The sequence below is a fragment of the Shewanella sp. ANA-3 genome (genome assembly GCF_000203935.1).
In the GTDB taxonomy this organism is placed as follows: Bacteria; Pseudomonadota; Gammaproteobacteria; order Enterobacterales; family Shewanellaceae; genus Shewanella.
This window is the reverse complement of record NC_008577.1, coordinates 3,800,815-4,262,187: the sequence shown is the minus strand read 5'-3', so window position 1 is coordinate 4,262,187 and position 461,373 is coordinate 3,800,815. Positions and strand designations below refer to the sequence as shown.

390 protein-coding genes, 3 tRNA genes, 2 rRNA genes, 1 other RNA gene and 3 riboswitches (2 of these 399 cut by a window edge) are annotated in these 461,373 nt (G+C 48.6%); of the genes, 215 read left to right on the top strand and 181 right to left on the bottom strand.

What is annotated here, in order from left to right:
* The 3 genes from SHEWANA3_RS18585 to SHEWANA3_RS18575 form a co-directional block, all read left to right on the top strand.
* A protein-coding gene (locus SHEWANA3_RS18585; protein ID WP_011718337.1) for a BatD family protein crosses the window boundary here: on the top strand, positions 1 to 937 show its 3' portion. 482 nt of this gene lie to the left of the window's left edge; 937 of the gene's 1,419 nt are visible here — the last part of the coding sequence; the start codon falls outside the window, past its left edge; its stop codon occupies positions 935 to 937.
* A 34-nt stretch (positions 938 to 971) separates the two neighbouring features.
* On the top strand, positions 972 to 1,955 hold the full coding sequence (locus tag SHEWANA3_RS18580) for an HAD family hydrolase (protein WP_011718336.1): 984 nt from the start codon (positions 972 to 974) through the stop codon (positions 1,953 to 1,955).
* 190 nt (positions 1,956 to 2,145) lie between these two features.
* A complete protein-coding gene (locus SHEWANA3_RS18575; RefSeq protein WP_011718335.1) occupies positions 2,146 to 2,550 on the top strand; it encodes a carboxymuconolactone decarboxylase family protein in 405 nt (134 codons plus the stop codon).
* Between the two features lie 180 nt (positions 2,551 to 2,730).
* Here SHEWANA3_RS18575 and SHEWANA3_RS18570 read toward each other — a convergent pair whose 3' ends face one another.
* Both SHEWANA3_RS18570 and SHEWANA3_RS18565 read right to left on the bottom strand, forming a co-directional pair.
* Positions 2,731 to 3,261, bottom strand: coding sequence for a hypothetical protein (locus tag SHEWANA3_RS18570; protein WP_011718334.1), 531 nt, complete (start codon positions 3,259 to 3,261; stop codon positions 2,731 to 2,733).
* A gap of 168 nt (positions 3,262 to 3,429) precedes the next feature.
* Positions 3,430 to 3,681 (bottom strand): DUF2999 family protein, encoded by a 252-nt coding sequence (locus SHEWANA3_RS18565; protein ID WP_011718333.1) that lies wholly within the window; start codon positions 3,679 to 3,681, stop codon positions 3,430 to 3,432.
* Positions 3,682 to 4,063: 382 nt separating this feature from the next.
* Between SHEWANA3_RS18565 and katG the strand changes: the two genes are divergently transcribed.
* From katG to SHEWANA3_RS18550, 3 genes are all read left to right on the top strand, one after another.
* Positions 4,064 to 6,283 carry a catalase/peroxidase HPI gene (gene katG / locus SHEWANA3_RS18560; RefSeq protein WP_011718332.1) on the top strand — a complete coding sequence of 740 codons (2,220 nt, stop codon included), beginning with the start codon at positions 4,064 to 4,066 and terminating at the stop codon, positions 6,281 to 6,283.
* A gap of 205 nt (positions 6,284 to 6,488) precedes the next feature.
* Positions 6,489 to 7,229 carry a hypothetical protein gene (locus tag SHEWANA3_RS18555; RefSeq protein WP_011718331.1) on the top strand — a complete coding sequence of 247 codons (741 nt, stop codon included), beginning with the start codon at positions 6,489 to 6,491 and terminating at the stop codon, positions 7,227 to 7,229.
* A 96-nt stretch (positions 7,230 to 7,325) separates the two neighbouring features.
* Positions 7,326 to 8,816, top strand: coding sequence for an ATP-binding cassette domain-containing protein (locus SHEWANA3_RS18550; protein WP_011718330.1), 1,491 nt, complete (start codon positions 7,326 to 7,328; stop codon positions 8,814 to 8,816).
* Positions 8,817 to 8,911: 95 nt separating this feature from the next.
* On the opposite strand, the gene SHEWANA3_RS18545 is transcribed toward SHEWANA3_RS18550, so the two are convergent.
* The gene (locus SHEWANA3_RS18545; protein WP_011718329.1) at positions 8,912 to 9,265 is read right to left on the bottom strand and encodes a thioredoxin family protein; all 354 of its coding nucleotides are present in this window, start codon (positions 9,263 to 9,265) and stop codon (positions 8,912 to 8,914) included.
* A gap of 267 nt (positions 9,266 to 9,532) precedes the next feature.
* Between SHEWANA3_RS18545 and SHEWANA3_RS18540 the strand changes: the two genes are divergently transcribed.
* Positions 9,533 to 14,452, top strand: a complete 4,920-nt coding sequence (locus tag SHEWANA3_RS18540; RefSeq protein ID WP_011718328.1) for a S8 family serine peptidase — start codon at positions 9,533 to 9,535, stop codon at positions 14,450 to 14,452.
* A gap of 104 nt (positions 14,453 to 14,556) precedes the next feature.
* Here the strand turns inward: SHEWANA3_RS18540 and SHEWANA3_RS18535 are convergent, their stop codons facing one another.
* The 3 genes from SHEWANA3_RS18535 to SHEWANA3_RS18525 all read right to left on the bottom strand — a co-directional run bounded on the left by SHEWANA3_RS18535 (position 14,557) and on the right by SHEWANA3_RS18525 (position 18,276).
* Positions 14,557 to 15,135, bottom strand: a complete 579-nt coding sequence (locus tag SHEWANA3_RS18535; RefSeq protein ID WP_011718327.1) for an excalibur calcium-binding domain-containing protein — start codon at positions 15,133 to 15,135, stop codon at positions 14,557 to 14,559.
* Positions 15,136 to 15,220: 85 nt separating this feature from the next.
* Positions 15,221 to 17,200 carry a sensor domain-containing diguanylate cyclase gene (locus tag SHEWANA3_RS18530; protein ID WP_011718326.1) on the bottom strand — a complete coding sequence of 660 codons (1,980 nt, stop codon included), beginning with the start codon at positions 17,198 to 17,200 and terminating at the stop codon, positions 15,221 to 15,223.
* Between the two features lie 245 nt (positions 17,201 to 17,445).
* Positions 17,446 to 18,276: a hypothetical protein gene (locus SHEWANA3_RS18525; RefSeq protein WP_041412801.1), complete on the bottom strand. Its 831-nt coding sequence runs from the start codon at positions 18,274 to 18,276 to the stop codon at positions 17,446 to 17,448.
* A 312-nt stretch (positions 18,277 to 18,588) separates the two neighbouring features.
* Here SHEWANA3_RS18525 and SHEWANA3_RS18520 point away from each other — a divergent pair, with 312 nt between their 5' ends.
* The 8 genes from SHEWANA3_RS18520 (at position 18,589) to SHEWANA3_RS18485 (ending at position 28,509) form a co-directional block, all read left to right on the top strand.
* Complete coding sequence (locus tag SHEWANA3_RS18520; RefSeq protein WP_011718324.1) at positions 18,589 to 20,667, top strand: TonB-dependent receptor; 2,079 nt, start codon at positions 18,589 to 18,591, stop codon at positions 20,665 to 20,667.
* Positions 20,668 to 20,902: 235 nt separating this feature from the next.
* The gene (locus SHEWANA3_RS18515; protein WP_011718323.1) at positions 20,903 to 22,399 is read left to right on the top strand and encodes an alkaline phosphatase; all 1,497 of its coding nucleotides are present in this window, start codon (positions 20,903 to 20,905) and stop codon (positions 22,397 to 22,399) included.
* A gap of 42 nt (positions 22,400 to 22,441) precedes the next feature.
* Positions 22,442 to 24,082 carry an alkaline phosphatase gene (locus tag SHEWANA3_RS18510; RefSeq protein WP_011718322.1) on the top strand — a complete coding sequence of 547 codons (1,641 nt, stop codon included), beginning with the start codon at positions 22,442 to 22,444 and terminating at the stop codon, positions 24,080 to 24,082.
* A 108-nt stretch (positions 24,083 to 24,190) separates the two neighbouring features.
* Complete coding sequence (locus tag SHEWANA3_RS18505; protein WP_011718321.1) at positions 24,191 to 24,937, top strand: hypothetical protein; 747 nt, start codon at positions 24,191 to 24,193, stop codon at positions 24,935 to 24,937.
* A 153-nt stretch (positions 24,938 to 25,090) separates the two neighbouring features.
* Positions 25,091 to 25,921, top strand: a complete 831-nt coding sequence (locus SHEWANA3_RS18500) for an AraC family transcriptional regulator (RefSeq protein ID WP_011624100.1) — start codon at positions 25,091 to 25,093, stop codon at positions 25,919 to 25,921.
* A 111-nt stretch (positions 25,922 to 26,032) separates the two neighbouring features.
* The gene (locus tag SHEWANA3_RS18495; RefSeq protein WP_011718320.1) at positions 26,033 to 26,737 is read left to right on the top strand and encodes a LysE family transporter; all 705 of its coding nucleotides are present in this window, start codon (positions 26,033 to 26,035) and stop codon (positions 26,735 to 26,737) included.
* A gap of 134 nt (positions 26,738 to 26,871) precedes the next feature.
* Positions 26,872 to 27,681, top strand: a complete 810-nt coding sequence (locus SHEWANA3_RS18490) for a hypothetical protein (protein ID WP_011718319.1) — start codon at positions 26,872 to 26,874, stop codon at positions 27,679 to 27,681.
* Between the two features lie 93 nt (positions 27,682 to 27,774).
* On the top strand, positions 27,775 to 28,509 hold the full coding sequence (locus tag SHEWANA3_RS18485) for a DUF1566 domain-containing protein (RefSeq protein WP_011718318.1): 735 nt from the start codon (positions 27,775 to 27,777) through the stop codon (positions 28,507 to 28,509).
* A 36-nt stretch (positions 28,510 to 28,545) separates the two neighbouring features.
* Here SHEWANA3_RS18485 and SHEWANA3_RS18480 read toward each other — a convergent pair whose 3' ends face one another.
* Positions 28,546 to 29,088, bottom strand: coding sequence for a hydrolase (locus SHEWANA3_RS18480; protein WP_011718317.1), 543 nt, complete (start codon positions 29,086 to 29,088; stop codon positions 28,546 to 28,548).
* Between the two features lie 309 nt (positions 29,089 to 29,397).
* On the opposite strand from SHEWANA3_RS18480, the gene SHEWANA3_RS18475 reads away from it, so the two are divergent.
* The 5 genes from SHEWANA3_RS18475 to aroG all read left to right on the top strand — a co-directional run bounded on the left by SHEWANA3_RS18475 (position 29,398) and on the right by aroG (position 34,135).
* Positions 29,398 to 29,736 carry a P-II family nitrogen regulator gene (locus tag SHEWANA3_RS18475; protein ID WP_011624095.1) on the top strand — a complete coding sequence of 113 codons (339 nt, stop codon included), beginning with the start codon at positions 29,398 to 29,400 and terminating at the stop codon, positions 29,734 to 29,736.
* Between the two features lie 10 nt (positions 29,737 to 29,746).
* Complete coding sequence (locus SHEWANA3_RS18470; protein WP_011718316.1) at positions 29,747 to 30,997, top strand: ammonium transporter; 1,251 nt, start codon at positions 29,747 to 29,749, stop codon at positions 30,995 to 30,997.
* Between the two features lie 116 nt (positions 30,998 to 31,113).
* On the top strand, positions 31,114 to 31,461 hold the full coding sequence (locus SHEWANA3_RS18465; RefSeq protein ID WP_011718315.1) for a hypothetical protein: 348 nt from the start codon (positions 31,114 to 31,116) through the stop codon (positions 31,459 to 31,461).
* A 118-nt stretch (positions 31,462 to 31,579) separates the two neighbouring features.
* Positions 31,580 to 32,767 carry a hypothetical protein gene (locus SHEWANA3_RS18460; RefSeq protein ID WP_011718314.1) on the top strand — a complete coding sequence of 396 codons (1,188 nt, stop codon included), beginning with the start codon at positions 31,580 to 31,582 and terminating at the stop codon, positions 32,765 to 32,767.
* Positions 32,768 to 33,076: 309 nt separating this feature from the next.
* Complete coding sequence (gene aroG, locus SHEWANA3_RS18455) at positions 33,077 to 34,135, top strand: 3-deoxy-7-phosphoheptulonate synthase AroG (protein ID WP_011718313.1); 1,059 nt, start codon at positions 33,077 to 33,079, stop codon at positions 34,133 to 34,135.
* A gap of 50 nt (positions 34,136 to 34,185) precedes the next feature.
* On the opposite strand, the gene SHEWANA3_RS23525 is transcribed toward aroG, so the two are convergent.
* The gene (locus tag SHEWANA3_RS23525) at positions 34,186 to 34,362 is read right to left on the bottom strand and encodes a hypothetical protein (RefSeq protein WP_011624090.1); all 177 of its coding nucleotides are present in this window, start codon (positions 34,360 to 34,362) and stop codon (positions 34,186 to 34,188) included.
* Between the two features lie 449 nt (positions 34,363 to 34,811).
* On the opposite strand from SHEWANA3_RS23525, the gene SHEWANA3_RS18445 reads away from it, so the two are divergent.
* The gene (locus SHEWANA3_RS18445; RefSeq protein ID WP_011718312.1) at positions 34,812 to 36,608 is read left to right on the top strand and encodes an ABC transporter ATP-binding protein/permease; all 1,797 of its coding nucleotides are present in this window, start codon (positions 34,812 to 34,814) and stop codon (positions 36,606 to 36,608) included.
* Between the two features lie 82 nt (positions 36,609 to 36,690).
* Positions 36,691 to 36,948, top strand: a complete 258-nt coding sequence (locus tag SHEWANA3_RS18440; RefSeq protein ID WP_011718311.1) for a hypothetical protein — start codon at positions 36,691 to 36,693, stop codon at positions 36,946 to 36,948.
* A 34-nt stretch (positions 36,949 to 36,982) separates the two neighbouring features.
* Here the strand turns inward: SHEWANA3_RS18440 and SHEWANA3_RS18435 are convergent, their stop codons facing one another.
* The 3 genes from SHEWANA3_RS18435 to SHEWANA3_RS18425 form a co-directional block, all read right to left on the bottom strand.
* Positions 36,983 to 37,189: a hypothetical protein gene (locus SHEWANA3_RS18435; RefSeq protein WP_011718310.1), complete on the bottom strand. Its 207-nt coding sequence runs from the start codon at positions 37,187 to 37,189 to the stop codon at positions 36,983 to 36,985.
* Positions 37,190 to 37,333: 144 nt separating this feature from the next.
* Positions 37,334 to 38,824, bottom strand: coding sequence for an FMN-binding glutamate synthase family protein (locus SHEWANA3_RS18430; RefSeq protein WP_011718309.1), 1,491 nt, complete (start codon positions 38,822 to 38,824; stop codon positions 37,334 to 37,336).
* 11 nt (positions 38,825 to 38,835) lie between these two features.
* Positions 38,836 to 39,429: a phosphoglycerate mutase family protein gene (locus SHEWANA3_RS18425; protein ID WP_011718308.1), complete on the bottom strand. Its 594-nt coding sequence runs from the start codon at positions 39,427 to 39,429 to the stop codon at positions 38,836 to 38,838.
* Between the two features lie 170 nt (positions 39,430 to 39,599).
* Between SHEWANA3_RS18425 and SHEWANA3_RS18420 the strand changes: the two genes are divergently transcribed.
* The 3 genes from SHEWANA3_RS18420 (at position 39,600) to SHEWANA3_RS18410 (ending at position 41,755) form a co-directional block, all read left to right on the top strand.
* Positions 39,600 to 40,193, top strand: a complete 594-nt coding sequence (locus SHEWANA3_RS18420) for a DUF5610 domain-containing protein (RefSeq protein ID WP_011718307.1) — start codon at positions 39,600 to 39,602, stop codon at positions 40,191 to 40,193.
* A 144-nt stretch (positions 40,194 to 40,337) separates the two neighbouring features.
* Complete coding sequence (locus tag SHEWANA3_RS18415; protein WP_011718306.1) at positions 40,338 to 41,087, top strand: ferredoxin--NADP reductase; 750 nt, start codon at positions 40,338 to 40,340, stop codon at positions 41,085 to 41,087.
* Between the two features lie 71 nt (positions 41,088 to 41,158).
* A complete protein-coding gene (locus SHEWANA3_RS18410) occupies positions 41,159 to 41,755 on the top strand; it encodes a glutathione S-transferase N-terminal domain-containing protein (RefSeq protein ID WP_011718305.1) in 597 nt (198 codons plus the stop codon).
* A gap of 6 nt (positions 41,756 to 41,761) precedes the next feature.
* On the opposite strand, the gene SHEWANA3_RS18405 is transcribed toward SHEWANA3_RS18410, so the two are convergent.
* Complete coding sequence (locus SHEWANA3_RS18405) at positions 41,762 to 42,184, bottom strand: hypothetical protein (RefSeq protein ID WP_011718304.1); 423 nt, start codon at positions 42,182 to 42,184, stop codon at positions 41,762 to 41,764.
* A gap of 218 nt (positions 42,185 to 42,402) precedes the next feature.
* Between SHEWANA3_RS18405 and SHEWANA3_RS18400 the strand changes: the two genes are divergently transcribed.
* The 5 genes from SHEWANA3_RS18400 (at position 42,403) to SHEWANA3_RS18380 (ending at position 49,168) form a co-directional block, all read left to right on the top strand.
* Positions 42,403 to 43,410 (top strand): Fe(3+) ABC transporter substrate-binding protein, encoded by a 1,008-nt coding sequence (locus tag SHEWANA3_RS18400; RefSeq protein WP_011718303.1) that lies wholly within the window; start codon positions 42,403 to 42,405, stop codon positions 43,408 to 43,410.
* Between the two features lie 77 nt (positions 43,411 to 43,487).
* On the top strand, positions 43,488 to 45,122 hold the full coding sequence (locus tag SHEWANA3_RS18395) for an iron ABC transporter permease (protein ID WP_011718302.1): 1,635 nt from the start codon (positions 43,488 to 43,490) through the stop codon (positions 45,120 to 45,122).
* Entirely contained in the window at positions 45,119 to 46,168 is a 1,050-nt protein-coding gene (locus SHEWANA3_RS18390; RefSeq protein ID WP_011718301.1) for an ABC transporter ATP-binding protein, read from the top strand. The genes SHEWANA3_RS18395 and SHEWANA3_RS18390 overlap by 4 nt, the downstream gene beginning before the upstream one ends.
* A gap of 139 nt (positions 46,169 to 46,307) precedes the next feature.
* Positions 46,308 to 48,020, top strand: coding sequence for a gamma-glutamyltransferase (gene ggt / locus SHEWANA3_RS18385; RefSeq protein WP_011718300.1), 1,713 nt, complete (start codon positions 46,308 to 46,310; stop codon positions 48,018 to 48,020).
* A 206-nt stretch (positions 48,021 to 48,226) separates the two neighbouring features.
* On the top strand, positions 48,227 to 49,168 hold the full coding sequence (locus tag SHEWANA3_RS18380; RefSeq protein ID WP_011718299.1) for a Dyp-type peroxidase: 942 nt from the start codon (positions 48,227 to 48,229) through the stop codon (positions 49,166 to 49,168).
* 64 nt (positions 49,169 to 49,232) lie between these two features.
* Here SHEWANA3_RS18380 and SHEWANA3_RS18375 read toward each other — a convergent pair whose 3' ends face one another.
* Positions 49,233 to 50,135 carry a LysR family transcriptional regulator gene (locus SHEWANA3_RS18375; RefSeq protein WP_011718298.1) on the bottom strand — a complete coding sequence of 301 codons (903 nt, stop codon included), beginning with the start codon at positions 50,133 to 50,135 and terminating at the stop codon, positions 49,233 to 49,235.
* Positions 50,136 to 50,238: 103 nt separating this feature from the next.
* Here SHEWANA3_RS18375 and SHEWANA3_RS18370 point away from each other — a divergent pair, with 103 nt between their 5' ends.
* Entirely contained in the window at positions 50,239 to 50,871 is a 633-nt protein-coding gene (locus SHEWANA3_RS18370; protein WP_011718297.1) for an NAD(P)-dependent oxidoreductase, read from the top strand.
* A 223-nt stretch (positions 50,872 to 51,094) separates the two neighbouring features.
* Here the strand turns inward: SHEWANA3_RS18370 and argR are convergent, their stop codons facing one another.
* Positions 51,095 to 51,565, bottom strand: coding sequence for a transcriptional regulator ArgR (gene argR / locus SHEWANA3_RS18365; protein WP_011624073.1), 471 nt, complete (start codon positions 51,563 to 51,565; stop codon positions 51,095 to 51,097).
* A gap of 290 nt (positions 51,566 to 51,855) precedes the next feature.
* On the opposite strand from argR, the gene mdh reads away from it, so the two are divergent.
* Entirely contained in the window at positions 51,856 to 52,791 is a 936-nt protein-coding gene (gene mdh / locus SHEWANA3_RS18360) for a malate dehydrogenase (protein ID WP_011718296.1), read from the top strand.
* A gap of 80 nt (positions 52,792 to 52,871) precedes the next feature.
* Here mdh and SHEWANA3_RS18355 read toward each other — a convergent pair whose 3' ends face one another.
* Positions 52,872 to 53,261, bottom strand: coding sequence for a DUF393 domain-containing protein (locus SHEWANA3_RS18355; RefSeq protein ID WP_011718295.1), 390 nt, complete (start codon positions 53,259 to 53,261; stop codon positions 52,872 to 52,874).
* Between the two features lie 210 nt (positions 53,262 to 53,471).
* On the opposite strand from SHEWANA3_RS18355, the gene folM reads away from it, so the two are divergent.
* Positions 53,472 to 54,191, top strand: a complete 720-nt coding sequence (folM, locus tag SHEWANA3_RS18350) for a dihydromonapterin reductase (RefSeq protein ID WP_011718294.1) — start codon at positions 53,472 to 53,474, stop codon at positions 54,189 to 54,191.
* Positions 54,192 to 54,352: 161 nt separating this feature from the next.
* Here folM and SHEWANA3_RS18345 read toward each other — a convergent pair whose 3' ends face one another.
* The 3 genes from SHEWANA3_RS18345 to zapA all read right to left on the bottom strand — a co-directional run bounded on the left by SHEWANA3_RS18345 (position 54,353) and on the right by zapA (position 55,636).
* Entirely contained in the window at positions 54,353 to 55,030 is a 678-nt protein-coding gene (locus SHEWANA3_RS18345) for a 5-formyltetrahydrofolate cyclo-ligase (RefSeq protein ID WP_011718293.1), read from the bottom strand.
* 7 nt (positions 55,031 to 55,037) lie between these two features.
* A non-coding RNA gene (gene ssrS, locus SHEWANA3_RS23305) (6S RNA) lies at positions 55,038 to 55,218 on the bottom strand.
* Between the two features lie 115 nt (positions 55,219 to 55,333).
* Positions 55,334 to 55,636, bottom strand: a complete 303-nt coding sequence (gene zapA, locus SHEWANA3_RS18340) for a cell division protein ZapA (RefSeq protein ID WP_011718292.1) — start codon at positions 55,634 to 55,636, stop codon at positions 55,334 to 55,336.
* Positions 55,637 to 55,861: 225 nt separating this feature from the next.
* On the opposite strand from zapA, the gene SHEWANA3_RS18335 reads away from it, so the two are divergent.
* The 13 genes from SHEWANA3_RS18335 (at position 55,862) to SHEWANA3_RS18275 (ending at position 72,348) form a co-directional block, all read left to right on the top strand.
* A complete protein-coding gene (locus SHEWANA3_RS18335) occupies positions 55,862 to 56,437 on the top strand; it encodes a UPF0149 family protein (RefSeq protein WP_011718291.1) in 576 nt (191 codons plus the stop codon).
* A gap of 104 nt (positions 56,438 to 56,541) precedes the next feature.
* Positions 56,542 to 57,765, top strand: coding sequence for a 2-octaprenyl-6-methoxyphenyl hydroxylase (ubiH, locus tag SHEWANA3_RS18330; protein ID WP_041412799.1), 1,224 nt, complete (start codon positions 56,542 to 56,544; stop codon positions 57,763 to 57,765).
* Between the two features lie 36 nt (positions 57,766 to 57,801).
* Positions 57,802 to 59,025, top strand: coding sequence for an FAD-dependent oxidoreductase (locus SHEWANA3_RS18325; RefSeq protein WP_011718289.1), 1,224 nt, complete (start codon positions 57,802 to 57,804; stop codon positions 59,023 to 59,025).
* A 398-nt stretch (positions 59,026 to 59,423) separates the two neighbouring features.
* The gene (gene gcvT / locus SHEWANA3_RS18320; RefSeq protein ID WP_011718288.1) at positions 59,424 to 60,518 is read left to right on the top strand and encodes a glycine cleavage system aminomethyltransferase GcvT; all 1,095 of its coding nucleotides are present in this window, start codon (positions 59,424 to 59,426) and stop codon (positions 60,516 to 60,518) included.
* Positions 60,519 to 60,543: 25 nt separating this feature from the next.
* A complete protein-coding gene (gcvH, locus tag SHEWANA3_RS18315; protein WP_011071083.1) occupies positions 60,544 to 60,933 on the top strand; it encodes a glycine cleavage system protein GcvH in 390 nt (129 codons plus the stop codon).
* Between the two features lie 122 nt (positions 60,934 to 61,055).
* Positions 61,056 to 63,944: an aminomethyl-transferring glycine dehydrogenase gene (gene gcvP, locus SHEWANA3_RS18310; RefSeq protein WP_011718287.1), complete on the top strand. Its 2,889-nt coding sequence runs from the start codon at positions 61,056 to 61,058 to the stop codon at positions 63,942 to 63,944.
* Between the two features lie 865 nt (positions 63,945 to 64,809).
* Positions 64,810 to 66,732, top strand: coding sequence for a hypothetical protein (locus tag SHEWANA3_RS18305; RefSeq protein WP_166485361.1), 1,923 nt, complete (start codon positions 64,810 to 64,812; stop codon positions 66,730 to 66,732).
* 38 nt (positions 66,733 to 66,770) lie between these two features.
* A complete protein-coding gene (locus SHEWANA3_RS18300) occupies positions 66,771 to 67,289 on the top strand; it encodes a hypothetical protein (protein ID WP_041412797.1) in 519 nt (172 codons plus the stop codon).
* Positions 67,289 to 70,351, top strand: coding sequence for an FtsK/SpoIIIE domain-containing protein (locus SHEWANA3_RS18295; RefSeq protein WP_011718284.1), 3,063 nt, complete (start codon positions 67,289 to 67,291; stop codon positions 70,349 to 70,351). Before SHEWANA3_RS18300 ends, SHEWANA3_RS18295 begins: the two co-directional genes overlap by 1 nt.
* On the top strand, positions 70,341 to 70,619 hold the full coding sequence (locus tag SHEWANA3_RS18290; RefSeq protein WP_041412795.1) for a hypothetical protein: 279 nt from the start codon (positions 70,341 to 70,343) through the stop codon (positions 70,617 to 70,619). The genes SHEWANA3_RS18295 and SHEWANA3_RS18290 overlap by 11 nt, the downstream gene beginning before the upstream one ends.
* Entirely contained in the window at positions 70,609 to 70,878 is a 270-nt protein-coding gene (locus SHEWANA3_RS18285) for a hypothetical protein (RefSeq protein ID WP_011718283.1), read from the top strand. The genes SHEWANA3_RS18290 and SHEWANA3_RS18285 overlap by 11 nt, the downstream gene beginning before the upstream one ends.
* A gap of 2 nt (positions 70,879 to 70,880) precedes the next feature.
* Positions 70,881 to 71,891 carry a hypothetical protein gene (locus SHEWANA3_RS18280; protein WP_011718282.1) on the top strand — a complete coding sequence of 337 codons (1,011 nt, stop codon included), beginning with the start codon at positions 70,881 to 70,883 and terminating at the stop codon, positions 71,889 to 71,891.
* A 4-nt stretch (positions 71,892 to 71,895) separates the two neighbouring features.
* A complete protein-coding gene (locus tag SHEWANA3_RS18275) occupies positions 71,896 to 72,348 on the top strand; it encodes a hypothetical protein (RefSeq protein ID WP_041412793.1) in 453 nt (150 codons plus the stop codon).
* A gap of 802 nt (positions 72,349 to 73,150) precedes the next feature.
* On the opposite strand, the gene SHEWANA3_RS18270 is transcribed toward SHEWANA3_RS18275, so the two are convergent.
* Positions 73,151 to 73,396 carry a DUF3297 family protein gene (locus SHEWANA3_RS18270; protein WP_011624059.1) on the bottom strand — a complete coding sequence of 82 codons (246 nt, stop codon included), beginning with the start codon at positions 73,394 to 73,396 and terminating at the stop codon, positions 73,151 to 73,153.
* Positions 73,397 to 73,672: 276 nt separating this feature from the next.
* Here SHEWANA3_RS18270 and SHEWANA3_RS18265 point away from each other — a divergent pair, with 276 nt between their 5' ends.
* Entirely contained in the window at positions 73,673 to 74,062 is a 390-nt protein-coding gene (locus SHEWANA3_RS18265; protein ID WP_011718281.1) for a ribosome recycling factor family protein, read from the top strand.
* Between the two features lie 177 nt (positions 74,063 to 74,239).
* On the opposite strand, the gene SHEWANA3_RS18260 is transcribed toward SHEWANA3_RS18265, so the two are convergent.
* The gene (locus SHEWANA3_RS18260; RefSeq protein WP_011718280.1) at positions 74,240 to 75,904 is read right to left on the bottom strand and encodes a methyl-accepting chemotaxis protein; all 1,665 of its coding nucleotides are present in this window, start codon (positions 75,902 to 75,904) and stop codon (positions 74,240 to 74,242) included.
* Positions 75,905 to 76,179: 275 nt separating this feature from the next.
* On the opposite strand from SHEWANA3_RS18260, the gene SHEWANA3_RS18255 reads away from it, so the two are divergent.
* A complete protein-coding gene (locus tag SHEWANA3_RS18255) occupies positions 76,180 to 76,422 on the top strand; it encodes a hypothetical protein (RefSeq protein ID WP_011718279.1) in 243 nt (80 codons plus the stop codon).
* A 218-nt stretch (positions 76,423 to 76,640) separates the two neighbouring features.
* Positions 76,641 to 78,827, top strand: a complete 2,187-nt coding sequence (locus tag SHEWANA3_RS18250) for an OsmC domain/YcaO domain-containing protein (RefSeq protein WP_041412791.1) — start codon at positions 76,641 to 76,643, stop codon at positions 78,825 to 78,827.
* Between the two features lie 84 nt (positions 78,828 to 78,911).
* Here SHEWANA3_RS18250 and SHEWANA3_RS18245 read toward each other — a convergent pair whose 3' ends face one another.
* A complete protein-coding gene (locus SHEWANA3_RS18245; protein WP_011718277.1) occupies positions 78,912 to 79,820 on the bottom strand; it encodes a GGDEF domain-containing protein in 909 nt (302 codons plus the stop codon).
* Between the two features lie 245 nt (positions 79,821 to 80,065).
* On the opposite strand from SHEWANA3_RS18245, the gene SHEWANA3_RS18240 reads away from it, so the two are divergent.
* Complete coding sequence (locus SHEWANA3_RS18240; RefSeq protein ID WP_011718276.1) at positions 80,066 to 80,548, top strand: cupin domain-containing protein; 483 nt, start codon at positions 80,066 to 80,068, stop codon at positions 80,546 to 80,548.
* A 93-nt stretch (positions 80,549 to 80,641) separates the two neighbouring features.
* Here the strand turns inward: SHEWANA3_RS18240 and SHEWANA3_RS18235 are convergent, their stop codons facing one another.
* Positions 80,642 to 81,556, bottom strand: coding sequence for an alpha/beta hydrolase (locus tag SHEWANA3_RS18235; protein WP_011718275.1), 915 nt, complete (start codon positions 81,554 to 81,556; stop codon positions 80,642 to 80,644).
* 327 nt (positions 81,557 to 81,883) lie between these two features.
* Between SHEWANA3_RS18235 and SHEWANA3_RS18230 the strand changes: the two genes are divergently transcribed.
* Positions 81,884 to 83,245, top strand: a complete 1,362-nt coding sequence (locus tag SHEWANA3_RS18230; RefSeq protein ID WP_011718274.1) for an MATE family efflux transporter — start codon at positions 81,884 to 81,886, stop codon at positions 83,243 to 83,245.
* Between the two features lie 50 nt (positions 83,246 to 83,295).
* Here the strand turns inward: SHEWANA3_RS18230 and SHEWANA3_RS18225 are convergent, their stop codons facing one another.
* Both SHEWANA3_RS18225 and SHEWANA3_RS18220 read right to left on the bottom strand, forming a co-directional pair.
* Entirely contained in the window at positions 83,296 to 83,901 is a 606-nt protein-coding gene (locus SHEWANA3_RS18225; RefSeq protein ID WP_011718273.1) for a DUF4274 domain-containing protein, read from the bottom strand.
* Between the two features lie 83 nt (positions 83,902 to 83,984).
* Positions 83,985 to 84,410: a CBS domain-containing protein gene (locus tag SHEWANA3_RS18220; RefSeq protein WP_011624048.1), complete on the bottom strand. Its 426-nt coding sequence runs from the start codon at positions 84,408 to 84,410 to the stop codon at positions 83,985 to 83,987.
* 261 nt (positions 84,411 to 84,671) lie between these two features.
* Between SHEWANA3_RS18220 and SHEWANA3_RS18215 the strand changes: the two genes are divergently transcribed.
* Together SHEWANA3_RS18215 and SHEWANA3_RS18210 are read left to right on the top strand one after the other, a co-directional pair.
* Positions 84,672 to 86,438: an alkaline phosphatase D family protein gene (locus tag SHEWANA3_RS18215; RefSeq protein ID WP_011718272.1), complete on the top strand. Its 1,767-nt coding sequence runs from the start codon at positions 84,672 to 84,674 to the stop codon at positions 86,436 to 86,438.
* Positions 86,439 to 86,771: 333 nt separating this feature from the next.
* A complete protein-coding gene (locus SHEWANA3_RS18210) occupies positions 86,772 to 87,338 on the top strand; it encodes a phosphoribosyltransferase family protein (protein ID WP_011624046.1) in 567 nt (188 codons plus the stop codon).
* 84 nt (positions 87,339 to 87,422) lie between these two features.
* Here the strand turns inward: SHEWANA3_RS18210 and SHEWANA3_RS18205 are convergent, their stop codons facing one another.
* Positions 87,423 to 88,688: a glycerophosphodiester phosphodiesterase family protein gene (locus SHEWANA3_RS18205; RefSeq protein WP_011718271.1), complete on the bottom strand. Its 1,266-nt coding sequence runs from the start codon at positions 88,686 to 88,688 to the stop codon at positions 87,423 to 87,425.
* A 354-nt stretch (positions 88,689 to 89,042) separates the two neighbouring features.
* Between SHEWANA3_RS18205 and SHEWANA3_RS18200 the strand changes: the two genes are divergently transcribed.
* Positions 89,043 to 89,348, top strand: a complete 306-nt coding sequence (locus tag SHEWANA3_RS18200; RefSeq protein WP_011625141.1) for a DUF3622 domain-containing protein — start codon at positions 89,043 to 89,045, stop codon at positions 89,346 to 89,348.
* Positions 89,349 to 89,496: 148 nt separating this feature from the next.
* Here SHEWANA3_RS18200 and azu read toward each other — a convergent pair whose 3' ends face one another.
* From azu to rihA, 3 genes are all read right to left on the bottom strand, one after another.
* Positions 89,497 to 89,973, bottom strand: a complete 477-nt coding sequence (azu, locus tag SHEWANA3_RS18195; protein WP_011718270.1) for an azurin — start codon at positions 89,971 to 89,973, stop codon at positions 89,497 to 89,499.
* A 168-nt stretch (positions 89,974 to 90,141) separates the two neighbouring features.
* A complete protein-coding gene (rbsK, locus tag SHEWANA3_RS18190) occupies positions 90,142 to 91,053 on the bottom strand; it encodes a ribokinase (RefSeq protein WP_011718269.1) in 912 nt (303 codons plus the stop codon).
* A gap of 18 nt (positions 91,054 to 91,071) precedes the next feature.
* Complete coding sequence (gene rihA, locus SHEWANA3_RS18185; RefSeq protein WP_011718268.1) at positions 91,072 to 92,028, bottom strand: pyrimidine-specific ribonucleoside hydrolase RihA; 957 nt, start codon at positions 92,026 to 92,028, stop codon at positions 91,072 to 91,074.
* 207 nt (positions 92,029 to 92,235) lie between these two features.
* Between rihA and SHEWANA3_RS18180 the strand changes: the two genes are divergently transcribed.
* The 5 genes from SHEWANA3_RS18180 to SHEWANA3_RS18160 all read left to right on the top strand — a co-directional run bounded on the left by SHEWANA3_RS18180 (position 92,236) and on the right by SHEWANA3_RS18160 (position 99,388).
* Positions 92,236 to 93,597, top strand: coding sequence for a hypothetical protein (locus SHEWANA3_RS18180; RefSeq protein WP_244096578.1), 1,362 nt, complete (start codon positions 92,236 to 92,238; stop codon positions 93,595 to 93,597).
* Between the two features lie 3 nt (positions 93,598 to 93,600).
* Positions 93,601 to 95,037 (top strand): hypothetical protein, encoded by a 1,437-nt coding sequence (locus SHEWANA3_RS18175; RefSeq protein ID WP_011718266.1) that lies wholly within the window; start codon positions 93,601 to 93,603, stop codon positions 95,035 to 95,037.
* Between the two features lie 245 nt (positions 95,038 to 95,282).
* On the top strand, positions 95,283 to 95,951 hold the full coding sequence (locus tag SHEWANA3_RS18170) for a hypothetical protein (protein ID WP_011718265.1): 669 nt from the start codon (positions 95,283 to 95,285) through the stop codon (positions 95,949 to 95,951).
* A 127-nt stretch (positions 95,952 to 96,078) separates the two neighbouring features.
* Positions 96,079 to 96,309, top strand: a riboswitch (cobalamin riboswitch).
* Between the two features lie 107 nt (positions 96,310 to 96,416).
* Positions 96,417 to 98,378: a TonB-dependent receptor gene (locus tag SHEWANA3_RS18165; protein WP_011718264.1), complete on the top strand. Its 1,962-nt coding sequence runs from the start codon at positions 96,417 to 96,419 to the stop codon at positions 98,376 to 98,378.
* A 281-nt stretch (positions 98,379 to 98,659) separates the two neighbouring features.
* Positions 98,660 to 99,388, top strand: coding sequence for an HDOD domain-containing protein (locus SHEWANA3_RS18160; protein WP_011718263.1), 729 nt, complete (start codon positions 98,660 to 98,662; stop codon positions 99,386 to 99,388).
* A 60-nt stretch (positions 99,389 to 99,448) separates the two neighbouring features.
* Here SHEWANA3_RS18160 and SHEWANA3_RS18155 read toward each other — a convergent pair whose 3' ends face one another.
* Positions 99,449 to 100,354 carry a LysR family transcriptional regulator gene (locus SHEWANA3_RS18155; protein WP_011718262.1) on the bottom strand — a complete coding sequence of 302 codons (906 nt, stop codon included), beginning with the start codon at positions 100,352 to 100,354 and terminating at the stop codon, positions 99,449 to 99,451.
* A gap of 200 nt (positions 100,355 to 100,554) precedes the next feature.
* Here SHEWANA3_RS18155 and metE point away from each other — a divergent pair, with 200 nt between their 5' ends.
* On the top strand, positions 100,555 to 102,825 hold the full coding sequence (metE, locus tag SHEWANA3_RS18150; RefSeq protein WP_011718261.1) for a 5-methyltetrahydropteroyltriglutamate--homocysteine S-methyltransferase: 2,271 nt from the start codon (positions 100,555 to 100,557) through the stop codon (positions 102,823 to 102,825).
* Positions 102,826 to 102,961: 136 nt separating this feature from the next.
* On the opposite strand, the gene SHEWANA3_RS18145 is transcribed toward metE, so the two are convergent.
* A complete protein-coding gene (locus tag SHEWANA3_RS18145; RefSeq protein ID WP_011718260.1) occupies positions 102,962 to 103,624 on the bottom strand; it encodes a 3-oxoacid CoA-transferase subunit B in 663 nt (220 codons plus the stop codon).
* 9 nt (positions 103,625 to 103,633) lie between these two features.
* A complete protein-coding gene (locus SHEWANA3_RS18140; RefSeq protein WP_011718259.1) occupies positions 103,634 to 104,341 on the bottom strand; it encodes a CoA transferase subunit A in 708 nt (235 codons plus the stop codon).
* A gap of 76 nt (positions 104,342 to 104,417) precedes the next feature.
* Here SHEWANA3_RS18140 and SHEWANA3_RS18135 point away from each other — a divergent pair, with 76 nt between their 5' ends.
* From SHEWANA3_RS18135 to SHEWANA3_RS18120, 4 genes are all read left to right on the top strand, one after another.
* The gene (locus SHEWANA3_RS18135) at positions 104,418 to 105,359 is read left to right on the top strand and encodes a 3-hydroxybutyrate dehydrogenase (protein WP_279587673.1); all 942 of its coding nucleotides are present in this window, start codon (positions 104,418 to 104,420) and stop codon (positions 105,357 to 105,359) included.
* Between the two features lie 395 nt (positions 105,360 to 105,754).
* Positions 105,755 to 106,867 (top strand): agmatine deiminase, encoded by a 1,113-nt coding sequence (gene aguA, locus SHEWANA3_RS18130; RefSeq protein ID WP_011718257.1) that lies wholly within the window; start codon positions 105,755 to 105,757, stop codon positions 106,865 to 106,867.
* Positions 106,868 to 106,944: 77 nt separating this feature from the next.
* Entirely contained in the window at positions 106,945 to 108,651 is a 1,707-nt protein-coding gene (locus tag SHEWANA3_RS18125) for an amidase (protein WP_011718256.1), read from the top strand.
* 126 nt (positions 108,652 to 108,777) lie between these two features.
* Positions 108,778 to 109,233 (top strand): hypothetical protein, encoded by a 456-nt coding sequence (locus tag SHEWANA3_RS18120; protein ID WP_011718255.1) that lies wholly within the window; start codon positions 108,778 to 108,780, stop codon positions 109,231 to 109,233.
* 117 nt (positions 109,234 to 109,350) lie between these two features.
* On the opposite strand, the gene SHEWANA3_RS18115 is transcribed toward SHEWANA3_RS18120, so the two are convergent.
* Together SHEWANA3_RS18115 and SHEWANA3_RS18110 are read right to left on the bottom strand one after the other, a co-directional pair.
* The gene (locus SHEWANA3_RS18115; RefSeq protein WP_011718254.1) at positions 109,351 to 110,340 is read right to left on the bottom strand and encodes an alpha/beta hydrolase; all 990 of its coding nucleotides are present in this window, start codon (positions 110,338 to 110,340) and stop codon (positions 109,351 to 109,353) included.
* 2 nt (positions 110,341 to 110,342) lie between these two features.
* On the bottom strand, positions 110,343 to 111,518 hold the full coding sequence (locus tag SHEWANA3_RS18110) for an MFS transporter (protein ID WP_011718253.1): 1,176 nt from the start codon (positions 111,516 to 111,518) through the stop codon (positions 110,343 to 110,345).
* A gap of 157 nt (positions 111,519 to 111,675) precedes the next feature.
* Here SHEWANA3_RS18110 and SHEWANA3_RS18105 point away from each other — a divergent pair, with 157 nt between their 5' ends.
* The gene (locus SHEWANA3_RS18105) at positions 111,676 to 115,191 is read left to right on the top strand and encodes a PAS domain-containing hybrid sensor histidine kinase/response regulator (protein WP_041412786.1); all 3,516 of its coding nucleotides are present in this window, start codon (positions 111,676 to 111,678) and stop codon (positions 115,189 to 115,191) included.
* Positions 115,192 to 115,292: 101 nt separating this feature from the next.
* On the opposite strand, the gene SHEWANA3_RS18100 is transcribed toward SHEWANA3_RS18105, so the two are convergent.
* From SHEWANA3_RS18100 to SHEWANA3_RS18090, 3 genes are all read right to left on the bottom strand, one after another.
* Positions 115,293 to 115,964, bottom strand: a complete 672-nt coding sequence (locus tag SHEWANA3_RS18100; protein WP_011718251.1) for a response regulator transcription factor — start codon at positions 115,962 to 115,964, stop codon at positions 115,293 to 115,295.
* Positions 115,965 to 116,094: 130 nt separating this feature from the next.
* Positions 116,095 to 118,371, bottom strand: a complete 2,277-nt coding sequence (locus SHEWANA3_RS18095; RefSeq protein WP_011718250.1) for a TonB-dependent receptor — start codon at positions 118,369 to 118,371, stop codon at positions 116,095 to 116,097.
* 192 nt (positions 118,372 to 118,563) lie between these two features.
* The gene (locus SHEWANA3_RS18090) at positions 118,564 to 119,490 is read right to left on the bottom strand and encodes a PHB depolymerase family esterase (protein WP_011718249.1); all 927 of its coding nucleotides are present in this window, start codon (positions 119,488 to 119,490) and stop codon (positions 118,564 to 118,566) included.
* A gap of 351 nt (positions 119,491 to 119,841) precedes the next feature.
* On the opposite strand from SHEWANA3_RS18090, the gene SHEWANA3_RS18085 reads away from it, so the two are divergent.
* Genes SHEWANA3_RS18085 through SHEWANA3_RS18075 form a run of 3 tightly spaced genes read left to right on the top strand, consistent with a single transcriptional unit; the run spans position 119,842 to position 124,464 of the window.
* On the top strand, positions 119,842 to 121,053 hold the full coding sequence (locus SHEWANA3_RS18085; protein WP_041412784.1) for an efflux RND transporter periplasmic adaptor subunit: 1,212 nt from the start codon (positions 119,842 to 119,844) through the stop codon (positions 121,051 to 121,053).
* Positions 121,054 to 121,055: 2 nt separating this feature from the next.
* Complete coding sequence (locus SHEWANA3_RS18080; RefSeq protein WP_011718247.1) at positions 121,056 to 123,026, top strand: MacB family efflux pump subunit; 1,971 nt, start codon at positions 121,056 to 121,058, stop codon at positions 123,024 to 123,026.
* Between the two features lie 4 nt (positions 123,027 to 123,030).
* Positions 123,031 to 124,464, top strand: a complete 1,434-nt coding sequence (locus tag SHEWANA3_RS18075; RefSeq protein WP_011718246.1) for an efflux transporter outer membrane subunit — start codon at positions 123,031 to 123,033, stop codon at positions 124,462 to 124,464.
* Between the two features lie 85 nt (positions 124,465 to 124,549).
* Here the strand turns inward: SHEWANA3_RS18075 and SHEWANA3_RS18070 are convergent, their stop codons facing one another.
* From SHEWANA3_RS18070 to SHEWANA3_RS18010, 13 genes are all read right to left on the bottom strand, one after another.
* Positions 124,550 to 125,674, bottom strand: a complete 1,125-nt coding sequence (locus tag SHEWANA3_RS18070) for a site-2 protease family protein (protein WP_011718245.1) — start codon at positions 125,672 to 125,674, stop codon at positions 124,550 to 124,552.
* Between the two features lie 189 nt (positions 125,675 to 125,863).
* Positions 125,864 to 126,241: a DUF4144 domain-containing protein gene (locus SHEWANA3_RS18065; RefSeq protein ID WP_011718244.1), complete on the bottom strand. Its 378-nt coding sequence runs from the start codon at positions 126,239 to 126,241 to the stop codon at positions 125,864 to 125,866.
* Positions 126,242 to 126,468: 227 nt separating this feature from the next.
* Positions 126,469 to 128,160, bottom strand: a complete 1,692-nt coding sequence (locus tag SHEWANA3_RS18060) for a FapA family protein (protein ID WP_011718243.1) — start codon at positions 128,158 to 128,160, stop codon at positions 126,469 to 126,471.
* A 586-nt stretch (positions 128,161 to 128,746) separates the two neighbouring features.
* Positions 128,747 to 129,145: a hypothetical protein gene (locus SHEWANA3_RS18055; RefSeq protein ID WP_011718242.1), complete on the bottom strand. Its 399-nt coding sequence runs from the start codon at positions 129,143 to 129,145 to the stop codon at positions 128,747 to 128,749.
* A 132-nt stretch (positions 129,146 to 129,277) separates the two neighbouring features.
* On the bottom strand, positions 129,278 to 130,042 hold the full coding sequence (locus tag SHEWANA3_RS18050; RefSeq protein ID WP_041412781.1) for a hypothetical protein: 765 nt from the start codon (positions 130,040 to 130,042) through the stop codon (positions 129,278 to 129,280).
* A 147-nt stretch (positions 130,043 to 130,189) separates the two neighbouring features.
* A complete protein-coding gene (locus tag SHEWANA3_RS18045) occupies positions 130,190 to 130,759 on the bottom strand; it encodes a hypothetical protein (RefSeq protein WP_011718240.1) in 570 nt (189 codons plus the stop codon).
* Between the two features lie 513 nt (positions 130,760 to 131,272).
* A complete protein-coding gene (locus SHEWANA3_RS18040; RefSeq protein WP_041413148.1) occupies positions 131,273 to 132,301 on the bottom strand; it encodes a methyltransferase in 1,029 nt (342 codons plus the stop codon).
* Positions 132,302 to 132,489: 188 nt separating this feature from the next.
* Positions 132,490 to 133,884 (bottom strand): alkaline phosphatase, encoded by a 1,395-nt coding sequence (locus SHEWANA3_RS18035; protein WP_011718238.1) that lies wholly within the window; start codon positions 133,882 to 133,884, stop codon positions 132,490 to 132,492.
* Between the two features lie 73 nt (positions 133,885 to 133,957).
* Positions 133,958 to 134,905: a glutathione synthase gene (gene gshB / locus SHEWANA3_RS18030; RefSeq protein ID WP_011718237.1), complete on the bottom strand. Its 948-nt coding sequence runs from the start codon at positions 134,903 to 134,905 to the stop codon at positions 133,958 to 133,960.
* 106 nt (positions 134,906 to 135,011) lie between these two features.
* A complete protein-coding gene (gene rsmE / locus SHEWANA3_RS18025; RefSeq protein ID WP_011718236.1) occupies positions 135,012 to 135,743 on the bottom strand; it encodes a 16S rRNA (uracil(1498)-N(3))-methyltransferase in 732 nt (243 codons plus the stop codon).
* Positions 135,744 to 135,751: 8 nt separating this feature from the next.
* Entirely contained in the window at positions 135,752 to 136,528 is a 777-nt protein-coding gene (gene endA, locus SHEWANA3_RS18020) for an endonuclease EndA (RefSeq protein ID WP_086017273.1), read from the bottom strand.
* Between the two features lie 126 nt (positions 136,529 to 136,654).
* Complete coding sequence (locus SHEWANA3_RS18015; RefSeq protein WP_011718234.1) at positions 136,655 to 137,260, bottom strand: SprT family zinc-dependent metalloprotease; 606 nt, start codon at positions 137,258 to 137,260, stop codon at positions 136,655 to 136,657.
* Between the two features lie 180 nt (positions 137,261 to 137,440).
* Positions 137,441 to 138,598: a hypothetical protein gene (locus tag SHEWANA3_RS18010; RefSeq protein WP_011718233.1), complete on the bottom strand. Its 1,158-nt coding sequence runs from the start codon at positions 138,596 to 138,598 to the stop codon at positions 137,441 to 137,443.
* A 349-nt stretch (positions 138,599 to 138,947) separates the two neighbouring features.
* Between SHEWANA3_RS18010 and blaOXA the strand changes: the two genes are divergently transcribed.
* Positions 138,948 to 139,745, top strand: a complete 798-nt coding sequence (gene blaOXA, locus SHEWANA3_RS18005) for an OXA-48 family class D beta-lactamase (protein WP_011718232.1) — start codon at positions 138,948 to 138,950, stop codon at positions 139,743 to 139,745.
* Positions 139,746 to 140,045: 300 nt separating this feature from the next.
* Here the strand turns inward: blaOXA and SHEWANA3_RS18000 are convergent, their stop codons facing one another.
* Entirely contained in the window at positions 140,046 to 140,957 is a 912-nt protein-coding gene (locus SHEWANA3_RS18000) for a LysR family transcriptional regulator (RefSeq protein WP_011621492.1), read from the bottom strand.
* Between the two features lie 122 nt (positions 140,958 to 141,079).
* Here SHEWANA3_RS18000 and SHEWANA3_RS17995 point away from each other — a divergent pair, with 122 nt between their 5' ends.
* From SHEWANA3_RS17995 to fusA, 3 genes are all read left to right on the top strand, one after another.
* Entirely contained in the window at positions 141,080 to 145,633 is a 4,554-nt protein-coding gene (locus SHEWANA3_RS17995) for a biotin carboxylase N-terminal domain-containing protein (RefSeq protein WP_011718231.1), read from the top strand.
* A 525-nt stretch (positions 145,634 to 146,158) separates the two neighbouring features.
* Positions 146,159 to 147,544: a diguanylate cyclase gene (locus SHEWANA3_RS17990; RefSeq protein WP_244096577.1), complete on the top strand. Its 1,386-nt coding sequence runs from the start codon at positions 146,159 to 146,161 to the stop codon at positions 147,542 to 147,544.
* A 490-nt stretch (positions 147,545 to 148,034) separates the two neighbouring features.
* Positions 148,035 to 150,128, top strand: coding sequence for an elongation factor G (gene fusA, locus SHEWANA3_RS17985; protein WP_011718229.1), 2,094 nt, complete (start codon positions 148,035 to 148,037; stop codon positions 150,126 to 150,128).
* A gap of 161 nt (positions 150,129 to 150,289) precedes the next feature.
* Here the strand turns inward: fusA and SHEWANA3_RS17980 are convergent, their stop codons facing one another.
* Entirely contained in the window at positions 150,290 to 151,177 is an 888-nt protein-coding gene (locus SHEWANA3_RS17980) for a LysR family transcriptional regulator (RefSeq protein WP_011718228.1), read from the bottom strand.
* A 94-nt stretch (positions 151,178 to 151,271) separates the two neighbouring features.
* Between SHEWANA3_RS17980 and SHEWANA3_RS23520 the strand changes: the two genes are divergently transcribed.
* Complete coding sequence (locus SHEWANA3_RS23520) at positions 151,272 to 151,424, top strand: hypothetical protein (protein ID WP_011627178.1); 153 nt, start codon at positions 151,272 to 151,274, stop codon at positions 151,422 to 151,424.
* Between the two features lie 249 nt (positions 151,425 to 151,673).
* Here the strand turns inward: SHEWANA3_RS23520 and napB are convergent, their stop codons facing one another.
* The 13 genes from napB to SHEWANA3_RS17910 all read right to left on the bottom strand — a co-directional run bounded on the left by napB (position 151,674) and on the right by SHEWANA3_RS17910 (position 165,068).
* Entirely contained in the window at positions 151,674 to 152,105 is a 432-nt protein-coding gene (napB, locus tag SHEWANA3_RS17970; RefSeq protein WP_011718227.1) for a nitrate reductase cytochrome c-type subunit NapB, read from the bottom strand.
* Positions 152,102 to 153,085 carry a quinol dehydrogenase ferredoxin subunit NapH gene (napH, locus tag SHEWANA3_RS17965; RefSeq protein ID WP_011718226.1) on the bottom strand — a complete coding sequence of 328 codons (984 nt, stop codon included), beginning with the start codon at positions 153,083 to 153,085 and terminating at the stop codon, positions 152,102 to 152,104. The genes napB and napH overlap by 4 nt, the downstream gene beginning before the upstream one ends.
* Positions 153,082 to 153,816, bottom strand: a complete 735-nt coding sequence (gene napG / locus SHEWANA3_RS17960) for a ferredoxin-type protein NapG (protein ID WP_011718225.1) — start codon at positions 153,814 to 153,816, stop codon at positions 153,082 to 153,084. The genes napH and napG overlap by 4 nt, the downstream gene beginning before the upstream one ends.
* 51 nt (positions 153,817 to 153,867) lie before the next feature.
* A complete protein-coding gene (napA, locus tag SHEWANA3_RS17955; RefSeq protein WP_011718224.1) occupies positions 153,868 to 156,348 on the bottom strand; it encodes a nitrate reductase catalytic subunit NapA in 2,481 nt (826 codons plus the stop codon).
* A complete protein-coding gene (locus SHEWANA3_RS17950; protein ID WP_011718223.1) occupies positions 156,345 to 156,614 on the bottom strand; it encodes a chaperone NapD in 270 nt (89 codons plus the stop codon). Before SHEWANA3_RS17950 ends, napA begins: the two co-directional genes overlap by 4 nt.
* A gap of 241 nt (positions 156,615 to 156,855) precedes the next feature.
* A complete protein-coding gene (locus SHEWANA3_RS17945) occupies positions 156,856 to 158,481 on the bottom strand; it encodes a collagen-binding domain-containing protein (protein WP_011718222.1) in 1,626 nt (541 codons plus the stop codon).
* Positions 158,482 to 158,496: 15 nt separating this feature from the next.
* Positions 158,497 to 159,039 carry a prepilin-type N-terminal cleavage/methylation domain-containing protein gene (locus tag SHEWANA3_RS17940; protein ID WP_011718221.1) on the bottom strand — a complete coding sequence of 181 codons (543 nt, stop codon included), beginning with the start codon at positions 159,037 to 159,039 and terminating at the stop codon, positions 158,497 to 158,499.
* A gap of 2 nt (positions 159,040 to 159,041) precedes the next feature.
* Positions 159,042 to 159,440: a prepilin-type N-terminal cleavage/methylation domain-containing protein gene (locus SHEWANA3_RS17935; protein WP_086017317.1), complete on the bottom strand. Its 399-nt coding sequence runs from the start codon at positions 159,438 to 159,440 to the stop codon at positions 159,042 to 159,044.
* Complete coding sequence (locus SHEWANA3_RS17930; RefSeq protein WP_011718219.1) at positions 159,440 to 159,874, bottom strand: GspH/FimT family pseudopilin; 435 nt, start codon at positions 159,872 to 159,874, stop codon at positions 159,440 to 159,442. Before SHEWANA3_RS17930 ends, SHEWANA3_RS17935 begins: the two co-directional genes overlap by 1 nt.
* Position 159,875: 1 nt before the next feature.
* A complete protein-coding gene (locus tag SHEWANA3_RS17925; RefSeq protein WP_011718218.1) occupies positions 159,876 to 160,247 on the bottom strand; it encodes a type IV pilin protein in 372 nt (123 codons plus the stop codon).
* Positions 160,248 to 160,481: 234 nt separating this feature from the next.
* Positions 160,482 to 161,732, bottom strand: a complete 1,251-nt coding sequence (locus SHEWANA3_RS17920) for a lipocalin-like domain-containing protein (protein ID WP_011718217.1) — start codon at positions 161,730 to 161,732, stop codon at positions 160,482 to 160,484.
* On the bottom strand, positions 161,729 to 164,392 hold the full coding sequence (locus tag SHEWANA3_RS17915) for an ABC transporter permease (RefSeq protein WP_011718216.1): 2,664 nt from the start codon (positions 164,390 to 164,392) through the stop codon (positions 161,729 to 161,731). Before SHEWANA3_RS17915 ends, SHEWANA3_RS17920 begins: the two co-directional genes overlap by 4 nt.
* A 4-nt stretch (positions 164,393 to 164,396) precedes the next feature.
* Positions 164,397 to 165,068, bottom strand: a complete 672-nt coding sequence (locus SHEWANA3_RS17910) for an ABC transporter ATP-binding protein (protein ID WP_011718215.1) — start codon at positions 165,066 to 165,068, stop codon at positions 164,397 to 164,399.
* A gap of 367 nt (positions 165,069 to 165,435) precedes the next feature.
* Positions 165,436 to 165,561, top strand: a riboswitch (glycine riboswitch).
* Between the two features lie 151 nt (positions 165,562 to 165,712).
* On the opposite strand from SHEWANA3_RS17910, the gene SHEWANA3_RS17905 reads away from it, so the two are divergent.
* The 3 genes from SHEWANA3_RS17905 (at position 165,713) to SHEWANA3_RS17895 (ending at position 173,605) form a co-directional block, all read left to right on the top strand.
* On the top strand, positions 165,713 to 167,071 hold the full coding sequence (locus SHEWANA3_RS17905; RefSeq protein ID WP_011718214.1) for a sodium:alanine symporter family protein: 1,359 nt from the start codon (positions 165,713 to 165,715) through the stop codon (positions 167,069 to 167,071).
* Between the two features lie 151 nt (positions 167,072 to 167,222).
* Positions 167,223 to 172,526 carry a PAS domain S-box protein gene (locus SHEWANA3_RS17900; RefSeq protein WP_011718213.1) on the top strand — a complete coding sequence of 1,768 codons (5,304 nt, stop codon included), beginning with the start codon at positions 167,223 to 167,225 and terminating at the stop codon, positions 172,524 to 172,526.
* A gap of 62 nt (positions 172,527 to 172,588) precedes the next feature.
* On the top strand, positions 172,589 to 173,605 hold the full coding sequence (locus tag SHEWANA3_RS17895) for a two-component system response regulator (RefSeq protein WP_011718212.1): 1,017 nt from the start codon (positions 172,589 to 172,591) through the stop codon (positions 173,603 to 173,605).
* A 48-nt stretch (positions 173,606 to 173,653) separates the two neighbouring features.
* On the opposite strand, the gene ygfZ is transcribed toward SHEWANA3_RS17895, so the two are convergent.
* Both ygfZ and serA read right to left on the bottom strand, forming a co-directional pair.
* Positions 173,654 to 174,610, bottom strand: coding sequence for a tRNA-modifying protein YgfZ (gene ygfZ / locus SHEWANA3_RS17890; protein WP_011718211.1), 957 nt, complete (start codon positions 174,608 to 174,610; stop codon positions 173,654 to 173,656).
* Between the two features lie 137 nt (positions 174,611 to 174,747).
* Positions 174,748 to 175,977, bottom strand: a complete 1,230-nt coding sequence (gene serA, locus SHEWANA3_RS17885; RefSeq protein WP_011718210.1) for a phosphoglycerate dehydrogenase — start codon at positions 175,975 to 175,977, stop codon at positions 174,748 to 174,750.
* Between the two features lie 155 nt (positions 175,978 to 176,132).
* On the opposite strand from serA, the gene SHEWANA3_RS17880 reads away from it, so the two are divergent.
* Together SHEWANA3_RS17880 and SHEWANA3_RS17875 are read left to right on the top strand one after the other, a co-directional pair.
* Complete coding sequence (locus tag SHEWANA3_RS17880) at positions 176,133 to 176,741, top strand: DUF2238 domain-containing protein (protein ID WP_011718209.1); 609 nt, start codon at positions 176,133 to 176,135, stop codon at positions 176,739 to 176,741.
* 365 nt (positions 176,742 to 177,106) lie between these two features.
* Complete coding sequence (locus tag SHEWANA3_RS17875; RefSeq protein WP_011718208.1) at positions 177,107 to 177,772, top strand: LuxR C-terminal-related transcriptional regulator; 666 nt, start codon at positions 177,107 to 177,109, stop codon at positions 177,770 to 177,772.
* 200 nt (positions 177,773 to 177,972) lie between these two features.
* Here SHEWANA3_RS17875 and SHEWANA3_RS17870 read toward each other — a convergent pair whose 3' ends face one another.
* Both SHEWANA3_RS17870 and SHEWANA3_RS17865 read right to left on the bottom strand, forming a co-directional pair.
* Positions 177,973 to 179,481 carry a curlin gene (locus tag SHEWANA3_RS17870; RefSeq protein WP_011718207.1) on the bottom strand — a complete coding sequence of 503 codons (1,509 nt, stop codon included), beginning with the start codon at positions 179,479 to 179,481 and terminating at the stop codon, positions 177,973 to 177,975.
* 14 nt (positions 179,482 to 179,495) lie between these two features.
* The gene (locus SHEWANA3_RS17865) at positions 179,496 to 179,915 is read right to left on the bottom strand and encodes a curlin (protein WP_011718206.1); all 420 of its coding nucleotides are present in this window, start codon (positions 179,913 to 179,915) and stop codon (positions 179,496 to 179,498) included.
* A gap of 401 nt (positions 179,916 to 180,316) precedes the next feature.
* Here SHEWANA3_RS17865 and SHEWANA3_RS17860 point away from each other — a divergent pair, with 401 nt between their 5' ends.
* Positions 180,317 to 182,824, top strand: coding sequence for a S8 family serine peptidase (locus SHEWANA3_RS17860; protein ID WP_011718205.1), 2,508 nt, complete (start codon positions 180,317 to 180,319; stop codon positions 182,822 to 182,824).
* A 61-nt stretch (positions 182,825 to 182,885) separates the two neighbouring features.
* On the opposite strand, the gene SHEWANA3_RS17855 is transcribed toward SHEWANA3_RS17860, so the two are convergent.
* The 8 genes from SHEWANA3_RS17855 to sfsA all read right to left on the bottom strand — a co-directional run bounded on the left by SHEWANA3_RS17855 (position 182,886) and on the right by sfsA (position 189,895).
* Positions 182,886 to 183,407 carry a DUF4124 domain-containing protein gene (locus tag SHEWANA3_RS17855; RefSeq protein ID WP_011718204.1) on the bottom strand — a complete coding sequence of 174 codons (522 nt, stop codon included), beginning with the start codon at positions 183,405 to 183,407 and terminating at the stop codon, positions 182,886 to 182,888.
* A 291-nt stretch (positions 183,408 to 183,698) separates the two neighbouring features.
* On the bottom strand, positions 183,699 to 184,544 hold the full coding sequence (gene panC / locus SHEWANA3_RS17850; protein ID WP_011718203.1) for a pantoate--beta-alanine ligase: 846 nt from the start codon (positions 184,542 to 184,544) through the stop codon (positions 183,699 to 183,701).
* A 76-nt stretch (positions 184,545 to 184,620) separates the two neighbouring features.
* On the bottom strand, positions 184,621 to 185,415 hold the full coding sequence (panB, locus tag SHEWANA3_RS17845) for a 3-methyl-2-oxobutanoate hydroxymethyltransferase (RefSeq protein WP_011718202.1): 795 nt from the start codon (positions 185,413 to 185,415) through the stop codon (positions 184,621 to 184,623).
* 56 nt (positions 185,416 to 185,471) lie between these two features.
* Entirely contained in the window at positions 185,472 to 185,960 is a 489-nt protein-coding gene (gene folK, locus SHEWANA3_RS17840; protein ID WP_011718201.1) for a 2-amino-4-hydroxy-6-hydroxymethyldihydropteridine diphosphokinase, read from the bottom strand.
* On the bottom strand, positions 185,960 to 187,267 hold the full coding sequence (locus SHEWANA3_RS17835; RefSeq protein ID WP_011718200.1) for a polynucleotide adenylyltransferase PcnB: 1,308 nt from the start codon (positions 187,265 to 187,267) through the stop codon (positions 185,960 to 185,962). Before SHEWANA3_RS17835 ends, folK begins: the two co-directional genes overlap by 1 nt.
* Before the next feature lie 282 nt (positions 187,268 to 187,549).
* On the bottom strand, positions 187,550 to 188,446 hold the full coding sequence (gene gluQRS / locus SHEWANA3_RS17830; protein ID WP_041413144.1) for a tRNA glutamyl-Q(34) synthetase GluQRS: 897 nt from the start codon (positions 188,444 to 188,446) through the stop codon (positions 187,550 to 187,552).
* A gap of 138 nt (positions 188,447 to 188,584) precedes the next feature.
* Complete coding sequence (gene dksA / locus SHEWANA3_RS17825; RefSeq protein WP_011718198.1) at positions 188,585 to 189,028, bottom strand: RNA polymerase-binding protein DksA; 444 nt, start codon at positions 189,026 to 189,028, stop codon at positions 188,585 to 188,587.
* A gap of 162 nt (positions 189,029 to 189,190) precedes the next feature.
* Positions 189,191 to 189,895: a DNA/RNA nuclease SfsA gene (sfsA, locus tag SHEWANA3_RS17820; protein WP_011718197.1), complete on the bottom strand. Its 705-nt coding sequence runs from the start codon at positions 189,893 to 189,895 to the stop codon at positions 189,191 to 189,193.
* Positions 189,896 to 190,126: 231 nt separating this feature from the next.
* Here sfsA and pepB point away from each other — a divergent pair, with 231 nt between their 5' ends.
* Entirely contained in the window at positions 190,127 to 191,419 is a 1,293-nt protein-coding gene (gene pepB / locus SHEWANA3_RS17815; protein ID WP_011718196.1) for an aminopeptidase PepB, read from the top strand.
* Between the two features lie 211 nt (positions 191,420 to 191,630).
* On the top strand, positions 191,631 to 192,143 hold the full coding sequence (locus tag SHEWANA3_RS17810) for a GNAT family N-acetyltransferase (RefSeq protein ID WP_011718195.1): 513 nt from the start codon (positions 191,631 to 191,633) through the stop codon (positions 192,141 to 192,143).
* Between the two features lie 353 nt (positions 192,144 to 192,496).
* Here SHEWANA3_RS17810 and SHEWANA3_RS17805 read toward each other — a convergent pair whose 3' ends face one another.
* The 3 genes from SHEWANA3_RS17805 to SHEWANA3_RS17795 form a co-directional block, all read right to left on the bottom strand.
* Entirely contained in the window at positions 192,497 to 193,384 is an 888-nt protein-coding gene (locus SHEWANA3_RS17805; RefSeq protein WP_011621530.1) for a phosphoribulokinase, read from the bottom strand.
* 88 nt (positions 193,385 to 193,472) lie between these two features.
* Positions 193,473 to 193,718, bottom strand: a complete 246-nt coding sequence (locus SHEWANA3_RS17800; protein ID WP_011718194.1) for a YheU family protein — start codon at positions 193,716 to 193,718, stop codon at positions 193,473 to 193,475.
* 9 nt (positions 193,719 to 193,727) lie between these two features.
* Positions 193,728 to 194,711 (bottom strand): hydrolase, encoded by a 984-nt coding sequence (locus tag SHEWANA3_RS17795; RefSeq protein WP_011718193.1) that lies wholly within the window; start codon positions 194,709 to 194,711, stop codon positions 193,728 to 193,730.
* 111 nt (positions 194,712 to 194,822) lie between these two features.
* Between SHEWANA3_RS17795 and SHEWANA3_RS17790 the strand changes: the two genes are divergently transcribed.
* The 3 genes from SHEWANA3_RS17790 to SHEWANA3_RS17780 are packed head-to-tail and all read left to right on the top strand — an operon-like array spanning position 194,823 to position 197,400.
* Positions 194,823 to 195,329, top strand: a complete 507-nt coding sequence (locus SHEWANA3_RS17790; RefSeq protein ID WP_011718192.1) for a hypothetical protein — start codon at positions 194,823 to 194,825, stop codon at positions 195,327 to 195,329.
* Between the two features lie 46 nt (positions 195,330 to 195,375).
* Positions 195,376 to 196,977, top strand: a complete 1,602-nt coding sequence (locus tag SHEWANA3_RS17785) for a GMC family oxidoreductase (RefSeq protein WP_011718191.1) — start codon at positions 195,376 to 195,378, stop codon at positions 196,975 to 196,977.
* 12 nt (positions 196,978 to 196,989) lie between these two features.
* Positions 196,990 to 197,400 (top strand): GFA family protein, encoded by a 411-nt coding sequence (locus SHEWANA3_RS17780; protein WP_011718190.1) that lies wholly within the window; start codon positions 196,990 to 196,992, stop codon positions 197,398 to 197,400.
* A gap of 11 nt (positions 197,401 to 197,411) precedes the next feature.
* Here the strand turns inward: SHEWANA3_RS17780 and SHEWANA3_RS17775 are convergent, their stop codons facing one another.
* Both SHEWANA3_RS17775 and SHEWANA3_RS17770 read right to left on the bottom strand, forming a co-directional pair.
* Positions 197,412 to 197,873: a TIGR02444 family protein gene (locus SHEWANA3_RS17775; protein ID WP_011718189.1), complete on the bottom strand. Its 462-nt coding sequence runs from the start codon at positions 197,871 to 197,873 to the stop codon at positions 197,412 to 197,414.
* 35 nt (positions 197,874 to 197,908) lie between these two features.
* Complete coding sequence (locus SHEWANA3_RS17770) at positions 197,909 to 199,822, bottom strand: ABC transporter ATP-binding protein (RefSeq protein ID WP_011718188.1); 1,914 nt, start codon at positions 199,820 to 199,822, stop codon at positions 197,909 to 197,911.
* A gap of 387 nt (positions 199,823 to 200,209) precedes the next feature.
* Between SHEWANA3_RS17770 and SHEWANA3_RS17765 the strand changes: the two genes are divergently transcribed.
* From SHEWANA3_RS17765 to dbpA, 8 genes are all read left to right on the top strand, one after another.
* Positions 200,210 to 200,410 carry a YheV family putative zinc ribbon protein gene (locus SHEWANA3_RS17765; protein ID WP_011621538.1) on the top strand — a complete coding sequence of 67 codons (201 nt, stop codon included), beginning with the start codon at positions 200,210 to 200,212 and terminating at the stop codon, positions 200,408 to 200,410.
* Between the two features lie 685 nt (positions 200,411 to 201,095).
* Positions 201,096 to 201,356, top strand: a complete 261-nt coding sequence (locus SHEWANA3_RS17760; RefSeq protein WP_011718187.1) for a hypothetical protein — start codon at positions 201,096 to 201,098, stop codon at positions 201,354 to 201,356.
* A 57-nt stretch (positions 201,357 to 201,413) separates the two neighbouring features.
* Entirely contained in the window at positions 201,414 to 201,887 is a 474-nt protein-coding gene (locus tag SHEWANA3_RS17755) for a L,D-transpeptidase family protein (protein ID WP_011718186.1), read from the top strand.
* Positions 201,888 to 201,968: 81 nt separating this feature from the next.
* Positions 201,969 to 202,250 carry a hypothetical protein gene (locus SHEWANA3_RS17750; RefSeq protein WP_011718185.1) on the top strand — a complete coding sequence of 94 codons (282 nt, stop codon included), beginning with the start codon at positions 201,969 to 201,971 and terminating at the stop codon, positions 202,248 to 202,250.
* An 87-nt stretch (positions 202,251 to 202,337) separates the two neighbouring features.
* A complete protein-coding gene (locus tag SHEWANA3_RS17745) occupies positions 202,338 to 202,691 on the top strand; it encodes a DUF6547 family protein (protein ID WP_011718184.1) in 354 nt (117 codons plus the stop codon).
* A gap of 90 nt (positions 202,692 to 202,781) precedes the next feature.
* Entirely contained in the window at positions 202,782 to 203,234 is a 453-nt protein-coding gene (locus tag SHEWANA3_RS17740; protein ID WP_011717613.1) for a hypothetical protein, read from the top strand.
* A 677-nt stretch (positions 203,235 to 203,911) separates the two neighbouring features.
* The gene (locus SHEWANA3_RS17735; RefSeq protein WP_011718182.1) at positions 203,912 to 204,769 is read left to right on the top strand and encodes a pirin family protein; all 858 of its coding nucleotides are present in this window, start codon (positions 203,912 to 203,914) and stop codon (positions 204,767 to 204,769) included.
* Between the two features lie 489 nt (positions 204,770 to 205,258).
* On the top strand, positions 205,259 to 206,635 hold the full coding sequence (dbpA, locus tag SHEWANA3_RS17730) for an ATP-dependent RNA helicase DbpA (RefSeq protein WP_023266948.1): 1,377 nt from the start codon (positions 205,259 to 205,261) through the stop codon (positions 206,633 to 206,635).
* Positions 206,636 to 206,698: 63 nt separating this feature from the next.
* On the opposite strand, the gene SHEWANA3_RS17725 is transcribed toward dbpA, so the two are convergent.
* The 5 genes from SHEWANA3_RS17725 to SHEWANA3_RS17705 form a co-directional block, all read right to left on the bottom strand.
* Positions 206,699 to 208,975 carry a TonB-dependent receptor gene (locus SHEWANA3_RS17725; RefSeq protein WP_011718180.1) on the bottom strand — a complete coding sequence of 759 codons (2,277 nt, stop codon included), beginning with the start codon at positions 208,973 to 208,975 and terminating at the stop codon, positions 206,699 to 206,701.
* 57 nt (positions 208,976 to 209,032) lie between these two features.
* A complete protein-coding gene (locus SHEWANA3_RS17720) occupies positions 209,033 to 209,281 on the bottom strand; it encodes a hypothetical protein (protein ID WP_244096576.1) in 249 nt (82 codons plus the stop codon).
* A gap of 242 nt (positions 209,282 to 209,523) precedes the next feature.
* Positions 209,524 to 210,051 (bottom strand): CbrC family protein, encoded by a 528-nt coding sequence (locus SHEWANA3_RS17715; RefSeq protein ID WP_011718178.1) that lies wholly within the window; start codon positions 210,049 to 210,051, stop codon positions 209,524 to 209,526.
* Positions 210,052 to 210,226: 175 nt separating this feature from the next.
* A complete protein-coding gene (locus SHEWANA3_RS17710) occupies positions 210,227 to 210,649 on the bottom strand; it encodes a VOC family protein (protein WP_011718177.1) in 423 nt (140 codons plus the stop codon).
* Between the two features lie 180 nt (positions 210,650 to 210,829).
* On the bottom strand, positions 210,830 to 211,870 hold the full coding sequence (locus SHEWANA3_RS17705; protein WP_011718176.1) for an NADP(H)-dependent aldo-keto reductase: 1,041 nt from the start codon (positions 211,868 to 211,870) through the stop codon (positions 210,830 to 210,832).
* A 465-nt stretch (positions 211,871 to 212,335) separates the two neighbouring features.
* On the opposite strand from SHEWANA3_RS17705, the gene SHEWANA3_RS17700 reads away from it, so the two are divergent.
* From SHEWANA3_RS17700 to nqrF, 6 genes are read left to right on the top strand one after another with little or no spacing between them, the layout of a single operon-like run.
* Positions 212,336 to 213,706, top strand: coding sequence for a Na(+)-translocating NADH-quinone reductase subunit A (locus tag SHEWANA3_RS17700; protein ID WP_011718175.1), 1,371 nt, complete (start codon positions 212,336 to 212,338; stop codon positions 213,704 to 213,706).
* Complete coding sequence (locus SHEWANA3_RS17695) at positions 213,706 to 214,920, top strand: NADH:ubiquinone reductase (Na(+)-transporting) subunit B (RefSeq protein ID WP_011718174.1); 1,215 nt, start codon at positions 213,706 to 213,708, stop codon at positions 214,918 to 214,920. Before SHEWANA3_RS17700 ends, SHEWANA3_RS17695 begins: the two co-directional genes overlap by 1 nt.
* Positions 214,910 to 215,704: a Na(+)-translocating NADH-quinone reductase subunit C gene (locus SHEWANA3_RS17690; RefSeq protein ID WP_011718173.1), complete on the top strand. Its 795-nt coding sequence runs from the start codon at positions 214,910 to 214,912 to the stop codon at positions 215,702 to 215,704. Before SHEWANA3_RS17695 ends, SHEWANA3_RS17690 begins: the two co-directional genes overlap by 11 nt.
* Positions 215,701 to 216,321 (top strand): NADH:ubiquinone reductase (Na(+)-transporting) subunit D, encoded by a 621-nt coding sequence (locus SHEWANA3_RS17685; RefSeq protein WP_011621547.1) that lies wholly within the window; start codon positions 215,701 to 215,703, stop codon positions 216,319 to 216,321. Before SHEWANA3_RS17690 ends, SHEWANA3_RS17685 begins: the two co-directional genes overlap by 4 nt.
* A 9-nt stretch (positions 216,322 to 216,330) precedes the next feature.
* Positions 216,331 to 216,939 carry an NADH:ubiquinone reductase (Na(+)-transporting) subunit E gene (nqrE, locus tag SHEWANA3_RS17680; RefSeq protein WP_011621548.1) on the top strand — a complete coding sequence of 203 codons (609 nt, stop codon included), beginning with the start codon at positions 216,331 to 216,333 and terminating at the stop codon, positions 216,937 to 216,939.
* A gap of 51 nt (positions 216,940 to 216,990) precedes the next feature.
* Complete coding sequence (gene nqrF / locus SHEWANA3_RS17675; protein WP_011718172.1) at positions 216,991 to 218,208, top strand: NADH:ubiquinone reductase (Na(+)-transporting) subunit F; 1,218 nt, start codon at positions 216,991 to 216,993, stop codon at positions 218,206 to 218,208.
* Between the two features lie 97 nt (positions 218,209 to 218,305).
* Here the strand turns inward: nqrF and SHEWANA3_RS23815 are convergent, their stop codons facing one another.
* Positions 218,306 to 218,521, bottom strand: a complete 216-nt coding sequence (locus SHEWANA3_RS23815; RefSeq protein WP_244096575.1) for an ankyrin repeat domain-containing protein — start codon at positions 218,519 to 218,521, stop codon at positions 218,306 to 218,308.
* A 144-nt stretch (positions 218,522 to 218,665) separates the two neighbouring features.
* On the bottom strand, positions 218,666 to 219,229 hold the full coding sequence (locus tag SHEWANA3_RS17665) for a hypothetical protein (protein WP_011718171.1): 564 nt from the start codon (positions 219,227 to 219,229) through the stop codon (positions 218,666 to 218,668).
* Between the two features lie 588 nt (positions 219,230 to 219,817).
* Between SHEWANA3_RS17665 and SHEWANA3_RS17660 the strand changes: the two genes are divergently transcribed.
* Together SHEWANA3_RS17660 and SHEWANA3_RS17655 are read left to right on the top strand one after the other, a co-directional pair.
* A complete protein-coding gene (locus SHEWANA3_RS17660) occupies positions 219,818 to 220,135 on the top strand; it encodes a hypothetical protein (RefSeq protein ID WP_011718170.1) in 318 nt (105 codons plus the stop codon).
* Positions 220,136 to 220,255: 120 nt separating this feature from the next.
* Complete coding sequence (locus SHEWANA3_RS17655; RefSeq protein ID WP_011718169.1) at positions 220,256 to 221,449, top strand: serine hydrolase domain-containing protein; 1,194 nt, start codon at positions 220,256 to 220,258, stop codon at positions 221,447 to 221,449.
* 221 nt (positions 221,450 to 221,670) lie between these two features.
* On the opposite strand, the gene SHEWANA3_RS23295 is transcribed toward SHEWANA3_RS17655, so the two are convergent.
* Positions 221,671 to 222,651 carry a bifunctional helix-turn-helix transcriptional regulator/GNAT family N-acetyltransferase gene (locus tag SHEWANA3_RS23295; protein WP_084796732.1) on the bottom strand — a complete coding sequence of 327 codons (981 nt, stop codon included), beginning with the start codon at positions 222,649 to 222,651 and terminating at the stop codon, positions 221,671 to 221,673.
* A 107-nt stretch (positions 222,652 to 222,758) separates the two neighbouring features.
* Positions 222,759 to 223,298, bottom strand: a complete 540-nt coding sequence (gene yjjX / locus SHEWANA3_RS17645) for an inosine/xanthosine triphosphatase (RefSeq protein WP_011718167.1) — start codon at positions 223,296 to 223,298, stop codon at positions 222,759 to 222,761.
* Between the two features lie 255 nt (positions 223,299 to 223,553).
* Here yjjX and SHEWANA3_RS17640 point away from each other — a divergent pair, with 255 nt between their 5' ends.
* Both SHEWANA3_RS17640 and SHEWANA3_RS17635 read left to right on the top strand, forming a co-directional pair.
* On the top strand, positions 223,554 to 226,121 hold the full coding sequence (locus tag SHEWANA3_RS17640) for an acylase (protein ID WP_011718166.1): 2,568 nt from the start codon (positions 223,554 to 223,556) through the stop codon (positions 226,119 to 226,121).
* Positions 226,122 to 226,564: 443 nt separating this feature from the next.
* Positions 226,565 to 227,857 carry a serine/threonine transporter gene (locus tag SHEWANA3_RS17635; RefSeq protein ID WP_011718165.1) on the top strand — a complete coding sequence of 431 codons (1,293 nt, stop codon included), beginning with the start codon at positions 226,565 to 226,567 and terminating at the stop codon, positions 227,855 to 227,857.
* A 59-nt stretch (positions 227,858 to 227,916) separates the two neighbouring features.
* Here SHEWANA3_RS17635 and SHEWANA3_RS17630 read toward each other — a convergent pair whose 3' ends face one another.
* A complete protein-coding gene (locus tag SHEWANA3_RS17630; RefSeq protein ID WP_011627125.1) occupies positions 227,917 to 228,360 on the bottom strand; it encodes a GNAT family N-acetyltransferase in 444 nt (147 codons plus the stop codon).
* Positions 228,361 to 228,580: 220 nt separating this feature from the next.
* Between SHEWANA3_RS17630 and SHEWANA3_RS17625 the strand changes: the two genes are divergently transcribed.
* Positions 228,581 to 228,877, top strand: a complete 297-nt coding sequence (locus tag SHEWANA3_RS17625) for a DUF4234 domain-containing protein (protein WP_011718164.1) — start codon at positions 228,581 to 228,583, stop codon at positions 228,875 to 228,877.
* 161 nt (positions 228,878 to 229,038) lie between these two features.
* On the top strand, positions 229,039 to 230,361 hold the full coding sequence (locus SHEWANA3_RS17620) for a dicarboxylate/amino acid:cation symporter (RefSeq protein ID WP_011718163.1): 1,323 nt from the start codon (positions 229,039 to 229,041) through the stop codon (positions 230,359 to 230,361).
* A gap of 55 nt (positions 230,362 to 230,416) precedes the next feature.
* Here the strand turns inward: SHEWANA3_RS17620 and SHEWANA3_RS17615 are convergent, their stop codons facing one another.
* Positions 230,417 to 230,833: an META domain-containing protein gene (locus SHEWANA3_RS17615; protein ID WP_011718162.1), complete on the bottom strand. Its 417-nt coding sequence runs from the start codon at positions 230,831 to 230,833 to the stop codon at positions 230,417 to 230,419.
* A gap of 70 nt (positions 230,834 to 230,903) precedes the next feature.
* Here SHEWANA3_RS17615 and SHEWANA3_RS17610 point away from each other — a divergent pair, with 70 nt between their 5' ends.
* Positions 230,904 to 231,137: a hypothetical protein gene (locus SHEWANA3_RS17610; RefSeq protein ID WP_011718161.1), complete on the top strand. Its 234-nt coding sequence runs from the start codon at positions 230,904 to 230,906 to the stop codon at positions 231,135 to 231,137.
* Between the two features lie 13 nt (positions 231,138 to 231,150).
* On the opposite strand, the gene SHEWANA3_RS17605 is transcribed toward SHEWANA3_RS17610, so the two are convergent.
* Positions 231,151 to 232,164, bottom strand: coding sequence for a GGDEF domain-containing protein (locus SHEWANA3_RS17605; RefSeq protein WP_011718160.1), 1,014 nt, complete (start codon positions 232,162 to 232,164; stop codon positions 231,151 to 231,153).
* A 173-nt stretch (positions 232,165 to 232,337) separates the two neighbouring features.
* Between SHEWANA3_RS17605 and SHEWANA3_RS17600 the strand changes: the two genes are divergently transcribed.
* From SHEWANA3_RS17600 to SHEWANA3_RS17590, 3 genes are all read left to right on the top strand, one after another.
* Positions 232,338 to 232,886 (top strand): GNAT family N-acetyltransferase, encoded by a 549-nt coding sequence (locus SHEWANA3_RS17600; protein WP_011718159.1) that lies wholly within the window; start codon positions 232,338 to 232,340, stop codon positions 232,884 to 232,886.
* Positions 232,887 to 233,185: 299 nt separating this feature from the next.
* Positions 233,186 to 235,018: an EAL domain-containing protein gene (locus SHEWANA3_RS17595; RefSeq protein ID WP_011718158.1), complete on the top strand. Its 1,833-nt coding sequence runs from the start codon at positions 233,186 to 233,188 to the stop codon at positions 235,016 to 235,018.
* Entirely contained in the window at positions 235,011 to 235,352 is a 342-nt protein-coding gene (locus SHEWANA3_RS17590) for a hypothetical protein (protein WP_011718157.1), read from the top strand. Before SHEWANA3_RS17595 ends, SHEWANA3_RS17590 begins: the two co-directional genes overlap by 8 nt.
* A gap of 6 nt (positions 235,353 to 235,358) precedes the next feature.
* Here SHEWANA3_RS17590 and SHEWANA3_RS17585 read toward each other — a convergent pair whose 3' ends face one another.
* Complete coding sequence (locus SHEWANA3_RS17585) at positions 235,359 to 235,808, bottom strand: hypothetical protein (protein ID WP_011718156.1); 450 nt, start codon at positions 235,806 to 235,808, stop codon at positions 235,359 to 235,361.
* 131 nt (positions 235,809 to 235,939) lie between these two features.
* Positions 235,940 to 237,091, bottom strand: coding sequence for a methionine adenosyltransferase (gene metK / locus SHEWANA3_RS17580; protein ID WP_011621567.1), 1,152 nt, complete (start codon positions 237,089 to 237,091; stop codon positions 235,940 to 235,942).
* 479 nt (positions 237,092 to 237,570) lie between these two features.
* Between metK and tkt the strand changes: the two genes are divergently transcribed.
* The 8 genes from tkt (at position 237,571) to SHEWANA3_RS17540 (ending at position 247,327) form a co-directional block, all read left to right on the top strand.
* Positions 237,571 to 239,565 (top strand): transketolase, encoded by a 1,995-nt coding sequence (gene tkt / locus SHEWANA3_RS17575; RefSeq protein ID WP_011718155.1) that lies wholly within the window; start codon positions 237,571 to 237,573, stop codon positions 239,563 to 239,565.
* A 128-nt stretch (positions 239,566 to 239,693) separates the two neighbouring features.
* Positions 239,694 to 240,710 carry an erythrose-4-phosphate dehydrogenase gene (gene epd / locus SHEWANA3_RS17570; RefSeq protein ID WP_011718154.1) on the top strand — a complete coding sequence of 339 codons (1,017 nt, stop codon included), beginning with the start codon at positions 239,694 to 239,696 and terminating at the stop codon, positions 240,708 to 240,710.
* A 132-nt stretch (positions 240,711 to 240,842) separates the two neighbouring features.
* Entirely contained in the window at positions 240,843 to 242,018 is a 1,176-nt protein-coding gene (locus tag SHEWANA3_RS17565; protein WP_011718153.1) for a phosphoglycerate kinase, read from the top strand.
* Positions 242,019 to 242,217: 199 nt separating this feature from the next.
* Positions 242,218 to 243,285: a class II fructose-bisphosphate aldolase gene (fba, locus tag SHEWANA3_RS17560; RefSeq protein WP_011621571.1), complete on the top strand. Its 1,068-nt coding sequence runs from the start codon at positions 242,218 to 242,220 to the stop codon at positions 243,283 to 243,285.
* Positions 243,286 to 243,422: 137 nt separating this feature from the next.
* Positions 243,423 to 244,160, top strand: a complete 738-nt coding sequence (locus tag SHEWANA3_RS17555) for a DUF481 domain-containing protein (RefSeq protein ID WP_011718152.1) — start codon at positions 243,423 to 243,425, stop codon at positions 244,158 to 244,160.
* 240 nt (positions 244,161 to 244,400) lie between these two features.
* Positions 244,401 to 245,870, top strand: coding sequence for a sodium:proton antiporter NhaD (nhaD, locus tag SHEWANA3_RS17550; RefSeq protein WP_011718151.1), 1,470 nt, complete (start codon positions 244,401 to 244,403; stop codon positions 245,868 to 245,870).
* Between the two features lie 166 nt (positions 245,871 to 246,036).
* On the top strand, positions 246,037 to 246,786 hold the full coding sequence (locus tag SHEWANA3_RS17545; protein ID WP_011718150.1) for a helix-turn-helix domain-containing protein: 750 nt from the start codon (positions 246,037 to 246,039) through the stop codon (positions 246,784 to 246,786).
* Positions 246,779 to 247,327 (top strand): hypothetical protein, encoded by a 549-nt coding sequence (locus SHEWANA3_RS17540; RefSeq protein WP_011718149.1) that lies wholly within the window; start codon positions 246,779 to 246,781, stop codon positions 247,325 to 247,327. Before SHEWANA3_RS17545 ends, SHEWANA3_RS17540 begins: the two co-directional genes overlap by 8 nt.
* 67 nt (positions 247,328 to 247,394) lie before the next feature.
* On the opposite strand, the gene SHEWANA3_RS17535 is transcribed toward SHEWANA3_RS17540, so the two are convergent.
* On the bottom strand, positions 247,395 to 247,919 hold the full coding sequence (locus SHEWANA3_RS17535) for a hypothetical protein (protein WP_011718148.1): 525 nt from the start codon (positions 247,917 to 247,919) through the stop codon (positions 247,395 to 247,397).
* A 10-nt stretch (positions 247,920 to 247,929) separates the two neighbouring features.
* Positions 247,930 to 248,751 (bottom strand): hypothetical protein, encoded by an 822-nt coding sequence (locus SHEWANA3_RS17530; protein WP_041413141.1) that lies wholly within the window; start codon positions 248,749 to 248,751, stop codon positions 247,930 to 247,932.
* A 445-nt stretch (positions 248,752 to 249,196) separates the two neighbouring features.
* Between SHEWANA3_RS17530 and SHEWANA3_RS17525 the strand changes: the two genes are divergently transcribed.
* The 3 genes from SHEWANA3_RS17525 to SHEWANA3_RS17515 all read left to right on the top strand — a co-directional run bounded on the left by SHEWANA3_RS17525 (position 249,197) and on the right by SHEWANA3_RS17515 (position 251,945).
* Entirely contained in the window at positions 249,197 to 249,940 is a 744-nt protein-coding gene (locus tag SHEWANA3_RS17525) for a helix-turn-helix domain-containing protein (RefSeq protein ID WP_011718146.1), read from the top strand.
* Positions 249,933 to 250,463 (top strand): hypothetical protein, encoded by a 531-nt coding sequence (locus tag SHEWANA3_RS17520; protein WP_011718145.1) that lies wholly within the window; start codon positions 249,933 to 249,935, stop codon positions 250,461 to 250,463. Before SHEWANA3_RS17525 ends, SHEWANA3_RS17520 begins: the two co-directional genes overlap by 8 nt.
* 84 nt (positions 250,464 to 250,547) lie before the next feature.
* Entirely contained in the window at positions 250,548 to 251,945 is a 1,398-nt protein-coding gene (locus SHEWANA3_RS17515) for a hypothetical protein (RefSeq protein ID WP_011718144.1), read from the top strand.
* On the opposite strand, the gene SHEWANA3_RS17510 is transcribed toward SHEWANA3_RS17515, so the two are convergent.
* The 5 genes from SHEWANA3_RS17510 to srmB form a co-directional block, all read right to left on the bottom strand.
* The gene (locus SHEWANA3_RS17510; protein ID WP_011718143.1) at positions 251,929 to 254,163 is read right to left on the bottom strand and encodes a PAS domain-containing protein; all 2,235 of its coding nucleotides are present in this window, start codon (positions 254,161 to 254,163) and stop codon (positions 251,929 to 251,931) included. The two genes, SHEWANA3_RS17515 and SHEWANA3_RS17510, sit on opposite strands and share 17 nt — an antisense overlap.
* 133 nt (positions 254,164 to 254,296) lie before the next feature.
* Positions 254,297 to 255,001 carry a TatD family nuclease-associated radical SAM protein gene (locus SHEWANA3_RS17505; RefSeq protein WP_049796013.1) on the bottom strand — a complete coding sequence of 235 codons (705 nt, stop codon included), beginning with the start codon at positions 254,999 to 255,001 and terminating at the stop codon, positions 254,297 to 254,299.
* Positions 255,002 to 255,192: 191 nt separating this feature from the next.
* Positions 255,193 to 258,396: an efflux RND transporter permease subunit gene (locus SHEWANA3_RS17500; protein WP_011718141.1), complete on the bottom strand. Its 3,204-nt coding sequence runs from the start codon at positions 258,394 to 258,396 to the stop codon at positions 255,193 to 255,195.
* Positions 258,396 to 259,613: an efflux RND transporter periplasmic adaptor subunit gene (locus SHEWANA3_RS17495; RefSeq protein WP_011718140.1), complete on the bottom strand. Its 1,218-nt coding sequence runs from the start codon at positions 259,611 to 259,613 to the stop codon at positions 258,396 to 258,398. The genes SHEWANA3_RS17500 and SHEWANA3_RS17495 overlap by 1 nt, the downstream gene beginning before the upstream one ends.
* A gap of 267 nt (positions 259,614 to 259,880) precedes the next feature.
* Entirely contained in the window at positions 259,881 to 261,140 is a 1,260-nt protein-coding gene (srmB, locus tag SHEWANA3_RS17490; RefSeq protein ID WP_011718139.1) for an ATP-dependent RNA helicase SrmB, read from the bottom strand.
* Positions 261,141 to 261,540: 400 nt separating this feature from the next.
* Between srmB and SHEWANA3_RS17485 the strand changes: the two genes are divergently transcribed.
* Together SHEWANA3_RS17485 and SHEWANA3_RS17480 are read left to right on the top strand one after the other, a co-directional pair.
* Positions 261,541 to 264,909: an MHYT domain-containing protein gene (locus tag SHEWANA3_RS17485; protein ID WP_011718138.1), complete on the top strand. Its 3,369-nt coding sequence runs from the start codon at positions 261,541 to 261,543 to the stop codon at positions 264,907 to 264,909.
* A gap of 2 nt (positions 264,910 to 264,911) precedes the next feature.
* Positions 264,912 to 265,907 (top strand): two-component system response regulator, encoded by a 996-nt coding sequence (locus SHEWANA3_RS17480; RefSeq protein ID WP_011718137.1) that lies wholly within the window; start codon positions 264,912 to 264,914, stop codon positions 265,905 to 265,907.
* A gap of 56 nt (positions 265,908 to 265,963) precedes the next feature.
* Here SHEWANA3_RS17480 and SHEWANA3_RS17475 read toward each other — a convergent pair whose 3' ends face one another.
* Positions 265,964 to 266,689, bottom strand: coding sequence for a methyltransferase (locus tag SHEWANA3_RS17475; protein WP_011718136.1), 726 nt, complete (start codon positions 266,687 to 266,689; stop codon positions 265,964 to 265,966).
* Positions 266,690 to 267,212: 523 nt separating this feature from the next.
* Here SHEWANA3_RS17475 and brnQ point away from each other — a divergent pair.
* From brnQ to SHEWANA3_RS17445, 6 genes are all read left to right on the top strand, one after another.
* A complete protein-coding gene (gene brnQ, locus SHEWANA3_RS17470; protein ID WP_041412775.1) occupies positions 267,213 to 268,628 on the top strand; it encodes a branched-chain amino acid transport system II carrier protein in 1,416 nt (471 codons plus the stop codon).
* 81 nt (positions 268,629 to 268,709) lie between these two features.
* Entirely contained in the window at positions 268,710 to 269,612 is a 903-nt protein-coding gene (gene xerD, locus SHEWANA3_RS17465; protein WP_011718134.1) for a site-specific tyrosine recombinase XerD, read from the top strand.
* Positions 269,613 to 269,762: 150 nt separating this feature from the next.
* The gene (gene dsbC / locus SHEWANA3_RS17460) at positions 269,763 to 270,488 is read left to right on the top strand and encodes a bifunctional protein-disulfide isomerase/oxidoreductase DsbC (protein WP_011718133.1); all 726 of its coding nucleotides are present in this window, start codon (positions 269,763 to 269,765) and stop codon (positions 270,486 to 270,488) included.
* A gap of 92 nt (positions 270,489 to 270,580) precedes the next feature.
* Positions 270,581 to 272,305 (top strand): single-stranded-DNA-specific exonuclease RecJ, encoded by a 1,725-nt coding sequence (gene recJ, locus SHEWANA3_RS17455; protein WP_011718132.1) that lies wholly within the window; start codon positions 270,581 to 270,583, stop codon positions 272,303 to 272,305.
* Positions 272,306 to 272,343: 38 nt separating this feature from the next.
* A complete protein-coding gene (locus SHEWANA3_RS17450) occupies positions 272,344 to 272,673 on the top strand; it encodes a hypothetical protein (RefSeq protein WP_011718131.1) in 330 nt (109 codons plus the stop codon).
* Between the two features lie 13 nt (positions 272,674 to 272,686).
* The gene (locus SHEWANA3_RS17445) at positions 272,687 to 273,106 is read left to right on the top strand and encodes a GNAT family N-acetyltransferase (protein WP_011718130.1); all 420 of its coding nucleotides are present in this window, start codon (positions 272,687 to 272,689) and stop codon (positions 273,104 to 273,106) included.
* Positions 273,107 to 273,179: 73 nt separating this feature from the next.
* Here SHEWANA3_RS17445 and ahpF read toward each other — a convergent pair whose 3' ends face one another.
* The 4 genes from ahpF to SHEWANA3_RS17425 all read right to left on the bottom strand — a co-directional run bounded on the left by ahpF (position 273,180) and on the right by SHEWANA3_RS17425 (position 278,252).
* Positions 273,180 to 274,757, bottom strand: coding sequence for an alkyl hydroperoxide reductase subunit F (gene ahpF, locus SHEWANA3_RS17440; protein ID WP_011718129.1), 1,578 nt, complete (start codon positions 274,755 to 274,757; stop codon positions 273,180 to 273,182).
* 233 nt (positions 274,758 to 274,990) lie between these two features.
* A complete protein-coding gene (ahpC, locus tag SHEWANA3_RS17435; protein ID WP_011718128.1) occupies positions 274,991 to 275,560 on the bottom strand; it encodes an alkyl hydroperoxide reductase subunit C in 570 nt (189 codons plus the stop codon).
* Positions 275,561 to 275,883: 323 nt separating this feature from the next.
* Positions 275,884 to 277,419, bottom strand: a complete 1,536-nt coding sequence (locus SHEWANA3_RS17430) for a leucyl aminopeptidase (RefSeq protein ID WP_011718127.1) — start codon at positions 277,417 to 277,419, stop codon at positions 275,884 to 275,886.
* An 89-nt stretch (positions 277,420 to 277,508) separates the two neighbouring features.
* A complete protein-coding gene (locus SHEWANA3_RS17425; protein WP_011718126.1) occupies positions 277,509 to 278,252 on the bottom strand; it encodes a methyltransferase domain-containing protein in 744 nt (247 codons plus the stop codon).
* 100 nt (positions 278,253 to 278,352) lie between these two features.
* Here SHEWANA3_RS17425 and SHEWANA3_RS17420 point away from each other — a divergent pair, with 100 nt between their 5' ends.
* Positions 278,353 to 278,898, top strand: coding sequence for a mechanosensitive ion channel family protein (locus SHEWANA3_RS17420; protein WP_011718125.1), 546 nt, complete (start codon positions 278,353 to 278,355; stop codon positions 278,896 to 278,898).
* Positions 278,899 to 279,144: 246 nt separating this feature from the next.
* A complete protein-coding gene (locus SHEWANA3_RS17415; protein ID WP_011718124.1) occupies positions 279,145 to 279,672 on the top strand; it encodes a DUF3332 domain-containing protein in 528 nt (175 codons plus the stop codon).
* Positions 279,673 to 279,781: 109 nt separating this feature from the next.
* On the opposite strand, the gene SHEWANA3_RS17410 is transcribed toward SHEWANA3_RS17415, so the two are convergent.
* From SHEWANA3_RS17410 to fccA, 3 genes are all read right to left on the bottom strand, one after another.
* Positions 279,782 to 280,519: a dienelactone hydrolase family protein gene (locus tag SHEWANA3_RS17410; protein WP_011718123.1), complete on the bottom strand. Its 738-nt coding sequence runs from the start codon at positions 280,517 to 280,519 to the stop codon at positions 279,782 to 279,784.
* Positions 280,520 to 280,586: 67 nt separating this feature from the next.
* Positions 280,587 to 281,576, bottom strand: a complete 990-nt coding sequence (gene ldhA / locus SHEWANA3_RS17405; protein ID WP_011621602.1) for a lactate dehydrogenase LdhA — start codon at positions 281,574 to 281,576, stop codon at positions 280,587 to 280,589.
* A gap of 246 nt (positions 281,577 to 281,822) precedes the next feature.
* A complete protein-coding gene (gene fccA / locus SHEWANA3_RS17400) occupies positions 281,823 to 283,613 on the bottom strand; it encodes a fumarate reductase flavoprotein subunit FccA (protein WP_011718122.1) in 1,791 nt (596 codons plus the stop codon).
* Positions 283,614 to 284,116: 503 nt separating this feature from the next.
* On the opposite strand from fccA, the gene SHEWANA3_RS17395 reads away from it, so the two are divergent.
* The 3 genes from SHEWANA3_RS17395 to SHEWANA3_RS17385 are packed head-to-tail and all read left to right on the top strand — an operon-like array spanning position 284,117 to position 285,399.
* Positions 284,117 to 284,527, top strand: coding sequence for a hypothetical protein (locus SHEWANA3_RS17395; RefSeq protein WP_011718121.1), 411 nt, complete (start codon positions 284,117 to 284,119; stop codon positions 284,525 to 284,527).
* Positions 284,524 to 285,048, top strand: coding sequence for a class I SAM-dependent methyltransferase (locus SHEWANA3_RS17390; RefSeq protein WP_011718120.1), 525 nt, complete (start codon positions 284,524 to 284,526; stop codon positions 285,046 to 285,048). Before SHEWANA3_RS17395 ends, SHEWANA3_RS17390 begins: the two co-directional genes overlap by 4 nt.
* Positions 285,049 to 285,108: 60 nt before the next feature.
* Positions 285,109 to 285,399, top strand: a complete 291-nt coding sequence (locus SHEWANA3_RS17385) for a hypothetical protein (RefSeq protein ID WP_011621606.1) — start codon at positions 285,109 to 285,111, stop codon at positions 285,397 to 285,399.
* Positions 285,400 to 285,529: 130 nt separating this feature from the next.
* Here SHEWANA3_RS17385 and SHEWANA3_RS17380 read toward each other — a convergent pair whose 3' ends face one another.
* The 3 genes from SHEWANA3_RS17380 to SHEWANA3_RS17370 all read right to left on the bottom strand — a co-directional run bounded on the left by SHEWANA3_RS17380 (position 285,530) and on the right by SHEWANA3_RS17370 (position 287,890).
* Positions 285,530 to 285,715, bottom strand: a complete 186-nt coding sequence (locus SHEWANA3_RS17380) for a hypothetical protein (protein ID WP_011718119.1) — start codon at positions 285,713 to 285,715, stop codon at positions 285,530 to 285,532.
* Between the two features lie 98 nt (positions 285,716 to 285,813).
* The gene (locus tag SHEWANA3_RS17375; protein WP_011718118.1) at positions 285,814 to 287,238 is read right to left on the bottom strand and encodes a cytochrome c biosynthesis protein; all 1,425 of its coding nucleotides are present in this window, start codon (positions 287,236 to 287,238) and stop codon (positions 285,814 to 285,816) included.
* Positions 287,239 to 287,464: 226 nt separating this feature from the next.
* Positions 287,465 to 287,890, bottom strand: a complete 426-nt coding sequence (locus SHEWANA3_RS17370; RefSeq protein ID WP_011718117.1) for an organic hydroperoxide resistance protein — start codon at positions 287,888 to 287,890, stop codon at positions 287,465 to 287,467.
* A gap of 129 nt (positions 287,891 to 288,019) precedes the next feature.
* Here SHEWANA3_RS17370 and ohrR point away from each other — a divergent pair, with 129 nt between their 5' ends.
* The 3 genes from ohrR (at position 288,020) to rlmC (ending at position 291,106) form a co-directional block, all read left to right on the top strand.
* A complete protein-coding gene (gene ohrR / locus SHEWANA3_RS17365; RefSeq protein ID WP_011718116.1) occupies positions 288,020 to 288,517 on the top strand; it encodes a hydroperoxide resistance transcriptional regulator OhrR in 498 nt (165 codons plus the stop codon).
* 80 nt (positions 288,518 to 288,597) lie between these two features.
* Positions 288,598 to 289,773, top strand: coding sequence for an FAD-dependent oxidoreductase (locus SHEWANA3_RS17360; RefSeq protein ID WP_041413138.1), 1,176 nt, complete (start codon positions 288,598 to 288,600; stop codon positions 289,771 to 289,773).
* Between the two features lie 178 nt (positions 289,774 to 289,951).
* Positions 289,952 to 291,106: a 23S rRNA (uracil(747)-C(5))-methyltransferase RlmC gene (rlmC, locus tag SHEWANA3_RS17355; protein ID WP_011718114.1), complete on the top strand. Its 1,155-nt coding sequence runs from the start codon at positions 289,952 to 289,954 to the stop codon at positions 291,104 to 291,106.
* Between the two features lie 14 nt (positions 291,107 to 291,120).
* Here rlmC and SHEWANA3_RS17350 read toward each other — a convergent pair whose 3' ends face one another.
* Genes SHEWANA3_RS17350 through SHEWANA3_RS17335 form a run of 4 tightly spaced genes read right to left on the bottom strand, consistent with a single transcriptional unit; the run spans position 291,121 to position 294,326 of the window.
* Positions 291,121 to 292,350 carry an ATP-binding protein gene (locus tag SHEWANA3_RS17350; RefSeq protein ID WP_011718113.1) on the bottom strand — a complete coding sequence of 410 codons (1,230 nt, stop codon included), beginning with the start codon at positions 292,348 to 292,350 and terminating at the stop codon, positions 291,121 to 291,123.
* 5 nt (positions 292,351 to 292,355) lie between these two features.
* Positions 292,356 to 293,078, bottom strand: coding sequence for a response regulator transcription factor (locus SHEWANA3_RS17345; protein WP_011718112.1), 723 nt, complete (start codon positions 293,076 to 293,078; stop codon positions 292,356 to 292,358).
* Positions 293,075 to 293,494 (bottom strand): DUF3019 domain-containing protein, encoded by a 420-nt coding sequence (locus SHEWANA3_RS17340; protein ID WP_011718111.1) that lies wholly within the window; start codon positions 293,492 to 293,494, stop codon positions 293,075 to 293,077. The genes SHEWANA3_RS17345 and SHEWANA3_RS17340 overlap by 4 nt, the downstream gene beginning before the upstream one ends.
* Positions 293,484 to 294,326, bottom strand: coding sequence for a MipA/OmpV family protein (locus tag SHEWANA3_RS17335; protein ID WP_011718110.1), 843 nt, complete (start codon positions 294,324 to 294,326; stop codon positions 293,484 to 293,486). Before SHEWANA3_RS17335 ends, SHEWANA3_RS17340 begins: the two co-directional genes overlap by 11 nt.
* Before the next feature lie 292 nt (positions 294,327 to 294,618).
* Here SHEWANA3_RS17335 and SHEWANA3_RS17330 point away from each other — a divergent pair, with 292 nt between their 5' ends.
* Entirely contained in the window at positions 294,619 to 299,739 is a 5,121-nt protein-coding gene (locus tag SHEWANA3_RS17330) for a S8 family serine peptidase (protein WP_011718109.1), read from the top strand.
* Between the two features lie 498 nt (positions 299,740 to 300,237).
* Positions 300,238 to 300,390, top strand: a complete 153-nt coding sequence (locus SHEWANA3_RS23650) for a hypothetical protein (RefSeq protein ID WP_166485360.1) — start codon at positions 300,238 to 300,240, stop codon at positions 300,388 to 300,390.
* A 23-nt stretch (positions 300,391 to 300,413) separates the two neighbouring features.
* Here the strand turns inward: SHEWANA3_RS23650 and SHEWANA3_RS23290 are convergent.
* Positions 300,414 to 301,630 (bottom strand): IS3-like element ISShes13 family transposase gene (locus SHEWANA3_RS23290; RefSeq protein ID WP_086017254.1). Its coding sequence is split into 2 segments (ribosomal slippage): positions 300,414 to 301,282 and positions 301,282 to 301,630, totalling 1,218 coding nucleotides; the frame shifts between segments, so codons are not numbered across the junction.
* 26 nt (positions 301,631 to 301,656) lie between these two features.
* On the opposite strand from SHEWANA3_RS23290, the gene SHEWANA3_RS17315 reads away from it, so the two are divergent.
* From SHEWANA3_RS17315 to SHEWANA3_RS17305, 3 genes are all read left to right on the top strand, one after another.
* A complete protein-coding gene (locus tag SHEWANA3_RS17315) occupies positions 301,657 to 306,666 on the top strand; it encodes a S8 family serine peptidase (RefSeq protein WP_011718107.1) in 5,010 nt (1,669 codons plus the stop codon).
* A gap of 184 nt (positions 306,667 to 306,850) precedes the next feature.
* On the top strand, positions 306,851 to 308,002 hold the full coding sequence (gene chrA, locus SHEWANA3_RS17310) for a chromate efflux transporter (RefSeq protein ID WP_041412773.1): 1,152 nt from the start codon (positions 306,851 to 306,853) through the stop codon (positions 308,000 to 308,002).
* 135 nt (positions 308,003 to 308,137) lie between these two features.
* On the top strand, positions 308,138 to 309,802 hold the full coding sequence (locus SHEWANA3_RS17305; protein WP_011718105.1) for a methyl-accepting chemotaxis protein: 1,665 nt from the start codon (positions 308,138 to 308,140) through the stop codon (positions 309,800 to 309,802).
* A 114-nt stretch (positions 309,803 to 309,916) separates the two neighbouring features.
* On the opposite strand, the gene fdhF is transcribed toward SHEWANA3_RS17305, so the two are convergent.
* Entirely contained in the window at positions 309,917 to 314,215 is a 4,299-nt protein-coding gene (gene fdhF, locus SHEWANA3_RS17300; RefSeq protein WP_011718104.1) for a formate dehydrogenase subunit alpha, read from the bottom strand.
* A 527-nt stretch (positions 314,216 to 314,742) separates the two neighbouring features.
* On the opposite strand from fdhF, the gene prfB reads away from it, so the two are divergent.
* Both prfB and lysS read left to right on the top strand, forming a co-directional pair.
* A protein-coding gene (gene prfB, locus SHEWANA3_RS17295; protein WP_161629216.1) for a peptide chain release factor 2 occupies positions 314,743 to 315,841 on the top strand; the annotation gives its coding sequence in 2 pieces (ribosomal slippage) (positions 314,743 to 314,817 and positions 314,819 to 315,841; 1,098 coding nt in all).
* Between the two features lie 29 nt (positions 315,842 to 315,870).
* Complete coding sequence (lysS, locus tag SHEWANA3_RS17290; protein ID WP_011621622.1) at positions 315,871 to 317,373, top strand: lysine--tRNA ligase; 1,503 nt, start codon at positions 315,871 to 315,873, stop codon at positions 317,371 to 317,373.
* Positions 317,374 to 317,475: 102 nt separating this feature from the next.
* Here lysS and SHEWANA3_RS17285 read toward each other — a convergent pair whose 3' ends face one another.
* Positions 317,476 to 317,916, bottom strand: coding sequence for a DUF2846 domain-containing protein (locus SHEWANA3_RS17285; protein ID WP_041412771.1), 441 nt, complete (start codon positions 317,914 to 317,916; stop codon positions 317,476 to 317,478).
* Positions 317,917 to 318,310: 394 nt separating this feature from the next.
* Positions 318,311 to 318,814, bottom strand: a complete 504-nt coding sequence (locus SHEWANA3_RS17280) for a lactoylglutathione lyase family protein (protein WP_011718101.1) — start codon at positions 318,812 to 318,814, stop codon at positions 318,311 to 318,313.
* Positions 318,815 to 318,982: 168 nt separating this feature from the next.
* Between SHEWANA3_RS17280 and SHEWANA3_RS17275 the strand changes: the two genes are divergently transcribed.
* The 3 genes from SHEWANA3_RS17275 (at position 318,983) to SHEWANA3_RS17265 (ending at position 322,922) form a co-directional block, all read left to right on the top strand.
* Positions 318,983 to 319,909 (top strand): LysR family transcriptional regulator, encoded by a 927-nt coding sequence (locus SHEWANA3_RS17275; RefSeq protein ID WP_011718100.1) that lies wholly within the window; start codon positions 318,983 to 318,985, stop codon positions 319,907 to 319,909.
* 290 nt (positions 319,910 to 320,199) lie between these two features.
* Positions 320,200 to 321,156, top strand: coding sequence for a D-alanyl-D-alanine endopeptidase (gene pbpG / locus SHEWANA3_RS17270; protein ID WP_011718099.1), 957 nt, complete (start codon positions 320,200 to 320,202; stop codon positions 321,154 to 321,156).
* A gap of 188 nt (positions 321,157 to 321,344) precedes the next feature.
* Positions 321,345 to 322,922: a rhomboid family intramembrane serine protease gene (locus SHEWANA3_RS17265; protein WP_011718098.1), complete on the top strand. Its 1,578-nt coding sequence runs from the start codon at positions 321,345 to 321,347 to the stop codon at positions 322,920 to 322,922.
* 41 nt (positions 322,923 to 322,963) lie between these two features.
* On the opposite strand, the gene SHEWANA3_RS17260 is transcribed toward SHEWANA3_RS17265, so the two are convergent.
* The 4 genes from SHEWANA3_RS17260 to SHEWANA3_RS17245 form a co-directional block, all read right to left on the bottom strand.
* The gene (locus SHEWANA3_RS17260; RefSeq protein ID WP_011718097.1) at positions 322,964 to 324,061 is read right to left on the bottom strand and encodes a calcium:proton antiporter; all 1,098 of its coding nucleotides are present in this window, start codon (positions 324,059 to 324,061) and stop codon (positions 322,964 to 322,966) included.
* Between the two features lie 210 nt (positions 324,062 to 324,271).
* Positions 324,272 to 326,584 (bottom strand): toxin-antitoxin system YwqK family antitoxin, encoded by a 2,313-nt coding sequence (locus SHEWANA3_RS17255; protein ID WP_011718096.1) that lies wholly within the window; start codon positions 326,582 to 326,584, stop codon positions 324,272 to 324,274.
* A 159-nt stretch (positions 326,585 to 326,743) separates the two neighbouring features.
* Positions 326,744 to 328,477: a hypothetical protein gene (locus SHEWANA3_RS17250; RefSeq protein ID WP_011718095.1), complete on the bottom strand. Its 1,734-nt coding sequence runs from the start codon at positions 328,475 to 328,477 to the stop codon at positions 326,744 to 326,746.
* Between the two features lie 9 nt (positions 328,478 to 328,486).
* The gene (locus SHEWANA3_RS17245; protein ID WP_011718094.1) at positions 328,487 to 330,775 is read right to left on the bottom strand and encodes a hypothetical protein; all 2,289 of its coding nucleotides are present in this window, start codon (positions 330,773 to 330,775) and stop codon (positions 328,487 to 328,489) included.
* A 271-nt stretch (positions 330,776 to 331,046) separates the two neighbouring features.
* On the opposite strand from SHEWANA3_RS17245, the gene SHEWANA3_RS17240 reads away from it, so the two are divergent.
* From SHEWANA3_RS17240 to SHEWANA3_RS17225, 4 genes are all read left to right on the top strand, one after another.
* Positions 331,047 to 332,009, top strand: a complete 963-nt coding sequence (locus SHEWANA3_RS17240) for a dienelactone hydrolase family protein (protein ID WP_011718093.1) — start codon at positions 331,047 to 331,049, stop codon at positions 332,007 to 332,009.
* Between the two features lie 1,552 nt (positions 332,010 to 333,561).
* Positions 333,562 to 334,278, top strand: a complete 717-nt coding sequence (locus SHEWANA3_RS17235) for a hypothetical protein (protein WP_041412761.1) — start codon at positions 333,562 to 333,564, stop codon at positions 334,276 to 334,278.
* 7 nt (positions 334,279 to 334,285) lie between these two features.
* Positions 334,286 to 334,966 (top strand): hypothetical protein, encoded by a 681-nt coding sequence (locus SHEWANA3_RS17230; protein ID WP_011718091.1) that lies wholly within the window; start codon positions 334,286 to 334,288, stop codon positions 334,964 to 334,966.
* The gene (locus SHEWANA3_RS17225; protein WP_011718090.1) at positions 334,963 to 335,481 is read left to right on the top strand and encodes a hypothetical protein; all 519 of its coding nucleotides are present in this window, start codon (positions 334,963 to 334,965) and stop codon (positions 335,479 to 335,481) included. The genes SHEWANA3_RS17230 and SHEWANA3_RS17225 overlap by 4 nt, the downstream gene beginning before the upstream one ends.
* A 539-nt stretch (positions 335,482 to 336,020) precedes the next feature.
* Here SHEWANA3_RS17225 and metH read toward each other — a convergent pair.
* A complete protein-coding gene (gene metH / locus SHEWANA3_RS17220; RefSeq protein ID WP_011718089.1) occupies positions 336,021 to 339,755 on the bottom strand; it encodes a methionine synthase in 3,735 nt (1,244 codons plus the stop codon).
* 209 nt (positions 339,756 to 339,964) lie between these two features.
* On the opposite strand from metH, the gene SHEWANA3_RS17215 reads away from it, so the two are divergent.
* From SHEWANA3_RS17215 to SHEWANA3_RS17140, 15 genes are all read left to right on the top strand, one after another.
* Positions 339,965 to 340,687: a histidine phosphatase family protein gene (locus SHEWANA3_RS17215; RefSeq protein WP_011718088.1), complete on the top strand. Its 723-nt coding sequence runs from the start codon at positions 339,965 to 339,967 to the stop codon at positions 340,685 to 340,687.
* 171 nt (positions 340,688 to 340,858) lie between these two features.
* A riboswitch (cobalamin riboswitch) is annotated at positions 340,859 to 341,027 on the top strand.
* Between the two features lie 132 nt (positions 341,028 to 341,159).
* The gene (locus tag SHEWANA3_RS17210) at positions 341,160 to 342,140 is read left to right on the top strand and encodes an ABC transporter ATP-binding protein (RefSeq protein ID WP_011718087.1); all 981 of its coding nucleotides are present in this window, start codon (positions 341,160 to 341,162) and stop codon (positions 342,138 to 342,140) included.
* A complete protein-coding gene (locus SHEWANA3_RS17205; protein ID WP_011718086.1) occupies positions 342,137 to 343,282 on the top strand; it encodes an iron ABC transporter permease in 1,146 nt (381 codons plus the stop codon). The genes SHEWANA3_RS17210 and SHEWANA3_RS17205 overlap by 4 nt, the downstream gene beginning before the upstream one ends.
* Positions 343,283 to 343,444: 162 nt before the next feature.
* Positions 343,445 to 344,497: a nicotinate-nucleotide--dimethylbenzimidazole phosphoribosyltransferase gene (gene cobT / locus SHEWANA3_RS17200; protein WP_011718085.1), complete on the top strand. Its 1,053-nt coding sequence runs from the start codon at positions 343,445 to 343,447 to the stop codon at positions 344,495 to 344,497.
* Positions 344,498 to 344,593: 96 nt separating this feature from the next.
* Positions 344,594 to 345,382 (top strand): adenosylcobinamide-GDP ribazoletransferase, encoded by a 789-nt coding sequence (locus SHEWANA3_RS17195; protein WP_011621638.1) that lies wholly within the window; start codon positions 344,594 to 344,596, stop codon positions 345,380 to 345,382.
* Complete coding sequence (gene cobU / locus SHEWANA3_RS17190) at positions 345,379 to 345,981, top strand: bifunctional adenosylcobinamide kinase/adenosylcobinamide-phosphate guanylyltransferase (protein WP_011718084.1); 603 nt, start codon at positions 345,379 to 345,381, stop codon at positions 345,979 to 345,981. Before SHEWANA3_RS17195 ends, cobU begins: the two co-directional genes overlap by 4 nt.
* Positions 345,982 to 346,068: 87 nt before the next feature.
* The gene (locus SHEWANA3_RS17185; protein WP_011718083.1) at positions 346,069 to 347,694 is read left to right on the top strand and encodes a cobyric acid synthase; all 1,626 of its coding nucleotides are present in this window, start codon (positions 346,069 to 346,071) and stop codon (positions 347,692 to 347,694) included.
* 28 nt (positions 347,695 to 347,722) lie between these two features.
* Positions 347,723 to 348,358 (top strand): cob(I)yrinic acid a,c-diamide adenosyltransferase, encoded by a 636-nt coding sequence (gene cobO, locus SHEWANA3_RS17180; protein WP_011718082.1) that lies wholly within the window; start codon positions 347,723 to 347,725, stop codon positions 348,356 to 348,358.
* Between the two features lie 148 nt (positions 348,359 to 348,506).
* Positions 348,507 to 349,544 carry a DUF2235 domain-containing protein gene (locus SHEWANA3_RS17175; RefSeq protein ID WP_011718081.1) on the top strand — a complete coding sequence of 346 codons (1,038 nt, stop codon included), beginning with the start codon at positions 348,507 to 348,509 and terminating at the stop codon, positions 349,542 to 349,544.
* Between the two features lie 15 nt (positions 349,545 to 349,559).
* Positions 349,560 to 350,384, top strand: coding sequence for a cobalamin-binding protein (locus tag SHEWANA3_RS17170; RefSeq protein ID WP_011718080.1), 825 nt, complete (start codon positions 349,560 to 349,562; stop codon positions 350,382 to 350,384).
* A gap of 71 nt (positions 350,385 to 350,455) precedes the next feature.
* Complete coding sequence (locus tag SHEWANA3_RS17165) at positions 350,456 to 351,010, top strand: ATP-binding protein (RefSeq protein ID WP_011718079.1); 555 nt, start codon at positions 350,456 to 350,458, stop codon at positions 351,008 to 351,010.
* A gap of 10 nt (positions 351,011 to 351,020) precedes the next feature.
* On the top strand, positions 351,021 to 351,416 hold the full coding sequence (locus SHEWANA3_RS17160) for a GNAT family N-acetyltransferase (protein ID WP_011718078.1): 396 nt from the start codon (positions 351,021 to 351,023) through the stop codon (positions 351,414 to 351,416).
* 44 nt (positions 351,417 to 351,460) lie between these two features.
* Positions 351,461 to 351,844, top strand: a complete 384-nt coding sequence (locus SHEWANA3_RS17155) for an MAPEG family protein (protein WP_011718077.1) — start codon at positions 351,461 to 351,463, stop codon at positions 351,842 to 351,844.
* 712 nt (positions 351,845 to 352,556) lie between these two features.
* Positions 352,557 to 352,781 carry a hypothetical protein gene (locus SHEWANA3_RS17145; protein ID WP_011621646.1) on the top strand — a complete coding sequence of 75 codons (225 nt, stop codon included), beginning with the start codon at positions 352,557 to 352,559 and terminating at the stop codon, positions 352,779 to 352,781.
* Positions 352,782 to 353,222: 441 nt separating this feature from the next.
* Complete coding sequence (locus tag SHEWANA3_RS17140; RefSeq protein WP_041412756.1) at positions 353,223 to 353,561, top strand: hypothetical protein; 339 nt, start codon at positions 353,223 to 353,225, stop codon at positions 353,559 to 353,561.
* A gap of 55 nt (positions 353,562 to 353,616) precedes the next feature.
* On the opposite strand, the gene SHEWANA3_RS17135 is transcribed toward SHEWANA3_RS17140, so the two are convergent.
* From SHEWANA3_RS17135 to pyrC, 4 genes are all read right to left on the bottom strand, one after another.
* A complete protein-coding gene (locus tag SHEWANA3_RS17135) occupies positions 353,617 to 353,910 on the bottom strand; it encodes a DUF3144 domain-containing protein (protein ID WP_011621652.1) in 294 nt (97 codons plus the stop codon).
* Between the two features lie 256 nt (positions 353,911 to 354,166).
* Positions 354,167 to 354,523, bottom strand: a complete 357-nt coding sequence (locus SHEWANA3_RS17130) for a nuclear transport factor 2 family protein (RefSeq protein WP_011718075.1) — start codon at positions 354,521 to 354,523, stop codon at positions 354,167 to 354,169.
* A gap of 154 nt (positions 354,524 to 354,677) precedes the next feature.
* Complete coding sequence (locus SHEWANA3_RS17125; protein WP_011718074.1) at positions 354,678 to 355,724, bottom strand: hypothetical protein; 1,047 nt, start codon at positions 355,722 to 355,724, stop codon at positions 354,678 to 354,680.
* Between the two features lie 136 nt (positions 355,725 to 355,860).
* Positions 355,861 to 356,892 carry a dihydroorotase gene (gene pyrC / locus SHEWANA3_RS17120; protein WP_023269013.1) on the bottom strand — a complete coding sequence of 344 codons (1,032 nt, stop codon included), beginning with the start codon at positions 356,890 to 356,892 and terminating at the stop codon, positions 355,861 to 355,863.
* 370 nt (positions 356,893 to 357,262) lie between these two features.
* On the opposite strand from pyrC, the gene SHEWANA3_RS17115 reads away from it, so the two are divergent.
* The 10 genes from SHEWANA3_RS17115 to SHEWANA3_RS17070 all read left to right on the top strand — a co-directional run bounded on the left by SHEWANA3_RS17115 (position 357,263) and on the right by SHEWANA3_RS17070 (position 367,340).
* The gene (locus SHEWANA3_RS17115) at positions 357,263 to 358,525 is read left to right on the top strand and encodes an HlyD family efflux transporter periplasmic adaptor subunit (RefSeq protein ID WP_011718073.1); all 1,263 of its coding nucleotides are present in this window, start codon (positions 357,263 to 357,265) and stop codon (positions 358,523 to 358,525) included.
* 95 nt (positions 358,526 to 358,620) lie between these two features.
* Entirely contained in the window at positions 358,621 to 358,896 is a 276-nt protein-coding gene (locus SHEWANA3_RS17110; protein WP_041413130.1) for a hypothetical protein, read from the top strand.
* Between the two features lie 95 nt (positions 358,897 to 358,991).
* On the top strand, positions 358,992 to 359,732 hold the full coding sequence (locus SHEWANA3_RS17105; RefSeq protein ID WP_011621658.1) for an ABC transporter ATP-binding protein: 741 nt from the start codon (positions 358,992 to 358,994) through the stop codon (positions 359,730 to 359,732).
* Positions 359,733 to 359,740: 8 nt separating this feature from the next.
* A complete protein-coding gene (locus SHEWANA3_RS17100; protein ID WP_011718071.1) occupies positions 359,741 to 361,045 on the top strand; it encodes an ABC transporter permease in 1,305 nt (434 codons plus the stop codon).
* An 11-nt stretch (positions 361,046 to 361,056) separates the two neighbouring features.
* Complete coding sequence (locus tag SHEWANA3_RS17095; protein WP_011718070.1) at positions 361,057 to 362,256, top strand: FtsX-like permease family protein; 1,200 nt, start codon at positions 361,057 to 361,059, stop codon at positions 362,254 to 362,256.
* 96 nt (positions 362,257 to 362,352) lie between these two features.
* The gene (locus tag SHEWANA3_RS17090) at positions 362,353 to 363,789 is read left to right on the top strand and encodes a sigma-54 dependent transcriptional regulator (protein WP_011718069.1); all 1,437 of its coding nucleotides are present in this window, start codon (positions 362,353 to 362,355) and stop codon (positions 363,787 to 363,789) included.
* Positions 363,790 to 363,829: 40 nt separating this feature from the next.
* Entirely contained in the window at positions 363,830 to 365,485 is a 1,656-nt protein-coding gene (locus SHEWANA3_RS17085) for an ATP-binding protein (protein ID WP_011718068.1), read from the top strand.
* Between the two features lie 232 nt (positions 365,486 to 365,717).
* Positions 365,718 to 366,128, top strand: a complete 411-nt coding sequence (locus SHEWANA3_RS17080) for a curli production assembly/transport protein CsgE (RefSeq protein WP_011718067.1) — start codon at positions 365,718 to 365,720, stop codon at positions 366,126 to 366,128.
* Positions 366,129 to 366,138: 10 nt separating this feature from the next.
* Entirely contained in the window at positions 366,139 to 366,534 is a 396-nt protein-coding gene (locus tag SHEWANA3_RS17075; protein WP_011627049.1) for a curli assembly protein CsgF, read from the top strand.
* A complete protein-coding gene (locus tag SHEWANA3_RS17070) occupies positions 366,534 to 367,340 on the top strand; it encodes a CsgG/HfaB family protein (protein WP_011718066.1) in 807 nt (268 codons plus the stop codon). The genes SHEWANA3_RS17075 and SHEWANA3_RS17070 overlap by 1 nt, the downstream gene beginning before the upstream one ends.
* Before the next feature lie 58 nt (positions 367,341 to 367,398).
* On the opposite strand, the gene SHEWANA3_RS17065 is transcribed toward SHEWANA3_RS17070, so the two are convergent.
* Positions 367,399 to 368,001 carry a TetR/AcrR family transcriptional regulator gene (locus SHEWANA3_RS17065; protein WP_011718065.1) on the bottom strand — a complete coding sequence of 201 codons (603 nt, stop codon included), beginning with the start codon at positions 367,999 to 368,001 and terminating at the stop codon, positions 367,399 to 367,401.
* Positions 368,002 to 368,022: 21 nt separating this feature from the next.
* The gene (locus tag SHEWANA3_RS17060; RefSeq protein WP_011718064.1) at positions 368,023 to 369,447 is read right to left on the bottom strand and encodes a coniferyl aldehyde dehydrogenase; all 1,425 of its coding nucleotides are present in this window, start codon (positions 369,445 to 369,447) and stop codon (positions 368,023 to 368,025) included.
* Between the two features lie 197 nt (positions 369,448 to 369,644).
* Here SHEWANA3_RS17060 and SHEWANA3_RS17055 point away from each other — a divergent pair, with 197 nt between their 5' ends.
* The 3 genes from SHEWANA3_RS17055 (at position 369,645) to SHEWANA3_RS17045 (ending at position 371,094) form a co-directional block, all read left to right on the top strand.
* Positions 369,645 to 370,043 (top strand): STAS/SEC14 domain-containing protein, encoded by a 399-nt coding sequence (locus SHEWANA3_RS17055; protein WP_011718063.1) that lies wholly within the window; start codon positions 369,645 to 369,647, stop codon positions 370,041 to 370,043.
* Positions 370,044 to 370,062: 19 nt separating this feature from the next.
* Positions 370,063 to 370,494, top strand: a complete 432-nt coding sequence (locus SHEWANA3_RS17050) for a universal stress protein (RefSeq protein ID WP_011718062.1) — start codon at positions 370,063 to 370,065, stop codon at positions 370,492 to 370,494.
* Positions 370,495 to 370,656: 162 nt separating this feature from the next.
* Positions 370,657 to 371,094 (top strand): universal stress protein, encoded by a 438-nt coding sequence (locus SHEWANA3_RS17045; protein WP_041412752.1) that lies wholly within the window; start codon positions 370,657 to 370,659, stop codon positions 371,092 to 371,094.
* 2 nt (positions 371,095 to 371,096) lie between these two features.
* On the opposite strand, the gene SHEWANA3_RS17040 is transcribed toward SHEWANA3_RS17045, so the two are convergent.
* On the bottom strand, positions 371,097 to 371,918 hold the full coding sequence (locus tag SHEWANA3_RS17040) for a transporter substrate-binding domain-containing protein (protein WP_244096625.1): 822 nt from the start codon (positions 371,916 to 371,918) through the stop codon (positions 371,097 to 371,099).
* A gap of 160 nt (positions 371,919 to 372,078) precedes the next feature.
* Positions 372,079 to 372,630, bottom strand: a complete 552-nt coding sequence (locus SHEWANA3_RS17035; RefSeq protein ID WP_011718059.1) for a DUF924 family protein — start codon at positions 372,628 to 372,630, stop codon at positions 372,079 to 372,081.
* Between the two features lie 198 nt (positions 372,631 to 372,828).
* Here SHEWANA3_RS17035 and SHEWANA3_RS17030 point away from each other — a divergent pair, with 198 nt between their 5' ends.
* The 3 genes from SHEWANA3_RS17030 to SHEWANA3_RS17020 all read left to right on the top strand — a co-directional run bounded on the left by SHEWANA3_RS17030 (position 372,829) and on the right by SHEWANA3_RS17020 (position 375,113).
* Positions 372,829 to 373,164, top strand: a complete 336-nt coding sequence (locus SHEWANA3_RS17030; RefSeq protein WP_011718058.1) for a winged helix-turn-helix domain-containing protein — start codon at positions 372,829 to 372,831, stop codon at positions 373,162 to 373,164.
* Positions 373,161 to 374,636 carry an FAD-dependent oxidoreductase gene (locus tag SHEWANA3_RS17025; RefSeq protein ID WP_011718057.1) on the top strand — a complete coding sequence of 492 codons (1,476 nt, stop codon included), beginning with the start codon at positions 373,161 to 373,163 and terminating at the stop codon, positions 374,634 to 374,636. Before SHEWANA3_RS17030 ends, SHEWANA3_RS17025 begins: the two co-directional genes overlap by 4 nt.
* A 111-nt stretch (positions 374,637 to 374,747) precedes the next feature.
* Positions 374,748 to 375,113, top strand: a complete 366-nt coding sequence (locus tag SHEWANA3_RS17020) for a hypothetical protein (protein ID WP_011718056.1) — start codon at positions 374,748 to 374,750, stop codon at positions 375,111 to 375,113.
* Here SHEWANA3_RS17020 and SHEWANA3_RS17015 read toward each other — a convergent pair.
* The 7 genes from SHEWANA3_RS17015 to SHEWANA3_RS16985 form a co-directional block, all read right to left on the bottom strand.
* Entirely contained in the window at positions 375,110 to 375,451 is a 342-nt protein-coding gene (locus SHEWANA3_RS17015) for a DUF2956 domain-containing protein (RefSeq protein ID WP_011718055.1), read from the bottom strand. The two genes, SHEWANA3_RS17020 and SHEWANA3_RS17015, sit on opposite strands and share 4 nt — an antisense overlap.
* An 82-nt stretch (positions 375,452 to 375,533) precedes the next feature.
* A complete protein-coding gene (locus tag SHEWANA3_RS17010; protein WP_011718054.1) occupies positions 375,534 to 376,352 on the bottom strand; it encodes a heme ABC transporter ATP-binding protein in 819 nt (272 codons plus the stop codon).
* 11 nt (positions 376,353 to 376,363) lie between these two features.
* Positions 376,364 to 377,380: an iron ABC transporter permease gene (locus tag SHEWANA3_RS17005; RefSeq protein WP_011718053.1), complete on the bottom strand. Its 1,017-nt coding sequence runs from the start codon at positions 377,378 to 377,380 to the stop codon at positions 376,364 to 376,366.
* An 18-nt stretch (positions 377,381 to 377,398) separates the two neighbouring features.
* Positions 377,399 to 378,319 (bottom strand): hemin ABC transporter substrate-binding protein, encoded by a 921-nt coding sequence (locus tag SHEWANA3_RS17000; protein ID WP_011718052.1) that lies wholly within the window; start codon positions 378,317 to 378,319, stop codon positions 377,399 to 377,401.
* Between the two features lie 92 nt (positions 378,320 to 378,411).
* On the bottom strand, positions 378,412 to 378,849 hold the full coding sequence (locus SHEWANA3_RS16995) for a biopolymer transporter ExbD (protein ID WP_011718051.1): 438 nt from the start codon (positions 378,847 to 378,849) through the stop codon (positions 378,412 to 378,414).
* Complete coding sequence (locus SHEWANA3_RS16990; RefSeq protein ID WP_041412748.1) at positions 378,846 to 379,583, bottom strand: MotA/TolQ/ExbB proton channel family protein; 738 nt, start codon at positions 379,581 to 379,583, stop codon at positions 378,846 to 378,848. The genes SHEWANA3_RS16995 and SHEWANA3_RS16990 overlap by 4 nt, the downstream gene beginning before the upstream one ends.
* 83 nt (positions 379,584 to 379,666) lie before the next feature.
* Positions 379,667 to 380,542 (bottom strand): TonB family protein, encoded by an 876-nt coding sequence (locus SHEWANA3_RS16985; protein WP_011718049.1) that lies wholly within the window; start codon positions 380,540 to 380,542, stop codon positions 379,667 to 379,669.
* A 248-nt stretch (positions 380,543 to 380,790) separates the two neighbouring features.
* On the opposite strand from SHEWANA3_RS16985, the gene SHEWANA3_RS16980 reads away from it, so the two are divergent.
* The 4 genes from SHEWANA3_RS16980 to SHEWANA3_RS16965 all read left to right on the top strand — a co-directional run bounded on the left by SHEWANA3_RS16980 (position 380,791) and on the right by SHEWANA3_RS16965 (position 386,182).
* On the top strand, positions 380,791 to 382,878 hold the full coding sequence (locus SHEWANA3_RS16980; protein WP_011718048.1) for a TonB-dependent hemoglobin/transferrin/lactoferrin family receptor: 2,088 nt from the start codon (positions 380,791 to 380,793) through the stop codon (positions 382,876 to 382,878).
* Between the two features lie 21 nt (positions 382,879 to 382,899).
* A complete protein-coding gene (gene hutX, locus SHEWANA3_RS16975) occupies positions 382,900 to 383,466 on the top strand; it encodes a heme utilization cystosolic carrier protein HutX (RefSeq protein ID WP_011718047.1) in 567 nt (188 codons plus the stop codon).
* Positions 383,467 to 383,484: 18 nt separating this feature from the next.
* Complete coding sequence (gene hutZ / locus SHEWANA3_RS16970) at positions 383,485 to 384,042, top strand: heme utilization protein HutZ (RefSeq protein ID WP_011718046.1); 558 nt, start codon at positions 383,485 to 383,487, stop codon at positions 384,040 to 384,042.
* A gap of 352 nt (positions 384,043 to 384,394) precedes the next feature.
* The gene (locus SHEWANA3_RS16965) at positions 384,395 to 386,182 is read left to right on the top strand and encodes an ABC transporter ATP-binding protein/permease (RefSeq protein WP_086017270.1); all 1,788 of its coding nucleotides are present in this window, start codon (positions 384,395 to 384,397) and stop codon (positions 386,180 to 386,182) included.
* A gap of 102 nt (positions 386,183 to 386,284) precedes the next feature.
* Here SHEWANA3_RS16965 and SHEWANA3_RS16960 read toward each other — a convergent pair whose 3' ends face one another.
* The 6 genes from SHEWANA3_RS16960 to SHEWANA3_RS16935 form a co-directional block, all read right to left on the bottom strand.
* Complete coding sequence (locus SHEWANA3_RS16960; protein WP_011718044.1) at positions 386,285 to 387,889, bottom strand: long-chain fatty acid--CoA ligase; 1,605 nt, start codon at positions 387,887 to 387,889, stop codon at positions 386,285 to 386,287.
* A gap of 236 nt (positions 387,890 to 388,125) precedes the next feature.
* Positions 388,126 to 388,908 carry a type I methionyl aminopeptidase gene (map, locus tag SHEWANA3_RS16955; RefSeq protein WP_011718043.1) on the bottom strand — a complete coding sequence of 261 codons (783 nt, stop codon included), beginning with the start codon at positions 388,906 to 388,908 and terminating at the stop codon, positions 388,126 to 388,128.
* Positions 388,901 to 389,125, bottom strand: coding sequence for a ParD-like family protein (locus SHEWANA3_RS16950; protein WP_011621680.1), 225 nt, complete (start codon positions 389,123 to 389,125; stop codon positions 388,901 to 388,903). The genes map and SHEWANA3_RS16950 overlap by 8 nt, the downstream gene beginning before the upstream one ends.
* A gap of 397 nt (positions 389,126 to 389,522) precedes the next feature.
* Positions 389,523 to 390,956, bottom strand: a complete 1,434-nt coding sequence (gene ccoG, locus SHEWANA3_RS16945) for a cytochrome c oxidase accessory protein CcoG (protein WP_011718042.1) — start codon at positions 390,954 to 390,956, stop codon at positions 389,523 to 389,525.
* A gap of 160 nt (positions 390,957 to 391,116) precedes the next feature.
* Entirely contained in the window at positions 391,117 to 392,583 is a 1,467-nt protein-coding gene (locus SHEWANA3_RS16940) for a sigma-54-dependent Fis family transcriptional regulator (protein ID WP_011718041.1), read from the bottom strand.
* A 511-nt stretch (positions 392,584 to 393,094) separates the two neighbouring features.
* Positions 393,095 to 393,640 carry a thioredoxin family protein gene (locus SHEWANA3_RS16935; RefSeq protein ID WP_011627032.1) on the bottom strand — a complete coding sequence of 182 codons (546 nt, stop codon included), beginning with the start codon at positions 393,638 to 393,640 and terminating at the stop codon, positions 393,095 to 393,097.
* Positions 393,641 to 393,843: 203 nt separating this feature from the next.
* Here SHEWANA3_RS16935 and SHEWANA3_RS16930 point away from each other — a divergent pair, with 203 nt between their 5' ends.
* Positions 393,844 to 395,394, top strand: a complete 1,551-nt coding sequence (locus tag SHEWANA3_RS16930; protein WP_011718040.1) for a peptidase S10 — start codon at positions 393,844 to 393,846, stop codon at positions 395,392 to 395,394.
* 86 nt (positions 395,395 to 395,480) lie between these two features.
* Positions 395,481 to 396,095: a LysE family translocator gene (locus SHEWANA3_RS16925; RefSeq protein ID WP_011621685.1), complete on the top strand. Its 615-nt coding sequence runs from the start codon at positions 395,481 to 395,483 to the stop codon at positions 396,093 to 396,095.
* Positions 396,096 to 396,200: 105 nt separating this feature from the next.
* Here the strand turns inward: SHEWANA3_RS16925 and SHEWANA3_RS16920 are convergent, their stop codons facing one another.
* On the bottom strand, positions 396,201 to 396,515 hold the full coding sequence (locus SHEWANA3_RS16920; protein ID WP_011718039.1) for a DUF3144 domain-containing protein: 315 nt from the start codon (positions 396,513 to 396,515) through the stop codon (positions 396,201 to 396,203).
* 396 nt (positions 396,516 to 396,911) lie between these two features.
* Between SHEWANA3_RS16920 and SHEWANA3_RS16915 the strand changes: the two genes are divergently transcribed.
* Together SHEWANA3_RS16915 and ung are read left to right on the top strand one after the other, a co-directional pair.
* The gene (locus tag SHEWANA3_RS16915) at positions 396,912 to 397,346 is read left to right on the top strand and encodes a hypothetical protein (RefSeq protein WP_011627030.1); all 435 of its coding nucleotides are present in this window, start codon (positions 396,912 to 396,914) and stop codon (positions 397,344 to 397,346) included.
* A 293-nt stretch (positions 397,347 to 397,639) separates the two neighbouring features.
* On the top strand, positions 397,640 to 398,305 hold the full coding sequence (gene ung / locus SHEWANA3_RS16910) for a uracil-DNA glycosylase (RefSeq protein WP_011718038.1): 666 nt from the start codon (positions 397,640 to 397,642) through the stop codon (positions 398,303 to 398,305).
* A 76-nt stretch (positions 398,306 to 398,381) separates the two neighbouring features.
* Here ung and ispB read toward each other — a convergent pair whose 3' ends face one another.
* On the bottom strand, positions 398,382 to 399,353 hold the full coding sequence (ispB, locus tag SHEWANA3_RS16905) for an octaprenyl diphosphate synthase (RefSeq protein ID WP_041413124.1): 972 nt from the start codon (positions 399,351 to 399,353) through the stop codon (positions 398,382 to 398,384).
* 273 nt (positions 399,354 to 399,626) lie between these two features.
* Here ispB and rplU point away from each other — a divergent pair, with 273 nt between their 5' ends.
* The 7 genes from rplU to SHEWANA3_RS16870 all read left to right on the top strand — a co-directional run bounded on the left by rplU (position 399,627) and on the right by SHEWANA3_RS16870 (position 403,966).
* Positions 399,627 to 399,938, top strand: coding sequence for a 50S ribosomal protein L21 (gene rplU / locus SHEWANA3_RS16900; RefSeq protein ID WP_011073451.1), 312 nt, complete (start codon positions 399,627 to 399,629; stop codon positions 399,936 to 399,938).
* A gap of 14 nt (positions 399,939 to 399,952) precedes the next feature.
* Complete coding sequence (gene rpmA / locus SHEWANA3_RS16895) at positions 399,953 to 400,207, top strand: 50S ribosomal protein L27 (protein WP_007650346.1); 255 nt, start codon at positions 399,953 to 399,955, stop codon at positions 400,205 to 400,207.
* Between the two features lie 212 nt (positions 400,208 to 400,419).
* Positions 400,420 to 401,586 carry an Obg family GTPase CgtA gene (cgtA, locus tag SHEWANA3_RS16890; RefSeq protein WP_011621692.1) on the top strand — a complete coding sequence of 389 codons (1,167 nt, stop codon included), beginning with the start codon at positions 400,420 to 400,422 and terminating at the stop codon, positions 401,584 to 401,586.
* Positions 401,587 to 401,613: 27 nt separating this feature from the next.
* Complete coding sequence (locus SHEWANA3_RS16885) at positions 401,614 to 402,375, top strand: threonine/serine exporter family protein (RefSeq protein WP_011718036.1); 762 nt, start codon at positions 401,614 to 401,616, stop codon at positions 402,373 to 402,375.
* Positions 402,372 to 402,845: a threonine/serine exporter family protein gene (locus SHEWANA3_RS16880; protein WP_011621694.1), complete on the top strand. Its 474-nt coding sequence runs from the start codon at positions 402,372 to 402,374 to the stop codon at positions 402,843 to 402,845. Before SHEWANA3_RS16885 ends, SHEWANA3_RS16880 begins: the two co-directional genes overlap by 4 nt.
* 22 nt (positions 402,846 to 402,867) lie before the next feature.
* Positions 402,868 to 403,350, top strand: a complete 483-nt coding sequence (gene folA, locus SHEWANA3_RS16875; protein ID WP_011718035.1) for a type 3 dihydrofolate reductase — start codon at positions 402,868 to 402,870, stop codon at positions 403,348 to 403,350.
* A gap of 202 nt (positions 403,351 to 403,552) precedes the next feature.
* Positions 403,553 to 403,966: a DUF3718 domain-containing protein gene (locus SHEWANA3_RS16870; RefSeq protein ID WP_011718034.1), complete on the top strand. Its 414-nt coding sequence runs from the start codon at positions 403,553 to 403,555 to the stop codon at positions 403,964 to 403,966.
* 365 nt (positions 403,967 to 404,331) lie between these two features.
* Here SHEWANA3_RS16870 and SHEWANA3_RS16865 read toward each other — a convergent pair whose 3' ends face one another.
* The 7 genes from SHEWANA3_RS16865 to lptD all read right to left on the bottom strand — a co-directional run bounded on the left by SHEWANA3_RS16865 (position 404,332) and on the right by lptD (position 413,367).
* Positions 404,332 to 406,353, bottom strand: coding sequence for a methyl-accepting chemotaxis protein (locus tag SHEWANA3_RS16865; RefSeq protein WP_011718033.1), 2,022 nt, complete (start codon positions 406,351 to 406,353; stop codon positions 404,332 to 404,334).
* A 96-nt stretch (positions 406,354 to 406,449) separates the two neighbouring features.
* Positions 406,450 to 407,274 (bottom strand): symmetrical bis(5'-nucleosyl)-tetraphosphatase, encoded by an 825-nt coding sequence (locus SHEWANA3_RS16860; protein WP_011718032.1) that lies wholly within the window; start codon positions 407,272 to 407,274, stop codon positions 406,450 to 406,452.
* Positions 407,275 to 407,295: 21 nt separating this feature from the next.
* Positions 407,296 to 407,676, bottom strand: coding sequence for a Co2+/Mg2+ efflux protein ApaG (apaG, locus tag SHEWANA3_RS16855; protein ID WP_011718031.1), 381 nt, complete (start codon positions 407,674 to 407,676; stop codon positions 407,296 to 407,298).
* A 55-nt stretch (positions 407,677 to 407,731) separates the two neighbouring features.
* A complete protein-coding gene (gene rsmA, locus SHEWANA3_RS16850) occupies positions 407,732 to 408,538 on the bottom strand; it encodes a 16S rRNA (adenine(1518)-N(6)/adenine(1519)-N(6))-dimethyltransferase RsmA (RefSeq protein ID WP_011718030.1) in 807 nt (268 codons plus the stop codon).
* 14 nt (positions 408,539 to 408,552) lie between these two features.
* Positions 408,553 to 409,539: a 4-hydroxythreonine-4-phosphate dehydrogenase PdxA gene (pdxA, locus tag SHEWANA3_RS16845; RefSeq protein WP_011718029.1), complete on the bottom strand. Its 987-nt coding sequence runs from the start codon at positions 409,537 to 409,539 to the stop codon at positions 408,553 to 408,555.
* Between the two features lie 6 nt (positions 409,540 to 409,545).
* A complete protein-coding gene (gene surA, locus SHEWANA3_RS16840; protein ID WP_011718028.1) occupies positions 409,546 to 410,850 on the bottom strand; it encodes a peptidylprolyl isomerase SurA in 1,305 nt (434 codons plus the stop codon).
* A gap of 219 nt (positions 410,851 to 411,069) precedes the next feature.
* Positions 411,070 to 413,367 carry an LPS assembly protein LptD gene (lptD, locus tag SHEWANA3_RS16835; RefSeq protein WP_011718027.1) on the bottom strand — a complete coding sequence of 766 codons (2,298 nt, stop codon included), beginning with the start codon at positions 413,365 to 413,367 and terminating at the stop codon, positions 411,070 to 411,072.
* 115 nt (positions 413,368 to 413,482) lie between these two features.
* Between lptD and SHEWANA3_RS16830 the strand changes: the two genes are divergently transcribed.
* The 5 genes from SHEWANA3_RS16830 (at position 413,483) to SHEWANA3_RS16810 (ending at position 417,830) form a co-directional block, all read left to right on the top strand.
* Positions 413,483 to 414,574: a phosphotransferase gene (locus tag SHEWANA3_RS16830; protein WP_011718026.1), complete on the top strand. Its 1,092-nt coding sequence runs from the start codon at positions 413,483 to 413,485 to the stop codon at positions 414,572 to 414,574.
* Positions 414,571 to 415,236: an N-acetylmuramate alpha-1-phosphate uridylyltransferase MurU gene (gene murU / locus SHEWANA3_RS16825; protein ID WP_011718025.1), complete on the top strand. Its 666-nt coding sequence runs from the start codon at positions 414,571 to 414,573 to the stop codon at positions 415,234 to 415,236. Before SHEWANA3_RS16830 ends, murU begins: the two co-directional genes overlap by 4 nt.
* A 105-nt stretch (positions 415,237 to 415,341) precedes the next feature.
* The gene (djlA, locus tag SHEWANA3_RS16820) at positions 415,342 to 416,130 is read left to right on the top strand and encodes a co-chaperone DjlA (RefSeq protein WP_011718024.1); all 789 of its coding nucleotides are present in this window, start codon (positions 415,342 to 415,344) and stop codon (positions 416,128 to 416,130) included.
* Positions 416,131 to 416,185: 55 nt separating this feature from the next.
* Positions 416,186 to 416,830: an outer membrane beta-barrel protein gene (locus SHEWANA3_RS16815; RefSeq protein WP_011718023.1), complete on the top strand. Its 645-nt coding sequence runs from the start codon at positions 416,186 to 416,188 to the stop codon at positions 416,828 to 416,830.
* Between the two features lie 46 nt (positions 416,831 to 416,876).
* Positions 416,877 to 417,830 carry a D-2-hydroxyacid dehydrogenase gene (locus tag SHEWANA3_RS16810; RefSeq protein ID WP_011718022.1) on the top strand — a complete coding sequence of 318 codons (954 nt, stop codon included), beginning with the start codon at positions 416,877 to 416,879 and terminating at the stop codon, positions 417,828 to 417,830.
* A 385-nt stretch (positions 417,831 to 418,215) separates the two neighbouring features.
* On the opposite strand, the gene SHEWANA3_RS16805 is transcribed toward SHEWANA3_RS16810, so the two are convergent.
* From SHEWANA3_RS16805 to purT, 5 genes are all read right to left on the bottom strand, one after another.
* Entirely contained in the window at positions 418,216 to 419,250 is a 1,035-nt protein-coding gene (locus SHEWANA3_RS16805) for a transposase (protein WP_011718021.1), read from the bottom strand.
* Positions 419,251 to 419,835: 585 nt separating this feature from the next.
* On the bottom strand, positions 419,836 to 420,348 hold the full coding sequence (locus tag SHEWANA3_RS16800; protein WP_041412744.1) for a hypothetical protein: 513 nt from the start codon (positions 420,346 to 420,348) through the stop codon (positions 419,836 to 419,838).
* 957 nt (positions 420,349 to 421,305) lie between these two features.
* Positions 421,306 to 423,585: a tetratricopeptide repeat protein gene (locus SHEWANA3_RS16795; protein ID WP_011718020.1), complete on the bottom strand. Its 2,280-nt coding sequence runs from the start codon at positions 423,583 to 423,585 to the stop codon at positions 421,306 to 421,308.
* Entirely contained in the window at positions 423,575 to 425,080 is a 1,506-nt protein-coding gene (locus SHEWANA3_RS16790; protein WP_084796731.1) for a DUF3142 domain-containing protein, read from the bottom strand. Before SHEWANA3_RS16790 ends, SHEWANA3_RS16795 begins: the two co-directional genes overlap by 11 nt.
* A 236-nt stretch (positions 425,081 to 425,316) precedes the next feature.
* A complete protein-coding gene (gene purT / locus SHEWANA3_RS16785) occupies positions 425,317 to 426,492 on the bottom strand; it encodes a formate-dependent phosphoribosylglycinamide formyltransferase (protein ID WP_011718018.1) in 1,176 nt (391 codons plus the stop codon).
* Between the two features lie 217 nt (positions 426,493 to 426,709).
* Between purT and SHEWANA3_RS16780 the strand changes: the two genes are divergently transcribed.
* The 4 genes from SHEWANA3_RS16780 (at position 426,710) to SHEWANA3_RS16765 (ending at position 430,948) form a co-directional block, all read left to right on the top strand.
* A complete protein-coding gene (locus SHEWANA3_RS16780) occupies positions 426,710 to 428,197 on the top strand; it encodes an AAA family ATPase (protein WP_041412742.1) in 1,488 nt (495 codons plus the stop codon).
* Between the two features lie 231 nt (positions 428,198 to 428,428).
* A complete protein-coding gene (locus SHEWANA3_RS16775) occupies positions 428,429 to 428,884 on the top strand; it encodes a hypothetical protein (RefSeq protein ID WP_011718016.1) in 456 nt (151 codons plus the stop codon).
* A 500-nt stretch (positions 428,885 to 429,384) separates the two neighbouring features.
* On the top strand, positions 429,385 to 429,801 hold the full coding sequence (locus SHEWANA3_RS16770) for a DUF3302 domain-containing protein (RefSeq protein WP_011718015.1): 417 nt from the start codon (positions 429,385 to 429,387) through the stop codon (positions 429,799 to 429,801).
* A 1-nt stretch (position 429,802) separates the two neighbouring features.
* A complete protein-coding gene (locus SHEWANA3_RS16765) occupies positions 429,803 to 430,948 on the top strand; it encodes an HlyD family secretion protein (protein ID WP_011718014.1) in 1,146 nt (381 codons plus the stop codon).
* A gap of 122 nt (positions 430,949 to 431,070) precedes the next feature.
* Here SHEWANA3_RS16765 and SHEWANA3_RS16760 read toward each other — a convergent pair whose 3' ends face one another.
* The 4 genes from SHEWANA3_RS16760 to cysP all read right to left on the bottom strand — a co-directional run bounded on the left by SHEWANA3_RS16760 (position 431,071) and on the right by cysP (position 435,113).
* On the bottom strand, positions 431,071 to 432,201 hold the full coding sequence (locus tag SHEWANA3_RS16760; protein ID WP_011718013.1) for a TOBE-like domain-containing protein: 1,131 nt from the start codon (positions 432,199 to 432,201) through the stop codon (positions 431,071 to 431,073).
* Entirely contained in the window at positions 432,198 to 433,067 is an 870-nt protein-coding gene (cysW, locus tag SHEWANA3_RS16755) for a sulfate ABC transporter permease subunit CysW (RefSeq protein WP_011627003.1), read from the bottom strand. The genes SHEWANA3_RS16760 and cysW overlap by 4 nt, the downstream gene beginning before the upstream one ends.
* A gap of 9 nt (positions 433,068 to 433,076) precedes the next feature.
* Positions 433,077 to 433,922 carry a sulfate/thiosulfate ABC transporter permease CysT gene (cysT, locus tag SHEWANA3_RS16750; protein ID WP_011718012.1) on the bottom strand — a complete coding sequence of 282 codons (846 nt, stop codon included), beginning with the start codon at positions 433,920 to 433,922 and terminating at the stop codon, positions 433,077 to 433,079.
* A 183-nt stretch (positions 433,923 to 434,105) separates the two neighbouring features.
* Positions 434,106 to 435,113, bottom strand: a complete 1,008-nt coding sequence (cysP, locus tag SHEWANA3_RS16745; RefSeq protein ID WP_011718011.1) for a thiosulfate ABC transporter substrate-binding protein CysP — start codon at positions 435,111 to 435,113, stop codon at positions 434,106 to 434,108.
* Between the two features lie 207 nt (positions 435,114 to 435,320).
* Between cysP and cysM the strand changes: the two genes are divergently transcribed.
* Complete coding sequence (gene cysM, locus SHEWANA3_RS16740) at positions 435,321 to 436,199, top strand: cysteine synthase CysM (RefSeq protein ID WP_011718010.1); 879 nt, start codon at positions 435,321 to 435,323, stop codon at positions 436,197 to 436,199.
* A 168-nt stretch (positions 436,200 to 436,367) separates the two neighbouring features.
* Here cysM and SHEWANA3_RS16735 read toward each other — a convergent pair whose 3' ends face one another.
* The gene (locus SHEWANA3_RS16735; RefSeq protein ID WP_011718009.1) at positions 436,368 to 436,904 is read right to left on the bottom strand and encodes a DUF4136 domain-containing protein; all 537 of its coding nucleotides are present in this window, start codon (positions 436,902 to 436,904) and stop codon (positions 436,368 to 436,370) included.
* Positions 436,905 to 437,061: 157 nt separating this feature from the next.
* On the opposite strand from SHEWANA3_RS16735, the gene SHEWANA3_RS16730 reads away from it, so the two are divergent.
* Positions 437,062 to 437,370, top strand: coding sequence for a DUF1289 domain-containing protein (locus SHEWANA3_RS16730; RefSeq protein WP_011718008.1), 309 nt, complete (start codon positions 437,062 to 437,064; stop codon positions 437,368 to 437,370).
* 28 nt (positions 437,371 to 437,398) lie between these two features.
* On the opposite strand, the gene SHEWANA3_RS16725 is transcribed toward SHEWANA3_RS16730, so the two are convergent.
* The 5 genes from SHEWANA3_RS16725 to SHEWANA3_RS16705 all read right to left on the bottom strand — a co-directional run bounded on the left by SHEWANA3_RS16725 (position 437,399) and on the right by SHEWANA3_RS16705 (position 441,257).
* Positions 437,399 to 438,667, bottom strand: coding sequence for an ATP-binding protein (locus SHEWANA3_RS16725; protein ID WP_011718007.1), 1,269 nt, complete (start codon positions 438,665 to 438,667; stop codon positions 437,399 to 437,401).
* An 8-nt stretch (positions 438,668 to 438,675) separates the two neighbouring features.
* Entirely contained in the window at positions 438,676 to 439,389 is a 714-nt protein-coding gene (locus SHEWANA3_RS16720; RefSeq protein ID WP_011718006.1) for a winged helix-turn-helix domain-containing protein, read from the bottom strand.
* Complete coding sequence (locus SHEWANA3_RS16715; RefSeq protein WP_011718005.1) at positions 439,389 to 439,781, bottom strand: DUF3019 domain-containing protein; 393 nt, start codon at positions 439,779 to 439,781, stop codon at positions 439,389 to 439,391. Before SHEWANA3_RS16715 ends, SHEWANA3_RS16720 begins: the two co-directional genes overlap by 1 nt.
* 26 nt (positions 439,782 to 439,807) lie before the next feature.
* Complete coding sequence (locus tag SHEWANA3_RS16710) at positions 439,808 to 440,671, bottom strand: MipA/OmpV family protein (RefSeq protein ID WP_041413119.1); 864 nt, start codon at positions 440,669 to 440,671, stop codon at positions 439,808 to 439,810.
* Positions 440,672 to 441,020: 349 nt separating this feature from the next.
* Positions 441,021 to 441,257, bottom strand: coding sequence for a hypothetical protein (locus tag SHEWANA3_RS16705; RefSeq protein WP_011718003.1), 237 nt, complete (start codon positions 441,255 to 441,257; stop codon positions 441,021 to 441,023).
* A gap of 726 nt (positions 441,258 to 441,983) precedes the next feature.
* On the opposite strand from SHEWANA3_RS16705, the gene SHEWANA3_RS16700 reads away from it, so the two are divergent.
* Positions 441,984 to 442,553 (top strand): GPR1/FUN34/YaaH family transporter, encoded by a 570-nt coding sequence (locus SHEWANA3_RS16700; RefSeq protein ID WP_011718002.1) that lies wholly within the window; start codon positions 441,984 to 441,986, stop codon positions 442,551 to 442,553.
* Positions 442,554 to 442,634: 81 nt separating this feature from the next.
* Here SHEWANA3_RS16700 and SHEWANA3_RS16695 read toward each other — a convergent pair whose 3' ends face one another.
* The 3 genes from SHEWANA3_RS16695 to SHEWANA3_RS16685 all read right to left on the bottom strand — a co-directional run bounded on the left by SHEWANA3_RS16695 (position 442,635) and on the right by SHEWANA3_RS16685 (position 444,331).
* A complete protein-coding gene (locus tag SHEWANA3_RS16695) occupies positions 442,635 to 443,105 on the bottom strand; it encodes a YcxB family protein (protein WP_011718001.1) in 471 nt (156 codons plus the stop codon).
* Positions 443,106 to 443,249: 144 nt separating this feature from the next.
* Complete coding sequence (locus SHEWANA3_RS16690; protein WP_011718000.1) at positions 443,250 to 443,666, bottom strand: VOC family protein; 417 nt, start codon at positions 443,664 to 443,666, stop codon at positions 443,250 to 443,252.
* 50 nt (positions 443,667 to 443,716) lie between these two features.
* Positions 443,717 to 444,331, bottom strand: a complete 615-nt coding sequence (locus SHEWANA3_RS16685; RefSeq protein ID WP_011717999.1) for an NAD(P)H-dependent oxidoreductase — start codon at positions 444,329 to 444,331, stop codon at positions 443,717 to 443,719.
* Between the two features lie 146 nt (positions 444,332 to 444,477).
* Between SHEWANA3_RS16685 and SHEWANA3_RS16680 the strand changes: the two genes are divergently transcribed.
* Positions 444,478 to 445,098, top strand: a complete 621-nt coding sequence (locus tag SHEWANA3_RS16680; RefSeq protein ID WP_011717998.1) for a metalloregulator ArsR/SmtB family transcription factor — start codon at positions 444,478 to 444,480, stop codon at positions 445,096 to 445,098.
* 14 nt (positions 445,099 to 445,112) lie between these two features.
* Entirely contained in the window at positions 445,113 to 445,838 is a 726-nt protein-coding gene (locus tag SHEWANA3_RS16675) for a pseudouridine synthase (protein WP_011717997.1), read from the top strand.
* A gap of 97 nt (positions 445,839 to 445,935) precedes the next feature.
* Here the strand turns inward: SHEWANA3_RS16675 and hmpA are convergent, their stop codons facing one another.
* From hmpA to SHEWANA3_RS16645, 6 genes are all read right to left on the bottom strand, one after another.
* Positions 445,936 to 447,129 (bottom strand): NO-inducible flavohemoprotein, encoded by a 1,194-nt coding sequence (gene hmpA / locus SHEWANA3_RS16670; protein WP_011717996.1) that lies wholly within the window; start codon positions 447,127 to 447,129, stop codon positions 445,936 to 445,938.
* A 166-nt stretch (positions 447,130 to 447,295) separates the two neighbouring features.
* Positions 447,296 to 448,921 (bottom strand): methyl-accepting chemotaxis protein, encoded by a 1,626-nt coding sequence (locus tag SHEWANA3_RS16665; protein WP_011717995.1) that lies wholly within the window; start codon positions 448,919 to 448,921, stop codon positions 447,296 to 447,298.
* Between the two features lie 163 nt (positions 448,922 to 449,084).
* A tRNA-Leu gene (locus SHEWANA3_RS16660) sits at positions 449,085 to 449,171 on the bottom strand.
* 44 nt (positions 449,172 to 449,215) lie between these two features.
* A tRNA-Leu gene (locus SHEWANA3_RS16655) sits at positions 449,216 to 449,302 on the bottom strand.
* A gap of 55 nt (positions 449,303 to 449,357) precedes the next feature.
* Positions 449,358 to 449,433, bottom strand: a tRNA-Phe gene (locus tag SHEWANA3_RS16650).
* A 219-nt stretch (positions 449,434 to 449,652) separates the two neighbouring features.
* On the bottom strand, positions 449,653 to 450,414 hold the full coding sequence (locus SHEWANA3_RS16645; RefSeq protein ID WP_039978513.1) for an outer membrane protein assembly factor BamD: 762 nt from the start codon (positions 450,412 to 450,414) through the stop codon (positions 449,653 to 449,655).
* 122 nt (positions 450,415 to 450,536) lie between these two features.
* On the opposite strand from SHEWANA3_RS16645, the gene rluD reads away from it, so the two are divergent.
* The 3 genes from rluD to clpB all read left to right on the top strand — a co-directional run bounded on the left by rluD (position 450,537) and on the right by clpB (position 454,991).
* On the top strand, positions 450,537 to 451,508 hold the full coding sequence (gene rluD / locus SHEWANA3_RS16640) for a 23S rRNA pseudouridine(1911/1915/1917) synthase RluD (RefSeq protein WP_011717993.1): 972 nt from the start codon (positions 450,537 to 450,539) through the stop codon (positions 451,506 to 451,508).
* A gap of 3 nt (positions 451,509 to 451,511) precedes the next feature.
* Positions 451,512 to 452,300 (top strand): peptidoglycan editing factor PgeF, encoded by a 789-nt coding sequence (gene pgeF / locus SHEWANA3_RS16635; protein WP_011717992.1) that lies wholly within the window; start codon positions 451,512 to 451,514, stop codon positions 452,298 to 452,300.
* A 117-nt stretch (positions 452,301 to 452,417) separates the two neighbouring features.
* Complete coding sequence (clpB, locus tag SHEWANA3_RS16630; RefSeq protein WP_011623737.1) at positions 452,418 to 454,991, top strand: ATP-dependent chaperone ClpB; 2,574 nt, start codon at positions 452,418 to 452,420, stop codon at positions 454,989 to 454,991.
* A gap of 182 nt (positions 454,992 to 455,173) precedes the next feature.
* Here the strand turns inward: clpB and SHEWANA3_RS16625 are convergent, their stop codons facing one another.
* Entirely contained in the window at positions 455,174 to 455,611 is a 438-nt protein-coding gene (locus tag SHEWANA3_RS16625; protein ID WP_244096624.1) for a DUF4124 domain-containing protein, read from the bottom strand.
* 118 nt (positions 455,612 to 455,729) lie between these two features.
* On the opposite strand from SHEWANA3_RS16625, the gene pssA reads away from it, so the two are divergent.
* The 3 genes from pssA to SHEWANA3_RS16610 all read left to right on the top strand — a co-directional run.
* Positions 455,730 to 456,548, top strand: a complete 819-nt coding sequence (gene pssA / locus SHEWANA3_RS16620; RefSeq protein ID WP_011717990.1) for a CDP-diacylglycerol--serine O-phosphatidyltransferase — start codon at positions 455,730 to 455,732, stop codon at positions 456,546 to 456,548.
* 701 nt (positions 456,549 to 457,249) lie between these two features.
* Positions 457,250 to 458,792: ribosomal RNA gene (locus SHEWANA3_RS16615) — 16S ribosomal RNA — on the top strand.
* A gap of 310 nt (positions 458,793 to 459,102) precedes the next feature.
* Positions 459,103 to 461,373 (top strand): 23S ribosomal RNA (locus tag SHEWANA3_RS16610); it runs 622 nt beyond the window's last position.
* The 16S and 23S rRNA genes sit together here, the layout of an rRNA operon.

Sequence of the window (461,373 nt, the reverse complement as noted above, 5' to 3'; positions counted from 1 at the left end):
GCCAGAAGCCACAGTGATTACTCAGGTGGCTGGCGTCAATGGCGACAAACAAGCCGTCACGCTCACAACGCCTGCAATGGGATTTCGGGTGGCTCTGCCCAGTGCTGAGCTTGGGAGTCACAAAGCCTGGTTTGCGGCATCGAATGTCAAAGTGCTGCAGGAGTGGAGCCCAAATGAGGCTGAGGTGCTCAAAGTAGGGGATAGCCTAGTGCGCACCATTAACATTGAGGCCAATGATTCACTATCTGTGTTGCTGCCCAATCTTATGCCAGCGCAAGCTTCTCCCGATTGGAAGCTGTATCCCAGTACTCCCGAGTTGGTGGATAAACAAAGCCGTGAAGGTTATGTGTCGAGCCGAATCGATAGCCAAACCTACGTGTTGCAACATGGTGGCGATGTGAGCTGGCCCGAGTATCGACTCTGGTGGTGGAACACTCAAAGCGGCCAGTTGGAGCAGATAGTGTTGGAAGGGAAGACGATTAAGGTCAAGCATACCCTGAGTTCTTGGTTGAAGCACCACGCATGGACACTGTTCACCCTGCTGTTAAGCGCGGCGATATTGGGGTTATTGATGCGCAGGGGGAGAGTGTATTACCAAACCCATCCCATTCCCGTGTGGTTAGTGTTTTACCGCGCTCTGCGCCGAGGTGAGTGGCAAACCTGTCGGGCACTCTTGTACCGACGCTTACGTCGACGCAAACACTTACTGGCGATGACATCGGTGTCGACAGAGCCAGATTGGCAAGCTGCGGCTTTGAGGCTACAAACCAATGCGACTCGTCGGGCGGATTTTATCTACCTGTGGAAGCGTATTAAGCGAGCCAGAATGGGGTTAGCCTTACCTAAGGCGCTCGTCGCATTAGAGAAACAACCCTTCCTAACCGAAAAAGTACCAGCTGGAAAAGCGTTATCTGAACCCAAAGCCTCTGAGTTATAGAGGGATATTACAGATCGTAATAAGGAGATACCCTGTGAGAATCATACGACTATACCGCAATTGGATGTTGTTACTCGTTAGTATGTTGCTGGTGGGGCAAGCTTATGCGGCCCAAAGCGACCCTTTGGCGTCGTGGAACGATGGCAAGGCCAAGGCGGCCATTACGGAGTTTGTGCAGCAAGTGACGGATAAAAACTCCCCACATTTTGTGCCAGAGGCCGAGCGGATCGCGACCTTCGACAACGACGGTACTCTATGGTCTGAACAGCCCATGTATTTTCAGGTGTTGTTTGCCCTCGACCGTCTCAAAACGCTGGCTCCAAGCCATCCCGAATGGAAAACCGAGGAGCCCTACGCCAGTGTGCTTAAGGGTGATGTGAGCAAGCTGCATACCGAAGATCTGATCAAGATCCTCTATGCGACTCATACGGGTATGACTACGGATGAGTTCGATGCCATTGTGAAAGACTGGATTGCCACGGCCAAGCACCCGACAACAGGGAAAAAGTACACCGAAATGGTGTTCCAACCTATGTTAGAGCTGCTGGATTACCTACGCGCTAACGGCTTTAAGACCTTTATTGTCTCCGGCGGCGGTACTGGTTTTATGCGGGCTTGGGTGGAGGGCGTTTACCACATTCCCCCCGAGCAAGTGGTGGGTAGCACCTTTGAGACAGAGTTCAGCTTGGTTGACGGTAAGCCAACATTAAAACGCATGCCAAATTTCTTGGTTAACGACGATAAAGAAATGAAAGTGCAGGAAATATATGAGCGTATAGGCCGCAGACCCATAGCCGCCTTTGGTAACTCGGATGGCGACCTAGCCATGTTGCAATGGACCGCCGCTGGTGACGGCCTACGCTTACCTATGTACATCCACCATACCGATGACAAGCGTGAGTGGAAATATGACCGTGACTCCCATATTGGTCAGTTAAACAAAGGCTTAGATGAGGCAACGGTCAAAGGCTGGCCCATGGTCGATATGAAAGCCGATTGGAAGCGTATTTATCCCTAACGCCTCAGATTGGCAGATGGGTTCTTAAACTCATCGCTTGAAAAAGTTCGCATTGAATGGGTTTATCCAATCGGGATAAACCCATTTTTTGCGCCAGTGATTTCGAGCATCCACCTAAGGAGTATGGCGCGAGCGCGTTATCTTCCCTAGAGTAGGCTAACTGAGATTGGATAACACAGGGATTGAATAGATGAATGATGAACAATACGAGAAAGGGTTAGAGGTGCGCCGCGCTGTGATGGGCGATAGCTTTGTCGATAAGGCCTTGAGCAGCGCGACGGATTTTACGCGTCCATTACAGGAGTTAGTGACGGCGAACTGTTGGGGCGAGGTTTGGGTGCGTGAGGGGCTTTCTCGGCAAACTCGCAGTCTAGTGACCATAGCGACCCTCGCCGCATTAAAGGCGTCTACCGAATTGAGAGGCCATGTGCGCGGCGCATTGCGTAACGGTTGCACTGTGGAAGAAATCCAAGAAGTACTTTTACATTCAACCCTGTATTGCGGTATGCCATCGGGCATTGAGGCCTTTCGGGCGGCAAAAGAAGTGATTGAAGAGTGGCAGGCTGAGCAGGCCAAGGTGTCGGGTCAGTCTTAGTGTTTAACCCGTTTGGCATGTATCTTTTGAGCAATCTGGTGTGAATCCATCGCCTTATCAGTGCGTACTTAGGATACCCAGCCTGAACGAGGGGATGCTATTTGTTGGATGTTGGATGTTCAATCAGTTTGGCCTGAGTTTTTGGGTGTCGATTGTGACTCACGCTCAGGCCAACGCTTGTTAGAGTCGTGGATCCGCCGATTGACTCTCCACTTGGCCGATAACTGTGATGTCACTCAAACTCGACAGTGTACCCCACTGCTGAATGGTCATCATGCCTGTGATTTCCTGTGCGGTGAAACTGAGGCGTAGTCCGTCTTTGCGGTAATCCTGCGGCAGATTTTTCGGCAAGATTTTTTGACCGTTGTCGGCGATGATGCCCCAGAATCCACCTTCTAAATTCATATATCTCACAGTGCCTTGCAGCATTACGCCTTCTCCTTGTGGTGAAATACTTGGCTTGATAAAACCTTTGTCGGCAGAACTATGAAGCTGCGGACTATCGCGCTTATCCACAGTGACCGTTTTTTCTTCGGAGGTCACTTTTTGGGGCGTGTCAGTTTGAGCTGCGCTTGTTTGTGCTGTGTCTGTTTTGGCAGAGCTTTGCGCGGCGGATTCCACACTCGGCGGATTTTGCGCCTGAGTCTGCTCTTGGCAACCGAGCAACAATACGGGCAATAGTAGTGCTAATAGGGGAGTATGTGGGCGCATCTTGCTTCCTCGTTGTCACTTTAGCCACTATGGCATGTCACAACACTCTAGCAAAGATTGTCCGCGAGGGACGATAAGGTTTTTATATCTTTATGTAACAGGGTGGAACAGGAGATAAAGGTAAAGCGAACATCGCTTTACCTTTTTAAGCCAGTGGGCTGGGCGATATTACTTTTGTAGCTGCGTCTTAGCGGCTTCAACCTTAGCGAAATCGAGACCTAGCTCGAGTACGGCTTCTTTGATTAACGCAGGATTTTGCATTACCAACGCCATCAGTTGCTGCAGTTTTTCGGGCGGGATCCCAAGCTGACCAATAATGCCCATCGCCATGAGAGGATTATCGGTTAACGCTTGAAAAAGCTCGTTAATTTTTGCATCAGTGACATTGTGTTCTTTTAAGATGGCAATAATGGGATTCATTGCAATACCTTGTCGAAGTTAACAGAAAACGGCGGCCATTTTATCACAGTTACGCCTAAGTGGTGGTACGGCCGTGAAGTAACGGCTTAATCGCTGTTTACCCCGATACCGTATGGATTGCCGTAAGTCGGGATTTTGATAATCCTTTCATAAATTAACAATCGTTAATCTATTTTGCCGATTCCAATCATCGATTTTAATCATTTCATATAGTTAGCACGCATCACTACACTTTCTGACATCGATTGTGGTGACGGTTTCATGCATTACCCGAGATTTACACAACGAGACATGGGGTTGATGTTTGCCCTAATGCAGCAAACAAACGACACACATCTGTGCAGGCAGATATGTCCTTAACGAGAAGAAATAGGTAATTATCATGAAGAAAAGCACTATTCCAAGCATGTCAGCGCTGACTTTGGCGATGTCGTTGGCATTTGGTGGCGCCGCTATCGCACAAGAGCAAGTCACGGGTAATCAATTTTGGTGGCCTGAACAGCTAAACTTAAGCCCGCTACGTCAAAATGCAGTTGAATCAAATCCTTATGGTAGTGATTACCACTACGCCGAAGCCTTTAAATCCTTAGATCTCGACGCCGTTAAAAAAGACATCAAAGCCCTGATGACTGAATCTCAGGATTGGTGGCCATCAGACTATGGTCATTATGGTCCTTTCTTTATTCGTATGGCGTGGCACAGCGCGGGTGTTTATCGGATTTTTGATGGCCGCGGTGGTGCAGCCGGTGGTCAGCAACGTTTTGAGCCATTAAATAGCTGGCCAGATAACGTGAACTTAGATAAGGCGCGTCGCCTGCTGTGGCCGATCAAACAAAAATACGGCAGCAAGATTTCGTGGGGCGACTTAATGGTGCTTACGGGTAACGTGGCGCTGGAGTCTATGGGCTTTAAAACCTTTGGTTTTGCCGGTGGTCGTGTCGACGACTGGGAAGCGGAACAGGTGAACTGGGGTTCAGAGAAAGCGTGGCTCGATAGCAAACGCCGCAATGAAAAGGGCGAACTGGCTAAGCCAATGGGCGCGACCCAAATGGGCTTAATTTATGTTAACCCTGAAGGACCTAATGGTGTGCCAGATCCATTAGCCTCGGCGAAGGAAATCCGTGACACCTTTGGCCGTATGGCGATGAATGATGAAGAAACCGTGGCGCTGATCGCGGGTGGTCACACCTTCGGTAAGGCACACGGGGCGCATGATCCCTCTAAATGTGTCGGTGCCGATCCCGCCGCTTCCGGTGTTGAGGCACAAGGTTTAGGTTGGAAAAACAAATGCGGCAAAGGTCACTCGGAAGACACAGTTACCAGCGGTTTAGAAGGCGCTTGGTCTGTTAATCCAACGGCGTGGACCATGCAGTATTTAGAAAACCTCTATGGTTTTGATTGGGTACAAACGAAGAGCCCAGCAGGCCATATTCAGTGGATCCCTAAAGATGGCAAAGGGGCTAACTTAGTACCGGATGCCCATGATAAATCCAAGCGCCATGCGCCAATTATGTTCACTAGCGATATCGCACTGAAGGAAGATCCAAGCTATCGCGAGATCACCACTCGTTTCCTTAAAAATCCAAAAGAGTTTGAGCTGGCCTTCGCTAAGGCGTGGTTTAAGTTAACTCACCGCGATATGGGACCTAAGGCAAGATACTTAGGTGCCGATGTACCAGCGGAAATGTTGATTTGGCAGGATCCGATCCCAGCCCTTGATCACCCTGTAATCGATAACGCCGATATCAAAGCCTTAGGTAACAAAATCTTGGCTTCTGGCTTAACGGTCCCCGAATTGGTGAGAACCGCATGGGCGTCGGCCAGTAGCTTCCGTGGTACCGATATGCGTGGTGGCGCAAACGGCGCGCGCATTCGTTTAGAGCCTATGATGAACTGGCAGGCGAACAATCCTAAAGAGTTAGCTAAGGTGCTGGCTAAATTGGAAAAAGTCCAAAAGGATGTCAACAGTTCACTGAAAGGTGGCAAGAAGGTTTCGCTGGCCGATGTGATTGTTCTCGGTGGTAGCGTGGCGGTCGAAAAGGCTGCGAAAGAGGCGGGTGTGACTGTCTCTGTGCCATTTACTCCAGGACGTATGGATGCGACTCAGGCGCAAACCGATGTGTCATCCTTCGCGGTTCTTGAGCCAACCGCCGATGGTTTCCGTAACTATTATTCGAAGGACAGCAGCCATTCTCCCGCCGAGATGCTGATTGAACGTGCGAACATGCTCAATCTGACCGTGCCGGAAATGACAGTGCTGGTGGGTGGTTTGCGTGCCTTAGATGCCAACAGCGCAGGCGTGAAACACGGGGTGTTTACCGACAAACCTGGCACCTTAAGCAATGACTTCTTCGTTAACTTGCTCGATATGTCGACCAAGTGGAGCAAGTCAGAGAAGCAAGAAGGCATCTACGAAGGGCAAGATCGTAAGAGCGGTAAACTGAAATGGACCGCGACCCCCGTCGATTTAGTCTTTGGTTCGCACTCAGAGCTGCGCGCCGTGTCTGAAGTGTACGGCGCCCAAGATGGACAAGACAGATTCGTGCAAGACTTTATCAAAGCCTGGAATAAGGTGATGAACGCCGATCGCTTCGATATCTAAGCGGCATTGACTCTGGGTTTTATCGCCCGTGAGTTCAGCTCTTATAAGTCCATCCGTGCCCTGTGCATGGGTGGACTTTTATCATTCTATCCTCACTTAACTTGAAATGAGTTTTCGCTGAAGCCCTCGCTTGTTGGCCTTAGGCGTTTCCTTATGCCGCTTAGCCAAGTAGTATCGGGGGAAATCTCTTTACAGTGAAACGAATATGCTCTCAACATCTCGCCCCCATTTGGCAAGGCCACAGCGCCGCTCACGTAAGCCCGTTAGTTTGGGGCTGCGGCAACAGGGTTTTACCGGTGTTCAAGTCTTGTTGATGATACTGGTGACCATAGTGCTCACCGTGGGGATTACCTTTTTTGTGGTTCGCAGTTATATCTTCCCTAAACCGTTGACGCCTGTGAGTTTATCAAACAAAGAAGAGGCCAAGCTTGAGGATAAACTGAGTCAATTAGGTTGGCAGCCAGAGCGTAAGGCCTCGACTCATACCAAGGATTCGGCTAAGTCGTCCTCGAGTGACGATTTACAACCTGAGCCCTACCGCGAGCGCGCTGAAGATCGGCAAGTGAGTTTTAGCGAGCGTGAAGTCAATGCCATCATTGGCCGCAACCCAGACTTTGCCCAGCGTATTGCCATTGATTTTTCAGATAATTTAGCCAGTGCCAAAATCCTCGTGCCGATCCCAAGGGACTTTCCTGTGATGGCGGGGGAGATTTTACGGGTCAATGCTGGGCTCGATATCCATCTCGATGCCAATCGCCGCCCGAGTGTGTCTTTGGTGGGCGTAAGCTTGATGGGCGTGCCTATTCCTAATGCTTGGTTAGGCAATATGAAGAATGTCAATCTTGTCAGTGAGTTCGGCGACAGAGGCTTTTGGAATGCCTTTGCCGACGGCGTCGAAGATATTCAAATTCGCGAGGGCGAGTTGTATATCAAATTACGCCCCTAAACCGTTTTATATCTGTCCCTTTGCATAAAGTCGAAGGGACAATAACGATAACAGCTTGTTAGACTTGGATAAAAATCATCCCAAAGGACGTACCCCATGCAGCATCACACCACAGACTCTCAGGCGATAGCCGTTAAGGGATTACGCTACGGCCGCGGCAATGAATTGTTAGTGGTTGAAGATTGGCAGTTAATGCCTGCGCAGCATTGGGCGATTTTTGCGACCGACAGCTATAGCGGCTCACTGCTTGGGCGAATATTGGCGGGGGATATTCAGCCCGATGCGGGGCAAATTACTGGCTTGCCCGCGCGAATTGGCTGGGTGTCACTCGGTTTGCAACAGGCGTTGCTCGAGCGGGAATTAGAAAAGGATGAACTCGATTACGGTTCGACGGTCGAGTCACTGGTGCAGGAATGCTGCCTTCACGATGAACACTTGACGCCCATTTTACAGAAAGTCGAATTAACGTATTTAAAGCATCGCGGGTTTCGGCAGTTATCGACAGGTGAAACCCGGCGGGTGATGTTAGCGCGGGCGCTGGCAACTGAGCCCAACTTGCTGATTTTAGATGACCCTTACGCAGGGCTGGATATCGCCCATCAACTTAGCTTGTCGAAGCTGCTGGTGGAGGTTGCCGAACATACACAGCTGCTTATCATCACCTCACGCCAAGAAGAATTGCCACCCTGTATTAGCCATGTGGCGCTGTTTAATAGCGATATGCTCAAATCGGGTCAGCATGTGCATCAACTGAGCGCGCCCATGTCGATTGAGCAGTGGCATACACATCCTGTGATGGCGCAGCTTAATGCGCTTTCGGCCAGCCGCAGCGCCGAACTTTTGGCATTGATGGAGCGTCAACGCCACAATGCCGAGGCCTTTGATCCCATAGTCGACATTAAAAACGGCAAGGTCGAATATGTCAGCGGCTTGATTTTTAAAGGGGTGAATTGGCGGATTCGTGCGGGCCAGCATTGGCAAGTGCGAGGACCCAATGGCTGTGGCAAGAGCACTCTGCTCGGGCTGATTTTGGGCGACCATCCCCAGTGCTACAGCAACGATATTACCCTATTTGGCCGACCCCGTGGCAGCGGCGAGAGTATTTGGCAGATTAAACAACGGATTGGCATAGTGTCGTCGGCATTGCATTTACAGTACCGTGTCAGTTGCTCGGCGCTCGATGTCTTGTTATCGGGTTTTTACGATTCCATCGGCCTGTATCACAAGCCCACTAAGCCCCAATTGGATCTGGCCAAAGAATGGCTGGCGATTTTGCATATGAGCGAGTTTGCCAGCACGGGCTTTAAAAAACTGGATTACGGCCAACAGCGGCTATTACTCATAGGCCGAGCCTTGATTAAACAGCCGTTATTGTTGATTTTGGACGAGCCATACCAAGGGCTCGACTTTATCAATCGCACCTTAGTGATGCGGGCTTTGGACATGATTGCCGAGCACCATCTTAGCCAATTACTCTATGTCTCTCACCATAGGGAAGATGCCTTGCCCGCCATCAAAAACTTTGTCGATTTTATCAAACAGGATGAAGGATATTCGGTGGAGGTGAGCTATGGAGCTGATTCATAAGCGATCATTTAGCGAAAGGTGGATGCTGTGGTTGCAGCTGTAAGGCAAACCCATTCAGAACAGTGGCTTTAGACAGTTACAAAAATAGCGCTAACCTAAGGCTGGTTCTCATCGATTAATCCATAGGGGCGGGCAATCGCCCCTTTGAGCTCGCCGAGGGAAAACACCTTCGAAAAACGTCCAAAGCTTTTGCCGTAAAATACCGTTTCTACCACTGGCAAACTAAAGACATGGTAGCCGGCGGCAATCTCACCTTGGGCTTCACAATCGATATACGCCAGCACCATTTGGGGAAACTCCCTCGCCAACAAATCCGCAATCTGAGGCTTAAGGACCTGACACACGCCACAGCTTGGCGCCCCAAATAACAAAAGTACGGCGTTGTAGTTATTCAGAATTGAGTCGAGCATGGATCTAGATTCAATATGGTACATGGTTGGATGGTTCATCTACTTACTCGCCTACAGTGTTTATTACTATATTTTTAACATTTTCCTGTGTTTGGCATTATAAATACCCAATATTTCACTAAGTTAAATATCATGGCGAAGCTGCTGTATTTTATTTAATGCATTGTTTTATAAGTAGCATTTTGTAGCAAATGCCGTTATCAAATTGACGCTTTACTCCCTAGGAGTGATCATTCGCGATGTTTTAAATTTGTTGCCATTTGGTGGCAAAAAATGATTTTTATCGTGAAATTATAAGGGCAAGTCATGCTTACAATGAATAAAGTCGCCGTTATGGTGGCTACTGCTTTGTACGTTGGTAGCGGTGTCGCTTCGACTACAACAGTTGCGCCATCTAATGAGCTAAACGCCGTCTGGGCAACGCAACCTGCGGATTATGCTCCAAAGCCACTAGCGGAAGAAACCTTTACTTGGGAAAACCAAGTAAACAAAACCATTAAAAAACAGCGCGAAATCTTCATTGCTGAAGATGATGTTCATGGCGTACAGAAATATATTGTACAGCTCAATGATGCGCCAATTGCTACCTACGAGGGTGGTATTGCCCAACTCGCGGCAACCCAACCTACTGTTGCTAAAGTTCGTGGTACAAGTTCGCCTCTGAATCTGAATCAACCTCAGCTAAAAGCTTATAACAACTATCTTGCTGAGAAGCGTGCTAACTTTGTGGCACAGGCGCAGGCATTACAAGGGGTGGATGTTAAAGTAAGCCGTGCATTTTCGGTCGCACTTAACGGTTTCGTGACTGAAATGACCCAAGAACAGGCACAACGTCTGGCAAAAGTGCCTGGTGTTAAGCGTATTACCCGTGAAAAAATCTATGATTTAAAAACCTTCAGTACGCCAGCACAAACTGGTGCAACTAGCGTTTGGAATACAAGTGCGTTAAATACCTTGTCTAATAAAGGTGAGGGTATGGTGGTCGGTATCATTGATACTGGTATTAACTATGATCATCCTTCATTTGCTGCCGTGGGTGGTGATGGTTATAAACACATTAATCCTCTGGCAGGTAAATACTTAGGGGATTGTGCTGATTCACCAGAGTACTGTAACGATAAGCTGATTGGTATCTATTCATACCCAGAGATCACACAGGCTTACACAGATCCTGTGTTTAGTGAAACCCGCCCTGCAGTGGGGGTAGACTATAACAACCATGGTTCGCATGTCGCGGGTACCGTTGCAGGTAACATCTTGAATAATGTTGCGCATACGACTACTGACTTCATCGCTCAGAGTAAAGGGACTGAAACAGGCCTTAAGTTTGACCAAGTGTCAGGTATGGCGCCACACGCGAATATCATTGCATACCAAGTATGTTGGCCTGGTGGTTCGGGTGACCCTTATGCTGGTTGTCCGAGCTCAGCCATTATTGCCGCGATTGAGCAATCGGCAATCGATAATGTTGATGTTATCAACGCTTCGTTAGGTTCGCTTGAGGAGGACCCATGGTTAGATCCAATGGAGCAAGCCTTTTTAAACGCGGCAGCCTCGGGCGTATTTGTTGCGGTTGCTGCGGGTAATTCTGGGCCTGACTTGATGACGGCTGACCATTCATCACCTTGGGTAACCACAGTTGCAGCTCACACAGCAGACCAAGTTGTTGGTTTCAAAAAGAATACTGTTGAGAATATGTCTGGTGGCGCGACTGCTGCACCAGCGGATATTGTCGGTGCAACTCGTAACTTCAATTCAGTGACGGGTTTAATGGTTGATGCGAGTAAATTCAAAAACGCCAATGAACCTGTTGCATCCTACGTTAAGAACTGTGATAAGCCGTTCCCTGAAGGCACGTTCGATCTGGCTGATAACCCAGATACAGAGGTTGATGAAAGCGCGCAGGACGTCATAGTGCTTTGTTCTCGCAGTTCATTCCCATTGATGACTAAAGCGGCAAACGTACAGGCGGGCGGTGCGGAAGGTATTGTTATTTCTAATCTTTCATCAGTTCAAGATTCTAGCGCGCCAGAAATCCCTTATGCGGTCCCCGGTTCATTGATCAAGTATGCCGATGGTGCGAAGCTTCGTACTTGGTTAGCATCTGGCTCAGGCCATATGGCGACGATCACAGCTGGTGCTGCTGAAATTAAAGAAGTTGATAAAGAGCGTGTCGCTAACTTCTCTGGCCGTGGTCCATCTTATTTTGGTATCGATACCCTATTTGTGGATATCGCAGCTCCTGGTGTGGATATTTTTGCTGCCGCCTCTGATGATCAACCATTTACCAAAAATCCTTCAACGGGCGATTGGGCGACCCTATCTGGTACCTCAATGGCTAGTCCTCATGTTGCTGGTGCGGCGGCGTTATTACGTCAGTCACACCCCGACTGGTCACCGATGCAAGTTCAATCGGCGCTATTGATGACGGCATCTAACGATCTGACAAGTGCAGGATTTTTAGACAACTACTCAGATTATGGTGATATGTCAGCCCTGCAAGATGTGGGTGCGGGTCGTATGCACGTTGAGTTAGCCGATAAAGTCGGTTTAGTACTCGATGAGTCAATGGACAATATGGCTGCAGCTAACCCAAATGCGGGTGGTCGTCCTAAGAACCTGAACACAGCTTATATGGTCGATAATGAATGCCCTACGGAATGTTCATTTGTGCGAACCTTTACTGCTACTGAAGATGCGACTTGGACCGTCAGCACTGAAACGTGGATTGGCAACTTTGATGTTAGTGTTTCGCCACAAAGCTTTACGATTAAGGCGGGCGAAACCCAGTCTATCGTAGTCACCGCTAAGACGAAAAAGAACGTAGCTGGGACCACTGTAATCGATTTAACCGGTAACCAAGGTCAGGTGGTTCTTACTTCAGATGTACCAAACTCGCCAGTGCTTGAACTGCCAGTATGGACTTATGAAGGCGAGACTGGGTTACCTGAGTACTTGAAAATTAACGCTCACCGTAAATCATCAACCCTAAACGTAGGCCCATTCAATACCGCTGAAATCACCGATTTCACTGCGCGTAGTTTTGGCTTAGTAAAAGGTGAAGATAAGACGGTTCACTTGTATACCGACAAAACGGGTGGTGATCCATTTGACACTGTTGAGGTGGATGGTAAACAAGTCGTTAATGCGAACCACGTAGAATGGACTGATGTGCCTGAGGGTGCCAAGTTACTTGCGGCTAGCGTAGGTGGAAGTGAATACGCCAGAGTGCTGGTATTTATGGGGCAAGACACCGATGGTGACGGTTTACCATCAATGGATGAAACCCTATGTATGTCTACCACTTATACTATTGCTAACTTCTGTACCATCACAAATCCACAGGCGGGTCGTTACTTTACCGTCTATATGAACTTGGCGACCATCTCAACGGGTCAAACAGATATGGGGCGTGATGTTACTTTCTCAACTGCGGTTGTGACGGGAGATAACGGTAACTTAACCGTTAAAGCACCTTCGCAAATCCCAGGTTACGAAGAGTACAACGTAGAACTGGCTTACCATCTTCCAGAGATGGAGGTTGGTAACACTTACTTTGGTGGCTTCGACATAGGCACTAATGCCAATGATGCGGGCAACGTAGGTTTTGTACCTGTGATTGTTAACCAAGTCGATAAAGATGTGACCTTCACCGCTAACCGTGAAACGGCGCATGCTGGCGAAGTGGTTGAGTTCCAAGTAAATGTCATCGCTAACAATGAAGCGGCTGCTAGAGATTTTGCAATCAAGACTCAATTCCCTGATAGCATTCAAATTATCCCTGATAGCATTGTTGCATCTAATGCCACACCTGGTTCAGCGGTATTCGAAAACAACAACTTCAGTGTATCAGGTGTACAGGAAACCACTAAGGATGTTGTCCGTAACTATAAGATCACTAATAACCAGAATGATCCTATGTGTTCCCTTAAAGCGGCGAACTCTCCTTACCCAGGTTATCTGGAGCTGAAGGAAGGTTTAGGTTGGAGAACCTTAGAGGGCGTGCAAGGTACCTATAGAAACCAGTTCACGTACTCGCTTAAGGATCTGATGAATACCAGTCAGGATATTAGTTTTCCATTGTTTAACAAATACTTTGTTGACACTATCACCTTGAGTCCTGCGGGTATTATATCCTTCAACTCTGCACGTAGATTGCCGTTCATGCATGTTGAGTTTCCTAAGGATGTCGCTGGGTTACCAATGCCGGAATATGCTATCGCACCTTACTGGGTGGGTGATAACACCATTCCAGCTCGTTACGACGGCGGTTATGGTCAGTATCATCTGAACGCAGGTATTACCCCAACTTATACTTCTTCACGTGAGTGGTTAGTACTGGAGTGGGATAACGTGGAGCGTACAGGCACTCCGGGTCAACTTGTTGACTTCGAAATGTTCCTACGCATGAATGTGAACTTCGAACCTGGCAAATATGAAATGTTATTTGCCTATGACAATCTACAAATGGTGGATGGCCAAGGTGCTATTGGTTTTAAAGCGGCCGATGGTCGTATCTTAGTTGATGGTGATATGCCTGTGGATATAAACCTTGGTGCTTCAGTTGCCTACAACAACTTAGATAAAGTTCTCAGCGATGAATATGTGGTTTGTATGGATTATACCGGTCCAGAAGAGTCACAGTTTAACGTGAAGTTCACTGCCTATGTATCTGAAAAGGCAGCGGGTACAACTCAAACACTCAAAGTTGAAAACCACTTAGTGGGTGCCGACAGTGAAGTGCTTGAGCTGCAACTTGAGGTGGCGGGCAACATTCAACTGGCAGCCATTACCAATAAGACGGTTAAAGAAAATGAATCCATTAGTTTCGACGTGCTCTACTCGGATGAAAACCAAGTGAGTAATGTGATTGAAGTGATGGGGGATAACTTTACGGTAACCGTGAATGGTAACAATGTGACATTAACTCCAACGGCAAACTTCCATGGTGAAACCTTAGTCACTGTTAGAGTAAAAGACCGCGTGAATCCAGAAGATGCGGCATCGACTAGTTTCAGCTTAATGGTTAAGTCCGACGGTATTGAGTATGGTTGTACTAACAGCAGCGCCACTAACTATGACGCTTCGGCCAATACCGATGATGGCAGTTGTAAGTTGCCGGTTGTCACCATCGAACCTGAAGCGAAAAGCTCGGGTGGTGCCTTAGGTTGGTTAGCCTTAGGCTTGCTTCCTTTAGCTTACAGACGAACTCGCAAAATACATTAAGACGTTTTAGGATGAAGCGCGCAGCTGACGGTATTAACTGTACCTGATGCTGTCACTTCATCCGAGGTAAAAGCCCCTGTTAACCAACAGGGGCTTTTATTTCGTTAATAGCCATTACACCATTGTCGCTCACAGGGGATCCCATCGCCATCACCGTCCATTTGGGTATTCGGACAGTTATTGATGTAAAACGTGGCTTCGGCGCAGGAGCGCATATGGCTGCAATGGGTTTTACCTGCCTCGCAGCGAAACTGAGCCTGAGGTGCTGACTGAAATTGAGTTTGAGGCTCATACAGGGGCGTTGTTTCTATCTCTGTGTTATTAGGGGCCTGAGCTATCTCATATTCGGTATATTTTTTAAAACCAAATATTCCGATGCCAAAGATTAATAACAGTGGCAGCAGGGTATTTGATAGGGAGCGACTCGGGGGATTCGCATTGCGGCGTGGGCTTTTACTGGTGTTAGCTAAGACGGCGACCCCTTCGATAGAGGCCTTGATGGCTTTCACTTTGCCATCATTTTGTATTTCGGTGCGATACAGAATGCTATCGCCAACCTGAGGTTTTCTCGCCATGTGCTTAAGCACGGTAATATGGATAAAGACGTCTTTACCCTGTTGTTCCGGTTGAATAAACCCGAATCCTTTTTCATCGTTCCAACGAACTAAAATGCCTCTTTCCATGAGCTTGCTCTAAGTGCTTAATTTACGTTCTTTATATGTGGGATTGACCTTAAGGTCAATGGTGATATTTGGGATGTGACAGAGATTATTGCACCAGCTTGTTGGCTTTTTTAACCACATACATGGCTTGATCCGCATAGTTGATCAGGCTCTTGGCATCGATGCCGTGGCAGGGATAAATGGCCGAGCCTATGCTCACTCCGATGTGCAGCTTATGTTTATGGATAATGTAAGGTGCCGTGAGTGCTTGGGTAATTTTGCGGATCAAAATGGGCACACTTTCCTCATTGGGTAAGTGCTCCAACAGAATCACAAATTCATCGCCGCCGAGACGAGTGATGGTATCGATTTGCCGAATGCTACTGGTAAGCCGTTTCGCCACTTCCTGCAATAACTTATCGCCGACATCGTGGCCAAACTCATCGTTGACTGGTTTGAAGTTATCTAAGTCGAGAAACAGAATGGCAAAGATCCCATCGGATCGCTGCGCATGCACTATCGCCTGCTCCAATTTAGTATGGAATAACACCCGATTGGGAAGATTGGTGAGGGCATCGTGGTGGGCAATGTGGCGTAAATGTTCTTCTTCGGCTTTGCGCTCCGAAATATCGGTTATTACAATCACGAAGTGAGTCAGTCGGTTGTGCTCATTCCTTACCGTGTTTATCCGCACACTTAAGGGCAGATAACCCGATGCGGTTTCCTTGATAAGTTCACCCTGCCATTGCTCCCCCTGTTGTAGCAGATTGCACATGGCCTGATAGGCATCTTCGTTCGGATGCCCCGTATTAATAAAGCGTGAGGCATCTTGATGTAAACTCTGCTCAGTCAATCCGGTTATATCGGTAAATGCCTGATTGATAGAGATAATACTCATCAGCGGGTCTGTGATTATGATGCCGTCCGTGCTGGCATTAAACACGGTTGCGGCCAGTCTCAGTTTATCTTCGGCCTGCTTACTGCTGGTCAAATCCATAAAATAGGCGACACCTTCCTGGGTGCTGCTATTTAAAAAGCTTGCACCAAGCATGACGGGCACATGGGCACCCGTTTTGCTAATAAGCTGTTTTTCATACTGATGACAGTGGCCAATTTCGATAAGCTCGGCGATTGCGATGTTATCCCTCGCCTCAAACTCTGGTGGCGTGAGTGAGCGCCAGTTGATCAGACCCGCGGCTAAGTCTTCACGGTCAAAACCTAACATATGGAGAAAATGATCATTGGCATCGTGGATGGTGCCATCGAGCTGCCATGAAATAATGCCTATGGTGTCGGAATTTTTAAGGCTGCTAAATCGTGACTCGCTGATTAATAGTTGTTTTTCAGATTTTGCAATGTTGCGGATGATCTGCCTGCTGACCAAAATACCTATGCTGATAAAGAGTAAGACGACTCCTAAGCTGATTAACCAGGTAATGCGTTTTACCCAGCGAGCGCCTTCGCTAAGCACTAAGGAGAATTCAATTTCTAAACTGAGCAGTTCTTCATTTAACTGGATAAGCTGCTGCCGATATTGGCTAAGGTCTGGTGGACTGCCTCCAAATTGGGAAACCTCATCGTGCATCGAGTCTGCCAATAACATCATAGTGTTAAATCTTTCGTCGGCGAGGGTCCAAATCTCAACTGCCCGTTGCATATAGTGAGTGCGGTTAAAATGCCGAAAAAACCAAATTAAAGATTCAGTATCCCTTTCATCATTCAAACCTTGGATAAAGCCATCTTTGGCCTTTAACTCATCGATTGGCGAGGCGAGTAGGGCCTCGCGAGCTTGCCTGTCGCCTAGCATCACAGCCGTTGCCGCGAGATAACGTTGATAGTCGACTTCGTTTTTGTTGTAGGAATAGTGGATAAGGTAAAACGTGGCATCTTTTTGCGCTTTGGCCCAGAGTCCTTCGCCCCTGACATAGGTGCGCACACCATCGAAAATATTGCCCTGAATATAGACGAGGAAGACGAGGGTGATGCAGATCCCGATAAACATGCCAATAATCAACAGTACCTTAGCGACGGTAGAGCGCGACTGTTGCTGCAATGTACCTATGAGTTGCCTTAACTTGCCACTCATCCAGAACTCCTAGCGCCACGGCTAGGTTGGCGAGGAAAAGATAGGCGCATGTTAAGTTGAAGATGGTTATTAACCTGTTGGTTTTTCATCTGTTCCTTGGATAGTCTTTATCGCAGTACGCGATAGTGGTCCCCATAATTAACTAATTTTGTCTCCCTATTTCGTAGAATTAAGTATGACTGTAGCAAAGGCTAAAGCACTTTCAAGTTAACCAAATGAAATACTGTAATTTATAAGCGAGTTATCTATTGTTCGTGGGCAATGCTTTGGTCGATTTCAGTATGGGCCTGCTGTTTGTTGCGTTCGAACAGACCTTCCTGCTTCATTTGTTTGAGGGTCGCGCTGAGTTTCACTGCCAGTGCTTTATGGCGTTTATGCAGGTAACCGAAGCTGATGAGTTCCTCCAACTCACCCACGGGGTGAATTTTACTGTGTTGGAATTCAGCATGTTGCAATACGTTTTCCCCAATCGCTTCGGTATCTATGTAGATATCGATTCTGTCTCGCTGCATCCGGCGAAAGGAATTGATGGGGGAAGAGGAAGTGGTTAGTCGATCCGCTGGCACCAGTCCCTCAAGTTTCTGCTCGATATAGAAAATTCCTCGATAATATTCAATTCGGTAGGGATGATTGAGCAGTGACCCCCAGTCCGTTAGTTGGATATTGGGGTTGATGGCATAGGCGGTGAGTTTACTTTCGAGTATGGGTTCTTCTACACGAATTAAATTCTTATATTTCAACCCGTAGGCAAATACTCTGGCGGGTTCCCCATCGACTTTCCCTGTATCGGCCATCATGCTGGCGCGTATGGGCGGAACCACTTGATAACGAAATTGATAACCTAGGCGAGCAAAGGCCTCGGTATAAATTAATTCGCACCAGCGAAAATACAGGTTATCGGAGGGATCTTCATAAAACGCCATGGTGATAGTGGGCAGATTGCCTGTGGTGAGTGTCTCGGTGTTGGTGTTGTCGTTCGCCTTAATTGGCAAGCACAAGGCTAGACTCAATGATATCCCCAGCAGCATCTTTAACAGATAAGCCATGTTTCCCTCGGCGTGACTAGGTGTCTCCATACGGCATCCTTAACCTTTTTAATTGCTTAAAGTATAGCTAGTCCTACTTTTTCGGTTCAGGGATTTTTACCTCTTGTCGATTGCCTCCATGGCCGAAGCAATGGCGCGAGTGGCGCGAAGCAGGTAATAACCGTGATCTCGATACGGACATTTTGTCCTTTTGCTCATAATAACGTGCGATGTGGCACATAAATTTGAAACATAACTGCTGGTGGTGATTTTTTATTCAGCAGAGTTTGAGCTCGATCCGCTTTTTATCTGTGAAGACAGCGTTAAATCCGCGTCATCAATTCGTTGACTCGGGAAGGAAAAATGAAGTCGCTCCAGACAGTAGCAGGAAAGCGAGCCAAGGTTTATTTATCAGGTATTTGGTTATTACCCCTCTGTGGTTTATCAAACCTAGCCATGGCCGACAGCGCGGATAATATTGAGCGTTTAGAAGTGCGTGGCAGGCAAATTAATACCTTAGGCCATAGTACTTCGGCGTCGGAAGGGATAGTGGGTGCGGCGGAAATCGAGAGTCGCCCGCTACTGCGCACGGGGGAGATCCTCGAGTTTGTCCCAGGGATGATAGTTACTCAGCACAGTGGTTCGGGTAAGGCGAATCAGTATTTTCTGCGCGGCTTTAACTTAGACCATGGCACAGATTTTAATACCCGTGTCGAAGGTATGCCGGTCAATATGCGGACTCACGGCCATGGTCAAGGTTATACGGATCTTAACTTTTTAATCCCTGAGCTATTAGGGGAAATCCGTTATGCCAAAGGGGCTTATTATCCTGAAGTGGCGGACTTTTCCGGCGCGGGTGCGGCGCAAATTCAGCTCGCCGATGAACTCGCTTATCGCCAAGTTGGGGTGACCTTAGGGGAATACGGTTATCAACGGCTGGTGGCCACTCAGGATATGAAGACCGAGGTCGGCCGATTTATTTTAGGAACAGAGTTGCAGACTTACGATGGCCCTTGGAGTGATATTAAGGAGGATATCAGCAAGATCAATGTGGTAGGTCGCTATCTTACCAAGCTCAATGGCGGGGACTTTAGCCTCACCATGATGGCCTACGACAATAACTGGAATTCGGCGGATCAAATTCCGGCGCGGGCGGTTGAGTCTGGGCTGATTGATTTTTACGGTTCACTCGACACCGATGTGGGCGGTGAGGCCAGTCGTTACAGCATTTCGGCGAATTATGACGCCGGCAACTGGCAGGCCAATGCCTATGCCATACGCTCGACCATGGATCTGTTTTCAAACTTTACCTACTTCTTAAACGCTCCCATCAATGGCGATGAATTTGAGCAGGTCGATGAGCGCACCATTTGGGGCGGCGATATTAAACGCGACTGGCAGATGAGTCTGGCGGGGACACAAATCAATTACAGCCTAGGTGCCGATGTGCGCTACGACGATATTGGTGCCGTGGGTTTATATAACACTAAAGCTCGGGAACGCCTCAGCACTGTGAGGCTCGATGAAGTGCAGGAGCTCTCCACTGGATTATTTGGCAAGCTGGAATGGTTACCAGCTGACCAATGGCGTTTAAATGTAGGCTTGAGATATGACTATTTCGATGTGCAGGTCGATAGTGATAATCCCCTCAACAGCGGTGATGCTTCCGATGGCATGTTGAGCTTAAAGGCGGGCGCTTCCTACCTAGTGAGCGATAATCTGGAACTCTACATGAATGCGGGACAGGGATTGCATTCTAACGATGCCCGCGGTGCAACCATTAAGGTTGACCCTGTTACGGGCGATCCGGTTGAAAAGGTCGATTTGTTAGTGCGCTCCAATGGCGGCGAGTTTGGGGTCAAATACTATGATCGCGACTTTATTAACTTCTCGGCGGCGCTTTGGTATTTGGAACTCGACTCTGAACTACTCTTCGTCGGCGATGCGGGCAATACCGAACCCAGCCGCGCCTCTGAGCGTTACGGCGTTGAAGTTACAGCCTATTATTGGCTTAACGATGATTTGAGTTTAGATATGGAACTGGCCTGGACCCGTGCCCGTTTTACCGAGAATGAACTCGATGAAGGCAAATATGTCGATGGTGCAGTGCCCTTTGTTGGCAGCGCGGGTATTACCTATCGTCCCGATGGCGATGGTTGGTATACCAGTGTCAGGCTGAGATATTTAGGTGAGCGAATTCTCGATAGTTTTGATGAGCATAAAGCCGATGACACAACCTTAGTGAACCTTGCCCTGGGTTATCAGTTATCGGGCTTCGATACTAAGCTCGAGCTATTGAATATATTTGATAGCAAAGACCACGATATCGATTATTTCTACGAATCTCGCCTAGCGGGTGAGCCAGCTGAAGGCGTGGAAGATTTGCATTATCATCCTGTTGAGCCGCGCATGGTGCGGGTGAGTGTTAGTTATCGTTTCTAACTTGAGTGACCATTCTTGAGTGACCATTGCTAGCACCAGCCGATACGCTAAGTTTATTCCGCAACGAGAATAAACTTAGCGTTTTCTATTCTGTTTACTGCAATCATTTCGACATCTTGCTGCAATAAAAACGCCATTAAAATCACGCCAGTTCGTCATATAAAGTATTGAAAATGTGGGCGCCTCTTAAGGGAATACCCTCATACACTCAATAATAAAATCGGTGATGAACGTGATGAATATTAAACGGATCGCTGCAGCTATCTCCTGCAGTTTAATGACGGTTGTAGCCCACGCTGCAGTCTTACCCGCAACTCAAACTGACAGTCAGTGGTTTAAAGACAGTGCAGCCAATGTTGCGGCTAAAGCGCAGGTTGAAACCAAGAAAATAGCTAAAAACGTGATTCTTTTTGTCGGCGACGGCATGAGTATTTCAACCTTAACTGCCGCCCGTATTCTGCAAGGACAGCAGCAAACGGGTAATCAAGGCGGTGAAGAAAACTTCTTAAGTTTCGAGCAGTTTCCTCACACGGCGTTAGTGAAAACCTACAACACTAACCAACAAACGCCTGACTCCGCAGGTACCATGACCGCCATGGCGACTGGGGTAAAAACCAAAGCCGGTATTATCTCGATTTCTGACACCAGTTTACGTGGTAACTGTTTGTCTTCTAAAGGTAATGAACTCGTTTCTCTGGTTGACCTTGCCAATGCTAAAGGCTTATCGACTGGGATTGTCACGACCGCCCGTTTAACTCACGCGACTCCAGCCGCGACTTACGCTAAATCGCCAGAACGCGATTGGGAAGGCGATTTTAACCTGCCTGCCGAAGCCGTTGCGAATGGCTGTACCGATATCGCCAGCCAATTGGTGATGCGCGATGAGGCTAACTCACTTAGCGTTGCTCTGGGTGGCGGTCGCAGCTACTTCTTGCCAAAAGAAGTCACTGACGGTGAGAACAAAGCCGGTAAACGTAAAGACGGCAAAGACCTGACTAAAGCGTGGGTCGAAAACTTCAGCAAAGCGGCTTACGTGTGGGACAAAAAAGGCTTCGATGCTATCGATGCCGCCAATACCGATCACTTACTTGGTCTCTTTAACCCATCCCATATGGAATACGAAGCAGACCGCGCCGATGACGTTGGTGGTGAGCCATCACTTTCAGAAATGACCGCGAAATCCCTCGAGATTTTAAAGAAAAACGATAAGGGCTTCCTGCTGATCGTGGAATCGGGTCGTATCGACCATGGACACCATGCGGGCAACGCTAGCCGCGCCTTGACCGATGCGGTTGAGTTATCTAACGCCGTGAAAGCCGCAGTGGATGCAACCAGCAGCGATGATACCCTCATCATGGTAACCGCTGACCACAGCCATGTATTTACCATTGCAGGCTACCCAAAACGCGGTAACCCGATTTTAGGTTTAGTCCACGATGTGGATGGTTCGTTAGCCCTCGCTAACGACGGCAAGCCTTACACTACGCTGGCCTACACTAACGGCCCAGGCGCTGTGGTTGGCGTGCGTGACGACTTAACCTCAGTCGATACTCAAGATAAAGACTTCATGCAACAAGCACTTATCCCAATGGAAAGTGAGACACACGCCGGTGAAGACATCAGCTTACACGCAATGGGCCCAGGTTCGAATCTGGTACAGGGCGTGATTGAGCAGAACGTGATCTTCCACATTATCAACCAAGCCCAGCAGCTTGGCGGCACAAAGTACTAATAGGTCGGTTGCGACCTACAGTTCTCACTTTTGGAGTTAAAAATGAATAAGAAATTACTGGTACTCGCAATCTCTGCCATGCTGGGTTTAGCCGCATGCGGTAGCGATGGTGACAACGGCGCGGCAGGTACGCCGGGTTCGAATGGTTCTAACGGTTCCAATGGCAGCGACGGTAAAGACTGGACCGCAGTCAACCAATGGTATGTCGATGCACAGGCTCGTGTGACTAAGGCCGATGGCCTGAGCGTTAACAACGAAGTGGGCGCGGCGAAAAACGTGATCCTGTTTGTCGGCGACGGCATGGGGGTTTCGACTATCACTGCGGCGCGTATTTTAGAAGGTCAATTAAAGGGCAAGACGGGTGAAGAAAACTCTTTATCCTTCGAAACTCTGCCTTACGTCGGTTTATCTAAGACCTATAACGTCGATGGTCAAACACCAGATTCTGCGGGCACTATGTCGGCGATGATGACTGGGGTGAAAACCGATGTGGGCGTGATTTCACAGGCAGAAGGCGTAGTGCGTGCTAACTGCGCATCGACTAAAGACCAAAACTTAGTGACATCACTGGAACTGGCCGCCATGGCGGGTATGTCGACTGGTGTGGTGACTACGGCGCGTTTAACCCACGCAACGCCTGCGGCAACCTATGCCCACGTGCCAGAGCGTGACTGGGAAGCTGACTCAAACCTGCCTGCCGAAGCCGTGACCAATGGTTGTAAAGATATCGCCGCGCAGATGCTCGACTTTAACTATGGCAATGGTTTAAACGTGATGATGGGCGGTGGTCGCCGCAGCTTTATCCCCAAAACGTTGATTGATCCAGAAGGTAAAGCGGGCAAGCGTAACGATGGTCGCGATCTGACTGCCGAATGGTTAGCTAAGTACACTAATGCGGCTTACGTTCAAGATAGAGACGGCTTCCTCAATGTGGATGTGAAGAGCACTGACCATTTACTGGGTCTGTTCAACTCATCCCATATGGAATACGACTACGACCGCACCGAAGCGGGCGTAACGGGTGAGCCATCGCTCGCAGAAATGACCGCCAAGTCGATTGATATTCTGAAGAAAAACATCAAAGGTTATGTGCTGATCGTCGAAGCGGGTCGTATCGACCATGCGCACCACGCGGGTAACGCCGCTCGTGCCCTGTACGACACAGTTGCGCTATCTGAAGCTGTCCGTGTTGCGATGGAAAAAACCTCGGCAAACGACACTCTGTTAATGGTGACGGCTGACCACAGCCATGTGTTCACCATCGCAGGTTATCCAACCCGTGGTAACCCTATCCTAGGTCTGGTGAAGAGTAACGATGCGAACGGTATTGCCGAGGTGACTAACTCAACCGATGCTAACGGTTTACCTTACACGACAGTAGGTTATGCCAACGGTATGGGTTATGCGTCATTAGCGACCGGTGGCGATGAGCGTTATAACTTCCCTGTGGATGCAGGCCGTAAGGACTTGAACTTTGTGGATACACAAAGTGCTGGATTCCATCAAGAAGCGTTAGTGCCATTAAGCGATGAAACCCATGCGGGTGAAGACGTGGCGATTTTTGCTCGCGGCCCAAGCTCGGATCTGGTCCAAGGTACGGTTGAACAAAACCATATCTTCCACGTGATGAACCGTGCGGCAGACTTAGTCGCGAAAGCGGAAGCTGCAATGGCGGCGAAGTAAACCAAATGCCGATGGCGGGCTGTCCTGCCATCGGCATTTATCTAACTGTCTGTAAAGACATTAGTCAGTAATGCGAGTTATAAAATTAGCGTGTAAGTGAGAAATAACATGAATAAACTCCTCTTAGTCACTCTGGTATCGACGTTAGCCTCCCCTGTGATGGCCTTAGCCACTCCCGTTAGCGCAGCTTCTGCCAATCAGGCCAATGCACAATGCGCAACACTTGAGGCCAGCCATTTAAAAGCCCAGTACCAAGTCACCAATGCTAAGGGGCAAAGCTGGCAGATGACCCTGCTAAGAGACGGACAAGATTTTATTATTCAACGGGATAACACCACATTTGAACAATGGGCACCCAATGGCGAATATGTGCGTTATTTCCCCGTTGAAAAACGCTCAGTCACCTATCGCAAGGGCGACTTAAGGGCGCTAAACATTCAGCACGACCGCGATCAGTTGTACCATGTAGTGTCTCCTGCATTGCCTGCTAACTTGGCAAAAACTGAGCTGAAACAATTGCCTTGTTTTGCGGCTCAAGGCTTTGCGGGTAAGGTGAATGGCATGGACAGCCAGCTCGACTGGATTGCCAGCATTGAGCTGCCACAGCAATTTAATTTAGGTGAAGTTTTAAGTTATCAGTTGCTCAAGGTTGAGCCTTACAGCCACGAGGCATTCGCTGCTTTAACCCAGAATTATCAAGACATTGATTTTGCCGATGTGGGCGACAGTGAGTCCGATCCCTTTATCGCTAAGATGATCAACCAAGGCTTTATCGAACACGGTAGCAGTGGTTTTTATAACAGCGAAGGTCATGCCATTGAGGCGCAAGGCGGCCACGGCAGTCATTCGCACTAATCCTGCATGTTGGATCTGACAAAACGCCCGCATTCGGGCGTTTTGCATTTTTGGGGAGGACGCTGCAATAATTTACTATTCCGACCAAGATCTCGGCGGCTAGAATGAGTAATATCTAAAGTTGTGTTTGCCCTGTGAGATTAAGCTTGTCCTATGAGCCGTGTGACTCCCGTTGAAAATATCAATTACTGGCGCCATCCCAGCCTCTCGGGCATAGAACTGAGTCAGGCGGAATTTACGCATTTCAGTTTTGATAAACACGTGCATCTGGATTACCACTTAGGCGTCGTGACCCAAGGGGCGCAGCAATTTATCAATAAGGGCAGTCGTTATCAGCTCGGGCAACATGGGCTGTCGACCCTCAATCCCGATGAAACCCATGATGGACAAAGCCGCGACGCCGAAGGTTATCGGGTTAAGGTGATGTCGATCCCCGTGGAGTATATGAACAGCATTAGCCAAGAGATGGGGCTCAAGGCCCATTTCTTTAATGCGCCTATGGTGGATGATCCCGCGTTATATCAATACTTTATCCAGTTACATGATGTGCTTATCCAAGGCCAATGCTCTGAGCTTGCGGCCGAGTCGCATCTGCTGAACTTTATGCAGCTGTTATTGACGCGCCACCCCACGGGAATGTTGAATTTACGGCAGGATAGGGGGTTATCATGGCAACAGCTAAATCGCATCAAACAGAAAATTCACGATGAGCCGTGGCAAAACACTCAGCTTGAGGCGCTCGCCGATGAGGTTAACCTGAGTAAGTTTCAGTTTTTACGCCAATTTAAACTGGCGACTGGGATGACACCCCACGCCTACCTGAAGCGCGTGCGATTAGAGTTAGCGAAAAAGTCCTTAACCCATGGCGCCTTAGTGGCAGATGTGGCGCAGCAGTTAGGCTTTTTCGACCAGAGTCATTTAAATAAGGCGTTTAAACAGGCCTTTTTACTCTCTCCCGTCCAATTCCAGCGGCGCATGCTTTAATACGATTGGTATAATTTGTCTCGGTAAATTAGCCGCGCGCAATTTCTTACAATGCAGGTGCTGCCAGCTTGGGCATACTAACGTTCTTATCTGTTTTGCGGAGCCCTATTGATGGATGTATCCCTGTTAGTCACTTTAGCCGTTATTCATTGCGTAGCCTTAGTTAGCCCTGGGCCGGATTTTGCCATTATGGTGAAGATTGCTACGTCGCAGCCGCGAAACACCGCAGTCGCCACGGCGGCGGGAATATCGGTGGCGATTTTAGCCCATACCATTTTGAGTTTAACTGGCGTCAGCTTAGTGATTAAAAGCTCCCATACCTTGTATCTGTTAGTGCAATTGCTGGGCGCTTCGTATTTGGCGTGGATGGGATTTGGTGCGCTTAAGGCCGCGGTGGCTTTTTTCAGTAAACCCAAAACCGTATTGAACGGCGAGGGCGCTGATCCCTCTGGATTCACAACGACTGCTGATGCTGGCGCTGATACACCCATGGCGGGTGCGGTAAACACTTTATCACCCAAACAGGGTTTTATGAGGGGACTTTATACCAATTTATTGAATCCTAAAGCCTTAGTGTTTTTCTTAACCTTGTTCTCCGCCCTGATCACCCCGAGCGTGACACCCGTGACTAAATTTGCCGCCGCGTTAATGTTATTTGCGTTGTCACTGCTCTGGTTTGGCTTTCTGGCGCTGATGCTCTCAAAAGCCAAGGTGCAGCAAAAGCTGCAACGACTCACGCCTATTATCGATGGGGTGATTGGGGTGATCTTTATGTCGGTGGCGGTAGCGATAGTCTCGAGTTTGCTGTTAGCTTAAGGTGCTGCGAGCGAGGCTGTGATTCGGCTTACATCACATCAGCTTGGGTGGGATTGTTTATGTTTATCCCTCCTTAGCTATGGTATCCTTGCCAAGTCTTAATTTGGATGTTTTTGACTTTAAAGGAATAAATCATGTCTCGTCACCCATTTTATCAAGGTTTTTCAGCGGTTAATCGACTCTCGCGTTTAGGGCTTTATATAGGCTTGCTGCTAGGGAGTCTTAGCTTAATGCCACAGGCTCTGGCTGCCTTAGAGGCGGAATATGTGCCGCAGGTGCAAGCCTTGATTGATGCGGCTAAGGCGGGTGATCGTCAGGCGATTGCCGAGCAAATCTCTTATCCCCTCCAGCGGGAATACCCGCTCCCCGATGTGCAAAATCCACAGCAATTGCTGACGAGGTTTCAGCAAGTCTTTGATAGCAAGTTGCTGAGTCAAATCGCCAATTCGACCACAGAGAGTAACTGGGAGACTATGGGCTGGCGCGGCATCATGCTCGATCACGGCAGTGTCTGGTTGGATTTCGATGGCAAAATCTCGGGCATTAACTACCAAAGCCCAGAGGAAGCCAAGTTAAGGGATGAGCTGATCGCGCAGCAAAAAGCGATGCTACACGAGAGTGTGCGCGAGTTTGCTAGCCCAGAGCTGGCGTGGGAAACCGCGCGATTCATCATTCGTGTCGATGCTCTCGACCGTCAGCAATACCGTTATGCCGCCTGGGCAAAGGGCAAATCCATGAGCGAGAAACCTGATTTAGTCCTCAAAAAGGGGAAGTTAGTTCTCGATGGTAACGGCGGTAATCATTCTTTCCAGTTTAAAAGCGGCCCCTATCTCTATGTCTGCGATGTGATAGTGCTGAGCGCCGAAGAAAGACCCATAGGTGAGCTGTTGGTTTACAAGAACGACCAACTGTTGGTGCAGGAAGCCGTGGTTAAAGCGCTATAGCCTAATGGAGCCAATCACTTAAGGCTGATCTGGGAGGGAATTCTGGATTAGCTGTACTGTCTTTTTATCAACACTGGATTAAGGTTTGTTGTCATGATTAATCCCACTAAAATCGCCATGTTTAGCAGTGCCATAGTGCTGTTGTTTTTACTGACAGAATGTCGCCAAAAAGAACACATTCCCCTGTGTGGCCACGTCGAAGGTACGCCAATCGATACTAGCTTTGATGGCGGCCTCGATAATAACGACCGTACTCTGGCATCAACCAACTGCTTAAAAATCAAAGTGCTTTACGATAAAAGCGATCGTCAGACGAAATGGTTTAGCAGTTCGCCTTCCATCGCCGTGATGAACGCCTTGGGTTATCTTAAGCAAGATGATGCCAACAACAGTGGCGATAGCTATGCGATGACGTTTAACGTGCTGGAGGAGTTTGTATTTGGCCCGAGCCGAGGGGAATATGCCCTGTTCCGTCAGGATGGTAAAGGCGTCATCTTACCCGGCACCGAAGCGGCAAAGGGTCATGAGGCCAAGGTTGGCGTCGAGGGTCAGTTTGACCGCTGGTGCCAAAAACTGGCTTCACTCGAGTTTGCCGGTAAAGATAATTGGCGCAGGCCAACGGAGCAGGAGTTAAATACCCTCTACGGCTATGGCGAGAGTCGCGCAGCCTATCAACGTGCGCAGTGGAGCTCGACGATTGACTCTTGGTCTAGTACTGTGAATGAGACCGAATTCTTGGCTGGCATTATCTCTGTCGCCCCCAGCGGCTATAGTTCTCGCAGCTATGCTAATAGTGCCAACTATGCCGTTTGTGTTGCCGCGTTTTGATTACGAAAGAGAGCTTGAACAAACTCTCTTCTCACCTTATTTAATCAATTTAATCAGTGCCTTAAATATATCGCCCTGAGCTTCATGTTGCAGTTCAAACAACAGTGACTCCACATTGGTAAGAGTGGCTCCCTTGGCTGTCATCATCTGGATGCCCAGCTGTTTATTGTCAACGCTGCGGGAAGAAACGGCATCGGCGACAAGGTGCACCGAGTAGTGCTGGTCGAGTAGATCGCGGCAGGTTTGGTACACGCAAACATGGGTTTCTATCCCCGCCAGCAGCACCTGTTTGCGTCGAGTTTGGGTTAATGCATTGGCAAATTCATCACAATACCAACCGCTAAAATGTTGCTTGGCAATGGGCGAGCCAGTTCTTTCGAGCAAGGTTTTTAGCTCTTCTGTGGTCGAGCCAAGCTTGGCGGGTAATTGCTCAAGCCAGAGGATGGGGATTTCAAACAGTTGTGCGCCTTGGATAAGCGTACTCAACTGCTGATGAAGCTTGGCTGAGTTATCCATGATCTGAGCGAGCTTTCCCTGCACATCGACGATAACGAGTACACATTCTTCAGGTTTTAACATCGGGCGTTCCTTCTGCGCGGGTGGAATAAAGGCATCGTTTAGCGATTGCTCTGCTTGTTTTCTGCACTGTCAGTAAACCCTAATTGGGCAGCCTCACCAATAGGGCAAAGGTCGAATATGGCGTGCACTTAAATTGCTCACTAAAAGAGTGCGTCGCCCTCATGCTTGCACAAGTCTGGTGCATTTTTAATCGGTTAATTCAGGTGTATTCTTTATTATTTATTTAAAATCAATGGATTAGAATTCTGGCCTAATGATTGAATTATCTTGGCTACAAGTTAATAACAATCGCGTTTTTTGGAGGTCAGGATGAAACTAGTCAGCGCTATCATCAAGCCATTTAAATTGGATGATGTCCGTGAAGCTATCGCCGGTATTGGTATTGAGGGGATGACGGTGACCGAGGTTAAAGGTTTTGGCCGTCAAAAGGGGCACACAGAGTTGTATCGTGGCGCCGAGTATCAGGTGGATTTTTTGCCAAAAGTAAAACTAGAAATTGCCACTAAAGCAGAAAATCTCGACATGCTGATTGAGGCGATTACCAGTGCGGCTCATACGGGAAAAATTGGTGACGGAAAGATTTTCGTTATCGACTTAGAACATGCCATCCGTATTCGTACGGGTGAACTCGACACTGAAGCGCTATAGGGGGCGGAAGATGGAAGAACTAACAAAATTAGGCGTGACAGTCTCTGAACTGCGCTTTGCACTCGACACCTTTTATTTTTTGATTTCAGGCGCTTTGGTTATGTGGATGGCGGCGGGTTTTGCCATGCTCGAAGCTGGCCTAGTGCGTTCTAAAAATACCACCGAAATTTTAACCAAAAACGTGGTGTTATACGCGATTGCCTGTGTGATGTACCTATTGATTGGCTACAACATTATGTACGTCGACAATGCCGAAGGCGGTTGGTTGCCTTCACTCGGTACGCTGATTGGCTCACAAGCCGACGATGCAAACCATGCTTTGGAATCTGACTTCTTCTTCCAAGTAGTGTTTGTGGCAACGGCGATGTCGATTGTCTCTGGCGCCGTGGCGGAGCGAATGAAGTTATGGGCTTTCCTGTTCTTCTCCGTGGTGATGACAGGCATTATCTACCCAGTTGAAGGCTACTGGACTTGGGGTAAAGGCTTTATCTCTAGCTTAGGCTTTGTGGACTTTGCAGGTAGCGGTATTGTGCACATGACAGGTGCTGCTGCGGCTATCGCTGGGGTGTTACTGCTCGGTGCTCGTAAGGGTAAATATGGCCCTAACGGCCAAGTCAACCCAATCCCTGGCTCTAACCTGCCAATGGCGACCTTAGGGATGTTTATCCTGTGGATGGGCTGGTTTGGTTTCAACGGTGGCTCACAATTAATGGTTTCAGACGCGGCCAACGCTAGCTCTGTCGCTAAGGTTTTCGTAAACACCAACACCGCAGCCGCTTTTGGTGCTATCTCTGCCCTAGTTGTGTGCAAAATGATTTGGGGTAAAGCCGACTTAACCATGATCTTAAACGGCATTCTGGCGGGCTTAGTGGCGATTACTGCCGATCCGCTGTCGCCTTCGCTGCTGATGGCAGGGGTAATTGGTGTGGTTGCTGGTGGTTTAGTGGTGTTCTCTATCGTGGGTCTGGACAGAATCAAGATCGACGACCCAGTGGGCGCGATTTCTGTGCACGGTGTTGCGGGTTTCCTCGGTTTGATGTGTGTACCTTTATCAAATGCCGACGCCACTATCACAGCGCAATTAACTGGCGCAGCGATTATCTTCGCATGGGTATTTAGCGCGTCGTTTGCGGTGTGGTTTGTACTCAAGATGACCATGGGCATTCGTGTTACAGAGGAAGAAGAATATAACGGTATGGATGCGTCTGACTGTGGTATCGACGCTTACCCAGAGTTTGTGACTGTCAAAAGTGCAGGCTAACTGGTGTTGATATGACTTGATGCCTCTCAGGGATAAGAGGATAGTAAAGCAGAGCCAAGTGCTCTGCTTTTTTTATGGGTCTTCGACTGCCACGCTGATACCACAAGGAGCGAATGATGCGCTTAATCTCTGATCTCTCTGCACCACTCAGACGTACCTGCTTGCTTGGGGGGATTCTGAGTGCACTCTTAGCCTTGCCCGCTTTTGCGGGGCAAGTCGTAGTGACTCGCTCGGATGAGCCTTTCGATGCCTTTGCCGTGCGCGACCAAGTGCTAAAAGATTATGAATGGCAGGAATCCTTGAGAAGACAGGAGCAAATTCAAATATTGCAGGCTCTGCCACTCGGTTGTATCGCCCAGGTAAAGCCTTACCCCTACTTTACCTGTGGTCAGGATAACTACCGGCCTTATCGTTATCAGCAGCAGGATGTGTATATCAAGGTTGACCCTCCGGCGCAGCGTTAACCATCAAGCAGCTGCTATCCTCTGCGGTAGGCATTTATTTTTTGTAACCATTTTATGACGTCTTTTTGGCCAAGTGTAATAAGCTCAAATAGGAGCCTTATGGTCTGGGGGACATCTCATGATACAACTGCGCACCATCTCTAGCGGCATAATCTGCTCATTATTACTTTTACTCTTATGGGGTTGCAGCTCGACAGCCCCAAAACCTAGTGATGATGAAATCGATGCCTTATTTGCAGATTCGTTGTTTAAATCTGTCAGTAATATTCCTAGCGTCGAGGATATTTTCAGCCTTCCACCTTCTGTGGCAGCCGATGTTAGGCGAGCCTACGACCGTTACAGCTTATCGACGAAAAACCCTATCGCGGTGCATGAATGGTTAGCCAGTTATATCAATGCTAACCAAGATGGCGGCCACAGCGATTTTCACTATCAAGATAATTTGACTCAAACCGCCAGCGAAACCTATGCCCAGCGCGCCGGAAATTGTATGTCGCTGGTGGTAATGACATCGGCGCTAGCGGATGTGTTTAAAATTGGCACTGAGTTTCAGGATATTGCGATTGAACCCGTGTGGGACAAACAGGGCGAGTTTTATCTGATCAACGGCCATGTCAATCTACGCTTGTTACCCGCCGAGAGCGTGCACACTGTGTATCTGTCGGCCCATGCGATTCTGGTCGACTTTATGCCCGAGCGAGCTCTGCGGGGCTACAATAAAGTGCAAATCAATCGCCAGACCTTAACCAGCATGTTTTATAACAATATGGCCGCCGAATCCTTGGTTGAAGGGGATTTAGACCGCGCCTATGCGCTGATTAAAGCCGGCTTAAAATCTGGACACTTTATCCCTGCGCTCAACACCTTAGCCGTGATTTATCGCCACAAGGGCGATGAAAAGCGGGCAGAGCAAGTCTATCGCTATGCACTCAAATACGATGCCGATGATATGACGACCCTCTATAACTTGGCGGTGATTTTAGGTGATCAGGGCCGTTTAGAAGAGTGGGCGCAGGTCAATAAAGTGTTGGAGTTAGCGCGTATTCGTAACCCTTATTACTACTATGATATGGGTGAGCAGGCGTATGGCGAGCACCAATACAGCGAGGCGCTCGCTTGGTATCAAAGGGCCGTGGATAAAGCCGATTATCGTCATGAGTTTTTCTTTGGCCTGTCACGCACCTATTGGGCGCTGGGCGATGAAAAACGTGCCAAACTCAATATGGAAAAAGCGATGGCACTGAGCCGCGAAGCCACAGATAAACATCGCTATCAGGCAAAACTGCAGGCCATGCAGCAACATTAATCCTTTACTCAACCTCCTTTGTTTGCGTTTGACTACTGGCAAAGGAGGTTTTTTATTTTTGGCTTTCGCTAGCACTTTGGTTTTTCGTCAAACACGGCATCGACTTCAATGCGAGTATCATATTGAAATATTTGAATTTGTATTTTTTAAAAATATGTTAAAACAAGACGTTATAGCTGATTTTTTGAAATGGAGACAACTTGGTTGCATTAACGGCGCAGACTGGATAAATTGAACTCAGTATTGCAGTTGAGATCCCCTATTGCAGCGATAAAAATAGCCTAAACACGAGAGTTGGAGCAGTAAATTATGTATTACCAAAATGATGACGTTCGCATTAATGAAGTCAAAGAGTTACTTCCACCGATTGCGATTCTAGAACGATTTCCTGCTTCCGAAAACGCTGCTGCAACTGTGTTTAACGCCCGTCAAAGTATCCATAACATTCTCGCTCGCCAAGATGATCGTTTGTTAGTCGTCATTGGTCCTTGCTCAATCCATGATCCTAAGGCCGCATTGGAATACGGCCAGCGACTGGTTGCGCTAAGAGAACGTTATCGAGATCAGCTCGAAGTGGTGATGCGTGTTTATTTTGAAAAGCCGCGTACCACAGTGGGTTGGAAGGGACTCATCAACGATCCTTATATGGATAACAGCTTCAAACTGAACGATGGTTTGCGTACCGCGCGTAAACTCTTGGTCGATTTGAATGACTCAGGCATGCCTACCGCGGGTGAATTCCTCGATATGATCACCCCGCAATATGTGGCGGATATGATGTGCTGGGGCGCCATCGGCGCGCGCACCACAGAATCGCAGGTACACCGCGAGCTGGCCTCGGGGCTGTCTTGCCCTGTAGGCTTTAAAAATGGTACCGATGGCACGATTAAGGTGGCAATCGATGCCATTGGCGCCGCGAATGCGCCGCACCACTTCTTATCGGTAACCAAATTTGGCCATTCGGCGATTGTGTCGACTAAAGGTAATCCTGATTGCCATATCATTCTGCGCGGCGGCCGTGAGCCAAATTACAGTGCCAGCCATGTGGCGCAGATCAGCGAACAACTGAAAAAGGCCAAGCTGGTCGATAACATAATGATCGATTTCAGCCATGCCAACAGCAGCAAACAATATCAACGCCAAATGGAAGTCGCGAACGATGTGGCCGAACAAATGGCTGCGGGTAATAAGGCGATTTTCGGTGTGATGGTCGAAAGCCACTTAGTGGAAGGGCGTCAGGATCTGATTGAAGGTCAAGCGTTATGCTACGGTCAGAGCATCACAGATGCCTGTATTGGTTGGGACGATACCGAGCGTTTACTCGCAGTGTTAAATCAGAGTGTTATCGAACGTCGTCAGCGGGTTTAATCGGGTTTAAGATCAAAAATAAAGGCGCTATCCCGGCGCCTTTATTTTTATTATTTCTTGCTCATTTCGGCTAAGTATTCGTTAGCTTTGGCCAAGCTACCAAAAGCAGCAATCAGGTTATTTCTGCCTTTGTCCTGAATTTCTGGATTGCCTGATTCGATCATCATCCACACCCAAGTTTGGATCAGTGGTAATGGCGGGTATTGAACTTTAGCTGAATCCAACATAAAGCATCCTTTGATCTTGATTTATTTGAGTTATCTTTAATGTTATCGCAGAACGAGTGCGGAACTTGTTTGTACGCACGGATCTGCGGCCAGATGTTTGCAAATCCTGCTGCTTGAAATCTTTAGTCCGAGGGACATTTTGGGTAAAACCGACAAAATAATCAACAGTCGAACCCTTGATGTTCTGGCCTATTTTAACGGTTACTGTTCTGATAAAGCCAAGCTTGTTTCAGAATTTTTTCACCTTAATATTCGCTTTGCGAACTCTCTGAGCGTAAGTCGTTAGCATGACACTTTTATTTCGGTAAGCCAGAGATATTTTGCCAAGCGGGCCGCTTTTTGTCTGTCAGAAAAATCTGATTGATTTTATTCAAACTTTCCCTGTTTGGTTGCACCTTAACGTGCGCCATGCTGCTACAATTGAGCGACTTTGGCAAAGGTTTAGACATATGCGCCCAACATTGTATTTTGAAGGTCCCATCGATAAGCTCAATTGGCACGTAGTTAAGTTGCTCTGGCCTTATTTGCTCGAATACAAGGGCCGGGTGGCTCTAGCCATGTCTTGCCTTATCGTCGCTAAGCTTGCCAGCGTGGGCTTGCCCTTTATTCTGAAAGACTTAGTCGATACTTTGGATGCCAATAAAACCGCGCAGGCCTTGAGTGTGCCTATCGGATTAGTTTTAGCCTACGGCGCAGTGCGGCTGTTAACAGTCATCACGGGTGAAATCCGTGACACCTTATTTGGCCGTGTCACAGAGCGTGCAATTCGCCGATTGGGCCTCGCGGTGTTCGACCACCTGCATCGACTCGATTTGGATTTTCACCTTGAGCGGCGTACGGGCGGCTTATCGCGAGATATTGAACGCGGTACCAGTGGTGTGAGCTTCTTGATGCGCTTTATGGTGTTTAACATAGTGCCGACCCTGCTAGAAATCGCCATGGTTATTGGTATTTTCTTTTTTAATTATGGCATTGCCTTTGCCGCTATCACTTTTACCTCTGTGATGGCCTACATTTGGTTTTCTGTGGTGGCGACTGAGTGGCGCACCGAATACGTCCGGGATGCGGCCAAGGCCGACTCCCTCTCCAACACCCGCGCCATCGACAGCCTGCTCAACTATGAAACCGTGAAGTATTTTAATAATGAGAAATATGAATCGGACCGTTATGACCAAGCCTTAGACCAATGGGAAGTGGCTAAACGTAAGAATCGTTTATCACTATTTGCTCTCAACGGTGGCCAGGCGCTGATTATCGCGTTGGCTATGACGGCGATGATGGCGTTAGCCGCCTATAAGGTGACTAATAATGAGATGACCTTAGGTGACTTTGTACTGATCAATGCCTTTATGATGCAGCTCTTTATGCCGCTCAACTTTTTAGGATTTGTCTACCGTGAAATCCGCGGAGCCCTAGCCAATATTGAACGGATGTTCAGTTTGCTCGATAAACACCCTCGCATAGTAGATAAACCCGATGCCTTTGACTTTGAGCCTAAGCGCGGCGAGCTCAGTTTTGAGCATGTGAGTTTTAGCTACGATGACAGGCCCATATTGCGTAACGTTAGCTTTAAGGTGACGGCGGGGAAAAAAGTTGCCGTCGTTGGAGATAGCGGCGCCGGAAAATCAACACTCATCAAGTTGCTGTTCCGTTTTTACGATGTGGAGCAAGGGCGCATTTTGATTGATGGACAAGATATTCGCCAATTAACCCAAGATGCATTGCGCCGCGCCATTGCCATAGTGCCGCAGGATACAGTGTTATTTAATGATTCCTTAGTGGAGAACATTCGTTATGGTCGTCCCGATGCGACGGATGAAGAAGTGCGCCATGCCATCAAACTCGCGCATTTAGAGCATTTTATCGCGTCGCTCTCCCAAGGTTGGGATACCAAAGTGGGTGAGCGGGGCTTAAAGCTCTCGGGAGGGGAGAAACAGCGCGTGGCCATTGCGCGGGCGATTTTAAAAGGCTCTCCGGTGTTAGTGTTTGATGAGGCTACATCCTCCCTCGATAGTCGCTCGGAACAGGCGATTCTGTCGGCACTGCGCGAGGTCGCCAAAGGGCATACCAGTTTAGTGGTGGCGCATCGGTTATCGACCATAGTCGACGCCGACCAAATCGTGGTCTTAAGCCAAGGGGAAATTGTCGAGCAGGGGAATCATCAGTCCTTACTGGCTCAGAATGGTCTCTACGCTAAGTTGTGGCGCATACAAAATGAGCAACAACAGCTTTCGGTAGAAGTGTAACAGCGTTGGGACAATTCAGTTTTTATTCAGGTTCGGCTCTCTATACTCGAATCCAAGCAAATAACGATAAGAGGTGCTTGGCATGGAAAATATGGCATTAAGAGTCAATATTGAAGGCAGAGAAGAGAAAGTAAGCACAGATTGGTTTGCGATTATGGCAACCCTTAAAAAACGCGGTGTGGATTATGATTCGCTACAACGCATTCACGCAGAGTTAAACGCAGGCCTTAAAGTGACCACAAGACGTTTAACGCTGGCAAAAATGAATCAAGAACTTGAGTTAGCAGGGATTATTCGTAGAGCTAATGAATATAATGCGGATGTTCGTGGTCTGAATTAAGCGATGAGATAAACGAAATAGGGAATATAAGAAATTATATTCCCTTTGGTTTTCCAGCCTTCCAACCTTCACATAACAGATTGAATTTGGTGGTCGATTCGTCAATTTTAGTGAGTCGAATCACTTGGCCTTCACGAAAACACACTAATTCGCCTTCGATCTCAGTCAAGCGATTACAGCTCTTACAGCTTGTGCTGGCAGTTTTACTGTCTGGCATATGGCTTACAAAGCTTGCTTTCACAGTGTTTCCTTAACTTAATATGCAGTTGTTTAATCTCAAGCGTGTATCACGGATCTTACCCCTTTTGTGATACGCGTTCAAATTACCTTTTGCTAAATTAACTTTAGACGAAAGTCGTACAAAATGCATACAGTGTCAAGTTAACTATTGATTGATATGGGAATAGTACTTATCCAGCGAAACCGACAAGCCACTCTCGAGCATAATCCTCACATGGGACGGCTTGAGCTGCCTTGGCTCTGTCACGCCACAGGAGTGGGCGATCAGGGCTAAATCGTGGTGTAGGTTATGATTATAACTAGCGACGCGAGTCGATTTATCTCTAGGATCAAGACCTTGCTGCAACTTCTTATTATGGGTCGTGATACCCGTCGGACAGGTATCCTTGTTGCATTGCAGCGCTTGAATACATCCGAGGGCAAACATATTGCCACGGGCCGAGGCGATAAAATCCGCACCTAAGGCCAACGCCCAAGCGACCCTCGATGGTACTATGAGTTTGCCTGAGGCAATCACTTTAATGCGTTTACGCAGCCCACGCTGAATTAAGATATTGACTAATATGGGTAAACTCTCTTTAAGGGGCAAGCCCACATAATCCATTAAGGGTTGAGGGGCGGCGCCCGTGCCGCCGTCAGCACTGTCTAAGGTAAAAAAGTCGGGGGCAGAGGCTTCGCCACGGCGCTCAATTTCATCGCAAAAATCTTCGAGCCACTGCACGTCCCCAAGTACGGCTTTAATGCCTGTGGGTTTACCCGTGACCTCACGTACTCTGGCAATCATATCCAGAATATCGCCCACATTTTTAAACTCGATATGACCATTGGGGCTAATTGAATCATGGCCCTGCGGGATACCGCGAATTTTGGCGATCTCCTCGGTGACTTTTATCCCCGGCAAGATACCGCCCTTGCCTGGTTTGGCTCCTTGGCTCATTTTGATTTCAAACATTTTAACTTCGGGGTGTGCGGCGATTTCTTTAAGCTTGTCATCGTCTAAATGGCCGTGCTCATTACGTACACCGTATTTAGCGGTACCAATTTGAAAGACTAAGTCGCAGCCGCCTTTTAAATGGTAAGGGCTTAAGCCACCTTCTCCGGTATTTAACCAACATCCCGCCTGTGCTGCGCCGTGGGATAAGGCGGTGACGGCAGGGCGTGATAGGGCGCCGAAACTCATGGCGGAGATATGGCAAATGGCCTTAGTTGTGTAGGGCTCACGGCAATGGGGGCCAATGGTTTGAGGCAGAATTGGCGTAATATCTTCATCTTGAGTCGGAAAGGCGGTATTCATAAACATGATGGCACCCGTGCTGTCTAGCGGGCGTGTCGAGCCAAAGGCGATGGTTCTGTCGACGTTTTTCGCGGCTCGATATACCCAGCTCCGCTCGGCGCGGTTAAAGGGTAATTCTTCCCTGTCCTGTGCGAAAAAGTACTGCCTAAAAAACTCGCCTTGTTTCTCAAATAAATACCGAAAGCGACCAATCACAGGGTAGTTGTGGCGCACGGCCTGTTTGGTTTGTAGCTTGTCGGCGATATACATATAGACAATCGCCAGAACGACAAAGCCCACTAGGATTAAAAATAGCCCTGAGAAGAGATCCAGTCCCCACATAAACCAATTCAATTCTTGCATCTTGTTATCCTCTATTCGTGTCCATAACGGGTGGAGATAAGGCTTGCTGGCTGTCCATCATGGATGGAGAGTAAAAACAGCTGACTGTAATCATCTTCAGCTATGGTGGGGATTTCTGGGCCGCCAAGAGCCTTGATGATCAGTGGGACGGTATTGGAATGCCCCGCGATTAAGCTGTTACCTTTCACGGCATGTACTTGTTCAACGATTTGTTGGATATGAGCTGCGAGTGGTTTTTCGGCTGCGACTACAGTAATAGGTAAATGCCGCTCTGTAGACATAGGCAACAAGGTTTGCTGGGTTCTTTGATATTGGGTTGCGATCAGTTGCGAGATCTGCGTCCTTTGCAATGCGCTAACCAGCGCGAGGGCACGTGCATGGCCATCATCGGAAAGGGACGGATCGCCTGCTGGTGCGTCGGCTTTTTCGGCATGCCTTACCAAAATAATCAATCGATTATCGGCAAAAGCTTGATTGATGGGGCAGAGTCCAATGCTGGTAAAGAGTAACAGGCCTAACAGTAGAGTGTGTGATAGCCGAAGCTTATTTAAGCGGATGGTTCGCAAGGAGTGAGTAACCACTGCTAGCCATTGGGGAGTTGCCATGCCGTATATCCTTATCTGATGAGCGCATGCAAGTGCGACGCTGAGGCGAATAGATTCATTATGGGTATCATTGCCTTAGATTGTGATGGTACTGCAATTGAGAAAAATACTAAAGTTGCTCAAATTTTGGTCGATAATAGAGTCACCCCAAATTGAATGGATTTTGTATCATGGAAATCAATAACCCTGCGCAGGTACAGAACGCTTCTTCGTCCCACCGCAAGTATGCCGAAAACGTGCCTGCCAATGCCGAAAAGACGAAAAATGTGGAAGCGCCCGGCAAACAAACCGCGTACCAAACCAGTAAGCAGTTAATGAATCAGGCGATTCTGTCGGCGCAGGAGGAAGTGAGTTTAAAGTCCGGTGATCAATCCATGGCGTTACTTTATCGCGCGGCAATTGAAGCGATAGATAAAGAATTAGCGCCTTCGATGGGACCAAATTCGACTCAAGCTAACTATGACAATCAGGTCGATTATTCCCCTGAGGCGACGGCTGGTCGGATTGTGAGTTTTGCAACCCAGTTTTTTAGCATTCACCAACAGCAAAATTCGAATATGAGTTTGGACGAGCAGCTCGACAGTTTTATGAGCATTATCGGCGGCGCTATCGACAATGGTTTTAAGGAGGCGCGGGATATTTTATCTGGCCTTAAAGTGCTGCAAGGAGATATCGCCGATGGCGTCGATAAAACCTATGGTTTAGTGCAAGAAGGATTGCAGGCCTTTAGGGATAGCTTTAATAAAAAACCAGATGAGACATAAACGGCTAGCGCATAATGTCCCGCGCTTAGTACTCTATCTTGTTGCCATTTCCCTTGTTTTAAGCCCCTTGCAATAAGGGGTTTTTGTTGCGCAGATAACAGTCTATGCTAGGGATCTATTTAACGTTTTGCTTGAGGGCGAGTTATGTGGACTAGGGGACGTGTTATCGAACGTATTGATTGGAGTGATAAATTATTTTCGCTGCGGATAGCGGCCGAACTGGCGCCCTTTATCCCTGGCCAATTTATTAAACTCAGCCAAGTACAAGATGATAAGCGTGTCGCTAGAGCCTATTCCCTCGTGAATTCCCCCGATAAACCCTATGCCGAAATCTTGGCTGTCGCCGTAGAAGAAGGGCAATTATCACCACAATTACAAAATCTTGCCATAGGGGATGAAATTGAGATCACCCCAACTGCCACAGGCTTTATGACCTTGGATGAGATCCCTAAGGGAGCAGGGCAAGGCAGGCACTTATGGCTGTTAGCCACGGGGACGGCCGTGGGGCCATTCTTATCTATGCTCGATACGCCAGAGCCTTGGCAGCGTTTCGAAAAAGTCGTGCTTGTCTATGGTGTCCGCGAAGCTAAAGACTTAGCCTACCCCGATAAATTAAAGGCTTATGCTGCGCAATATCCTGATCAGTTTAACCTGTGTTTAACCGTCACCCGTGAAAAGGTCGACGATGCACTGCAATGCCGTATTCCCGATGGTTTAGTCTCGGGCGAAATTGAGCGTAAAGTGGGGTTAACTATCAATGATGCGGATTCGCAGGTGATGATTTGTGGTAATCCGGGGATGATCAGCGGCGCGCAGGCAGCGTTGCTCGACAAAGGATTAGCTAAAAACCTACGCCGCGCTCCGGGACAAATTACCGTCGAGAAGTATTGGTAATTTGTTGATTGTTAATGACAAATAATTAGTCTTAATCGTTTTAATGTCAGTCATATAGAAGGATTTGTTTGATGAAGTTGCTCTGCTCCCTCGCTTCACCCTATGCTCGCTGTGTTCGCACATTAATCCGTTATTTAGGGATTAAGGATATCGAAGAAGTCTTAGTCAATCCGATGGAAAACACCGCCGAGCTGCTCGATGTTAACCCGCTTGGACAGATCCCTTGCCTCATCACCAATGATGGCGTGCCTATCTTCGATAGCGAAGTGATTATGCGCTATTTAGACGCCGAATTAGGTGAGCAGCAGATGTTTGGCGGCCAAGTAAATAACTGGGTATTGCAATGCCAGTATTCGATGATCAAAGGCCTGATAGACAGTGCGGTAAAATTGCGCCAAGAACAAATGCGTGAAGAGGAAGGAGTGAGGTCGGCCTTTTGGACATCGCGTTTTGAGCAAGCGCTGCTGCGCGGTTTGATGCAAATGGAACATCAGAGTGTGATTACTCAGGCAACGATTCAGGCACCTCAATTGGCCTTAATCTGCTTATTAGATTATGTGGATTTCAGACATCCAGAACTCGATTGGCGTAAAGTGGCTCCCGCGACCTCGCTCTGGTTTAGTGAGATGCGCGATCTCCCCGCGTTTGTGGAAACTCGTCCAGCGTAAAAGGCATTAGTGGTCTGTTGAGCGGCGGCCTCTATGGGTCTCACGGCGATTATGTTCACCAAACGCGCCGTAGAGATCCTTTGTTATGCCGTAATCAACTCTGCGGTCGTTACCCGTTTGGCGTCTATCATCATAGTGTTGATAGCGGCACTGACAATTGGCCATAGTGCATTCTTCCATCGGGAGTTCAGGGGCTTCCTTTGACAGAAAACGTTTCCCTTTTAACTCATCTACCTGATCACAACAACTACCGTCATTTTCGATGCTGACGCAATGGAAGCGCCTTTCTTGCCCAGCAAGCCGTTGATTTTTCTTTTTCGCGTTATCCATGAGTTTGACAAAATGCTTGCGCTTTTTAGGCCCCCGTTTGAGCACCATAAACGCGAGTAGCGCTATCACGACGACAAGCAGCAGTAACGCGCCTAACATAACGCCTCCTCATGTATTTTAAGCGAATTAAGGTTCAGTTTAGTTTGGTTTGAGATAATCTCCAGTTTTAAGTTTAATTTCATTAAAAACAAAAAGTTAATCAATCTATTGCCCTCGTTCATTTGATCTATTACTCTTGCGCAACTGATAACTATTATCATTAATAGTCTTAAGAATTGACTCACGCTTGCTGTCATCATTTTGAGGAGAAATCGCGAATGAAATGGGTAACTTGTGCCGCTTTACTTGGGTTAATGTCGGTTGCGCAGTCTGCACATGCGGATGAAAAATTAACGGTTTATTCCTATCGCCAAGCGTTTTTGGTTGAGCCTATTCTGAAGCGTTTCACCGATGAAACTGGCATTGCTGTGAATGTGGTATTTGCGAAAGACGGTATTGCCGAGCGGATCGCCCGTGAAGGACGCTTATCCCCTGCGGATTTAGTGTTAACTTCAGATTTCTCTCGCTTGGTTGAATTAGTCGACAAAGACCTGACTTCTCCCGTGAAAAGTGATCAGCTCAATAGCAATATCCCCGCGCAATACCGCGATCCCGATGGACAATGGTATGCCTTAACGATGCGTGTGCGTAATCTCTATACGGCAAAAGATCGTCTCGGCCCACAAGCCATCAGCTACGAAGAACTGGCTGATCCTAAGTACAAAGGCAAGATCTGTACGCGCAGTGGTAAGCATCCTTACAACATCGCCTTAGTTGCGTCGATGATCGCCCACCACGGTGAGGCCGACACTAAGACTTGGTTGCAAGGCGTGAAAACCAACTTAGCACGCAAGCCTCAAGGTAACGATAGGGCGCAGGTGAAGGCGGTTAAAGAAGGCTTGTGTGATATCGCCATCGGCAATAGCTACTACTACGGCAATATGCTGCAAGATCCAGAGCAAAAGAGCTGGGCAGAGGCTGTGGCGATTAACTTCCCGAATCAAGCCGATCGCGGTGCCCATGTGAACGTTTCTGGTATGGTGCTGACTCGCCATGCGCCGAATAAAGACAATGCCATCAAGTTGATGGAGTTCTTGTCTGCGGATGTGGCACAAAAAGCCTATGCCGAAGTAAACATGGAGTATCCGGTGAAAGCCGATGTCGCGCCTTCAACCTTGGTCGCCTCTTGGGGTGAGTTTAAATCCGACCAATTACCGATTTTCAAGCTGGCGGAATACCACCAAGCGGCGGTGAAATTGTTAGATGAAGTTCAGTTCGATCTCTAGTTGAGCGCTTATAACGACTAGAAATAGTAAAAGTGAAAAGTGCGCCTTAATTGGCGCACTTAGGTTAAAGGATCCACATGATTTTAGGATTAGCCAGAAGCTGGTCGCTTACTGGTTATGCCATAGCCGCGCTACTGGTGTTACCCCTCTTTGCGTTAATTCTTCAGGCGGCGCAGCCCGATGAGGCCGTATTTGGTCATCTGCTCTCCACCGTACTACCCACCTATATCTCCAACAGCCTATGGTTGATCCTGTGGGTGAGTATTGGCTCACTCTTGTTGGCACTGCCCTGCGCTTGGTTGATGGCGCGTTGTGAGTTTGTCGCTAGGCGTTATCTGCAATGGGCCTTATTGCTGCCCTTGGCCATGCCAGCCTACATAGTCGCCTATGTGTATACCGATTTACTCGATTACGCAGGCCCAGTGCAAACCTGGCTTCGCTCAGTGTTTGGTTGGAGTTCGCCGCAGGATTACTTTTTCCCCGATATCCGAACCTTAGGCGGCGCGGCGTGTGTGTTGTCGCTGGTGCTCTTTCCCTATATTTATCTGTTGGCGCGCACCGCGTTTATGGAGCAATCCCTAAGCTTGGCCCACGCTTCGAGGATTATGGGCTGCTCGCCGTGGCAGAGTTTTTGGCGTTTATCCTTACCTATGGCAAGGCCCGCTTTGGCCGTGGGCGTGGCCTTAGTGGCGATGGAGACCGCGGCTGATTTTGCCACGGTTAACTACTTTGCCGTGCCTACCCTGACCACTGCCGTGTACGACACTTGGCTGGGTTATGGCAATTTGACGGCGGCGGCCAAGCTTTCGGCCATTATCCTCTTGGTAGTGTTTAGCTTGATTGGGGTAGAGCGTTTTGCCCGCCGTAAACAGCAGTTATTCCAAAAGCAGTCCCGCATTCAAGCGAGCGATTTATATCGGCTTTCACCGCTACAAACCCTGCTTGCCCTCGGCTATTGCATCACCTTGTTACTGCTGGCCTTTATACTACCAAGCGGCATTTTGCTCTCCTATGCCATCGATTATTTTGAGCAGAGCTGGGATCCGATTTTCTGGCAATTGAGCATGAATAGCTTGAGCCTTGCGCTTATTACTAGCCTAGTGTGCTGCGCGATTGCATTGATATTGATGTTTATCCGCCGCGTGAGCCCAAGGTCGAGCGATGCGCTGCCATCACGCTTGGCCTCGACTGGCTATGCCTTGCCTGGCACAGTACTGGCGATTGGCGTGCTAGTGCCGTTAACCCTGCTCGATTTTGCGATCAATGATGTAGCCGACTGGTTGGGAATGACAGGCCCTGGGCTCCTGCTTACGGGCAGTACGGTCGCACTGGTTTTTGCCTTTTGTGTGCGCTTTGTGGCTATCGCCATCGGCAGTGTAGAGACCAGCTATAAACGCATTTCACCGTCACTGGACATGGTAAGTCTGACCTTAGGGCAGAGCCCAAGACGACTATTGCAAAGAGTGCATCTGCCGCTGCTCACTAAGGGCTTATTTGCCGGGGCGCTACTGGTGTTTATCGAAAGCATGAAAGAATTACCAGCGGCATTAATGCTGCGGCCCATAGGGTTTGAGAATCTCGCCACCTATGTTTTCCAGTTTGTCTCAGACGAAAAGCTTGAACATGGCGCCTTGCCCGCCATTGTGATTGTGATCGTGGGCTTAGTCCCGCTGATTTATTTAAACCGTTCCTTGGAGCAAGATAGCCGATGACCAGTACCCTCAATCTTCATCAAGTTCATAGCGATTATCAGGGCCAACAGGTACTCAAAGGCTTAGATTTAACCCTAGCTCAAGGGGAAATCCTTGCGCTGTTAGGCCCAAGTGGCTGCGGCAAAACCACTTTGCTCAGGGCTGTGGCAGGATTGCAGGCCATCAGCCAAGGTGAAATCCAAATCAATGGCAAGACGGTTAGCGGCGCAGGGCAATTTGTGCCGAGTGAGCAACGGGGTATAGGGATGATTTTCCAAGACTATGCCTTGTTCCCCCATTTGACCGTCGCCGAGAATATTCTCTTTGGTGTGGCAAAATTAACACCAGCGCAGCGCAAGGCGCGCTTGGATGACATGCTCGCCCTAGTGAAACTCGAAGGGTTAGCCAAACGCTATCCCCATGAACTATCCGGTGGACAGCAGCAGCGTGTGTCGATTGCTCGTGCACTAGCCTATGAGCCGCAATTACTATTACTCGATGAGCCTTTTTCGAATATCGATGCTCAAGTGCGCCACAGCATGATGGCGGAGATCCGCAGTATTCTCAAACAGCGTAATGTCAGCGCGGTATTTGTGACCCACAGTAAGGATGAGGCCTTCGTCTTTGCCGATACCTTGGCTATTTTCAACCAAGGTGTGATAGTGCAGCATGGCCGAGCCGAAAACTTATATGCCGCGCCCAATAGCCGTTATGTGGCGGATTTTCTGGGCAGTGGTAACTATCTACCCGCCGAAGTGATCGATGGCCATAGTGTGGTCACCCCGATTGGTGAGCTGCGCAGCCTGACGCCCTTGTCGCAATCCCATGCTTTCAATGGCCAAGTGTTTTTGCGGCCACAGCAATTGGCGCTCAGCGCCGATGATGCGGGGGTGGGCACTATTACCGAGCGGCGCTTCCTCGGAGCATTTTGCCATTACTGGGTGAAAGTCGAGGCGGCGTCCCACGCCCATTATGTCGAAGTGCGTAGCCAAATCATGCAGTTGAATGTCGGCCAGCGGGTGGTGTTAAGCACTGAGCCACATGCCCTAGTGCTATTTGAATCTTAAGCAGACCGCCGAGGATATGTCACTGTATCAGCATAAAGTATGACATTTTTGCTTACGTTTAACTTGGGCAAAAAAACGCTAGATTGCTGATATTTTCAGCCTTCCTTGTTACCTTAATTCCTCCAGAGTGGGAGGAATTATGATAAAAACAATAAAATCAATTTGTACCTTAGTCACAGTGGCGACAGCAATGTCGTCATCGGGAGTGTTGGCCATGGATAGGATCACGGGTAAAGCCTTTGCGACGCGCTCAGAAGTGTATGCCACCCATGGGATGGCGGCGACCAGCCAACCGCTAGCGACTCAGGTGGCGATTGATGTATTAAAACAGGGCGGCAGTGCCGTAGATGCGGCAATTGCCGCCAATGCCATGCTGGGCTTAGTCGAGCCTACGGGGGCCGGGGTTGGTGGCGATTTATTTGCCATCGTCTGGAGCGCTAAAGATAAAAAGCTCTATGGCCTCAATGCCTCGGGTCGTAGCCCTAAATCCTTAACCCTAGAGAAGCTTAAATCCCTCGGCTTAGATTATTTACCGCCTTTTGGGCCGCTGCCCGTGTCGGTTCCCGGCGCGGTAGATGGATGGTACGAATTGCACGATAAGTTCGGCAAACTGCCGATGGCCGATAATTTAGCCCCAGCGATTCGTTATGCCCGCGAAGGTTTTCCCGTTTCTGAGTTGATTGCCTATTACCTTAATGGCAGTGGTAAAAAACTCGGTCAATTCCCCGGTTTTAAAGAAACCTATATGCCCAATGGCAAAATGCCTGCCGTAGGGGAAATATTTAAAAATCCCGCATTAGCAAACACCTACGAGAAAATTGCTAAGGGCGGTCGCGACGCATTCTATAAGGGCGATATTGCCAAGAGCATAGATAAATACATGAAGGCTCAAGGCGGTTACCTCAGTTATGAAGACCTAGCCAGCCATACTAGCGACTGGGTTGAACCCGTATCGGTCAACTACCGTGGCTACGATGTGTGGGAACTGCCGCCCAACGGGCAGGGGATTGCTGCGTTACAGATCTTAAAAACCATGGAGCCCTTCGATGTCGCGGCTATGGGCTTTAACAGCCCCGAATATGTGCATCTATTCGTAGAGGCCAAAAAACTCGCCTTTGCCGACCGCGCGAAATTCTATGCCGATATGGCTTTTAACAAAGTGCCAGTGAAGGAATTGATTTCGCAGCAATACAATTACGATCGCGCCAAACTTATTGACTTAAACAAGGCGGCTAAGAGTGTCGATGCGGGGAATCCTGCGCTGCAACATGGGGATACTGTATATCTGACGACGGCGGATAAAGACGGCAATATGGTGTCGCTAATCCAGAGTAACTACCGCGGCATGGGCTCGGGTATGACGCCGCCGGATCTCGGCTTTGTATTGCAGGATCGCGGGCAGATGTTCGATCTCACCGAAGGTCGTTTCAACACTTATGCGCCGGGTAAGCGTCCCTTCCATACCATTATTCCCGCCTTTGTGACCAAAGACGGTAAACCTTGGCTGAGTTTTGGCGTGATGGGCGGTGCAACACAGCCGCAAATGCACGCGCAGATTATTGTTAATCTGATTGATTTTAAAATGAACTTGCAAGAAGCGGGCGATGCCCCCAGAATTTTGCACACAGGTTCGACTGAGCCTACGGGCGAGGTGATGAATGACGGTGGCTATGTCAGTCTAGAATCAGGTTTCCCCGTAGAAACCCGCCGTGAGCTGATTAAGAAAGGCCATGTGCTACGCGATGGGCTCGGCGATTTTGGTGGATATCAAGCCATTGGTTTTAATGCCGAAACGGGCGTTTACCGCGGCGCCTCCGAGAGCCGTAAAGATGGTTATGCCGCAGGTTACTAAGGCATAATTCGCCTTTGGCCTAATGAGCGCCGAAGCTTGCGTAAGACGAATTGACGAGGCGTAATGGCCTCGTCAATTTTTATATTCCAGTCTACAAACGTGTTTACATTACAAAGACGGACAAACTGTGCGTTACTTAATGTCATTTTCAGGTAAAGTTGCGGATAATATTGCCGAAAATGAATCGACAAAAGGGTGATAACCAGATGGATATTCAAAATATGCCGCGTGAACAGTTGGGTGTGTGTGCAGAGGGAAACTTACATAGCGTCTATTTGATGTTTAATGCGAGCGACAACGATAACGTTGAATCGCAATTGCGTCCCTGTATTGCCAACGTTGCGCAGTATATTTATGAGTTGACGGATCAATACTCCGACAGCGCATTCAATGGTTTTGTGGGCATTGGTGCCAACTATTGGGACAGCCTCTATCCCGATGCTCGCCCCGAAATGCTCAAGCCATTCCCTGCAATGCAAGCGGGCAACCGTGAAGCGCCTGCGATCGAATACGATCTGTTTGTGCATATTCGCTGCGACCGCTACGACATTTTGCATTTAGTCGCCAACGAAATCAGCCAAATGTTCGAAGACTTAGTCGAGTTAGTCGAAGAGGAACGCGGCTTTAGATTTATGGATAGCCGCGACTTAACAGGCTTTGTCGATGGCACCGAAAATCCGAAAGGGCGTCATCGTCAAGAGGTTGCCTTGGTCGGGGATGAAGATCCTGAATTTAAGGGCGGCAGCTATATTCACGTGCAAAAGTACGCCCATAACTTGAGTAAGTGGCATAGATTACCGCTTAAAAAGCAAGAAGATATTATCGGTCGTACCAAGCAAGACAACATCGAATACGAGTCGGAAGATAAGCCATTAACCAGCCATATTAAGCGGGTAAACCTCAAGGATGACAACGGCAAGTCGATTGAGATTTTGCGCCAGAGCATGCCTTACGGTTCGCTCAAGGAGCAAGGGTTGATGTTTATTTCAACCTGTCGCACCCCAGAGCACTTCGAGAAGATGCTCCACAGCATGGTATTTGGCGATGGTGCGGGTAACCATGATCACTTGATGCACTTTACCAGTGCCTTGACGGGTTCTTCTTTCTTCGCCCCAAGTATAGATTTTTTGATGCAGTTCGATAATTAAGCCTTCGCAAACCGCGACTCAACGCACTGAGCCTTAAAGCCTCAGTGCGTTTTTGTTTGTGGGCTTAACTCGCCGTCGTCCACTTGCTGAGATCCTGCTGCCATTGCTGGGCGGTAAAATCGATAAAGGCGCGCACCAGCGCTTGTTGATAACTGCGGGAGAGATACACAGCCCAGAGGGTTTGCCCTGGCGCCGTGTATTCGGGGAGCACTTCTTGCAGTTGGCCGCTGGCCAGATAGGGATTGGCTAAGTCGCAGGGCAAGTAGGCAATGCCATGCCCGCGCAATGCGGCGCTGACCAGCACTCCCATTTCATTCGCCATCAGATTCCCCATAGGTTTAATCAGCTCACTCTGTTGCTCCTTGAGGAGCTGCCAATGTTGCTGCGAGCTATGGATAAGGCAATTATGGCTGAGCAGATCGTTAGGGACGGTTAGCGGCTCGGCTTGAGCCAAGTAACTGGGCGCGGCGCACAGCACGGCATCTATGCTCATCAGTTTGCGGGCAATCAAATTCTCATCGGGCTGCTCGGTATAGCGCAGTGCCACGTCCACCCGCTCATCCACCAACTGGGCAAAACTGTCCGACATTAACAGCTGAATATTGACCTTAGGGTGCAATTTTATAAAGCGATCGACCACATCAAACAGACTGTGCTGCCCAAGCCCGACGGGCGTAGCGATGCGAATACTGCCAACTAATTCGGTGTTATGACTATGGGCGCGGCTTTCCATTGCGGCGACTTCGCTCAGCACCCGCTGACAATATTGCAGGGCTTCTTCCCCCTGCAGAGTGAGGCTGACGCTGCGGGTCGTGCGGTGCAATAAACGTAAACTCAGCCACTGTTCAATTTCTTGAATATGACGTGATACCTGTAGGCGACTGAGATCGAGGTGTTCTGCGGCCTTAGTAAAGCTGCCACAGTTGGCCACTTCGATAAAGCTGCGCATGGCGGCGATTTTATCCATTAGTATCTCAATCTGAAACAATCATGCTCATTTATCGATATTTATCACGTGAAGTGTCGCAAGTAAACTGGTCTCAATTTAAATCAGTAGCGAGACTTATCAAATGAAAATTGCAGTATTAGGTGCATCAGGTTGGATTGGCGGAACCATTTTTAACGAGGCGCTGAGCCGTGGTCATGAAGTGGTTGCCTTAGTGCGTGACCCAAGCAAGCTTGGCGAAACAGCAGCAGAAGTGCGTAGTGTTGACCTGACTCAGCCATTGGAAGCCGACACATTTGCGGGTGTCGATTTAGTGATTGCCGCAGTGGGTGCGCGCGCCGAGCAGAATCACGGCTTAGTGGCAAAAACGGTCAATAATCTATTAGCCGTGTTGCCACAGGCAAAAGTGCCACGTCTACTTTGGGTCGGTGGTGCGGGGAGTTTAGAAGTAGCACCGGGAGTGACCTTGGTTTCAAGTCCAGACTTCCCGCCTGCCTATAAGGATGAAGCCTTGGCTCAAGGTGAGGCATTGAAGGCATTTCGCGCCGCCAATACTATGGTTAACTGGACTTTTGTCAGTCCAGCGGCAGAAATTTACCCAGGCGCCAGCGAAGGTCCTTACCGTTTAGGCGGCGATAGCTTCTTTACCGATACGAATGGTCAGAGCAAGATTTCAGTGGCCGACTACGCCAAAGCCATGCTCGATGAAGCGGAAAACGCGGCGCATCCTAATCAAAGGATCAGTGTGGCTTACTAAGGTTATAGATGCTGGTCGACGACTAATGTCGATGAGTTAAGGTCAATAAGCTAAGGTTTGTGAGTTTGGTGTGACGAGTCTTTGTTCCAAGCAAGCGTCATTCAAGCCAACAGATAGGTCTTATGCTGTAACGTAATCGGGACACTAGCCCTGAAATGAGGGCAATGTTGGACTGAAAAGCGTACAGATAAAAGAGAACAGGTCAGCAAGCTGACCTGTTTTTTTATTCTGCGTAGTTGAATAAAGATTTGATGGTTTCCAAGGTATCGGCGATATCTTGGATGCTGGATGGACAAATAAAGATAGTGTCGTCTCCCGCAATGGTCCCCAAAATCCCTTCTGGCTTACCGATGGAATCCAATAAACGGGCAATTAATTGCGCTGCGCCAGGGCTGGTGCGGACGACAATCATCGCTTGGTTATGGTCAACATCGAGCACTAAGTTTTTTAATGGGCTGCCTGCGGTAGGCACGCCTAGTTCGGCGGGTAAGCAATAAACCATCTCCTGCTTAGCGTTGCGGGTGCGTACGGCACCGAACTTGCTGAGCATCCGAGACACTTTCGATTGGTTAATATTGCTAAAGCCTTCTGCTTGTAAAGCGGCGACAATTTCACTCTGGGAGCCAAAGCGCTCCTCTTTTAAAATCGCCTTAAAAATTCTAACAAGGTCATCCTGATTCTTGGTCGTTTGCATAGTCTTATTCTTTATTCAAAAAAACAGGCGTATTTTGAATAGTTTTGGTCAAAGTGTCAACAAATAACCATTATGACTGAATAAAAATGCAATTCACGGATGGCTAGATAGCCGTGTTGTCGGTATTGATATTGAACTAGAGTAAATATTCAACATTGGAATGCTCAGTTTCGCTAAAACTTTGTCTCCACGACTAAGGGATAATTGAAATTAACGTGACATTCCAGTAATGTGACGCCAACGGAAATTAGATCCATGTCACACATATCCGAGAAATAACGGAGATAACTATGAAAGTTGCTGTACTTGGTGCTGCTGGTGGTATCGGCCAGGCTCTCGCCCTACTGTTAAAAACTCAATTACCTGCGGGTTCTAAACTGTCTCTATACGATATCGCACCGGTTACTCCGGGTGTTGCGGTTGACTTGAGCCACATCCCTACTGCGGTTGAAATCAAAGGTTTTGCTGGTGAAGATCCAACGCCTGCACTGGAAGGTGCTGACGTTGTTCTAATTTCTGCTGGTGTTGCGCGTAAGCCTGGTATGGATCGTTCAGATCTGTTCAACATCAACGCAGGTATCGTTCGTAACCTGATCGAAAAAGTGGCAGTGACTTGCCCTAAAGCCTTAGTGGGTATCATCACTAACCCAGTAAACACTACTGTTGCTATCGCAGCAGAAGTGTTGAAGAAAGCCGGTGTTTACGACAAGAACCGTCTGTTCGGTGTGACGACTCTGGACGTTATCCGTTCTGAAACTTTCATCGCTGAATTAAAAGGCTTAAACGTTGCTGACGTTAAAGTGAACGTCATCGGCGGCCACAGCGGCGTGACCATTCTGCCATTACTATCTCAAGTTGAAGGCGTGACTTTCTCTGATGAAGAAGTCGCTTCTCTGACCAAACGTATCCAAAACGCGGGTACAGAAGTGGTTGAAGCTAAAGCTGGTGGCGGAAGCGCGACTCTGTCTATGGGTCAAGCGGCTTGCCGTTTCGGTATGTCTCTGGTTCGTGGTCTGCAAGGCGAAGCTAACATTGTTGAATGTGCTTACGTTGATGGCGGCAGCGAGCACGCTGAATTCTTCGCTCAACCAGTGCTGTTAGGCAAAAACGGTATCGAAAAAGTACTGCCTTACGGTGAAGTGAGCGCATTCGAAGCTAACGCCCGTGATTCTATGTTAGATACGCTGAAAGGCGATATCAAACTAGGCGTTGATTTCGTTAAGTAATCCTTATGGATTATGAGAGAACGGAGCCTAATGGCTCCGTTTTTTTATGCGCTAAAATTGAGTCGCTACTTGGAGCAAAGTTACTTAGGCAGTTGGCATTGATTGTCACAGCGCGACTTGCCCGTCAGTAAGTAAGAGATGCGGTATCTGTGCTTGGCGAATCTCAGGTAGCACCAATCCGCGATAGGTTTGATAAGCGGTAAGCGTAGCACTTGTACCCAAGGGCGAGTGCCCGTTAATCCCCAGGCTTTGCAGGTGACATCGAGCCCAAGCAAAATCTCTCCTGTCGCCGTTTCACCATGAAGAATGGTGTTGGCATACTCTTTATCGATATAGCCGAATCGAGAGCTAAAATGCTCGGCATTAAGATCCACAAGTTCGATGCGATCATCGGGATCGCGCGCTTTAAGCTGGCGCATTTCGGCGCGACATAAAGGGCAATTGCCGTCGTAAAAAATTCGCAGTTCCATAGGGCTTCCTCGATTAAGCTGGCCTCGAGTATACGCGGGCGCCATCATTTTAGATCTAAATCGTGAAGCCTTTCATACCTTAATAATTAGGCGCAGGACGATAAAGACAGTAACATTCTGCGTATTACACTGTTTTATTGATGATTTAGCTAACTAGTTTTGCCCTGCATTGAATGCTTAAATCCGTACTCGGCAAATAACAGGATGAATATGACAGCTCCCATAATTATCACTGGCGTGGGTAAACGCATTGGCTACGCCCTCGCGAAACACTTGCTTGCCCAAGGGCACAAGGTGATTGGCACCTATCGCAGCCATTATCCCAGTATTGATGAGTTACAGTCTTTGGGCGCGACCTTAATCCAATGCGATTTTTACGATAATGCGCAGCTACAAACCCTGATTGAGCAATTGAGCCAATATCCCAAAATACGCGCTATTATCCATAACGCCTCTGACTGGCTGCCAGACAACAGCCCAAGCCTTGCCGCCCATGAAGTCATGCAGCGGATGATGCAGGTGCATGTGAGCGTACCCTATCAAATGAACTTGGCCTTAGCCTCACAGCTGCGTGCTGGGGGCGAGGGCGAGATTGGCGCCAGCGATATTATCCATTTCACCGATTATGTGGCCGAAAAGGGCAGTGCCAAGCACATGGCCTACGCGGCCAGCAAGGCGGCGCTGGATAACTTAACCTTATCCTTTGCGGCACAATTAGCGCCCGAGGTCAAAGTCAATGCGATTGCTCCGGCGATGATCCTCTTTAATCCAAGCGATGATGAAGCCTATCGGCAAAAGACCTTGGCTAAGGCAATCTTGCCAAAAGAAGCAGGAAATCAGGAGATTATCGCCTTAGTGGATTATCTCTTGGCGAGCCGCTACGTCACTGGTCGCTGCCACAATGTCGATGGCGGTCGGCATTTAAAGTAAAACCGCGTGATAGCAGTTAACTTAATCAGGTACTGGACTTAAATGAGTAGCAGGGCTTAAACGAGTGCAGGATTTAAACGAGTACTGGGTTTAAACGAGAAGCAAGGTTTAAACCTGTAACTTGGCTAAGTCGAATGACTCGGCTGATTCGACTAAATGGCCTAGTCGAACCGCCATTCGCGGCTTGGAGTGATGATAGTAGGTAAGGGCACATCCCAATGCTCGCAGGGCAGGCTCGGTACTTGCTGGCAATCATGGGCGTAACCCATAGGCAGAGGTTTACCTTTGCTATGCCAATTGGCTAATGTTCTGTCGTAATAGCCGCCGCCCATTCCCATACGATTGCCTTTGATATCAAAGGCAACCAGCGGGGTGATCACCACATCCAGTCGCTCAATTGGCATCACGGCGCGCACATCCAACTTAGGCTCTAAAATGCCAAATTGATTCGGCTGCATTGGCGAGTCGGCGTGGTAATGCAAAAACAATAATTGCCCAGCATTAAAGGGGTGGAGCCGTGGCAGATAGGTGTGAATGCCCTGCTGCCAAAGTGCTTCGATAAGCGTAGCGGTTGCGAGTTCACCATCGTGGGTGAGGTAAAGTGCGACATGCTGGGCATTCAGTGCGCTCAGTTTTTCGAGCATTCGCTGGCTGGCGGCAAGGCTAGCCTCAGTTTGCACCTCTGTCGAAAGCGAGCGGCGAGCCAAGCGGATCTGTTTGCGTAATTCGGCGCGGCTTAGATTTGGGTTGAGAGTGGTGGTATCGATTTCAGACTGAGTGCCGTGTGGCCCCTTGATTGTTGGGGCCGAAGTGTTCGAGACAGGTGAAGTGATAGACATAAATAAGATGCTCCCCAGAATGCCGCTACCGGTGTAGCCCTTGAACCGTAGGTTCAAGGCGGGTAAATGATTACCTCCTAAGGCTTCTCGGTACGAGCCGAGCATGCTCAATGTCAGTAAAGCATTCACCCTGAGATCAAAATTATCGGCACAGGGACATTACCAGTTGGCCTGCACCCCAGGGAGCAAAAACGGTATTGAATCGCTAAAATCTTGGCTTAAAAAGTATAGGCCAGTTTAGCCATTCACTGTGCAACTCTTATCAGATAGATGGTGCTTGGCACCGAGTGGCACAGTCTAAATCTATTTGGTTGAACGCTCAACTAAGGCGTTTTCCAAGGTTGACTGCAACAGGCTGATGCGGTCATCCATTTGTTTCATATAGTGCTTATTCTTTTGCTTTTCTTGGTACAACTCATGTCCAATATTCAGCGCCGCCATAATGGCAATTTCTTCGCGGCTTAAGCTATTAGTACGATTTTTTAAGGTGGTGAGCTGCTGCTCAACCCCTTGCGCCACAACACGTAGGGCATCTTCCTGACCTTTCGGGCAGGCGATAGAGTAGGTGCGCCCTAGCAGGGTGATTTCAACTGCACTATTACTCATTCGAAGATGATCCTTTCGTTGGCATCGATAGGGCGGACTATATAGGGCTGATATTAAAAGTGCAAGGTGAGCCGCCGATGGATTGCACATTCGCCGTTTTGTTTGCTGCTTGTGTGAGCAGTTGCCGGAATTTTTATCTTCGCCCCCAAGAATGCCGGATCAGAGTTGGTTCAAGTCTTTATCTCTGCTAGCATTGCTGCTGGAAAATTCTGATTGGAATCTGATATGGCGACCCCTCCTTCGTTACGCATCGACAGCTTAAAAATCGCCCTCGATGCGGCTGAAATTGGTCAGCATCCCGTGGAAGTACACGGTGCCCTTGTGGGTTTAATCTGCGGTGGCGTAGAGCAAACTGGTGATCTGTGGATTAAACCTTTATTTGACCTGATGAATGATGGTCAACCTTTACCGGCACCTCTGCATCAATTGGTGTGTGAGCTATTCCAAGACTCGGTTGCCCGTTTAGGTGATTTTGAGTTTGGCTTTATGCCGCTGCTTCCTGAAGAGGAAGAGCCGTTAAGTCAACGCGTTGAAGCCTTATCCCTGTGGACGCAAAGCTTTTTAACGGGTATCGCAATTATCCAGCCCAAGCTGAATAAAGCCTCGGCCGAAGTGCGTGAAGTGATTAAAGATCTGGCCGAGATCGCTCAGGTCGAATTCGATGTGGCTGACGATGAAGAATCGGAAACGGCTTATATCGAGTTACTGGAGTTTGTGCGTATTGCCGCCATTATGTGTTACTCCGAGTTTGGCCCCGAGCCGAGCCACGGTGAAGGCGACGATCCTGCGGTGATCCATTAATCACTAACGAGAGAGGCGGAATCATTCCGCCTTTGATAAGTTTCAAATCTAACATCCTGATGGCGAAACGCTTTTAGCCATGCCATAGCTTGAATGAGAACCCCATGACGGTAGCAGAGCACATGGATAATTCAGTTCAAAATGTCGATATTGCCATTGTTGGTGGCGCCATGGCGGGGGCGACCCTTGCGCTGGCCTTAGCGCGTTTGTCTGGTACTGAAAAACCTTTATCTATTGCCTTAATCGAGGCGCACCTTCCCGATAACAGCCACCCCGGCTTTGACGCCCGCTCCATCGCCATCGCCCATGGTTCCATCTTCGAGTTATCCCGTTTAGGTTTATGGCCGAAACTGGCGCATTTAGGCACGGCGATTAAGGATATCCACGTATCCGATCGCGGCCATTTTGGCATGACGGAACTCAACGCCAGTCAGTTTCACTTAGATGCGCTGGGCCAAGTCGTCGAGCTTGAAAGGGTCGGCCAAGTGCTGTTTAGCGAGCTTCACAAGACTCAGGTTAAGCTCTACTGCCCTGCAAAACTGTCAGAGTTGATCCCTGCTAACGAGAATCACACCCTAGTGCTCGATTCCGGCGAGCGGATTTGCGCTAAGTTGGTGGTCGCGGCCGATGGCTTGCAGTCTAAGGTGCGCAGCAGTTTTAATCTGCCCATCACCCAAGTGGCGTTTGAGCAAACCGCGATTATCGCTAATCTGCAAACCGATAAGCCGCATCAGCACTGGGCCTACGAACGATTTACCGAGACAGGCCCCTTAGCGCTATTGCCGATGGCAGATAGCCAAGGCCAACCGCGTTTATCCCTCGTCTGGGCACTCGACGATAGCCGCGCCCAAGCGATGCTTACAGCACCCAAGGTCGAGTTTTTAGCTGCATTGCAGCAAGCCTTTGGCTATCGCGCAGGGCAGTTTATCGACGTCAGCGAGCGCCATGCCTATCCGTTAAACCTGTCCTACATGCCAAGGCCAATTCACCATAGATGCGTGTTTATCGGCAATGCCTCCCAGACTCTGCACCCGATAGCGGGGCAGGGGTTTAACTTGGGTCTTCGGGATGTCGTCAGCCTGCTTGATGTGCTGCAACGCGCGCTGGCACAGGGTGAGGATATTGGCGGTGTCGCCGTCACCCATGGCTATTTGCAGGCCCGTGAGGCGGATAGAAACAGCACTATTCGCAATATTGAATTTTTAGTCCGTGGCTTCTCTAACCAATACTGGCCCTTGGCCCTTGGGCGTAATCTGGGATTGCGTCTGTTATCTTGGTTCCCGCCACTGAAAACCCCCGTCGCGCAGAAGGCGATGGGCTGGAAATAATCATTACTGGTATCGCAACGCGAAAAGGATGTACCCATGTTAAGTTCACAAGCCTATGACATTGCCATTGTGGGTGGCGGCATGGTGGGACTCGCCACCGCGATAGGATTGGCGCAGGCCAACTTGAATGTCGTCGTGATTGATGCCCAAAGCACCCAAGCCGTGAGCGGTGAGCCAAGGCTTAGGGTCAGCGCCATCAATAAGGCGAGTCAACGTTTGCTCGAGCACCTCGGCGCTTGGCACTATTTAGATGCCAGCCGCGCGACACCCTATCAAAAAATGGCGGTATGGGATAAAGACGGCTTTGGCAAAATTGCCTTCGATGCCAGCAGCATCAGTGAGCCTAGCCTTGGCGCCATTATCGAAAATGATGCCATCAGCTACGCCCTCGCTAAGCGTGCCAGTGAATTTGACAATATCACCCATATCGAAAACCAACGTATAGAGCGTATCGCCTTTGGTGAGCGTGAAGCTTGGTTGACCTTAGCCAATGGCGCCGATGCCGAAATCGAAAGTGTGAGTGCCGCACTCGTAATTGCCGCCGATGGTGCCAATTCTTGGGTGCGCGAACAATGTAAGATCCCGTTAACCTTCTGGGATTATGGCCACCATGCGATCGTGGCGACCATTCGCAGCGAAATGCCGCACCTTGCCACTGCCCGCCAAGTCTTTTTGCAAGACGGCCCACTGGCCTTCTTGCCGTTATATGAAGACAACCTCTGCTCCATCGTTTGGTCAGTGCCGCCAGAGCGCGCCACCGAGTTACTCGAGATGACGCTAGATCAGTTCGAGCGCAATCTCACCGCCGCCTTCGATGGCCGCCTTGGCATTTGCAAGCTTGAAAGTGAACGTCACGCCTTCCCGCTGCGGATGCGCTACGCCCGTCATTTTGCTCGCCACCGTTTAGTGCTCGCGGGGGATGCGGCCCACACCATTCATCCATTAGCTGGCCAAGGGGTAAACCTAGGCTTCCTCGATGCCGCCAGCATTATCGAAGTCATCGGCGAGCTACACGATACGGGTAAAGATATCGGTGATTATGCCCAGCTGCGCGCTCTTGAGCGTTGGCGCAAGGCCGATGCGATGGAGATGATTGCGGCGATGGAAGGCTTTAAGCGTCTGTTCGAGGGGAGCAATCCCCTTAAAAAAGCCATTCGCGATCTGGGACTCAACCTAGTTGATAATGTCGCTGGGCTGAAAACAGTGTTCATGCAACAGGCCATGGGCAATAAGTCCTCACTCCCCAAGTTATGTCGCTAGCCTCGGTTGCGCTAATGTAATCATAATTGCTGATAATATCAGCGATTTGGCTGCAGGCTGCGCAAATCTCGCTTTCGTATGTAAAAAAATTACATGTTGAAGATGAGAAAATCTAATGACACTGGCTTCGGATTAGAAAAATCTCCTGTATACAAATTTGTGACGCAAGGTATAATTTCGCCGCATTTTAGACCCTAGTACTTATACCAATCACGATAAATATCTGATCAATTCAGAGCGAATCAGGCGTTGCAGTGACAGACGCATTGAGACCGAAAGAACCCCTTTCAAATTGATGCATCGTGGAAGTGAAATGCCGATTAGCCAGATATTTAGCCGGATTTGTATCACCCTACGCTAGGCAGAGACCTGAAAAAGGCCGCAAAAAAGGGATAACAATGGCTAATAAAACTGTTCTGTTTAACAAGCACTTAGAATCAAACGCTAAGATGGTCGACTTCCACGGTTGGGATATGCCCCTCAACTATGGTTCACAAATCGAAGAACACCACGCCGTGCGTCAAGACGCAGGTATGTTCGACGTGTCCCACATGACTGTGGTTGATGTGACCGGAACCGACGCTTGTGCATTCCTCCGTAAGTTGCTGGCAAACGATGTGGCCAAACTTAAAGTTCCTGGTAAAGCCTTATACGGCGGCATGTTAGATGACAATGCCGGCATCATCGACGACCTGATCACTTACTACCTGACCGACACTTTCTACCGTGTTGTCGTCAACAGCGCGACCCGCGAAAAAGACTTAGCGTGGATCGCCAAACAATCCCAAGGTTTTGATGTCACGGTGACTGAGCGTCCTGAGCTGGCGATGATCGCCGTTCAAGGTCCTAACGCTAAGGCCAAAGCCGCCGCCGTATTCAGTGCCGATCAAAATGCCGCCATCGAAGGCATGAAACCTTTCTTCGGTAAGCAAGCAGGTTCTCTGTTTATTGCTACCACTGGTTATACAGGTGAAGTGGGTTACGAGATTATCGTGCCAGAAACTGAAGCCGAAGCCCTGTGGCAAGCACTGTTAGATCAAGGCGTTAAACCATGTGGTTTAGGCGCTCGCGATACATTACGTCTCGAAGCCGGTATGAACCTCTACGGCTTAGATATGGACGAAACCATCAACCCGCTGGCCGCCAACATGGGCTGGACCATCGCATGGGAGCCAACTGACCGTGACTTTATCGGTCGTCAGGCACTTGAAGCCCTGCGCGATGCGGGTACCGACAAATTAGTCGGTCTGGTGATGGAAGAAAAAGGCGTGTTACGCCATGATATGCCAGTATTTTTCACCGATGCAGCGGGTGTTGAGCAGCAAGGCGTGATCACTAGCGGTACTTTCTCGCCAACATTGGGCTATTCTATTGCGATGGCGCGTGTTCCTAACTCGATTGGGGATACGGCGGAAGTCGAAATGCGTAAAAAGCGCGTGGCTGTTAGAGTAGTAGCGCCAAACTTTGTGCGCAACGGTAAACAAGCATTTTAAAAAAACGGAACAAGGAACAAGAACAATGAGCAATATTCCGACAGAACTGAAATACGCCTCTTCACACGAATGGATCCGCAAGGAAGAAGACGGTAGCTACACTGTGGGTATCACTGAGCATGCTCAAGAGCTGTTAGGTGACATGGTTTTCGTTGAGCTGCCAGAAGTAGGCGACACTGTGACTGCGGGCGACGACTGTGCAGTGGCAGAATCAGTGAAAGCGGCTTCTGACATCTACGCGCCAATCTCTGGTGAAGTGATTGCCGTGAACGAAGCGCTGGAAGATTCTCCAGAGCTCGTAAACAGCGACGCTTACGGCGAAGGCTGGTTCTTCCGCGTTATGCCTTCTGATGAATCAGAAGTTGACGCTCTGCTCGATGCAGAAGGTTACCAAGCTGTTATCGACGAGGAATAATCGTCGACGCTAACGAAGCCCCAAGGGGCTTCGTTTGTTTTAGCGCAAGTTTGACATAACAATAGCCCGTTTATCAGTACCCTACAGTTCTGAGCTACGGCAAATCTGGAACAAGGTTTATCATGACCAAGCAAACCCTCACTCAGTTAGAACAGCACGATTTATTCTTACGTCGCCATATCGGCCCGGATAGCAGCCAACAACAAGAAATGTTGAACTACGTTGGTGCTGAGTCTCTGGACGATCTGACGGCGCAAATCGTGCCTGAGTCGATCCGTTTAAGCCAAGAGTTGAGCATTGGTGATTCCTGCGGCGAAGCCGAAGGCATTGCTTACATTCGTGGTTTAGCCAAACAAAACCAAGTCTTCAAAAGCTACATTGGTATGGGTTACTACGGTACCCAAGTGCCTAATGTGATTTTACGTAACGTCTTCGAAAATCCAGGTTGGTACACGGCGTACACGCCTTATCAGCCAGAGATCGCCCAAGGCCGTTTAGAAGCCATTCTAAACTTCCAACAAGTGTCGATGGATTTAACCGGTTTAGATTTAGCGTCAGCGTCACTGCTGGACGAAGCGACTGCCGCTGCCGAAGCAATGGCGCTGGCTAAGCGTGTGTCTAAAGCCAAAAAAGCCAACATCTTCTTCGTAGCCGATGACGTATTCCCACAAACCTTAGACGTAGTGAAGACTCGCGCTGAGTGTTTTGGTTTTGAAGTAGTGGTAGGTCCTGCCCATGAAGCCGTAAACCACGAACTGTTTGGTGCCCTGTTCCAGTATTCAAACCGTTTCGGTCAAATCACTGACTTCACTGACTTATTCGCCGAATTACGCGCGAAAAACGTCATTGTGACTGTCGCTGCCGACATCATGGCATTAGTGTTACTCAAGTCACCTGGTGCCATGGGCGCCGACGTGGTCTTCGGTAGCGCACAACGTTTCGGTGTGCCGATGGGCTTTGGTGGTCCACACGCGGCCTTCTTCGTGGCCCGTGACGAGCACAAACGTTCTATGCCAGGCCGTATCATCGGTGTGTCAAAGGACACCCGTGGTAACCGCGCACTGCGTATGGCGATGCAAACTCGCGAGCAACATATCCGCCGCGAAAAAGCCAACTCAAACATTTGTACCGCACAAATTCTGTTAGCGAACATGGCGTCTTTCTACGCCGTATTCCACGGCCCACAAGGCCTGAAAACCATCGCATCACGTATCAACCGCTTCACCGATATCTTAGCCGCTGGCTTACAAGCTAAAGGCGTGAGCTTAGTGAACAACACTTGGTTCGATACCATCAGTATCAAAGGCTTAGACGTTGCAGCAGTGAATGCGCGCGCGCTGGCCGCTGAAATGAACCTGCGTTTCGATGCTGACGGCATCGTTGGCGTGAGCTTAGATGAAACCACTATCCGCACCGATATCGAAGCCCTGTTCGATGTGATTTTAGGGGCTGGCCATGGCTTAGACGTTGCTGCGTTAGACGCGCAAATCGTGGCTCAAGGTAGCCAATCGATTCCAGCTTCTTTAGTGCGTCAAGATGCCATCCTGAGCCACCCAACCTTCAATCGCTACCAAAGCGAAACCGAGATGATGCGTTATATCAAGCGTCTCGAAAGCAAAGACTTAGCACTGAACTACTCAATGATTTCATTGGGTTCATGCACCATGAAGTTAAACGCTGCGGTTGAAATGATCCCAGTAAGCTGGCCAGAATTTGCTAACATGCACCCATTCTGCCCACTGGATCAAGCCAAGGGTTACACTCAACTGATTGAAGAACTGTCTTCATGGTTAGTGAATGTCACAGGTTACGATGCCGTATGTATCCAACCTAACTCTGGTGCACAGGGTGAATACGCGGGTCTGCTGGCGATTCGTAAATACCACGAGTCTCGCGGCGAAGCCCACAGAAACATCTGCTTAATCCCACAATCTGCCCACGGCACTAACCCTGCATCGGCGCAATTAGCCGGTATGCAAGTGGTTGTGACTGCCTGTGACAAGCAAGGTAACGTGGATTTAGAAGATCTGAAGGCCAAAGCGGCCGAAGTGGCAGAAAACCTGTCATGTATCATGATCACTTACCCATCGACCCACGGTGTGTACGAAGAATCTATCCGCGAAATCTGCAACATTGTGCACCAGCACGGTGGTCAAGTTTACTTGGACGGCGCCAACATGAACGCCCAAGTTGGCTTAACCTCACCAGGCTTTATCGGTGCCGACGTATCGCACCTTAACCTGCACAAAACCTTCGCGATTCCACACGGCGGCGGTGGTCCAGGTATGGGCCCAATCGGCGTGAAAGCGCACTTAGCGCCGTTCGTAGCGGGTCACGTTGTGGTGAAACCAGGCCGCGAAAGCGATAACAACGGTGCAGTATCGGCAGCGCCATACGGCAGTGCGGGCATTCTGCCAATCAGCTGGATGTACATTAAGCTGCTCGGTTCAAACGGCCTGAAAAAGTCGACTCAAACCGCGCTGTTAAACGCTAACTACGTGATGAAGAAGCTGTCTGAACACTACCCAGTACTGTTCCGTGGCCGTAACGATCGCGTCGCGCACGAATGTATTATCGACCTGCGTCCAATTAAAGAAGCCTCTGGCGTGACCGAAATGGATATCGCTAAGCGTCTGAACGACTACGGTTTCCACGCGCCAACCATGAGCTTCCCTGTTGCGGGCACGCTGATGATTGAGCCAACTGAATCTGAGTCTAAGGTTGAACTGGACCGCTTTATCGACGCTATGGTGTCAATCCGCGCCGAAATCGCTAAGGTTGAAGCAGGCGAGTGGCCAGCGGATAACAACCCGCTGCACAACGCGCCACACACTATGGCCGATATTATGGACCCAGCGTTCGATTCTCGCCCATACAGCCGTGAAGTGGCCGTGTTCCCAAGTGCTGCAGTGCGTACTAACAAGTTCTGGCCAACCGTGAACCGTATTGATGACGTTTACGGTGATCGCAACTTGTTCTGTGCTTGTGTGCCGTTATCAGACTACGAATAAGGATAATTGCTGCTGAAGATAAAGAATTAAGTTGGTTAATAATTTAATGAAGATGGTTATTTAAATTAAGTGGGTTAACTAGCGATTATTACCTCCAGAAAAAGGCGAACCTTTCGGTTCGCTTTTTTGTTACTTGTTTTTCCCAAAAGTGAGCTGAGGCTCCAATTCTTATTCCAGATAAGTTACCAGTTTTGAGATACCAAAAGTAATCATTAGCAAGAACCAAGACCTGCTCCCTTTGCTTCTCTCACTTAAATGAACTGAATGACTATCAGTTGGTTATGTTCACTCGATTTCATTGCAAGATATCGGGTACATTTGTATGAAAATCAAACCTACTTGTGTTTCTATAGAAGTAACGAATATGTGTGTTCTTGTTTGCGGATGGGATGCCACATTTTTGAGCAAATCAACACCAATCCAAGCTAACCAGCTGTGGCTCGGGCTTAATTCATTAAGGAGAAAAAGATCTAGAGAAAACAACTAATATCTTTTGCCACACACTCTAACAACGTGGGATCCCATTGTACGTCTGGTTAACTCGCGTTTGGACAAACCATCTTGGAAATGCCAGCACCTGATTACGCTTAATAGAAACACAGTTATCACTCCACATTCTCCTGCATATGGTTCGCAAGAGAATGTGGATCAGATGTGGATGCTAATTAGGGGGTAAAGTGGAGCAGTTGGGGGCAAATTAACACAGTCTTATTTTGAGGCGTTATAGTGTCAATGAAATGTGATCTATTCCAATTATCTATTGATCTTTATCAATTAATTATATTGTTTTTTCTCAAGAAATTGCAGAGAATAAATGTTAAGTGAAACATTCAGTTTGTAAAAAACGTTTTTTACGAGGTAAGATTTGGCATTCGAACATGGAAGTGATGGCTTAGGTATTAAAAATCCATTAGTCGTTGAAGGTACGTTAGGAACCGCATCTGGCATAATTATAACTCTTAGTGGGATTTATCCTCTTTTACAAGTATCGATGGCAATTAAGCAGGATGTCATTAGAGCATGGCTGTATGCGCTTGTTGGGTTGTATTTGTTATATGTTGGATTGCGTCTGGTCGCTGATGGAGCAATTAGGTTGTTTCGATTTTATGTCGGCCGCAGCAGTCCTTCATCCTTATCAAAGAAAAAAAACAAGGCGGGTAGCTCGGGTGGTGATTACAACCAAGGACCTTTTGCTTATTCTCCTGAACAACTTGAGTCGATGCTCAATGGGCGAAAGAATCTGACATTCAAGGAACCTTCTGCTTGGCTAGAACAACTCCTTCATACCATCTACCCCTCATTATTGTTTGCGCCATATCGAATGCGCAATTTAGCACAAGAATTGTTTTCGACGGTAGTAACGACAATGGCAGCATTAGTCGCATATTCCATCTCCTATTTTGTTTGTTCCAATGGACTGGCAGGCAAGGCTGGCACCATCATAATACCGATTATGTCGGTAGGATTGCTGGTTTATCTCACCTTTGTTTGGCTGCGTGCCGCTAACCTAACGAAAACATTCAGTGACCATCAATTGTCTGTTAAATCAGCATTTGGCTTAAGCAGACTGATTGGTTTTTCAATTCTAGTACCTGTACTACTTGGCTACGGTTACAACCAATTGCCACAAGATATTGCTAAAGAGGTACTATCTGTTGCTCAAATGATCAGTTTCAATGCTTGGTTTAACCTGCTGCTATTGTTTGGATTGGTATTACTAGTCCTTAGTAGCCAAGGATTCTTACTCCATCAGCGCCTGAAAGTGGTCAATGCCACTACAGAGGTAAGTGAGTACAGAGAGAACCTCCAAGAGTCAGTGCATCCACGTGAACTATTTATCCATCTAGAAAACTCTATTCTGGCAAACTTACGTTACAAAGAAATGCCAAACCGAGTCTATCAGGATCTAGAACCATCACTGGATGAGCAAGGTAAGGGAAAAGGAAACTTTCATGGACAATTATTGCTTGAAACTCAACCCGTGCACGAAGCTATCGGCTTTTCAGATGTGTTTAAAATAGTCCGATTTGGTAGCTCTTTTATTGCTCAAATATTGACGGTGCTGGGTGTCGGATTGACTGTTTGGGCTGTCTTTGATGGATACGATGGATACCAGTTGATCACTCATGAAGTACAACATTTGCAAGGAATGCGTGTTAATGAGGCAGATCTTTACGCGCTCATAGAAAAAATTGCGAATTTTGCAGTGAGTTTCTTAACTCTTCTGTTCGCTATGACGGCGGTGAAATCGGCGGCGAAAATTCTTAAACATAGTACGCATCACTTTTGGGCAGAAATCCAGTTTAATTCGTTATTAATCTGGATGAAGATGGACGGTACATTCAACGAATCGAAGATTTCGACAGGTATGTCGATTCATGATAGTACACGTTCTGAAAACGTCTTGGTACGTAGTTCCATTTCACCTTGGTTTATTTGTTCTCGTATAACAAGTTCGGTTTTTGTTCGTAGCGGCAAACAAAATCTGGAAGTACCTCGCTTGATCATGAGCATGATGAAAACTGATAGTGAGATGAAGTTGATTACTGCAGAACTGAAAAAATTCCTACAAAATCGCGAAAGTATCGCTGCAATCCGCAATGAACAAGATCTAGGTCACACCAATACCATTTTTCAAGTTAACGAAGCCACGCGCGCCCACATAAATCTACCCCAAGATACAGCATTAATGGGAATAGTAGGCGCACAACGACACATTGAAGAATCGACTACTAATGATAATGAATTTGAAACCGCATTGTCATTGGAACCAACTAACAGCAATTAAATTAACTAATTTTAGAATATTTCAAAGGAGTGACGATTTTGGACCTCAGAAAATATGCCGAACAACAAAAGGCGTTTTCCAATGAGCTTGTTGCTGCTGAGGAGGCGGTAAGTCAGCTTGAGAAAGAAAAAGCTCAATATGTAGAAAAGCTAACTAAATTCAAATCAGAAGTTCAAGACATTGTAAATTTGAGCGCTGCTCAATGTGTAAAAAGGTTAGCAAGGGCTAGCGTGATTGAAACTCTACGGTTGAAGCTACCGCTCAGCAAAGCGTCTGGGCTTAAAATAACTAACGAGACTGAGTTAGTACATCAGCAAGAATTCAATCGTGCGCTTGAGGCAAATATTGAGGTCGCTGGCGCATTCGATGAATGTACGAATTTACTTGAACAATATGATCAAGCGATACAAGACGAAAAAACTGTCTTCCTGGAGAAAAAAGCAGCCCAAAAGCGGAAACTAACAAAAGTTATAAAGATTTTGCTCATCCTGTTAGTTATCGCGGGAATAGTTGGTATCAAATTAATTATGAATAAAAATCCGGGGGTGCAGGGCTAATGGCGAAGCTAGATAAAAGTGATCGACACGCACGTAACGTAGTCGGCAAAAAATTTGATGAACTGGTGTCTGGTTTAGTTGCTTCAATTCAGCCATTTTTGGAAAAATACACCTTTGTGACCAAACCTCCTTATGGCAGCCAGGATCCGCAAGATAGCCTCCGCGATAAGATATTAGTCGAAAATGCGACAGTAGCTCAGGTTGTTGAAAAATCTGCGAAAACGCTTCGAGATTTATTGATAAAGCGGGTTGAAATTTATGAAGAAATGCATCCCGAAAATCAAAGCAAAATGGATCAACTGATCCAAAGTGCCAAGAATCAACAACAGTCTGTTAAAGATCAATTTGATGCTTTCACTAAAGCTCTACACCCGGCGTTGTCATTTGACCTAGGGAAGCCGGATTGGGCTAAGCACGACTTCGCACAAAATATTCTAGCGAATGAAATATTCGTTTTCTTCACAAAGGATGAACTCACAGGTATTCAAGCTCCTATTGTCGTTCCATTTCTAGATAGCGAATCGGCCCTGCACTTCACATTCAACACACCTAAGGGCAAAGAGAATGCACATGGGGCGATGCACTCTCTAGTCATGCGTATTTGTGCGATGATGCCGTATAGTTCAAAGTTTTGTTTGCTTGACCCGTCAGGTATGGGGGGAGAGTTCCCATACCAGGGACAGTTGCAATCAATACGCTTTGGCCACAGCGATACTGCAAGGCTACTTGAAGATGTGGTAGACGATATCCGCCGTATTTCTGGTTCAGTCCTGAGTACTGATGCAAAGCGTTTGATTGAGGTCGACGCAGAATTACGTAGTGGTGAGAAATTCGAATTTATCGTTGCTGCTAATTTTCCTCATGGCTATGACCGTCGGTCGATAGAGTTGTTAGCTCAAATAGCTAACAACGGAGCTCGTGCAGGTAAACACGTTATCTTATTGCAAGACACCAACGCCGAATTACCAAATGGTGCAAGCATGGAAGCGTTTAAAACATTGAAGCCTCCCATGGGCGATTTTGCCTCCAAAGAAAAAGCTTACTATACCTCAGTTAGTGACAGTGTTATCAGTGAACTATTAGGATACTTGGTTAAAGGTAAACCCAAGGAAGCTAATCTGGAGTTCAAACACCTTGTCGATTTGGATGCTCCAGATACTTGGTGGAAAGGTGATGCATCACAACGGATCCAAACTTCAATTGGCGGTGCGGGAGGGCGTAAAAATGATCTCACATTGTGGTTTGGCCATAGCCAAGATGGTCGCACGTGCTCACATGGTATGCTTGGTGCTACTACAGGGGCTGGTAAATCTAACCTATATCATGTGTTCATTATGACCCTTGCCTGCCAGTATTCTCCTGATGAGCTGCAGTTTTATTTGATTGATGGTAAGCAAGGTGTTGAATTCCAAAACTACCCACAACTGCCCCATGCTCGAGTCGTTTCTTTAAAAACAGCACCTGAACTGGCACGCAGTGTATTGGCGGAATTGGTTGAAGAGATGGAACGTCGCAATGAATTGTTTAAATCGTTGAAGGTTGAAGACATCTTTGGTTACCGTGCAGCCGGGTCTCCAAATGGTAAGCTCCCTCGATTGCTGCTAATTGTTGACGAGTTCCAAACCCTGTTTGAGGATGACCGAGATGGTGTCGGCTCTGAGCTGATGTACAAACTATCCGGGCAAGGTCGAAGTGCCGGCATCCATATGTTTGTTGGGTCACAGCGTTTTGGTGCGCCAGATATGACTAAGCAGACTGCCATTTTTGGTAACATGCATTTGCGTGTTGGTATGAACATGAGTGAAGCTGACGTAACTGCTTTACAAGAATTTGGCCCAGAGGGCAAAAAGCAACTTAGAGCTTGTAAAGAAAAAGGTCAGGTGGTGGTTAATGATGGGCTAGGTGATGACCGCAATAACAAAGCCGGTCGCGTAGCTTTCCTTGAACGCGATCTACAAAAGAAACTTCTGTCACAACTGCGGGCTAAATGGGAGGCAGAGTACCCAGAGCAATCAGACCGTCGCGCAATTCTATTAGATGGTTCAGGTCAGCCATCGATTGTTGACAACCCTCAATTACGTCGCTTGCAAAAAGATAATTTTACTCGTCCAGACAACGAAAATTGGCAAAAATTTGCGAATGCCCAACCGCATGAAGGTGGTTTGGGCGAACCAGAGTGGTACTCAGTTGAGCATCCGACAGTTATCTGGCTAGGCCAAGAGATGAATATTCATGGTCATGCGCGTTTGATCATGCGCCGTCGTGCCCACGAACACATAATATTAGTGGGTGATGGTAATGAAGCTCGCTTAGGACTGTTGGGTTATACCTTAGCGCAGATACCTTTGAATCATGACAGTCATGACTATAAGTTGCTGGTGTTGGATCGTAGTATTAAAGGCTCACCTTGGAATGGAGCCATTAAGTTAGTTACAGAACAGGCATCTACAACTGACAGCAGTTTTCACGAAATTTTTTCTAGTTTCTGGGTACAATTACAAGCAGTCAAAACTGAGTTAGAACGTAGGCGCGAGATAGATGAAGAGCAGATGCTTCAAGAACCATCAATTTACGTAGTCTTAAATGATGCACAACGTCTGAATGACATTCAAAAACCTGAAGTGGGTTTAGGTTCAAAATCACGTTCTGATGCAAATAAAGTACTTACTGACTTGTTAGAAAGCGGTGGTGAATTAGGTATTCACCTCATCATGACATTCGACACGATGCGTTCTGTTGGTAAAGTGTTTGAGCGTCGAGAAATTGAGGGGTTCCGCCACAAAATAGCCTTACAAATGTCAGAAGAAGACTCATTCAGTTTAATGAAAACTCGACGGGCTTCGCGATTACAAATTGGTGGAAAAATACCCATTTATGCCCTTTATCTAGACCAGATGCAAAACCGTCCTTTGGTGTTTAAACCATATTGCTATGTAAGTAGCGAAGAGCAAACAGCTGAAGAGCTGTTCGCCAACACAGTCAGTAACTTGTTAGACAATATCGCAAACTGGAATAGCGATGTGCAACAAGAGGATATTCTGGAGGCTGCAGTTGTCGCTTAATGAGGTTGAAAGTCAACTCCATATTCTGATTGGCGGGCTCGAGCAAGCGAGGGAAACATTGCTTAGTAATCACCTGCGATTACGGGAAATCATCGAGCAAGCATTAGCAACAATAGAAGCTGACGGTCAAGTAGTTGAAGAGCTCAAGTCCTTCGCTGAGGACTTGGACGATGTAGCTAATGACGGCTTACAGAGGCGAGTCCCTGATCTTGTAGCGAGCTTAGAGCGTCGTCAGGCGATATTGCGGAGCTATCTATATGACTATTAAACATGAAATCCCGGCGCTTAAGCAGGTGCAACAGATGTTGAAGGCTAATCAAGCCAGTATTAATGGCGAGCTTGAGGAGCTGAACCGTCAATGGTACGCGTTACGCGACAACTATGAGGGTGAAGGCGCTGAAAACACAGAAGGGATGGTAATGGATCTGGGCTCTTGGCTGGAAGAGTACACAAACAAGTTGTTTGAATTTGAAACACGACTTCAGCAACGCATACAACATCTTGAGAATCTGAAACCGGAGGACTGAGTATGCAACCTCGATGGCTTATTGCTGAGTTTGACGAGCGTAATCATGAGCAAGGCTACCTGCTTGAATTACTGAGGGAATATTATGAGTTACAACGGCAACTCAAAATTCTGTCGGACGAATATTTGGTGCGTGCGCAAATCTGCTATTCCAACGAATTACGGGATTCAGAAGACAGAAATTCAGAGCATATAGAGCGACGCCAACAAGCGGGCTATTTGGAACACTCCACACAAGATATGCACCATGCAACACAGGCAAATATAGATAGTTGTGAAAGGCTGACAGAACGTACCTCCGCCTTAGTTCATACTTGGGAAAAGCAAGTGCATTTGGCTTCTGGCTGGGTTAATCGGGCCACGCGAGAGCGTGAATCGGCTGAGGCGGAACTAACCTATTCTCAAAGCAATTTAAGTAGCGCTGAGAGCTTGTTGTCAAATGCTGAGGCCGCATTAGCTTATAAAAGAACTCAGTATACCGTTCGTCATTATAAAGATAGCAATGGGAAGTGGCGTGAAGAAAGAATCCCTGCAGATACCACGGCTGAACGAGCTGCAGTAGCAAGAGCTGCCGCAGCAGTAGCAAGGTGCAAAAGTGCTGTTGCGGCTGCAGAATCCCGCCTTGCACAAGCCCGAGAAGACCTTCGCGCAGCTCGAGTTCAGTTGCAAGATGCCCAATTTGCTAGAGATGACGCTCACACCGCAGATACTACAGCCAGAAATGCCCTTGATTATGCAGGGCAAGCCTGTAAATCATCTGTGCATTCGCTGAACCAGTGTGATGATATCGACCATCTAATGCAAATTATGGATTCAACCCTTAGTGATCTGGGTGAAGAAGTAGATTATCAAGGTGCTACGTTGGCACAGATGAATGAGCTCAACACTTCAGTGCGCATACAGTTACAACGTATCGATCATGATATATCCGAAATTATTCAACAAACCTTCCAGTTGAAGAATGTATTGACAGATAAAGCAGATCTGCTTTACGCATTTGATAGCCCGGAGTAATACGATGTCTGGCTTTGATCCTGATCATTTTCGAAATCAGCAGCATGAAATTGCAGAAAAATTTTTTGCCGTAAAATATAACAGTGAAAACGTAGTTTCAGTGTGGGAGGGCTTTTGTTCCCATTGGGCAGACCACAGTGCTCAGCGAGTTAACTTACTGTTTGCTCGTCCACTTCACGAGGCAACATCAGCGGTTTTGGATGCCAACAGGCAATGTAATGAACTGCAGCAAAAAATTGCCATGCTATTTTTTCAAATGCAAATGGCAATAGGAAAAGCATCTCATATCAGATCTATCCAAGAACAGGAAGTGGACCAATCGTTGGTACAGTTCAGCACCTTAGAAGAAGAACTCAAACGTGGTAAGAGGCTAATATTTGAGAGTGAAGGATTGGCAAAAAAAGCTGATTCAATTGCCCAAAAAACAGGTAATGGAGTTAAATTGTTGAAATCGTGATTTGTATAAGATTTATAAACCAAATGCCTGAATTATGTCATTACGGCTAAACATGGGTGGTAATGTATATTTTGACATTGAAGATGGTGTTGTCACTGATTTTTCAATAAGTATGCATTTAATGGACTTTGTGGATAAAGCAAAACTAGCCGTCCGATGGAATTTCATCACCAGCTTCATCCGAGCTAAGAACGAGTTTTCCTAAATTTTGGTAATCCTAAATGTCGGGATTAGAGCAAAAATCCTAACATGAAATGTCCCAAGATGTGCTTTTGAGGTGTTGCCTGAATGCAACTCTTTATTATTCTTGGGGGATTGCAAGTTACCTATTTATTTTAAATGGATTATGTTTAGTTTCCATTTTGTATTGTTTCGGAATCCACTTCCTGTTTAAGCTAAGTTTAGAAAGTTTCCAATTATGTTTGCACAAACTATTTTTGGGTTCATATGTCAATCAATGAGTTGGAAATGCCTATGGTTTCCATCTCGAATAGTCATGATCAGGAGGCAATTATGAGTGAGGCGGCATGGTACAGATTGGCTGCTTTGTCCTTAAATAGCGTGCTCGATAGTGGCGTTCGAGTGTGGCTCTGCATTTCCCTTAGTGGTCACACTTTAACCCGCGCTATGCGGTTTAATCAATGCGTTTTATCACAAAAGCTTATTTTAAATAATGACTTGTGAATATCTGGGGAGAGGTATTGGGAGGAAGCTTTGGTGTTACGTAGGGCAAATAAAAACGGCCAATCGAATTGGCCGTTTTTATTATCCATTAAGCTGCTATCCATTAAGCTGCGGGTGCTTAACGGTAAAATGCTTCTACTGTGCCTTTGATGGTTAACAGCAGAGGTTGACCGCGACGGTCTAAGGATTTGCTTGGTACTTTAACCCAGCCTTCGCTGATGCAGTATTCTTCGACATCGAAACGTTCTTTACCGTTCACGCGGATACCCACATCGTATTGGAAGACTTCAGCTACATGGTGGCGGCTGCGTGGGTTAACCGAAAGACGATCCGGTAATGCGGGTTGTGAAGTTGTGTCAGTCATGGTCGTTATCTGTAGTGAACAAAAAGTGCGTTATTGTAGGCAATCCCGCCGCCTTGCTCAAGGACTGTTGTTGTCAGTCTGTGATGCCTAAGCCGCTATCTTGGGCGAGTGGCACTTAGCGTGAGTTGTTGCATAAGCCTGTATCGTCTTTTGTTCGCACCCGCCGCGGGGTAAACTCTGGCGGCGTTGGCTTAAGGCTTGCGCTTAACGTTTACGACTTATAGCCGTGCCCCGTTATTCACCATATTCGACCCAAGGCCCGATAGTTAACTTGCCATGCACGATGATATTAGTATTCCCTTGCCATCCCTTATCCATCGCATCGGCCGCGAGGCGGTCAAGCGGGCGCAGGCGATTGCCGTGCAAAATGGCTGCGAGCTTAAGCGGGTGCGCCGCTCCCGAAATTGGAGCATCACAGGGCAGGCTATCGCGATTCAAAGCTGTTGTGCCGAGTTAACAGCCCAGAGTGATACTGCCGAATTCGCCTTTATGATCAAAAAGATCGACAGCGGCTTATTACAACACGCCGATAAGCTTGAACCACTCGGCGCAAAATTGATTCGCCTAATTAACCAAAACCCCGCCATTACCTTGGGCGAACTGATGCAGCAAACTCAGTGCACGATGAGCGAGGCACGCTTTGCCCGCTTCGAGGCCGAACTCTAATGCCGAGCTTTGATGCCGAATTCTGGGCTTAGGCGGGGTCATTAGCAGGCAGCACCCAAGAAAAAGGCCTCAATTGCTTGAGGCCTTAGGTGGTTAAAGATAGTGATTTATACAGAATCGACTAACACTGAATCGATTAACATTTGATCGACTTACGCCAATATCACGCCTTAGGCATTAAATCTTAAATTGGCCCACGAGTTTGCCGAGGTTAAGTCCTTCCTGCGACACGGTTTGGCTCACGCTCGCCGCCTCTTCGCTTGAGTGCAGCAGCTCATTCACAATCTCTTGAATGGCAAACACATTGCGGTTGATTTCTTCGGTCACTGAGCTTTGCTCGGTCGCCGCCGTGGCAATTTGGGTACTCATATCGTTGATGGCGGTTACTGCCGAGGTCACTGAGCCTAAGCTTTCGGAGATGGCGCGGGACGAATCCACCGAGCGTATACAGCTCTGCTGACTCTCTTCCATGGTTTTAACCGCTAAGCTAACCAGCTTGTGCAGCTCAGATAGCATCTCGTTGATTTCTAATGTGCTTGATTGAGTGCGGCTGGCTAAGTTACGCACCTCATCGGCCACCACGGCAAAGCCGCGACCCTGCTCGCCAGCGCGGGCGGCTTCAATCGCGGCATTTAATGCCAGCAGGTTGGTTTGCTCGGCAATGCCGCCGATCACCGAGAGCACGCTATTAATTTTTTGCGACTGTTCACTCAAGGATTGAATATTGCTGGCGGCATTATTGATTTGCGCCATCAGCGCCGAAATCTCCTCTAACGAGGCATCGACACAGCGCTGGGCATTGGCCACATCGCCCGTGGCGGCGTGGGTCGCTTCGGCCACTTGGGTGGTATTTTGCGCCACTTCACTCGCGGTGGCAGACATCTCAGTAATGGCGGTCACCACTTGATCTGTCTCATTGTTATGGCTGATAAGCTGGCGCGACATCACTTTAGTTTGGTCATGAATCGCATTGGCTGCGGTTTTAACCTTAGCGGTGGCATGGGCCACATCGCCGATAATGGTTTGCAGTTTATCGACAAACAGGTTGAAGGAGCGGCCAAGTTGAGCTATTTCATCGTCGCCCTTCACCGCGAGGCGCTTGGTTAAATCGCCTTCGCCTTTGGCGATATCGTTTAAGTTATCGGCCATGTTTTTAATCGGTGTGACCATGCGCTGGGCGGTCACTAAGATCACGGGGGCGGTAATGGCTGCTAATAACAGTGCAATCAATAAAATCGCGTAGGACTTATCGATCATCTGCTCGGTGACTGTGGTGCGGTAATCCTCAACCACGGCATCGATATCGTCGATATAGGCGCCAGTGCCGAGCATCCAATCTGTGCCTGGGATCATCATGGAGTAGCCGATTTTTTCGATTTGCTCGTTGGTATTGGGTTTTTGGAAATAGAACGAGAAATTACCGTCACCGTTTTTCGCGGCATTCAGCAGGCCGACAATGATCTTGGTGCCGCGGGGATCGGTCATATCGATTTTATTCTGCCCCTCGAGGTTGGGCATGACCGCATGGAACAGGTTTTTACCTTGAGAATCATAAAGAAAGAAGTAGCCCGAACTGCCAAAGCGAATATCACGTAGGGCTTGGTTAACATTGCCCTGTTCTTTTAACGATAGTTGGTATTGCACTATGCCTGCGGCGATTTGGGTGGCTTCTTTGATTTGGGTTTTACGCTCACCGATTAACTTTTCTCTAAATGTGGTGACCTCATCGGCAAGCGCCGATTGCTCGACATGGTAGGAAACTGTCATCAGTACAATGAAGGTCAGAATTAACGGGAACAATGCGAGTAGGAGCAATTTGTTACGTAAACTGAAATTAGACATGTTCAACAACTCCGGGATAAGCCGCTTTATTATTGCAGGGCAGTATAACGAATCCCCAATACTCTTAAGTGCTTAAGTTAACAAAAATCTAATGTAACCGACAAAATTGCAAAGTGGTATTTGACTTAAGGATGAGGGCGACAGGCTGAATCAACTTCGTTGATCTTAATCAAAGCCTAAATAAGCCAATGCGCTCATTATATTAGTTAATCTTTATACATAGGCGGTGCTTGTTTGTTTGAGCTTAATCAAGACGCGCAACTAAAGGCAGGACTGTGACTAATCAAAGGCTGATAACGCTGTTAAAAATCTGCATTGGCCTTGGGCTGTGCCTGATTATGCTTGGGATTTATCTGCATAACTTTAATGAGTCCGTCGAAGCCATGGGCGTTAAGGGAATTATTATCAGCGCCGTTTGCGTTGCCGTTGGCATGGCGTTATCCCTGCCGACAAAGATGTATCTCACCTTTTTACTGGTTAAGCGCGAGGCAGATAAGCAAGGCAGTTCAGAGCATTAACCCTTGGCTAAACCACAGTGAATGCCGCAATAAATCCTACTCTGCTGCTTGCAGCCCATGGCGTAAAAATCCCGCTGGTGTTTTTTTAACATAATTAACCCAAGACTAATGGGCGAAAAACACCGATAATTCCCCCCAAGACGATAGCGCCCAAGGGCAATGCTGTGCGGTAACGAATGCGATTACTGCGTTTGAGCATATTGAGTGGAAAAATTCTAATGGAAATCAAAGTTAATTTTCTCGACAACCTGAGACTCGAAGCCAAGTTCGACGATTTTACGGTAACGGCCGATCAGCCCATCCGTTATAAGGGCGACGGCTCGGCGCCGAGTCCCTTCGACTACTTCTTAGCTTCTTCGGCATTGTGCGCCGCCTACTTTGTGAAGGTATATTGTAAATCCCGCGATATTCCGACGGACAATATCCGCCTGTCGCAAAACAATATTGTCGACCCAGAAGATCGCTACAACCAGATTTTCCAGATCAATGTCGAATTGCCCGATGATATTTCGGATAAAGATCGCGAAGGTATTTTGCGCTCTATCGACCGCTGCACAGTGAAAAAAGTCGTGCAGACTGGCCCAGAATTTAGAATCGAAACCGTTGAAAACCTCGATGCCGACGCCAATGCCATGCTGATGGGCCACCCAGGCGACGACAGCAGCACCTATATTTTGGGTAAAGACTTACCGCTAGAGCAGACCATTGCCAATATGACCAGCATTTTGGCTGAGCTGGGGATGAAGATCGAGATCTCCTCATGGCGCAATATCGTGCCCAATGTGTGGTCACTGCATATCCGTGACGCCGCATCGCCCATGTGTTTTACCAATGGCAAAGGCGCAACCAAAGAGAGCGCATTGTGCTCGGCCCTCGGTGAGTTTATCGAGCGTTTAAACAATAACTTCTTCTATAACGATCAATTCTTTGGGGTTGAGATCGCTAACAGCGAGTTTGTGCATTACCCCAATGAAAAATGGTTTGCCCTCGAGGAAGACGACGTCCTGCCTGCGGGCCTGTTAGACGACTACTGCCTCGAGATTTATAACCCCGATGAGGAGCTGTGTGGCTCGCATCTTATCGACACTAACTCGGGCAATAGCGACCGTGGCATTTGTGCGATTCCTTACAAGCGTAAATCCGATGGCGAGACAGTGTATTTTCCATCGAACCTGATTGAAAACCTGTTCTTAAGCAATGGCATGAGCGCGGGTAACAATATCAAAGAAGCCGAAGTCCAGTGTCTCTCTGAAATCTTCGAGCGCGCGGTGAAACGCCAAATCATCGAGCAGGAAATCGTCCTGCCAGACGTGCCAATGTCTGTGTTAGAAAAATACCCAAGCATTCTTGCGGGCATTAAGGGCTTAGAAGAGCAGGGCTTCCCTGTGGTAGTGAAAGACGCCTCCTTAGGCGGTCAGTTCCCGGTCATGTGCGTGACGCTGATGAACCCGAAAACCGGCGGCGTATTCGCCTCCTTTGGTGCCCACCCAAGCTTTGAAGTGGCATTGGAGCGCAGCCTGACCGAATTGCTCCAAGGTCGCAGCTTCGAAGGTCTAAATGATGTGCCAAAACCGACCTTTAACAGCATGGCGGTGAGCGAGCCTGAAAACTTTGTCGAGCACTTTATCGACTCAACGGGTGTGATCTCCTGGCGCTTCTTTAGCAGCAAGCATGACTATGAGTTCTGCGAATGGGATTTTTCCGGCACTAACCAAGAAGAAGCGGACCGCTTATTCGGCATTCTAGAAGAGCTGGGTAAAGAGGTGTATGTTGCCGAATTTACCGAATTAGGCGCATCGGCTTGCCGTATTTTAGTCCCTGATTACTCAGAAGTTTATCCAGTTGAAGACCTGATTTGGGATAACACCAACAAGGCGCTGGATTACCGTGAAGATATTCTGAATCTGCATTCCTTAAGCACTAAGCAATTGGTCAATCTAGTCAATCGCTTAGAGGAAAGTCAGCTGGATAACTACACCGATATTCGCACTTTGATTGGTATTGTGTTTGATGAAAACACCGTTTGGGGTAAGTTGACGATTATCGAACTTAAGATCCTGATTTATTTGGCACTGGGTGCGCATGAAGAGGCGCTGGAATTAGTCGGTGAGTTCCTGCAATTTAACGACAATACCGTGAAGCGCAATCTGTTCTTCCAAGCAATGAGCGCGGTATTGGAAGTGACGCTGGATGAAGATCTTGAACTCGAAGACTTTAGCCATAACTTTACCCGCATGTTTGGCGCGGAAGTGATGGAACAAGTGGTCGGCAGCGTTACTGGCAAAATCCGTTTCAGTGGTTTAACTAAGACCAGCATGCAGCTCGAAGGAATTGAGCCACATTTACGCTTAATCGAAAGCTATAAGAAACTGCACGCCGCCCGCAAGGCCAAAGCGGCGCAATAATCGCAACGCGAAGCGTGTGATGTATATAAAAAAAGCGAACCTAGGTTCGCTTTTTTATTGGTGATTTGTCGGGGCGATGCGGCATCAAGCACTATTGGCGATAACGCGGTTTTTGCCATCCCGCTTGGCTTGATAGAGCGCTGCATCGGCGCGTTTTAGGGTGTCTTCATAGGATTTATCGCCCGCTTCTATGCTGGCGACACCTATGCTGACGGTGGCAAATAATCCCTTTACAGAGAGTTGCTGCAATGCCTTAAAGCAGCAGTCACAGAGGTATTCGGCAAACACTATGGCTTGGTCATGGTCAACTCCGGGCAGGGCAATCACAAACTCATCGCCACCAAAACGGTAGGCGCTGTCGGTTTTGCGAAATTGTTGTTGGCAGGTGTCGGCGACTGCCATGATAACGCGATCGCCCGCTTGGTGGCCCAGTTGATCGTTGATCCGCTTTAGGTGGTCCAGATCTAAGACTAAGATCGAGGCCGGAATACGGTGGCGGCTAAAGGTGTCGAAGAGTAGTTGTAAATCACGGTCTAAGCGGCGGCGGTTATAGAGCCCTGTCAATTGGTCGGTATCGCTTAACTGTCGCAGTTGTAATTCCAGTTTATGGCGCTTGGAAATATTACTGGCGACCCAGAGGACGACGGGTTCGTTATTCACCAGAAAATCTAACGCCTGAATGCGCCCCTCAAACCAGATGGGTTGCGATGGTCCTTCATCGGGTAAGCCTTTGACATCCTTATTACTGAGCTCATATTCCTCAATCAATAATTTACGGCTATCTAAGGCTTGCTGAATAATACCGAGGTAGTAAGTGGTTTTTTCGTCGTTGAGTACATCGCTCAGGTAAAGGCCGACTAATCCACTGCCGTCGTGGTAATAACGCGCATCTTTACCGCCAAACACCGCAACATAGCGGCCGCTTTGGGACAGGATAAACGCCGGATCGGGTAGCGCGTCCAGCACTAAAGCCATTTGCTCAATACTGACCATCAAACAAGCTCCCCACAAAGGTTATCTGACTTATTCAAGGCTTTGACACTTGCTAAGAATGTCATCATTCGCCATTCAGTCTATGGTAAGAATTTAGCTTTTTTTATGGCGAAAACAAACCTTAACCACATGGTATTCGTGTTTATGTTCGACTGGCAGGTGAGAAGCAAGCAGGGCACAGAGGATTAATTAAATTGGACTTAGGGTGTAGACTCTAGCCCGTATCAATTTAATGAGGGATGAGTATGCGCACGGCTGATGATTTTATTCAGTATTTAGAACTTGAGCAGCATGTTGAGGGCGGTTATTACCGTTCATCCTATCGCTCAGAATCGGCCTTCGATCCGAGTCGTCAGCTATGGAGCAGTATTTATTTCTTACTGCGAACCGGCGAAGTGTCGCATTTTCATCGACTCACGGCCGATGAAATGTGGTATTTCCATGCGGGTCAATCGCTGACGATTTATATGATTTCCCCTGAGGGCGAGCTGACCACGGCGCAGTTGGGGCTGGATTTAGCCGCGGGCGAAAGACCGCAGTTTTTAGTGCCTAAGGGCTGTATTTTTGGCTCGGCCATGAATCAAGATGGATTCTCGCTGGTGGGCTGTATGGTATCCCCGGGCTTTACCTTCGATGACTTTGAGCTATTTAGCCAAGAAACTTTACTGGCCATGTATCCGCAGCATCAAGACGTGATCCACAAATTGAGTCGGCCAGAGTCGAAATAGCGCAGTAGAGCATTGCGTTATCATGCAATAGGTTATTCGTTGAATGGATTCAATCGCCGCATGCCCCGCATTAAGGCATGCGGCTTACTGAGGTTAAACGCGAATAATGTGGGTTATCTGCACCATGGCATCCCGCGCCGATTGGCTGACGCCAGCGAGTTGGAAGAAGCCGTGGATCACCCCTAAATAGCGGCGGCAATGGGCATTGACGCCCGCATCTAATAGGTTACGGAACAGCTGTTCGCCCTCATCTAACAGCGGATCGAACTCGGCGGTAATAATGTGGGTTTCGGGTAAACCGGCTAGGTCGTGGCTGCGCAGTGGGCTGGCTTCAACGTCGGTTCTGGGGTGCCAGTCGAGGTACATATCAAAGCCCGTGAGCAGCGTATCGCGGGTGATAATGTACTTGTCGCCATTGTCGATATAGCTCTGACTCTTGGCGGTCGCATCCAACATCGGATAGATAAGCACTTGTTTTTTAGGTAACCATTGCCCTTGTGCCTTTAACCGCAGGCAAGTGACTAAGGCTAAATGGCCGCCAGCACTGTCGCCCATCAGGGTGATATTGGTGTCATCACCGCCCCATTGCTGGCAATGTTGTTGCACGAGATTGGCGGCATTGAAGGCATCGTCATGGGCTGCTGGGTACACATGCTCTGGGGCGAGACGATAGCTGACCGCTACCACTAACGCGCCGGAATCATTGGCGATTTTACGCAGTTGTTGATTGTGGGTGGCGATGCCGCCACTGACAAAGCAGCCGCCGTGATAGTAAATGACCACGGGTAAGTTGTTGTCCACCGAGGGTTTAAATAGCGTTAATTCGATGCCCTCAAGGGATAGGGTTTTAACTTCAAACACAGCTTCCGGCTCACCTGCCAATACTGTGCTGGCGATATACCCTTGGCGTCGCTCCTCAAGGCTCTGTTCGCGCACCGAAGGGCAACCTGCGGCGATAAACTCGCTCGCTAATTGTTTAATACCGTCTTCTAAATAGAGTTGGCTCATGTGCAGTTTCCCTGAATATATTCGGTGAGCGCTTATCGCCCCTTGTGGTCGGCAAAGTGTATCGGCTCGATGCTGAAAAGGGTAGTGCGTATTGGACGATATGGTATTAATCCTAGCTATTTCAGTCGATTAAAGATTGTTAATTGAGGCATTGCTGATGTTTTTCGACTTCAATGAATTGAGCTCCACCCAATGAATACGGTTGCAAGGGCAGGCTTTAGTGGTGACGAAGGATTGAGCACAATCTAAAAATGTAAGAAAATTACCGCTCGCCAGCCTTGGCGTGTTATTGCTATTTCACTTGTCTTCCAGCGGTAAGGATTGGACGTGGCTAAATCAGCTAAAACCCTGCAACAACGCATGGGCATTGTCGCCCTCACTTGGCCGATTTTTATCGAAACCTTGCTGCAATCCTTACTCGGGATCAGCGATATTTTTATGCTGAGCCATTATTCCGATAATGCCGTCGCCGCAGTGGGGCTCACCACCCAATTGATGTTTTTTATGATGGTGATGTCCATGATGGTCAGCACGGGCGCCAGTATTCTGATTAGCCAAAATAATGGTGCAGGGCAGACGCAGCAAGCGACCGATATTGGCGTGGCCAGCGTGGCCTTAAGCTTAGGCTTAGCCGTGGTGATGGGCGCATCGATGTTTTTCGGTGCCCACGGCATTATTAGTTTATTTGCACTAGAGCCTGAGGTCGCGGGCTATGGTAATGACTATCTGCTGATCTGCGGCAGTTTAAGCATAGGGCTGGTGATGAACATCGCCTTTGCCGCCATCTTACGTAGCTACGGTTTTACCCGCTCGGCCATGTTAGTTACCTCCAGCACGGGATTGATGAATGTGCTCGGTAACTATATTGCCCTCTATTCTCCCTTTGGTTTGCCAGTTTATGGGGTGACTGGGGTGGCGATTTCGACTGTCACCAGCCAGATTATTGGTGCCTTGATTATGTTGGCGGTGATCCGCCATAAAGGTATCCCACTGCCGATGCTGCGACTTAAGTTATTGCCGCGCAGCACCTATTGGAGCGTGATGCGCATTGGTTTGCTTAATGCGGGCGAAATGCTGTCCTACAACGTGGCACAGATGACCATCATCTATTTTATTAGTCAGATGGGCACACTCTCGCTGACCGCCTATACCTATGGTTTGAATATTAGCCGCTTTATTTACTGTTTTGCGGTGGCGCTCGGGCAGGCGGCGCAAATTCAAACCGGTTACTACGTCGGTAAACAATGGTTCGATGAGATTACTGGACGGGTGCAAAAGTATTGCTTGGTGGGCTTTATTACCTCCCTCGCCATAGTGTTAGTCTTTTATTGGCAGCGCTTTACCATTGTGGGCTGGTTGAGTGAAAACCCAGAGGTCATTCAACTTACCGCGCTTTTGCTATTGGGCTCCATCGCGCTCGAAACTGGCCGAGTCTTTAATCTGGTGATTATTTCGGCATTAAAAGGCGCGGGGGATGTGGCGTTTCCGGTGCGCGTGGGCCTGTTTAGCATGTGGGGAATTGGCGTGTTATTGGCTTGGTTCTTTGGGCTGCACTTAGGTTATGGCGTACTTGCCGCTTGGCTTGCGGTTGCGGCCGATGAATGGGTACGAGGCTTGATTATGGTGCACCGTTGGCGCTCGGGTCGCTGGCAGCGTTTTACCCGTATTCCGCCAGCAACGCCTATTTAATCACGTTAATAGCTTGGCTTTAAGCGTTCTACTTAAAGACAGCTTAGGGCTTATTGGTTACCCCATTTTCCCGATTTCAGCTGCTCATTTTTAAATTGTAGATACCTTGGATGCCCTGCATCAGTTTCGATTTCCATGGTGCTGTAGGGGGCAAAAATGGCCCCTGGAATTTGGCATCCATTGGTGAGGACGTCCTCTAATGAGGGCATAAAACATTCTTTAAACGGATCAAAATGGATTCTATAACTTGCATAGCCCCGCGCAACAAAGCGTTCGGTGATGGTTTTGAATAGCTGTCCAAAAGGCGTGTCGAGCCTCTGTGGCGTGGAGTAATAAAAGCCTTGTCCGTACCAGTAGAGCAATAAAGCGGTACCCGCATCGCAGAGTGGGTGTTCGATAATTGCTCTCACCATATCGGGATCATGGTCATCCCAATTCAAGTTGCCCGCGACAAAATGCAATTCCTCCATACTTTGTAAGTCACTGATACAGGTGATTTGTGTCGCCGCTTTGCCAAAGTAGGCGCTGTATTCATGTAAAGCGTCATAATCGGGATCGGCGAGCAATTGGGCGAGGCGGTCATGGTTGGCGATACAGCCTAATTCGGCGCATTCATAGGCGCGGATAAATTGTTCTTGGGTTAATAACTTAGCCACGGGCGTCCTTGGGATTGTTAAATAATGACACTCGCCAGCCCTGATAACTGCGGGCCAGCGAGAAAGAGTGAGGATGTTAGGTGCTAAGCTTGCTGTTGCAGCAGGGTACGACAGAGCTTAATAAAGTCGGATGAGGTGACAATCCCTAATACTTTCTTATCGTTATCCACTACGGGTAAGCAGCCGAGTTTGTTGTCGATAAAGTATTCTACCACCACGCTTAAGGGCTCATCGGCGGTTAAGTGCTGGCAGTCTTTGTCCATCACTGTCGCTATGGGAGTGTAGCGTTCCTTGCGATCCAATGCGCCTTGGCCGTATTTGTTCAGCATAGACAATACGCTGGCGATCATCTTCTTATGGGTGAGTACACCGACTAAGGTGCCGTCGGTTTCAGATATTACAGGTAAATGGCGCACGCCGCGGGTTTGCATTAAATGGTGGGCATCTTTCAGGCTTGCACCATCGCTGATGCAGATGACCTCAGTGCTCATAATGTCGCTGACTTTCATCCTATAAATTCCTTTTTTAACAATGCGCTAAGAAGTAGTGATCTTAGGCGCTATTTGCATCTGAGTCGATGTTAGCAGCTTAGTGATGCTCTGTGCCAGCACTGTACAAATAAAGAACGCTATTCAGTATAAGTTGATGAATTAAAAGAAATCATAAAAGGCTGACAAAGATGTCACAAATGTGTAACAGTGATGTCTCACAATCGGGGCCTCATTAGACCTCATACCAGTGAAACCTCATTTTTAAAGGGAATAATAATAATGAAACGAACCGTGACTCGTCGTGATTTTCTAGCAATGTCAGCCAAAGGTATTGGTGCCGCAGTGATCTCCTACGGCCTAATGGGGTGTAGTGACAGTGATGATGATAACTCTGTGCCCGCACAGTTTTTACATGGGGTTGCCAGCGGTGACCCTGCGCAGGATGCGGTGATCCTTTGGACCCGTGTGACGCCAGATTCTGCTGGGGATGTTAAAGTGAGCTGGCAAGTCGCCAGTGATGCGGCATTCTCACAATTAGTGACCACTGGGGAGATGGTCACTAATGCTAACCGTGATTACACGGTCAAAATCGATGCCCGTGGTTTACGTGCGGGACAAACCTATTTCTACCGCTTTATGACGGGCGGAAAAACCTCCGAGGTGGGCAAGACCCGCACTTTACCCGAGGGCGAAGTGAGTTCGGTAAAACTCGCCGTTATGTCCTGCGCTAACTTTCCTGCCGGTTATTTTAACGTGTATGAATTGGCTGCGACGCAGGATGACCTCGATGCCGTGGTGCATCTGGGTGATTATATCTATGAATATGCCCGTGGCGGCTATGCCAGCGAACATGCGGCAGAGCTTGGTCGTGAAGTATTACCCGCCAACGAACTGCTGACGCTTAGCGATTATCGTACCCGTTACGCCCAATATCATACCGATGCCAGCCTGCAAAAACTGCACGCGAAAGTGCCATTTATTACGGTATGGGACGACCACGAAGTGGCAAACGATACCTGGCGTGATGGCGCCGAGAACCACAACGAAGGCGAAGGGGATTTTGCGGTTCGTAAAGAAGCCGCACTACAGGCTTACTTCGAGTGGCTGCCAATTCGTCCATGGCGCGAGGGTAACCATGAGGAGATCTACCGCAGCTTCAGTTACGGTAACTTAGTCGACTTACATATGCTGGACACGCGCGTCTTGGCCCGCGATAAGCAGCTCGATTATGCCGATTATATGGATGCCAGCACGGGGGCCTTCGATGGGGAGCGTTTCCTCGCCGATGTGACTTCAACCACGCGCACCATGCTAGGGCTGACCCAGTTACTCTGGTTACAGGGCACTTTACTGCAAGCCACGGGTACTTGGCAGGTGTTAGGACAACAGATCCTGATGGGCAAGATGTCTCTACCTGCGGCAATCGCTACTCAGCAAATGAGCATTCCACAATATGCCATGCTTGGGGCGCTGGCGAAGTTAGCCGCCCGTGCGGCGGCAAACGATCCAACCCTAACGGCGGCGGAATTACAGTACTTACAGGCCAATCAAGCCTTGTTAACGCCCGAGGTGATTGCCCTGCTGCAACTGCCATCTATTCCCTATAACTTGGATGCTTGGGATGGTTATGCCTATGAAAGGGAAGTAATTTTAGGCACCGCTAAATCGAAAAATCACAACCTAGTGGTGATTGCCGGTGACACCCATAATGCCTGGGCGAATGAGCTTAAAGATGTCAACGGCGATACCGTTGGGGTCGAGTTTGCCACAAGCTCTGTATCATCACCTGGTTTGGAATATTACTTAAATCTACCGGCGGAGCAGATCCCCGCGACCGAAGCGGCGATCGTCGAGTTGGTGCCAGATCTTAAATATACCAACCTTAAAGATCGCGGCTTTATGACCTTAACCTTTACTAAGGAAGCGGTGCGTAGCGACTGGCATTATGTCAGCACGATTCTGGCGAAGGAGTTTGAAGAGTCGACCAGCCGCAGCTATAGCGCCATGACTAAGGTCGGTGAACACGTTATCAACCCTGTGAGCTAACTTAAGCGCCAAACTTAAGCTCCATTCTTTGCTTTGAGCCTGTGCTCGTTCCTTGTTGGCCACCTTTGGGTGGCCTTTTTTGTACGCTTTTTGTTAGTTCCATCCTAAAAATGCAAAATAAACGGCCGTTCACCTGCAACTTATGACTATAACTGCAGCACGGCGGTTTTTTTTGGTATAAAATTCGCTCCCAAAATTCGGCGGCTGCCTACACTTGCTAGGACTCTTATGAAGAGAATGCTGTTCTCGTGTTTTGGACGCCGAACAGACCTTACTAGGTAAAAGCGCTCGCGTTAACACCTAAAATCAATAATTAAGATGGGGATCGGTGTCATGTCAGAAAAATATTTCGTTACCGCACAGCAACTGCTCGAAGATTCATTTCTATTAGCTTCACAGGTTTATGAGAGTGGATTCCGTCCGCAGTTTATCGTGGGTATTTGGCGTGGCGGTGCTCCAATTGGGATCGCGGTACAAGAGTTTTTCGACTTTAAGAAGGTTGAAACCGACCATATCGCCGTGCGTACCTCGTCTTACTACGGTATTGGTACCGACAAGCAAAGCAAAGAAATCAAAGTACATGGTCTGCATTACATTGTTGAAAATGCGAATGCTAGCGATAGCTTACTGATTGTGGACGATGTATTTGACTCTGGCCGCAGCATCCACGCGCTGAAGGAAAAGTTAAGCCAACTGATGCGCTTAAACATGCCGCAGGACATTCGTATCGCTTGCCCTTATTACAAGCCAAAGAATACCGCTGTGCCTTTAAAGCCTGATTACTATATCCATGCCTCTGAAGACTGGTTAGTGTTCCCACACGAAGTGACGGGCTTAACGCCGGAAGAAATTGCCGAAGGTAAGGGCGATTTAAAAAATATTCAGCATCTTTTTAAGTAAAAAGAATCTGTTAATAAAAAGCGTTAGCAGTATTTGCTAACGCTTTTTTGTTTCTCGGTTTTGAATTTAGCCTATTTATTCGGTCTATAAATCCATGCAGTTGGCATAGTAAGTCACGGTCGCTGGCCAGTCAGAGAAGACGCCAATCACACCCACATCTTTGGCGAGCACATCGAGCAGCTCGTAGGTATCGCCTTCATTATCAATGGCATCGGTAATGCTTTGATAATACCAACCGCCGCCATCTTTCAATAATCCTGAGCGCTCTAAGCTCCAAGTGATGATCTTAAGTCCCGCTGCTTTCGCGGCTTTGGCATATTCCGATGGAATGATTTTTTTATCCGCATCTAAGGTCACCAGCACCCAGAGTGGTGGCGCGACAATCTCTACGCCTTGGGCTTTAAGTTCTGCCATTGATGGCAACCAGCTGGAGGAGTCCTGTGGGTCAAAACCCGCGTGAATATCGTATCTATCATCAAGATATACTGCTTGCTTGCCAAACTCGGGAGCGTTAGCAATCCAGTATTTTACATCTTCTAAATTAAAGGATTGAGGGAATACCTGCGAGGCATCGACGCCCGCAGCGGTATATTCATCGAGCATCTTCTGGGCGTACTCCTGCTGAGTAAAGCCATCGAAGGGCATAGCCACACTAGCGGCCTTTAGCTCGGGCGTCATTTTTACGCCAGCCTTTTTAAACATCTCAATACTCTCGGCGTGGGTCATTAGGGTGCCATTACCCGCATAGAGATCGGTGCGCCACTTAGGCGTGGCATTTATAAATTCCTCGACATTGGTCGCCTTTGGATTTTCGCCCTCCATCTTGCCCTTTAACATTTTAAATTCGGCGAGGGTGATATCGCTGGTGCAACAAGTTGCTGTGGCGGCAACGCCATTGGCCGCATCGGCGGGCGTAAAGGGGGCTGAACATTTATTGGCAAGTTCGGGAATAGCCAAAATATTGGTTGTGCTGGCGAGATCGCACTGGGAATGGCGACAGACTAAGGCTTTATCGGCGGTAAAAGTCACATCGCACTCGACGATACCCGCGCCAGAGTCGATGGCCGCTTGGTAGGATTCTTTGGTGTGTTCGGGGAATTGCATCGCCGCGCCGCGATGACCAATGGCAAAATCGCTACGGTAAAAATGGTCGGTTTCGCACTGGGCTAAACGGGTTTTTAAGCTGCTGTCCTGCATTTGACGCACCAAAAACAGTGGTCGCTCACCGACTTGGGCGGGCACCAGTTTGGCGGGCGGTGTGGTGTCGCTATCTTTGTTATCACTGTTGCAGCCTGTGAGCAGGGCCGTACTGGCGAGCAGCATGCAGAGTGTTACTGAGGAGGTATTCATCATCTTTCCTAAATTATTGATTACTTATTAATGGGGTCCCTCATACTCTAAAATTGCTATATGACTAAATAAGCTCAGTTTTATGACTAAAACAAGAAAAGATACCGTCCGCCAGCCGCTTTTGCGCTAGCTTGATACTGAGCTTAGGACTAAGATTAGGGCGAAAAATTATCTCGCATGCCGCGTTACTTTTGGGATTCTTACGGCTGTGTGAAAGTGCTAAGTATGAAAATTTTCTCGCAAGCGATCTTTCTGTGCCGAAATCAAGTAAACTGCGCTCCTTTTGTTTTATGATGGCGTTTGTATCGCTTGATAAGACAAACGTGGCAAGCATCATTTAGGAAATAGAGCAGAATGAGCAAGGGTAAAAAATACGATTTTCGCGTCACTCAAGCTGAAAATGGTTGGAAGACGGAAATCACCCGTCGTATGACGTCGACTAAAACAGTAGTGTCGAAGAGCCATGACGGTTTTGCGACCGAGGCCGAGGCACAAGCTTGGGGTCAAGCCGAGCTGCAAGTGTTTTTAGGCACGCTGGCTGAGCGCAACAAGCGTCGCTCAGAGAAACAGGCTAAGGCCAAATTAGCGGCGGCTTTAGCGGCAGAAGCTGCAACCGATGCCGATGATTTTGATGATGAAGACGAGTTCGGCGAAGAATAACTCGCCCGAAGAATACATCTCGAAACAAAAACCTCGAGGGCAAGCTGGCTTATAAGCCAATATGCACTCAACAAAAAAGCGGACCAGAGGTCCGCTTTTTTGTCGTCTCACTTAAGGTATTCCCTTAACTGAGCATTAGGCAATGGGATTAGCCTTGAATTTTAAAGCTACCTTGCATAATCGCCCAGTGGCCTGGGAAGCTGCAGAAGAACTGGTAAGCTTCAGTCGCGCTCATGCCTGCGGTGCTAAAGGTCACAGAAGTTGATTCACCGCCACCCACTAAACCAGTGTGTGCGATAACACGTGTATCACCGGCTTTAACGTAAGCAGCATCGGCGCCAGCGCCCATACCATCGGTCGCAACGGCAGACATATCGGCGGCTTTAGTTAATACCCAGTTGTGGCCCATAGCTGCTTTTGGCAGAGTGCCAGTGTGCGTTAGTGTGAGGGTCACTTCCTTACACGTTGCAGGAACAGACAGCTCTTTAGTGTCAAATTGCATAGCGTCAGTCGCAGCAATCTTGAGTTCACATTCGTTAGCACTCGCTTGGCTGGCGACGAATAATCCTAGGCCGAGTAAGCTAGCGCTAGTCATATTACGTAAAGTGGTGCTTTTCGCTTTCATCTGGTACTTCCTCATTCTGAACAAGGTGGGTCGAGCCGTTTTGGCTCGAACATGCGCTTGCCAGCATAGGCTGAATTCATTAAATGGGAATGAATTCGGTATGTAAATTATGTATATAGTACTTTTGAATGAAAGAGGTCGAGTGCGACAACTTGCCGCACTCATGGGTTAACGTTGGACTTCGTGGCGATAGGGAATCGCGCGCTGGGCGCCTTCTCGGGTAACGGTAATGGCAGAGGCGGCATTGGCAAACCCGACGGCCGCTGCAATTGACATCCCTTCACTTAAACCCACCACTAAGGCGCCATTAAAGGTATCGCCCGCGGCAACCGTATCTATGGCTTGCACTGTCAGCGCCGGAATTAACCCGGTAAAACCGGCACTGCTGATAAACGCGCCTTTACTGCCTAAGGTTATGACGACAGTTGCAACGCCCTGCTGATGTAGCCATTGGGCGGCAAGCTCGGCATCTTCTTCGTTATTGACCTCAATGCCTGTAAGTGCTTCGGCCTCGGTCTCATTGGGAGTAATGATGTCGACCCATTTGAGGTAATCCAACTCCTGACTGGTTGCAGGCGCAGGATTCAGCACTGTGGTAATACCGAGGCGCTTGGCGGTTTGCAATGCGTGGTGAACCGTCTCCATCGGCGTTTCGAGCTGGATCAGTAAGAATTGGGCATTGGCAAACAGGGCGTAATGCTTCTCTAACTCGCTTGGGGTGAGATCGGCATTGGCGCCCGCGGCGATCCCGATGGAGTTCTCCCCATTATCGCCGACAAAAATCAGCGCCGTGCCCGTACTCATATTGGCGACTTGGGTAATACCTTCGGCCTTAATGCCATCCTTGAGCCAGCTTGTACGCATGTCATTGCCGACACTGTCTTGGCCGAGATGGCAGATAAATGCCACTTCCGCATCCCCTTGGCATAAACGGGCACAGGCTACCGCCTGATTGGCTCCTTTGCCACCGTGTTCCAAGCGATAGGCTCGGCTCATTAAGGTTTGGCCGGGAACGGGCAAATACTCAAAATTCATAACATGATCGGCGTTGGCACTGCCTATAACGAGTATGTGGCTCATGGAAGCGTTACCTTAAGTTCATCTGCGATTGAGATAGGTTGGTGTGTAGACCGCTAAACTGTCAACTAACAAGTCAACAAAGCCCTGTCTATCAATGCCGAAGAGCACTGTCGCATTCGCGGGTTTGCCCGTTAGTTGATAGCGGTCGACCACCGTCATCCCCAGTGTTAACTCGCTTTGGGTTTCAATGCCGACCCAGCAGTCTTGGGCATCAAACAGCGCGGGATTGAGTAACCAAGCGATAGTGCAAGGGTCATGCAGCGGCGCGCCGACAAAGCCCCATTTAGGATCTCTATGGTAAATCATAAAGAAATCCAACAACTCGGCGACACACTTAGCCACGGGATTAGCAATAGCGCGAATACGTTCGATATCTTCATCCATGATCTGTGCCTGATGGGTAACATCGAGGCCGCACATGGTGATGGGAATACCGGATTTAAAGACAATGTCGGCCGCCTCTGGGTCGACAAAAATATTAAACTCGGCGGCGGGTGTCCAGTTACCAACCCCGGCGGCACCACCCATCAACACAATGCGCTCAATTTTGGCGTGTAACTCGGCATGGCTGGCGAGTAGCAGCGCGATATTGGTGAGCGGCCCAGTAGGCACTAATGTTACTGGTTTATCGCTTTGGCGGATTTTCTCGGCCATTAGCTCGACCGCATTCACGGCCTGTGGTTGAAAACTCGGTGCAGGCAATGCCGGGCCATCGAGCCCTGTTTCACCGTGAACGTTATCGGCAATCATCAACTCACGGCTTAAGGGTTTAACCGCGCCGCCCGCGACCGGAATATCGCTGCGATTGAGCAGGGTTAAGATCCGCAGGGCGTTATTGAGGGTTTTATCTGGGGTTTGGTTGCCGGCGCTGGTGGTTACGGCCAGTGGGGTTAGCTCTGGATGGGCGAGGGCTAAAATGAGCGCGATAGCATCGTCATGGCCGGGATCGCAATCCAAAATAATCGGACGACTCATACTGTTACTCCTTTAAACAGCGGGAATGGAAACGTAGAATAGCATGCTCAAGTTTGCAGGCTAGGATGTGGCCGAGTCTTTAGGGCAAACTGTGAGCTTTTTCTGATTTCTATCAATAAGCTGCTACAATAGCGCCCCGCTTTAGGCAGAATCAAGTTCTCTAATGCCTTAGCGATCATGGAATGATAAGGAAGTTCTGGCGTGTTGATGAATCGCAGTCAATTAACCTCGAGTGCACCCACGCGTTTTTGGGGCTGGTTAGCAATACTCTTGACCTGTATCCCTCTCCTTTTGATGAGTGTTGCCGCGCTATTCCTTTGGGAAGGGGCGCAAAAGTGGTTTCTGGTCAATCAGTTGCTGGAGCGTGGCGATGTGGCCATAGGTCGAGTGATTGAAACCGCCTATCGCAGTGAGCGCAGTTCGACGGGCGTGTATAACCAAAGATTGATTTGCTTGGCTGAGTATCGCACCGCCAAGGGCAAGCTCGTCCGTCAATGGGAACTCGATGGCGTGAATTGCCAAGCGACCTATCAATTACGGCCGCCGCAGGGCGACACCCCAGGCGCATTAGTGCCCAACTACGGACAAAGTGTTGTGCATTATCTTCCCGAGGCGCCAACACAGGCGAGCGCCGATCTCGAATTAACCCGCGATCGCGCCAAGCTAGATTTGGGCTTTGGCATCGCAGGTATATTAGGCAGTTTGCTTATCGGTTATTTCTGTTTGACGCTATTAAGGATCCGCTGGGCCGAGTCCCGTTATGTGCCAATAATTAGGCGTTTAGGGCAGCAACAGGATTACACCGGGATTATCCGTTTGCTCGAAACCTATCGCCAGCATCCTGCCGCGAATATATTGGTCTGGGAAGCGGCTGAGCATATAGGTCATTGCCCTGAGCTCTATCCGCGTTTGGTCGATTTATTCGAGCAAATGCACACTTCACCGAGCAAAAAAAAGCTGGAATCGGTAGATGAATCTATTGCGATGATAAGCTTTTATCGCTTGAGTTCATTAGGATTTCACTACTTAGCGCTGGCGATGCTCGCCCGTAGTAAACAGACGCTGTCGGCTAAAACCTTAGCCAGCTTTGTGCTGATGACGCGCACTAAGCAGTTGCCCTTTGCATTGGAATTAACCGTAGAAAAGTTAGCGGCATTGAAGGCGCTGTGTGAGGCCAAAGCGCTCAAATTCGGCTTGGCGGATGAAAAGCAATGCCACGTCGATTTTACTGTGCACCTCGATTATTTACTCTACTTAGTAACATTAGTGCTCGACAATACTGCGTTGAACCGCCAAGTGGGGCGCACAATCGGCCCAGTTCAACGGTTGATCTTAACAGCCTTAACACTGGCGCAGGCGTTCGATACTCTCAGTCAAGACAGTGCACAGGCGCTAGATAAACAAATTCAAGTTCTCTTAACCCGTATCGATTCGCGTCAGGGTTTTGGGTACGAACTCAAGCCGCTACTCGAGTCGATATCAGGCAAATTAGCACAACCCATTCAGCAAGCCGCGTTTTCAGTAACCAAAATTTCAGCAACCAAAGTTTCAGCAAATACAGGGAAATAAGTAATGCAGTCTTATCCTATATCACGTCCCTTGGCATTGGTGGCCGCCTTAGTGGCGTTACAATTAACCGCCTGTAGCCAGCCTAAACCCGTAGCCGTAGTCGAAAATGAAAAGGAATCCTTGCTGCAATTTGATAACGGCAAGCTTATCCAGTTTAAGGAAGAGGCAAATCCGAATTATCGCCATATTCCCTGCGATTTACCCGCAGTCGATACTGTGGTGACCAACAGCACGGCCTTCGCCGCATTAACTAAGTCAGGAGAGGTCATCACTTGGGGTGATAGTTTTGCCGGTGGCGATAGTCGCGAAGTGACGCCAGAGCTCAAGCAGGTGAAGCAAATTGTCCCTGTTAAAGATGGGTTTGCTGCGCTGCGCCAAGATGGCACTGTGGTCTATTGGGGTAATGCGGGCAAGTTGAGTCTGGACAAGGCATTGCAAGCGCGTATGACTAATATCACTAAGCTATTCGCTAACCGGGAGGCCGTAGCCGCCCTCGACGCCAATGGTAAGGTGCATACTTGGGGCTACGGACCTTACGGCGGCAATAGTTTGCAGGTGCAAAATGAGTTAGTCGATGTAGTCGATATCTTTGCTAAAGGGCGCAGTTTTATTGCCCTGAAAAAAGACGCCAGCGCCGTAGTTTGGGGGGAGGTTGAAAGTTCGACCAATATGAAGAAGTTGCAGTCGCAGCTGACGGATATTAAACATATCGAATATTTTCAAAATACCTATGCCGCCTTAAAAAAAGATGGCTCAGTGGTGAGTTGGGGCTGGCGCAGTGATGCTTATCCTATCCGCAGCGCTCTTAAGGATGTGGCGAGTCTCACGGCAAACAGTTGTGCGTTTGCGGTGTTAAGTCCAACGGGTGACGCGCATTTCTGGGGCGATGGGACTAACTGTGGCGTCGATTGGATTAAGAAAACCGATATCACAGGCGTGAAAGAGATTATCAGCGTCGGCCCGGGATTCTTGCTACTGCGTGACAACGCCGCGCCGCAAATTCTCGCGGACGATACGGATTACGCCTATCTGTTTGGCTTTCATCATGCTCAAGAGATCCTCGACAAGTATTGGCAGCAGGGCAGCAAAATTACCCTAGGTAAGTCCTCCTTTGCCTTTACGCGCCCCGACGGCAAAGTGGTCCCCGTCGGTTATCGGGCAAACCTTAAAAATGTCGAGCAACTGATTGAACGCATTCCGCGCCTCACTTGGTTAGCGCAGGCAAATGATGGTTTTGTGGGGGTCAGTGAAAAGGGAGAATGGGTCTCTTGGTCGATGAATCTGGGGATGTTTGATAAATCGCCGGTACAACCCGCCGACTCTTTGGTGGTTAAGCCGCTGGAATTTAATCCCGCAGCCCAATGTGAGACTCCAGAGCAACGGCAGGCGATTTTGAGTCAGGCAAGGCCGCAGCGTAAAATCAATTGGTCATTTGACTAACTCATTGTTGGGCATGTAAGGCATTTCTCAGCTGGTGAAGACCCATTCACCAGCTTGTTAATCCATCACCGACCCTATCTTTGGCTGCTATTTACTATTTTACAGTTGTTGTGACTGTATAAGTGTCATTTTGTTTCGCTTTTTAACTGTTATCTTATTTACATCTTCGCTAGAATGCTGGATGTTTTCTATGCAATTTCATATGTCGTATTAACCCATAACAATGCGATACAAGGATGATAATAATGAAATGTATACCCCATATGCAGATGAGGTTATGGCAGGGCGCGAGCGTATTGATGCTGTGCAGCCTAATCGGTTCTGAATCCGTCGAGGCGAAATTGGATATGCCTCGCCATGAGAGCAGTGCTTCCCATTCCCATGTGCTCCCCGTTTTTAGCCAGCAATTAGGATTTAACCTGCCAGAGGGGTGGCGCAAAGCCTACCATGAAGAACGCGCGGGCATGTTTATGGCGGAATTTGTGCCGGAGCAGGAGGCGCTCAATCAATGGAGTGCGCTGTTTTGTGTGCAAGGCTTTAAGGATATGGCCGAAAGCGTCAGCCCCGAGCAGTTTTTAGATGCGATGGCCGAGACTTACCAAGCTTCCTGTGACGGTGAGGTGGTTTACCAAAAGCTAGGGGATACCCAAGTGGATGGTCACGACGGATTTCAAGCCATTCTTGGTTGTACCACTATGCCGAATGTCCATGGCGCGACTCAATTTAATCCAACGGCCTTTACCTCTCATCCCCAGGGCGAAATTGGTTATTACACTGTAGTGAGTGGCGACAAGGATTTGTATTTGCTGCATAAATCGATGCGTGGTGAGGTGTTTTCTGCCGATAAACCTCCTCTACAAGCGGCCAACAGTGCCGACTTTATCTCAGCCTTGGCGCCCTTTTCCTTAAAGTAGTTGTCAGTCGATAGACGGATGATCATGGACTTTCATCCGTATAGACGTCTATAATGCGCGCGCTCAGGCTTGATATGCCACGAGCCTTGTTGGGCGTTAACTGGTTTTTTCGCCCTATGAACCTCATTTTTAGTCAACCTTCTGTGGTGCTTGCGACGCATTCGTCGCGAGATAATCGGGAAGCCAGTGAAATTCTGGCACTGCCCCCGCAACGGTAAAAGGTGAGAGACGACCGCATTCGCTTGGTAGCTCAAGATGAGCCAGAGAATCGAGTGTGCAAAGGTCAGTTTCGCGTTTATCTCTCGTTGAGATAGACATAGCCTAAGTCCGGAGACCGGCCCTAAAGGTGTTTTTGAGATTTCGGTGGGCAGATCTCAAAATGCGATAGTGACTGTCAGTATTTGTACTGAATCAACGGTATCGTGGCGCCAATGCCCCGTTTTCCTTGCAGGAGTTAAAGGTAAAATGGGAACACATCCAACTAAAATCGCGCTGCTGATTGGCAGCCTTTGCAGCTTTTCTGTTATCGCCCCCGCCGTGGCGGCCGATGATGCCAGCGTTGCCAAAGTCGATGAGCATATCGTCGTCATTGGCCGTTCAGACAAGACCCCCTTGAATATTGCCGCCAATGTGAATGTGATTGATGCAGCTGCGATTGAGCAGAGTGGCGCAACCAGCTTGACCGAAGTCTTACGTGGTCAAAGCGGTATTCAGCTGTCCGACAATAACATTGGTACTAGTTTCGCGATGCGTGGCTTTAGCGCTAGCTCTGCGGTTAACAACACCTTGATTTTGCTCGATGGTCGTCGCTTAAATAATATCGATATCGCCGCGCCTAGCCTGAATGCGATTCCGCTCAATTTAATTGAGCGTGTTGAAATTCTATCGGGCAGTGCCGGCGTGCTCTATGGCGACCAAGCGGTAGGCGGGGTGATTAACATTGTGACCAAGTCGCCTGAGAATACGGGCGGCAGCGTGCAATTATCCGGCGGCAGCTTTAATACCTACGAAGGTCGCGGCGATGTGTCGGGCGCCATCAATAAAGATTGGCACTATTTCCTGACCGGTAGCTACAACCAAGGCGATAACTATCGTAAGCATAATGCCAATGAAACTGGCTCTATCTTAGGCCGTATTCAATATAAAACCGCCACAGATTCTTTCTTCGTTGAAACCAGCTATTACGATGATGACCGCGAGAATCCTGGGGCGTTGACCCCTAAGCAGTTCAAAGAAAATCCACGTCAGTCTTCTAATAGCAGCGAATATGTTCATGAGATGACCACTGCGGCGCGCAGCGGTTATCAGCATCAGCTTAACCAAAACTGGGCCTTGGCGGCGGATCTGGATTACAGCGATACCTTAGTGAGCTCATTAAACTGGGGAGCGGGCAGCCATAATACTCGCTCGCTGCTGATGTTTAGTCCTAAAGCGCTTGCTAATTACAGCACCCGTCAAGGTGAGCTAAATCTAGTCACAGGTTTGGATATCAGCCGCGGTAAGGCAGAGTTTGACTCTATGGCGCGCAGCAACGTGCAGGAAATGCAGAGTGCTTACCTGCAAGCCACAGTGCCATTAAGCCACACCTTAAGCTATGTGGTGGGCGGACGTTATGCGCGGGTGACCGACGATCTGGTCGATGGCAATGTGTATCCAAACGGTATCGATTTAGATGAAGATGCGACCGCATTCGAGTTCGGTTTAAATTACCGTCCGAGCGCCGAGCACAGATTCTATCTGCGTGGTGATGAAAACTTCCGTTTCGCTAAGGTCGATGAGCAAGCTTACACCCCGAAAGATGTGTATGGCTTAAAGCCGCAGACGGGCCGCTCCTACGAGGCTGGTTGGGATTGGACTGTTGCTAGCCAAAGCCTACGCGTCAGCCTATATCGTCTCGATTTAGAAGATGAAATCGTCTTCGACCCGAGTGCTGAAAAACCTGTTGGTGGCAGCTTCCAAGGCGCCAACGTCAATGCCGATGCTTCACGTCGCTATGGCGCGAGTGCCGATTGGGATTGGCAGGTCACTCAAGCCCTTACCTTAGGTTTGGAATATAACTATATCGATGCCGAATTTACCGATGGGGTGAATGATGGCAAGCAATTGTCTTGGGTGGCTGAGCATACGGGACGCGGTTACGTTAGCATGGATTTTGCCGAGCATTTCCAAGTGTTTGCCGAGGCGATTTACACGGGCGATCGTTTTATCGAAGGCGATAACGCTAACCAAGGCGATAAATTATCTAGCTATGTTTTAGGTAATCTGGCCCTGAACTATACCCGTGACGCTTGGTTAGCGAGCCTGCGTATCGATAACCTGTTTGATAAAGAGTATGTCAGTTCTGGCTATTATGCTGGTGGAGAATATGACGGCTATTACACGGGCCGAGGTCGTGATATTCGCTTGACTGTGGGTTACCGCTTCTAAGCTTGAGACTAATCGTTAATCTATATAAGGCCAGACTTAGTCTGGCCTTATTATTTCCGTTGTTTGGCTATACGCAGAGAAAAATCCATTTTCTCGGTGTATTCTTTATAAGTTCGCCCTATATTCAGATAGCCTAAGTCGTTGCTTGTGCTGTAGATCACTGCATCTAAAGCATAGTCACAATTATTCTACGACTTAGGGCTGAAATTCTTTGTAGTTTGGGTATGATGTGAGCGGTATTCGAATCATCTTATAGCAAATTAACAGGTGTAAAGTGTCTTATGACAGATCTTGAGCAACAGGTTTTTACTCAAGTGAGAGCCATCATAGCGAATGAAGAGCAAGTGATCGGTCGCCGTGGGATCTTAATTCCACTCAAAAAAGCGATCCTTGCCGAAGGCGACATTCGTAATGTGATCGATATTATTTCGAGCGATCCCGCATTAGCTGCCCATATGTTGATGCGCAGTAATTCGGCGCAGGCTTCAGGCGTCGTAAATCCTAAATCTCGTTCCTTAAAAGACGCCCTGATCCGTTTAGGCCAGGTCAATATTTATCGTTATGCCTTCACCTTCTATTTGAAAGAGCGCCTCGATGAATTACCCCAACCCTATAAGAAATTAGTGCAAGGTTATTGGAAACTCACGGAAAATATTGCTACCGATGCGGTCGACAGCTTAGTCGATATGCCGGATGTTGAAGTTGATCCCGATGAAGTACAAACCTTGGCGCTGTTTAGCGTATTCGGGCAAATCATTGCCTTAACGGCCTTTGCATACTTAAATGCCAGCTCTGAGCAATCTTTCCCGTTAAGCGTGATTAAGTCATTGATTGATAATCAGCAGCAGACCTTAACCATCGAAGCCTTTGAGGCTTTAGATCTCGATCAGGATCTGCGCCAAGAGTTTATGATCGCCCATAATCTGCGTCAGACCCGTAATCAAAATTCTCCCGGGTTGATTCTACGTCGCGTGCTCTCGATGCGTGGCATGTTGCTCAACCCGCTCTAGGAATGTGCCTTTAATAAAAAAGCCTGCGATTGCAGGCTTTTTTATGCTGTTTTTACGGCGCTAATTGGATTTTTGCTGACGCGCTAAGCCTTCGCTGGCCACCAGTTGCAACCAGTTTTGCACTAAGGCCGAGTTCGCGCTGTGGCGGCGGTAGGCACCAAATAGCGGGCGTTTTAAGCCTTCTTGACCCAGTTTAACGGCGGCGAGGCTCAATCCATGTCCCTCATTGATTGACCAGTTGGGCAGGGCGGCGATGCCGTCCTTACAGGCGATGCGTTGCAATAACATCATGGTCAAATCGCAGGTCTTTTGTTCGCCAGCCTCAACACCTGCGGGTTCTAAAAAGTGGCGGTAAATATCTAAACGCGCCAGTGGCACTGGGTAGCTGATTATGGGTAAACGCGTCAATTGCTTAGGCGTAACATAGGCTTCTTTCGCTAAGGGATGATCCTTGGCAACCACTAACTTCACTTCAAAATCAAACAAATGCTGATAGGCGAGCGAGTGCCCCGGCACGGGATCTGAGGTCAGCACTATATCGAGTTCGCCCATTTCTAAGGCATTGAGCGAATCGAACAGGTGACGGCTCGACAGATCTAACTCGGCCTGCGGATGATCTTGCCTAAATTGCTCCATCACTGGCATTAACCAGCGAAAACAGCTGTGGCATTCAATCCCCACTCTGAGCTGATTGGTCTCTGTCTCTAGGCCATTTTTCAGATCCGTTTCCGTTTCTAACACCTTCGGCAGGATCTCTTCGGCGAGGTGCAACAGGCGTGCGCCTTCTTGAGTAAAGGAGAGGGGTTTGCTTTTACGCACAAAAATGGGCGAGTTAATTCGTTGCTCTAACTCCTTAATTTGATGGGAGAGAGCCGATTGAGTGACAAAACGTTTTTTGGCTGCGCCCGCCAAGCTGCCACTTTCCTTCAGTGCCATTAAGGTTCGCAGATGTCTTAGTTCGATCATGATCACTCCAAGTGAATTTCGCTCATGTTGTGCTTGAAATCAATTCGGTTGCTGGCATAGAGACTATCACAATAAACTTCTAGACGTCCAGACGCCCATTGTGATTTATCTAGGCTTAAATGCGAAAAGTTGCCAAGAAAACACCATCAGCTGGGTGCTAGTGCCGAATATGGCTTATCTCAAATAAAGGAAGATATGGTATGCAATTAAACAGTCTTGGTTTTCCCCGTATCGGGCGTCGTCGTGAACTGAAATTTGCCCTCGAAAAATACTGGCGTGGTGAGAGCACTCAAGCTGAACTGCATGAGGTGGCCAAGGAGTTACGTCGTACCCATTGGCAATGGCAAGTGGCCGCAGGGATCGAGCAAGTACCAGTGGGTGATTTTGCCTTTTACGATCAAGTGTTAACCCTAAGCGCGACCCTAAACGCCATTCCTGATCGCCACCGCGGCGAGGGCGCTATCGATCTTGATACCTTATTCCGCGTTGCCCGTGGTCGTGCACCAACTGGCACCGATGCGCCAGCCTCGGAAATGACGAAGTATTTCAACACTAACTATCACTACTTAGTGCCAGAGCTTAAGCAAGACCAAGTGTTCTCTATCGCCTATGAGCAGTTTTTTGATGAAGTGGCCGAGGCACAGGCGCTGGGTTATCAAGCCAAGCCCGTATTGTTAGGCCCTGTGAGTTACTTGTATCTGGCCAAAACCGTGGGTCAGGATTTCGATAAACTCAGCCTATTGCCCAATCTGTTAAAGGCCTATGCCGACATTCTTGCGCGTTTTGCCGCGCAGGGCGTGACTTGGGTACAGCTTGAAGAACCTATTCTGGCGCTTGAATTAACTCACGATTGGCAAGCGGCGATTAGCGAAGCTTATCAAGCGCTTAAAACGGCTCAAGTGAAGATTTTACTCACCAGTTACTATGGGAGCATTAGTCATCATCAGGCGCTGGTTTCCGCGTTGCCGGTGGCGGGTCTGCACCTCGATTTAGTGACTGCCCCTGAACAATTGGCCTTGTTTGCCAATGCCTTAAGATCAGATCAAATTCTCTCTGCGGGTGTAGTTAATGGCCGTAACGTGTGGGCGGCAGAGGTTGACCTGATTGTCGAGCGTATCGGCAGTGTTGCCAGAGACTTAGGTGCGCGCCTATGGATTGGCACTTCCTGTTCACTGCTGCACAGCCCTGTGGATTTAGAGGTAGAGACAACCCTCACGCCAGCGTTACGTCAGCAGCTCGCATTTGCTAAGCAAAAGCTGTTGGAACTGGCCAATGTGCGCCAATTGTTGCAGGCCCCTGAGTCTATCGCCGCTAAAGAGATCGTTAACACCTGTTTGGCACGCCGTGAGGCTAAGGCACAGGCGGCGGATGCTAAAGTGATCGCCCGAGTCGCAGCGCTGACCCAAGCTGACTATGAACGTGTGAGCGAATTTACTGAGCGCCAAGCGGTACAGCAGCGCAAGTATCGTTTGCCATTGCTGCCCACGACCACGATAGGTTCGTTCCCACAAACGCCTGCCATCCGTGGTTTACGTAGCCGCTGGCGCAAAGGGGAGTTAAGCGATGCCCAATATACCGAGCAGTTGCAGCAAGTGACCCGCGATACCATCGACCGCCAACTTAAACTCGGTATCGATGTGCTAGTACACGGTGAGGCCGAGCGTAACGACATGGTGGAATACTTCGGCGAGCAGCTCGAAGGCGTGGGATTTACCAAAAATGGTTGGGTGCAGAGTTATGGTTCTCGCTGCGTTAAGCCGCCATTGATTTATGGCGATGTGAGCCGCCCGAAAGCGATGACGGTTGATTGGGCCGAATTCGCCCAAAGCCTGACGGACAAACCCGTCAAAGGCATGCTAACGGGCCCGGTGACGATTCTACATTGGTCGTTTGCCCGTGAAGATATCAGCCGCGATACCATTGCCACCCAATTGGCGCTGGCAATCAGAGATGAAGTGGTGGATTTACAAAATGCGGGCATTGGCATTATCCAAATTGATGAACCAGCCTTCCGCGAAGGTTTGCCATTAAAGCAAAGCGAGTGGCAAGCTTACTTAGATTGGGCGGTGAATGCCTTTAAACTGAGTGCAGCGGGTGTTGTGGATGAAACTCAAATCCACACCCATATGTGCTACAGCGAGTTTAACGACACGATCGCCGCCATTGCCGCCATGGATGCAGATGTGATCACCATCGAGACCTCGCGTTCACGCATGGAGCTGCTCAACGCCTTTGAAGATTTTGAATATCCAAATGAAATTGGCCCAGGCGTTTACGATATCCATTCGCCAAATACGCCAAGTGTTGAGGCCATGGTGCACCTTATCGAAAAAGCGGCGCAAAAAGTGCCTGTGCGTCAACTCTGGGTTAACCCTGATTGCGGCCTGAAGACCCGCACTTGGGATGAGGTTGAGCCCGCGCTGAAGAACATGGTCGATGCGACCCGCGAATTGCGTCGCCGCCTTGGCTAAGCGCGTGTAATATCCGCAATTAATGCCTCTTTGGCATAGCGTAAAAAACAGGGATACCTAAGATATCCCTGCTTTTTTATTGGCGATTTGAAAAGGCATATTTGAATGCGCACTTGAACCTACTATTTAATGGCGCTTATTCGTTAAACATCATCTCGGGGACATGCTCAGGTACCACCAATTCGCCTGCGGTGAGCTTGATAATCTCCTCGACACTCACGCCGGGCGCACGTTCGAGTAGATGAAACTTGCCTTCTTTGATTTCGATAAAGGCCAAGTCTGTCAGCACTTTTTTGATACAGCCCTTACCCGTTAGCGGCAGGGTGCACTCGGTTAATAGCTTGGATTCACCGTGCTTTGAGGCGTGGGTCATGGTCACAATAATATTGTCGGCGCCGGCGACAAGATCCATGGCGCCGCCCATGCCCTTAATCAGTTTCCCAGGGATCATATAGGAGGCAATATTGCCCTGAGTGTCGACCTCAAAGGCGCCTAATACGGTGAGATCCACATGGCCGCCGCGGATCATCGCAAAGGACTCGGCCGAGTCGAAGAGGGCGGCGCCCCTTGCCATAGTCACGGTTTGTTTTCCTGCATTGATTAAGTCGGCATCGACCTCTTCCATGGTCGGAAAAGGCCCCATCCCTAACAGGCCATTTTCGGATTGCAGCATCACTTCAATGCCTTCGGGAATATAGTTGGCCACCAGTGTGGGGATACCAATGCCGAGATTCACGTAATAGCCATCTTTGAGTTCTTGGGCGACGCGCTGGGCGAGTTGTTCTCTTGAAAGTGCCATAACCAAATCCTATTTGCTGGAGGGGCGGGTGGTTAGTTGTTCAATACGTTTCTCAAAGCTGCCTTGGATAAGCCGATCGACATAGATGCCGGGCGTATGGATTTCATCGGGATCTAATTGACCCGGCTCGACAATTTCCTCCACCTCCACCACGGTTATTTTGCCCGCGGTGGCGGCAAGCGGATTGAAGTTACGAGCGGTTCTGCGAAAGACTAAATTGCCGAAGGTGTCGGCCTTCCAGGCTTTGACTATGGCAAAGTCGCCTGTAATGGACTCTTCAAGAATATAATGGCGACCATTGAATTCCTTGACTTCTTTACCTATTGCCACGTCAGTGCCATAGCCAGTTGCGGTATAAAACGCTGGAATGCCCGCGCCCGCCGCACGCATTTTTTCCGCCAGCGTGCCCTGCGGCGTGAGTTCAACCTCTAGTTCGCCAGACATCATCTGCGCCTCGAAGTTAGCATTCTCGCCTACATAGGAGGCGATCATTTTTTTGATTTGTTTATCGAGCAGTAAGATCCCAAGCCCGTATTCCGTGGTACCGCAGTTATTGGAGACGACGGTCAGGTTTTTGGTGCCCTTGTGCTTGATTTCTTTGATGAGATTTTCAGGAATACCGCAAAGGCCAAAGCCGCCCGCAATCACCGTCATCCCATCTTCGAGTCCCGCTAACGCATCGGCGTAGCTGCTAACCACCTTATTCAATCCAGACATGGAGTGCTCTCTTACGCTTGCTGAAAGTGTGGCGCTTACTATTACCCAATTTTTCGGGCGCTCCTATGGTACTAAGGTGCCAAATAAAACCGCGGCCAATTGCCATATTCTAGTGACATTGAGTCTGGGGGCATTGAGGATGTGCGCCCCGCTATGCTGTGTTCAAGGCATGGGTAAAGACTGTGACTGGATTTTAAAGCATCGGGAGACAAGCAATATGGCGGTTGAACACTCAAGCTTAAAGGGCAAGGTAGGGCTAATCACCGGCTCCACCAGTGGAATTGGTTTAGCAACGGCGCATGTGCTGGCGGAGCAAGGTTGTCATCTGATCCTGCACGGGTTAATGCCAGAGGCCGAGGGGCGGCGCCTCGCTGCGGAGTTTGCCGAGCAATATCATATTCACACTTATTTCAGTAACGCCGATCTGCGGGATCCAGAGAGCATCCATGCCTTTATGGACGCAGGCGTTAAGGCGTTGGGCAGTATTGATATTTTGGTGAATAATGCCGGTATTCAACACACTGAAAATGTTGCTCATTTCCCGATTGATAAATGGAACGACATTATCGCCATTAACCTGTCCTCGGCCTTTCATACCATTCAACAAGCCGTGCCTGCGATGGCCGAAAAGCGTTGGGGCCGCATTATCAATATCGCCTCGGTGCATGGTTTAGTGGCCTCGGTCAACAAGGCGGCCTATTGTGCGGCTAAACACGGGATTGTCGGCTTAACCAAAGTCGTGGCTATTGAGTGCGCCGAGCAGGGGATTACCGTCAATGCGATTTGCCCAGGCTGGGTGGATACGCCGCTGATCAACAAACAGATTGAGGCTATCGCCAGCAATAAGGGTTTAAGTTACGACGAGGCTAAGTACCAGCTCGTCACGGCAAAACAACCCCTGCCAGAGATGCTAGACCCACGTCAGATTGGCGAGTTTGTGCTGTTTTTATGTAGCAGTGCGGCGCGGGGAATTACGGGCGCATCGCTGGCAATGGACGGCGCTTGGACCGCGCAATAGGTTTGGTATTGACTGCAACAGTCCAACATTTATTTTCACTTGCTTGTTAAGACGTTAATAACAAAGGCGAACCTTATGGTTCGCCTTTTCGCATTGGCTTTAGGGGATGGCGGGGGAGACTACTGACAGCAAAAAGCGCATTATCCTGTAAATTCTCACCAATGCCCTGCATAGCACTATTCAGCGAAAGCCGTCTTAAATGATAAGATAGGCGCCAGAATTTTTATGAGGTGAAAACTCACCTAGTGAAGACGTGGCAATTTTGACCTAACGCGCCGCGTGATGAATGCGGTTATTCGATTTATTTATTTGATTATGTTAGGTGTATTTCTATTCTGTCGTCCTAAATGGGGCGTACACCCTTATAGATTTGAGCATTACTGGAGACAAAACTCATGACAAACGCGAATGTGGATGCCACGCAGTTAACGACTAAGCCATCAGAAGATGGTTTTTATATGCCCGCCGAATGGGCGGCGCAGCAAGCCGTATGGATGATTTGGCCATATCGTCCTGATAACTGGCGCTCTGCAGGTGCTTATGCTCAAGCGACCTTTGCTAAGGTGGCCGATGCCATTGGTGGGGCAACTCCCGTTTATATGGGTGTACCTCAGGCCTTTTTAGCAGAAGCTCAAACAGTGATGCCTTCCCACGTGACTCTAGTCGAAATTGACAGTAACGACTGCTGGGCTCGCGACACTGGACCTACTGTGGTGGTGAATGCCGAGGGCGAATGCCGTGGTGTGGATTGGGGCTTCAATGCTTGGGGTGGTCACAATGGCGGTCTGTATTTCCCATGGGATAAGGACGAACAGGTTGCCGCACAAATGCTCAAGCAACATGGTTTTGCTCGTTATAGTGCACCGCTGATCCTCGAAGGTGGTTCTATCCATGTCGATGGTGAAGGCACCTGTATGACCACGGCCGAATGTTTACTGAATGCCAACCGTAACCCAGACCTGACGAAAGAACAGATCGAAGCCTTACTGCGTGACTATTTGAATGTTAAACAGTTTATCTGGTTGGAAGAGGGCGTTTATATGGACGAAACCGACGGCCATATCGACAACATGTGCTGTTTCGCGCGCCCAGGTGAAGTGATCCTGCACTGGACCGACGATGAAACCGATCCACAATACCCACGCTCAAAAGCCGCGCTGGACGTGTTGCAAAACACGGTTGACGCCCAAGGGCGCAAGTTAAAAATCCACCTGTTGCCACAACCGGGGCCGCTGTATTGCACCGAAGAAGAATCAAAAGGCGTGACAGAAGGCACTGGCGTACCGCGCACTGCGGGCGAGCGTTTGGCTGGCTCTTATGTGAACTTTTTAATCACTAACGACCGTATCGTCTTCCCACTGCTTGACCCTGCCACCGACGATATCGCTGCGCAAAAACTGCAGGAAATTTTCCCTGAGCACAAGATTGTGGGTGTGCCCGCGCGGGAGATTTTATTAGGTGGCGGCAATATCCACTGTATTACCCAGCAGATCCCTTCTGGAAAGTAAATACACCAAGGAGAACAGTATGACGCTTGATGTCACTGTTATTGCACCACAATTGGCTTTCTGCGGGAGGGCGTAAGATGTTTGAAGTGACTGAAGTTTCCATTGCCGAGCTGCGTGAAGCGCTCGAATCCGGCCGCAGGACTGCGGTTGAGTTGGTGAAATCCTATTTGGCTCGAGTGGCGGCTTACGATGGCCCAGCCACTGAGACTAAGCTGAATGCGTTAGTGGTGCACAATCCCGATGCGCTGAAAGAAGCCGAGGCTTCCGATGCGCGCCGTGCCCGTGGCGAAACCTTAAGCCCGCTCGATGGTATTCCTTACACCGCTAAGGACAGCTATTTAGTGAAGGGATTGACGGCGGCGTCTGGCAGCCCAGCATTTAAAGATTTAGTGGCCCAGTACGATGCCTTTGCCGTCGAGCGCCTACGCGCCGCGGGTGCTATTTGCTTAGGCAAAACCAATATGCCACCGATGGCGAATGGCGGCATGCAGCGTGGTCACTATGGCCGCGCCGAAAGCCCTTACAATGCGAACTATCTGACGGCGCCCTTTGCTTCGGGTTCATCCAACGGAGCGGGCACAGGTACCGCGGCAAGCTACTCGGCGTTCGGTCTTGCCGAAGAGACTTGGTCGAGTGGTCGTGGCCCTGCGTCTAACAACGGTTTGTGTGCCTATACGCCGTCTCGCGGCGTGATTTCGGTGCGTGGCAACTGGCCATTAACCCCAACCATGGATGTGGTCGTGCCTTATACCCGCACTATGGCGGATATGCTCGAAGTGCTGGATGTGATTGTGGCCGATGACCCTATCACCCGTGGCGACCTCTGGCGCCTGCAACCTTGGGTTCAAATCCCTAAAGCGTCTAGCGTTCGCCCCGAATCCTATCTGGCACTCGCCGCCAGCGCTGACACCCTTAAGGGGAAGCGTTTTGGCGTACCGCGCATGTACATCAACAAAGATGAACTAGCTGGTACCAGCGAAAACCCAGGTATCGGTGGGCCAACGGGACAACGCATCCATACTCGCCAATCGGTTATCGATTTGTGGGAAGCGGCGCGTAAAGCCCTAGAAGCTGCTGGTGCGGAAGTGATTGAAGTCGATTTTCCGCTGGTGTCTAACTGCGAAGGCGACCGCCCCGGCGCGCCGACCGTGTTTAACCGTGGCATAGTGACGCCCCAATTCCTCCATGATGAATTATGGGAGCTTTCGGGTTGGGCGTTTGATGAATTCCTGCGGGCGAACAACGACCCTAAACTCAACAAGCTTGAAGATGTGGTGGGACATTTGATATTCCCCCATGACCTCGGCACCTTGCCAAACCGTGAGGGTGATTTAGCCGCGGGCATGGAAGAGTATGTCAACATGGCCAAACGCGGCCTGAAATCCTATGACCAGATAGACAGTATTCCCGATGGTCTGCGTGGTTTAGAAAAGACCCGTAAACTGGATCTCGAAGACTGGATGGACGGACTTAAACTGGATGCCGTGCTGTTCCCGACCGTGGCCGATGTCGGCCCCGCTGATGCCCATGTGAATCCGGCCTCAGCCGATATCGCTTGGAGTAACGGGGTTTGGGTGGCCAACGGCAACCTTGCGATTCGCCATTTAGGCGTGCCGACTGTGACTGTGCCTATGGGCGTGATGGCCGATATTGGCATGCCAGTAGGATTAACCTTCGCGGGCCGTGCTTACGATGATAACAATCTGCTGAAGTTTGCCGGCGCGTTCGAGTCGACGGGCAATAAGCGTATGGTTCCGCCGCGTACACCGCCGCTGAGTCAATAAGCTTTAAGCCGTAAGACTGAGAAATACAAAACGGGATGGGTAAAAATACCCATCCCGTTTTTTTCGCGTTAATCTCTCATACGTTATTTATCAAACCTATTCCAGCGTTAGGATTCTACTTTTACCATGTACCGCACTATCGAACTCATGCCTCTTGGTGTACTCAGAGCTAAAGGAAGGTCCAAAGTTTGGCAAACCTCATTGTCGATTCCCTACCTCGGGGGAGACTTTCAACTGGTTATTCATGGTGATGTTAATGGGCCTTCGGCCAGTCAACGCATGGCCCTCACATTACTTACCTCGCCAAGCGAGACGTTGCGCGATGAAATAGCAACTAAAGTGGTCGAGTTTATTCATGCTTGTAATATCGTGCCTGTTGAGTTCAAGGTTGAGGTTGCCACTGTATGGTCATTGCTCACACCTGAGCTGATTGAGGTTCACACTAGTCACGAGTACGCCTATGGTGAGGGTGAATTGGGAACTAATGCTATATCAATTGGTTACCTTACACCTTGGACGAATGAACAATTAATCCAAGTGCCATTCTTAAATGGAAAAATTGGCGTGATTTATAGCGAGTAATTTGGGGGGCAGTAGTATTTTTTAATGATGTCCTCCCGCTAATTGCTACTTAAAAAATAAGCACCTACAAACATATCTTGGGTGTAGGTGCTTTGAGGGAGAGTTTGAATGGGCCAGCTAGCGAGAGGTCGCGGTTATGGGCTCAGCTAAAAACGCGGCAATCATGCGGTAGGTCGCAAGGCATTCTTCTGTAACCAAATCCTGCAGCAGCATATAGGCGTGGATCATGTCTTCAAATTGATGGTGTTGCACCTGCACGCCAGCTGCTGTTAAGGCGTTGGCATAGGCAATGCCTTCATCTCGCAGTGGGTCACAGCCCGCGGTAAATATCAAGGTGCTGGGCAGTTTGGCGTTGAACTCGCCATGTAAGGGGGAAGCTTGTTTGACTCGCTCGGCATCCTTAGCCACTTCCTGAAAATATTGCTCGAAGTACCATTGCACCCTCGGGGTTTCGAGCAAGAAACCCGCACCATTACTCTGATAGGAAGCGCTCGCCATAGTGTAATCCACGCTGGGATACACCAAGATCTGTTTGGCGATGTTAAGTGTGCTGTCGCTGAGGCTGCGTTGGCTAAGGCTAGTGCATAGCGCGCCACCGGCACTGTCACCCATAATGCTGACACCTTGTTGGTATTGCACCTCAGTCAGCACGCTTTGATAGTGGCGCAGGGCGTATTCGCAGTCTTCAAGTCCCGCCGGATAGGGATGTTCGGGCGCGAGGCGATACTCAACACTGATCACCACACATTGAGCGATACTGGCAAGGTGACGACAGATAGGGTCGTATAGCTCCACACTGCCGCACATATGGCCGCCGCCGTGAAAATGTAATACCACGGGCAGCGCTTTGTTGGGCGCAGGGCTATAAACTCGGCAACCAATTTCCCTGTCGCCATGCTGCGCATCCTTAACTTGCCATGCCTTATCGGCGATATAACTCACCTCAGGCTTAGCACTCATCAGGGCAGCGAGTTTGTTCAAGTTTTCCCGCAGCAGCTGTGGGCTGTATTGAATATTTTGCTGTTTCGCGAGGGCGATATTCTGGTTCGCTAACTCAAGAAAATCCGTCAGCTTTGCTGAAGCGGTACCGCGTGGGGAAACTTGCATGCTTACTCCTTAGCTTGTCCGGTTTCGGGGAGAAAATAGCTGCCGACAAACACTGTGGCGCTTAATAGGGTGATCAGCACAAACGAGGCGAAGTAACTGCCTTGGTTGATATCCACGAGCTTGCCAAACAGCCATAGCACTAAGGTCGAAATCAGATAGCTGATTGACCAAAACAGGCTAAAAATCACTGTGATTTTTTGACTGGTCATCTTAGGTAGCTCGTGGGGAATCGAGACTAAAGCGGTGACAGGTAAAAAGATGCAAAAGCCTAAGACGATAGCGCACAGGGTTTGCAGCCAAGGCGCCGTGCCAAAGGAGAGCCCTAACACGGTCAAGAAAATAAGCAGGCCGCTGAGGCGAATAATCGGCAGGCGCAGGGGCTGTTTACGGCTGTAGAGTATCCCCGCTATGGTGCCGACAATCCCAAAACCAATCACCCACTTACTCTGGCTGATGCCCGCCTGCGGATAAAAGGTGAATAGGCAAATATAAAAGGATAATAATCCCGAGTAGGTGAGGGCATAGGCCCAGTTAAAGCCGTCTTTTAAGCCATCGAGATAGGAGTATGAGTGGGTGTTATCTTGTTGTGCATTGGCTTGATGGCTAGGGGCTTGTTCAAACTTCACCAATAACCACAGTAGCGCCAGTACCAGACTGGCCAGGGAAAACACCAACAGGCTTTGTTGCCAACCGCCGCTGATGGCGTTGATGCTCGGCATACCCCAAAGCACGATAGCCGTGCCCACATTAAAGGCCACCGCGTTTAATCCATTGATCACTGGGCGTTCTTCGGGGGCGAACCAGTGCATCACAATCGGGTTGAAATAGACAATCATAAAGGCGCCGCCCAGCCCCATTAAAAAGCGGCTCACCAGCAGTAACTCATAGTTTGGAGCGAAGGGTGTCATGATGCCTGTGACTATCAATAACGCCGCGACTAAAAACGCATACTTCACCCCAAATTTGAGGGTGAGATAGGCCGCAGCAAAGGTGCCGACAATTTTGGCTAAGGTGACAGCGCCGCTCAATAAACTGGCGGAGGCATAACTCTCGATATGCATCGAGGCCATGATGTTATTCATACTCGCGGTGCCGCCAACCCATGCCATTGCAAATAAGACGTAACTGGTAAAAACCAAGCCTTCTACGAGATATTTATGGGTAATTTTTATCGGCATAGTTGTTTAAAACCTCGAGTCAATATTGGCCGTAGGTTAGCCGATGGGGGGGGATAAATAAGTACTACCTTAGTGCACCGTGCTGTTATCAAGTGTTTAACAATTTGTTTGTCTAGTGTAGTTTGGCTGGGTGTATACAGGTTGATTGGGGAATATCTTGCTGGCGTGGTTGTCTGTTGATACTTGGTGGATCAGCGTTATATCGATTGCCTATTTGGCTGTGCTGTTTATTGTCGCCCAATGGGGGCAAAATCAGGCGATAGATCAATGGCGTAAACGGCCTTGGGTGTACAGTTTATCCTTGGGGGTGTGTTGTACTTCTTGGGCGTTTTACGGCACGGTTGGGCAAGCGGCGACCACGGGCGCTTGGTTAGCGCCCATCTACATAGGTTCGATAATCTGCCTAGTGCTGGCGTGGCCTATGTTGATGCGCACATTGCAGATCATCAAAAGCCAAAACCTGACCTCGATTGCTGACTTTATCGCCTGCCGCTTCGACCGCTCGCCTAAAATTGCCGCCAGCGTTGCCATGGTGTCCCTCTTTGGCACTATTCCCTATATCGCGCTGCAACTGAGGGCGATAAGCACCAGCTTCGACCTCTTAACTGGTACTTTTCAATCTGGGATCAGCACGGCGTTTATCGTTACTATCGTGTTGATTATCTTTAGTATCTTATTCGGTACTCGGCAGCTTTCGGCCAGTAAACAAAACCAAGGCTTGGTATTAGCGATTGCCTTTAGCTCAATTGTAAAGCTGTTTGCGCTCACCACGGTTGGGTTGTTCGCGACTTTCTATGTGTTTGATGGTTTTAGTGATTTGCTCGCTCGAGGTCAACATTTACCGCCGAGTTCTGAGGGGAATTCACTCTATTTTGTGCTGTCACAAATTCTGCTTGGCGCCATTACCATCTATGCGCTGCCACAGGAATTCCACATGATGATGATTGAAAATCATCATGCCAAAGAGTTAAAAGCCGCCCGTTGGATGGTGCCACTCTATCTGCTGCTGATTAATGCCTTTGTGTTACCTATCGCACTTGCGGGGCAGATTAGCTTCCCCGGCGGCAGTGTCGATGCCGACACCTACGTGCTAACCTTACCACTCTTCTATCAGCAAGCTTGGCTTGGGATCTTGGTGTATATTGGCGGCCTTGCGGCGGCAACGGCCATGGTCATTGTGGCGGCGATTGTACTGAGCACCATGATTTCGACCGAGATTTTAACTCCATTGCTGCTGAGATTACCGAAATTTAGCTCGCAGCAGACGCCGCAGCTTGCGGGGATATTGCTCAATTTACGGCGGATATCGATAGCGGCGATTCTGCTATCGGCCTTTGCCTTCGAGCGTTATATCGATCAGCAGAATCACTTGGCCAGTATTGGCTTATTATCCTTTGTGCTGTTGTCGCAGTTTTTTCCCGCCGCCGTGGGCGCGCTCTATTGGCGCCGCGCTACCACCCAAGGTGCCTTTTGGGGCATGTTGATGGGCAGTTTAGTCTGGCTCTATACCTTGCTGCTGCCCGCGACCTTTCCCGATGCACTCTGGGTCACCCAAGGCTTGTTGAATATTCCATGGTTAACTCCAACCGCGCTATTTGGCCTGACGGGGCTGGATAATATCAGCCACGGCCTACTGTATAGTTTGCTCGCGAACGTCGGTTGTTTTGTGCTGATTTCGTTGCTGAAAGAGCAGAGTGTGGGGGAAGTGCTTCAAGCCGATGTGTTTGTTAACCGCAAACAGGTGGCGCTGGAAAGGCACCTCTCGGTTGAGGATCTGGCGAGCCTACTACACCGCTTTATCAATAAGGAAGAAGCCGATGCCCTGCAGGCTAGGGCGAAAGTACTTGGTTCGGAATTGCAATTAGCCACACGGCGCGAGGAGCTGGTGGATTACACCCGCCTTAAGCTGTCGGGAGTGCTAGGGTCTGCCTCGACGCGGATGGTGATGAATGCCGCCTCACGCTCCCAGCAAGTGCCGCTGGAGGATGTGGTCAGCATAGTCGATGAGGCCAACCAGATCTTCGAGTTTAACCGCGAGCTGCTGCAATCAGGGGTCGAAAACATCGAGCAGGGGATCAGCGTAGTCGATGCCGATATGCGCCTAGTTGCATGGAACAAACGCTATATTGAATTGCTTGATTATCCTAAAGATTACGTCAAAGCAGGCATACCGATAGAGACGCTGCTGAGGTTTAATATCGAGCGCGGCATTATTGTGGGCGATGAGGCCCATGAGCTGGTTGAAAAACGCCTCGCCCATATGCGTAGCGGCAGCCCACACCATTTCCAGCGCACTATGCTCGATGGCAAGGTACTGGAGATCCGTGGTCAAGCCATGCCGGGTGGCGGCTTTGTCAGTACCTTTACCGACATTACCGCCCATATTCAGGCCGAAAAAGCCCTGCAACTGGCTAACGAAACCCTCGAAAAGCGGGTCGAAAGCCGCACAAGGGAACTCGCGAAAGCCAAGGCCGAAGCCGAGGCGGCCAATAGCAGTAAGACACGTTTTTTAGCGGCGGCGAGCCACGATTTAATGCAGCCCTTTAACGCGCTCACCCTGTTTACCGAGATGCTCAAACAGCGGGTGACGTCGACCGAACTCAAGGATCTTGCCACCCATATTGAAGCCTCCTTAAATGTGGTGGAGAGCCTGTTATCCGATCTGGTGGAAATCTCCCGCCTCGATAGCAGCAGCCTTAAAACCGAGCAGAGCCAGTTTGCGCTCAATGATTTACTCTCAACCTTAGTGAATGAGTTTAAAGTGCTTTCTGCCGAGCAGGGCATCGATTTTTCCTATCAGCTTTCCTCCTGTCTAGTGCAAAGCGACCAACGTTTGCTGCGACGGATTATTCAAAACTTCCTCTCCAATGCGTTCCATTATTCCCCGGCTGGCGCGGTGAATCGGCAAACGCCGCTGTCGCTCAATGCCAGCGCGGCTCTGCCTAAGCTATCACAAGCCGATTTTGTGCCTAAGGTGTTGCTGGGTGTGAGGCGACTCGAACACAGCCTGCTCATTCAAGTGTGGGACAATGGCCCGGGCATTCCTCAAGATAAACAGCAGGCGATTTTCGGCGAGTTTGAGCGCCTCGAACAAACGCGGGAGATCCCAGGGCTTGGGCTGGGACTGGCGATTTGCGATCGCATCGCTAAGTTACTCGGGCTTAAGATTGCGTTGCACTCAGAGGTGGGTAAGGGCACCTGTTTTAGCGTTGAAGTGCCGCGCGTATTCGCCCAGGCTAAACCCAGTAATCCCAGTAATGTGGTTAAGCTACGCAGCGAAGAGGAAGGCGCAAACGATAGCTTTAATATCAGCGTGTTAGTCATAGATAACGATGAGTTAATGCTAAAGGCCATCTCCTCATTACTGTTAGGCTGGGGCTGCCATGTACTCACTGCACGGGATAAAGCCAGTGCCGAGCAGCAACTGACGCAGCAGGTGTTGCCGAAGCTTATCATTGCCGATTACCACTTGGATGATGACCAAAACGGTGTCGATCTGGTGCAAAGCTTGCTCACCCATCCTGTGTTTAGCAGTCAGCGTCCGACCTGCATTATCTGCTCGGCAGATCCGTCTGAATCCGTGCGACAACATACCAGCAGTGCACAGTTCAGTTTTGTGCGTAAACCCGTTAAAGCCACCGCCTTAAAACGATTGATTAAGCAATTGTCTTAACTCGGCACTCTCGTGCTTTCGGATTGGTAAATGCTGATAAAAAAAACAGTGGCTTAGTTCCACTGTTTTTCTTTAGGTTTGAATTCTGGAGCCTAGGTTAGTTAGGCGCTGATCGGCGGTTTATCGTTGCTGGTTATCATCAATTGTTGAAAGACTAAGCCCGCTTGAGTGCGGTTGTAGACTTCGAGTTTAACCAGTATCGCCGATACGTGTTTTTTTACCGTGGTCTCTTTAATATCAAGATCATAGGCGATCTGCTTGTTTAAGCGTCCATTGGCAATGCTGGCCAGCACTGTGTACTGCTGCGGGGTTAATTGTGCCAGTTGCTTCGCTAAACGTTGATGCTCGGCAGCGGTTTGCTGATCGACATTGATATCCGTGTGTTCCGGTAGCCAGACTTCCCCTTCGAGCACTGTGGCAATCGCGGTGGAGATCTGGGTTAAGCTGGCGGATTTGGGGATAAACGCACTGGCGCCAAAGTTAATGGCCTTACGGATAATCTCGGGCTGATCATCGGAGGACACCATGATCACCGCGATATCGGGAAAATGATTCTGTAGTAGGGTTAAGCCGGTAAAGCCCTCATTGCCGGGCATATGTAAATCGAGAAAGATAAGTTCAATATCAGGATTATTCTCAACGAGCGTAATTAATTCTTGAAAGTTTTCCGCTTCCAATACTTCCGCCGTATTCACATTCTTGAGAACAGCTTGTGTTAAGGCTGTACGAAATAATGGATGATCATCAGCAATGGCGACTTTTATCTGAGACATAATCCGTTCCCTTTATTTTTTAACCCAGTTTAATCCTATTGGAAATTAATGCTAGATAATATTTAAAGCCGTTAAATTAATAACCGACTCATGGGAGTCGGTTATTATTATTTGTCAATAACATTATATTCTAGAAATTATAGCCAACGGTGAGAGAGATAGTCTCTGGATCGCCATAATAACCAATTAATGTATTGTCACCGCCTAAACCTGGAATATATCCGCCATTACCATCTGGGGTGACGAAGGCGTAGTTACCGACCAGATATTCTTCGTTAGTGACGTTTTTCCAATGCAGACCCGCTTGCCAGTGACCGTCGTTGCTATACCAGTTCAAGCCGAGGTTTAGCAGGCCATAACCGTCTTGGCTCAGCAGGTTATTTACTACGGCTAAGTCGTAGTCGCTGCGATAGTAGTAGTTACCGTTGGCCACAAAGCTGCCGATATCCGTGTCGATATTGTAGCTAAATCCAACGTTTGCCGTGGTATCTGGGGTGTTGGTGATAGTGTAAGTGTCGCTGATATCGATGCGGTTTCCATCGCTATCGTAGGAGATTACTTCCTCGAAGCTGGCATCGATTAAGCCCAGAGTCGCGAACAGATTTAATGACTCAGTCGCGGCGTATTCCACTTCGAGTTCTAGACCCGTGGCGGTCGATTTACCAATGTTGCCTAGACGTTGGTTAAGATCGGACGCGTTTTCACCGGGTAATACGGTCACGAACTGTCTGTCTTTATGGTCTAAGTAGAAGGCGGTTGCGTTAACTCGCAGCCTGTCAAACCATTCACTCTTCATACCCAGCTCATAGGAATCAACGACTTCTGGGTCTACTGCGGGTTCTGGACCCGTTGCCCTTGGGTTAAAGGTGCCCGACTTGAAGCCCTGTGAATAGCTGGTAAAGAGCATCATATCGTCGCTGAGTTGGTACTCTAAACCTAAGCGTGGATTGAGTTTCGACCAGGTTTCTTCATCATCTAACACCTTAGGAATACTGGCGTTGATGGCATCTTCATCGCGAACATATCCTGGGATCCAGCCAGTTTCGGGATAAAGCGTCGTAAACATGATGCCGTTATAGACAGTGGCATCCTTCGTTTCGCGGGTATAACGCAAACCTGCGGTCATCGACAATTTATCAGTGATGTCGTAAGAGCCCTGAGCGTAGGCGGCATAGCTTTCACTGTTGTTGCAACCACGAACTTCACGAGTGAGACCACCGTAGGCTTTGTAATATTCATACAGGATGGAATCGAACATCCCGCAGGAATCGCCTTTAAAGTAATAAAGGCCTGAGACGAGTTTCAAGTTATCGCCGTCGTAGTTAGCTTGGAATTCCTGACTAAATTGTTCGTCATCGTAGATGGCTGGAACGTCCAAAATACGCAGGCTGGTGTTGTCAAAGTCGATGTTGGTGGGCGAATAGCTCTCGCGGGATGAGGTCACGGATTTCAGTGTCCAATCATCGTTCAAGCCGTATTCAATGGTCAGCCCCCAACCTTCGGTTTCCACTTTGTTCCAGGTTGGCATACTGGTGTAAGAGTCGTATTTGCTGTCTGGTACAGGGGCATCGGTCAGGACACTGGGGAGCATGCGGTAGCCCCCCTTTGAATTCGACTCATCTGTGGTTTTGTCGTAGTTGAGGCGCATAAACAGATCGTCGGTTGGCGTGTATTCTAAGCTCACACGCCCTGCCATAACATCTTTGTTATAGTTTTCAGTGTCTTGGTCTGGTAATGCTGAGGTGATGAAATCACCATAACCATCGCGATTTAAGCTTGCGAAGGCGCCACCAATATACAGCTTGTTATCAATTAAAGGTAATTGACCTGCTATCTTGTAGTCTTGCTGGTTGTAGCTGCCGATGGTGGCATTGAGGTTTAACTCAGCGTCACCGCTCATCTTCTTGGTCACGTATTTGACCGCGCCGCCGATGGTATTTTTACCATAGAGGGTGCCCTGTGGGCCACGCAGTACTTCGATACGTTGCACATCGAGGATATCGAGCACCGCGCCCTGTGGGCGGGCGATATACACATCGTCGATATAGATACCGACGCCGGGCTCATAGCCCCAGAGCGGATCTTCCTGGCCGACACCGCGAATAAAGGCCGTGAGGGTAGAGTTAGTGCCGCGACTGGATTGCAGCGTAGTGTTGGGTGAAAATTGCTGGATTTCAGTCATCACACTGATGCCATTTTCCGCCAAATCGTCAGCACTGACCGAGGTCACTGCAACTGGTACGTTTTGCAGGCTCTCAATGGACTTACGAGCGGTGACTTCAATGCGTTCTAAGGTAGCTTGCTTCTCCCCGGTGCTATTTTCATCCTCGGCAACAGCATATTGTGCTGCCAATGCAGATGAGATAGCTAAAGCAATGCAACTCATTTTGATAGTATTCTGTTTCATACAGATTTCCCGTTGTAGTATTTATTTTTTAAAGGTTGGTACTTACTACTATTTTTCTGATTCACATTGACTCTATAGTAATTATTTAAAATTTAAATCGGTACTATAGTAGTATGTGTTTTTAACTCATTGTTTTTATTTTTATACCGATACGTTGAATATCGATACTCAAGGTTTATTTATTATTAAACCCTATATTCCCCAAAGATTGATTATTTCTGACATGCTGCTGATAGGTGCTTTTAGTAAAAAGTCTCCCGTGTTCCCGCCATTTTTAATATCTGGATTAACGGCAATGCCATGGCCCATATTATTTATTTCGACTAACGAAATAAGGTTATTGCCACTCGTATCGGACCAAGTGCTAACACTATAGTCGGCATATTGTTCGACTCTTGGTGTTTTATTCGCTTGGGTCAGTGCGACCCACTGGGCTGAGAGTTGTTTGGCATTTTCAGGATTCACCACCACATCATTTTGCCCTGTCCACACGGTTAAGGCGGGCCAGTGTTGTTGGTTCGGATGCACCTGTTTGGCAAAACTCACTAATTCTTCAACAGACTCTGCTGGGCCCTTTTTCATGCAGGAAATGGCTTTGGTCAGGTTGTCAGCGCAGGGGTAAGGCAGGCCTGCGATCACCGCGCCTGAGGTGAATAAATCGGGATAGTTAACCAGTGCGGCGCTGGCCATAGCGCCACCGGCGGATAGGCCAATCACATACACGCGTTTTGCGCCGGATTGGGATTGGGCTTTGGCTATCATGTTTTTCAGCGATAGCATCTCGCCGCTATCCACCTGAGTATCCTGCGCTGAAAACCAGTTATAACAACGCTTTACATTGTTATCAAAACTCTGCTGTGGCACCAGTAAGCTAAACTTTTTCTCTTGGGCGAGGGCGGTTAAACCGCTATTGTTGGCCAGTTCCACGCCATCCTGCACACAGCCGTGCAGTAGCACTACTAGCGCATCTTGGCCTGGACCTTCGGGCGATAAATAGGAGGCGGTTAACTCACCGGGATTGGCGCCAAATTCGCTAAATGCCTGATACTCACTCTGGGCATAGGCGGGGGTGAATAACAGTGCGCTGAGGCAAGTGGCAATGAGTGTCAATTTGCGCATAGGAGTGCTTCCAAGTTCATGATAGTGAGAACTTGCTGAATTTTGCGGCGCCTGACAATGGCACTTTAGTTCCAGAGCTTGATGCTGCCCTGCGTTCATTAGCCTGTTATGGCGGATACCAATAAGGTTGAGGCAATAACCCATCGCAAACGAATCAGGACTCGTTTGTGGGAATTGTTACGGCCGTGATCTCTGTTTCAAACTTCTACACAGATATTTGCAAATCTTTACCTGATATCGACATTTCCTTCGTCTACTGCGCTGAGCTAACTCTATATACTGACTGCACTATTTTTCCTCCCGCAAGATGTACGCTTGCGCCCACTGGCATTGATGGACACCCAGATTCAGATGAAAAAATCCTCAAAGCGTAAACTGATATTGATCTTAAGCGGCTTAGTCCTCCTCGGGGGCGGCGCTTATTTTCTGCTGCATAAACCCGAGGCGGCCCCAAGCTATGTGACTGAACCCGTTAAGCGTGGCGACATTGAAAACTCGGTACTCGCCAATGGCATGTTGCAGGCCTCCAAGTTGGTGAGTGTGGGCGCGCAAGTTTCGGGGCAAATTCAGAGCCTGCCTGTGGATCTTGGTCAAGAGGTGAAAAAAGGCGACCTTATCGCGCAAATCGACAGCCTTGCGCAGCAAAATAACCTGCAAAATGCGCTGGCCTCCCTTAAAAGTATCAATGCCCAGTACCGCGCTAAACAGGCACAAATTCGTCAGGCAAAACTCGAATACACCCGTCAGCAGGAAATGCTCGCCGATAAGGCCAGCTCCCGCGCCGACTTTGAAACCGCCGAAGCCACGCTGACGGTTTATCAAGCCGAGCTTGAGCAGTTACAGGCGCAAAAACAACAAGCTGAGATTAATGTCGACAGTGCCAGAATCGATTTAGGTTATACCAAGATCACCGCGCCTATGGATGGCACCGTCGTTTACTCTGCCGTTGAAGTGGGCCAAACCGTTAACGCCAATCAAACCACGCCAACCATAGTCGAGATGGCACAGCTCGATACCATGACGGTCAAGGCACAGATCTCCGAGGCGGATATAGTCAATGTGCATCCGGGGCAGGCGGTGTACTTTACGATTCTTGGTCGTCCCAACCATCCTTATCGCGGCACCCTAAGGGCGATTGAACCCGGCCCCACCTCCATGGATGGTGACGATAGCAATATGAGTTCCAGCGATTCGGACGCCATCTACTACCACGGCTTATTCGATGTCGAAAACCCCGACCGTACCCTACGCATTGGCATGACGGCGCAGATCTCGATTGTGCTCGCCAAAGCCGATGATGCGCTGTTAGTGCCATCACAGGTGCTGCGAGCTAAACCGCGGGATAAAGCGGCATCGGCAAGCGATCGCCAATCCCGCGGGCCGCAGTATCAAGTGCCTGTGCTGGTGAATAACCAAGTGCAATATGTGGATGTGACTGTCGGTATTAATAACAAAATCAATGCCGAAATCCTGTCTGGCCTGAACGAAGGCGACCAAGTGGTGCTCGGAATGCCCGCAGACGGTTCGACCATGAAGTTCCGTGGCCCACCAATGAGGTTTTAAGCGTGAGTAAGCCATTACTGGAAGTGTCAGCTTGCTACCGCAGTTTTCAGGCGGGTGAGCAACAACTGACTGTACTCAAAGATATTAATCTTTCCATCGCCCGTGGTGAGATGGTGGCGATTGTCGGCGCCTCGGGTTCGGGTAAGTCGACCCTGATGAATATCTTGGGCTGTTTAGATAAACCCTCAAAGGGCTCGTACTTTATCGATGGCCAAGATACCTCGCAGATGGATGTGGATGAATTGGCAAAGCTGAGGCGCGAGCATTTTGGCTTTATTTTCCAGCGATATCATTTGCTTGGCGATCTCAATGCCGTGGGTAACGTCGAAGTGCCCGCCGTGTATGCGGGGAAAGATCGTCTCGAGCGTCGGGAGCGGGCGGAAAGCTTGTTATCGCGTTTGGGTTTAGGTGAGCGCCTAGACCATAAGCCGAATCAGCTCAGTGGCGGCCAGCAGCAAAGGGTGAGTGTGGCGCGGGCGCTGATGAATGGCGGCGATGTGATCCTCGCCGACGAACCGACGGGCGCCTTAGATAGTCACAGCGGCGAAGAAATGATGCGGCTGTTGCAGGAGCTGCACCGCGAGGGCCAGACCATCATTATCGTGACCCACGATATGCATGTGGCCCAGCATGCCGACCGCATTATCGAGATTAAGGACGGGGTGATTATCAGCGATGAGCCTAATCCCGCCTCCAATATTGCTGCTGCGCCTAAGACCGAAGTGATCCCCGCCAAGACTAAGGCACGCGCCCGCGTGGCGGCATGGGACAGATATGCCGAAGCCCTGAAAATGGCGCTGCTGGCGATGTCGACCCATAGATTGCGCACCTTTTTAACTATGCTCGGGATTATTATCGGTATCGCCTCCGTGGTGTCTGTGGTGGCGCTGGGTGAAGGCTCGCAGCGGGAAATCTTAAAGAGCATTAGTTCGATGGGCACCAATACCATAGACATTCGCCCCGGCTCAGGCTTTGGTGATAGGCGCTCGGCAAGGGTGCGAACTTTGACCGCAAGCGATGCTAATGCACTGAAAAACTTGCCCTATGTCGATAGTGTCACCCCGAGCATTGGCTCGAGTGCGACTGTGCGTTATGGCAATAAGGCGGTCACGGCGACGGTGAATGGCGTAGGGCCTGAGTTCTTCCGCGTTCGAGGCTATGAGCTTGCCCAAGGACAGTTTTGGGACGATGACAGTGTTAATGCGTTAGCCCAAGATGCGGTGATCGACGAGAACACCCGTAAACAGCTGTTCCCTAACAGTAGTGGCGCTATGAATTCTGCCATCGGGGAAGTGATCTTCCTCGGGGATTTGCCGGTGCGGATTATTGGCGTCACTCAGCCTAAGGAAAGCGCCTTTGGTAATAGTGATGCCCTCAATGTGTGGGTGCCTTACACGACGGTTTCTGGCCGTATGGTAGGTAAAAAATACTTAGATGGCATTACCGTGCGACTCGATGAGTCGGTGCCGAGCAATGCGGCGGAGCAGGGCATTATTAGCCTGCTGAAGATGCGCCACGGCACCCAGGATTTCTTCACCATTAACACGGATACCATTCGCCAGAATATCGAGAAAACTACCGCGACCATGACGCTATTAATCTCGGCGATTGCGGTGATTTCACTCGTAGTGGGTGGCATTGGGGTGATGAATATCATGCTAGTGTCGGTGACCGAGCGCACCCGCGAGATTGGGGTTCGCATGGCGGTCGGGGCGCGCCAGAGCGATATTCTGCGGCAGTTTTTAATTGAGGCCGTGTTGGTTTGTCTGTGCGGCGGCGCGCTTGGGGTGGCCTTGGCCTATCTGATTGGCGTGGTGTTTGCCCAAGCGGGAGGCAGTTTCCAGATGATTTATTCGACGACTTCTATTGTTGCCGCCTTCGCCTGCTCTACCTTAATCGGGGTGTTGTTTGGCTTCCTGCCCGCTCGTAATGCGGCGCGTTTAGACCCTGTTGATGCCCTAGCGAGAGAGTAACTGAATGAATAATCGAGTTTTAACGCATCAAAATGAAGTAAGCCGCCGTGTCGGTTCAACGCTTAAGGTCAGCGTGATCGCCATTAGCATAGCGCTGCTCTCGGGTTGTGGCGCGCTGATGCGCTCCGACTTTGAGCCACCTGCTTTACAGGTGCCAGAGCAGTGGCAGCACACCCAAGTAAATGGTCAAGTCAGCCTAGACCCTTGGTGGCAGAAGTTTAATCAACCCGAATTGAATCAGCTGATTAGCCAAGTGCTCAGCAGCAATAATGATCTGACGCTCGCCACCTTAACCTTGCAAAAGGCGCGTTTACAGGCGGGGTTAGCGCGGGATGATCTGTATCCACAGCTCAGCTCCAATAATACGGCGTCTGTGAATAAACCACTGGATGGCGGCAGTTCGAGCAGGGCATTTCAGGCGAACCTGTCGGTAAGCTATGAGGTGGATCTCTGGGGTAAAGTGTCGGCCAATATCGACCAAGCCCAGTGGACGGCGCTGGCAAGTCTCGAAGATAGGGAGAGCACGGCGCAGAGTCTCGTTGCGACGACGGCGTCGCTCTATTGGCAGATTGGCTATTTGCATGAGCGGATTGAACTGAGCAATAAGAGTATTGAACACAGTCGGCAAACGTTGGCGTTAACCCAGCGCCAATATGCCTCGGGCGCCGTGACAGAGCTGAATGTGCTCGAATCCCAACGCAGTTTAGCGGGGCAAGAGGCCTCCCACAGCCAACTGCTGCAACAGTTGGTTGAAGCCGAAAATGCTCTGGCGATCTTACTCAATCGCGCACCGGAGCAAGTGGCGGTTGAGATCAAGCAATTGCCGGACAGTGCGGTGCCTGAGGTTGGTGTCGGTATTCCCGCCGACTTGGTTGGCCGTCGCCCCGATGTGAAGGCGGCCCTGTATCAATTGCGCTCGGCGCTGGCCAGTAAGGATGCGACCTATGCAAGTTACTTCCCAAGCTTGAGTTTGACTGGCAGCGTAGGGGAGTCGACCTCAGAGCTAAAGGAGCTATTGCGTAATCCCGTGGGGAGTTTAGGCGCGGGCTTAGTGCTGCCTTTTTTGCAATGGAATCAAATGCAAATCAACAATGATATTGCCGATATCGACTATCAATCGGCCATAGTGAGCTATCGTAAAACCCTCTACAGCGCCTTCGAGGATGTGGATAATGCCATCTCGGCCAAGCAGCAATATGCCTACCAAGGTGAGAAGCTTGAACTGCAATTTAGCGCCGCCGCCCAGGCCGAAGCCATTTATGAGAGCCAATATCGCCATGGTGCTATCGGCATTCAAAATTGGATCGATGCGCAGGAGAATCGCCGCAGCGCCGAAGCCGCATTGCTGGAGAATCGCTATAACCAATTAACGGCTCAAGCGACACTCTACCAAGCCTTAGGTGGGAGCGATATAGCGCCGCCATTAGCGGATAACTAATTGAATAGTTAATAAATAAAAACCGCGATGCCTAAGGCTATCGCGGTTTTTTATTATCTCGCTTTTATCTTAATGCGAGTCGTAATTAGCTGCGCAGAATATGCAGTGGCAGGCTTAACATATCATCGCCCGTGCCCGCTAAGTGCCAGATAATACCGACTAGGGCGGCAACGGTGACCAGATACCAAATGGTCGAGAAAATCTGCCCATATCTATCTAGCGGCAATAGGTGGCTTTGATGGCGGGTACGCCACTCGAACACTATCTCTAAGCTACCGATAAGCAATAGGAAACCGAGCAGGGCAAGGCCCAAGGTATAGCTGATATACACCCCAAAGGCGGCGCCAATCACACAGGCGATTAAGCCCATGATGCTGTTCATCGAGAAGCTAATGCTCTTTAAAATATGGCCGCCATCGAGGGGTAAAATCGGCAATAAATTAAACAGGTTAAGTAGCGCGTTAAAGGCCGCAAGCCCCGCAAAGAAGACATTGTCCGTCATGTGGTAAGCGATAAGCGAGCCTATCGACATCAACAGGCCGAAGGTTGGCCCCATAATCGAGATGACCACATCCTGCCAGCGGGTGTTAATCTTTTCATCGCTCAGCGCGAGTCCGCCCATAAAGGGGATGAGATATATCCCTTTGGTTTTCATCCCAAAATATTTCATCGCGCGGATATGGCCGTATTCGTGGAAGACCAAACAGGCGATAAGCGCCAAGGCAAATTGGAAGGAAAATAGCCAAGAATAGGCCGCTACACTCGCACCTGCGAGCACCACTTTAATCACTTTGGCACTCTTGAGCAGCTTAAAGCCGAGGGAGGCTAAGCCGACAAAACTGATTTTTTGTGGATTAGTCACGGGGACTTCTGGGGTTTGACGCTCGATATCTTTCTCGGTGCGAGTGCCTTGGGCAATCACTTCCTCATCGACTAACAGGCGGTAATCGAATCGAAACGGCTGCCAAACCACGTCGGTCTCGAGGCGTACTTGGATTTTGTGTTCTAAAACCTGTGTTTCGCCGGTATCGCTGGCCAATTGGCTCTGGTGCTGGGTGAGTTCAAATTCATGGACTTTGAGGCCGCCATTTTCGACCGATGCGGCTTTTTGTGAGACTAAGGTGTTGTCCCAAAAGAGTTGTTGCCAACCTGCGAGTGAGCCTTCCAAACGCAGCGATTTGCCTAAGCAGTCAATCTTAAGTAGTTCCAATTTAGGGTCCGTTTGTATGTGTATCCGAATGATGCCCAGCGATAATTTGGCATATAAATATCAATCGCTTTGGGCAAAACGGCCTGAGCCGTGTATGACAAATTATGCCTGTGAAATGTGACTGAGGATATTAGCTTTTAGGATCATCTTAATTTTTATTGTGATCGCTCGCGATTTCTTTGAGTTGGGTTAGTCATCTAAGCTGCGAACGATTTCCATCCCTTGGGCCAAGGTGGTGAAGGCTAACTTGGCGACGCAGCACTGGCCTATGGCATTGGCGTGCTTTTGTACCCATTTGATAAAGTCGGTAAGCGGCAATTTTTGCTCTTGTTTGAGTAGCTTAGGTAGCTCGCCTATGGGATCTTCATGAATGGTGCTTGGGGTGGCGCGGATCAGATATTGGTTACCGAGACTGTCGAGTAATAAATCCGTGTCGACAAATTGATGCTGATACAGGCAGGCAAGTTCTAACCAATCCCGTTGATGGGCGAGGTAGAGTAGTTCGTCATTTTGAGTGAGTTTGACTACCGCAGGCCATTCAATGTCTGCCATTTTCACTTGAGTCATGCGCAATCCCGTAGGCTTTTTATGTGCTTAGCCTTTTAGCCGACAGAGTCTGTGCTAAAGGGCTGTATTGAGATCAGTATGCCACCGACCTAGGCGAAGATGAAAGGCGTTGGGGGATTTTCTCTGGCAAGTCTGCGTAAATGGGGGCTCACGATGAGTGGCAAAGCATTCACGCTAAGAGTTCACTCAATGGAATGAACCCTTAGCGGGTGTTGATGATTGCCCCGTTAATGGCTTGCCGCTTGCGCCTTAGGTTTGGCGTTGTAATCGAAGTTAATCTCTTGATTCAGATTGGTGATTGAGCAAGTACCGTGTTCGCGGGTGGTTCTGTGATTGGCTTGACCAATATGGAACTCGGCATTGAGGAACACATGCTTAATCACATCGATACGGTACTTGTCGTAATAGGTTTCGACTTCTTGCTTGAGGCTATCGAACTCTAATTCTTCGCGAGAACGTTCAGCTAAGATGCGATTCTTTTCATCGAGCATCATCTTGATCTGTTCGATCATGATAGGGTCGCTCTGCCATTCGGATTTCGGCGGCAGTTTCTTCAGGCGAGCCTCGATATCCAGCGTCGCCACCACCATTGCATGCACGCTCTCCTCAAGCTGCTTGAGATTTTGTTTGAGTTCGCCCTGTTCCATGGCGCAGTACACTTCGGTTTTGGTGCCCGCAGTTGCGCCTATCACGACGGCGGTGAGGCCCTTTTCGGCATGCACGACACCACCCACTAAGTCACCACGGCGGCCACTCTGATCGCTAACTGTGAGCGTGCCTGCGGTTTTGGTATTACTGTGGAGTAATTGCTTAGTGATCAGAATATTACCCTTGGCTGTTAACTGGGAATATTGCACGAACTGGGCGCTGATCTGCCCCTGAGCGGTGATATTGGTGGAGAACTCATTCACTCTGACTTGGCGACCAATCACGCCCTTGCTCACCGTAATATCGCCATCGGCTTCAAGGGTTGCCGAATCGACAAAGCCCATCACGGTAATATCGCCTGAACTTTTAACCATCATGCCTTCGTGTACATCGCCCGTGATTAAAATACTGCCTTTAAAGTTGATATGGCCGGTACTGATATCCACATCTTTAAGCTGCAACACATCGTCGACATTCATGCCTGTACGGGTTTCAACGGGTTGGCCTGCCACTGTGGCGATGAGTTTATTGGGATCTTTCGGGTGGAAGTCGGTACCAGTACCGGGTTGTAATACCAGATCTTTCCCCGGTTTTTGCTTAAGGACTTCGCCTTTAATGTTGTAGCCGGGAGACCCTTCGGTCGCGGGATGCTTAATCATTAGCAGATCGTTGGGCTTAACCATGATCATCGCCCCGAGATTACGCATATCCACAGTGCCGTCTTCCCGCTCCTGCGGCTGCAATAGGCGTTCACGGGCGATGGAGACTTTACGCTCCAGCACCGCATTTTGACCATTGATCGCGGCCTTACCTTGAGCGATTTCACTCTGGCAGCTTTCACCCGGTTTTAACTTGGTCATTTTTTGCAGCAAGGTTTGGATCTTAAGCTTACTTAAGCCCATGCAAACATTGTCTTTTTTAAGCTGCGTGAGGATTTCGGGTAAATCGACGGCTTTACCTCCCCAAGGGGCGGTTAAGATCATGGTAGCTTGCATTTTATCTTGGCTGAGCTCGATTTTTACGCTGCCATCGCGGCGCTCTGCCAATACGGCAAATAGCTCGTATTTACCATCTTCTTGATGGCATAGGGAATTGGTTTGCGCGATAACTTTATCTATCGCAGGCTCGAGGGGGAATAGGGTGGCGAACTCTGGCACGGACAATAAACGCATAACATCATCACGGGTAATGGGACCGTGCTCATTCGGAATTAAGCGTAATTCCGCCTTGGTTTTATCGCTGCTTAGCTCAAGAAGTTCAGGGGCCAACATAGAGCACTTCCTATCCATTTGTTTTATTTTTGTTTTAGTAGCTAACCTGAGTATAACAGTAGAAACTTTGCTCAAAGAAGCCTTTTCGGCATGAAAAGGTGTAAATGTTGGCGTTTTGTTGCTTTTAGTCTATGTGTTGATTTTTAAATAGATTTTTATCTGAGTTATAGGCGGTAACTTAGTGTTATCTTTGGTTTTTTGCCTGTGCTCCAGCATGAGCCTAAAGCTGCGCAATTTTTGTGTTTAACAAAAAATTAAACTTTACAACGCTGCCCCGTATGTTAGGGACAACACCACAGGGGTAAAACCTTCGATAATTTAGCGCTTACTGCATTTGATAGCGTTCACAAAACCATAAAAATCTTATCTAGAGAGCCGCTAGTGCTCGGCTTGGGAGTACAACTTTATTGTGGTGTTCTTAAGGGGATAAGGTTTCTATCCAGATGGGGGCGGCGCGTTAAAATCTTCGAGTAATCTAACTTAGAGGTAAAGTGGGCTAGGTACTTTGCTTCCATTCGTGGGGTTAGCATTAAATCGCAGGGTCAGGATTCAAAATTCTATGGTTTAACATTTGATTACCTCTTTTCTATTCTTGTGTTACACCCCCATGAGTCAGTTCAAATAGGGGGGCTTTATTGCTTGGCCATGTCGGTTTTTCTATGGGGGACTCAAAAGTTGTCAGCCAAACTTCAAGCTCACCGGAGCCTGCCAAACACCCCATGTAGGAGAAACACATGCCGCTATCTATCATGTTATTGGCAAATTTAATTGCCTCTTCAAGAGAGCCTTCTTCCTTGTTATGGCTGAAGGTTTCATCGTCCCACACCCAGTTAATAGGTGCTCCATCTTCATCACAAGCAAGGTATCTTACGTTCTTATAACCGTCGCTTGCTGCTGTTAATGAATCCAGAAAGGTTTCTCTGATTTCTGAGAATCTATTTTTGAATTCTTCAATGCCGATATTTTTACTAATAATGTGCTTCATAGCCGCCTTAGATGTTAACGCCTAATTAAAGTGTGAGGCACGCAATAACAATACTACTGCATACCACCTTAATCACTGAAACCAACGCATAGTAAAAATTCCACGTGTTGCGAATCAATCTTAAACAGTTTGTTATGTGCCTTTTCCCGCATACTGTTCATTTACGATGTCCTTGGCGGACTCTACTGCTTCGGCAACATTATCAAATGATTGTTTATAGAAGTAGAAAAAAGCAACACCAAATTTGGCTAACTCGATGAAAATATAGTTATTTGTCGAGTGAAAGAAATGAAAATCTTTGTTTTTGGTATGGATTACACAGAGAGAGTTAAGCCTATCCGCCTTAGATTTTACGCTTAAAACGTTTAAAGCAGAACGAAGGTTTGAGAAAACCTTTGCAGGACTAGTTCCCATTGGTCCTTGGAACATAGCAATTGGCATTTTACCTATATAAGGAATGTAATCAGCACCTTTTGCTTTGTTTAAATTTCGCCGAAGATCAAGAACCTGAAACTTATACTCTAGAGTCTCTAACCACAATATGACTAGATCTAAAGTTTCTTGGGGAAACTCTTGATGACGAACATCTATTCTTTCAAATTCATGTTTTAAATGCCGTTCCAATAAGCCAAGGAGATTTGAATTACAATCTTTGCATGCTGGCAGCGTGGTTTTATTGTAAGTTTGCGAAATACCGTTAGTAGTTGTTTCAAAAGTACGCTTTGTACAGCGATTATAAACCCACTGGGGTATAACGTGCTCTTTGGTCAATTGCTCGTGAGAACCACAAATAATGCAAATTTCTGCCGAATGATTTGCAATGATTGCATCAGTGACTTTCTTCTTATTTGCTCTAATTTTCTTTCGAAGATGAACTAACTTCAACTGAATGCTCATTTTAAAAAACTCCTGACTGCCCCTAGCACATAACGCCCAATTAAGGTGTGAAGCACGCGACCACGACACTAAATTTGACCACCGTAGACACTAAACTTAACCCAAACCAAAAATGCCAAGCGTGCTGAATCACTCTTAAATTGTTTGTTAGGCAAATTGCTCCGTAATTTTCGAATCAACCTTGCGAGTTTGTTCAGCAACATGAGCATACAACTCATTGATTAAACTAAATAGCTCCTCGAAACTATGCGACCATGGCGCTGAGTACTTGCTAGTTGGCACAAACACTTCTGAGATGTTTTCGTGTTTGACAAAATAGACCTCGGCCTGCTCACAAGCTGAATTATCTGCATGAGCGATATAAGTATTTCTCATTTTGTACACATGGTCATGAAGCTTTAGCAGATCAGGAGCAGATTTGTATACTCGCTTTGAATCTAAAGATAACCCTCGTACAGCGCCACTAGCAAAACATTTACTGTAAGTAATCACAAAGGCTTTATATAAATGACTAGACAAGTCTTCATGATTTCTCATTGAGTTAAGTATTTCGTGACATTCTCTTATATCAGCAAGTATTAGTTGAAGTGATGCTCTTCGTTTCGCAATATGACCTGAAACTTCAGATAAATCACAAGCTTTCCCATCAAAATATGCTCTGTAATCTATCTCTGTTGAACCCTCTAGAGCAATAATTTCGTACTTAAATTCTGACATAGTTCATCCATTTGCCTAACATTTTATTCATGCGCATGCGCGTTTTTCAAACCTATTAACTAAAAGTCTGCTACTATAGTCAATTGATTTTATAGCGTTTTATTTGTTACAAATCGAGTTAATGCGCACTGATATTCTCTTCAAATCATTCAAAAAATACCTCAATTTAAATATGACTGTATACCCATACATTGTTAGTCGATTTATAGCAGGGCCAAACATAGGCAAATAGATAAGAATTGTATGGCAGCAGAGTGGGAATTTTCGATTGAGCTAACGAGCCGAAGCATGGAATGGAGCATTAGCTTTTAAGTCAGATGAACAGTTCAATGGTAATAACTGCTATTTAAGAGATGGCTGCGTTAACTTGTTTGTGGGGGTATTTTTGATTTCAAAATGGGCGTATTTGATAGGGACGGCGTTATCTTCGTCATTCTTAACGAGCCTTTATTCCTTAGTGCATCCTAGAGTCAAATTAAGGATGCCCCACTCACAATTGAGTGGGGCGAAAGATTAGGCCTGTTGGAAGGAATAGAGTTTGTACTTGTTGTTCTCTGCTGGCACGGTTAATTGGCCGAACTCGGCGGCGATGGTGTCCGAATAGGGTAGGTGGCGGTTAGTGACGATTTGCCAAATCCCTTTAGATTGTAATTGCTTGGCGCTATCGGCGACAAATCTTTGGGCAATGCTGGTCGTGCTGGCAAGGCCATCGTGGAACGGGGGATTGGAGATAATACCGTCGAATTTTCCACTGGTTTGCGCCAGTCCATCGGAGGGATAGACCTTGGCCGTCATGCCGTTTGCCGCCAGCGTAAGTTCGCAGGAGGCCAGCGCCATGGCATTGATATCAATACATTCTAGCGACAGTGTCGGTTGTGCCTTTAACAGCGCAGCGGCAATCACACCGGCGCCGCAGCCAAAATCCAGTACTCGCCCAGAGAGCGTTGGTAGATGCGACAGTAATAACTCTGTGCCTTGGTCTAAATGCTTCTCGCTGAACACGCCGACTAAGTTGCAGATGGTGATATTGCCCTGCGGAGTGGAGAGTTGATACTGGCTAGTCCAATCGCTGAGTTTAATCTCGGGTGCAGTATCGATTAGGCTGCTGCCGAAGAGTAGGCAATGGCGCGCGTTATCGAGTTTGACGCCGGTGGCAAAGTATTTCGGCAACAGTTTGACTAAGGATTTAACCCCGCCTTTGTTCTCACCCACGACTAAGAGTTGACCATCTGCTACTAAATGCTGAGCGGCCAGATTAAACAAGTAAGGGGCTAACGGCTTAGCCTTAGGAAAGTACACAATTACAGTGTCGTACTTATCCTGGTGGGGCAGTTGATGGCCAAAATAGCAGCGCAGTTTGGCATTAGCCTGCGGCGCTAAATGCAGGTAATGGTGATAATCCAAGGCGAGGGCATCGACGGACTGGGCGACATCGAGCAGTGCTTTGGGCAATGAGTCTGCCTCATGGTTTAGCACTAAGACTCTATGTTGGCTCAGGGTTTCCTGATTGCGGATAATGACTTGCGATGGATTCGTTAACACTGCATGGCTACCGTAAAAAATAAGTGCGGGCATTATACCCCTTATTCGGCTGCGAGCCAGCCTGCATGCCGCCGACTGAAGGGATGTAGCAAAACAGCGCTCACTAGAATGGTGTGGAATGAAAGCCAATAAAAAAAGGCAACAGTGTTAACACGGTTGCCTTTCATCTATTAGCTAATCGCAGCAAATTAGCTCTGAGACTGCACTGGTGCTAGTTCTGGTGCTGGAGCGGGAGTCGATACCTGTGCGGTGGCTTTTGGCTTTTTAGGCTTAGGTAACAGGCTAAAAATCTTATTGGCGATATCTGTGTTGTCTTGATGACCGTTAAACAACTCAGAGGCTGGGCCTGCGGCAAAAACTTGCACATCAGTCCCCGTGTGGCCGCCGGTTGTCCAACCCGTATCTGTACGTTTATCAATCACATGGCGAATCGCAACGGCCATGGTTTCTAAGCCCTGCATTCTGGCAACATTTAACTTAGTCACTTCTTCTTCGGTCAATTCAAAGCCTAGCCCGCGGGATAGGTCTGCTTGCCAAGTATCACCGCCAAGAGCGGCTTGAGCTAAGGTATCTGAGCTTGCCGAGATATTACGTAGGATCTCTGGATTCCAGTTGTAGTTGCCATCGGCACCAATCGATAACCCGCCAGTATTATGGTCGGCGGTGATCACCATTAAGGTATCAGGGTTTTGGCGTACGAATTGCTCGACGACTTCAATTGCATTGGCAAATTCATCCATTTCGCCCATGGCGGCGGCGATATCATTGTTGTGTCCCGCCCAGTCGATAAGGCTACCTTCGACCAGCAGCACAAAGCCTTGCTCATTTTGCGACAGTAAACTGAGGGCTTTTTGAGTCAAGGTGCTGAGTTTTTTAGCATCTTTTTCATCAATAGCCCAAGGCAGTTGCACCTCGGCAAACAAACCCAAGACCTTTGGCTGGGTAATGCTGGCCAGATCGTCAAAGCGGGTAATGTGTTGATAACCCTTGGCGGTGAACTGGGCTAACAGCTCTGGAGGAAAGTACTTTTGCCCGCCACCTAAAAACACATCGGCGTTGGTTTCAAGATAACTTAATGCCAGTGCGTCGTAGTTTTTACGGCTCTCGTTATGGGATAAAAAGGCCGCTGGCGTGGCATGGTTGATTTGCGACGTGACCGCCACACCCGTGCTCAAGCCTAAGGTTTTGGCCTTTTCAAAAATGGTAGGTAGTGGCTGTTTTTGGGTATCGACCGAGATGGCGCCGTTATAGGATTTGACTCCTGTCGCGAGGGCAGTCGCGGCGGCGGCCGAGTCGGTGACATAACCACTGACGCTGGCGGGATAAGTGCTCGCCATGCCAACCAATAAGCGGTCGAAGACGGTTTGTTCGACTTCTTCGGTATCTGGATTGTCCTTGTAATAACGATAGGCGCTGGTATAGGAAGGCCCCATGCCGTCGCCAATCATGATCACAATATTTTTCGGGCGTGAGGGGGCTTTTACTGGGCCAGTCTCATTCGCTCCCGCTTCGACTGCCAATGCAGAGTTGGAGAGCCATAAACTCATACCAAGCAATAACAGTGGCGCTTTGGTGAAACTCATATCAGATCCCTAGAAGTCGTAGGCGCTCTGTGGGCGCCTTCAATGAATAATATTATCTTGTAGGTGTACAAGCTTACTGGGCAAGACGGGCTTCGATGGCATCGAACAGCATGCCAGTAATGTCCACATCGAATGCCGCTTGGATTTCACGGATACAGGTTGGGCTAGTGACGTTAATCTCGGTCAGCTTGTCACCAATCACATCCAGACCCACAAAAATTAGGCCGCGTTTTTTCAGCTCTGGGCCAATGGCGCGGGCGATTTTCCAATCTGATTCCGATAACGGCTGAGCAACACCGCTGCCGCCTGCGGCCAAGTTACCGCGGGTTTCGCCTTTTTTCGGAATACGCGCTAAAGCGTAGGGCACGGGCTCACCGTCCACCACCAGAATACGCTTGTCGCCCTTAGTGATTTCAGGAATAAAAGCCTGCGCCATGGCGTATTGGTTGCCGTATTGGGTCAAGGTTTCGATGATCACCCCAAGGTTAGGATCGTCCTGCTTCACGCGGAAAATCGAGGTGCCGCCCATGCCGTCTAATGGCTTGAGGATAATGTCGCCCTTGGCTTGGTGGAACGCGCGGATGCGATTAGCATCGCGGGTCACTATGGTCTCTGGCGTAAATTCGCTAAACCATGCGGTGAATAGCTTCTCGTTGGCATCGCGCAAGCTTTGCGGTTTATTCACAATCAGCACGCCTTGCTCTTCGGCGCGCTCTAGCATGTAAGTGGCGTAGATAAATTCGGTATCGAACGGTGGGTCTTTACGCATTAACACCACGTTCAGCTCGCTCAGCGGCGTGTCTTGGGCGTCGCCCAGTTCGAACCATTTATTGGCATCGTTGATGACCTTTAATGGACGCATATTGCCCATGGCAACACCGTTGACCATGGCGAGGTCGGCCATTTCCATATAAAACAGTTGGTAACCCCTTTCCTGCGCCGCCATTAGCATGGCAAAACTGGAGTCTTTCTTAATGTTGATCTCACTGATGGGGTCCATCACTATGCCGAGTTTTATCATTAATCTGTTCCTTATTGATTGCCGTCGCAGGCAAAAAGCATTTATGGATTAGCCAGTAATCGATTCGCCAGCCAGTGTTACCCGCTGACGTTTAACCATTTTAGATTTAACCTAAGTCACCGAACCTAAGTTGCAGCGCGGTAATCGCCGTGAGTGAGGCGGTTTCGGTGCGCAGCACTCGGGGGCCGAGTAACACATCGGTAAACTGGTAGGTTTCCGTCATAGCGATTTCTTCCGCCGATAATCCCCCTTCGGGGCCGATCAGCAGGCGTACACGGGTATGGGATAAGTCTAAGCCATTGATACCGTGCGCCGCCCTTGGGTGCAAGTTGAGTTTGAGAGCACTGGTCGGTTCGCTGCACCATTGCTGTAATTCCATGGCGGGGCGAACGATGGGCACTTGGCTACGGCCGGATTGCTCACAGGCGCTGATCACAATCTTTTGCCATTGCTGGATTTTCTTTTCGAGACGCTCACCAGTGAGCTTGACACCGCAGCGGTCAGAAAACAGTGGCGTAATGGTATTCACCCCTAGCTCAACGGATTTTTGAATGGTGAACTCCATCCGATCGCCACGGGAAATCACTTGGCCTAAATGCAGGTTGAGGGGCGATTCCGATGGATTGGCCTCACAGGAGAGCACTTTTACCGTGACCGATTTTTTACCCGCATCGACAATTTCGGCAAGATAATCATTACCATCGCCATTAAACAGGCTAATGTGTTCGCCACTGCCCATACGCAACACTTTGCCAATATGGGCTGCGCCATCCTCATCTAAATTCAGCTGTTGATTTACGGCTAATGGTTGAGGTTGATAAATTCTTGGAACTCTCATTGTCGACCTTATTCGGCTAATTGTTGGCGCAGTGGCGGCGCATTGCAGGCATTCTGCACAAAGGGATTATGATTACCTTGGATCTGCGCTATGGCGTTATCGCGTTTGCATTCAATAGTATCAACTGGATAGCTTTTATCCCATGCTTTGAACAATTTTAATTGCTGCGAGGCTATTTTAAGGCCGTAGGTTTGCTGCATATACAGGTAAGTACGGGCAATCTTGCCACGCGCATTGACGGGCGGCTGTGCTTGGCGATTCTTAAAGTCGATGACCATAGTGCATTGACCATATTGGTCGGCCTTACCGTTCCATTGGCTAAAACGGAAGTTGCTGCGATCGCCGTTCACTTCACCAATCGCGGGCACCAGATTGTGCATGTCCGCTTCCATTTTATTGAATTCTTGACTGTTATCGGCGCAGTTTTTACGGCCGCCCTTTTGCCAGCATTGTAATTGATGGCCAAATTCCCATGCTGGAACTATATGTTCCCATTCGATACGGTTGGCGCGGGTCTCTTGTTTACGCACTTGATAGCCGCAGCTGTTGAGATCTGGCTTCCAGGATTTGCCCTTTATTTGGATATCACAGCCACAATAAAAACTGACCGCGGGCAGGGTGCCTTGGCGACTGCCTTGATATAAGGATTGGGACAAGACCTTGGCTTGGCTAAAACTATTGGGGTGTGAAGGAGAGGCGTGGACTGATGCCGAAACCGCCAGCCAACTGAATAGGCACAGCAAGGCTTGCCGAGACCTTAAGGCTATCTTGACGTTGTTCAATATTTATCCCAAAAAGTAATCTGTACTACGCGAGCCTGTGGCTCGTCTCTTATGCCTGAATGGTAAGGGAAATAGCGCGCCTTATGCAAATCGCTCGTACTTTTGGCCAAGGATTTGGTGTATGGCGGATTATTCGGCGGCTTCGATAAAGGTGAGGTGGGTATGGCAGCGTTTGCATAGATAACGGGTTTCACCACGTAACACTTTATTATGGCGACGGATGCTCAGCTTAACCGGACCGCAGGCACAGCGGTACTCAAAGTCTTTCCCTTTAACCGATTGAGTATCGAAACTGTGGGTGGTATTGGGGCTCACCTTAAACAGCTTGAGCATGATGGATTGCCACTCGCGGCCATGGGGCTTGGTTTTGCCAAACAGTTGGAAACAGAGCAAATGGCTGATTTCGTGGGGCACTACTTCGGCTAAAAAGGCTTCGCTATTTTCCCTGAGCAATACGGGATTAAATCGCAGGCGATTCTGTTGTAAATGGGCCGTGCCCGCACTCCGTCCCCGCAGAGTAAATTGGGTCAGCGGCCGCGCAAATGGACGCTTAAAGTAGATTTCCGCCTGCTGGTAACAGTCTTCGATGCGTACCAGAATTTGTTGCTGCAGGGGTGTCAGCGGCTTTGGCTGGCGTTGTGGCGTGGCCGAGTTAGCCGCCGTTGCTGAGGTGATACTCGTGGATGAGATGGCTTTACGGCGCAGGCTATTAAGTAGGGATCTCTGGTTAAACATAGACTTAGGCGTTAACTCTTATTTTGCAAAGCATCAATTAAACAACTCATCTAGCTATCGCACGACATCTATTACGATTTGCTGAGTTCAAAGCTCTTATGCTCAGAGCCCTCATTCAAGGCGACTTGCAAGCGTTCGCATCATAACGAACGCTTGCTGACAATGCCAGTATTGCGACTGTTACAGGCTCGCTGTGGCCTGCATCACCATAGTACGCACTTGCTCGACAATCGCTTGTTCGGTGGCGTTGTCGTAGCCCTTCACCCTTGGGGTGTGGATATGGCCGACCTTGGCTGGGCTGTTGAACTTTTGCTGTAACACAATGGCGCGATAAGAAATCTCGTTTGAGAGATAGCCACCACCAGAACCTTCGACCGAGGTTTCATTTTGCAGCTCGCTTAGGGAGCTGGCATTAAATTCACCGCGCGCTAGTGTGGTCACTGTATGGTTGTCGTTGACTTTCCATTGGCCGTCTTTGACCTGCATGGCGGCAACGGGCAGTGAAAACTCAACAAACTCTGGGCCGATAAAGTCTTTACCATTGAGTTTGGGGGCGACAGGCGCGGTTTTGCTTCCGCCTGTGTACAGATTTTGGTTATCCGGCGCGGCGGCGCTACGGTTACGGCCGGGGAAGCGTTCAATATCAAAGTCACTGCGGCCCATGCTGACGGTAAAGACAAACTGGGTTTTAGGATCGCGGTAAATCGGGCTAAGTAGCGACTCGATAATGCCTTGATCAAAATCCTCGAAGCGCACTGGGATCATCGCGGTTTCGATTTGGGCTTTTTTGCCGTTGATATCAAATCTAAAACCATCGAGGGCAAGGGCGACCAAGCCCGAGGGATTGCTCTGGCTGATGTCTTTATCGAGGAAGAAAGGGTCGAATCCCGTCAGGAAGATTTTTATCTGCACATCGTCGCCGTATTGGATATCGCTAAAACCGCGAGATGCCTTTTCGACTGCGCTGGCTAAAATATTCTGTTGCCAATCGGCCATTTTGAAATTGGCGCGATTGCTCTTGATGCTATTTAACATTGAGAGCCGAGCCCAGTAGAGGGATCTGTCGTCAAAGTGCCCTGACTGCACATCACGCACCGCCTGTTGCCACAGTCTATGCCCCTGACGAGCGGCAAGTTGGGTTGCATCGCGTTCATTCTTCTGTGCGGAAAGCTGAGTCGCCAAGCCTTCGTCCAAGGCTTGATAGCGGTAGACCACTTCTGCCATGGTTTTTTCTGCAGTGGGAATGCGGGAAACTTCCACATCTCCTAGGAGTTGTACTGCACCTGCGGTTTGCGCCACTGTGCTGGCGAGGATAAAAACGAGGCTTGGCTTTAACATTGGCGTTTCCTTTTTATTTTAATCACTTATTTTGCTGGAAAAGGGCGATGTTCCTAAGGCGTTTGGGTTTGCTTCATCCTAGAGAGGATGTAACTTATGCCAAAAAGTCACAATGATTGTTTTGAGTATAAGAGTTTACCTAGAGTGATTCGAGGATCTTATTCCTGTTTTGCATATTGAGGTCGGTGCGCGGGCGTTAATCAGCGTTGAGTGGCGAGAAACGCGGGCATAAGTGCCTGCCTTATTTTTGCCACAATTGGTCAGCAGTTTGCTAGGGAAAGCCCGCCAAGACGGTGCTACTCTTAGCGCCTCATTTTTATGGATTTATTGCATTAGGTAAGGGGATATTATGCGTGCGTTAGCCTTATCGGCTGTGTTGCTGGTGACAACGATGATTGGCATGCCTGCGGTGGCAAAGGAGTGGCAAGAGAACAAGAGCTGGAATGCTCACTTTAGCGAACATAAAACCCAAGGCGTGGTTGTGCTGTGGAACGAGAATACACAGCAGGGTTTTACTAACGATCTTAAACGGGCAAACCAAGCATTTTTACCTGCATCGACCTTTAAGATCCCAAACAGTTTAATTGCCTTGGACTTAGGTGTGGTTAAGGATGAGCATCAAGTCTTTAAATGGGATGGACAGACGCGAGATATCGCCGCATGGAATCGCGACCATGATTTAATCACCGCGATGAAGTATTCGGTTGTGCCTGTTTATCAAGAATTTGCCCGCCAAATTGGCGAGGCTCGTATGAGTAAAATGCTGCACGCCTTCGATTATGGCAATGAGGATATCTCGGGCAATTTAGACAGCTTTTGGCTCGATGGTGGTATTCGAATTTCGGCTACCCAGCAAATCGCTTTTTTACGCAAGCTGTACCACAACAAGCTGCACGTTTCTGAGCGTAGTCAGCGCATCGTCAAGCAAGCCATGCTGACCGAGGCAAATGCCGATTATATTATCCGAGCGAAAACTGGTTACTCGACGCGAATTGAGCCGAAAATTGGTTGGTGGGTTGGCTGGGTCGAACTCGATGACAATGTGTGGTTCTTCGCGACCAATATGGATATGCCTTCCGCTGAGGGCCTAGGGTTACGTCAAAGCATTACGAAAACAGTGCTGAAACAGGAAAAAATTATTCCTTAGAAATGGTTAGCGGCACATTTGAGTAAAATAGCAGTCATATAAACTGTAAAGATATATGGACAAAATGCTTATAATCGATGCGCTTATACCCAATGGCTCATATTTAATTAGGTCAGGCCCAATCTACTGATGCTTAGCGTTAACAGTTAGTCTGAACATTAGCACCTCATTCCTAAACGCAAAAAGCCTAGTCAATTCGCTAGGCTTTTTTGTTATCTCAATGGCATGGTCACTTAACATAGGGATGTGAATCAAGGAGTGGCGATATAGATAAAAAAGAATGTCGCTGCGATAAAGTGCTTAGCCCATCAAGGATTGCAGGCTTTCTTGGCTACTAAAGCGTTTGACGAAAAAGTCCAAGAAGGCACTAATATTAGTGGCTAATTGGCGACGGCTGGAATATACCCCATAGACTTTAAAGGGTTCGATTGGCCATTCTTGTAGTATGGGAACCAGTTGACCATTCGCTAATTCCGTCTTGCAGGCGGAGTTGGACAGCATGGCAATGCCAAAGTCATCGAGGGCTAACTGCTTGACCATAATAGGGCTATTAACCCTAACCTTACGTTGAAAATTCACCATGGTCTTACGCGCGCCTTTACCCAGTGGCCAAATGGGCGCAGAGCGTGATGTCCCGAGTAAGATACCACTGTGTTCACTTAATTCCTTGGGTGTAGCAGGCGTGCCTCGGGCTTTTAAATAAGCCGGGCTTGCCACGAGAATGGGTTGGCGCTCGAACAGTAATCTTGCAACAAGATCAGAGGATTGCAGTGGCCCATATTTGATAGCTATGTCATATCCTTCACCCACTAAACCGATATCGTTGTCGGTAAACTGGACATCTAATTCCACATTGGGATATAAACGCATGAATCCGCTACAGAGGTTAGCGATTAATTCTTGGCTAAAAGAGACTGGAATAGCTATCCGTAATGATCCTGACACATCATCATGGGTACTCTCGATAACAGCCTTGGCCGCTTCCACCTCATTGCGAATGGAATCACAGTGTTGATAAAAGAGGGCCCCGACTTGAGTAAGGCTTAAGTTGCGGGTGTCGCGTTGTAATAATCGCACGCCAAGTTCTTCTTCGAGCTGCGCGATTTTGCGACTTATGGTGGATTTTGGGTGGCCGGTTTCACGTGCAGCTTGGGAGAATCCCTTCGCTCTAACTACGGCTGCAAATAGCATCATACCGTTTAAATCTGGCATGTTTTTCCCACTGTCTCATATTTGGAACATAGCGTCTTATGCAGTTTAATGGCATTTGGCGGGATAACAAAGTTATATTTATTGGCTAAAAATTTTCAGAGGCTAAAGCAGAGGATCTTTTGATGACCAGCAATAATCAGCCCACACACATGACTCAAGCCCAAACGCCCGATCCGCTTTTTTTACAAGCCGAGCATTTGGCAAAAGATTTTTCTCTGTTTCCTAAACACAGTAAACAGAGCTTATCAGATGAAATTAAAGGTCTTTTAAACGATGACGCCATTCAGGCAAATTTAAAAGACTTGGCATCGTTAGATGTCGATGGTTACGTCGCAAAAGTGATCCAGCCGACCCAAGATAAAGGTCGTCCTGGTGCAAAACGTATCATTGCTGACCTAAAGGGTCGCTTGATTACCGAAACTCACTTGGGTTCTTTCTACAGCGCTGAGGTCGAGCTGAATTTCGGTTCACGCACTCGTCGTATCGGTTTTATTGCCCAAGAGCGTACTACGGCTAACGGCGCGTGGATGCCTGAGCATCACTATGCGGCCTGTAAAGCAATTCGTCATTTCGCCGAATTGTCTATGCCTATCGTTTACCTCATCGACACCCCAGGGGCCGATGCGGGCGAAGTGGCTAACAGCCAAAACCAAGCCCATTCTATTTCTAAGGCGATTGCTGAGAGTGCCAACGTTGACGTGCCAACTGTCGGTATCGTTATCGGTGCGGGTTACTCGGGCGGCGCGATTCCATTAGCGGCGGCCAACATCCTGTTATCGCTGCGCGATGGTATTTTCAACACGATTCAGCCACAAGGTCTGCAGAGTATTGCGCGTAAGTACAACCTGTCATGGCAGGAATGTGCTAAGTCTGTGGGCGTGTCTCCAGAAGAGCTTTACACCGCGGGTTGTATCGATGGCATCATCGATTTCTCTCCTGGTGACCGTGACGAGCGTCAGCACAACTTACGCCGCGCTATTATCAGCAGTATCGAAGCTGTTGAACGTGCAGCCATCAACTTTGTGCGTGAATCTAAAGATTTACGTGAGCACTATGACCGCAGTTTAGCGCGCTTCCTCAGCCCATCTAAAAACCTGATGGCGTTAGAGTTAAACGCAGAATTGGCCGTGGCAACTAGCCCAACCAACCACCACAACCTGTTTGGTAGTGCTTACCGTTACCTGCGTTATTTAACGCTGCGTAGCCGCATTCATTCAATCTCTCAGGAGCAATACGGACGTCTGTCACGTGTTAGCGTGCCTGAAGGTGACTTGTTAGCACGTATCCAGCAAGAGCAAGACCGTGTATTCCAAGCTTGGTTATCAAGCCCTGATAAGCTGGTTTACGATGAAGATCTAAACAAGCTGTGGGCGAACTTTATTGCTAAGCGTGATGAAGTGTCTACCGAGCGTAACATGCTGACGCGTTTGATTTTGGGTGAACCAAAAGAAAACTACAAAAAAGCACGTAAGGCGCTGTTATTTAACATCGGTTGGTCTTTATATCACCGTTGGAAGAGCAACGCGGCAAACAACTTCAAGGGCTTAATCCAGCACCTTGAAAATCTGCCAAAGTCAGTCACTCAAGCCAAGTGGCCTGAACTGAATCAACTGACTGTGCTCGATGTGGTTGTGAACGACGAACTGCGTGAAGACTTCATTTGGCAATGTCATAACATCCTGATCTTTAACTCACTGTACGACAACGTTGTGGGCAGCTTAGCGTCTATCGCGAAAGAAGCCATGATGGCGAAGAGCCTGTCTCGTAACTCAGTGAACAACCTGCTGCACAAGTCAATTGACCATGCGCTGTCGACTCAGGATACCGCTAACGACAAGGCGAAATTCTACAAGTGGCTTAAGTACTTTATGGGCCAGTCTAACCGTGCTGACTTATTGGTGCGTGTTGAGCAGTGGAAGAGTGTGGGCTTCCCACAACTTAACGACAGTTTATTCGTTATCCTGACTTACTTCTTCGAGCGTTTACTGCCTGAATACTTCGACAGTGAAAGCGATAACAGCAAGTACACTGGCGCGATTAACCCTGTGCGTATTGGTCGTCGTAAGGACTTCTGGAACCGCTTGACCATGGGTTATCAGGACTTACTGATCCAAAAAGTATTACGTGACGAAAAACGTACCGGCAAGATGACCTGGGAAAATGTGATTAAGCAATTCTTCACTCATTTTGAAGAGATCAATGGCGACAAGATGTCAGCCAACTTGCTTAACTTCCCTGGTTTCCGTCTCTCAATCGAAGATGCGTTAGACAAAGGCATTCGTCCTTGCGGTCTGATCACTGGTATTGCTGACTTTAAAGAAAAAGGTCAAAAAGTCCGTGTGGGTGTGGCTGTGTCTAACACCGCATTCCAAGCGGGTGCCTTCGATATGGCGAGTGCTGAGAAATTCTCTGCGCTGCTGATCGAGTGTGCTAAGCGTAAGCTACCTGTTGTTTGCTTTATCAGCTCAGGCGGTATGCAAACTAAAGAAGGTGCTGCAGCACTGTTCTCAATGGCTGTTGTGAATGACCGGATCACTCGTTTTATCCGTGATAACGAATTGCCAGTACTGATGTTTGGTTTTGGTGACTGTACCGGTGGTGCGCAGGCGAGTTTCGTGACTCACCCATTAGTGCAAACCTATTACCTGTCTGGTACTAACATGCCATTCGCGGGTCAAATGGTGGTTCCAGCTTACTTGCCTTCGACTTCGACACTGTCTAACTACTTGTCGAAAGTACCTGGTGCAATGGCGGGCTTAGTCCACAACCCATTCAGCGAAACCTTAGATAACCAATTGGCGAGTATCGATCCTCTGATGCCAATGCCAACGGCGAAGATCAGTGATGTGATCATCAACGCCCTATCAACACTGGTTGTTGAAGCGCCTGTTGAAGAAGAAGTGATTGTTCAAAACGATCCACGTAAGTTAATGAAACCAATTAACAAAGTATTGGTTCATGCCCGTGGTTGTACCGCTGTTAAGTTGATCCGTAAGGCTCACGATAACGATATCAACGTGGTATTAGTGGCGTCAGATCCTGACATGACCGCCGTACCTGCGGATATGCTGAAAGACTCAGACAAGTTAGTCTGCTTAGGTGGTAACACCTCTGACGAAAGTTACCTGAACGCTTACTCAGTGCTCAAAGTTGCCGAATATGAGCAAGTTGATGCACTGCACCCAGGTATCGGCTTCCTGTCTGAAAGTCCACAATTTGCGGCATTGTGTGTGAACAATGGGGTTAACTTCGTTGGTCCTAGCGTGCATTCAATGACGACTATGGGTAACAAGTCGAACGCGATTAAGACGTCACAAAGCCAAAACGTGCCAGTAGTACCAGGTTCGCACGGTATTCTGACGAACGCTGAGCAAGCGGTGAACGTGGCCAACGAAATTGGTTACCCAGTACTGCTCAAAGCGGTACAAGGTGGTGGCGGTAAAGGTATCCAGGTCGTTAAACGTCCTGAGGATATGATTGGTTTATTCCAAAAGACCTCTACCGAAGCGGCTGCGGCTTTTGGTAACGGCGACTTGTACTTAGAGAAATATGTAACCTCACTACGTCATATCGAAGTGCAGTTACTGCGTGACAAGTTTGGTAACGCTAAGGTTCTGGGTTTACGTGACTGTTCTGTACAACGTAACAACCAGAAAGTGGTCGAAGAGTCTGGCTCAACCATGCTGCCAGAAGAACTGAAGAAACAAGTGCTGGATTACACCCGTGCTTTAGGTGATGCGACCGATTACATGGGCGCAGGTACAGTTGAGTTCATCTATAACTTAGATGCAAACGAAGTGTACTTCATGGAAATGAACACCCGTCTGCAGGTAGAACATCCAGTTACTGAAGCGACTTCAGGTATCGATATCGTGAGCGCGCAGTTTGATATCGCTGCGGGTCGTTCAATCGAGAACCTGGAGCCAAAAGAAATCGGTTATGCAATGGAAGTGCGTGTGACTGCAGAAAAAGCAGCACTGGACAGCCATGGTGTACTGCAACTGATCCCAAATCCTGGCAAGATCACCGAATGTGTATTCCCAGATCATCCAGATGTGGAAATCATCTCGATTGCCGCCGCGGGTAAAGAAGTATCACCATACTACGACAGCTTAATCGCTCAGGTAATTATGCGCGGTGAAAACCGTGAAGACGTTATCGCGAAACTGCACGCTTACTTAGACAGCGTAGTGCTCAAAGGTATCGCGACTAACATTCCATTGCTGAAACTGATCCTAAGCGATGGCACCTTCAAAGAAGGCGTATACGACACTAACTACCTGCCACGTTTCATGGCTGAGCTCGACATTCCAGCACTGATCGCTGAAATGGAAGCCGCTGCCGAAACCGTCGGTGTAGACACTGAGTCACTGCGTGTGGGTGAAAGTAACGAACTGAAAGTGTTAGCCCAAGGCGCAGGTATCTTCTATACCTCTCCAGCCCCAGGCGAACCTGACTTTGTGAAAGAAGGCGATATTGTAACTGCAGATCAAACGCTTGCGTTAACTGAAGCGATGAAGATGTTTTCTCAGGTCAACTTAGCTGGCTTCAACCGTCAAGGCGCAGTGTTGTATCCAGAAGATAAGAAGTACCGCATCGAGCGTATTCTGAACAGCAATGGTCAGCAAGTATCGCAAGGTGACTTGCTCTTCGTTGTGTCGCCAGTTGAAGATTAATCTTGCTTAAGCGATGACAGAATCGAAATACCCGCCAATCGGCGGGTATTTTTTTATCTGAATAATACCAATCACATTAAATATCTAATCAGTTCAGAGTCTCACCGGCATCTCAATTCAAGCCGCATTGATGCAGATAATGATTATTCTCTTTTAAGTCAATGTAACGAGGGGATCGGATACCTGTGCTGCTCCCAAAGGGCGGGTTTCAACGCGCTTTATACTGCGTTTAAGGCTTTCGACAGAGCACCACTATGCCTTCAAGCCTTCGCCTTGTCTAAAGCGCGTTGAACTCCCGCTGAATGAACAGATATTTAATACAATTGGCATAACAGTCGCTGGATACATCCCAGCGTGTATTTCCATAATCAATCTAGGGTTTATTGGTATTATCTTAATATCGCGTATACACTTTTTTTACCTTGTAAGACGAATTGCTGAGTGTATTAGAGAAGCGACATGGGTTGCAGATTCTGGGTTTTACTCCTTTGTTTATGCTCACCTTTATGTGTCAATGCCGAGCGCTTGGCCTCATATCTTAATGCTGCAGACGATGAATTTGCCAATGCCACCCAGTTGGTGCGTTACTGCGTCGACCCCGATTGGTTACCCTATGAAGCGATTCGTGACGGTCAACATGTGGGGATTTCGTCGGATTATATTCGTTATATCGAAGCCCATTCGTCATTAAAGTTTAGTCTTGTGCCTACCACTTCTTGGACACAAACCTTAGATTTCCTACAAACGGGGCGCTGTGATTTAACTCCACTACTCAATAAAACGGTGACTCGGGAGCAGTTTTTACATTTCAGCCATGTGTATTTTCGCTCCCCCAATGTATTAGTGTCTCTCAAGGACGAACCCTTTTTGCAAGGGTTTGAAAATATCGGTGCGCGCACCTTGGCGGTGCCTGATGGCTATCGTCTCGCCGAATATATTCAGCATTATTATCCCAAGGTTCGCACGATTAAAGTGGCGAGTGAGCCAGCAGGGCTTGAAGCCGTGCTCGAGAAAAAGGTCGACCTCTTTGTGGGGTCGATGTTTTCCGTTAATGCCTATATTCAGCAGACAGGATTCAATCACCTTAAAATTGCCGGTTGGGGTGGCCCGGAGGATGAACTGCGGGTGGGGGTGAGCGCTGGGCATGAGGCGCTGCTGCCATTAATCAATCAAGTGCTAGACAATGTAGATGAGCTGGAGCGGATCAGGATTTACCAGAAATGGAACAACATCACTATCATCGATGAAACCAACTACTTACTTATCTATCAAGTGATTGCGGCGACACTGTTAGTCGTGTGCCTACTGGTAACGCGCACTTATATGATCAGTCGTTACAATCGCCGACTAACCGATAAAAACCAGCAGCTTGAGGAATTGCGTTTGCAGTTAGAGCAAAGTAATACCGAACTTGAGTTTTTATCCACCCACGATCCGCTCACTAAACTCTACAATCGGCATTACTTTAATCGACAATTTGTCCATGAACACCGCGCCGCCGCTTCAACGCAAGGGGCCATTTGCTTGGTGATGTTAGATATCGATTTCTTTAAAGAGATCAATGACACCTTAGGCCATTCCGTTGGGGATACTATTTTGATGGAGTTGTCCTCGGTATTGCAGCACTGTGTGCGTGAAAGTGATGTGGTTGCACGCTGGGGCGGGGAAGAGTTTGTGATCCTTTGCCATAACACCTCACTCGAGGCAGTGAAGTCGCTGTGTCAGCGGATCACAACCGCCATCAGTGAGTACCATTTTAGTGGCGATGTTCAGCTCACTTGTAGTTTCGGGATTGCCAAACTCGCGGCCAATGAGCCGATGCAATCGTGTTTTGAGCGGGCAGATAAGGCGCTATATCAGGCAAAAGCGCTGGGGCGGGACCAGATTTGTGTCGATGACACTCATCTGTAGCTGCCTTGCTTGGTAAGATTTAAGTCCATTCCTAAGCTCGTAGCGGTTTTTATTCAGAAATCCGCTATTTATCCTATAAAACCTTCCCAGTTCGCACGATTTTAACTGAGTTGCGCACTCAGTGAATCAACTCAAGGTTGTTGATTGACTGGCTCAAGGCTATTTGTTGACAGGCTTAGAGCGGGTTTATGGCTGTTTGTTAACAGCTAAAGCATGGAAAAACATCAGTCTCGATGAAAATCGGCTTATTTTTAGGGTTTTTACTAATTGATTGAATATTGAGCTAAGTTTTTTTATTTAATTGTTTTCACATATTTTTCTTATTTTTTTTTAATTTTTTCCGCGACTTTATCGTGAAAAATTGCAAGAGCCATTTGCGCATAGCGGGGTTCCAATTTACAATATGCGCCTAAAATAATCTGATGTGCGGTGTGTCGGTGGTTTGTCGCATACTCCGTCTACTTCTTAAACTAATCATTAAAGTTGAATCATGACCGAATTATCCAAATACAGAAACATTGGTATCTTCGCTCACGTTGACGCGGGTAAAACCACGACCACCGAGCGTATTCTTAAGCTAACCGGTAAAATCCATAAGTTAGGTGAAGTTCACGACGGTGAATCAACAACAGACTTCATGGTTCAGGAAGCTGAGCGCGGTATTACCATTCAATCAGCTGCTGTAAGCTGTTTCTGGAAAGACCACCGTTTCAACGTTATTGACACCCCTGGACACGTTGACTTCACAGTTGAAGTTTACCGTTCTCTGAAGGTTCTTGACGGCGGTATCGCTGTATTCTGTGGTTCTGGTGGTGTTGAGCCTCAATCAGAAACTAACTGGCGTTATGCTAACGAATCTGAAGTTGCTCGTATCATCTTCGTAAACAAGTTAGACCGTATGGGTGCTGACTTCTTACGTGTTGTTAAGCAAACTAAAGACGTTTTAGCTGCTAACCCACTGGTTATGGTTCTGCCAATCGGTATCGAAGATGAGTTCACTGGTGTTGTTGACCTGTTAACTCGTAAAGCTTACGTGTGGGATGATTCTGGTATTCCAGAAAACTTCACTGTAACTGACGTTCCAGCAGACATGGTTGACCAAGTTGAAGAATACCGTGAAATGCTGATCGAATCTGCTGTTGAGCAAGATGACGACCTGTTAGAAGCTTACATGGAAGGCGAAGAGCCATCTATTGAAGACCTGAAGCGTTGTATCCGTAAGGGTACTCGTACTATGGCATTCTTCCCAACATTCTGTGGTTCTGCGTTCAAGAACAAAGGTATGCAACTGGTTCTAGACGCTGTTGTTGACTACCTGCCAGCACCAGACGAAGTTGATCCACAACCTTTAACTGACGAAGAAGGTAACGAAACTGGCGAATACGCTATCGTTTCTGCTGACGAGTCATTAAAAGCATTAGCGTTCAAGATCATGGACGACCGTTTCGGCGCCCTGACTTTCGTACGTATCTATGCTGGCCGCCTGAAGAAAGGTGACACCATTCTTAACAGTGCAACTGGTAAGACTGAGCGTATCGGCCGTATGTGCGAAATGTATGCAAACGATCGTATCGAAATTGAATCAGCAGAAGCTGGTGACATTATCGCTATCGTGGGTATGAAGAACGTACAAACTGGTCACACTCTGTGTGATGTTAAGCACCCATGTACTCTGGAAGCGATGGTGTTCCCTGAGCCAGTTATCTCTATCGCAGTAGCGCCAAAAGACAAAGGCGGCAGCGAGAAGATGGCTATCGCTATCGGTAAGATGATCGCAGAAGATCCATCATTCCGCGTAGAAACTGACGAAGATTCAGGTGAAACCATCCTTAAAGGTATGGGTGAACTGCACTTAGACATTAAAGTAGACATCCTGAAGCGTACTTATGGTGTTGAGCTGATCGTGGGTGAACCACAAGTAGCATACCGTGAAACCATTACTCAAATGGTTGAAGACCAATACACCCACAAGAAACAATCTGGTGGTTCTGGTCAATTCGGTAAGATCGAATACATCATCCGCCCAGGTGAGCCAAACTCTGGCTTCGTGTTCAAGTCTTCAGTTGTTGGTGGTAACGTTCCTAAGGAATACTGGCCAGCAGTTGAGAAAGGCTTCGCGAGCATGATGAACACTGGTACTATCGCTGGCTTCCCAGTGTTAGACGTTGAGTTCGAACTGACTGACGGTGCTTACCACGCAGTTGACTCTTCAGCAATCGCGTTCGAAATCGCTGCTAAAGCGGCATTCCGTCAGTCTATTGCTAAAGCTAAACCACAACTGCTTGAGCCAATCATGAAAGTTGACGTGTTCAGCCCAGAAGACAACGTAGGTGACGTAATCGGTGACTTAAACCGTCGTCGCGGTATGATCAAAGACCAAGTTGCTGGTGTAACTGGTGTTCGCGTTAAGGCTGACGTTCCGTTATCAGAAATGTTCGGTTACATCGGTTCTCTACGTACAATGACTTCAGGCCGTGGTCAGTTCTCTATGGAGTTCTCACACTACAGCCCATGTCCAAACAGCGTTTCGGACAAAGTTGTTGAGCAAGTTAAAGAGCGTAAAGCTGCTGAAGCTAAGAAGTAATTCTTAACTTCCTCTAAATAGAAACCGCTGCTAAGCCAAGGCTTGCAGCGGTTTTTTTATGGGTGAAATTTAAGGATACACATAGCTTGAGTGTTGCAGCCTAAGGCTTAGTTCAAGCCCAGTCTAAGGCTTAGTCTAAGCCCAAGCCTTGAAGGAGCGGTTTAACGCAGTGCTTTCTGTTTACTCAGTTCCAGTAACGCATTGGCCGCAGGGGTTAAAGGTAGATTTTGCCGCCAAATGAGGGCTAAATCCCAGGTCATCGCCGGTTGCATAGGTCTAAACACTAACTTGCTGGTGCTGAGTTTTTGGCAAATCGGTTCGGGTAAAATCGCTAGGCCCATATCGGCCTCGACCATAGCGGCGAGAAAGTCCCATTGGCCGCTTCGAAACGCGATATTGAGTTGCACTCCCGCCTTACGACTCAGGCGATTTATTAGCTTCGCCAAGGAAAAATCTTCGTTATAGAGAATAAAGGGATAGGGCTCAAAATCCTGCCAGCTGAGGTGAGATTGACTGGCGAGCGGATGCCCATCGGGCAAACAAGCGAGCAGGGGATACTTGGTGAGCGGTTGATTCACCAGCTCGGTCTCATGGGTGGTTGGCAGTGCGGTAAAGGCGATGTCTAAGCTGTTATTCAGCAGCGCCTGTTCACAACCAAATCCGCCGTATTCATACATTTGCAGCTCAACGCCGGGATAACGTTTTCGGTAACTGGTCAGTAGCCCGATAATTAGACTGCTCATCATAGGGCAGACGCCTAATCTTAACCGTCCTGTTTTAAGTCCGCTTAAGTTGCTCATGTCCTCCTGCAATCTATGCCATTGCCCGAGGATTTCCCGCGCGCTGTGTTCAAACAGCTGCCCTGCTTGGGTCAGCTCGACTTTCTGATTGTTACGGATAAGCAGCGTCTCGCCTAAACTCTCTTCGAGCCTTTGGATGATCTTGCTCAGCGTGGGCTGGGTGATAAAGCATTTTTCCGCGGCACGGGTGAAGTTTTCCGTTTCGACTAAGGTCAGAAAACATTGCAAGGTCTTGATTGGGATATTCATGCTTAAATGGAATCCATGGTATGGCGTTAATTCATTTTACTGATGATGGCCTAAGTATTACTTTGAGCTCGTTAACAGAATAGGGGAATAACCAATGAAATCCACATCAAGTTTATGGGTCGGTGCTTTATGGCAGGCAGCTATGCCTGAAGCAAAGAATGTGCAAACAGCTAAAGCGGTGCAAACCAGATTAACGGCTCCAGCGGGTGATTTGCATAAAGCAAAACAACAAGTAAACCCAGCCTAGGCTGGGTTTTTACTTTTTAATCGTTTCGTGTTCTCTTCCCACCCGTTTTCTTTCCCTGATCTCCTATCTCATTGCATGCTTGTTTAACGCTCTGTATTTCATTCTCTGCGTTTTAATCTTCAGTCTTAGCTGCGCTCCTAACACAGTACTTTGAACACTATGCGGGCAAAGCTTAGCGCTGAGATTTTATTGCGGAAAATAAAAAGCCACTGGGTTAGCAGTGGCTTTTGTGGGCAGGGAAGTGCTGTGTTATTGATTTGAGAACTTGTTCTCGACTAAAGGCGCCTTGTTTTCTGCCTGTGCAACGTGGCACTGGGTGCAGAAATAGTTATGGCCATTGAGCGTGCCTTTATCGTCGATTACGTGGGACTTCGCCACTGGCGTGGCTTTCATCCGTGGGGCTTTATCCCAGCTGTGACAAGTTAAACAGCCATTCTTATCCAAGGTGATTTTGTAATCATCCTTATGGGGAATGAGTGGTGGTTGGTCGGTAAAGCTGCGCTCTAGCGCCTTGCCACGGCTTGGGTAGACGGGCATGGCATCGGCTGGGCGAATATCCGTTACCGCGCTATCGCCGGCGAGGGATTTGATGTTTACGGGTGTGGTTTGAGAGTCTGCTTGTTGGCCTGAGCAGCCGCCGATGGCTAATACAATCGCAGCTAAGGTGAGTATTTTTTTCATTGGTCATTCTCCGCCTTGGGGGCAATGTGTTGACGAATTGGTGAAGTGGTTGATAGCGACTGACAATCGGTCGAATCGCCTTTGCTAAGTTGAGCCTGAGTGGCCGTAAAGCGTGTTTGATAGCGAAATACGCGTTGTGCGCAGACGTCGATACAGCGGCCGCATTGGGTGCAGTCTGGGCTAGTGATCACCGGGTTTTGCCCTTTTAACGCCGGCTTTAATACTTGGCGTTCAGGGCAAACGGCAAAGCAGTCCATGCAGTTATCACAGGCACTGGCTTTGCTGGCAACGATTTTGATGGGGCTCCATTTACCGATTAAGCCAAACAGGGCGCCTGTTGGGCACAGGTGACCACACCAAGCGCGCTCGGCGATAAACAGATCCAGCAGAAATATCGCCGCTAAGATCCATAAACCACTGAGACTGCCAAATAGCACGGCGCGATAGACTAAAGGTACTGGGTTAATCCATTCCCAAATCAAGTTGCCCGTGAGCAATGGCAATAACAGCGCGAGTGCCAGCAGGTAATAACGTAAATTGCGTGGTAACTCGCTGCTGCGAGGAAGGTTCAATTTACGTCTGAGCCAGCTTGCGGTGTCAGTTACCAGATTGACCGGACACACCCAACTGCAAAACACCCGTCCACCGGCGAGGGCATAAAACAGTATGACCAAGGCGGCGCCTATCAGTAGGCTAAGCTCGGGAATATGCCCGCTAATGAGCATTTGTAAGCTCACCAGTGGATCGGCAAAGGGAATGGTATCGAGCAGTAAACTGGCCGATAAATTACCCTTAAATAGCCAAATTCCCAGTAATGGCCCAAGTGCAAATAAGCCTAATAAGCCGAATTGCACCGCGCGGCGTAGTAGCAAATATTTGTGTGCGCCAAACCAACCGAGTTCTGCAATGGCTGCGGCATGCTCGCCTTGCATGCGGGCTTTTGAGTTCATGGTCTGGTTATTCATAGACTTGTTACTCATAGCGTTAGCCCCTTATTCAACATCTCTAAGGTGGTTTCCTCGGTGTTGATATAAGTGTCATGCGCAGCCGCTTTACCGAGCGCCAGAGTGGTCGGTAACACCTTAATCGCGGCCGTGTCGAGCACGCAGGCATGCTCGCATTTACCGCAACCCGTGCAGGTATCGCTGTTGACTGTGGGTAAAAACATGGCGTGGTGATCGCTATGTTGATTGCGTTGGCGTTCTAAGGTGATGGCATTGTCGATTAACGGACAAACCCGATAACAGACGTCACAACGTAATCCCTTAAAGTTTAGGCAGTTTTTCTCATCTATCAGTACCGCAACACCCATCTTAGCATCGCTAATTTGCTCAAGTTGAGGATCAAGCGCGCCCGAAGGGCAGGCTTTGATGCAGGGAATATCCTCACACATTTCGCAGGGAATGCGTCTTGCGGTAAAGAATGGCGTGCCAGTGGCGGCGCCATCAAACCAGCGTGCCAGCGATAGGGTATCGTAGGGACAAGCCTCGACACACAAACCGCAACGCACACAGGCGGAGAGAAAATCGCTTTCTTCAAGGGCGCCCGGCGGTCTGCAAGCTTGGGGGGCGAGCTGGCCTTGGCTTTTTGCCGTGGCCGTCAAGCCTAATCCCACGAGCCCCATCACGCAGCCAGCCTTAGCCGTCGTTGCCAAAAACTGGCGACGGTTGACTTGCTTGACTGTGAATGGACTCTTCACTTGCTGACTCACCTTAGCACTCCTTAATCGCTTTCAAATACGCTTATTGCTATCAAATGAGGCTTAGGCCTTCATCACTTTTACGGGACACTTCTTAAAGTCAGTTTCTTTTGACAGTGGATCGGTCGCATCCAAAATCAACTTGTTAACTAACTGACGCGCATCGAAGAAGGGCATAAACACCACGCCGCGTGGCGGTTTGTTACGGCCTTTGGTTTCGACACGGGTTTTGACCTCACCACGGGGGGATGCGACTAGCACTTCATCACCACGTTGCAGACCACGGGCTTTAGCGTCTTCAGGATGCATAAAGATTTGTGCATCGGGGTAAGCGCGGTACAGCTCAGGTACACGGGCGGTCATCGAACCTGTATGCCAGTGTTCGAGTACACGGCCGGTAGACATCCACAGATCGTATTCTTCATTTGGCTCTTCTGCTGCAGGTTCGTAGGGCAGGGCGAAAATCACCGCTTTGCCATCGGGTTTACCGTAGAACTTGTAGCCTTCTCCTGCCTTCACATAAGGATCGCTACCTTCAACGAAGCGGCGCAGGGTTTCTTTGCCCTCAACCACAGGCCAGCGTAGGCCACGGGTTTCGTGGTAACGGTCAAAGTCGGCTAAGTCATGGCCATGGCCGCGACCAAAGGCGGCATATTCTTCGAAAATGCCTTTTTGCAGATAGAAGCCAAAGTGCGCACTTTCATCGTTTAAGTCGCCCTTACAATCTGTGGTTGGGAACTTGTTGATGACGCCGTTGGCAAACAGCACTTCATAAAGCGTTTTGTCAGCATATTCTGGCTGTTTAGCGATAAGCTCAGCCGGCCACACTTCAGACACTTTAAAGCGTTTTGAGAACTCGACTAATTGCCACAGATCCGACTTGGCCCCTTCTGGCGCTTTGACCTGTTGATGCCACATATGGGTGCGGCGCTCGGCGTTACCGTAGGCACCTTCTTTCTCAACCCACATGGCGGTGGGCAGAATTAAGTCAGCGGCCATGGCGGTGACGGTTGGGTATGGATCGGATACCACGATAAAGTTTTCTGGGTTACGGAAACCGGGGTAGATTTCATCGTTGATATTCGGACCCGCCTGCATATTGTTGGTACACATGGTCCAATAGCAGTTGAGCTTACCGTCTTTGAGCATGCGGCTTTGCAGCACGGCATGGAAGCCGGGTTTTGGCGGAATGGTGCCTTCTGGTAGCTGCCACACTTTTTCTGTGATGGCGCGGTGTTTATCGTTGGCCACTTCCATATCCGCAGGTAAGCGGTGGGCGAAGGTGCCGACTTCACGGGCAGTACCACAGGCCGAAGGTTGACCCGTTAATGAGAATGGGCTGTTACCTGGGGTAGCGATTTTACCTGTGAGTAAGTGGATGTTGTAGAGCATGTTGTTTGCCCACACACCACGTACGTGCTGGTTGATCCCCATGGTCCACAGACTCATGACTTTGACCTTAGGATCGGCGTAGGCCTTAGCTAAGGTTTCTAATTTTTCAGGCTCTACACCACTCATTTTCGCCGCATATTCCAGCGTATAAGTGCTGACGAACTTAGCGTATTCTTCGAAGCTGATAGGGCTAGACTTACCATTGCCTGGGTTTTTGGCTTTCTTCTCTAACGGATGATCTGGACGTAGACCATAACCGATATCATCCACACCGAGAGCAAACTTAGTATGTTTAGTCACAAAGTCGGTATTCACGGCTTTGTGTTGGATGATGTAGTTAGCGATAAAGTTGAGGATCACTAAGTCTGACTGTGGACGGAACACCATAGGATTGTCCGCTAAGTCGAAACTGCGGTTCTCGAAGGTGGATAGCACATGTACGCGGCAGTCTTTGTGGCTTAAACGACGGTCGGATAAGCGTGCCCACAGGATCGGGTGCATCTCTGCCATGTTAGCGCCCCAGAGCACAAATTGGTCGGCGGCTTCTAAGTCATCGTAACACCCCATAGGCTCGTCGATACCGAAGGTACGCATAAAGCCACCTACGGCCGATGCCATGCAGTGGCGGGCGTTAGGGTCGATATTGTTGGTTAAGAATCCGGCCTTATGTAATTTAGAGGCGGCATAACCTTCCCAAATGGTCCACTGGCCCGAGCCGAACATACCGACTGAGGTAGGGCCCTTAGTGGCGATGCTGTTTTTCCACTTAGCGGCCATAGTATCGAAGGCAACATCCCAGCTTACTGGGGTAAACTCGCCTTCTTTGTGGTATTTGCCGTCTTTCATCCGCAGCAGCGGCGTGGTTAATCTGTCCTTGCCGTACATGATTTTCGACAGGAAGTAACCCTTAATACAGTTCAAACCACGGTTAACTGGGCTTTCGGGATCGCCCTTAGTCGCGACGACTTTACCGGCTTTGGTACCGACTAATACGCTACAACCCACACCGCAAAAACGGCAGGGGGCTTTATCCCACTTAATGTTATCTGACTCGGCGGCTTCGACCATTTTCACGGGAAGCGTGACGCCAACGGCCGTGGCAGCGGCAACCGCTGCGTTAGCCTTGAGAAACTCGCGGCGGCTAATGCTCATAGTGTTTCCTCACTCTCTTGTTCTAAGGGTTCTACTTGGTGGTAAATCAAACTGGCGGATAACACGCCGGACAGGGCATTGATGGCTTCAACATTGTCGAGAATGGCTTTTTGGCTATTGCCTTCGAGGGTAATAACGAACTTGCCCTCGGGGGAAATGGCGTGGATATCGCAGCCCTTTAATGCAGCAATATCGGCCTCAACCTGTTGTAAGGCATAAGGGGCGGCATGTACCACAAGACTGGTGACATGGTATTCCTGACTCATAGCGGTACCTTTATCTTGAGATTCATTCAGTTGTTTTCGATAAACATCGCGACAACTCAATGTGGATAACTGTGAGTCTAGACCTGATAAAAAATGTGGGTATACCTCGCAAGAGGTATTGGCGGGGATAGTCGATCGGGATCAAAGTTTTGCGCGTGATCTAACTCTCAGTTTGAAATTTACACAATCCCTATCCCTTTGGAGAGGGAGCCAGCGAGTGAGTTAAACGTGGGCATTAGCTCTACAAATATTGCCATTGCTTGAGCAGGATGACCGCGGGATTAGCATTACCTTCGCCTAAGTCGGCAGCGCCTAAGGCATTGTCATAATGGATTTTTCCATTTCCGGTGGCTGTGATGGATTTGCCCCTCACCGAGCCGAAAATCTCTGGGCCGCCGGGAAGATTAACCTTAGATTTGGGGGCGTAGAGCGCGGCATAAATCGGCACATTACCGCTGACGGTGACATCCTTATCCGAGCCAGAAAAAATAGACAGTGGCGGCTTGTTGCTGTCGGTTAGGGTTTGTCCCTTAATGTTGTTACCGTTGTTTGTTCCCGCCGTAAAGGCGACTTCACCGCCCACAAACAGCGTAAGGCTCGAGCCCGGGGCAATATTTAGCTGATTCGAGCCACTCATCTTAAAGTCACCATTGACTATCAGGGTGACATCGCCGCCACTGATATTGAGCACGCCATCGGCGCTCATGACTAAGCTGTCGAGGTTAAATACTGGGGTGTCACTACCGAAGATGTTTTCTGACGTGGGGGTAAGGCTCGGGAAATAATCACCTTTCCAGCCGAGTTCGGTCTTACTCGACCCCGATGGCGTGATAGTGACATTGGCGTTTGAATCAATCCTGCGCGCGCCGTTATTTGGCATCTTAAAGCCGCCCATCACAGCGCCAATATCTAATGGGTCACAGGATTTTGTCGGCACGGGCGGCACATTAGGGCGTGCGTTGACTAAGTTGCCAATCTGGCTGTCCTGATGAAAGTTACCGTCGCCGCCATATTGCAGTGTGCCATTCACTTGGGCTTTGGGCGCCGTGGCGGCATTATTATTGGCTTTGACCGAACCTGCCACCGTGCCGCTATTGGCCAAGTTAAAGTTATTGCCCGCCGCGACATTCCCGCCTATGGTCCCTGTGCCTAGGGTGACATCATTATTGGCTTGAATGCTGCCGTGGATATCCGACGAGCCGGTGAGGGTGACGCTGCCCGTGGCGCTAACATCGCCGTAAATTGGTGCGTTGCCCGTGAGCGTAATATTGGCATTGGGCTCAATGGTCGTGACATTGCCTTTGCCATGTTGATTAAGCTCACTGCCACCTTGGCCATTACTGATGCTATCGCCATAGGCGCCTTTACGGGAATCGTAGCCATCGATGCTACTGCTGCCAGTTAAATTCAAGCTTTCGCAGGACACAATCGCATCATTGAAAATCGTATTTCCGTGACTGCCCTGCAGTGTGAACTGGGCGTTGAGTTTGGCCTCACCCTCTAAATGATTGCCACGACTGTCGAGGCTAAGATCGGCCCCGGCGATTTGGCCGTTTTCGAGGGCATAGCTGCTGCCTTCGAGGCTGCCATCGGCTTCGGCGGGGAGTTGCTCATAAAGGGTTTGCAGGCCTTGATTGGGCGCGCGCTGCAGCTGAGTCTTGAGTTGGTTGTAACTCTCATGCATCCCCTGTTCGGCGAGTAGCTGCGCATTGACTTGCTTTTGAAAGTTACCGCTCAGTCGCTCTTGCACTAGGTTATCCCTGAGGGACGTGACCACCAGCAAACTCGCTAATAGACTGAAGACTAAGACGATAAGCAGTACCGCGCCGTGTTCCTTATTGCTTAGAGCTGGTCTTAGATTGTCCATTATGGCTTCCTTGCTTTATGGGTTCTGTTGGCTGTTGAGGGCTTGTTGCCATAGGGGCTTACGCAGGGCGATATCGAGCTGGATCCCTTGGCCATATTGCGCGGGGAGTTTTTCGGGCTTGAGTACTACAGTCACCAGTTCGCCATTCAGTGCAAAACGGGTCGATTCTAGCCCTGTGAGTAACACCTGAGCGCCATCGCCGTCGTCGCAGCTCAGATTGGGGGCGTCAAAACGGTAGGTTTCGTTGTAATCGCTGGTTTTGCTGGTTCCTAGGCAAGTTAAACTCGGTTGGGCTGGGGATGCTGCAACTGCGAGCACTAACTCATTCGCGCTGAGGGATACGATATTTGATGCACGTTTGACGCTCTTGCTGAGGCTGAGGGTGGCGTATCTCAGCGCATCGGCAGCGTTTTCGAGGCGTTTACTTTCTTCAACAGTGGCCTTGAGCGGGGCGAAAAAGTTGACCACGGCCAGCATAATAATCAGCCCAAGCACCATAGCGATCATCAGCTCTGATAAGCTAAATCCCGCTTGCTGTTTTTTCGCGCTTAAGGACATAGCTACACCTGACATAAGTGCGGAAAGCTGGCGTTGAGGCTCACACTGTTATTGTCCTCAATGCGGCCGTCCTGCCAAGTCACAGTGATGGGCATAGTGTCTTGATAAGTGTTCGGTAACACTAAGGTGTAACCGCTGGGCATATCTTGGCTGAGGCTGGCCCTAAAATTGACATCCTCAAAGCGTGCGGGTTGGCGCTGAATATCGCAGATCCTCGGCCAGATCCTTTCAATGGCATTCTGCGCTTGAATGGTGGCGACCGTATACTGGAAGCTATTGGTCGCATGCTGCAATGAAGATAGCTGAGCTTTGCCGAGCGCCAGTAGCGAAGTGACCGAAACCACTAACGAAATCAGCACTTCGGTCATGGTAAAGCCTTGTTGTTTCTCACCCAGCACCATTATGCGCATGCCGCCTCCTGTAAATAACTTTGCCCGCTTGGCAATATGCACAGATTGAGCGTTTCGCCTTGGGTGTTTTCGAGGCTCATCTGGGTTTTAGTGGTGTTGCCTGTCGCATTGATATTGAGGGTGTTAAAGCCATCGATGCTGACGCCGCGGTTAGATGGGCTAAAGACCTTGAGTTGTTCCTGATTGCTGATGACCAGCCAGCGCCCATCTTCTGTCGCTTCCAGTGTCACCGCCTGATTGCGCTTGATGGCTTCGCCACGGGCGAATTTATAACTGGAGATCAGTTCATTCGCCGTGCTGGTGAGGCTTTCTCTGGCGATCAAATCCCGATAGGAAGGCAGGGCGATGCTCGCCAAGATACCTATGATGGCGATAGCGACCAGTAATTCGACTAAGGTGAACCCCGCTTTAGTGCGCTTTGCCATCTTAGTGGGTCCAGCAATGGGTTGCAGGGGCGCGTACACCTTTATGGTCGAGGCTTAAGGTGCCGCAGGAATCCGACTGACGACTGGTGGGGACGGCCTTGAGGCTAAAACCTAATTTATCCGTGGTGGGGGTGTAGCTAAAACTGTAGTAGGCATTGTTGGTTAAACTCTGCGAAGCGGGATACAGGCCGTTGCGGGAATAATGGCGCTCTAGCGCTTGGGCGCTACTGACGAGATATTGCTGCGCATCGAAGCGTCGACCCTGTTTTAAGTACTCATTAAACGAAGGAATCGCAATGGCGGCAAGAATGCCAATAATGGCGACGGCGATCATCAGTTCAATCAGGGTAAACCCTTTACGTAAAGCGCTCATTCACCCCTCCCTGTGTTATTGAACTGAATAGAATCGTCCGTGATTACGATGGCTATCTTGTTGTTTTGATTGTTTTGACAACGTTGTCATAATAATTTATTGGGATTTTCATCGAAATGCAATCACTGATTGAAAATCCAACAGTATTTGCAATCGATAGTATGAGAGTAATGCGTGTTAAGTCGCTGTTTTTGATATGGAGATCACATTAGAGCTAAGTCAGACGTATGGAGATTAATAGCCCGTCAGCTCCATATAACCTGTGCCGCTATGGCTGCCTTTAAGCTCAATCGGGCCTTCCCAATAGGAGGTGGATAACGCCATGGCGCTATTGGGATTTAAGGGGGAAATGCGGATGTCGATTTGCTCACTTGGGATTTGCACTTGCCAGCGGATCGGGTATTTACCCGTGCTGGTGGTTTGCCACTCGAGTGGGGTCATTTTAATCTCATCGGGGTTATCGCGGGAATTAATGTTGCGTCCGGTACCATCTGCAAACATTCGTCTGGCGCTGTAAAAGGCCGATTGTGCTTTATCGGAGGATTGTTCCCTGAGCTGAAATAGCATCAACGCCGAACCATCATCTAACCTAAGGGCAAACCAATCCCAGCCCTGCTGGCTCTTATTTAAAAACTGCGAGCTCCATTCTCTATCTAACCAGCCTTGGCCTGTGACTTTCTCGACGCGGTTTTCCACTTGGCCATCGATCTTGATATGGCGGGTGATTTCACCGTGAATCGTGATAAAGGGTTGGCTGTAGTAGTAAGAGGCGACTTTGCCGTCGCGACTCTTAATGCTGTAACCCTTATCCCCTTGATATTGCAGTGGCGCTTGGCTGTTAAGCTCGAGTTGATAACTAAAGTCATCGGTTGCAACGCTCAAGGTTGCAGGGAATAACTCATTTGACTGACTGCGCCATTGCCAGTTATCGAGGCGAATTTGGTAGGGATCTGCGCTTACCCCTGCAAGTGATGGATGCGCCCGCGACCATTTTTCATGGGCGAGGTGAGAAGTGCTGGAGGTGAGTGCGCTATGGGCAAAATAAAGCTGCTCCGTCGCCCAAGTTGTCTTAGGCGTCGCTCCCTCGTTTTGCGGTTCTGTGTGCTTAGGTTTGAGCGCTACCCTAAATTGCGTCCATTGGGCACCAAGTTGCTCACCATTCTCAGTGGTTAAATTAGCGGTGAGATACCACCATTCCTGACGAAAATCCTGATGGGCGAGGTGATCTTGAGGAAATTGAAAGTGGTTTCCTGGCGTGACCTTGGCAAAGCTTTGGCTATCTGCGCTTGCTTGCCCCAGTATAGTCCCCATGGATTGAGGCTCGGTCGTTGAAGGCGCGTTATCGCAGCCGCTTATTGTCGCAAGCAGTAAGCCTCCTATGGCACTCTTCAAAATAAAGCCTGCGCTTGTGCCGATCTTAAATCGCGTTGCACACGCTAATGGATTAAGGTGCCAAGCCTTGGTTTGAGGTACGCGTGCGCTCATAGGGTTTCCTGCTGCAAACTGGCGATTAAGGGCCTGCGGGTTTGCCAGTAAAGCGGTAAGAGTACGGCTAAGGTGCAGGTCACTAAGGCAATGAGGATGGCTTTTCCATAAGCAAACCAATCCCATATCATCTTGATTGTCCAGCCGAAAGCCTGCAGGGTGATTTTATCAATCAATAAATAGCCGAGCAGTGCACCTGTGGGCATGGCCATCAGGCAAGTGATGACCACGACTAGCAGCATTTGGCTGAACACCATAGTCCGCAATTTGTTACGACTCACCCCGAGGGAATACAGCCTCGCCAATGGCGCTTGCCTGGATTGAGTTAACATCAAGCAGGCGCTAAATAGCCCAATGGCCGCCACCAATAAAGTTAAGCTATTGAGCACTAAGGTGATTGAGAAGGTGCGCTTAAACATGGCAATGGCCTGAGCCTTGATCTTGGCTTGGCTGTAAATTTGTGCCTGTGCTAAGCCCAATGTAACGGCCAATTGCCCTTGTAGTTCATCTAGCTCAGCCTCACTGAGTTTGCGCTGAGTCGCAGTGGTTTGCTCTTCTGGCTCGACAGAGTGGAAACTGGCCGCAAGGCTAATGGGTAACACGGGTAGCTGCGCCCGTTGCCATAGCTCATGGCTGATGATGAGCTCATTACGGGTATTACCATGGTCGTAATAAATCCCGGCGATCACCACGGGATTATTGGCGGTTTTGTCTAGCACATTTAACGCCAAACTATCGCCGAGTTGCAGCTGATACTTAATGGCCATGGGTTCGCTGACTAACACGTAACGCCCTTCAAAGTAAGTTTGCCAGAGATCCGGCAAGCTTTGTTTGAGTGTGCTGGTGTGTTGAATCGATGCATCATCGCGGCTAATTAGGTTGACGGGAATCGTTTGCGCCGCCCCTTGGGGTGATACTTCGGCCTCCACTTGCCATTGCTGATACAGGCCACTCAGGCGAGGATCTTGGCTCAATTTATCGCGCACTTCGGCCATATGGTTGGCGCTGGGGCGCAGGTATAAATCGGCATGCAAGCGGGTTTCTAACCAGCTTCTTAAGGTTTGCTCGAAGCTACCGACCAAGGTATTCATCGACACATTGGCGCTCAGTGCCAGCAGTATCGCCATCATGGCGAGGGACAATGGCGCGATAAGCTCGCGGGTTTCGGCGAGGAGATAGTGCTTAAGTCCGGGGCGAGTCAATGGCAGCAGCAAGCTAACGCCCCAATGCAATACTTGTGGTAATAACAATGGAATCGCAACGGCAACCATGCCCAACAATACCAAACTGGTGTTATAGCTTTGGCTGAAGGGCATGAGTATTGCGGCGAGCGTGAGCAGGCAGCAGGCTAAGATAAACTGCCTGCCATGGGTTTTGTTGTGGGCCTGCGTTTGTTGATAACGATTAGCGCCTTGGGCGAGGGATTGGCGGGTTAAGTCAAAATACAAGGGTAAACAGGCGGCTAGGGCGGCGACTAAGGTGAGGGTTATCGCTTCGGCCAACCAACGCCATTGCCAAATCCCCGGCAACAAGTGGGCGCCGTAGAGCTGCTCTAAGGTCATAGCGACCATAGGTTGCAACCAGTGACTCAGCTGTAATCCTAGGATAAATCCCATTAGCGAGCCCAACACCACCAACAGCAGCAACTCGCCAAGCAGGGCTAGCATGACTTCACGCCGTGCTAAGCCCTGTTGCAGCAATTGGATTAATAGACGTTGGCGTTTCATCAGGCTGTAACGCACACCGTTATAGGCAATAAACAGTCCGACCACAAAGGCTAACATGCTCATCGCATTGAGGTTTAAATGAAAGCTGCGGGTAAGCGCCATCAAGGCTTGGCCTTGATCTTGTTGACTGTAACTGGCGCGAAGCGGCGTAATACCTAAGGTTTCGAGCCGCTGCTTTAAGGTGGGGAGCTTATCCCTGTCACTGAATAGGGCGATATAGCTGAGTTTGCCTTGCATCCCGAGCAACGTTTGGGCGAGGGAAATATCGGTCAGAATCGCACTGCCCAGCCCCCAGCTATCATCGATACTGATGACCTTAAGCTTGTCTGGTGCAAAAGACGCGGGCGCGAGGTCGAGTTGGCCATTGGGTGCGATTTTATTGGCAAGGCTCTGACTGATAACCACTATCGGCTCACCACTCATTAACTCGGCGAGCGGCAGCGCTCCCATCGACATTTTAGGATTGGCTGCTTGCTTTGTGCTGGCGTTGTGCTTTTGTTCCTCTTTTGAGCTTAGGCTCGCCGTCAGTGCTGCGACGATATCGCTGCCTTCAATTTGCCAGAACTGGCCGTTCAGGCCCGCCACTCTACCGCTGACAACCGCAAGGCTTTGGCTTATGCCCGCTTGGCGCAGGCTGAAATACACTGATTCGTCGAGGGTTTCTTGGCCAATGGGCGCGCTTAAGAACACATCGGCTCGCTGGCTCAAGAGTTCTGTGGCCTCACTGTAGCTGCGAATAGCATTATCATTGGTGGCTTTAACCCCGATAAGCAAAGTCACGGCGAGGGCAAGGCCAAGCAAAATCGCGCCCGCTTGCAGCGGCGCGTGGCGATAGTGGGCGAGAAAGACCTTTAATACCCAGTAGATCCGCAGCCATGGGCGGTTTCTGGTTTGGCTGTGATTGGCCTTAGGGGTTAATGCAGGACTCATCATCTAGTTAACCGGAGATAGACACAGCGGCGTGGGAAAGATGCCAGCGCTTGTGCATAAAAGCGGCGCATTCTTCACTGTGGGTGACCATGAGTATGCTGGTTTGGCTTTCTTTGGCCAGTTCGCATAGCAGCGACATCACCTGTTTTCCCGATTCATCATCGAGGTTGCCCGTGGGTTCGTCGGCCAGCAGTAAACTCGGGTTGTGGGCTAAGGCTCTGGCGATAGCGACCCTTTGCTGTTGCCCGCCTGAAAGCGCTTCGACCTGCCGATTGAGCAGCGAAGCCAGCCCCAATTTGTCGACGAGATAATCGCACCAAGGATTCCAACTGGCGCCGTTGAGATTGAGTGAAAAACCTATGTTGTTTCTCACATTGAGCGGAGTCAGCAGATTAAATTGTTGAAACACCACGCCCAAATGGTTGTGCCTGAACTCGCTCCAGTGTTTGTCTTGCCAATCTTGGGTGGATTGATTATTCAACACTATCTGGCCGCTGTCTGGCGTTTCAAAGCCTGCGATCAAATTTAGCAGTGTGCTTTTACCGCTGCCGCTGGGGCCCGTGAGTGCGATGGTTTCGCCGCGATGCAAGGTTAAATCGACGGCTTGCAGTACTGTATGGCGCTGCTCGCCGTCGCGAAAACTTTTACTCACTTGGATAAGTTTGGCTACTTCTGACATTTATCCTTCCACTCTGGCAACATTTAGCCCGACTAAAGATAAAACATTTTATCTTCTGATAGATACTGCTATTTGGTCCTTAAGGTTCACTTTGTTTGGATTCAGACTTAGGTTTTATGCTGTTTAAATTATCATCAATTGTGGTTTTGGAACCCCATTCTGTGAGCAAATGGGCTTGAGCTATTTTTGTGTTTGTTGCATGCTGTGCGCCCTGTTAAATCGATAGCGGACTATCGATTTAACAATCCGTTCGGATGAAGGTAGCAGGAGAGTGGGGAATTAACCCCACACCGACGAGGCAACTTTGTTTGGGATCTTTCCCGAACCAAAGCACTCTTTCAGGTGCCGCAAGGCGTGGACTGTTACTGGACGAGCCTCTGGAGAGACTACCGATTGCGTTGAGTCGCGATAATAGGTGGCGCCGAAGGCGAAAGTAGGTGCGTCGATGGATGCATTCTGCGAAACGCTCAGGCAAAAGGACAGAGGAGAGGATGACTGCACGGTCCCTGTCGTTTGTCTTTTGGACTCTTTCCTTGCCTTTATTGGCTGGGTGATAGTCTTTCTTTAGGCTGGCAGCGGTGTGTCACAGCCATTTCTTTTCCTCCTCCTTTATTAATTAAGTTGTTTAATAATTGAGGAATATCATGAGTTTTCAAGCTTTACTCAGCAGCCTGAACGGTATCGTTTGGGGACCCGTTACCCTGTGTTTACTCGTAGGTACGGGCATCTATCTCACCTTGCGTTTGCGGCTTATCCAAGTATTTCGTCTGCCAATGGCCCTCGGTTTATTGTTTAAACCCGCCAAAGGGCATGGGGATCTTTCTTCCTTCGCCGCCCTGTGCACGGCACTCTCCGCCACCATTGGTACGGGCAATATTGTCGGGGTGGCAACCGCGATTAAGATGGGCGGCCCAGGGGCATTATTTTGGATGTGGCTGGCGGCCTTCTTCGGCATGGCGACCAAGTATGCCGAATGTATGTTGGCGGTAAAATATCGCACCACCGATGCGCGCGGGCAAATTGCAGGCGGCCCCATGTACTACATCGAGCGGGGGCTGGGCCTACATTGGATGGCGAAGTTGTTTGCCCTGTTTGGCGTGGGGGTGGCGTTCTTCGGGATTGGTACTTTTGCCCAAGTGAATGCGATTAGCGATGCCCTGACCATTGCCTTTGAGGTGCCCACTTGGGCGACGGCACTGGTGCTCACCCTGTTAGTCGCGGCGGTAACCTTAGGTGGGGTGAAGCGGATTTCCAACGTGGCGCAAAAGTTAGTACCAGCGATGTCGATTGGTTATGTACTGGCTTGTGTATGGATTTTAGTGAGTTTTGCCGAATCGATTTTACCCGCATTGCAGTTAGTGGTGGAGTCGGCCTTTACGCCTGTTTCGGCGGCGGGCGGATTCTTAGGCGCGACCGTGGCGCAGGCGATTCAAATGGGGATTGCCCGCGGGGTGTTTTCGAACGAGTCTGGCCTCGGTAGCGCCCCAATTGCCGCCGCGGCGGCGAAAACCAATGAGCCGGTCGAGCAGGGTTTAGTCAGTATGACGGGCACCTTTTTCGATACCATTATCATCTGTACTATCACGGGACTGGTACTGATTATTACGGGTGTCTGGAGCGGCGATACCGCCGGCGCAGCCATGACCAGCGCGGCCTTTAGCTTAGGCGGTTCGGCGGCTATCGGTCAGTATTTAGTGACCATCGCCTTAGTCTGTTTTGCATTCACCACCATTTTAGGTTGGCACTACTATGGCGAGCGCTGCTGGTATTACTTAGTGGGCGAACGTGGGCTGCGTGCCTATCAAATGCTGTTTTTAGGCCTGATTGCGGTCGGCGCCTTTATCAAGCTGGATGTGATCTGGTTATTGGCCGATACGGTAAATGGTTTAATGGCGATCCCTAACTTGATTGCCATTATTGGATTAAGGCACGTCATTATTGCCGAAACCCAAAGCTATTTTGTTCGGACACTCTCAAACCGTACATTAGACCCAATTTATTAATGTTGTGAAAACAATATATTAGTTCACATTATTTTAACTTTAAGATTGTCGCCACAAGGTTCTTCGTTTACTTTATAAGGGGTTCTTCGTTTACTTTATAAGGGTTACCCAAAAATGGGTGGATTAAAAACGGGGGCTTTGAGGCGACGCCATGGATAAAAGTAAACTTCGTACCTTCCGCAGCAAAATTCTATCCCATATTGCGCTGCCTTTAATTCTTATCATGACGGCCGTTTACGGCATTAATGCTTGGTTTAATTATCTTTCTGCCGAGCGAAAGCTATACGATTCCTTAGCCCAGGAGTCGAATCATTCCGCCTATCGCCTACAGTTGCTAATCGAACATGCGCAGGCCAATACGCAAGGTGTTGCCGATTTTATTGGGTTTATCTCCAATAAGGAGGGCATTAATGATAGTGAGAAAATCAAACGGGTACTCACTAATCGCATCGAACGCAATCCCGATTTTTATGGCTCAGCCGTTGCGTTTAAACCTTATACCTTCCCCGATAAAAAACTCTTTTCCCCCTATGTTTACCGCGATGGCAACAACTTCCATTATCTAGATATTGGCGCCGAGGGTTATGACTATACCGATGGCTCCTGGGATTGGTGGTCAAAGGCCATTAATCAACCCGGAGGCTATTGGTCTAAGGCTTATTTTGATGAGGGCGCGGGAAACACTTTGATGGTGACTTATTCGGTGCCTTTTGGCCCTGAAAATGATTACTTTGGGGTGGCGACCGTCGATTTGGCGCTCGATAAATTGCCTGAACAACTTGGTGTGCAGCCAAGCCAATTAGTGGTACTCGATGATCAAGGGCGGCTGATCTTCCACAGCGATAAAGAGAAAGTGCTCGCCGTGACCTCCGCCGAATGGCTCGATAGAAATACCCGTCGAAACAGTGACTTTTGGACATTATTAGATAAGGGGTTAAACGGACAGGCGCGCTTTATCGATGATAAGAGCACTGTGTATCTCGCCAGTGTTGCCTCAGTCGCTAAGCTCAAATGGCGCGTCATTGTCATGGTGCCCGAACATCAGCTGTTTGCAACGCTGCTGGATGATGTGGCGTCCGTGGTGCTTAACCTTAGTTTATTAACTCTATTGTTATTACTCACTTGCTACATCGCCGCTAAACGTTTGACTCGGCCGCTTGAGGCGCTGGAGTCGGGCATTTTGGCCTTCGGTCAGGGTAAAGCCCAGCAATTAGCGATCCCCAAAGGTGCGGTGAGTGAGATAGTCACCTTAAGCAGCACCTTTAACCAGATGGCGGAACTCCTCGGCGAGCGTGAACAGGCGATTTTAGACTCCCGCGGTAACCGTTTCGCGCGGCTGATCGATGGCATGAGTGATAAGTCCTTCTATTGCTCGCTCGACCCTTCAGGGCAGCTGGCGCAGGTGAGTGAGGGCGTCACTAAGGTCTTGGGCATGTCACCTGAGCTACTCAAACGTAAGTATCAAAGACTGTTTACCGCCAATCCATTAAATGAAAAAAACTGGGAATACACGGATTTAGCCCTGAAGGGGGAGAACGTTCCTTCCCATCAAGTCGAGCTGCTCGACGCGAGTGGCCACCCACGTATGCTCGACCTCTTTATGCTGCCCTTGGTTTCGGATACGGGCGAGCTGATGTCGGTGGAGATGTTATTCACCGATGTGACCGAACAGTTCTCCGCTGCCACTTGGTCTAATGCCGTACTCGAAGCGGCGCCAGAGGCGATGCTGATCGTCGAGCAGATGGGCTCAATTGTATTCACTAATACCCGCTGCCAAATTCTCTTTGGTTACGATGCCAACAGCATGTTAGGGCTACAGGTGGAGTCACTCTTGCCTGAAGCCATGCGCAGCAACCATGCCCGCGACCGCCTGCAATTTTTGCGTGAAGGCCGCGATCGCCCCATGGCCAATGCGCGCCATGTGCGGGCGCTTAAAGCCGATGGCGGGGAGTTTGTCGCCGAAATCGCCTTGAGTATTTTACCTGCCGATCATGAAGGTCGCAGACAAGTGGCGGCATCGATTCGGGATATGACCCAGAAATTAGCCGTAGAGCAAAAAATCCGTGACAGTGAACTAAGGTTCCGCGGCCTAGTGACCAATATTCCTGGCGCCGTCTATCGTACGCGCATCGGCGATGTCTGGGTGATGGAATATGTCAGTGACAACATTGCCGATATTACGGGGTTTGCGGCGAGCCAGTTTATTGAAAACCGTCAACGCACCTTTGCCTCGCTGATCTTGGAAGAAGATCGTGAGCTATGCCATCAACATATCGATAGGGCGCTGGCGCAGCAGGAAACCTTTGAGGTGGAATACCGTATTCGCCACCGTGACGGCAGCATTCGCTGGGTGCATGAAAAGGGCAAGGCGAGTTATACCGAAGAAGGATTCCCACTGTGGTTTGACGGCAGTATTGACGATATCACCGAGAGCAAACTGGCCATGGTTGAGCTTGAGGCGTCGCGCCTGCAACTCACCAATATTACCGAATCTATCCCTTGTACTGTGTATCAGTTGCGCTGGGTTTCTCCTGCGGATCATACCTTTACTTTCCTCTCCGGCGCGGCATTCCATATGCTGGGCTTACACCGCGAAGATTTACTGAAAGACTTTAATATCATTGCCGAGCGGATTTTTGATGAGGAACGCCCCGAGGTGGTGCGTGCCTTAGCGGGTAAGAGTGAGGACAAGTTGCAATGGGTGCGTGAGTTCCGTTATCGCCATCCTAACGGCAGTATTCGCTGGATGGAGGCGGGAGCGAGCGGTCACTACAACGATGATGGCGCCATTATTTGGAATGGCTACGTGATGGATATTACCGAGCGTAAAGCCATTGAAGAAGAGTTGGCAGTTAGCGAGGCGCACTTTAAGGCGCTATTTGATGGCTCGACCATTGGCATTGTGAACGTCGATGCCAAAGGCGTGATCCTCGACTGTAACGACCAATATTGCGAAGACATGGGCCAGACCCGTGAGTCACTCTGCGGTGTGCCAATTTTCGATGTCTTGAGCCTGCAGGATAAAGAAACCGCTAAGGCTCAGTTTAGAGAATTGGCCGAAGGTAAAGTCGACCACTATCGCGGTGAACGTAGCTTTATTCGCCCCAATGGTGAGCCACTGTGGATGACGGTCAATGTGTCGGCACTGTTTGATAGCCAGAAGCAGTTCGAATCGGCCGTGGTCAGTATGGTCGATATGACAGAGCTGAAACTCTTATCTGACGAACTGTTAGTGGCGAAAGAGGAGGCGGATGCGGCGAGTAAGGCTAAGGGCGATTTCCTCGCGAATATGTCCCATGAAATCCGCACGCCGATGAATGCCATTATCGGTATGTCGCAACTTTGTTTGCAGACAGCGCTGGATAAGAAGCAGAAGAACTATGTGGAGAAAATTGAGCGCGCCTCAAAATCCTTACTCTCCATCATTAACGACATCCTCGACTTCTCTAAAATTGAAGCCGGCAAGTTAGATATCGAATCTGTGCCCTTCCAGCTCGATACTATGCTCGAAGATCTCAGCGATATGTTCTCCGAGAAGGCGGCCCATAAACAGCTTGAACTGCTGTTTGCGGTGGCGCCCAATGTGCCTAGGCACTTATTTGGTGACTCGCTGCGTTTAGGGCAAGTGCTGATCAACTTGATGAACAACGCGATTAAGTTTACCGAGCGCGGTGAAGTCTTGTTATCGCTCAACTTGGTTGAGCAGCAAAATGACGATGTGGTGCTGCGCTTTAGTGTGCGCGACAGCGGTATTGGTTTAACCGCAGATCAGCAGGCCAAACTGTTTAAATCCTTCAGTCAGGCCGATACCTCTACAACACGCAAGTACGGCGGTACGGGCTTAGGGTTGGCGATTTGTAAACAGCTCGTCGAACTGATGGGCGGCACCATTGGGGTTGAAAGTCAGTTCGGCCACGGCAGTACCTTCTATTTTACCGTTAAGTTGCAGATTTCCAGCGGTCAAAAGCTAACGGTCGCCCAAGAGCTTGAAGGCATGCCGATTCTGGTTGCCGATGACAATGCCACCGCCCGCGACATTATGCGCACCACCTTAGAAAGCATGGGCTTTAGGGTGGATACTGTGCGCTCCGGCGAAGAGGCTGTGACCCGCTGTATTCAGCAGGAATATGCCGTTGCCTTAATCGACTGGAAGATGCCGAACCTCGATGGCATAGAAACGGCTAAACAAATCAAGCAACAGGCGAAGAAGGCACCGCGGATCTTGATGGTGTCGGCCCATGCAAACCAAGACTTCTTAAGCCAAATTGAAGAACTTGGCTTGGCCGGATATATCAGTAAACCCATTAGTGCATCTAGGTTGCTCGACGGCATTATAAATTCCCTCGGTCGGGCGGGAGTTCTCCCCGTGAGACGCCAGAGCGAGAGCATCGATCCTAAACTGTTATTGCCGCTTAAGGGTAAGCGCATCCTCTTGGTTGAAGACAATGAGATGAACCTTGAGGTGGCCACCGAGTTTTTAGAGCAGGTGGGGATTATCTTATCCATTGCCACTAACGGCCAGATAGCGCTCGATAAGCTGGAGCAGCAGAGCTTCGATCTGGTGTTGATGGACTGCCAAATGCCAGTGATGGACGGTTATCAGGCCACGCAGGCTCTTAGAAAGCGGCCCGAACTCACCGAGCTGCCCGTGGTCGCGATGACAGCAAATGCGATGGCTGGCGATAAGGAAATGTGTTTAAGAGCGGGGATGAACGACCATATCGCTAAGCCGATTGAGGTCAACCTACTGTATCAAACCCTGTTGAAATACTTAGGTGGCAGCGCGTCGCTGGTCGATAACACAGAACCGAGTCAACTGGTTGATATTCCAGTTAAACCGATCAACTTAGATTCTGAATCTGTGGTGAAATGGCCCGAGCATCCTGAGCTGGATATCGATAGGGGCTTACAATTAGTTCAAAACTCTACCCGTTTGTATCAAAGGAGCTTCGATCGTTTCGTTACCAGTCAGCGTAATGTGGTGGATCTCATCAATAAAGCGCTCGCCAATGACAAACGTGACGATGCCGTGCGGATGGCGCATACCTTGAAGGGGCTCGCGGGTAACTTAAGCTCTAGCAAGCTGGTGGAATTAGCCCGCCAACTAGAGTTGCACTTAAGTGAGAAGAGCGAATACCAAACTGAGTTAGACCAAATCCAAGCGCTAGTGGCGTCGATTTGTGATGCCATTGAGCGGGTCAAGCCGCAGTTTGAGGAGTCGACTACATCGACGAGCGAACAACTCTCGCCAGAGGCGCTAGTCACCGCCTTAAAACAGCTGCGACAAAGCCTAGAGGATGCTGACTCAGATGCGGTGGCGCAAATCGATGCGTTAAAACCTCAGGTGAGTAGCAAGTTATGGCTGCAGCTCAGCCCAGCCCTGACTATGATTAATCAGTATCAGTTTGATGAAGCAGTGGATTTGATTGATGAAGTGCTTGCGGAATTAACCTAAAAACCGGTCAAGAGAGTGCGGTATTGGCCATTGATAAGCCACAGGATAAGGTGAAAGTGTTGATGGATAAGGCAACAATATTGGTCGTCGATGATACACCGGAAAATATCGATATTTTAGTGGGCATACTCGGTGAGGATTATAAGGTCAAGGTGGCGATTGATGGACCAAGAGCGCTCGCCCTTGTCGCCAAAACCCTGCCGGATTTGATTTTACTCGACGTAATGATGCCTGGCATGAACGGCTATGAAGTCTGTAAGCTGCTTAAGCAGGAGCCTTTAACTTGCCATATTCCGGTGATTTTTGTGACCGCCTTGTCTGAGGTGGCCGACGAGACTCAAGGGTTTGAACTCGGCGCCGTCGATTACATCACTAAGCCTGTGAGTGCTCCCGTGGTAAAAGCACGGGTGCGAACCCATCTGGCGCTATACGATCAAAAACGCCTGCTAGAACAACAAGTCAAAGAACGCACCCAAGAGCTAGAAGAAACTCGCTTCGAAATTATCCGCCGCTTAGGTCGCGCCGCCGAATACAAAGACAACGAAACGGGCCTGCACGTTGTGCGTATGAGCCACTATGCACGGATGCTGGCCGTTAAACTGGGCTTGCCTAGCACCTTCTGCGAGCTGTTGTATAACGCGGCGCCCATGCATGACATAGGGAAAATCGGCACGCCCGATGCGGTGCTGAAAAAGCCCGGTAAGCTTGATGCCGATGAGTGGGAAATCATGCAACAACATGCTGCCATTGGTGCAGAGATCATTGGCGAACATGGCGATCCACTGCTGCAAATGGCGCGGCGCATCGCCTTGACCCACCATGAGAAATGGGACGGTTCTGGTTATCCTAATGGTTTGTCAGGGGAAAATATTCCGATTGAAGGCCGGATTGTGGCGATTGCGGATGTCTTCGACGCCCTGACTTCGCGCCGTCCTTATAAGGAGCCTTGGACAATCGAAGCCACGGTCGAGTTACTCGAAAGCCAAGCGGGCAAACACTTTGACCCTAAGCTGGTGGAGGAATTTAAGCAAATTCTGCCCGAGGTGGTGGCGATTCGAGATACTTATATCGAGCATTAAAAGCAAAAGGCGCCTAGGGCGCCTTTTTCAATACGACTCGTTTAGAAGCTAGGCTTCTTCGAGCGAGTAGGGTAATGCTTTAATGTGTAAGCTGGATTGCTCATCGTCGGCAAAGCGCAGCTTGGCATCGTTCGCGGTATCGTTTGCCAGCACAGCGGTGAGCAGTACTTGATTACCACGCTGTACGAACTCAATAATTTGCCCGCCCTTGCGATAGCCATCTTCCAATTCGATCTCGAGAGCACTTTCCAAATTGATGTCTGAGGAAGTCGTGCCGTGGAGAATATAGAGCGCGCGCTTGTTACCGCCACGGTATTTCATCCGAGCCACAGTTTCTTGGCCCATGTAGCAGCCTTTGTTAAAACTGATGCCGTTGATAGCCTGTAGGTTACACATCTGCGGCACATATTGATTAGCATGGCTTGGCGCTAGGTTAGGGTAGCCTGCTGTAATTTCTAAGGCTTGCCAAGCGCTGGCATCAAACACTGTGTGCTCGCCCACTAAGGTAGTTGCCGCCTCTGGCTGCAGAACCAGAATAAAACGATCCGCATCCTTTAAAATGGCGCCATGTTCGACCAGCGTCAGTTCTTCAGTGATTTCCCCAAAGTGTTGGGTCACAAATTGTGTTGCTTGTTCGCCTGCTACGCCGAGTAAAGTCCACTCTGCCGTCGCATTGGTCAGGGTTGCCTTGCTAAACACCGCATATTTTTGCAGTTGCGGCAGATCGACCTCGATAGTCTCCCTTGGCAGCAGCATCAACAGCGCCTCTTGGATAGCAAAGGTGCGGAAGCTGGCGATCATCTTACCCTTAGGATCGCAATGTGCGCCCCAGCGCCATTGGTTGGCTTCGAGTGAGCTAATGTCCGTAGTCACTTGGCCATGGATAAAACTGCGCCCCTGTTCACCGACTACTTTGATGAGGCCGAGGTGGGATAGGTTGGCGAGCACAAGTGGATGCATGGAGGCGTCCAGATCCCAAGTGGGTGTCGAAACTGCAATAGTCATAGCGGAGATCCTGAAAATGAAGACGATGCAAGAGGCTAGATTGTAGCGGAATTAAGCGGCGCTCAAAAGCATAAGGCGCACATATCTTGAATGAAATGTGCGCCTTATAAATTCACTCAAGCTGAGTGCTTAAAGCATTAGAACAATACGCGGGTGCGCAGTGTGCCTTCAATGGCCTTAAGTTCAACCAGTGCCTCTTCGGCTTGGTGAGTATCGACTTCCATCACCACATAACCGATTTCTGCAGTGGTTTGCAGGTACTGAGCGGCAATGTTGATGCCTTTTTCAGAGAAGGCTTTGTTGATTTTGATTAGCACGCCAGGACGGTTTTGGTGAATGTGCAGTAAGCGCGAAATGCCTTTGTGCATTGGCAGCGACACTTCAGGGAAGTTAACCGCAGATACGGTCGAACCGTTGTCAGAGTATTTAGCTAACTTACCGGCAACTTCGATACCGATGTTTTCTTGGGCTTCGGCAGTACTGCCACCCACGTGCGGAGTCAGCAGTACGTTATCTAAACCACGTAATGGGCTGATAAATTCATCATCATTCGATTGTGGCTCGACGGGGAATACGTCGATGGCCGCGCCCGCAAGGTGACGCTCTTTAAGGGCAACCGTTAGGGCATCGATATCGACCACAGTGCCGCGTGAGGCGTTGATAAAGATGCTGCCTTTACGCATGGCGGCAAATTCGGCGGTGCTGATCATATCTTTGGTTTGCGCCGTCTCAGGGACGTGCAAACTGATCACATCGGACTGTGCCAGTAATTGTTCCATCGAATGGATTTGCTGGGCATTGCCTAATGGCAGTTTGTCTTCGATATCGAAAAACACCACGCGCATGCCTAAGGTTTCAGCTAGGATCCCGAGCTGTGTACCGATATGACCATAACCTATCACACCTAAGGTTTTGCCACGGACTTCGTAACTGCCGGCGGCCGTCTTCATCCAGCCACCACGGTGGGCGATAGCATTACGTTCAGGAATGCCGCGCATCAGCATGATGATTTCGCCTAATACCAGTTCAGCCACGCTGCGGGTATTAGAGAATGGTGCGTTAAATACTGGGATACCGAGTAATTCGGCGGTCGCCAGATCCACTTGGTTAGTACCGATACAGAAACAACCAATCGCAATCAGTTTTTCGGCACGCTTCAATACCTCAGCCGTTAATTGGGTACGGGAACGAATACCAACAAAGTGAGCATCTTTGATGGACTCGAGCAGGGCTTCATCACCTAAGGAGGCTTTGTGATACTCGATATTGGTGTATCCAGCACGTTCAAATACATCGACCGCAGATTGGTGGACGCCTTCCAACAACAGGATCTTGATCTTATCCTTGTCCAGCGAATGTTTCGCCATGATATGGGTACCCTCTAATTAATTGAAATAGTTCTGTGTGATATGCTGACAACCTTGGCCTTCCAAAGTAGCACTTTTTTTGCTCACTGTGGAGGGCTAGATGGCTAAAGTTAATATTCTAGAATTAGAACAATATCGCATAAGAGGAAGGAACATTGAATAACAAAATCATTTGGTGCGGTATTTACCTCTCAGTTTTAATATGGTCGGCGATAAAACCCGCAGATCCATTCACTTGGTGGCTCGAAGCCCTGCCAGCATTAGTGGCCGTGCCCTTGCTCTTTTTTACCCGCAAGCGTTTTCCGCTGACGCCCTTAGTGTATTTTTTGGTGCTAGTGCATTGCTGTGTGTTGTTTGTTGGCGCGCACTATACCTATGCCGAAGTGCCACTGTTCGACACGATTGCCCAGTGGATGGGGACCGAGCGTAACAACTACGACAAGGTCGGGCATTTTGCCCAAGGTTTTATTCCGGCCATGTTAGCCCGTGAGATTATGTTACGTAATCAAGCCGTTAAACCTGGAGCCTGGTGTGCCTTTCTCGTCACTTGCTTTGTGTTGGCCTTCAGCGCCTTCTACGAACTGATTGAATGGTGGGTGGCCGCCGCGACGGGCGAAGGTGCTGAGGCCTTCTTAGGCACTCAAGGTTATGTGTGGGATACCCAATCGGATATGTTTTTGGCCTTGATTGGGGCCATTGTCGCACTAATCAGTTTGTCCCGTGTGCAGGATAAGCAAATCGCAAAACTTATCGGTCAGGCTTAGGCTCAAACACTTACCAAAAATCCCCTCTAAGGCTTCCTTAGAGGGGATTTTTATTCCTCAAATTGTCATCTTTTTCTGTTAATTTTTTGTTTAAACTTTCGATTGAGAGCTTTATAGACTAAGGTGTAACCTGATTGTTCCGTCGTTAAGCCTCAGGATTAATCACTGTTTAGTGATAAAGCCTTGGTCTGTTAGTCGAACTTACTATAAAAAAAGAGTGATTATTTAGTACATTCGGGTGATGGCATTCATGCGGTAACTAGTCAAAATGGGCTATGTTAATTAATTGTATTTTTGTGCATTTGCACGCTTAAGTTCAATATTAGACTAATAAAGACGAAATACTTTTCAGGGAGAAGAGTAAATTGAGTACTATCAATGAGTTAGTTTTTCTGCATCAAGTGGCAGCGCCTTGCCATTTGGCGATACTGGCAGAATCTATCGGGTTAAAAACACGGATTGTTAAACAGGCTTCTGAGTTAAATTTAGATAAAGGACAGCGCAGTTTCTGTTTAATCGCCCAAAAGGGCGCGGCCTTAGACAATAAAGGGATCCCACTCTTAGCGTCACGTCTTGTGCCACATGTTCCCGTCGCTTTGTATCAAGTCGAGCGTAATTCCTTAGACCAAGAGTCAGCCATGCTGCTGGGGATCCGCGGTCTGTTATTTGCAGATCAGCGGATGGATTTGATGCTAACGGGGCTGCGTAAGATGGTGGCCGACGAGCTTTGGTACGATAGAACCTTGCTCAGTAAGATGTTTCGCCGTGTGGTGCAAAAGTTGGATGGGCAAAATGAGATGCCCGCCGATACCGTCGCCATGTTGCAAGCGCTTACCTCCAGAGAGAGGACCATTATTCAGTTCGTCTCAAGTGGGGCGCGCAATAAGGAGATTGCCCATAGACTCTGCATCAGTGAGCATACGGTGAAGGCGCATATTTCCTCTATTTTCCGTAAGACCCAGTCTCGCAATCGCGTTGAACTATTACGTTGGGCGCAAACTTATCAAACCCATTTTGAGTTTTGCAGTTAAGCCTTAAGCTTACTAAGGTGAGGTGAGGTGAGGTGAGGTGAGGTGAGGTGAGGTGTGAGTGAGCGGGGATGGTGATTTACATCGGCAAGATTCGACAAGCGCTAACTCACTTTTGCACTTTATACGCAAATAAAAACGGGAACATGATTCATGTTCCCGTTTTTATTGAGCCGTCTACAGCAGACGGCTATCGATAAAGATCAGTACTGAACAACAGTTGCAACGTTCATATCACCGCTTTGATTAACGCTGATGCTGTTGCTATTGCCAGCTTGTGAACCGACAACTAAGTTGTCATTGCCTGTTTGGGTAATCATTAGGCTGTTGTTGTCACCACGCACGCCAAATGAGCTTGAAGCGAATGAAGTGCCGCTATCGCCACCTACCCAGTTACCGTTACCCGCTTGAGTGATTTGAGCTGAGTTTTCATCACCTTCGATGATTAAATCGATAAGGTTCAAATCACCACGGTGTTGCAGTGCAGTCACATCGGCGTTGTTGTTACCCGTTACACTGATGATAGTCTCGTTTTGATCACCATCTTGCTCAACATCTACTTCGTTGTCGTTACCCACGGCATCCACATAAGCGAAGTTTGTATCACCTTCTTGGCTGATTTCGATGCTGTTGTCTTCACCTGTTGCGAAGGCAACCAGTTCGTTGTTATCACCCTTAGAAGATAAGTCGAAATCGTTGTCAGTACCGTAAGCACCAAAGGTTGCGAAGTTAGCATCACCACGTTGTTTTAAGTCAACGTCGTTGCTATCGCCCCATACTTGGAACTCTGCACCGTTGCTGTCGCCACGTTGTTTGATAGTGATATCGTTGTCGTTACCTTGGATGTCGGCAACTAAAGTATCGCCTACAGTGTTACGGTTGCCGTCTTGAGCGATATCGATGCTGTTGTCATCACCCGTGGTCATTGACAGGTAAGCTGTGTTGCTGCTGCCTTCTTGTTTCATGGTGATGTCGTTCTCGCTACCCCCTAAGGCGTAAACGAAGCCAGTATGGCTTTCACCCTTTTGATAGATATCGACGCTGTTGTCGTTACCCGCGATGCCTTTAGCCGCACCAAAGTTGTTGTTACCAATCTGTTCAACCGATACATCGTTGTTATTGCCCACGTTAGCGGTCAGGTCGAGTGCGATTAAACCCGCTTGGTTGTTGCTACCGTATTGCTTGATGTCGCCATCGTTGTTATCGCCTTGAACGCGGAATACTGCGAGGTTAGCATCACCTTCTTGTTCTACGAAGGCGCTGTTTTCGTTGCCAGTGATTTCAACGTAGCTTTCGTTCACTTCACCTAATTGGTTCACAGAAACCAGGTTGTCGTTACCAGTGATGTCGTTGCTGCTTTGGTTGAAGAAACCATCCTGCGCTACTTCAGCTTCGTTGTTATTGCCAGTGACGTTAACTGATGCAACATGCCAATCCGTTTGTTGAGTCACAGTGACATGGTTGGCATCACCCGTTGAGTTAACTTGCGCTTCATGCCACACACCGTCTTGTAATACGGTGGCAACTTGGTCGTTACCCGTTTGAGTAACTGCTGCAGCGTTAATTAACCCAGTTTGCGCCACTAAGGTGTCTTGACCTTGGCCAGTTTGTTCAACGCTGATGTCGTTAATGAGACTGGCTGCAAATGCCTGGCCACTTAAGCCAGTCGCAATAGCTAGCGCAATGAGTGATTTTTTCGCTTGTGATTTCATGTGACTCTCCCTGTTTAATACTGAGTTATTGAGATTGCAGCACCATCTGCAATCTGCTGGATCGAAAAATTGCCGCTTCCTAGTTGGTTCAATTGCACCAAATTGTCATTGCCAATCTGGGTGATTGAAGCCGTGTTTTGAGTGCCGACTTGCAGTAGTTGGACTTCATTGTTGGAACCAATCTGTGTCACAAGCGAAACGTTGTCGTTACCTGCTTGCGTCGCATAGGCGCTGTTATCGCTGCCCGACTGGATCACTATCGCTTGGTTTGCCGTACCTTGCTGCACTAGGTCGATAAGGTTATCGCGCCCAGAACGCTCAATGAGCGCCTGCAGGGTAATGGGCAGTTCACTGACATCTGCCGCTTGGCTGGGTGTCAGACAACTACATAACAAGATGAGCAGTACCAAAAAGCGTGTTAATAGACTTGGCACAAGTGACTCCTTGTATGTATAGGTGTTTTGGCGGGCTGAAAAACACACCGACCAATTCAGGCATCAAGGTACGAGTCATAGGGCCGAGAGACAATTGGCCGAAAGGGTATTTATTTGTTGGGGAACAATAGCCTGCTAGGTTGGATTAACTTTTGTTAATCCTATGATAAATCAGTCTATTGTCTATTTATGAACCGTACGTCTTCCCTTTTAACCTACCAAGTCGGTCTAGTAGTTAAGTTGTATTTCATTGTGGGCGGCTTTTTTAAGTTGAAACATTATGGCAACAATTTACCGGCAAACATGCTGGATGTTCGTCGCTATTATCCAATCAATTTTGAGCGGAGGCTGCGTAATTGCGGTTCCAGAATTTCAACGTAAAGGACTATAGGAAGCTCAATATGTCGATAAAACTCTCACCACTGGCGTTAGCAATTGCAGGAGCGATGACACTGTCAGCCGTGCCCGCTATGGCAAAAGATGCCCCTGTCTATGAAAAAGATGCCATTCTCGTGGTGTATAAAGACAATGCGACGAAGGCGGAGCGCTCGGCGGCTCAGCGTTTAATTCGTGGCACCTTAACCGATGCCAATGCGGATGGTGTCGATGATAAGTTCCAGCATTTACTCAATGGCAAACTGGCACGTTTAGCCCTGCGTAAGGGCACCAATATTGAAGATGCGATTAAGGTGATTAGCCGTCATCCGGCGGTAAAATATGCCGAACCTAACTATATTCTCAAGGCTATTGGTACACCTGATGATCCAAGCTTTGCTAGCCTGTGGGGCATGAATAACACGGGACAAAACGGTGGCACCGTCGATGCGGATATCGATGCTCCAGAAGCGTGGGAAATCACTACCGGCAGTTCGGATGTGGTGATTGGGGTGATTGACACAGGGGTGGATTACAATCATCCCGATCTACAGGCCAACATGTGGGTGAATGGTGGCGAGATCCCAGGTAACGGCATCGACGATGACGGCAACGGCGTGATCGACGATGTTCACGGTTACAGCGCGGTCAACAATAACGGTAACCCAATGGACGGCAACGGCCATGGTACCCATGTGTCTGGCACTATTGGCGCTAAAGGTAATAACGGCGTGGGTGTTGTTGGGGTGAACTGGGACGTTAAAATCGCCGCCTGTCAGTTCCTCGATGCCGATGGTTATGGTTCTACCGCAGGCGCGATTGCCTGTCTGGACTACTTTACCGATCTTAAGGTTAATCATGGGGTTGATATCAAAGCTACCAACAACTCTTGGGGCGGCGGCAGCTTTAGCCAAGCCTTAAAAGATGCGATTGAAGCGGGTGGTGAAGCAGGCATTTTATTCGTTGCAGCAGCGGGTAATGACGCGGTGGACAATGATGCCAGCCCACATTATCCCTCAAGCTATGACTCGGATGTGGTGTTGTCTATTGCCAGTACCGACCGTAATGACCGTATGTCAGATTTCTCACAGTGGGGCTTAACCAGTGTTGATATGGGCGCGCCTGGCACGGCGATTCTGTCAACCATCCCAGGCGGTGGCTATGCCACTTACTCTGGTACCTCAATGGCGACGCCCCATGTAACAGGTGCGGCAGCACTAGTGTGGTCGTTAAATCCCGATCTCTCACCAGTAGAAATGAAAACCTTACTGATGGCATCGGGTGATGCGAATGCGGACCTCACCGGTAAAACCGTAGCAGGGACTCGCCTCAATGTGGCAAATGCCTTAGAGCAGGCAAACCCATCCCCTAGCTATAAGTTTACCGTATCGCCAGCATCGCAATCGGTCGAAGCGGGTAACACGGCTAGTTATAACTTTACTGTCGGTAGTGTGGCAGGGTGGGAAGGTGATGTGGCGCTTAGCGTAGCCGTGTCTCCAGCGCTTGAAGGCGTATCCTTATCAGCCTCAACAGTTACAGCTGGTGGTTCATTTACCTTAGATGTAGCGACAACGGCGCAAACAGCTTGGGGTGATTACAGCATTACAGTAACAGGTACCGATGGCACCATTGAAAAGTCTAAAGTCGTTGCACTGAATGTGTTCCCACAGGGATTAAATGACTTTAGCTATGGCAATGAAAACGCTGTTGCTATCCCTGATAACAACACTAATGGCGTGGTAAGCACTATCGACGTTGCCGACGATGTGCAGATTTTTGGTGTGACCGCCGATGTGAATATCAGCCACACTTGGATTGGTGATTTACGTGTTGTGTTAACCTCTCCAGCGGGCACCGAAGTGGTTCTGCATAACCGTGAGGGCGGCAGCGCCGACAACATCGTTAAGAGCTGGGACTTAAGCGCGTTTGACGGTGAAAATGCCCGTGGTACTTGGTCATTATCTGTTGACGACAATGCGGGCGCGGATACGGGCACCCTGAATAACTGGGGCTTAGTGATCAGCGGCTTAGGTGAAGCCTCTCCCGCGGCACCTGTAGCAGGTTTCGAGTATGCGGTTGAAGGCTTAAGCGTTGCCTTTACTAACACCAGTACCGATGCAAACGATGATATCGTGAGCTATAGCTGGGACTTTGGTGATGACACTAACTCTAGCGAAATGAACCCAAGCCATGTGTTTGCTGCCGCTGGCACCTACAGAGTGTCGCTTACCGTGACTGACGCCATGGAGCATAGCAACACTGTGACTATGGAAGTGCAAGTGTATGAACATAGTATCAGTGCCACTGTCACTCGTGCGCTAGTCTCACGCCGTGGCAGTGCTATGGTTGATCTCACATGGGATAGCGCCTTAGGTGAAAGCGTGGCCCTGTACCGTGATGGCGAGTTAGTGGCTACGACTGAAAACGATGGTAACTACCGCGATCGCTTTACAACGACGGCATCGAGTGTGACGTACCAAGTGTGTGAAACCTCGGGCTCACTCTGTTCTGCGGCGGTTGTCGCGCAGTTCTAATGAAGTCATAAAATAACAAGGCGACCCTAGGGTCGCCTTTTTTGTTATCTAAACTCGAAAGCTAAGGTTTTTCTTTCACTTCCTCAGGCTCGGTTTCGGCGGAAATTTGTGTTTTCCGGTCGGATAACTGCTGTATCGCCTGAGTGTTATTCGAGGTTAAGTCATTAAAATGATCGTTAATTTTATTGAGCTGACTGATGTATTCAGGGTCATCTTTTTCTTTATGTTGCCAGTAACGTTGGCGTTCTAATTTTTGCAACTCGCTGGTTCTAAGGATTTCGAAATAGCTGTTTTCCTGCTTTAGGCGGTACAGCTCGGCATCGAGCAATTGCAGCAGTTTTTCCTTAGAAATCGTTTGGCTATTGAGCAAGGCTTGCAGCGGGTCGACAGGCGTCTCTCGTTTGTCTGAATCGGTTTCTGTGGTGATGCCAAGCTGATACTCAATCTTATGTTGGCTATAATCCTGCGGGCAGGCGGTTTGGCTAAAGACGACCTTATCGTCCTTGCGACATTTATAGACGGTATTTGCAAGTGCTGTTGTAGGAAGTAGCACGCAAATAAGAGTCACTATGAGTCTTGCCATTCGACGACAGATCCTTTGTGTACGCAATAATGAATAACGTTACTGTATTGGTGCAATGCCAGATTGTGATTGGCGCTTGCGTCCTTGTTAAACTCTAGCAGTTATCAGATTAAGAGGCTGGAATACTTGTTACTCATAGTTAACAACCGTGAATACTATGGCGTAACTTGAAGAATAAAACCAGTTTTTTGACGATGGAATTTTTTTGACGCTCAATGGATTGAGGCGAGTCTGTACAGAGCTGCGCAAACAAAAAAGGAGCCTAAGCTCCTTTTTCTTGCGCTAAAACGCTTAGCGGTCGAAGCGCAGGTTATCGATAAGACGCGCCTTACCTAAGTAAGCGGCGGCCAAAATCACCAGTGCTTGGTCCGTAGTTTCCGCATTGGCCAGGGTAGTGGCATGGCAAACTTCTAAATAATCTGGGGTAAAGCCTGCGGCGATAAGGCTCGCTTTGGCTTCCGCGGTGACTTGTTCGATGCTCACGCCTTGCTTAATGCCTTGTGCCATGGCATCGATAGCTTTTTTCAGCGCCGGCGCCGCGGCTTTTTCTTCCGCCGTCAGGTAGCCATTGCGTGAACTCATGGCTAAGCCTGAGGCTTCACGAATGGTATCCACACCGATAATTTCAATCGGCAGTGACAAGTCTTCAACCATAGTGCGGATCACTAAGAGTTGTTGATAATCCTTGTTGCCAAAGAACGCCACATCGGGCTGCACTATGTTGAACAGTTTGCAGACTACAGTCGCAACGCCACGGAAATGACCGGGACGACTGGCACCGCAGAGTACATCGGAAATTCCCGGTACTTCAACATAGGTTTGCTGCGCCAAGCCTTTTGGATAAATAACCGTAGGCGTTGGGGTAAATAGCAGCTCGGCGCCCGCGGCCGTCAGCGCTTGGCTGTCGGCCTCTAAGGTGCGCGGGTAGGCATCGAGATCTTCGTTCTGCCCAAACTGCATGGGATTAACGAAGATTGACACGACTACATGGTCGCATTTCTTCGCCGCTTCTTTCACTAAGGTGATGTGTCCCTGATGGAGATTGCCCATGGTAGGCACAAAGGCGACGGTCTCGCCCTTGGCATGCCATGCCCGCACTTGAGTACGAATATCATCGATATGGGCGCTAGTGATCATTAACTCTTACCTTGCTAAAACTTGAAATAGTCGTCTGTGTGCTTAGCACTATTTAGCTCAATGAGTGCAAGCACGCTTAGTTGAACGTGTGATCAGCACTTGGGAAGCTGCCATTGGCCACTTCTTCAATATAAGCGCGTACCGCCGAGCGGATTTCACCCGTTTGCTTAAGGTAGTTCTTTGAAAAACGTGGGATATAACCACTCGAAATACCGAGCACGTCGTGCATTACTAGGATCTGGCCATCTGTCGTGGCGCCAGCGCCAATGCCGATCACTGGGATAGTTAATGCTTGAGTGATAGCGGTGGCGAGTGATGCCGGAATACATTCGACCACTAACAGCTGCGCACCAGCGGCTTCTAAGGCCTTGGCTTCATCGAGAATGCGCTGGGCATTTTCAGCATCGCGGCCTTGTACCTTAAAACCACCAAAAACGTGTACCGATTGCGGGGTGAGGCCCAAGTGGGCGCAGACAGGAATACCGCGTTCGGTCAGTTTAGTCACGGTTTCGAGTAACCAGTGACCGCCTTCCAGCTTGACCATATTGGCACCCGCCTGCATGAGTGCAGTGGCGTTTTCCATGGCTTGTTCTGGCGTGGCGTAACTCATAAATGGCATGTCGGCGATCAGCAGTGAGCGCTCGATACCGCGACGCACACAACGGGTGTGGTAGGCGATTTCGGCTGTCGTGACGGGCAGGGTATCATCGTGGCCTTGCAGAACCATTCCCAAAGAATCGCCGACCAGTAGCACATCGATGCCTTCGCCGTCGAACGCACTGGCAAAGCTGGCATCATAGGCTGTCAGAGCGGTGAATTTTCTACCTTCCTGTTTGTATTTCAACAGGGTTGAGCTAGTAACTTTAGACATATGGGTGATCTTCAAACCAAATAGAAGTGGTGTTATAAGCTAACTGGGGGCTGACTTCAATGATCATTGCCCAGTAGTTGTAACTCGGCCAAGAATTTTTCACTGATAAGGCTGCGTAGCGGCGTTTTACAAGGTAACACCAGATCCGGTGCTATGGCCGCCAAGGGCACTAGCACAAAACTACGCTCCTTCATGCCGTAGTGTGGCACTTTGAGTCTGGGCTCATCGATAATGGCATCGCCATATAAGAGTAAGTCGAGATCTAAGGTTCTGGGGCCCCAACGTTCTTTACGAACACGGCCCTGAGTGTTTTCAATCTCTTGCAGTGCATCTAACAGGGCGATGGGTGCCAGAGAGGTCTCAAAGCTGGCAACGGCATTGATATAGTCGGGTTGCACTACGTCCCCCATGGGGGTGGAACCGTAATAGGGCGATACCTTAAGACTCTGATGTTCAGCCAAGGCGGACAAGGCCGCAACGGCATTGTCCAGCTGAGCTTTAGGATCTTCAAGATTAGCCCCGAGGGCGACAAAAACCTGAGTCATTATTCGGCGGCTTTGGCTTTAGCGGCACTCGGGCGACGGCGACGGCGCTGTGGTGAATTGCGGTTACGGTTACCCGCCGCTTTGTTACCACTGCGGGCGATGTTCAAACGCTCGGTTTCATCCGCTTCAACAAACTGTTGCCACCAGGCGGCACTCTTGGCGACATTGCCACCTTCGACTTCGCCGCGCAGTAACAGTAAGTCGTAGGCCGCTCTAAATTTAGGGTGCTCTAACAGTTTAAAGGCGCGTGTGCCTTGGCTGCGATCGAAGCGTAATTGCAATTGCCAGATGTCTTTGGCGGGCGTACTAAAACGGCGCGGAATGCTGATGGTTTGGCATTGCTGCTCAATCACATCACCCATGGCGGCAAAAAACGCATCGTATAAAGTCAGACCGCTCTCGACCGCGATATCTTCGGCGCGTTGACGTAGTGGATACCAGAGGATCGCCGCATAGAAGAATGACGGAGTAACAGGCTTATCTTCGTTCACGCGCGCATCCGTGCTCTTCATAATGGCTTGCACCATCTTCATCGCAGGGCCTTTTGGCGCATCTTTTAATTGGGCGTCGACTTGCGGGAAGAGCGGCGCGAACAGCTTATATTCCTGCATCATCTCAAAGTTGGCCATGGCTTTGCCGGCGAAGAAAAGTTTGAGCACTTCTTCATACATGCGGGCGGCTGGAATGTCCTTGAGCAGTGGCGCTAACTGTTTGATAGGTTTAGCGGTCACTTCTTCAATAGCCATGCTGAGCTTAGTGGCAAAACGCACAGCCCTGAGCATACGCACTGGATCTTCACGGTAACGGGTTTCGGGATCGCCAATCAGCCTTAAGGTGCCCGCCTTAAGATCTTCCATACCGCCGCCATAGCTACGGATAGAGTAGTCGCTAATATCGTAGTAAAGGGCGTTGACGGTAAAATCGCGGCGCTCTGCGTCTTCATCGATTTCACCGTACACGTTATCCCTGAGCAAACGCCCTTCGGCATTGGCTTTGGAAATCTTTTCATTACTGTCGCCGTGGTGACCACGGAAGGTGGCAACTTCAATCACATCGCGGCCAAACACAATATGGGCGAGGCGGAAGCGGCGTCCGACTACGCGGCAATTGCGAAACAGCTTTTTAATCTCTTCCGGCGTCGCATTGGTGACCACGTCGAAGTCTTTCGGTTCGAGTCCGAGGAGTAAATCCCGTACGCCCCCACCAACTAAATAGGCCTGGAAACCTGATTTATTCAATCGGTATAATACTTTAAGTGCGTTTTCGCTGATCTGCTTACGGGAGATCGAATGCGCATCCCGAGGCACGAGCGATAAGCTTAAGCCGCCTGAAGTGAGTTCTGGCGTTTGGGGTTCAATCTGAGCTGGAGTCGGAGCGGTCGTTTTAGGCGCGTCTTCAAATAGCTGCTTGCAGAATTGGCTGATACGGCGAAAAATGGGACACCTCGGAATGTATCTGTTATGTGATTAAAAATCTGGCGGCTATGATATACCAATTGCGCACCGATGGGTATATCGCGATTTTTGAGCTATGCCACGACTTAGCACAGCTAAAACGATGCTTTTTGGCCGCAACTCGCCCCACGGGGATTAAGGCGCTATCAAGATTTCCCGCTGCTTCGGAATGGCCGACAGTTGAAACTGCGCCACCGCTTGGGCCAGCATTTGCGGCGCCGCTGTCGGCTCCACCGGCGCTTGGCCTAAAAAGGCGAGGGCGGCATTAAGGCTTGCCTGCGGATGCTGTTTGTCGATAGCCTGCGCATGGTTTTGTTTCGACAGCTTAAATCCCGGCGTCAAGCAGGCCAAGGGTAAATGCAACCACTGCGGCGCGCTTAGGCCAAAGGTTTGATACAGGCTTAATTGGCGACAACTGGCTTCGATTAAATCATAGCCCCGTACCACTTCGGTAATGCCTTGATAGGCATCATCCAGCACCACAGCGAGTTGATAGGCATACAGGCCATCGCTGCGTTTGATAATAAAATCTTCGGCGGCAAAGGCATGGTCCACTACGACTTTTCCCATCAGGTTATCGCTAAATTCGGCTACTTGTTGTCGATTGACAATGCGAATTGCGCCCGATTGATGCGGCGTGGCTAACTGATGGCAGCGTCCATCGTAAATCCCGCCCATGGCTTGGATCTGTTTACGACTGCACTGGCAAAAGTAGGCGTTATCTTCGGCGAGTAACTCGTCGAGCTTGGCTTGATAGGCCTCGGTGCGGGCACTTTGGTACAGCACTGTGTCATCCCATTCGAAACCGTAGGCTTCTAAGGTACGTAAAATATCATCGGCTGCGCCTGCGACTTCCCTCGGTGGATCAATATCTTCAACCCGAATTAACCACTTTCCCCCCAATGAGCGTGCCCGCAGATAACTGCCAAGGGCGGCGATCAGTGAGCCAAAATGCAGCGCGCCCGAGGGCGAAGGGGCAAAACGGCCAACATAGGGATGTAAAGCGGAAATGTTGGAAGAGTGAGTCGCCATCATAGGAATGTGCAGGAATAACCAGTCAAAGTGGCTGTATTTTAGGGGGATACGAACAAAAAAGCGAAGTGAAACGAAGGATGTTCATGCGAGACGCACAAACAAGTAGGCGGGGAAATCCCCGCCCGAGATGGCCGATTAACCCGCCATTTGCTTCTCTTTGATCTCTGCAAGCGTTTTACAGTCGATACATTGATCGGCCGTTGGACGCGCTTCGAGACGGCGAATACCGATTTCGATACCGCAGGTTTCACAGAAGCCAAAATCGTCTTCTTCGATTTTTTGCAGGGTTTTCTCGATCTTCTTGATCAGTTTACGTTCTCTGTCACGGGCACGCAGTTCGAGACTGAACTCTTCTTCTTGCGCTGCACGGTCTACAGGATCAGGAAAGTTTGCTGCTTCGTCCTGCATGTGACTCAGAGTACGGTCGACTTCCTCACGCAACTGATTGCGCCAAGCTTCAAGAATGATCTTGAAGTGACCCAGTTGCTTAGCGTTCATATACTCCTCACCCGGCTTTTCCTGGTAGGGACTTACACCTGCGATAGCGAGTACGCCAAGTTTTTTGGTGCCTTCAGGCATAACGCATCTCCTGTCATCATTTGCGTTGTAGGGCGTCCTTAAGAACGGCCGCTATCTATATCAGAATCTTCACATTGAGGCAAATTTTTCATTTCACCTTGGCAGAATTTTTTGATTGCCTTCGCTAATTGAAATGAAAATGCATTTTACTGAATCTTAACATCATACTCGGACTGGACAAGCGTGGGCTAGATGTATCTCACTCGCAGAAATCTCGCAACGATAAGCTAAGACTTCTACTCCCGATAAAACAGCCTTTTTCAAGAGGTTAGCATATTCAGGGTCGATATGCGCCGCGGGGGCCACGCTGTGGATGTCTGTGTGTTGCACCACAAATAGCAAGACGGCTCTATGCCCAAGGCTGGCCATGTGCATTAATTCTCGCAGATGTTTTTGGCCGCGAAGACTCACTGCATCGGGGAAATAACCTTGGCCATCCTCAAGCAAAGTACAACTTTTGACTTCAATATAACAGGCGGGTTTTTGAGCTGCCTCAAGTAAGATATCGATGCGGCTATTTTCATCGCCGTACTTCACTTCGCGACTTAAGCTGTCGTAGCCTACGAGTTCGGTGATGACACCTTTATTAAGCGCTTCCTCGACCAGGGCGTTGGCATTACCCGAATGAATGCCAATAAGGCCGCCCGTTGGCGTGGTCATTAACTCCCATGTATGGGCATATTTACGTTTAGGATTATTAGACGTCGAAAACCACACGGTTTCACCGGGGAACAGGCAGTTACGCATTGAACCGGTATTGGGGCAATGCAGGGTGATTTCAGTGCCGTCTTCGAGTTGAATATCGGCGAGAAAACGTTTGTAGCGTTTAAGTAGCTTTCCCGATTTCAGTGCTGGACTAAAGTGCATGCTATAACCTGTAGCGAGGTGATTTGGGTGCCCAAGACTAACAAATTTCGCAAATGTTTACAGATTTTACCTCGGTAACTTAGGCCGATGGCTTTCAGTCCTTGCCTGCTAGCAGTAAACTGCCGCCAACCCCGTTGTACTTTGTATACCCCAAAAGCCTGAGGATGCAGAACCTCTCACCTCAACTTGCATGGGTATAAGCGCAAGAACAAATTAAAATAAGGACCCCTCATGAGTGAACTTAAAGTGACTGAAGTGATGAGAGTTGAGTTAACCAAAGATACCCCTGCAGCCCATTGGGGCAAAGCCGATGTGACCTTCAATGCCGAAGGCGCATTAGTCCACTTAGGTGGTGGCGATGAGCTGCGCCAAATTCAAATGGCGGCGCGTAAGTTACGCAATCAAGGGATCAGCACGGTTGCCTTAGCGGGTGCTCTTTGGGATCTGAATAGCCAATGGGTCTTCGCCCAAGGTTTTGCTACCGCTAAACCCGGCTATAAGATCCAATGGTGTGGCGATGACGCAGTACAAGCCGAATTACAACGTCGCTTAGAAGTGGCGACATTTGCCCGTCAACTGATCAACGATACCCCTGAAAATCTGTCGCCAGTGAAATTGGCGCAGCAAGCAGCCAAATGGTTAGCCGATATCGGTGGCGCTAAGGTGAGCTACCGTATTATTGAAGGTGAAGCATTATTAGAAGAGCAGTGGATTGGGATCCATGCCGTAGGGCGTGGCAGTGAGCGTCCACCAGCGATGTTAGAGCTAGACTTTAACCCGCTGTCAGCCGATGCCCCAGTATCTGTTGCCTTAGTCGGTAAAGGGATTACCTTCGACTCAGGTGGTTACAGCATTAAAGCCTCTGAAGGCATGCTGGGTATGAAGTGCGATATGGGCGGCGCCGCCACTGTGACCGCCGCTTTAGGTTTAGCGATTAAATCGGGTCTGAACAAACGCGTTAAGTTATTCCTCTGCTGTGCTGAAAACCTGATCAGCGGCCGTGCCTATAAGCTGGGCGATATCCTCACCTACAAAAATGGTGTAACAGTTGAAGTGGTAAACACCGATGCTGAAGGGCGCTTAGTGCTGGCCGATGGTCTGCAAGCGGCTTCTGCGACGGGCGCTCCTTTTATTATCGATGCGGCAACCTTAACTGGCGCAGCGGTGATGGCGGTGGGCTCTAACTACAACGCGATTTTCTCGCCACAGACCGAAGTGTTACAACTGGCGCAGCAGAAGGCCTCGACTGTGGCCGAGCGTGTATGGCCATTGCCATTGGATCCTTGGCACAAAGACATGTGTCCATCGGCCTATGCTGACACGGCAAACAGCCGCCCGGTAAAAGGCGGTGGTGCAGGTGGTGCTTCGAATGCGGCAGGTTTCCTGTGGCGTTTCGTTTCGCCAGAAGCCAAATGGTTACACGTGGATTTAGCGGCGGCCTTCGAAGATTCGGCTTCTGCACTATGGGGCGCTGGTGCGACCACCCATGGCGTGCTGACCATCAGTGAGCTGATTAAAGGATAAGTTTGCCTTCGCGACTGCAGCTTGCCTTTGCGGCTTAGCTTACGAGTGAAGCTTCTTATTGTATTAAAACCGCCTACGGGCGGTTTTTTATTGCATAAAATTAACGCATGGGCTGTATGAGTCTTTAGATGTTTGTTTTATGATTCAATCTATTAGCGGTTGGCTATTACTATGCTCATGGATATGGCTAGGGCAATTTATCGGGATGACTATGCTAAGGATACGTAAAGCGACGCAATTAGATGCCAAGGCCTGCTGGGATATTCGCAATGCGGCGATTAATAAAGGCTGCGCCGGATTTTATGCTCAAGATGACTTAGAGATTTGGACCCAGGGCGAATTGACAGAATCTTTTCGTCGTATGGTGGGCGCGCATTTTTATGTGGCTGAAATCCTCAATGAGACAACCCAAGAATCGACAGTTGTGGGCACCATCATGCTGGATGAACCCTATGCTCAGGTCGAGGCGCTGTTTGTCTCCCCCGAGGCGATGGGCTTAGGTATTGGCAGGTCGTTACTGCAATTTATTGAAACAAAAGCCTTTAATCTAGGTCTTGCCCAATTGCGATTAGAGTCGACTTTAAATGCGATCGAATTTTATCGCCACTGCGGTTTTGGTGGTGAAGGCTTAGAGGAAGACGCCGTCTATTGCTCACCCCGTGGCATCGCCTTGGATTGTCGGGTGATGTATAAAAATTTAGGGCGCTTAACTTCACGCAGTTAGCCGAGCACAGATTGAAAATCTGGGGTGATAGAGCATTGAAGGATTATAGAGGTCGAATTAACTGCTACGACTAAAAGCTTTGATGGGGTTGCTGACATATTTAAGGGAGTCAACAGATCAAGTATGGATGTGGAATTAACTGCTAAGACTTAACTCAAGATGGGGTTGTTGGCACACCCAAGGGAATCAACAGATCAAGATGGGGGAATTAACTCCCAAGAGTATGCCAACTATCGTTCTTTCGCCTGAAATCCCGATGCCAATAAGATTAACTTCAATGGCTTAAATCAAGCTTAATCTATTGCTCAAAAAGGCTTTATTTCATTAGCCTTTAGTCAAACGTTCACTCTATCTCAGTTCGCCTGCGGGCTATTCAGCTGCTGGCGTTTTTCCATTAAATCTTTAATCAGTGGTGTGAGGATCAGCTCCATAGCGAGTGACATTTTGCCGCCCGGCACCACTAAGGTGTTGACCCGCGACATAAAGGAGCCTTGGATCATGCTCAAATAATAGGGGAAGTCGACGTTGTTGATGCCGCGAAAACGGATCACCACAAAGCTTTCATCTAGGCTTGGAATATCTTTGGCGCTAAAGGGGTTAGAGGTATCGACCGTCGGCACCCGTTGGAAGTTGATATGGGTACGGGAAAACTGCGGCGTCATATGCTTAATGTAATCGTCCATGCTGCGCACGATTGAGCCCATGACTTTTTCGCGGCTATGACCTCGCTCCGAGGTGTCACGGATGATCTTTTGGATCCACTCTAAGTTGACGATAGGCACCATGCCGATCAGCAAATCCACATGCTGGGCAACGTTGGCATCGCCTGTGACTACGCCACCATGTAAGCCTTCGTAATACAACATATCGGTGTTTTCGGGCAGTGGACGCCATTGGGTGAAGGTGCCAGGCATTTGGTTGAAGGGCACAGCTTCATCGAAGGTATGTAAATAGCTGCGGGTTTCGCCTTGGCCTGTGGCGCCGTAATCGCGAAAGCATTGCTCTAGACGGGCAAAGTTATTGGCCTCGGGGCCAAAGTAACTCAGATTGCGATTCTCGGCCTGGGATTTGCGTATCATCACTTCCATCTCTGCACGGGTAAAGTGATGAAAACTGTCGCCTTCTACAAAGGCGGCATTAATCCCTAGCTGGCGAAAGATATGGCTAAAGGCGGTAGTAGTGGTGGTGGTTCCTGCGCCGGATGAGCCTGTAACTGCAATAATCGGATGTTTTGCTGACATTTTTTCTACCTAGCTAGGAACCTAAAGAGCCGCTCATCTAGAGCGATAAACCGTATAAGCTATTTATACGGCACAGGGATACTGGTGGTCAATCTTGCCGTTTGGCCACTTGGTCAGCGTGACGAATGGCAAAGGATTCATCGTCCTCGCTGTATTCCAAGACAAGTTTGCCTTGTTTAAGTGCTTGTTGGCATTGCGCTATTGCTGCTGATAGCTCTTGCTCATCTAGGCTAGTAAAACTACCATCCTCCACTTGGCCTAAAAGATATTCGCGGATCAAATTGGCTAACGTCTCTTTGGGGAGCTGGAGTAAAGCATCGTAGGGGATAAGCATTCGGGTTCCTTAAGGTGCCGATGAAGCATCATTGGCGAGTAAAAAGTCTAAAATGCGCCGCTCTAGATAATAGCGTGGCTTCCAAGGTGTACCACCCTCAATAAAACCGACATGGCCACCATGGGCATGTAATTCATATTCCACATGCTCCGAAAGCTGGCTGGAATGCGGGATAACAGCGTCCGTCATAAAGGGGTCGTCCTTGGCGTGCAAGATCAGCGTCGGCTTAGTGATGCACTTGATAAAGGGTAAGCCGCTGGCGCGGGTGTAGTAATCTTCAACACCCAAAAATCCATGGAGCGGCGCGGTGACTTTATCGTCAAAGTCATAAAAAGTATTGAGATTAGCAACTTGCATTGGACTCAATGCCATCGCACCCGCCAGATCGGGGTCAGCGAGTTTTTGATTGACCTTATGTTGTAACTGTTTGATTAAATGGCTTTGATACACTTTTGAAAAACCATTTTCTAAGCGTTTGGCACAGGCCGATAATTGCAGCGGTGCTGACACGACTACGGCACGACTCAACAGGCTATGCTCTTGATATTCGCCTTGATATTTGGTCAGCACATTGCCGCCTAAGCTGTAACCCACTGCCAATAAAGGTGATTGCGGATACGTTTGTTGCAGCAGGCTTAGGCTAAACTGCAAATCGTCGGTATCGCCACTGTGGTAACTGCGGGCGAGGCGATTGGTTTCCCCTGAGCAGCTTCTGTGGTGATGAACCACAGCGGCTAACCCTTGATCTTTACAGGCTTGCAGAATGCGTCTGGCATAATGGGACTGGGCACTGCCCTCTAACCCATGAATGATAACCACAATGGGTTTGCCGATTTCTGGCCTTGCTTGCCAATCTAAATCGATAAAATCGCCGTCGGGAAGCTCGAGTCGCTGCCGCTCAAGCACAGGTTTGGCCACTTTAGTAAATACGGGCAGAATAGTTTGTACATGGGGACTTTTGGCCCACCAAGGCGGATTAAAAACGTTTGGCATGGGATCTTATCTTGATATCAACTATTGCTGAAAATTAAAACGTGTGTTTAATTTAGATTCGCGGTCATTGTAGCACAATAATTTAACACTAAGCGTCTTGGGGAGACATTGATGAATAGACGTACCTTTTTACTGGGCGCGTTTGCCGGTACGGCGGCGATTGCCTTGGGGGTGAATCTCTACTCTCCCGAATTCAGCCTCCCCGATGAAGGCGAAGGAAAAGACTACCGTTTGTTATTCGGCGTGTTGTTACCTGTGATGCTCGATGGGGCCTTGCCCGATGTGGCAACCCATAAGTTGGCGGCGCAAAATCGTACCTTAGATGCTATCAAGCACTCGATTGATGTCTTGCCCGATGAGCAGCAGACTGAACTATTCGAACTGCTGGATATGCTGGAAAATCGTCTCGGTTTACTGCTGCTGACCTCGAGTATGACGCCACTCTTGATGCGTTCACCCAGCGAATTAACCCAAATGTTGGAAACCTGGCGCCACAGCTACTTTGCGTTATTGCAAACGGCCTATTTAGGCCTGCGGGAATTGGTGATGGCCAGTTATTACGCCTGTCCCGAGCATTGGAGCCGACTCCACTACGCCAAGCCTGAATTGTTCAAATAGGCTGAATTTATAATAATAACAATAATGTAAGAATGGAGTATTCCAAGTGGCAATCATAGATCCCATAGTGACAGGCTTAAATTCCGGTTGGTTACATACCGACGCCAGTCAACTGCAAGAGAACCAGCAATTTGAAGCCGATGTGGTAATTGTAGGCACGGGCGCAGGCGGCGGTGTGGCGGCGGAAATCCTTACCCAAGCTGGACTCAGTGTGATCATGATTGAAGCGGGGCCGCTTAAATCCTCCAGTGACTTTAATATGGAAGAGCGAGTCGCTTACCCTAATTTGTATCAACAGGCGGCCGCGATGAAAACCGCCGATAAGGCGATTGGTATTTTTCAAGGTCGCGCCGTAGGCGGCTCGACCACCATCAATTGGACCACCTCCATTCGTACCCCGAAGGAAGCCTTAGCCTTTTGGGCGCAGCATAAATCCGTTGCCGGACTCGATCCCGAGGCCCTTGCCCCTTGGTTCGAGCAGATGGAGCAGCGGCTCAACATTCACGAATGGAATTATGAACCTAACCGCAATAATGGCGCCCTCAAGCAAGGCTGTATCAACCTAGGTTGGGATTACACCGTCATTAAGCGTAACGTGGCGGGTTGTTGGAATACTGGCTATTGCGGCATGGGCTGCCCAGTTAATGCTAAACAGTCGATGTTAGTCACGACGATTCCGACCGCATTAGAGAAGGGTGCGCAGCTTGTTAGCCGTGCCAAAGTCGTTAAGATTGAACACCATAATGGCCAAGTGTTTGCCCTCAAGGCGCAGGCGCTCGATGTTAATTTACGGCCGACGTCGGTCGAGCTGTTATTTAAAGCCAAACACTATATTTTAAGCGCTGGCGCTATCCACACGCCGACCTTAATGATGCGCTCCGAGGTGCCCGATCCCTATCAATTGTTGGGCAAGCGTACCTTTTTACATCCTACAGTGCTGTCGGGCGGCGTATTTGCCGATGCGATTAATGCCCACAGCGGTGCGCCGCAATCTATCTATTCCGATGAATTTGTTTGGAAAAATGGCGCCGATGGCGAGTTAGGCTACAAGCTTGAAGTGCCGCCGGTGCATCCGATTTTGATCGCCTCTAAGACCATAGGTTACGGCATAAGCCATGCCGAATTGATGGCGCAGTTTAATCAGCTACAGGTCACTATCGCCTTAATCCGCGACGGTTATCATCCCGATAGCCAAGGTGGGCAGGTGCATCTCACCTCGACAGGATTTGCCTTGGATTATCCGCTCACCGAGGCCTTTTGGCGGGCAGCGCGGCGGGCGTACGCCAGCATGGCCGAATTACAATTCTCGGCGGGGGCATTAAAAGTGTTGCCCATCAGTGATGGTATGCCATATCTGTCGTCATGGAAGGAGGCAAAAGAGAGCATAGCGCAAATGGATTTAGCACCGCTGCGCACAGTCGTTGCCTCGGCGCACGTGATGGGCGGTTGTCCCTTTGGTGAGGATGAAAAACTCTCTATGGTCAATAGTTTTGGTCAGTCACATTATCTGGATAATCTGTCGGTGATGGACGGCTCAATCTTCCCGACCAGCCTTGGGGCCAATCCGCAGCTGTCGATTTATGGCATTACCGCGCGCAATGCCACGGCGTTAGCACAAAAGCTCACCGATGGCCGCGAGCCGCAATAGCGTGGAGCCTGTATGCAATCTATAGAACCCTTGGAGGGTGGCTGTTTATGTGGGGCGATTCGTTATCGGATTGAGGGCAAGCCCTTCGACGCCGATTATTGCCATTGCCGCATGTGCCAAAAAAGCATTGGGGCCGTATTTGGTGCTTGGATGGATTTTAAGGTCCAGCAAGTGACTTGGGTTAAGGGGCAAGTGACTGAGTTTGCTTCATCTGAGTGTGTGAGACGCGGTTTTTGTGCCCACTGCGGCTGCTCGCTGACCTACAAGCACACTGAGTATCCCGACTATCTCACCCTGACGATTGCAAGCTTAGACGATCCGAATTTAGTACAGCCTAATTACCATATTTATACCGAGCAGCAGCCTAGTTGGCTCAAGATTGGGGATAGCTGTCAGCGTTATCCTCAGGCTCGTGCTAAGTAATGTTCGGTCTATTAAGGCGCGATAAAATCCAGTGCGTTAACATCCGCTGCGGATAGGCCAAATAGGGCGAGGTAATTGACCAGATTGGTTTGTTGGCCGGTTGGCGATAACCCATTGACGGCATTTAGAATCGTGCGCTGCGCCTTACGTTCCATCATCAGCTCAACATCGAGCATCTGCTGGTATTCTTCCTCATTCAGGCTTGCCTTAGCGAGACGGCGCAGACGACGATAGGGGGTGAGAAACTTTTCATCCCAATCCCAAACCGCATTGACCAGCTGCTGCCACTGCTCGGTCGAATACTCCCGCGGGCCCGCCACATCGCTGGTGAGATCTAAATACTGCGCCAGCAGTAAGAGATTCACATTTACTTGGCAGTTATCCTGTAGCTCAAGGCAAAGCTGCTTATTTTGCCCGTAACTCATATCACACCAATGCCAAATTTGACTGTCTAGCGGGGTTGCATCCGACATACTGTTTCCTTGTACGTTAGGCGATAAGGAGCCAATTACTGGCCCATTAGCTCAAGTTCCATAGCATCAATTTCTTCTTGCAGCTCAAGCCATTGCATTTCACTTTCTTCTAGCGTTTGTGTCAAGCTGGTGCGCTCACTGAGTACCGACGTGAGTTTGGCTTTATTGTCCTGATCGTAGAGCTCGCTATCGGCCAGTAGATGCTCCAACTCGGCGAGGCGTTCACTGAGCTTTTGCTGATCGGTTTCAAGCTTCGCCTGCTTGCGTTTAAGTGGCGACACCTTTTGGCGCAGCTCTGCCTCTAACCGCTTTTGCTGTTTCTTATCGACGGCGGGCTTGGCATCGTCACCGTTAACGGTGGAATTTGCACTGGCGGCCTTAGCGGCATCGAGTAACCATTGGTGGTAATCCTCTAAATCACCATCGAAGGCCTGCACTTGGCCTTGATCAACCAGATAGTAATCGCTACAGGTTAAGCGCAGTAAGTGACGGTCGTGCGATACGATAACCATTGCGCCTTCAAAGGTTTGTAATGCCATGGTAAGCGCATGGCGCATCTCTAGATCTAAGTGGTTGGTCGGTTCGTCGAGCAGTAATAGGTTAGGGCGCTGCCACACTAATAAGGCCAACACTAAACGCGCTTTCTCGCCCCCCGAGAAGGGACGAACTGGCGAGAGCGCCATATCGCCATGGAAGCCAAAACCACCGAGGAAGTTACGTAATTCCTGCTCACGAGCATTTGGCGCGAGGCGCACCAGATGTTGCAGCGGCGTATCGTCTAGGCGTAAAAATTCGATTTGGTGCTGGGCAAAGTAACCGATATTCAGGCCGGGATTCGGCTCATACAATCCAGTCATCGGTGATAGTTGTCCCGATAACAGTTTGATTAATGTCGATTTACCCGCGCCGTTACGCCCTAAGAGGCCAATACGGGCGCCGGGGACTAAGTTCAAATGCACACGGCTTAAGATTTGCTTGTCGCCATAACCCACAGCCACTTGTTCCATTTTAATCAATGGATTGGGCAGGGCTTCTGGCGGGCGAAACTCCATATAAAACGGGCTATCGGCCTGGGATGGCAATAGCTCAGTCATCCTTTCCAGCGCCTTTAAGCGGCTCTGTGCTTGCTTGGCTTTACTGGCCTTGTAGCGGAAGCGGTCGACGAAGGACTGCATATGCGCCCGTTCTTTTTGTTGGCGCTCATAGGCGACCTGTTGCTGCGCCATACGTTCGGCACGGATGCGCTCAAAGGCACTGTAGTTGCCTTTGTAATAATTGAGTTTTTGATTCTCGACATGGACGATTTCATCGACAATCTCGTCGATAAAATCCCTATCGTGGCTGATTAAAATCAGCGTGCCTTGATAGGACTTAATCCACCCTTCGAGCCAGTACATTGTATCTAAGTCTAAGTGGTTGGTCGGTTCGTCGAGCAGCAGTAAGTCGGAGCGGCACAGCAGCGCTTGGGCAAGGTTGAGGCGCATCCGCCAACCACCCGAAAAGCTTTTCACTGGGTTATTTTGCTCGGCTTCGCTAAAGCCTAAACCTGCCAGCAAGGCACCTGCTCGGGCACGAATGGCGTAGCCGCCAATGGCATCGATTTTTCCGTGCAAGGTGGCAATGGCATGGCCATCATTGTGTTCCTGTGCGATATGTAAATCGGCCTCAAGTTGGCGATATTCTTTATCACCATCAAGTACATACTCAAGTGCAGAGACTTCCAGCGCGGGGGTTTCTTGAGCTACGGTGGCGATTTGCCACCCCGAAGGCATACTAAACTCGCCTTTGTCTAAGCTCAGGTGACCCATAATTAATGCCAGCAGTGAGGACTTACCCGTGCCATTGGCGCCGACTAGGCCGACCTTATGGCCGGGATAGATGGTCAAAGAGGCTTCGTCGAGCAGGGTTTTGCTGCCACGGATTAATTGCGCTTGGTTGATGCTGATCATTAACTACAACTTGGTCATATCATGAATGAGTAAGGGCTGTGATGATAACGTACAAGCCGATGGCAAACCACAACTTAGGCCGAGTTGCTGAGGATTTCTTACACTTTTCACTGCATCTTTTTGGCGAATGTGGTGGCTTTTATGGCGCTCTTATGATGAGTGGTAAAGCGAGTGTGCGGCCGATTTGGCAAATCCTTCTAGAGTGAATCCCGCAAGATGCTTACACCTACTCATATTTTATGGCATCACAACTTAGTTTAAAGGCTGGCAATAGCTGGGTACTGTGGCAAAATAGCCGCCAATTTCAGGCTCACGCTTTGGTGTTCTCAAGCGAAGCGTAGTCATCTTCTGATCCAACAGAGCTGGTCTGTGCATAAAGGTATTAGCATGACAACCAAAATCAAAAAGCGCTTTGTAGCTGGCGCCAAATGCCCTAAATGTGGCGCCAAGGACAGCATTCTGCTGTTTAAAGAAAACGGTATCGAAACCGTAGAATGCACCGACTGTGATTACCGCGAACAACAAACCGATGTGAAAGTCACCGAAAAAGCAACAGGTGCCGTGATAGGGGTGTTTAAGCCTGACTAGGCTTAGTTTTGCTCGTTAGTTTTAAAAGCTGGACTTCAAAAGCCTCTCCAACTCGCTGTACAGGATTGTCATTGTTTCCCCCGTGACACGCCATGCTTTTTGTTTAAAAAGCAGTGACCCTATAGGCTCGACGGCGGCATCTGCTGTACATGGATGTACGAATGCCGCGATCACATGGATGTGAAAGAGCGGCCATGCCACCAACGGTCACTTCCGTAAAATTGCCAATGGCCAAAGCTAACTAGCCTTCTCGCAGCTCGTTCTACTAAAAGCTATTTGCCCATTCCGTGTTTCGGCTCGTTATCTCAATCGAAAATACCTACTCTTGTTGCCATACAAATTCTCATCTAGTTACCTATGTTTGGCCCTACCGCGAAGTGGCTAATAATGTATGGCTATACAGTCATATTTAAATTTAGATACGTTGGTGTGATTTTAAGACAATATCAGTGCGCATTAATTCCATCTGTAGCAAATAAAATTCTATAAAATCAAATAACTATAGTGGCTGAGTTTTAGTTAATAGGTTTGGAAAACGCGCATGCGCGTTTTTCCAGATGGTGTATTTGGCAGAAAGCTGATAAGTTCTTTGCATACAGATAGTTAACCTTGCGCGTTTTCACTGGTCCAATGAGGTAAACGCGCATGCGCACGAATAAAATGTTAGAGCTCACAGGAAGGTTCAATGCACATCGATCAAACAGCGAAGAACTACTTGCTTGATTTAGGCAATATTCTTAGCGAGTACGCAGTTGAGGCCAAGGTAGATGCGCTGGCAAAATCAGAGACTCAAGGCCATGATTTTGCACAAGGCTATCTTATGGGCTTACATCGTGTGATTACGCTCATGCAACAACAGGCAGAGGCGTTCAGTCTGTCACTTGCGGACGTCGGTCTAGCAAAGATCGACGAGGATTTCTTCTTTGATAATCGGCGTGAGCTCTAACAATTCATTCAAGCCGACGCCGCTTCGCGGTGCGGCTTAATTCAGGCGTTACATGCTATGAGAAAAATAGTCATTCTATCCATGATGATCTCAAATCTTGCTTTCGCAGAGGTAGATCTCGTTAAAGTGGATAAATCGGAGAGCAAGATGTACTTGCTTGATGGTGAGCAGGTCATAAAAGAATATCATGTGGCCTTTGGTGCTAACCCAAAAGGCCATAAGCAAAAAGAAGGTGATGAGAAAACACCCGAAGGATCATACACTTTAGATTATAAGAAGGAAGATTCATCCTTTTATAGGGCAATGCATATTAATTATCCAAATGCTCAAGATGAGGCCAATGCGAAGAAGTTAGGTGTTTCTCCCGGTGGCTTTATCATGGTTCATGGGCAGCGTAACAAGCTGGGCTGGCTTTCGTTTATTACTCAGCGTTTTAATTGGACAAACGGTTGCATTGCTTTAACCAATTCAGAAATGGATGAATTCATGGAATTAGTAAATGTCGGCACCAAAATTGAAATTCAGTGGTAGGCATGTAACAAGCACAGGCAGCAGGACTCGCCTGGCGGCTCGCCTCTGCTGTGAGCGTTATATGCACAAGGAGTACAAGCATTGTTCAATAAATTAATTCCAGTTTCGCTGATAGTTTTGTTATCAGCTTGTGGTGCAACTCAACCACCACCTTATCAAAAAGATAGAAACCCCGTAGATAGAGATCAATATAACGGTGTAGAAGGCATGGCTCAGTTTCAAAAGGATCAGAGTTACTTAGCTAGTAAAGAGCTATCTGATAAATGTAAAAAAGCTAAAATTGACTTAGCAATTGCAGAAACAGAAAAAAATGCTAGTGAAATTAAAAAGCAAAATGCATTAATTAGTAATACGTGCATATAACCATCGCCATCAAAACGCCGCTTCGCGGCTCGACTCGCAACAAGTTGCTCGCGTTTGTGGCGGGCGTTATAACCCTTAAGGAAAGTCATGAGCAGGGATGTAGAAGAGTACAAGTCATTCGTTGACGCGTTGGTTGGCATCAAAAGCGCTGCGGCGGCCCAATGGGTTACGGGTAAAGGTTTCCCGGATGTTCCGGGCAACGAGCACATCAACCAGTTCCTTGCCTCTTTAACTCCTCAGCAAAAAGAAATCTTGGCCTCAATGATCCAAGGCGCCAAGGAGTCTGGCATCCACGACACCTTGGCCTATCTCAACGAGCAAATGGTTTTCGGGCACATCGAAATCACCCAAAATGGCGTTAAGCTACCGGTTGAGCCTTTCGATACAGAGCTTCATTTTGACTGGGTAGCAAGAAGCGAGGGCGATGAATGGCCAGAGTAATGGGTTATAACAAAGCCTTCAAAATCGTTCGCTTTGCTCACTGGGACCTCCAAACTGCTGCGCAGTTTTCCGGCCCCTTAACGCGGCGTTATGCCTAATACGCCCATGACACTTGCCGACCTTAAATCAAGTATTGATACCGAGCGCGACTGTGGCTATGTACGGCTGTTCGAAGTCCATTCCTCAGCCCCAGAAAACGAGGTCAATTGGCTACCTAACCAGTTGGCAGTTCATGCATTGAATTCTTCAATGCATTTGCATCAAATCACAGAAGCAGAGGCTAAGGAACTGTTTTGCTATCTGCTGACGCATGACATGGCTCACGGAATCGATTTGATGCAAGTGCAAAAAGCGGAGTCATTTTGGAATGCAATTATGGCTCGGTTAAGTGAGCCCGCATGCTTCTTTACCAACACAAAAGACATGCACAAAAATAACTGGGCTGGCTCTTATGATCCGGCAACGAATTCAACGTTTGATAGCTGCTTAGTGTTTAAAGAAAAACAGAAAGCACTAATTATGGTCATAGAAGATGAAGATTAGGCATCACCTTTCGGTCAACGTGACAGCCCAAAGCTGCTTCGCAGCTCCGGCAGCACGTTACCTCCAACGTTAACCCATAGAGATTTTTATCCGAAAATGACGAGTTAGAGTTAATAACCTAACTCATTTTTGTCCATTTGCTTTTTACGTACATATCGCAAATGGGTAGTTAAAATTGGCATTGGGGCACCAGTGACCGTTGGCGACAGGGCTCTCATTCACATCTGACCCATAGGGATATGGGAAATGCCACTATGATGTTGGGAACATCATTGGCCATGTGATCGCTGCATTAGTACATCCTGTACCGCAGATGTCGCCGTCGAGCCTATAGGGACACTTTTTGTGAAAGAATAGGACGGCGTGTCACTGGGGAGATAATGGCAATTACTTTTACATTTTCGACCAACAGTACTCCGCCTTTTTCAAGACTATTTTCATTCATTTGCTCTCTCTAAAAGTAAGTTTTTGAAGAATTAAGTTTGGCCAATATATATTTTGCTCTAACACCAACCATTCTACTTTATCGAAAAATCTAAGCGTGATTTCGCGTTATTCTTTTGCAAATTTCCTTGTTATTCTGCCTCCATCAGCATTGCCACTGTTTGACTCAGTCACTTCCAGTCCAAGTGATCGTGAGTACAAAGGGCTAATGCCTTACGAGTTAGGAGCATAAAATGAAAGTCTTAGGTCAGTTTTCTGCTAAACCTGCGATGGATGGCGACGGGGTGAACATTCGTCGTGTGGCGGATTTTGTCACCACCCATTTTGATCCATTTTTGATGATGGATGAGATTAAATCCGATGATAAACAGGATTTTATCGGTGGCTTTCCGCCGCATCCGCACCGTGGGATGGAGACCTTTACTTACATCCGTAAGGGCGGGTTTGAGCATCGTGATCAGATGGGTAACGTCAAAGCGATTCGTGCAGGCGATGTGCAGTGGATGAGCACGGGTTACGGCGTGGTGCATTCTGAAATGCCGCTGGCCGATGCGCTTAATGGTCTGCATGGCTTCCAAATTTGGGTCAATATGCCTGCCAAGGACAAACTGCGCCCCGCGACTTATCAGGATACGGCTTCAATCCCTAGCGTTGAAACCACGAACGACACGGGCGCCACCCTTAAAGCCTTGGCGGGGGATTGGGGATTTGCGGGTAAGAGTACAATCAGTGCCACCATCCAAGGATTAGCGGGCGAGGCGGCGATTGCCGACTTGATGATTAACGCCAATGGTGATGCGCAGCTGGATTTATCTAAGCATGAGTTTGCCGCCCTCTATCTTTACCAAGGTGGCTTGAGTAAGGGCGAAGGCTCACAGTGGTCATTCAATCAGGGCGAGTTTTTAGTGCTCGATAGCCAAACGCCATTGCAGCTCAAGGCCGATGAACGCGGTGCGGGCATGCTTCTGTTTGTGGGTAAACCGATCCGCGAAAAAATCGTTCAAATGGGGCCGTTTGTGATGAACACCCAAGCGGAAATTCAGCAGGCGATTCGCGATTATCAAGAGGGCCGCTTTGGCAGCATTGCTTAAGGCTTCCTTGCTTTAAAGCTTGACTCCTCGCTTGAAAAACACCGCTAGTACAAAGCTTGTTTTTCCGTAAGTCACAGCCACTAAGCCCTGCAAACGCAGGGCTTTTTGTTAGTGCACTTCTTATTAATGACTCTCTTAAAAGCAGGCAACAAAGCCTGCTTTGGTGGTTAAGCGAAAGACTTCAGGAAAAGGGCGCGCTTTATTGCTACAATAGCCGAGCTTTGGGATGGTGCGGATAAGACTGAGCACGGCAAGTTGCCGACTTAGACTGATTGCGCAAATGGCATGGCTATTTAAAGGGCTAAGTTAAAGGCTTAGTTAACTTAACCGCCAGACATAAAAGCCTAAACAAATGGCTAAACGCCCCGAAGCGATAAGCGTATTTAATCAGTAACACTATGCAATTTCAGTGACTTGCCTGAGTTTATGCCAGCGCGGGTTACCCACCACAGGATATTCGCCTTGAGCAATTCAGACACTCAGCCTTCAATGGCTTTCTCAACTCTTAAGCTAAAACCCGAACTGCTTGAGAACCTTACCACTATGGGCTATCACGAAATGACGCCGATTCAGGCGCAGAGTCTGCCAGCCATTTTAGCGGGCGAGGATGTGATTGGTCAGGGCAAGACGGGTTCGGGTAAAACGGCGGCCTTCGGTTTAGGTCTGCTGAACAAGTTAGATGTGAAGCGTTTTCGCATTCAAACCTTAGTGCTGTGTCCAACCCGCGAACTGGCCGACCAAGTGGCGCAGGAGATCCGCACACTGGCACGTGGTATCCACAACGTAAAAGTGCTTACCCTCTGTGGCGGCGTGCCCATGGGGCCGCAAATTGGTTCGCTCGAGCATGGCGCCCACATTATCGTTGGTACGCCGGGGCGGATTGTCGATCACTTAGAGCGTAACCGTTTAGACCTAAGTAACCTGAATATGCTCGTGCTAGACGAAGCCGACCGTATGCTGGAAATGGGCTTTCAGCCACAGCTCGATGCGATTATCGAGCAGTCGCCACGCGAGCGCCAAACCCTGCTGTTTAGTGCGACCTTCCCCGAGCAAATTCAGTCGATTGCTAAGCAAATTATGTACGACCCAGTGATGGTGAAAGTGGCCGTGACCCACGAAAAGAGCACCATCGAGCAGCATTTCTACCACTTGGATGACGACAAGGCGCGCATGCAGGCGCTGCAATTATTGCTGCTGGATCGTAAGCCCGAGAGCGCCGTGGTGTTTTGTAATACCAAGCGCGAAACCCAAAAAGTGGCCGATGAACTAAGTGATGCTGGCTTTAGCGTTATCGCCCTACATGGGGATTTAGAGCAGCGCGACCGGGATGAAACCCTGCTGCAATTTGCCAACAAGAGTGCCTGTGTGTTGGTGGCAACTGATGTGGCCGCCCGTGGCCTCGATATCGACGCGCTGGACGCGGTGTTTAACTACCACGTGGCTTACGATACCGAAGTGCATATTCACCGTATTGGCCGTACCGGCCGTGCGGGCAGTAAGGGCGCGGCTTTTACCTTCTTTGACGATCAAGATGGCTACAAAATTGCGTTATTAGAAGAGTACTTAGAGCGCGATATTCAGAGCGAAGCCTTACCATCATTAAGTTTGCTGGGCACAGCGCCCAATGCACCAACCATGATCACCCTGCAAATCGATGGCGGTAAAAAAGAGAAGCTTCGCCCCGGTGATATCCTCGGGGCCCTCACTGGGGAGAATGGCATCGAAGGCTCGCAGGTCGGCAAAATCCTTGTGACCGACTACCGCGCCTATGTGGCGGTGAATCGCAAAGTCGCTAAAAAGGCACTGAGCAAAATCACCAGCGGCCGCATTAAAGGTAAGTCCTACCGCGCGTGGTTAATGAAATAACCCGCAGTTAAGTGAATAAAAAGCGAAGCCAAATGGCTTCGCTTTTTGGTTTATGGCCTAGGGTTAGAAGTTATAGGTGACTCCCAGCATCAGGTTTCGCCCCATTAACGGCGCATAATCCTTGAGTAGGGAAGTATGGGGACGGGCCTCCTGATTAAGCAGGTTGGTGCCTTTGAGATAAACCAAAATATCGCCGCTTGAGGTATACCAGCGATAAGTGGCGGCCGCATTCACTAGGGCATAGCCTGCGGTTTCAGTCTCATTGTCGGCGGTGTCGGTTTGGCGGGCATAGCCTATGGCGCCTAACTCTGCGTGCCACTGCTGCAGATCGAAGTTTAATGTCGAGCCGACACGCATCGGCGATATTTGCGGTAAGTTACCGCCATCGACGAGTTTGCCGCGGGTGTAGTCGCTAAAGAGCCCGAGTGACCAGAGATCATTAAATGGAATCGTTGCCTGCGCCTCGATGGAATAAAGATCCGCATCGCCTTGAGTATATTGATAAACCGGCATATCGCCTTCTTCATCGCTGTTGACCAGATCAGAGGCAACCAGTCCAGTATTGCGCTCATAGTAGAAGTTGTTGACTCGGTTATAGGCGAGGCTGAGTGAACCAGTCCATGCGCCGTCCAGCTTGCGCAGCGTGAGGTCGATATTGTTGGCGATTTCCTTATCGTTACTGCCGCTGTTGGCGACGATTTGGCCATTCTCTAGGCTAAATTGCGACCCTAGCTCAAAGCTTTGAGTGGCATCGTGTGGCCCGTAGCTGTAAAGCTCTTCGGCGGTGGCCGAGCGTTCGGCGCGGGTGAGTGACAGCCCTAGGTTGTATGATGGACTAAAGTCCCACACCACGCCCGCAGACAGCGTCACATTATTATCAGTTAAATCATTAGGTTGATACTCTTGTTCGCCATTAAGCGTGTCGAGCTGCATGCTATCGGGCGTGAGGCGGTAATGCTCTAGGCGACCGCCGAGTTCAAAGCGAAAATCCCCAAGCTTACGTTCTTGCACGATAAAAGCAGCGAGAGTGTCCGTTTTACTGTCGGGGGTCAGGGCTTCGTCGCCTTCCACCGCAAAGTCACGGTGCACCGCATGCAGCCCTAGGGTGCCTTGCCATTCGCCCCAAGGATGATTGTTCAGGCTTAAACGTGCTTCGCTCTGCTTGTTAAAAAAGGTGGTGCCAGCAACGCCATCTTCTTCCTCGGCGTGTTGATAATCGCTATAGGCTGCGTCGAATTTTAACTTACTAAAACCAGCAAAGGGGTCGAGTAGCCCGCTATGCAACTGCCAAGCGGTTTTTTGTAAGTCGATGCTGATATTGGGTGCATCGGCTTCCCCACGACTGGGGATGCCGTAGTTGGATTCGGTGCGCGCGCCGGAGACGCTAACAAAACCCGAATCCCCTGTATAGCCAACGCCTGCGGCGTAATCATCGAGTTTGAGTTGGCTATTGGCTAAGGTGCCGTGGGTGGTCGGCATATCGGCAATGGCATTACCGGGAATGTCGACATCCTCGGTTTTTCTGTGGGTGCCATCCAGATGCCAGTTGAACTGGCCATTACCGCCGTTGAGTTCGCCATTGTAGGTTTGGCCATGATTGGCACTGTCGTAGCGAGCGCCAAAGTGCCCTGTCACTTCATCGATTGGGGTTTCGCTGTAGCGGCTATCGACCACATTGACGACACCGCCGATGGCGCCATTGCCATAGAGTAGGGTGCCTGGACCGCGAAGAATTTCAATCTGCTGCGCCGAGGCTGCCTCGGAGGTCACGGCATGGTCCGCCGATACAGTGGAGGCATCGCCAACCGACAGGCCATTTTCAAGCACTTGTACTCTGGGGCCGCCCATGCCGCGGATAATCGGCCGACTGGCGCCCGCACCAAAGTGAGAGGCCTGTACGCCGGGGAGTTTTTCTAAGGTGTCGCCCAAGGTGGGTTCGGTGTTGAGTTTGAGTTGATCCTCGGTCAATACGCTGATGGGCGTAGTGCTTTCGAGGGCCGAGCGGGCGAGGGGCGATGCGGTTACCACAATATTTTCCATCGGGGTTTGGCTCAGCGTCACATCTTGAATGAGCAAACCTGTCTTTGAGCTAATCTCTTGATCGCTATGTTTAAAATTCGCATGACTCACGTGTAGGTGCAGGTGACTATTATCGGCAATCTTGAGTTGATACTGGCCTTGGGCATTCGTGGTCGTGCTGTTACCGCCGTCAACACTGACGCGGGCATTGGCGAGCGCGTTACCTTGTTGATCAGTGACTTGGCCTTGAAGCTCTGCGGCCATAGCCGATGAACATACGCTCGCGACCGCAAGCGCTATTGAAGATAGTGCAAGTTTCATTGTGCCTTTCCTTGTAGATAAGCAAAAAATTAATTTTTAAGTTTTTGAATTTGCTTTCTAAAAGGGAGGGGCGCGCGCATCAACATGGCGGATGTGGGCTAAGCTGGGGGGGTGATAGGCGGCGGTGGCGCGATGATCGGCATGTTGCAAATCCAGCGGTAGCACAGGTATAGACGCCGGACTTGCACTGGTATCGTGGCCAAAATCGCAGACAATACAATGGGTGTGTTCATGTTCCAGACTGTGTTCGGTGTAATGGGTCAGCGCAAAGCACTGGGTAACCAGTAGCCATACACTGAGCAGCAACCAAGGCCACTTTTTATGAGTCCGAAATTGATGATAAGCCATTATTGTTATTGGTTAAGGTTCAGCCGTTAGTCTTATCGGGAAGCGCATATCCCTGTTGAAATGAGCTAAAGCATGCGCCTGCGTCAGGCAACCTGAGTCGCTGATGCAGGCCAATTCGCTTTAGCCTTATCTAATCCACAAACTGACCTTAATTGATTTACATTGACCGAGTCTAGTTAACTTTTAGTTATAAAACTGGTTCAGTGGCAATCTAAGGTAAAAATCGCTTGCTGGCAGTGGCGACACTGAAATTTGTAAATGGCCGGGTTGCCACCCTTTTGGTAGCTAGATAAGAGTTTTTGCCATAGGGCATGGTTGGGTAAGTATTCGGCTAAAAAGTCTTCCAATGCTTCGCCCTGCAAGGCTTGTAAATCGGCGAGTTCGGCATCGCCATGAAACTCGCAGGCATCATTACAGTGGGATTGCCAGACTTCCTGTTGCCAGGAGACATACCCCGGTGTTCTTTCCGCCACTTCCTTCACTATGGCGATATCCAGCCCCGCGTCGAGCAGTGGGTAATCATCGACAAAATGGCCATTAAATTTGTCTGCGGCGCTACCATCGGCAACGCACCAAGGGCATATTGCTTCAACATTGTCCCTGCAATACATTCCTGAGCTGCAGATAAATCCCCGTGCTTGGCCGCAGCATTCGCAGGTCGCATCGCTTGAGATCACGGCGCCAGTATCGAGGGGATGAGGGTGATAGGTAAACTGAGGGAAATCCATTTCAACTCCTAAGTGAAGAATAACGCGATTAAATAGCCAAGCGATTATCATCAAGTTGCGTGGTTAATTCAATTGGTTATTCAATGAGATAAGCACTTAGCTGCTACTCGTAGCGTCACTTAGTTAACGCTAATTCTGTTTTTTTACTTGGCTATCGGCTCAGTCTTTTGCACTGTTATTGGCATCTTTTGGCCATGGGATGATTAGGGTTCAATTGCAGTAAATCCCAACGGTTGCCATAGAGGTCCTCGAACACGGCAACGGTGCCGTAATCCTGCTCCTGCGGCTCACGAATAAAGCGGGTCCCAATAGACTGCATATGGTGATAATCGCGCCAAAAATCATCGGTATTTAAGAACAGAAACACACGGCCGCCGGCTTGATTACCGATAAAGGGTTCTTGCTCCGGCTTAGAAGCCTTGGCTAACAATAAGGCGGTACCACTGGAGTTGGGTGGAGCGACCACGACCCAACGTTTATCTTGCTCGGGTTGATAGCTGTCTTCAATCAACTCGAATTTGAGTTTATTGACATAAAAATCAATCGCCTCATCGTAATCTCTTACGACGAGTGCAATATGGACAATGGCCTGTTTCATCTGGATTTCTCGACTTTTGCTGTCTTATAGACCGCTATTGTAATGGCTATCGCTGCGGTTAGGGTACTGCTGTGATGGACAATCAATCTGTGACTCAAGTGAGTGGCACTTTGGCCACTCACTTTAGAGGCTTGTTTAAAAACTCAATTTAACAGCTCATTGTTAGCGCTCTTTTAAGAGCTAAGGGCAGGGCAATCTAAATTGATCTGAGAGTGCATTGAGACGGCTGAGTAACTCGGGGGAGAGGCTGACCTTTAAGCTGTCGATATTCTCTTTCAGCTGGTATAAGTCCGTGGCGCCAATGATATTTGAGCCAACAAATTTACGTGAGTTAACAAAGGCTAACGCCATTTGCGCGGGGGAGAGATTAAACTCGCGGGCTAAGTCTACATAAGCTGCGGTGGCATCGAGCGCCATTTGCGAACCCGTGTAACGGGCGAAGCGTTTAAACAGGGTTAAGCGCGCGCCTTCTGGCCATTGGTTATTGCAATATTTACCGCTTAAGGCACCAAAGGCCAAGGGCGAGTAAGCCAGCAGTGGCAACTCTTCGCGATGGCTGATTTCACTCATGCCCACTTCAAAGCTGCGGTTGAGCAGGTTATAGGGGTTTTGCACAGTCACAATGCGCGGCAGGCCGTGTTTTTCCGCCAGTTGCAGATACTTCATTAGTCCCCAAGGGGTTTCGTTCGATACGCCGATATAGCGCACTTTACCTTGGCGAATCACTTCGGCGAGGGCTTCGAGGGTCTCGAGGATTGGCGTTTGCTGCTCAATCTCTTGTTCGTCGTAAAATAATTCCCCGAAGAAGTTGGTATTGCGGTCTGGCCAATGCACTTGGTAGAGATCGATAGTATCGATTTGCAGGCGTTCGAGTGAAGCATCGACCGCTTGATGGATATTGTTCCAGTCCAGCGCCATATTTTTGCGAATATAGTCACTCTTGCCGCCGGGTGCGGCAATCTTAGTGGCGATCACTAGGTCATCACGGTTGCCACGGGCCTTAATGTATTGGCCCAAAATGCGCTCGGTTTCCCCTTGGGTTTCTGGCTTTGGCGGCACAGGGTACATTTCCGCAGTGTCAATAAAGTTGATGCCACTGCCGATGGCGTAGTCTAGCTGTGCGAAGGCTTCGGCTTGGGTATTTTGTTCACCCCAAGTCATAGTGCCTAAACAGATTTTGCTCACCTCGAGATTAGAATGCGGTATGCGTCTGTATTCCATCTATTTCTCCTACGGAAACTATCTTAGTCCGAGGCTATCAAGCTTTTGCTGTAAAGCAAAGGTTAATAGGGCGTCAAACATTTTACTGCAGTAAAAATAACCAATGCCTAAAAGCCGGGCGTTGCAGCAGGATTGCGGAGCGCGCAGATTGGATTGCACATGAATTCATCACTGACTCAAGGTTTTGAACCTTTGTGTTAATTCTGGGCTGAAAGGGGAGATTTTTGTCAGTTTTTATCTAGTTAAGTCAAAACTAAATCAGAAATGCAGGAATTATGAATTATTTGTTATAAAACTACATTTGCAACTTTAGGCTGTAATCGATGTGAATCTATGTCACAAAATGGCGCGAATTTACGTATATTACTTACGAAATTGCGGCGGAATGTGACGCCAATATCGGATTATCTGTTAACAAACATCTACCCTAAATTTATCTAAAAATTTTCATGGTTGATATTTGTGATGGCAGATTTTTCAAACCAAGTTATAACGATCAAAAAAGGCCTCGACTTGCCGATTTCGGGTGAGCCTCGGCAGATCATCGAACCCGGTAACAGGCCATCCCAAGTGGCTCTGTTGGGTGAGGAGTATGTTGGCTTAAAACCGACGATGTTGGTGGAAGTCGGCGATAAGGTCAAAAAAGGCCAACCTTTGTTTGAAGATAAAAAAACAAAGGGCGTGCTATTTACCGCTCCCGCCAGTGGTGAGATTGTTGCGATTCACCGTGGTGAACGTCGGGTGTTGCAATCAGTGGTGATCCGCTGCAATGGCTTAGACGCCGATGAGCAGATCCGTTTCGATATCCACACCGATTTACAGGCTCTATCTGCGGATGTGGTTAAAGCGCAACTGGTTAAGAGCGGCCTGTGGACGGCGCTGCGTACCCGTCCTTTCTCCCGCGTTCCCGCACTAGATAGCAAACCCGCAGGTATTTTTGTCACGGCAATGGATACCAATCCACTCGCCGCCGATCCTCGTTTGATTATTGCCGAGCAGCGCGATGCCTTTAAGGCGGGCTTAGCGGTACTGAGTCATTTAACCGAGGGCAAGGTTTACCTCTGCCAAGACAAAGGCGAAGCCTTAGTTGGCGCCGATTTACCTAAGGTTGAAGTGCGCCGTTTTACTGGGGTACATCCTGCCGGATTAGCCGGGACTCACATTCACTTTACCTTACCCGTCAGCATTGAGCGTCAGGTGTGGCATATCGGCTATCAAGACGTTATCGCCTACGGCAAGCTGTTCCAAACCGGTGAACTCTATACCGACCGCGTGGTGGCGCTGGGTGGCCCGAGCGTGCTTAACCCGCGTTTACTGCGCACTCAGTTAGGGGCAGAGCTGAGCGCCTTAGTGGCCGACGAAGTTAAACCTGGTAACAACCGTGTGGTATCAGGCTCAGTGTTATCAGGCCATACCGCGAGGGGCGTGCATGACTTTTTAGGTCGCTTCCACAACCAAGTATCTGTGCTCGCCGAAGATGTGCAGCACCAAGTATTGCCTTGGGTCCGTGGCGGTTCGGACAAGTTCTCTATCACCCGTGCGGTAACTTCCCGTTTATTTGGCCTGACCAAGTCCTTCGAATTTACTACGCATCAAGGCGGCTCTCACCGCGCCATGATGGCCTTTGGTCAGCTCGATCGCGTTATGCCATTAGATATTTTACCCACTCTGCTAGTGCGTGACTTAGTGGTACGAGATACCGACGAGGCGCAGGCCTTAGGCGCATTGGAGTTAGATGAAGAAGATTTAGCCCTGTGTACCTTTGTGTGCCCCGGCAAGTATGACTTCGGTAAAGAGTTACGTGCCTGTCTAGATGTTATCGAGAGGGAAGGTTAATGACGACACAACCTAAAAAACCTGATTTACAGGACGACTATTACGCCACGGGTAAATCGATGAAGGGCTTTGTGCGCTCATTGGTGATCGCCAGTGGTCGCAGCACTAAGGGACAAGTACACGTACGTGACGCCATTGACGTAAAACGTACCATGACCTTAGTGGGCCTTTGTTTATTACCCGCCATTTTATTTGGCTTATATAACGTAGGCTTACAGGCACAGCTCGCACTAGCAAGCGGCTTAACGACGCCAGAAACCTGGAAACTCGCACTGTTTAACGCCGTAAGCGGTGGTTTAAGTGTCGAGACGGGCGTGATTGGCCTGTTCCTCTACGGCTTAAGTTTTTATTTGCCGATTTACTTAACGGCCTTGCTGACCAGCCTGTTCTGGGAAGTGGCGTTTGCTAAGGTGCGTCGCCAAGAATTGCACGAAGGCTTCTTCGTCACTGCCTTGTTATTTACGCTGATTTTACCTGTTTCGATTCCACTCTGGTTGGTGGTGATGGGGATTAGCTTTGGGGTGGTGATTGCCAAAGAGCTGTTTGGTGGCATGGGATACAACTTCCTTAACCCCGCATTAGCTGGTTTGGCGTTTATCTATTTTGCCTATCCTTCTGAAGTATCAACCGTTAAGCAACTGGTTGCTGTAGATGGCTTTTCAGGCGCGACTGCGTTAGCGCAAGCCGCAGCCGGTAAGCTGCAATTTGCCGATTACGCTTGGTACAGCGCCTTTAGCGATCCTAACTGGTGGAATAATTTCTTCGGCTTTACCGTGGGCGCGATTGGTGAAACCAGCACGCTCGCCGTGTTGCTCGGTGGGCTATTACTGCTTATCACCCGTTTAGCCGATTGGCGCATTGTGGTGGGTGTGATGCTGGGTATGGTAGCGACTGCGACGCTGTTTAATCTGATTGGTTCAAGCACTAACCAGATGATGGCAATGCCTTGGACATGGCACTTAGTCACGGGCGGCTTTGCTATCGCTATGATGTTTATGGCGACCGATCCGGTAACGACCTCTTACACCCGCCAAGGCAAGTTTGCCTACGGCGCCTTGATTGGTTTTATGACCATCCTTATCCGTGTGGCTAACCCCAAAATGCCAGAAGGCGTGATGTTAGCCATCCTGTTCGCCAACCTGTGGGCGCCGCTGTTCGATTATCTGGTGGCCCGTGCCAACATCAAACGGAGAGTAAAACGTCATGGTATTTAAGAAAGATACTGTGGTGGGGACCATGATCTTCACCATCACGCTCTGCCTTTTGTGCTCCTTTATGATCACCGGCACCGCAGGCGTATTGAAAGAGCGTAAGCTCGCAAAAAAACGCGATGAGTTACAACGTTATGTGTTGATGGCGGCCGATGTGAATATTGGCCAAGGCAATGAGTTTAGAGATATTTTTGCTAAATCCGTTAAGCCATTATTGATTAATCTCGACACAGGCAAAGTGGACTCTGATGCCAATGTACTCGACTTTGACGAGCGCATGGCGGCGATTAACCCAGAAACCTCAAGCGCCCCTAAAAAGGATATCGCCAAAATCAAGACCCGCGCCAACGATGCCCGTGTGTTTAAGGTGTTCGATGATAGCGGCAAGTTATCCAGCGTGGTCGTGCCTTTCTATGGTAAAGGACTGTGGTCGATGATCTACGGTTACGTGGCCGTTGAGCCTGACTTTAACACCATTAAAGGCATGGTGGTTTACGAGCACGGTGAAACCCCTGGTATCGGTGACTTTGTGACTGACCCACATTGGTTATCCCTGTGGAAGGGTAAACAACTCTTTGATGAAAAAGGCAAGTTTGCGATGCGCCTCGTGAAAGGCGGCGCCAAAGAGGGCGATGTGCACGGTGTTGATGCTGTGAGTGGCGCGACTATGACTGGCCGTGGCGTGCAGCGCGCAATGGAGTTTTGGTTTGGCGTCGAGGGTTTCCAAACCTTCTTCAACCAATTAAAAGCATCGGCTGATCAAGGTGAGTTGGGAGGTGCAAAATGAGCAACAGTTTATCCATGCGGGACATGCTAGCAGGCCCTGTATTTGCCAATAACCCAGTGGCGATGCAAGTGCTGGGCGTATGTTCGGCGCTGGCGGTGAGTAACTCCATGCAGACGGCCGTGGTGATGACACTGGCGGTGACCTTCGTACTGGTGTTCTCTAACCTTATTATCTCTGCCATTCGCAACTTTATCCCTAACAGTGTGCGGATTATTGCCCAGATGACGGTCATTGCCTCCTTGGTGATTATCGTCGACATGGTGTTGCAGGATGTGGCTTACGAGCTATCTAAGCAACTATCTGTATTCGTTGGGTTAATCATCACTAACTGTATCATCATGGGCCGCGCAGAAGCCTTTGCGATGAAGTATCCACCTCACTTAGCCGTGGTCGATGCCGTGGGTAATGCGGCGGGTTATGGCCTAGTGCTGATCAGTGTGGCCTTTGTGCGTGAGCTGTTAGGCACGGGCAATCTGTTTGGTCATAGCGTGTTGACTACGGTTGAAAACGGCGGCTGGTACTTACCCAATGAGATGTTTAAGTTGCCCCCAAGCGCCTTCTTCCTGATTGGCCTGCTGATCTGGACCATTAACGTGATCCAGCGTAAACGGGGTTAAGGAGCGAATATGGAACACTATATTAATCTGTTTTTACAGGCCACATTCTTAGATAACATGGCGCTGTCGTTCTTCCTCGGTATGTGTACCTTCTTAGCCGTGTCTAAAAAGGTGTCGACCGCCTTCGGCTTAGGCGTTGCGGTTATCGTGGTGATGACCTTAGCCGTGCCCTTAAACCAACTGATCTATGTGAAGGTGTTAGCACCGGGCGCATTGGCATGGGCGGGCATGCCTGGCATCGACTTAAGTTACCTGCAACTGATCACCTTTATCGGTGTGATTGCGGCCTTAGTGCAAATCCTTGAAATGTTTTTAGATAAATACATTCCAAGCCTGTATGACTCCCTTGGGATCTTCCTGCCACTGCTCACCGTAAACTGTGCAATTTTTGCCGGGGTGATCTTTATGGCTAACCGTGATTACAACTTTGCCGAATCGGCGGTGTTTGCCATGGGTTCGGGCACGGGTTGGGCGCTGGCGATCGTGATGCTGGCAGGCCTGCGTGAGCGGATGAAGTTTCATGCGATTCCTGAAGGCTTACAGGGGATTGGTATCACCTTTATTACCACAGGGTTGATGGCACTTGGCTTTATGTCTTTCTCGGGGATCTCGCTGTAACACGTGGCTGAGAAAGTGAAACCGCATTCTGTTTAGAAAAAGGGTTATCGAATGGAAATGGCAATAGGCATAGGCATGTTCACCTTAGTGGTGTGCCTACTGGTGATAGTAATCCTTATCGCCAAAAAGAAATTAGTGACTACTGGTGAGATCACTATCGGGATTAACGACGATGCCGAGAAAAGCATTAAAGTTGCCGCGGGCGACAAACTGCTTGGCGCCTTAGCGAGCAAGAATATTTTTATTCCCTCGGCCTGTGGCGGCGGCGGTACTTGCGGCCAGTGCCGGGTGAAAGTCAAATCGGGCGGTGGTGATATTCTGCCAACAGAACAAGGGCATATCACTAAAAAAGAAGCCAAAGAAGGTTGTCGTCTCGCCTGCCAAGTGGCGGTGAAAACCGATATGGAACTTGAGCTAGAGGAAGAAATCTTTGGCGTGAAGAAGTGGCAATGTGAGGTGATCTCAAACGATAACAAGGCCACTTTTATCAAAGAGTTACTGCTAAAACTGCCCGAAGGTGAAGACGTACACTTTAAGGCGGGTGGTTATATCCAAATTGAAGCGCCAGCCCATGTGGTGAAGTATGCCGATTTTGATATTCCGGCTAAGTACCGCGACGATTGGGAAAAATACGGCCTGTTCGACTTAGTCTCCACCGTCAATGAAGACGTGCTGCGCGCCTATTCAATGGCGAACTATCCCGATGAAAAGGGTCGCATTATGCTTAACGTGCGGATTGCGACGCCACCTTCAGCCAATGTGCCACCGGGTAAGATGTCTTCTTACATCTTTAACCTCAAGGCGGGGGATAAGGTGACCATTTCTGGCCCATTCGGTGAGTTCTTTGTGAAGGATACCGATGCGGAAATGGTATTTATCGGCGGTGGTGCGGGCATGGCACCGATGCGCTCACATATTTTCGATCAGCTAAAGAGTAAAAAGACCAAGCGTAAGATGAGCTTCTGGTACGGTGCCCGTTCGACCCGTGAGGTGTTTTACCAACAAGATTTCGATGCATTAGCGGCTGAAAATGACAACTTTGTCTGGCATGTGGCGCTGTCGGAGCCGCTACCTGAGGATAACTGGACGGGTTACACAGGCTTTATCCATAATGTGATTTACGAAAATTACCTTAAACATCATAAGGCACCTGAGGATTGCGAGTACTACATGTGCGGTCCTCCAATCATGAACTCCTCGGTGATCCGTATGCTCGAAAGCCTAGGGGTTGAGCCTGAAAATATCCTGCTCGATGACTTTGGTGATTAAGCGATAAGTGGAATAGAAAATCGCGTTAGGCAGGGCTAGTACAGCTGAGCCTAACGCGATTTTTGTTTATCTGGCTTTTAGCTTTAGGCTTTGATATCTAGCTAAAGGATTTACCGCCATGGCGGCTTAAATAGCTCACCATACGCTGACTCTCGGCGGTATAGCATCCCATGCGAAACTCTCCTTGCCAGTAAGCAATATCGAGCGGACGATACCCCAGCGCATTTGGATGATTCACGTTGGCCCCTGCATCCACAAGTAGTTTGAGCAGTTCAAAAGACTGTAGCTCACAGGCATGCAACAGTGCCGTCATCCCATTCTAGTCAACGCCTTCAAGATCAGCGCCATTGGCAATAATGCGCTTAACCGCAAGTGTATCCTTGGCTTTAACTGCATGGATAAGTTCAGTGCTCATAGGGATATTTAGCCTGATCCTGTGAAGCAAATTTAAAGGAGATCAATCAGAAATGCCCAAGTGAATAAATACAACTCCTTTCCTGCCCTCGATAGCAAAATCAACCCATTCCATCTCGTACCATTCATCCGTTATCAATGAAACAGCTAAAACCCTTTTGACCTCTAGCAGTGCATCAAGTTGATCACTTATCTGTTTGATAAATTCGTCTCTAAAGCTTTTTATGGACATTGAAAAGGCGTTATCGACATCCTTAAGAGAAGCAAAAGCTGAGCCGCAACCGCCCTGCGTTATGGGTAGGAGATAGGAAAAAAGCCAATCATGAAGTGCTGCATTGATCTCACTACGCCATTCTATGACTTCACTAAAGCTAACCGTGGCATCCTTATAAAAACCCTTAAGATAATTTTCCGTTGCAATCTCTAATGGTTTTGATGCATCAATTTTAATGATTTCAAATGTATAGCCGTGATTCGCTTTATTGTTTACATAGGATAGCCCCGTGAGTATCCCGTTTAACTTACCCAATTTATAGTCAAAGTTATCCATTTCAGTTACTACACGCCTTAGCCATTGAAAACGGCAACCAATAATTCTATCTGCCATTTTAAATCAACAAGATAATCTGCTTTCGGCTTCCCCTCAAGCGAATAGTGATTGCTCTAAAGATAGCTGCTGAGTGGCAGCCAAGGTTTATAAATGGGTTTGTCTTTAAAACTCAACCCATACTCTCATTGCTAATTCCAAATGCTCGACCGTGACATCTACTGCATACGGAAATGGAAATGCCGTGATCACCTGGATATGAAAGAGCGGCCATGTTACGAACGGTCGAGGTTATTCATAATTCTGTGTCAGGTTAACTTGAACATGGCTCAATTTTGTTTTTTCGTCGCAAAATTTACCAATGGGTGTCTCAATAAACTCCTTTTGTGCTTAATCCTGCTAACCACTGCGTATCCTGCTAGCTTGAATATGCCTCAAATTTGTCTTCTCGTTGCAAAATTTAACAATGGGTGTCTCAATAGATTTATTACTTGAACCTCAGTCAAAAGATTTAACCTTAGTCAATTCAGCTCAAGTTTCTTTAGTTTACGAACGGAATTTCGTAAGTTGAGTCGTCTTATCTAAGTACTTATGCCTATAGGTATTATTTAATCATGGATGCAACCGTTTGTAGGATAGGAGGTTCGTTTGAAAAGGCTAGCCATAGCATTACTTATCAGTTTCTCCCTTAGTGCATGTTCTTCACTCAATGAAGTTAAATTAGACGCTCAATCGGCACCCAGTTATATCGGCGAAAAAGTCAAAGTCACCACCGTATCGGGTAAACAGGTGGAATTTACCGTCGAAAGAGTGACTGATCAGCAGATTGAGGGAGAGGGAAAAGAAGTCAAAATTGAAGAGATACAGACCTTGGAGGTTGAAGAGTTTAGCCCACTAAAATCGATATCACTCACTGCGGGTTTATATATGTTGGGTGCGGTAATTATTGCCGTTGTGGTTTTATAACGAATTATCAATTGCTTCCTAACTGGCACTCCAAACCTCAAGTCACACTTAAGGTGTGCCTGTGATAAGCTGGCCGCTTTCTAATCAGACAGTATTTGCTAATTAAGTTAAGGATAACCCATGCGTTTGAGTGTTATCGGCTCCCTGCTATCGGGGTTGTTATTACTCCCAAGTGCCAATAGTGTTGGTGAGTCGTTTGAGGCTGCGATTGCGTCGGAAAGCGCGCAAGGCGGTCAGTCAGTTAAGCTTGAAAGCCAATTGCCATCCTCGGAATCTAAGCTCGGGGAGATTAAGAGCTTAATCCAAGCGGCGATAATGGATTCGCCGCAGCCATTTAGTGGTAGCGTTATTCTGCTTGCAGAGGGGAAACCACTGCTTGAATTACAAAAGGGCGAAGGTATTAGTCAAGATTCGCGCTTTGTGATGGCATCGCTCTCTAAACAAATTACCGCAACGCTAGTGTTGCAGGCACTCGATGCAGGGAAACTCGATTTAAATCAAACGCTAAATCATTACCTTTTTGGCGATCTTGACGCGGAATCTAAGGCGCTAAAAGCCATTGATGCGAACGCCAATGCGGGGGCTTTGAATCCCAACCGTTATGATGAACGCATTACTTTGCACCAACTGCTGAACCATACATCGGGTGTCGATAAACTGGGTAAGCCCAATCGGTTCGTTCCTGGTAACCAGTTTGAATATTCCAATTTAGGTTATTCACTGCTTGGACAAGTGCTTGAGAAGGTGAATCATCAATCCTTTACCGAGCAGGTGGTACAATTTGCTGCGCGATACCAACTTAATGCCCTAAGTGCTGAGCTTGGCAGTATTGAGGCGATTCATGCCAAAGTGCCTAGCTTGGCGGTGGGATTGCAGGAAGGCGAAGTGATTGCCCCTTCTGAGCTGGTGATTGATGAAGCGTTATTGCCCGCAGGGGGATTGATTGCCTCGCCAGCCACTTATGCCGCCTTTCAGCAGCAATTACATACTGGTAAGTTGTTAAGCCCTGAGAGTTATCAACGGATGACCACTGACTATATCGAGCTACCATTTTTATGGCCGAATATGCGCTACGGTTATGGGATAAGGATCAATAAGGACAATGACTTAGTCGAATATAGTCATACGGGTTATGTCTCGGGTTATATGTCGATGACGCTGCATTATCCCGAATATAATCTGGACTTAGTCATGCTGGAAAATCTCTCCTTAAACCTTAACGACCGTAACCGGGTATTTGAACTGCATAATCAGATACGTCAAATCATTCGTAGTCAGTTGCTGCTGACTACATTATCTCTGCATAAGGTATAAGTTTGTCACTGTGTCGACTTAATAGCCGTGAAGTTGGCGGGAGTACCGCCAACGCTTTGTTGACTCTGATGTAACCGCTAACGCTATGACTTCGAAAGAATAAGGCTCCACGATTTGTTAATTGGAGCCTTATTCTGGTTTCTTTCGTTGGATGGGTCGCTTTGTATTACCAAAAAGGGGTTCTTAGTCGCGCCTTAACTGCCGCAAATATTGGCACAAGGCTATTCATTCAGTTCGGCGTGCAGTGGCAATAGCATTGGGATCTCACAGGCGTCGTGGCCAGTATTGCCAAGTGGGGCGCTTAGGTAGTTAAAACCTAAGTGTTCGTAGAGTTTTAGGGCCTCTTTGAGTAATGCGGTGGTTTCGAGGTAACAGCTCTGATAACCCGCTTCACGCGCAAACTCTAGAGCCTGCAGCGCTAAACGTTTGGCTAAGCCTTTACCGCGGATCTCGGGCATAAAGTACATTTTTTGCAGCTCACAAATTCCTTCATTGTTAGCCAGTGGCGCTATGCCCGCGCCGCCAACCACTTGGCCTTCATGCTCTATCACCCAGTATTGGGCGCCCGGCTGCGAATAGATTTGGCTTAAACAATCTAAGGTCGGATCGGCAACGCTATAGCCTTTATCTGCAGTTAAACCGTATTCGGCGGAAACCGCGCGGATCACTTGAGCAATGGCGGCATCATCGGCGGCGGTCGCTTCACGGATAAGATAACCCGATTGTTGTTTGGCTTTATGTATGGCTTGGTTGTATTGCATAAGAGCTTGCTCGATTTGTTGAATTTGCTCAGGGGTCAGCTGGGCCAAGATTTCTTGAAAGAGTTGATTTTGCTGGCTATCTAATTTTGCGAGCAGCTTTTTACCCGCAGGAGTCAGTTGAACGACGAGGCAGCGATTATCCCGCGGATGCATTTGGCTCTGGGCGAGGTTTTTATCGACTAAGTGTTTGATTGCTCGGCTAGCATTGGATTTATCTATGCTCAGTTTGCAGGCGAGTTCCTTAATGGTTTGCGGTTGATTGCCTATCTCAAACAAGGCGTGGGCCTGTACTGGGGACAGAGGTAAATCGCCAAAGGCCGCATTGAGCATGCCTAAGTGTCTGACCATATAGCGGGAAAGGTGTCTCAGTTGGCTAGATGAGCCGGGATCATTTGCCATAGTCGGATTGAATGCCATCAGGGTTAACCAAAGTTGAGCCATGCAAGCACTTGTGTGGGCAGGCTGTGGCTCAGTTCGAATCATTTAGTTGCAAGTTACAACGAAATTAGCGGGCTTTGCTCGGCTTTGCAATATTTCATTAACAAAATTTAAGGGTACAGCTCAGGATTCAAAAACGGCGCCATGGCGAGGATGATCGCTTGGGTGTAATTGCTCTCACGGGTGGCGTGGCCGTGGGTGAGCAGGCCGATTGCGCCGCCTTTTTGTTTGATGTTAACCGTATTAAACAGTCTATCCATCACATGACCCAACTCTTCACCCGCTTCGAGTGCCTGATAAACCTGCATAGGTAGTGGCAACAGGGCGCCTCGGCCAATGCTCAAACGAGCTTGGTGGGCAATCGCAATATAGGCGAAGGTCGCAGGACCGAACTCGAAACAATCGACGCCGCCTTCCATCGCAAAGTAATAATCTGCTTCAATTTGTTGCTGGCAATAGTGGACACGGTTGATAGCCCCTTGGCGGGTGTCGCTATCTGTCATGGGCTGCGCGGGGACGCCTGAGGGCGCATCCATGCCTTGAGTTTGGATCTCATAGTCGGGGAAGAGCAGCGCCATGGCATTGGCCGCCGCGTTTATTTTGACTGGGTTTTTCGAACCGACAATCACTTTGATAATGTTTTGTTGCATATAAGTTATTTATTTTGGTTTTTAATGTGGACGCTCGTTTGAATCATTGCTTAAATGGTCGGAGGTGTCTCGCCTCTGGGTTTTCTATTTTGCCATATTCATCGCCTTGGCTCAGTAAAAAGCGAATGTATGGGGAGCAAATAGCCAGAGTCGTGCATCAGGAAGCGACATACGACTATTGCTCCTTCAGTCAATTAGCTGATTTAAGCAGTAAAGCTATGTCATTGAAGGAACTAAAATTAAGAGATAATAATAATGAAATTCAACAAACTCATGATCGCGATGGGGATGGCCTGCGGCGTTATGCTCACAGGCTGTAACGACAGCGAAGATAGCACTCAACCTACCGAACCTGAAACCCAGCTGCAAACCTTTGCCCCCAACGGCTTACTCAAAGCCAATATTCGTCGAACTACCTACGGTGTGCCCCATATCCAAGCCGATAACCTAGAAAGCTTAGGCTTTGGTAGCGGTTACGCGCAGGCGCAGGACAACCTCTGCGTGCTCGCCGATGGTTTTGTTAAGGCCAACTCTCAACGCTCTATGTACTTTGGCCCCCATGCGTCGATTGATTTCACCACAGGGCAGCCCACCGCCGAAGACAATGGCAACTTAATCTCCGACTTTGCCTATAAAGCCTTAAAAATTCGTGAGCAAGCCGAAGCCAAATGGCCGCAGTTTAGCGAGCGTTCACGTGCATTAATCCAAGGTTTTACGGCGGGTTATAACCAATACCTTGCCGATGTTGAAGCGGGTAAACAAACCGCCGAACCTTTCTGTGGCGGTCAGCCGTGGGTGAAGCCCATAGTGCCAGAGGATGTGGTCACTTATCTGTTTTCCATCGCCCTATTACCCGGCGCGGCTAACTTCCTCGATTTGATTTTCTACGCCAACCCAGGGGATGGGCAGGAGTACATGCCGCGCATCGTAGGGCCTGCGCCAAGCCAAGAGCAAACCGCGTTTGTCAGCGATATGCAGTCTAAATTGCTTGCCCGTGCGGCGCGCATTACCACACCTGAGACCAATCCACGGGATTTAGGCTCTAACGGTTGGGGTCTGGGTAAAGATAAGACCGAAAATGGTCGCGGCATGGTGCTGGGTAATCCGCATTTCCCACATACGGGCAACCTGCGCTTCTGGCAATCGCACATTACTATTCCAGGCCAATTGGATATGATGGGCGGCTCGCTGGTTGGCATGCCAGGCCCTATCAACATCGGGTTTAACAAAGACTTAGCTTGGACTCATACCTTCTCTACCGCAGAACATTTTGTGATGTATAACCTCGAGCTGGTCTCGGGCGACAGATTGCAGTATCTGTTCGATGGTCAGCCGATGCCGATCAATAAAGAGACTGTTTCTATCCTTGTGAACGCCGGCCCCGCAGGTATGTTAGTGGCAGAAAAGGATATTTACACCACAGCAAAAGGACCTATGGTCGAGGCGCCGCCTTCGCTCGCACCTTTTGGTTGGGACGATGGCAGTGCCTTTATGATCCAAGATGCGAACATGGCGACTATGGATCCCGTCGATCATTGGCTCGCCATGAACTTAGCGACCAATAAAGACGAATTCCAACAAGCCTTTAAAGACTACGACGGGGTGATTTTCAACAACACAATGTATGCCGATAAAGAGGGCAATGCCTTCTATATCGACGACTCGACCGTGCCCGGTTTATCCGAGGCCGCCGTGGTAGTGCTAAAGACTTCGCCCGATATTAAGGCGGCAAAAGAGCAAGCTGGCTTTACCATTCTGCCGGGGAATACTTCGTTATTTAGCTTTAGTGGCCCCACGCCCTATGAGCGTGCGCCTAAGCTTGAGCGCAGCGACTTTGTGCAAAACTCCAATGACTCCTTCTGGTCTACCAACTTAAATGAGCCACTGACGTACTTCTCGCCCATGTATGGTCCAGAAGCAGGGCAATTATCGCTGCGTACCCGTATGGGCTTAACCCTGATGCAGGATGCGGCGGGCAGTGATGGCAAGTTCAATCTGGAAGAGTTAGAAGCCGCGGTATTGTCGAATCGCAGTTATTTAGCTGAGTTGGTATTGCCGGACTTGATTGCCCAATGTGAGGCGCAGGGCAGTACGCCTGTGGTGGTATCTGCGAGTTTGTCTAAGGATCTCACCTCAGCCTGTGCGGCGCTCAAAGCCTGGAACGGTAAGCAAGATAACGACAGTAAAGGCGGCGCCTTACTGCGTGAGTTTGCCCATCAGTTCAGCCAAAAAACCATGTTGACCAAGGGATTCGACCCCGCGAATGCGGCGACCACGCCTAATACGCTTACCACAGACGGTAGTGCATTAGTGGCGCTTGCCCATGCGGCCTTGAATCTTGAAGCCGCAGGTTTTGCCTTAGATGCACCGTTAGGTGATGTGCAGTTTGTCGAGAAGTCACTCCCCGATGGCACTGCCAGCGGCGCGCGTTTACCTTGGCCGGGCAGCCATAACGCGGAAGGGGGATTCAACGTGTTCTCTACGAGCTTATCGGGAGATGACACTCTGATCCCGCAGCATAAGTACGCGCCTTTGATGGACGTTGCTACGGGTAAGGCGATGGCCTCTGGCATGACGGCCAAGGGGTATCAGATACGTTATGGCTCAAGTTGGATGATGGCGGTCAGCTTTACCGATGAGGGCCCTGTCGCACGCGGCATACTTACCTATTCGGAGTCGAGCAATATACTGTCGCCTTCCTTTACCGACCAGAGCAATCTGTATTCCAGCAGTAAGACTTTCCGTCCATTACTGTTTAAGGAAGCCGATATCGCCCCTGCGGTGATTTCGACCACAGAACTGACGCTGCAAAAAGCCCAGTAATGGCTGAGTTGTCGTTAATCGATAGGCCCACTTAGGTGGGCCTTTTTTATTGGCTTTCTCTGGCGCAGCGCTTGCTGTTTCAAAATGTAAAAATTTAACAATTTGCACAGTGATCTCGATCAAGCTTTTATAGGGCTTAATTGAAGCTGGTCGCATTTAGTGCATTTTTGCGACTTAATGCGGCTTTGTAGTTTTTATCGACAAACTGGCCGTGTCAACGCTTAGGTGCAGGGGTGAATTAACTGTTCGTTATTGGTGTTTTTGTGTGATCTTTTTGCTGCGTTATTGAAAATTTATTACGTAAATTCATGGATCTAGATCGCAAACCCAGTTTTATTTGAAATTTCATTACTTAAAATGGTGTTAGATCAACTTTTGCTTAAGCTTTTTCGCTATCCTTACGCCGAATTTTTTATGCGGTATCACCGTAAGGTAATTTTAATATGCAAAAAGATGCGATCAGTGTTCTCGAAACACCTCAAAGCACGCAAGAAAGCACAACAAGACACTTACCATGGACGCGCCAAGACACCACTTGGATGCTAAGTTTATTCGGCACCGCTGTGGGGGCGGGCATTCTATTTCTTCCTATCAATGCGGGCATGGGCGGTTTTTGGCCCTTAGTCTTGATGGCCATTATCATCGGCCCAATGACCTATCTTGCCCACCGCGGCCTGTCACGCTTCGTATGTTCATCGAGTATTCCCGGCAGTGACATTACCCAAGTCGTTGAAGAACACTTTGGAATTGGCGCGGGCAAGGCGATTACATTGCTGTATTTCTTAGCGATTTATCCCATTGTGTTGATCTACGGTGTGGGGATCACTAACACAGTCGACAGTTTTATCGTCAACCAGTTGGGCATGGCCTCACCACCACGTTTCCTGCTGTCAGGCGTGTTGATTTTCGGCATGATGGCCGTGATGGTTGCTGGTGAGCAATTTATGCTGAAGGTGACTCAGCTGCTGGTCTATCCGCTGGTGGGCATTTTGGCTTTTATGTCCATCTATTTGATCCCGGAGTGGAAAATGGATGCGCTGCAAGTCGTGCCAGACACCGGCGCCTTTTTAGGTACTGTATGGTTAACCATTCCTGTGTTGGTGTTTGCCTTCAACCATTCTCCGGCGATTTCGCAATTTTCGGTTTCCCTTAAGCGTGACCATGGTGTCAACGCGGCCCGTAAGGCCGATGTGATCCTGCGTAATACCTCGATGATGTTAGTCGGCTTTGTGATGTTATTCGTGTTCTCCTGCGTGTTGTCACTGTCGCCAGAACAGTTGGCCGAAGCGAAGGCGAAGAACCTGCCGATTTTATCTTACCTTGCGAACGTGCATGACAGTGGTTTTGTCAGCTATTTCGGGCCTTTTATCGCATTTGTGGCGATTGTGTCTTCTTTCTTTGGCCATTACATGGGCGCGACTGAGGGCATGAAGGGCATTATCGTTAAGCAGCTGCGCTCAAGTAACAAACAAATCAGTGAGAACAAGCTGAACAAGTTTATCTTAGTGTTTATGTTTGCCACGATTTGGGCCGTTGCGATTAAAAACCCAAGTATTTTGGGGATGATTGAGGCGCTGGGCGGCCCGATTATTGCGGCAATTTTGTACTTAATGCCAATGTATGCCGTGTACAAAGTGCCGGCTCTGAAGGCTTACCGTAACCGCATCAGCAACGTGTTTGTGATTATTGCGGGCCTGCTGGCGATGACGGCTATTCTGTTTGGCTTGTTAAGCTAAGCTTGGAATTCAAAGCGGTTTGAAACGAAAGGATCGGGTGATGCCCGATCCTTTTTTTATTACTTTTCTTCGTACATCAGATAGTAGCTTTGCTTCATCCCTAGCGCTTGGTAGGTTTGCTGAGCGGCGGTATTTTCCTGCTCCACATAGAGACGGAAACTCGCGGCGCCACCATTGGCCTCGGCAAGTTGTTTCACCTCAGCATAGAGCTTGCCATAAATCCCCTGACGGCGATTCTGTGGGCGAATATAAACGCTTTGGATCCAGTAATAATCTTTGGCGCGCCAGTCGCTCCACTCGAAGGTAACCATCAGCGAACCGACAATGTCGCCATCGATTTCGGCTACCAGATAAAAGCCTTTCTCAGGGTGATTCAGTAGGGTATTGACGCCTTTAATCAGGGTCGTTTCGTCTAAGGCGAGGCCTTCGGTTTCCTGCGCCATTGCCTGATTAAATTGAACTAGGGCGGTGAGATCTTGCACTTTGGCTTTACGGATCAACATATAACAACTCCTCGGCGGTTAGTACCTCTACCGCTCTTGTGTATGGGGATGACGCTTATGCATCGGCTTTTATTCGGCGGCACACTTTAGCACGGAACCGTTTAGAAGAACGAGTGAGCAGCGTTTCAAATCCTGCTTTAATCACGGCTAATTTTTGTACGACTAAAGTCTAATCTGCTAGGCTTGAATAAGGTTTTCACCCTAAGGGAGTGGTGCGATTATGGCATTCGTAAAATCAACTCGTCGCTTTAAGCCCAAATTTTTACAAGTCTATGAAGTACAAAAAGGTCTTAAGATTAATCATGGGATGCACTTTGTACTTACCTTAATCACCTTTGGGTTATGGGGGCTGGTTTGGTGGTATTTGATCCTCAAATCGCAGGGGGATAACCAGTCACTCTTCAGCGGTTTTGACGATGACTATTGGAGCTACCTTATCGAGTGCGAGCAGCCGCCCGCATCCCTTTATCGCCAACGTTTTGCCGCCTCAGTCAATTCGGTGCAATTTGAGGCCTAGGCTTTGCCTTAGCTGGATTTTGCAGCGGTTGGCATCAACGTGATATAGATCATCCTTAGAATTTTATCCCTTATGTTAGACTCGGCGGCTGGCTAAGTTAAGTTAGTCCCGCCAAGGATAAGGCTCAGCCCTATCATCATTTAAAACTCAAGGTTATAAACATGTCAAAACAAAGGTCATCAGCCCTAGGCCGGATCTGGTCTTCCTGGATGTCAGTGCCCCTGTGGCTGCAAATTTTCGTTGGTATGGTGTTAGGGATTGCGGTGGGCGTCAGCTTAGGTGAGCAGGCTTCATACCTGAAACCTATTGGCACCCTGTTTGTGAATACCATCAAGATGCTGATTGTGCCTTTAGTGTTTTGTTCATTGATTGTTGGTGTGACCTCAATGGAAGACACCGCCAAAATGGGCCGAATTGGGTTTAAATCCTTTGCGTTTTATCTGTGCACCACCGCGATTGCGATCAGCCTAGGTTTAGCCGTGGGCTATGTGGTGCAACCCGGTGCAGGCGTGCCTTTACTGCAACACGAAGCGGTACAAACGGCGAAAGAAGTGCCTTCGGTGATGCAAACCCTGATTGACATAGTCCCTACCAACCCCGTTGCCGCCTTGGCGAGTGGTCAAATTCTGCAAGTGATTGTGTTTGCCGTGGCCCTAGGGATTGCCTTGGTCTTGATTGGCGACCATGGTAAGCCTGCGATCAAGGTATTTGAAAGCCTTGCCGAGGCCATGTACAAACTCACCGACATGGTGATGAAGCTTGCGCCTTATGGGGTGTTTGGTCTGATGGCATGGGTCGCGGGCGAGTATGGCATCGACATGCTGTGGCCGCTGATTAAAGTGATTATTGCCGTATATATTGGCTGTATTATCCACGTGTTAGGCTTCTACAGCATAGTGCTGCGCCTATTTGCTAAGCTAAATCCACTGCATTTCTTCAAGGGGATCAGCAATGCGATGGCGGTGGCATTTACCACCTCAAGTTCGGCGGGTACCTTACCTGCAAGCATGAAATGTGCGAGCGAATATCTCGGGGTAAATAAGAAGATCTCTAGCTTTGTGCTGCCCTTAGGCACCACCATCAATATGGATGGCACCGCCCTATACCAAGGCGTGACCGCACTGTTTGTGGCGCAGGCCTTTGGTATCGATTTAACTTGGGTCGACTATCTGACGATTATTTTAACCGCGACCTTAGCCTCAATCGGCACCGCGGGTGTGCCGGGCGCTGGCTTAGTGATGTTGACCTTAGTGCTCTCGACCGTGGGCTTGCCCTTAGAAGGCGTGGCCTTGATTGCGGGGATTGACCGTATTCTCGATATGGCGCGCACAGTGGTAAACGTTTCTGGCGACTTAGTGGCGACGACTGTGATTGCTAAGTCGGAAGATGAGCTCGATGTTGAGCATTACAATGCCGATATGGTGCAGAGCGCTATGATTGCCGAACAAAATGCCGCGAGTGAAAGCGCCGCGACGAAAAGCTAATTCATCTAATAATAAAAAACCGCCAACTAGGCGGTTTTTTATTATCGAAGCTAGCTTATTTAAGCTGGCTTAAGACGAGGACGGGCTTATCGTCGCTGCTAAGCAGTGTTAAACGCCCTTGTACTAGCTTGGCCTTAGCAACCAGTGGCAGGGCTTGCATCACTTTATGCTCCTGCTGCATCAGCGCATCGACGCAGGCCTTCATCGTGCTGCCGCCAGGAATGATTTTTAGTGCCTGTCCCTGCTGGCTGTATTGACCAAAGAAGTTGTTGCAGCTGTTATTGCCGGAGAGTTTACCTTCATCAGCGAAGGTAATTTGCGCAGGGCTGTAATCCACTGTGGGTTGCCCTTGAACGGCTTCAATATGCCAGCTTCCCTGTAATGGCACTGTGTCCTGATTGGCAACGTCAGTGCTCTGACATGCGGTTAAACCAAAAAGTAATGCGCTTAATAGAAATGTTTGTTTTAACATTGTCTCAGTTCCTTTTTCCGTATTCATGGCCATAGTGTACAAGTTTAGCGGGAGATAAAAAGAGGTTTATATGACAGATACCATTAAAAGCACTATGAATTTATTGAAGTTTTTACATTGGTTAGGTGTTTTGATGTTAGTTTGTGGACTTGGGGTCTATATGTTGACCCAATGGAGTCTAGAAATCAGCGGTATGTTACTGATCTCAAGCCTCATTGGTTTAGGACTCGTATTGATGTCACCCTATCCCGTGGTGCTGTTTATCCAATGGGCGAAGCGTCAGGATGAGCTTCCTAAAGATTAATCCCGCGTAAAAGCTAGAGCTCGGACGAGTCGGCGGCGGGATTATCATACTGCTCGGCATCGAACTTGGGCGCTTGATTTGCTTGGTTTGGTTCAGGCTCTGGCTGCATGGATTTCAGTTTGCAGCGCGCATCTTCCATCATGGGCGCTAACTTGGCCGTCGATTCAGGGGTAAAGAAGCTGTAACTGGCATCGAGTTTTAGATGGGGGTTTTGTTGTTCTAATTGTTTTTCGACCCGCTTCATTATGTGCAATATATCGCGTTCGCTATCGACGAAAGCTAACACCACAAATTGAGTCTCACTGTAATGGGCGGCCACATCGGCGGTGCGAATAGTATCTTGGACCAAATTGCCCAGCAGTCTATGGTGTTTCTCTTCTAAAGTATTTTCCGACGAATTTGCTTCTGTTAACTCGAAGAAGACGATTCCTGCGTGGGCGCCAAAACGGCGTCCGAGATTGAGCTGCCTAGGCGCCATCATCATAAAACCGTAATGGTTGAGCATGCCGGTCTCTTGATCGCGCATCGATAGGGATTCAATTCGATGGTTTTGGCATAACAGGGATAATTCCTGCTGAAGCAAAATTTGGAAGGGCTCGAGCATGGCGCTGTTGCTCGCGGGCTCGACCATATGGGGATTTAACACGCACAGTGAACCAAATTGGCTGCCGTCGGGCCAAGCTATAGGGCGGGAGAGAATATGTTGAATACCATCGAAATCCCGTGGCAATTCATCGAGCATAAAACGGCCGAGATTAAGATAGTCTCCTTCCGCTGGACTATGTTTAAGTTGTTCAAACAGGGGAAAGTCGCTCGCAAACAAAGTGCCTGAGGTAAAGAGTGGCGTTTCGCTCACTGAGCTGACTATCACTTCAAAACCAGATTGAGTTATTTGCAGCACAAACACACTGGTGGCGCTGTAATAGCTTTTAATCAACTCGCATTGATGCATCCAGCGACCAAGATTCACTTGCTGGTGGTCACTGTCGAGCAGGCTGACATTGGGGTTGATGGTTTCGGGCAACATGGTGGCGCCTAAAGGGCAAAAAATATGCCTTAAGTTTGGGAAACAACAGGATAATTTGCAAATCAATGGGCTAAAAAAACATCAGTTTTTATGCATCTATTATTGGGATGATTTATGACTCCTGTATACTGGCGCGCCGCCAGCCATATTGCTCGCCAAATTGAGTTTAGAGAATGACAGTAAATATACGCCCAGCTACGACACAAGATATTGATTCTTTAGTTTTATTGGAAAAAACCTTCCTCAATGATGAACTGGCGTCTTCGGCGATGGGCTTGGAGGGGCAAGCCTTTGGCCGTAGTGAGCTGACCGAATTAGTCACTCGACATTGGGTGGTGGTGGCCGAGGATAAAGAGCGGATTATTGGTTATGTGATTGCCGGGCGTTGGGCCTTTTTCGAAACTTGGCCAGTTTATCGCACGCTCCTCAATCGCTTAGCTAAGGCCGAGTGGGACGGCCCTAAGTTAACGAAGCTGAATACTTGTCAGTATGGCCCCATTTGGATAGATAAACACTATCGAGGTCAGGGGGTTTTTGAAGCATTGGTGAAGGGGATTTATCAGCAACTTGCCCCTCATTTTGCCTATGCGGTGACCTTTATTGCCGAGGAAAACGAGCGTTCCTTTGCCGCTCATACCCAAAAAGCCACAATGCAAGTGGTCGATTTCTTTACCGTTTCGGCAAGAGATTACTATTTAATGGTGGCGCGCACTCAGGCTTAGTGAACATCCAGACTGACACTTGTTCTTGCTTGGAAACTCAGTATTTAGTGCATATCGTTATGAGGAATACTCTGTATCGACTATGGTTAGAGAATACTAATCAATATAAATGCTGCTATGAAGTTTGAGCTACGCCAATTTCTTGATAGAAGTTTTCTCATTTCGATACGTGAATCCTTTATCGCGTTACTGCCTTTTATTTTGATTAATTCGTTTCTCTCGCTGATTATTGCCTTACTCGACATTGGCATGCCGACTTGGCAAGGCTCTGCATTTCATCAGGGAATTAGTTTTTTTCGGTGCAACTTTCAAAGATTTTTCCATTACTTGCACTGATTTCTTTGTCTTTTCACTTTGCTAAATATCTGCAGCTGTCGGCGATTGTGGTGTGTTCTTTGTCGCTCAGTATTTTACTCGCCATTAATGCCCAAGATACGGGGAATGTATTTAATCTCGATTATGTACGCGCCATTTTGGCGGATCCGCGAATTGCGGTTTTGCCAATTATCTCTGCCTATTTATTACGTTTTTTGAGTGCATGGAAGGGGCTGCAACTGATTAAAGCGAAGGCGCTTAGTCGTTACTTAAAGCAACATTTAAATTTATTTTTCCCGATAGTGATTGGTTTTATTGGTCTGTTTGCCGTCGTTGCCGAAGCTTCTATCTTTTTAGAATGGTTATTTGCGCCATTTATCGAAGGGTTGCAACAAGCGAGCCTGGGCGTGCAACTGTTTATGCGGATCCTGCTTACCCATGTGCTCTGGTGTTTTGGAGTGCATGGCGATAACGCCTATCTACTGCTAATTGGTGTCGATAATGGTTTAATGCAACTGGTACCGCATTTAACGGCGAGCCAGTTTATGGACTTGTTTATTCTCTACGGCGGTAGCGGTGCCACGTTATCGCTGATCATTGCCATTTTTATTGGCGCTAAAGACAGTGCTACTCGGCATATTGCTAAAATTGCCACACCCTTTGCGATTTTTAACATCAACGAAATTCTGATTTACGGCCTACCGATTATCTTTAATCCGCGTTTATTAGTGCCGTTTATCCTATCCCCACTGGTTAATTTTATCTTGGCCTACAGTGCTATCCATGTTGGGCTCTTAAGCTTTGAGGGGCACAGCTTTCCTTGGATCACGCCGCCACTGCTCAATGCTTATATTGCCAGTGGTCACATGAGTGCGGTGTTTTTCCAGGTGTTATTGATAGGGCTTGGGGTATTGATTTATCTGCCCTTTGTTCGACGTTTCTCCTTGATGTCAGAGCACTATGAGTTTGATAGTGAATTAATCAAACGTGTGCAGTTTCAAGCGGATATCGACCGCATGACGGAGCAGCATTATTCACAGCAGCAGTCCGAATCACTTAAGGCTGAATTGAACCTCGAGAAGACCATCAAAGAAGTCTTGGCGGGGGAGTTACAACTACACTATCAACCTAAAATTGCCTTAAGTACTAATCATGTTGTTGGATATGAAGCGCTTATTCGCCTGAAGGATGAACATGGTAAGTTAAAAGGGCCGTATTTTATTGATGCCTTTCAGCGTGCGGGCTATTCCCATATCATCGACCGCTTTGTGATTAATACGGTTGCAGAGGATCTCGCTCGCTGGGAATTAGAAGGTTTTTACCCAAAAGTGAGCATCAATATCGACCCAAACAATATTACCGATCCCCAATTGTTGGCGACCATGAATGAAAGGTTAGGCAGCGTCGCCAACCGAGTCGAGATTGAGATGTTAGAATCGGCCTTTATGTTGGATTTAAATCGTATCGATAACAGCATGAAGCAGCTTAAACAACATGGGTTTAGCTTCTTTTTAGATGACTTCGGGACTGGGTTTTCTAGCTTAAGTTTACTGAGTCGGATCAATGTGGATGGCATTAAGCTCGACCGCAGTATTCTGGCTAATACCTGTGAGCCCAAAGGGCGTACCTTGTATCTGCAGATCTGTAAGCTTTGTAATAGTTTAGGCTTTAGTTTGATTGCCGAAGGAGTTGAGACCCCTGAAGAAGCCGAGTTTGTTAACGCGGCGGGGGTGAGTTATGTGCAGGGCTGGTTATACGCCAAGGCGATGCCAGGACCCGAGGCTAAAGCCTTTTGGTTGGAGAGAAATAGTGAGTGATACCTTGGCCAGTAATCTGCTGACGACATACGCCAATGCCAATTTGTCGGCTTGGGATAATTTGCGAGTCTTGCTATCCGAGAGTGCGTTGCAGCAATGCGAAGCCCGTGGATTTGAAGTCGATTGCGACGATAGTCGCCCCCATTATTGGCTGCAGATTGAGGATTGTTGGCTCGATTGCGGCAGAACCAATGCCTACAGCGCGGCTATAGAACGTTTAACACCTGAGGCCGTTCAAGGTGCAAGGATTATCGGCGTGCAAGACTGTGCACTGTTATCCGCCGCGCAGATAAACCTGCTGTGTATGCAAAACGCTCATTTTGATCACTGTTAATCCGAATCAAAGGATTAACCATTCTCCCGTCGGATAATTCCCTTGATAGCCAAAAGGAAGCCGTCCTTGTAAGTACCAAGCTAAACGTTCTTGGGTAAATTCTGAGAGCGTTGCATCGGCTAACAGTAAAGTGGCTAAGGTATCGGCATCATCTGACACCACTGCGCAAATCTCAGCAACGGGCACTATTTTCCAGGTTTCCAGATAGGCGGCTTTAGCGATTTGAGCGACGATTTCGCTTGAGACTTGGGGCTTTAATCTGTCGGCTTGCTGATGGTCGCTAACGCATAAGCTTTCATAGGGTTCGGCGTAGGGCGGTTCGAAAAAACGGTCTGGATCCCTTTCAAGGCAAGTGGCTATGTCTTCAAGGCTGCCTAAGGTTTTGGCCATGGGCTCGTTATGGCCCACCTTGGTCGCCCAAGAACAGGATTGGAGTTGTGCGATTAACGGCTTCATTGAGTCTCAGTCGCTTGCCTATAGTGAAAGCCATCTTGCTGATTATGATGGGGTTAGGCAATACATCTTAAGCATAAAAGAAACCGCCCTTAGGCGGTTTTTTACAAGCGAAAGCGTGAGCTTAATGCAGATTACAGACCTGCATCGGCGCGCAGTGCGTCAGCTTTATCCGTCGCTTCCCATGGGAACTCGTTACGGCCAAAGTGACCATAAGCGGCGGTTGCTTGATAGATTGGGCGAGCCAGGTTCAACATTTCGGTCAGGCCGTATGGGCGCAGGTCGAAGTGTTGACGGACTAACTTGATTAAGACTTCTTCTGATACTTTACCAGTACCGAAGGTCTCAACGCTGATAGACGTAGGTTCAGCCACACCGATAGCGTAAGACACTTGGATCTCACAACGGTCCGCTAAGCCTGCTGCAACGATGTTTTTCGCTACGTAACGGGCAGCGTAAGCCGCACTACGGTCAACTTTTGATGGGTCTTTACCAGAGAAAGCACCACCACCGTGACGCGCCATACCACCGTAGGTGTCTACGATGATCTTACGACCGGTTAAACCACAGTCACCCATTGGACCACCGATAACGAAACGGCCAGTTGGGTTGATGAAGTATTTAGTGTCCTTGTTCAGCCATTGTGCTGGCAGAACTGGCTTGATGATGGTTTCCATCACGCCTTCGATCAGATCCGCTTGGGCGATGTCAGGGCTATGTTGGGTAGACAGTACGATCGCATCGATACCAACAATTTTGTTGTCTTCGTAAGCGAAGGTGACTTGGCTTTTCGCATCTGGGCGTAACCATGGCAGAGTGCCATCTTTACGCACTTCTGATTGACGCTTCACTAATGCGTGGGCATAGGTGATAGGCGCTGGCATCAGAATGTCAGTTTCGTTGCTGGCATAACCAAACATTAAACCTTGGTCGCCGGCACCTTGTTCTTTTGGATCGGCACGGTCGACACCTTGGTTGATGTCTGGAGACTGTTTACCAATCGCATTTAATACTGCGCAAGAATCGGCATCGAAGCCCATATCTGAATGGACATAACCAATTTCACGAACCGTTTTACGGGTCAGCTCTTCAATATCAACCCAGGCAGAGGTGGTCACTTCGCCACCTACTAATACCATGCCAGTTTTGACATATGTTTCGCACGCAACACGTGCTTTAGGATCTTGAGCCAGAATCGCATCTAGCACAGCATCAGAAATCTGATCTGCAATCTTATCGGGATGACCTTCTGAGACCGACTCAGAAGTAAACAAGTGCTTTGCCATAGTAGGAAAATCTCGTCGTTAGCAATCAAACGTGTAGAAGCATCTACATCTAGACGGCTATTTTAGTGGAATTTCCCTTGGTTGACACCCCCTAAACTAAATATTTGTGTGTAAAGTGAGGTAAGCCCCAAATCGGGCTGAGTTTGCGGCGCTGGAGTTTCTGCTCTAACTCAATGAATTGATAGCGGTATGTGGTTTTTGTTCCAGATGAGCTGGGTAAGTTATCGCTGAGCTAAGCTCAAACCAAGGTTGTAGCCTTATCGTTATGGGGTGCAATGTAATAAAGGATATAACATATTTGAATTATTGTATTACAAATATGTTCAATGTGTTTTAAGATGAATTCGCCTAAACCTTCAAAGGTGTAATCCACCAGACTGGACAGTGGAATGCAATTTTCGTTTGCGTCGCTTCGCTATGTAGGGGAAAATATGCGTCCAAATTGCCCGCTAGACCCCACAAATTAAGCAGGAGAGAGCATGTCTTCCCGTAAAGTACTCGCCAACGCAATCCGTGCGTTAAGTATGGATGCAGTTCAAAAAGCAAACTCAGGCCACCCTGGCGCCCCTATGGGCATGGCAGATATTGCTGAAGTGCTGTGGAATGATTTCCTTAAGCACAATCCGAACAATCCGAAATGGGTAGATAGAGATCGTTTTATCCTCTCTAACGGTCACGGATCTATGCTGATCTACTCTTTATTACACCTGACTGGCTACGACCTGCCTATCGATGAACTGAAGCAATTCCGTCAGTTACATTCAAAAACTCCGGGTCACCCAGAATACGGCTACACCCCTGGTGTTGAAACCACCACTGGCCCATTAGGGGCGGGGATCAGCAACGCTGTGGGTATGGCGATTGCAGAAAAAACCTTAGCGGCACAGTTCAACCGTGAAGGTCACGAGATTGTTGACCACTACACATACTGCTTCCTCGGCGATGGCTGCTTGATGGAAGGTATTTCCCACGAAGCTTGTTCTCTGGCTGGTACCTTAGGCCTAGGCAAACTGATCGCATTTTGGGATGACAATGGCATCTCTATCGACGGTCATGTTGAAGGCTGGTTTACCGATGACACGCCAAAACGTTTCGAATCATACGGCTGGCATGTAATTGCTAACGTTGATGGTCACGATAGCGATGCGATTCGCGCGGCTATCGAAGCGGCAAAAGCCGTGACCGACAAGCCAACCATGATCTGCTGCAAAACCATTATCGGTTTTGGTTCACCAAACAAATCTGGCAGCCACGATTGCCACGGCGCGCCATTAGGTGATGCAGAAATCGCCGCGGCCCGTGAATTCTTAGGCTGGCCACATGCGCCATTCGAAATCCCTGCCGACGTATACGCAGGTTGGGATGCTAAAGAAGCCGGTAACGCCCGTGAAGCGGCTTGGAACGACAAGTTTGCCGCTTACGCTGCTGCTTACCCAGAACTGGCTGCCGAATACGAGCGCCGTGTGCTGAAAGGTGAATTACCAGCCGATTTCGAAGCTAAAGCGCAAGCTTTTATCCAAGAATGCCAAGCGAAAGGCGAAGGTATTGCGAGCCGTAAAGCGTCACAAAACGCGATTGCAGCCTTCGGTGCGGTTCTGCCTGAACTGTTAGGCGGCAGTGCTGACTTAGCGGGTTCTAACCTGACCTTGTGGGCAGGTTCTAGAGGTATTCAAGAAGATCCAGCGGGTAACTACGTGTACTACGGTGTGCGTGAGTTTGGTATGAGCGGCATCATGAACGGTGTGTCACTCCACGGTGGTTTCATCAACTACGGCGCGACTTTCATGATGTTCATGGAATACGCACGTAACGCAGTACGTATGTCTGCGCTGATGGGCATTCAAAACATCTTCGTTTACACCCATGACTCTATCGGTCAAGGTGAAGATGGTCCAACTCACCAACCCGTTGAGCAATTAGCTAACCTGCGCATGACACCAAACATGGCGGTATGGCGCCCATGTGACGCGGCTGAAACCGCAGTGGCTTGGAAAGCGGCTATCGAACGTCGTCATGCACCAACATCGCTAGTATTCAGCCGTCAAAACCTGAAGGCTCAAGCACGTACAGCTGAGCAATTAGCGAATGTGGCAAAAGGCGCTTATGTACTGCAAGACTGTGCAGGTACGCCTGAGTACATCCTGATTGCAACCGGTAGTGAAGTGCAATTAGCGGTAGAAGCGGCGGCTGCGCTGACTGAACAAGGCAAACAAATTCGCGTTGTTTCTATGCCATCAAACACTGAGTTTGATAAGCAAGATGCCGCATACAAAGAGTCTGTACTGCCAAAAGCTGTGACTAAGCGTATTGCTATCGAAGCGGCCCATACTGACTTCTGGTACAAGTATGTTGGTTTCGAAGGCACTGTTGTTGGCATGACCACTTTTGGTGAGTCTGCGCCAGGTAACGTGCTGCTGAAGCACTTCGGTTTCACCGTTGAAAATGTGCTGAATGCTGCAAAATCACTAGGCTAATCGCTTAGGTGATGAGATTACCGACAAAAGGTTAAACTTTTGAAAGGTTAATCTGTATAATGCGGCCTGCAATCGTTTGCAGGCCGTTTTTGTATATGCAGTATTGTTAAGAGGAAATAAAGACCTCAATGATCCGAGTCGCAATCAATGGTTATGGTCGTATTGGCCGCTCAATCCTTCGCGCTTTATATGAGTCCGGAAAACGTCAGCAAATACAAATTGTCGCAATCAACGAGTTGGCTAAGCCAGAAGCCATCATTCATCTGACCCAGTACGATACTACCCACGGTCGGTTTCAGCCCAGAGTCAAATTAGTCGATGATCAGATGCTGATCGGCGATGACGTCATCAAAATTCTCCATGAACCGGATCCTGCTAAGTTGCCTTGGCGTGAGATGGACATCGACATCGTCTATGAAGCGACTGGCGCCATCTTAGATCGCAACAGCTGCGAGGCCCATATCCTCGCAGGCGCCAAACAGGTCTTAATCAGTCACCCTTCTTCTGCCGATGTTGACGGCACTATCGTTTACGGTGTGAACCAAGACTTACTGCGCGCCGAGCATACTGTGGTCTCCAACGCCTCTTGTACAACCAACTGTATCGTGCCCGTCATCGACGTGCTGGATAAACACTTTGGCGTGAAAAGTGGCGCGATTACCACTATCCATTCGGCGATGAACGATCAGCAAGTGATTGATGCCTATCATGATGACTTACGCCGCACCCGAGCTGCGGGTCAGTCCATCATCCCCGTCGACACTAAACTTGCCCGCGGTATCGAGCGGATTTTGCCGCACATGAAAGACAAGTTTGAGGCGATTTCGGTGCGCGTTCCCACGATCAACGTTACCGCTATCGATCTTTCGGTAACATTAGATAAAACAGTGGATATTGCGACCGTCAATCAAGTGTTAGAATTGGCCGCCAATGGACGATTTAACGGTATCTTAGGCTATACTGATGAGCCGCTCGTATCCTGTGATTTTAACCATGATCCGCGCTCAAGTATTATCGATGGCACCCAAACTCGGGTGAGCGCAGGGCAGTTGGTTAAACTGTTGCTGTGGTGCGATAACGAGTGGGGCTTTGCAAATCGTATGCTAGATACCAGTTTGGCGATGATTGCAGCTAAACAAAGCTGAAGATAAGAATTTATACCAATGGGTTAAGCCTAGTGGCCAATTCGACGGGATGTCGAGTGCCGAGTAGCTACTAAGCTAACCGATTGATGCAAAAACCAGTTTGTTTTTTTGATTATAAAAGGAAGCGTTACCATGGCAATTATCAATATGTCAGATTTAGATCTCCAAGGTAAGCGAGTGCTTATTCGTGAAGATCTCAATGTGCCAGTCAGCAACGGCGTCGTCACCAGTGATGCACGTCTGCGCGCCTCTCTTCCCACTATCGAATTAGCCCTTGCCAAAGGCGCTGCGGTAATGGTGATGTCTCACTTAGGTCGTCCAACCGAAGGTGAATACAACAGCGAATTCTCCATGCAACCTGTGGTCGATTACTTGGCCAAAGCTCTGTCTTGCCCTGTGCGCTTAGCGACCGACTATTTAGACGGCGTTGAAGTTGCGGTAGGCGAAGTGGTTGTGTTTGAAAACGTTCGCTTTAACAAAGGCGAGAAGAAAAACGACGAAGCCCTGTCAAAGAAAATGGCGGCCTTATGTGATGTGTATGTGATGGATGCCTTCGGTACCGCTCACCGCGCAGAAGCGTCAACCAATGGTGTTGGCTTACACGCTCCTATCGCCTGTGCAGGCCCATTATTAGCACAAGAATTAGAAGCGTTAGGCAAAGCCCTAGACAACCCAGCGCGCCCATTAGTGGCCATCGTTGGCGGTTCTAAAGTGTCGACTAAGCTGACCGTATTAGAAAGCTTATCTGGCATCGTTGACCAATTAGTTGTGGGTGGCGGTATCGCCAACACCTTTATCGCTGCGGCGGGTCACAATGTAGGTAAATCCTTATACGAAGCGGATTTAATTGATGAAGCTAAGCGCTTAGTGGCGAATGCTCAAAGCCGCGGTGGCGACATTCCTGTACCTACCGATGTGGTTGTTGCGGGTGAGTTTAGCCCAACGGCCGCCGCGACCTTAAAAGCGGTCAATGAAGTGGGCGATAGCGACATGATTTTCGACATCGGCCCCGACAGTGCCGAAGCGTTAGCGAAAATCATCGAGTCTGCTGGCACTATCGTATGGAACGGCCCTGTGGGCGTGTTCGAGTTCGACCAATTCGGTGAAGGTACTAAGCGCATCGCGCAAGCTATCGCTGATTCTAAAGCCTTCTCTATCGCTGGCGGTGGTGACACCTTAGCGGCGGTCGACAAGTATGATATCGCCGATAAAGTCTCTTACATTTCTACTGGCGGTGGCGCTTTCCTTGAGTTTTTAGAAGGTAAAGAGTTACCGGCTGTAGCTATGCTAAAACAACGCGGTGCCTAACATTAAGTTAGGTATTGCGCCATCGCGGCAGGGCGCTGCGATGGCACTAAAACTAGATAAAAAAATTATAAAAAACCGCTCATTCTCTTAAGACGACTAAGTTGTTCTTGAGTGATTGAGCATAAAAATCCATCCAAACGATAGCGACCTCGGTGACCTAACGTTGATGTGACAGTCACCCTATTATTGGAGTTAAAAAATGGCGTTAATTTCCCTACGACAACTACTCGATCACGCGGCAGAGCATGGATACGGTGTGCCAGCGTTCAACGTAAACAACCTTGAGCAAATGCGCGCTATCATGCAGGCTGCAGAAGCTACAGACAGCCCTGTTATCGTGCAAGCCTCTGCGGGTGCACGTAAATATGCGCGTCCACAATTCTTAAAATACCTGATGACGGCTGCACTTGAACAGTATCCAGATATCCCAGTCTGTATTCACCAGGACCACGGTACCGATCCTGACATCTGTCAGCGTTCTATCCAATTAGGTATGTCATCAGTCATGATGGACGGTTCATTAATGGCCGATGGTAAAACCCCTGCTTCTTACGAGTACAACGTTGATGTGACTCGCAGAACCGTAGCATTCGCCCACGCGTGTGGTGTGTCTGTAGAGGGTGAAATCGGTTGTTTAGGCAGCTTAGAAACCGGTACTGCTGGTGAAGAAGACGGTGTCGGCGCAGAAGGCGTATTAAGCCACGACCAACTGCTGACCAGCCCAGAAGAAGCGGCACGCTTCGTTGCTGATACCCATGTTGACGCGCTGGCGATTGCGATTGGTACTAGCCACGGTGCATACAAGTTCAGCCGTAAACCAACGGGTGATGTACTGCGTATCGACCGCATCAAAGAAATCCATGCCCGCATTCCTAACACTCACTTAGTAATGCACGGTTCATCTTCAGTGCCACAAGAATGGTTACAGATCATCAATCAATACGGTGGTCAAATTCCTGAAACTTACGGCGTGCCATTAGAAGAAATCGTAGAAGGTATCAAACACGGCGTGCGTAAAGTGAACATCGATACCGATTTGCGCTTAGCGTCTACCGGTGCGGTACGTAAATACTTGGCCGAACACCCAAGCGAGTTCGACCCACGTAAGTTCCTGAAAGCCTCTATGGAAGCGATGGCAGACATCTGTACTGTTCGCTACGAAGCTTTCGGTTGTGCGGGTCAAGCTTCTAAGATTAAGCCATTGTCTTTACAAGCAATGTACAAAGCTTATCAGTCAGGCGCATTAGATCCTAAGATCAACCTGTAAGCCTTAAAGCACTGTTAAAAGCCCGCTGATTAGCGGGCTTTTTTATGCAAAAAACCGTTGAATTTTCATTTTTTAATCGTAAATGTTAGTATTGCGCAGATTTTTTAGGGGATAAAACGCAACAGGAACGGATAAACATGAAGAAAGTACTGACCGCAGCGCTATTAATGACTGCGCCATTTATGGCTAATGCGGGAGCCGATTTTGTAAAAGGCGACAAGACATTCGCAGGTGAAGCCGAGTTAGGTGCAACCTTAACCACAGGTAACACCGATACCTCATCCTACAAGGGCCGCTTAAGCCTAAAACACGAACTAGGTGACTGGGAAAACCAATATCTTTTAGAAGGTTTGTACAAAGAAGATACGGGTGAAGTGACAGCTAAACGTTATTTAGCGGGTGCTCAAGGCAACTATAAGATGACAGATCGCAGCTATCTGTTTGCCAACGCTAACTACGAAGTCGACCCTTTTACCGGTTATGACTACACAGTTTCAGGCGCGGCGGGTTATGGTCACAGACTCTATGACACCAGCAAGACCTTCTTGGATGTGGAAATCGGTCCCGGTTACATCTATCAACGCCTCGATTCAGAGCAAGCCCTGCTAGAAGGCACAGACTCGAATGACAGTGTGGTTGCCCACGGCGTGATCAACTTCGAAACTGAAATCACTGAAACCTCAAAATTCCAGCAACGTTTTGTGGCCGACTACGGCGATAAATTAGATGCGCGTTCAGAAACCTCGCTGACTGCCAATATTATTGGCGCCTTGGCGATGAAGTTTGCGATTATCGTGCGTTACAACAGCGAGCCGCTGGATGATAAAAAGAGCACTGATACCGAAACGAATATGACCTTGCTCTACTCGTTCTAATCAATGTGATTGATATCAATAAAAAAGCACCGAGAGGTGCTTTTTTATTGGCTGTTTTTGGACTAACTTGAAACAAAGTTAGTTAATTCTTTATTAGTTATGTCTGTAGTTATACAAAAATTAATGTTGTAGATGCCCTTGGTTATCGGGAAATGCATAGAAAGTTGCGTTTTGTCAAAATTTACAGAGCCCGAGCTATGGTAATTTTCGAACTAATTTCCCTTGCAGAGATCAACTTTGATGAAATTACAGCGGTGGTTTAAAAACAGTGGAGTGGTGCTCGCTAGCCTATTCTGCGTTGCAATATTGAGCGGATTCTCACCAGCAGTTTGGGCAATGACCGAAGGAACAGAACGGCTCGATTTAACCGCTGCATCAGTGGGGTATATTGCCGTATGCGTCTTCGTGCTCGCCTATATTTTGGTGATGGCCGAAGAGGCGCTGCACCTGCGTAAATCCAAACCCGTATTGGTCGCAGCCGGCATTATTTGGGGCATGATAGGTTTTGTGTATGTGCAAAATGGCATGTCGGAGGTTTCCGAGGCAGCCTTTAAGCACAATCTACTGGAATACGCCGAGTTATTACTCTTCCTATTAGTGGCGATGACTTATATCAACGCCATGGAGGAACGTAACTTATTCGATGCGATCCGCGGTTGGCTAGTCGGACGGGGATTTAGTCTGCGAACCGTGTTCTGGCTGACGGGGTTTATGGCGTTCTTTATCTCGCCAGTGGCCGATAACTTAACCACTGCATTATTGATGTGTGCCGTGGTGATGAAGGTCGGCGCGGGGCAGCGCAAATTTATTACGCTGGCGTGTATCAACATTGTGGTTGCGGCGAATGCGGGCGGTGCCTTTAGTCCCTTTGGTGATATCACCACCCTGATGGTGTGGCAAAAGGGCTTAGTGCACTTTGCTGACTTCTTCCATCTGTTTATTCCCGCCTTGGTCAACTTTGCCTTGCCTGCGGCGATTATGAGCGTGTTTATCCCACGTTATGTGCCAGAGCCTGAAAAAGAGCAGGTGTACACTAAACCCGGTGCTAAACGTATCGTGGCGTTATTCCTGCTGACCATTGCGACGGCGGTGTGTGCTCATTCCTTCTTCGGCATGCCACCTGTGCTTGGGATGATGACGGGTCTGGGCTTCCTGCAGTTCTTCGGTTATTACCTGCGTAAGACCTTCGATAAATCCGTTGCTCGTGAGCGTGCGAAGGCGGAATTACGTCAGGATAAACAACGGCTACAACAACTTGGCAGCGTGGTGCCCTTCGATGTGTTTAGCCGGATTTCCCGCGCCGAATGGGATACCTTACTGTTCTTCTACGGTGTGGTGTTATGTGTGGGCGGCCTTGGCTTTATGGGGTATTTAAGCTTAGTGTCTGAGGCACTGTATTCCCATTGGGATGCAACCTATGCCAACGTGGCTATCGGTCTGTTGTCTTCCATTGTCGATAACATTCCAGTGATGTTCGCCGTGTTGACCATGAACCCAGAGATGGCCCTCGGTCAATGGTTACTGGTGACCTTAACCGCGGGCGTTGGGGGCAGTTTGTTATCCATCGGCAGTGCGGCAGGGGTTGCCTTGATGGGACAGGCGAGGGGGATTTACACCTTCGGCGCCCATTTACGTTGGACGCCTGTGATCGCGCTTGGCTATATTGCTAGCATTTTGGTACATATGTGGCTCAATGCGGCAATGTTCTAAAAACAAATGAAACACAATGTATCGTTGTTTGTTTTTAGCATTAAATGTTTTATTGATGTGTTTCACAGATTATTCATCTGACCATGTTAGGTGGTATTAAGATCACTGCGTTGTTTTAGCTCGAATTGTATACTCGGCCTCAAGTAAGATGATGAAAGAGGCCGAGATGCAAATAGGCGCTTGTTGGTTTAATGCACAGGAACAAGTGCTGGTTGATTCGGCTTCAGGACGCAGCTGGTTATTGAGTGCGGATGAATTTCAAATACTTTCTCTGCTGAGTGCACAGCGCGGCAAAGTCGTTTCGCGCATGGAGTTACAGCAGGCGATTCGGCCGCAACTCAAATTGCCTATGCGTGCCGATGACTTGCTCAATAGCACCATTCGACGCTTAAGGTTATTTCTCGGTGACGATGCGGCGCATCTATTGGTCAATGTAGCTAATCAAGGTTTTATCCTTTACGCCACTCCTAGAAAACAATCCCGTACCGAGCTTAATTCGCCGCTTTTTAAACTAGGTATGCCACAGTTTATGTTGCTGATGCTCTTGACCTTGGCAACCCTGTTTTGGGTTGGCTCTCGGATCTCCCACCCTACAAGCATCACGCCCAATTATGCGACGCAATTACCTATGCATAATGGTGATTTGTCAGAGATCCAATTTTATACGGGACAGCCGATGGACCATTCGATGAAGCCATTAGTCGACCACTTTCTGGCGCAGGTTTCGGCTTGTGCCATTTTCCCTTGGCAATCCATCGCCGCCACAATCTCAACGGACCAAAAGTTTGTGAGTCTAGTGCTAAAAAATGAAGATGCCGATGGGCTGAGATTCGAGACCATCAAGATGATGTCCGAGGATTTTAATGCCGATGTGATTGATGAGTTATGGCTAAAAATGGTGGGGATCTGTGCTTAAATTTTCTGATTTAACGGCGAAAACCCATAGGTTTCGTTTATGGCATGTAGTTGGAATAATTGTCATTTTATCCAGTATCGTGCTGGGCACTTACGCCATGAGCTTTAACAGTAAGCAACTCAACTTGAGTTGCCTGGCTAAGCTGTACCAATCGCCTTTTATGGCCGAATCTCTGCCTGCCTTTAGCCAAAGTTTAGCCCTCGATGTGGCGATAGAGGCTAATCACGCTAAGTTAAGTTATCGCTATGCGCAGGATGGGCAAGACTTGGCTGCGCTGATTTACCGCGGCAAAGTCAGTGCCTTAGAGCCTGGCACTATGACTTATAAGCTGAATTTAGACCAAGCCAATTTAAAAATGGACCTACTGCAAACCGAAGTGCCCGACTTAATGCGTGCCGAGGTGCGAAAATCCCGCCAAGCCTTATTCGAGCAGGGCAGAATGAGTTTCGATATGCAGATTGTGGACATGGATACCTTAAATGATTTCGTGTTGATTAAGTTCTATCCCAGCGGGCATTTGTGGGCTTGTAGGAGTCATTAATGTCAGCAATAAAAAGGCATCCCACAGGATGCCTTTTTTGGGCACGATGAAGGGGGGGACTGTGTCGCTACTGAGGTGTCACTTGAACTAATGCCAGTTCATTGTTGGCCTTAGCACCATAGATCTGAATCGCAACCTTGATTTGGGACACGGCGCCGCTGGGGTCCTGTTGTTGCCAATCGAGACCCGCGATTTCGAACTGATATTGGCCATTCTTCACTTCGGTCAGTTGACCCGTACATTCTCCTTGGCTCTGGCAGCGATAACTTTGGGTCACATGCCAGCGTTTCCAAGCCTTAGGATTGGCCGAGACTTTATCTTTATTAGGGAAACCAAAGTAATAAATATCATAGCTCTTGGCGGCGGTAATCGCCGCTTGGTTAGCATCGGTTAATGAGAACACTAAGCTGCCGGTGTTAGAGTCAAACTGTTCTACCGCCAGATTAATCTGAGTGGCCTCATCGATACTCACCGTGGTTTCGACCGGCGGCGGTGGCGGCGGAGGCGTGACCTCCTCGGATTTATCATCATCACTACCACAGCCGACAAGGATGAGTGTACCTAGGGTTAATGCGAGTAATGGGTATTTCATCACTGCCTCCTTAATTGAAGTGGCCAGTGTGGCACGTGGTGCATTCCATATCGGTTTTAACACTTGCCGCCGAACCTAAGGTGCTGGTGCTGCCGTGGCAGACTTGGCAATCCTGCGCTTCCAGTGAGGGTTTGGTGCCGGGGAGGGCGCCAATATTCTCGCCCTGATAGGCACGGTTTAGCAGTTCCACCAAGTAATAGGCCATAGAGGCCGATAGGCGATAGCAGCGCTCACCCTTCTTGGCGAAGGGCAGGCCAGAAGCCCGTGACCAGTTACTGATGGAGGAGTGGCACAGCACACTCATGGCTTTCGATGAGCTACCTACAAGGGCGGTTTTTTCCGCTGTCGAGCCGATACCTGCAACGAACTCAGGGGTCGATAGTGGCAAGGTGGTGTTTTCATAGTAACGGAAGGTATTGGCGATAACCGCGCTATTCTGGCCGTTAATATCATCTAAGATGTTGACTAACATACCAATAGCGTTGAGGTTACCACAGAGTGTGCCTTGGCCTGTGACCCCAGCAAAACCATACCCCGCAAGGGCGGTGGGAATGGTTTTAAATTTGTCGGCATCGGCACTATTAGATTGCGCTAGCATAGTGATAACCGAGTGAAACACTTGGTGCATACAGCCGCCACCCGTCTCGTAGGCAAGTTTTGCGGTTGCCATGGCATCGAGTGGCACATATTTGAGTTTTTCCCCGAGGGCTAATTGATATTGACCGTCGGCATTGGTTGCCGCAAATGCTGACGTACCCATTAAAGTTGCGCCCGCAGCCGCCGTGCTGATACCGATAATGCGAGTTAATGCTTGGCGTCGATTAATGCTCATCATGAATATCCTCTTTTATTAATTGCTTTTATTTATCAATCAGTAACCATTGGTTGATGGCATCATTCTAGAAACTACAGCAATAAATAGTGTGATTTGCGGCCGGGGATATTTCGCCTCCCAAAATCGCTGGCGGTGGGAGAAGAACAATCGTTTTAGTCGATGCTTACGAGGTAATTTTGTGGGAATGCTCGATTTCAATTTGCGGCAGCGCACATTATTTGTGGCATTTATGTAAATTTACGCGGATTTATCACCAAGCGAGGGGGCTGCAAATACCATTTATCGCTGTGAGCTGAAGCAGGTTTTTGTTCTATGCTTATTTGCCTGCGGGGGAAGCTCACGAAAATTAATTATTTAGCCCCTTGGGTTAACGGGATCACAGTAATCATTAGCAGGCTTGCATAGACTTAATTCGATGATTTTATAGGTTGGAGTTTGAATTATGCAGGTGGGGGGCTGTTGGTTTGACCGTGAGCGTGGCTTACTCGTCGAACAGGCTCGTGATGAATCTTGGCACCTTCCCCGTGCCGAGTTGCAAGTGTTGAGCCTGTTGGTTGAACATCAAGGCAAACTGGTCTCCAAGCATGAGCTGAAGACTGGCGATGGGGCGCATCCTCCTCTGACTGACACTTCGTTAGCGCGGGCGGTCTTTATGATCCGCTCCTTCCTCGGACCCCAATATGAGGGGCTGATTGAAACCGTCAAGGGGCAAGGCTATCTGCTGCACTGTACCCAAGGGCAAAAGCTAAAAAGCTTGCGTTATCCTAGGCTGCAATCCTTACCTTGGTGGAGTGTGTTGCTGGTTTTTGGATTTATGCTCGCGATTTCAGGATTTTACCTTAGCCGCATCGACCACAGCGTACCGACTCAGCCTTTGCTCTCCACCGATTTGCCCTTAGCCTCGGGTCAACATATTCGACTGCATTTGTATGCCAACTCGAAAACCAACAATACCCTATTGTTTGAGTTAGGCGACCGCTTAGGCCAAGGGTTGAGTCGCTGCGGCCATAGTGATTGGTCCGAAGTGTATTCCTCACTCTCCCACGATAAACAGGTGCTCAACATTACTATGCGGGGTTATAAACTCGGGCAATCGGTGATCCGCAACTTGAAGATCAGTGACTTCAGGCGGCCGAAGGAATTTATCGATGTGAACTGGCTACAGGAGGTCGGGATCTGTGGCTAAGTGGCTTAAATGGACAATAAATCTGACTATACTCTCGGCGCTAATCGTCGCCTGCGGGGTGATTTACCTGCAATCTGTCTCCAATAAGGCGGTGATCTTAAATTGCAGTTCCGAACTCTTCGACCGCCATACGCAGCAAGTGGATGAGGGGAAATTCTACTTATTGGTCGATGTCTTAATCTCGGCGGGCAATGCGCAAATCAATTACCGTTACTTTAACCTCGATGGTTCAAGCGCGGGTGCGATTCTGATGCAGGGCGAGGTCAAGAGCATGGAGCTGAACCGCATGACCTACAATGTTTCAGTTAAAACCAAGACGGAATCCGAAGACATAGATAAAAAGTCTTGGCCCGAACATATGAAATACCTTTCCTACATCAGCAGCTTGCACTTTAGTGAATCTGGCAGACACAATCTCAGCATAGAGGTGCTCGATAGCGACACGAATCAAGACTATGCCGTTGTCTTATTCCAGCCGAGTAACACTGTTTGTGGCTGTCGAATCGTCAATAGCCGAATTTAATCAGTGAATTTGCCGCGCTTTCGGTTTAGATTATATTTTCCATGGTGTTAATGCCGACTCTTCCATCTCAATCATAAGGTTGTTGTGTTTAAGATACGTGTCAAACAAGAAGAATCCCTGTCGATTAAGTTCAGCCATCAGATGGAAAAGGGCGATAATCGTCAGCTCGATCTCTATTTCTTTTTACCAAAGGAAATGGGCATAGGCGCGCACACTTTAAACGAAGAAGAGTATTACCACAGCGCGATTGTCGGACGCCGCTCCTACTACTCCGAAGGGCTGCACTTGCCACTGGTGCAAGGGCGATTCGCCAGTATGAATCGTCGCACCGTAGAAGAATTCCGGCTGTACTTAAACCTGTTTGCCTACCAGTTTGCCGTCGCGGTTGAAAACGATGTCAAAGAACTCAATCGCATCGCCGATGTGGAGCACTTCTATCTGGCGCTCGATGAGCTGTGCGAGCAGGTGACGCAGCTGCTGAAAAAGTTTCGCCGTAATGAGCCGGGCGATCCTAAATGGAAATCCTATTTCGAGAACGCCGATAACTATCTGTCCTGGTTCTGCGAGCAGCAACTGCTAAAAGTACTCGCCCATGCTACCCGCACCAGCGATTTTGCTGACATTCAAGAACGAGTCTTGACTCTGTGCCGCACCGAATGCGCTTATCGCGATGCCAACAACTATAACTCGGCACAGACCAAGCAAGACCCCAACCGAATTTCGAATAAGATGCTGTTATTGCGGCGCTTAATTCAGCAAGGTGTGGTACTCAAAGAAGAGTTAAAACCCTTAGGCATTGGCCTTAAGAAGTTTACGACAGGACTTGCGACCGCATTGGTGATGTTGGTGGTATCGGCACTCATTATCGAAGCGCAGGGCGTCTTTAGCGGCTTTACCATAGCATTGGTGTTGACGCTGGCGGTTATTTACGGATTTCGTGAAATCTTTAAGGATGATGTGCGTAATGCCCTTTGGCGCTTTATTCAGCGTGGTCGGCCGCGTTGGAGCCGTATCTTAAGGGACACCACCAGTCAGTCGGTGATCGCTAAGCAATTAGTCTGGCTCGAATTTATGCGACAGCAGGATTTGCCGGAGAAGGTTAACGAAATCCTAAAACAACGGCATAGCCAGAATAAGGTCGATGCCGAAGTCCTGCATTACAAGATTGCCACTCGGGTAAATCATGGCGAGTTTCAGGCGGGCTACTCAACCATACAAGAGCAAGTGAACTTCAGTTTTGTACCCTTTGCCCGCTACTTAGAGCGGGGCAAGGCCAAGATTTATAAGGAACTTGAGGGCAAGATCAGCCACGAGTCGGTCGAGCGTCGTTACCAAGTGAATCTGATTTTAGTGCTGCGGGACGGCCGAGAAGAGCCTGAATACGCGCGCTACAAAATCACCATGAACCGCTCGGCCATTATCGAGATCACCCAAAGTAAGCTACCCGATTCCTTTAATCCGCCCGCTAAGGCTGACGAGTAAAGGCCTGGCCGATATTCTGATCGTTATTCTGCTTCGCCCGTTTGAGCGCCACCTCGGCATTGCTGAGGTATTGCTCTAGGCTTTGTCCTTCCTGATAGCTGGCAATCCCAATGCTAATCCCTTCACCTAAGCCATTGCTGTTGAGCTTTTCTATGGTATTGAGGGCAAAGTGATGTGCCGCCGTGGCATCGGTATCTGGCAGTAACAACAACAGTTTACCGAGTTGCCAGTGAAGGATTTGGTAGTGGGTAGGGATCTCGAGCAAGAGCTGCACTTCCACTTCCTGCTGACGCGTCTCGAGTTGGTCGATATCACTCATATGGCTGAGTAAACCCTCGGGGTTGATATCCATCACTAGCAGGCTTGAGTGGTTGCGGCTTTGGGGCGAAAGCGATGCAAAATAGCGTTCTAAATCGGCGAGATGCTGCAAAATGGTGCTGCGGTGCGGCACAAAGCTGCGCGGCTCTGCGCCCCTCAGGTTATCGGCGGCTTGCTCTAAGGTACAGATGATGTAATCAATCTCACCGTCGGCGGCCACATGCCCCTTTAAGGTGGCCTGTAAACAATTCGAATGGCGCAGATTGGGCGAGCAGAGGATCTGCCCTTGCCATTGACCTTGCATGCTGATCTGAGCGGTGATCCGCTGCCACTGGTTACCCAGATCGTTGGCGAGCAGTGAGGCTAAATCATGATTCAAATCGCCATTCAGTTGCATCAGTTGATCGAATACTGGATTGATTTTTATCAGCTTACCATTGGCATCAGTCAGCGCTGTGGCCACAGTCGTATCGCAGAGTAAGTCGCTTAAGAAGGCTTGATTCTGGCAATCGATCATGGCGCTAATATCTTCAAGGGAGACTAACAGATGCGGTAAGCCGCGCCCCAATCTCGGCGCTTGGCGTACGCACACGCTAAGTCTTGAGCCCTTATCATTGTCTAGCGACAGCTTGCCTTGCCACTCACCTTGTCTATGCACTTGGTCGAGCATTTGCGCGTGGGTCAGGTCGTCGAGATTCAGCGCGCGCTGCAGGCTGCGATCTGTGAGTTCATCCTGTGGCACTTGAGTCGCCTCGGCCGCCTTAGGGTTGGCACTGATGATCCGTGCCTGCTCATTGGCGAGGATAAAGCCGATATCATTGTTAAATAGTGCATTGGCCACATCGATACTGTATTGGCGCGAGCGATACTGCAGGCGATACATATGGCTGAGTAAGATCACCCAAGCGGCGAGTAAGGTCAGGATTAACGCGGCGACGATAACGATGTTTTGCCACTGGGAAAACTTGGAGGCGATATCGGCATTGCGGATATAAGAGAGTAAAAAATACTCGCGGCGCAGTTCGGGCTGATTGGTTAACTCGACTTTGAGGTACACGAAGGTGGCATCTTCACCATGAAATTGGCCAAAGTTGCTCATCGACATTTCCCGCCATAGCGCCGGATAACTCTGGCGCAGACTGGCGCCTAAGGTATCGGGAATATGGGTTAAGGGCGCGAGTTCACTCACACCCGCATAGAGCAAGCCTTGGGTATCTAGCACTAGCATCGGAGACTTATTGCTTGAAAATGCAGGTTTTATCGCTTCTAGCATCTGCACAATCGAGTTGTAGGTAATCAAGTAACCTAGCGAGCTTTGATCGGGTTTCTCGAGCCAAGTCATTTGATACATGTAGGGTTCGAGCATGCCATTGAGGGGCACAAACTCCAAGGGCGAGGTAAAGACTTCTTTACCACCTAAGTTGCGGCTCGAACCTAACAGAGCGGCGGGCAGCGCGTCCTGACTAAAGTTTGAAGGTGTCGCAAACTTATAATTACCTTGGGGATCGAACAGGGCAATGCCGAGGAGTTCAGGAATATGCTGCACTAGCTCCTGCCAACTTTCCTGCAATTTCTGCTGAGACGAGGCCGTTGGATTTTTGAGGTACTGCTTGAGTAATTCGTCTTTGGCAAATAGCTGAGTGCGAAACTGCTGGAAGGCGACCTTATCCGTGATCAGCGTGCCTATGGTTTGTAATTCGCTGTATCTTTGGGTTGCCCATTCTTCCTGTAACCGGCGTTCACCTAAGGTAATGATTAAGTTGGTTAAAATAATCATACCTATCACCAGCATAGATAACTGGCTCGCGACAGCCAACAGGCGTTGGTGAGACCAATGCAACCCTTGGGTCAATGAAAGTAATGGCGCGAGTGGGTGTAGGCTAGGGTTCTTTTTCAGCATGGGCCGATTTGGGGTTGATTAACTGTTAATTAGGCTATGTTAACACGAATGAAATGTTACGACAGTGGCAAGTTGCTCGGCGACTCTGTTATGCCGAGCAATGCATCAACCCAACGGCTATTCTGGGGATCTATTAACCGAGCGCGCCCAGCACTCTGTGCTTAAACTCGCAGCCCGAGGCGAGTACTTGTTCGCGGCAAAGATCGATGTCGACCCCTTCTAATCCCTCAATCGCCGAGACTTGAACGCGCTCAATATAGTGGGGGGCGAGGGCGATAAAGGCATTCACTGCAGCGTAGGAGCCCGCCAGTTTTGGGCGGCAATGTTGGTTATAGGCGGCCTCATTGTCGGCGTTGAGGGAAATGGATAATCCATCCACGCACTCCGCTAACTCGGGCAGAATGTTGCGCCTGTGAACTAGGTTGCCTAACCCATCGGTATTGACCCGCACACGGCCGCCACGGCGTTTGATTTCCTTGGCTACGGCCAGCAGGGTCGGCAGATTCATCGTCGGTTCACCGTAACCGCAGAACACATATTCCTCAAAGTCTTCCACCTTACCTAACAGCGGGATGATTTCCTCTGGCTTGGGCTGGTGGGTCAATGCCAATTGATACTCGTGAATTTGTTTACTGCCATTATGTTTCGGGCAGAAGGCGCAGCGTAGGGTGCAACGGCCGGTGATATTCAGGTAACGACTCCTGCGAATATCATAGACTAAGGTTTCGTTGGCGCAGGTTTCATTGGTGCACACTTCCGCCGTTGTGTTGCCATTGGCTAAGGTTTCAGTGGCTTTGAGTGGGGCGGGGGGGATTGGGGCAGAATGTGAGTTTGGCATCCGATCTGTTTTCATACTATCGACTTTATTGGCATCTTGGCGGTCACTTAGGTTGAGTGTAACGAATGCGATCCTTGATAACTGCCACCTAGATCGCACAACGCGCTTTACTCGTCAGGACAGGCTAGAGATAAAAAAGAGAGCCTAGGCTCTCTTTTTTATGGGGTTAGGATGTTATGACTGTAATACCACTAATCCTGTTTATAGTCAGGTGCATTAAAGGCATCTAAGGATACCTTGTGGCTCTCATTGGCAGGTAAATGCCTTTCCTGCGATGTTTTTGGGCGCCACCACCAGTGGTAAAAGCGGCTAGAAGTACGTTTAACATCATCAAGAATGATGTACAGCAAAGGCACCAAAATTAGGGTCACCACAGTCGAGAATAGGATACCGAAGGCGAGGGAGGTCGCCATAGGGATCACAATCTGCGCCTGTAAGCTGCGTTCAAGAATGATAGGCACAAGACCGACGAAGGTGGTTAACGAGGTCAAGATAATCGCCCTGAAACGATAGCAGCCTGAATCCACCGCCGCTTGTCTGACCGATTGCCCTTGCTCCCGCGCCCGGTTAACAAAGTCCACCAGAATCAAGGAGTCGTTTACCACTACCCCAGCGAGCGCGACGATACCACACAGACTCAAGACGCTCATGGCAAGGCCTTGGATCAAATGCCCAAACAGGGCGCCGATAATCCCGAAGGGGATGACTGACATAATGATCAGCGGCTGGCTGTAAGACTTGAGCGGTACCGCCATTAAGGCATAAATGGTAAACAGCGCAAAGAAGAAGCCCTGCATTAGACCGACCATGGCATTCTGCTCATCCAAACTGCCGCCATCGAGGGTGGTTTGGATTTTCGGATACTTGGCCTGTAACTGCGGCAGGAAATCCTGTTGGATTTCATTCACAACCTTGGAAGGCTCCACCTTGTGTTTGTTGGCATTGGCAATAATGGTAATTGCTCGCTTGCCATCGACACGGGTGATTGAGGCGTAGGATTCGCCTTTTTCGACTTCAGCAACGGTTGAGAAAGGCACCGACTTGCCCTGCGGCGTGCGGATCAACATATTCTCGAGGTAGCCAACGGTACGGCGCTGCTCTAAGGGGTAGCGCACCATGACTTTGATTTCTTCTTTATTACGCAAAATACGTTGTGCTTCATAACCATAGAAACCATAACGGACTTGGCGTGCTAAATCTGACAAGGTTAAACCCAGCGCTTCGGCCTCGGGGCGGATCTTTAAACGGATCTCATGGCTACCCGAGGAGAAGTTATCGGCAATGTCGTACACACCTTCGTAGGTGGCGAGCTTTTGCTTAAGCTCGCGGGCGGCTGCGGATAATTCTTCGAGATCGCTCGAGGTTAATCTAAAGGAGATGTCACCACCGCCTCCGCCGTTACCGCTGGCGTTGAAATCGAGCTTCTTCACCGACAGTAACTCGGGTAATTGTTCGCGCCATGCAGCGGCAATCGTCTCGCCATCCACATCCCGGTCTTCACCCTTGGTCAGTTCGGCAAAGATAAAGGCGGAGGTGCGCGAGCTCATGTTGATAAAGCTGTGCTTCACCACTTCGCTGCCGTTGTCCTTCTCCATTTTTGCGTTCATCTTGTACAGGGCTTCTTCAATATCCTGTACCACTTTGAGGGTGTTTTGCTCTGAGCTGCCTTCATCCATCTCTAGCTGTACTTGGATAAAGTCCGATGGAATATCGGGGAAGAACACCCAGCGTACTTTGCCGCTGGCGACTAAGGCTATGGATAAAATCAACACACCGATAAAGGCCGCGACGACGTTGTAGCGATGTTGGATACAGCGCTCGAGGAAGTTGCGGTAACTATGGTGAATAAAGTGTTGAACGTGATTATTAAATCTGTCCTTGAAGCGACCAAAGAAACCCGTGGGTTCCCCCGGCTTTCTAAACTTCATGTGGGCTAAGTGCGCTGGCAGGATAAATTTAGATTCCACCAGTGAAAATGCCAGACACATGATGACCACCATGCCGATGGATTTCCAAATAATCCCCATGGGGCCAGAAACCATCAACATAGGGATAAAGGCGGCGATAGTGGTTAACACCCCGAAGGTGGCGGGCATAGCCACCTTTTGCGCGCCGCGGATCACGTTATCAATCGAGTGTCCGTGCCGTTCGACCTCGCTGTAGGCACTTTCACCTATCACAATTGCATCGTCGACGACTATCCCCAAGACGAGAATAAAGGCGAACAATGTCAGCATGTTGATGGTCATGGAGAAAGGTTCCAGCGGCATGATCAGCATAGTGCCGAGAAAACACACGGGTAACCCCATCATTACCCAGAAGGCGAGTTTGAGGTCGAGGAACAGGGCTAAGATCACAAACACTAATAGGGCGCCGTAAAACATGTTCGACATCATCATGTTTAAGCGGCCCTTGAGGTAGTGGGTTAAGTCTCCCCAAGTGTCTAATTGTGCATTGGCTGGCAGAGTGGCACGGCGTTTCTCGACGTAGTCTTTAACCTGTTGAGCAATGTCGAGGGCGTTTTGATCGTTCACGCTGGTCACTTCGATAATCGCTGCAGGCTTGCCGTTGAAGCGGGTGTACTCTAAACGTTCTTCAAAATCATCCTTAATGGTTGCCACTTGGGGCAACATCACCCGGCTACCATCGGTGCGCGTGGTGACGACGATATTGGCAAAATCATCGCCGGTATAGGCTTGGCCTTTAGTACGCAGCAGAATATCGCCATCTTCTGCGCGGATCGAACCGCCCGGCAAGTCGATAGAAGAGTTTTGCACCGCCAAGGCGACTTGCGAGAAGGTCAAGCCGTATTCCCGCAGCTTATCTTCCGAGACTTCGATACCGATTTCATAGTCGCGCACCCCTGTGACTTTCGCGCGGGTCACAGAAGGGAGTTGGGTCAAATCATCACGTACCGATTTGGCCAGTTCCTTCATATCGTGCAGCGACATATCACCGTAGACCGACACCCAAATCACGTTGTTTTCGGGTTCGATTTTAAAGATTTGCGGTTTTTCGATGTTCACCGGAAAGGTGGAAATCGCGTCCAATCGCAACTTGGCTTCGTCGAGTACGGTTTGCACGTCGTAGTCATCTTCGACTTCGACCGTGATGGCGCCGACGCCTTCACTGGCAACCGAAGTGACTTTTTTAATGCCGTTGATATCTTGGATGGCTTCTTCAATCTTAATGTTGATGCCTTCTTCGATTTCCTGCGGCGCAGCGCCGGGATAAGCAACGGTAATGCTCAATAAGTTAAGGTTAAAAGAGGGAAATACCTCTTTATTAATCAATACTGTGCTAAATAGACCGCCAATCAGCAGCGCCCACATTAACAGGTTGGCTGCCACGCTGTTGCGGGCAAACCAGGCTAAGATCCCTTTTTGTGTATCCATTAGTTCACTCCAGCGGCCGCAAGACTCGACTCAGGAGCATCTTCCTTAGGCGTGGGTGTCTGCACTGGCTTGGCATCTTCACCTATGATTTTGACCAACTGGCCATTCGCCATATTGCTAAAGTGAGTGATGGCAACGCGCTCACCGGTTTTTAAGCTGTCCTTGATAAACACATTTTCAAGATCGCTACGCACCACATTTACATGGCGCATCTCAACAATATTTTGCTCATTAACTAAGGCAACATGCTCATTACGCACTACGTGGCGAGGCAGTTTGACAATACCATCGACAGAGCGCCCCTTAATTACGGCGTTGACAAAGCTGCCGTATTTCAGCGGTAAACTGCCTTGGGTTTTGTGCTCACGCAGGTAAGGGTCTTTAATCTCGGCCACGAGGTAAACCATGCGGTTATCGGCATCAATCACGCCTTCGCTACGAATAATATTACCCATCCAAGTGTTTTCCTTACCCGCCAAAGAGGCGCTTAAGGTGACTTGGGTATCGGGGTGATCGACGGATTCTAAATAGGCTAAATCATCGTTAGAGATAGGGAGACGAATTTCGGCAATGCTAGTGTCGTAAAGCTCGCCTAGGTTAGTGCCTAATGTAACGTACTGACCTAAATCGACATTTCTAGCTTTGATAATGCCATCGAAGGGGGCGCGAATGACTGTACGCTCTAAGTTACGCTGCGCACGTGCCAGTGCTGCCTGGGCATATTTCACGTTGGCTTGTTCTTTTTTCAGCTGTGGAATACGTAACCCCAGCTCTGGCGGCAAGCCTTTGTCGTAGCCTTTAAATTCGATTTTAGCGACTTCGCCACGGGCGATTTCTTCATTCAGTGCCGCGGTTGCCTGAGCCAAGGTGGCTTCGGCTTGCATTAAATCGGCTTCGTAATCCGAAGGTTCGATTTGGGCTAATTGATCGCCTTTCTTCACTATGCCACCGGCCACAAATTGCGGGGAAATGCTCAGCATCCGCCCTTGGACTTCGGTGACCAGTTGCGTCTTATATTTAGGGGTAACCACGCCGTAGGAAGGAAGATTAAGCGATACCGTTTGCTGCTCAACCTGAGTCACATCCACGATAGGCACGGGCATTTCTTCGGGCTTTTGTTCGGGGGCTTCCTTGGTTGACATCAGTGCTATTGCGCCAACAACAAATAACAGCAGTATAAACAGAGGAGATAATCTCCTGAGTAAAGTTTTCATCATATGATTGTTACATCCGTGCTAAATCGCTTAATGCGCCTAAAATATCAGAGTCAGGCAGCGCAATAAATTTATTTTTGTAAATAAAATGTGTCTAAAGGTGATATCGAATGGCGTAGGGCTTATCGAGCTTGGTGACGTCCCGAATTTCCACCTTAATTTGTTGTGATTAGAGAGGTTTGGCGGTTGTGAGTTCCATCGTAGTCACAAGAGCGTTGTGCCATCCGCCCATAAAAAAAGCCGCATTATGCGGCTTTTCTCGTAGCTGTGTTATTGCTTCTTACGTGCAATTTTACTGGCCTTTTTAGCAGCTTCTTTTTTGCTGGTTCGCTTCGCGGCTTCCTTGGCTTTTACTTTGGCCTTTTTCTTAGTCGGCACGCGCGCCTCTTTATGTTTAGGACGCAGTTCCTCGATGATGCGGCGTTTAAGCGGCTGCTCGATATAACGCTCAATCTTACCGACAATCCGCATATCGTGGGCTTCGGCCAATGAAATTGCCGTTCCTTTTGCCCCCGCGCGGCCAGTACGACCAATACGGTGGATGTAACTATCGGCAGAACGTGGCATGTCGAAGTTAATCACATGGCTGATATCGTCGATATCGATACCACGGGCGGCCACATCGGTCGCGAGTAACACATTCACTTCACCTTTGGTAAAGCGGCTTAAGGCTTGGAAGCGTTTCTTCTGTTCCATATCGCCACGCATAAAGGCGCAGGGAATACCGGCTTTAAGCAGTTGGCCTTCTAGGCTAGAAACCACATCGCGAGTCTTCACGAATACGATGGCGCGTTTAACGTCTTCCTGCTTGAGCAGATAGCACAGCAGAGCAATCTTATGTTCTTTATCGTCGGCAAGGTGGATCCATTGGTGGATCTTGGCCTTCTCTTTACGCGGTGCGTCAACATCGATTTCGATAGGATCGTTAAGCACTTCGCGGGCAAAACGGATAACGCCGCTGCCTTCGAGGGTGGCCGAAAACAGCATATTTTGCTTACGACCTTGGGCTTCGAGGGCAATGGCTTTCACCACGGCGGAGAACCCCATATCGAGCATGCGGTCGGCTTCGTCGATGATCAGTATGTCGACCGATTCCGCGCTGAATTTGCCTTTATCTAAATATTCCATCAGACGGCCAGGCGTCGCGACCAGAATATCGATATTGTCTTTTAGGGCTTCTTCCTGCGGACCATAGGGCACACCGCCGGTGATAATGGCGATATTCAGCCCTTGGCCTGTGGCTAAGTGGCAGGCATAACGGTGAATTTGGCTGGCTAACTCACGGGTTGGCGTCAGGATCAAAATTCGTGCATGGCCAGAATAGCGACGGGGAAAGTCGATTAAGTGTTGCAGTGCTGGCAATAAGAAGCTGGCGGTTTTACCTGTACCCGTCGGGGCGCGCGCCAAAATATCCCGCTGCTCGAGGGCATGAGGCAGGGTTTCTTGCTGGATGGTGGTGGGCGACAGGTGCCCCATGGCTTTAAGTGACTCTAATAAGCTAGGGTCAAGCTGAAAATCTTCAAATTGCATGCGCGGCGTCTCGACGAATAATAGCCAAGCATTATAAAGGTTATAACCGTTAACTTAAATAATTTAATCGGGAGAGGCTTTACTTTTACGCGGTTTGGCCGATGCAGTACGGGTCTGTCTACTTCAAGGCCCGTTAACCGTTGCCGTTGGGGGTGGATTTTACCGTACTCGATTGCATTTGAAGGCAGACATTTTGCAAAAGATGTATAAGATAAAGAGAATATTGTAAAAATATTGGCTTTTGTTGAGAGAGTTCGAAGGATTGATGGGATGTTAGCTGGAGTCTTAACAATAAATTGTGCTGATGGTTGATGAGCGTCATCCCATAGTACCCAAGTGTTAGCCCTGCTTGGATAGCGTACAAAATGTTGGTTACGATTAGGTTTTACGTTTCTAAAACATGGGCTTGGAACATATGGCTTTTGATTGGTTATCGCAGTTTTTTATTTTTTCCCACGACAGCCTATTGCTGAATGTCTATTACAATCCCTTGTTAGTCACTATCTCTATTCTGATTGCGATTTTTGCAGCCTTTATGGCCTTTCAGGTGACGACTCAAGCGGTGCAGAGCCAATCGAGAGCACGCCAGCAGAGCATGCTACTGACTGGGAGTTTAGTCCTTGGCGGCGGTGTCTGGTCGATGCATTTTATCGGTATGTTGGCCTTCGATTTATGTTCGCCCGTGAGCTATGACTTTGGCCTCACTGCGCTATCCCTATTGCCCTGCATAGGTGCCTCATGGGTGGCGCTTAACCTGCTATCTAAACCGAGTTTTCAGTTTTCCCAAGTCTTGCTGAGCGGCACCTTAGTGGGCGCCGGAATTGGCACTATGCACTATGTGGGCATGGCTGCGATGGAGATGGCGCCATTGCTGCGTTACGACCCATGGATTTTTGCCCTGTCGATTGTGGTCGCCGTGCTATTAGCCATTATTGCGCTGTGGGTTCGTACTGGGTTGAATCAGCTTATCTCCTCCAACATGAGCACCATTACGAGTAATTTTATCGCCAGTATCGTCATGGGATTAGCGATTTCGGGCATGCATTACACTGGCATGGCGGCGGCGCGTTTTGTTAGACCCGAAGGTTTGGAACTGAGCCAGCAGACCTCGGAAATCTCATTCTATCTCGCGCTCGGCGTCTCGGTGATCACCACTGCAATTATCTGCTTAGTGCTGATTGTGAATGTGATCTTTAAGTATAAAGACCTGTCTTTACTCGCAAAATCCAATGAAGACCGCATGCGCGCCATGATGAATACCGCCGTCGATGGCATTATCACAATCGATGGCCAAGGTATCATAGTGAATGTGAACAAGGCGGTGACCACGATTTTAGGCTGGTCTCCTGCCGAACTGCTTGGGGCGAATGTGAAAAAAATCGTCCCTGAGGCGATTCGGCCGCACCACGATGGCTATTTAGCTAGGTATGCACAGACCCGCGAAGCGCAAATTATTGGCACGGGGCGAGAGGTCGAAGCGCAACATAAGGCGGGTCATTTAGTGCCAGTGCGCCTGAGTATCGGCCATGTGATGCAGGGCAAAGCCCATTACTTTGTCGGTTTCATCTCCGATCTCAGCCAACGCAATGAGATGGAGCAAGAGCTAAAAATCAATGAGGCCAAGTTTCGCTCGCTGATCACCAATATCCCAGGCATTGCCTATCGCTGTAAAAGCACCGAGGGCTGGCCCATGGTATTTATCAGCGACGCGGTGCAGAACATCACTGGCTATCCCGCCGAAGACTTTGAACTCCCCCATCCGAAACGTTTCTTCTCGGATCTCTATCATCCGGACGATATTGAAACCATTTACGCCCAAGCGCAGCCACCGACCTTTTCGATGGAATACCGCATTATTCGCGCAGACGGTGGGGTACGTTGGCTGTTTGAACACGGCAATTACATCCTCGATGAAACCAGCAAAGAGGTGTGGATTGATGGCTTCCTGATGGATATCACCGAGCGTAAGGAGATGGAACAGGACTTAGTGACGGCAAAGAATAATGCCGAGCAGGCGGCAGCGGCGCGTGCGGCCTTCTTGGCCAATATGAGCCACGAGATCCGCACGCCAATGAATGCCATCATCGGCTTTAGCGACATTCTGTTGGAGTCGGTATTAGACCTTGAACAACAAAAACAGCTCTCTACCATCAATCGCTCCGCCAAATCCTTGCTGCACCTACTCAACGATGTGCTCGATAGCGCCAAGCTCGACAAGGGCAAACTCGAGTTAGAAAACCGAGTGTTTTGCTTAACCGATGAAATCGATACTGTGATTTCAACCCTGTGGTTGCAGGCGAAGAAGCAGCGTTTATCCCTCGAGGTCGATGTTGCGCCGACGATGGCGGCAAACTTTATCGGCTCTCCGGAGCGTATCCGCCAAGTGCTGATCAATTTGATTGGCAACGCGGTTAAATTTACCTGCGAGGGGACGGTGACGGTCAGAGTCTTTCCACAAGATACGACCCAAGATACGACCAAAATCACCTTCGAGATTATTGATACTGGAATTGGCATGTCGCCTGAGCAGCTTAATCGGGTATTTGAAGCGTTTGCCCAAGCCGATGCCTCCATGAGTCGCAAATACGGTGGCACAGGACTTGGGACGACCATCAGTAAGCAGTTGGTCGAATTGATGGGCGGAGAGCTCACCGCCGAAAGTACCTTAGGTCAAGGCAGTACATTCCGCTTTACCATTCCCTTGCAACCTAGCTCTGAGCCGCTATCGACCCAGCGCGCCGACAATGGCTCATTACCGCCTCTGACGCTACTTGTGGTCGATGATATTCAACAGAATATCGATCTATTGTCCGTATGGTTAACCCGCCAAGGGCATAAAGTGATCACTGCCCGCGATGGCGAACAGGCGCTGCTGCGGATGCAAAAAGCCGACATCGATATCACCTTGATGGACCTGCAAATGCCGGTAATGGATGGATTAACGGCGGCGAAGATGCGCCGTGAGCAAGAGGCTGAATCTCAATTACCCCATATGCCAATTATTGCCTTAACCGCGAGTGTGCTCGAGCAAGACAAGAGCGCCGCCGAGCAGGCGGGTATGGATGGCTTTGCCAATAAACCCATCGATTTTGCGCTGCTGACGCGGGAAATTGCCAGAGTGTTGCAACTTAATCCGCCTCAAGCCGAGTTTGAATCTTTGCCGCCTGTGAGCACGCTATTAGTCGATGAAGCCAAGGGCGTGAAATTGTGGGGTTCTAAACCCCTATTTATCAAAGAATTGATGAAGTTTATTGCCCAATGGCCAGAGAAAAGCCAAGCGTTACAACAGGCAATGAGTGGGCAAGATACGGCAACAATTAAACTCTTAAGCCATAGTTTGAAAGGGGTTAGCGGTAATCTGGGGCTGCTGCAATGGATGGCGCACTTTGGCCAGTTAGAGCAGTTGGCGCAAGCTGAGTCGCCCTCACGTGAAGCCATGGAGGCCATAGTTGCTCAGATTAGCGACTCTCTCGTCGAGATTGGGGATTATATCGAGAGCACTACAGTGCCCGCGGCAGCAGTATCCGCTGCTGTCCATGCGGGGACTGGCGATCCCGCACAATTATTAACGCATATTGATGCCTTGCTGGCATCGATTGCGCACCATAGTTTTGAAGAGTCTGATCTTGAAGCGCTCACCGCTCGTATTGATGAGTCTCTACGTCTGAGAGCGGCCATTATTGCTGAGGCGCTAGACAACTTTGATTTTGATATTGCCCATAATGAATTGACCGAGTTACGGCGTTTTATCACCGCGAATAAGGAGTAGCAATGCAGTCTACATCTGAACATAAGAAAACCTTATTGTTGGTGGATGATGAGCCCGTTAACTTACGGGTGCTCAAGCAAGTTTTGCATCAGGATTACCATCTTATCTTTGCCAAAAGTGGCGAGGAGGCCCTGCGCCTCGCGCAAACTGAGTTGCCATCGCTGATCCTACTCGACATTATGATGCCCAATATGACGGGGTTAGAAGTCTGTCAGTTACTGAAAAATATCTCTGAGACTCAGTCGATCCCGGTGATTTTTGTCACCGCCTTAAATGATGAACACGATGAGGCGGCGGGCTTTGCCGTGGGCGGGGTGGATTACATTGTGAAGCCGATTTCGGCCACCATAGTCAAAGCGCGGGTGAAAACCCATTTATCCTTAGTACAGGCCGATGAATTGCGCCGCACTCGCTTGCAAGTGATCCAACGTTTAGGTCGCGCCGCCGAATATAAAGATAATGAAACGGGCACCCATGTGCTGCGCATGAGTCATTATTCTAAAATTTTGGCTTTGGCCTACGGCCTGAGTGAGGCGCAGGCGGATGATTTATTGCATGCGGCGCCCATGCACGACATAGGTAAAATCGGTATTCCCGACAGCATTATGCTCAAACCGGGTAAGTTGACCGATGAAGAGTTCGCCATTATGAAAACTCACCCCCATATTGGTGCCGAAATTATCGGTGAGGCGGATTCCGAGCTGCTGCGACTAGCCAAATCCGTCGCGCTGACTCACCACGAGAAATGGAACGGCACAGGTTATCCTAATGGATTGAAAGGCGAAGCCATTCCATTAGAGGGACGCATAGTCGCCCTCGCCGATGTGTTTGACGCGCTCACCAGCAAACGTCCCTATAAAGAGGCTTGGTCAGTTGAGAAGACCATGGACTATATCCATGAGCAGAGCGGAGTGCATTTCGATCCTGAGCTAGTGCGGTTATTTACCGACAACTTAGACAAAGTGCTTGAGATTAAAAATAAATGGATAGATAGCTGATATTAGATTCGCTACAAAAGATAAGGCTCTTGATGCGAGCCTTATTGCTACTCGAATTAAAGCTTTAGGTAAAAATCTTTGGTCAGGGCAATCATTTGCTCGGTATAGCGGCCATCTTCCCCACGTAGGGTGAGCTCTGTGTGCTGACAGGGTTCATCCTGACTTTGAGTTAAAAGAATCTTAGCCAACAGCAGCAAGACACGATTCGCGTCCTTATTCTCCATGCTTTTTACCCTCACTTCCTTTACGAGATAAAGTTGAGTCTGATGCAGGCAGGCCTTAAAGCGCGTCAGGCTTTGGATGGGCAGGATCAGGCTGGCGTGGCCTTCATGCGACAGGCACTGACTTATCGCCTCGAGTAAGGGCGTAAAGCCTAAGGTGTCAGTGTGGCGCGCCATCGCCCTGTGTTGCTCATTTGCCTTGGGGCCATGTTCGAAGTAGGGCGGGTTGCAGATGATATGGTCGAAATATTCTTGATACTCAGCTTGTTGGCAAACGTGCTGAATATCGCCATGGATGAGCTTACATCTATCCGCCCACGGACTTTGCGTCATATTGTATTGGCACGCCGCGGCGGCTTTTTCCTCCAACTCGACAGCGGTGATTTGCCCTTGGCTGCGCTGCGCCGCCATTAAACTCAATAATCCACTTCCCGCCCCAATATCGAGAATATGCTTAGCCCGCGACAGCGGAGCCCATGCACCTAATATCACGCCGTCGGTGCTGACGGGCATACCGCAATTAAGATCATCAATGTGGAATTGTTTAAAGGTAAATGCCATTGGATATCAGACTATCGAGTGAATTAATGGGGGCGATTTAAGATTGCCGCTATTTTAAATGGCCGTTCGCGCTTTAGCTAAGATTTTTATGGTTTAGTGAAATAAGTCTATTCTTCCATTTAGATCTAGTTTTTGTGTTTTTTATGCTGTTTTGAGGCGAAGTTCACTTAATTAACGGTTTAATTTATTACCTCGGTAACGCATTGTTAGCAGTTAATTAGCATTGAGGTGGTTTTTTTCTTAAAAACAACCTTGATTGTTGTATTGATTTTTGAATTCTGTTATTAGTTTTGCCCCCATTTTTAATCAATTTTATGATTAACGGATAGGTGAACGGGTTTTTAGGTGAATAAATCGGCAGTGAAGCCAATTTTTAGTTCATTTTTGTTTATAAACTCAGCAGATATCGCACATATTTACCACGGAATTGTGTAAACATAGATTTGCACTCCGAATGGGCTTTGTTTTAGCTATGGCTAATCGACACATAATCACTTAAGTTTATTAAAAACAATAAGACAAGATGGGGCTTTCTGTGCAAGACAATCAGATGAGTATCGGGGATACATTAGGCTTAGGTTTTATGACCTTCGCGTTTTTTTTGGGGGCGGGTAACTTAATTTTTCCACCCTTTGCGGGTATGTTGGCCGGGGAGAATATGCCCCTTGCCATGTTAGGCTTTCTCATCACTGCCGTAGGTTTACCTTTAGTCGGGCTCATTGCTGTTGCTAAGGCTCAAGGTAAGGTTATGGCAATGCTGCCAGTGTTTGCGGCAACCGCTTTGGCCATCGCGATTTATATCATTATTGGACCAGCGTTTGCGGCGCCGCGTACGGGTCTTGTGGCCTATGAAATCGGTGCTAAGCCCTTTATCGACAACACTACGGCGACCATTATGCTCGGCAGTTTGTCGCTGAATCTGTCGCAACTTATCTACACCCTGTGCTTCTTCACTGTGACTATGCTACTGGCATTGTTCCCCGGTAAGTTACTGGACAGCGTCGGTAAAGTATTAACTCCTATCCTGTTGTTATTACTGGTCGGTTTAGCCTTATCAGTGGTGTTTTTACCCGCAGGCGATGTTGGCGCGGCCGTGGGTGACTACCAAAACCATCCGCTGACCAAAGGTATCCTCGAAGGCTATAACACTATGGATACCCTAGCGTCTTTGATGTTCGGTATGTTGATTATCGATCTGCTGCGTAAAAAGGGGATTGACCAGCCTAGCGCGCAGACTAAATACTTGATCCGCGCAGCCTTTATCGCGGCGGCAGGGCTTGCTTTTGTTTATGTGTCACTGTTCTTTTTAGGTGCGACGGCGGGTGATATTGCCGTGGGCGCTAAAAACGGTGGCGAGATTTTAACTAACTATGTGACACGCGAGTTTGGCAGTTTGGGCACTGTATTGCTGTCTACCGTGGTGACCTTAGCCTGTTTAACCACGGCGGTCGGTTTAGTGAGTGCCTGCTCAGAGTTTTTCAATGAGCTGATGCCAAAGCTGTCTTACCGTTTCTTAGTGGTTCTACTGAGCGCCATCTGTGCCTTGATCGCAAACGTTGGTCTGTCGCAGTTAATTACTATCAGTATTCCGGTGTTGATGGCGGTTTACCCTGTGGCGATTGCCTTAGTGGCGGTGACCTTCTTGACCGAATACTTCCCGCGTCCACAGTTTGCCCATCGCGCGGCACTGTCGGTAGCCTTGCTGTTTGGTATTTTCGATGGGATGAAAGTCGCAGCGAAAAGCCTCACTGGTGAAGACGGTAAAGGCGTGACGGAAGCGGCGCAAAGCTTTATCGATCTCGTCAGTGGTATGTCTCCAACGTTGTCTATCCTGCCACTGTATGAAGAGGGCATGGCGTGGTTATTACCAACGCTAGTGGTGATTGTGCTCTGTTTAATCATTCGTGGTAGCGGCGCGAAAACTGTCAGCGCGGCATAAACAAGGCGCTGCCAGAAGCAGACAATTGAGTTAATATCAACGGCGTATCTTTAGAGTGCGCCGTTTTTTTATGGAGTTTTTGTGGCTAAAACCTATCAGTGCGATCCGCTTATCGATGCCTTTCTCGATGATCTTTGGTCCAGCAAGGGCTTAAGTGATAACACCTTGAGTGCTTATCGCACCGATTTACGCCATTTTGACCGCTACCAACAGGGCCAAGGCCTGCGGTTAATCGAGGTAGGGCAAGCCGATGTGCGTGCCTATTTAGCCTACCGCGTCGAGCAACAATTTGCCCGCACCAGTAGTGCACGTTTGCTCAGTAGTTTACGGCGTTTTTACACCTACTTACTGCAAACCAAACAGATTGCTGGCGATCCTATGGCGTTAATTGAATCGCCTAAATTGAGTCGGCAGTTGCCCGATTCCTTAAGTGAGTCACAGGTCGATAGATTGCTGGCCGAGCCCAATGTGGATGACCCCGTCGAGTGCCGTGATAAAGCCATGCTCGAACTCTTATACGCCACTGGATTACGGGTGAGTGAGCTGGTGGGACTCACCATGGAGCAGATGAGTTTGCGCCAAGGTTTAGTGCGGATTGTGGGTAAGGGCGGTAAAGAGCGCTTAGTGCCCATGGGCGAGCTGGCCATTACCGAGGTCGAGCGTTACTTAAGCTTTGCGCGCTATGAACTCTTGGGCAATATCCAGTCCGATGTGGTATTTCCTTCGAAGCGGGCACAGATGATGACAAGGCAAACCTTTTGGCATCGGATCAAGCTCTATGCGAGTCGCGCTGGCATCGAAACCGAGCTTTCGCCCCATACCCTGCGCCATGCCTTTGCCACCCACTTACTTAACCATGGCGCCGACCTTAGGGTGGTGCAATTACTCTTAGGTCACAGTGACTTATCGACCACTCAAATTTATACCCATGTGGCGCGAGCGAGATTACAAGAGTTGCACCAACAACATCATCCTCGCGGTTAAGTTGGATCCTTCACAAAACCGTGGATGGTCGAATTTAGTTACAGTATAAATTTGCATTCTATCTGGCTTGTCTGTAACTTTTTGCCCCCATACAAGGTCTAATAAACAGACCCATATTTCGCAGTAGCGATTTACTTAATAGGAAGTCCCATGAAGTTGACCCGAGCATTATCTTTAGTTATCGCGCTTGTTGTTGCGCCTCTGGCCAGCGCCGCTACGGCGACCACTCCCGACACCGCTGCTATTAAGCAAAAACTCAGCGAGATGTTAGACGTTGAAGTGATTTCAATGCAGGACTCGCCGATTGAAGGTTTATACCAAGCCATGACCAATCGTGGTGTGCTCTATATTAGCCGTGATGGCACAAAACTGTTCCACGGTAACTTGTACGATCTCGATAAGGGGATGAAAAACCTGACGGAAGCCGCACTTGCTGGCCCGCGTCTAGAGATGATGAAGCCACTTGAAGATCATATGTTGGTATACAAGGCTAAGGATGAAAAACACGTAGTGACGGTATTTACCGATGTAAGCTGTGGCTATTGCCGCAAGTTGCATAGCCAAATGGCCGACTACAACAAGATGGGCATTACCGTGCGTTACTTAGCTTTCCCACGTGCTGGCGTACCATCTGCCAATGCCGATGAAATGCAAGCCATCTGGTGTGCTAAGGATCCATTAAAGGCCATGACAGAAGCCAAGGCGGGCCAAAAAGTGTCTGCCGCGACCTGTGATGCCAAAATTGCCGAGCAGTATGAGTTAGGCACCAGCTTTGGTGTTAACGGCACGCCTGCAATCGTATTGGAAGATGGCAGCATGATCCCTGGATATCAACCACCTGCGGATTTACTGCGTACCTTAGAAGCGCGTAAATAATCCCGTTTCGGATAAATTTATGCCATTAAAGGTGAGCTTAAGGCTCACCTTTTTGTTATCTTAGCCCCATGATTGCTTAAGAGTTTGCTCCCTTGATCCATAAGATAGTCCGTCGTCCAACCGTTGATGATAGCCATTTACCCGCTCACCTTCCGCCGTTATTAAGACAGCTTTACGCCCGCCGTGGTGTTATGCCCAACGAGTGCGAGCTAGTGCTTAAAGGCCTGTTAAGACCCGATACTATGAAGGGCTTGGAGCTGGCCGCTAAGTTGATTGCCGATGCGATGCAGCAGGAGAAGTCGATATTGATCGTCGGTGATTTTGATGCCGACGGCGCCACTTCAACCAGTGTGTGTTTGTTAGCACTGCGAATGATGGGGGCGAGCAAGGTCGATTATTTGATCCCCAATCGTTTCGACTACGGTTATGGCCTAAGTCCTGAGATTGTCGCCGTGGCGGCATCCAAACAGGCAGAATTACTTATCACAGTAGATAACGGCATTTCCTCGATTGAGGGCGTAGCCGCCGCCAAGGCCTTTGGCATGCAGGTGGTGATCACCGACCATCACTTACCCGGCCATGAGTTACCAGATGCCGACGCCATAGTGAATCCCAACCAGCCCGGTTGCCAGTTTGCCAGCAAATCGATTGCCGGCGTCGGGGTTGCCTTTTATCTGATGACGGCGCTTCGGGCTGAGCTGCGCGCTCGTCATTGGTATCAAGCCCGCGGCATTGCCGAGCCAAACCTTGGCACTCTGCTGGATATTGTTGCCCTTGGCACTGTGGCCGACGTGGTGTCGCTCGATGCCAACAATCGTATTTTGGTCGAGGCGGGATTGGCGCGGGTACGCAGTGGTCGTTGTCGTGTGGGTATTACCGCCTTACTCGAAGTGGCGAAACGTAATCCCGCTCGCATTGTCGCCTCGGACTTTGGTTTTGCCGTAGGCCCAAGGCTTAATGCCGCCGGCCGACTGGATGAAATGGCGCTTGGGGTTGAAACCCTGCTGTGCGAAGACATTATGTATGCAAGGCGGATGGCGGCAGAACTCGATAGCCTCAACCAAGAGCGACGTGAGCTTGAGGTGGGGATGCAGCAAGAGGCGCTTAAAAGTCTTGAATATCTAAAGCTTAATGAAGAGCAACTTCCGTGGGGCATCGCCCTCTTTCAAGAGGATTGGCACCAAGGGGTTATCGGTATTCTGGCCTCGCGAATTAAAGATAAATACCACAGACCCGTTATCGCCTTTGCCGACGCGGGGAATGGCGAAATTAAAGGCTCGGCGCGCTCCATCAAAGGTTTGCATATGCGGGATCTGCTGGAGTTGGTTAACTCCCGCCATCCAGGGCTTATCAGCAAATTTGGCGGCCATGCAATGGCGGCAGGCTTAACCTTAAAGTCCGGCGGCTTCGCAACCTTTGCCAAAGCCTATGATGATGCGGTGCGTGAACTATTAAAGCCTGAGCAGCTGACGGGTGAGCTGTGGTCCGATGGCGAATTAACGCCGACGGAACTTACCCTCGAAATTGCTCAGTTACTTCGTAATGCGGGGCCTTGGGGTCAGTCCTTCGAGGAGCCATTATTCGATGGCTATTTTAAGATTATCCAGCAGCGAATAGTGGGGGAGCGCCACCTTAAATTAGTGCTTGAAACCCCATGCAGTACTGTGATGTTAGACGCGATTGCCTTTAACGTGGATTTACACACTTGGCCCGATGCGACAATTCAGCATGCGCGCATCGTTTATAAGCTGGATGTGAACGAATATCGCGGTAATTTCACCCTGCAGTTGATGGTCGAGCAAATCGAGCCAATGTAGTCAGTGATTGCGTGGACGTAAGGTGAAAAGGAGTTCAGTTGAAGCCGTTATCGGATAAAAAAATTCGTCAGTTACTCAAGCGCTTTGCGTGGATATACGCGGCATGTTTGAGTATTCCTTTTCTGTCAGCGCTTTTGACGACCAAGGAACAGGGCCAAATGCTGATTATTGGCATTTGGCCTGCCGCTTCACTGCTTTACTTCTTGGCTTATCGTCATCTCGCCCATTTATTTAAATATGAAATCAATCGTCACTTGGCATTTACTAACCATGGTGGTGGCACTCTGGCGGGCGCCTTGTATTCGCTAGCTAAATTAGTGTTATTTGCCATGGCTTTTATGTTATTGGTAAGCGTCAATAACAGCTAAATCGAGGCGAGTGATGGAATATCGGGTCAGCACAGCGCAAACGGAAATGGATTTTGAGCTTATCCATGGTTTTATTTCCAACAGTTATTGGGCGCAGGGTATGCCGCCTGAACTCTTGCGAAAGGCACTTGGCAACAGTTTATGTTTTGGGGTGTTTGATAAGGATAATCAACAGCTTGCTTTTGCGCGCATGATTACTGATAAAGCCACCTTTGCCTACCTTGCCGATGTGTTTGTTCTCGAATCCCACCGAGGCTTAGGGTTAAGTAAAATGATGATGGCAGCGATTATGGAACATCCTGATCTGCAAGGATTAAGACGCATAATGCTCGCCACCCGCGATGCCCATGGACTCTACGCCCAGTTTGGTTTCAAAGCGGTCGATACACCAGAAACCTTAATGCAAATTAGGCTTGAGAATGCTTACCTGTAGAACAGGATTGTTAACACTAAAACAAAAAGCCAGCATCAGCTGGCTTTTTCGTGAGGGGAATAATCGTTAACGATTAAGCCGCTTTAGTTTCTGTGGTCTCGGCACTATCATCGCTATGGCGAATGAGGTAATCAAACGCACCCAGTGAAGCATTGGCACCGCTACCCATAGCGATGATGATTTGCTTGTAAGGTGAGTTAGTCACGTCACCAGCGGCGAATACACCTGGGATAGAGGTTTGGCCGCGCTCATCGACGATGATTTCGCCACGAGGAGTTAAATCCACAGTGCCTTTTAACCATTCGGCATTGGGCACTAAACCGATTTGTACGAAGATACCAGCCAGCGCGATATGGTGGCTTTCACCCGTTGCACGGTCGGTGTAGTTCAGGCCGTTTACACGGGTACCGTCACCAGTCACTTCAGTGGTCATCGCTTGAGTAATGATATGGATATTACCCATAGAGGCCGCTTTACGTTGCAGTACGTCATCGGCGCGCAGTTTGCTATCAAATTCGAGTACGGTCACATGCTCAACAATGTTGGCTAAATCGATTGCCGCTTCGATACCTGAGTTACCGCCACCGATCACTGCAACACGTTTGCCTTTAAATAATGGGCCGTCACAGTGTGGGCAGTAAGCTACGCCCTTACCACGGTATTCTTTCTCACCGGGGACATTCATTTCGCGCCAGCGGGCACCGGTTGCCAAAAGGATGGTACGGCTACGCAGTGTTGCACCGCTTGCCAGTTCGAGTTCGAATAATCCATCGCTCGCCAGTTTAACGGCTTTCTGGTTATCCATGATGTCGACTTCGTAGTCACGAACGTGGGCTTCAAGGTTAGCCACCAGTTTTGGACCTTCAGTCGCTTTTACCGAAATAAAGTTTTCGATACCTACAGTTTCGGCAACTTGGCCACCAAATTTATCTGCAACCACACCAGTGCGAAGACCTTTACGGGCAGCGTAAATCGCGGCAGCTGCGCCAGCCGGGCCACCACCGACGACTAAGACTTCGTATGGGGCTTTTTGGCTGAGTTCTTCAGCTTTACGGCTGGCAGCGCCAGTATCGAGTTTATTTAAGATCTCACCGATGCTGATACGGCCTGCGGCAAACACTTCACCGTTTAAGTACACAGACGGTACGGCCATGATATTACGACTCGCCACTTCGTCTTGGAACAGGGCGCCGTCGATCATCACGTTGGTGATGTTCGGGTTAATCGCAGCCATCATATTTAGCGCCTGAATCACATCAGGGCAGTTTTGGCAGGTGAGTGAAACATAGGTTTCAAACTCATATTTGCCAGGCAGATTACGGATCTGCTCAATGACTTCGTCGCTGAGTTTGATTGGGTGTCCACCCGTGTGCAGCAGGGCTAACACGAGTGAGGTGAATTCGTGACCCATAGGCAGACCAGCAAAGCTAATCTGAGTATTGAGATCGGTGTTAACCACTGTCATCGCTGGCGTACGAGAGCCTTGAGCTTCTTTGAGGCTCACTAAAGAGGAAAGGCTAACGATGTCATTGGCTAAGCTTTTTAATTCTTGAGACTTCTTGCTTTCATCTGCTGACACGACAAGTTCAACTGGTCTCTTGAGGTTTTGCAGATAGGTTTGCAGTTGATTTTTTAAATTCGCATCTAACATGATGACTCCAAAATCCTTGAAAATGAAATAATTGAAAACGCGAGGGGGCCAACCTAGAACCTTGCAGGGGGCGGTTCTCTCTTCCTATTTGGCACCGCAGTTGCGTTGGCTGCATTTACTCACCCCAATCACTTAGATACTAAGCTCATGGGGATTCGTGCAATTGCCGTCTTACTGCGCTGCCAACTAGCTTGAGATACTAGGTTGGCGGGGTTGACTCTTGTTAGGCTAGATTAGATTTTGCCTACTAGGTCTAAAGATGGTGCTAAGGTTTCGTCACCTGGTTGCCATTTAGCTGGGCAAACTTCGCCATCGTGAGTTGCAACGTACTGAGCTGCTTGGATCTTACGAACCAGTTCAGATGCGCTACGGCCGATACCTAGGTCATGGATTTCAGCAACTTTCACTTGGCCTTCTGGGTTGATAACGAAAGTACCACGCAGTGCTAAACCTTCTTCTTCGATCATCACACCGAAGTTACGGCTGATCACGCCAGTAGGGTCAGCCAGCATTGGGAAGTTGATCTTCTTGATGGTGTCAGAAGTATCGTGCCATGCTTTGTGAGTGAAGTGAGTGTCAGTAGAAACTGAGTAAACTTCAACGCCCATAGATTGTAACTTAGCGTAGTGATCCGCCATGTCACCTAATTCAGTTGGGCAAACGAAAGTGAAGTCTGCTGGATAGAAGAATACAACTGACCATTTACCTAACAGATCTTGTTCAGTTACAGGAACGAACTCACCATTGTGGTAAGCAGTGGCTTTGAATGGTTTGATTGTGCTGTTGATAATTGACTGAGTCATTTTATGCTTCCATTTAGTTGATTATGGTGAATTAAGTACGAGCCACTTAACTTGTGTCCCGTTGATGTGAAGCATATTACCCAGCCCAGAATGATAAATATAACGCATAAAAACTATCATCCTAATCGATTTTGTCGAATCAAGCAGGTTTGAGAGGGAGGATTAATCGATTTTACAGTACTGGCGCGTGTTGGCGGCTAATTGATTGTTTACTTTGGTGAAGTGGTAAAAGAGCAGGGCAATAAAAAAGGGATATCGACGATATCCCTTAATCTCTCTTCTCAAACGAGCCACAGACTCGGCTTGAGCGTCACAATATCGCGTTAGTTTTGCGCCTTAGGCTGAGTTAACCAAGTGCTGAGCAGGCGCACGCCATAGCCAGTGGCGCCTGCGGGCACCACGGCGGTATCGGTGGCAGTTAAGGCATTGCCAGCGATATCGAGGTGAGCCCAAGGTTGCTCACCCGCAAAGCGTTTGAGGAACATAGCGGCAGACGATGCCCCTGCGCTGCCTTCTTTACCGGTATTCTTTAAATCGGCGATGGTGGATTTCAGCTCATCGTCGTAGGCTTGATCTAACGGCAAGCGCCAAACTTTTTCACCCACCTGTTGACCCGCAAAGGTGAGCTGCTGCACCAGTGGCTCAAAATCGGTAAATAATCCTGCATAAACGCTACCCAGCGCGCCCACTTTTGAGCCTGTGAGGGTCGCCACATCGACGATAATCGAAGGGCGGTAATTCTCACGGGCATACCAGAGACCGTCGGCTAACACTAAACGGCCTTCGGCGTCGGTGTTGAGCACTTCAACCGTGAGGCCTTGGGCGGTTTTAATCACATCGCCTGGGATCATTGCATGTCCCGACACCATGTTTTCCGCCATCGGCATAATCGCAACTAGGTTTACTGGTGCCTTTTGAATGGCCATGGCCTTGACAGTGCCGAGCACGGTCGCAGCGCCCGCCATATCGGACTTCATCCGCGCGATAGAGGTGCCTGTGGCCTTGATATTGTAGCCGCCAGAGTCGAAGGTAATGCCTTTACCAACTAGGGCTATAGGTGCTTCTTTGCTACCGGGCCAGTGGGCGACGACCAACTTAGGTGGACGCTCGCTGCCTTTACCCACCGCGGCTAAGGCGCCGAGGTTTAAACGTTCAATATCTTTGGCTTCGAGCACTGTGACTTTTACACCGAGGGATTTAAGTTTACGCGCCTCGTTGGCAAAGCTTTCGGGATACATAATCCCTGCCGGCGCATTGGTGAGATCCCGCGCTAAAAACACACCCGCTTCGATAGCTTGTAGATTCTTATGGTGTTTTTGGTTTTGGCTTAAGTCATCAACCCCGATTTGATAGTTCTTCTCGGCGCGATTGCTGGCTTTAAATTGAGTGTAACGATAGCTGCGCAGTTCAATGCCGTGGGCCAGTTCTGAACCGAACAGCGGCGCGTTACTTAAGCCTTGGGTCAGCACACGCACTGTGGCTTGAGGCACGGTTTCAAGCTTGGCGGCAATATTGCCACCTAAAGTGTTGATTTCACCCGGTGTTAAGGTCTTAGCATCGCCAATTCCAACCAGTAACACCCGCTTAGCGTCGATTTCGCTTGGGACTAGGATTTCTAAGATTTCACCGCGTTTACCCGCAAAACTGTTGTCGGCGACCGCAAGGTTGAGTTGGTCTTGAGTCGATTGGGGTAAAAAATCGAGACTATAGGTTGTCGAATCAGCGCTTTGGAACAGCACTAATGTGTCGGAATTGAGTGAGTTACGAGTGTCAAAACTAAAGGTTTCGGCGTTAGCATTGAGAGAGTTAAGGCACGCCAGCGCCATAACGCTTAACAAAAATTTATTCTTATTTTTCATGGTGACAGCTCATATCAATAGGGAGTGAGAAGCATAGCAAAGCTGAGTCTTAGGGTTAACTAATTTAAGCCATTTGACTGAGATTAATCTTAAATCCAAGGGCCAAAGCGAGTCAGTGAACGTTCAAGGGCAAAATCTAGTTGTTGTGACAGGGTTTGCGCCTGACTTTTCAGCGCCGACGCGCTCAAAGATTGTGGTGTTTGGCTGGCAAAAATCACCCAGTTGCCCCCGCTGGTGAGGCAGGCATGCACGTGGGCAAAATGGTGCTGCAGATCGGCGAGCAACTCGCGATTTTGGCTGTGTTCCTTCCAGCAATTCAGCACTAAATAACCGTTGGGTTTAATCAGTTGTGTGCACTGCTGAAGAAAAGTGGGCGAGAGTTGCCCAGTGTCGACCCCTTTAGCGCTGTAGATATCGGCAAAAATCACATCGACCTTTTTATGCTCGGCCGATGCCATAAAAGCGACGGCATCTTGGTTGATTAGATTAAGCTTTTTGCCAATCGGTAATTGAAAGTAACGTTTGGCAAGTTCAATCACTGCTGGGCGAAGCTCAACTGCAGTAAGTTTAATTGCGGCATCGAAGCGGCGCAGGGCATGAATGAGGGCGCCGCCGCCAAGGCCGAGTACGATGGCGCTTTTCGGTTGGCAAAATAACAACACCAGTAGCATGCCTTGCACATAGGTATGTTGTGGGATGTGCGGGGCGGTTTTAAGAATTTTGCTCTGCTCATCGTTGTCGCCAAAGGACAGCACGCGGGTATCACCATAGTCGAGCACGCGGATCGGTCCTAGGGCATCTTGGGTTTCGTGTAGCAAAGTGGCGTCGGCCATAGTACTTATTACTCTATTTGCGTTGGGCTGATTTGGGACTCTATAACTGCTGGTGCAAAAAAGTTAGAATTCAGCTGGTTTCGTTTTTTAAGTGGCTATTATGACAAATCAAATCCTGCTTGCCTGTATTTATCTTGCGGTGTTTCTCTTTTTGCAGCGTGCCTTAACTCAATGGGTGAAAAAACTCTCATTGATGAAGCAGGTGAGTGCCGCCCGTACCAGTCTTGTCACCCGGTTTATTTCCTATGTGATGTTTTTTATCACTCTGTCTTTGATGGCGGTATCCCTTGGCTTGGGTTATCAGGACGTGTCGCTGTTTGTCTCCTCCGCATTTGCGGTGATGGGCGTTGCCTTAGTCGCTCAGTGGTCGATACTGAGTAATTTAACCGCTGGTGTGCTGATTTTCTTTGTGTTCCCGTATCGAATTGGTGAACGTATCCGGGTGGTGGATAAGGATGAAGATATCAGTGGCGTGATTATTGAAATCGCGCTGTTTCATGTGCTTATCCTTAGGGACAATGGCGATACCATCACCTATCCCAATAATTTGATGCTGCAAAAGGCGGTGTTGAAGCTGGCCGATCAGGCACCGCTTGCCGAGCGCCAAGCGTTGCTGGATGGCAAAAAGAAACTCGACCTCGAGTAACTATTCTCCTTTATGTGCGCCGCAGCAGTACATTTATTAGCAAACTGTTGTCGGCGCGTCGCGAACTGATGAGATTTATTATCTTCCCGTGAGCTTTACTTGCTTGAAGCGCTTTTCATAACAAAATCAGCGTACTTGCTTACATTCACTCCATTTTGTTTACTTGGGTTTGTGCCCCGTCGCACGGTTTAGCCCTGTCTAATCCTTAGAATTCGTGTTTTTGTTTTTACCAAGGGAACGAATCGAATGAAATCTAAACTCTTAGCCGTGACGATTGGCGCGCTGTTAACCACACAATTAACAGGTTGTATGGGACAAATGGGTCTGAGCCAAATGGTGACTAAGGGCAACTTAAGCGCGGTGGATAACCGTTATGGCCGTGCGGGCTTATTTATTCTGTTAAGCCCAGTGTATGGTTTGGCGGCAACGGGCGATCTCTTTATCGTTAACACTATTGAGTTTTGGACGGGTAAGAACCCGATCACCGATAAATCCCCTGCGGTCGTTGATATGCCTGTGGACGCGATTTTTAAGGTAAATCCCCATGTGAGCGATGAGCTGAAATCGGCGCCCGTTAAACTGACTCAGGCGCAAATTGCCTATCCCGATGAGCACACTGTGACCATGACCTTAGCCTACGAAGATGGCAGCACTCAGTTATTGTCGGGCCGTAAATCGGGGGATGATGTGGACTTCTTCCTCGACGAGACTTTTATTGCCCGCGTGAGCAACCAAGAGCTGGTGGCCTATAGCCAAAGTCGTTTACAAGGGTAAGCACTGAGGTGTGAAGATTTAGAGGCTTAGGCTCAGAGTTAAGCATTTGGCTAAGCCAACCCATTAATTACGATTGATTAATGAGTTGGCTTTTTTCTTTCGTTTTATCTCATCTCAATACACGGTGAAAAAACGCCACGGATTGTTGATACATTTGCAGCGCCAGCGCGGGATCGTAGCGCTCACCCTCATCACGCATAAAGGCATGCTGAGCATTAACCTCTAACCAACTGAAATTGCGGTTTTTAGCCATCAATTGTTGGTGGATCAATACCCGACCTTCGGGTGATACATGGGGATCTTGCTTGCCAAACACTAACACTAATTCCCCTTGAATATCGCCGCTGCGACTCAGCGAGTCATTGCCATAGGCACAGGGCAGGGTATTGGAGTGAATGTCGGTCGGATAGAGGCAAAACGCCCCCAAAATCTCGGGATTAAGTGCGGCGCGGTAGGCTAAGTGGCCGCCAATACACACGCCCATACTGCCAACCTTACCGGTGCAATAACTCTGCTGACGAGCAAAGTCGATAAGGGCTTGGGTGTCGCTATCGTGTTGCTCTAAGGGTTTGGCAAATTTATCGGCATTGCCTTTATCTTTGCCCACATCGTCGTAGGCAAGCACTGTGCCTATCGGATTTAGCTCGTGGAAGACCTCTGGCACTAACACCACAAAACCATGGCCAGCGAGGATAGTTGCGGTGCGGGCGATGGGCGCGGTTTGCTGAAAAATCTCAGAATAGAACAGGATGCAGGGGAATTGCCCTGGGGCATCTGGGCGATAGACATAAGTGCGCATCGGCCCTGTGGGCGTGTTGATATTCTGAGTTTGCTGAGTCACTAACATATTTAGTTTCCTCTGTGAGGCTTCAATGTTGAAGCCTCACTTTAGCAGTCAGGTATGGTTCTGTCAGTTAAAACAGTTCGTTACCAGAGCGCTCGCCCGCGAGTAGGGCTTTGACGTTGCTCAGGGTTGTATGTGCAATCGCGCCTAGCGCCTCTTCGGTAAGGAAGGCCTGGTGACCGGTAAAAATCACGTTATGACATGCAGATAAGCGACGGAACACATCGTCCTGAATGATCTGGTTCGACTTGTCCTCGAAAAACAGTTCTTTTTCATTTTCATACACATCAAGCCCTAATGAGCCTATCTGGCCGAGCTTTAAGGCTTCCATCGCATCGAAGGCATTGAGCAGGCCGCCGCGGCTAGTGTTGATCACCATGACGCCGGGTTTCATCTTGGCAAAGCTTTCTTTATTCAGCAAATGGTGGTTATCGGCGGTTAATGGGCAGTGCAGGCTGATAATATCGCTGTTAGCGTAAATGGTGTCCAGATCCTGATATTCCACATTGAGCGCTTCTACCGCAGGATTTGGGTAGGGGTCAAAGGCTATGACTTTACAGCCAAAACCGAGCAAGACCTTAATCGTGGCGACCCCGATTTTACCTGTGCCTATTACGCCAACGGTTTTGCCAAACATGTTAAAACCGACTAAGCCTTCGAGGGAGAAGTTCGCATCACGGGTGCGTTGGTAGGCCTTATGGATTTTGCGGTTTAGGGTCAGCATCAAGGCGACTGTGTGCTCGGCTACAGATTCGGGCGAATAGGCGGGCACGTTGACCACTTGCATGCCTAAGCGTTTGGCGGCGACTAAGTCGACATTGTTAAAACCCGCGCAGCGCATGGCAATGATTTTCGTGCCACCTTTGGCAAGCTCGACTAACACTTCTTCACAGAGGGAATCGTTAACAAAGGCGCACACCACCTCAAAACCTTCGGCAAGCTTAACGGTTTGCATGCAGAGGCGATAATCGAAATACTCAATTTGCGCACCAAATGCGGCATTTGTACGGTTAAAATGCTGCATGTCGTAGTGTTTTGCGCTAAAAAATCCAATTCTCATTTCAATCACCTAAAGGTTACATTGTTACTGGCACTGAGTGTATGTGACTCGGCGACATTTGTCCTCTGGTGATGAATTTACCCCGTAAAAAGAGTGAGCTTTGTCATCAATTGCACAAAAAATCATAAAAAAAAGCGAGCCCCTGACGGCTCGCTTGTACTGATAAGCTTGAAGATTCAAGCTGGGCTCCCATGGGTCGTGCTATGTGAGCCTTAGGTTAGTCCCTTAACCTAGAAACTTTTGATATTAGTGATCTTTCGCGTATTTCGCGGCAGATGCACCCGCGATACGGCCGTAGGTCACGATATCAGAGATAGCATTACCACCTAAACGGTTAGCACCGTGAACACCACCAGTCACTTCGCCCGCAGCGTATAAACCTTCGATAGGTTTACCGGTTTTATCGCTCTTCACTTCGGCTTTAGTATCGATAACGATACCACCCATAGTGTGGTGAACCGCTGGCGCGATTTCTAAGGCATAGAAAGGCGCTGTGGCGATTTCACGTGGCAGGTTTGGACGCTCGAATTGAGTGTCTTTACCTGATTTCACAAATCCGTTGTATGAAGTAACGGTTTTCGCTAGTTCAGCGGCAGGCACATCGAGCTGTTTTGCTAAATCTTCGATGGTTTTACCTTCTTTAACGATGTTCAGGTGAACATAACCTTCGATGGCTTTTAAGCTCTTACGGATAGAGTCATCGAATACGAGGTAAGCGCTTTCGCCTTTCTGTTGCAGAATCGCAGCAGACGCTTTATCACGGGTAGTGATTTCGTTCATAAAGCGGTTACCGTCACGGTTAACCACGATAGCACCGTTACCACGTACCGCTTCGGTGATCATCACACCACCAGCTGGTGAGTAAGTTGGGTGAGCTTGGATGTATTCTAAGTCACGAGTTGCGGCGCCCGCTTGCAGCGCAACGTCTAAGCCGTCACCAGTTGCACCTGGGTGGTTAGTCGCTTTAAAGCCTTTTAACTTAGGATCGTACTTAGCGACGCGGTCGTTGTTTTTCGCAAAACCACCTGCAGCAATGACGACTGCATCGGCTTTGATCACATAGTAGCCAGTGTATTCACCTTTCACTAAAACGCCGGTCACTTTACCGCTTGCATCTTCAAGGATGCGTACAACACGGCTGTTTAAACGAATGTCAGTTCCACGTTTAACGGCGTTGTCCCACAGCACTTGTGCAACGTGTGCACCCACACCCGCACCACCGGTTGGACGGTGACTACGGTTAACGCTTGCGCCACCCATACGACCCACGTCAGTCATGTCGGCACCCATAGAGGTTAACCAATCGATAGAGTCTGAAGAGTTGTTGGCCAGAACTTTCACTAATTCAGGATCGTTGATGTTACGACCACCTTTCATGGTGTCGTCGATCATGATTTGTTTCTTATCTTCGATACCTAACTTAGCCTGTGGCTTAGTTTCTGCAGCGTTCATACCGCCGGCAGCCAGTTTAGTGTTACCACCTGGGATAGGTTCTTTTTCTAACAGGATCACTTTCGCGCCAGCATCACGGGCTGAAACGGCGGCAGCAAGACCTGCACCACCCGAACCGATAACCACGACGTCAGTGGTTTCTTTCACGCCAGCGGCAATGGCTTTATCTTGAGCCGCTTTGTCTGCATCAACAGGCACAAACTTACGTTCCCACTTGCCGCCAAATGGCATGTCGAAGCCGAAGCTGTGGCAAGCATCACAGTAAGTCACTGATTTTTCGTGGCCTTTGTGGCAGCTGGTACAAGCGATTTCACCAATTAAGTGTGATTTGTGCGGAGAGACTTTATCTTTTGGCGCTGCTGCAGCCAGTTCTTTTAAATCACCGTGGCAGCTAACGCATTGGGCATTTTCATGGGTCAGGTTGTCGTTGGTCACGCCACCTTTGTCTGATACGTGGCAGCTATCGCAACCGCCCATTTCACCGTGAAAATCGGCTAGTACTTCTGGCGCGGCATAGGCTGTGCCTGCCATTGCGCCAGAGATCAGCATGGCTAGTGCTGTTTTTTGAATCTTTCTTGTGAACATAATCGTTCCTCCGCCGTACATTTCATCTACTTAATAAGGGTTATTCATCATGGCGTGATATTTATATTTTACGTAGCTCACGCGCTTTTAGAGTATTCTCCATGAACAAAGTTACCACTATCTAAAGAGGTATATGCGTGCTTAGGTCACATAACGATTGTTACAGTGAAAATTACATAATTGAAATGTGCAATATGGCTGAAAATATTAACGAAATTGAAGTTAATCACTCAGTGAATACGGTATAACTTGCGTGAGTTAACATATTTTGATGGGCTAAATTATCATTGCTGAATTATTGTGGGAAAATAATGCGTTGTACGGGTGATTTATTTTAACGTGCTAATTTATATGGTTTATTTTGGGTTTGATTATTTAGTGTAAATATTCGAATATTTATCCTGTGAGTATTCAGTAAATAATCAAATCTCACCAGTGTTTTTTGAGAAAATATAATATATTTTTCCAAAATGTTACTTGAGTGGTGCTAAGGGGTTAAATCTATGGCAAGGCAGCAGATGTCTGAAAAACGTTTTTGGGTACAGCGGCTGAGTAAAACAACCCTAAGAGCTTTACATATATTGGGGATTGCTGGAGCGGGCGGCGGAATATTACTTTCCGTTGAGAAATCCTTATGGCTCAATTATTGGTATCTGGCGATGATTACCGGCAGCATATTGATGTTGTGGGAAATTATTCGAGATTGGCGTTGGTTAATTCAGCTAAAGGGGGTATTAACCCTCGGGAAATTAGGGCTGCTTTGCCTGTTTGTGCCGCTTGCCAACTACAAGCCAGAACTGTTTATCTTAGTGTTATTTTTATCTGTGATAGTATCCCATGGCCCATCGGGGCTAAGGCACTATTCGATAGTGCATCGCAAACAGATAGACACTAAAAAAGAGATAAAGGGATGACACACGCCACACTCAGCACGGCTTCAAGCTTAATTACCCAGTTTCCATGGCCAGAGCTTACTGGGCTTAAGGTATTGGATTTAGCCTGTGGTTCGGGCCGAAATGGTCTGTGGTTTCTCTCCCAAGGTTGTGAAGTGACCTTTATCGACCAGGATTTGGGTGCCTTAGCCAAGCTGACACACGACAAAGCACATCAATGGCAGTGGAATTTAGAAGACGGCAGCGCGCCTCCGTTACCCCAAGAGTCATTTGATATTGTATTAGTCTTTAATTACTTACATCGACCACTGTTCCCGCAAATCGCTGCGAGCCTAAAGCCCGGCGGACTGATTGTGTATGAGACCTTTACTTGGCAACAGGCGCAAATTGGTCGACCTCGCAACCCTGACTTTTTACTCACGCAGAACGAACTGCAATCCGTATTTGCTAACTGGCAACCTTTGCATTACTTTGAAGGTCGGTTAAGCGAGGCTGCAGGTACTGAAAGTGCCAAGGCGCAGCTAATCGCTCGAAAACCCTAGACGTCACCCCATCGCTGGGCGACTGACCATATCAGTATTGAAGAAGTGTAAGAGGCCAGGATGTTCCCGTATCCAGAGCAGTATCGTGTTGCCACGCCACCTTTAACCACGGCGCTGATGGTGGCTTGGGCGCTGTTGAGTCACAGCCTATTAGCCGATGCCAGCCCTTTTGCCTTGTATCCGTTATTTATGTTGTTCCCTGTGGTGATTGGCCTGCATCTGTATTTAATTTGGCTGGCCAAGGGAATGAGTCGGCTGGATCAATGTTTCTATGCCTTAGTGCATATTCCACTCGCGTTTGTGGTGTGGACATTCACCATTATGCATGTCAATGGTAATGCCTTTTCTTAGGGCTGAGTCGGGTAGAGCCTCAGGTTAGTCCGCTCAAATGGCAAAACTTCATTCAAATGCCTTAAACAAAAAAGCGCCCCAATATTCGGGGCGCTTTTTTATCAATCTCTTGCGGGTGCTATTGCGTCGATTAGGCCGTCGTGTTGATATTGTGGCCGGTATTTCCCACGGGTTGAGGTGCGGCTGCGTTAATTAAATCAACGGCAATTTGACCTTCCGCCTTTTGCTGCTCTTTGGCTAACTGCGCCACTTTAACGCCAACGGCACCATTTTCTAAGTTAGGCGTGATAGCTTGGGTGTTCAGTGAAATAGACATAACTAACCTCAATTGAAAGCTGAGTCTTTGTATCGGCAAGCTCAGGTTTTACTTTAGTCCTTTATCCCGAGTTTGCCAATCCAAAACCCTGCTAATGCTTATGCCGTTTTATTCGCTTTGGCCGTGAGCAACTTGCGACTGAGTACTATGATGGCGGTCAAGCCTAATGAGCCTAGAATTAATCCCAGTGCCAGCCCAACACTCTGCAGCGCCGTGGGATCTAACACTAGCGCGACACCCATACCAAACATCATCACACCGGACATCAGCTTGAGTGCTTGACCTTCTTTTTCGGTTAGCTTGCGTTTACCTAAGGTCGCACTAAACACAATCACAATAATCGCCAGTGGGATGACATAGACGATATTGTATAAAACCAAATACATATATCGCTCGATGTCCGGCAAATTATGCATGGATAGCACGCTGGTATAAATCATCGGGAAGCCCGCAGTGCAGAGTAGCTCGTAGGCATTGGCTAAAATGGCCAGCACGGTTGAGCCGACGATCAGCGCGCCTAAGCTGCTGGAGTTCGACAGCTTGCCCATGCGTTTGATAAGACTAGTGCGGTTTTCCGCCGACATTGACAGGGTGACATCACCCTTTGTGAAGAAGTAATCCTTCACGTTTATCGTGCCAGCGATCAAGGCTAAGATCCCAGCGGCTAAAATGATCATCCCGCCATCGCTGCCTGCGCCTAACAGTTGGAAGATGTTTAGCCAGGCCGTCATAAACAGGAAGTAAATAAAGCCGGAGAAGAACACGAAGATGCCGCCGACCAACAGCATGCGGCTGCGGCTCTTAGCGTTAACCATAATCGACAATAAAAACAGCAGCACGAAGAAGGCGCAGGGGTTAAAGGCATCGACACCCGCCAGCACTAAAGTTAGCAAGGGAAGTGACATGGTCTCGGGCGTCACTACACCCACAAGTGGTAACTCAACGGGCTGCACTTCGGCTTGATCGTTACTCGCAAGGCTGGTGGCATCACAGGTACCTTCGCCAGAGTCGGTTCCACAGGTGCCAAACAGGGGTTCACTATTGGTGGGCGCAGCAGCCGTTGTCCCTGTGGTTGGCATATCCGCTTCACTTAGCTGGCCGCCAAGGGATAAGTAACAGTTCTTCAAGCGATTCACTAAAAACTCACCGGTCACCGCCTCGCTGGAATAACCGACAATGGCTTTCTCGCAGCTGGCCATATAAGGCACAGAGCGAGCCTCTGTCGTGGTTTGGGAGGCGATATTTTGCCAAATATCCTGCACGCCAGGGGCCGAAACCATATGGGATTCGAGTTCTATCCAAGGATATTTCTGCGGCAGTGAGTCGATAAAGGGATGGGCCTCGGCGCAGTGCGGGCAGGTTTTCGACCAAAAGAAGTAGAGCTTGATCTTCAGCTCACCTTGGGCGTTCACATAATGCCAAGTTTGGTCCGGGTTATGGGTTTCTTCGGCCCAGCTTGGTGTGCTCAGCATGGCCAGAGCAAGGGAGCATAGCAGAGCGAATTTGGTTAAGTATTTAGTCATAGCGCCTCCACAATCGTGGGGTTATAGGTATTTAAACGGTTCTCTGACTACTACTCTACTGAATTCAATCCCCTTGATTAAATTGAGCATTAAGAAATGTTAGTTAACTCGCGATTAGCTGTTTTTTGGGAAGTTAGGCAGGTTTATGGGAAGGGCGATTCGCGGCAGATAACTAAAAAGCACCCTGAGGTGCTTTTTAGACGATAGTGACTGTTGTCTTATGGGCTTAGTTTAACGCCGCGCCATTAACACTCAGTTTTACATCGATATTATTGCGTGTGGCGTTGGAGTATGGACACACTTGATGGGCATGACGCACTAAGGCTTCGGCCTCGGCTTGGGGAAGGTCAAGATTCACCTCCAGGGCGACGGTTAAGGCAAAGCCTCCCGCATCATTGGCGCCAATACCTACCACAGCGCTGACTGGTGCTTCAGTAATAGCCACTTTGCCGATTTTGGCTACGTGTAAAACCGCATTAGAGAAACAGGCCGCATAACCCGCTGCAAACAGTTGCTCAGGGTTGGTTGCTAATCCATTTCCGCCCATCGCCTTTGGATAGGCGAGTGCAACATCGAGTAAACCATCATCGGTACTGACTTGGCCTTGGCGACCGGCTCTGGCGGTAGCTCGAGTTTCATATAATGTTTTCATACTTCTTTCCTCATAGTGATAAATAGCAATTTAAGTTGTGTGCAATTTAATTGTGATAAACTATAATTCGATTTTTACCCTGAATGCAAGTATATTGTGCGCAATATATTTAAGTTTTTTGGTAAGACTATGCCTAATTCAGAGTTATCCTCCTTGGGAAAATCGCAAGACTCTGCGGAAAATACCCAAGCAGACAATGCCTTATGTTTAGAGAATCAGGTGTGTTTCTCTCTTTACAGCGCAGCCAATGCCATGGTGCGCGCCTATCGTCCTATGCTCGATAAGTTGGATTTAACCTATCCCCAATATTTAGTCATGCTGGTGTTGTGGCAGGAGCAGGGGATCAGCGTGAAGACCTTAGGGGATAAATTGTTCCTCGATTCGGGTACGTTGACGCCTCTGTTAAAACGTTTAGAGTCGAAGGGATTGGTGAGCCGTGGACGCAGCGACCAAGATGAAAGGGTTCGGGTATTGTCTCTGACAAGTGCCGGGCAGGCGCTAAAGCTTGAGGCGAGTGAGATCCCGCATCTGATGCGCTGTAAAATCGGTGCTGAGATAGAAGATCTTAAGGCGCTAAAATCCATGTGTGACAAAGCCTTAAAGCAATTGCACGCCAGTATCGAATAGTGTGAAAGCCAATCTGTGATAGCAAGGGAGTGGAGCATGGATAAACGCAGCATCAAGGCGTCGGGATGGATAAAGCCGATATGAGTTCATACGATATTGCGATTATCGGTGGTGGGATCAGCGGTGTCGGTATCGCCCAATACGCAGCGGCGGCGGGGTATTCGACCCTGCTTATCGAAAAAGGTGAGATTGGCGGCCAAACCTCGGCCAATTCCAGCAAGTTGATCCACGGTGGGTTGCGATATCTTGAAAGCGGGCAAGTGAACCTTGTGCGCAAATCCTTGCAGGAGCGGCGCCATTTGCTCGACTTCGCGCCAAGCTTAGTCAAAGCCGTACCTTTTTACATTCCCGTCTATCAAGACAGTCAGCGTAACCCTTGGACGATTCGGGCGGGCTTGAGTCTGTACGCGCTACTCAGTGAATTTGATCCGCTTGGCCGCTTTGTATCTATTCCCGCCGTGCATTGGCATCGTTTTAACGGGCTTAAACTCCAAGGTTTGAAGGCCGTGTTCCAGTATTGGGACGCGCAAACCGACGATAAATTGCTGACCCAAGCGGTGGCCCGTAGTGCCGAGGCATTGGGCGCCCATGTGTATGCCGAGGCGGAGTTTTTACAGCTCAATCATCTGAGTGAGCAGATTGACCTAAGTTTTCGCCTTCGCGGCGAAGTGCAACAGATTGACGCTAAGCTGGTGATAAATGCCGCCGGTCCTTGGGTGAATGAGGTGATAGCAAAGGTGTCACCGCCACTGGCTGGAGTTGAACTGGATTGGGTGCAGGGCGCACATTTGCTGCTGGACTTACCCGCCCCCGACGGCATCTTATATTTAGAATCTTGCTTCGATAAGCGGGTGATTTTTGTGATGCCTTGGTATGGTCAAATGCTAATTGGCACCACGGAAACCGAGTTAACATCCTTAGATTCACCGCCCCAAGTAACTGAGTCTGAAATTAATTATCTCTTAGGCATTTATCGGCACTACTTTCCACTGTCGGCCTCGATTGATGAACTCAAAACCAAGATAGTGCAGACCTTTTGCGGCGTGAGGGTATTACCTAAGCAAGCGAGCTCTGCCTTTGAGCGCCCAAGGGATACCCTAATGCAAACCTCGATTTCTCACCCGAGATTACTGAGTCTTTACGGCGGCAAGCTCACAACTTTTAGGAGTACCTCGGCCGAAGTGCTTGAGTGGGTTGAACAAAAACTCGGAAAACGCACTCCCATCGCCGATATAGATAGCCTGAGATTAAGTTAATCTGAGCCGGACTATCGGCCAATGCTGCACTTCAAGGTGATTTTTCTGCGCAAAAACGCTAAAGTGTGGCGCTTTTTGACTGGGGCCTTAATGTGTTTGTTATGCTTCAGTTGTCATCCAAATTTCACTCGCCATCTCAATAGATAAGATAGACGGGCACTGCTGTGGGTACGATGCTGTGAGTACATTAGTACAATGTGGGTATTTTGAACGAGGCCAATGCCAATCCTGTCGCCATATTAAGCTCCCTATGGCGCAGCAACTGGCGGCCAAAAACCTAGAATTGCAGCAATTGTTAGCGCCTTTTGTCGATAAGACCGAACCGCAATTTTTACCACCGGTTGTGGGTGACAGCAGCGGTTTTCGTAACAAGGCGAAAATGGTCGCCTTGGGCGCAGCCCATGCGCCTGTGTTGGGGATTGTTAGTCCCAGCGGCGAAGCGGTGAGCCTGTGTGACTGCCTGTTGTATCCTACTGATATGCAAGCCTTACTCCACCGTTTAGAGCGCTTTGTACAGCAAGCGGGCATTCCGCCTTACCGTGTCGATAAGGCCAAGGGCGAGCTTAAATTTATCCTACTGACGCGCAGCCAAGTGCGTGGCGAGTATATGTTGCGGTTTGTGCTGCGCTCGCGGGATGCCATCGCCCGTATCGAGCGTGAATTGCCTACGCTGATGGCCGAATATCCGCAGATCAAAGTCGTATCCGTCAATTTGCAACCTGTTCATATGGCTATCTTGGAGGGTGAGGAGGAGATTTTCCTCACTGAAAATACTCGCCTCGAAGAGCGCTTTAACGATGTGCCTTTGTTTATTCGTCCCAAGAGCTTTTTTCAAACCAATCCGCAGGTGGCGGCAAAGCTGTACCAAACCGCCCGTGAGTGGGTGGCCGACTTCGCGCCAGCTTCCCTTTGGGACTTATTCTGTGGTGTGGGCGGCTTTGGTTTGCACTGTGCAGCTAAAGATATCCCACTGACAGGGATTGAAATTGAAGCCGAAGCCATTGCCTGCGCTAAGATGTCGGCGCAGTTGATGGGATTGGATAAAGTAGAATTTATGGCGCTCGATTCCACCGACTTTGCCAAGGGCGAGGCGGCGCAAACTAAGCCTGAGTTGATTATTGTCAATCCACCGCGCCGCGGGATTGGTGAGTCCCTGTGCCATTCCTTAAGTGAGTTTGCGCCTAAGGCGATTTTGTATTCCAGCTGCAATCCTAAAACCTTAGCCAAAGATCTCGGCCATATCCGTGGCTATCGGTTAACTAAGGTGCAGTTATTCGATCTTTTTCCTCACTCTGATCATTTCGAAGTGTTAGCCTTATTAGTCAAAGACTAAACCTCAGCACTCAATTACTCGGCGTCAGTTTCGGCTTTAGGCGTTAAGGCATCGTCCCAGCTAATGCTGATTTCGGCGCCGCCTAGGGCCTGTGAGCGGCTTAACTCTAGCGTGCCATAATGCCAAGTGGCGATTTTCTTGACGATATACAGCCCTAAACCATAGCCACTAGTATCGCTCTGCTGGCTATCCCGCTCGAAGGCTGCTACCAGTTTTTTGCCTTTGCCTTCAAATCCCGGACCATCATCCTCGACGCTGATCCGATTTATGCCTCGTTGCTGATGGAAGTGGACATGGATGTCATGCTGGGCGAAACGCATAGCATTTTGGACAAGGTTTTGAATCGCAATCGTCATCGCAATCGGGTCGAAGTGGGCCTGCTGCGCCTCATAGTGAAACACAATATTAAACTTAGGCTGGTAGATAGCATATTTGTGGGCCAATTTTTCCATAAATAATTCAATGGATTGTGATTCTTGGCTGAGGGTTTCTTCCTTATGCTCTAGGCGAGCAAAAGACAGATAATTTGCTGCAAGTTGTTCAATATCATCGATATCTTCATTTAAGCGGTTAGCGTAATTAGCATCGATTTGTGGCCGAATAATTTCCAGTGCAAAGCGCATTCGCGCAAGAGGCGTGCGTACCTCGTGGGAGATGGTGCGGGACAGCTCCTTGTGCATCTGGATAAAGTCGACGATTTGGTGGCTAACACTGTTAAAAGCCTTAGCAAGCGGGAAAATTGCCGAGTGTTTATGGATATCCTGAGGTCGTTTACGCGGGGCTTGGCCAAATTCGATAGCGGCCTGCTGCAAATGGTTAAGATCCCGAAATACCGGCCAAATCCACCAGAGGGCAACCAAGCAGAGTGATGAGTATAATCCCAATAAAATCAAACTGGTATTGCGCTCCTTCGGCACAGGTGTTTGCACTGGGCCTAGCACTAAGATATGGCTGCTATCCTTATCGAGGCGATAATAATAGAGCTCATTACTGCTATGGCGCAGGGCGATTGTCGCCCCCAGTTGCAGTGAGGATTGCAAATTTTCTGGCAGCGAGAGAGAGGCAACGGGAATGCGCTTTATCTTAGGTAGTTGCTCATCATAATTTTGCAGTAGGTCGTCGACGTCGATTTGGTAGTTGTATTCGTCGTGGGCGAAATGCTCGGCGAGCTGACCAAAGCTCCAGATCACGATTCCGCAGGACAGCAGTAAAAAGATAAACAAGCGGTAGAACTGAAATTTCATTTGGATTAGGTCCGACCTTGGGTTGGCAAGTAATTGAATAAATAACCTTTCCCATGAATAGTCGTTATGGCCAGTCCCGGTACATTCAGCTCATCTAAACGTTTACGTAGGCGGCTGATTTTTAAGTCGATAGCCCTGTCTAAACCATCATATTCGCGGCCCACGAGTTGCTCGAACAAAAACTCCCGCGACAGCACTTTGCCGGCGTGCAGAGCGAAGATCCACAGCAGTGAAAACTCCTTAGTGGTAAAAGATAAGGCTTCATCACCCAGATTCACTTGCTGTAGGTTGGGGTCTAAAAATAGGTCGTGTAACTTAAGTTTACTGCGGCTACTGCTGGATTGCTGTTTGCGCAGATTGGCCTTAATCCGTGCCAGCAGTAAAGGCGGCACTACGGGTTTGAGCAAGTAATCGCAGGCGCCAAGATTTAATCCCCGAATTTGGTCGGCATGATTATCGAGCGCCGTCAGGAAGATAATCGGGCAGGGATAACTCGCCGCTAACTGCGGGTAAATACTAAAGCCATCTTGCCCTGGCAGCATGACATCGCAAATGATCAGATCAAACTCATCGGTATCCCGGCGGATCAGCGCGTCTTCGGCATTATCTAAATGGATAAGCTTGTAACCTTCTTGGGTTAAATAAGTGCAGACCAGTTCGGCAAGGGGTTGGTCGTCTTCAATTAACAGGATTTGCGATAAGGGTTCAGGCATTGGCGCGCTTGTCATAATAAGTTCCAGTTCAGTCCACGACGTCTTCTGGGGTTGGCGGGTTCAAACTTAGCGACTTTGACTAATGCTGTGGTCACTAAGCTATTGTTTTTGGGATCCCTGAGTTCGAATAAGGTATCTTTCGCTAAGGTCAGTTGTATTTGGTATTTAAAATCGAGCCTATCTTGAAAGCAGGCGATAGCAACGGTTTCTGTCGTGAGCCATACACAGAGTGATTGCGGAATATCCGATTGATATTCAATCAGTAAGTCTAAGTGGCAGTCGGGCTTTTCTAGTGTCACTGCACAGGTATTTGGTGTGATCCTCAGTTCGTCGGCGAGGCAAGATAGACTGACGAAACAGGCAATCATTAAGCTGCAATAGGTGCAGTAGGTGAGCCACAGCGAATTGGAATGGTATGCCTTAGAAGTCATAGCTAATTCCAACAAATCCAGAAACATAGCCAGCTTTATCTATCAATACGCTGTCAGTGATTTCTTGTCCTAACCAAGTATATTCGAGTATAGCCACAAAGTTAACGCTGTCGAAAATTGGCACATTGACCACGCTGCGGGCATGGTAATTGATGGCGGCTGAGGGTTGATATTTGGTTCGCAGCGGGCCTTCTTCCTCTTTAGTGAGCTGATAGTAGTAGCCGACGAGGTTTTCACTCTTTCGAATTGCCCCAATCTCAAAGCCGAGCGCTCCCCATGAAAATGCCTGACTGCGTTTGAGTCTAAGCTGGATCTCGTTACCTTGGTGAACGCCGGTAATATCGTGGAAGTAACCTAGGCTGATATCGAGATAGGGCGTCACCCAAGTGGCATTGAGTCCACCTAGGTAGGAAAGATTGCGTTCAATTTCCTCGAATTTGACGACTTTAGGATTGATGGGCTGCTTCACTGGGGTATAACCTAAAATATCACTCAGTAATAGTTTATTCAGTCCATCGAATTCGTAGAAAAAACCGTCCTCATTAAAACGTGTCTGTAGGTCGACAATAAAGCTTTCTGACTCGTACAGGCTGTAACCTAAGGTGAAGTTTTCGACATAAAAGTTCTTACCGTAGTAATACCAAGTGGGCAGTATCCAAGTGTTGATATTTTCAACTTTTGCCCTTGGGTTTTCGAGTGCGCCATAACCTGCGGCAAGGGAAATCTGCCAGTCTCCGGCGGAAACAGTTTCAATTTCTTTAGCTTGCAGTGTGGTGCACCAACTCAGTAGTAGTACGAGCGGTAAGCATTGTTTTCTGACGTTAACTGTCACTTCTTAGATAATCCCCAATGTTGTTTAAATGCATTGCTAAACCGCATTAAGACGAGCCTCAGCCTATCATTTTGTTCACAGAATTTAAGCATAATTATTCATTGTGCTACAAAATGCTACATCTTTGTCGGTAAGCTTTTGTGTAATCAATGTGTTTTTGTTGCGTTAATGGGTTGTACAAAATGCTACGTAAAAGTGTTGCTGTTTTCTCCAGCTTGAATGCTTAGATGGCTCGCCGCTAGGCGCCTGACCGTGAAAAACGGCTGGCTATAACAATAACGGAGAGAGCAAAGTGAAGCTTAAGATAGTAACTTGTACAGTAGCAGCCGCCCTCTATGGTGCTGGCGCAATGCAGGCTGCGGCTAGCATGGGGCAAGTGCATCAACTGAAAGGTTTGCAACTAACCCAAGAAGAGATTTCATCGTTAATTACCTCATCGGCCAATACCCCGATATTGGATGTTGCCCAAGCCGAAGGGCTTAACATGCAAATTACCCCGCAAACGAACAAATTCGTTTACGAGGAGGGGTTAACGGGTGAACAGATTTATATCGTTCGTTTGAATCAGAAGCCATTGGCCCAAGTAAGTGCAGATTTACTCGGTAGCACTGGTACTTCAGTAAGATCAACAGCTAAAGCGTCTAAGCTTTACGTGGCGGGTCAGCCCTCAAACAGTGCGGTTCAAAACTATCGCAGCCAATTGTTAACTAGCCAAAATAAAGTGTTGGCAGAAATCAAGTCAACCGTAGGTGCCCGTGAGGCTCGCCAGCAGTTTACTAATGCGGTAAACGGTTTCTCGATGGCGATGACTCAAGAAGAAGCGCAGCGCGTTTCACAACTAGCCAATGTTGCATCGGTTCGCTTATCGAAAAACTATGAATTACAGTCTGATGCGGGTCCACAACTGATCCAAGCCGATAAAATTTGGACGGGTGCCGCGACTCAAGATGCAGTCCCTTACAAAGGCGAAGGCATCATCATGGGTATCATAGATACCGGCATTAACTCGGATCACCCATCATTTGCCGTTATGGGCGACGATGGTTACAAACACATCAACCCTTGGGAACCCGGTAAATTTATCGGTGACTGTACCAAGGAAGGTTTCGAAACCATGTGTAACGACAAGTTAATCGGTGTGCGTTCATATCCTGTGATCACCGATAACTTCACTAATGGTAACTATGGTGCGACTCGTCCAGCAGTGGGTGAAGACTATCAAGGTCACGGTTCTCATGTGGCCTCGACAGCTGCGGGTAACGTGTTGTTGAATGTGGATTACATCAGCCCTGATGGAGGCAAAGCTGTATCAGATGGTACTGTGATTAAAGAAAAATTATTCCCAAGTATCAGTGGTGTTGCACCCCATGCGAACATTATCGCTTACCAAGTATGTCATCCAGACAATGCCATTACAGCTGGTTGTCCGGGCGAAGCTTTACTGGCGGGTATTGAAGATGCCATCAAAGATGGCGTGGATGTGATTAACTTTTCTATTGGCGGTCAGGATTCAAATCCATGGGCCGACGATATTGAACTGGCATTTTTAGCCGCTCGCGAAGCGGGTATTTCAGTTGCAGTAGCAGCGGGTAACTCTGGCCAACCAACGGGCTATAAAGAGTACTTCGGTGCGATTGACCACGCTTCACCATGGCTAATGAACGTGGCGGCAACCACCCACGACCGTGAAGTTGAAATCACCACTAAATTAGTGGATCCAACAGGTGGCACTGAAGCACCAAAATGGACTGAAATTGTCGGTGGCGCCATCAACAAAACTTCGGTCACAGGTCGTGTAGTTTTAGCGAAAACCTATGGCGATGAATACTGCGCTAAGCCGTTTGCTGAAGGTTCCTTTGATCTTAAAGATGCTGACGGTAATCCAACCGATGTGATTGTAGTGTGTAAGCGAGATAGCTTAAGCAATACTGCAGGTACTGCCCGTAGCGTTAAAGCTGATAACGTTAAAGCTGGCGGCGGCGACGGTATGATCATGTATAACTATGCTATTGGTGACGCGATTGTACCTACTGCTTCTTACTCTATTCCTTCTATCCATATCATCAAGGAAGAGTACGACGGTCGTTACGACAACGGTATGGCGGGTTATGGTTTAATTGACTGGTTAAATAAAGGCGGTATGCCGACTTTGACCATCACGGCAACCGATATTGAACGTACACTCGATCCTGCCCGTGCCGATTGGTTAGCGGCGTTCTCATCGCGTGGTCCAAGCCCTTCAACTCCAGAAGCGCTTATTCCTGCTGTCGCTGCGCCAGGCGTAAACATTTACGCGGCCTTTGCCGACGAGCATCCATTTAGCGGTTCACCATCGTCGGGTGACTTCTCGTTCCTTAGCGGTACGTCAATGGCATCGCCACACGTGGCGGGTTCGATGGCGTTATTACGCCAAGCTCAGCCAAGTTGGAGTGCAACTGAAATCCAATCTGCATTAGCAATGACAGCCGAAAACAAAGTGCATTATTACCGTTTAGACGATAAAACGAGTGATGTTGCGCTGGCTCAAACCTACCGTGCAGGTACAGGTCGTATCAATGTCGCAAATGCGGTAAATGTAGGCTTTGTGATGGATGAAACCGTTGAAAACTTTAAGGCGGCGAACCCTAACAATGGTGGTGCAGTACACAAGTTAAACATTCCACAATTAGTTAACTTTGAATGTAAACCTAAGTGTCAGTGGATCCGGACTATCAAGGCGACTAAAGACGGTTCTTGGTCTGTGACTAACGGTGATGTGATTAACTGGAACGTTGATACTCGTAACCAGTTAGTGCAAAACGGCGTGTCTATTAAAGCTTCTCCAAGTGAGTTCACTTTGAAAGCCGGTGAAACCATGGATATCGTGATTGAAGCGTCAATCATGGATACCCAAGACTGGTTCAGTAACTCAGAAGTCGAGTTGCACTCAAATCTGATATTCACTGAAACCAGCGCTAATGCGTCAGAAGCGCACTGGCCAATCGTATTCAAATACGACAAAAACAGTATGCCTTCCATGCTGAATGCTAAGGCTCACCGCAACGATGCTAGCGTCGTGTTTAAAGGTATTAATTTACCAGAGAACGATAACGTCTATGGCCGTATGTTTGCCCCTGTTAAAGCGGTAGTGAAGACTATCGAGCTGCCAAAGGATGATGATGATGAATACGCTTGGTCTAAAACGCCGGATCTGACCTTAGGGGATGATATGCGTATCGACGAAGCAACCTATGTTGAGTGGATCGATGTGCCAGCGGGAAGCCGCCGTTTGATTGTTGAATCTTTAGGTAACATTGAGTCAACGCTGAAGGGCACCTCCTATGTTGGTAACCTGAACATCTATGTGGGTAAAGACTATAACGGTAATGGTAAGCCCGATCCGTTAGAAGAAGTGATCTGCGTATCTAACCATGGTACTTACAATAACTTCTGTAATATTAACCAGCCAGAAGAAGGCACCTATTGGGCGGTATTCTACAGCTCTCAAAAGGGGACTGCTGCCGATAATTTCAACGCTGGGGTTGTTGAAACCTACAAATTAACAACTGCTGTTGTTACTGATGAGGTTGCTAGCAATCTGAACGTTGATGTGCCTGCAAGCAATGGTACCGATCCAGTTGATGTCACCATGAACTGGAATATCCCTGAGATGACCAACGGTGATATCTATTACTCGTTAATGGATTTTGGTAGCTCTGCGGTGAATGCGGGTAATATTGGTAAAGTGGCCGTTAAACTTGAGCGTGGTATCGATGATGTGAATCTGGATGTAACCCAAACAAAGGCACTACCAGGTGATCAAATTCCGTTGACCTTCCAAGTTCAGCCAAACGATTCGGGTGCAGACCGTGCATTTAGCATAGTGGCGACCATTCCTGAAGGTTTAAAACTGAAAGCGGAAGATGTACTCACTTCATCAAGCGCTATCGTAAAAGACGTTAAACTTGAAGATAATAAGTTAACCATCAGCGGTGTTCAACCTGATACCCGTGACTTAGCCCCTAGCTACAATGTTACTACTAACGCCGAAGACCCAATGTGTCGTACACCTAACTTTGGTAACAGCAATCCAGGTGGTTACGTTAACTTAGAAGAGTTCGGTATCTACCCATCAATGAGTGGTTTTGCGCCGATTGAACTCGGTAGCAATGGCCGCGTGCTCAGCGGTAAAGACAACAATATTCTTTACACTTCGGGCATTGGTGTGCCGGTTAAAACCCTGTTTGGTGGTGACTATGATCGCTTCCACCTGTACAACAACGGTGATGTGGTTAACGGTTGGATCCAAAACAATTTAGAAATCCGTGGTACGGGTGTGTTGTCACTGTACCAAGGTCCTAAGTTTTTAAAGCCGGATCATCTTCAGTTTCCATTCAAGAGCGTTCCATACTCGGCTATTGGTATGTTGTGGCGTGGTGTCGGTACCGGTGCGGCTAAGAATACCTTAATGAGTGTGCCATTAATCAACACCTCAAGTGAGCGTGCTGGTATTACCTTGGCAAGTACATCTACGGGTTGGGGTATTTTAGAATACGATAATGCCCGCTCTTACACTGCTGCGGGAACTGACTCAACGACCAGAGCCTATAAGTGGACCGAAGCCGACGATAGATTTGACTTCGAGCTGTTATTCAACGTTAACACCCGATATGGCGATGGTGAATACGAGATGATGATGGCCTATGACAATATCGATTTTGGTACTCAAGATGGTCGTGGTTCGGTGGGTCTGCAGGGCTTTAAAGGTCTTTTAAATACCTATGGTCCACTCGAAGGTTACTTAGGTGAGCAATTTGCCTACGATAACCTAGATGAAAAACTGACTAGCGGTTTGGTGATTTGTTACGACTACGTAGGTCCTGAAGTGTCGCAATTTGAAGTGACTGCTTGGACGACCGTGAAGGATAACACTGCTGGTAAAGTGTTAACTGTTGATGCAGTCAGCCAAGTTGATGGTATGGCTGATATCAATATGTCGCACAGTATTAGCGTACCAGGCAATATCAGTGTTGCTCGTATCGCTAACCAAACCACTCCGGAAAACACGAGCTTAGCTGGCTTAAAAGTGATTTATGCCGACGAGCAAAATAGTGTTAACACTATCAGTGTCACCGGCGACAATATCACTGCTGTGGTTGATGGTCATACATCAGGTTCAAGTGTCACTATCACGCCGAAGAAGAACTTCCACGGTGACGTGCAAGTGACGGTTACGGTAACTGACGTTGAAAATCCAGCGGACAAAGCTAGCACAACCTTTATGTTGACCGTAGTGTCAGACGGTAAGGGCGCAACCACAGAAACCCCGACAGAAACGCCAGTTGAAGAAACTGAGTCAAGCAGCGGTGGTGCCCTAGGGGGCCTGTCGATGTTACTTGCTCTGGGTGCAATGATCAGAAGAAGAACGCGTTAATTCGAGCGTTTCACTTTCTAGTCAATTGTTATTTATCCTGAATTTAGGATGCCGGCAAAGGGATTTGCCGGCTTTTTTGTTTTGTCTATGTTAAAAAGTCACGCATCACCTTGTTATCCGCTTTGTCCTATCAATTGTTGTATTTCTGTAACTCTGGCGCTGAGTTAGCGCTAAAAGCATGGCGTTTGGCGGGTTATTGACGGAATTTTTCGATACAAAAAGTCACATTTGAAACTGAGTTACACAATGTAACACTGTGGGATTGGCCTTAAGCTCATCATTTTGCAATATTATTCACTGCCTACGTTAGTGAATTTGGTTAAATGTATTGATTTATTAGGGTTGTGGTTTGATTTTAATTATTTGATGTTTTTTGTAGTACAAAATGTTACTTCAAAGTGCTGAGTTTTTTAATTCGTTGGTGTTTAGATTAGGGCGCCGTCAGGCAGTTAGGTCGTGTGATAAATGACCAACTAACAACAATAACGGAGAAGCGAAGTGAAGTTAAAGTTACTAACCTACACTGTTGCTGCCGCCCTTTATGGTGCTGGTGCTATGCAGGCTGCTGCAAGCATTGGCGAAGTACATAAGAACCAAGTACACACAATTAAAGGTTTGCAGTTAACACCTGAACAGATTGTCTCGTCCTGAAATAAGTTGACACTTATTTCCACCTAAAACGCTCGATGAACCTCATCGGGCGTTTTGTATTTTAAGGCCAAATGTGGCCGTCGTTGATTATAGATGGCAACCGCTTCTGCCACCATTTGTCGCGCCTCCTCCAGCGTTGCGGGCTTATGTGTTAAAAACTCCTGCTTCAAGATGCCATTCACTCGCTCTGCTAAGGCATTTTGATAGCAGTCATATCCGTCTGTCATTGAGCATGTCACGCCATGTTGTGCGTGAACCGCTTGATACGCGTTTGAGCAGTACTGTATCCCTCGGTCTGAGTGGTGTATCAGCGGTTTACTTTTATCTTGTCGCTGTCTCAGTGCCCGTTTGTAAGCCGTTAGCACCCCGTCTGTTTTAAGATTATCATCAACATGATAACCCACAATTTTTCGTGACCAGGCATCGGTCACCAAGCTTAAATAGGCTTCATTATCTTGCAGTGACAGATAGGTAATATCAGCCACCCAGACTTGTTCTGAGCGGCTGATGTCCACTTGCTGCTCACTGGGCTTAAGCAAGTTGGGATGACACCTAAATCGATGATGGCTATGGGTCGTTTTATGGTACGCCCGTTTCGGCGTGACCAACAAACGATGCGCCCTAAGACAGCGAAATAACCGGTCTCGTCCTATCACTATTTGATGCATTTTGTTGAGTAAATACTGCAGTTTACGCGTACCGACTCGCGGTTGAAATAACCGTTCATATTGTACCGTTTGCACCACCTCTTGCTCCTTTAGCTCTGAGACGATTTGCCGCTGGCATTGTTGATAATACGCCTGGCGACTGATGCCAAGGTAACGACAGCATTGGGTGACGCCATAACCTATGGCCGTTTTTTCTTGGAGCGTTTCGCGGGTGGCTTTTTTACGACGGATATCCCGTAGTCAGTTCTGAGTTTTTCGACAATGGCTTCGAAGAACGCGGCTTTCATGCGAGTATCTTCAAGTTCGGCTTCGAGGGCTTTTATCTTTTGCTCGGGGGTGAGCGTGGTGGGTTCAGTCATCAACTGTCCTCGCATTGATGTAGGCGGCGTCCCTAGGGACCAATCCAGTTTGCCATGCTTGCGTAACCACACTAACACGGTGGAGCAGCCTTGAATACCGTACTTGTCTTGTGCCTGCTTATAGGTCAGCTCGCCTTTTTCCACTTGGTCGACAACCGCCAATTTAAAAGCGAGGGAATAATCACGTTGAGTTCGTTTAATTGTTGAAGTCATTACACTCTCCAAAATGAGTTTGAAAAGTGTCAACGCTATTTAGGACGGGTCAGATCAATGAAATAAATACCCAGCAAGCTAAAACTGAATCGACTCAGCAGGGCGTTGGGGTAAATATTCAAATCAATCCTCAAGTGCGTAAGTTTCAATATGAGGAAGGTTTGACTGGTGAGCAGGTTTATATTGTTCGATTAAACCAAAAGCCATTGGCACAGGTAAGTGCAGAACTGTTAGGAACGGATACCACTCAAGCGCGCTCATCTAAGGCATCTAAGCTGTATGTTGCGGGTCAACCTGCAAACCGTGCCGTACAAAATTACCGTGCACAATTGCTTAACACCCAAAAGCAAGTACTGGCTGACATTCAGTCAAATGTAGGTGCGCGTCAAGCTCGCCAACAGTTTACTAATGCGGTAAACGGTTTCTCTATCGCGATGACCCAGGAAGAGGCACAACGTGTTGCCCAGCTTCCTAATGTTGCCTCCGTTCGTTTATCAAAAACCTATGAATTACAGTCTGATGCCGGTCCACAACTGATCGAAGCAGACAAAATTTGGACTGGTACTGCTACACCTGACGGCCTGCCTTATAAAGGTGAAGGTATTATCATGGGTATCATCGATACTGGTGTAAATACGGATCACCGCTCATTTGCCGCTATCGGCGATGATGGCTACAAACACGAAAACCCTTGGACAGCCGGTAAATATGTCGGTGATTGTACCAAGGTCGGTTTTGAGAGTCTGTGTAACGATAAGTTAATCGGTGTTCGTTCATACCCAATCATTACCGATAACTTTACCAATGGTAACTATGAGGTAACTCGTCCTGCTGTGGGTGAGGATTACCAAGGACATGGTTCACACACCGCGTCAACTGCTGCGGGTAACGTGCTATTAAACGTTGATTACCTTGCGGGTGTGAGCGACACGGAAGCTTCGGATGGCCGAGTTATCAAAGCCGGTCTCTTCCCAAGTATCAGTGGTGTTGCACCCCATGCGAACATTGTTTCTTACCAAGTGTGTTATCCCGATAACCATATTGGCGCGGGTTGTCCAGGCGAAGCATTGGTCGCGGGTATTGAAGACGCGATCAAAGATGGCGTAGATGTGATTAACTTCTCTATCGGTGGTCAAGAGTCGAATCCTTGGGCGAGCGATGTTGAGTTAGCCTTCCTTGCTGCCCGTGAAGCCGGTATCTCCGTTGCCGTTGCGGCGGGTAACTCAGGCCAATACAATGGCTCAGCGGAATACTTCGGTAAAATTGACCATGCTTCACCATGGTTATTGAGTGTTGCTGCAACTACCCATGATCGCGTAATTGATATTACAACAAAACTGGTAAATCCAGTTGGTGGTTCAACAGTTCCAACTTGGACTGAAATTTCCGGCGGCGTGATCAACAACGAATCTGTGACTGGCCACGTGGTAATGGCTGCAAATCATGGTGATCAATATTGCGCCAATAAATTCGCTGCCGATACCTTCGTTTGGAAGGATGCCGATGGTAATCCTACCGATGAGAACGTGATTGTAGCCTGTCGTCGTGACAGTACGACCAGCACTACAGGTACAGCCCGTAGCGTGAAAGCCGACAACGTTAAGGCTGGCGGCGCCGATGGTATGATCCTGTATAACTATGCAGCCGGTGAAGCGATTGTTCCTGCTGTATCTTACTCTGTACCTTCAATTCATATCACCCAAGAAAATTGGGGGACGTCTAACAGCGGTGGACTATACACTTGGTTAAGAAATGGTACTGACCAAGTCATCACTATCACTGCCACTGACATTGAGCGTACTCTCGATCCATCTAAAGCCGATTGGTTAGCGGCCTTCTCATCACGTGGTCCAAGTACTTCAACGCCTGAAGCACTGATCCCAGCGGTTGCTGCGCCTGGTGTTGATATTTTTGCTGCCTATGCTGACGAGCATCCATTCGATACTACCTCGCCATCAAGTGACTTTGCGATGATCAGCGGTACTTCAATGGCATCGCCACATGTTGCAGGTTCTATGGCATTGATTCGTCAAGCCCATAAAGATTGGACTGCGACAGAAGTACAATCTGCACTGGCAATGACGACGGAGAACAAAGTTCAATATCGTCGTTTGAACTCTTCAACAGGTGATGTTGAGCTGGCTTCAACCTACCGTGCAGGTACTGGCCGTATTAACGTGAAAAATGCGATTAATGCAGGCTTTGTGATGGATGAAACCATCGATAACTTCAAAGCGGCTAACCCTAATAATGGTGGCGTACTGCATAAGCTGAACATTCCACAATTAGTCAACTTTGAATGTAAACCAAAGTGTCAATGGATCCGTACCATTCGCGCGACTAAAGACGGCAGTTGGAGCGTGACTAACGGTGATGTGATCAACTGGAATGTAGACTCACAAAAACAAGCTAATCAGAACGGTGTCACCATCAAAGCCTATCCAAGCGAATTTACGCTGAAGGCAGGTGAAACCCTGGATATCGTGATTGAAGCCTCAATCATGGACACCCAAGATTTGTTTAGTAACGCCGAAGTAGAGCTGCATTCGAACTTGATTTTTACTGAATCGACAGAGAGTGCACCAGAGGCCCATTGGCCAATCGTATTCAAATACGATAACAACAATATGCCATCATACTTAAGAACGACGGCGCACCGTAATAACGCCAGTGCCGTATTTAAGGGGATTGATTTACCTGAAGGTGATAGCATTCACGGTCGTATTTTTGAACCCGCGAAAGCTACCATTAAAACGGCGACCCTGCCAAAGGATGATGAAAATATCTACCCGTGGGATTTACTTCAAGTTCCTGCTGGAGATGATATTAAGAATGTTATCGATGAAGCAACTCACGTTGAGATGATCGATGTACCAGCCAATAGTCGTCGTCTGATTGTTGAAGTTTTAGGCAAAATGCAGTCTCCGTTAGAGGGGGACTGGAATAAAGGTAACATTCAAATTTATGTGGGTAAGGACTATAACGGTAACGGTCAGCCAGATCCGTTAGAAGAAATCGTCTGCGTGTCGAACGATGCTATCTACAATAACTTCTGTAATATCAATAACCCAGATGAAGGTACCTATTGGGCCGTTTTCTATAACCCAAGAAAAGGCTCAGACTCTAACAACTTCAACGCCGGTGTAATGGAAACCTTCCAATATACAACAACAGTTTTGTCTGACCGAGTTGCCAGCAATATGGGGGTTGAAGTCCCTGCCAGTAATGGTACCGATGCGGTTGATATCACGGTTAACTGGGATATCCCAGAGATGAGCGAGGGTGATGTTTACTATTCGCTAGTTGACTTTGGTACTTCTGCAGTAAATGCGGGTAACATAGGTAAAGTGGCCTTTAAACTGAACCGCGGTGTGGATGACGTTAGTTTAGATACCACCCAAACTAAGGCGCTAGTAGGTCAAACCCTGCCATTTACCTTTGAGGTTCAGCCAAACGACTCGGGTGCGGACCGCGCCTTTAGCATCGAAGCAACCATTCCAGAAGGCTTAAGCCTGAAAGCGGAAGATGTGTATAGCTCATCAAGCGCTATCGTTAAAGACATCAAAGTTGAAGGTAAAAAGCTGACCATCAGCGGCGTTCAACCGAACACGCTAGGTGATTATGCCCATTACAATATCACCACTAATGAAACAGACCCACTGTGCCGTACACCAAACTTTGGTAACAGCAACCCAGGTGGTTACGTTGACTTAGAAGAGTTTGGTTTGTTGCCATCTTACAGTGGTTTTGAGCCAACAACGCTTGGCGCTAATGGCAAAGTTGTAACAGGTGGCACTAACAACATTCGTTACCAAAACGGTGTGCAGATCCCGATCAGTACCTTGTTTAGCGGTAACACGACGGGTTACCACCTGTATAACAATGCCGATACCATGAACATTTGGAATAACAATAGTCTGCAAATTTTAGGTACGGGTATCATCAACTTATACCAAAATGAGAAGATTTTCTTCCCTTGGCATGACATCTTCCCGTACAACAATGCGCCATGGGCGAGTATCGGGGTGTTATGGCGTGCATTTGACTACAAATATACCGTTCAAGATCTGATGAGCGTGCCATTAATTCACGGTTCTGAAGTGGCGGGTATTACGATTGGTAGTACTTCCGATGGTTGGGGCATTATTGAATGGGATAATGCTCGTTCCTATGGTCAGTTATCTAACGATCCAACGACCAATGCTAAACGTTGGGAAGAACGTGACGACAGATTCGACTTCGAACTGCTGTTCAATGTTAACACCCGCTTTGGTGACGGTGAGTACGAGTTGATCATGGCCTATGACAATATCGACTATGGTAGCCAAGATGACCGTGGTTCTATCGGTCTGCAGGGCTTCAAAGGCGCTTTATCTAAGCTAGGTCCAGATGGTGGTTATAAGGGTGAGCAATACGCTTGGAACAACCTGAAGGACAAGATCCGCAATGGTTTAGTTGTTTGTTACGACTACGTCGGTCCTGAGTCATCACAATTTGAAGTGACGGCTTGGACTAAAGTCACTACAAATGCACCAGGTAAAGCCTTAACTGTGGATGCGGTCAGTCAGATTGATGGTATGGCGAACATCAGCATGTCACGCACAGTCACTGTACCAAGTAACATCACTGTGGCTCGCATTGCTAACCAAACGATTGCGGAAAACACGAGCTTAGAAGGTCTGAAGGTTGTGTTTGCCGACGAGCAAAACAGCGTGAATAAGATCACCGTAACGGGTGAGCACATCAGCGCTGTGGTAAATGGCAACACTTCAGGTTCAACTATCACTATTACACCAGAAGCTAATTTCCACGGCGATGTAGAAGTCACAGTGACTGTGAGTGATGTGGAAAACCCAGCCGATGCAGCGAGCACCAGCTTTATGCTGACCGTTGAATCCGATGGTGTTGAGCCGACTGCGCCTGTAACACCGACTACACCAGAAACTCCTGCGAAAGAAAGCAGCGGTGGTGCTTTAGGTGGTTTATCTATGCTACTGGCTCTCGGGGCATTGATCAGAAGAAGAAAAACTCACTAATCATGGGTTTGACTGCCTAGTCAATTGATATTTATCCTGAATTTAGGATGCCGGCAAATGGATTTTGCCGGCTTTTTTGTTTCTATGGCTTGGCGCTCTTTCGTTATAGCAGTATTTCCTTTTCATCAAAATGTCTTTTTAATGGCATAATCTCGCTAACTTTATGCATCGAAAGGCAAAGCATATGCTGCAGATATTCTTACGTTTTTTAACCCTTGGGCTGATGAGTTTTGGCGGGCCTGCGGCGCATATCGGCTATTTTCGGCAAACCTTTGTCAACGAACTCGGTTGGCTCGATGATAAACGTTATGCCAGCTTAGTGGCTTTAAGCCAATTTATGCCGGGACCCGGCTCGAGTCAGGTCGGTTTTGCCATTGGTTACCATAGGGGGGGACTGCTCGGCGCCATAGCCGCCTTTGCCGGATTTACCTTGCCATCCTTTGTATTGATGTATCTGCTGGCTATAACCACCGCCGCTTGGTTAGGTAACGATTATATGCAGGGCATAGTCCATGGCTTAAAGCTGTTGGCTGTGGTCGTGGTTGCGGATGTAGTGCTAGCGATGTTCAGCCAGTTTTGCCAGCGCAAAACCGCGCGCTTATTGATGCTTGGCAGCGCCGCGAGCATACTGATTTTCCCGTTCTTATGGACCCAAATTGCGCTGTTAATCCTTGCCGCGCTTTTAGGCTTATCATTCTTGAGTGCAACCGAGAGTGAGTCTCAAAAACCTGAACCCATTCGTTTGAATTATCTGAGCTTAGGCATATTTATCGCCTTGTTTGTGGGGAGCTTTTTTGCTTTAGATCTTGGCGTTGAAGCTGGGATCTTCGGTGAGTTTTATCGCACTGGCAGTTTAGTCTTCGGTGGCGGTCATGTGGTGCTGCCATTGCTTGAGACTGCGGTTGGCGATTCTCTGAGTAGCGATCGCTTCCTCACTGGCTATGCCTTTGCCCAAGCCGTGCCTGGGCCTATGTTCACCTTTGCGACCTTCCTTGGCGCAGAAATGATGCTAGATAATCCCTTTGTCGGCGCGGTTATCGCAACTCTAGCTATCTTCTTACCGGGATTTTTATTGATGCTGGTGGGCTTAAAGAGTTGGCATGCAATTGCCGCCAGACCCAAGATTGCCGGTATGCTTGCCGGTGTCAACGCCTGTGTGGTGGGATTACTCGCGGCGGCGCTATATCAACCCGTGTTTACCCAAGGGGTGTTATCTGGTGTAGATATGGCCATCGTCCTGCTCGGTTTTGGTGCGTTAAAGCTCTTCAAACCGCAGATGCTGCTATTGGTTTTAGGCTTTAGCCTGTGTGGTATCGGATTGATATTACTTGGTTAAGCGAATGACTTCCTAAAGCTGGTGCCTGAAATTAATACGATATTTGTTAAGTTAAACGCAAAGATGTTGCACTGTTTTGGCTATACTTCAAAAATATAAAAAAATATAAGCTCGATCACCCTGGAGTAAGCAAGCATGTCGAATTTAAGCCTGCGTAATAAACTACTGCTGTTGTCTTTGTTCCCCCTAATCTTGACCTTATTAGTGCTGATGACCGTTTCCTACTACGTCGAGCAGGAATCTCTCGCGGAAGAAGTGGTGACCTTTAGAACGAAATTGGTGGGCGAACGTAAACAACAAATCAAAGAAGCGACCGAAATTGCTGCAGGGATTGTGCAATATCAACTGTCATTGAAAGACCAAGGCAATGTGAACCAAGCTCTGCGTGATATTCGTTTTGGCAGCGCGGGTTATTTCTTTATTTATGATTCCCAAGGCAAAAACATTTTCCACGCCTTGATGCCTAATCTTGAAGGGCAAAACAAAATCGATATGACCGACCCTCGCGGTACTAAGATCATCGTTGGTTTGCTGGATGCGGCCAAACGTGGTGACGGTAACTTTTCCTATTACTATCAAAAGCCTAATACTAACGAGCAAATCGAGAAGATTAGCTATGTGATGATGGTTCCAGGTACTGACTGGATGCTAGGTACAGGGGCTTATATCGACGATATCGAAGCCGTAGTCGAGGATTACCGCCAAACCGTAACCGAACAAATGGCCGATAAGTCCTTCATGATCCTATTAATCGCCCTCGTGCTGACGGGGATCACGGCCTTTATCATCATGGTCGCCGCCCATCGTATGGTGGTGCCGATTAAGAATATGGCGGATAGCCTGAATGATATCGCTAAGGGTGAAGGTGACTTAACCAAACGCTTAAGCGTGAAGGGCGAGGATGAAATTGCTCAGTTAGGTCAAGCCTTTAACTTGTTTGTCGATAAGCTGCAAACCATTATTGGCGATGTGGCAAACGCAACGGCTAAGGTGAAATCCGCCGCCAATGCGATTCACGATCAAACCAAAGTGATGTCGAGCCAGCTGCTGAGCCACAATAACGAGACAGACCAAGTGGTGACGGCTATTACCGAGATGTCGTCCACCGCGAGTGAAGTGGCGCAAAATACCACCCAAGTGGCCGAGGCGACCCAAGCGGCGACGGGTGATGTGGCAAATGCCCAGCGCTGTGTCGATGCCTCGCTCGAAGAGATTGCTGGACTCATGTCGCAAATCAACAATGCTGCGGGCAGTATTAAATCCTTAAGTGAGCAATCGCAAAAAATTAACAGTGTGTTGTCTGTGATTGGCGGTATTGCCGAGCAAACTAACCTGCTGGCCCTTAACGCTGCGATTGAAGCGGCCCGCGCCGGTGAACAGGGCCGTGGTTTTGCCGTGGTGGCCGACGAAGTGCGTAATCTTGCCAGCCGTACTCAGGCAAGTACCTTAGAAATCAACGAAATGCTCTCTGAGCTGCATAAGTTAGTCTCGGTCGCAGTTAAAACCATGGACGAGAGCCAGCAGAGCTGCGTGCGCTCGGTGGATTCTTCCCGCGCTATTTCCGAGAGCTTAGGCTCTGTGACATCGGCGGTAACCGCGATTAATGATATGAGTACCCAGATTGCGACGGCGGCGACCGAGCAAAGCTCTGTGACCGAAGAAATTAATCGTAACGTTTATGCCATCCAAGAGATCGTTAACGAGCTGCTGCATTCCAGTGAAGATGCGGCCAAGGTGAGTCAAACCGTGTCTCAGGAAGGGATTAACCTCGGTAAATTGGTGGGGCAGTTTAAGATTTAACTCATCTAATTAAACAAGTTAATTAAATTCGCGAATGAAAAACGGGAGACATTGTCTCCCGTTTTTTATATCCAGCGATGGGTCTATCCCTTGCAGGGGCTAGTTGCGTAAGTCTTAAGCTGGTTCACTCACCCTTGCTGTCACCTTTTCCGCCCTGACCGCACAGACCTTATATTCGGGAATATAAGCCACAGGATCTAAGGCATTGATAGTGAGCTTATTCGCCGCCGCTTCCACAAAATGGAACGGCAGGAACAGCACGCCCGCCTGGGCGCGTTTAGTCACAAAGGCATCGATTTCAATCTCTCCGCGGCGGGTGGTGAGGCGAAGTTTATCGCCATTGTTTATCCCTAGTTGCTCCGCATCATAAACCGAAATCATCACCTTAGGCGCGCCGAGTAAATCCAGCCCAGGAGTCTTACGGGTGAGTGTGCCAGTGTGGAATTGCTCCAACAGCCGCCCTGTTGAGAGCGTCAGTGGATACTCGTTGCAGGGCATTTCAGCAGGTAGGCGATAACTGACAGGCGTAAATAAGCCTAAGCCTCGAGTGAATTGGCTCTGATGCATAATCGGTGTTCCGGGATGGGTTTCATCTGGACAGGGCCATTGAATCCCTTGGGAGATTTGACCTTCGGCATTGGCACTTAATCTGTCCCAGCGAATGCCGCGATACTGCGGAGTAAGTTCGTTGATTTCGCGCCAGATGGCTTCTTCGTTGGTATAGTCCCAGTTAGCGCCCATGGCGTTAGCGACTGCTTGCACTATCTGCCAATCGGGCAAGGCTTCACCCGGTGAGGCGAGTGCCTGCTCGAGTCGCTGTACACGACGCTCGGTATTGGTAAAGTGACCGCGTTTTTCCACAAATGCGGCGGCGGGTAAGACCACATGGGCAAGCTCGGCCGTCTCGGTTAAAAAGATATCCTGCACCACCAGAAACTCGATTTGGCTCAATGCATTAAGCACATGGGCTTGGTCGGGGTCGCTGAGCACGGGATTCTCACCCATCACATACAAGGCTTTAATTTTGCCCTTGGCAATATCGTGCATCATATGGGTGGCGGTGACGCCAATCTCCCCCGATAACCGTGTTTGCCAATGGTTTTCGAAGCGCATTCTGGCATGAAGATCCGTGACCTTTTGGTAACCAGTAAAATAGTTGGGTAGGGCGCCCATGTCGCAGGCACCTTGGACGTTACTCTGGCCGCGAAGTGGGTTAATGCCCGCGCCTGACACACCAATATTGCCGCAAAGTAACTGCAAATTAGAAATGGCGGTGACGTTATCGTGCCCCGTCGTATGCTGAGTGATGCCCATGGCGTAGTAAACCGCGGTCTTTTCGGCTGTGCCTATGGTCCGCGCGAGGCGGGCAATATCTTCGGCTTTTACGCCCGTGATAAGCGCTGCGTTTTCGAGGGAATAATCGTCCTTGGCTAACTCTGCATAGAGGGCCTCAATGCCTTCGGTGCGCTCGGCAATATAGGCTTTATCCTGCCAATCGTGGCGAATAATTTCCGCCATAATGGCGTTGAGTAGCATCACATCCGTGCCCGGTCTATGGGCGACATACAGCTCGGCCTTTTCGGCAATGCCAACCCGCTTTGGATCGGCAACCAGTAAACGCGCCCCGTGCTGCATCACCGCCTGCTGAATTTTCGAGGCGATAATCGGATGAGCGCAGGTGGTATCCGACCCTAAAATAAAGATGACGTCTGAGTCTTTGATGCTCGGAATATCATTGGTCATGGCGCCGCTACCAATACTCTGCTGCAAGCCTGTTACCGTCGATGAATGGCAGAGGCGAGCGCAGTGATCGATATTGTTGGTGCCAAGAACGCTACGAACAAACTTTTGCAGCACAAAGTTATCTTCGTTGGTGGCCTTGGCCGAGGCGAGGCTGGCGAGGGCATTGCTGCCATCTTTTTGTTTTATCTCGGTTAAGCGTTTTGCCACATAGGCGATGGCTTCGGGCCAGCTACTCGGTTGTAGCTCGCCGTTTTTACGGATCAGTGGCGTAGTGAGGCGTTTGTCGCTGTGAATAAAATCGAAGCCAAAACGTCCCTTAACGCACAGCATGCCTTGGTTAACGACCGAGTCCTTATTGCCTTCGATATGGCGAATGCGATTGGCGTTGGGGTCGATTTTAAGGTCGAGACGGCAGCCCACGCCGCAGTAAGTACAAATCGTTGAGGCAGTTTTTAACTCTGTACAATCCCCCTGACGTTTATCCCGGGCATCGACCAGTGCCCCCGTCGGACAAACCTGTACACAGTTACCACATTGCACACAGTGGCTATCGGCCATGCTCGCACTAAAGCCGACTCTCGGCGCGCGGCGCTCCATGTGTTGAGTCATTTCCTGCGGCAGCGCCTGGTAGGAATCTTGGCTAAATTGAATCGCGCAGTGGCCACTCTGCTGCTGACACACATCGACGCATTTACCGCAGCTAATACAGCGGTTGGCATCGAATTGAATAAAGGGCGCACTCTTATCCACACTGAAATGCCGTGCATTTTCAGTGGCTAAGCTTTTGGCCTCCACACCGTAATCCGTGGCGTAGTCCCTCAGCTTACAGTCGGTATTGGCCTGACAGGCGCACTCGAGGCAACGTGCCGCCTCTTGCATAGCGGCATCGGCGGGAAAACCTAGCTCAACTTCACTGTAATTCAGCAGCCGTTGCAGCGCTGTGAGTTCGGGCATCTTCAGGCGGAGCTGACGCGGCGTATGGGGATAAAGCGTTGACCCTGCTTTTGAGCTTGTTTCGGTTTGCTTAAGGGCGCTTGGAATGAGGGCGCTTGGAATGGTTTTAACCGAGTTAAACGCATGGGCATGTAAATCGCAGCTAAGGCCAATTTTTAGCATCTTATCAATAGCGATTGCCGCTTTACGGCCATCGCCAATGGCGGCTACGGCAGTCGCTGGGCCGCGGCGGGCATCGCCCATCACAAACAGTTTTTCTACACCCGATGACATGGTTTGTTCACAACCAATTAGCGTGTTCCAGCGGCTCAGCGCCAGTTCACCCTGGCTGAGTTGTCCCATAGGATCCTGCATAAAACTCAGATCCGGCGCTTGGGAGACGGCGGCGATAACAGTATCGAAGGCCTCGGTAAAGGTTTCTCCTGTGTCTACTGGCGCGCGTCTGCCCGAGGTATCGGCTTCACCGAGCGTCATTTTGCTAAAGGTGACTGACTGTACTCGTCCGTTATCATCACTATGATTTTCAATGGGATTGGTTAAAAAGTGGAATTTCACGCCTTCGACTTCTGCCTCGTGTACTTCGTAGGCTTCGGCGGGCATTTCGGCGCGGGTACGGCGGTAGATTAAGGTGACATCGCAGCCTTCACGCACCGCGGTGCGGGCGCAGTCGATGGCGGTGTTGCCGCCGCCAATGACGGCGACTTTTTTGCCCAACTTCAATTGCTTATCGAGGCAATGATCCTTAAGAAAATCCACCCCAAGGTAACAGCCCGCAAGCGCAGAGCCTTTGTAGTTCATCGGTACCGCTTTTTGGGCGCCGATGGCGAGGCACACCACATCGAAATCGGCGACCAGTTGGGCTAAATGAATTTCATGGCCGAGGCGAGTATCCGTATGAATGGTTAACCCATTGCGGCACAGCAGCTCGATTTCTTTATCGAGAATCGCCTTAGGTAAACGGTATTCGGGGATCCCGTAGCGCAGCCAGCCGCCCGCCTTGGGCATGGCTTCAAATATCTCAACATTATGCCCTTGGTTTGACAGGTAATAACCCGCGCTTAAGCCTGCTGGGCCCGCGCCAATAATGGCAATTTTCTTACCTGTGTCTGCGAGGCGCGGCGGCTGATAGCTATTGCCTTGCTCGTCATCGGCCAAGTCTAAATCGGCGGCGTGGCGCTTAAGTTGACGAATGGCAATGGGGTCATCGACGAGGCCGCGGCGGCATTCGCTCTCGCAAAACGCGGGGCAGACTCGGCCAATCGACAGCGGCAGCGGCAGAGTGTCTTTAATGACTTTAATGGCTTGGGTGTGGTCGCCTTGGGCAATGTGGTACAGGTAACTTTGTACATCGACGCCCGCAGGGCAGGCCTGCTGGCAGGGGGCCTCACAATCGGCAAAGTGGTCACTTAAAATCGTGCTCAATGCAGCTTGGCGCTGTTTAGTTAAATATGCCGATTGTGTGATGACTTTTAAGCCCGCTTCGGCGGGCGTTTCACAGGCTTTAACGCAGCGCAGGCTGGCATCGGTATTTTCGATTTGCACTAGGCAGAGGTTGCAGTCCTGTTTATCGGCGTTAGGAGCTGTGCCCAATTGCCGTGTCGCATCCGTTGGGTCGCACAGGCTCGGAATGGCTATGCCCGCCTTACGGGCCGCCTGTAATAGGTTATCGTTCGGCTCGGCCGTGACGCTGTGATTGTCGATTTTAAGTTCTATCATCCCAAGGCCTTTTATATTTGTAGGGTGCTTGCTGCATTGGCGTAAAGCGGCAGGCTTAAGGTGGGTTTGAGTATAACTAGAGCGCTTTAGAAGACGCTTATGGGCGGGGGAAGTTTGACGCTAAATTGCCGTTGTCATCACAAACCCGTATCAGACTGTGCGCTGATGAAGGTTTGCTGGTGGAAAGTTGTGATTTACTTGGTGTTTTATATTTGATTTATCTGTATCTAGCTTAATCCTTTGAGGTTTTTAGTGATTATCACTGTTTAGCTTGCTCAAATTTATGTTTGAATGAGGCGTTAAACGGGTTATTTCATGTAGGATCACAGTCTTAACTCGGCTTTGTCTGTTAATCTGCTGGCGCCAGCGGTGCTTTTTAGGCTGATAAAATCGCCCTGAAGTGTCAACACGCCCTAGGTTTACAGCCGTTGTTAGGTTAAAATGCGCGGTTGCAAATACTGTTAATCGCCGCCTCCTTTGATGGAAAATCCATTGAAACGGCAAAAATAAAGCGAAGTTGAAAATCCATGTTTGAAGTTAATCCAGTAAAATTCAAAATTAAGGAGCTTGCCGAGCGTACGCAGCTTCTTAGGGGGTATCTTTGACTACGATGCTAAGCATGAGCGTCTAGAAGAAGTCAGCCGTGAACTTGAAAGTTCTGAGGTGTGGAACGAGCCAGAACGTGCTCAAGCCCTAGGTAAAGAGCGCGCCAGCCTCGAAGCCGTTGTCAAAACTATCGATGATATGGACGCAGGTCTTGAAGACGTTGAAGGTCTGCTAGAACTTGCCATCGAAGAAGAAGACGAAGACACCTTCAATGAAACCACCAAAGAGCTGGATTATTTAGAGAGCCGTTTGGCCGAACTCGAATTCCGCCGTATGTTCTCTGGTCAACATGATGCCTCCGATTGTTACTTAGACATTCAATCGGGCAGTGGCGGTACTGAGGCACAGGACTGGGCCAACATGGTACTGCGTATGTACCTGCGTTGGGGCGAAGCCCACGGATTCAGCCCTGAGCTGATGGAAGTCACCGACGGTGACGTCGCCGGCATTAAGGGCGCGACCATTAAATTCACCGGTGAGTATGCTTTCGGTTGGTTACGTACCGAGACGGGCGTGCACCGTTTAGTGCGTAAATCGCCATTCGACTCATCGGGCCGTCGCCATACCTCTTTCTGCTCGGTATTCGTTTACCCAGAGATTGATGACGATATCACCATTGACATCAATCCTGCTGACTTACGTATCGACGTATACCGCGCCTCGGGTGCGGGTGGTCAGCACGTTAACCGAACCGAATCTGCGGTACGTATTACCCACTTACCGACTAACACGGTAGTGCAGTGCCAGAACGACCGTTCACAGCACAAGAACAAAGATTCGGCGATGAAGCAGTTAAAAGCCAAACTGTTCGAATTAGAAATGCATAAGCAAAATGCGGAAAAGCAAGCGGCCGAAGATGCTAAATCTGACATCGGTTGGGGCAGCCAGATCCGTTCTTATGTATTGGATGATTCCCGTATTAAAGACTTACGCACTAGCGTGGAGACGCGCAATACCCAAGCGGTACTCGATGGCGATCTGGACAAGTTTATCGAAGCCAGTTTGAAATCAGGGCTGTAATTAATTCAAAGGTATAGACGAGAAATAAGATGACTGAACAAGTACAAGATGAAAACAAACTGATTGCCGAGCGTCGTGCCAAGCTAGAAAGCATTCGCCCGAACTGCAGCGCTAATGCTCACCCTAATACTTTCCGTCGCACCCACAAAGCGGCTGAGTTGCAGGAAAAATACGGTCAAAACACTAAGGAAGAACTCGAAGCCTTAGGTTTTAAAACCAGCATCGCTGGCCGTATCATGGCAAAACGTGGCCCATTCCTGGTGATCCAAGACGTGTCTGGTCGTATCCAAGCTTACGCTGAAAAGGGCGTTCAAGCGGATCTGAAAGACCGTTACCAAGGTCTGGATATCGGTGACATCATCGGCGTAACTGGTCAGTTGCACTTGTCTGGTAAAGGCGATCTGTACGTGAACATGGAAGAGTACCAACTGCTGACTAAAGCACTGCGTCCTCTGCCAGAAAAATTCCACGGCTTAACCGACCAAGAAACCCGTTACCGCCAACGTTATGTGGACTTAATCGTTAACGAAGAATCTCGTCAAGCCTTCGTCATGCGTTCAAAAGTGGTTGCAGCTATCCGTAACTTCATGATCAAAAAAGAGTTCATGGAAGTTGAAACCCCAATGATGCACGTGATCCCAGGCGGCGCTTCAGCCCGTCCATTTATCACTCACCACAATGCGCTGGACATGCCAATGTACCTGCGTATCGCGCCAGAGTTATACCTCAAGCGTTTAGTGGTAGGTGGTTTTGAGCGTGTGTTCGAAATCAACCGTAACTTCCGTAACGAAGGTCTGTCGCCACGCCATAACCCAGAATTCACTATGATGGAATTCTATATGGCCTATGCTGACTACAAAGATCTGATGGACTTAACCGAAGAACTGTTAAGCTCTATCGCGATTGAACTGTTAGGCAGCGCGCAAATGCCATACGGCGAGCACACTGTTGATTTCGGTGGCCCATACGCGCGTCTAAGCATGTTAGAAGCGATTCAGAAGTACAATCCTGACAACGCGACTATCCAAGCAATGACCTACGAGCAAGTGAAAGATCTTGAATTCATGCGTGAACTGGCTATCAGCCTAGGCATCAAGATCGAGAAGTTCTGGACCTGTGGTCAGCTATTAGAAGAAATCTTCGGTGAAACTGCTGAATGGCAGTTAATGCAACCGACTTTCATCACTGGCTACCCAGCGGACATTTCGCCACTGGCACGTCGTAACGATGACAATCACTTCATCACCGACCGCTTCGAATTCTTCATCGGTGGCCGTGAAGTGGCTAACGGTTTCAGCGAGTTAAACGATGCTGAAGACCAAGACAGCCGCTTTAAAGCGCAGGTTGACGCGAAAGACGCGGGTGACGACGAAGCCATGTTCTACGATGCAGACTACATCACTGCACTGGAACACGGTTTACCACCAACAGCGGGTCAAGGTATCGGTATCGACCGTTTAGTGATGCTATTCACTAACACTCACACTATCCGTGACGTGATCCTGTTCCCAGCGATGCGCCCACAGGCCTAAGCCTGATTGGGGTTGTTGATTTAACACCAACTCCTGCATTTAGCGAACAATAAAAAACCAGCCTAATGGCTGGTTTTTTATTGGCCAAAGAATAAATAATGACTACTTCGCCAGTTTACATTCTTGAACGTTTTTCATGCCTTCGGTATCCGAAACCGCTTTTAATCCTGCTCCACCAACAAAGACACCCATCTTGATATATTGCTCGAAGAAGTAATTTTTACCTCCTTCGGTTTTTACGGTTAAATTGTTTTCGCTGAATTCAGATTCAGTCGACAACATTTGTTCACCCGGCTCAACTTCCTTAAAGAAATAAACTTTGTTAGCCGACTCTCCAATGAGATCACCGTTAATATAGATATTTTTCTTTAGTGCCTGTCCAACAAAGCTATTACGGTAAACATAAATACCACTTTTATTGTCTGCTGGTTTTTGGAATGTTTTTAATTTTGCATCTTCTTCTTTTGAGGCCATTGGTACTGTTGCGCAGCCAGAAAGGAATAGGCAAGCAGCCAATATTGGCGTAAGCAGTTTTTTTAACATCATCAATCCCTAATTTTGAAATAATAAAAACCAGTGGTGTCCACTGTAGACATCAACTCGTTATCAGGAATAGTGTTGCGTGGGGAGAAAAAACATCATCCTGACACGAGTAAAGGTTACCGCATACGGTTAATTGCCAGCCTGAAAATGTTTTTAAATCAGTAAGCTAAACGTACTATTCCTGATGTGGCGAAATATAACTTAAGTTGTATCAATGGGCCATTGATTTGTAGCTTAAATTGATGGAATGTGTATTTTTGTGAGCTTGGTGAGAGGAGCTTTAGTTGGGGGAATCTTCTACTGGTTTCTATTTGAGCTATCGAGTCGTCCATACCAATATCACATCTTGGTCAACTTAATATGAAATGGTATGGACAACTTCTTTAGTGATGATTTATTGATAGGCGCCGCTGGCATAATGTAGCTCATAGCTATGGCTATATATTTCGAGGATATTGCCAAAGGGATCTTCCATATAAATCATGCGATAGGGTTTTTCACCCGGATAGTAATATCTCGGTTCCTTCATACGTTTCTTACCGCCAGCGGCGACAATTTTTTCGGCAAGTTCTTCAAGGTTGGGATCTTGCACGCAGAAATGGAATGCGCCGGTTTTCCAATATTCAAAGTTGTTCTCAGGGTTCACCTGATTCGCGAATTGGAATAACTCGACGCCAATTCGGTCGCCCGTCGATAAATGAGCAATTTTAAAAGAACCCCAATTAGGACCAAATACATCGGTGCACATCTCACCGATTGCCGAGTTGTCTTCAATAATTTCGGTTGGCTGCATGATCAGATACCAGCCGAGTACCTCAGTGTAAAACTTAACCGCTGCTTCGAGATCGGGGACCGAAATACCAATATGCGAAAAGGTGCGTGGATAAGGTGTATTCATATTAACTCCTAGTGCGAATGTAACGTGCCAAAAAGCCGAATCATCACAGCTTCAGTGGCGATGGAGTCAGTTTATGGTGTTCGATTAACAATTAAAAATTATCAAATTTTCTTATTTTGATAATTTTTGTTTATTATTGGTGGGCGAAATGATCGATAGAGAGTGCATATGCTGAATCAACAATGGCTGCAGACCTTCGTGACCCTGATTGAGGTCGGGCACTTTACTCTGACGGCTAAAAAGCTGTTTATGACTCAACCTGGGGTTAGCCAACATATTAAAAAGTTGGAAGAACAGGTGGGTGTGTCCCTGATACTGCGACAGGGTAAGCGCTTTGAGTTGACAGAAGCGGGCAGCATTCTCTATCAATATGCCCGTGACTATCGACAAGCCGAAACAGAGCTGTTAGCGCGATTGCAAACCGACGAACCCAATATTGGTGAGTGCCGTTTTGGCTGCTCGGGGGCGATAGCAAGTTTGCTCTATCCGCATTTTCTAGAGAGACAAATTCAGTATCCCAGCTTGAATGTGATGTTAGAGGCGGCGCCCAACCAACGCATAGTGTCGGGCATTTTAAATAACCAGCTCGATGTGGGCATAGTCACTAAGCGCACAGATGAAGCTGAGCTCAGTTATCAAGCCATAGGCTATGCGGAGTTAGCCTTAGTGCTGCCAAGCCAGTATCAAAGTATGCCGTTAGATAGAAAACGCCTGGAACATATTGGTTTTATTGATCATCCCGATGGACAATATTATCTGCAGCAAGTCCTCAGAGCCAATTTCGGCGAAGCTGAAGCGACACGCAATGCCCGCGGGAGTCAGCGACATGTTAGTGGCATCGCCCAGCAGATCCCACGCAGGGGTTATGTTAATCAGCTCAATCAAATCTTACTGCCTGTCGCTAAAGGCATTGGTTTTACTGTGCTTCCTTTAACTACGGTCAACGCCTTTATACCTAGGGAGAGTCTATGGGCGGTAGAACTTGAGCAAAAAGTGCAGGAGTCGCTGTATTTAGTGCATAAAAACACTCGGCCTTTACCTTCTCGATTTGAGGCATTTATTGACTTAGCGATTCGTCTGATAGCTAACGAGTAACAACTAAAAAGTCTCTCCTAATCGCTGTTGTTTGGATGGTCATACTGAAAATGACATTGTTTTTAGTATTGATAATTGCTGATTGAATTTTTATTGGTATTAAGTACTTAATTAGCGAAATTTTTAGTGAATGAAAATTCAGAAAATTTCCGCAAATTTAGGCTAAAAAGTGCTGATATTACAGATAAAAGTCGATTGGGATTCTATTCCTTTTTCCACAGACCTCTTATACTTAGCTTCAACCTTGTGCGTAGCACATTCGACTTATTTAACGACTCAGTGAAATCTACATGAAGATCCCTTCTCTGCTTGGTAGTTTTATCTTGGTATGCAGCAGTTTAACTGTTGCCGCGACAGCGCATTCTGCCGATTCGGCCTCTGTCACTACAAAAAGCACCGCCACGGCGAAAAAAGCCCCTGTAAAACAGCAGGAAGTGGCCGCCAATAGTGCGCTGGTGGTGGATCTAAAAACTAATGAAATTCTTTATTCCAGTAATCCCGATGCCGTAAGACCTATTGCCTCTGTGACTAAGCTGATGACCGCCATGGTAACCTTAGACGCTAAGTTGCCTATGGATGAAAAGCTTGCCATCAATATCAACGACACTAAGGAAATGCGCGGTGTGTACTCTCGAGTGCGTATCGGCAGTGAAATTAGCCGTAAAGATATGTTATTGCTGACATTAATGTCATCAGAAAACCGTGCCGCGGCGAGTCTTGCCCACCATTATCCCGGTGGTCATAAAGCTTTTATTAAGGCGATGAACGCTAAGGCAAAAGCCCTAGGCATGAAGAATACTCGCTATGTGGAGCCTACTGGGTTGTCCGAGAAAAACGTTTCGAGTGCCCGTGATCTAGTAGTGTTGCTCAAGGCCAGCGAAGGTTATCCGATGTTAGGTCAGTTAAGCTCGACCGAAAAGAAAACCGTCACCTTTGGCAAACCTAAGTACAGCCTCGACTTTAGAAACACTAACCGTTTGGTTTACAAAGATAACTGGAATATTCACCTCACTAAAACTGGCTTTACCAATGAGGCTGGCCATTGTTTAGTGATGCGTACTGAAATGGCTAAACGCCAAGTGGCCTTTGTGGTGCTCGATGCCTATGGTAAATACACCCATATGGCGGATGCCAACCGTTTACGTAACTGGTTAGAAACCGGCAAAGTGACTCCGATCCCTGCCGAAGCTAAGCAGTATAAAAAGCAGCGCAGTCAGCAGCAGTTTGCCAAAGTCAGCGAGACCTAAGCAGACGTTAGTTGCTTATCCACTCAACAAAAAGGCCAGAATCGTTCTGGCCTTTTTGTTGGTATGGCCTAGCACTTTTGTTGTAGAGGATTGATTGGCTTCACTAAAAACCAAGCAATCACCCCGCTAAGGGTGCGTTGTGTGGCGATACGCCGTATCATTGGCGGGATTTTTCTCTCAAGGATGATATGCGTGTGGCGTTAATCTTAAAAAAACTCCAGTTGATCTATGTGCCCTTTATACTGCTCTGCCTGCTATTTGTCTCAGGCTACAGCTTGCTCCATTGGTTGTTGATTATCGAGTTCCAACTGCTGAGGATTGACGAATCGATTATCAATTTCTGGCTGCCGCTGATATTGCCTTGGCCCTTGCTGTTTTTCTATTTAAGGCCGAGGCTCAAGTTATTCCGCTTTACCAAGAGCAATAGCCGTTTTATCTATTTTGTGATTGCCGTGCTTTTGCTGGCCGTGCCCACTATCGTGGTGCAGGAATACCTTAATAGTGCAACAGGCAAGTTGACTCAACTTGAGTCCATCAATGCACTATTACACCAGCCGCAAACTAAGTATTACCAATTAAATCAGTTTTATATTGATAAAAAACACATAGGTGTGCAGCGTAATATTGAGCCCATAGGTAAGGGCAACAGTGAGCTGCGCATGAGCCTGTATATTGCGATGCCGATTTTCGCTAAACGTAATGAGAGTTGGCGGGTCGGTGCTAAGGCCTTGGCATGGTATGGCAAAGTTTATGAGAAAACGATCAGTAATCGACTCGAACAGCAGGAGAAAGAATCGCTATTTCAGGAGTTTATTCATCAGAGTGAGCAGGAATTTAATGCCTTAAACCCGGATGATTTTGTCTATCTGGACCGTATAGGCCCGTCAAGCCGCTACACTCAGCTACTCACCGCTGCTCAAAAAAGCACTGTCTACTTCGAGGGTTACCAAACCGTCTTAATGCCTGTGAATCAACCCTTCGAGGCGCGTAATGGCCATAAACTGGCGTGGATTATTGCTTGGTTAAGCTTTGGGGCCATTCTGTGGTTGTTGATGAGTCTGATGCTAAAACTGGATGAGACGCAGGCGTCTAAGCCCATGGCTGCACAGCTGAGTATGGAAAAACCTAAGGCAGAGCTCTATGGCTTTTTGGCCGAATTTAAACCTCGGCAGGGCTTTGTTATCACACCTATCTTGCTCTATATCAACACCTTGATATTTGTATTGATGGCCTTTGTCAGCCAGCACGTTATCGCCTTACCAAACAGTGTGTTACTCGATTGGGGGGCTAACCTTCGGCAGTTGGTGCTTGAGCAACAAGTTTGGCGTTTAATCAGCAATGTGTTTTTGCACGGCGGCCTGATGCATTTGGTCTTTAACTTATACGGGCTGTTTTTTGCGGGGATGTTTTTGGAGCCACTGCTGGGCAAATGGCGTTTACTCTGGGTCTATCTGTGCTGTGGTTTAGTGGCGAGTATGGCCAGCATAGGCTGGTATGAGGCGACGATCAGCATAGGTGCCTCGGGCGCTATCATGGGGCTATTTGGGGTGTTGATCATCTGGATATGGTTGGGTTTATTGCCCTTGGCGGACAATATGCCGCTCGCCCTGAATCTGACCCTATTCGTTACTGCCAGTCTTGTGATGGGACTCTTTGGCGGGGTGGATAATGCCGCGCACCTGGGTGGTTTGGGCAGTGGGCTGCTGCTTGGGGGCTTGCTACGCCCAAACAAGGTGCAGTCGCAGGCCAATAAAAAGCCGAGGTAAATCCTCGGCTAATGGGTTTTCCTATTGAATGTAAGCGGTATTTAGGCGTGCTCAAACATCAGGAAGAGGTACACGATAAACAGCACTATATGGGTCGCCCCATGGAGTGCATTGGTTCGACCGCTGCTAAAACTGACTTTGCAGACCATTAAACTGGTGGCCAATAGCACCATATCCGCTGCAGATAGGCCTAGGTGGACTTCTTGGTCGATAAGAGAGCCAATAATCAACACCGCGGGTACGGTAAGCGCAATAGTGGCGAGTACTGAACCAAAATAGAGGTTCATCGCCCGCTGCAGTTGATTGTTGAGTGCAGCCTTAAAGCCACCCACGGCCTCTGGCGATAAGATCAAACAGGCGACAATAAAGCCACCCAGTGCTGGCGGCGCCCCGAGAGAGGCCACGCTGTAATTAATTGGCATCGCAAGGGTTTTGGCGAGCAGAATCACCACCAGCAAATAACCAATCAACAGCACTGTGTGGTAGATATTGCTGCGCAGTATGCCGTGATGCTCTTCGTGGTCCTCGTGGTCGGCATCGACAAAGAAGTGGCTATGGCTCTTGGTTTGGATCACTAAAAAGATGCCATAGAGCAAAATCGAGATGATGATCAGCATCCAAGACATAGGCTTAGACATGCTGCCAATGGTGCCACCCTCGGTAAAGTTAGGTAGCACTAAACAGAGCAGGGCGAGGGGAATAATCGCCACTAAATAGGATTTCACCCCATCCAAATTAAAGTGCTGGGTATGATAGCGCCAACCGCCAAGTAAGAGGGTGAAACCGACTAAACCGTTGATAATTAACATTACTACGGCAAACATGGTATCCCTTGCCATCACGGGGTTTGGCTCGCCCGTTAACATCACCGAAGAAATCATCACGACTTCGAGCGAAATCACCGACAGGGTTAAAATCAAGGTGCCATAGGGGTCACCGAGCTTGATGGCAAGCGCGTCTGAGTGACGCACCACAGAGAAAATCGCCCAAGTCACTACTCCGAGCAGGGTGAGTGAAACGGGAATATAAGTTGAGAGTGCTGTGCCATCGGCCAGCAAGCTATCGCCACCCGTTTTAAAGAATACTAACGTGAGTATTCCGAGCAGCAGGGCAAATTCGTCTTTGATAAATGTCTTCATAGGCAGTTGATCCAAAGCGGAAAAAGGCCGTTAGTATAGACATTGGTTATGGCACATTTTGCATGAATAATCCTTTAGATTTGGGGTTAGGCATAAATTTTTGAGCGAGATCGCTTTTTTATTCCAAACCCCAGTTCTCGATTAATACCTTTGACTTAGCCGATGTTGCGAGCAGATTTAGGCAAGCCGCATGCTGGCTAAGTCAATGTCTTAGCCATGGTGCTCGGTATTGATCAATTTGCCGAGCTGATCGTAATTATTCCAATCCCCCGCTTGGCGATCGGCAATATAGCTACCCTCACTGCGTTTTTCGCCATTGGGCCAAAATTGTTGCCACAAACCTTCTTTACGATCCCGCAAAAAGCTCCCTTGTTCGGCGAGTTTGCCATTGGTGTGGTAATAGCTGGCATCGCCTTCCTTCTGGCCTTTTAACCAAGTCTCAGTGAGTTTAGGTTTGCCATTTTGGTGGTATTCCCTGCGCTCGCCGTCGAGCTCGCCTTTAGCGTATTGGGCTTCGAATTTGAGCTGACCGTTGCTGTAATACTCTTTAGTGCTGCCCTGTTGTTGGTTATCTAAAAACTCGCTACTGGCGGCTAAAATGCCATCCTCATACCAGCTTTCCCACAGACCCGTTTGTTTGCCTTTATCCATAGTACCGCTGAGTTTGAGCTGGCCATTGTTAGGATAATATTCGGCATAGGTGCCTGTTTTATCATTGTTATCATAGGTTTCTAAGCGATAAACCACTTGCTTAAAGCTGTAGTACTCGCTGGTGCCATGGCGCTTATTGTCCTTCCAATGGGTTTTCTGGCTGATATTGCCCTCAGGGATCGCGCCGTAGGTTGGATCTTTGGCTTCGTAGCGGTAATCGATCCAGAGTCCTGTTTTTTGATTATCCTCGTATTGGCCGGTGACACGGCGTCGACCTTGGTAATATTCGGCATAGTCGCCATTGAGTTTGCCATTAACAAAGCTCTGCTCTTTCTGTTTTTGCCCCTGCTGATATTGGATCCACAGTCCCTCTTTTACGCCTGCTTTATATTCACCTTCCTCATTGAGATCGCCATTGTAGTACCAGCGACTAAAGTGGCCATCGAGGGGATAGCTATTGCCGTTATCTGGTTTGGTGCGGGCGTAGTGGGCGAGTTCTCTGGGCTTGCCATTGTCGTAAAAGGACTCGTACTTACCGACCCAAGCGCCTTCGATGCGCTCACCGCGTTCATTCACAGAGCCATCTTCATAGTAGGATTCGGAGCGGCCAGTGAGTTTGCCATCGACATACATATTTAAGCTGCGTAGCTGGCCATTGGTGTGGTAACGACGGAACTCTCCATCCCTTTGACCTAGCTTCCACACCTCAGCTGTTTGGAGCTTACCGCCGTTATAGCGCTCAAATAATCCATCCTTCAAGCCCATGTTGTAGCTGCTTTTTTCGATAAGATTTCCGTCCGCATCATGGCGTTCAGAAGGTCCATGCAACGGATATTGACCATTATCGGCCAGTCGCGAGTCCTGATAGGTTCGCAGCTCTTTAAGTTGGCCGTTGGAATGGAAATACTTTTGCGTGCCAGCGAGCATATCCTGCTTGTAGTTCAAATCGCTGGTCAGTACGCCTTCGAGGTTAAAATACTGCTGACGGCCCTCTAACACATCGTTGAGGTATTGCTCCTCCACTTGGAGTTTGCCCAGCTCATTGAATTGCTGACACTTACCGTGGCGCAGTCCCGTCTGATAGTGGCACAGGCTCGCCAGTTCGCCACTGGGATAAAAGGTGCGTTCTTCACCCTCGAGTTTATCGAGATTAAATTGGCTGGCACTGGCCTTAGTGCCATCGTCGAAAAAGGTTTCCCATAGACCTTGGCGGCGACCGTCGGCATCAAAACGCCCATTAACGACCACTTGGCCCTCGGCATTTTGCTCTAGATAGGGGCCTGAGAGTTGGTTATTGGCGTAGGTTTGGCTTTGGGAGAGGGTGCCGTTTTCATAAAAGCTTTCCCATTTACCGTGGCGAAGGTTATCGAGGTAGCTCTCTTGCGCCTGTAATTTGCCGCTCGGGAAGAAACGTTTGACCTGGGACTTTTGGCCATTTTTATAGAGGGTGCTTTGGCTGACATGGCCCGTGGCGCTAAATTCCTTCCATTCGCCAACCGGAACACCTTTGGCAAATTGCTGCTCCTCGGTTAGGGCGCCATCTAAGTCGAACAGTCGCCAAGTACCCTCTTGGTAACCCAGTTGATAATTACCTTCGACGATTCGGCTGTTATTACTATGAAAAACCTGCCATTTCCCATTCGGTATCCCCTGCGAAAATTGCCCTAAGGTATAACCTTGGTTATCGCGAACGATGGCAATATCACCATTTAAGGGCATGCCCGTGGCGAGATTGTAATAGCTGGTAATACCGTCCTGCTGGCGAATTTCGACCATCATGGAGGAGAGGTTTTGCGCCGCCTGTGCATGGACGCCGACTAGGCTAGTTGCGGCAATGGCGAGGCTAATAAGGCGAAATGGCGTGTTGTACATGCTGATCCTTTGCTCTGGGTCTTAGGGCCGCACAATGGCGGCCAGTATAAGAATCCTAACGTTTATAATACGTTAATGCTGTGCACTTTGGCCGAGTGCACAGCGCGTCAGTTTACGCGAATGGCGTTAAGCTAAACAGCTTACAGCCACAGGCTTGAGTTAATAAAAAGGAAACACGCTATCTTCAACGGGTAAGACGGGCGGCGGTGTTTCCTGATTTAAAAATTGGCCGTGATTGTAATGATTAATCACCTGTATCGAGCCATTATTCTCAAACTGGTATTGCTTACCATGCAAGTTACCTTGGTCGTCATAGTTGGCTATTTCGAGCACATAATCCTCGGGGGTACGCAATTCCCAGTGGCCGACTTGCTTACCCTGCTCAAAACGGCCATGCCAAGAGCGTCTTTCAGGATTCGGCCTTGGGCGATATTGGAATTCATTATCGGTGAATACCCAATCGCCTTGGCGCAGGTCATTACGATATTCGCCTTTTTCATACACTTGGCCATTACTGGCGTAACGCTGGACTAAACCATCGGGCTTGCCATGTTTAAAGTGCATAGATTCAAGCAACTGGCCTGAGTTGGCCTTGTTGAGGTATTCACCGTGGAGCTCACCATTATCATCGTGGCTATAGGTGAGGGTGGCGTCATCTTGAAATTTCTTCCAAGTGCCTGCTTGTTTATCCTTGGCATACTGACCTTGCTCTACCAGCTGACTTTTGCCTGTGGCTGGCTCAATTTTTACCGTCTCATAGGCGCCTTCACGCTTACCCGCCTGATAATATTCGCGGGTGAGGGTAATGACATCGTTGTAATCGAAGGATTTGATCTGTAAGCCATTCAATTGCTTATTGAGTCGCTCCTGGCGTTCGATTAACAAGCCTTGTTTGAAGGTTTCAGAGAGCGACCCGTTTTTGAGTTTGTCTTCTTCTTGAGTCTCAATCAATTGGCCATCGCGATAGCGCTGCTGTTTGCGATAAACCCAGCGATTACCTTGGTATTTGCTGTCGGTAGTGCGTTTAATCTCACCCTTGTCATCGTATTCGATGGCCTGGATGACATCGCCCTTATCGTTGGTGACTTCCTTTAATTTGAGCTGGCCATTTTCAAAATAAGTGAGCTGCTCACCGACCTTATAATTCTGTTGATACTGAAAGTGCTGCTCTACTTTGCCATTGTCAAAATAGCTAAAGTAGTCGCCGTGTTTTTTATCCTTCAACCACTCTTGGGTGGAGATGACTTGGCCATTCAGCCCCCAAGTGGTCTCTGTGCCTTGCAGAAGACCATCAACCTTATGCTCCTCTCGGTTGAGTTTGCCTAGATTAAAATATTGGCTGACGCAGGTGGGGTCATGGCAGATTTTGGCGGTGACTTCACCTTCGGGACTAAAATTTTCGCTGATACCGACGGCTTGGCCATCTTTATAGGTGGTTTTGTTGCGGATATTGCCGCCATTCCAATAACCGGTTTCTGGGCCTTGTTTTACACCATTTTCATAGTGCGACTCAGTATATAATTGGCCTGTGGCAATGTACTTTTTGATGACGCCATCGAGCTGACCTTGCCCGTTGCGAAAGCCCTGTTCGTAGGGGGTTCCATCGTCGAAGTAACATTGATAAGGCCCGCGAAATTGCTCGCTAGTGAGTGCCTTACCGATATTTTTATCGGCGATGGCCGTTGAGCAGAAAAGCCTATTCTTTTCTTTGTAGTAAACCTCGACCTTATAGTAGCCATCAGTCAGATCAACGGGTTGCTCAAAATAGTACAGCGCTTTTTTCTCATCTTTGATGACATTCCAATGGGCATCGAGTAATACCTTCTCTGCATTGGCATGGGTACTGATGAGGGCGAGTGCTCCTAGGAGCAGTTTTACAGTAAATGGACGCATAACCGCTCCTTAAGGCAAAGGTTTAAAGGTGAATTCATAGGGAATATCGACAGCATCTTGGGAGATAGTCATATAACTCACCTTAGCGGCGGCGCCCGTAACACTTAAATAGCGGCCATCTAACAGTACTTCATCAATCCTATACTCTGTCTCTTCGGGCAAACGAATCGTTAGTGGCTTGCCTTGAGCATTCTCGACTCTGATGTAATTGGGTAAATCTTTACTCGGCTCCTTGCCATAACCCGTATCGGTCAGCCAGGTTTGCAAATCGATTAACCAAGGGCGTTCGGTGACGGATTGCGCCAAGGTTTGCCAGTGGATATCGCCTTTGCAATGGATAGTGCCTTGAATGCGCCTATCGTAGAAGTACTGGCGCACGCGGTCGGGCGTCATCAAATGGTAAGCCGCGCCTTCGGGTCCATTGGGCACAAACTGCCAAGTCACCGCCTGTGTGCCTTCATTAAAACCTTGTGCTATTTCGGGCTTACAGGCCGTCGCTAACGCAGCAGACATGGGGATATATAAGTTGTGACCATTTTCAGTCGCCGTTTTTATATCCTTCACCGCACTGATTTCTGGCTTGGACAACGCCAATTTATCCGAGAAGGAGTCACCTATACTGACACTGCCAAACTCACTCAGGGGATTGGCAAGATTTTGGTTATACTCGGCTTCGGGCACAAAACGGATCTGCTTGCTTTGGCTGAGTTCTGGCTGGGGTTGACTCGTCACTAATACTAGGTTTTTTGGGATTTCGTCTAACTTAAGCAGCAGTGCGCTGGTCGTCAGCGGATGACTCTCATCGGCACCAGCCAACTCCGCTAGCAGTTCTTTATCGGTCAGGGTGAGCCACTCTGGATACTCCGACTCGGCGCGGGCATGGGCCATTTTGCCTGTTAACTGCTGAAGATCTAGGTGGATCTTGTGGCTGTCGCTCTGCTTGATGACCACTTTAAAGAGCTTAGCGTTGGCATCTAGGGGCTGAATCGTGAGGCTGGCATCGCCAAAGGTATAGGGCGAAGCGAGCAGTTCATCCCAGGATTTTTCGATGATGTTATTCGTCTCAGGGACTAAGGTGAGCTTAGCGCTGATATAGCTCATCCGCTTGAGTTTATCGGCGGTGTTATCCCAACCCGTGGCGATAATATTGGTCGACGACTCAATGTTGCGGCTGAAATTAACCGCCGCCCCCGTGCTGTGTTGCCAGAAGTTGAGATCTAACGCTTTTCCGCTCTCATCAAAGGCGGTGATATCCTCATAGCGCATATTGCCGACCACATATTGCGGGCTCATGGCATGCACAAAGCGCAGTTGGATCTCCTCGGGAGTATCGCTGCCCCAGTCGCCAATATTATCAATAATCCCTTGATGATCAGCTAATAAGGATTGGATAAATGCCTTGTCGGTAGGCTTATATTCCCGCGGCACATCGCTGATGGGATAAAGCTCCTTTTGCTTATCATCGATATCCCGCTCGGCATCGTAGTTGTCATCGGCATACCAAAGTAGGCTCATCACATCGGGGCGATCCTTAGGCGCCATAACGATGCGCTGGATAAAGGTTCTTCCCCGCTGTTCATCCTGTTTAAATAGCGCCATGCTCTCTAACCAACCGGTTTTACGGTTAAGCTCGAATTTGCCGTAGACCTTAAGGTTAGTGTTTTCGCCCAGTTGCTGTTTATTCTGTAGCACCGCCAGCAATCTATCGTCGCTGACTTGCTCAACCGTCCAGATTAACCGCTCATCCATGGGGGCGCTGGTGCTATAACCCACGCGGGGCTCAAGCTGCACGGGCAGGGTTGGCGATTGCTCAAATAGGGACTTAAGGCTCGTCCAGCGGTTAAATAGCTCGGCGATATCCTTTTGATTTATCTGGGTAACGGGCGTGAGCCGATTGTTGTCACCATTTTTCAGCTCGAGATTAAAGCCCGCTTGAATGATGGAGGTGAGTTCTTTGCCACTGTTTTTTGGATCGATATTGCTGATGGGGATAGGCAGGGCGTGATCGCTTAATTGCATCAGGCTCGGCTGAACGAAGAAGTGGGCATCATTGGCCAATGGTGTGGTTAAGCTGGTCGCTTTACCCTGAGCATCCTGCAACTGGTAATTCAGTAGCACGCGCCCCTGCATGTTCTTTTGGGTTTCAATACCGTCATTGATGCTGAGGGTCGAAATCACCTGATATTCGCGTGCGCTGGGGATGCCCCCCGATTTATTGGAGCCCGCACTATCGCACGCCGTTAACCCAACCGTGAGCGTAAGAGTGGTACAAATTACTCTGCATATCCCTATAGCCATCTGAACTCCATTGGCAACTTATGTTATTGAAATGTAAATCTATTAATCCGAAAATTGGCGACATTATACACAAAAAAGCCCCTAGGGAATAAAAAGCTCATGCCAATCAGGGGGCAAGATCAGTCGTAAGTTTGCATGATGAATATCGGCCTAAGGCGAGAAAGCCGATTGCCCTAATCAGGCTTCATCCTTTACTCTTGTTAACGCCGCTAGATAACTCACAAGCTAGGGAAGATAAACCTGTGGTAGCTTGTTCAATGGAGAAAGAACGATGAGCCCACAACCCAAGTCCGACAATAACGCGCCAGCTGCCCAGCCTATCCCGCAGGAGGCCTTCGATTGGTACGATGAATATGCCCACGGCATCATCGACCGCCGCGAATTTATGGCTCGCCTCGCAGGCCTTGTGGCACTGGGGTTTACCATGACAACGCTTACTGGCGCACTCATGCCCAACTATGCCTTAGCCGAGCAAGTCTCCTTTAACGATCCCAGCATTCAAGCCAGTTATGTGAAGTTTCCCTCCCCCGAGGGCTATGGTGAAGGGCGCGGTTATTTAGTGATGCCAGCTTCTATGCTGATTCCCGGCAAAGAGGCTGGCGATTCTAAGACCCTGGACCCCACTAAAAAAGCCCCTGTGGTGTTAGTGGTGCATGAAAACCGTGGCCTGAATCCTTATATCGAAGATGTTGCCCGCCGCTTAGCGGCCAAGGGCTATATCGCCTTTGCCCCCGATGCGCTTTACAGCCTCGGCGGCTATCCCGGCAATGACGATGCGGGCCGCGCCATGCAAGCCAGCCTCGACAGAGCCAAAATCGAGCAGGACTTTATCGCCGCAGCCCGCTTTTTAAAGGCCCACCCCCAGAGTAATGGCAAACTCGGCGCCGTCGGTTTCTGCTTTGGCGGCTATATAGTCAATATGCTCGCCGCCAGCATTCCCGATGAGCTAGCTGCTGGCGTGCCTTTTTATGGCACGCCTGCAGCCACAGAGCTACGCAGCCGAGTTGAAGGCCCGCTGATGTTGCAATTTGCCGCTTTAGATCAACGGATTAACGACACTTGGGGCGAGTACGAAACCCAATTGAAGGCTAACAAGGCCGAGTATATTGCCTACCTCTATCCCAATGTGAATCATGGTTTTCATAATGATTCCACCGCCCGCTACGATGAGCCAACCGCCGAGCTCGCATGGGCAAGAACCTTGGATTTTTTTGGGAAGTACCTACAAGGTTAGGGGTTGCCGAATTGCAAAAGGGAATTTTGTGATGCGGGGACACATTTGCTGCGGCCTATAGGCCGAGGTGAATCAAAGTCGTGGGGCTTCATCCCACACCCGATGATATTGCTGGTTCGTTTAGTGTTGCGAATTAGCAATGTTATTGCTGCAAAGGAATTTTGTAACTCATTGCCTGCCGCAGGCTTTGGCATTCTCTTACATTAGTTACACCAGTGACACGCCGTGCATACGTCCTTGTAGGCTCTACTAAAACATCCATGTTTTAGAAGGTCACTGGTGCAACAGTGCTACTTCTGACGTTCCCATTGGCAGTGGAGTTGTGGGTTTGCTCATAAAAGCTACGTGCCAAAATTAGGTATCACTTAACTACTTAATTTGTAATGTGAAAGTGGTAGACAGATATTAAACAGAACGTTATCTTAGGTTTTTAACAAGGATGAAACTTAATCGTGACCTCGGTTAAGTTCACTTGCATCAGGAAGATGTATCTTTATTTCGCTAGAAACGCCTCCTGAACAATCCAGCCCTTACCATCATTGGCTAATGACTGTTAGCCAAGTGCGGTAGCTATGGGAAGTTTTGTCGAACGACAAAGTTAAAACGTTTTGATCGTGCTGCTTTGCTGGGCATCGCGAATTAGCAATGATGCCTCTGCCGATTATCAGTGTAGCTAATTGCCTGCCGCAGGCTTTTGCACTGTTACACCAGTGACACGCCGTAAATACGTCCTTGTAGGCTCTACTAAAACATCCATGTTTTAGAAGGTCACTGGTGAAACAGTGCCAATTCTGGCGTTCCCATTGGCAATGGAGTGTTAGTTTCAGGGTTACTTTTGCGGCCTGTCGCCCGAGGTGAATCAAGGTCGTGGGGCTTCACCCCCTGATTTTTAAACAAGAGCCGACCAAGGAGAACTGCTCCTCCTATCCTCCTTGCCTATTGTTTTCACATCAGCCAAGACGCCCCTAACGGAGTTGAAAGCCCCTTGTGCTCATCGATAAATTTGCTATCGCTTCCGAAGGATGTGTCCCAGCACCTGCGAAAGCTAGCTCGCCATCTGATAGGCAGGATGCCTGAATGTCGTGACGTGTATGGATGCACGATAACGACCATGGCGAGACTCACGCAATTTGCCTATTCGCCCTGCGGCAACTCCGAGGGGATGGTGTATTACTTAGGCTCAGGTGTTATTGGTCGATTGTTAAGGTATAAAAATGTGCCAGTCTGATTTTTATTGGTGTATCATTAATCGTATAAAAAATAAGAGTATTTTAAATGATGTTCTCAGTAACATTAAACTGATAAATTGTGGCATCGTTTCCATTTTTATTGAAGTGTATTAGACTGATTTAACGAAGGTTCATAAGGTATATATAGTTCATTATTGTGTTTTGATGTGTAGTGAACTAGTGCTAGTTGTAATATTAATGGTGGCTGCATCTAAAGCTTTAGCTGGAATGGTTTGTTTGATTTTTAAATGTAAATAAATTTAGTTTTGATTTAAAGTTATTACATGTAATTTAAATTGTACAATTACTATAAAAGGGAAAATATGGAACTCGTAAAATTAGATTTTGTGGCATTTATTGATGGTAATGTTAATCCTGAGCACTCGACTATTCCAACACTTATGTCAGATTTCTCTTGGCTTGAACTTTTTCCTTTATTTGTTCAAGAAACAAACTTACTAACACAGAGTCAAACTAAAGTGATGTCACTCACCAATCAAATATCAGGTTTTCAAATAGTATTTAATACCGATAAATTGCTGTTTACTCAAAATTTTAGACCAGGTTTGACTGAGAATTATGAAGATTTGATACGTAAATTTAATAAAGATGTAGGTGATTGTCTTGTTAAATTAAATAGTATGTTTTATGAAGGTCGTACTTTCAAAAGGTTTGCCTTTGTTACGACAGCAGTTCAACTGGTTACAGAAGATAAAAAATCAAAGTTTGCAGATAGAGTCTGTTCTGTGTTTTCAGAGTCAGGTGGTCATGTTGAGCTTAAATTGCGATTTACTAGTCGTGAACACTTAGGTGTAATAGGTGAAAATATAAATTTATCCACGATGATAAATGATGGTGTGTTTGAGATTAATCAAAATGGAGTTTTAAATCGTTCAAGTTGTTTCCTTATTCAAACTGACTTCAATACATTGGAGGAGAATTCAGTATCTAGATTTCCAGTTCCAAGTTTGAAATCAGGTTTTGATAATTTAGTTAATTTGACTTTGTCTAAAGTGAAAAATATCTCAAGCAAATTTTGAGGTTGGTATGAAAAGTATAAATGGTGAAATATCAAGCAGTGTTTGCACTGAGTATTATACTCATAGTATTTCGAACTCATCAGTATTAAATAGTTTGCATGATAATTATCAAAACAATTGGTCTCATACTAGTAATTTTTTTCCTGCTGAGTTTAAAGATACTTCTTTGAGTGTAATGGAAATAGATTTTGAGAGTTCGAGTCATGTTACAAGTATTGATTCAAATGTTGATATTAATAAAACATTGGCGAAGAGAGACGATATAGAGATTGCTGCATCTAAGTTCTTTCAGTCTTTACGAATGTATCCTTTTGAACAAGGTTACAACTCATTTGCTGATATAGAGTTAATATCTTTGAAAAATGATATGTCTGACTCTGACTTTTATCTATTGTTACCTAAGATATGGAAGATTTGTTTTTCATCAAGTACAACGGTAGAAGCACTCCATTTCCTTAACTGTTTATTAAATTTAGCAAAAGAAATTGATAGTGATGCATTTTGTTTTTGTGGTCTCTCAGCTATTTCTCATAAGGACTTGGAAATAAAAGAGGCAGGAATTGCATTGTTTGAGAAGCTAAGGGATTCTAATTATTGTGCTATTCTTGAAAATGTTGGAAACACGGGTGTTGATTGGTTAGACCAATATCGCTTAGATGTTATAAGCGATTTAAAGGAGTTGCTGTGAAATATATTATAAGAAAATTCACAAAAGCAAAATGGTCATTGATACCTACGGATACAGGAAACTATGAAAATTTGCAAGCTGATGCAATTACATCTTGTTTAAGAACTTCAGGAAATACTTTATCCGTATGGGCTGTTGATACAACAAATTGGGATGATATGCGAGGTGTCTTAGCCGCATTATTCAGTAGTGCTGATACTCCAACAAGAACAGATGTAATTATAATTGAAAGAGATAAAGTTGAAAGAGAATTAGGTATTGTCCTTAAACAGAGCTTAGGTGCAACCCCTGCTGTTGATATGATTAATGAATTGCACTATGACTTGGTTGAAATAGATTTGTTGAAGGTTAGTGCATTTGCAAATCTTATGTATGTTGAAAATATGAAATCTAATAATCCTATGGTTCGTCGATTCAAAGAAAAGGAAGTGATTAATATTGTTAAGTCTTCAATGAATGAAAATCTTATAGTTCCTGAAAAGCTTCGTTCTAGATGGTTAGAGTATATGAAATGATCAAAATCAGCCTATATGTCAACGGTAACCGTTCACCGAAAAGAATAAAATGGACATCCATGGTTTAATGGGAAACCCATTGTTAAATTCTGAAATTGGTAGTAAAGATTACTCGGTTTGCTTTGAATTGCTAGAGGCAACACAAAAGTAGCAGAAGTTCACCTATCCCCTGTGAAGTTGCCGCGGGGCGTTGGAATAAATTGCGTGAGTCTCGGCATGGATGCCGAGCTAGCTTTCGGGGTACAGGATGTACCATCGGAAGCGATAGCAATTTATCCATAAGACCAAGGCTAGTCCCTAATGCATGTAACTTCGCTAGGGGCGTCTTGGAGAATCCAAGGAGGATAGGACGAGCAGTCCTCCTTGGTCGGGTGTGGGGTGAAGCCCCACGACTTTAAGCTTTTATCTCAAACTCAAACTTCAAAATTAAACCAAAAAATAAGGGGCTAGGATTTAGCCCCTTACTTTATCTATTTACTGAGTTGCCCAAGTTCACCAAGGCAACTCACAGAGTAAACATGATTACTCTGGATCACTCCCTATTCAGGGTCATAATCCAACACTGGCGCTAGCCACTTCTCCGTCTCAGCGACTGTCATCCCCTTACGCTTAGCGTAATCCTCCACCTGATCGCGGCCAATATTGGTCACGCCAAAGTAGCGGGATTTCGGGTGGGCAAAGTACCAGCCGGATACTGCGGCGGTGGGGAACATGGCGTAGCTTTCGGTGATGTTTAAGTCGATGGTTTCATTCGGCTTTAACAAGTCCCACAACAGGCCTTTTTCGGTGTGATCCGGGCAAGCTGGGTAACCCGGCGCAGGACGAATGCCTTTGTATTTCTCGCGAATTAAGGCTTCGTTATCGAGTTGCTCATCGGCGGCATAACCCCAGAATTCCTTACGTACGCGTTCGTGCATCCGCTCGGCAAAGGCTTCGGCTAAACGGTCGGCTAAACACTTGAGCATAATGGCGTTGTAGTCATCGTGGTTGGCCTCAAAGCGGGCGATATGCTCGTCGATACCATGGCCAGCGGTCACCGCAAAGCCGCCCATATAATCGGCAACGCCGCTGTCTTTTGGCGCCACAAAGTCGGCCAGACAGAAGTTATCGTTACCCACCCGCTCAAGCTGCATCCGCAGGTGATGGGTGGTCATTTCGACTTCGGTGCGAGTCTCGTCGGTATAGAGCTCAATATCATCGAAGCCGACGGTATTGGCGGGGAATAGCCCAATCACGCCCTTGGCGGTGAGCCATTTTTCATCGATGATTTTTTTAAGCATCGCCTGACCATCGGCGAACAGTTTCTGCGCCTCAACGCCCACCACTTTGTCGGTTAAGATCTCGGGGTAATGGCCGTGCAGCTCCCAGGCGCGGAAAAACGGCGTCCAGTCGATACGGTCGACTAAGTCGGTTAATGGATAATCATCAAACACTTGGCGACCCAGCACATTGGGCTTGAACGGGGTGTAGTTTGCCCAGTCGTGCTGACAGCGGTTTTCGCGGGCGGCCTCCAGCGAGACGATTTCCTTACGCTTGGTTTGCGATAAACGCTTAATGCGCATCTCTTCGTATTCGGCGTAGGTCTCATCGATAGTCGCTTGGCGAGTTTCGTTGCTGACGAGCTTGCTGACCATAGGCACTGCGCGGGAGGCATCGGCAATGTAAATCGCGCCATGGGGATAATGGGGCGCAATCTTCACTGCGGTATGAATTTTCGAGCAGGTGGCGCCGCCGATAATCGCCGGAATGGTGAGGCCTTCGCGATGGAAGGTTTTCACATTGTGCACCATCTCATCGAGGCTTGGGGTGATAAGCCCAGACATGCCGATAATGTCGATATTGTGCTCTTTCACGGCCTCAAGAATGCGCTCCACCGACACCATCACGCCTAAATCGAATACCTCAAAGCCGTTACAGGCGAGCACAACGCCGACAATATTCTTGCCGATATCGTGCACATCGCCCTTCACCGTGACCATCAAAATTCTGCCGTTAGATTGGCCTTCGACCTTCTCTTGCTCAATAAAGGGGTTGAGGTAGGCCACGGCCTTTTTCATCACCCGCGCCGACTTCACTACCTGTGGCAGGAACATTTTGCCCGAGCCAAACAGGTCGCCGACGATGTTCATCCCATCCATCAGCGGGCCTTCAATTACATCCAAAGGACGGGATGCGAGCTGACGAGCCGCTTCGGTATCTTCGTCGATAAATTCGGTGATGCCTTTGACCAGCGCATGGGCGAGACGTTGATTCACCGGCCATGAGCGCCATTCTAAGTCTTCTTTTTTCGCGCTACTTGAGCCATCGCCACGGAATTTTTCAGCAATCTCAAGCAATTGCTCGGTGTTGTTTGAGTCTTCAACTGGGCAATGCAGGTTAAGCACCACATTCTCGACCTTATCCTTTAGCTCGGGGTCGATATCATCGTAAATCGCTAATTGGCCCGCGTTAACGATACCCATGTCCATGCCGACTTTAATCGCGTGGTACAGGAACACCGCGTGAATCGCCTCACGCACTGGATTGTTACCGCGGAAGGAGAACGACACGTTCGACACCCCGCCGGAAATCATCGCGTGGGGCAGGGTGGCCTTAATCTCTTTAATGGCTTCAATAAAATCGACGGCATAGTTATCGTGCTCATCGATACCCGTGGCGATGGCGAAGATATTCGGGTCGAAGATAATGTCTTCGGGCGGAAAGCCGACCTTATCGACTAGCACGCGGTAGGCGCGGGTACAGATCTCGACTTTGCGCGCCTTAGTGTCGGCCTGCCCTTGCTCGTCGAACGCCATAATAATCGCCGCGGCGCCGTAGCGTTTCACTAGGGTTGCCTGCTCGATAAACTTCTCTTCGCCTTCCTTCAAGGAGATAGAGTTTACGATTCCCTTGCCTTGAATACATTTGAGGCCCGCTTCAATCACCTCCCACTTTGAGGAGTCGATCATAATCGGCACGCGGCTGATATCCGGCTCAGAGGCGATAAGATTTAAGAACTTATGCATTACCTCTACGCCATCGAGCATGCCTTCGTCCATATTGATGTCGATGATCTGCGCGCCGCTTTCTACCTGCTCGCGGGCGACATCGAGCGCCTGCTCGAACTTACCTTCTTTGATCAGTTTTAAAAACTTGGCCGAACCGGTGACGTTGGTACGTTCACCCACGTTCACAAACAGGGTTTGGGCGTCGATAGTGAGCGGTTCCAAACCAGAGAGACGGCAGGCGACGGGGATCTCGGGCAATACCCGTGGTGCAAACGGCTCGACGGCTTCGCGAATGACCTTAATATGCTCGGGCGTGCTACCACAGCAACCGCCGATAATGTTGAGCATGCCTTCGCGGGCCCATTCTTGGATAACGCTCGCCATATCCTCTGGGGTTTCATCGTAACCGCCAAACTCGTTTGGCAGACCCGCGTTAGGATGCGCCGAGACATAACACTCGGCGATGCGCGACAGCTCTTCGACGTAGGGGCGTAGCTCCTTAGGGCCGAGGGCGCAGTTAAGGCCGATGGATAAGGGCTTGATATGGCGAAGGGAGTTATAAAAGGCTTCGGTGGTTTGTCCGGTAAGGGTTCGGCCCGAGGCATCGGTAATAGTGCCTGAGATCATAACCGGCAAACGCGCGGGTGAATTTGGCCCAAAGAGTTCATCGAACACGGTTTCGATGGCAAATAAGGCGGCCTTAGCGTTTAAGGTATCGAAGATGGTCTCGACCATAATTATATCGGCGCCGCCCTCAATTAAGGCGCGGGTCGATTCGCAGTAAGCGGTCACTAACTCATCGAAGTGGATATTGCGATATCCGGGATCGTTAACATCCGGGCTGATAGAACAAGTGCGGTTAGTGGGCCCTAACACTCCGGCGACATAACGTGGCTTACCCGTGGCCTGCTCGATTTCATCACAGGCCTCGCGGGCGAGACGCGCACCTTCACGGTTAATTTCGGCGGACAGCGACTGCATATCGTAGTCGGCCATGGCGATAGTAGTGGCGTTGAAGGTGTTGGTTTCAATAATATCCGCACCGGCTTTAAGGTAGTCGATGTGAATTTGTTTGATGATGTGTGGCTGTGTGAGCACTAAAAGATCGTTATTACCCTTAACGTCGGTATGCCAATCCTTGAAGCGCTCGCCACGGTAATCCTCTTCCTCAAGCTTGTAGCCTTGGATCATAGTGCCCATGGCGCCGTCTAAAATCAGAATGCGCTTTGACAACTGGTTGCGAATGTCTGCCAGTGTTTGGCTGGCTCGATGGAGAGATATCGCCATAAATGATTACCTTTACTACAGCTAAGTTGAGTCCAAAGTACGCAATCGGGTGACAAATTGCATTTTATTATTGAATGTCGTTCGTTATGTTTTGGACATTTATACGTATAGACGTCCATAATACGCGACATCGGATTGTCAGGGCAAGGCTAAAGTTGGTATAGCATAGGCGAGATAAGGCAGATAAAAACGCTAAAAGGAAAGATCAGATGAAGCAGCTCAGGTTATTACTGTTACGCCATGGAGAATGCGAGGGCGGGGCGATTTTACGGGGCAGAGTCGACGTGCCTTTAAGCGACAAGGGTTGGCGGCAGATGTCGGCGGCGGTGGCGGCGCAGGCGACTGTGTGCCACGGCATTTATAGCTCGACCTCGAGGCGCTGCGCCGAGTTTGCTAAGGTCTTTGCGGCTGAGCTGCATTCGAGTGCGTCTATAGGTATAAGTTTAGATGCGCCCGCGCCTTTGCCGCTCAAGGTCAACCTGCTGGAGGAGTTACAGGAAATAGCCTTCGGCGATTGGGATGGCTGCCTGCTCGATGACTTATATCAACGCGACGGCGAGCGAATGGCGGCCTATTGGCAGAATCCCTGGGAGGTAACGCCGCCTAATGGTGAAGCCATGGCAAACTTTGAAGCTCGTATCGATGGGGCGATAGCACAGATCCTCGATAAAGAGTTTGCCCTGCTGGCGATGGATGATGAACAGGCCCATGGGGAGTTTAATGCCAGTGCACCCGCGGCAAATATCTGGGTGGTGACCCACGGCGGGGTTATTCGCCACTTGATGTCAAAGGCGCTGGGGGCGGTGAAAACCTTAGGTTTTTACAGTCAGCTCGCCTTACCCGTGGCGGCGGTGGTGACGATTAATGTCCTTGAGGATGAGCAAGGCAAAAGATACTGGCGTTTAGACTGGCCATCGGGCCACTGTGAGTAGCTTGCAAGCATCAGTCATCGGATGATGAAAATTTTCTGATTTAAACAGCATTGCCTAATGGGCAAGATATAGGATAATGCTTTTCCCTGACATTTGAGCCAGATAACGAACCCAGTACGTTAAGCTCAAAGGTCGCAGAAATAGGTGTTGGGAATTTTGCGCGATTTAGTGCTATTGCTTAAGGGCAACAGTGTTCAAGCGCGCCGGATAACCCAAACATAATAGGGAATCGGGGAGCTGCCCGTCAGTAGCCCGAACTGTACCCGCAACTGTGAGTAGTCGAAGCGCTTTGTGTCTTCCCCTACGAGTCAGGATACCTGCCTATTTCTGTTTTCGCTGCGTGCAGCCTTAGTTCTCGAGCGGGTAACTCGAGGGAGCAGAAGATGACATTTATGAGTTTCGCCTTGTTGGCCCAAGTGGCAGCAAGCACAGATAACACCAATCAATATCCATGTGGGAGCAATCGTTAGTGATGCATTCCACATCGAGCCTTGCGCCCTTAGCGCCCGCTGCGACCTCCGCCAATATGGCACTTAAGGTCAGCCAATTGAGCTGGGCGATTGAGGGAAAAACCATCCTCTCGGAGATAAGCTTTGCCTTGCCGCAGGGGGAAATGCTCGGGCTGATAGGCCCCAACGGCGCGGGTAAATCCAGTTTGCTGCGCTGTTTATACCGCTTTATTCGCCCTGCTAAAGGTCATATCAGTTTGTTTTCGCAGGATATTAGCGAGCTGTCGCCCAAGGCGTTTGCCTGTAAAGTGGCTGTGGTGCAGCAGGATACACCGCAATATTTCGATATGACCACAGAGCAATTGGTTGCCATGGGACTCACGCCGCACAAGGGGATGTTTGATACCAACTCCAGCGGCGACGGTGAAAAAATTGCTAAGGCGCTGGAAAAGGTAGGCCTCAGTCATAAAGTGCATCAACAATACGATCGTTTATCCGGCGGTGAGAAGCAACGCGCCCTGATCGCCCGTGCCATAGTGCAGCAGCCGCAATTGTTGATTTTAGATGAGCCGACAAACCACCTCGATATCCGCTATCAAATTCAAATCCTAGAGCTAGTGCGAAGCCTTGGGATCAGCGTAATCGCCTCGATTCACGACTTGAATTTAGCCTGCGCCCTGTGCGACCACTTATTGCTGCTGGACAAGGGGCAGGTGAGTGCCATGGGCACGCCAGCTCAGGTTCTGACCGAGGAACGTATCGCCGAAGTCTTTGGGGTATGCGCCCAAGTTACGCCCCATCCCCAGCATGGTAACCCCTTGATTAATTACTTTTATGGTTATCAAAAGCCTAAGAGCGATGCTGTGGACGCGGCGAGTGACTCCCATTCAGTTTCGGCTCAAGCTAGACCGTCAGAGGCCTGCGCCTGCCATAACTCTGGCGCGCCAAACGAGGTCTTACAAAGAGCTGCATTGCAAAATGAGAGCGTCGAGAACACGCCATGATAGACACACTTAAACTGGTGACCATGAATTTTTTTAGCCACATTTTTACGCCGCTCACGCGCCAGCAATGGCTGATTTTAGGCTTGGCGGGCTTTGCCCTGCTCACCCCCATCGCCGCCGCGAGTTTTGGCGCGGCCAATATAAGCTTCTTAGATGTGTTGCAGGTGTTTATCAATAAACTCAGTCACCTGTTTATGGCCGATGAGGCCGTGAGCACCAGCATGACAGAGCGGATTGTGATGGAGCTGCGACTGCCAAGGATTATACTCGCCTTTGTGGCGGGGGCGGGGCTGTCCTTGGCGGGGAGCGTGCTGCAAACCGTGACTCGCAACCCCCTTGCCGATCCTTATCTGTTCGGCATTAGCTCCGGCGCCTCCTTTGGTGCCGTGGTCATGCTGACGCTATTCACAGGTTCTGGCCTGTTTGGCAATGCGGGCACGATAGCCAACTCGGGGATTTTTAGCGGTTCAGGGACTTTTGCTGGGCTCTTGTGGTTTAGCTTACCCTTCGGCGCCTTTATTGGTGCCAGTCTGTCGGTGCTAATCGTGCTGGCGTTAGCTGGGTTAGGCCTTAAGAGTCAGGTGGAGCGCATGTTGCTCTCTGGCGTGGCGACCTCCTTTATGTTTAGCGCCTTAACCAGTTTATTGCTGTACTTTGCCAGCCCGCAGGCTACCGCATCGGTATTGTTTTGGAGTCTTGGCAGTTTTGCTAAGGCCAGTTGGTCGCTGTTGGTGCTGCCGTCTTTAGTGGTGCTGCTGAGCTTTTTTATTATCCTCGGTTGGAAACGCCAAATCATGGCCCTGCAAGCGGGGGATGAAACGGCCCACACCTTAGGGGTGAATGTGCCTAAGCTGCGCCTCAATATGTTGCTGCTCTGCTCGCTTATCACCGCAATTTTAGTGGCGACCTGTGGCGGCATTGGCTTTGTCGGCTTGATGATCCCGCACACAGTTCGTTTGTTATTCCCCGGTCGTCAGCCCATCTTACTGACGGCGCTGGTGGGCGGGCTGTTTATGGTGTGGATTGATGTACTCGCCCGATGTTTGCTTGGCAATCAGGAATTACCCGTGGGGATTATTACCGCTGCGATCGGTAGCTTCTTCTTTTTGCTGATTTTGCGTCGGCGCAAGCTATCGAATTAGCATGGGTCTTATGGATTGCCGAAATTTAGTACTAAGTGCGTATGGCAAATTGCAGCAGGATGCTTCGTAGTTGTTGTTCTAGAATGTGTTAGCGAACGTACTCGCAAATGAGTTATTAGCAGCGGATCTATCATTGGATCCGACATTGCCACTGGAGTGTGAATGCCTCAATCTGTCCCGTTATTTCAAATCGAGCCTGTGAGTAAAGCGCAGGATCAACTCATCCAGCAAAAGATCGATCTTAAGACTAAGCCGCCCGGCGCTCTGGGGCAGTTAGAGTCCTTGGCGTTGCAAATTGCCCGCATCCAAGGGGCTAAGCAGTTGCAGATTGTTTACCCGACTATGTTGGTGTTTGCCGGAGATCATGGGATTGCTGCCGAAGGGGTGTCGATTGCCCCGAGTGAAGTCACGCGGCAGATGGTGCAAAACTTTGCCCATGGCGGCGCGGCCATCAATGTGTTTTGTCGTCAGTTAGGCTTCAATCTCGAAGTGATTGATTGTGGTATTTTAACCCCAGTTGAAGATGCCGAAGGCATTATCGACCAACGCCTTGGTGCGGGAACGGCCGCGATTCACTTAGAACCTGCCATGACGTTAGCCTGCGTGGATAAGGGCTTTGCCATGGCGCAGGCATTAATCGAGCGTCACCATCAGGCGGGCTGTAACTTGGTTGCCTTTGGTGAGATGGGCATAGGTAATACTTCGTCAGCTGCGGCGATTATGGCGGCCATTATGCAACTCGATGTGGCCGACTGTGTTGGCCGTGGTACGGGCATCAATAGCGAGACCCTAGAGCGTAAACAGATGCTTATCGAACTCGCGCTGCTGTTACACCAGAGTGCGATGACAGGGCCTCGGCAAGTGCTGGCCTGTTTGGGCGGCTTTGAAATTGTGCAGATGACGGGGGCCATGCTCGCCGCTGCCGAGCGCAAGATGCTGGTCGTGGTGGATGGTTTTATTGCGACCGCAGCGGCTTTGGTTGCCGTGAGTATCAATGCGAATGTGCGGGATTATTTGATTTTTGCCCACCGCTCCGAGGAGCAAGGTCATCAGCGCATGTTGGAACATTTAAAGGCTAAGCCCTTGTTATCTTTAGGGCTGCGATTAGGCGAAGGCACGGGCGCTGCCTTGGCATTGCCGTTAATTCAAGCCGCTGTAAATTTTTACAATCAAATGGCGAGTTTTAGTGATGCGGGGATTGAGGCTGTTGTATGATGTGCGCTGCTAAGTGGCTTATTTAAAATAATAACTTTTAGCAGACCTTTTTAATCTTAAACCTTGCAGCAAGTGTTAATTCACTAAGGATGCTTTATGTCAGAACGCGAAAGCTGGCACAAAGAGATAGATTTGTTTTTAGTGGCCATGGGCTATTTTACCCGCATTCCTATGCCCAAATGGGTTGAGGTCGATGCCGACAAACTCAATAAAGCCAGCCGTTACTTTGGCTTAGTGGGCCTGCTGGTGGGGCTACTCAGTGCCATCGTATTTTGGCTTACCCAAAACTGGTTGCCCGCCGGCGTGTCTGTGCTGCTGTCTATGGTCACGGGCGTGCTGTTAACGGGCGGTTTTCACGAGGACGGTTTAGCCGATACCTTCGATGGTTTCGGTGGTGGTTGGACGGCGGAAGACAAGCTGCGGATCATGAAAGACTCTCGCCTAGGGAGCTACGGCGCCTTGGCTTTGATGCTCGTCCTGATGCTCAAGTGGCAATTATTGGTGGAACTCGCGCTGTATGATCCTGTAGTTGCAGGCTCGGCGATGATAGTCGCCCATACTGTGAGCCGCGTAGTTGCTGCTAGCCTTATCTTTACCGAGAAATATGTGCGCGACGATGAGTCCAGTAAATCCAAGCCGTTAGCGCAGCATCAAGGCATTAATGAACTGTTTATTTTGATCGCCAGTGGCGTGTTAGTGCTGCTAGTGCTCAAGGGCATTGCCGCGCTGTCACTGTTACTGGTGATGATAGGCTTACGCCGTTTGATAGTGGTGATTTTTAGACGCCAAATCGGTGGTTACACGGGCGATACCTTAGGTGCGGCGCAGCAGATCTGCGAAATAGTCTGTTACTTCGTGCTGCTGGTTGTGGGTAGCATACTGTGATCCATTTAGTGCTAGGCGGCGCGCGTAGCGGTAAGAGCCGCTACGGCGAAGCCTTAGTGCGCCAGTATACCGCCCTCGGATTCGATGCCTGCTATCTGGCGACCGCACAGGCGCTCGATGCCGAAATGAGCAGTCGCATTCGTTTACATCAGGATGGACGTGCCAAGGATGATATTGACTGGCAACTCGTCGAAGAACCCTTGGCATTAACCGCCAAGCTCAAACACTTAGCCAAACCCGGCCGAGTGATTCTGGTGGATTGTTTAACGCTTTGGCTCACCAATCAACTACTTGCACAAAGCCCCGAGGCCGAGCCCGCTTCAACGGAATCGGACTTTGCCTTGGATTTTGCCCTCTCTCGCCATGAACCTTTAGAACACTGGCGACAGCAGCGCGCCGATTTTATCCAGACCTTAAGCACCCTTGAGGGCGTAGTGATTTTAATCAGCAATGAGGTCGGCTCTGGCATTGTGCCCTTGGGTGAATTGAGTCGCCAGTTTGTCGATGAGGCGGGTTGGTTAAATCAGGCCGTTGCCGAGGTGGCGGATAATGTGACCTTAGTGGTGGCGGGTTTGCCACTGGTGCTTAAATCGAGTTAAGACAAAGTATTGTCGACGCATTCTTAGTAAGGGAGCGAACCGATTCCCCTTTAGTTTATTTTCCTCTGTTGAGTGATGTTCTTGCCCATGAATTCAAATAACGCCTCTAATCCTACTTCGGCCTTGTCGCAAAACCTGTTTCAAGGTGTTGTAAGCCAAAGTGAAGCTCAGCATTCGGGCGCAAAAGTGCTAATGGTGCAGGGGACTACCTCGGATGCGGGCAAAAGTACGCTAGTGGCGGGGATTTGTCGATTGCTCGCCCGTGAGGGCGTTAAGGTCGCGCCTTTTAAGCCACAGAATATGGCGCTTAACAGCGCAGTCACCATTGATGGCGGGGAGATTGGCCGCGCTCAGGCACTGCAAGCCGCAGCCTGTTTTCTCGCGCCGCACACGGATTTTAATCCCATCCTGCTTAAGCCAAGTTCGGACACGGGCGCGCAGATCATTGTGCACGGCAAAGCCTTGACCACCTTAGAGGCCTCGGCCTTTTTCGGGGAAAAATCTAAGGATTATAAAGCCATGGCGCTAAATGCCGTGCTGGAATCCTTTGCGCGTTTAGGTCAGCAATACCAAACGATTGTGGTTGAAGGGGCGGGGAGCCCGGCGGAAATTAATCTACGCGAAGGGGATATCGCCAATATGGGCTTTGCCGAGGCGGTCGACTGCCCAGTGATCATTATTGCCGACATCGATAAAGGCGGGGTGTTTGCCCATTTGGTGGGTACCTTAGCGCTATTGTCGCCCTCCGAGCAAGCTAGGGTAAAAGGCTTTGTTATCAATCGCTTTCGAGGCGATATCAGCCTATTGCAGTCTGGTCTCGATTGGCTAGAGGCCCATACGCAAAAGCCTGTGTTGGGCGTGTTGCCCTATTTGCATGATTTGCATTTAGACGCCGAGGATGCACTTATCGAGTCGCCCACTAAGCAGGCACAAAGCCGTTTTAAGGTGCGGGTATTAGTGTATCCCCGCACCAGTAATCATACGGATTTTGACCCGCTTAGACTGCACCCCGATATCGATTTTGATTATGTCTCGCTCCAGACTCAGGCCTCTGCCCAGACGCAGGAGATTGTGGCCGATCTGCTGATTTTACCCGGCAGTAAGAATGTCCGAGCAGACTTGGCTTTTTTGCGTGAGCAGGGCTGGGATAAACAAATTGCCAAGCATCTACGCTACGGCGGTAAGCTGCTGGGGATTTGCGGCGGCTATCAAATGTTGGGTGAAAGCATTGCCGATCCCATGGGGATTGAAGACACGCTCGGCGTGAGCCAAGGGCTCGGATATTTACCCATTACCACCGAATTTAAGGCTGAAAAACAGCTACGTAGGGTCACTGGCCATTTAGCGCTGCAAGGGCAACAAGTAGAGGTGAAGGGCTATGAGATCCACTGCGGTGAGTCCCAATATCTCACGTCCAGTGATGCCGCCAAGAGTGCGCCATTACGCTTGAAAAGTGAGAGTGCTTGCGATCAACAGGCAGAAAAGCCTTTTGCCGATGGCTGTTTAAGTGACGACGGGCAAGTGCTCGGCAGCTATTTACATGGGCTATTCGACAGCCCAGAGGCCTGCCAGCTCGTCCTTCACTGGGCTGGGTTGGAAAATGCTCAAGCGATTGATATCAATGATATTCGCGAACAACAGTTGGATCGCTTGGCCGACGTATTAGCCGAGCACCTCGATATGCAAAAGCTCGCATCCATTATAAATGCATAAGTGTTAGCAGTAGGAAGAACAGAAAATCATGACAGTAGAGAACGAAAAACAGCTCGACAACGAGCAAGCGCAAATCAAGGCCGAACGCCATAAGGCGCGTCAGCAAAAAGTGAAGGCAGGTGTGGACGCTAAAATTGCCGCCGCCCAAGAAGAAAAAGGCATTCTACTGGTGCTCACAGGCAATGGCAAAGGCAAGTCGACCTCAGGTTTTGGCACGGTTGCCCGCGCGGTCGGCCATGGCAAAAAAGCGGCAGTAGTGCAATTTATCAAGGGCACATGGGAGTGTGGTGAGCGTAATTTGCTTGAAGGTGCGGGCGTGGCCTTTCATGTGATGGGCACAGGCTTTACCTGGGAAACCCAAGACAGAGAAAAGGACACTGCCGCAGCCCTCGTGGCGTGGGAAGCCGCCGAAGCCTTACTTCAAGACGAGAGTATTGATTGTTTAATGCTCGATGAGCTGACCTATATGGTGAGTTACCATTACCTCGATGTAGAGCGGGTACTCACGGCGCTGAAAAACCGTCCGCCGATGCAGCATGTGATTATCACTGGCCGTGCTTGTCACCGCGCGATTATCGAACTGGCGGATACTGTCAGCGAAGTGCAGCCGATTAAACATGCCTTCGAAGCGGGCATTAAAGCGCAGCCGGGATTCGACTATTAAGCCGAGCGGCTAAGGTGGATGGGTTACACCGCGAGCCGCCCTTTAAACCCAATTAGGGCTGTTGTTCCTCGGTAAAATCCGTTAGCGTCTCTATCGTTAGCGTTTTTATTGATAGCGTGAGTAGCATGGGTAACTCAAGGATGATGCGATGAATAAACGTATTGTGATTTGTGCCGACGGTACTTGGAATCGGCCGGAGAAAGACCTTAAGGTGGATTTTCCCACCAATGTGCTGCGTCTAGCGCGGGCTATCAGCCCGATGGCGGCCGATGGAAAACCCCAGCAGGTGTTTTACGACTGGGGCGTTGGTTCTTACTACGATCAAGCCATCGGCGGCGCGACGGGGCGTGGGCTGCACAAAAACATCATGGATGGTTACCGCTACATAGTGCAGAACTACTCCCCCGGTGATGAGATCTATCTGTTTGGCTTTAACCGAGGCGCTTACACAGTGCGCTGTTTATGTGGCCTTATCAATAACTGCGGCATCCTCAAGCGCCCCGATGCGAGGCTGATACAACAAGCCTTTGACCACTATAAAAAAAGCAGTGCACCTTTTGCCCCAAGCGGCGATAAATCCGTTGAATTTAGACAAAAGCATAGCCACGAATCGCGGGATATTAAGTTTGTCGGCGTGTGGGATACGGTGGGCGCCATGGGGATCCCGATTTCGTTCCTCGGCTTATTCGAAGATAAAGACGAGTTTTACGACACTAAGATTGGCCGTAATGTGCGGGTTGCCCGCCATGCTTTAGCAATAGACGAACACCGCAGCGACTTCGAACCTACGATTTGGCAACTGCGCGACAATATGGATATGCAGCAGGTCTGGTTTACCGGTGCCCATAGCAATATTGGTGGCAGTTATCTGCCGGATAAGGATGGTTCGCTTCTGTCGGATAATGCTCTCGCGTGGATGATGGCAGAGGCTGAGCGGTTTAATTTAAGCTTAGAGCCGCACCTAGCGGCGAGTTTACACCCCAATCCTTTGGCAACCTTACACGACTCGCGCCGCAGTTTTTACCGAATTAAGCAATCCTATTTGCGCCCAATCGACCCTAATGTCGCGCCCGTGTTGCTGCATCGCTCGGTGAAAACGCGCTGGGATCGAGACCCTAAATATCGGCCTAAGAATCTGCAGACCTACCTTGAGCAGTACGGCTGGCCAGAAGAATTCATCGATTAAATCATAAGGAATATCATGTTAATGCGACGCTTTATTGCCCTCGGCCTGAGCTTTGCGCTGTTACCCGCAGTGGCGATGGCCGAGCCTGCAAAACGTATTATTGCGCTTTCGCCCCATGCGGTTGAAATGCTCTACGCCATCGGCGCAGGGGAGTCGATTGTGGCCGCGACAGATTATGCGGATTATCCCGAAGCGGCAAAAAAAATCCCCAGTATCGGTGGATATTATGGGATCCAGATTGAGCGGGTATTAGAGCTTAATCCCGATCTGATTGTGGTGTGGGACACGGGCAATAAAGCCGAGGATATCAATCAACTCAAAAACTTAGGTTTTAAACTCTATAGCAGCTCCCCAAAGACGCTTGAGGATGTCGCCAAAGAAATTGAGGAGTTAGGTGAGCTGACAGGGCACACAGAGCAGGCGAGTCGAGTGGCGGCGGATTATCGCAGTGAGCTGCTGCGATTACGTAGCGAGAATGCGGCTAAATCCGAGCCAAAGGTGTTTTATCAGCTATGGTCTACGCCGTTAATGACGGTCGCGAAAAACAGTTGGATCCAGCAGATTATCGGTGTTTGCCATGGCAAAAACGTTTTCTACGATGCGGCGAGTGATTACCCACAGGTGAGTTTAGAGAACGTATTACTGACCTTGCCCGAGGTGATTTTACAGAGCGAAGAGGAGGGTAATGTCAAAGGGGTTGATTGGAGCCAATGGGCCGAAATCCCCGCGGTTAAAAACCAGCATATTTATCAATTAAATGCCGACTTATTGCACCGCGCGACGCCCAGAGCGTTACTCGGAGTAAAAGCCGTATGTGATGCCTTGGATAAAGCACGTTAACTAAAGCGTGTTACTAAAGTGCGTTAATAGTCTATTGCAGCAGGGAATGCGCGTAAGAGGAGGGGATAAAGATGTCGACACCAATCAATGTTAGTGTAGATATCTGTTCAGGCGCCAATTCAGAAATCAGTAATAAGGGCACACTTGTGCTGCTGTGCGGCAAGATGGGCGCGGGTAAATCGACCTTGGCTCGTGAACTGGCCAAGGGTGAACGCTGCGTGCTCATCAGTGAAGATGAATGGCTATCGACTTTATATCCTAATGAAATTAAAGACTTTGATGCCTATATTCATTACGCCGCTCGCCTAAAGCCGCTACTGAAGCGCCATATTGAGGCACTGCTGCAGGCCGGATTAACTGTGGTCATGGATTTTCCTGCCAATACCCTCAATCAAAGGCGATGGTTACTGGGCTTGAGTCTCGATACGGGGGCGGCCCATCGTCTGATTTACCTAAAGCACAGCGATGAGTTATGTCTGAGTCGCCTTGCCCTGCGCCGCCAAGCAGAGCCAGAACGCGCCCAGTTCGATACCGAAGCCGTGTACTGGCATGTGAGCAGTTTCTTTCAAGCGCCCACGGAAGAAGAGGGCCTTAATATTGAAATCCTTGAGTCATCAGACTGTTGAGTAATGAACTATGTACCAAGTGATAGAGCAAGTGGCATCGGTTGAAGATTTTATCCGTTTACGGCAGATTTCGGGCCTAAGTCCTCGACCCTTGGCGGGCGTCGTCAAGGCGCTGCCAAAGAGTTTATACGGCGTGCAAATTAACTGTGGAACCCAAACCGTGGGTATGGGGCGGGTTGTGGGGGATGGGGCGATTAACTTTGAGATTGTCGATGTGGCTGTGGATCCTGAGCATCAAGGCAAGGGGCTTGGCCGATTGATTATGCAGCATATTATGGCCTACCTAGACCGTGAGGCTTTTACGGGGGCTTATATCACCTTAATGGCCGATGTACCTGAACTCTATGAAAAATTTGGTTTTAAATTCAGTCGCCCCGCCAGCGAAGGCATGTATCTGGTGAAATAGGCGCAGGCTTGCATACACAACAAAAACAATAGGATCCCTTAAAGATGAACACGTTACTGATTTGCTTATTTATCGCTATGTTATTGCCTTACTTAGCCAAAGGCCCCGTTGCATGGGCAATGGCCAAAGCCGGCGGTTATGATAATCATCATCCACGTACTCAACAGGCGCAATTAACCGGATTTGGTGCGCGGGCACTCGCTGGGCATCAAAACGCCTTCGAATCCCTACTGATTTTTGGTTTAGCCGTAGTGACGGTTATCGCCACGGGCAAAGTCACTGCGACTGCCGAGTGGTTGGCGGTTGTGCATATTGTCGCGCGGGTGGCGTATCAGATCTTGTATCTACTGAATAAAGGCACATTACGTTCACTGTCTTGGTTTGTGGCGATTTTCAGCGCCTTTGGAGTCTTCTTCCAAGCGTTTTAACGAGCTAGTGTTGGTTAACAGTGATGTAAGTCTCTAAGATCGACGGAGTTGAGATGAGTGTGGTGGATACTGAGAATCGAGCCTGGTTATTGTTTGAACATGAGGGCGAACTTTATCTGGATGCCAACTGCAGTATGAGTGCATTTGGTTATCACTACTTGATCCAATTAAATTAACAGGAATCTGCGCGCTATCGTGAGCAGGGGCGAGAATACTTAACGCAACTCGCCTATGACATTCATTATTCGGTGCCGATTGCTGAAAATAGCCGCTCAATTTATCGAGGCAGAGATCAATCCAGAGAGTTTGAACCCTTAACTCGTCGTGCAATCCAGCTATGGCGAGAAAGGGTTTCTCCAACAACTTAAGACAGCACTCTAGCTTAGTGCTTGGTGTGCTGTGTCAAAAATCACAATTGATGAATTTATCGTCGACTTTCTGACATTAGTTAAGCAGTACATGATTTATTGTCACTTAAAAAACTATGTCAAATAATCGCTCATTTTTGATGGTTGATCGCCAATTTTGACGGCTAGATGCTGACCTTGGCCTCAAATAGCTAAATTGATGTAATTAAAGGTTTTTGTGTTTTTGTATCCTATTGAATAATGGTGGTAATTTGACAATTTCAAGACATTAAATTGACAGTTTTCTTTATGAAAAACCTCAGTTATATTGCAGTTGTTGATACAATTGTTGAGGTTTAAAAACCATGTTACGTCTAATGACCTATGGCATTGTCGCCTTTGCATCTTGGTTTATTTATCAGGATGTTTCCGACCATTTTGGAATGGAGACCTTTGATAAGGTCTTGGTGGAGAATGTGCAACATAAGGTTGAGGCTCGAAAGGCGAAAGCAGCGGCGGAGCAATACGCACAGCAGCTTAAGCGTCAGGCCGCAGCCGACTGCCAAACGACAAACGCATGCACTCAATAACGGCGATGTATCATCTTTGTTCTTGCTGCGCATAAGTAAGAAGCTGTTCGCCACAGTGTCAGACTAGAGGGGCAAATAATCCTATTTGCCCCTCTTGGGCTTATGAGCCTTCATTTGCTGAATTTCTCCTGCGAAAACCTGCCAACAATCCTCTTGGTTAATCACGGTTTCTGTTTTACTTCCGCACATTATCTAATCCTGCTTAAGCTTATTTTCCGTAAACGTTGGCACTGGCTTTAGTCGATAAGAATCAAAGCGATGGAACCGAGCAAACTGCAAGCTTAGTTCGCGAAAATGGCATATTTCAAATTAGTCTGTGAAGATGAATCGTGAACGAAGTGGAACTTTAGCTATGGGGTAGAAGCCAATACCCAAATCCGCTAGATTTAGCTGCTCGCTCAATTGGGTGAGTATGTGCAGGTTTTATATTTAAGGATGAAGATGAGAACGCTACAGCTTTTTGGATTTATGCTGACTGTTGCTGGAATTATTCTAGCGACAGTTATGTTCGCGCCTGTAGATAGTGAAATCTCGAAAGCCTCCGCTGGCGCTAGCGGTTTAGGATTCCTGTTTATGGTATTGCCTATGCTGGGCTGCTCGGCATTAATGCTGGTACCTTCTTCAACGGTATTGTTTTTCCACGACGTTAGAAGACGTACCTATTTCGCTGGCCATTTCTGGTTAAATCTCTGGAGAGTGAATCTGATGATTTCCCTTGGATATATTGCCCTAGTGCTTTACCTGGCTTTGGTATGGCTAAAGGTAAGCAGTGGTCATTAGAGAGTCATAATTAACACGCCCCAATCACCTTTCGCATGGGGCGTATTATCACTGATTACTTTTGTGTGGCGCGGTAGTGGTCGAAGTTTTCGATATAGTCTTCGAGATTGGCGTCAATCATCTCTTTGTAGCGCTCGATATAGTAATCCATCATTTCCTGTTTTTTGGCCTGCATTTGTTCTTTGGATTCAAAGCTGGTGGAGCCAAACCAAGCGTTGTAGCGGGCGACGGCCCACATAAAGGAAGCGCTGACCTCACCGGTTTGGATCTCGGTATTTTGGTTTTGCTGGTTCGCGAGCTTAATCATCTCGGTGGCACGTTCGTAAAAGGCTTGTTGGTTATCAGACATCAGCAATTCCTATTGTTGGGTAAAGTGAAGAGGGCGTTGAGTGCATCGCCCTTTAGGCTGTTGCTAATAACCCTAAGGTATTTTGTGGTTGAGGGACAGTCGTGTGCTTCACAGAATCCGTTGATATCACACCAAAAGGCGGCGCCGAAATGAAATATGGGATAGGCGTAACATTTTTCACCGCTTTGGCGAGCGCCTTTGCCGCAGATGATTGTTGCTACGCTAGTCAGCTTGATATGGCCATTTAGAGCTCGCCCTAGTTAGCGGCAAAGCTCCACATCGCTTGGATAAGGCCATTAGAGACTTCAAAGACCACCATGACTTCAAAGGGCTCCTCGCGGATGCCGCTGATCCGTTCGTGATCGACCACTTTATTGCCGACCACCATACGATTGAGGATCTCGGCGTGCAGATGCGGCAAGTTAAAACGTTCATTCTGATAGAAATCACTAAAGGCAGCCTTGCCTCGGATCACGGGCTCTGTGGTGGGTGGGCGATAAATACAAACGTCGTCGCTAAAGAGCGCCACAAAGCTTGCAAGGTCGTGCTGGTTATAGGCGACTAACTGGGCTTGCACTAAGGCTTCGGCTGTTTGTTCTGCTATCAGGGGCATTTGCTGGCTCAAGCTATCTTCCTTCAAAATAGGGGCTGAATCTGACAAGAGACGTTAGCCCGTCAAGGTTAACGAGAAAGGGCTTTTCAACGCTTATTATCGTTATCTCAGCCTGCTTTCCCGCTATCGCGATTAATGATGAATTTAAAATTTATTATTCCAATAGCTTAAGCTGCGTTTGCCCCCAAGGTGTGGCAAAGGGCATGGCTTCTTGAGGGCTTAAGATAAACTCTTGCTCACAACCATCACCATGGGGCATTTCCCAAAACTTAATCCCATTCGCCTCGAGGGTGAGTTGATAGTAGCCTGAGCCATCGGCACTTGGGCATTCGGCATCTGGTGCCGCATTGGCAAACAACTTTTCCTTAAGTGCGGGTGGGAGCTGATAACTCATGCTTTCTGGCAAGGTTTGTGTTGGCTTATCGGCAATAAACCACTGCCACGGATGGAAAGGTTTACCATCGGCGAGGGAGAAGCTAACAAACTCTTGGCTGATCCCATTGGCGCCAAAACCTGCCGCCCAGCGATATAAGCGCACGCTGAGCCAATGCTGATTGAGGAAAATCGGTTCTGCATAGGTTTCATCGGCCACAAAATGGCCCATTTGAGACAACATTCTGCGGCGCGTATCAAAGGTCTGTGCCAGCTGCTCATCATCGGTGAGCTTTTTCTTAAGCCACTGATTAATGGCGGGAATGCCTTTTTGTGGGCCGTTAAATTCGATGCCGACTTCGGTGCCATAGGTCAGCGGACGGTAATCAATGGTTTGAAAAGCTTGCCATTTTCCGCGGCTCAGTGAAGGCTTGGTTTCAAGCGGCAGATTGTAGGCATCGGCGCTGCAGTCATTTTGGTTATCGGGGCTGAGTTGGCGCTCAAGCTTTATGGGCAAGGATTTGCCTGAATTGTCTTTAAACCAATGGCCGCTGAGTTGCTGAGCCGTTGAACTATCGAACTGCCAGTTTCCGGTATTGTTTTCTTCTTTCCAAATACCGTTTTGCAGCTCGAGTTGTATTGGGGTTAGGTAGCGTTGATAGTAATAACTGCCGCTGCCGTATTGATTAAAGCAGACTCTTACACTGCTTTTACCCAGCGTGCCCTGCCAAATCCCTGAGAGTTCATCGGCGGCAAAAGTGCTGAGTGACAGTGTGGCAGCAAGCAATAGACTTGAGGATAGCAGCGTTAGTAACTTCCGTGTATTCATACTTTTTCTCTTAAAAGATAATCGCTTATGGCGTTATTTACTGGTTATAAAAAAGTCGCCTTAAGGCGACTCTTAACGGTTTCAAGCTTGATAAACGGCAGGTTTAGATAGCCGTTTATCGCGTCAAAAGGCCTGTTTATTCGACCTGCCAATCGATTTGTTCGCCGGCGCGAATTGGCACAACGTTGTTGTCACCAAGTGGGTAACTGACGGGCACATCCCAAGATTTTTTCACTAGGGTGATGGTATCGCTGTTGCGGGGCAGATTGTAAAAATCTGGGCCGTTGAAGCTGGCAAAGGCTTCTAATTTATCCAGCGCATTGACCGATTCAAAGGCTTCGGCGTAAAGCTCAATGGCGGCATGGGCTGTATAAGAACCCGCGCAGCCACATGCGGCTTCTTTACGATCTTTAGCGTGTGGCGCAGAGTCGGTACCGAGGAAGAACTTCTTATTGCCACTGGCCGCTGCGCCTAACAGCGCTTGCTGGTGGGTATTGCGCTTTAAAATCGGCAGGCAATAGAAGTGCGGACGAATACCGCCAGCCAACATATGGTTGCGGTTATAGAGCAAGTGATGCGCGGTGATCGTGGCAGCCACATTGTCAGAGGCTTGAGTCACGAAATCGACCGCATCCTTAGTGGTGATATGCTCGAGAACGATTTTAAGCTTAGGGAAATCAGCCACGATCTTGCTGAGGATATTCTCAATAAACACCCGTTCGCGGTCGAAAATATCAATCGATGAATCAGTCACTTCACCATGCACTAGGAACAACATGCCCACTTCCTGCATCGCTTCGAGGGCGGGGTAGATGTTCTTCAAATCGGTCACGCCAGAATCCGAGTTAGTGGTCGCGCCTGCTGGGTAGAGTTTAGCGGCAACGATTTTACCCGAGGCTTTGGCTTTACGGATTTCTTCTGGGCTGGTTTTGTCGGTGAGATACAACACCATTAAGGGTTCAAATTGCGAGCCGGCTGGCACTTGTGCCTTGATACGATCGTAATAAGCCAAGGCGGTTTCGGTATCGATAGCGGGAGGAACCAGGTTAGGCATCACGATAGCGCGGCCCATATAGCGGCTGATATCGCGAACCGTGTCTTTTAATTGTGCGCCGTCTCTTAGGTGAATGTGCCAGTCGTCAGGACGAGTAATAGTGAGTGTTGTCATAGGGCGATTCATCTTGTTGAATGTTTCTGCTGCGAGGGTGGCAGGATCTTATGTGGCAAGGATTTAGCTGTAAAGGGAAACTCAGCCATTTCACCAATAAAAGTGTTAACGCATGTTGAGTGTCCGCACTCCGTCTTCCTCCTTTATTCACAAACCGCTTTTCAGCGGACACTTTCGCGAAAACCAGCGGACACTTTTTAATAAAGCCCTCGGTGTCCGCGGACACTTTTATCTTGAATTTAACTTAACTTTATGAAAGTAAATGTTTTAATGAAATTGGCATAGGCGTTGCTATTACTAGATATCGATTTTTAATAGTGTCCGTAGCGATGGGCCTATCCAGCCCTCCGACAGGGAAGCGAGAAACGCCATGATTAAAGATACCAGCGGCCAGGATAAAGTCCTTGTGCCATCGACCGCTAAACGCCTCAAGTTGCCTCTGATGATTGGCGGCTGCACCTTACTGGTTAGCGCCTTAGTGTGGGCCAGTTTTGGTAGCGATAAAGTCAGCCAGTCCATCAGCCGTAGCGAGCTCACCACCGCTACTTTATATGTTGGCACGCTCACTCGAGATGTGGCCACCACGGGCAAAATTGTTGCCGCCAATGCGCCGATCCTCTACAGCACCGAAGAAGGCACAGTGACGCTACTGAGCAACCCAGGGGATAGCGTCAGCAAGGGTGATGTGGTCGCAAAGCTGGAGAGTCCAAGATTAACCAATCAATTAGAGCAGGCCAAATCGCTATTGGCGGGATTAGAGAGCGCCCTTGAACGTGCCAAGCTAGACGCTAGACGTAACCAATTACAAGTCAATCAAACCTTAGACATGGCCTCGGTCGATTTGGAAGCCGCCGATCGGGAGAGCCGTCGTGGGGATTTACTGATCCAATCTAAACTGATCAGCCAAATCGACTATGAGAAGGGTAAGGACGATCTGCACAAGGCAAAACTCAAATTTAAGCATGCGGAGCAGGAAGTGGCCTTAACCAAGGATACCTTAACCTTTGAGGTGAAAAACAAGGCCTTGGAAGTTGAGCGGCAGAGTCTGGCGGTAAAAGAGCTTGAGCGTCAGGTCGACGCCTTAAATATCAAGGCGCCAGTGAGCGGCATTATTGGTAACTGGTTGACCGAGCAAAAAACGCGTTTAAGCGCTAATCAACCCATTCTGACCGTAGTCGATTTAAGTGCCTATGAGGCCGAGTTAGCGGTGCCGGAATCCTACGCCGACGAGTTAGGACTCGGAATGGAGGTCGAACTGAGCTTCGGTGAAGTCAAACTCATGGGCAAACTATCCTCGATTTCCCCCGAAGTGCGTAACCGTGAGGTGACCGCCAGAGTGCAATTTGTGCAGAGTGAAAGCTTGAAGCTGCGCCAAAACCAACGGATCTCCGCCAGAGTCTTGCTCGAGCACAGGGCGAATGTGTTGATGGTTAAACGCGGTGCCTTTATGACCAGCGGTGGTGGCGATGAGGTTTACCAAGTCGAAGGCGATATTGCTACCCGCCGCGACATTAAGCTCGGCAGTACCAGTATGAGTCTGGTGGAAGTGATCGAAGGCGGTAAAGCGGGTGACGAATGGGTGATCTCCAGTGTTGAGCCCTTCAACCATGCCGAACAGGTCAAAATGCATTGATGACCGATAGTCAAAAATTACTTATTAATCAAATTGATGTAATTAACGCCGCTCTGGCTAAAAAGTCTGCGGCTAAGGTGTACAAGGAGTTCATTATGCGTACTAAAAACGTCGATCTTGGTCTGCTGATGTCATCAAAATTGTTTGGTGTTCTGGCCTTAGCCTTACTGGTGGTGGCGGTTGAGCTGGGCATAGGTGAGGCCAACAGCTGGTTTTTCCTCGGCTTAAATATTTTGGAATGGACGAATCCCCTAGAAGAAGCGCGCCAGGTGGGTGATGTCTCGATGGAAAGTGTGAGCTTTATATTCGCCTGTCTCAATGGGTTGTTCGATGCCTTGAGTGGGTTTGTGATGGGCCGTTTTGCGGGGTAAGGGCTTTGTGTAGCCTTTACCACTTAAAGATAAGAAACTTGCGCGTTTTATAAGCCGTTTGCGCGCAAAGATAAAAATTAATCAAGGAAATTAAAATGTTATCAATGAAGAATATCAGCAAGGTTTTTAAAACGGACTTAGTGGAAACCCATGCGTTGCGGGATTTCAACCTTGAGGTGAACGAGGGCGAGTTTGTGGCGGTTACGGGGCCTTCGGGCTCAGGTAAAACCACCTTCTTAAATATCGCAGGCTTGCTCGAAGGCTTCACCCATGGGGATTATTTTTTAGATGGGATTAATGTCTCGAACCTCAGTGATAACAAGAGTGCCGCCGTACGCAACGAGAAGATTGGCTTTATCTTCCAAGGCTTTAACTTGATCCCCGATCTTAATCTCGCGGAAAACATTGAAGTGCCGCTGCGCTACCGTGGTTTTAGTGCCAAGGAGCGTAAACGCCGTGTGGAGCAAGCGTTAGAGCAAGTGGGCTTAGGCGCGCGGATGAAGCATTTGCCGACCCAATTATCCGGCGGTCAACAGCAAAGGGTGGCGATTGCTCGCGCTTTAGCGGGGGAGCCTCGTTTTCTGCTCGCCGACGAACCTACGGGTAACCTCGACAGTTTAATGGCCCGCCAAGTGATGGAATTATTAGAGAATATTAATCAGTCTGGCACCACCATCATCATGGTGACTCACGATCCTGAACTGGCTCGCCGTGCCCAGCGCAATATCCAAATTGTCGATGGTCAAGTCTGCGACTTTACCATGTATCAACCTAATGCGGCCCGCAGTGCAAGCCACGGTAGTGTCGATAAACTGGTTGCTAACGCCCAAGGCTAGGAGCGGTTATGTTCTTCTATTACTTAGATTTAGCTTGGCGTAGCATCAAAAAAACGCCCATGTTGTCGGCATTGATGATCATGGCGATTTCCATCGGCATTGGCATCACTATCACCACACTCAATATTTATAAAATGATGTCGATTAACCCCGCGGGGGAGAAATCCGGCCAATTGTTTGCGGTGCAGCTATGGAGCCAAGGTCCAGATGCCTGGGATCGCTTCGATCAACAGATCACCTATCAAGACGGGATGAACTTACTTAAGAGTGATATTCCTAGCCTACAAACCCCCATGTTTCGCACGGGCGGCGCGGTGCAAACCGAAGATCCGGCTTTTTTACCCGTGCTGCAATCTCGAGTGCGGGTGACCAATAACGATTTTTTCCCACTGTTTGGCCTCGAGTTTCAATATGGTCAGGCGTGGGATGACAGTGTTGATAAGGATGCTCGCTACGAAGTGGTGTTGACCGATGAGCTGAATAAGACGCTGTTTGCGGGCCAAAATAGTGTCGGCAAGACAATTTATTTCAATGCTAAGCCCTATCAGGTGGTTGGAGTGCTTAAGCCTTGGGCACCAAGTCCAAACTATTACGACCTTAACAACGGCGCCTTTGGCAATGTGGATACCTTGTTTGTCCCCTACAGCTTAGCGCCGATTGAGGAATACGGCAGTTGGGGGAATACCAACGGCTGGAACTATGAAAGCATCAACACCTATGCACAGCGTTTAACTTCGGAAAAGCATTGGACCCAGTATTGGGTGCAACTGGATACGCCTGAGCAAGTAGCTGAGTACCGTCAGTGGGTACGCCAATATATTGAACAACAAAAGAAATTAGGCCGCTTCAGCTCACCTAAGGCCGATGTGCAGTTGTCCGATGTTGACCAATGGTTAGCCATCAATAAAGTGGTGCCGGAGGATAACAAGGTGCTGGTGGGCCTGAGTGCACTCTTCTTAATCGTCTGTTTAGTCAATATGTTAGGGTTGTTGCTGTCTAAGTTTTTACGCCGTGCTCCCGAGATCGGCGTGCGCCGCGCCATCGGCGCTAGCCAAGGGCAGATCTTTGCCCAACATATGGTGGAAGTGTCCTTGATGGGGTTATTCGGCGGTTTACTCGGCTTAGCTTGGGCCTGGGGCTCACTGATGCTGCTGACCAAGAAGTTTGACTTGGAGGCGTCTTTAACTCACCTCGATACCAGTATGTGGTTGATAGCACCAATGATCGCGATTTTGGCGGCTGTGGTGGCTGGTATCTACCCCGCGTGGCGTGTGTGTACGACTAACCCAAGTGTTTATCTTAAGAGCCAATAATCGGGGGCAATATGTTACATATCAAACCTATTCTCAGCAGTTTATTACGCAGTAAAAGCGGCCCCTTGTTGCTGTTATTACAGATCATTTTATCAGTGGCTATCGTCGCGAATGCGAGCTTTATTATCGCCGAGCGTTTGAATTTAATGGCGCGTGATTCGGGGGTTGTTGAAAACGAAGTCTTCGATTTCAGTATTTATCATTTTGATAAATCGACGGATCTAGTCGCGCAGGATAAACGGGATTTGGAACTTCTGCGTGCGATTCCTGGCGTTATCGATGTTGCGCCCACCTCTATGGCTCCCCTGAGCGGTGGCGGTTGGTCGAGTAACTTTACGCTGGGGCCTGAGGAGCGTGCTAAATCTACGCCCAATACGGGCATGTATATGAGTGATGAGCATTTTATCAACTCCCTAGGGCTGAAGTTAGTCGAAGGACGTAACTTCTATCCCCAGGAAATCACCACAGAGTTGCTGGAAGATGGTGGCAAGATGCTCGTCACTAAAGCTTTTGCCGATAAGGTATGGCCGAATGAAACCGCACTCGGGAAAAGCGTCTATATGGGCACGCAGCACTTTGTGGTGATTGGAGTGTTGGAACGCTTACAAACCGCGTGGGTGGATAACAAAAACTTGGAGTTTAGCTCAGTGTTGTCGGTGAATTATCCCGCTGACTATAAACGCTATTTAGTGAGGGCTAAGTCGAGCGATATGGCTCGCCTCAAGGAAGTCATTCCCGAGCTGCTGCACAAGGAATATCCGAGCCGCGTGGTCGAAGGTTTTACGACCATGGGAGAGCGTCGTATCGAGGCGTACCGTGACCATGAGTTAATGGCAACCGTACTGACCATGATGGTGGTGTTACTGCTGCTGATCACATCCCTTGGGGTGACAGGCATGGTGATGTTTAATATCCAGCGCCGCACTAAACAAATCGGCACTCGCCGCGCGTTAGGGGCAAAAAAGCGCGATATTATCAGCTACTTCCTCGTCGAGAACTATTTGCTCTGCTTGCTCGGTGGCAGCATTGGTGTGCTGTTAGCGATTCAGCTCGGCCAGCAATTGATGAGCCTCTATAGCCTGCCGATGCTGGAGATAGTCTATCCATTGTTGACTGTGGCGGGGCTGTTTGCGGTAACCACCCTTGCTGTGTACTTACCAGCTCGCAAGGCCGCGAAGATTTCTCCGGCGACAGCCACCCGCAGTGTTTAAATAAGTTGAAGGGCATTAAGTGCGATAACAGTAGGATGTTATTGCACTTTTTGTTATTTTAAGGTTAATAGTTTTACTCTGGACGCACATGATCACATGGACACTATTCTGATTGTCGACGATAACCATGCCATCTGCCAGGCCTTAGGTTTAATGCTGGAGATCAATGGTTATCAGGTGTTGACTTGCCATACGCCCGAAGATGCCCTTAGCCTAATGGCAACCCAAGATGTTGATTTGGTTATCCAAGATATGAACTTCACCCGCGATACCACCTCGGGGGAAGAAGGGCGGCAGTTGTTTTATGCCCTGCGTGAGCGTCAGCAAGATCTGCCGATCATCCTGATGACGGCGTGGACTCAGCTTGAAACGGCGGTCGAGCTAGTGAAAGCGGGCGCCGCCGATTATATGGGTAAACCGTGGGATGATGCTAAGTTACTAAACAGTATCAATAATTTAATCGCGCTACATAAACTTGCCCGTGCAAACCAACAACTCGAGCGAGTGAACTCTCAGCGTCAGGTGGCGATCGCCGATGCGGATCTCTGTGGAATCGTGTTTGGCAGTGGCGCTATGCAGCGCTGTATCGACTTAGCCTTACAACTGGCGCGCTCCGATGTGTCAGTGTTGATCACCGGCCCCAATGGTGCGGGTAAAGACAAGCTTGCCGATATTATTCACGCCAATTCCCCCTTAAAAAACAAACCTTTTATCAAGGTGAATGTGGGCGCCTTGCCGATGGAGTTGCTCGAAGCAGAACTCTTTGGTGCCGAGGCGGGAGCTTTTACCGGCGCCAATAAGGCGCGCATTGGTCGCTTTGAGGCGGCCGATGGCGGCACGCTGTTTTTGGATGAAATTGGTAATTTACCCCTGTCGGGCCAAGTGAAATTGCTGCGGGTATTACAAACCGGGGAGTTTGAGCGCTTAGGCAGCCATAAAACCTTAAAGGTGAAGGTGAGGGTGATCAGTGCGACCAACGCCGACCTGGCCCAAGATATTGCCGAGGGGCGTTTCCGTGAGGACTTATTCTACCGCTTGAATGTGATTGAATTGGCCTTACCGCCGCTGAATCAACGAATTGACGATATCTTGCCCTTAGTGAAGCATTTTGTCGGCGAGGGTTTTAGCCTGAGTAAACCGGCGCAGCAAGCCCTGTTGCAGCACCGCTGGCCGGGCAATGTGCGGGAGCTGGAAAATGCCTGCAAACGTGCGGCGCTCTTGGCCCAAAGCCGAGTGTTAACCGAAGCCGATTTTGGGTTACCACCCGCCCATGGAAGTCATTCCAGTGCAATAAACACTACGACATTTGGGCGAACCCTGTCCGCAATAACACCGATTGAACCGCAGGTGAAAAGTTTGCATCATGACGTGCCTGCTCAATCGGACTCCAGCGACGCTATGGATGTTAGCCGTGAGCAGATTGAAATGGCCCTAAGGCAACACAAGGGCGTGATTGCGCGCGTGGCGAAATCCTTAGGCTTGAGTCGACAGGCCTTGTATCGCCGCATGGATAAGTTTGGTCTAGAAAAATAACCATAGCATGATAAACACTGAGCATTAGGCGGAATTTTAGGTGCAACTGCGAACAAAATTAATCATTTATTCAACCGTTTGTTGCGCCTTAGGTGTGCTCTTGACCTTAGGTGTTGTGAGCTATCGTCCGACTATCTCGCCCGTTGAAGTCGCTGCGCCCATCAAGATCCCCGATATAACTATACCGCCCCTCGATGTAGATAAGCTGCAAGAGACTGTCGAGGCAGCGATTAAAAATAACGAGCAATTACAGCAAACTCTGCCATTGCAGGAGCGTTTAAGGGCGGAACAGATTAAGCATGAGCTGCAAAAGTTGGAGCAACTTAAGCAAGAACAGCTGCAAATTAAGCTCTATAAACTCGAGCAACTTAAAGACGGACTCTTTAGCCCTTCAGTCCATCCTGAAGTGCCCCCCATAGCGCCACCCGCTGAACCTATCTCGCTGCCTAAGTTGAAGTTAGAACACGAGGCCGAGTCCACACCGCCAATCACTGAATGGCTATTCATATTACTGTTTTCCTGCGGCATCTGTGCCTTGGGTGTGGCTTGGTTTACCCGCCATTTAGCTCGCAGTCTCAATGCCTTAGAGGTTGGTTTACTCAACTTTAACGACAATGACTTTAGCGTCAGCATTCCGGCTAATGGTGAGGGGCAGCTGAAAGCATTGGCGGAGTTATTCAATGATTCGGCGGCTAAGTTGCGCCAAGAGCGGCAATATATTTACCAGCGCGAATTGCTGCTGGATAAGGTAATTCAAAGCTCTCCGAATGTGATGCTGCTGTTTAACGATCACCAAAAACTCATGTATGCCAACGATGCGGCGCGGCATCTTTTTCATATCAAAGGCAAAATGGAAGGCTTGAGCCTCGACGAGCTGCTGCAAGACTTACCCGAAGCGCTTGCCTTGGCCCTTAAGCAGGAAAAGAGCGGCCTGTTTACCATGGGCGAGGATGATACTGAGACTTGGTATCTGAGCCGTGGCCAGTTTTTACTGAATAACCAACAGCATAACTTAATCTTGCTCAAGCAGATGACCCGAGAGCTTAATCGTCAGGAAGTGGCGGTATGGAAGAAGGTGATCCGCATTATCAGCCATGAGCTAAATAATTCCGTCGCGCCCATCGCCTCCATGGTGAACTCGGGGCGTTTACTGACGAAAGATCTCGATAATCCCAAGCTTAAGCTGATATTCGACACCATAGAGAGTCGCACGAATCACTTGAGCCAGTTTATTTTCAATTATGCGCGCTTTGCTAAACTGCCTTTACCGCAGCGACGTGATGTGCCGTGGCAGCAGCTTATCGAGCATTTAACCCAACATTACCCTTTTACCTTAGCCAATGAGTTACCCGCTGAAATGGGCTATTTCGACCAAGGGCAAATGGAGCAAGTCCTGCTGAATTTACTGAAAAATGCCCATGAATCAGGTTCTAATCCCGATGAAGTCACGCTCTCGATTCGCCACCAAACCATGGTCGATGGGACGGGCTTTAGTATCAAAATCGAAGATTGTGGCAGTGGTATGTCCGAGGAAGTGTTAGAGCAAGCCCTATTGCCCTTTTACTCGACTAAACAATCGGGCACGGGTTTAGGCCTGCCCCTTTGCCGCGAAATTATCGAAGCCCACGATGGTAGCATAAGCATGCATAATCGCAGCGACGGCGGCCTATCGGTACATTTGTGGCTGCCGCAATAAACCGCGTTTAAGTGTGTATCAAGAGGTTTCACTCCTCAGCCGAATGTATTACCCAAATGGGCTATTTTGCGGTTTTTACCTTAGCTTTTCGGGCTAATTTACCCCTCCCTCTAATGACGAAAGATCGGCTGTCCTGTTACCCTGCGTAAGCGAAAATGTTGACTAAGGGCTGGTCCTTAGTTCGGCTTTGGATATCGCGCAATGGGTGGCTTTCAGCAACAGGGAGAGGAAAGTGAGATCGTTAAAAAAGCGGTTGTTCGTCTGCATCTTGTGTCCCTTGCTGCTTGTCAGTTCCCCCAGTGTTTTGGCCGATAATGACATTGAAATCAGTGGATTAGTTATAGACAGAACCTTAACCCGTTTTGGTAAGGATTTTGGCTTTTACTATTCAAGTTATTGGCGCGAATTGCCCTTTACCCAAGGCTTTAACGTGACCCTATATGAAACCGTATTTCCGCAGGCGGGCACGGTTTTAACCTTAGAGGTCAACGGTACGCGCATCTATACCACGCACTTTGGCCGCCGCGCCAATCCGATTAAAGAAAGCGCAGAGCAGGCCATATTGCTGACGATTGATTATTTAGCTCAGGTTCGAGCCAATGCCATTACGGGTGATTTTTCAGGAACAACGGACGACTTTTAGGATAATAATAATGACTTACAGGACGTTACTTTCTCTTGCCGTGCTCTGCATGGCATGCACAAGCCAAGCAACCGAATTAATCTATACCCCTGTGAATCCCAGCTTTGGCGGTAATCCGCTTAATGGCTCCTTTCTGCTGAACAAAGCGCAGGCTCAAAACGATAACAAAGCCAGCTCGACCGAAAAGGACTTTGTTACCCGCTTTAAGGAATCCTTAGAACGTAACATCATTAACTCCATTACCCGTGGCGTAGCTGACGGTGAGATCACCGATGGGGTGTACGATACGGGTGATTTCCGTATTGAAGTGGCTTCCACTGGCACAGGGGTGATGCTGACCATCACCAATATCGAAACCGGTGAAGTGACAGTGATTGAAATGCCAACTTTCGGAGGCGGAAACTAATGACTCGTTTAGTGTTTATCGCCCTGATGCTGCTGAGTATGTCAGCCTGTAGTTTGATCCCAAAGCCTGACTTAAATATCACGCCCGCTCAAGTTAATCCGATGAGTGAGGTGATGAAAGGGCTACAGAATCAGCCTGGGCCTAAGTTTCCTATCCCTGTGGCCGTGTATTCATTTCGCGACCAAACGGGCCAGTATAAGCCTCAGGCGAACGTGAGTTCATTCTCTACTGCGGTTACACAAGGGGCGACATCGATGCTGATGCAAACCTTGATTGACTCTAAATGGTTTACGCCCGTTGAGCGTGAGGGCCTGCAAAACCTACTGACCGAGCGCAAAATCAGCAACAAACAAAATGGTACTAAGGGTGATGATATTCCAGTGTTATCGACGGCGAGATTGCTATTAGAAGGCGGTATTATCAGCTACGAGACCAACACCAGCACCGGCGGCACAGGGGTGGAATACTATGGCATCGGCGCCTCGGAAATGTACCGTGAGGATTTAGTCACTATCTATCTGCGCGCGGTCGATGTGCACACGGGGAAAGTGATGATGTCTGTATCTACGAGTAAAAGGGTACTTTCGCAGGAAATGCGTGCAGGTCTGTTCCGCTATACCAGTTTGAATCGTTTGGCCGAGGCGGAAGTCGGTTTTACCACTAACGAGCCAGTGCAATTTTGCGTGTTGCAGGCTATCGAACTCGCGGTTGCCGAGTTGATTGATAAGGGCATTAAGCAAGGTTATTGGAGTCAGGCTCAGGTGAGACAACCCGCTGAAAGACAGCAGGAGTTGAGCCAAGGTTAATTCCCGTTGCGATAACAAGCACCGAGCCAGCGACATGTCTGGCTCGGTTTTTTTATGGTTAATCGGCCTGTAATGCCTTCCAAAACAGTGCAAAGCTGGCATCGCGGTAATGTTTATCTTTGCCTAATGCTGGATTATCGATAAAAAAGCGCGTGGCGGCCAAGTATTGGCCGTGACAGTTTTCAAGCATCAAATCAACGGGATAGTGAGCAATCAACCCCATCAGTTGCCCCTGTTTTATCAATTGCGCGATAAAGCCTAGGATGCTGTTCATCGCCTGCTCGCGAATATGCAGTGCTATCTGCGGCGACATAGAATACTGCTGAAAAAACAACTGTTTGACTGGATTTTCAATCGACCAATCGATCGCACTCTGCCAGAGTGTTTCGGCATTGTGCTTAAGATCTTGCCCCTCGCCGACCTGTAACAACAAGGCATTGGCAAATTCTTGCTTGATGGTAAGAAACAGGTTTTCCATCAGTGCTTCCTTGGTCGGAAAATGATGGAAGAGAGTGCCTGTGGCGACGCCCGCCTGCTTGGCTATCGATGCGGTCGAGGTGCCATGAAACCCTTGGTCGACAAATAAGCGTAAGGCGGTCTCCAAAATGGCCTGACGTTTATCCGTCATGGGTTTAGTGTCTGTTGATAATATGGTCGACATAACTACTCCTAAGCGCCCGTATTAGCGTAAAAACAGCTTCATCAACATGCGTTGGATAAAAGTGCCATAGGGAGGATGGACAAACTTACCCGTGTTGAAGCGACCTCGACTGAGCACGGTTTTAGCGTGGCTAAAGGTGAGGAATCCTTCCTTGCCGTGGTAATGCCCCATTCCTGATGGACCGATACCGCCAAAGGGGGCATCATCGGCCGCCACATGGAACACGGTTTCGTTGATGCACACACCGCCGGAATGGGTTTGCTTGAGGATTTTTTGTTGGCTCGCTTCATCAAAGCTCATCACATACAGTGCTAAGGGGCGGGCGCGATGGTTCACGTAGCTAATGGCCTCATCTAGGTTGTCATAACCAGTCACTGGCAGCAGTGGGCCGAAGATTTCTTCTTGCATCAATAGCATATCTTCAGTGGTATCGGTAATGAGCTGAGTAGCGAGTTTACGATGCTGGCTATCAATCACGTCATTCGAGGCGGGGATCACCTTAGCGCCTTTAGCCTTGGCATCTTCAAGCACTGTTAGCAGACGTTCAAACTGGCGGGCATTAATAATGCTGCCGTAGTCTTTGTTATGAGTAATGGCGCCATACATGGCCTGGAATTTCGCTTGATAGGCTTGGATAAACTCTGCCACTTTCGCCTTAGGGCAAAGTACATAGTCAGGTGCTACACAGATTTGTCCAGCATTCAAACACTTACCATAAATCATTCGTTCTACTGCTATCTCAAGTGGCATATCGGGGGCGATAATCACTGGTGACTTACCGCCCAGCTCGAGAGTCACTGGCGTGAGATTATTGGCGGCGGCGCGCATCACATGGCGACCGACTGTGGTTGAACCTGTGAACAGCAAATGATCGAAGGGCAGGGCTGAAAACTGCGCCGCGACATCGGCTTCCCCTTCGACCACGGCAACATGGGATTCCTCAAACACTTCGGCAAGCAATTGCTTAATGACGCTATTGGTTGCTGGGGTAAATTCCGAGAGTTTGAGCATGGCATGGTTGCCTGCGGCGATGGCCGTGACTAAGGGACCGATAGAGAGCATGACGGGGAAGTTCCAAGGCACGATTATCCCTATCACCCCGAGCGGCTGATAATGCACTTTCACTTGGGCGGGAGCGAGTAAGATGCCCGCATGGCGGCGGCTTGGCTTGAGCCATTTCTTCAGGTTTTTCAGGCTGTAATTAATGTTATTGACCACGGGCATAATGTCGGAAATCAAGCTGTCGTCGACCGATCTGTGGCCATAGTCCTGTGAAAGCGCCTCGACGAGCGGCTGTTGGAATTTCAGCAAGGCGGCCTTAAGGCGTAGTAAGCGTTCTTTACGGATAGCGTAATCGGGATTCGGGGCTGCCAAGTAACTTGCACGTTGGCGCTGGAGTAACTCGGTGAGTGGCGAGATTTTTGCTGGGTCTGTTGCCATATTCATAGTGATCCCTCGGGTGCAAGCCTTAAGCTTTGGAAGCGATTTGTGGTGTATAAAAACAAACCGACTGATTAGTCGGTTTATCCTAGCGAACAGCGTGAGCATACGCAAGTGTTCTGGTGCTTTTATGAGCAAGATCACGGCCTGTTATGGGCTTAACTTCTACACTTAAAAGGTAGTTTGTTAGACAAGGAGTAGGTATGACTTTGTTAAAGCATGGTATTTCTGTTGGCATTGAGCGTTATGGCGATGATGATTTTTTTGTTGCCTTTAAAGCGGTTGGTACCTTAACTCATCAAGATTATGAGGTGATGGTGCCCGTGCTCGAGGCCGCGTTAGCAGGGGTAAAAGATCCCGATATTTATGCCTTAGTCGATGTGACTGAGCTCGAAGGTTGGGAACTTCAAGCCGCTTGGGACGATCTAAAATTAGGGGTTAAGCATGTTCGTCACTTTGAGCGGATTGCCATAGTCGGTAAAACGACGTTACAGGAGGTGATGGCAAAGCTGGCAAACTGGTTCACTCCGGCCGAGGTTAAGTTTTTTGTCGATAAGCTGGATGCTATTACTTGGCTCAAAGATGAGCTTAACGATGACTAGCCATTAAGGAGAACAGATTATGCGTTCAGGTCAAATACTCTGGCCCACAGATTTTTCGGAAACTGCGGCCCATGCGCTACGTTATGCTATTGAAATGGCAAATTTATACCATGTAGGGCTAAAGATATTACACGTTGTAGAGCAACCAATCGGTGACGAGAACTATATGATCTTAGCGATCACGCCTGAGGAACTCGCTAAGAGTATGGAAGAAGCCGCCGCAACCAAGATGCAGGCTTTACTCGAGGGGCTCAAAACCGAATTACCTATTACCACCCTAATTCGCCGTGGCGATCCCGTCGATCAGATTTTAGAAGAGGCCAATGGTAAGGATGTGGGCATGGTGGTGATTGCCAGCCATGGCAGGACGGGGATCTCGCACTTTTTACACACTAATGTCGCCGAGGCCGTGGCCAACGGCGCCGCTTGCCCAGTTCTGGTAGTGAAATAGCATTTAAAGCTCTGATAAGAGGGCGCTAAGGCGCCCTTTGTTTTTGATTGCTAAAGCATAATTAATTTTACGGCCTAGCTGCTTGTCCCGATTTACTGCTATAAAATACAGATTATCAGCCCCCATTATTGGGCGAAACAACCATAAGCGATGGATAAGATCATGCGTACTCAAGAAGTGTTATGCCCGACGGACTTTTCGGCAACTGCCGCCCACGCTCTTAAATATGCGGTTGAAATGGCAAATCTTTATCAGGTGGATATCCGCTTGTTGCATGTCGTTAGCCCAGCACGAAGCGCCCACTTTTACGGTGTGGCTGTGGAGACGCCTGCAACGTTAGAGCAACAGCTCGCTGAATTTGTTGAACAAAAAATGCAAAGCCTACAACTGGAGATGCAGCAGGGATTAAAGTCAGGCCTTAGTATCAAATCTGTCATTCGCCACGGTGATGCCAGTGAGGAAATTCTCGCCGAAGCCACCAATGTGGGCATGGTGGTCATTGCCAGCCATGGTAGCACTAGCTTAATGGACTTTTTAAAACCCCATGTGAGTCAAGATGTGGTGCGACTCGCTAAGTGTCCGGTACTAGTCGTTAAGTAGGATCAGAGCGGATCATGCTTTAACACTGAATGATCCAGCAGGGTATTAGCCGCCTCGGCCTCATTATCTAGGGACACTAAACGTCGATATTTTTCCTGTAGCGCGTTGAGTGTTCCATCTTCGGTGATCTGCTTTAATCCCAGATTAAAGTCGTCTCGAATTTGTTCATTTAAGAAGGCAAATTTATATTCAGTGGGTGGGAAAATACGATTGCAAATAGCCACTTGTTTGATTTCTGCCTCGGTCAATTTCCCCTCGATAAATGCCTGCTTGAGATAGTATTTAAAGATATTCTTATCCATCACCACGACATCGGCCCTGTGCTTCATCAGCATATACACCTGTTGTATCTGTCTGGCCTGTTCCTGATAACTGGGATTGGTTTTCGCCATTTGGGTAAATTCTTCCCCAAGCAATATCGAAGCGCGTTGGAAGGCCACCACCTTCTTACCGTCTAAGTCTTTAACGCTATTGATAGTGAAGTCTTTATCATCGAGGCTGATGGCGCAGTTTTGGTAGCGGATGGCGACATCGGAGTAAAAGACTTTATCAACCATGCCGTCTTTAATGTTGATAATGCCGTCGAGTTTGCCTTCCTTGAGCTCATGGAAAGTACGGGCCAAGGGCAGGTAGTGAATGCTGGCGTTGTGACCTTTAACGGCTAACGCTTGGTATAACAATTCAAGCTCTAAACCGCTGTTGGATTCTTGGATGACATAGGGGGGAATAGAAAGGCTTACCCCAATTTTCAGCTCCGCCGCCTGCATTATTTGGGGATGAATTAGGGCGGTTAAGCCCAACAATCGGTAACGAAACCAGTACATTCTGGCGGAACCTGAAGCAACTTTAGCGTGTTTCATCACTCATCAATACCTCGTTGTGAGTCACCAACCTGTATTGGCCGCTCCATGACCTACAGCAATAAGTGTAGTTTGCTAATTTATAGTCTTAGTTATTTTATTTAGCAAAAGCGTAATCAGGCTTTTAGAAGGAGGATCCTGGTTGGCTTAAAAAGGCGATCTCTTCTGCGGTAGATTCTCTGCCTAATATCTTGTTTCGATGGGGATAACGACCAAATCTGTCAATAATCTCCTTGTGCCTCAGTTCAAATGCTAAATTGGCGATAGCCGCTTCTCGGTTGAACAATTTCACCGCAACTTGATGAATAAGCGGTGACTCGCTATGCATGTAGGGCATAAATAAAAAGGGCACTTGTTTTGGCTTAAGTGCTTGGTCAACCTGCTGGGCGACGGCCTCTTGGGCAAGGACGAGGGCGATGGCATCGGCCTCAAACGCGGCGGGCGTATCGCGATAAATATTTCGGGAGAATTGATCCAGCACTATGATTTCGGCTAAACGACCTTGAGGCGTGACGCGCCAATCGGCAAGTTCACCCCGCTTGGCTTGTTTGAGTAAGCCTTCAAAGCGGGACTGGATTAAAGCATCAAATTCAGGGTCTTTGATCCACCAAGATTTAGGTGAGATTTCCTCAAACCAGAAATGTAACACTTGCTCAGCGGTAATCATTTGGCTCATTGCTTGCTCCCATCGATTGACTCCTCTTAGAAATAACAGCCATGGGGGGATAAACACAAGTCAATGAGGATAATTTGTTCAATATTGGCGGGTGTAACCCTGTAAACTCTGCCTAATAATTTGCGCTTAGGCTATTTCTTATTCACTGAATATCAAGTAATTTTATAGTCTCTTGATCAATTTTTGGATCGTTCCTCTATGCCCCTAGAAGCCGCAGCCACTCAATCGATGTCGAAACAGCATAAGGCATTTTTGCGTAAGTTATATTTAGCGCATTTAATGGATGATGAACGACATAACCTTTTATCACTCAATAAATTAACTGGAATGCCTCGGCGCACGCTGCAGGATTCTATCGCCGCATTTGAAGATATAGGGATTCGAGTAGAGTTTGTGCAGGACGGCAGCCGTAATAATGCGGGTTATTATCGTATCGTTACCTGGGGGCCTATCAGCAGCGCTTGGGTTGATACCCATGTCGATGAAATTGCTGCAATCATTGGTGTTAATGCCTCGAGTGAAACGTTGGCGTGAAAGAGCGCGGATTTTGGTTCGACACTGAGCCTCAGTTAAATCAACGAGCCGTTTTACCACCCTTAGAGCAGGATATCACCGCCGATGTTGCCATTATCGGTGCGGGGTATTCCGGGCTTTGGACGGCTTATTATCTAAAGCAATACCAGCCAAATCTGTCTGTGGTTATCCTTGAGGCCGAATACATAGGCCAAGGTGCATCCGGCCGCAATGGCGGTTGGTTGATGGGCAGTTTCAGTGGCGATGTGGCCTATCTTAATCGGCTCGAGGGCGAGCAGCGCCTTATCGCTAAAGCCATTATTCAAGAAACTATTTCTGAAGTGGCCACAGTTTGCGCTAAGCACCATATCGACTGTGATTTACACCATGGCGGTAACTTGCGGGTCGCGGCGCGTTATCCAGAGCAACTCGCTAATATTAAAGCCGAATTAGCGCAGTGGCGCGCAGATGGCTTTGGTGAAGAAGATATACGTTGGCTGGATAAGACCGAGCTCGATAAGCAAGTGTCTATGGCCGAGGGCCAAGCGGCACTTTTTACCCCCCATTGCGCGCGAATACATCCGGCGAAACTCGTCTGTGGCTTGGCTGATCTGGTGCAAAGCTTAGGGGTGAAGATCTACGAGCGCACGTCTGTAAATCACATGGCGCATCTTGGTGATGCACTTACTCAATTACAGACGCCGCAAGGAAATGTTCGTGCGGCGATTGTGGTGCCCGCAGTGGAAGGTTATCTACGTCAGCTCAGTGGGCTGGGGCGATTTACTTTACCCGTGCAGAGTTTACTTATCGCCACCGAGCCGTTAACGAACGTTACATGGGATGCAATTGGCTTGGCTAATCGCGCGACCTTTAGTGATGCCAGCCGTATAGTGACTTACGGTCAGCGTAGCCCTGATAATCGGTTGATATTTGGTGCCCGTGGCGGCTATGGCTTTGGCGCGAAAATACGCACCGAATTTGGTTTTGACCCTAAACTTTTTAATGGGAAATTTCCTGTAAATCAAAGCCCACCTCAGTGTGCTTTCGAGGGCGAATTTGGCTTTCGTTATCAATTATTGTTGGCGTTATTTCCTCAACTTAAGGGCGTACAAATTACCCATGGTTGGGGCGGAACGTTAGCCTTGGCGAGGCGTTTTGCTCCCCATGCCATCTTTGATCAAAGTCTGGGTTTAGGCCTGATTGGCGGCTATGGAGGGGAAGGTGTCGGGGCGGCAAACCTATTTGCCCGCACGCTGGTGGACCTGATATTAGGGCGTGATACACAGCTTGCATCTATGCCTTGGGCGTTTAATGCTTCAGTTCAACAGGTATTAGCACCCTGGGAGCGCGAGCCTTTGCCTTGGCTCGCTTACCATGGCATGAACAAGATTTTTGCGTGGGAAGATAGGCTCTACAGTCAGCCAAAGAGTGCGGCTTGGCAAAAGGGCTTAGCTAAGCGGCTCGCGAATCGATTAGAAGGCTTAATGAGTTAATCTGCTTATAAACCAGTGAGTTAATCAGCCCATTACCGAGTCATTTTTATTCATACACGATTTATTCATACACGATTTTTCATACATGATAACTACTTTGATGATCCGAATATGTTAACCGAACAGTTTTTTCTACAGGGCCGCTTTAAGCTTGAGACCATTCCCCATGAAATGCGAATGTCCCATTGGGTGTATGCGCCGAGATTAACCGATACACAAAGCGGGCAAGTGCTGCTCGATCTTGTCGGCCAATGCTGGGATTGTCAGTTTGCGATAGAGCGGGACAATACGCTTTGTCTAACACTCGATGGCTACCCCGACAGAGCCAACTGGCTTGAGTTGGCCTTTTTGCCCGAGACGGGGCGGGTCCAGCTAAAGGTTGGCAATATCAATGCTAAGGCGCTAACTGCACAAGCGTTTCATCCGCATGAGCTAACTGGTTACCTTGATAGGTTACGCGTTAATCTCCTCAGTTAAAGGAATATATAAGCCCCAAAGCCCAGCCAGCTAAGGAGTAATAGGGCGATGGCTGCCCAAGCAACAGCAGTAAATTGAGTCTGCGGTAGCGAAAAATCTTCGCCGTCATCCATCTCGTCGGCCGCGCTCGCTTGTTGGTTTCTTGCTCTTAGTTGTTGTTTTCTCAATTTATCGCGCTCACGGGCCTTGGCTTTTTGGCGTTTTTTGTATTCGGCAATGCCCTTTTCAATCCCCTGCGCGATAAGCTTGGTCTGTTCCTTCGTTTGCCCCGGTTTTTGCGTGGCTTTGGCAATGCTTAAGGCGTCTTGCTGCGTTTCTGTGGAAATTGTGTTTTTCATCTGCTCAATGTACTGGCGATATCGATTGGCACGATTATACCCTTAACCTTAAGTGAAAAAGCTTAGCGGGTTCGATTTTGGATTAAAAAATCAATGGGTAACCGCCCTGTGGTGCAGGAATAAACTCAGGTTCATAATCCCATACCTGCCGAATAATCTCGGCCGATAAAGCCTTGCTTGCCGAGCCTTCACTGACAATTTCGCCATGCTTGAGGACGATAACTCTATCGCTATAACGGGCGGCCTGATTGAGATCGTGTAGTACCACAATCACAGTGTAGGCGTGTTTATGGGCGAGATTTTTTGCCAGCGCTAATACCTTATGTTGCTGTGCCAGATCCAGCGCCGAGGTGGGTTCGTCGAGCAGTAAAATCGGCGGGAAGGGGGATTGGCTCAACTGAGTTAATACCCGCGCCAGTTGTACCCTTTGTTTTTCGCCGCCAGAAAGGGTGGGGTAGCTACGCTGCGCCAAGTGCACTATCTCCACCTCGGTGAGCCATTTTGTGACTAACTGCTGTCCCTCTTTTTGACTCAAGGTTAAGGGATAAAGCCCCATGGCGACCACTTCATGCACCTTAAAGGGAAAGGTTAAACTCGCGTGCTGTGGTAGCACCGCTAGCGATTTTGCCAGTTCAGCCCTTGGCCAATCGACAAGCGGGCAGTGCCCAAGCCGAATGCTGTCGCGCGCGGCGGGGATCTCTTGGCACAGCGCCTTTAACAGTGTGGACTTACCCGCGCCATTCGGTCCTAACAGTGCGGTGAAACTGCCCGGTTGAAATTGCACACTAATGTCCTTTAACACCGCCTTATCGCCGATAGCGTAGCTGAGTCTATCCACGCTTAGTTGAGCACGTTCAAAATGTTGTTTAGCGACGGGCGCAGCCGATAAGCTCATAGCCATGGGGTTCTCGCTTAGATTAATTTGCTGCGTTGTTGCAGGAGTAAAAAGATAAAGAATGGTGCACCAATGAGCGCTGTCACTAAGCCAACGGGGAGTTCCGCTGGGGGTAAAAAGGCGCGCGCGCCGATATCGGCAAGTGCCAACAAGGCCGCACCTAGCAGGGCGCTCATAGGGAGGAGGCGTTGATGATCTGGCCCCAGCAACATACGCACTAAATGGGGCACCACTAAGCCAATAAAACCGATAATGCCTGTTGCTGCAACACTGACGCCGACCCCTAAGGCGCAGAGCAGGATGAGTCTCAGCTTGAGTGAATCAACATCAATCCCTAAATGCCTGGCCTCGGCCTCACCGAGTAGCAGGGCATTAAGCGCCTTAGCATCACGATTAAATTGCCAACTCAGCAGTGCTAACACCACTAAACACAAGCCCACATATTGCCATTGTGCGCCAGCAATACTGCCCATTTGCCATAGGGTTAAGTCCCTAAGCGCCATATCATTGGCTAAATAGGTCAGCACGCCAATTCCAGCTCCGGCGAGTGCGGCAACGGCGACGCCAGATAACAGCAATAACACGACCGATGTACCTAAAGCGCTGCTGGCAAGGCGATAGACAATAAGGGTAGTGATTAAGCCAGAGGAAAAAGCACTGACAGAAATCATGACAGATTCGGCGTGAGGGAACTGCACTATGCAGATTGCTGCGCCTAATGCCGCGCCGGATGACACGCCAATAATCCCAGGATCTGCCAAGGGGTTACGAAACAACCCCTGCATCACAGCACCGCATTGGGCCAACATGGCCCCAACGGCAAGGGCGAGTAAGGTACGAGGCAAGCGGACATTGCTGACAACCAGTTGCTCGTGGGGAGCAAGATTGCCAATATTTTGCTCCGTGGCCCAGTTAAACACCGCGCTGAGGGAGTCGATAAGGCTGATATTCACTGGCCCGACACTGACGGAAAGTAAACTGCTGAGGATAAGCAGCGTTGCCATGGTGGGCCATAGCCAGCGATGTTGTAACATACTCATCAGCCCCACAACTTATTGATCTTGCTTGAGCAAAGTGGCTGCCAAGGTTTCAGCCGCACCGATAGCGCTAATACCTAACCCGCCGAGTAAGGCCTGTGGGGCAAGGGTTTGGATATGGCCATTTTTGCCTGCTGGAGTGTGGGCGAGTAACGGCATTTCCTTCAGTAGTGCTTGCGCGGTTTGTTCATCAGTTTGTGTATCGCTCTGCTCGCTGCGCTTAGAGAGTAAAATCACATCGGGCTGGAGTGAGAGTATGCCCTCTTGGGATAGACTCTTATAACCTTCAAAGTCGGCAATATTCTTCGCCCCTGAGAGCGCGATAATGGTATCGGCCGCAGTGCCTTTACCGCCGACGCGGGCGCCGCGTCCTTCCTGTAATAACATAAACAGGATTTTCGGTTGGGCCTGTTGCTGGCTCAATTGCTGTTGTTTATTTAGCCCTTCAAGTCTTTGATGCAAATCTTGTTTTAACTTTATCGCTTGGTCAGTGCGTTTCAGTAGCTGAGCTAGGGTATCAATATTCGTCATCAGTTGTTTCTCATCGGCACTGGAGGGTAACTTCACCACCTCTATCTTGGCCTGTTTGAGTACATTGAGTGTGGTTTCTGGCCCCATTACCTCAGAGCCGACAACTAGAGTTGGCGACAATGCCATAATGCCTTCGGCCGACAACATTCTGTGATACCCCAGTTTGGCAATTGACGCTAAATGCTCGGGAAGATAGCTGGTGGAGTCCACTGCAACCAGCTCGTCAGCTGCATCGAGGGCAAGTACCAACTCAGTCACTCCAGCGCCCGCGCTAACCAGTTTTATCTCCTGCGATAAGGCATTGGTCGAGAATAAGGCCGCGAATGTTGAGAGGCTGAGCGCCTGGAAAAATAGCCGCCAGTTATTGGCTGATTTATTGGCATGACGATTGGCTTGAAACAACATGGATAAACTCCTACTTCATCTGTGTGCAAGGCAGGCAAAAGGTACTGCCAAGGGAAATGGTTTCGAAAAATGTTCTGCTTTAACCTAAGCGATTAATGCTCCATCAAAATCTGCGTCTGGCTGATGGCATTGCCCTGCAAGAGCGCTAACAGCTGCATTAAGGGTTCTACTGGCGCGGCTTTATCCGCCGCGATAACAATACTGGCCTGAGGATGACGTTTTAGCTGTTCTTCAAATGCCGAACTGAAGGCGTTTAACTCGGAATAGGTCTCGCTGTTTAGCGCCCAATGGGGAGCGTTTGCCATAATATTGATAGCAATGGATTCTTTCGGTTCGACGGCCGTGATGGCGCTGCTTGGGCTTTGCGGCACTTCCACGGGTAAACTCATCAAACGGCTATTAGCGGTGAGCAATAGAAACACTAAGACGATAAAAATAATGTCAATCAGTGCCGTAAGATCGATGCTCGGAAGGGGCTCTAAGGCCGAGATCCCCGCTTGAGGTAATGAGGCTCTATCGGCACTGATCATGGCTGTGACTCGAGTTGAGTGTTAGACGCGGGTTTAGCACGATTAACGTCGGCAAAAGCCTGATAGTGATTCTGCTCGAGGGCGATATGTTCAACCCCGGATAGCCACAAATTGAGTTGATTCAATACATGACTCACTTTTACGCATTGACTATGGGCCCAGATCCCAAATAAATGGGCGGCAGTAATGGTCGGCACCGCGATAATCAGACCCGCAGCCGTGGTGTTCATCGCCAGCCCAAGCCCTGCACTGAGCTGTGATGGGGTGACAGGACCTTGGGATTGCCCTAACTGGGCGAACATCTCAATCAGCCCCAGTACCGTCCCGAGTAAACCCAGTAACGGGCTAATAATCCCAATCACTTGCAGCAATTTAAGACCCGCCTGTAGGTCCCTTTGCTGTTTGTTCAGCCACAGACTCAGTAATTCTTCCCTGAGCGGCTTTGGCTTATCGGCTTGTTTTAGCAGTAAATTGGCGCCCCTTGTCAGTAAGTCCTGCTGACGACTAGTGCTATCGATAAGCGCTTGAACGGTTTCACTGCTGGCCTTGGCATCGGATTGACGCAGCGCTTTCACCCAAGCCTGTTTTTTGGGTGATATAGATGCAAAGGATTGCTGTAAAAATAAGGCGCTACGTTCGAGGCAAATCATTAACGCGAGAAAAGCGCAGATAAGTAGCGGCCAAGTCAGGGCGCCGAGTTGAGCCTGTAGGGTGGAAAAGTCAGTCATGGGCAATTGAACCTCTTAGGTCAAATTCGTTATTAAATAAGTGGTTATCAAGCTATCAGCGATAACTGGAATACTGCGGTTAGGGACGTTCAATTTAAGGCGAAGCGAATAGGTACTCTCACCTTGTAATGGCTGGCCAGTTTGTTGGTGGGCGCTTGAAACTCCCAGGTTTCAACCGCCTCTAATGCCGCTTGATCTAGCAGCCCCACGCCCGAGCTTTTCACTAAGGTGAGGGCGAGCTGTTGTCCAAATTCGTTAAACATCACTTCTACCGTCGCCGTGCCTTCAAGCCCTTTTTTACGTGCCATGCGTGGGTAGGTGGGTTGCGGCGGTTTACTGGCAAAAGTCGGTGTTGCCAGCTCGATAACCTCGGGAGTGGCTTTAGTGTTCTCGCTGACACTGGTGGGCGTCACATTGGTATTGTTAATAACGGTTTTATCTTGAGTGTTGCTTTCTGCCATTTGCGACAACAGTTGGTCAGAAGGTTTTGTTATCTCTCCAGTTTCTTTCTGATGTTGTGTATTTGCGGCCATAAGAGGTTTGGCAGTTGTCGCACCTGCCTTAGAGGATGTGTTCGGCGTTGGCTTGTTTTGCACTGCGGATTGAATCGTTTGCGGCTTAGCTTTGGTTGGTTTGGGTGCTTGCCTTGCTATTTCAGTTACTGGTGTATCAGTGAGTGTTGGCGCCGTTTGGGGCTTACTGGTATTAGGCACATTTGTTGAAATCGCATCTTCGGTAATCGTATTTGCAGGCGTATTTTTTATCGCTGATATGGCCGCTGATTTTTCTGCTGCACTATGGGTTGCAAAGCTTAAGGTAACCGCTTTATTTGCTTCTTTGAATGCGGTCATTTGTGTCGATTCACTGAGACTACTTAGTAATGGCATAGCAGGCTGCGATGCAATCACACCCGTTTGGATTGCAACGGTTAATGCGCCAAAAACCAGATATCGTTTCGGTGTCACAGTACGCCTTCCAAGTTCAAAAAACAGTCGCCCATCAATCAATGCTAATTAAGATACGTGAATATAAATAAGATCGCAAATGATAATGATTTCCATTTGATCAATTTTCCAATCTCAGTTAGAGTGCCAGCAATTACGAAAATGGATGCTCAAAAATGCAGCAGCTCGACCTAGGTTGACGGACTAACCATAAATGGTCGATTTGAATTCTAATCGATTAATATCATTGATGATTTAAGGATGTAACCATGCAAAAAAAGCCGTTAGTTATCGCCATTGCGATCGCATTAACGACTACGGCGCTAAGCTTCACGTTAGCGGCTGAAGAAGGTGTGACTGCGCAGCAAAAGGAAAAGAAACCGGAATTAGTCGAGACTGAGTTTGATGAAGTATTAGTCAGCGCGACACGCTTGAGTGAAAAAGTCTCCCAGACGAGCCGCAGTGTTGCCGTTGTGAGTGAAGAACAGCTCAATGTGGCTCAGGCATCATCGGTTGCCGAAGCGCTAAAAAATGAAGCCAACATCACTTTAACCAATGGTCCGAGAGCGACGTCTCAAGGGGTTGAGATCCGTGGTTTAAGCGGCGATCGTGTATTACAAACCATTGATGGTGCAAGACAGAATACCAGTTCTGGTCACCGTGGTTCTTACTTTATGGATCCAGAATTACTCAAATCAATTGAGGTGATTCGCGGTCCTGCCAGTAGTCTCTGGGGCAGTGGTGCTATCGGTGGTGTGGTGGCGCAGAATACTAAATCGGCTCAAGATTTCTTAGCCCCTAACGAAACCTTCGGTGGCTATCTAAAGCAAGGCTATGACACTAATGGCGACCGCACTAAAACCAGCGCTGCCGTGTATGGCCAACAAGATACTATTGATTGGTTAATCAATGGATCTTACTTTGACTCCAATAATATCAATACGGGGAATGACGAAACCTTAACGAACAGTGCTTCTTTGGGGAGCAGTGGTTTGGCTAAGTTTGGATGGCAAGCCGATGAGGCTTCACGCTTAGAGTTATCGGCAAGAGTTAACAAGATTAATGAACTCGTGCCGAGTAATCCTTCCGCTGCGGTGAGCAGTTCAGTGCCTTTAGTGCGCCGCAAAACGGACGATCAAAACGTTACCCTTAATTACAGCTTGGCGCCGGCAAATAATCCATATTTGGACACTAAAGTGCAGGTCTATTGGAATAGCACGGATTATGACGAAGACCGAGTGACAAAAGGTCAATTTGATAGCACCGAATACCGCACCATTGGCATCAATCTCAACAACAGTTCGCAGTTAGGGAACACTAAGCTGACCTATGGTGTCGATGGTTATCGCGATACCCTTAAAACCGTTAGAGACGATAGGGGCCAAGTGGGGCAGCGCCCAGGGGATATCGATGGTGAGACCACAGTGTGGGGCGCCTTTACCCGTGCCGATATTCAATTGACGCAAACCGTCAATCTTGACGCCGCCTTACGTTATGACAGCTTCAAAAACGAGAGTCACAACCTTAATGCTTCTGCGGATGACAATGAGTTATCGCCTTCGCTGGGCTTAAGTTGGCAGACTCAGCCGTGGCTGACTTTAAGTGCACGGTATGATCAGGCTTTCCGTGCGCCAACGGTTGAGGAAATGTTTTCTACCGGAACCCATTATTGCATTCCGCCGATCCCCGGATTTTTACCCCAAGGTCTGTGTAATACCTTTGCGACGAATCCTAACTTAAAGTCTGAAGTCGCCCGCAATAAAGAACTGAAAGCCGATTTTCGTTTCAACAACTTAGCCGGTGATGATGAGCTGGCTTTCACCGTAAACATCTTCCGTAACGACGTGGACGATTTTATCGTTCAGCAAGTCTCCAATCCGTTAATGGGGATCCCAGGATTTGAGCAAACCACCTCATGGAATAACGTGGAAGATGCGCAATTAACTGGCTTTGAGCTCAGCGGCCGTTATCGCATTGGGCAAACACGGCTGGCGATGAATTACGGTCAGACCCGCGGTGAAGACCGTAAGACTGGCGACTATATCGAAGGTATGCCCGCCAATAAGTTTAACGTCGATCTCTCCCAAGGCATCATGGAAGGCGATATGAAACTCGGCACTCGAGTGACCTATGTCGCCAGCCAATCCAATACGCCCGAAGGTTATCGCGTGGCTAAGTATGACGACTATACCCTGTGGGATGTGTACCTCGCCTGGGAGCCAGCGATGGGGGCTATGTCTGGCCTGAGAGTCGACTTTGCCATCGAAAACATTGGTGATGAGAAATACCAGCAGGCATGGCAGACCCTATATCAATCTGGTCGCAATATGAAGTTGTCAGCACGTTATATGTTCTAGGCCCAGCTTTAGGAGATGCAAATGACACAGACAATCGACACTGAAATTACACTCCCGAGCCATCACACTGATGCCGACTCGCAGTCCATGTTAAGGCAGCGCTTTGTCAGACAGCCCGATTTAATGCCTGCACAGTTGGCGAGTGAATTAGGGATTGCCGAGCTTGATGTGGTCGCGGCACTGCCGCAAGCGCAGCGGGTGTTTTTGTCTTTAACGCAAATCGATGAGCTGCTGCAGAGCTTACCCGAGTGGGGACCTCTGACCACGATAGTGATGCTCTCGGGCAGCGTTTTTGAATTTAAAGGTGATTTTCCCCAAGGGAAATTTGCCCATGGATATTACAACCTCTACAGCAAAGGCGATGGCCTTCATGGTCATCTCAAGCTGGATAACATGCGAGCGATTGCGTTAATCAGCAGACCCTTTAGGGGCAGTGAGAGCCATTCGATTAACTTTTTTGGTCCTCAAGGCGAGGTGGTATTCAAAGTTTATTTAGGACGAGACAAGCAAAGAGTGCTTTTTCCTGAGCAAGTTAGCCGTTTTAAAACGCTGGCGAGCACCTTTGCTACTCAACAGTCACCGATATAATTTATTAAGGTATCCAATATGAAGCCTGAAATCTCCGAGCAAGAACAACGTTTAAGGGACAAACTGTTACCCGAAATTGAGGCCTTTAAACAGCAGCGCCATACTTTGCAACTCGCAACAGTCGATACGGATGGGCAACCCAATGCCAGTTATGCGCCATTTGCCTTAGCCGACGATGGGTTTTACATCTTAGTGAGTGACTTAGCGCGTCACGGCCACAACCTTAAGCAGTCGACCAAAGTGTCTGTGATGCTGGTGGAGGATGAAGCCGAAGCTAAGTCTGTATTCGCCCGTAAACGCCTCACTTTCGATGCTCTGGCTCAAGCGGTTGAGCGGGATACGCCCTCGTTTAGTAAGGGAGTCAGCCTGTTATCAAAACGCTTTGGCGACATGTCCGATAATCTCGCGGCACTGACGGACTTTAATCTGTATAAGTTAGCGCCCCATCAGGGATTGTATGTGAAAGGTTTTGGTCAAGCCTTTAGTTTGACGGGCAGTGAATTACTCGATGTTAACTGGAAGCGAGATGGCCACCATGGCACACCTAAAGCGCCCGAAGATATGCGAGTAGCTTAAGTACTACTTGTAGCGTAAACACTGTGTCTTGAAGACTTATGTTTTGAAAATCTGCGCCTTGAGCTTGATCGACTCAAGGCGCAAGCATAAACCCGCTCTCTAGGCGGGTTTATTGTTATATTCCTCAAGGCATTTTGGGTTTTGCCATCATCCTTTGCTATTGCCTGCTTTCAGCGACGCCTTGCTAAAGTCACTTTGTTTATCCTTAGGGCTTTCGGGTATGCTCTGTTGATACTCGCATATGTTAAGGTTGATGGGCATATAAAGCCTAAGGATATCAATAGTGAACAAACAGGTAACCGAGACTACAGAATCGAGTACACTTCCCCCACGATCATTATCAGAGTCCACTATGTCTCACAACGCTGCTAACTCTTCGATCCGCCAACGGGCGGTATTGCCTTGGATTTGGCAATTTCTTAAGCCCTATCGCCTGCGGGTGGTGGCGGCGATTGTATTTCTGTTGATTGGCTCCTTGGCCTGGCTATCCCTCGGGCAAGGCGTGCGGCTGATGGTGGACGAAGGTTTTATTAAGGATAACGCCCAGCGTCTCAATGAAATTATTCTGTTAGTGCTGCTGATCACCGCCGTGAGTGGCACAGCGGTGTTTTGCCGTTTTTATCTGATGACTTGGCTCGGCGAGCGGGTCAGCGCCGATATAAGGCTGACGGTTTACAATCAACTGCTTAAGTTGTCTCCGGCTTTTTATGCCAAGGTGCGTACCGGTGAGGTGATTTCGCGCTTTACCGCCGACTCGACTCTGCTGCAAACCGTGGTCGGCTCGAGTCTGTCGATGGCGCTGCGCTCCGGCGTGACTGTGATCGGCGGGCTGGCGATGATGGGGATCACTAGCGTGAAGATGACGCTGCTCGTGCTACTGGCCGTGCCTCTGGTGCTGGGGCCTGTCGGTTTCTTTGGCCGAAAAGTGCGAACCTTAGCGCGGGAGAGTCAAGATAGGGTGGCGGATTTGGGAGCCTATGTGGATGAAACCTTACATGAAATCCATACAGTGCAAGCCTATGGTCATGAGGATAAGGACCGCAGTTTGTTCAATGGTCGTGTCGAAGATGTGATGATCGCCGCCAGTGGTCGTATTCGCTATCGCGCCATGTTGATTTCCTCCGTGATGTTTTTAAGTATTGCCGCCATAGCATCTGTGACTTGGGTCGGCGCCCACGATGTGATGTCGGGTAAGATGACGGGCGGTGAACTCTCGGCCTTTATGTTTTATGCCGTGATGGTGGCAGGCGCCGTCGCCACCATTAGTGAAGTCGTGGGTGAGATCCAACGCGCCTCGGGCGCCGCTGAACGCTTAATCGAATTGGCTGAAACTGAAGTCGATATTCCTGCGCCACTGGAGCCTAAAACGCTGCCCGCGAAAGTGCGTGGCGAGCTGCAACTGCAACAGCTGAACTTCCATTATCCCGAGCAAACTCAGTTAGTGCTCCGCGACTTAGAACTGACTATTACTGCGGGTGAGCGGGTGGCCTTGGTCGGGCCGAGTGGGGCCGGCAAGAGTACCCTGTTTCAGTTATTGCAGCGGTTTTATGTGCCGTCATCGGGCAGTATTCATTTGGATGGGATTGATATTGCTGAGCTTTCACCAAAGGATTTACGGGCGCAATTTGCGCTTGTACCGCAGGACTCAGTGATTTTTGCCACCAGTGTATTGGAGAACGTACGCTATGGCCGCGTCGATGCCAGCGAGCAGGAAGTGATTGATGCTTGTATCGCAGCCCGTGCCCATGAGTTTATCAGTGAGTTTAGTGAAGGTTATCAAACCTATTTGGGTGAGCGCGGCGTGCGCTTATCCGGTGGTCAAAAGCAGCGTATCGCGATTGCGAGGGTCATTTTAGCCGACAGGCCTATCTTGCTGCTCGACGAGGCGACCAGCGCGCTCGATGCCTTAAGTGAGCAAAAAGTGAAGCTGGCACTCGATGAATTGATGAAGGGGAAAACCACGCTTATCATCGCCCATCGCCTCGCCACAGTGATCAATGCGGACCGAATTATCGTGTTCGATAAAGGGCGTATCGTCGCCAGTGGTAAGCATCAAACTCTTATACAAACCAATGCCCTATATCGCGAGTTTGCCAGTTTGCAGCTGCTCACGGATGAAGTGAGTGCGCTGAGCGAGTAAGGTTTGAATGGGGGATGTCATGTAAATAAAACCCCAGAGTGTTGCTCTGGGGTTTTGTTTTGGATTTAAGACTGCTCACACATCACTGATGTTTAGGTATGTTTAAGCCTGATGTTTCAGTTCTCTGCGTAGAATTTTGCCCACAGTGCTCTTAGGTAGCTGCGGCATAAATTCAATCAACTTGGGCAGCTTGTAGGCGGTGAGTTGCTCGCGGCAGAAGTTAAGAATAGCGGTTTTCATTTGCTCATGATCTTGGCTGTCATCTTTTAGCACAACAAAGGCTTTGACCGCTTCTCCCGAGTGTTCATCCTTTACGCCAACCACGGCGCATTCAATGATATTCGGATGGCTGGCGAGCACGTTTTCGACCTCATTCGGATAGACGTTAAAGCCGGAGACAATAATCATATCCTTTTTGCGATCAACGATTTGGTGGAATCCTTCCTCGTTCAAAATCGCAATATCCCCGGTTTTAAAGAAACCATCGGCAGTCATCACATTGGCCGTTTCTTGGGGATTATTCCAATAACCTAGCATCACTTGTGGGCCGCGGGCGGCGAGTTCACCGGCTTCCCCTTGTGCGACTTCATTGCCGTTTTCGTCTAACAGTTTGACCTCAGTGCCGAGAACGGGCTTACCGATAGTGCCAATCTTCTGATATCCGGGGGCATTGAGTGAAATTACCGGCGAGGTTTCGGATAACCCATAACCTTCACTGATGGTATTGCCCGTGGTTTGCTGCCAGATATTGGCTGCGGCAGCGGTGAGTGCAGTACCACCCGAAATAGTGATTTTTAAATGACTAAAATCCAGCGCCTTAAATTCGGGCTGATGACACAAAGCTACAAAGAGGGTGTTAAGCCCTGCAAAACCGGTAAAAGGGTATTTCGCCAGTGTCTTGATTAAGCCACTAATATCACGGGGATTGGGAATTAATACCGAGCAACCACCACATTCAAAATACAGCACTAAGTTCACCATAAAGGCGTAGATATGGTAAATCGGCAATGGCGCGACAAAAATATCTTCCCCCTCGGTGATAACACTGCCGATACGAGATTTTACCTGCGCCGCATTGGCGAGCATATTACCGTGGGTCAGCATGGCTCCTTTGGAGAGGCCCGTGGTACCACCGGTATATTGCAACGCCGCTAAATCATTTGCTGCGGGAACAAAACGGCTAAAGGGTAGCTCTGCCCCTTGTTTTAGCACTTGGCAGAATTCGACATTTTTAAGCCCCGTTTTGGGCTGAACTTGTGGGTCGATAAGATCTAATGGGTGGGTCGAAATCACCAATTCAATCGGTGTGGTCGCAACCACTTTGGCAAGGGTCGGCAGCAGATCCGACAGCACCACTAAGGCCTTAGCACCAGAGTCATTAAACTGATGAATAAGCTCTCTTTCGGTGTAGAGCGGGTTAGTATTTACTAGAATAAGTCCCGCCCGCAGCGCACCATAGGCGGCGATAACGAACTGGGTAATATTGGGTAATTGAATCGCGATCCGATCGCCGGGTTTTAGGTTAGTGTTATTCTGCAAATAGGCGGCAAAATAGCGTGAATCGCGCTCTATATCATTGAAGCTGCTGGTTTTCCCCAAACAAGCATATGCCGTTTTATCACCAAAGCGTTGGCTAGTGCGTTCGATTAAGTCTATGAGTGATGAGTATTTGCCAAGTTCGAGTTGTGACTCTTGATCGTATGCCATGCCTAACTACCTCAAATAGGTTTATCGTTGTTATTATTTTAAAATCAAACGAGTGTTTAGATTAGAAGGATTCAACCTGTCAGGTCAACGTTTATCGTTAAATTATTGTAGCAATTTGCACAGCTATCCAATTGTAAAAATAGAATTTTTACTCTAATGAAGGGCGGTGAACTGCAGTGCAAATTTACTACAGCACACCTGAATTTGAGATGAAAAAGCGAGGGTTAGCGTCGAAATTAGCGGGGAGATTGCTCATCGTGGCGTAGGGTGAGCACTTCGTATCCCGTTGGGGTGACAAGTATCGTATGTTCCGATTGCGCCGAGAGTTTTTTATCGCGGGTGACAACCGTCCAACCATCTTTTTTGAGCTTTATCTTTTCAGTGCCCTGATTCACCATGGGCTCAATGGTAAATACCATGCCCGCTTTGAGCTTAAGGCCTTGATTCGGCTTTCCATAGTGAAGGACTTGTGGCTCTTCATGCATTTCTTGACCTATCCCATGGCCACAGTAATCTCTGACAATGCTATAGCCAAAGGATTGGGCATATTGTTGAATCGCATGACCGATATCGCCCAATGTGGCCCCAGGTTTTACCTGTTTGATCCCTTGCCACATGGCAAGATAGGTAACATCTGCCAGTTTCTTAGCTTCGGCGGGTGCCTGTGGCATCACATACATTTTACTGGAGTCGGCAATATAGCCGTCTTTCTCGAGGGTAATATCTAAGTTAATGATATCTTTGCTTTTGATGACCTCATTCGGCGAGGGCACACCATGGCAGACCACCTCGTTAATAGACGAATTCAGCACATATTGATAGCCATACTGACCTTTACTCGCGGGACGCGATTTTAGCTCATTGACAATAAAGGCTTCGACCGCATCGTTGATATCCATGGTGCTGATGCCGGGGCGGACATAGGTATCAAGCATTTGAAATACTTGAGCTAATAATTGCCCCGCGCGGCGCATCAGTGCAATTTCTTCGGCAGATTTTATCTTCACCTGATTATTCATCGGCCATTTCCTTTACTTGGGTCACGTTGGCTAGGTTCACGTCCGCAGATTTCATTAAATCGGCGACTAACTGATTAAAGGAGAGCTGTGGATGCAACTCTGCCAGCATCCCGATCCTTATCCAGAATTCCGCCTGCGAGTTGATTGAACGTGACATGACCGAACTGGCTTTTCTCAGCTCATCATGCAGTTCTTCGGAAATTTTAACTATGCCCATAAATATACTTTATATATGTTTCGTATATTTATTGTATTCGATCTATATGGTGATTCGTCAATAATAAATCGATATTGCTTTACCGCAATGACAGCCGAGCCTCTTTTAAGCAGCAGCCGTAAGCGCAACACAGGTGCAAGATAATTGGCTATAAGGCTATTGCTTTAAATTGACGCACTTCATTTTTGTGCGGCGCGAGTTGAGGCTATTTAGCGGATTTAACGAAATAAGGTGAGTAAAAAAGCCCGGCGAACCACAGTGATCCAACGGGCATCATTCATAGAAGTGACTAACGGTCATGCAGTGTGTTCGTTTATCGGCGAGCACACTAGCACACTAGCACACTAGCACACTAGCACACTAGCACACTAGCACACTAGCACACTAGCGCATTACGCTAAGGGCTAAAGAAGCCGGTTTCTTGGCTAACGCTTTGTTCAGGTTTGCTGACATCCGTTACCGAGAATTCGATAATTTTGCGCCCCGCTGGGATTGCATCCTTATCAGCTAATACAGTCACGGGATAATCCGATTGCTCGCCCGGAGCGAGGGTAATGACAGGATCGGCAATTAAGCTGAAGGGCATTTCGCTGTTGACCGCGAGTTGATATTGCTTGGTTTGCTGAGTCTTGTTACGGATCTTCAGCTGGTAGGTATTTTCAACTTTATTATCGGCGGTTTCGCGGTATAGGCTCTGCCTGTCGCGAATGACGTTAAGTTGAATCTCACTGCGGCTGGAGAGATCTAAACCTATCACAACCAACATAATGACAACGGCGGCGCCGTAACCTAAAAAGCGTGGCGAGCGCCAGTTGGAATGAGCGATGCCCTTTAATTCACTCTCGCTGACATAGCTAATTAGGTTTTGTTTGTAGTCGAATTTTTGCATGGTTTCATTACAGGCATCGACACAGGCGCCGCAGTTAATACACTCGTATTGGAGGCCTTGGCGAATATCAATCCCCGTCGGGCAGACTTCGACACATAAGTTACAGTCAACACAATCACCGAGTTCAGTCGGTTGTTTACGCTTACGTGGGCCGCGCGCTTCGCCGCGTGCGGCATCATAGGTCACAGTTTTGGTGTTGGCATCGAACATCACTGCCTGAAAACGCGCATAGGGGCAGCAGTGTAAGCACATTTGCTCGCGCATCCAGCCTGCATTTAAGTAAGTACAAATCGCGAAAAACCATACCCAGCAGGTCGTCCAAAAGCCGGCGTTGCCGGTAAAAATATCCAAATAGAGTTCGCGGGCGGGGATGAAATAACCGATAAATCCACAGCCAGTAATTAAGGCGGCTAATCCCCACAGACCGTGTTTGAGACTTCTTTTACCGAGTTTATTGGCTGACCATGGCGCCTTATCGAGCAATTTACGTTTGTTGCTGTTGCCCTCAATCCGGCTCTCGAGCCAGACAAACATAAAAGTCCACGCGGTTTGCGGGCAAAGATAGCCACACCAGACGCGCCCCCAAAACACTGTGATGAAAAACAATCCAAAGGCGGCGGCAATAAAGACCCAAGCGAGTAAGGTGAAATCCTGTGGCCAGAGCGTGAGGCCAAAAAAGAAGAACTGTTGCTGACTCACATCCAGCAATATCGCTTGCCGACCATCAAAGGAAATAAAGGGTAGGGCAAAAAACAGCAGTACTAATAGGCTATTCATTGTGGTTCTCAGGCGTTGAAAATAGCCCTTCTGTTCACGGAAATGAATCTGGCCACTGCTTTTATGTGCAGGCTTATCGTCCGCCTGGATATTTTTTACGGGGATAAATTGCTCGGCAGAGGAGCGCTTGGCGTTCTCACTCTGTAGGGGGTCACTCTTGGGCATATGCTGTCCTAACGGCTTAAATAAGATTCGGCTCCCTATAGCAAGCGTTAGGCCAAGAGTTTTTTGTTTTAACGTATTGATATTTAATGGTTAAATTAAATGGTGATTTAACGCATGTCGCGATATATCGCTAATTGGCGATATATCGCGTTTTTAAAGGCTATTCTTCTGCAGGGGTTTGGCGTGTAATCCCGAGTTTCTTCATCCGCGATCTGAGTGTACTTGGCGGAACGCCGAGCACATTGGCCGCCCCATTGGGGCCTGAAATACGCCAGTTGAGCTGCTTTAATGTTTGTTCTATATGTTGCGCTTCCGCCTCGGCCAAGGTTTGTAATGGCGAAGCTGCGGTTTGAGTCTGTAGGTGATGCGTAGGCATGGCATGGATTTGTAGAATATCCGTTTGGGATAAAATGGCCTCCCGTTCGAGGATATTTTGTAATTCGCGCACATTGCCAGGCCAGCTGTAGGCCATCAGTTTTTGCAGACCTTTTTGGCTTACGCCGCGCAGTTTCTTACCGAGTTTGCGGTTTAGGGAATGCAAAATGTGGCTGACAAGCTCGGGCATATCTTCAAGCCTTGCCCTCAGCGGCGGCACTTGAATTGGGAAGACATTCAAGCGGTAATAGAGATCCATCCTGAATAAGCCCTGTTCAACGCGCTTGAGTAAATCATGGTGGCTGGCGGCGACTAAGCGAATATCGACCTTGATGGTTTCGCTGCCGCCGAGTCGTTCAAAGGATTGCTCTTGGATCACCCGCAGTAACTTAGATTGCGCCTCTAAACTTAATTCGGCCACCTCATCGAGAAACAGTGTGCCTTGATGGGCGAGCTCGAAGCGGCCCTTGCGTTGCTGAGTTGCACCGGTAAAGGCGCCTTTCTCATGGCCAAACAACTCACTCTCTAGCAGTGAGGCTGAAAACGCCGCGCAGTTAACGCTGATCATGGGTTTATCTTTACGGCGACTCAGTTGATGTAAATTACGGGCAACCAGTTCTTTGCCTGTGCCATTCTCGCCACAGATCAGTACAGTACTATCGGTATTAGCCACCATATGCAATTGCTGGATCATATGGCGGATCACCGCGCTACTGCCCGAAATATCCACATCGCCGGTCTTATCGGCTAACTCGGCCTGGAGATAGTGATTCTCGCTGGCAAGTTGCTCCGACAGAGCCTGAACCTGCGCCAAAGCTTGGCGTAGCGACTGCTCGGTTTGTTTCTGAATACTAATATCGCGAAATATCGCGACTACTCCGATAAGCTTGTTATCCCGATAGACGGGCGTAGAGCTGTAATACACTGGAAAGCTGCTACCATCTTTGCGCCAGAATACATCGTGGGTAATTTCCCTTGCTATCCCATCTTTTAACGTATTGTAGATGGGGCAATCTTCCTGCGGATAATGACTACCATCCGCGTGGCTATGATGATGGCAATTATGGATATTTTTGCCGAGTAACTCTTCATTTTTCCAGCCCGTCATGCGCTCGGCGGCGGGATTGATAAAGACAGCATTACCCTTTAAATCAAACCCATAAATACCTTCACCCACGGCATTAAGCAGTAACTGATTTTCGGGCAGAAAATGTTTATCTAAGGGCATTGCGGTGGGCTCTATTGATGTCATTCAGCTGATTCCTTAATACGAATGAGTGCCCTAAGTATAACCCTTTGAATCGTGTCGCGATATATCGTGAGTTGCTCTGTGATGCTTGAAGTGAATGCTTTAGAGGCAAGCTTAGAGGTCTGACCATTAAGCTGTTGATAATAAAAAGCTTATATTTTAATCGATCGAAAGTTGTATTTAATGCTGGCGTAAAGTATTAAATTGTTATAAAAATGTTTCATAAATATCTTTGGCTAAGTTGACCTGAACAAAGCAGGCTTGCCCTTAATACTGGGGATTCACGGCAACGCGGGGATGTTTATTGAAGTACGGTGTGAGTGAACGAACGAGTTAAATAGCGTTTTGGGGTGAGATGGCTGTTAAGAGTACGGAGTGATTTTCTGCCCACCTTTCCGGAAAATTACTTTCTACTGATTTGAAGTGTGCAAAAAGGCTGCGATGCAGCCTTTTTTATTGCGCGAGTGTTTTAATCTTAAAGCTTTGTTTTTGAAGTTTAATCAAAATCAATTGCTTACAGTGCTTTTGCCTGAGCTAAGCCATTAAGTACAGCTTCTATGGTGAGCGTTGAAGGCAGCACTATGCCGTTAGGCGCCCTTGGACCATAGACCTTATTGTAAGGTGTACCAGGTACGCCTTCATGCTTCATATAACCCGCAATGGTGGAATCGGCTTCGCTCCAATTTCCCTGCATCAAAATAACCTTGTCGGCCATCAGCGCATTCACCACTTGCTCTCTGTGGGTGACTTCAGCCTTGTTGGTTTGGCAAATGCTGCACCAGTCTGAGGTGATATCCACAAACACTGTGTAGCCATCGGCGACCAGCGGTGCGATTTTTTCAGGGGCAAGCGTATGCCACTGCAGCTTTTGATAGGCTTGATAATCTTCACCTTTATGTACAAAACCGATAATTCCGCCTAGGCCTACGGCGAAAAATCCCAATACAAAAATTACCGCGAGTGGAATGCGCTTACCTTTGCTGCGTTGCCAGATTAGCAGGCTAATCGCGCCCACGAGTAATGCGAGAATGACCAGACTGATAAGAGTGATAGTGCCCATAGATGCCTACATGAGTTTCCGATAATCCAATCTATCTTAGCGGCTAACAGCTTAAATCTGCGTGAATTTATGCTTTAAAAGCCGATTAAAGCTTTGACGCATTCGGTTGCAATTGTGCTTTTGCGCCGAGTGCGCAGTCTTTGTAAGCTGGTGCACCAATAAAAAGATCACAAAATAACCACTACAGAAGGGAAGAATAATTGATGCGAGCGCTAACAGAGAAGCAAACGCCCTCAAGGCTGAAATGGGCAAGTGTGTTGCTGCCCTTGTTATTCACTGTGTCCATAGTCGGTCATGCAGAGCCCGCCCAAAAAAGCGAAGCCAAAGTGGATAAGCTAGTGCCAGAGGTGGTGACGACTAAGCACCGAATGACGATTCAAAATCAAAAGATCAGCTATCAAGCCATTAGTGGAGAAACCATTTTAGAGGATGATAAGGGTGAGCCTCAGGCGAGTATCTTCTCTATTACGTATTTACGGGATGATGTGCAAGACAGCAGTAAACGCCCTGTCACGTTTATTTTCAACGGAGGCCCAGGTTCTGCCTCGCTGTGGCTGCACATGGGACTCTTTGGGCCAAAGCGTGTAATTGTACCAGGTGATGCCAAAGATGATGGTGCGGCGCCTTATCGGATAGAGGCCAACGATTACTCCTTACTCGATGAGTCTGATTTAGTGTTTATCGACCCTGTGGGTACTGGTTTTAGCCGTGCGCTTGGTGAGAAGAAAGGTGCCGATTTTTGGGGCGTGAAAGAAGATGCCCAATCCATTGCCGAGTTTATGCGCCGTTGGTTGATTGAACATAAGCGTTGGAATTCGCCCAAATATCTTGCTGGTGAAAGTTATGGTACGACACGAGCCGCAGCATTAGTGGATGAGCTTCAAGGCGGTTGGACCGATATCTCGGTCAATGGCGTGATGCTGATTTCATCGATTCTCGACTTTAGCCACGCTCGCTATCAACCGGGTAATAACCAACCCTACATTGGTTTTTTACCGACTATGGCGGCAACTGCGTTTTATCACAATAAAGTCAACGATGCTGACAAGGCCTTAGGGCTCGAAGCGTTTGTCGAACAGGCGCGTCAATTCGCTATCAAGGATTACGCCTTAGCCCTATTACAGGGTAGCCGTTTAGCGCAAAGCGATTATCAGAGCGTACGTAAACAGTTGGCGCGTTTTACGGGCCTGAGTGAGTCTTATCTTGACCGAGTGAATTTGCGGGTGAGTGCGAGTCGCTACACCAAAGAATTGCTCAGGGATCAGGATTTGACCGTCGGGCGGTTAGACAGTCGCTATACCGGCAAAGATTACGACAGTGGTGGTGACTCGACCGATAACGACCCGTCAGGATATGGTATCGATGGCGCTTATACGGCGGCTATCCATCAGTATCTGTATGAGGATTTAGGGGTTAAATTATCACGCCCCTTCAACGTGCTCTCCACCGATGTTAACCGTGGCTGGAATTGGAATATCAGCGGTAAGCAAATGCATTATGTGAATGTGGCGCCCTATTTAGGGCAAGCGCAGCGCGAGAATAAAGACCTACGCATTTTTGTCGGTAACGGTTATTTCGATTTTGCGACGCCCTTCTTTGCGACCGAAAATACCTTTGCCGATAATGGCATAGATAATAGCCGTGTCACTATGCACTACTACAAAGCGGGTCATATGATGTATGTGGAGCCCGCGTCGCTTGCACAACTGGTGCAAGATATCCGCGCTTTTTATCATCCTAACGCGGCTAAATGAGAGTGACCGTATTATTTGGCCAGTGTTAAACTGCCACTCCTGTGAAGGCCCTATTGAGGGCCTTTTTATGCTTTAAAGGGTTAAAAATGAGCTTTAGTACTTGGTTAGGGCTATTGGCGATTTGTTGCTTGGGCGCTATGTCTCCCGGGCCGAGTTTGGCCATGGTTGTGCGTCATACTTTAGGCGGTGGTCGCGGCAAGGGGATCGTTTGCGCTTGGGCGCACTCGATTGGTATTGGTATTTATGCGTTAGTGACGCTACTCGGACTAGCCGTTGTATTGAAAAAAGCGCCATTGATTTTTAATGGGATTGCGATTTTAGGCGCGCTCTATCTCGCATGGATGGGGATCCAAGCATTGCGCTCAAACGGTGGTATGCAGGCAAAACTTGCGGCGGGGGAGGCGACGGATACGCTCACTGCGGCGCGCGATGGTATTGCGATTTCCCTGTTCAATCCTAAGATTATGTTGTTCTTTTTAGCGCTGTTTAGCCAGTTTGTGATGGTGGCCGATAGCTTGACGGGTCAAGCACTTATCGTGCTAACGCCTTTGGTGGTTGATGGGCTTTGGTATACCTTGATTGCCTTACTATTGTCCCATTCGAGTGTATTGCCTAAGTTACGGGAAAAAGCGGGACTTATCGATAAACTTTCTGGTGTGGTACTGATCCTGCTCGCGATACGGGTAGTGTACACCCTCTAACGTATCACAATGCGTATTGATGAGTGCGAAGAGATAAAAAACGCCATCACAAGATGGCGTTTTTTATGGGATTTTAGCAGGTGATGCTTGGCTTTTAGCGCATCATCAGCCTTTAAAGATTTGTACCGAGTCATCCGCCGCCGCTTCTTCCTGCATAACGGGTGGATTCGCGATATGGTCGTCTAGGTTGTCGCTTAGCATTTCGCGGTATTCGGCGCTAAACCAGTCGAGCGCATTGTCTTTTTCTGCGCCTAAATCGGCAGATTTGATCGCGGCTTCAAAGGCGTTAAAACGCGCTGCGGCAAAACGCAGGGCAGTGCCGACTTTACCGACATCACCTTCCTGCTGGCTTAGCTGATTAGCTAAGGCAATAAATTGATCGGCAAGTTCAAAAATCGTGGTGTTGCTGGTATCAGTCATAGCGCTTACTCAAAATAATTTATTGGTGGGCGATTCTATCCTAAATTCAGCAGGAAGGAACCGCTTAGGCTTAAGTATTGGGATCTAAATCGGTTGTGATGAGCCTAATTCTTCGCACGTTACCTATGGCTCAATTGCGGTTAGTTTGATGGTTGATTGGGCGATATTGTAATTGGTATCAATGGGTTTTGCTGCATCGCTTCAAGGCGGAAGATATGTAACAGTTCTGTCATCGTGATTTAAATTCTTGCCGATTTGGGATGTAGATAGTCTGCTAAAATACAAGCTCCCGCATGGCGCTGCGGGGAAAATAATATCTGATTTAGCCTCCTGTGAGGATTCATCTTCTGTTCAGTTAGCCACTCGCATACTGCTTCCATCAACAGGAGAACCGCCATGAAAGCAATTAAACTTACTCTGTCAGCCTTACTACTCGCTGCCGCTTCATCTTCGGCCATTGCAGCAGATGTCGGAGTGTCGATTAACATCGGCGATCCAAACTTTTACGGTCAGATCAATATTGGTAATTTTCCTCGTCCACAGGTGATTTACGAACAGCCTATCGTGATAGAGCAGTCTCGGGTCGTGTATGAACCTATCTATCTGCATGTGCCGCCCGGTCATGCAAAAAAATGGGGTCGCTATTGTGCTTCCTACGGTGCCTGCGGCCGCCCAGTCTATTTTGTTCAGGATGTCTGGTATCGCGATGAGTACGTACCCCGTTATCGCTCCTATAAACAGGATAAGCATCACCACAAACATTACGACAAACATGAGCGCCGTAAAGATAGGGATGACGACCGTGGTCATGGCCACCGTGGTCGCGATTAGTACGGATTATTTGAACAAACGCCCCTATCACGCTAGCTGATGGCTTATCAGAGCCATTTGCGAATCAAAGCGTCGAGGCGCAACATGGCGCAGCACTCAACTTTGCTCGAGTTAACTTTTGCGATACGGGGCGTTTCTCGATAGCAAGCGATTGCCTTAAGCAAAGGAACAGAACAGGTTTATGCCGCAATATGCTTGCGATATCTCAAGACTGGGGAATAAAAAACTGAGTTGGCTTGTCATGTCGCGCTATCACTTTTAAGCTAACGGCATTCTAACCAGAGGAAAAGATTGTGACTGTGGCAACTTGGCAGGAATTTATCGATTATCAACGTGCTCAACCCTATTACCAGCAGTTGATTGCATTTGTGAATCAAGAGCGTGCGTCGGGTAAGGTGATCTATCCCCCCAAGGAGGATGTGTTCAACGCCTTTAAGACAACTCCTTTGGAAAAGGTGCGTGTGGTACTTATCGGTCAAGATCCCTACCATGGTCCCGACCAAGCCCACGGCCTGTGTTTCTCGGTTAAGCGAGGCATTAAACCGCCGCCATCGCTGGCCAATATGTATAAAGAGTTAGTGAACGATATTCCCGGTTTTCAAATCCCTAACCATGGCGATTTAACTCAATGGGCAGAGCAGGGGATCTTAATGCTCAATACCGTGCTGACGGTGGAGCAAGGACAAGCTCATTCCCACGCTAATGCGGGCTGGGAAACCTTTACCACTGAGGCGTTAAAGCTGCTTAATGCGCAGGAGCAGCCGATTATTTTTGTACTATGGGGCAGCCATGCCATCAAAAAAGGGGCGGTGATTACTGCGCCACAGCATCAAATACTGTCGGGACCCCATCCGTCACCGCTGTCAGCTTATCGCGGCTTCTTTGGTTGTGGGCATTTTTCTAAAGTGAACCAACTGCTGATGGCAAGGGGCGAAGTACCGATCCAATGGCAGGTTTAAGTTCGCTTTGATAAAGAACGTTAAAAATAAAAAGGCCTTGCTAAGCAAGGCCTTTTTATTGGTTTATCGCAGCCAATTAGTGGTTGCGATCAACGGAGATTTTTGCCAGCGAAATTAATGCGGTTTTGAAATCACTGTCGGGTAATACCGCCAGCGCTGCAATCGCCTTGTTGGATTCTTCAATGGCTTTTTGCTGAGTGTAAGTGAGCGCGCCGCAGTGATGCAGAGCGGCAACAATTTTCTCAATGGCGTGGGTGCCATCACCTTGCTCAATCGCTTGACGAATGAGTTGCTGCTCTTCTTCTGTGCCATGGGCAATGGCATAGATCAGCGGTAAGGTCGGTTTACCTTCGGCGAGGTCATCACCGATGTTTTTACCTAACTCTTCACTGTCGGCGGTGTAGTCGAGTAAATCATCTGTTAACTGGAAGGCAGTACCTAAATACTTACCATAGTCACCTAATGCGGCCTCTTGCTCGGGAGTGGCGCCGGCTAATACGGCAGCCAGTAACGTGGCGGCTTCGAATAGCTTAGCGGTCTTACAATAGATCACCCGCATATAGCTTTCTTCTGTGGTATTAGGGTCATTACAGTTCATTAGCTGTAATACTTCCCCCTCGGCCAATACGTTGGTGGTATCGGCTAATACACGCAGTACGCGCATGCTGTCGAGTTCGGTCATCATTTGGAATGAGCGGGTATAAAGGAAGTCTCCCACTAATACACTGGCGCTGTTACCAAAGAGTGCGTTGGCGGTTTCGCGGCCGCGTCTGAGGGTCGATTCATCGACCACATCATCGTGCAGTAATGAAGCGGTATGAATAAATTCAATAATCGCGGCAAGCTTAAGGTGAGCTTCACCTTGGTAGTCAACGGCGCGTGCTGCGAGGACGGACAGTAAAGGACGAAGACGTTTACCACCACCATTAATAATGTAGAAACCTAACTGGTTTATCAGGGCGACATCTGACTCCAGCTGTTTATAGATCAGCTGATTGACTGCTTGCATATCAGTGTCAGCCAGTTGACGAATAGCGTTTAAATCCATAATAGACTCTGGTTGTGGGGCCATTACGTACCCGGCCTCTATTTTAGGCTCACGTGTTATATAGAATGAATTTTACCTAAAATTCCGACATATGACAGTACTCACACTACTAATGTGCGAGTTATTCCGGCCTTTTTTTATTCTTTCCTAATTAGGGCTTGCCAGATAAGGATTCTTCGCGTAAACTCCGCGCCCATTGTCAATAAAGTTTTTGTAGCACCCTGCCTCCCATAGTGTGAGCCAGCGTGTTAGGAATATCGGAGTAAAATAGCTATGTACGCTGTTTTTCAAAGTGGTGGTAAACAACACCGTGTAGCCCCAGGCCACACAGTTCGTTTAGAAAAATTAGAAGTTGCTACTGGTTCAACTGTTGAATTCGATCAAGTATTACTGATCGCTGACGGTGAAAAAGTGCACGTTGGTGCTCCTTTAGTAGCTGGCGGTAAAGTCGTTGCTGAAGTAGTAAGTCATGGTCGTGGCGAGAAAGTAACTATCGTTAAGTTCCGTCGTCGTAAGCACCACGACAAGAAGTTGGGCCACCGTCAGTGGTTCACCGAAGTTAAAATTACTGCTATCAACGCATAATAGGAGTCTAACTCATGGCACATAAAAAAGCTGGCGGTTCTACTCGTAACGGCCGTGATTCAGAAAGTAAACGTCTTGGTGTTAAGCGCTTTGGCGGTGAATCAGTTCTAGCTGGTAACATTATCGTTCGTCAACGTGGTACTAAATTCCACGCTGGTGTAAACGTGGGTATTGGTCGTGACCACACTCTGTTTGCTCTGACTGACGGTAAAGTAAAATTCGAAGTTAAAGGTCCTAATAACCGTAAGTTTATTAGCATCGAAGCTTAATTTTCGAGTCTAGCTTATACTGTAAAGCCCCGCCATTGGTGGGGCTTTCTGTTTTTTATGCTTCTATTTACCTGCGTTTCTGGTGAGTTTGGTAAATCTTTATCAAATTGAGGGCGTTGACTGGTAAGATTGGGGGCAAGTATCTCGAGTTTTTTGGCGACCGATGAAGTTAAACGGTATAATTCCTTCATTCAGTGATGCCAGGAGTAAGTATGAAGTTTGTCGATGAGGCAGTAATTAGGGTCGAAGCAGGCGACGGCGGTAGCGGTTGTGTGAGTTTCAGACGCGAAAAATATATCCCTGATGGTGGTCCTGATGGCGGTGATGGTGGCGATGGTGGCAGTGTCTATCTACAGGCCGATGAAAACCATAACACCCTGATTGAATACCGATTTGAACGTTTTCACATGGCTGAGCGCGGTGAAAACGGCCGTGGCCGTGACTGTACCGGCCATAGCGGTAAAGATTTGATTTTAAAAGTGCCTGTGGGTACGCGTGCTATTGATGATGAAACCGAAGAAGTCCTCGGCGATTTAACCACCCATGGTCAAAAGCTATTAGTGGCTAAAGGTGGATTCCACGGTTTAGGTAACACGCGCTTTAAGAGCAGTACTAACCGTGCTCCACGTCAGAAGACCTTAGGTACGCCGGGTGAAGTCCGTAGCCTGAAATTAGAGCTGCTGTTGTTAGCCGACGTAGGCTTGCTGGGTATGCCTAACGCGGGTAAATCGACCTTTATTCGCGCGGTATCACGTGCAACGCCAAAGGTTGCCGATTACCCCTTCACGACGTTAGTGCCTAACCTAGGTGTGGTTAACCCTCGTCCTGGTCAAAGCTTTGTGATTGCCGATATTCCTGGTTTGATCGAAGGCGCGGCAGAAGGTGCGGGTCTGGGGATTCGCTTCTTAAAGCATTTAGAACGTTGCCGTATTCTGTTGCATATCATCGATATCGAGCCAATTGATGGTACAGATCCTGTGGATTCTGCCCGTGCGATCGTCGGTGAACTTGAAAAATATTCGCCAAAATTGGCAAGCAAGCCACGTTGGTTAGTCTTTAACAAGGCGGATCTGCTGCTCGAAGACGAGCTAAAAGAGAAGGTCGCTCGCGTTGTTAAAGAATTAGGTTGGGAAGGTGATGTTTATACCATTTCTGCCTATAGCCGTGATGGCACTAAAGAATTAGCCACCAAGCTGCTGGACTTCATCCAAAGTCTTCCACCGGAAGATAAAGATGCGAACCCAGATGCAGAGGTTGAGTTCAAGTGGGACAATTATCATCAAGCCAACATTGATGCGATCAATGAAGACTATGACGATGAATTCGACGATGACTTTGATGATGACGACTACGATGTAGAAGTGATCTACCAAAGATAATATCCCAACCTAAGTTTTGAGAGTCCCGTGTACGCAGATACTCAAAATGATATTACTCGGCAGGTTGTGCGTGTCGCACAACTGCTACTGGCCTACGGTGCTGAATCTGATTTAGTTGAAGAAATCAGTCAGCGCCTAGGTCAGGCCTTAGGATTGGCAAGTGTTGAGCTTTCCATCTCCTCTAATTCCCTCGTGTTAACCAGTTTAGTGCATGGTCGCTGTATCACGACGACGCGTCGGATCCGCGAGCATGGCATCAATATGACCATAGTCTGCGAGTTACAGCGCATCTGTTTATTGACGGAAAAAGGTCTCTATGGCCCCAACGAAGTGCGTAAACGCTTAGCGCGAATCGAACCTAAGACCTACCCGCCGTATCTCGTGATCTTGATGATAGGCCTGTCCTGCGCAAGCTTCTGTCATCTATTTAATGGCGATGTCGCCGCATCAATCATCACTTTTTTTGCCTCTGCAGTAGGGATGTCGGTGCGCCTTGCGATCGCCAAGCGGCATTTTAATTTGCTGGTTAATTTTGCGGTGACGGCATTTGTCACTAGCTTATTGGCGCAGACGGGTTATGTGTTTAACTTGAGTGAGACCCCGCAGGCGGCCATGGCGGCCAGTGTGTTGATGTTGGTGCCGGGGTTTCCGATGATCAATGCGATTTCTGATATGGTCAAAGGCCATATGAACGTGGGGATTTCCCGCTGGGGCCATGCCACCTTGCTTACTGTGTCGTCCGTTATTGGCATTACGATTGCGATGCAGCTAGGGGGGATCTTCCTATGATCGCCTTACTGTGGACGCTATTGCACGATGCCTTTTTCTCAGCAATTCCCGCTGTCGGCTTTGCCATGGTGTTTAACGTGCCGAAACGTTTCTTACCCTACTGCGCGCTTGCAGGCGCTATAGGGCATAGCTCACGCACGCTAATGTTGCAATTTGGCTTGCCTATCGAATGGGCGACCTTTGCCGCCGCGGCTTTAGTGGGAACTATCACTATCGGCTTTGCCAAGCGTCACCTCGCGCCGCCCTTGATGTATGCCGTTGCGGCGATTATCCCGATGATCCCTGGCACCTACGCTTTTAATACTGTAATAGCCCTAGTGCAATTAACGGCGCAGTCGCAGGTCAGCCAAGAACTGACTGGACAAGTGATCAGTAACGGCTTAAAAACCGTGTTTATTTTAGGCGCGCTGTCGGTGGGCCTTGCTTTACCTAGTCTGCTGTATTTTAGAACCCGCCCTGTTATTCAATAAAAACAATACCAAAGGAGTGCCCATGCGCATTGCTATGATAGCCGCGATGGCAAACAATCGAGTCATTGGAAAAGACAACAAAATGCCATGGCATCTGCCCGAAGATTTACGCCACTTTAAAGCCATGACCTTAGGCAAACCTGTGGTGATGGGGCGTAAAACCTTCGAATCCATTGGTAGACCCCTTCCAGGACGCCACAACATTGTGATTTCCCGCCAAGCGGATTTGCAGATAGAAGGCGTGACCTGCGTGACCTCTTTTGAAGATGCTAAGCTCGCGGCTGGCGATTGTGAAGAGTTAGTCGTTATTGGTGGGGGGCAATTGTATCAACAATTATTACCTCAAGCTGACAGACTCTACCTGACGCAAATTAACTTAGAGGTTGAAGGCGATACCTTTTTCCCCGCATGGGACAGCGATAAATGGCAAGAAACCGAATCGCTCACTAGTATAAATGCTGATGGGCTGGAATATCGCTTTATCAATTTGGCAAAAAAATGTTAAATTACGTTGTTCTGTTGTGTACCCTGTGCGTATGGATTGTCAATATGTCTAAGGTATTAGATCCGATAGGCCTGACTTAGTTGAGATAGCGGCATTTTACGGCTTCCACACTAATGACTCCTAGGAGGCCAATATCCGCTAGAGATAGACGCAGCCCATATAAAACATAATAAAACTATAAGAAAGTATTAAGGAGTATCGGATGCGTCTTATGCCTGTAGCTTTGGCTGCACTAATCGGATTTAGCTATGTTTCTGTGTCAACCACGGCAAAAGCCGAAGCTGATCCACTTGTCGCGAGTATTTGTGATTACGTAAAAGCGAACGATAAAAACCGTCTACGTAAAAAACTAAAAGAAAGCCGTGTTAAGTTACGCCAAGTGTACAGCGGGATTAGCTGTGATGGTCAAAGCTTGTTGCGTACTGCCTATGCCGCGAATGCGAATGATGCCGGTGAGTTTGTGGCTAAACGTCTATCAGTTAACGAACTGAGCGTACCAGAAGCCGATGGCATGACGATTCAAGCGTGGGCTGAAGCAAATGGTCACGGTGCTAGCCCTATCACTGCTGCAGTGAAAGAGCGTTTAGGCGCTGCTGCCGGCGGTGAAGAAGAGTAATCATCTGTTCTATCATTTTTAGTGTGCTTTAGCACAAGGAAAGAATGATGCTTAAAATGCCGAACTGAGTTCGGCATTTTTTATGGGCGTCGTTTGTTAGTTTTTGCCAAATATCCTGTATTGATATTGCGTTGGATATTGACTGCCGAGTTTGAGTTTATTGCCTCTGCTATCTGCTCTAGCAGCGGGATAGCCTAATAGCCTAATAGCCTAAAAGCCTAAAAGCCTAAAAGCCTAAAAGCCTAAAAGCCTAAAAGCCTAAAAGCCTAAAAGCCTAAAAGCCAAGCGAAAGCACAAGCACAATCACAATCACAATCCAAAGAAAAGGGCCGCAATTGCGACCCTGTTCATACTTGAGCGTTTGCTTACACTCTAAATTCACCGACAGAAGCTTGCAGCTCTTCGGCGAGTTTAGCCACTTGATGGCTCGATTGCGCGGTTTGATCGGCGCCAATCGCGGTTTCTTCCGAAATTGCTGCGATATGCTCAAGTTTCTCAGACACTTGCTGACTAACCACATTCTGCTCCTGCGCGGCATGGGCAATGTGCGTGCCCGCATCATAGGCTTTATGTACAGATTGGCTGATGGTCTCTAGCGCGAGGTTAGCTTGCTCTGTCTTATCGACACAGGCATTGGCCTGGGCACGGCCCATATCCATGGCTGCTACGGCTTGCTGCGCGCCCTGTTGCAGCACTTCGATCATTTGCTGGATCTCGCGGGTCGAGACTTGAGTTCGTGAGGCCAGGCTGCGTACTTCATCGGCCACTACCGCAAAGCCGCGACCTTGCTCACCGGCGCGTGCCGCTTCGATAGCTGCGTTTAGTGCCAGTAGGTTAGTCTGCTCGGCAATGCCACGGATCACATCGAGAATTGAGCCGATAGAAGCGCTATCCGATTGCACCTTGTTGATCACTTGGCCAGCCTTAGCGACTTCGTCTGCTAGGGCTAAAATGGTGCGCTTGTTCTCTTCGGCAATCGTGCGCATATGTTTGGCTTCTTGATCGGCCTGCTTGATCTGCGCCAGAGCGTCATCGGCGCTCATCGATACTTGTTGTGCACTCGAGCTTAATTCTGTGGTTGCGGTTGCGACTTGGTCGACCTGGCTCTTTTGCTCTTGGATACCTGAGGTGGTTTGCGCCGTGATAGCCGACGTTTGTTCCGCTGCTGCGGCTAACTGGTTAGAACGGTCCAAAATACCGACGATTAAGCCGCGTAAGCTATCGACTAAACGGTTACAGTTCTTCGCAAGCTCGGCAAATTCATCATGGCCAGAATCATCTAATTTGTGGGTTAAGTTGCCTGAAGCTAATACATTCAGCGCGTTATTGACTTGATAGAGAGAGCGCTTTAACGGTGCCACAACGGCAAAGCTGATGATAACCGCGGCGACAATGGCGATTAGCACCACAATAATAGTGCGGATACTGGCGGCATCAATCTTGGCTATGGTTTCTTGGCTCATATTGGCCGCCACAGACTCGATGTTATTGCTCACATCTTCCATATTGCGATCGATGACTTTGACATCTTTCTCAATGGTCGCCAATTGATTCATGGCACTCTTGGCATGATTCAATTGGGTCGCTTTCAATAGCACCATAGAGTCAGGGCCTTCGAGCAACGCGAGTACCTTTTTAGTGTCTTCATTGACGGATTTTAAGGTGTCAGCATCAATTATGTCCTGCGCATGACGATTCACGTATTCGAGTTTGTTCTTGGTCTCACTCAGGATGTAGTCGAGCTCTTTGGAAATGAGTTCATGTTTACTCATTTCTTCATTAGTCACTAAATCGGCAATGGTAGTGATGATATTACCCATGCTGGTATCGATAGCGCTGGCAGAGGCCGCGATACTCTGAGCATCGGGGTTTTGGCTGTTTTCTAAATCGATAATATCGAGCAAAACTGACGAGGCGTCATCGGCAGCATTTTCAAGTTTCTTTTTTAAGCCGATTAGCTGCTCTTGTTTGCTGAGGGCGGCTTCACGTTCAGTGAGCATGGCGAGACTATCGCGCTCGAAGGTCGAGAAGCTACCATCCAGTTGCGAGATCAATGCAGAAAGATTGGCTTGCCCTTGAACCAATTGCGTCAGATTGCTGATCTCGTTTTTAAACTGGGTGCCGTGGTCGTTAAAGACTTTACGGATATCGGGAATGTTCGAGGACTTTGGTGCGTGATAGGCGATCAGCACTTGGCGCTGTTGTTCACTCAGGGTTTCGGTTAAGTGGTTGGTCGCCTTTAGGGCTGGCAAGCTTAACTCTTGCATCATGGCCGAACTATCTTTGAGGCTAATGTTCGTCAGGTACGAGGTAAATCCTAACAACACAAGTAAAAGTGTAACAACACTAAACCCGCCAATGACTCGGGTGGCTACATTAACTTTCATAGGATACTCCGGTTATTATTATATTATTCCGAATGAAAAGATTATTAAATTCAGGGCATAGGGTACTGTCGTATATCGACCACTCTCGGGCTTAGTTTAACCCTTTTTTAACCTTTTTTGGGTAATTTTTTGGTCTTTTTCAAGATGCCATAGGGTTAGATATTCCCCCCAGCAACAGCCTGTGTCTAGTGCTTTTAGCTTAGGGTCGTTGACTTTACCCATCAATGCCGCCCAATGTCCAAACACTAAAGTGTGACTCTGGCGTAACGCAGAGGTAAATTCAAACCAAGGCCGTAGCTGTGGATTAGTGCAATCCTCTGGCGGTTGTTTGCAGTCAAAGTCTAAATGACCATCAACATACAGATAACGCATCCTGGTCAAGGCGTTAATACAAAAACGCAGGCGATTGATCCCTATAGCGCTGGGCTCCCACCGCTCGGCGGTATCGCTATACATTTGGCTTATTAGTGCGTCGAGATAATCACTCTGCTTGAGGGCTTGGCTGACAAGTTGCGACTCTTGCCTTAACACCTCTAATGACCACTGTGGCGGCACACCAGCGTGGGTCATGATGATCTTATGCTCAGGTAATTCCCGCATCAACGGCTGTTGTCTCAGCCAATCGATTAAACTGGCAATATCGGGCGCATTTAACAGCGGCGTTAAGTTATCGCTGGGTTTATCCCGCTTGAGTTTGCCGTGCAGGGCGAGCAAATGCAGATCGTGATTACCTAGGACGGTTTTGCCCGCATCGCCTAAGGATTGAAAATAGCGCAATGTGGCTAGTGAATCTGGGCCTCTGGCGACCAGATCGCCCACCGCCCAGAGTTCATCGCAGGATGGATTAAAGTCGACTTTAGCAAGTAATCGTTGAAGTTCGGCAAAACAGCCTTGGACATCACCAACAAAATAATGGGCCACAATATCCTTTCTATAATTAAATCAATGTAATAAACCGGGGAGTGCTAAGCGGAAGGGCTTAATCGTTGCCTTAAAGTGCTCGCCTGATTCGCTGACCATACCATAAGTGCCATACATAATGCCAAGGGGCGTATCGAGTACGGTACCGCTAGTATATTGGTAGGCGGTATTGGGGGGAATGGTTGGGGTTTCGCCGACGACACCTGCGCCTTGTACTTCACTGATTTTGCCGTTGGCATCGGTAATAATCCAGTGGCGGGTTTCGAGTTTGGCGGCTTGTTCACCGAGGTTGATGATGGTGATAGTGTAGCTAAAGAGGTATTTCTGATCCTCGGGCGAGGACTGTTGTTCAATGTATTCGGTTTTGACTTCGACTCGGATTGAGTCATCCAATGCGCTCATGTTGCTCCCTTGAATAAGATAGGGCACCCTAAAGTGCCCATCAAACTGATATTGCTTAAGCCTGCTTATCACACACCATATTCGCCATGGCGACATATTGCTCAACACTGATTTGCTCAGGGCGCAGATTGGGATCTATGCCTAATTGCTCAAACTCTTCATCGCTTAACACTTGCTTGAGGTTGTTACGCAGTGTTTTACGGCGCATGTTAAAGGCTGTGGTGCACAGCTGGCGCAGTACATTCACATCCTTACAGGGGAAAGGTTTTTCTGCATAGGGCAGTAGACGTACCACGGCAGAATCCACCTTTGGCGGTGGCGCAAAGCTATGGGGTGGCACTTCGAGCACGGGAACCACTTGGCAGAAGTACTGTGCCATCACCGTTAAGCGGCCATAGGCCTTGTTACCCGGGCTTGCCGATAAACGCAGTACCACTTCTTTTTGCAACATAAAGTGCATGGTTTCAATCTGCTCGGCAAACTCGAACAGATGGAACATCAAAGGCGTTGAAATGTTATAGGGTAAGTTACCAAACACTTTGAGTTTTTTACCCGGTACCACCAACTGGCTAAAGTCGAATTGCAGCGCATCGCCTTGGTGAATCGTGAGCTTATCCTTAAGTACAGGGTGATTCTGCAAGCGCTCAACCAGATCGCGGTCTAACTCGACAACGGTCAGGTTATCTATCGCCGTGGCGACAGGTTCGGTTAAGGCGCCAAGGCCGGGGCCGATTTCGACCATCACGTGGTCATTATCGGGGACGATCGCACCCACAATGCGGTTAATCACATTGTCGTCGGTTAAAAAGTTTTGTCCGAAACGCTTTCTGGCCGTGTGGCCTAAATGTACTTTGCTACTCATTAATATCTAATCGTTTAGTTTTTTGAGGATAACTCAATGGCTTTATTCAAGGCGCAGACAAAACTGCCAATATCGGCTTTGCCAGTTCCCGCAAGATCGAGCGCCGTACCATGGTCAACCGAGGTACGGATATAAGGTAAACCTAAGGTAATGTTTACCGATTTGCCAAATCCCTGTGACTTTAGAACGGGTAAGCCTTGGTCATGGTACATGGCCAACACGACATCCGCGTCCTGTAAATATTTAGGTTGGAACAGGGTATCGGCGGGTAGAGGGCCGACAATGTTCATTTGATACTCTTCACGCAGTTCGTTCAGTGCCGGAATAATCACATCGATTTCTTCCCGGCCAAGGTGGCCGTCTTCACCCGCGTGTGGGTTTAAGCCACAGACATAAATTTTAGGGGAAGCAATGGCAAACTTGCTGATAAGATCAGCGTGTAAAATCTTAATAATATGATGCAAACGCTGGCGCGTAATGGCTTTTGCCACATAGGCCAGTGGAATATGGGTGGTCACCAGTGCCACCTGTAAACCTTGAGTCGCTAACATCATGACCACATCGGGGCAGTTGGCCTGATGGGCAAAAAACTCGGTATGGCCGCTAAAGGAAATCCCCGCTTGGTTGATGATCCCTTTATGGACTGGGCCAGTAACCACGGCATCAAACTCGCCGCTCATGTTTTTCTCACCCGCATAACGCAGGGTTTCAACTACGTAGGCACTGTTTTGCTCATCGAGCTGGCCGCAAACGGCGTCGGTCACCAGTTTGAAAGGCGCAATGGTGAGCGTGCCTGCTTCCTGCGGTTTAGGCGGTTGCTCGGGCAGGTAAGGGCGAAAAGTAACAGACAGGCCGAGTCGTTTTGCTCGGCTGGCTAATAATTCGGGATCCGCACAAACGACTAACTCAGCAGGCCAAGCCTGCTGAGCGAGTTGCACGACTAAATCGGGGCCGATACCCGCAGGTTCTCCGGGGGTAACGGCAATACGTTTAGTGGTCAATTTACCTTAACCTCGGTTTGACTCAGGCTGAAAGACTTCAATGTATGCGTCGGCACGCATTTCGTCTAGCCAGTTTTGCAGTTCTTCATTAAATTTGCGACGGAAGATCAGTTGGTGCGCACGGTTGGTATTAAATTGATCCGTGGCATCGGTTTTTCTGCGCTCTTCCAGCTGAGTGATATGCCAGCCGTGGGTAGTACGGAAAGGCTCACTGATTTGATCTGGGCTTAAGCTGTTAAGGGTTTGCGCAAATTCAGGCACATAAATGCTTGGCTCTGCCCAGCCCAGTTCACCACCTTTAGTGGCTGAACCTGGATCTTCAGAATACTGACGGGCTAAATCTTCAAACTTGGCTTCGCCAGAGCGAATTTGCTTTAAGAACTGTTCCAACATGGCCTTAGCGCGGTCTTCCGACAGAATTGGCGATGGCTTGAGCAGGATATGACGTGCTCTGACTTCTTCAATTTCTTTGGTTTGTAAACCACGGGCATCCATGATCTTGATGATATGGAAACCTGCGCCACTCTTGATTGGGCCGATAATGTCGCCTTTCTTCGCACCGTTGATGACTTCCGCAAATAGCGTTGGCATCTCGTTGATGTTCATGTAATCCCAGATACCGCCTTCCAGCGCCTTAGGACCCGATGAAGAGGCGATGGCGGTGCGGCGGAAATCCTCACCACTCTTTAAACGCTCGAGTACGGCGTTCGCGCGCTTGCTCGAGGCTTCCAGCTGTTCACTGCTTGGGTTGTTCGGTACGTCAATCAGGATATGGCCGATTTGGTATTCGACGTCCTTCATACCTTGCTCTTGGATCAGTTTTACTAGGCCGGTGATTTCCTGTGGTGACACTTGGATACGGCGTTGTACTTGGATACGTTGAATTTCACCTAGGGTGATTTCTTCACGCAGTTGCTCACGGTACTGGCTGAAGCTTAAGCCTTCGCTCTCGATTTTTTGCTGCATTTGCGCCACGGTCATTTTTTGCTCGCGGGCAATGTTTTCAATTGCTTGGTCTAGCTGTAAGTCACCGATATGCAGACCGATACGATCCGCCATCTGCAACTGCAAACGGGTGAGGATGAGTCGCTCGATAACCTGAGTACGCAGTGCACTGTCGGATGGCAACGATTGATTCGCGGCTCTCGCATTGGCTTTTACAGTGTCAATCATGTTGGTGATTTCACTTTCGAGCACAATACCGTCGTTGATTTGAACGGCAACACGGTCGATTGGCTGGGGAGCGGCCATAGTAGGCTGGCTGATAGCGAGTGCAAATAAAGCAAAAATCAGATGTTTACTGGGTTTCATCCACAAAATCCTTGGCACGTTCTAAGGTCAAATTCGACGGCTTATTTAAGTTAACTTTACCATTTATATCGAAATTACAGTGAGTTGCCTAAATGTTCTTTTGTTAGTAACTCTAAAAGCGTGCGTTCCGAGACTCTTTTTTGGGGCGCGCACGGCTTTCATTAACCTGTTTGGACTCTCAGTCCTTGTTGAGGTTCAGCAATCTACCACAAATCTTTGCTAATTCCTCAGATAAAGCGGTTTTCTGTAGTTAAACAGACCGTCATTGAGCATATCGGATACGCCTAATGGGCCCGAACCACCGAGTCCTTTGATGACTAAATTCAGGTAAACACCGCTTTCAAATTGCTCGCGCTCATCGATAACGGCCGAACCAATGTTGTCATCGTAATTGGTCTTAATTCGGTAGTGATAGCTGAGACGAATTGCGTAACAGCATGATTCATATTGGAAACCAGTATAGGTTTCTATGCTGCGGCTCTCGTTGAGGTCGTAGTACCAGTTACCGACAAAATACAGGCTGTCGTTAATCGGCCAGGCACCACGCACACCCGCTTGGGAAATATTCACCAGATCGTTGGTGTTGGAGTTCAATAGATCCGGCACATAACGATAACTGAGCTGCAATAGTTTATTGGCTTCGGGACGGAAGTCTAAGGTGACTTCGGTCTTCTTGTTATCGCTCGAGTTGGTGTCGTATTGAATCGCTGCGCCTAAATACCAGTCATGGCTTAAGCGGGTATCTAACTCGGCGGCCAAGACTGAGGTCGATTGATTTTGCTCGAAGAGGTTATCTTCGTAACCCAGTTTACTGTCCTGCAGATAGAGGATCTGACCTAGGCTGAACTTAGTCGCCTCTTGGTTGTGATCGTCGAAGAAACGCGTTGTTACACCGAGCGTGACTTGGTTTGCATCGGCGATGCGGTCAAGGCCTGAGAAGCGGCGGTCACGGAACAGACCGAAGTAGTCGTCCTGTAACTGGGCGGTATCGTAAATGCCGATGCCACGCTGATCTTCATAACCTACGTACAGATACTGGAACTGAGGTTCGAGCGTCTGGCGGTAGTTTTGATCGAACAGTTCGGTAAAACGCTCGAAGTTGATTTGACCATTGATCCGCACCTGCGGAATGGTGCGACTCACAGTATCGTCTAAGCCATCGAATCCACTGTTGTTTTTCTCCTGCCAATAGTTGGTTTGCATCAGTTTGACTTGGCTGGTCAACGAACCCGAAGGGCCGTGAATTGGCAGCGTCAGGCTAGGTGCCATATGCAAACGGGTGGCGGTATTCATGTCGCTGTCTTGATGGGCGAAGTTGGTCAACTCTGAATTAAAGCCAAAGTCCAAGTTGTTCCAAAAGTCGGCGGCGCGGTAGTTAAAATTCACCTGCGGCATCACTTGATAAGGCTTTTCGTCCTCACCCAGCACTTTAATATCTTGCACCCGAGTGCTGATATCCCAATCTCGTTCGAAGTAGCTGACTTCACCAATCCGCGATAATTGGTTATCGGTGGCGCGGTTAACATCAGACTTTAAGTCGTTGAAATAGTTGTTATCAGACACTTCAGTAAAGTTGGCGAGTACCCGCCAGTTTTTATCGATGGCGCCTTGGTGTTGCCAGTTATAGAGGTAACGATTTGGGCTGCCGCTGATCATCTGATCATTACCCAAATATTCTAAATTCAAGCGACCACTCTGGGCCTCACCCGCGAGATAACGAAACTCTGTCTTGGTGAATAAACCACGGCTAGACATATAGTTAGGTGTAAAGGTGAGGTCGTATTCCGGCGCGATATTCCAATAATAGGGCGCGGAAACTTCAAAACCATTGGTGGTGCTGGTGCTAAAGCTTGGGTAGAGGAAACCGGTTTTACGTTTGTCGGAAACTGGCACCGTCATATAAGGAATGTAGAACACCGGAATATCGGCGACTCTCAGCTTAGCATTCCAAATCTCGCCCCATTCTTCTTCGCTGTTAATCTTGATTTTTTCTGCTTCGAGTAGCCAAGAAACATTGTCTGGCGGACAAGTGGTGAAGTTAGTGTTGGTTAAGATCAGGTTGTTGTTCATGGTGATTTGCAGCTTTTCAGCATCGCCGTGAACCTGCTGACCATGTAGCCAATACTGGGCACCCTTTAGGGTCGCACGGTTGCTGCGCATTTGTGCCTGCAGCGAATCGGCGGTAACGGTAAAAATACTGTCTTGGAAAACCAGGTTGCCATTGGCATCGAACTGCTCTGTCGCTTGGTCGAGAATCGCTTCATCGGCGGCAATGTGTCTGTCGCCCTGACTGAAGACCACATCACCGGTAAAAATGGCTTGTTTGCCCATTTCGGCGTTGGAGCGGTCCGACACGATACGAATTTTCTCTTGATCGGCGGCGCTCAGGCCGGGTTGAGATACGATACGAGGTACTGGCGGTTCAATGACGCATTGTGACGCTGAGGCTGTGGGAGATTCGTCTGCCAGGACAACTTGCGGTAACAGGCTCAAGGCCAGAAAGTAACGGATCTGCATCTTAGGTCAATAATAATGATTTCTTTGTCTGGACAAGTATCGACGGGGAAAGTTGCAAACTACAAGTGCAACGCAGCAAATAAATCTCTCAATTTCTTAGCTGTTTCCAAATTATATGCCAGCTATAATAAAGCAATTTTTCTATAAGAGCCATGAAATGACCTTATCCGACTCGAGATTTATTTCCCTTAATCAGTGGCTGAACCGTTATTTTTCCTATGATGTGACCCCGATTCTGATTTCCGGTGACGCCAGTTTTAGGCGCTATTTCCGGGTCACTGACCGCGATACGAGCTACATTGTTGCCGATTCGCCGCCCGCCTTAGTGCCTATCGCGCCTTTTATCGCCCTCGCCAGTGCCTATGCGGCGGCGGGACTGACAGTTCCAAAAGTCATCGTCTCCGATGCCGAGCAAGGCTTTATGCTACTGAGCGATCTCGGTGATACTCAGTTGTTGTCTGTGCTGACCGATGCGAATGTGGCGGACTACTATCGCCGCGCCTTGGCATTGTTACCTCAGGTAGCCTCAGTGGTTGAGAGCCTTGACCCTGTTACTGGCAGCACGCAGCCATTGCCTTTATATGATGAGGCATTTGTGCGCCGCGAGTTGGGGATCTTTACCGAGTGGCTATTAGAGAGACATTTACAGCTCGAACTCAGCCATGAGGAACGCTCGCTTATAGAAGAAAGCTTTGACCTATTAGTGGAAAATGCCCTCGCGCAACCTAAGGTGGGAATGCACCGTGATTACCACAGCCGTAACTTGATGCTCAAAGAGGGCGAGCTGTGTGTGATTGATTTCCAAGATGCGGTATTGGGGCCTGTGACCTACGATGCCGTGTCTTTACTGCGGGATTGCTATGTGCGTTGGCCGCAAACCATGGTGCAGGAATTAATGCAGCAGCATTATCAGCAAGTGCTTGAGTTAGGGCAAATTCCCGCACAAACATCCTTTACCCAGTATCAAACTTGGTTTGATTTAATGGGATTGCAGCGCCATATCAAGGCCGCAGGGATTTTTGCGCGTTTACACTATCGGGATAACAAGCCCGCCTATATGGCCGATATTCCGTTAACCTTGTCGTATATTGTGGATATTGCCAGCCTTTATCCAGCGCTCACGCCATTTTCCGCTTGGGTGCAATCGCGCGTTGTACCTGCGTTTGCGGCTAAGGGAAAGGATACTCAGCAGGGAGACAAGCAATGAAGGCGATGATCCTTGCGGCTGGCAGGGGAGAGCGTTTACGCCCCTTGACCGACACGCTACCAAAACCTTTAGTGCCCGTCTTAGGCAAACCGCTGATTGTGTACCATATCGAGAAGTTGGCCGCGGCAGGGATTGTCGATATCGTGATAAATCATGCTTGGCTTGGGCATAAGCTGGTCGAAACCTTAGGGGATGGTCACGCCTTTGGGGTCAAGATCCAATATAGCGCCGAAGCATCGGCCCTCGAAACCGGTGGCGGAATTAAACAAGCCTTGCCTTTGCTAACTGACGACTCGGATGCGCCGTTTTTAGTGCTCAATGGTGATGTGTTTATCGATGCCTTGCCGACGATTGTTCCCTTAGCGGATACTGCTCTGGCGCATTTATGGTTGGTGCCAAATCCCGAGCAACATCCGAACGGTGATTTTGCCTTGGAGCAGGGCCTTGTACGTGAGCAGGGTGAGCAAAAATATACTTTCTCTGGCATGGGTTTATATCGCCCATCATTTTTTAATGGCACGCCGGATGGGGCTTTTGCCCTTGGGCCTTTGCTGCGGGCTAAAATGGCCGATGGCTTGATCTCCGGGGCACACTTTAATGGACTTTGGTGTGATGTTGGGACGATTGCGCGTCTGCAAGCATTGGAGTCCGCGCTGGCGTAATGGCAAGGCATATCGCCTAACGCTCAATGTTTAGCGCCTTGAGTGAACGGTTTCACTCGCGATGTCGATTGAGTGACTGAATAAATTATCAAATTGGGAATTAAGATGCGCCTTTGGGGTAAGTTTTTTGGATTTGTTATCGGGTTTATGTTTGGCCGTATTTTCGGTGCTCTGCTGGGCTTATGGCTTGGGCATCTCTACGACAAGCGCGCCGGTGGTGGCGCCAGTTTTAGTCAGATCTTAGGTCAAGCCAAGAATCGACAGGGGATATTCTTTAACACCACCTTCGCCGTAATGGGTCATGTGGCCAAGGCGTCGGGTCGAGTGACTGAGACCGATATTCGTATCGCGACTATGTTGATGGACCAGATGCGCTTAACGGGTGAAGCCCGTAAAGAGGCGCAGCAGGCGTTCCGTGAGGGTAAAGAGCCTGACTTTGACCTGCGTAGCAGCCTGCAAGCCTTTCGCGCTGTGACCCAAGGCCGTCAAGAACTGGTGCAAATGTTTATCGAGATCCAAATTCAAACCGCCCTATCGGACGGTGAGCTCGATGCCGCAGAACATGCAATTCTGATGACGGTGGCCCAAGAGTTAGGTTATGGTCGTGGGCAACTCGATGAATTACTTAAACGTTGGCAAGCGGAATACCGTTTCCACCAAACCTCTAATGGGAATAAAACCTCGATTACCGACGCCTATCATTTGCTCGGCATTAATGCCGAGGCAACGGATCAGGAGGTCAAGCGGGCTTATCGTAAGTTGATGAATGAACATCATCCCGATAAATTGGTTGCTAAGGGATTACCACCCGAGATGATGGAAATTGCCAATCGTAAGGCGCAGGATATCCAAGCTGCGTACGACAGAGTGAAATCGGAGCGCGGCATGCGCTAATGCTTCGGTTAACGTTGTCGACGCAAGGAATAATAACGATAGATAAGGGATTAAGATGAAATACGTTAACCGATTAAGTGTGATTGCAGGTTTATTACCTCTAACCCTCGCATTACCAACCTATGCCGAACCCGAGCTGTTTGTCGCCCCCTACGGTGGTTACAGCTTTGGCGGCAGCTCGTTCGATATCAATGAACTCGATGCTAACAACGCTGAAACCAATAATAAGCAGAGTGTGGGTATCGAAGAGGCGAGCCATTACGGCCTCATGTTAGGGATTGGCACTAACGATCCCGGCAATATTTACCTGCTTTACAGTCGCCAATCCTCCGAGCTGAAAAGCGGTGGCCTGTTTACCCCAGACTTAGTCGCCTCCTTAGATGTGGACTATATCCACCTTGGCGGCACTTTATTCTTCCCAAGTGGCGATTTTCAGCCCTACATTACCGCCAGTGCCGGGGTGACTCGGATGATGCCCGATGATTGGTCAACTGAAACCCGTTTCTCCATGGGCATTGGTGGTGGCGTCGAATATCGTATGATGCAAAACTTTGCGTTGTTTGCGGATCTGCGTGGCTACGCGACCTTTATTGACAGTGACACCTCACTTTTTTGTAATGAAGACCAATGCTTATGGCATGTCACATCGGATGTAATGTGGCAAGTGCAAGCCAATCTTGGGGTCAAACTCAGTTTTTAATTTTCCTGCTTTATGGGCAAGGCGCAAACGCAGTTAAGAGGTAAAGATGAAAATAGTCGTACTCGATGGTGAAACCTTAAATCCTGGGGATCTAACCTGGCAAGCGGTCAGCGCATTAGGGGAATTTAGCTGTTTTGCTCGCACGCCCTCGGCGGAGATTATCCCCCGCGCTCAGCATGCCGAAATTGTGCTCACCAACAAGACGCCCCTCGATGCCAACACCTTAGCCCAACTGCCTAAGCTTAAATATATCGGCGTGCTCGCCACCGGCACTAACGTGGTGGATCTTGCCGCCGCAAAAGAGTTAGGCATAGTGGTCACCAACGTGCCCGCCTATGGCCCCGATGCCGTCGCACAAATGGTGTTTGCCCATATTTTGCATCACACGCAAGCCGTTGCGGCGCACCATCAAGCCGTTGCCGCAGGGCAATGGAGTAATTGCAGTGACTTTTGTTTTACTTTAATGCCGCTGCAATCCCTTAAAGGTAAAACCTTAGGCTTGATTGGTTATGGGGATATTGGCCAGCAGGTGGCTAAACTCGCTTTAGCTTTCGGTATGAAGGTATTAGTCAATACCCGCACTCAGCCCCGCGATTTACCCCAAGGCGTGAGTTGGACATCACGCGATACGGTATTCAAGGAGTCCGATATTCTCTCGCTCCACTGTCCACTTACCCCTGAAACCACCGAGCTGATTAATGCCCAAACCCTCGAGTTAATGAAGCCGCAGGCGCTACTGATCAACACCGCACGCGGCGGCTTAATCGATGAGGCCGCGCTGGCTACGGCATTAAGGCAGGGCAAAGTCTTTGCTGGCGTCGATGTTCTCTCAACCGAACCACCGAGCGCGGATAATCCGCTACTAACAGCGCCCAATATCAGTATCAGCCCACACAATGCTTGGGCGACCAAAGAAGCGAGGCAGAACCTACTCAATATCGCAACGGCAAATCTCAGCGCTTATCTAGCTGGCGAGCGAGTTAATTGGGTGAATCCATAAGGCCTGTGGGTTAGCTTGTTTCTGTAGGAAATGTTTTCATTCCAAAGAAATGCAGTTGGAATTGAAGGGGGAAAAATGTGTTGGATAGTTCCCTTAACGGCATAAAATTTGGGGGAGACGATATTTAAGTGCTGAGTTATAGGTGAGCCATGGTATTCGCTCATCGACACGCAGCGAGTCCGTCCGTGGATGCTCGACCGCCCCGTCCATGGGGCGGACGGTCGTCTCGCAAACCTCCATGGCTCACCTATTTAGCATCGGCGTAATCTGTAAGTTTTAAAGAAATACATAGCACGCTTTGGGACAAAAGCGTGCTATGTTTTGCGCGAAATTATCTCCATTTCGGATAAACAAAAATAATCCTAAACGCTGAGTCGTGAGCAACTTAAGGATGTAACGCTTGGCTTGAGGCTTTACCTTTACACCATTTGCCGCTGTTATGCTGCTTTTTAAATTCACACATGCTATCCCATCGACCACTTATGCCACTGTATTGACGACGAAACTCTTTGGCTGATGTGAGCCACGCATCGGGCGCAACACCTAATTCATTGAGTAGCTTAGGTCGTTGATTATCGATATAGCCTTTCTTATCAAGGCGGATGGCGCGGCCTGTCCAATCAATCAGTTCGAGATAATCGGCAAAGTGAAACGGAATACCCACTTGCTGATTCAGGTGAGCTGCGCCATCGAATTGGACCAGAGACTTGTGGGGAATATGAGCTTCATTAGTTGAGAAGTCAGTTTGTAGCTTTGAGATAGCTAATGGGCGCTTGGGTGAATCTAGCGAGTTAATTCGCTCCTGAATCGATGTAAAATCAGAGGATTGCAAAGAATCGGCAATGCCTGCTCTGATTGGATTTAAATCGACATACATCATGCACGCGAGCAAGGCTTGCTCATCTAACAGTGCTTGCGATTTAAAACGACCTTCCCAAAAGGCGCCTTTGCACTCATCTTCACGATTAGCCTTACGGGCAATTTCTTCGTTTAAACAACGCATAAACCAAGAAATACTGCTTAATCGTTCATGCCACTCGGTAATTAAGCCATCGAGCAACATGCGTTCACCTTCGATTAATGCATCACCATTCATATACTTAGTCGCGACTGCATGGCCTTTAGTGATTTGGCACCAACGGCTGATAATGTCTTTTTGCGTTAAGGATTTGGCCTTATCGACATCTATTTTAAGCACTAAATGATAGTGATTGCTCATCACCGCGTAGGCGCAAATATCGATACAAAATATCGCAGACAAGGCTTTGATTTTATCAACTATCCAGCCACGTCGATGCTCGTAACTACGTCCAGATAACTTATCCTCGCCGCACAAAAAAGCCCTTCTAACACAGCGATTTATCACATGGTAGAAGGGCGTTGAATTAGCATCAATTAGCTGTCTTCTTGCCGAAGTCATCGCAAACTCCACACAGACAAAATCAGGATATTTTAAAGCCTAGTTGAAGGTGCTGAATAACACAAAAAGATATGGCTGTCCCCGCTATTATCCAGATAACTTATCCTCGCCGCACAAAAAAGCCCTTCTAACACAGCGATTTATCACATGGTAGAAGGGCGTTGAATTAGCATCAATTAGCTGTCTTCTTGCCGAAGTCATCGCAAACTCCACACAGACAAAATCAGGATATTTTAAAGCCTAGTTGAAGGTGCTGAATAACACAAAAAGATATGGCTGTCCCCGCTATTAACTTCGACCGACAGGCGCTAACATCACCGCCTAAGGCGAGAAGTATAAGGATAACGGGCTAACCAAACAGAATGAGGACTTGATAACGGCTTGATGAACAAGTGATAAAAATATTAGCTCGTTCGCTAAGGGCGGGTCATGTCTGCATAAAAGTCTCTTTCAAAATAAGACCTTCGCCAGTACACATTCTCAATCCGCTATTTGCATAATAAAGTGTCCACAACCAGCATCGGGCTTGTTCAACACTTGGGATAAGGTCGCGGCTACGCGCGGCCTATCCTTATTTGTTATGCGTTAACGCCGATGATACAGAATACCTAGTGATCCTCGAATCCATACTTCCTTAAACTCTGAACCGACTTTAAATGTATTGAAGTGTGATTTTGATACATCTAATTTAACCGGCTCATCTGAGTTGGGAAGTAGAACATACACATAGTAGCTCATACCGCCTTTAGTACTTTTATATGTATCAAGTTCGACAACAGTACCTGATAAATAAACTTCTTTCTGGCTGCCCACCCAAGCGTTAAAGAAAAGAACATAGCCACCACTAAATAGCAATAATAATGCTGCAACCATTGATGTCCATGCAAAGCCTTTAAAATTTCCAGCTTTGCGTCGAAATTTTGGTAATTTGTAAAAATAAACATAGAAAGATAAACCAAAAATTGGAATCGACAAATATTTAAAGGCCCAGTGATAAGGTGCATTCAAAACTGTGTCGTACAAAAAATTTGGTATTATTGCAACAACTGCTATAAGTATAAAAAGCCCGTTTCCATACTTTTTTAGATAAAACTCCAAGGCCACTCCTTTTACGCATAACGATTAGCGCACGTGCGGCAAAGCGCGCAGCGATTTGACGTCACTGTGGCGCGCCTTGTTAGCCGAACCAATGCTACCGCTCAGCAAGCAAACCCAAAGAACGACGCGCACGTGCAAATAAAAAACAAAACCAACCAACAACTGACCCGCGCAGCGTCGCTGCCCGCAAAGGGTGATTGGCACCTGTAAAATTTACGTTAAGGACAAACTATCAGAAGGGATGCAGCGAAAACAACTGGCGATTTAAACTTGGCTAAAACGAAGAACTGCCAAACAGCGCCACCATCCTTGATGAGTTGCCTTACCGGCGAAAACTATAAAACCCGAAAACCGGCTAACATTTTATTCGTGCGCATGCGCGTTTATCTCGTTAGACCAGCAAAAACGCGCACTGTTAACTACCTGTATGCAAAGAACTTATCAGCTTTCTGCCAAATACACTATCTGGAAAAACGCGCATGCGCGTTTTCCAAACCTATTAACTAAAATTCAGTTACTATATTCACCTGATTTTATAGCGTTTTATTTTTGCAGATGGAGTTAATGTGCACTGATATTGTCTAAAAATCATACCAAAACACCTAAATTTAAATATGACTGTATACCCATCATTGTTAGCCGATTTTTGGTAAGGCCAAACATAGGCAAATAGATAAGAATATGTATGGCATCAGGTGTGGGAATTTTCGATTGAGCTAACGAGCCGAAACACTAAATGGGGCATTAGCTTTTTAGCCAAATGAACAGTTCGATGGTCGTAAAGATTGCCATTGTTGCAACAGTGACCGTTGGCGGCATGGATGCCGCCGTCGAGCCTATAAGGACATATTCATGGCGTGTCACTGGGAAAACAATGGCAATTCTCCCTGTACTCCAGCAATTCATCAGCTCTGCTTTAGCGCCTTTCTTTGGTGATAAGAAAGGCGCTTTGTGTTTTTACTGTTTACGCTTTCTTCTGCGCCACGCGTAAGCGCCGAGTAGGGCGGCGATGATGGCAACGCTAACGGCCACAGGCTTTTTCAGTTTGTGGTAAATCGCATTCCACTCGGCGATTTGGTTGGCTTTTTCCCGTTCGACGGCGCGGTCAAAGTCTGGGGTTTCACACTGCGTACCAAAATTCTCGGCCCAAGGCACAAAGGGGCCGTTGGCGACGTATTTTTTATAGTAGCGTTGGGCGAGTTCATCATCGCGATATAACACCCAACCTGTGGCTTGGCATAATAGCGCCGCATAGGCTTGGCTGTTGTGGGGGACTAAGTCGGCGGCCTTGCTTGCCAGCTCGGCGGCTTGGTAGCGATAGTGGAAACGTTTATCGGGAATCGCTTGGCTGGCGCTGATGCGTTGCTGCTCTTTATCGCTGAGCTTATCCGCTGCATACCAATCCCTTAAGTCGAACATCCCGGCGTAAATCGAATAATCCGGCGCTAATTCAAAGCCTAAGATTTCCATGCCTTGATGACGCGCGAGTTCGGCGGCAGTCCAATAGGCGCGGGCACTCTCAATGCCCTTGCTACTCTTGGCTGTGGTCAATGCCTTGCCATACTCCTGCACATTGGCATTAAGTGTGGGATTACTGAAATAAGCTGGCGCTTCGGCAATCGCGCCTTCACGCAGTAAGCGACGACCCAGTAAGTAACGCAGGCGATTATTGAGTGGCTCGACACTGTCGTACCAATCGCTGTCCTTGGGATACTCGAAGTTCATTACCGGCACATGCTCGTCGACAAACAGCTTAAGCTCGGCGGTGGTGAGCACGCGCTCGGCCACATAGGCGATATCCTGCCAATACTCATCGCCACTGGCGAACAGTTGGTTTAGGGCATCGACATATTCGCCCCGTTCAAGGGATAGCACGCCCTGCTCGGCGCGAATACGGCAATAGGTGGCTTGTTGGGCATCGGCATCGATAGCCTGTTGTTGGGTATCCTTAGCATTTAAATGCTCAGTACCTGAAATCGCATCGGTTGGAAAATGATGCACTGCTTGGGCATAGGCCTTAGCCGCTTGCGCTTGATCACCCTTTTGCAGCATAAGCTTCGCCGTGAGCCACCAAGTTAAGCCGCTCGGTTTGGCGAGTGCCAGCATGCGCTCGGCGCTGGCATAGTCACCCAATTGGTAGTAAATCGCCGCTAACTTATCGCCCTGGCTCAGTACTACGCCATCGGTTGGGAATACGGTGAGGATTTCGGCAACCTTTTGGCCCATGTCCATCAGTTGTCCGTCGAAGGCGAAATCATTAGCACTGCTCTGCCAGTAGGCAATGAGCAACTGTTGCACACTCGGCTGCTGTAACAATGGTTTTAGTTCATTGATATTTTTAGACATTAAGCTGCGGCTTAACATCAACAGCGAATCATAACCGCTACTGTCACCCTGCACCGACTGGGTGGCATAGAGTTCAATGACCTTATCTAAGGTGGCAGGATTTAAGGCTACATCAATTTTCGGCGGCTCATATTCCCCACGAGTGACTTCAATTTGAGCTTGGCCTTGATGCAGCAGAATATAAGCCTGCTCGCCAAGGCCTGCCAAACTCAAGCGTAGCGGATCGGCGGCGCCTTGGGTCACCTCAGTTTGTAGCTGCTGCAAGTAAGTATTGGCTTGAACAAAATGGCTATTATCGCTGGCGGTTTTGCTCTTTATCAGCTCGATACGAGACAAGCTATACAGCGCCCACAGGCTGCGACCCGCGCGCTCACTGTCAGGTAGGGCGATGACTTTTTTGAAGTAATCGCTGGCCTTATCGTACTCTTTGAGATCAAACGCCATGGCACCAAGGCTGTACCAGGTTAAGGCGGGCGCTAAGCCCTCTTTTAACTGCGCGGCGATTTGCTCGGCCTCTGCCAAGCTTTGCGCATCACGCAGACTATTGACAAGCGCGAGCTGAGCTTCGGATAACTCGCTGTTTTCATAGGCGCGAGTCTGGGAAAGATAGCGACTATGCACCTCGTCCCAGAGGTATTCCTGCGCCGCAGGTTCATCTTGAAACTGCCAAGCCAGTGGTTTAGCTAAACCGCTAAGTTGTTGGCTAAAGCTGGTTTGCGGTAAATAGCTTAGGTTATTTTGCCTGTCTTGGGTTAATTGCAGCGGAAAGTCTGGGCCACAGGCTAACAGTGCGGGGGAGAAGAGACTTAACCCAATCAGGCTGGTTTGTTTGAATTTGGTTTTCCAGCGAGGGAGAGGATTCGCTGGCAATGAATGTGGCTTATGGCGCATAAATTCCCTGTAAATGTAATGACTCACAACGTGCCCAACCGATAACTCTGCGCCCGTTTGGGCTTAGCTCGACCGCTGAGATTAAATTCGGTGCAAACTGCGAGGAGGCAGGCTCTGCTGCGCGCTCCGTTGAGGTGGCTTGCGGTAACAGCCACACTAATGTTCCTTGGGTTAATTTGGCTTGATAACCGTTTTGCGCATCATACCCGCTGCACGCCTGCGCCGCTAGGGACAACTGGCCCGGCAACTCGCCCGCAAGATTGCCCTTATTGACTAACACTAATTGAAATAAGCTGGTTTTCGGTGCCTCATGTTGGGCAGGCTCAGTATTGGCTTGGTTTAAGATTTCTAGCTCAATGTGCGGGGCGAGTGGTTGCTGCTGGGCGACCGCAATCAGGGTCGAGAGTGGCCAAACCCGTTTATCCCCTTCGAGGGGTAATCGAAACCAAATCATTCCCTTAAGCTTGGGGTCGGCAAAGGTGTGCAGTTGTTTGACGAAGGACTGCAACACCTGTGGATCGGCCATCAACTCTTGGCGCGCAACATGCTGCGAAGATACAGTGTCTGCCAATGGCATTCGCATCGGCACTTCACTCTCCACTCGATAACCCGATGCTGTGCTATACACCGCCGAGCCATAAGACGGCAAAGCTATGAGATAAGGCACCTTGGCTAACCGTGATAGCTGCTCGACCCACTGCCAACCCTGCGTGGCATCGAACAGCCCTAAACGTGGATCGCTGACACTGTGAATTTGCAGTACCAGCTCATCGATATTATCAAATAGCGGCGGAAACTCCGGGCTGCTCAACCAAGCGGGCAATGAGGTAATGCTGAGTTTAAGTGTGTGAGGTAATTGGCTTTTTAACTCGAGTAAAAAAGCGTTATAGGCCGCGAGTTTACTGCTGGCGCTATCGTAGTCGATTTCAATTCCCGCAAGCTTGATACCCTTTGCCTGCCAGTCTTGAATGAGCGCGAGGATTTTTTGGATTACTTCGCGATTATTTAGGCGCGTTAGTTGGCCATCTAATCTTATTACCGCCACTTTAGGGCGAGGATCGGCCTGTAACCATTCATGGTTGACCTGCACTTCAAACCAGATATCCGCGCCATTGGGTTTGGGATGGGCTTGCAATGCAAGAATGCGCACGCCATTAAACGCGCTTTGGCTTTCGACCAAGGCGCTTTGATTAGCATCGCGCCATTGCCGCTGCCACACATACACCTCTTGGCTTAATTCACGCGGGGCGGAGGTGTCTGTTTTTATGCTCGATGTATTTTGATTTGCTGGCTGACAGGCACTCAGGAAAACTAAGCTAAAGGATAACGCCAGTAATAGAAAAAGGGGGCGATGTATCGCTTGCAAGGATTTAGAGCGCCTAGGCTCAAAGTGCTTGAGCTCAAAGTGCTTGGACTGAAAGCGTCTAGAGTGAAAGCGCTTAGAGTGAAAGCGCTTAGAGTGAAAGAGAGTGGAATAACGACTGCGTAAATCCATGGGATAAGAGTAAAGCCTAGCGTGGGTCATGCCAAATAGAGGGCTACTATGCCTCAAAACCATCTTGGATTGCATCAGGCTTTTGCATTAGACGCGAAATCAATTTGAGTAGGATTGGTATGGCGGTTAACTCGGCTTAAACGCCTTAATAACGCGCCCAGCAATAGTGCTGGGCGCGGTGCTGATCACAGTACTAAACATTAAGGTATTGGCGACAAGTCGTTAAGCATTCATGCCTAGAAAATCACTTTTACCTTAGATGCACTATCCAACGCTTTGTTGACTGCGCTTTCGATATCCTTATCGCGGGCGAGGGCCACCCCTAAACGGCGGCGACCATCGATTTCAGGTTTAGCGAATAATCTGAGCTGAGTATTTTCCGCCGCCAATGCATCGGCAAGACCTTGATAGCGAATGTTTTTCGATTTGCCTTCCACCAATACTACCGCCGAGGCGCTGGGGCCATGTTGGTGGATATTCGGAATGGGCAAACCAAGAATCGCCCTAACGTGCAGTGCAAACTCGGATAAATCTTGGCTAATTAAGGTGACTAAACCGGTATCGTGCGGACGAGGCGAGACTTCAGAGAAGTACACATCGCTCCCCTTCACAAACAGCTCGACCCCAAATAAGCCATAACCGCCGAGGGCTTCGACCACTTTGCTGGCGATTGCTTGGGATTTTGCCAGCACGTCGGCCGACATGGCTTGAGGTTGCCATGACTCGCGGTAGTCGCCGTCTTCTTGTCTGTGGCCAATTGGCGCGCAGAAGTGGATGCCGTTAACCGCACTAATGGTCAGCAGGGTAATTTCGTAATCGAAGGGGATAAAGCCTTCAACAATCACACGGCCACCGCCCGCGCGGCCGCCTTCTTGGGCGTATTGCCAAGCTTTGGTGCTTTGGGCCGCATCACGGATAACACTCTGGCCCTTGCCCGATGAACTCATCACGGGTTTGACCACGCAGGGTACGCCAATCTTGCCAATGGCTTGATTAAACTCGGTTTCAGTGTCGCAGAAGAAATAGGGGGAGGTCGGTAGACCTAAGGTTTCGGCTGCGAGGCGACGAATACCTTCTCTGTCCATGGTCAGCTGAGTCGCGCGTGCGGTCGGCACGACATTGAGGCCTTCGGTTTCCATCTCGACCAAGGTCTGAGTGGCGATGGCTTCAATTTCGGGGATCACTAAGTGGGGCTTTTCTAGCTCGATAATGGCGCGAAGCGCTTTAGCGTCGAGCATATTGATCACATGGGAGCGATGGGCAATTTGCATGGCAGGGGCATTAGGATAACGATCGACGCCAATCACTTCAACACCTAAGCGTTGGAGCTCGATGGCGACTTCTTTACCTAGCTCACCGCAGCCAAGCAACATGGCGCGTCGAGCGCCCTCTGTGTAGGGAGTTCCTATCATGGTGTGGGTACCTTTTTATATTGGGATAATTGACGCCTTTAGACGTTCTTGGGCCATAGTCTACCCCGATTGGCGCTAAAGCATGAGACTGAAATTAACAACTGTGTTTTCGATCAAGCTATTTAAGAGCGATTAGTGCTTGGGCGTGGTAAAAATCCTGTTTGTGGCGGTGTTTTATGTTAACTTTTCGTTTCATAACGGATTATGGAAAACTAAGATGCAAGACATTCGCGATTTAACCGCTGTACTACGTTCTAAAACGCCCATCGTAGTGATTGAAACCTATGAGGAATACCGTGTTGTAGACATGCTTAAGCGGGTGGCGAATGTGCTCTATCAGCCCTTATTTACCTGGAGCATTACCCAAGGGCTGACGCGGGTCGATAAACCCATGGCGGCGCAGAAATTTAATACTGAACCTGGCGATATCCTAGGGCAGATTAAATCGACGACCCAGCAGGGCATCTATGTGCTCTGTGATTTTCACCCCTTTGTGGTTGATGCGCCAAAGAATGTCCGTTTGCTTAAAGAAATCGCCCTCGAATACGATGCGCTGCAACATACGTTGGTGCTGGTGAGCCATGCCTTTGAGATCCCGCCCGAAATTAAGCGCTATTGCGCCTATTTTCAGCTCACCCTGCCGAGTACCTCCCAGCTTGAGAACTTGATTTACCTTGAAGTGGATAAAGTGCGCGGCGAAGGCATGCCGCTCACTGTGGATGATAAAGCCGTGGGTAAACTGGCGGAAAACCTGCGCGGTGTGACCTTAGATGATGCCAGACGGTTGATCCACAAAGCCATTGTGGATGATGGCGCCATTACCCATTCGGATGTGGACCTTATCAACAAAGCTAAATTCCAATTACTCGATCTCAACGGTGTGCTGCAATTTGAGTACGACACCAGTGATTTTTCGCAGATTGCTGGATTACATAATCTCAAGAAATGGTTAAAGCAGCGCGCGCCAGCGACGCAGGCAACCACAGATGACAAGGCTACGGTACAACCCGATGCGCCAAAAGGCGTGTTATTACTCGGAGTGCAGGGCAGCGGTAAGAGCCTTGCGGCCAAAGCAGTCGCGGGCGTATGGCAACGACCCTTGCTCAGACTCGATATGGGCGCCCTATATAACAAATACATAGGCGAAACTGAAAAGAACTTGCGTAACGCCCTCGAGCTGGCCGATATGATGTCGCCCTGTATCCTTTGGATTGATGAGATAGAGAAAGGCTTAAGCGGCAGTAGCAGTGATGAGGGCACTTCGACCCGCATTTTGGGCACACTATTAACTTGGATGGCGGAGCGTAAGTCCGAGGTATTTGTAGTCGCCACCGCTAACGATATTCAAGTCCTGCCTCCAGAGCTGATGCGTAAGGGGCGAATGGATGAAATCTTCTTTGTCGATTTACCCGACGAGGCAATTCGTCAGGCGATTTTCTTAATCCATTGCCAGCGCCGTGGTATTGATGTGACTCGGCTCGACCTTGCGCAGCTTTCGCGCCATAGCCAAGGGTTTTCGGGAGCTGAAATCGAGCAAGCCGTTATCGCCGCCATGTACAGCGCCCGCAGTTTAGCGCGCAGTCTTGACCAAGACATGTTGTTAGAAGAACTGACCAAAACCAAACCTTTATCCATAGTGATGGGCGATAAGATTAATGCCCTAAGACAATGGGCCGCAGGACGCACAGTCAATGCCCATGAGTAGCAACTTAACCCACTATCACTGATTGTGTTATGGCTGCGTATGGGGCCGAGCCTTATTCGCCATAAAACGACTTTAAATTTCAGTAGTGGCTTTTGGTTGGGGAAGAGTTGGATATCAGCGCCGTCGATGTTAACTTGCTGGTCGATATGGATTATTTAGAACTTTAATGGCATTTTTTAACATAAGTAATATTCGCCGTTCCAGTCGTACCGCATGATAAGCAGGGAAGAGATGAGTTTCGAGCAAGAGTTTACAGAAAAAGTCGGTGGCTACTTAGATAAGCTCACCGATAAGTTACAGCCCGTTCTTAAGCAATTGATTGGGCATGATTATCCTCAAGAGGTGGTCACGCTGGCATTTGAAGTTTTTGTCGATGGTTTTTCATCCCAATTCCCAGTGCGGGTATTTTTTATGGATATCGATGGCAAGGTTTCATACGCCTCGTCAGTTAATCCTCATTTACTCGACATAGACCATGTTTATCCCGATGAATTTGAAGAGGAATATATCGAAAAGGATGAAGATCTTGACCCTTGGCATATCGCGACAAATGAGCTTATCGAATGGTTCTCCAAGTGCTGGATTGCCGCAGGTGGTCAAAGCTTTAAATTAAAGGCCAATATCGCTCCCCATGATAGCCACTATGAGTTCAATTTAGTCGAGTGTCAGTGGCAAGAAAGATGTTAACTCGATTGAAGTTAAATACTTAGCTGTTGTGGTTCTTGGCGTAATACTCTGCATTGTGGAGCTGTGAGATTGCGATCCTGCGCCTCTACATCGGGTGCTACCACATAGAAATCTAAGCTGATATTAGCTTCCTGCAAATCTTGTCTTTGCTTACGTTACGCTTTGCTCACTCACGCTAGAGCCTTCTCGATACAAGAAGTAAAGGCCTAGGCTTTTAAAGATCCCTTTCCTGCTATTTGCTGCATTTGGCAAACAACAATCCCACCTTAGCTATCGCTATTTGTCGTTGCTGATAGTGCATCTTTGGATGCCATTAGCCGTGCCAAAATAAACAATTGTGTTTTGGGTCAAGCTATTTAAATGGATTTGTTGCGAATTTGTTTTCATGGTGTAGAACTATATTGTGCTGCACATTGATAGGCACGGTTGCAAAGGGCGGTTTCGGCAAGGGGATTGATTTCTAACCGAAATAAAGAGCGGGAAGGGAGTGGGAGCTGAACATGTTTTTGGATTATTTTGCCTTAGGCATTTTGTTTTTTGTCATAGTGGTGATCTTCTATGGCGTAATTGCCATTCACGATATCCCCTATGAAATTGCGAAAAAACGCAATCATCCCCAGCAGGATGCATTGCATATCGCGGGCTGGGTCAGTTTATTTACCTTGCATGCCCTTTGGCCGTTTCTGTGGATTTGGGCGACCTTATATCGAGAAGATAGAGGCTGGGGCTTTAATACCGTGATGAAGCGCGAGCAGGCATTGGAGGATGATGTTAAAGCGCTAAGGGAAACGGTATTGGCCTTGCAGGCAAAGCTTGAACAACTGGAATCGACAGCCAAGCCTGCGGTGGTGAAGCAATCCGAGGCAATACCCACAGAAGCCAGTGTGACCGAAACTAGCCAAAAAGCCGAGGTGTAACATGGATTTACTACTGATATTAACCTACGCCTCGATCTGCATTGTGATTTTTAAAGTGTTTAAGATCCCAATGAATAAATGGACAGTGCCGACCGCCGTATTAGGAGGCGTAGTGTTGATTGGGGCGCTGCTACTTATCATGAACTACAACCATCCCTATTCCCGTTTCGCACGGGAATACTATGTCACTATCCCGATTACACCTGCGGTAAAAGGTTTAGTGATTTCGGTGGAAGCTAAGCCAAATACGCCGATGAAACAAGGGGATGTGCTATTTCGAATCGACCCAACACCCTTTGAGGCCGTGGTAAAACGTAAAAAAGCGGCGTTGTTAGCGGCGGAGCAGGAAGTGCCACAACTTGCGGCCGCTTGGGAGGCAGCCAAGGCGAATGTGGCCAGAGTGGCTGCCGACAGGGAACGCAATAAATCGGCCTATGATCGCTATGAGCAAGGCCATCGTAAAGGTGGGGCAAACTCTCCCTTCACTGCGCTGGAATTAGATAATCGACGCCAACTGTTTTTTGCCTCAGAGGCTCAGCTAACGGCTGCGCAGGCCGAAGAGTTACGCGCACGTCTTGCCTATGAGTCCAATGTGGATGGGGTAAATTCGAAGGTCGCTGGGCTTCAGGGGGATCTTGAAAGCGCGCTCTATAATCTCGAGCAAACCGTAGTACGGGCACCCGCCGATGGTATTGTTACCCAAATGGCGCTGCGCCCAGGTGCAATGGCGGTGCCTTTACCTTTACGGCCAGTGATGAGTTTTATTCCCGATGAGCAGCGTTATTTTGCTGGCGCATTCTGGCAAAACTCCCTGCTGCGATTACAGGAAGGGGATGAGGCAGAGGTGGTATTAGATGCGGCGCCCGGACAAGTGTTTAAGGGCAAAGTCGCTAAGGTACTCCCCGCGATGGCCGAGGGGGAGATTCAGATGAATGGTACGCTGCAATCGTCTAATCAATTGTTCCAAAGTGGCCGGGTTATCGTATTAATCGATATTGAAGATGATGCGATACGCCGTCAATTCCCGGCGGGCGTTGCGGGACAAGTGGCTGTGTACACTGAACATTTCCATCATGTGGCCGTGATGCGCAAAGTGCTGCTGCGGATGCAGGGCTGGCTAAACTATCTGTTCTTCGATGGGCACTAGTGGAGTTTTACGCTAACGACTTCGCTTGGAGCTGGTGTTAAGCTGCCTAAGAGTGAATAAAAAGCGCTGACAATTTTGTCAGCGCTTTTTTGTTATGTGTATTAGGTAAATACTGGCTGCGATTAAATATCGAAGGCCAAGCTGCCCGGCGGGAGGAAGGGCCAGCTTTGACGCACGGGCGAGCCATCACCTTGTTCACCAAAGAAATAAGCCGTTCTTGGGGTGGCGTAGACCAGACTGCCTTTTTGCAGTCCTAATTCTTGCAGATGATGGTGGGTAAAGGTGGCTTCCCACAGTTCTTCACTCTGCCAGCCGATAGGCGCCAGTTCGACACGCACTTCTGCGCCCACCGGTGTTATCGCCACTATGGTAAAGGGAATATGGGCTTGGCTGTTGGGTTTATCCGCCAGTGCTAGCTCATGGCTACGAACATAGAGCGCGCCGTTTTGTTGCAGTGGCGTTTGCTCCGGTGGTACTAAGAAGGCGTCACCATTAGTCCAACGATTTTGTTGCCAGCTCGCTTCAAACCGATTGACGTTACCTAAAAAATCAAACACAAAGCGGCTATTGGGTTGGGCGTACAACTCAATCGGAGTATTGACCTGCTCGATATTGCCGTTGCTCATCACCACCACCCTATCGGAAAGCTCTAAGGCTTCGTCCTGATCGTGGGTCACAAACACGCTAGTGAATTTCAGCTCATCGTGAAGACTGCGCAACCAGCGGCGCAGTTCTTTACGCACCTTGGCATCGAGGGCGCCAAAGGGCTCATCCAGTAACAGCACTTCGGGCTGAGTCGCTAAGGCTCGGGCCAAGGCGATACGCTGTTTTTGTCCGCCCGAGAGCTGCTCAGGGTAACGCTGGGCTAAATGGCCCAGTTGTACCATTTCGAGTAAATGGCTGACGCGCTTTTGGATTTCAGCCTTAGACGGGCGCTGTTTTTTCGGAATGACTTCGAGTCCAAAGGCGACGTTGTCGGCGACCGTCATATGGCGGAACAGGGCGTAGTTTTGGAAGACAAATCCGACTCTACGGTCGCGCACATGCACTTGGGTCACATCGCGATTACCGAAATGGATTTGGCCGCTATCCGCGCCCTCAAGGCCAGCAATAATCCGCAATAGGGTAGTTTTACCCGAGCCAGAAGGGCCGAGAAGACCTATCATCTCGCCTTCTTGAATATCCAGATTGAGCGGCGAGAGCGCCTGAAATTGGCCAAATTTTTTGGAAATATTAGTTAAACGAATACTCATAATGATTGGCTCTGCTCTTGGTTGTCATTGGCGGATAAGCTGCGTTGTTGGCGCCACTCTACTAAGGCTTTTAGCAGTAAGGTACATAGGGCGATCAAGGCAAGCAGTGACGCGCTCGCGAAGGCGGCTTCGGCCTGATAATCTTCGTAAAGTAATTGCACATGCAAAGGTAATGTGTTGGTTTCACCGCGGATATTGCCAGATACTACGGCAACGGCACCAAACTCACCCACGGCTCTGGCATTGGTGAGGATCACCCCATAAATCAGCGCCCACTTGATATTGGGCAGAGTCACGCGGCGAAACAGTTGCCACCATGAGGCGCCAAGAATAACCGCGGCTTCTTCCTCCGATGCGCCCTGTTGCTGCATCAATGGGATTAATTCTCGGGCAACAAAAGGGCAAGTCACGAAAATGGTGACTAACAGAATCCCCGGCCAGGCAAACATGATCTGTAAATCGTGCTCAAATAGCCAAGCGCCAAGCCAGCCACTGTTGCCGTAAAGCAGCAGATAGAGTAAGCCTGCGACCACGGGCGATACGGCAAAGGGAATATCAATCAAGGTGATAAGTAACTTACGCCCCGGAAACTCAAAGCGCGTTACGCTCCAAGCGAGCAGCACCCCAAACACTAAGTTAATTGGCACGGTCAGCGCTGCGACCATAAGGGTCAGCCCGATAGCGTGGAGTGAGTCGGGCTGGCTAAGATGCTCGATATAACGCTCCCAACCACCGACGAAGGCCTGCTGGAAAATACTGACTAAGGGCAGTAGCAACAATACCATGGCCAAAAACACGGCTAGGGTGATTAGGCTCCATTTGATAAGGGGCGCTTCACCGACTCTTAACGGTTTAAATGAGTTCATGGTGGCTCCTTATCGGCCGTGAATGCGGCGTAAATAACGCGCCTGCCACAGGTTAATCAGCAGTAGCAGCAACAGCGAGGTTAGCAGTACAACGGAGGCAATGGCGCTGGCGCCGGCAAAATCAAATTCCTGTAGACGAACGAAAATCATCAGGGAGGTGATTTCACTGATGTAGGGCATATTGCCTGCGATAAAAATCACCGCGCCAAACTCACCTAGGCTGCGGGTAAAAGACAGCGCCGTACCGACCACTAAGGCAGGCCAGAGGGAAGGTAAAATCACCCGCCAAAACACGGCGCCATCGGTTGCGCCTAAGGTCATGCCAGCTTCTTCTTCATCGTGGGATAACTCTTCCAGTACGGGCTGGACGGTTCGCACCACGAAGGGAATGCTGGTGAAGATCATCGCAACCACGATCCCCAATGGTGTGTAAGCCACTTTGACCCCGATTTCGGCCAACAGGCTACCAATCTGGCCATTCTCGGCGTACAGGGTCGCTAAGGTGATACCCGCGACGGCTGTGGGTAAGGCAAAGGGTAAATCGACTAAGGCATCGAGGATGCGCTTACCCGGAAACTCATAACGAACCAACACCCAGGCGAGTAACAGGCCAAAAAGACAGTTAAACAGGGAGGCGGCCAGTGCAGATAAAATAGTGACTTTATAACTTGCCAGCACGCGGGGATCGGCAATCACGCCCCAATACTCGGCCCAGCTCATCTGGCTGGTTTGCATAATCAGGCCTGTGGTGGGGAGCAGGAGGATCAAGCTGACAAACAGCAGAGACACACCTAGGCTGATACTAAACCCCGGCAAAACCCGCTTGTGGCGTAAGCGCCCATTATTAAATATCACTGAATAACCACCCGATAAGGTTAATGGAGTTAATCCAATATTATTATGCCATTAGCACATTATTGCTCAATCGCGATAAAGACAACTTGTGATAGCGACCTTGTCCGTTGCCGCGATATAACCACAAAACCCGGGACATTGCCCGGGTTGTGGATTTGGTGACTTAGGTACCCAAGCGGATGATCAACGTTTTAATAACTGATCCAGTTTGGCGCCATTGGCAAATTGGGTCTTCATGGCGTTGTCCCAGTTACCTATGATTTGCTCAACAGTCATTAACTCAACCGCTGGGAACTGTTTGGTAAATTCGGCAACAACCTTCTCGTTGTGAACGCGGTAGTTAAATCCGGCTAACAAACGTTGTGCTTCTTCGCTGTAAAGATAGTTTAAATACTCGGTTGCTAATTCTTGTGTGCCGTTACGCTTAGCGTTTTTCTCAACGACGGCAACGGGGAATTCCGCCAGAATCGAGGTTTTAGGCACGACAACTTGGTAATCATCGGCACCATATTGCTGACGGATATTGTTCACTTCAGATTCGAAGGTGATCAGCACATCGCCGATGCCACGCTCTACAAACGAAGTGGTTGCACCACGCCCGCCCGTATCGAATACGGCAACGTTACCGAGGAACTTCTTCAAGAACTCATCTAGTGAGGCTTGATTATCTTTACCATAGTTTTTCTGGGCATAACCTAAGGCTGCTAAGTAGGTGTAGCGCGCATTACCCGAGGTTTTTGGGTTCGGGAACACCAACTTAACGTCATCTTTAGCTAAATCATTCCAGTCGCTGATTTGCTTTGGATTGCCCTTACGCACCAAAAACGCGATGGTAGAGTAGTAAGGTGAGCTGGCATTCGGCAGCAGTTGTTGCCAGTTTTCTGGGATTAACTTGCCGCGGTCATGCAGAATTTGTACATCGGTGACTTGGTTAAAGGTCACTACATCGGCGGGTAAGCCCTGCAGAATCGAGCGAGCCTGAGCGGAAGAACCCGCATGGGATTGCTTGATTTCAACGGTCTTGCCAGTTTGTTCTTGCCAATGTTTAGCAAAAACAGGGTTATAGGCATTAAATAATTCCCGCGCGATATCGTATGACGAATTTAATAGTGTCTGATCGGCGGCTGCCACATTGAGGGAGGTTCCCAGCAATAGGGTTCCCAGCAGGGCTTTAGTCAATTTTACTGGCATTTTGTACTCCTTAATCTGGCAACTGTGTCAGTTATAGGAATAGAGTAATAGAAGATTTTATTTATAAAAAGCCACATAAATAGAACTTTTTTGAATAACTATGAGCGATTAATTGTATGCCGTTGATGATATTCACGTGTTTGTTGCGTCCAAGCATCTTAAAATACCCAAATACTGAGTCGCTTTTATCAAATAAAGGATAACCGAGTGTCTGACTTTCCGACTATTGAAGCCTGTATTGGGCAAACTCCGCTGGTACGTTTGCAGCGGCTTGATTGTGGTAGCTCAACGGTATTGTTAAAGCTGGAGGGGAATAACCCTGCTGGCTCGGTAAAGGATCGCGCGGCGCTGAATATGATTATTCAGGCGGAGCTTCGCCAAGAGATAGCCCCCGGGGATACCCTGATTGAAGCCACCAGTGGCAATACGGGCATCGCCTTAGCCATGGCTGCGGCGATTAAAGGCTACAAGATGATCCTGATCATGCCGTCAAATTCGACCCAAGAGCGTAAGGATGCCATGCAGGCCTATGGCGCCGAGTTGCTGCTGGTGGACAATATGGAAGCCGCGCGGGATTTAGCCTTAGATCTTCAGGCACAAGGCAAAGGTAAGGTGCTGGATCAGTTCAATAATCAAGATAATGCCAACGCCCATTTTCAGACTACTGGCCCCGAAATTTGGCAGCAGAGCCAAGGTAAGATCACTCACTTTGTCTCTAGCATGGGTACCACAGGCACTATTATGGGCGTGTCTAAATACTTAAAGAGTCGTAATCCCGATATCACTATTGTCGGGCTACAACCCGCCGATGGCAGTTCGATTCCGGGGATTCGCCGCTGGCCGCAGGAATATCTACCGGGTATTTTCGATGCTGCCCGTGTCGATGCCGTGATGGACATTGAGGAGCAAGACGCCAAAGCTATGGCGAGAACCTTGGCCCGTGAAGAAGGTATTTGTGCTGGCGTGAGTTCTGGCGGCGCGGTATTTGCGGCGCTCGAGATTGCGAGGCAGAATCCGGGGTCCGTTGTAGTCGCAATTGTGTGTGATAGGGGCGACCGTTATCTGTCATCAGGGTTATTTTCTTAACCCTAACTAAGCTTACGCTTAGGGTTTGACCTTCCTTTGGCAATAAAAATGGGCGTTAATCGCCCATTTTTATTGGCTATTGCATAAGCCACGGTGATTTAAGTCATTATGGTTTAAACCATCAAGGACTAACCGCCATCAGATCAATCTGCGCCGTTTTAATCAGACCTATGGCTGCGGTGGAAACTGCGCCAAAATCCGGCTAACGGCTTTGGCTGTGTCTTGAGCTTTTTTATCGCCGCCGCCATCAAAATCGAAACTATCTGTGCCGCGCCAAATCAGCTTATTGGTTTTAGTGTCGATAATATCAATTTGAATAGTTTGGATTTTTGCCGTATCACTGCCAAGCGGCACGCCGACGCTTGTACCTACGCCAATGCCGCCAGAGCGGCCGAAACTGCCCGTGCCTAAGCCTATGGATAGGCCTGAGTCTTTGGGCTTGTCTTGGGTCAGTAAGCCATAGGCGACTTTAAAATCGGGGGAAGAGGCATTTTCAGTAAAGCCCTTTTGGCTTAATTGCTGGGTGATTTCGGTTTGAATGCGCTGGGCGCTGAGTGGGTCGTCGCTGGGCTGGGGAGCGAGCTGGGTGAAGCTCTGTAATGCCTTAAAGTCGTAATTGAGATCGTAATCATTTTTCGGCTTACTGCTGCAGCCGCTGACGAAGACCAAGGCGACAAACAGACTGGCGATATTTTTGTATCCCATGATGGCACTCCAAGTTGTACAAACTCTGTTCAATGTGCCTTGATTAACAGTAAGACTGCAAGTAATTTAGTGAAAAGTGTTTAATTTTTGTCTTGTTTTACTTGTGTATTTAAGGTCACGTATTTTAGATGCTTAACTGGTAGAGTCGTTCAACATCATGGAACAGTTAGCCTTTTTCGAAATACCTAGCCCCTGCATCGGTGTGTGCCAAACCGATGCCCGCGGCTATTGCAAAGGTTGCCTGCGTAATCGTGAGGAGCGATTCAATTGGTTGCACTTCACCGATGCCCAAAAGCATGATGTGATCCGTTTATGCCACCAACGTAAACGTCGGCGGCAGTTGGCCTTATACAAAGCTCGTCAGCAAGCACTTGAGCAGGAGAGGGCGGCGCTTAATCCACAACTCGATTTTGAGCCGCAAGACGCCGCTGAGTTAGACCTCGGGGATTTTGACCTCGATGAATAATCTAACTTTGAGAGCGATACTTAAGGGCTTAAATTTCCCGTTTCTTTGGCCAGCTTAAGGTAAAGCGCGTTTGAGTGGGATTGCTGCTGACGCTTACTTCGCCCTGATGACGTTGCATAATTCGTTTGATAATCGCCAGACCTAAGCCATGACCCTTGTTACCATTTTGCACCGATTGGCTGCGATAAAAGGGCTCGAACACCATAGGTAAATCCACCTCGGGAATAGGCTCCCCATCATTACTGACACTTAAAGTCACCCTTTGCGGGGTTTGGCTGACTTCAATCAATATTTGCTGGCGAGCAAAACGCTGGGCGTTGGTCAGCAGGTTTTGTAGTGCGCGTTCAATCAGAGCGGGTTCGCCGACCAAGGGGAGAGTTGTCATCTCCGCCTGTAAGTGGATAGGGGTATCACTTAAGCTGCTCAAGCGTTTGATGCTCTGGTTAACTAAGCTAAGCAGATCGTATTCGTCTAAAGGCGTGCCTTCGCGCTGAGCCTCAAGACTGGCGTAAGTCAGCAGTTCCTGCAGCAGGTTTTCCATTTCCTTAATGTCGAGCTGCATCTCATTGAGAAAATCCTGACGCTTTTGCTCGTCAGAATCGGGCTGGCAGTACATCGGCATTAGGGCGAGGGCGAATTTCAGCCGTGCGAGTGGGGTGCGGATCTCGTGGGAAACCGCATTGGATAAATGTTTTTGGTTTTCGATTAACGCACTGATATGGCGCGCCATTTCATTAAAGGTGTTCGCTAAGGGTTTAACCTGCGAGCGGTTTGAGAGGCTAATGCGTGTATCCCATTTGGCCTCGCCAAAATCCTTGGTGGCCTTACGTAGAATACTCAAATCACGCGACAACGGGCCGACCCAAATCAGCGCAACCAATGCCAACGAGAGATAGAAAAACAGCGTAAACAGATTCCGCAGTGAGGCCCTTGGGTCTATTTCGATGGGACCTGCCATTAACACTTGCTCGCCAACCTGAATAAACTGGAATTGTTCGCCCTCGCTGGTTGTGGTGGTAACCACATGATTGGGCGTGAGCTGTTGGTCTTTGGCTAGCGCAATTTGATCTGGGCTGAGCAGATTAAGGGGCAACTGATCATGGCTGGGCAGCGCCTCAAGATAGTCGTTACGATTCTCCTCTGGCAGTTGGGTTAGCAACTGGGCTAACGCAACCAGAGGAGCGTCTAACGCATTATTTTCGTCCACATTTTTCTGCCACAGGCTGTCCAGTGTCCAGCCTATGCCTAGAAAACTGAGGCTCAGCAGTAAATATAAGCTGATAAAGAGACGTTTCACGGCAGCTCTTAGTTGTTCCAAGCCTCGGGGGCGAAGAGATAACCCTGTCCCCAGACGGTTTTAATTCTGAATGGGGTCTCGATATTGTCGTTGAGCTTTTTACGCAGCCTTGAAATACGTACGTCTATCTTTCTATCTTTACCATCAAAATCAATGTTAAGCAGTAATTGATAGATGTACTGACGGCTCAGCACTTGTCCCGCTTGTGAGGCCAGTAACCAGAGGAGTTCAAACTCATGGCTGGTGAGATCGACTTCTTTATTGTCGAGGCGGATAGCATGGGTATGGGGATCGATACTCAGCTTACCAAAGGTCAGGCAGTGGGATTCGGCCTGCGGCGGTTGGTTTTGGCGACGTAATAGGTTGTTGATACGAGCAACCAGCAGCGCGGGGTCGACGGGTTTCACCACATAGTCGTCGGCACCGAGTTCTAAGCCTTTGATCTGATCTTCGCTCGACCCTAGGGCACTCATCAGCAGGATAGGGCCGGCAAAGTAATCGGGCAGCTTTTCACACAGGCTAAGGCCATCTAGACCTGGCAACATAATGTCTAGCAGTATGATATCGGGCTTGTAGTTGATTAAGCGGGTTAAGACTGTGTCACCGCGGCGCTCGACTTCAACGTGCATACCGTGTGATTTCAAATAATCTACGATTAAATTCGCAAGACGGACATCGTCTTCAACCAATAACACTCTGTGGGGTGATTGTGGATTCGTCATTAAAATAAACTCCAAGGGTTACGGTAACGTCTGCGCACCTGAGGCTGCGAGGTTGACGTAATTTTTAATTTGGCTCCAGCCAGTGTTTGATTGGTGTCCTTACTCACTAAGATAAATTGAATATCGTTTAACGTACTGACATTCAACGTTATTGCATGCTGTTCCAGTGATTCGCTACACCATTTAGGATAGGCGTTATTATCGGACAAGATACAGACTAGCTCGTCATTAACGAGTTGCCACTGTAGCTCTACGCGGATCTCACAGGCTTGGCTTTCATCCCCAGTGATACAGATTTCGGGGGTGAGTTTTAAGGTTGACTCTTCATCTGATGCTGCAAGTGCATAACTGGGCCCCATCAAGCTAACGCTTAGGCCTAACACGCACAGCATCCTGATATGAAGAGGAGTCACTAGTGTCAGAACCTATACGTTGCGCCAATAAAATATGTGCTGCTATAGTCTTGATCGAGCAAGGGGCTGGCGGCAATTTCGTCTGCAAGTTGTGTGTAGCGGAACGCAAACAGCATATCCCAGTTATCAGTTAAGATATAACGGGCTGTCATTTCTATTCCTTTATTCCAACCTGCATCGGCATGGTAATGTTGGCTCCAATAATCATTTTCACTCGGGCGAACACCATAGTAATAGTCGACCACATTCGTACTCTTCCAATCGAATACGAGTGACATATCCATCAACCAGCGCGTTAAATGCCAGCCATAGGTCCATTTGATTTGCGCTTCAGACCCTTGGTGCACATTAAACATATCATGGGTATAGGCCAATCTCACTACACCTAACGGGCTATAAATAAAGGCTTCGGCGCCGCCGAGCATGGTAAAGTTGCGCGATTCTAAGGAGTTAAATACGGGGTCCGGCTCACTGCTCAGGGCGGTATTGGTTGAGAGCAGTCTGGCCTCTTCCTGTGAACTGCGTTTTAGGAAGATATTGGACGGATCCCAACGGTAAAAGTAGGCCCTATCTAAGCTATAACTGGTGACTAAGTTTAAGCTGAAGTACTTCTGCTCGGTTAAACTGTAGCCCAAGTTGCCATTATCAAAAAACCAATGCTCACCATAGTAAGCTACGGTGGGAATAAAGAAGACTGGGATATCATCAAAATCTCGCAATGGATTGGTCTTCTGTCCCCAGCCGATCGCTACCCCTAAATCCCAGTTACGCATTTCAATACATTCATCTTTAGTGACGCACGGTTCTTTCGCCATTCCTATTGAAGGTAGGCTAAGTGCGGCGAGTAAGATAAATAGAATTCGATACATGATTTTGCGTTCGGGTTTAATGTCTGTCGATAATAGGCAACAGATTAGCATTTTATGCTTAATTCCACAGTGCTTTCACCTTTAGGGATGCAAAATGATACAGATATCATATAAATAGCTGATATGTAGATTACGCAATCACTTGAAAGACAAAATAAAAGCAAAAAATACCTTTGTTTAGGGTTTTTAAGGTTGCTGATTTTTGGTTGCTATTTTGTTGTGTTTTTCGAGGTGAAAGTTTGCCAAATCTGTTTGTCTGCCCAATAAAAATGCCATTCAGAATGTGAATGGCATAAGGACAAGGCGCTAAAACCCGAAAGAGCTTATAGGCTAAAGGAAGTTAAAACGATCAGTTAAGTTCTTTTACGGTTTGATAACCCATTTCTGTTAGCTGGTCATTCACGCAGTCGAGCACATATTGCTTAAGCTCGGCATTTTCGACCTGATCTTCAGAGGCCATTTGTTGGCACACTTCTGTCAGTTGAGCGATATCATTTGCAGGGGCGGGAGGAAGTGTCGATTCGTCGGCAAAGGTTGCGAAACTCATAAGTGCCGATAGTGTGATAACAGCTGATAAGGTTTTCATTTTATTTCCTTTAGTTATTGATAGTTAACAACAGCCTAACTGGTTTCCCATCATGCCGCTGCGTCAACAGATAGCAATCTATCACTGCTATTATTTTTTAGATATAAATAATTTTTCGCTAATTTGGTGAGCCATTTTTGCCAGCCAAAGTCGCTTATTTTATGGGCAGTTTTATCGAGGGTTGAGGGCTGTTTTGCAAAGATGAACCCACCATACAATGCCACTCAATCGCATCCTCTCTTACGCCAAGCTGAGCTCTTCCCTCTAAGACTCTCTAAAAGGGCTTAAGTTTCCTTGCCCCGCGCGCCTAAATGTTATCAATTTGTCTAAAACTAGACTTATCTCATCTTTGATGGCGTTATAGGATGAAGTTAATGTTTTTTAGGCTTTAGCCCTATGTGGGCTAACGTTATTTTTAGGTGGGGAAATGGGAAGTTTGAAGTCGAGCAAAATTAACCGATAAATCAGATGTGGCGCACTCTTTATGTCGATGTTTTGTAGTTGTTTGAATCTTATTGGATTAATTTTTAAACTTTAGGTCTAATTGAATTTTATATTTATTATGATTATGATTTTTAATGATAAATTTATGTTTTTGTCTAGTATTGATATTTTGATTGTGATCTCTTTATTAGTTATCTAGAATTCGCCGCTTTTTATAAAATAATAAGTACCTAGAGTGTATCTAGGTGCTGAGATTAACTTATTTATTTTTGGGGACTTCCTGTGTCGACGAAACTGGCGAATCCTGCTCCATTAGGTTTAATGGGCTTTGGTATGACGACTATCCTGCTGAACATTCACAATGCGGGCTATTTTCCGATTGATGCAATGATCTTAGCGATGGGCATTTTCTATGGCGGACTTGGCCAAATTATTGTCGGCATTATGTGTTTTATGCGGGGTGATACCTTTGGGACAACCGCATTTACCTCCTACGGTTTATTTTGGCTAACCTTAGTCGGGCTGATTTTAATGCCTAATGCCGGAATTGCGGCGAGCCCAACTCACTTTATGGGATGGTATTTAACCCTGTGGGGGATCTTTACTGCTTTTATGTTCGTCGGTTCGCTACGCTACCCAAGAGCGAAACAGTTTGTGTTTGCCTCGCTCACCATTTTGTTCTTCCTGTTGGCGGCAAGAGATTTCACTGGCAGCGCCTTAATTGGCACTATCGCGGGTTTTGAAGGGATTATCTGTGGCGCGAGTGCGATTTACTTTGCCATGGCGCAAGTGCTCAACAATGAATATGGTCGCACGATTTTGCCGATTGGTGAGTTAAAAGCAAAGGCTTAAGCGTCATTATTGATGTTGAGTATTTAACAAAAAGGCTGAATGATTCAGCCTTTTTGTTTTTGAATGCCTGTGCCGTTTAGGTTAGATTTTTGCCTTAATAAACGCGCTACAGGCCTCATCTAAACTGCGATTGGAAATATAACTAGTGCCAGTTTTATGGGTGATCAGAAAACCCTTTTCCGTTGGCACAATACGGTAAATATCCGTCCAAAGGATTTGGCTTTTAACGTATTGTGACTGGGTGCTAATCCCTTGTTCATCCACGATAAGCGTGACTTCATTATTAGCGGCCTTGCTCATCATCTGCCGCATCAACCACCAGGCTTTGTTGTATTTCACATTCAAGGCTTCAATCACACCGAGCCCGACAAAGAAATAGGCCAGATAGAGGCTGACATCCGCAAAAATCAGTGCAATACCAATGAGTCCAAACCCCATGGCCTTATAGTAAGGTTTGAGTGTGGGATCGGGTTTAACTGACTGGGTATAACACTCGTCAAAATGCGCTTTATCTAAGATATAAGTAGTGGAATAACAATAAGGTGTTGTCATCGAGTTATCTAATATTGGAAAGCCTGATTGTGCGCTAGTTTAGCGGTTTAGCCTGTCAATGTAACGATTTTTAGGGTTGGTTCTAAGGAGTGGATAAGGCGAGGAATACTGAATTTATGTATCCCGTCGCCTTCGGATTAGCGCTTAATAACGATTACGTTCGCTGGGCAGATCGCTGAGATACTCCACAAACTCGACCTCAAAGCCATGGGCATCGAAGAAGTAGATATTGCGCCGGAAAGGATCTTCCATGCCATCTTTGGCTATCGGAAAACCAGCTTGGGTTAGTCTTGCTATCACGGCATCTAAATCACTCACCACAAAGGCAAAATGGGCTAAGCCAATTTGATGGCCCGTTAAGTCACGGTTTTCGCCCTCACCGTTATCGCTAAAGGCAATGTACTGATAATCATCGCCAAAGTGGATCCAATTGCGTGGCTTGCCGTACCAAGTCCCTTTATCTCCGCCACGGACACGCCAATGGGGGAAGGCTGCTTGATAAAAAGTGAGTGCTTTGGGGATGTCGTCAACGACTAGGTTGATGTGTTCTAAATAGATCATGATGCGTTCCTTGTGATGATTTTAGTCAGAGTGATAAACATCCAAGCTGCTTACATACCGTAGCAGTATTCCTGCTGCTTGGGGTAGGGTTGATGAACATGGCGTTGGCGTATCGGCGCCAAGGCTTGGGCGTATTGGTGCAACATAAACAGGCTGTATTGCACTCTTTCCCTGAGGTCGATATCCCGCACTCCTTGGGGCGTAGCGTTGAGTACATTCTCGACATTACGGATGATCAAATGGTCGGGAATCGGCACTAATTTATTGTTTTTGAGGGCATTCATTTTGACTTCCACAATGGGGTAGGCACCGCTAATGCCGCTGCAAACTGAAATCAACAACACCGGCTTATGGGCGGTTTCCTGACGGCTACACATCAACAGGAAGTTTTTAAGCAGTGGCGATGCCATTCCACCCCATTCGGGCGTAATCAAAACCAGGGCATCCGCAGCATCTACCCTTTGTTCAATCTCAGGCCAATGTTCGCCCTTGTTGTCCTCTTCACCATCCCAAAATGGCAAATTGAACTGGCAAAGCTCTAAGTGATGGATAGCGTCGTAACCGACACTATGGGGTGATAAAAAACTGGTTTCGGCTATGTATCTCGCGACTTTAGCGCTTTGTGAGTGAGCTCTTTGGCTAGTGCTGATGATGAGTAGCTTCATTATGTAAACCTATTTGTTTATAAACTATTTATAAGGTAATTACTTTATTTAATCTTGTAAAGGATAAAGTAAATAAAAAACTTTATTTATTCTGTTAAAAGGTGGGCGATTGAGGGATAATCAGAGGCGAAGAGCGGAGAGCGCATATGAAAACCACTGATAAGATTATTCAATTACTCAAGCTGCATGGTCCTTTAACGGCGAAGACCCTAGCGGAAGAACTGGCCCTGACCACTATGGGGGTTCGGCAGCATTTGCAGGCCTTAGAGGATGCGGGTGATGTCGATATTGAAGATAGAGTCGAAGGTCGTGGACGCCCAACCCGATATTGGGGACTAACGGAGCTGAGTCGGACTCACTTTGCCGACCGCCACAGTGAGCTTAGTTTGCAATTGATTGATTCCGTTAAAATGATATTTGGCGATCAAGGCCTTGATAAACTGATTGAGCATAGGGAGCACACCGCTATGCAGCAGTATCGAAGCGCGATGCAAGGCATGACGGATATTGCCAGTCGTTTAACAAAACTAGTGGAGCTGCGAACCCTCGAAGGCTATATGGCGACGCAGGAACAAGCCGATGGCGTGTTCTGGTTGCTTGAGAATCACTGCCCAATTTGCAGCGCAGCAACTAAGTGCCAAAACTTTTGCCGCTCCGAACTGCAACAGTTCCAGCAATTATTTGCCGATATCGCTACTGTAAGCCGTGAAGAGCATATCATCGACGGCGCCCGTCGCTGCGCCTATCGCATTGCACCTTTATCTTAGCGCTGGGTGGGGTTATGCAATCAAAACGTGGTCGTCTCGACAGATATCTTGCCGTTAAGCTGCAAATTCACCGTAAAGCCGTGCGAGAACTCTTGCTGACGGAGCGAGTATATGTGGATGGTATCCCCGCCAAAGCGCTCGATCTGCTGGTGGATGAATTTTCCCATATTGTATTTGATGGGCAAGTCTTACAGGCCAATAAGCCCGTTTATCTAATGCTGCACAAGCCTGTTGGTGTAGTGAGTGCCACCAAAGACACAGAGCACCGCACAGTGATTGATTTACTCGACTGTGATGCTCGCCATGAGCTGCATATTGCTGGGCGGTTAGATTTAAATTCTTCGGGTTTATTGCTGCTGACCAATGATAGCCGTTGGTCCGAGGCGCTCATGTCGCCCGATCAAAAGGTGGATAAAGTGTATCGGGTGACTTTAGCGAATCCTTTGAGTGAGGAGTATATCGCGGCATTCGCGCAGGGCATGTATTTTGGCTTTGAAGATATCACCACACAGCCAGCAAAGCTGACTATCCTCGACACTCATATTGCAGAAGTCACGTTAAGGGAAGGAAAGTACCATCAAATCAAGCGGATGTTTGGTCGTTTCCGTAATCCAGTGGTGGGATTGCATCGCCATTCTATCGGTGAGATTACCTTGGATGATGGCTTAAAGCCGGGCGAGAGTCGTATGTTAACGGCGCAGGAGGTGGCTTCTGTCTATCTTGCGGACAAGTTAGCCTAGTTCAGCGTTTATGGAACAAGCATTAAGCCACCTTGCCTTACGGGAAGATGGCTTTGTGCTTGAGTTATTATCGATGATTGATAACGACGTTGCAGCCTTAGAGTTCGGCATGGGGGCCAAAAACTTCATAGTGCATTTGCTCGCTAGGTACACCGAAGGCGAGTAATTGCTGTTTAATTGAAGCCATAAAGCCAATCGGGCCACAGAAATAGTAATGTGCGTTGGCCACGATTTTATCGGCGACGGAGGTTAAGTTCATTGTGCCTTCAAAATCATAATCTTGGCCTAACATATCAGCCTTTGTCGGCTCTCTGTACCATACATGGCTGGCAAGATTCGCATGTTGGCCGAGTTTGTTTTTGATGGCCGATTTAAATCCGTGTACTCCACCGTGTTCGCAGGCATGTAACCAAGTCACTGTACTTGGATGTCTAAGCTTTAAGAGTTGATTTAACATGCTCTTCATCGGCGTTTGTCCAACCCCCGCTGAAATCAATACGACAGGTGTTTCAGCTTGAACCGCTAAAGTGAAATCGCCCGCAGGTGGCATCACTGAAAGTGTGTCACCGACTTGCAGTACATCGTGCAGTAGATTTGATACTTGGCCATTAAGCTCACGCTTTACCGTGATCCGATAGCTTTGACCATTTGGAGCATCCGAGAGCGAATATTGGCGAATTTCATCGAAGGCAAGCTTAGGATGTTGCGCCTTAATGCTTAAGTATTGTCCTGGAATAAAGTCTTTTACCGCTTTGCCATCTACGGGCGTTAATACAAAGGAGGCTATTTCTAAGGACTCGGCTTTTTTCTCACTGATGATAAATTCACGCACTCCAGACCAGCCGCCATCCTGCTGAGCACTTTCTTGATAAATCTGTGCTTCACGATTGATAAAGATATTGGCTAAAAATCCATAGGCATCGGCCCATGCTGTTAATACTTCTTCTGTGACGGCTTTTCCACCCAGCTCTTTGAGTGTCGCCAATAGGTGGCTACCGACAATCGCATATTGTTCTGGTTGGATTAAAAATCCTGTGTGTTTGTGGGCGATGCGCTCTACAGCCGAGCCGAGTGCACCTAAGTTATCAATGTTTTTGGCATAGGCCGCAACTGCGTTAAACAGCGCTACGGGCTGACCGCCTGAATGCTGATGTGCCAAGTTAAATACATCTTTTAACTCAGGATTGTGTTTAAACATCCGTTCGTAAAAATGTTGAGTGAGTACGGGACCAGCAGATTCGAGTAGGGGAATGGTGCTTTTAATCACTTGGATGGTACGGCTATCCAACATAATGAATCCTTAACATGCTTTATTTATGAATGTTATATAAGTTTAAAGATACATTTGATTTGGATCAATAAAAATCACACCTAAAACTGTTAGGTGTGATTTTTGTGAAGATAGGTATTGAGTAATGAAGTCGTAGGCACAGTGAACCTGTGCCTACGAAGAAGTGTTAAAGCCTAAATGCACTCACCTGATTACGCATACTGTTGGCAAGTTTTGTGAGATTAAGTACGGATTCACTCAACTCTAAGGCTGAGTTAGTGGAGTGTTCGGCAATATCACTGATGGCGATAATGCTGCGGTTGATGCTCTCGGCTACGCTGCTTTGCTCCTCGGCAGCCGTGGCGATATGAGTATTTAACTCGGTGATATTGTCGACGGAGGCGACAATCTCTTTTAACGCTTGGCCAGCTTGATTCGCCTTATCGTTGGCATCATCGACTTGATTGATACCGACCTCCATTGCATTCACCGCTTCTTTTACACCTTGTTGTAGAGTGGCGATCATAGCTTCAATCTCTTGAGTCGATTTTTGGGTGCGCTGCGCCAATGTCCTGACTTCATCGGCGACCACCGCAAAGCCTCGACCTTGCTCTCCGGCGCGGGCGGCTTCAATCGCCGCATTTAATGCCAGTAGATTGGTTTGTTCGGCAATGCTTTTGATCACATCCAATACCCGACCTATGTTTTGGCTTTCATTGGATAAAAAGCCAATCACTTGCGCCGTTTTCTGAATTTGCTCCGAAAGTTGCGACATGCTGGTGATGGATTGCATCACAATATGATTACCGTTGGCGGCATAACTATCCGCATCCTTGGCAGAATCTGCAGCCGCTGCGGCGCTTTGAGCCACTTCGGCAACAGTTGCCGTCATTTCATTCATGGCCGTTGCCGTTTGTTCGGTTTCCGCCTGTTGCTGCTGCATGCGTTTATTGGTTGCTTGGGTAAAACTACTTAGTTCAGTGGCTGAACTATTGACCGTATTTGCGGCTTCGGCAATTGAGTGCAAAATGCCCCGCAGATGTTCAATCACTTGGGTCAGGCTAGTGGAGATCTGCCCGAGTTCATCGTCGTTGAAAGTTTTAAACTTAACGGTGAGATCAGAGTCTTGTCGTATCGTCTTAAGATTTTCAACAATATCACGGATCGGATTCATCACGCTGCGATTCACCCAGAGCCCAATCACTATGCTTATCAGCATGGCGATACCCGCAAGGGTGATAAAAATAGAAATAGAGGATTGGTAAATACCGTTTACGGCATCTTTCTCCTGACCGGCGATCTTAATTTGCAGATCAATCAGCTCGGAGACTTTACCGCTGATGGGATCGATGGCGTTATACAGAGGTAATATTTTGTCGTTCAGTTGATGCACCACATCGCCATTTAATCCCCGAAGATACGTGATTAACTGCTCTATTTGTTCATTGGCGGGAGTAAATAAACGCTCAGCTTGCTGCGCGAGTTGCGATTCTTCCTTGGTAAGCTCAGTTGATAGATATTTCTGCCAGCGTTGATTGACTGTGGATTTAGCACTTTCAAGGGCATTGATGGCCTGAGAAGCCGTAAAGCCGCCGGCATTAGCCTTGTTCACCGCATCAATCACATCCACGGCATATTTATCGGCAATCACTTTGAGATCATCAAGGGGGACGACTCGGTCGTTATAGATGCGTTCGACACCATATTCGATTTTTCCCATCATATTGATGGCGATAAAACCGATAGTCAGTAGCATTAGGAGCGGCACGAGAATGCCGATAAACATTTTTTGTTTTATTTGTAGACCATTCATATGGATTTCCTCGGTGAAACAAGGGAGTCCTTTAGGCAGAGCTCGAGCTGTCCCTATGATGAGTCTGTATGAATAGTTATAGCAAATTTAAGGAAGGTGATAAGTTACTTAAGGAAATTAAATTGCAGATACAAAAAAACCTCGCTAAGCGAGGTTTAAATGTTGGTACAGATGAGAGGACTTGAACCTCCACGCCCGCAAGGGCACTAGCACCTGAAGCTAGCGTGTCTACCAATTCCACCACATCTGCAATGGTATCCGACATTGTGTCGAATTTTAATTTGAATCGCAATTTGGTACAGGTGAGAGGACTTGAACCTCCACGCCCGCAAGGGCACTAGCACCTGAAGCTAGCGTGTCTACCAATTCCACCACACCTGCACTGTACTTTATTGCGATTCTTTAATACTGGTCGCTAAGGCAACCAATTTAAAGATGGTGCCCGAACCCGGAATCGAACCAGGGACACGAGGATTTTCAATCCTCTGCTCTACCGACTGAGCTATTCGGGCGACGGGCGCAATTTAAAGGCTTTTCGGCTTTTGAGTCAACTGATTTTTACGAAATAATGTAAAAAGTGGTGCGGTTGGATAAGTTTTACTCGAATAGCGTATTTATTGGCTCTTACCCAGCTGAAAAGGAACTTGGCGCGCTGTGGAACCTAAAAGGGAAGGGGCGTGAAACGCCGAACAAAAGATAAAAAAATGCCCCTTATAAAGGGGCATTTACGCTTAGTTCGATAAGATTTCGTTGTTTGGGAAGTTAGCTTGCATTACCATGAGCACGTTTTGCTTCAGTTGGTTCTGACCTAACTCGCCATAAGCTTCTGCCATAATCTCCAGTGCACGTTCTGTTGAAGGAGTGCCGGGATATGTTTCCAACACAGATTGAGCACGAACGGCCGCAGCACTCCAAGCGTTCATTTTGATATAATACTCAGCAACTTGAATGGAATATTTTGCTAAACGGTTTTTCAGCGACAACATGCGTTTTTGCGCATCGGCAGCATATTTGCTGTTGGGATAGGTTTTGATTAAACGATCAAAATCCTTAAAGGCATCTTGGGCATTTTTAGGATCGCGGTCGGTTCTATCGATATTCAACATATCGTGGAACAGATAGCTGTCCGCCTGCATATTGACGAGTCCACGCATATAGTAGACATAGTCGATATTGGGATGGGTTGGGTTTAAACGGATGAATCTGTCAATGTTGGCAATGCCAGAGGCAACATCGTCCATTTTGTAATAGGCATAAATCAGATCTAACTGAACCTGAGTTTTATGTGGTCCGAAGGGAAAGCGTGAGTCTAACGCTTCCAATGAACGGACGGCTTTAGAGTAATTGCCAAGTTCCATGGAGGTTCTTGCCTGAGAATAGAGCACATCAGGTGAGGTTTTGGCGGCAATATCGTTATCTTCAGGACTGCTGCTACAGGCTGATAACGCTAGCGAAAATAGGACTAAGGTTAAGCCTTTGGAGAATTTATACATACTTGAATTCAATTCTTTATAAGTTGTAGTTAAGAATTTTTCCATTTCACGATAAAATAGAAAGCATTCGATTGTAACAGATAGCACACATTTTTTGACCCCAAAATGGGGATACGGTTCCTATGACACAAGAGATTAATCTAAAAAGCGAGATTTCGGCAACACAAACTGGCCTGAGATTGGATCAAGCACTGGCTGAGTTGTTCCCAGATTACTCGCGCACGCGCATCAAGGAATGGATCCTATCTGATGCAGTCTATGTTGATGGCGTGATAGTGAATAAGCCGCGCGAAAAGGTATTCGAGCTGCAGCGCATTGAAATTAATGCCACGCTCGAAGAAGAAGTGCATGCGGCCGCACAAGCCATTGAGCTGGATATTGTCTACGAAGACGATGATATCTTAGTGATCAATAAACAAGCGGGCTTAGTGGTTCACCCCGGTGCTGGCAATGCCGATGGCACTTTGATGAACGCCCTGCTGCACCATTGCCCGAATATCGAGCACGTTCCACGTGCGGGTATTGTGCATCGTCTGGATAAAGACACCACAGGTTTGATGGTGGTAGCCAAAACGGTTGAAGCGCAAACCCATTTAGTGGCCGCGCTGCAAGCCCGTGAAATCACCCGTGAGTATGAGGCGATTGTCCTCGGTACTATGACGGCGGGCGGTACAGTCGATGAGCCTATTGGTCGTCATCCGACAAAACGTACCCATATGGCGGTGCATCATTCGGGTAAACCCGCAGTGACTCACTACCGTGTGGCGGAAAAATTCCGTAATCACACCCGTTTAAGATTGCGTTTAGAATCGGGCCGTACTCACCAAATCCGTGTGCATATGGCATATATTGGCCATGTGTTGGTGGGCGATCCTGTTTATGGCGGCCGTCCAAAACCACCCAAGGCAGCAAGTCCTGAGTTTTTTGAGATCCTGAAAAACTTTAAACGCCAAGCATTGCATGCGGTGCGTTTGGAGTTAGCGCATCCTGTGACTTGTGAAATCATGAGCTGGACCGCGCCTATTCCAGAAGACATGGTGATTCTGACCAAAGCGCTGCGTCAAGACACCTTAGAACACCCAGTCGAGTACTAGGCTATGCTGCTTCACGATTGGCCTGTACCGGACAATGTGGCAATTGCGATGACTGACCGCCACGGCGGTGTGAGTCTCGCGCCCTACGATAGCCTGAACTTAGGGCTACATGTGGGGGATGCGCCGCAGCAGGTATTGGCTAATCGTGGCATGTTGGCGAAGCAGTTATGCCTTGCGACTGAGCCTGTGTGGTTGGAGCAAGTTCACGGCACTCAGGTGGTTGATTTGGTCGATATCGTCCCAATCAATCTTGCCCAAAATGCTCAATCTGAGAATGTGGCCTTACAAGATTCACCACCTTTGGTGGCCGATGCCAGCTATACCGACCTCGCTGGACGTGTGTGTGTGGTGATGACCGCCGATTGTTTGCCAGTACTTCTGTGTAATCAACACGGTACGGAAGTCGCCGCTGCCCATGCCGGCTGGCGCGGACTCTGTGATGGAGTGATTGAGGCGAGTGTGGCTAAGTTTGCCTCTAAGCCAAGCGAGCTGATTGCCTATCTAGGGCCTGCCATTGGGCCAGAGACCTTTGAGGTTGGCGCCGAAGTGCGTGCTGCTTTTATGGCAACAGATCCAAACGCTGCAAACTGCTTTGTCGCTCAATGTCGGGCAACTAAGCCTGACAAATACCTTGCCGATATTATCGGATTAGCCAAATTGCGCTTAAAGAAACTGGGTATTACCCAAGTCTACAGCGCCGATATCTGCACTGTCTCTAACCCTGATTATTTCTCTTATCGCCGCGATAAAATCACTGGCCGCATGGCTTCATTGATCTGGCTTAAGTCTTAGGTTTATTCCCCTACAATTTGTATTAATTTCCCGCCGTCTTGCTTGAAATCGGTTAAATAGCCCCCATCTTTTAACTAACAAAATGTTATACCTCATTTGTGAGTTTTAGGAGGCTGTATGCGACTCGATCGTATGACCAATAAATTTCAGCTTGCCATCTCAGATGCCCAGTCGCTCGCGCTCGGGCGTGATCATCAGTTTATCGAACCGTTACATTTGATGATGGCGTTGCTCAACCAGGATTCTGGTTCTATCCATCCTTTATTAACCCAAGCTGGCATTCGGGTGAGTGCGCTGCGCTCGCTGTTGAGCCAAGAGCTTGAACGTCTACCGCAGGTCGAAGGCACTGGCGGCGATGTACAATTATCCCAAGGTTTAATTCGCTTATTAAACTTGTGCGACAAGTTGGCGCAAAAGCGCAAAGACAAATATATCTCCAGTGAGTTGTTTGTCTTAGCGGCACTCGAGGGCAGTGATGCCTTGGCGCAATGCTTAAAGAAATCCGGCGCCACCAAAGAGCTGCTCGAGCAAACCATTGAGCAAGTGCGCGGCGGTCAGAATGTGGATGATCCTAACGCGGAAGATCAACGCCAAGCGCTGAAAAAGTTTACCGTTGATCTCACTGAGCGTGCCGAGCAAGGCAAACTCGACCCTGTGATTGGTCGCGACGATGAAATCCGCCGCACCATTCAAGTGTTGCAACGCCGTAGTAAAAACAACCCAGTGCTGATTGGTGAGCCTGGCGTGGGTAAAACCGCGATTGTTGAAGGCCTCGCGCAGCGAATTGTGAACGGTGAAGTGCCTGAAGGGATTAAAAATAAACGCGTTTTATCCTTAGATATGGGCGCACTGATTGCGGGCGCTAAATATCGTGGCGAGTTTGAAGAGCGTTTAAAAGCCGTGCTTAACGAGCTGGCGCAGGAAGAAGGCCAAGTGATCCTCTTTATCGACGAGCTGCACACTATGGTGGGCGCGGGTAAAGGCGATGGCGCCATGGATGCGGGCAATATGCTAAAGCCTGCGCTGGCCCGTGGCGATCTTCACTGTGTGGGTGCGACCACTCTCGACGAATATCGTCAATATATTGAAAAGGATGCCGCCCTTGAGCGCCGCTTCCAAAAAGTATTAGTGGATGAGCCTAGCGTTGAAGATACCATAGCGATTTTGCGTGGTCTCAAAGAGCGTTACGAGTTACATCACCATGTGGAAATTACCGATCCGGCGATTGTGGCGGCGGCCACCATGTCGCACCGTTATGTGTCGGACCGTAAATTACCCGATAAAGCCATCGACTTGATTGACGAGGCGGCATCGAGCATCCGTATGCAGATGGATTCTAAGCCTGAATCCCTCGACAGATTGGAGCGCCGTGCTATCCAGTTGAAACTGGAAGAGCAGGCATTAGCCAAAGAAAACGATGAGGCGAGCCGCCGTCGACTTGAACATTTACGTGTCGAGTTGCATGAGGTTGAGGCTAAGGCGTCGGAGCTTAATGAAATCTGGCGCACCGAAAAAGCGGCGCTTGCAGGGACTCAGCATATTAAAGCCGACCTTGAGCAGGCGCGGATGGATTTAGAGGTGGCGCGCCGCGCGGGCGACTTGACCCGTATGTCCGAGCTGCAATATGGCCGTATTCCCGAGCTTGAAAAGCAACTGGACTTAGCTTCGCAAGCCGAAATGCAGGATATGACGCTGCTACGAAATAAAGTTACTGACTTAGAAATTGCCGAAGTGCTCTCAAAGGCGACGGGGATTCCGGTTTCTAAGATGCTTGAAGGCGAGCGTGAAAAACTGCTGCAAATGGAAGTGGCACTGCATGAGCGGGTGATTGGCCAAAACGAAGCCGTGGATGCGGTGGCCAATGCGATTCGCCGTAGCCGCGCAGGGCTGGCCGATCCGAATCGTCCTATTGGTTCGTTCCTGTTCTTAGGACCAACCGGTGTGGGTAAAACTGAGTTATGTAAGTCGTTGGCTAAGTTCCTCTTCGATACGGAATCGGCCTTAGTGCGCATCGACATGTCTGAATTTATGGAGAAACATGCGGTTTCCCGTTTAGTGGGGGCGCCTCCTGGCTATGTCGGTTATGAAGAGGGCGGTTACTTAACTGAAGCGGTGCGTCGTAAGCCTTATTCGGTGATATTGCTCGATGAGGTGGAAAAGGCTCACCCAGACGTGTTCAACATTTTGCTGCAGGTGCTGGATGATGGCCGCTTAACCGATGGTCAAGGTCGTACCGTCGACTTTAGAAATACGGTGATCATCATGACCTCAAACTTAGGCTCTGACATTATCCAAGAAGGATTCGGTCACCTAAGTTATAGCGAAATGAAGAGCGCGGTGATGAATGTGGTTACCCATAGCTTTAGACCCGAGTTTCTAAACCGGATCGACGAGTCAGTGGTATTCCATCCCTTGGATGCGGAAAATATCAAGCATATTGCATCTATCCAAATTGCTTCATTGCGTAAGCGTTTGGCAGAGAAAGACTATACGCTGGAGATCACCGACGAGGCATTATCGTTAATCGCCGAAATTGGTTTCGACCCAGTCTATGGCGCAAGACCGCTGAAACGTGCCTTACAGCAAGAGATGGAAAACCCATTAGCGCAAAAATTACTGCGTGGCGATTTACTGCCCGGCAAACCGATTAAGGTCAGTTGCGCCGGCGGTGAGTTGGTATTCGAGCAATAATTTGCGCGGATGCTTACCCTGCTAAATGGTGCTTAACCTAAATAAAAAACCGAAGTCTTAGACTTCGGTTTTTTTATATCTATATGCTACTGATAAAGTGTTCGCTAACCCTAAAAGAGTGGCTAGCAGTAGCGTGGCGTTGCTCTTAAGGCTTCGGTCGATCCTATAACAAACGTAGAGCATTATTTCTTATTGCAAAACAGTTTTATCCGCTGCTGATTCTCGCTAATTGCCGCTTGGCGTTCTTCTTCTGTCATCGCGACAGGTTCTTTATTACCGTCTGCTTGACGGGTAAGTTTGGTATGAGTCGTTAACACATCTAAATTATGTTTAGCATTTTCACAAATCGCTTCGGCTTGCTTAGCGTCTTTCTCTTTAATTAACGCCGCCGACTTTTCGGACTCGGACATTTCAGGGGGGGCATCTTTTTTAACGGGAGCTATATAGCCAATCTTACCTGGCTCGATATCTTCGCTATAAAGTTGCTGCGTTTTAGATTGCTCCTGCTCCGGTGGTTGTTGACTGTAATGGGTGACACCATTCTCATCAACCCAAGTGTAAATCACCCCAGCTAATACGGGCTGAGTGAGCAGCATTAAGCATGCAATCCGCAGAAACATTGCGCTAACCTTGGCTTTTCTTAACATAAAAATCATCCCTAAGGGTCACCATCGACATGATAGTAAAATATGCTATCTTGAAGCCTACTTCCATTTCAGCTCATAGCTTTATAAGTGTATGCAAAATTCCACGAATCAAACAGTAAAGAATAAAGGTATCTATTTACTGCCGAATTTATTCACCACTGCAGGCTTGTTTTCCGGCTTCTATGCTGTGATTGCCTCTATGAATGCTAACTTTGAAGCGGCGGCGATTGCGATTTTTGTGGCCATGATTTGCGATGGTCTAGACGGCAGAGTGGCAAGGTTAACGAATACGCAAAGTGACTTTGGTGCCGAATATGACAGCATGGCGGACATGGTGTCCTTTGGTATGGCGCCTGCGTTACTCGCCTATAATTGGGCGCTTGCGGATTTGGGCAAGGTCGGTTGGCTCGCGGCATTTATCTATTGTGCTGGCGCAGCACTCAGACTTGCTCGTTTTAATACTCAAGTCGGCGTGGCAGATAAGCGCTACTTTCAAGGGTTAGCGAGTCCTGCTGCAGCGGCGGTTATTGCCGGTAGCATTTGGCTTGGCAATCAGTACAACCTCGATGGTAAGAATATCAGTTGGATTGCCGGACTGATTACGGCTATTACGGGATTATTAATGGTGAGTAATTTCCGTTATCACTCATTTAAGGAAATTGACTGGCGCGGTAAAGTCAATTTCATTGCTATCTTATTTGTGGTTGGCGTGTTTGTGGTGGTGTCGGTGCAACCGGCATTAATACTCTGTATTGGTTTTTACCTTTACGCCATCTCGGGGCCAGTGATCACTATTCGTACCGTGAGAAAATTAAAAGTGGCACACATTGTTGGCGATGGAGAGCATGAAAAGGAACAGGACGCGGGTGAGGGCCCCAAGAGTTCAACAAATTCGGCGGATAAGCCTTAGGCTGACAGTTCCTACATTCACAAGCTTGCATTCCATGAGTTAGTTCTACGGTTCAAGAATCGCTATTCGTTACTCTTGAACCGTTTTCTTCATCCGATATATACATCTATATATGCAAAAGTTTTAAAGCCTCCTTTCTTAAGGCTATTCAGTCTATAGAATTCCCTGCACATCCCTGCCGCGTATGCCAAACTTATCAACCCGAGTGACAACGATTGCAGCATATTTATCCGATATTTGCCATTTTGCTGTTTATTTGCTCACTTAACATGGTTTGTTAAAAAAGCCCTTGCACAAAAAGTTCTGCTGCCTATAATGCGCATCCACTGACACGGCAGACAGCGAAAGCGGATGCGGTTACAGTGCGAATCGAATGCAAAATGTGCACTTGATTCGAAAGCATCAAGAAGTTTGCAAAAACGCCTTGACGCGACTGGGGAAATGCGTAGAATACGCAGCCCTGACCCGCTGAGCGGTAACGCGAAGTAAATGGTCAAATGCTCTTTAACAATCTAAACAAGAAATCTGTGTGGACACTCACAGGTGTTGAGTTAATCGAAATTACTCTGCCGTTTGGCGAGTAATCAAAATTTACATCAATGAATGAGTGTTCATAGCAATATGTACAGTTTGTTTTGACTTTCGAGTCGAAACGACAAATCAGAATTCATTGAGCCGAACCTTAGGGTTCACAAAACTTTTAATTGAAGAGTTTGATCATGGCTCAGATTGAACGCTGGCGGCAGGCCTAACACATGCAAGTCGAGCGGCAGCACAAGGGAGTTTACTCCTGAGGTGGCGAGCGGCGGACGGGTGAGTAATGCCTAGGGATCTGCCCAGTCGTGGGGGATAACAGTTGGAAACGACTGCTAATACCGCATACGCCCTACGGGGGAAAGGAGGGGACCTTCGGGCCTTCCGCGATTGGATGAACCTAGGTGGGATTAGCTAGTTGGTGAGGTAATGGCTCACCAAGGCGACGATCCCTAGCTGTTCTGAGAGGATGATCAGCCACACTGGGACTGAGACACGGCCCAGACTCCTACGGGAGGCAGCAGTGGGGAATATTGCACAATGGGGGAAACCCTGATGCAGCCATGCCGCGTGTGTGAAGAAGGCCTTCGGGTTGTAAAGCACTTTCAGTAGGGAGGAAAGGTTAGTAGTTAATACCTGCTAGCTGTGACGTTACCTACAGAAGAAGGACCGGCTAACTCCGTGCCAGCAGCCGCGGTAATACGGAGGGTCCAAGCGTTAATCGGAATTACTGGGCGTAAAGCGTGCGCAGGCGGTTTGTTAAGCGAGATGTGAAAGCCCCGGGCTCAACCTGGGAATTGCATTTCGAACTGGCAAACTAGAGTCTTGTAGAGGGGGGTAGAATTCCAGGTGTAGCGGTGAAATGCGTAGAGATCTGGAGGAATACCGGTGGCGAAGGCGGCCCCCTGGACAAAGACTGACGCTCAGGCACGAAAGCGTGGGGAGCAAACAGGATTAGATACCCTGGTAGTCCACGCCGTAAACGATGTCTACTCGGAGTTTGGTGTCTTGAACACTGGGCTCTCAAGCTAACGCATTAAGTAGACCGCCTGGGGAGTACGGCCGCAAGGTTAAAACTCAAATGAATTGACGGGGGCCCGCACAAGCGGTGGAGCATGTGGTTTAATTCGATGCAACGCGAAGAACCTTACCTACTCTTGACATCCAGAGAATTCGCTAGAGATAGCTTAGTGCCTTCGGGAACTCTGAGACAGGTGCTGCATGGCTGTCGTCAGCTCGTGTTGTGAAATGTTGGGTTAAGTCCCGCAACGAGCGCAACCCCTATCCTTATTTGCCAGCACGTAATGGTGGGAACTCTAGGGAGACTGCCGGTGATAAACCGGAGGAAGGTGGGGACGACGTCAAGTCATCATGGCCCTTACGAGTAGGGCTACACACGTGCTACAATGGCGAGTACAGAGGGTTGCAAAGCCGCGAGGTGGAGCTAATCTCACAAAGCTCGTCGTAGTCCGGATTGGAGTCTGCAACTCGACTCCATGAAGTCGGAATCGCTAGTAATCGTGGATCAGAATGCCACGGTGAATACGTTCCCGGGCCTTGTACACACCGCCCGTCACACCATGGGAGTGGGCTGCAAAAGAAGTGGGTAGCTTAACCTTCGGGAGGGCGCTCACCACTTTGTGGTTCATGACTGGGGTGAAGTCGTAACAAGGTAGCCCTAGGGGAACCTGGGGCTGGATCACCTCCTTACCTATACGACTAACTCGATGTTTGTTGAGTGTTCACACAGATGGCTTGTTGAACTTCTCGAAAGAGAAGGGAGAGCGAAATGCACCGCTTGCCGGTAAGCATTGTTCTTTAACAATTTGGAAAGCTGATAGTAATTAATGCAATGATGTCTGTCGTTGTGTTAATACGAAAAAATTGAGTTCTTAAAACACTTTTTAAGTGTCTTGAATATTCAAGTCTAAGGCGAGTCCATCTTCTTGGTCGAAGATGAGACAAGTAAAACCAGCTGGTCGCAACGACGCAAGTGATGTGAAACTCATTTGGGTTGTATGGTTAAGCGACTAAGCGTATACGGTGGATGCCTTGGCAGTCAGAGGCGATGAAGGACGTAGTAACTTGCGAAAAGCGTTGGCGAGCTAGTAACAAGCATTTGAGCTAACGATGTCCGAATGGGGGAACCCGGCAGCATAAGCTGTCATCGTAACGTGAATACATAGCGTTACGAGGCAAACGAGGGGAACTGAAACATCTAAGTACCCTTAGGAAAAGAAATCAACCGAGATTCCCCTAGTAGCGGCGAGCGAACGGGGATTAGCCCTTAAGTCAGAGGGGTGTTAGTGGAATGGTCTGGAAAGTCCAGCGGCACAGGGTGATAGCCCCGTACACGAAAACTAACCTTTGATGAAAACGAGTAAGGCGGGACACGTGATATCCTGTTTGAATATGGGGGGACCATCCTCCAAGGCTAAATACTCCTGACTGACCGATAGTGAACCAGTACCGTGAGGGAAAGGCGAAAAGAACCCCTGTGAGGGGAGTGAAATAGAACCTGAAACCGTATACGTACAAGCAGTGGGAGCGGTTCTTGAGACCGTGACTGCGTACCTTTTGTATAATGGGTCAGCGACTTACGTTTTGTAGCGAGGTTAAGCGAATAGCGGAGCCGTAGGGAAACCGAGTGTTAACTGCGCGTTTAGTTGCAAGGCGTAGACCCGAAACCCGGTGATCTAGCCATGGGCAGGTTGAAGGTTGAGTAACATCAACTGGAGGACCGAACCGACTAATGTTGAAAAATTAGCGGATGACTTGTGGCTGGGGGTGAAAGGCCAATCAAACCGGGAGATATCTGGTTCTCCTCGAAAGCTATTTAGGTAGCGCCTCGGACGAACACCTTTGGGGGTAGAGCACTGTTAAGGCTAGGGGGTCATCCCGACTTACCAACCCTTTGCAAACTCCGAATACCAAAGAGTGCTATCCGGGAGACAGACGGCGGGTGCTAACGTCCGTCGTCAAAAGGGAAACAACCCAGACCGTCAGCTAAGGTCCCAAAGTGTATGTTAAGTGGGAAACGATGTGGGAAGGCTTAGACAGCTAGGATGTTGGCTTAGAAGCAGCCATCATTTAAAGAAAGCGTAATAGCTCACTAGTCGAGTCGGCCTGCGCGGAAGATGTAACGGGGCTAAACATACCACCGAAGCTACGGGTGCAATCCATTAGGGTTGCGCGGTAGAGGAGCGTTCTGTAAGCCGTTGAAGGTGAAGGGGTAACCCACACTGGAGGTATCAGAAGTGCGAATGCTGACATGAGTAACGATAAAGGGGGTGAAAAACCCCCTCGCCGAAAGACCAAGGGTTCCTGTCCAACGTTAATCGGGGCAGGGTGAGTCGACCCCTAAGGCGAGGCCGAAAGGCGTAGTCGATGGGAAACAGATTAATATTTCTGTACTTCCGCTAACTGCGATGGAGAGACGGAGAAGGCTAGGCTAGCGCGGCGTTGGTAGTCCGCGTTTAAGGTGGTAGGTGGGTGACTTAGGCAAATCCGGGTCACTATACACTGAGAGCTGATGACGAGTCCCCAAGGGGATGAAGTAGTTGATGCCATGCTTCCAGGAAAATCTTCTAAGCTTCAGGTTAGCGGGAATCGTACCCCAAACCGACACAGGTGGTCGGGTAGAGAATACCAAGGCGCTTGAGAGAACTCGGCTGAAGGAACTAGGCAAAATGGTACCGTAACTTCGGGAGAAGGTACGCTGCTGTTGGTGATGGGACTTGCTCCCTAAGCTGACGGCAGTCGCAGATACCAGGTGGCTGCAACTGTTTATCAAAAACACAGCACTGTGCAAAATCGCAAGATGACGTATACGGTGTGACGCCTGCCCGGTGCCGGAAGGTTAATTGATTGGGTTATCGCAAGAGAAGCTCATGATCGAAGCCCCGGTAAACGGCGGCCGTAACTATAACGGTCCTAAGGTAGCGAAATTCCTTGTCGGGTAAGTTCCGACCTGCACGAATGGCGTAATGATGGCCACGCTGTCTCCAGCCGAGACTCAGTGAAGTTGAAATTGCGGTGAAGATGCCGTATACCCGCGGCTAGACGGAAAGACCCCGTGAACCTTTACTATAGCTTGGCACTGAACATTGACCCTACATGTGTAGGATAGGTGGGAGACTTTGAAGCGGGAACGCTAGTTCTCGTGGAGTCGTCCTTGAAATACCACCCTTGTAGTGTTGATGTTCTAACTTGGGCCCCTAATCGGGGTTAAGGACAGTGCCTGGTGGGTAGTTTGACTGGGGCGGTCTCCTCCCAAAGAGTAACGGAGGAG

Excerpts from the sequence above, each read along its gene's own strand:
- SHEWANA3_RS16935 (WP_011627032.1), bottom strand. The coding sequence starts at position 393,640 with ATGGGCACTATCACTCTTATCAGTCTGGTCATTCTCGCATTACTCGTG.
- SHEWANA3_RS17555 (WP_011718152.1), top strand. The coding sequence starts at position 243,423 with ATGAAGAAAGTACTGACCGCAGCGCTATTAATGACTGCGCCATTTATG.
- cysP (WP_011718011.1), bottom strand. The coding sequence starts at position 435,113 with ATGCCAGTAAAATTGACTAAAGCCCTGCTGGGAACCCTATTGCTGGGA.
- SHEWANA3_RS18535 (WP_011718327.1), bottom strand. The coding sequence starts at position 15,135 with ATGGAAAGAGGCATTTTAGTTCGTTGGAACGATGAAAAAGGATTCGGG.
- fccA (WP_011718122.1), bottom strand. The coding sequence starts at position 283,613 with ATGTTCACAAGAAAGATTCAAAAAACAGCACTAGCCATGCTGATCTCT.
- SHEWANA3_RS17245 (WP_011718094.1), bottom strand. The coding sequence starts at position 330,775 with ATGGCTATAGGGATATGCAGAGTAATTTGTACCACTCTTACGCTCACG.
- SHEWANA3_RS17145 (WP_011621646.1), top strand. The coding sequence starts at position 352,557 with ATGTTACGTCTAATGACCTATGGCATTGTCGCCTTTGCATCTTGGTTT.
- SHEWANA3_RS16815 (WP_011718023.1), top strand. The coding sequence starts at position 416,186 with ATGAAATACGTTAACCGATTAAGTGTGATTGCAGGTTTATTACCTCTA.
- SHEWANA3_RS17030 (WP_011718058.1), top strand. The coding sequence starts at position 372,829 with ATGCCCCTAGAAGCCGCAGCCACTCAATCGATGTCGAAACAGCATAAG.
- SHEWANA3_RS17930 (WP_011718219.1), bottom strand. The coding sequence starts at position 159,874 with ATGGCAAAGCGCACTAAAGCGGGGTTCACCTTAGTCGAATTACTGGTC.
- SHEWANA3_RS18415 (WP_011718306.1), top strand. The coding sequence starts at position 40,338 with ATGTGGACTAGGGGACGTGTTATCGAACGTATTGATTGGAGTGATAAA.
- SHEWANA3_RS17155 (WP_011718077.1), top strand. The coding sequence starts at position 351,461 with ATGAACACGTTACTGATTTGCTTATTTATCGCTATGTTATTGCCTTAC.
- lptD (WP_011718027.1), bottom strand. The coding sequence starts at position 413,367 with ATGCAGATCCGTTACTTTCTGGCCTTGAGCCTGTTACCGCAAGTTGTC.
- SHEWANA3_RS16915 (WP_011627030.1), top strand. The coding sequence starts at position 396,912 with ATGAAAGCAATTAAACTTACTCTGTCAGCCTTACTACTCGCTGCCGCT.
- gshB (WP_011718237.1), bottom strand. The coding sequence starts at position 134,905 with ATGATAAAACTCGGCATAGTGATGGACCCCATCAGTGAGATCAACATT.
- SHEWANA3_RS17475 (WP_011718136.1), bottom strand. The coding sequence starts at position 266,689 with ATGGCATTTACCTTTAAACAATTCCACATTGATGATCTTAATTGCGGT.
- SHEWANA3_RS18445 (WP_011718312.1), top strand. The coding sequence starts at position 34,812 with ATGCGCCCAACATTGTATTTTGAAGGTCCCATCGATAAGCTCAATTGG.
- folK (WP_011718201.1), bottom strand. The coding sequence starts at position 185,960 with ATGACTCAGGTTTTTGTCGCCCTCGGGGCTAATCTTGAAGATCCTAAA.
- SHEWANA3_RS17530 (WP_041413141.1), bottom strand. The coding sequence starts at position 248,751 with ATGAGCATTAATCGACGCCAAGCATTAACTCGCATTATCGGTATCAGC.
- SHEWANA3_RS17920 (WP_011718217.1), bottom strand. The coding sequence starts at position 161,732 with ATGAGCGCACGCGTACCTCAAACCAAGGCTTGGCACCTTAATCCATTA.
- rsmA (WP_011718030.1), bottom strand. The coding sequence starts at position 408,538 with ATGAGTAGCAAAGTACATTTAGGCCACACGGCCAGAAAGCGTTTCGGA.
- SHEWANA3_RS17445 (WP_011718130.1), top strand. The coding sequence starts at position 272,687 with ATGGAATATCGGGTCAGCACAGCGCAAACGGAAATGGATTTTGAGCTT.
- SHEWANA3_RS18405 (WP_011718304.1), bottom strand. The coding sequence starts at position 42,184 with ATGTTAGGCGCGTTACTGCTGCTTGTCGTCGTGATAGCGCTACTCGCG.
- SHEWANA3_RS18065 (WP_011718244.1), bottom strand. The coding sequence starts at position 126,241 with ATGACTCAAGTGAAAATGGCAGACATTGAATGGCCTGCGGTAGTCAAA.
- SHEWANA3_RS17795 (WP_011718193.1), bottom strand. The coding sequence starts at position 194,711 with ATGCCAAACGTTTTTAATCCGCCTTGGTGGGCCAAAAGTCCCCATGTA.
- dsbC (WP_011718133.1), top strand. The coding sequence starts at position 269,763 with ATGAAGTTGACCCGAGCATTATCTTTAGTTATCGCGCTTGTTGTTGCG.
- SHEWANA3_RS18200 (WP_011625141.1), top strand. The coding sequence starts at position 89,043 with ATGAGCAAGGGTAAAAAATACGATTTTCGCGTCACTCAAGCTGAAAAT.
- SHEWANA3_RS18395 (WP_011718302.1), top strand. The coding sequence starts at position 43,488 with ATGATTTTAGGATTAGCCAGAAGCTGGTCGCTTACTGGTTATGCCATA.
- murU (WP_011718025.1), top strand. The coding sequence starts at position 414,571 with ATGAAGGCGATGATCCTTGCGGCTGGCAGGGGAGAGCGTTTACGCCCC.
- SHEWANA3_RS17060 (WP_011718064.1), bottom strand. The coding sequence starts at position 369,447 with ATGAATATGGCAACAGACCCAGCAAAAATCTCGCCACTCACCGAGTTA.
- SHEWANA3_RS17285 (WP_041412771.1), bottom strand. The coding sequence starts at position 317,916 with ATGTTAAAAAAACTGCTTACGCCAATATTGGCTGCTTGCCTATTCCTT.
- epd (WP_011718154.1), top strand. The coding sequence starts at position 239,694 with ATGATCCGAGTCGCAATCAATGGTTATGGTCGTATTGGCCGCTCAATC.
- SHEWANA3_RS17275 (WP_011718100.1), top strand. The coding sequence starts at position 318,983 with ATGCTGAATCAACAATGGCTGCAGACCTTCGTGACCCTGATTGAGGTC.
- SHEWANA3_RS18165 (WP_011718264.1), top strand. The coding sequence starts at position 96,417 with ATGGGAACACATCCAACTAAAATCGCGCTGCTGATTGGCAGCCTTTGC.
- SHEWANA3_RS18475 (WP_011624095.1), top strand. The coding sequence starts at position 29,398 with ATGAAACTAGTCAGCGCTATCATCAAGCCATTTAAATTGGATGATGTC.
- SHEWANA3_RS18440 (WP_011718311.1), top strand. The coding sequence starts at position 36,691 with ATGGAAAATATGGCATTAAGAGTCAATATTGAAGGCAGAGAAGAGAAA.
- cgtA (WP_011621692.1), top strand. The coding sequence starts at position 400,420 with ATGAAGTTTGTCGATGAGGCAGTAATTAGGGTCGAAGCAGGCGACGGC.
- argR (WP_011624073.1), bottom strand. The coding sequence starts at position 51,565 with ATGCAAACGACCAAGAATCAGGATGACCTTGTTAGAATTTTTAAGGCG.
- sfsA (WP_011718197.1), bottom strand. The coding sequence starts at position 189,895 with ATGCACTTTAGTCCAGCACTGAAATCGGGAAAGCTACTTAAACGCTAC.
- SHEWANA3_RS18500 (WP_011624100.1), top strand. The coding sequence starts at position 25,091 with ATGAGCCGTGTGACTCCCGTTGAAAATATCAATTACTGGCGCCATCCC.
- SHEWANA3_RS17775 (WP_011718189.1), bottom strand. The coding sequence starts at position 197,873 with ATGTCGGATGCAACCCCGCTAGACAGTCAAATTTGGCATTGGTGTGAT.
- SHEWANA3_RS17165 (WP_011718079.1), top strand. The coding sequence starts at position 350,456 with ATGTCGACACCAATCAATGTTAGTGTAGATATCTGTTCAGGCGCCAAT.
- SHEWANA3_RS17255 (WP_011718096.1), bottom strand. The coding sequence starts at position 326,584 with ATGTACAACACGCCATTTCGCCTTATTAGCCTCGCCATTGCCGCAACT.
- fdhF (WP_011718104.1), bottom strand. The coding sequence starts at position 314,215 with ATGATAGAACTTAAAATCGACAATCACAGCGTCACGGCCGAGCCGAAC.
- SHEWANA3_RS16865 (WP_011718033.1), bottom strand. The coding sequence starts at position 406,353 with ATGAAAGTTAATGTAGCCACCCGAGTCATTGGCGGGTTTAGTGTTGTT.
- SHEWANA3_RS18335 (WP_011718291.1), top strand. The coding sequence starts at position 55,862 with ATGGCGACCCCTCCTTCGTTACGCATCGACAGCTTAAAAATCGCCCTC.
- nhaD (WP_011718151.1), top strand. The coding sequence starts at position 244,401 with ATGAAATTACAGCGGTGGTTTAAAAACAGTGGAGTGGTGCTCGCTAGC.
- SHEWANA3_RS18265 (WP_011718281.1), top strand. The coding sequence starts at position 73,673 with ATGCACGATGATATTAGTATTCCCTTGCCATCCCTTATCCATCGCATC.
- gluQRS (WP_041413144.1), bottom strand. The coding sequence starts at position 188,446 with ATGGCGACTCACTCTTCCAACATTTCCGCTTTACATCCCTATGTTGGC.
- aroG (WP_011718313.1), top strand. The coding sequence starts at position 33,077 with ATGTATTACCAAAATGATGACGTTCGCATTAATGAAGTCAAAGAGTTA.
- map (WP_011718043.1), bottom strand. The coding sequence starts at position 388,908 with ATGAATAATCAGGTGAAGATAAAATCTGCCGAAGAAATTGCACTGATG.
- SHEWANA3_RS18095 (WP_011718250.1), bottom strand. The coding sequence starts at position 118,371 with ATGAAACAGAATACTATCAAAATGAGTTGCATTGCTTTAGCTATCTCA.
- rsmE (WP_011718236.1), bottom strand. The coding sequence starts at position 135,743 with ATGAGAGTTCCAAGAATTTATCAACCTCAACCATTAGCCGTAAATCAA.
- SHEWANA3_RS18410 (WP_011718305.1), top strand. The coding sequence starts at position 41,159 with ATGAAGTTGCTCTGCTCCCTCGCTTCACCCTATGCTCGCTGTGTTCGC.
- SHEWANA3_RS17110 (WP_041413130.1), top strand. The coding sequence starts at position 358,621 with ATGCGTACTAAAAACGTCGATCTTGGTCTGCTGATGTCATCAAAATTG.
- SHEWANA3_RS18100 (WP_011718251.1), bottom strand. The coding sequence starts at position 115,964 with ATGTCTCAGATAAAAGTCGCCATTGCTGATGATCATCCATTATTTCGT.
- SHEWANA3_RS18420 (WP_011718307.1), top strand. The coding sequence starts at position 39,600 with ATGGAAATCAATAACCCTGCGCAGGTACAGAACGCTTCTTCGTCCCAC.
- SHEWANA3_RS17615 (WP_011718162.1), bottom strand. The coding sequence starts at position 230,833 with ATGTTAAAACAAACATTTCTATTAAGCGCATTACTTTTTGGTTTAACC.
- SHEWANA3_RS18240 (WP_011718276.1), top strand. The coding sequence starts at position 80,066 with ATGCGCACGGCTGATGATTTTATTCAGTATTTAGAACTTGAGCAGCAT.
- SHEWANA3_RS18530 (WP_011718326.1), bottom strand. The coding sequence starts at position 17,200 with ATGAGTGGCAAGTTAAGGCAACTCATAGGTACATTGCAGCAACAGTCG.
- SHEWANA3_RS16735 (WP_011718009.1), bottom strand. The coding sequence starts at position 436,904 with ATGGGATACAAAAATATCGCCAGTCTGTTTGTCGCCTTGGTCTTCGTC.
- SHEWANA3_RS18485 (WP_011718318.1), top strand. The coding sequence starts at position 27,775 with ATGATTAATCCCACTAAAATCGCCATGTTTAGCAGTGCCATAGTGCTG.
- SHEWANA3_RS18550 (WP_011718330.1), top strand. The coding sequence starts at position 7,326 with ATGCAGCATCACACCACAGACTCTCAGGCGATAGCCGTTAAGGGATTA.
- SHEWANA3_RS18545 (WP_011718329.1), bottom strand. The coding sequence starts at position 9,265 with ATGAACCATCCAACCATGTACCATATTGAATCTAGATCCATGCTCGAC.
- nqrF (WP_011718172.1), top strand. The coding sequence starts at position 216,991 with ATGGAAATGGCAATAGGCATAGGCATGTTCACCTTAGTGGTGTGCCTA.
- metK (WP_011621567.1), bottom strand. The coding sequence starts at position 237,091 with ATGGCAAAGCACTTGTTTACTTCTGAGTCGGTCTCAGAAGGTCATCCC.
- SHEWANA3_RS18275 (WP_041412793.1), top strand. The coding sequence starts at position 71,896 with ATGTCTGGCTTTGATCCTGATCATTTTCGAAATCAGCAGCATGAAATT.
- SHEWANA3_RS18075 (WP_011718246.1), top strand. The coding sequence starts at position 123,031 with ATGAATAATCGAGTTTTAACGCATCAAAATGAAGTAAGCCGCCGTGTC.
- SHEWANA3_RS17370 (WP_011718117.1), bottom strand. The coding sequence starts at position 287,890 with ATGAAAACATTATATGAAACTCGAGCTACCGCCAGAGCCGGTCGCCAA.
- SHEWANA3_RS18015 (WP_011718234.1), bottom strand. The coding sequence starts at position 137,260 with ATGTTTAACCAGAGATCCCTACTTAATAGCCTGCGCCGTAAAGCCATC.
- rpmA (WP_007650346.1), top strand. The coding sequence starts at position 399,953 with ATGGCACATAAAAAAGCTGGCGGTTCTACTCGTAACGGCCGTGATTCA.
- SHEWANA3_RS16690 (WP_011718000.1), bottom strand. The coding sequence starts at position 443,666 with ATGATCTATTTAGAACACATCAACCTAGTCGTTGACGACATCCCCAAA.
- ldhA (WP_011621602.1), bottom strand. The coding sequence starts at position 281,576 with ATGAGAATTGGATTTTTTAGCGCAAAACACTACGACATGCAGCATTTT.
- SHEWANA3_RS17640 (WP_011718166.1), top strand. The coding sequence starts at position 223,554 with ATGAAATTCAACAAACTCATGATCGCGATGGGGATGGCCTGCGGCGTT.
- SHEWANA3_RS17375 (WP_011718118.1), bottom strand. The coding sequence starts at position 287,238 with ATGACTAAATACTTAACCAAATTCGCTCTGCTATGCTCCCTTGCTCTG.
- SHEWANA3_RS16940 (WP_011718041.1), bottom strand. The coding sequence starts at position 392,583 with ATGACATCAATAGAGCCCACCGCAATGCCCTTAGATAAACATTTTCTG.
- SHEWANA3_RS16770 (WP_011718015.1), top strand. The coding sequence starts at position 429,385 with ATGTTTTTGGATTATTTTGCCTTAGGCATTTTGTTTTTTGTCATAGTG.
- SHEWANA3_RS17715 (WP_011718178.1), bottom strand. The coding sequence starts at position 210,051 with ATGGATTTCCCTCAGTTTACCTATCACCCTCATCCCCTCGATACTGGC.
- SHEWANA3_RS18430 (WP_011718309.1), bottom strand. The coding sequence starts at position 38,824 with ATGCAAGAATTGAATTGGTTTATGTGGGGACTGGATCTCTTCTCAGGG.
- SHEWANA3_RS18035 (WP_011718238.1), bottom strand. The coding sequence starts at position 133,884 with ATGAGTTTCACCAAAGCGCCACTGTTATTGCTTGGTATGAGTTTATGG.
- SHEWANA3_RS17625 (WP_011718164.1), top strand. The coding sequence starts at position 228,581 with ATGGCATTCGTAAAATCAACTCGTCGCTTTAAGCCCAAATTTTTACAA.
- SHEWANA3_RS18460 (WP_011718314.1), top strand. The coding sequence starts at position 31,580 with ATGATACAACTGCGCACCATCTCTAGCGGCATAATCTGCTCATTATTA.
- SHEWANA3_RS17240 (WP_011718093.1), top strand. The coding sequence starts at position 331,047 with ATGAGCCCACAACCCAAGTCCGACAATAACGCGCCAGCTGCCCAGCCT.
- SHEWANA3_RS18085 (WP_041412784.1), top strand. The coding sequence starts at position 119,842 with ATGAAAAAATCCTCAAAGCGTAAACTGATATTGATCTTAAGCGGCTTA.
- SHEWANA3_RS18400 (WP_011718303.1), top strand. The coding sequence starts at position 42,403 with ATGAAATGGGTAACTTGTGCCGCTTTACTTGGGTTAATGTCGGTTGCG.
- gcvP (WP_011718287.1), top strand. The coding sequence starts at position 61,056 with ATGACCAAGCAAACCCTCACTCAGTTAGAACAGCACGATTTATTCTTA.
- pyrC (WP_023269013.1), bottom strand. The coding sequence starts at position 356,892 with ATGACAACACTCACTATTACTCGTCCTGACGACTGGCACATTCACCTA.
- SHEWANA3_RS18090 (WP_011718249.1), bottom strand. The coding sequence starts at position 119,490 with ATGCGCAAATTGACACTCATTGCCACTTGCCTCAGCGCACTGTTATTC.
- SHEWANA3_RS18380 (WP_011718299.1), top strand. The coding sequence starts at position 48,227 with ATGGATATTCAAAATATGCCGCGTGAACAGTTGGGTGTGTGTGCAGAG.
- SHEWANA3_RS18120 (WP_011718255.1), top strand. The coding sequence starts at position 108,778 with ATGTACCGCACTATCGAACTCATGCCTCTTGGTGTACTCAGAGCTAAA.
- fusA (WP_011718229.1), top strand. The coding sequence starts at position 148,035 with ATGACCGAATTATCCAAATACAGAAACATTGGTATCTTCGCTCACGTT.
- rbsK (WP_011718269.1), bottom strand. The coding sequence starts at position 91,053 with ATGAGCCACATACTCGTTATAGGCAGTGCCAACGCCGATCATGTTATG.
- SHEWANA3_RS18425 (WP_011718308.1), bottom strand. The coding sequence starts at position 39,429 with ATGGCAACTCCCCAATGGCTAGCAGTGGTTACTCACTCCTTGCGAACC.
- azu (WP_011718270.1), bottom strand. The coding sequence starts at position 89,973 with ATGAAAGCGAAAAGCACCACTTTACGTAATATGACTAGCGCTAGCTTA.
- SHEWANA3_RS17770 (WP_011718188.1), bottom strand. The coding sequence starts at position 199,822 with ATGATCAGCATCAACCAAGCGCAATTAATCCGTGGCAGCAAAACCCTG.
- SHEWANA3_RS16680 (WP_011717998.1), top strand. The coding sequence starts at position 444,478 with ATGAAAACCACTGATAAGATTATTCAATTACTCAAGCTGCATGGTCCT.
- ahpF (WP_011718129.1), bottom strand. The coding sequence starts at position 274,757 with ATGTTAGATGCGAATTTAAAAAATCAACTGCAAACCTATCTGCAAAAC.
- SHEWANA3_RS18170 (WP_011718265.1), top strand. The coding sequence starts at position 95,283 with ATGAAATGTATACCCCATATGCAGATGAGGTTATGGCAGGGCGCGAGC.
- SHEWANA3_RS17945 (WP_011718222.1), bottom strand. The coding sequence starts at position 158,481 with ATGGACAATCTAAGACCAGCTCTAAGCAATAAGGAACACGGCGCGGTA.
- SHEWANA3_RS18115 (WP_011718254.1), bottom strand. The coding sequence starts at position 110,340 with ATGCAAGTTTCCCCACGCGGTACCGCTTCAGCAAAGCTGACGGATTTT.
- SHEWANA3_RS18010 (WP_011718233.1), bottom strand. The coding sequence starts at position 138,598 with ATGTTAAAGCCAAGCCTCGTTTTTATCCTCGCCAGCACAGTGGCGCAA.
- SHEWANA3_RS17135 (WP_011621652.1), bottom strand. The coding sequence starts at position 353,910 with ATGTCTGATAACCAACAAGCCTTTTACGAACGTGCCACCGAGATGATT.
- SHEWANA3_RS16675 (WP_011717997.1), top strand. The coding sequence starts at position 445,113 with ATGCAATCAAAACGTGGTCGTCTCGACAGATATCTTGCCGTTAAGCTG.
- SHEWANA3_RS16795 (WP_011718020.1), bottom strand. The coding sequence starts at position 423,585 with ATGCGCCATAAGCCACATTCATTGCCAGCGAATCCTCTCCCTCGCTGG.
- SHEWANA3_RS17855 (WP_011718204.1), bottom strand. The coding sequence starts at position 183,407 with ATGGCAAGACTCATAGTGACTCTTATTTGCGTGCTACTTCCTACAACA.
- SHEWANA3_RS17420 (WP_011718125.1), top strand. The coding sequence starts at position 278,353 with ATGACAAATCAAATCCTGCTTGCCTGTATTTATCTTGCGGTGTTTCTC.
- SHEWANA3_RS17235 (WP_041412761.1), top strand. The coding sequence starts at position 333,562 with ATGGAACTCGTAAAATTAGATTTTGTGGCATTTATTGATGGTAATGTT.
- clpB (WP_011623737.1), top strand. The coding sequence starts at position 452,418 with ATGCGACTCGATCGTATGACCAATAAATTTCAGCTTGCCATCTCAGAT.
- dbpA (WP_023266948.1), top strand. The coding sequence starts at position 205,259 with ATGGCTTTCTCAACTCTTAAGCTAAAACCCGAACTGCTTGAGAACCTT.
- SHEWANA3_RS16645 (WP_039978513.1), bottom strand. The coding sequence starts at position 450,414 with ATGTATAAATTCTCCAAAGGCTTAACCTTAGTCCTATTTTCGCTAGCG.
- SHEWANA3_RS16995 (WP_011718051.1), bottom strand. The coding sequence starts at position 378,849 with ATGATCAGTGCCGATAGAGCCTCATTACCTCAAGCGGGGATCTCGGCC.
- lysS (WP_011621622.1), top strand. The coding sequence starts at position 315,871 with ATGACTGAACAAGTACAAGATGAAAACAAACTGATTGCCGAGCGTCGT.
- SHEWANA3_RS18325 (WP_011718289.1), top strand. The coding sequence starts at position 57,802 with ATGTTAAGTTCACAAGCCTATGACATTGCCATTGTGGGTGGCGGCATG.
- SHEWANA3_RS17765 (WP_011621538.1), top strand. The coding sequence starts at position 200,210 with ATGACAACCAAAATCAAAAAGCGCTTTGTAGCTGGCGCCAAATGCCCT.
- SHEWANA3_RS17170 (WP_011718080.1), top strand. The coding sequence starts at position 349,560 with ATGTTAATGCGACGCTTTATTGCCCTCGGCCTGAGCTTTGCGCTGTTA.
- SHEWANA3_RS17125 (WP_011718074.1), bottom strand. The coding sequence starts at position 355,724 with ATGAATACACGGAAGTTACTAACGCTGCTATCCTCAAGTCTATTGCTT.
- SHEWANA3_RS17000 (WP_011718052.1), bottom strand. The coding sequence starts at position 378,319 with ATGTTGTTTCAAGCCAATCGTCATGCCAATAAATCAGCCAATAACTGG.
- SHEWANA3_RS17700 (WP_011718175.1), top strand. The coding sequence starts at position 212,336 with ATGGCAGATTTTTCAAACCAAGTTATAACGATCAAAAAAGGCCTCGAC.
- SHEWANA3_RS18495 (WP_011718320.1), top strand. The coding sequence starts at position 26,033 with ATGGATGTATCCCTGTTAGTCACTTTAGCCGTTATTCATTGCGTAGCC.
- SHEWANA3_RS16720 (WP_011718006.1), bottom strand. The coding sequence starts at position 439,389 with ATGACGAATCCACAATCACCCCACAGAGTGTTATTGGTTGAAGACGAT.
- cobT (WP_011718085.1), top strand. The coding sequence starts at position 343,445 with ATGCCTCAATCTGTCCCGTTATTTCAAATCGAGCCTGTGAGTAAAGCG.
- SHEWANA3_RS17870 (WP_011718207.1), bottom strand. The coding sequence starts at position 179,481 with ATGAAATCACAAGCGAAAAAATCACTCATTGCGCTAGCTATTGCGACT.
- SHEWANA3_RS17895 (WP_011718212.1), top strand. The coding sequence starts at position 172,589 with ATGGATAAGGCAACAATATTGGTCGTCGATGATACACCGGAAAATATC.
- SHEWANA3_RS17610 (WP_011718161.1), top strand. The coding sequence starts at position 230,904 with ATGACAGATACCATTAAAAGCACTATGAATTTATTGAAGTTTTTACAT.
- SHEWANA3_RS16685 (WP_011717999.1), bottom strand. The coding sequence starts at position 444,331 with ATGAAGCTACTCATCATCAGCACTAGCCAAAGAGCTCACTCACAAAGC.
- SHEWANA3_RS18145 (WP_011718260.1), bottom strand. The coding sequence starts at position 103,624 with ATGGCACTTTCAAGAGAACAACTCGCCCAGCGCGTCGCCCAAGAACTC.
- hutZ (WP_011718046.1), top strand. The coding sequence starts at position 383,485 with ATGAAGCCTGAAATCTCCGAGCAAGAACAACGTTTAAGGGACAAACTG.
- SHEWANA3_RS17860 (WP_011718205.1), top strand. The coding sequence starts at position 180,317 with ATGTCGATAAAACTCTCACCACTGGCGTTAGCAATTGCAGGAGCGATG.
- SHEWANA3_RS18175 (WP_011718266.1), top strand. The coding sequence starts at position 93,601 with ATGCAGTCTTATCCTATATCACGTCCCTTGGCATTGGTGGCCGCCTTA.
- SHEWANA3_RS16695 (WP_011718001.1), bottom strand. The coding sequence starts at position 443,105 with ATGACAACACCTTATTGTTATTCCACTACTTATATCTTAGATAAAGCG.
- SHEWANA3_RS17090 (WP_011718069.1), top strand. The coding sequence starts at position 362,353 with ATGGACACTATTCTGATTGTCGACGATAACCATGCCATCTGCCAGGCC.
- SHEWANA3_RS17350 (WP_011718113.1), bottom strand. The coding sequence starts at position 292,350 with ATGAAATTTCAGTTCTACCGCTTGTTTATCTTTTTACTGCTGTCCTGC.
- metH (WP_011718089.1), bottom strand. The coding sequence starts at position 339,755 with ATGGCGATATCTCTCCATCGAGCCAGCCAAACACTGGCAGACATTCGC.
- SHEWANA3_RS16960 (WP_011718044.1), bottom strand. The coding sequence starts at position 387,889 with ATGGCATACGATCAAGAGTCACAACTCGAACTTGGCAAATACTCATCA.
- mdh (WP_011718296.1), top strand. The coding sequence starts at position 51,856 with ATGAAAGTTGCTGTACTTGGTGCTGCTGGTGGTATCGGCCAGGCTCTC.
- SHEWANA3_RS17605 (WP_011718160.1), bottom strand. The coding sequence starts at position 232,164 with ATGTTGCCCGAAACCATCAACCCCAATGTCAGCCTGCTCGACAGTGAC.
- SHEWANA3_RS18555 (WP_011718331.1), top strand. The coding sequence starts at position 6,489 with ATGCTCTCAACATCTCGCCCCCATTTGGCAAGGCCACAGCGCCGCTCA.
- SHEWANA3_RS18215 (WP_011718272.1), top strand. The coding sequence starts at position 84,672 with ATGAAACGAACCGTGACTCGTCGTGATTTTCTAGCAATGTCAGCCAAA.
- napB (WP_011718227.1), bottom strand. The coding sequence starts at position 152,105 with ATGAAAAAAATACTCACCTTAGCTGCGATTGTATTAGCCATCGGCGGC.
- SHEWANA3_RS18540 (WP_011718328.1), top strand. The coding sequence starts at position 9,533 with ATGCTTACAATGAATAAAGTCGCCGTTATGGTGGCTACTGCTTTGTAC.
- srmB (WP_011718139.1), bottom strand. The coding sequence starts at position 261,140 with ATGCAATTTGAAGATTTTCAGCTTGACCCTAGCTTATTAGAGTCACTT.
- SHEWANA3_RS18270 (WP_011624059.1), bottom strand. The coding sequence starts at position 73,396 with ATGACTGACACAACTTCACAACCCGCATTACCGGATCGTCTTTCGGTT.
- SHEWANA3_RS17630 (WP_011627125.1), bottom strand. The coding sequence starts at position 228,360 with ATGTTGATCCGTAAAGCCAAAGTGCAAGATCTCACCGCCCTAGTTCAA.
- SHEWANA3_RS17035 (WP_011718059.1), bottom strand. The coding sequence starts at position 372,630 with ATGAGCCAAATGATTACCGCTGAGCAAGTGTTACATTTCTGGTTTGAG.
- panC (WP_011718203.1), bottom strand. The coding sequence starts at position 184,544 with ATGATCACTAGCGCCCATATCGATGATATTCGTACTCAAGTGCGGGCA.
- SHEWANA3_RS17075 (WP_011627049.1), top strand. The coding sequence starts at position 366,139 with ATGACTTACAGGACGTTACTTTCTCTTGCCGTGCTCTGCATGGCATGC.
- SHEWANA3_RS16810 (WP_011718022.1), top strand. The coding sequence starts at position 416,877 with ATGAAAATAGTCGTACTCGATGGTGAAACCTTAAATCCTGGGGATCTA.
- ygfZ (WP_011718211.1), bottom strand. The coding sequence starts at position 174,610 with ATGACTATTGCAGTTTCGACACCCACTTGGGATCTGGACGCCTCCATG.
- SHEWANA3_RS17015 (WP_011718055.1), bottom strand. The coding sequence starts at position 375,451 with ATGAAAAACACAATTTCCACAGAAACGCAGCAAGACGCCTTAAGCATT.
- SHEWANA3_RS17340 (WP_011718111.1), bottom strand. The coding sequence starts at position 293,494 with ATGACTTCTAAGGCATACCATTCCAATTCGCTGTGGCTCACCTACTGC.
- blaOXA (WP_011718232.1), top strand. The coding sequence starts at position 138,948 with ATGCGTGCGTTAGCCTTATCGGCTGTGTTGCTGGTGACAACGATGATT.
- SHEWANA3_RS16780 (WP_041412742.1), top strand. The coding sequence starts at position 426,710 with ATGCAAGACATTCGCGATTTAACCGCTGTACTACGTTCTAAAACGCCC.
- SHEWANA3_RS18370 (WP_011718297.1), top strand. The coding sequence starts at position 50,239 with ATGAAAATTGCAGTATTAGGTGCATCAGGTTGGATTGGCGGAACCATT.
- SHEWANA3_RS18480 (WP_011718317.1), bottom strand. The coding sequence starts at position 29,088 with ATGTTAAAACCTGAAGAATGTGTACTCGTTATCGTCGATGTGCAGGGA.
- SHEWANA3_RS18375 (WP_011718298.1), bottom strand. The coding sequence starts at position 50,135 with ATGGATAAAATCGCCGCCATGCGCAGCTTTATCGAAGTGGCCAACTGT.
- SHEWANA3_RS17045 (WP_041412752.1), top strand. The coding sequence starts at position 370,657 with ATGCGTACTCAAGAAGTGTTATGCCCGACGGACTTTTCGGCAACTGCC.
- SHEWANA3_RS17210 (WP_011718087.1), top strand. The coding sequence starts at position 341,160 with ATGCATTCCACATCGAGCCTTGCGCCCTTAGCGCCCGCTGCGACCTCC.
- ccoG (WP_011718042.1), bottom strand. The coding sequence starts at position 390,956 with ATGCCCAAGAGTGACCCCCTACAGAGTGAGAACGCCAAGCGCTCCTCT.
- SHEWANA3_RS18205 (WP_011718271.1), bottom strand. The coding sequence starts at position 88,688 with ATGAATACCTCCTCAGTAACACTCTGCATGCTGCTCGCCAGTACGGCC.
- SHEWANA3_RS17040 (WP_244096625.1), bottom strand. The coding sequence starts at position 371,918 with ATGTACTGGTTTCGTTACCGATTGTTGGGCTTAACCGCCCTAATTCAT.
- surA (WP_011718028.1), bottom strand. The coding sequence starts at position 410,850 with ATGAAACCCAGTAAACATCTGATTTTTGCTTTATTTGCACTCGCTATC.
- yjjX (WP_011718167.1), bottom strand. The coding sequence starts at position 223,298 with ATGCAACAAAACATTATCAAAGTGATTGTCGGTTCGAAAAACCCAGTC.
- SHEWANA3_RS18525 (WP_041412801.1), bottom strand. The coding sequence starts at position 18,276 with ATGGAGACACCTAGTCACGCCGAGGGAAACATGGCTTATCTGTTAAAG.
- folA (WP_011718035.1), top strand. The coding sequence starts at position 402,868 with ATGCGCATTGCTATGATAGCCGCGATGGCAAACAATCGAGTCATTGGA.
- SHEWANA3_RS17705 (WP_011718176.1), bottom strand. The coding sequence starts at position 211,870 with ATGGAATACAGACGCATACCGCATTCTAATCTCGAGGTGAGCAAAATC.
- SHEWANA3_RS17665 (WP_011718171.1), bottom strand. The coding sequence starts at position 219,229 with ATGGCAGATAGAATTATTGGTTGCCGTTTTCAATGGCTAAGGCGTGTA.
- SHEWANA3_RS17755 (WP_011718186.1), top strand. The coding sequence starts at position 201,414 with ATGAGAAAAATAGTCATTCTATCCATGATGATCTCAAATCTTGCTTTC.
- napA (WP_011718224.1), bottom strand. The coding sequence starts at position 156,348 with ATGAGCATTAGCCGCCGCGAGTTTCTCAAGGCTAACGCAGCGGTTGCC.
- SHEWANA3_RS17950 (WP_011718223.1), bottom strand. The coding sequence starts at position 156,614 with ATGAGTCAGGAATACCATGTCACCAGTCTTGTGGTACATGCCGCCCCT.
- SHEWANA3_RS17800 (WP_011718194.1), bottom strand. The coding sequence starts at position 193,718 with ATGCTTATCCCCTACGATGCTTTACTCCAGCTCCCCAAAGAGACGTTA.
- SHEWANA3_RS17115 (WP_011718073.1), top strand. The coding sequence starts at position 357,263 with ATGATTAAAGATACCAGCGGCCAGGATAAAGTCCTTGTGCCATCGACC.
- SHEWANA3_RS17600 (WP_011718159.1), top strand. The coding sequence starts at position 232,338 with ATGACAGTAAATATACGCCCAGCTACGACACAAGATATTGATTCTTTA.
- SHEWANA3_RS17010 (WP_011718054.1), bottom strand. The coding sequence starts at position 376,352 with ATGGCTATGAGCTTATCGGCTGCGCCCGTCGCTAAACAACATTTTGAA.
- SHEWANA3_RS17390 (WP_011718120.1), top strand. The coding sequence starts at position 284,524 with ATGACACACGCCACACTCAGCACGGCTTCAAGCTTAATTACCCAGTTT.
- SHEWANA3_RS17130 (WP_011718075.1), bottom strand. The coding sequence starts at position 354,523 with ATGCCCCTGATAGCAGAACAAACAGCCGAAGCCTTAGTGCAAGCCCAG.
- SHEWANA3_RS17585 (WP_011718156.1), bottom strand. The coding sequence starts at position 235,808 with ATGAAGCCGTTAATCGCACAACTCCAATCCTGTTCTTGGGCGACCAAG.
- dksA (WP_011718198.1), bottom strand. The coding sequence starts at position 189,028 with ATGCCTGAAGGCACCAAAAAACTTGGCGTACTCGCTATCGCAGGTGTA.
- SHEWANA3_RS18280 (WP_011718282.1), top strand. The coding sequence starts at position 70,881 with ATGCAACCTCGATGGCTTATTGCTGAGTTTGACGAGCGTAATCATGAG.
- SHEWANA3_RS17635 (WP_011718165.1), top strand. The coding sequence starts at position 226,565 with ATGCAAAAAGATGCGATCAGTGTTCTCGAAACACCTCAAAGCACGCAA.
- SHEWANA3_RS18000 (WP_011621492.1), bottom strand. The coding sequence starts at position 140,957 with ATGCCAGATTTAAACGGTATGATGCTATTTGCAGCCGTAGTTAGAGCG.
- SHEWANA3_RS17940 (WP_011718221.1), bottom strand. The coding sequence starts at position 159,039 with ATGTCCTTAAGCGCGAAAAAACAGCAAGCGGGATTTAGCTTATCAGAG.
- hutX (WP_011718047.1), top strand. The coding sequence starts at position 382,900 with ATGACACAGACAATCGACACTGAAATTACACTCCCGAGCCATCACACT.
- SHEWANA3_RS17050 (WP_011718062.1), top strand. The coding sequence starts at position 370,063 with ATGCGTTCAGGTCAAATACTCTGGCCCACAGATTTTTCGGAAACTGCG.
- SHEWANA3_RS17535 (WP_011718148.1), bottom strand. The coding sequence starts at position 247,919 with ATGAAATACCCATTACTCGCATTAACCCTAGGTACACTCATCCTTGTC.
- SHEWANA3_RS16665 (WP_011717995.1), bottom strand. The coding sequence starts at position 448,921 with ATGAATGGTCTACAAATAAAACAAAAAATGTTTATCGGCATTCTCGTG.
- SHEWANA3_RS16805 (WP_011718021.1), bottom strand. The coding sequence starts at position 419,250 with ATGACTTCGGCAAGAAGACAGCTAATTGATGCTAATTCAACGCCCTTC.
- serA (WP_011718210.1), bottom strand. The coding sequence starts at position 175,977 with ATGGCGAAACATTCGCTGGACAAGGATAAGATCAAGATCCTGTTGTTG.
- SHEWANA3_RS17260 (WP_011718097.1), bottom strand. The coding sequence starts at position 324,061 with ATGAAGACATTTATCAAAGACGAATTTGCCCTGCTGCTCGGAATACTC.
- SHEWANA3_RS18260 (WP_011718280.1), bottom strand. The coding sequence starts at position 75,904 with ATGTCTAATTTCAGTTTACGTAACAAATTGCTCCTACTCGCATTGTTC.
- brnQ (WP_041412775.1), top strand. The coding sequence starts at position 267,213 with ATGGGGCTTTCTGTGCAAGACAATCAGATGAGTATCGGGGATACATTA.
- SHEWANA3_RS17710 (WP_011718177.1), bottom strand. The coding sequence starts at position 210,649 with ATGAAACAGGCCATTGTCCATATTGCACTCGTCGTAAGAGATTACGAT.
- SHEWANA3_RS17345 (WP_011718112.1), bottom strand. The coding sequence starts at position 293,078 with ATGACAAGCGCGCCAATGCCTGAACCCTTATCGCAAATCCTGTTAATT.
- SHEWANA3_RS18565 (WP_011718333.1), bottom strand. The coding sequence starts at position 3,681 with ATGAATCCCATTATTGCCATCTTAAAAGAACACAATGTCACTGATGCA.
- SHEWANA3_RS17685 (WP_011621547.1), top strand. The coding sequence starts at position 215,701 with ATGAGCAACAGTTTATCCATGCGGGACATGCTAGCAGGCCCTGTATTT.
- SHEWANA3_RS17205 (WP_011718086.1), top strand. The coding sequence starts at position 342,137 with ATGATAGACACACTTAAACTGGTGACCATGAATTTTTTTAGCCACATT.
- SHEWANA3_RS16880 (WP_011621694.1), top strand. The coding sequence starts at position 402,372 with ATGATCGCCTTACTGTGGACGCTATTGCACGATGCCTTTTTCTCAGCA.
- SHEWANA3_RS17250 (WP_011718095.1), bottom strand. The coding sequence starts at position 328,477 with ATGCGTCCATTTACTGTAAAACTGCTCCTAGGAGCACTCGCCCTCATC.
- SHEWANA3_RS17305 (WP_011718105.1), top strand. The coding sequence starts at position 308,138 with ATGTCGAATTTAAGCCTGCGTAATAAACTACTGCTGTTGTCTTTGTTC.
- SHEWANA3_RS17620 (WP_011718163.1), top strand. The coding sequence starts at position 229,039 with ATGTCAAAACAAAGGTCATCAGCCCTAGGCCGGATCTGGTCTTCCTGG.
- SHEWANA3_RS16965 (WP_086017270.1), top strand. The coding sequence starts at position 384,395 with ATGTCTCACAACGCTGCTAACTCTTCGATCCGCCAACGGGCGGTATTG.
- SHEWANA3_RS18110 (WP_011718253.1), bottom strand. The coding sequence starts at position 111,518 with ATGCCGATAAAAATTACCCATAAATATCTCGTAGAAGGCTTGGTTTTT.
- SHEWANA3_RS23525 (WP_011624090.1), bottom strand. The coding sequence starts at position 34,362 with ATGTTGGATTCAGCTAAAGTTCAATACCCGCCATTACCACTGATCCAA.
- apaG (WP_011718031.1), bottom strand. The coding sequence starts at position 407,676 with ATGAGCGCATTGGATGACTCAATCCGAGTCGAAGTCAAAACCGAATAC.
- SHEWANA3_RS16950 (WP_011621680.1), bottom strand. The coding sequence starts at position 389,125 with ATGGGCATAGTTAAAATTTCCGAAGAACTGCATGATGAGCTGAGAAAA.
- SHEWANA3_RS17360 (WP_041413138.1), top strand. The coding sequence starts at position 288,598 with ATGAGTTCATACGATATTGCGATTATCGGTGGTGGGATCAGCGGTGTC.
- SHEWANA3_RS18125 (WP_011718256.1), top strand. The coding sequence starts at position 106,945 with ATGTTTGAAGTGACTGAAGTTTCCATTGCCGAGCTGCGTGAAGCGCTC.
- SHEWANA3_RS17415 (WP_011718124.1), top strand. The coding sequence starts at position 279,145 with ATGAAATCTAAACTCTTAGCCGTGACGATTGGCGCGCTGTTAACCACA.
- SHEWANA3_RS18575 (WP_011718335.1), top strand. The coding sequence starts at position 2,146 with ATGAATGATGAACAATACGAGAAAGGGTTAGAGGTGCGCCGCGCTGTG.
- SHEWANA3_RS17655 (WP_011718169.1), top strand. The coding sequence starts at position 220,256 with ATGCGTTTGAGTGTTATCGGCTCCCTGCTATCGGGGTTGTTATTACTC.
- SHEWANA3_RS17510 (WP_011718143.1), bottom strand. The coding sequence starts at position 254,163 with ATGCTGAAAAAGAACCCTAGCCTACACCCACTCGCGCCATTACTTTCA.
- SHEWANA3_RS17810 (WP_011718195.1), top strand. The coding sequence starts at position 191,631 with ATGCTAAGGATACGTAAAGCGACGCAATTAGATGCCAAGGCCTGCTGG.
- SHEWANA3_RS17185 (WP_011718083.1), top strand. The coding sequence starts at position 346,069 with ATGAATTCAAATAACGCCTCTAATCCTACTTCGGCCTTGTCGCAAAAC.
- SHEWANA3_RS18505 (WP_011718321.1), top strand. The coding sequence starts at position 24,191 with ATGAATAAACTCCTCTTAGTCACTCTGGTATCGACGTTAGCCTCCCCT.
- SHEWANA3_RS18235 (WP_011718275.1), bottom strand. The coding sequence starts at position 81,556 with ATGAGCCAACTCTATTTAGAAGACGGTATTAAACAATTAGCGAGCGAG.
- SHEWANA3_RS18515 (WP_011718323.1), top strand. The coding sequence starts at position 20,903 with ATGAATATTAAACGGATCGCTGCAGCTATCTCCTGCAGTTTAATGACG.
- SHEWANA3_RS17695 (WP_011718174.1), top strand. The coding sequence starts at position 213,706 with ATGACGACACAACCTAAAAAACCTGATTTACAGGACGACTATTACGCC.
- SHEWANA3_RS18155 (WP_011718262.1), bottom strand. The coding sequence starts at position 100,354 with ATGATCGAACTAAGACATCTGCGAACCTTAATGGCACTGAAGGAAAGT.
- folM (WP_011718294.1), top strand. The coding sequence starts at position 53,472 with ATGACAGCTCCCATAATTATCACTGGCGTGGGTAAACGCATTGGCTAC.
- SHEWANA3_RS16870 (WP_011718034.1), top strand. The coding sequence starts at position 403,553 with ATGCGTCTTATGCCTGTAGCTTTGGCTGCACTAATCGGATTTAGCTAT.
- SHEWANA3_RS23520 (WP_011627178.1), top strand. The coding sequence starts at position 151,272 with ATGAAATCCACATCAAGTTTATGGGTCGGTGCTTTATGGCAGGCAGCT.
- pssA (WP_011717990.1), top strand. The coding sequence starts at position 455,730 with ATGCAAAATTCCACGAATCAAACAGTAAAGAATAAAGGTATCTATTTA.
- SHEWANA3_RS17100 (WP_011718071.1), top strand. The coding sequence starts at position 359,741 with ATGTTCTTCTATTACTTAGATTTAGCTTGGCGTAGCATCAAAAAAACG.
- aguA (WP_011718257.1), top strand. The coding sequence starts at position 105,755 with ATGACAAACGCGAATGTGGATGCCACGCAGTTAACGACTAAGCCATCA.
- rplU (WP_011073451.1), top strand. The coding sequence starts at position 399,627 with ATGTACGCTGTTTTTCAAAGTGGTGGTAAACAACACCGTGTAGCCCCA.
- tkt (WP_011718155.1), top strand. The coding sequence starts at position 237,571 with ATGTCTTCCCGTAAAGTACTCGCCAACGCAATCCGTGCGTTAAGTATG.
- zapA (WP_011718292.1), bottom strand. The coding sequence starts at position 55,636 with ATGAGTAATAGTGCAGTTGAAATCACCCTGCTAGGGCGCACCTACTCT.
- SHEWANA3_RS17905 (WP_011718214.1), top strand. The coding sequence starts at position 165,713 with ATGAGTTTTCAAGCTTTACTCAGCAGCCTGAACGGTATCGTTTGGGGA.
- ubiH (WP_041412799.1), top strand. The coding sequence starts at position 56,542 with ATGACGGTAGCAGAGCACATGGATAATTCAGTTCAAAATGTCGATATT.
- cobO (WP_011718082.1), top strand. The coding sequence starts at position 347,723 with ATGACAGTAGAGAACGAAAAACAGCTCGACAACGAGCAAGCGCAAATC.
- SHEWANA3_RS16980 (WP_011718048.1), top strand. The coding sequence starts at position 380,791 with ATGCAAAAAAAGCCGTTAGTTATCGCCATTGCGATCGCATTAACGACT.
- SHEWANA3_RS18160 (WP_011718263.1), top strand. The coding sequence starts at position 98,660 with ATGACAGATCTTGAGCAACAGGTTTTTACTCAAGTGAGAGCCATCATA.
- SHEWANA3_RS16790 (WP_084796731.1), bottom strand. The coding sequence starts at position 425,080 with ATGGATTTACGCAGTCGTTATTCCACTCTCTTTCACTCTAAGCGCTTT.
- SHEWANA3_RS16930 (WP_011718040.1), top strand. The coding sequence starts at position 393,844 with ATGCGAGCGCTAACAGAGAAGCAAACGCCCTCAAGGCTGAAATGGGCA.
- SHEWANA3_RS16730 (WP_011718008.1), top strand. The coding sequence starts at position 437,062 with ATGGAACAGTTAGCCTTTTTCGAAATACCTAGCCCCTGCATCGGTGTG.
- SHEWANA3_RS23295 (WP_084796732.1), bottom strand. The coding sequence starts at position 222,651 with ATGGCTCAACTTTGGTTAACCCTGATGGCATTCAATCCGACTATGGCA.
- SHEWANA3_RS16760 (WP_011718013.1), bottom strand. The coding sequence starts at position 432,201 with ATGAGTATTCGTTTAACTAATATTTCCAAAAAATTTGGCCAATTTCAG.
- SHEWANA3_RS17280 (WP_011718101.1), bottom strand. The coding sequence starts at position 318,814 with ATGAATACACCTTATCCACGCACCTTTTCGCATATTGGTATTTCGGTC.
- ahpC (WP_011718128.1), bottom strand. The coding sequence starts at position 275,560 with ATGACTCAGTCAATTATCAACAGCACAATCAAACCATTCAAAGCCACT.
- SHEWANA3_RS17745 (WP_011718184.1), top strand. The coding sequence starts at position 202,338 with ATGAGCAGGGATGTAGAAGAGTACAAGTCATTCGTTGACGCGTTGGTT.
- SHEWANA3_RS18140 (WP_011718259.1), bottom strand. The coding sequence starts at position 104,341 with ATGTCTGGATTGAATAAGGTGGTTAGCAGCTACGCCGATGCGTTAGCG.
- SHEWANA3_RS18355 (WP_011718295.1), bottom strand. The coding sequence starts at position 53,261 with ATGGAACTGCGAATTTTTTACGACGGCAATTGCCCTTTATGTCGCGCC.
- chrA (WP_041412773.1), top strand. The coding sequence starts at position 306,851 with ATGCTGCAGATATTCTTACGTTTTTTAACCCTTGGGCTGATGAGTTTT.
- gcvT (WP_011718288.1), top strand. The coding sequence starts at position 59,424 with ATGGCTAATAAAACTGTTCTGTTTAACAAGCACTTAGAATCAAACGCT.
- SHEWANA3_RS17095 (WP_011718070.1), top strand. The coding sequence starts at position 361,057 with ATGTTACATATCAAACCTATTCTCAGCAGTTTATTACGCAGTAAAAGC.
- gcvH (WP_011071083.1), top strand. The coding sequence starts at position 60,544 with ATGAGCAATATTCCGACAGAACTGAAATACGCCTCTTCACACGAATGG.
- SHEWANA3_RS17005 (WP_011718053.1), bottom strand. The coding sequence starts at position 377,380 with ATGTTACAACATCGCTGGCTATGGCCCACCATGGCAACGCTGCTTATC.
- SHEWANA3_RS17760 (WP_011718187.1), top strand. The coding sequence starts at position 201,096 with ATGCACATCGATCAAACAGCGAAGAACTACTTGCTTGATTTAGGCAAT.
- panB (WP_011718202.1), bottom strand. The coding sequence starts at position 185,415 with ATGTCTAAAGTTACTAGCTCAACCCTGTTGAAATACAAACAGGAAGGT.
- ggt (WP_011718300.1), top strand. The coding sequence starts at position 46,308 with ATGATAAAAACAATAAAATCAATTTGTACCTTAGTCACAGTGGCGACA.
- pepB (WP_011718196.1), top strand. The coding sequence starts at position 190,127 with ATGAGTGAACTTAAAGTGACTGAAGTGATGAGAGTTGAGTTAACCAAA.
- SHEWANA3_RS17480 (WP_011718137.1), top strand. The coding sequence starts at position 264,912 with ATGCAGTCTACATCTGAACATAAGAAAACCTTATTGTTGGTGGATGAT.
- metE (WP_011718261.1), top strand. The coding sequence starts at position 100,555 with ATGCAATTAAACAGTCTTGGTTTTCCCCGTATCGGGCGTCGTCGTGAA.
- rihA (WP_011718268.1), bottom strand. The coding sequence starts at position 92,028 with ATGAGTCGTCCGATTATTTTGGATTGCGATCCCGGCCATGACGATGCT.
- SHEWANA3_RS17900 (WP_011718213.1), top strand. The coding sequence starts at position 167,223 with ATGGATAAAAGTAAACTTCGTACCTTCCGCAGCAAAATTCTATCCCAT.
- SHEWANA3_RS17265 (WP_011718098.1), top strand. The coding sequence starts at position 321,345 with ATGCGTGTGGCGTTAATCTTAAAAAAACTCCAGTTGATCTATGTGCCC.
- SHEWANA3_RS16715 (WP_011718005.1), bottom strand. The coding sequence starts at position 439,781 with ATGCTGTGCGTGTTAGGCCTAAGCGTTAGCTTGATGGGGCCCAGTTAT.
- SHEWANA3_RS17065 (WP_011718065.1), bottom strand. The coding sequence starts at position 368,001 with ATGTCGACCATATTATCAACAGACACTAAACCCATGACGGATAAACGT.
- SHEWANA3_RS16830 (WP_011718026.1), top strand. The coding sequence starts at position 413,483 with ATGCCAGCTATAATAAAGCAATTTTTCTATAAGAGCCATGAAATGACC.
- SHEWANA3_RS16625 (WP_244096624.1), bottom strand. The coding sequence starts at position 455,611 with ATGTTTCTGCGGATTGCATGCTTAATGCTGCTCACTCAGCCCGTATTA.
- SHEWANA3_RS17740 (WP_011717613.1), top strand. The coding sequence starts at position 202,782 with ATGCCTAATACGCCCATGACACTTGCCGACCTTAAATCAAGTATTGAT.
- SHEWANA3_RS17160 (WP_011718078.1), top strand. The coding sequence starts at position 351,021 with ATGTACCAAGTGATAGAGCAAGTGGCATCGGTTGAAGATTTTATCCGT.
- SHEWANA3_RS17195 (WP_011621638.1), top strand. The coding sequence starts at position 344,594 with ATGTCAGAACGCGAAAGCTGGCACAAAGAGATAGATTTGTTTTTAGTG.
- SHEWANA3_RS17995 (WP_011718231.1), top strand. The coding sequence starts at position 141,080 with ATGACCAGCAATAATCAGCCCACACACATGACTCAAGCCCAAACGCCC.
- SHEWANA3_RS17505 (WP_049796013.1), bottom strand. The coding sequence starts at position 255,001 with ATGCCAAACTCACATTCTGCCCCAATCCCCCCCGCCCCACTCAAAGCC.
- SHEWANA3_RS17980 (WP_011718228.1), bottom strand. The coding sequence starts at position 151,177 with ATGAATATCCCAATCAAGACCTTGCAATGTTTTCTGACCTTAGTCGAA.
- hmpA (WP_011717996.1), bottom strand. The coding sequence starts at position 447,129 with ATGTTGGATAGCCGTACCATCCAAGTGATTAAAAGCACCATTCCCCTA.
- SHEWANA3_RS17140 (WP_041412756.1), top strand. The coding sequence starts at position 353,223 with ATGAGAACGCTACAGCTTTTTGGATTTATGCTGACTGTTGCTGGAATT.
- SHEWANA3_RS16710 (WP_041413119.1), bottom strand. The coding sequence starts at position 440,671 with ATGTATCGAATTCTATTTATCTTACTCGCCGCACTTAGCCTACCTTCA.
- SHEWANA3_RS17735 (WP_011718182.1), top strand. The coding sequence starts at position 203,912 with ATGAAAGTCTTAGGTCAGTTTTCTGCTAAACCTGCGATGGATGGCGAC.
- SHEWANA3_RS17925 (WP_011718218.1), bottom strand. The coding sequence starts at position 160,247 with ATGAGCGCTTTACGTAAAGGGTTTACCCTGATTGAACTGATGATCGCC.
- ispB (WP_041413124.1), bottom strand. The coding sequence starts at position 399,353 with ATGGATTTAAACGCTATTCGTCAACTGGCTGACACTGATATGCAAGCA.
- pbpG (WP_011718099.1), top strand. The coding sequence starts at position 320,200 with ATGAAGATCCCTTCTCTGCTTGGTAGTTTTATCTTGGTATGCAGCAGT.
- SHEWANA3_RS18180 (WP_244096578.1), top strand. The coding sequence starts at position 92,236 with ATGAATCGCAGTCAATTAACCTCGAGTGCACCCACGCGTTTTTGGGGC.
- SHEWANA3_RS17725 (WP_011718180.1), bottom strand. The coding sequence starts at position 208,975 with ATGAAACTTGCACTATCTTCAATAGCGCTTGCGGTCGCGAGCGTATGT.
- ohrR (WP_011718116.1), top strand. The coding sequence starts at position 288,020 with ATGCCTAATTCAGAGTTATCCTCCTTGGGAAAATCGCAAGACTCTGCG.
- SHEWANA3_RS17410 (WP_011718123.1), bottom strand. The coding sequence starts at position 280,519 with ATGTTAGTGACTCAGCAAACTCAGAATATCAACACGCCCACAGGGCCG.
- SHEWANA3_RS18055 (WP_011718242.1), bottom strand. The coding sequence starts at position 129,145 with ATGAAGCACATTATTAGTAAAAATATCGGCATTGAAGAATTCAAAAAT.
- napH (WP_011718226.1), bottom strand. The coding sequence starts at position 153,085 with ATGAGTAACAAGTCTATGAATAACCAGACCATGAACTCAAAAGCCCGC.
- SHEWANA3_RS18490 (WP_011718319.1), top strand. The coding sequence starts at position 26,872 with ATGTCTCGTCACCCATTTTATCAAGGTTTTTCAGCGGTTAATCGACTC.
- SHEWANA3_RS18295 (WP_011718284.1), top strand. The coding sequence starts at position 67,289 with ATGGCGAAGCTAGATAAAAGTGATCGACACGCACGTAACGTAGTCGGC.
- SHEWANA3_RS17105 (WP_011621658.1), top strand. The coding sequence starts at position 358,992 with ATGTTATCAATGAAGAATATCAGCAAGGTTTTTAAAACGGACTTAGTG.
- SHEWANA3_RS18510 (WP_011718322.1), top strand. The coding sequence starts at position 22,442 with ATGAATAAGAAATTACTGGTACTCGCAATCTCTGCCATGCTGGGTTTA.
- SHEWANA3_RS18220 (WP_011624048.1), bottom strand. The coding sequence starts at position 84,410 with ATGAAAGTCAGCGACATTATGAGCACTGAGGTCATCTGCATCAGCGAT.
- SHEWANA3_RS17690 (WP_011718173.1), top strand. The coding sequence starts at position 214,910 with ATGGTATTTAAGAAAGATACTGTGGTGGGGACCATGATCTTCACCATC.
- SHEWANA3_RS18045 (WP_011718240.1), bottom strand. The coding sequence starts at position 130,759 with ATGTCAGAATTTAAGTACGAAATTATTGCTCTAGAGGGTTCAACAGAG.
- SHEWANA3_RS17425 (WP_011718126.1), bottom strand. The coding sequence starts at position 278,252 with ATGGCCGACGCCACTTTGCTACACGAAACCCAAGATGCCCTAGGACCG.
- rluD (WP_011717993.1), top strand. The coding sequence starts at position 450,537 with ATGACACAAGAGATTAATCTAAAAAGCGAGATTTCGGCAACACAAACT.
- SHEWANA3_RS17055 (WP_011718063.1), top strand. The coding sequence starts at position 369,645 with ATGACTTTGTTAAAGCATGGTATTTCTGTTGGCATTGAGCGTTATGGC.
- SHEWANA3_RS17395 (WP_011718121.1), top strand. The coding sequence starts at position 284,117 with ATGGCAAGGCAGCAGATGTCTGAAAAACGTTTTTGGGTACAGCGGCTG.
- SHEWANA3_RS17495 (WP_011718140.1), bottom strand. The coding sequence starts at position 259,613 with ATGATGAAAACTTTACTCAGGAGATTATCTCCTCTGTTTATACTGCTG.
- SHEWANA3_RS17020 (WP_011718056.1), top strand. The coding sequence starts at position 374,748 with ATGTTAACCGAACAGTTTTTTCTACAGGGCCGCTTTAAGCTTGAGACC.
- SHEWANA3_RS18050 (WP_041412781.1), bottom strand. The coding sequence starts at position 130,042 with ATGAGCATTCAGTTGAAGTTAGTTCATCTTCGAAAGAAAATTAGAGCA.
- fba (WP_011621571.1), top strand. The coding sequence starts at position 242,218 with ATGGCGTTAATTTCCCTACGACAACTACTCGATCACGCGGCAGAGCAT.
- pgeF (WP_011717992.1), top strand. The coding sequence starts at position 451,512 with ATGCTGCTTCACGATTGGCCTGTACCGGACAATGTGGCAATTGCGATG.
- cysW (WP_011627003.1), bottom strand. The coding sequence starts at position 433,067 with ATGAACTCATTTAAACCGTTAAGAGTCGGTGAAGCGCCCCTTATCAAA.
- SHEWANA3_RS17805 (WP_011621530.1), bottom strand. The coding sequence starts at position 193,384 with ATGTCAGCAAAACATCCGATTATTGCAGTTACAGGCTCATCCGGCGCA.
- djlA (WP_011718024.1), top strand. The coding sequence starts at position 415,342 with ATGCGCCTTTGGGGTAAGTTTTTTGGATTTGTTATCGGGTTTATGTTT.
- SHEWANA3_RS17430 (WP_011718127.1), bottom strand. The coding sequence starts at position 277,419 with ATGAAAAATAAGAATAAATTTTTGTTAAGCGTTATGGCGCTGGCGTGC.
- SHEWANA3_RS18285 (WP_011718283.1), top strand. The coding sequence starts at position 70,609 with ATGACTATTAAACATGAAATCCCGGCGCTTAAGCAGGTGCAACAGATG.
- SHEWANA3_RS18060 (WP_011718243.1), bottom strand. The coding sequence starts at position 128,160 with ATGTTGGCCCCTGAACTTCTTGAGCTAAGCAGCGATAAAACCAAGGCG.
- SHEWANA3_RS17380 (WP_011718119.1), bottom strand. The coding sequence starts at position 285,715 with ATGTCTATTTCACTGAACACCCAAGCTATCACGCCTAACTTAGAAAAT.
- SHEWANA3_RS17230 (WP_011718091.1), top strand. The coding sequence starts at position 334,286 with ATGAAAAGTATAAATGGTGAAATATCAAGCAGTGTTTGCACTGAGTAT.
- SHEWANA3_RS18210 (WP_011624046.1), top strand. The coding sequence starts at position 86,772 with ATGTCAGAAAAATATTTCGTTACCGCACAGCAACTGCTCGAAGATTCA.
- SHEWANA3_RS17565 (WP_011718153.1), top strand. The coding sequence starts at position 240,843 with ATGGCAATTATCAATATGTCAGATTTAGATCTCCAAGGTAAGCGAGTG.
- SHEWANA3_RS18245 (WP_011718277.1), bottom strand. The coding sequence starts at position 79,820 with ATGGTCAGTATTGAGCAAATGGCTTTAGTGCTGGACGCGCTACCCGAT.
- SHEWANA3_RS17385 (WP_011621606.1), top strand. The coding sequence starts at position 285,109 with ATGTTCCCGTATCCAGAGCAGTATCGTGTTGCCACGCCACCTTTAACC.
- SHEWANA3_RS16925 (WP_011621685.1), top strand. The coding sequence starts at position 395,481 with ATGAGCTTTAGTACTTGGTTAGGGCTATTGGCGATTTGTTGCTTGGGC.
- SHEWANA3_RS18250 (WP_041412791.1), top strand. The coding sequence starts at position 76,641 with ATGGAAATCAAAGTTAATTTTCTCGACAACCTGAGACTCGAAGCCAAG.
- SHEWANA3_RS17545 (WP_011718150.1), top strand. The coding sequence starts at position 246,037 with ATGCAAATAGGCGCTTGTTGGTTTAATGCACAGGAACAAGTGCTGGTT.
- SHEWANA3_RS16920 (WP_011718039.1), bottom strand. The coding sequence starts at position 396,515 with ATGACTGATACCAGCAACACCACGATTTTTGAACTTGCCGATCAATTT.
- SHEWANA3_RS17175 (WP_011718081.1), top strand. The coding sequence starts at position 348,507 with ATGAATAAACGTATTGTGATTTGTGCCGACGGTACTTGGAATCGGCCG.
- SHEWANA3_RS18345 (WP_011718293.1), bottom strand. The coding sequence starts at position 55,030 with ATGTCTATCACTTCACCTGTCTCGAACACTTCGGCCCCAACAATCAAG.
- SHEWANA3_RS17935 (WP_086017317.1), bottom strand. The coding sequence starts at position 159,440 with ATGGTGCTGGGTGAGAAACAACAAGGCTTTACCATGACCGAAGTGCTG.
- SHEWANA3_RS17915 (WP_011718216.1), bottom strand. The coding sequence starts at position 164,392 with ATGATGAGTCCTGCATTAACCCCTAAGGCCAATCACAGCCAAACCAGA.
- SHEWANA3_RS18390 (WP_011718301.1), top strand. The coding sequence starts at position 45,119 with ATGACCAGTACCCTCAATCTTCATCAAGTTCATAGCGATTATCAGGGC.
- SHEWANA3_RS18520 (WP_011718324.1), top strand. The coding sequence starts at position 18,589 with ATGAAGTCGCTCCAGACAGTAGCAGGAAAGCGAGCCAAGGTTTATTTA.
- SHEWANA3_RS23815 (WP_244096575.1), bottom strand. The coding sequence starts at position 218,521 with ATGACGGCACTGTTGCATGCCTGTGAGCTACAGTCTTTTGAACTGCTC.
- SHEWANA3_RS17215 (WP_011718088.1), top strand. The coding sequence starts at position 339,965 with ATGAAGCAGCTCAGGTTATTACTGTTACGCCATGGAGAATGCGAGGGC.
- SHEWANA3_RS17780 (WP_011718190.1), top strand. The coding sequence starts at position 196,990 with ATGCAATCTATAGAACCCTTGGAGGGTGGCTGTTTATGTGGGGCGATT.
- SHEWANA3_RS18570 (WP_011718334.1), bottom strand. The coding sequence starts at position 3,261 with ATGCGCCCACATACTCCCCTATTAGCACTACTATTGCCCGTATTGTTG.
- SHEWANA3_RS17910 (WP_011718215.1), bottom strand. The coding sequence starts at position 165,068 with ATGTCAGAAGTAGCCAAACTTATCCAAGTGAGTAAAAGTTTTCGCGAC.
- SHEWANA3_RS16705 (WP_011718003.1), bottom strand. The coding sequence starts at position 441,257 with ATGAAAACCTTATCAGCTGTTATCACACTATCGGCACTTATGAGTTTC.
- nqrE (WP_011621548.1), top strand. The coding sequence starts at position 216,331 with ATGGAACACTATATTAATCTGTTTTTACAGGCCACATTCTTAGATAAC.
- purT (WP_011718018.1), bottom strand. The coding sequence starts at position 426,492 with ATGATAGGAACTCCCTACACAGAGGGCGCTCGACGCGCCATGTTGCTT.
- SHEWANA3_RS17500 (WP_011718141.1), bottom strand. The coding sequence starts at position 258,396 with ATGGATACACAAAAAGGGATCTTAGCCTGGTTTGCCCGCAACAGCGTG.
- katG (WP_011718332.1), top strand. The coding sequence starts at position 4,064 with ATGAAGAAAAGCACTATTCCAAGCATGTCAGCGCTGACTTTGGCGATG.
- SHEWANA3_RS16765 (WP_011718014.1), top strand. The coding sequence starts at position 429,803 with ATGGATTTACTACTGATATTAACCTACGCCTCGATCTGCATTGTGATT.
- SHEWANA3_RS17070 (WP_011718066.1), top strand. The coding sequence starts at position 366,534 with ATGACTCGTTTAGTGTTTATCGCCCTGATGCTGCTGAGTATGTCAGCC.
- SHEWANA3_RS17790 (WP_011718192.1), top strand. The coding sequence starts at position 194,823 with ATGAATAGACGTACCTTTTTACTGGGCGCGTTTGCCGGTACGGCGGCG.
- SHEWANA3_RS16775 (WP_011718016.1), top strand. The coding sequence starts at position 428,429 with ATGAGTTTCGAGCAAGAGTTTACAGAAAAAGTCGGTGGCTACTTAGAT.
- SHEWANA3_RS18470 (WP_011718316.1), top strand. The coding sequence starts at position 29,747 with ATGGAAGAACTAACAAAATTAGGCGTGACAGTCTCTGAACTGCGCTTT.
- SHEWANA3_RS17485 (WP_011718138.1), top strand. The coding sequence starts at position 261,541 with ATGGGCTTGGAACATATGGCTTTTGATTGGTTATCGCAGTTTTTTATT.
- SHEWANA3_RS18465 (WP_011718315.1), top strand. The coding sequence starts at position 31,114 with ATGCGCTTAATCTCTGATCTCTCTGCACCACTCAGACGTACCTGCTTG.
- SHEWANA3_RS17525 (WP_011718146.1), top strand. The coding sequence starts at position 249,197 with ATGCAGGTGGGGGGCTGTTGGTTTGACCGTGAGCGTGGCTTACTCGTC.